This is a genomic window from Rhodococcus ruber (assembly GCF_027270735.1).
In the GTDB taxonomy this organism is placed as follows: Bacteria; Actinomycetota; Actinomycetes; order Mycobacteriales; family Mycobacteriaceae; genus Rhodococcoides; species Rhodococcoides rubrum_A.
Genome location: NZ_JAPWIJ010000003.1, coordinates 1 through 461,373, shown reverse-complemented (window position 1 = coordinate 461,373; position 461,373 = coordinate 1). Strand labels below are relative to the sequence as shown.

435 protein-coding genes, 7 tRNA genes, 1 pseudogene and 1 riboswitch (2 of these 444 cut by a window edge) are annotated in these 461,373 nt (G+C 64.7%); of the genes and pseudogenes, 301 read left to right on the top strand and 142 right to left on the bottom strand.

Going from position 1 to position 461,373, the window contains the following annotated elements; all coding sequences use genetic code 11:
• Positions 1–3: the 3' end of an NAD(P)/FAD-dependent oxidoreductase gene (locus O4220_RS09375; RefSeq protein WP_269603355.1), read on the top strand. Its footprint begins 1,269 nt before the window's first position; 3 of the gene's 1,272 nt are visible here — the last part of the coding sequence; its start codon lies beyond the left edge, outside the window; it ends in the stop codon at positions 1–3.
• A protein-coding gene (locus O4220_RS09370) for a DUF1365 domain-containing protein (RefSeq protein ID WP_269603353.1) crosses the window boundary here: on the top strand, positions 1–773 show its 3' portion. It extends 7 nt beyond the left edge of the window; the window shows 773 of its 780 coding nt (coding positions 8–780); its start codon lies beyond the left edge, outside the window; the stop codon is at positions 771–773. Before O4220_RS09375 ends, O4220_RS09370 begins: the two co-directional genes overlap by 10 nt.
• Positions 770–2,083 carry an SAM-dependent methyltransferase gene (locus O4220_RS09365; RefSeq protein ID WP_269603351.1) on the top strand — a complete coding sequence of 438 codons (1,314 nt, stop codon included), beginning with the start codon at positions 770–772 and terminating at the stop codon, positions 2,081–2,083. Before O4220_RS09370 ends, O4220_RS09365 begins: the two co-directional genes overlap by 4 nt.
• Positions 2,080–3,405, top strand: coding sequence for an SAM-dependent methyltransferase (locus O4220_RS09360; protein ID WP_269603349.1), 1,326 nt, complete (start codon positions 2,080–2,082; stop codon positions 3,403–3,405). The genes O4220_RS09365 and O4220_RS09360 overlap by 4 nt, the downstream gene beginning before the upstream one ends.
• A gap of 56 nt (positions 3,406–3,461) precedes the next feature.
• Positions 3,462–4,193 carry a DUF1295 domain-containing protein gene (locus O4220_RS09355; protein WP_420030368.1) on the top strand — a complete coding sequence of 244 codons (732 nt, stop codon included), beginning with the start codon at positions 3,462–3,464 and terminating at the stop codon, positions 4,191–4,193.
• 86 nt (positions 4,194–4,279) lie between these two features.
• Positions 4,280–5,920 (top strand): phosphoglucomutase (alpha-D-glucose-1,6-bisphosphate-dependent), encoded by a 1,641-nt coding sequence (gene pgm, locus O4220_RS09350; RefSeq protein WP_269603347.1) that lies wholly within the window; start codon positions 4,280–4,282, stop codon positions 5,918–5,920.
• A complete protein-coding gene (locus tag O4220_RS09345; RefSeq protein WP_420030353.1) occupies positions 5,917–7,173 on the top strand; it encodes an MFS transporter in 1,257 nt (418 codons plus the stop codon). The genes pgm and O4220_RS09345 overlap by 4 nt, the downstream gene beginning before the upstream one ends.
• A 25-nt stretch (positions 7,174–7,198) precedes the next feature.
• Positions 7,199–7,945: a DsbA family protein gene (locus O4220_RS09340; protein WP_269603345.1), complete on the top strand. Its 747-nt coding sequence runs from the start codon at positions 7,199–7,201 to the stop codon at positions 7,943–7,945.
• 128 nt (positions 7,946–8,073) lie between these two features.
• Positions 8,074–8,146 (top strand) — tRNA-Ala (locus tag O4220_RS09335).
• A gap of 85 nt (positions 8,147–8,231) precedes the next feature.
• Here the strand turns inward: O4220_RS09335 and O4220_RS09330 are convergent.
• Positions 8,232–8,576: a histone-like nucleoid-structuring protein Lsr2 gene (locus tag O4220_RS09330; protein WP_269603644.1), complete on the bottom strand. Its 345-nt coding sequence runs from the start codon at positions 8,574–8,576 to the stop codon at positions 8,232–8,234.
• A gap of 518 nt (positions 8,577–9,094) precedes the next feature.
• Here O4220_RS09330 and O4220_RS09325 point away from each other — a divergent pair.
• Both O4220_RS09325 and O4220_RS09320 read left to right on the top strand, forming a co-directional pair.
• Positions 9,095–10,198 (top strand): N-acetylmuramoyl-L-alanine amidase, encoded by a 1,104-nt coding sequence (locus O4220_RS09325; protein WP_269603343.1) that lies wholly within the window; start codon positions 9,095–9,097, stop codon positions 10,196–10,198.
• Positions 10,199–10,209: 11 nt separating this feature from the next.
• Positions 10,210–11,253: a CobW family GTP-binding protein gene (locus O4220_RS09320; RefSeq protein WP_269603340.1), complete on the top strand. Its 1,044-nt coding sequence runs from the start codon at positions 10,210–10,212 to the stop codon at positions 11,251–11,253.
• A 5-nt stretch (positions 11,254–11,258) separates the two neighbouring features.
• On the opposite strand, the gene O4220_RS09315 is transcribed toward O4220_RS09320, so the two are convergent.
• Genes O4220_RS09315 through glp form a run of 3 tightly spaced genes read right to left on the bottom strand, consistent with a single transcriptional unit; the run spans position 11,259 to position 13,859 of the window.
• Positions 11,259–11,672, bottom strand: coding sequence for a molybdenum cofactor biosynthesis protein MoaE (locus O4220_RS09315; protein ID WP_269603338.1), 414 nt, complete (start codon positions 11,670–11,672; stop codon positions 11,259–11,261).
• Positions 11,665–12,681, bottom strand: coding sequence for a bifunctional molybdenum cofactor biosynthesis protein MoaC/MoaB (moaCB, locus tag O4220_RS09310; protein WP_269603336.1), 1,017 nt, complete (start codon positions 12,679–12,681; stop codon positions 11,665–11,667). The genes O4220_RS09315 and moaCB overlap by 8 nt, the downstream gene beginning before the upstream one ends.
• Complete coding sequence (glp, locus tag O4220_RS09305) at positions 12,669–13,859, bottom strand: gephyrin-like molybdotransferase Glp (RefSeq protein WP_269603334.1); 1,191 nt, start codon at positions 13,857–13,859, stop codon at positions 12,669–12,671. Before glp ends, moaCB begins: the two co-directional genes overlap by 13 nt.
• 186 nt (positions 13,860–14,045) lie before the next feature.
• Here glp and moaA point away from each other — a divergent pair, with 186 nt between their 5' ends.
• Both moaA and O4220_RS09295 read left to right on the top strand, forming a co-directional pair.
• Positions 14,046–15,101, top strand: a complete 1,056-nt coding sequence (gene moaA / locus O4220_RS09300; RefSeq protein ID WP_269603643.1) for a GTP 3',8-cyclase MoaA — start codon at positions 14,046–14,048, stop codon at positions 15,099–15,101.
• Complete coding sequence (locus O4220_RS09295; protein ID WP_269603333.1) at positions 15,094–15,378, top strand: MoaD/ThiS family protein; 285 nt, start codon at positions 15,094–15,096, stop codon at positions 15,376–15,378. The genes moaA and O4220_RS09295 overlap by 8 nt, the downstream gene beginning before the upstream one ends.
• Positions 15,379–15,412: 34 nt before the next feature.
• On the opposite strand, the gene nadE is transcribed toward O4220_RS09295, so the two are convergent.
• Positions 15,413–16,258, bottom strand: a complete 846-nt coding sequence (gene nadE / locus O4220_RS09290; protein WP_269603332.1) for an ammonia-dependent NAD(+) synthetase — start codon at positions 16,256–16,258, stop codon at positions 15,413–15,415.
• A 55-nt stretch (positions 16,259–16,313) separates the two neighbouring features.
• On the opposite strand from nadE, the pseudogene O4220_RS09285 reads away from it, so the two are divergent.
• Positions 16,314–17,108 (top strand): annotated as a pseudogene (locus O4220_RS09285) (fructosamine kinase family protein); the annotation flags it as partial.
• Between the two features lie 10 nt (positions 17,109–17,118).
• On the opposite strand, the gene O4220_RS09280 reads toward O4220_RS09285, so the two are convergent.
• Positions 17,119–17,718 carry a TetR/AcrR family transcriptional regulator gene (locus O4220_RS09280; RefSeq protein ID WP_269603330.1) on the bottom strand — a complete coding sequence of 200 codons (600 nt, stop codon included), beginning with the start codon at positions 17,716–17,718 and terminating at the stop codon, positions 17,119–17,121.
• Positions 17,719–17,822: 104 nt separating this feature from the next.
• Here O4220_RS09280 and O4220_RS09275 point away from each other — a divergent pair, with 104 nt between their 5' ends.
• The 7 genes from O4220_RS09275 to nrdF all read left to right on the top strand — a co-directional run bounded on the left by O4220_RS09275 (position 17,823) and on the right by nrdF (position 23,681).
• A complete protein-coding gene (locus O4220_RS09275) occupies positions 17,823–18,389 on the top strand; it encodes an NAD(P)H-dependent oxidoreductase (RefSeq protein ID WP_269603328.1) in 567 nt (188 codons plus the stop codon).
• A 43-nt stretch (positions 18,390–18,432) separates the two neighbouring features.
• Positions 18,433–18,555 carry a type B 50S ribosomal protein L36 gene (ykgO, locus tag O4220_RS09270; RefSeq protein WP_027496600.1) on the top strand — a complete coding sequence of 41 codons (123 nt, stop codon included), beginning with the start codon at positions 18,433–18,435 and terminating at the stop codon, positions 18,553–18,555.
• Between the two features lie 414 nt (positions 18,556–18,969).
• Positions 18,970–19,203 (top strand): redoxin NrdH, encoded by a 234-nt coding sequence (locus O4220_RS09265; RefSeq protein WP_032376962.1) that lies wholly within the window; start codon positions 18,970–18,972, stop codon positions 19,201–19,203.
• Positions 19,204–19,227: 24 nt separating this feature from the next.
• On the top strand, positions 19,228–19,689 hold the full coding sequence (nrdI, locus tag O4220_RS09260) for a class Ib ribonucleoside-diphosphate reductase assembly flavoprotein NrdI (RefSeq protein WP_269603324.1): 462 nt from the start codon (positions 19,228–19,230) through the stop codon (positions 19,687–19,689).
• 35 nt (positions 19,690–19,724) lie between these two features.
• A complete protein-coding gene (gene nrdE, locus O4220_RS09255) occupies positions 19,725–21,890 on the top strand; it encodes a class 1b ribonucleoside-diphosphate reductase subunit alpha (protein ID WP_420030352.1) in 2,166 nt (721 codons plus the stop codon).
• Between the two features lie 33 nt (positions 21,891–21,923).
• The gene (locus tag O4220_RS09250; protein WP_269603322.1) at positions 21,924–22,688 is read left to right on the top strand and encodes an NUMOD3 domain-containing DNA-binding protein; all 765 of its coding nucleotides are present in this window, start codon (positions 21,924–21,926) and stop codon (positions 22,686–22,688) included.
• An 18-nt stretch (positions 22,689–22,706) separates the two neighbouring features.
• Positions 22,707–23,681 (top strand): class 1b ribonucleoside-diphosphate reductase subunit beta, encoded by a 975-nt coding sequence (gene nrdF, locus O4220_RS09245; RefSeq protein ID WP_269603320.1) that lies wholly within the window; start codon positions 22,707–22,709, stop codon positions 23,679–23,681.
• A gap of 24 nt (positions 23,682–23,705) precedes the next feature.
• On the opposite strand, the gene O4220_RS09240 is transcribed toward nrdF, so the two are convergent.
• The 4 genes from O4220_RS09240 to O4220_RS09225 all read right to left on the bottom strand — a co-directional run bounded on the left by O4220_RS09240 (position 23,706) and on the right by O4220_RS09225 (position 26,501).
• The gene (locus O4220_RS09240) at positions 23,706–23,903 is read right to left on the bottom strand and encodes a hypothetical protein (RefSeq protein WP_032376966.1); all 198 of its coding nucleotides are present in this window, start codon (positions 23,901–23,903) and stop codon (positions 23,706–23,708) included.
• Positions 23,904–23,906: 3 nt separating this feature from the next.
• Positions 23,907–24,824 carry an SPFH domain-containing protein gene (locus O4220_RS09235; RefSeq protein WP_032403123.1) on the bottom strand — a complete coding sequence of 306 codons (918 nt, stop codon included), beginning with the start codon at positions 24,822–24,824 and terminating at the stop codon, positions 23,907–23,909.
• Positions 24,825–24,937: 113 nt separating this feature from the next.
• Positions 24,938–25,411 (bottom strand): NUDIX hydrolase, encoded by a 474-nt coding sequence (locus O4220_RS09230; protein ID WP_269603314.1) that lies wholly within the window; start codon positions 25,409–25,411, stop codon positions 24,938–24,940.
• 4 nt (positions 25,412–25,415) lie between these two features.
• Positions 25,416–26,501, bottom strand: coding sequence for an iron-siderophore ABC transporter substrate-binding protein (locus O4220_RS09225; protein WP_420030351.1), 1,086 nt, complete (start codon positions 26,499–26,501; stop codon positions 25,416–25,418).
• A 301-nt stretch (positions 26,502–26,802) separates the two neighbouring features.
• Between O4220_RS09225 and ctaD the strand changes: the two genes are divergently transcribed.
• The 3 genes from ctaD to O4220_RS09210 all read left to right on the top strand — a co-directional run bounded on the left by ctaD (position 26,803) and on the right by O4220_RS09210 (position 30,780).
• Entirely contained in the window at positions 26,803–28,593 is a 1,791-nt protein-coding gene (gene ctaD / locus O4220_RS09220) for a cytochrome c oxidase subunit I (protein ID WP_269603312.1), read from the top strand.
• A 142-nt stretch (positions 28,594–28,735) separates the two neighbouring features.
• Positions 28,736–29,962, top strand: coding sequence for a phosphoserine phosphatase SerB (gene serB, locus O4220_RS09215; protein ID WP_269603310.1), 1,227 nt, complete (start codon positions 28,736–28,738; stop codon positions 29,960–29,962).
• Complete coding sequence (locus tag O4220_RS09210) at positions 29,959–30,780, top strand: peptidyl-tRNA hydrolase (RefSeq protein ID WP_269603308.1); 822 nt, start codon at positions 29,959–29,961, stop codon at positions 30,778–30,780. The genes serB and O4220_RS09210 overlap by 4 nt, the downstream gene beginning before the upstream one ends.
• A gap of 673 nt (positions 30,781–31,453) precedes the next feature.
• Here the strand turns inward: O4220_RS09210 and glgX are convergent.
• Positions 31,454–33,652: a glycogen debranching protein GlgX gene (gene glgX / locus O4220_RS09200; RefSeq protein WP_269603306.1), complete on the bottom strand. Its 2,199-nt coding sequence runs from the start codon at positions 33,650–33,652 to the stop codon at positions 31,454–31,456.
• Here glgX and O4220_RS09195 point away from each other — a divergent pair.
• Genes O4220_RS09195 through O4220_RS09175 form a run of 5 tightly spaced genes read left to right on the top strand, consistent with a single transcriptional unit; the run spans position 33,651 to position 38,489 of the window.
• Positions 33,651–34,493 carry an ABC transporter ATP-binding protein gene (locus tag O4220_RS09195; protein ID WP_269603304.1) on the top strand — a complete coding sequence of 281 codons (843 nt, stop codon included), beginning with the start codon at positions 33,651–33,653 and terminating at the stop codon, positions 34,491–34,493. The two genes, glgX and O4220_RS09195, sit on opposite strands and share 2 nt — an antisense overlap.
• Positions 34,494–34,543: 50 nt before the next feature.
• Complete coding sequence (locus O4220_RS09190) at positions 34,544–35,359, top strand: NUDIX hydrolase (RefSeq protein ID WP_269603302.1); 816 nt, start codon at positions 34,544–34,546, stop codon at positions 35,357–35,359.
• Between the two features lie 26 nt (positions 35,360–35,385).
• Positions 35,386–36,165, top strand: a complete 780-nt coding sequence (locus tag O4220_RS09185) for an enoyl-CoA hydratase/isomerase family protein (RefSeq protein WP_269603299.1) — start codon at positions 35,386–35,388, stop codon at positions 36,163–36,165.
• 58 nt (positions 36,166–36,223) lie between these two features.
• Positions 36,224–37,276 carry a class I SAM-dependent methyltransferase gene (locus O4220_RS09180; RefSeq protein WP_269603297.1) on the top strand — a complete coding sequence of 351 codons (1,053 nt, stop codon included), beginning with the start codon at positions 36,224–36,226 and terminating at the stop codon, positions 37,274–37,276.
• A gap of 40 nt (positions 37,277–37,316) precedes the next feature.
• The gene (locus tag O4220_RS09175; RefSeq protein ID WP_269603295.1) at positions 37,317–38,489 is read left to right on the top strand and encodes a THUMP-like domain-containing protein; all 1,173 of its coding nucleotides are present in this window, start codon (positions 37,317–37,319) and stop codon (positions 38,487–38,489) included.
• On the opposite strand, the gene O4220_RS09170 is transcribed toward O4220_RS09175, so the two are convergent.
• Complete coding sequence (locus O4220_RS09170; protein WP_269603294.1) at positions 38,477–39,799, bottom strand: PQQ-binding-like beta-propeller repeat protein; 1,323 nt, start codon at positions 39,797–39,799, stop codon at positions 38,477–38,479. The genes O4220_RS09175 and O4220_RS09170 overlap by 13 nt on opposite strands.
• Positions 39,800–39,947: 148 nt before the next feature.
• Between O4220_RS09170 and O4220_RS09165 the strand changes: the two genes are divergently transcribed.
• On the top strand, positions 39,948–40,709 hold the full coding sequence (locus O4220_RS09165) for an acyltransferase (protein ID WP_269603293.1): 762 nt from the start codon (positions 39,948–39,950) through the stop codon (positions 40,707–40,709).
• 57 nt (positions 40,710–40,766) lie between these two features.
• On the opposite strand, the gene O4220_RS09160 is transcribed toward O4220_RS09165, so the two are convergent.
• Genes O4220_RS09160 through O4220_RS09150 form a run of 3 tightly spaced genes read right to left on the bottom strand, consistent with a single transcriptional unit; the run spans position 40,767 to position 44,355 of the window.
• On the bottom strand, positions 40,767–42,014 hold the full coding sequence (locus O4220_RS09160) for a glycosyltransferase family 4 protein (protein ID WP_269603292.1): 1,248 nt from the start codon (positions 42,012–42,014) through the stop codon (positions 40,767–40,769).
• Complete coding sequence (locus O4220_RS09155; protein WP_269603636.1) at positions 42,011–43,543, bottom strand: glycoside hydrolase family 57 protein; 1,533 nt, start codon at positions 43,541–43,543, stop codon at positions 42,011–42,013. Before O4220_RS09155 ends, O4220_RS09160 begins: the two co-directional genes overlap by 4 nt.
• Before the next feature lie 23 nt (positions 43,544–43,566).
• Positions 43,567–44,355 (bottom strand): class I SAM-dependent methyltransferase, encoded by a 789-nt coding sequence (locus O4220_RS09150; protein ID WP_269603291.1) that lies wholly within the window; start codon positions 44,353–44,355, stop codon positions 43,567–43,569.
• Positions 44,356–44,561: 206 nt separating this feature from the next.
• Between O4220_RS09150 and O4220_RS09145 the strand changes: the two genes are divergently transcribed.
• The 10 genes from O4220_RS09145 (at position 44,562) to ligA (ending at position 55,485) form a co-directional block, all read left to right on the top strand.
• Positions 44,562–45,362, top strand: coding sequence for an electron transfer flavoprotein subunit beta/FixA family protein (locus O4220_RS09145; protein WP_032376980.1), 801 nt, complete (start codon positions 44,562–44,564; stop codon positions 45,360–45,362).
• A gap of 42 nt (positions 45,363–45,404) precedes the next feature.
• Positions 45,405–46,361: an electron transfer flavoprotein subunit alpha/FixB family protein gene (locus O4220_RS09140; protein ID WP_269603290.1), complete on the top strand. Its 957-nt coding sequence runs from the start codon at positions 45,405–45,407 to the stop codon at positions 46,359–46,361.
• 147 nt (positions 46,362–46,508) lie between these two features.
• On the top strand, positions 46,509–47,327 hold the full coding sequence (locus O4220_RS09135) for a GNAT family N-acetyltransferase (RefSeq protein WP_269603289.1): 819 nt from the start codon (positions 46,509–46,511) through the stop codon (positions 47,325–47,327).
• 29 nt (positions 47,328–47,356) lie between these two features.
• Positions 47,357–48,268, top strand: coding sequence for a lysophospholipid acyltransferase family protein (locus O4220_RS09130; protein WP_420030367.1), 912 nt, complete (start codon positions 47,357–47,359; stop codon positions 48,266–48,268).
• A gap of 83 nt (positions 48,269–48,351) precedes the next feature.
• Positions 48,352–49,590, top strand: coding sequence for a cysteine desulfurase family protein (locus O4220_RS09125; RefSeq protein WP_420030350.1), 1,239 nt, complete (start codon positions 48,352–48,354; stop codon positions 49,588–49,590).
• Positions 49,590–50,678: a tRNA 2-thiouridine(34) synthase MnmA gene (mnmA, locus tag O4220_RS09120; protein WP_269603286.1), complete on the top strand. Its 1,089-nt coding sequence runs from the start codon at positions 49,590–49,592 to the stop codon at positions 50,676–50,678. Before O4220_RS09125 ends, mnmA begins: the two co-directional genes overlap by 1 nt.
• On the top strand, positions 50,675–51,694 hold the full coding sequence (locus tag O4220_RS09115; RefSeq protein WP_269603285.1) for a methionine synthase: 1,020 nt from the start codon (positions 50,675–50,677) through the stop codon (positions 51,692–51,694). The genes mnmA and O4220_RS09115 overlap by 4 nt, the downstream gene beginning before the upstream one ends.
• Positions 51,695–51,827: 133 nt before the next feature.
• Entirely contained in the window at positions 51,828–53,015 is a 1,188-nt protein-coding gene (locus tag O4220_RS09110; protein WP_269603284.1) for a sensor domain-containing diguanylate cyclase, read from the top strand.
• Positions 53,016–53,081: 66 nt separating this feature from the next.
• The gene (locus O4220_RS09105) at positions 53,082–53,264 is read left to right on the top strand and encodes a hypothetical protein (RefSeq protein ID WP_269603283.1); all 183 of its coding nucleotides are present in this window, start codon (positions 53,082–53,084) and stop codon (positions 53,262–53,264) included.
• 55 nt (positions 53,265–53,319) lie between these two features.
• Positions 53,320–55,485 (top strand): NAD-dependent DNA ligase LigA, encoded by a 2,166-nt coding sequence (ligA, locus tag O4220_RS09100; RefSeq protein WP_269603282.1) that lies wholly within the window; start codon positions 53,320–53,322, stop codon positions 55,483–55,485.
• 15 nt (positions 55,486–55,500) lie between these two features.
• Here the strand turns inward: ligA and O4220_RS09095 are convergent, their stop codons facing one another.
• Positions 55,501–56,151 carry an amino acid-binding protein gene (locus tag O4220_RS09095; protein WP_269603281.1) on the bottom strand — a complete coding sequence of 217 codons (651 nt, stop codon included), beginning with the start codon at positions 56,149–56,151 and terminating at the stop codon, positions 55,501–55,503.
• Between the two features lie 307 nt (positions 56,152–56,458).
• Here O4220_RS09095 and gatC point away from each other — a divergent pair, with 307 nt between their 5' ends.
• The 3 genes from gatC to O4220_RS09080 are packed head-to-tail and all read left to right on the top strand — an operon-like array spanning position 56,459 to position 59,316.
• A complete protein-coding gene (gene gatC / locus O4220_RS09090; protein ID WP_032378172.1) occupies positions 56,459–56,758 on the top strand; it encodes an Asp-tRNA(Asn)/Glu-tRNA(Gln) amidotransferase subunit GatC in 300 nt (99 codons plus the stop codon).
• Positions 56,755–58,227 (top strand): Asp-tRNA(Asn)/Glu-tRNA(Gln) amidotransferase subunit GatA, encoded by a 1,473-nt coding sequence (gene gatA / locus O4220_RS09085; RefSeq protein ID WP_269603280.1) that lies wholly within the window; start codon positions 56,755–56,757, stop codon positions 58,225–58,227. The genes gatC and gatA overlap by 4 nt, the downstream gene beginning before the upstream one ends.
• Positions 58,228–58,233: 6 nt before the next feature.
• Positions 58,234–59,316, top strand: coding sequence for an alpha/beta hydrolase (locus O4220_RS09080; RefSeq protein ID WP_269603279.1), 1,083 nt, complete (start codon positions 58,234–58,236; stop codon positions 59,314–59,316).
• Between the two features lie 7 nt (positions 59,317–59,323).
• Here the strand turns inward: O4220_RS09080 and O4220_RS09075 are convergent, their stop codons facing one another.
• Positions 59,324–60,724 (bottom strand): alpha/beta-hydrolase family protein, encoded by a 1,401-nt coding sequence (locus tag O4220_RS09075; RefSeq protein ID WP_269603278.1) that lies wholly within the window; start codon positions 60,722–60,724, stop codon positions 59,324–59,326.
• A complete protein-coding gene (locus O4220_RS09070; protein ID WP_269603277.1) occupies positions 60,721–61,368 on the bottom strand; it encodes a hypothetical protein in 648 nt (215 codons plus the stop codon). Before O4220_RS09070 ends, O4220_RS09075 begins: the two co-directional genes overlap by 4 nt.
• Before the next feature lie 165 nt (positions 61,369–61,533).
• Here O4220_RS09070 and O4220_RS09065 point away from each other — a divergent pair, with 165 nt between their 5' ends.
• The 3 genes from O4220_RS09065 (at position 61,534) to O4220_RS09055 (ending at position 64,577) form a co-directional block, all read left to right on the top strand.
• A complete protein-coding gene (locus O4220_RS09065) occupies positions 61,534–62,772 on the top strand; it encodes a sensor histidine kinase (protein WP_420030349.1) in 1,239 nt (412 codons plus the stop codon).
• A 10-nt stretch (positions 62,773–62,782) separates the two neighbouring features.
• A complete protein-coding gene (locus O4220_RS09060) occupies positions 62,783–63,445 on the top strand; it encodes a response regulator (protein WP_269603276.1) in 663 nt (220 codons plus the stop codon).
• Positions 63,446–63,545: 100 nt separating this feature from the next.
• The gene (locus O4220_RS09055) at positions 63,546–64,577 is read left to right on the top strand and encodes an ATP-dependent 6-phosphofructokinase (protein WP_032376991.1); all 1,032 of its coding nucleotides are present in this window, start codon (positions 63,546–63,548) and stop codon (positions 64,575–64,577) included.
• Positions 64,578–64,596: 19 nt separating this feature from the next.
• Here the strand turns inward: O4220_RS09055 and O4220_RS09050 are convergent, their stop codons facing one another.
• Positions 64,597–65,061 (bottom strand): acyl-CoA thioesterase, encoded by a 465-nt coding sequence (locus tag O4220_RS09050; protein ID WP_269603632.1) that lies wholly within the window; start codon positions 65,059–65,061, stop codon positions 64,597–64,599.
• A 94-nt stretch (positions 65,062–65,155) separates the two neighbouring features.
• On the opposite strand from O4220_RS09050, the gene gatB reads away from it, so the two are divergent.
• On the top strand, positions 65,156–66,667 hold the full coding sequence (gene gatB, locus O4220_RS09045; protein WP_269603275.1) for an Asp-tRNA(Asn)/Glu-tRNA(Gln) amidotransferase subunit GatB: 1,512 nt from the start codon (positions 65,156–65,158) through the stop codon (positions 66,665–66,667).
• A gap of 57 nt (positions 66,668–66,724) precedes the next feature.
• On the opposite strand, the gene O4220_RS09040 is transcribed toward gatB, so the two are convergent.
• Positions 66,725–67,873, bottom strand: coding sequence for a PQQ-dependent sugar dehydrogenase (locus O4220_RS09040; RefSeq protein WP_269603274.1), 1,149 nt, complete (start codon positions 67,871–67,873; stop codon positions 66,725–66,727).
• An 84-nt stretch (positions 67,874–67,957) separates the two neighbouring features.
• Between O4220_RS09040 and O4220_RS09035 the strand changes: the two genes are divergently transcribed.
• Complete coding sequence (locus O4220_RS09035; protein WP_269603273.1) at positions 67,958–68,938, top strand: DoxX family protein; 981 nt, start codon at positions 67,958–67,960, stop codon at positions 68,936–68,938.
• A gap of 68 nt (positions 68,939–69,006) precedes the next feature.
• Here O4220_RS09035 and ilvD read toward each other — a convergent pair whose 3' ends face one another.
• On the bottom strand, positions 69,007–70,848 hold the full coding sequence (gene ilvD, locus O4220_RS09030; protein ID WP_269603272.1) for a dihydroxy-acid dehydratase: 1,842 nt from the start codon (positions 70,846–70,848) through the stop codon (positions 69,007–69,009).
• Positions 70,849–70,907: 59 nt separating this feature from the next.
• Positions 70,908–71,333: a PH domain-containing protein gene (locus O4220_RS09025; protein WP_269603271.1), complete on the bottom strand. Its 426-nt coding sequence runs from the start codon at positions 71,331–71,333 to the stop codon at positions 70,908–70,910.
• Positions 71,334–71,698: 365 nt separating this feature from the next.
• Between O4220_RS09025 and O4220_RS09020 the strand changes: the two genes are divergently transcribed.
• The 5 genes from O4220_RS09020 to O4220_RS09000 all read left to right on the top strand — a co-directional run bounded on the left by O4220_RS09020 (position 71,699) and on the right by O4220_RS09000 (position 78,087).
• On the top strand, positions 71,699–73,678 hold the full coding sequence (locus tag O4220_RS09020) for an acetolactate synthase large subunit (RefSeq protein WP_269603270.1): 1,980 nt from the start codon (positions 71,699–71,701) through the stop codon (positions 73,676–73,678).
• Positions 73,675–74,178, top strand: coding sequence for an acetolactate synthase small subunit (gene ilvN / locus O4220_RS09015; RefSeq protein ID WP_008717436.1), 504 nt, complete (start codon positions 73,675–73,677; stop codon positions 74,176–74,178). The genes O4220_RS09020 and ilvN overlap by 4 nt, the downstream gene beginning before the upstream one ends.
• Positions 74,179–74,240: 62 nt before the next feature.
• A complete protein-coding gene (gene ilvC / locus O4220_RS09010) occupies positions 74,241–75,242 on the top strand; it encodes a ketol-acid reductoisomerase (RefSeq protein WP_170944858.1) in 1,002 nt (333 codons plus the stop codon).
• Between the two features lie 186 nt (positions 75,243–75,428).
• Positions 75,429–77,024 carry a phosphoglycerate dehydrogenase gene (gene serA, locus O4220_RS09005; protein ID WP_269603269.1) on the top strand — a complete coding sequence of 532 codons (1,596 nt, stop codon included), beginning with the start codon at positions 75,429–75,431 and terminating at the stop codon, positions 77,022–77,024.
• A gap of 52 nt (positions 77,025–77,076) precedes the next feature.
• Positions 77,077–78,087: a 3-isopropylmalate dehydrogenase gene (locus tag O4220_RS09000; protein WP_269603268.1), complete on the top strand. Its 1,011-nt coding sequence runs from the start codon at positions 77,077–77,079 to the stop codon at positions 78,085–78,087.
• Between the two features lie 81 nt (positions 78,088–78,168).
• Here O4220_RS09000 and O4220_RS08995 read toward each other — a convergent pair whose 3' ends face one another.
• Positions 78,169–79,341 carry an MFS transporter gene (locus O4220_RS08995; RefSeq protein ID WP_269603629.1) on the bottom strand — a complete coding sequence of 391 codons (1,173 nt, stop codon included), beginning with the start codon at positions 79,339–79,341 and terminating at the stop codon, positions 78,169–78,171.
• 196 nt (positions 79,342–79,537) lie between these two features.
• On the opposite strand from O4220_RS08995, the gene O4220_RS08990 reads away from it, so the two are divergent.
• Genes O4220_RS08990 through O4220_RS08980 form a run of 3 tightly spaced genes read left to right on the top strand, consistent with a single transcriptional unit; the run spans position 79,538 to position 82,845 of the window.
• Positions 79,538–80,311, top strand: a complete 774-nt coding sequence (locus O4220_RS08990) for a fumarylacetoacetate hydrolase family protein (RefSeq protein WP_269603267.1) — start codon at positions 79,538–79,540, stop codon at positions 80,309–80,311.
• 7 nt (positions 80,312–80,318) lie between these two features.
• Positions 80,319–81,794, top strand: a complete 1,476-nt coding sequence (gltX, locus tag O4220_RS08985; protein ID WP_269603266.1) for a glutamate--tRNA ligase — start codon at positions 80,319–80,321, stop codon at positions 81,792–81,794.
• A 46-nt stretch (positions 81,795–81,840) separates the two neighbouring features.
• A complete protein-coding gene (locus O4220_RS08980) occupies positions 81,841–82,845 on the top strand; it encodes a YihY/virulence factor BrkB family protein (protein ID WP_269603265.1) in 1,005 nt (334 codons plus the stop codon).
• Here O4220_RS08980 and O4220_RS08975 read toward each other — a convergent pair.
• Positions 82,803–84,368 carry a bifunctional 3'-5' exonuclease/DNA polymerase gene (locus tag O4220_RS08975; RefSeq protein WP_269603264.1) on the bottom strand — a complete coding sequence of 522 codons (1,566 nt, stop codon included), beginning with the start codon at positions 84,366–84,368 and terminating at the stop codon, positions 82,803–82,805. The genes O4220_RS08980 and O4220_RS08975 overlap by 43 nt on opposite strands.
• Positions 84,369–84,613: 245 nt before the next feature.
• Here O4220_RS08975 and O4220_RS08970 point away from each other — a divergent pair.
• Together O4220_RS08970 and O4220_RS08965 are read left to right on the top strand one after the other, a co-directional pair.
• Positions 84,614–84,685: transfer RNA gene (locus O4220_RS08970), tRNA-Gln, on the top strand.
• A gap of 87 nt (positions 84,686–84,772) precedes the next feature.
• Positions 84,773–84,845: transfer RNA gene (locus tag O4220_RS08965), tRNA-Glu, on the top strand.
• Positions 84,846–84,907: 62 nt separating this feature from the next.
• On the opposite strand, the gene O4220_RS08960 is transcribed toward O4220_RS08965, so the two are convergent.
• Positions 84,908–85,075: a DUF5302 domain-containing protein gene (locus O4220_RS08960; RefSeq protein ID WP_269603263.1), complete on the bottom strand. Its 168-nt coding sequence runs from the start codon at positions 85,073–85,075 to the stop codon at positions 84,908–84,910.
• A 116-nt stretch (positions 85,076–85,191) separates the two neighbouring features.
• Entirely contained in the window at positions 85,192–85,920 is a 729-nt protein-coding gene (locus O4220_RS08955; RefSeq protein WP_269603262.1) for an IclR family transcriptional regulator, read from the bottom strand.
• A 144-nt stretch (positions 85,921–86,064) separates the two neighbouring features.
• Here O4220_RS08955 and leuC point away from each other — a divergent pair, with 144 nt between their 5' ends.
• The 3 genes from leuC (at position 86,065) to O4220_RS08940 (ending at position 88,995) form a co-directional block, all read left to right on the top strand.
• Positions 86,065–87,489, top strand: coding sequence for a 3-isopropylmalate dehydratase large subunit (gene leuC, locus O4220_RS08950; RefSeq protein ID WP_269603261.1), 1,425 nt, complete (start codon positions 86,065–86,067; stop codon positions 87,487–87,489).
• Positions 87,490–87,534: 45 nt separating this feature from the next.
• Entirely contained in the window at positions 87,535–88,152 is a 618-nt protein-coding gene (gene leuD, locus O4220_RS08945; RefSeq protein WP_222093123.1) for a 3-isopropylmalate dehydratase small subunit, read from the top strand.
• A gap of 150 nt (positions 88,153–88,302) precedes the next feature.
• Entirely contained in the window at positions 88,303–88,995 is a 693-nt protein-coding gene (locus tag O4220_RS08940) for an HU family DNA-binding protein (RefSeq protein WP_269603260.1), read from the top strand.
• A 93-nt stretch (positions 88,996–89,088) separates the two neighbouring features.
• Here O4220_RS08940 and O4220_RS08935 read toward each other — a convergent pair whose 3' ends face one another.
• The 3 genes from O4220_RS08935 to cofC form a co-directional block, all read right to left on the bottom strand.
• Positions 89,089–90,024, bottom strand: a complete 936-nt coding sequence (locus O4220_RS08935) for an NUDIX hydrolase (RefSeq protein WP_269603259.1) — start codon at positions 90,022–90,024, stop codon at positions 89,089–89,091.
• Complete coding sequence (locus O4220_RS08930) at positions 90,024–92,144, bottom strand: RNA degradosome polyphosphate kinase (protein ID WP_230594596.1); 2,121 nt, start codon at positions 92,142–92,144, stop codon at positions 90,024–90,026. Before O4220_RS08930 ends, O4220_RS08935 begins: the two co-directional genes overlap by 1 nt.
• Before the next feature lie 157 nt (positions 92,145–92,301).
• Positions 92,302–93,072: a 2-phospho-L-lactate guanylyltransferase gene (gene cofC, locus O4220_RS08925; RefSeq protein ID WP_269603258.1), complete on the bottom strand. Its 771-nt coding sequence runs from the start codon at positions 93,070–93,072 to the stop codon at positions 92,302–92,304.
• A 121-nt stretch (positions 93,073–93,193) separates the two neighbouring features.
• Here cofC and O4220_RS08920 point away from each other — a divergent pair, with 121 nt between their 5' ends.
• Together O4220_RS08920 and O4220_RS08915 are read left to right on the top strand one after the other, a co-directional pair.
• Complete coding sequence (locus O4220_RS08920; protein WP_269603257.1) at positions 93,194–94,192, top strand: NAD(P)H-dependent glycerol-3-phosphate dehydrogenase; 999 nt, start codon at positions 93,194–93,196, stop codon at positions 94,190–94,192.
• 73 nt (positions 94,193–94,265) lie between these two features.
• Positions 94,266–95,372: a D-alanine--D-alanine ligase family protein gene (locus tag O4220_RS08915; protein WP_269603256.1), complete on the top strand. Its 1,107-nt coding sequence runs from the start codon at positions 94,266–94,268 to the stop codon at positions 95,370–95,372.
• Positions 95,373–95,381: 9 nt separating this feature from the next.
• Here the strand turns inward: O4220_RS08915 and O4220_RS08910 are convergent, their stop codons facing one another.
• The gene (locus O4220_RS08910; RefSeq protein WP_269603255.1) at positions 95,382–95,987 is read right to left on the bottom strand and encodes a DUF3515 domain-containing protein; all 606 of its coding nucleotides are present in this window, start codon (positions 95,985–95,987) and stop codon (positions 95,382–95,384) included.
• Between the two features lie 3 nt (positions 95,988–95,990).
• Positions 95,991–96,239 carry an Lrp/AsnC ligand binding domain-containing protein gene (locus O4220_RS08905; RefSeq protein ID WP_269603254.1) on the bottom strand — a complete coding sequence of 83 codons (249 nt, stop codon included), beginning with the start codon at positions 96,237–96,239 and terminating at the stop codon, positions 95,991–95,993.
• Positions 96,240–96,360: 121 nt separating this feature from the next.
• Here O4220_RS08905 and O4220_RS08900 point away from each other — a divergent pair, with 121 nt between their 5' ends.
• Genes O4220_RS08900 through O4220_RS08890 form a run of 3 tightly spaced genes read left to right on the top strand, consistent with a single transcriptional unit; the run spans position 96,361 to position 98,672 of the window.
• Positions 96,361–97,419, top strand: coding sequence for a thiamine-phosphate kinase (locus O4220_RS08900; RefSeq protein WP_269603253.1), 1,059 nt, complete (start codon positions 96,361–96,363; stop codon positions 97,417–97,419).
• 39 nt (positions 97,420–97,458) lie between these two features.
• Positions 97,459–97,983: a gamma carbonic anhydrase family protein gene (locus O4220_RS08895; protein WP_269603252.1), complete on the top strand. Its 525-nt coding sequence runs from the start codon at positions 97,459–97,461 to the stop codon at positions 97,981–97,983.
• Positions 97,980–98,672: a uracil-DNA glycosylase gene (locus tag O4220_RS08890; RefSeq protein ID WP_269603251.1), complete on the top strand. Its 693-nt coding sequence runs from the start codon at positions 97,980–97,982 to the stop codon at positions 98,670–98,672. The genes O4220_RS08895 and O4220_RS08890 overlap by 4 nt, the downstream gene beginning before the upstream one ends.
• Before the next feature lie 21 nt (positions 98,673–98,693).
• Here O4220_RS08890 and O4220_RS08885 read toward each other — a convergent pair whose 3' ends face one another.
• The 5 genes from O4220_RS08885 to rpmB all read right to left on the bottom strand — a co-directional run bounded on the left by O4220_RS08885 (position 98,694) and on the right by rpmB (position 102,843).
• A complete protein-coding gene (locus O4220_RS08885) occupies positions 98,694–99,488 on the bottom strand; it encodes an enoyl-CoA hydratase/isomerase family protein (protein ID WP_269603250.1) in 795 nt (264 codons plus the stop codon).
• 95 nt (positions 99,489–99,583) lie between these two features.
• Positions 99,584–100,930 carry a sensor histidine kinase gene (locus tag O4220_RS08880; protein WP_269603249.1) on the bottom strand — a complete coding sequence of 449 codons (1,347 nt, stop codon included), beginning with the start codon at positions 100,928–100,930 and terminating at the stop codon, positions 99,584–99,586.
• A 47-nt stretch (positions 100,931–100,977) separates the two neighbouring features.
• Positions 100,978–101,679 carry a response regulator transcription factor gene (locus O4220_RS08875; protein WP_269603248.1) on the bottom strand — a complete coding sequence of 234 codons (702 nt, stop codon included), beginning with the start codon at positions 101,677–101,679 and terminating at the stop codon, positions 100,978–100,980.
• A 52-nt stretch (positions 101,680–101,731) separates the two neighbouring features.
• Positions 101,732–102,376, bottom strand: a complete 645-nt coding sequence (locus O4220_RS08870) for a phosphatase PAP2 family protein (RefSeq protein WP_269603247.1) — start codon at positions 102,374–102,376, stop codon at positions 101,732–101,734.
• Positions 102,377–102,651: 275 nt separating this feature from the next.
• Positions 102,652–102,843: a 50S ribosomal protein L28 gene (gene rpmB, locus O4220_RS08865; RefSeq protein WP_008717389.1), complete on the bottom strand. Its 192-nt coding sequence runs from the start codon at positions 102,841–102,843 to the stop codon at positions 102,652–102,654.
• A gap of 275 nt (positions 102,844–103,118) precedes the next feature.
• On the opposite strand from rpmB, the gene O4220_RS08860 reads away from it, so the two are divergent.
• From O4220_RS08860 to smc, 14 genes are all read left to right on the top strand, one after another.
• Positions 103,119–104,798, top strand: a complete 1,680-nt coding sequence (locus tag O4220_RS08860; protein WP_269603246.1) for a DAK2 domain-containing protein — start codon at positions 103,119–103,121, stop codon at positions 104,796–104,798.
• Positions 104,799–104,810: 12 nt separating this feature from the next.
• Complete coding sequence (recG, locus tag O4220_RS08855) at positions 104,811–107,075, top strand: ATP-dependent DNA helicase RecG (RefSeq protein WP_269603245.1); 2,265 nt, start codon at positions 104,811–104,813, stop codon at positions 107,073–107,075.
• Positions 107,076–107,220: 145 nt separating this feature from the next.
• Positions 107,221–110,637, top strand: coding sequence for a pyruvate carboxylase (locus O4220_RS08850; protein ID WP_269603244.1), 3,417 nt, complete (start codon positions 107,221–107,223; stop codon positions 110,635–110,637).
• Positions 110,634–111,200 (top strand): 16S rRNA (guanine(966)-N(2))-methyltransferase RsmD, encoded by a 567-nt coding sequence (rsmD, locus tag O4220_RS08845; RefSeq protein WP_269603243.1) that lies wholly within the window; start codon positions 110,634–110,636, stop codon positions 111,198–111,200. The genes O4220_RS08850 and rsmD overlap by 4 nt, the downstream gene beginning before the upstream one ends.
• Positions 111,201–111,213: 13 nt before the next feature.
• Positions 111,214–111,702 carry a pantetheine-phosphate adenylyltransferase gene (gene coaD, locus O4220_RS08840; RefSeq protein ID WP_032377025.1) on the top strand — a complete coding sequence of 163 codons (489 nt, stop codon included), beginning with the start codon at positions 111,214–111,216 and terminating at the stop codon, positions 111,700–111,702.
• Positions 111,703–111,837: 135 nt separating this feature from the next.
• A complete protein-coding gene (locus O4220_RS08835) occupies positions 111,838–112,626 on the top strand; it encodes a DivIVA domain-containing protein (RefSeq protein WP_269603242.1) in 789 nt (262 codons plus the stop codon).
• A 90-nt stretch (positions 112,627–112,716) separates the two neighbouring features.
• Positions 112,717–113,325, top strand: a complete 609-nt coding sequence (locus O4220_RS08830; protein WP_269603241.1) for a YceD family protein — start codon at positions 112,717–112,719, stop codon at positions 113,323–113,325.
• Positions 113,326–113,508, top strand: coding sequence for a 50S ribosomal protein L32 (gene rpmF / locus O4220_RS08825; protein WP_032397784.1), 183 nt, complete (start codon positions 113,326–113,328; stop codon positions 113,506–113,508).
• A gap of 26 nt (positions 113,509–113,534) precedes the next feature.
• Positions 113,535–114,317 (top strand): ribonuclease III, encoded by a 783-nt coding sequence (gene rnc / locus O4220_RS08820; RefSeq protein ID WP_420030366.1) that lies wholly within the window; start codon positions 113,535–113,537, stop codon positions 114,315–114,317.
• A complete protein-coding gene (gene mutM, locus O4220_RS08815) occupies positions 114,317–115,183 on the top strand; it encodes a bifunctional DNA-formamidopyrimidine glycosylase/DNA-(apurinic or apyrimidinic site) lyase (protein WP_269603239.1) in 867 nt (288 codons plus the stop codon). Before rnc ends, mutM begins: the two co-directional genes overlap by 1 nt.
• Before the next feature lie 58 nt (positions 115,184–115,241).
• Positions 115,242–115,670 (top strand): OsmC family protein, encoded by a 429-nt coding sequence (locus tag O4220_RS08810; RefSeq protein WP_269603238.1) that lies wholly within the window; start codon positions 115,242–115,244, stop codon positions 115,668–115,670.
• Positions 115,670–116,569, top strand: a complete 900-nt coding sequence (locus O4220_RS08805) for an SMP-30/gluconolactonase/LRE family protein (protein WP_269603237.1) — start codon at positions 115,670–115,672, stop codon at positions 116,567–116,569. Before O4220_RS08810 ends, O4220_RS08805 begins: the two co-directional genes overlap by 1 nt.
• Entirely contained in the window at positions 116,566–116,841 is a 276-nt protein-coding gene (locus O4220_RS08800) for an acylphosphatase (protein WP_269603236.1), read from the top strand. The genes O4220_RS08805 and O4220_RS08800 overlap by 4 nt, the downstream gene beginning before the upstream one ends.
• A gap of 64 nt (positions 116,842–116,905) precedes the next feature.
• A complete protein-coding gene (gene smc, locus O4220_RS08795) occupies positions 116,906–120,559 on the top strand; it encodes a chromosome segregation protein SMC (protein ID WP_269603235.1) in 3,654 nt (1,217 codons plus the stop codon).
• 12 nt (positions 120,560–120,571) lie between these two features.
• On the opposite strand, the gene O4220_RS08790 is transcribed toward smc, so the two are convergent.
• Positions 120,572–121,204 (bottom strand): MSMEG_1061 family FMN-dependent PPOX-type flavoprotein, encoded by a 633-nt coding sequence (locus O4220_RS08790; RefSeq protein ID WP_269603234.1) that lies wholly within the window; start codon positions 121,202–121,204, stop codon positions 120,572–120,574.
• 103 nt (positions 121,205–121,307) lie between these two features.
• On the opposite strand from O4220_RS08790, the gene ftsY reads away from it, so the two are divergent.
• The 12 genes from ftsY (at position 121,308) to trmD (ending at position 134,177) form a co-directional block, all read left to right on the top strand.
• Complete coding sequence (gene ftsY, locus O4220_RS08785) at positions 121,308–122,687, top strand: signal recognition particle-docking protein FtsY (RefSeq protein ID WP_420030348.1); 1,380 nt, start codon at positions 121,308–121,310, stop codon at positions 122,685–122,687.
• Between the two features lie 187 nt (positions 122,688–122,874).
• Positions 122,875–124,179, top strand: a complete 1,305-nt coding sequence (locus tag O4220_RS08780) for an ammonium transporter (RefSeq protein ID WP_420030347.1) — start codon at positions 122,875–122,877, stop codon at positions 124,177–124,179.
• Between the two features lie 72 nt (positions 124,180–124,251).
• A complete protein-coding gene (locus tag O4220_RS08775) occupies positions 124,252–124,590 on the top strand; it encodes a P-II family nitrogen regulator (protein WP_019664269.1) in 339 nt (112 codons plus the stop codon).
• Positions 124,580–127,111 (top strand): [protein-PII] uridylyltransferase, encoded by a 2,532-nt coding sequence (locus O4220_RS08770; RefSeq protein ID WP_269603232.1) that lies wholly within the window; start codon positions 124,580–124,582, stop codon positions 127,109–127,111. The genes O4220_RS08775 and O4220_RS08770 overlap by 11 nt, the downstream gene beginning before the upstream one ends.
• 225 nt (positions 127,112–127,336) lie before the next feature.
• Complete coding sequence (locus tag O4220_RS08765; protein ID WP_420030346.1) at positions 127,337–128,338, top strand: M23 family metallopeptidase; 1,002 nt, start codon at positions 127,337–127,339, stop codon at positions 128,336–128,338.
• A gap of 148 nt (positions 128,339–128,486) precedes the next feature.
• The gene (ffh, locus tag O4220_RS08760) at positions 128,487–130,046 is read left to right on the top strand and encodes a signal recognition particle protein (protein WP_032403595.1); all 1,560 of its coding nucleotides are present in this window, start codon (positions 128,487–128,489) and stop codon (positions 130,044–130,046) included.
• Positions 130,047–130,064: 18 nt separating this feature from the next.
• Positions 130,065–131,174, top strand: coding sequence for an amidohydrolase family protein (locus tag O4220_RS08755; RefSeq protein WP_269603231.1), 1,110 nt, complete (start codon positions 130,065–130,067; stop codon positions 131,172–131,174).
• Positions 131,167–131,997 (top strand): CPBP family intramembrane glutamic endopeptidase, encoded by an 831-nt coding sequence (locus O4220_RS08750; RefSeq protein WP_269603230.1) that lies wholly within the window; start codon positions 131,167–131,169, stop codon positions 131,995–131,997. The genes O4220_RS08755 and O4220_RS08750 overlap by 8 nt, the downstream gene beginning before the upstream one ends.
• Before the next feature lie 186 nt (positions 131,998–132,183).
• Complete coding sequence (gene rpsP, locus O4220_RS08745; protein ID WP_269603229.1) at positions 132,184–132,660, top strand: 30S ribosomal protein S16; 477 nt, start codon at positions 132,184–132,186, stop codon at positions 132,658–132,660.
• Positions 132,657–132,899, top strand: a complete 243-nt coding sequence (locus O4220_RS08740; protein WP_008717313.1) for an RNA-binding protein — start codon at positions 132,657–132,659, stop codon at positions 132,897–132,899. Before rpsP ends, O4220_RS08740 begins: the two co-directional genes overlap by 4 nt.
• 15 nt (positions 132,900–132,914) lie before the next feature.
• Positions 132,915–133,493 carry a ribosome maturation factor RimM gene (gene rimM / locus O4220_RS08735; RefSeq protein ID WP_269603228.1) on the top strand — a complete coding sequence of 193 codons (579 nt, stop codon included), beginning with the start codon at positions 132,915–132,917 and terminating at the stop codon, positions 133,491–133,493.
• A gap of 3 nt (positions 133,494–133,496) precedes the next feature.
• The gene (gene trmD, locus O4220_RS08730; protein ID WP_269603227.1) at positions 133,497–134,177 is read left to right on the top strand and encodes a tRNA (guanosine(37)-N1)-methyltransferase TrmD; all 681 of its coding nucleotides are present in this window, start codon (positions 133,497–133,499) and stop codon (positions 134,175–134,177) included.
• Between the two features lie 5 nt (positions 134,178–134,182).
• Here the strand turns inward: trmD and O4220_RS08725 are convergent, their stop codons facing one another.
• On the bottom strand, positions 134,183–135,139 hold the full coding sequence (locus O4220_RS08725) for a serine hydrolase (protein ID WP_269603226.1): 957 nt from the start codon (positions 135,137–135,139) through the stop codon (positions 134,183–134,185).
• 68 nt (positions 135,140–135,207) lie between these two features.
• Here O4220_RS08725 and O4220_RS08720 point away from each other — a divergent pair, with 68 nt between their 5' ends.
• From O4220_RS08720 to O4220_RS08660, 13 genes are all read left to right on the top strand, one after another.
• Positions 135,208–137,556, top strand: coding sequence for a Tex family protein (locus O4220_RS08720; RefSeq protein ID WP_269603225.1), 2,349 nt, complete (start codon positions 135,208–135,210; stop codon positions 137,554–137,556).
• Positions 137,557–137,663: 107 nt separating this feature from the next.
• Entirely contained in the window at positions 137,664–138,512 is an 849-nt protein-coding gene (locus O4220_RS08715) for a hypothetical protein (RefSeq protein ID WP_269603622.1), read from the top strand.
• A 138-nt stretch (positions 138,513–138,650) separates the two neighbouring features.
• On the top strand, positions 138,651–138,992 hold the full coding sequence (gene rplS / locus O4220_RS08710) for a 50S ribosomal protein L19 (protein ID WP_032378188.1): 342 nt from the start codon (positions 138,651–138,653) through the stop codon (positions 138,990–138,992).
• A 144-nt stretch (positions 138,993–139,136) separates the two neighbouring features.
• Positions 139,137–139,913, top strand: a complete 777-nt coding sequence (lepB, locus tag O4220_RS08705) for a signal peptidase I (RefSeq protein WP_269603224.1) — start codon at positions 139,137–139,139, stop codon at positions 139,911–139,913.
• Positions 139,910–140,704 carry a ribonuclease HII gene (locus O4220_RS08700; RefSeq protein WP_269603223.1) on the top strand — a complete coding sequence of 265 codons (795 nt, stop codon included), beginning with the start codon at positions 139,910–139,912 and terminating at the stop codon, positions 140,702–140,704. The genes lepB and O4220_RS08700 overlap by 4 nt, the downstream gene beginning before the upstream one ends.
• A gap of 37 nt (positions 140,705–140,741) precedes the next feature.
• A complete protein-coding gene (locus tag O4220_RS08695; RefSeq protein ID WP_008717288.1) occupies positions 140,742–141,047 on the top strand; it encodes a DUF2469 domain-containing protein in 306 nt (101 codons plus the stop codon).
• Positions 141,048–141,457: 410 nt separating this feature from the next.
• On the top strand, positions 141,458–141,802 hold the full coding sequence (locus O4220_RS08690) for a histone-like nucleoid-structuring protein Lsr2 (RefSeq protein ID WP_032377043.1): 345 nt from the start codon (positions 141,458–141,460) through the stop codon (positions 141,800–141,802).
• A 373-nt stretch (positions 141,803–142,175) separates the two neighbouring features.
• Entirely contained in the window at positions 142,176–142,532 is a 357-nt protein-coding gene (locus tag O4220_RS08685) for a YraN family protein (RefSeq protein WP_269603221.1), read from the top strand.
• On the top strand, positions 142,532–144,037 hold the full coding sequence (locus O4220_RS08680) for a YifB family Mg chelatase-like AAA ATPase (protein WP_269603220.1): 1,506 nt from the start codon (positions 142,532–142,534) through the stop codon (positions 144,035–144,037). Before O4220_RS08685 ends, O4220_RS08680 begins: the two co-directional genes overlap by 1 nt.
• The gene (gene dprA / locus O4220_RS08675; RefSeq protein WP_269603219.1) at positions 144,034–145,155 is read left to right on the top strand and encodes a DNA-processing protein DprA; all 1,122 of its coding nucleotides are present in this window, start codon (positions 144,034–144,036) and stop codon (positions 145,153–145,155) included. The genes O4220_RS08680 and dprA overlap by 4 nt, the downstream gene beginning before the upstream one ends.
• Before the next feature lie 93 nt (positions 145,156–145,248).
• Positions 145,249–146,031, top strand: coding sequence for a siderophore-interacting protein (locus O4220_RS08670; protein ID WP_269603218.1), 783 nt, complete (start codon positions 145,249–145,251; stop codon positions 146,029–146,031).
• A 69-nt stretch (positions 146,032–146,100) separates the two neighbouring features.
• A complete protein-coding gene (locus O4220_RS08665) occupies positions 146,101–147,027 on the top strand; it encodes a tyrosine recombinase XerC (RefSeq protein WP_269603217.1) in 927 nt (308 codons plus the stop codon).
• A gap of 109 nt (positions 147,028–147,136) precedes the next feature.
• Positions 147,137–148,414 (top strand): MinD/ParA family ATP-binding protein, encoded by a 1,278-nt coding sequence (locus O4220_RS08660; RefSeq protein WP_269603216.1) that lies wholly within the window; start codon positions 147,137–147,139, stop codon positions 148,412–148,414.
• Between the two features lie 3 nt (positions 148,415–148,417).
• Here the strand turns inward: O4220_RS08660 and O4220_RS08655 are convergent, their stop codons facing one another.
• Positions 148,418–148,924 carry a M23 family metallopeptidase gene (locus tag O4220_RS08655; protein ID WP_420030345.1) on the bottom strand — a complete coding sequence of 169 codons (507 nt, stop codon included), beginning with the start codon at positions 148,922–148,924 and terminating at the stop codon, positions 148,418–148,420.
• 347 nt (positions 148,925–149,271) lie between these two features.
• Here O4220_RS08655 and rpsB point away from each other — a divergent pair, with 347 nt between their 5' ends.
• The 6 genes from rpsB to O4220_RS08625 all read left to right on the top strand — a co-directional run bounded on the left by rpsB (position 149,272) and on the right by O4220_RS08625 (position 154,338).
• Complete coding sequence (gene rpsB / locus O4220_RS08650) at positions 149,272–150,162, top strand: 30S ribosomal protein S2 (protein ID WP_269603215.1); 891 nt, start codon at positions 149,272–149,274, stop codon at positions 150,160–150,162.
• Between the two features lie 159 nt (positions 150,163–150,321).
• Complete coding sequence (gene tsf, locus O4220_RS08645) at positions 150,322–151,146, top strand: translation elongation factor Ts (RefSeq protein WP_269603214.1); 825 nt, start codon at positions 150,322–150,324, stop codon at positions 151,144–151,146.
• Between the two features lie 164 nt (positions 151,147–151,310).
• On the top strand, positions 151,311–152,039 hold the full coding sequence (gene pyrH / locus O4220_RS08640; RefSeq protein ID WP_032377051.1) for a UMP kinase: 729 nt from the start codon (positions 151,311–151,313) through the stop codon (positions 152,037–152,039).
• A 55-nt stretch (positions 152,040–152,094) separates the two neighbouring features.
• On the top strand, positions 152,095–152,652 hold the full coding sequence (frr, locus tag O4220_RS08635; protein ID WP_027496705.1) for a ribosome recycling factor: 558 nt from the start codon (positions 152,095–152,097) through the stop codon (positions 152,650–152,652).
• A gap of 34 nt (positions 152,653–152,686) precedes the next feature.
• On the top strand, positions 152,687–153,601 hold the full coding sequence (locus O4220_RS08630) for a phosphatidate cytidylyltransferase (RefSeq protein WP_269603213.1): 915 nt from the start codon (positions 152,687–152,689) through the stop codon (positions 153,599–153,601).
• A gap of 17 nt (positions 153,602–153,618) precedes the next feature.
• On the top strand, positions 153,619–154,338 hold the full coding sequence (locus O4220_RS08625) for a class I SAM-dependent methyltransferase (protein WP_269603212.1): 720 nt from the start codon (positions 153,619–153,621) through the stop codon (positions 154,336–154,338).
• 30 nt (positions 154,339–154,368) lie between these two features.
• On the opposite strand, the gene O4220_RS08620 is transcribed toward O4220_RS08625, so the two are convergent.
• Together O4220_RS08620 and O4220_RS08615 are read right to left on the bottom strand one after the other, a co-directional pair.
• Positions 154,369–155,211, bottom strand: coding sequence for an HpcH/HpaI aldolase/citrate lyase family protein (locus O4220_RS08620; RefSeq protein WP_420030365.1), 843 nt, complete (start codon positions 155,209–155,211; stop codon positions 154,369–154,371).
• Positions 155,212–155,313: 102 nt separating this feature from the next.
• Positions 155,314–155,733, bottom strand: coding sequence for a LapA family protein (locus O4220_RS08615; protein WP_269603210.1), 420 nt, complete (start codon positions 155,731–155,733; stop codon positions 155,314–155,316).
• A 127-nt stretch (positions 155,734–155,860) separates the two neighbouring features.
• On the opposite strand from O4220_RS08615, the gene rlmN reads away from it, so the two are divergent.
• Positions 155,861–157,012: a 23S rRNA (adenine(2503)-C(2))-methyltransferase RlmN gene (rlmN, locus tag O4220_RS08610; protein ID WP_269603209.1), complete on the top strand. Its 1,152-nt coding sequence runs from the start codon at positions 155,861–155,863 to the stop codon at positions 157,010–157,012.
• 7 nt (positions 157,013–157,019) lie between these two features.
• Here the strand turns inward: rlmN and O4220_RS08605 are convergent, their stop codons facing one another.
• Complete coding sequence (locus O4220_RS08605) at positions 157,020–157,289, bottom strand: DUF2631 domain-containing protein (protein WP_032377055.1); 270 nt, start codon at positions 157,287–157,289, stop codon at positions 157,020–157,022.
• A gap of 214 nt (positions 157,290–157,503) precedes the next feature.
• Between O4220_RS08605 and puuE the strand changes: the two genes are divergently transcribed.
• Positions 157,504–158,403 (top strand): allantoinase PuuE, encoded by a 900-nt coding sequence (gene puuE, locus O4220_RS08600; protein ID WP_269603618.1) that lies wholly within the window; start codon positions 157,504–157,506, stop codon positions 158,401–158,403.
• 1 nt (position 158,404) lies between these two features.
• Here puuE and O4220_RS08595 read toward each other — a convergent pair whose 3' ends face one another.
• Positions 158,405–158,926 carry a DUF1990 family protein gene (locus O4220_RS08595; protein WP_269603208.1) on the bottom strand — a complete coding sequence of 174 codons (522 nt, stop codon included), beginning with the start codon at positions 158,924–158,926 and terminating at the stop codon, positions 158,405–158,407.
• Positions 158,927–159,046: 120 nt separating this feature from the next.
• On the opposite strand from O4220_RS08595, the gene dxr reads away from it, so the two are divergent.
• The 5 genes from dxr (at position 159,047) to O4220_RS08570 (ending at position 165,450) form a co-directional block, all read left to right on the top strand.
• Entirely contained in the window at positions 159,047–160,186 is a 1,140-nt protein-coding gene (gene dxr / locus O4220_RS08590; protein ID WP_269603615.1) for a 1-deoxy-D-xylulose-5-phosphate reductoisomerase, read from the top strand.
• Positions 160,187–160,191: 5 nt separating this feature from the next.
• Positions 160,192–161,418, top strand: coding sequence for a M50 family metallopeptidase (locus tag O4220_RS08585; protein ID WP_269603207.1), 1,227 nt, complete (start codon positions 160,192–160,194; stop codon positions 161,416–161,418).
• A 33-nt stretch (positions 161,419–161,451) separates the two neighbouring features.
• The gene (gene ispG, locus O4220_RS08580) at positions 161,452–162,615 is read left to right on the top strand and encodes a flavodoxin-dependent (E)-4-hydroxy-3-methylbut-2-enyl-diphosphate synthase (RefSeq protein WP_269603206.1); all 1,164 of its coding nucleotides are present in this window, start codon (positions 161,452–161,454) and stop codon (positions 162,613–162,615) included.
• 121 nt (positions 162,616–162,736) lie between these two features.
• Positions 162,737–163,573, top strand: a complete 837-nt coding sequence (locus O4220_RS08575) for a GNAT family N-acetyltransferase (protein ID WP_269603205.1) — start codon at positions 162,737–162,739, stop codon at positions 163,571–163,573.
• A gap of 86 nt (positions 163,574–163,659) precedes the next feature.
• A complete protein-coding gene (locus O4220_RS08570) occupies positions 163,660–165,450 on the top strand; it encodes a penicillin-binding transpeptidase domain-containing protein (protein WP_269603613.1) in 1,791 nt (596 codons plus the stop codon).
• Between the two features lie 20 nt (positions 165,451–165,470).
• Here the strand turns inward: O4220_RS08570 and O4220_RS08565 are convergent, their stop codons facing one another.
• Positions 165,471–166,358: a LuxR family transcriptional regulator gene (locus O4220_RS08565; protein WP_269603204.1), complete on the bottom strand. Its 888-nt coding sequence runs from the start codon at positions 166,356–166,358 to the stop codon at positions 165,471–165,473.
• A 137-nt stretch (positions 166,359–166,495) separates the two neighbouring features.
• Here O4220_RS08565 and map point away from each other — a divergent pair, with 137 nt between their 5' ends.
• Both map and O4220_RS08555 read left to right on the top strand, forming a co-directional pair.
• The gene (gene map, locus O4220_RS08560) at positions 166,496–167,371 is read left to right on the top strand and encodes a type I methionyl aminopeptidase (protein WP_269603203.1); all 876 of its coding nucleotides are present in this window, start codon (positions 166,496–166,498) and stop codon (positions 167,369–167,371) included.
• 78 nt (positions 167,372–167,449) lie between these two features.
• The gene (locus tag O4220_RS08555; RefSeq protein ID WP_269603611.1) at positions 167,450–168,979 is read left to right on the top strand and encodes a cobyric acid synthase; all 1,530 of its coding nucleotides are present in this window, start codon (positions 167,450–167,452) and stop codon (positions 168,977–168,979) included.
• Here the strand turns inward: O4220_RS08555 and O4220_RS08550 are convergent.
• The 3 genes from O4220_RS08550 to O4220_RS08540 all read right to left on the bottom strand — a co-directional run bounded on the left by O4220_RS08550 (position 168,963) and on the right by O4220_RS08540 (position 170,937).
• A complete protein-coding gene (locus O4220_RS08550) occupies positions 168,963–169,592 on the bottom strand; it encodes an ABC transporter permease (RefSeq protein WP_269603202.1) in 630 nt (209 codons plus the stop codon). The genes O4220_RS08555 and O4220_RS08550 overlap by 17 nt on opposite strands.
• A 62-nt stretch (positions 169,593–169,654) precedes the next feature.
• Positions 169,655–170,578 (bottom strand): ABC transporter ATP-binding protein, encoded by a 924-nt coding sequence (locus O4220_RS08545; RefSeq protein ID WP_269603201.1) that lies wholly within the window; start codon positions 170,576–170,578, stop codon positions 169,655–169,657.
• Positions 170,575–170,937 (bottom strand): GntR family transcriptional regulator, encoded by a 363-nt coding sequence (locus O4220_RS08540; RefSeq protein WP_269603608.1) that lies wholly within the window; start codon positions 170,935–170,937, stop codon positions 170,575–170,577. Before O4220_RS08540 ends, O4220_RS08545 begins: the two co-directional genes overlap by 4 nt.
• 106 nt (positions 170,938–171,043) lie before the next feature.
• Between O4220_RS08540 and O4220_RS08535 the strand changes: the two genes are divergently transcribed.
• Positions 171,044–171,610, top strand: a complete 567-nt coding sequence (locus O4220_RS08535; RefSeq protein ID WP_269603200.1) for an alpha/beta fold hydrolase — start codon at positions 171,044–171,046, stop codon at positions 171,608–171,610.
• 6 nt (positions 171,611–171,616) lie between these two features.
• On the opposite strand, the gene mtr is transcribed toward O4220_RS08535, so the two are convergent.
• Entirely contained in the window at positions 171,617–173,002 is a 1,386-nt protein-coding gene (gene mtr, locus O4220_RS08530) for a mycothione reductase (RefSeq protein WP_269603199.1), read from the bottom strand.
• The gene (locus O4220_RS08525) at positions 172,999–174,039 is read right to left on the bottom strand and encodes an alpha/beta hydrolase (RefSeq protein WP_269603198.1); all 1,041 of its coding nucleotides are present in this window, start codon (positions 174,037–174,039) and stop codon (positions 172,999–173,001) included. The genes mtr and O4220_RS08525 overlap by 4 nt, the downstream gene beginning before the upstream one ends.
• Positions 174,040–174,214: 175 nt before the next feature.
• On the opposite strand from O4220_RS08525, the gene mqo reads away from it, so the two are divergent.
• From mqo to O4220_RS08475, 10 genes are all read left to right on the top strand, one after another.
• A complete protein-coding gene (mqo, locus tag O4220_RS08520) occupies positions 174,215–175,735 on the top strand; it encodes a malate dehydrogenase (quinone) (RefSeq protein ID WP_269603197.1) in 1,521 nt (506 codons plus the stop codon).
• Positions 175,736–175,746: 11 nt separating this feature from the next.
• On the top strand, positions 175,747–176,223 hold the full coding sequence (locus O4220_RS08515) for a GNAT family N-acetyltransferase (protein ID WP_032377066.1): 477 nt from the start codon (positions 175,747–175,749) through the stop codon (positions 176,221–176,223).
• 84 nt (positions 176,224–176,307) lie between these two features.
• Positions 176,308–176,459, top strand: a riboswitch (cobalamin riboswitch).
• A 40-nt stretch (positions 176,460–176,499) separates the two neighbouring features.
• Positions 176,500–178,449, top strand: coding sequence for a magnesium chelatase subunit D family protein (locus tag O4220_RS08510; protein WP_269603606.1), 1,950 nt, complete (start codon positions 176,500–176,502; stop codon positions 178,447–178,449).
• A gap of 10 nt (positions 178,450–178,459) precedes the next feature.
• A complete protein-coding gene (cobO, locus tag O4220_RS08505; RefSeq protein WP_269603196.1) occupies positions 178,460–179,080 on the top strand; it encodes a cob(I)yrinic acid a,c-diamide adenosyltransferase in 621 nt (206 codons plus the stop codon).
• Positions 179,074–180,468, top strand: a complete 1,395-nt coding sequence (locus O4220_RS08500; RefSeq protein ID WP_269603195.1) for a cobyrinate a,c-diamide synthase — start codon at positions 179,074–179,076, stop codon at positions 180,466–180,468. The genes cobO and O4220_RS08500 overlap by 7 nt, the downstream gene beginning before the upstream one ends.
• 12 nt (positions 180,469–180,480) lie before the next feature.
• Complete coding sequence (locus tag O4220_RS08495) at positions 180,481–180,858, top strand: cobalamin biosynthesis protein (protein ID WP_269603194.1); 378 nt, start codon at positions 180,481–180,483, stop codon at positions 180,856–180,858.
• Between the two features lie 37 nt (positions 180,859–180,895).
• Positions 180,896–182,563 carry an alkaline phosphatase D family protein gene (locus O4220_RS08490; protein WP_269603193.1) on the top strand — a complete coding sequence of 556 codons (1,668 nt, stop codon included), beginning with the start codon at positions 180,896–180,898 and terminating at the stop codon, positions 182,561–182,563.
• 87 nt (positions 182,564–182,650) lie between these two features.
• Complete coding sequence (locus tag O4220_RS08485) at positions 182,651–184,333, top strand: ABC-F family ATP-binding cassette domain-containing protein (protein ID WP_269603191.1); 1,683 nt, start codon at positions 182,651–182,653, stop codon at positions 184,331–184,333.
• A gap of 11 nt (positions 184,334–184,344) precedes the next feature.
• Positions 184,345–185,580: a uroporphyrinogen-III C-methyltransferase gene (gene cobA, locus O4220_RS08480; protein WP_420030344.1), complete on the top strand. Its 1,236-nt coding sequence runs from the start codon at positions 184,345–184,347 to the stop codon at positions 185,578–185,580.
• 7 nt (positions 185,581–185,587) lie between these two features.
• Positions 185,588–187,075, top strand: a complete 1,488-nt coding sequence (locus tag O4220_RS08475; protein WP_269603604.1) for an MFS transporter — start codon at positions 185,588–185,590, stop codon at positions 187,073–187,075.
• A 13-nt stretch (positions 187,076–187,088) separates the two neighbouring features.
• Here O4220_RS08475 and mgtE read toward each other — a convergent pair whose 3' ends face one another.
• The 3 genes from mgtE to yaaA are packed head-to-tail and all read right to left on the bottom strand — an operon-like array spanning position 187,089 to position 190,429.
• Positions 187,089–188,435, bottom strand: a complete 1,347-nt coding sequence (gene mgtE / locus O4220_RS08470) for a magnesium transporter (protein WP_269603189.1) — start codon at positions 188,433–188,435, stop codon at positions 187,089–187,091.
• A 42-nt stretch (positions 188,436–188,477) separates the two neighbouring features.
• Entirely contained in the window at positions 188,478–189,689 is a 1,212-nt protein-coding gene (locus tag O4220_RS08465) for a DUF2786 domain-containing protein (protein ID WP_269603188.1), read from the bottom strand.
• Positions 189,686–190,429: a peroxide stress protein YaaA gene (gene yaaA, locus O4220_RS08460; protein ID WP_269603602.1), complete on the bottom strand. Its 744-nt coding sequence runs from the start codon at positions 190,427–190,429 to the stop codon at positions 189,686–189,688. The genes O4220_RS08465 and yaaA overlap by 4 nt, the downstream gene beginning before the upstream one ends.
• A gap of 70 nt (positions 190,430–190,499) precedes the next feature.
• On the opposite strand from yaaA, the gene O4220_RS08455 reads away from it, so the two are divergent.
• Entirely contained in the window at positions 190,500–192,251 is a 1,752-nt protein-coding gene (locus tag O4220_RS08455) for a proline--tRNA ligase (RefSeq protein WP_269603187.1), read from the top strand.
• A 76-nt stretch (positions 192,252–192,327) separates the two neighbouring features.
• Positions 192,328–194,052, top strand: coding sequence for an acyl-CoA dehydrogenase family protein (locus O4220_RS08450; RefSeq protein ID WP_269603186.1), 1,725 nt, complete (start codon positions 192,328–192,330; stop codon positions 194,050–194,052).
• A gap of 3 nt (positions 194,053–194,055) precedes the next feature.
• On the opposite strand, the gene O4220_RS08445 is transcribed toward O4220_RS08450, so the two are convergent.
• Positions 194,056–194,670, bottom strand: coding sequence for a TetR/AcrR family transcriptional regulator (locus O4220_RS08445; RefSeq protein ID WP_269603185.1), 615 nt, complete (start codon positions 194,668–194,670; stop codon positions 194,056–194,058).
• An 81-nt stretch (positions 194,671–194,751) separates the two neighbouring features.
• On the opposite strand from O4220_RS08445, the gene O4220_RS08440 reads away from it, so the two are divergent.
• On the top strand, positions 194,752–196,206 hold the full coding sequence (locus O4220_RS08440) for a DHA2 family efflux MFS transporter permease subunit (RefSeq protein WP_269603184.1): 1,455 nt from the start codon (positions 194,752–194,754) through the stop codon (positions 196,204–196,206).
• On the opposite strand, the gene O4220_RS08435 is transcribed toward O4220_RS08440, so the two are convergent.
• Together O4220_RS08435 and O4220_RS08430 are read right to left on the bottom strand one after the other, a co-directional pair.
• Positions 196,169–196,609 carry a ferritin-like domain-containing protein gene (locus O4220_RS08435; RefSeq protein WP_269603183.1) on the bottom strand — a complete coding sequence of 147 codons (441 nt, stop codon included), beginning with the start codon at positions 196,607–196,609 and terminating at the stop codon, positions 196,169–196,171. The two genes, O4220_RS08440 and O4220_RS08435, sit on opposite strands and share 38 nt — an antisense overlap.
• Positions 196,606–197,148, bottom strand: coding sequence for a hypothetical protein (locus tag O4220_RS08430; RefSeq protein ID WP_269603182.1), 543 nt, complete (start codon positions 197,146–197,148; stop codon positions 196,606–196,608). Before O4220_RS08430 ends, O4220_RS08435 begins: the two co-directional genes overlap by 4 nt.
• A gap of 128 nt (positions 197,149–197,276) precedes the next feature.
• On the opposite strand from O4220_RS08430, the gene rimP reads away from it, so the two are divergent.
• From rimP to O4220_RS08390, 8 genes are all read left to right on the top strand, one after another.
• Positions 197,277–197,852: a ribosome maturation factor RimP gene (rimP, locus tag O4220_RS08425; protein WP_269603181.1), complete on the top strand. Its 576-nt coding sequence runs from the start codon at positions 197,277–197,279 to the stop codon at positions 197,850–197,852.
• Positions 197,849–198,856 (top strand): transcription termination factor NusA, encoded by a 1,008-nt coding sequence (gene nusA, locus O4220_RS08420; RefSeq protein WP_269603180.1) that lies wholly within the window; start codon positions 197,849–197,851, stop codon positions 198,854–198,856. Before rimP ends, nusA begins: the two co-directional genes overlap by 4 nt.
• 96 nt (positions 198,857–198,952) lie before the next feature.
• On the top strand, positions 198,953–199,285 hold the full coding sequence (locus O4220_RS08415; protein ID WP_269603179.1) for a YlxR family protein: 333 nt from the start codon (positions 198,953–198,955) through the stop codon (positions 199,283–199,285).
• 97 nt (positions 199,286–199,382) lie between these two features.
• Entirely contained in the window at positions 199,383–202,265 is a 2,883-nt protein-coding gene (gene infB / locus O4220_RS08410; protein WP_269603178.1) for a translation initiation factor IF-2, read from the top strand.
• 154 nt (positions 202,266–202,419) lie between these two features.
• Positions 202,420–202,710: a DUF503 domain-containing protein gene (locus tag O4220_RS08405; RefSeq protein WP_032377081.1), complete on the top strand. Its 291-nt coding sequence runs from the start codon at positions 202,420–202,422 to the stop codon at positions 202,708–202,710.
• A 104-nt stretch (positions 202,711–202,814) separates the two neighbouring features.
• Positions 202,815–203,279, top strand: a complete 465-nt coding sequence (gene rbfA, locus O4220_RS08400; protein WP_094685963.1) for a 30S ribosome-binding factor RbfA — start codon at positions 202,815–202,817, stop codon at positions 203,277–203,279.
• Position 203,280: 1 nt separating this feature from the next.
• Positions 203,281–204,279, top strand: a complete 999-nt coding sequence (locus O4220_RS08395; protein ID WP_269603177.1) for a DHH family phosphoesterase — start codon at positions 203,281–203,283, stop codon at positions 204,277–204,279.
• Complete coding sequence (locus tag O4220_RS08390) at positions 204,276–205,604, top strand: MATE family efflux transporter (RefSeq protein WP_269603176.1); 1,329 nt, start codon at positions 204,276–204,278, stop codon at positions 205,602–205,604. Before O4220_RS08395 ends, O4220_RS08390 begins: the two co-directional genes overlap by 4 nt.
• On the opposite strand, the gene O4220_RS08385 is transcribed toward O4220_RS08390, so the two are convergent.
• The 4 genes from O4220_RS08385 to O4220_RS08370 are packed head-to-tail and all read right to left on the bottom strand — an operon-like array spanning position 205,593 to position 208,696.
• A complete protein-coding gene (locus O4220_RS08385; protein WP_269603175.1) occupies positions 205,593–206,687 on the bottom strand; it encodes a sulfate/molybdate ABC transporter ATP-binding protein in 1,095 nt (364 codons plus the stop codon). The two genes, O4220_RS08390 and O4220_RS08385, sit on opposite strands and share 12 nt — an antisense overlap.
• Positions 206,684–207,493: an ABC transporter permease gene (locus tag O4220_RS08380; RefSeq protein ID WP_269603174.1), complete on the bottom strand. Its 810-nt coding sequence runs from the start codon at positions 207,491–207,493 to the stop codon at positions 206,684–206,686. The genes O4220_RS08385 and O4220_RS08380 overlap by 4 nt, the downstream gene beginning before the upstream one ends.
• Positions 207,490–208,281 (bottom strand): molybdate ABC transporter substrate-binding protein, encoded by a 792-nt coding sequence (modA, locus tag O4220_RS08375; protein ID WP_420030343.1) that lies wholly within the window; start codon positions 208,279–208,281, stop codon positions 207,490–207,492. The genes O4220_RS08380 and modA overlap by 4 nt, the downstream gene beginning before the upstream one ends.
• Positions 208,282–208,297: 16 nt before the next feature.
• On the bottom strand, positions 208,298–208,696 hold the full coding sequence (locus O4220_RS08370; protein WP_420030342.1) for a TOBE domain-containing protein: 399 nt from the start codon (positions 208,694–208,696) through the stop codon (positions 208,298–208,300).
• A 242-nt stretch (positions 208,697–208,938) separates the two neighbouring features.
• On the opposite strand from O4220_RS08370, the gene O4220_RS08365 reads away from it, so the two are divergent.
• From O4220_RS08365 to truB, 3 genes are read left to right on the top strand one after another with little or no spacing between them, the layout of a single operon-like run.
• On the top strand, positions 208,939–209,862 hold the full coding sequence (locus O4220_RS08365; protein WP_269603173.1) for a metallophosphoesterase family protein: 924 nt from the start codon (positions 208,939–208,941) through the stop codon (positions 209,860–209,862).
• On the top strand, positions 209,859–210,524 hold the full coding sequence (locus tag O4220_RS08360; protein ID WP_269603172.1) for a 4'-phosphopantetheinyl transferase family protein: 666 nt from the start codon (positions 209,859–209,861) through the stop codon (positions 210,522–210,524). The genes O4220_RS08365 and O4220_RS08360 overlap by 4 nt, the downstream gene beginning before the upstream one ends.
• 35 nt (positions 210,525–210,559) lie before the next feature.
• Entirely contained in the window at positions 210,560–211,492 is a 933-nt protein-coding gene (gene truB / locus O4220_RS08355) for a tRNA pseudouridine(55) synthase TruB (protein ID WP_269603171.1), read from the top strand.
• 13 nt (positions 211,493–211,505) lie between these two features.
• Here truB and O4220_RS08350 read toward each other — a convergent pair whose 3' ends face one another.
• Genes O4220_RS08350 through O4220_RS08335 form a run of 4 tightly spaced genes read right to left on the bottom strand, consistent with a single transcriptional unit; the run spans position 211,506 to position 214,871 of the window.
• Positions 211,506–212,240, bottom strand: a complete 735-nt coding sequence (locus O4220_RS08350; RefSeq protein WP_420030364.1) for a metal-dependent transcriptional regulator — start codon at positions 212,238–212,240, stop codon at positions 211,506–211,508.
• Between the two features lie 19 nt (positions 212,241–212,259).
• On the bottom strand, positions 212,260–213,132 hold the full coding sequence (locus tag O4220_RS08345; protein ID WP_269603169.1) for a metal ABC transporter permease: 873 nt from the start codon (positions 213,130–213,132) through the stop codon (positions 212,260–212,262).
• A gap of 3 nt (positions 213,133–213,135) precedes the next feature.
• Complete coding sequence (locus O4220_RS08340; protein WP_269603168.1) at positions 213,136–213,963, bottom strand: metal ABC transporter ATP-binding protein; 828 nt, start codon at positions 213,961–213,963, stop codon at positions 213,136–213,138.
• Positions 213,960–214,871, bottom strand: coding sequence for a metal ABC transporter substrate-binding protein (locus O4220_RS08335; protein ID WP_420030341.1), 912 nt, complete (start codon positions 214,869–214,871; stop codon positions 213,960–213,962). Before O4220_RS08335 ends, O4220_RS08340 begins: the two co-directional genes overlap by 4 nt.
• Positions 214,872–215,025: 154 nt before the next feature.
• Between O4220_RS08335 and O4220_RS08330 the strand changes: the two genes are divergently transcribed.
• The 4 genes from O4220_RS08330 to O4220_RS08315 all read left to right on the top strand — a co-directional run bounded on the left by O4220_RS08330 (position 215,026) and on the right by O4220_RS08315 (position 220,397).
• A complete protein-coding gene (locus O4220_RS08330; protein WP_176457617.1) occupies positions 215,026–215,994 on the top strand; it encodes a bifunctional riboflavin kinase/FAD synthetase in 969 nt (322 codons plus the stop codon).
• Between the two features lie 123 nt (positions 215,995–216,117).
• On the top strand, positions 216,118–216,387 hold the full coding sequence (gene rpsO / locus O4220_RS08325; RefSeq protein ID WP_032397847.1) for a 30S ribosomal protein S15: 270 nt from the start codon (positions 216,118–216,120) through the stop codon (positions 216,385–216,387).
• A gap of 394 nt (positions 216,388–216,781) precedes the next feature.
• On the top strand, positions 216,782–219,043 hold the full coding sequence (locus O4220_RS08320) for a polyribonucleotide nucleotidyltransferase (protein WP_032377091.1): 2,262 nt from the start codon (positions 216,782–216,784) through the stop codon (positions 219,041–219,043).
• A gap of 67 nt (positions 219,044–219,110) precedes the next feature.
• A complete protein-coding gene (locus tag O4220_RS08315; RefSeq protein WP_269603167.1) occupies positions 219,111–220,397 on the top strand; it encodes a M16 family metallopeptidase in 1,287 nt (428 codons plus the stop codon).
• Here the strand turns inward: O4220_RS08315 and O4220_RS08310 are convergent.
• Positions 220,378–220,950: a TetR/AcrR family transcriptional regulator gene (locus tag O4220_RS08310; RefSeq protein ID WP_269603166.1), complete on the bottom strand. Its 573-nt coding sequence runs from the start codon at positions 220,948–220,950 to the stop codon at positions 220,378–220,380. The genes O4220_RS08315 and O4220_RS08310 overlap by 20 nt on opposite strands.
• 53 nt (positions 220,951–221,003) lie before the next feature.
• Here O4220_RS08310 and O4220_RS08305 point away from each other — a divergent pair, with 53 nt between their 5' ends.
• Both O4220_RS08305 and O4220_RS08300 read left to right on the top strand, forming a co-directional pair.
• A complete protein-coding gene (locus O4220_RS08305; protein WP_269603593.1) occupies positions 221,004–221,678 on the top strand; it encodes a lysophospholipid acyltransferase family protein in 675 nt (224 codons plus the stop codon).
• Positions 221,675–222,475 carry an SDR family oxidoreductase gene (locus O4220_RS08300; RefSeq protein ID WP_269603165.1) on the top strand — a complete coding sequence of 267 codons (801 nt, stop codon included), beginning with the start codon at positions 221,675–221,677 and terminating at the stop codon, positions 222,473–222,475. Before O4220_RS08305 ends, O4220_RS08300 begins: the two co-directional genes overlap by 4 nt.
• Positions 222,476–222,493: 18 nt before the next feature.
• Here O4220_RS08300 and O4220_RS08295 read toward each other — a convergent pair whose 3' ends face one another.
• Both O4220_RS08295 and O4220_RS08290 read right to left on the bottom strand, forming a co-directional pair.
• Positions 222,494–223,240: a polyprenol monophosphomannose synthase gene (locus O4220_RS08295; protein ID WP_269603164.1), complete on the bottom strand. Its 747-nt coding sequence runs from the start codon at positions 223,238–223,240 to the stop codon at positions 222,494–222,496.
• Positions 223,241–223,254: 14 nt separating this feature from the next.
• Complete coding sequence (locus O4220_RS08290; protein WP_269603163.1) at positions 223,255–224,112, bottom strand: 2-phosphosulfolactate phosphatase; 858 nt, start codon at positions 224,110–224,112, stop codon at positions 223,255–223,257.
• Positions 224,113–224,177: 65 nt separating this feature from the next.
• Between O4220_RS08290 and O4220_RS08285 the strand changes: the two genes are divergently transcribed.
• Complete coding sequence (locus O4220_RS08285; protein ID WP_269603162.1) at positions 224,178–224,612, top strand: hypothetical protein; 435 nt, start codon at positions 224,178–224,180, stop codon at positions 224,610–224,612.
• 9 nt (positions 224,613–224,621) lie between these two features.
• Positions 224,622–226,904, top strand: a complete 2,283-nt coding sequence (locus O4220_RS08280) for an FHA domain-containing protein (protein ID WP_269603161.1) — start codon at positions 224,622–224,624, stop codon at positions 226,902–226,904.
• Between the two features lie 8 nt (positions 226,905–226,912).
• Here O4220_RS08280 and O4220_RS08275 read toward each other — a convergent pair whose 3' ends face one another.
• Positions 226,913–227,188, bottom strand: a complete 276-nt coding sequence (locus O4220_RS08275) for a hypothetical protein (protein ID WP_094675133.1) — start codon at positions 227,186–227,188, stop codon at positions 226,913–226,915.
• Between the two features lie 98 nt (positions 227,189–227,286).
• On the opposite strand from O4220_RS08275, the gene O4220_RS08270 reads away from it, so the two are divergent.
• Both O4220_RS08270 and O4220_RS08265 read left to right on the top strand, forming a co-directional pair.
• On the top strand, positions 227,287–227,937 hold the full coding sequence (locus O4220_RS08270; RefSeq protein ID WP_269603160.1) for an AMIN-like domain-containing (lipo)protein: 651 nt from the start codon (positions 227,287–227,289) through the stop codon (positions 227,935–227,937).
• A gap of 80 nt (positions 227,938–228,017) precedes the next feature.
• Entirely contained in the window at positions 228,018–228,458 is a 441-nt protein-coding gene (locus O4220_RS08265) for a hypothetical protein (RefSeq protein ID WP_269603159.1), read from the top strand.
• 1 nt (position 228,459) lies between these two features.
• Here O4220_RS08265 and O4220_RS08260 read toward each other — a convergent pair whose 3' ends face one another.
• Positions 228,460–229,173 carry an aquaporin gene (locus O4220_RS08260; protein ID WP_217901753.1) on the bottom strand — a complete coding sequence of 238 codons (714 nt, stop codon included), beginning with the start codon at positions 229,171–229,173 and terminating at the stop codon, positions 228,460–228,462.
• Between the two features lie 289 nt (positions 229,174–229,462).
• Between O4220_RS08260 and O4220_RS08255 the strand changes: the two genes are divergently transcribed.
• From O4220_RS08255 to nuoN, 14 genes are read left to right on the top strand one after another with little or no spacing between them, the layout of a single operon-like run.
• A complete protein-coding gene (locus O4220_RS08255) occupies positions 229,463–229,822 on the top strand; it encodes an NADH-quinone oxidoreductase subunit A (RefSeq protein ID WP_037173967.1) in 360 nt (119 codons plus the stop codon).
• A 55-nt stretch (positions 229,823–229,877) separates the two neighbouring features.
• The gene (locus tag O4220_RS08250; protein WP_037173966.1) at positions 229,878–230,432 is read left to right on the top strand and encodes a NuoB/complex I 20 kDa subunit family protein; all 555 of its coding nucleotides are present in this window, start codon (positions 229,878–229,880) and stop codon (positions 230,430–230,432) included.
• Complete coding sequence (locus tag O4220_RS08245; protein ID WP_269603158.1) at positions 230,429–231,085, top strand: NADH-quinone oxidoreductase subunit C; 657 nt, start codon at positions 230,429–230,431, stop codon at positions 231,083–231,085. Before O4220_RS08250 ends, O4220_RS08245 begins: the two co-directional genes overlap by 4 nt.
• Positions 231,085–232,383 (top strand): NADH dehydrogenase (quinone) subunit D, encoded by a 1,299-nt coding sequence (gene nuoD, locus O4220_RS08240; protein WP_269603157.1) that lies wholly within the window; start codon positions 231,085–231,087, stop codon positions 232,381–232,383. The genes O4220_RS08245 and nuoD overlap by 1 nt, the downstream gene beginning before the upstream one ends.
• Entirely contained in the window at positions 232,380–233,276 is an 897-nt protein-coding gene (nuoE, locus tag O4220_RS08235) for an NADH-quinone oxidoreductase subunit NuoE (RefSeq protein ID WP_269603156.1), read from the top strand. Before nuoD ends, nuoE begins: the two co-directional genes overlap by 4 nt.
• Before the next feature lies 1 nt (position 233,277).
• A complete protein-coding gene (gene nuoF / locus O4220_RS08230; protein WP_269603155.1) occupies positions 233,278–234,579 on the top strand; it encodes an NADH-quinone oxidoreductase subunit NuoF in 1,302 nt (433 codons plus the stop codon).
• Positions 234,576–237,059: an NADH-quinone oxidoreductase subunit G gene (locus tag O4220_RS08225; protein WP_269603154.1), complete on the top strand. Its 2,484-nt coding sequence runs from the start codon at positions 234,576–234,578 to the stop codon at positions 237,057–237,059. Before nuoF ends, O4220_RS08225 begins: the two co-directional genes overlap by 4 nt.
• Positions 237,060–237,085: 26 nt before the next feature.
• Positions 237,086–238,366, top strand: a complete 1,281-nt coding sequence (nuoH, locus tag O4220_RS08220) for an NADH-quinone oxidoreductase subunit NuoH (protein WP_269603591.1) — start codon at positions 237,086–237,088, stop codon at positions 238,364–238,366.
• Positions 238,359–238,904, top strand: coding sequence for an NADH-quinone oxidoreductase subunit NuoI (gene nuoI, locus O4220_RS08215; protein ID WP_269603153.1), 546 nt, complete (start codon positions 238,359–238,361; stop codon positions 238,902–238,904). The genes nuoH and nuoI overlap by 8 nt, the downstream gene beginning before the upstream one ends.
• Positions 238,901–239,668 (top strand): NADH-quinone oxidoreductase subunit J, encoded by a 768-nt coding sequence (locus O4220_RS08210; protein WP_269603152.1) that lies wholly within the window; start codon positions 238,901–238,903, stop codon positions 239,666–239,668. The genes nuoI and O4220_RS08210 overlap by 4 nt, the downstream gene beginning before the upstream one ends.
• Complete coding sequence (gene nuoK / locus O4220_RS08205; protein ID WP_008717020.1) at positions 239,665–239,964, top strand: NADH-quinone oxidoreductase subunit NuoK; 300 nt, start codon at positions 239,665–239,667, stop codon at positions 239,962–239,964. The genes O4220_RS08210 and nuoK overlap by 4 nt, the downstream gene beginning before the upstream one ends.
• A gap of 16 nt (positions 239,965–239,980) precedes the next feature.
• Positions 239,981–241,852 carry an NADH-quinone oxidoreductase subunit L gene (gene nuoL / locus O4220_RS08200; protein WP_269603151.1) on the top strand — a complete coding sequence of 624 codons (1,872 nt, stop codon included), beginning with the start codon at positions 239,981–239,983 and terminating at the stop codon, positions 241,850–241,852.
• Positions 241,849–243,387, top strand: a complete 1,539-nt coding sequence (locus tag O4220_RS08195; RefSeq protein ID WP_269603150.1) for an NADH-quinone oxidoreductase subunit M — start codon at positions 241,849–241,851, stop codon at positions 243,385–243,387. The genes nuoL and O4220_RS08195 overlap by 4 nt, the downstream gene beginning before the upstream one ends.
• Positions 243,384–244,952, top strand: a complete 1,569-nt coding sequence (gene nuoN / locus O4220_RS08190) for an NADH-quinone oxidoreductase subunit NuoN (RefSeq protein WP_269603149.1) — start codon at positions 243,384–243,386, stop codon at positions 244,950–244,952. The genes O4220_RS08195 and nuoN overlap by 4 nt, the downstream gene beginning before the upstream one ends.
• Positions 244,953–244,963: 11 nt before the next feature.
• Here nuoN and O4220_RS08185 read toward each other — a convergent pair whose 3' ends face one another.
• Positions 244,964–245,443 (bottom strand): DUF4188 domain-containing protein, encoded by a 480-nt coding sequence (locus O4220_RS08185; protein WP_269603148.1) that lies wholly within the window; start codon positions 245,441–245,443, stop codon positions 244,964–244,966.
• A 77-nt stretch (positions 245,444–245,520) separates the two neighbouring features.
• Here O4220_RS08185 and O4220_RS08180 point away from each other — a divergent pair, with 77 nt between their 5' ends.
• Positions 245,521–246,114, top strand: a complete 594-nt coding sequence (locus O4220_RS08180; RefSeq protein WP_269603147.1) for a TetR/AcrR family transcriptional regulator — start codon at positions 245,521–245,523, stop codon at positions 246,112–246,114.
• On the opposite strand, the gene O4220_RS08175 is transcribed toward O4220_RS08180, so the two are convergent.
• A complete protein-coding gene (locus tag O4220_RS08175) occupies positions 246,108–247,070 on the bottom strand; it encodes a YdcF family protein (RefSeq protein ID WP_269603146.1) in 963 nt (320 codons plus the stop codon). The two genes, O4220_RS08180 and O4220_RS08175, sit on opposite strands and share 7 nt — an antisense overlap.
• A gap of 88 nt (positions 247,071–247,158) precedes the next feature.
• Entirely contained in the window at positions 247,159–247,413 is a 255-nt protein-coding gene (locus tag O4220_RS08170; protein ID WP_269603145.1) for a hypothetical protein, read from the bottom strand.
• Positions 247,414–247,471: 58 nt separating this feature from the next.
• Here O4220_RS08170 and O4220_RS08165 point away from each other — a divergent pair, with 58 nt between their 5' ends.
• The 7 genes from O4220_RS08165 to O4220_RS08135 all read left to right on the top strand — a co-directional run bounded on the left by O4220_RS08165 (position 247,472) and on the right by O4220_RS08135 (position 258,481).
• A complete protein-coding gene (locus tag O4220_RS08165; protein WP_269603144.1) occupies positions 247,472–248,002 on the top strand; it encodes a DinB family protein in 531 nt (176 codons plus the stop codon).
• An 88-nt stretch (positions 248,003–248,090) separates the two neighbouring features.
• Positions 248,091–249,581 (top strand): aldehyde dehydrogenase family protein, encoded by a 1,491-nt coding sequence (locus O4220_RS08160; protein ID WP_420030363.1) that lies wholly within the window; start codon positions 248,091–248,093, stop codon positions 249,579–249,581.
• 24 nt (positions 249,582–249,605) lie between these two features.
• Entirely contained in the window at positions 249,606–251,117 is a 1,512-nt protein-coding gene (locus tag O4220_RS08155) for an APC family permease (protein ID WP_269603142.1), read from the top strand.
• A 12-nt stretch (positions 251,118–251,129) separates the two neighbouring features.
• Positions 251,130–252,677, top strand: coding sequence for a GMC family oxidoreductase (locus O4220_RS08150; RefSeq protein ID WP_269603141.1), 1,548 nt, complete (start codon positions 251,130–251,132; stop codon positions 252,675–252,677).
• A 70-nt stretch (positions 252,678–252,747) separates the two neighbouring features.
• Positions 252,748–254,589: a putative nucleotidyltransferase substrate binding domain-containing protein gene (locus O4220_RS08145; protein ID WP_269603589.1), complete on the top strand. Its 1,842-nt coding sequence runs from the start codon at positions 252,748–252,750 to the stop codon at positions 254,587–254,589.
• 24 nt (positions 254,590–254,613) lie between these two features.
• The gene (locus tag O4220_RS08140) at positions 254,614–257,292 is read left to right on the top strand and encodes an MGH1-like glycoside hydrolase domain-containing protein (RefSeq protein WP_269603140.1); all 2,679 of its coding nucleotides are present in this window, start codon (positions 254,614–254,616) and stop codon (positions 257,290–257,292) included.
• 82 nt (positions 257,293–257,374) lie between these two features.
• Positions 257,375–258,481 carry an alcohol dehydrogenase catalytic domain-containing protein gene (locus O4220_RS08135; RefSeq protein WP_269603139.1) on the top strand — a complete coding sequence of 369 codons (1,107 nt, stop codon included), beginning with the start codon at positions 257,375–257,377 and terminating at the stop codon, positions 258,479–258,481.
• A gap of 3 nt (positions 258,482–258,484) precedes the next feature.
• Here O4220_RS08135 and O4220_RS08130 read toward each other — a convergent pair whose 3' ends face one another.
• A complete protein-coding gene (locus O4220_RS08130; protein ID WP_269603138.1) occupies positions 258,485–259,273 on the bottom strand; it encodes an ABC transporter ATP-binding protein in 789 nt (262 codons plus the stop codon).
• Between the two features lie 94 nt (positions 259,274–259,367).
• Here O4220_RS08130 and dapB point away from each other — a divergent pair, with 94 nt between their 5' ends.
• Genes dapB through O4220_RS08110 form a run of 4 tightly spaced genes read left to right on the top strand, consistent with a single transcriptional unit; the run spans position 259,368 to position 261,975 of the window.
• Positions 259,368–260,126, top strand: a complete 759-nt coding sequence (gene dapB / locus O4220_RS08125) for a 4-hydroxy-tetrahydrodipicolinate reductase (protein ID WP_269603137.1) — start codon at positions 259,368–259,370, stop codon at positions 260,124–260,126.
• Positions 260,127–260,176: 50 nt separating this feature from the next.
• Complete coding sequence (locus O4220_RS08120; RefSeq protein ID WP_269603587.1) at positions 260,177–260,596, top strand: hypothetical protein; 420 nt, start codon at positions 260,177–260,179, stop codon at positions 260,594–260,596.
• Positions 260,597–260,602: 6 nt separating this feature from the next.
• Entirely contained in the window at positions 260,603–261,055 is a 453-nt protein-coding gene (locus O4220_RS08115; protein WP_269603136.1) for a flavodoxin family protein, read from the top strand.
• 17 nt (positions 261,056–261,072) lie between these two features.
• The gene (locus O4220_RS08110) at positions 261,073–261,975 is read left to right on the top strand and encodes an alpha/beta hydrolase (RefSeq protein WP_269603135.1); all 903 of its coding nucleotides are present in this window, start codon (positions 261,073–261,075) and stop codon (positions 261,973–261,975) included.
• Position 261,976: 1 nt separating this feature from the next.
• Here O4220_RS08110 and O4220_RS08105 read toward each other — a convergent pair whose 3' ends face one another.
• Positions 261,977–262,396, bottom strand: a complete 420-nt coding sequence (locus O4220_RS08105) for a hypothetical protein (protein WP_269603134.1) — start codon at positions 262,394–262,396, stop codon at positions 261,977–261,979.
• A 186-nt stretch (positions 262,397–262,582) separates the two neighbouring features.
• On the opposite strand from O4220_RS08105, the gene O4220_RS08100 reads away from it, so the two are divergent.
• From O4220_RS08100 to zwf, 4 genes are read left to right on the top strand one after another with little or no spacing between them, the layout of a single operon-like run.
• Complete coding sequence (locus O4220_RS08100; RefSeq protein ID WP_269603133.1) at positions 262,583–263,953, top strand: OFA family MFS transporter; 1,371 nt, start codon at positions 262,583–262,585, stop codon at positions 263,951–263,953.
• Positions 263,950–264,066: an MFS transporter small subunit gene (locus O4220_RS27895; RefSeq protein ID WP_420030340.1), complete on the top strand. Its 117-nt coding sequence runs from the start codon at positions 263,950–263,952 to the stop codon at positions 264,064–264,066. Before O4220_RS08100 ends, O4220_RS27895 begins: the two co-directional genes overlap by 4 nt.
• 35 nt (positions 264,067–264,101) lie before the next feature.
• Positions 264,102–265,310, top strand: a complete 1,209-nt coding sequence (locus O4220_RS08095; RefSeq protein WP_269603132.1) for a winged helix-turn-helix domain-containing protein — start codon at positions 264,102–264,104, stop codon at positions 265,308–265,310.
• A gap of 47 nt (positions 265,311–265,357) precedes the next feature.
• A complete protein-coding gene (zwf, locus tag O4220_RS08090) occupies positions 265,358–266,812 on the top strand; it encodes a glucose-6-phosphate dehydrogenase (protein ID WP_269603131.1) in 1,455 nt (484 codons plus the stop codon).
• Positions 266,813–266,817: 5 nt separating this feature from the next.
• On the opposite strand, the gene O4220_RS08085 is transcribed toward zwf, so the two are convergent.
• Positions 266,818–267,291, bottom strand: a complete 474-nt coding sequence (locus tag O4220_RS08085) for a hypothetical protein (protein WP_269603130.1) — start codon at positions 267,289–267,291, stop codon at positions 266,818–266,820.
• Between the two features lie 140 nt (positions 267,292–267,431).
• On the opposite strand from O4220_RS08085, the gene thyX reads away from it, so the two are divergent.
• From thyX to O4220_RS08070, 3 genes are all read left to right on the top strand, one after another.
• The gene (thyX, locus tag O4220_RS08080; RefSeq protein ID WP_269603584.1) at positions 267,432–268,184 is read left to right on the top strand and encodes an FAD-dependent thymidylate synthase; all 753 of its coding nucleotides are present in this window, start codon (positions 267,432–267,434) and stop codon (positions 268,182–268,184) included.
• A 101-nt stretch (positions 268,185–268,285) separates the two neighbouring features.
• The gene (gene dapA, locus O4220_RS08075) at positions 268,286–269,194 is read left to right on the top strand and encodes a 4-hydroxy-tetrahydrodipicolinate synthase (RefSeq protein WP_032377140.1); all 909 of its coding nucleotides are present in this window, start codon (positions 268,286–268,288) and stop codon (positions 269,192–269,194) included.
• Positions 269,195–269,301: 107 nt separating this feature from the next.
• On the top strand, positions 269,302–271,053 hold the full coding sequence (locus O4220_RS08070) for a ribonuclease J (protein WP_420030362.1): 1,752 nt from the start codon (positions 269,302–269,304) through the stop codon (positions 271,051–271,053).
• Between the two features lie 3 nt (positions 271,054–271,056).
• Here O4220_RS08070 and O4220_RS08065 read toward each other — a convergent pair whose 3' ends face one another.
• On the bottom strand, positions 271,057–271,836 hold the full coding sequence (locus O4220_RS08065; protein WP_269603128.1) for a sulfite exporter TauE/SafE family protein: 780 nt from the start codon (positions 271,834–271,836) through the stop codon (positions 271,057–271,059).
• Between the two features lie 79 nt (positions 271,837–271,915).
• Here O4220_RS08065 and O4220_RS08060 point away from each other — a divergent pair, with 79 nt between their 5' ends.
• Together O4220_RS08060 and O4220_RS08055 are read left to right on the top strand one after the other, a co-directional pair.
• A complete protein-coding gene (locus O4220_RS08060) occupies positions 271,916–272,539 on the top strand; it encodes a TIGR03085 family metal-binding protein (protein ID WP_269603127.1) in 624 nt (207 codons plus the stop codon).
• 70 nt (positions 272,540–272,609) lie between these two features.
• Entirely contained in the window at positions 272,610–275,300 is a 2,691-nt protein-coding gene (locus O4220_RS08055; protein WP_269603126.1) for a DNA translocase FtsK, read from the top strand.
• Between the two features lie 90 nt (positions 275,301–275,390).
• On the opposite strand, the gene O4220_RS08050 is transcribed toward O4220_RS08055, so the two are convergent.
• Entirely contained in the window at positions 275,391–275,675 is a 285-nt protein-coding gene (locus tag O4220_RS08050; protein WP_269603125.1) for a YciI family protein, read from the bottom strand.
• Positions 275,676–275,717: 42 nt separating this feature from the next.
• The gene (locus tag O4220_RS08045; RefSeq protein ID WP_269603124.1) at positions 275,718–276,305 is read right to left on the bottom strand and encodes an amino-acid N-acetyltransferase; all 588 of its coding nucleotides are present in this window, start codon (positions 276,303–276,305) and stop codon (positions 275,718–275,720) included.
• 140 nt (positions 276,306–276,445) lie between these two features.
• On the opposite strand from O4220_RS08045, the gene pgsA (O4220_RS08040) reads away from it, so the two are divergent.
• The 5 genes from pgsA (O4220_RS08040) (at position 276,446) to O4220_RS08020 (ending at position 279,835) form a co-directional block, all read left to right on the top strand.
• Positions 276,446–277,156, top strand: coding sequence for a CDP-diacylglycerol--glycerol-3-phosphate 3-phosphatidyltransferase (gene pgsA / locus O4220_RS08040; protein WP_420030339.1), 711 nt, complete (start codon positions 276,446–276,448; stop codon positions 277,154–277,156).
• A gap of 198 nt (positions 277,157–277,354) precedes the next feature.
• Entirely contained in the window at positions 277,355–277,696 is a 342-nt protein-coding gene (locus tag O4220_RS08035; protein WP_094610502.1) for a helix-turn-helix domain-containing protein, read from the top strand.
• 144 nt (positions 277,697–277,840) lie between these two features.
• Positions 277,841–278,650: a PspA/IM30 family protein gene (locus O4220_RS08030; protein WP_057477706.1), complete on the top strand. Its 810-nt coding sequence runs from the start codon at positions 277,841–277,843 to the stop codon at positions 278,648–278,650.
• Between the two features lie 42 nt (positions 278,651–278,692).
• Positions 278,693–279,562, top strand: coding sequence for a phage shock envelope stress response protein PspM (gene pspM, locus O4220_RS08025; RefSeq protein WP_269603123.1), 870 nt, complete (start codon positions 278,693–278,695; stop codon positions 279,560–279,562).
• A gap of 99 nt (positions 279,563–279,661) precedes the next feature.
• On the top strand, positions 279,662–279,835 hold the full coding sequence (locus O4220_RS08020; RefSeq protein ID WP_269603122.1) for a hypothetical protein: 174 nt from the start codon (positions 279,662–279,664) through the stop codon (positions 279,833–279,835).
• A gap of 12 nt (positions 279,836–279,847) precedes the next feature.
• Here O4220_RS08020 and O4220_RS08015 read toward each other — a convergent pair whose 3' ends face one another.
• On the bottom strand, positions 279,848–280,744 hold the full coding sequence (locus O4220_RS08015) for a diacylglycerol kinase (protein WP_269603121.1): 897 nt from the start codon (positions 280,742–280,744) through the stop codon (positions 279,848–279,850).
• A 224-nt stretch (positions 280,745–280,968) separates the two neighbouring features.
• Between O4220_RS08015 and O4220_RS08010 the strand changes: the two genes are divergently transcribed.
• The 5 genes from O4220_RS08010 to O4220_RS07990 all read left to right on the top strand — a co-directional run bounded on the left by O4220_RS08010 (position 280,969) and on the right by O4220_RS07990 (position 284,836).
• Positions 280,969–281,592: a TetR/AcrR family transcriptional regulator gene (locus O4220_RS08010; protein WP_269603120.1), complete on the top strand. Its 624-nt coding sequence runs from the start codon at positions 280,969–280,971 to the stop codon at positions 281,590–281,592.
• A 72-nt stretch (positions 281,593–281,664) separates the two neighbouring features.
• Positions 281,665–282,837: a glycosyltransferase gene (locus tag O4220_RS08005; RefSeq protein WP_269603119.1), complete on the top strand. Its 1,173-nt coding sequence runs from the start codon at positions 281,665–281,667 to the stop codon at positions 282,835–282,837.
• 10 nt (positions 282,838–282,847) lie between these two features.
• A complete protein-coding gene (locus O4220_RS08000) occupies positions 282,848–283,039 on the top strand; it encodes a DUF3046 domain-containing protein (RefSeq protein WP_037189524.1) in 192 nt (63 codons plus the stop codon).
• Positions 283,040–283,234: 195 nt separating this feature from the next.
• Positions 283,235–284,272 carry a recombinase RecA gene (recA, locus tag O4220_RS07995; RefSeq protein WP_008716921.1) on the top strand — a complete coding sequence of 346 codons (1,038 nt, stop codon included), beginning with the start codon at positions 283,235–283,237 and terminating at the stop codon, positions 284,270–284,272.
• 12 nt (positions 284,273–284,284) lie between these two features.
• Complete coding sequence (locus O4220_RS07990) at positions 284,285–284,836, top strand: regulatory protein RecX (protein ID WP_269603118.1); 552 nt, start codon at positions 284,285–284,287, stop codon at positions 284,834–284,836.
• Positions 284,837–284,944: 108 nt separating this feature from the next.
• Here O4220_RS07990 and O4220_RS07985 read toward each other — a convergent pair whose 3' ends face one another.
• The 4 genes from O4220_RS07985 to O4220_RS07970 form a co-directional block, all read right to left on the bottom strand.
• Entirely contained in the window at positions 284,945–285,817 is an 873-nt protein-coding gene (locus O4220_RS07985; RefSeq protein WP_269603117.1) for an amino acid ABC transporter permease, read from the bottom strand.
• On the bottom strand, positions 285,817–286,494 hold the full coding sequence (locus O4220_RS07980) for an amino acid ABC transporter permease (protein ID WP_032377154.1): 678 nt from the start codon (positions 286,492–286,494) through the stop codon (positions 285,817–285,819). The genes O4220_RS07985 and O4220_RS07980 overlap by 1 nt, the downstream gene beginning before the upstream one ends.
• An 85-nt stretch (positions 286,495–286,579) precedes the next feature.
• Complete coding sequence (locus O4220_RS07975) at positions 286,580–287,413, bottom strand: glutamate ABC transporter substrate-binding protein (RefSeq protein ID WP_037173936.1); 834 nt, start codon at positions 287,411–287,413, stop codon at positions 286,580–286,582.
• Positions 287,414–287,466: 53 nt separating this feature from the next.
• A complete protein-coding gene (locus O4220_RS07970; RefSeq protein ID WP_170944851.1) occupies positions 287,467–288,195 on the bottom strand; it encodes an amino acid ABC transporter ATP-binding protein in 729 nt (242 codons plus the stop codon).
• A 219-nt stretch (positions 288,196–288,414) separates the two neighbouring features.
• On the opposite strand from O4220_RS07970, the gene miaB reads away from it, so the two are divergent.
• Together miaB and O4220_RS07960 are read left to right on the top strand one after the other, a co-directional pair.
• Entirely contained in the window at positions 288,415–289,995 is a 1,581-nt protein-coding gene (gene miaB / locus O4220_RS07965) for a tRNA (N6-isopentenyl adenosine(37)-C2)-methylthiotransferase MiaB (RefSeq protein WP_420030338.1), read from the top strand.
• A complete protein-coding gene (locus tag O4220_RS07960; RefSeq protein WP_269603116.1) occupies positions 289,992–290,579 on the top strand; it encodes a hypothetical protein in 588 nt (195 codons plus the stop codon). The genes miaB and O4220_RS07960 overlap by 4 nt, the downstream gene beginning before the upstream one ends.
• A gap of 40 nt (positions 290,580–290,619) precedes the next feature.
• Here the strand turns inward: O4220_RS07960 and O4220_RS07955 are convergent, their stop codons facing one another.
• On the bottom strand, positions 290,620–292,137 hold the full coding sequence (locus tag O4220_RS07955) for a DUF349 domain-containing protein (protein WP_269603115.1): 1,518 nt from the start codon (positions 292,135–292,137) through the stop codon (positions 290,620–290,622).
• 152 nt (positions 292,138–292,289) lie between these two features.
• Here O4220_RS07955 and O4220_RS07950 point away from each other — a divergent pair, with 152 nt between their 5' ends.
• From O4220_RS07950 to O4220_RS07930, 5 genes are all read left to right on the top strand, one after another.
• A complete protein-coding gene (locus O4220_RS07950; RefSeq protein ID WP_269603114.1) occupies positions 292,290–293,012 on the top strand; it encodes a hypothetical protein in 723 nt (240 codons plus the stop codon).
• Positions 293,005–293,940, top strand: a complete 936-nt coding sequence (gene miaA / locus O4220_RS07945) for a tRNA (adenosine(37)-N6)-dimethylallyltransferase MiaA (protein WP_269603113.1) — start codon at positions 293,005–293,007, stop codon at positions 293,938–293,940. The genes O4220_RS07950 and miaA overlap by 8 nt, the downstream gene beginning before the upstream one ends.
• Before the next feature lie 10 nt (positions 293,941–293,950).
• Positions 293,951–294,820: a diaminopimelate epimerase gene (gene dapF, locus O4220_RS07940; protein ID WP_269603112.1), complete on the top strand. Its 870-nt coding sequence runs from the start codon at positions 293,951–293,953 to the stop codon at positions 294,818–294,820.
• 78 nt (positions 294,821–294,898) lie between these two features.
• Positions 294,899–296,440, top strand: coding sequence for a GTPase HflX (gene hflX, locus O4220_RS07935; RefSeq protein ID WP_420030337.1), 1,542 nt, complete (start codon positions 294,899–294,901; stop codon positions 296,438–296,440).
• Between the two features lie 5 nt (positions 296,441–296,445).
• Entirely contained in the window at positions 296,446–297,534 is a 1,089-nt protein-coding gene (locus tag O4220_RS07930; RefSeq protein WP_269603111.1) for a hypothetical protein, read from the top strand.
• Between the two features lie 27 nt (positions 297,535–297,561).
• Here O4220_RS07930 and O4220_RS07925 read toward each other — a convergent pair whose 3' ends face one another.
• Genes O4220_RS07925 through O4220_RS07910 form a run of 4 tightly spaced genes read right to left on the bottom strand, consistent with a single transcriptional unit; the run spans position 297,562 to position 301,701 of the window.
• Entirely contained in the window at positions 297,562–297,819 is a 258-nt protein-coding gene (locus O4220_RS07925; protein ID WP_032377711.1) for an HPr family phosphocarrier protein, read from the bottom strand.
• Between the two features lie 43 nt (positions 297,820–297,862).
• A complete protein-coding gene (locus tag O4220_RS07920; RefSeq protein WP_269603110.1) occupies positions 297,863–299,917 on the bottom strand; it encodes a PTS fructose transporter subunit IIABC in 2,055 nt (684 codons plus the stop codon).
• 9 nt (positions 299,918–299,926) lie between these two features.
• Complete coding sequence (locus tag O4220_RS07915) at positions 299,927–300,937, bottom strand: 1-phosphofructokinase family hexose kinase (protein ID WP_269603109.1); 1,011 nt, start codon at positions 300,935–300,937, stop codon at positions 299,927–299,929.
• Complete coding sequence (locus tag O4220_RS07910; protein WP_269603108.1) at positions 300,934–301,701, bottom strand: DeoR/GlpR family DNA-binding transcription regulator; 768 nt, start codon at positions 301,699–301,701, stop codon at positions 300,934–300,936. The genes O4220_RS07915 and O4220_RS07910 overlap by 4 nt, the downstream gene beginning before the upstream one ends.
• 171 nt (positions 301,702–301,872) lie before the next feature.
• On the opposite strand from O4220_RS07910, the gene ptsP reads away from it, so the two are divergent.
• The 3 genes from ptsP (at position 301,873) to O4220_RS07895 (ending at position 306,191) form a co-directional block, all read left to right on the top strand.
• Positions 301,873–303,609 (top strand): phosphoenolpyruvate--protein phosphotransferase, encoded by a 1,737-nt coding sequence (ptsP, locus tag O4220_RS07905; protein ID WP_269603107.1) that lies wholly within the window; start codon positions 301,873–301,875, stop codon positions 303,607–303,609.
• Positions 303,610–303,630: 21 nt separating this feature from the next.
• Positions 303,631–304,902, top strand: a complete 1,272-nt coding sequence (locus O4220_RS07900; RefSeq protein ID WP_269603106.1) for a uracil-xanthine permease family protein — start codon at positions 303,631–303,633, stop codon at positions 304,900–304,902.
• Positions 304,903–305,048: 146 nt separating this feature from the next.
• Entirely contained in the window at positions 305,049–306,191 is a 1,143-nt protein-coding gene (locus tag O4220_RS07895) for an acyl-CoA dehydrogenase family protein (protein ID WP_269603105.1), read from the top strand.
• Between the two features lie 76 nt (positions 306,192–306,267).
• Here O4220_RS07895 and lexA read toward each other — a convergent pair whose 3' ends face one another.
• Complete coding sequence (gene lexA, locus O4220_RS07890) at positions 306,268–306,945, bottom strand: transcriptional repressor LexA (RefSeq protein ID WP_032377716.1); 678 nt, start codon at positions 306,943–306,945, stop codon at positions 306,268–306,270.
• A 379-nt stretch (positions 306,946–307,324) separates the two neighbouring features.
• Between lexA and O4220_RS07885 the strand changes: the two genes are divergently transcribed.
• Both O4220_RS07885 and nrdR read left to right on the top strand, forming a co-directional pair.
• Positions 307,325–307,720: a hypothetical protein gene (locus tag O4220_RS07885; protein ID WP_269603104.1), complete on the top strand. Its 396-nt coding sequence runs from the start codon at positions 307,325–307,327 to the stop codon at positions 307,718–307,720.
• 101 nt (positions 307,721–307,821) lie between these two features.
• Positions 307,822–308,286, top strand: coding sequence for a transcriptional regulator NrdR (nrdR, locus tag O4220_RS07880; RefSeq protein ID WP_008716872.1), 465 nt, complete (start codon positions 307,822–307,824; stop codon positions 308,284–308,286).
• A 38-nt stretch (positions 308,287–308,324) separates the two neighbouring features.
• On the opposite strand, the gene hrpA is transcribed toward nrdR, so the two are convergent.
• A complete protein-coding gene (hrpA, locus tag O4220_RS07875) occupies positions 308,325–312,221 on the bottom strand; it encodes an ATP-dependent RNA helicase HrpA (RefSeq protein WP_269603103.1) in 3,897 nt (1,298 codons plus the stop codon).
• 76 nt (positions 312,222–312,297) lie between these two features.
• Between hrpA and O4220_RS07870 the strand changes: the two genes are divergently transcribed.
• On the top strand, positions 312,298–312,966 hold the full coding sequence (locus tag O4220_RS07870; RefSeq protein WP_269603574.1) for a Pr6Pr family membrane protein: 669 nt from the start codon (positions 312,298–312,300) through the stop codon (positions 312,964–312,966).
• Between the two features lie 3 nt (positions 312,967–312,969).
• A complete protein-coding gene (locus O4220_RS07865; RefSeq protein WP_269603102.1) occupies positions 312,970–314,241 on the top strand; it encodes an aspartate aminotransferase family protein in 1,272 nt (423 codons plus the stop codon).
• Here O4220_RS07865 and O4220_RS07860 read toward each other — a convergent pair.
• A complete protein-coding gene (locus O4220_RS07860) occupies positions 314,225–314,455 on the bottom strand; it encodes a hypothetical protein (RefSeq protein ID WP_269603101.1) in 231 nt (76 codons plus the stop codon). The genes O4220_RS07865 and O4220_RS07860 overlap by 17 nt on opposite strands.
• 60 nt (positions 314,456–314,515) lie before the next feature.
• On the opposite strand from O4220_RS07860, the gene O4220_RS07855 reads away from it, so the two are divergent.
• Positions 314,516–315,163 carry a hypothetical protein gene (locus O4220_RS07855; RefSeq protein ID WP_269603100.1) on the top strand — a complete coding sequence of 216 codons (648 nt, stop codon included), beginning with the start codon at positions 314,516–314,518 and terminating at the stop codon, positions 315,161–315,163.
• On the opposite strand, the gene O4220_RS07850 is transcribed toward O4220_RS07855, so the two are convergent.
• From O4220_RS07850 to sthA, 5 genes are all read right to left on the bottom strand, one after another.
• The gene (locus tag O4220_RS07850) at positions 315,153–315,827 is read right to left on the bottom strand and encodes a PhzF family phenazine biosynthesis protein (RefSeq protein WP_269603099.1); all 675 of its coding nucleotides are present in this window, start codon (positions 315,825–315,827) and stop codon (positions 315,153–315,155) included. The two genes, O4220_RS07855 and O4220_RS07850, sit on opposite strands and share 11 nt — an antisense overlap.
• 12 nt (positions 315,828–315,839) lie before the next feature.
• Positions 315,840–318,356, bottom strand: a complete 2,517-nt coding sequence (locus tag O4220_RS07845; RefSeq protein WP_269603098.1) for a DEAD/DEAH box helicase — start codon at positions 318,354–318,356, stop codon at positions 315,840–315,842.
• Positions 318,357–318,425: 69 nt separating this feature from the next.
• Positions 318,426–319,466 carry an alpha/beta fold hydrolase gene (locus tag O4220_RS07840; RefSeq protein WP_032377724.1) on the bottom strand — a complete coding sequence of 347 codons (1,041 nt, stop codon included), beginning with the start codon at positions 319,464–319,466 and terminating at the stop codon, positions 318,426–318,428.
• Positions 319,467–319,711: 245 nt separating this feature from the next.
• On the bottom strand, positions 319,712–320,656 hold the full coding sequence (locus O4220_RS07835; RefSeq protein WP_269603097.1) for a proteasome assembly chaperone family protein: 945 nt from the start codon (positions 320,654–320,656) through the stop codon (positions 319,712–319,714).
• A gap of 180 nt (positions 320,657–320,836) precedes the next feature.
• Complete coding sequence (gene sthA, locus O4220_RS07830; RefSeq protein WP_032377726.1) at positions 320,837–322,252, bottom strand: Si-specific NAD(P)(+) transhydrogenase; 1,416 nt, start codon at positions 322,250–322,252, stop codon at positions 320,837–320,839.
• A 164-nt stretch (positions 322,253–322,416) separates the two neighbouring features.
• Between sthA and O4220_RS07825 the strand changes: the two genes are divergently transcribed.
• The 4 genes from O4220_RS07825 (at position 322,417) to O4220_RS07810 (ending at position 326,216) form a co-directional block, all read left to right on the top strand.
• Positions 322,417–323,502 (top strand): S-(hydroxymethyl)mycothiol dehydrogenase, encoded by a 1,086-nt coding sequence (locus tag O4220_RS07825; protein WP_269603096.1) that lies wholly within the window; start codon positions 322,417–322,419, stop codon positions 323,500–323,502.
• Entirely contained in the window at positions 323,499–324,131 is a 633-nt protein-coding gene (locus O4220_RS07820; protein WP_269603095.1) for an MBL fold metallo-hydrolase, read from the top strand. The genes O4220_RS07825 and O4220_RS07820 overlap by 4 nt, the downstream gene beginning before the upstream one ends.
• A 112-nt stretch (positions 324,132–324,243) precedes the next feature.
• Entirely contained in the window at positions 324,244–324,954 is a 711-nt protein-coding gene (locus O4220_RS07815; RefSeq protein ID WP_269603094.1) for a DUF5642 family protein, read from the top strand.
• 149 nt (positions 324,955–325,103) lie between these two features.
• On the top strand, positions 325,104–326,216 hold the full coding sequence (locus O4220_RS07810) for a DUF4192 domain-containing protein (RefSeq protein ID WP_269603093.1): 1,113 nt from the start codon (positions 325,104–325,106) through the stop codon (positions 326,214–326,216).
• Between the two features lie 16 nt (positions 326,217–326,232).
• On the opposite strand, the gene galE is transcribed toward O4220_RS07810, so the two are convergent.
• Positions 326,233–327,213, bottom strand: a complete 981-nt coding sequence (gene galE / locus O4220_RS07805) for a UDP-glucose 4-epimerase GalE (protein ID WP_269603092.1) — start codon at positions 327,211–327,213, stop codon at positions 326,233–326,235.
• A gap of 46 nt (positions 327,214–327,259) precedes the next feature.
• Positions 327,260–327,946, bottom strand: coding sequence for a metal-dependent transcriptional regulator (locus O4220_RS07800; RefSeq protein ID WP_269603091.1), 687 nt, complete (start codon positions 327,944–327,946; stop codon positions 327,260–327,262).
• A 185-nt stretch (positions 327,947–328,131) separates the two neighbouring features.
• Between O4220_RS07800 and O4220_RS07795 the strand changes: the two genes are divergently transcribed.
• Together O4220_RS07795 and O4220_RS07790 are read left to right on the top strand one after the other, a co-directional pair.
• Positions 328,132–329,400 (top strand): acetoin utilization protein AcuC, encoded by a 1,269-nt coding sequence (locus tag O4220_RS07795; protein ID WP_269603090.1) that lies wholly within the window; start codon positions 328,132–328,134, stop codon positions 329,398–329,400.
• A gap of 67 nt (positions 329,401–329,467) precedes the next feature.
• Entirely contained in the window at positions 329,468–332,125 is a 2,658-nt protein-coding gene (locus O4220_RS07790) for a bifunctional GNAT family N-acetyltransferase/acetate--CoA ligase family protein (protein ID WP_269603571.1), read from the top strand.
• 127 nt (positions 332,126–332,252) lie between these two features.
• Here O4220_RS07790 and O4220_RS07785 read toward each other — a convergent pair whose 3' ends face one another.
• The 3 genes from O4220_RS07785 to O4220_RS07775 form a co-directional block, all read right to left on the bottom strand.
• The gene (locus O4220_RS07785; protein ID WP_032377730.1) at positions 332,253–333,224 is read right to left on the bottom strand and encodes a sigma-70 family RNA polymerase sigma factor; all 972 of its coding nucleotides are present in this window, start codon (positions 333,222–333,224) and stop codon (positions 332,253–332,255) included.
• A gap of 180 nt (positions 333,225–333,404) precedes the next feature.
• Positions 333,405–334,898, bottom strand: a complete 1,494-nt coding sequence (locus tag O4220_RS07780) for a DUF7059 domain-containing protein (RefSeq protein WP_269603089.1) — start codon at positions 334,896–334,898, stop codon at positions 333,405–333,407.
• Positions 334,899–334,932: 34 nt separating this feature from the next.
• Positions 334,933–335,301 (bottom strand): DUF3099 domain-containing protein, encoded by a 369-nt coding sequence (locus tag O4220_RS07775; RefSeq protein WP_032377732.1) that lies wholly within the window; start codon positions 335,299–335,301, stop codon positions 334,933–334,935.
• A 93-nt stretch (positions 335,302–335,394) separates the two neighbouring features.
• On the opposite strand from O4220_RS07775, the gene O4220_RS07770 reads away from it, so the two are divergent.
• Positions 335,395–335,631 carry a DUF3039 domain-containing protein gene (locus O4220_RS07770; RefSeq protein WP_032378432.1) on the top strand — a complete coding sequence of 79 codons (237 nt, stop codon included), beginning with the start codon at positions 335,395–335,397 and terminating at the stop codon, positions 335,629–335,631.
• 4 nt (positions 335,632–335,635) lie between these two features.
• On the opposite strand, the gene O4220_RS07765 is transcribed toward O4220_RS07770, so the two are convergent.
• A complete protein-coding gene (locus tag O4220_RS07765) occupies positions 335,636–336,700 on the bottom strand; it encodes a YihY/virulence factor BrkB family protein (RefSeq protein WP_269603088.1) in 1,065 nt (354 codons plus the stop codon).
• A gap of 189 nt (positions 336,701–336,889) precedes the next feature.
• Here O4220_RS07765 and O4220_RS07760 point away from each other — a divergent pair, with 189 nt between their 5' ends.
• The gene (locus tag O4220_RS07760; protein ID WP_269603569.1) at positions 336,890–338,626 is read left to right on the top strand and encodes a DEAD/DEAH box helicase; all 1,737 of its coding nucleotides are present in this window, start codon (positions 336,890–336,892) and stop codon (positions 338,624–338,626) included.
• Positions 338,627–338,720: 94 nt separating this feature from the next.
• Here the strand turns inward: O4220_RS07760 and O4220_RS07755 are convergent, their stop codons facing one another.
• Positions 338,721–338,915 (bottom strand): DUF7455 domain-containing protein, encoded by a 195-nt coding sequence (locus O4220_RS07755; RefSeq protein ID WP_032377734.1) that lies wholly within the window; start codon positions 338,913–338,915, stop codon positions 338,721–338,723.
• A 233-nt stretch (positions 338,916–339,148) separates the two neighbouring features.
• Here O4220_RS07755 and O4220_RS07750 point away from each other — a divergent pair, with 233 nt between their 5' ends.
• Together O4220_RS07750 and O4220_RS07745 are read left to right on the top strand one after the other, a co-directional pair.
• Positions 339,149–340,078 carry an EamA family transporter gene (locus tag O4220_RS07750; RefSeq protein ID WP_269603087.1) on the top strand — a complete coding sequence of 310 codons (930 nt, stop codon included), beginning with the start codon at positions 339,149–339,151 and terminating at the stop codon, positions 340,076–340,078.
• A 28-nt stretch (positions 340,079–340,106) separates the two neighbouring features.
• A complete protein-coding gene (locus tag O4220_RS07745; RefSeq protein WP_269603086.1) occupies positions 340,107–340,466 on the top strand; it encodes a DUF952 domain-containing protein in 360 nt (119 codons plus the stop codon).
• 89 nt (positions 340,467–340,555) lie between these two features.
• On the opposite strand, the gene O4220_RS07740 is transcribed toward O4220_RS07745, so the two are convergent.
• Positions 340,556–341,884: an RNA polymerase sigma factor gene (locus O4220_RS07740; protein WP_269603085.1), complete on the bottom strand. Its 1,329-nt coding sequence runs from the start codon at positions 341,882–341,884 to the stop codon at positions 340,556–340,558.
• 161 nt (positions 341,885–342,045) lie between these two features.
• Positions 342,046–342,867: a polyphosphate--glucose phosphotransferase gene (ppgK, locus tag O4220_RS07735; RefSeq protein ID WP_269603084.1), complete on the bottom strand. Its 822-nt coding sequence runs from the start codon at positions 342,865–342,867 to the stop codon at positions 342,046–342,048.
• A gap of 256 nt (positions 342,868–343,123) precedes the next feature.
• On the opposite strand from ppgK, the gene O4220_RS07730 reads away from it, so the two are divergent.
• A complete protein-coding gene (locus O4220_RS07730) occupies positions 343,124–343,966 on the top strand; it encodes an inositol monophosphatase family protein (RefSeq protein WP_269603568.1) in 843 nt (280 codons plus the stop codon).
• A gap of 15 nt (positions 343,967–343,981) precedes the next feature.
• On the opposite strand, the gene cei is transcribed toward O4220_RS07730, so the two are convergent.
• Positions 343,982–344,662 carry an envelope integrity protein Cei gene (cei, locus tag O4220_RS07725; protein WP_269603083.1) on the bottom strand — a complete coding sequence of 227 codons (681 nt, stop codon included), beginning with the start codon at positions 344,660–344,662 and terminating at the stop codon, positions 343,982–343,984.
• Positions 344,663–345,207: 545 nt separating this feature from the next.
• Here cei and O4220_RS07720 point away from each other — a divergent pair.
• Positions 345,208–345,510 carry a DUF4193 domain-containing protein gene (locus tag O4220_RS07720; protein ID WP_027496891.1) on the top strand — a complete coding sequence of 101 codons (303 nt, stop codon included), beginning with the start codon at positions 345,208–345,210 and terminating at the stop codon, positions 345,508–345,510.
• Positions 345,511–345,582: 72 nt separating this feature from the next.
• Here O4220_RS07720 and O4220_RS07715 read toward each other — a convergent pair whose 3' ends face one another.
• Positions 345,583–346,053, bottom strand: coding sequence for a DUF3093 domain-containing protein (locus tag O4220_RS07715; RefSeq protein ID WP_269603565.1), 471 nt, complete (start codon positions 346,051–346,053; stop codon positions 345,583–345,585).
• A 214-nt stretch (positions 346,054–346,267) separates the two neighbouring features.
• On the opposite strand from O4220_RS07715, the gene dut reads away from it, so the two are divergent.
• Entirely contained in the window at positions 346,268–346,720 is a 453-nt protein-coding gene (gene dut, locus O4220_RS07710) for a dUTP diphosphatase (protein WP_269603563.1), read from the top strand.
• Between the two features lie 64 nt (positions 346,721–346,784).
• Positions 346,785–347,630 (top strand): DUF3710 domain-containing protein, encoded by an 846-nt coding sequence (locus O4220_RS07705; protein WP_269603082.1) that lies wholly within the window; start codon positions 346,785–346,787, stop codon positions 347,628–347,630.
• Here O4220_RS07705 and O4220_RS07700 read toward each other — a convergent pair.
• Positions 347,612–348,334: an alpha/beta fold hydrolase gene (locus O4220_RS07700; protein WP_269603081.1), complete on the bottom strand. Its 723-nt coding sequence runs from the start codon at positions 348,332–348,334 to the stop codon at positions 347,612–347,614. The genes O4220_RS07705 and O4220_RS07700 overlap by 19 nt on opposite strands.
• A gap of 201 nt (positions 348,335–348,535) precedes the next feature.
• Between O4220_RS07700 and O4220_RS07695 the strand changes: the two genes are divergently transcribed.
• Together O4220_RS07695 and O4220_RS07690 are read left to right on the top strand one after the other, a co-directional pair.
• Positions 348,536–348,913, top strand: a complete 378-nt coding sequence (locus tag O4220_RS07695) for an OB-fold nucleic acid binding domain-containing protein (protein WP_032378440.1) — start codon at positions 348,536–348,538, stop codon at positions 348,911–348,913.
• A 112-nt stretch (positions 348,914–349,025) separates the two neighbouring features.
• Complete coding sequence (locus O4220_RS07690) at positions 349,026–349,679, top strand: DUF3159 domain-containing protein (protein ID WP_269603561.1); 654 nt, start codon at positions 349,026–349,028, stop codon at positions 349,677–349,679.
• On the opposite strand, the gene O4220_RS07685 is transcribed toward O4220_RS07690, so the two are convergent.
• Complete coding sequence (locus O4220_RS07685; protein ID WP_032377739.1) at positions 349,653–350,312, bottom strand: potassium channel family protein; 660 nt, start codon at positions 350,310–350,312, stop codon at positions 349,653–349,655. The two genes, O4220_RS07690 and O4220_RS07685, sit on opposite strands and share 27 nt — an antisense overlap.
• Positions 350,313–350,361: 49 nt before the next feature.
• Complete coding sequence (locus tag O4220_RS07680) at positions 350,362–351,027, bottom strand: potassium channel family protein (protein ID WP_269603080.1); 666 nt, start codon at positions 351,025–351,027, stop codon at positions 350,362–350,364.
• 175 nt (positions 351,028–351,202) lie between these two features.
• Between O4220_RS07680 and O4220_RS07675 the strand changes: the two genes are divergently transcribed.
• The 3 genes from O4220_RS07675 to O4220_RS07665 are packed head-to-tail and all read left to right on the top strand — an operon-like array spanning position 351,203 to position 355,508.
• The gene (locus O4220_RS07675; protein ID WP_269603079.1) at positions 351,203–353,200 is read left to right on the top strand and encodes an APC family permease; all 1,998 of its coding nucleotides are present in this window, start codon (positions 351,203–351,205) and stop codon (positions 353,198–353,200) included.
• The gene (locus O4220_RS07670; protein ID WP_269603078.1) at positions 353,197–354,468 is read left to right on the top strand and encodes a class I SAM-dependent RNA methyltransferase; all 1,272 of its coding nucleotides are present in this window, start codon (positions 353,197–353,199) and stop codon (positions 354,466–354,468) included. Before O4220_RS07675 ends, O4220_RS07670 begins: the two co-directional genes overlap by 4 nt.
• Positions 354,469–354,512: 44 nt before the next feature.
• Positions 354,513–355,508, top strand: coding sequence for an iron-siderophore ABC transporter substrate-binding protein (locus O4220_RS07665; RefSeq protein WP_269603077.1), 996 nt, complete (start codon positions 354,513–354,515; stop codon positions 355,506–355,508).
• A gap of 4 nt (positions 355,509–355,512) precedes the next feature.
• Here O4220_RS07665 and O4220_RS07660 read toward each other — a convergent pair whose 3' ends face one another.
• Positions 355,513–355,665: a hypothetical protein gene (locus tag O4220_RS07660; RefSeq protein WP_269603076.1), complete on the bottom strand. Its 153-nt coding sequence runs from the start codon at positions 355,663–355,665 to the stop codon at positions 355,513–355,515.
• Between the two features lie 25 nt (positions 355,666–355,690).
• Between O4220_RS07660 and O4220_RS07655 the strand changes: the two genes are divergently transcribed.
• Positions 355,691–356,212 carry a CGNR zinc finger domain-containing protein gene (locus tag O4220_RS07655; protein ID WP_269603075.1) on the top strand — a complete coding sequence of 174 codons (522 nt, stop codon included), beginning with the start codon at positions 355,691–355,693 and terminating at the stop codon, positions 356,210–356,212.
• Positions 356,213–356,253: 41 nt separating this feature from the next.
• Here the strand turns inward: O4220_RS07655 and O4220_RS07650 are convergent, their stop codons facing one another.
• Positions 356,254–357,093 (bottom strand): ABC transporter permease, encoded by an 840-nt coding sequence (locus O4220_RS07650; RefSeq protein ID WP_037173896.1) that lies wholly within the window; start codon positions 357,091–357,093, stop codon positions 356,254–356,256.
• A complete protein-coding gene (locus O4220_RS07645; protein ID WP_269603074.1) occupies positions 357,090–358,151 on the bottom strand; it encodes an ATP-binding cassette domain-containing protein in 1,062 nt (353 codons plus the stop codon). The genes O4220_RS07650 and O4220_RS07645 overlap by 4 nt, the downstream gene beginning before the upstream one ends.
• Before the next feature lie 245 nt (positions 358,152–358,396).
• On the opposite strand from O4220_RS07645, the gene O4220_RS07640 reads away from it, so the two are divergent.
• Positions 358,397–359,077 (top strand): sigma-70 family RNA polymerase sigma factor, encoded by a 681-nt coding sequence (locus O4220_RS07640; protein ID WP_420030361.1) that lies wholly within the window; start codon positions 358,397–358,399, stop codon positions 359,075–359,077.
• Positions 359,074–359,832 carry an anti-sigma factor gene (locus tag O4220_RS07635; RefSeq protein WP_269603072.1) on the top strand — a complete coding sequence of 253 codons (759 nt, stop codon included), beginning with the start codon at positions 359,074–359,076 and terminating at the stop codon, positions 359,830–359,832. The genes O4220_RS07640 and O4220_RS07635 overlap by 4 nt, the downstream gene beginning before the upstream one ends.
• A gap of 38 nt (positions 359,833–359,870) precedes the next feature.
• Here O4220_RS07635 and glsA read toward each other — a convergent pair whose 3' ends face one another.
• Entirely contained in the window at positions 359,871–361,697 is a 1,827-nt protein-coding gene (gene glsA / locus O4220_RS07630) for a glutaminase A (RefSeq protein WP_269603071.1), read from the bottom strand.
• Between the two features lie 179 nt (positions 361,698–361,876).
• On the opposite strand from glsA, the gene dxs reads away from it, so the two are divergent.
• Positions 361,877–363,757: a 1-deoxy-D-xylulose-5-phosphate synthase gene (gene dxs / locus O4220_RS07625; RefSeq protein ID WP_269603070.1), complete on the top strand. Its 1,881-nt coding sequence runs from the start codon at positions 361,877–361,879 to the stop codon at positions 363,755–363,757.
• A gap of 14 nt (positions 363,758–363,771) precedes the next feature.
• On the opposite strand, the gene O4220_RS07620 is transcribed toward dxs, so the two are convergent.
• The 9 genes from O4220_RS07620 to O4220_RS07580 form a co-directional block, all read right to left on the bottom strand.
• Positions 363,772–364,041, bottom strand: coding sequence for a YciI family protein (locus O4220_RS07620; RefSeq protein ID WP_269603069.1), 270 nt, complete (start codon positions 364,039–364,041; stop codon positions 363,772–363,774).
• A 1-nt stretch (position 364,042) separates the two neighbouring features.
• A complete protein-coding gene (locus tag O4220_RS07615; protein ID WP_269603068.1) occupies positions 364,043–365,440 on the bottom strand; it encodes a sugar porter family MFS transporter in 1,398 nt (465 codons plus the stop codon).
• 165 nt (positions 365,441–365,605) lie between these two features.
• Positions 365,606–366,352, bottom strand: coding sequence for an SDR family oxidoreductase (locus tag O4220_RS07610; protein ID WP_269603067.1), 747 nt, complete (start codon positions 366,350–366,352; stop codon positions 365,606–365,608).
• Positions 366,349–366,852, bottom strand: a complete 504-nt coding sequence (locus O4220_RS07605; RefSeq protein WP_269603065.1) for a flavodoxin family protein — start codon at positions 366,850–366,852, stop codon at positions 366,349–366,351. Before O4220_RS07605 ends, O4220_RS07610 begins: the two co-directional genes overlap by 4 nt.
• Positions 366,853–366,855: 3 nt before the next feature.
• Positions 366,856–367,773, bottom strand: coding sequence for an RNA polymerase sigma factor SigJ (gene sigJ / locus O4220_RS07600; RefSeq protein WP_269603064.1), 918 nt, complete (start codon positions 367,771–367,773; stop codon positions 366,856–366,858).
• A 115-nt stretch (positions 367,774–367,888) separates the two neighbouring features.
• A complete protein-coding gene (locus O4220_RS07595; RefSeq protein WP_269603063.1) occupies positions 367,889–369,994 on the bottom strand; it encodes a 3-hydroxyacyl-CoA dehydrogenase NAD-binding domain-containing protein in 2,106 nt (701 codons plus the stop codon).
• Positions 369,991–371,217 carry a thiolase family protein gene (locus tag O4220_RS07590; RefSeq protein ID WP_269603062.1) on the bottom strand — a complete coding sequence of 409 codons (1,227 nt, stop codon included), beginning with the start codon at positions 371,215–371,217 and terminating at the stop codon, positions 369,991–369,993. The genes O4220_RS07595 and O4220_RS07590 overlap by 4 nt, the downstream gene beginning before the upstream one ends.
• 72 nt (positions 371,218–371,289) lie before the next feature.
• On the bottom strand, positions 371,290–372,585 hold the full coding sequence (locus tag O4220_RS07585; RefSeq protein WP_269603061.1) for a ribonuclease D: 1,296 nt from the start codon (positions 372,583–372,585) through the stop codon (positions 371,290–371,292).
• A gap of 40 nt (positions 372,586–372,625) precedes the next feature.
• On the bottom strand, positions 372,626–373,225 hold the full coding sequence (locus O4220_RS07580; RefSeq protein ID WP_032377756.1) for a DUF3000 domain-containing protein: 600 nt from the start codon (positions 373,223–373,225) through the stop codon (positions 372,626–372,628).
• 125 nt (positions 373,226–373,350) lie between these two features.
• On the opposite strand from O4220_RS07580, the gene hemE reads away from it, so the two are divergent.
• From hemE to O4220_RS07555, 5 genes are read left to right on the top strand one after another with little or no spacing between them, the layout of a single operon-like run.
• Positions 373,351–374,424 carry a uroporphyrinogen decarboxylase gene (gene hemE, locus O4220_RS07575; RefSeq protein ID WP_032403646.1) on the top strand — a complete coding sequence of 358 codons (1,074 nt, stop codon included), beginning with the start codon at positions 373,351–373,353 and terminating at the stop codon, positions 374,422–374,424.
• On the top strand, positions 374,421–375,776 hold the full coding sequence (locus O4220_RS07570) for a protoporphyrinogen oxidase (protein WP_269603060.1): 1,356 nt from the start codon (positions 374,421–374,423) through the stop codon (positions 375,774–375,776). The genes hemE and O4220_RS07570 overlap by 4 nt, the downstream gene beginning before the upstream one ends.
• A 4-nt stretch (positions 375,777–375,780) precedes the next feature.
• Positions 375,781–376,476, top strand: coding sequence for a hydrogen peroxide-dependent heme synthase (gene hemQ, locus O4220_RS07565; RefSeq protein WP_032377758.1), 696 nt, complete (start codon positions 375,781–375,783; stop codon positions 376,474–376,476).
• Positions 376,473–377,177, top strand: coding sequence for an HAD family hydrolase (locus tag O4220_RS07560; RefSeq protein ID WP_269603059.1), 705 nt, complete (start codon positions 376,473–376,475; stop codon positions 377,175–377,177). Before hemQ ends, O4220_RS07560 begins: the two co-directional genes overlap by 4 nt.
• Positions 377,178–377,190: 13 nt before the next feature.
• The gene (locus tag O4220_RS07555) at positions 377,191–379,512 is read left to right on the top strand and encodes a molybdopterin-dependent oxidoreductase (RefSeq protein WP_269603058.1); all 2,322 of its coding nucleotides are present in this window, start codon (positions 377,191–377,193) and stop codon (positions 379,510–379,512) included.
• Here O4220_RS07555 and O4220_RS07550 read toward each other — a convergent pair.
• The 5 genes from O4220_RS07550 to O4220_RS07530 form a co-directional block, all read right to left on the bottom strand.
• Positions 379,490–379,948 (bottom strand): MaoC family dehydratase, encoded by a 459-nt coding sequence (locus tag O4220_RS07550; protein ID WP_179276283.1) that lies wholly within the window; start codon positions 379,946–379,948, stop codon positions 379,490–379,492. The two genes, O4220_RS07555 and O4220_RS07550, sit on opposite strands and share 23 nt — an antisense overlap.
• A 28-nt stretch (positions 379,949–379,976) precedes the next feature.
• On the bottom strand, positions 379,977–380,405 hold the full coding sequence (gene msrB / locus O4220_RS07545) for a peptide-methionine (R)-S-oxide reductase MsrB (RefSeq protein ID WP_269603057.1): 429 nt from the start codon (positions 380,403–380,405) through the stop codon (positions 379,977–379,979).
• 27 nt (positions 380,406–380,432) lie between these two features.
• Positions 380,433–381,671 (bottom strand): glycosyltransferase family 87 protein, encoded by a 1,239-nt coding sequence (locus O4220_RS07540; RefSeq protein WP_269603056.1) that lies wholly within the window; start codon positions 381,669–381,671, stop codon positions 380,433–380,435.
• Between the two features lie 114 nt (positions 381,672–381,785).
• Positions 381,786–383,360, bottom strand: coding sequence for an alpha/beta hydrolase (locus O4220_RS07535; protein WP_269603055.1), 1,575 nt, complete (start codon positions 383,358–383,360; stop codon positions 381,786–381,788).
• A 46-nt stretch (positions 383,361–383,406) separates the two neighbouring features.
• Positions 383,407–384,195 carry a pyrimidine reductase family protein gene (locus tag O4220_RS07530; protein WP_269603054.1) on the bottom strand — a complete coding sequence of 263 codons (789 nt, stop codon included), beginning with the start codon at positions 384,193–384,195 and terminating at the stop codon, positions 383,407–383,409.
• A 34-nt stretch (positions 384,196–384,229) separates the two neighbouring features.
• Between O4220_RS07530 and zapE the strand changes: the two genes are divergently transcribed.
• Entirely contained in the window at positions 384,230–385,243 is a 1,014-nt protein-coding gene (gene zapE, locus O4220_RS07525) for a cell division protein ZapE (protein WP_032403315.1), read from the top strand.
• A 7-nt stretch (positions 385,244–385,250) separates the two neighbouring features.
• On the opposite strand, the gene O4220_RS07520 is transcribed toward zapE, so the two are convergent.
• The 7 genes from O4220_RS07520 to O4220_RS07490 all read right to left on the bottom strand — a co-directional run bounded on the left by O4220_RS07520 (position 385,251) and on the right by O4220_RS07490 (position 387,620).
• The gene (locus O4220_RS07520) at positions 385,251–385,778 is read right to left on the bottom strand and encodes a GNAT family N-acetyltransferase (protein ID WP_269603053.1); all 528 of its coding nucleotides are present in this window, start codon (positions 385,776–385,778) and stop codon (positions 385,251–385,253) included.
• Positions 385,775–386,227, bottom strand: coding sequence for a hypothetical protein (locus O4220_RS07515; RefSeq protein WP_269603052.1), 453 nt, complete (start codon positions 386,225–386,227; stop codon positions 385,775–385,777). The genes O4220_RS07520 and O4220_RS07515 overlap by 4 nt, the downstream gene beginning before the upstream one ends.
• A 16-nt stretch (positions 386,228–386,243) precedes the next feature.
• On the bottom strand, positions 386,244–386,939 hold the full coding sequence (locus O4220_RS07510; protein ID WP_269603051.1) for an alpha/beta fold hydrolase: 696 nt from the start codon (positions 386,937–386,939) through the stop codon (positions 386,244–386,246).
• Positions 386,932–387,222 (bottom strand): hypothetical protein, encoded by a 291-nt coding sequence (locus O4220_RS07505; RefSeq protein WP_269603050.1) that lies wholly within the window; start codon positions 387,220–387,222, stop codon positions 386,932–386,934. Before O4220_RS07505 ends, O4220_RS07510 begins: the two co-directional genes overlap by 8 nt.
• A 126-nt stretch (positions 387,223–387,348) precedes the next feature.
• Positions 387,349–387,423: transfer RNA gene (locus O4220_RS07500), tRNA-Val, on the bottom strand.
• Between the two features lie 37 nt (positions 387,424–387,460).
• Positions 387,461–387,531, bottom strand: a tRNA-Cys gene (locus O4220_RS07495).
• Positions 387,532–387,548: 17 nt separating this feature from the next.
• Positions 387,549–387,620: transfer RNA gene (locus O4220_RS07490), tRNA-Gly, on the bottom strand.
• A gap of 243 nt (positions 387,621–387,863) precedes the next feature.
• Here O4220_RS07490 and O4220_RS07485 point away from each other — a divergent pair.
• From O4220_RS07485 to pdxS, 9 genes are all read left to right on the top strand, one after another.
• Positions 387,864–387,935, top strand: a tRNA-Val gene (locus tag O4220_RS07485).
• Between the two features lie 115 nt (positions 387,936–388,050).
• Positions 388,051–388,452, top strand: a complete 402-nt coding sequence (locus O4220_RS07480) for a TIGR02611 family protein (RefSeq protein ID WP_420030360.1) — start codon at positions 388,051–388,053, stop codon at positions 388,450–388,452.
• Between the two features lie 102 nt (positions 388,453–388,554).
• Positions 388,555–390,615 (top strand): threonine--tRNA ligase, encoded by a 2,061-nt coding sequence (gene thrS, locus O4220_RS07475; protein WP_269603559.1) that lies wholly within the window; start codon positions 388,555–388,557, stop codon positions 390,613–390,615.
• Position 390,616: 1 nt separating this feature from the next.
• Positions 390,617–391,159, top strand: coding sequence for an HIT family protein (locus O4220_RS07470; protein ID WP_057478628.1), 543 nt, complete (start codon positions 390,617–390,619; stop codon positions 391,157–391,159).
• A gap of 25 nt (positions 391,160–391,184) precedes the next feature.
• Positions 391,185–391,868, top strand: coding sequence for a phosphatidylinositol phosphate synthase (gene pgsA / locus O4220_RS07465; RefSeq protein ID WP_269603048.1), 684 nt, complete (start codon positions 391,185–391,187; stop codon positions 391,866–391,868).
• Positions 391,865–392,770, top strand: a complete 906-nt coding sequence (locus tag O4220_RS07460; RefSeq protein ID WP_269603047.1) for a phosphatidylinositol mannoside acyltransferase — start codon at positions 391,865–391,867, stop codon at positions 392,768–392,770. Before pgsA (O4220_RS07465) ends, O4220_RS07460 begins: the two co-directional genes overlap by 4 nt.
• Positions 392,767–393,891, top strand: a complete 1,125-nt coding sequence (locus O4220_RS07455; protein ID WP_269603046.1) for a glycosyltransferase family 4 protein — start codon at positions 392,767–392,769, stop codon at positions 393,889–393,891. The genes O4220_RS07460 and O4220_RS07455 overlap by 4 nt, the downstream gene beginning before the upstream one ends.
• On the top strand, positions 393,891–394,916 hold the full coding sequence (locus O4220_RS07450; protein ID WP_269603045.1) for an NUDIX hydrolase: 1,026 nt from the start codon (positions 393,891–393,893) through the stop codon (positions 394,914–394,916). The genes O4220_RS07455 and O4220_RS07450 overlap by 1 nt, the downstream gene beginning before the upstream one ends.
• A gap of 155 nt (positions 394,917–395,071) precedes the next feature.
• Entirely contained in the window at positions 395,072–396,013 is a 942-nt protein-coding gene (pdxS, locus tag O4220_RS07445; RefSeq protein ID WP_269603044.1) for a pyridoxal 5'-phosphate synthase lyase subunit PdxS, read from the top strand.
• Positions 396,014–396,020: 7 nt separating this feature from the next.
• On the opposite strand, the gene O4220_RS07440 is transcribed toward pdxS, so the two are convergent.
• Positions 396,021–396,683 carry a hypothetical protein gene (locus O4220_RS07440; protein WP_269603043.1) on the bottom strand — a complete coding sequence of 221 codons (663 nt, stop codon included), beginning with the start codon at positions 396,681–396,683 and terminating at the stop codon, positions 396,021–396,023.
• Between the two features lie 38 nt (positions 396,684–396,721).
• Here O4220_RS07440 and O4220_RS07435 point away from each other — a divergent pair, with 38 nt between their 5' ends.
• The 12 genes from O4220_RS07435 to O4220_RS07380 all read left to right on the top strand — a co-directional run bounded on the left by O4220_RS07435 (position 396,722) and on the right by O4220_RS07380 (position 409,930).
• Entirely contained in the window at positions 396,722–397,573 is an 852-nt protein-coding gene (locus O4220_RS07435; protein WP_269603041.1) for an acyl-CoA thioesterase, read from the top strand.
• Positions 397,570–398,172 (top strand): pyridoxal 5'-phosphate synthase glutaminase subunit PdxT, encoded by a 603-nt coding sequence (gene pdxT, locus O4220_RS07430; protein WP_269603040.1) that lies wholly within the window; start codon positions 397,570–397,572, stop codon positions 398,170–398,172. Before O4220_RS07435 ends, pdxT begins: the two co-directional genes overlap by 4 nt.
• Positions 398,173–398,280: 108 nt before the next feature.
• The gene (locus O4220_RS07425; RefSeq protein WP_032377773.1) at positions 398,281–399,039 is read left to right on the top strand and encodes a YebC/PmpR family DNA-binding transcriptional regulator; all 759 of its coding nucleotides are present in this window, start codon (positions 398,281–398,283) and stop codon (positions 399,037–399,039) included.
• A 106-nt stretch (positions 399,040–399,145) separates the two neighbouring features.
• Positions 399,146–399,763, top strand: coding sequence for a crossover junction endodeoxyribonuclease RuvC (gene ruvC / locus O4220_RS07420; RefSeq protein ID WP_269603039.1), 618 nt, complete (start codon positions 399,146–399,148; stop codon positions 399,761–399,763).
• On the top strand, positions 399,760–400,365 hold the full coding sequence (ruvA, locus tag O4220_RS07415) for a Holliday junction branch migration protein RuvA (RefSeq protein WP_032377775.1): 606 nt from the start codon (positions 399,760–399,762) through the stop codon (positions 400,363–400,365). The genes ruvC and ruvA overlap by 4 nt, the downstream gene beginning before the upstream one ends.
• Before the next feature lie 54 nt (positions 400,366–400,419).
• Entirely contained in the window at positions 400,420–401,448 is a 1,029-nt protein-coding gene (ruvB, locus tag O4220_RS07410) for a Holliday junction branch migration DNA helicase RuvB (RefSeq protein WP_052065147.1), read from the top strand.
• Between the two features lie 138 nt (positions 401,449–401,586).
• A complete protein-coding gene (gene yajC, locus O4220_RS07405) occupies positions 401,587–401,997 on the top strand; it encodes a preprotein translocase subunit YajC (protein WP_269603038.1) in 411 nt (136 codons plus the stop codon).
• Positions 401,998–402,159: 162 nt separating this feature from the next.
• Positions 402,160–403,929 carry a protein translocase subunit SecD gene (secD, locus tag O4220_RS07400; protein ID WP_269603037.1) on the top strand — a complete coding sequence of 590 codons (1,770 nt, stop codon included), beginning with the start codon at positions 402,160–402,162 and terminating at the stop codon, positions 403,927–403,929.
• A gap of 1 nt (position 403,930) precedes the next feature.
• On the top strand, positions 403,931–405,112 hold the full coding sequence (secF, locus tag O4220_RS07395) for a protein translocase subunit SecF (protein ID WP_269603036.1): 1,182 nt from the start codon (positions 403,931–403,933) through the stop codon (positions 405,110–405,112).
• A gap of 26 nt (positions 405,113–405,138) precedes the next feature.
• Complete coding sequence (locus O4220_RS07390) at positions 405,139–406,842, top strand: ABC transporter substrate-binding protein (RefSeq protein WP_420030336.1); 1,704 nt, start codon at positions 405,139–405,141, stop codon at positions 406,840–406,842.
• Positions 406,839–407,378, top strand: coding sequence for an adenine phosphoribosyltransferase (locus O4220_RS07385; protein WP_269603034.1), 540 nt, complete (start codon positions 406,839–406,841; stop codon positions 407,376–407,378). The genes O4220_RS07390 and O4220_RS07385 overlap by 4 nt, the downstream gene beginning before the upstream one ends.
• 248 nt (positions 407,379–407,626) lie before the next feature.
• Positions 407,627–409,930: a RelA/SpoT family protein gene (locus O4220_RS07380; protein WP_052065146.1), complete on the top strand. Its 2,304-nt coding sequence runs from the start codon at positions 407,627–407,629 to the stop codon at positions 409,928–409,930.
• Positions 409,931–409,995: 65 nt separating this feature from the next.
• Here O4220_RS07380 and O4220_RS07375 read toward each other — a convergent pair whose 3' ends face one another.
• Positions 409,996–410,793, bottom strand: a complete 798-nt coding sequence (locus tag O4220_RS07375; protein ID WP_269603033.1) for a peptidylprolyl isomerase — start codon at positions 410,791–410,793, stop codon at positions 409,996–409,998.
• Positions 410,790–411,653 carry a peptidylprolyl isomerase gene (locus tag O4220_RS07370; RefSeq protein ID WP_269603032.1) on the bottom strand — a complete coding sequence of 288 codons (864 nt, stop codon included), beginning with the start codon at positions 411,651–411,653 and terminating at the stop codon, positions 410,790–410,792. Before O4220_RS07370 ends, O4220_RS07375 begins: the two co-directional genes overlap by 4 nt.
• Positions 411,654–411,845: 192 nt before the next feature.
• Between O4220_RS07370 and O4220_RS07365 the strand changes: the two genes are divergently transcribed.
• From O4220_RS07365 to O4220_RS07355, 3 genes are read left to right on the top strand one after another with little or no spacing between them, the layout of a single operon-like run.
• Positions 411,846–412,538 carry an MBL fold metallo-hydrolase gene (locus tag O4220_RS07365; protein WP_269603031.1) on the top strand — a complete coding sequence of 231 codons (693 nt, stop codon included), beginning with the start codon at positions 411,846–411,848 and terminating at the stop codon, positions 412,536–412,538.
• Positions 412,539–412,540: 2 nt separating this feature from the next.
• Positions 412,541–413,812, top strand: a complete 1,272-nt coding sequence (gene hisS, locus O4220_RS07360; protein WP_269603030.1) for a histidine--tRNA ligase — start codon at positions 412,541–412,543, stop codon at positions 413,810–413,812.
• A complete protein-coding gene (locus O4220_RS07355) occupies positions 413,802–414,440 on the top strand; it encodes a hypothetical protein (RefSeq protein WP_269603029.1) in 639 nt (212 codons plus the stop codon). The genes hisS and O4220_RS07355 overlap by 11 nt, the downstream gene beginning before the upstream one ends.
• Positions 414,441–414,451: 11 nt before the next feature.
• Here the strand turns inward: O4220_RS07355 and O4220_RS07350 are convergent, their stop codons facing one another.
• The gene (locus O4220_RS07350; RefSeq protein WP_032377784.1) at positions 414,452–414,922 is read right to left on the bottom strand and encodes a DUF3237 domain-containing protein; all 471 of its coding nucleotides are present in this window, start codon (positions 414,920–414,922) and stop codon (positions 414,452–414,454) included.
• 127 nt (positions 414,923–415,049) lie between these two features.
• Between O4220_RS07350 and O4220_RS07345 the strand changes: the two genes are divergently transcribed.
• Positions 415,050–416,078 carry an Rv2578c family radical SAM protein gene (locus tag O4220_RS07345; protein WP_269603028.1) on the top strand — a complete coding sequence of 343 codons (1,029 nt, stop codon included), beginning with the start codon at positions 415,050–415,052 and terminating at the stop codon, positions 416,076–416,078.
• Positions 416,079–416,083: 5 nt separating this feature from the next.
• On the opposite strand, the gene O4220_RS07340 is transcribed toward O4220_RS07345, so the two are convergent.
• Positions 416,084–416,998 (bottom strand): neutral zinc metallopeptidase, encoded by a 915-nt coding sequence (locus tag O4220_RS07340; RefSeq protein WP_269603027.1) that lies wholly within the window; start codon positions 416,996–416,998, stop codon positions 416,084–416,086.
• Between the two features lie 169 nt (positions 416,999–417,167).
• Here O4220_RS07340 and aspS point away from each other — a divergent pair, with 169 nt between their 5' ends.
• A complete protein-coding gene (gene aspS, locus O4220_RS07335) occupies positions 417,168–418,973 on the top strand; it encodes an aspartate--tRNA ligase (protein WP_269603026.1) in 1,806 nt (601 codons plus the stop codon).
• 75 nt (positions 418,974–419,048) lie between these two features.
• Here aspS and O4220_RS07330 read toward each other — a convergent pair whose 3' ends face one another.
• Complete coding sequence (locus O4220_RS07330) at positions 419,049–420,119, bottom strand: hypothetical protein (protein ID WP_269603025.1); 1,071 nt, start codon at positions 420,117–420,119, stop codon at positions 419,049–419,051.
• A 230-nt stretch (positions 420,120–420,349) separates the two neighbouring features.
• On the opposite strand from O4220_RS07330, the gene O4220_RS07325 reads away from it, so the two are divergent.
• The 13 genes from O4220_RS07325 (at position 420,350) to aroB (ending at position 439,360) form a co-directional block, all read left to right on the top strand.
• Positions 420,350–423,739 carry a DUF2126 domain-containing protein gene (locus tag O4220_RS07325; protein ID WP_269603553.1) on the top strand — a complete coding sequence of 1,130 codons (3,390 nt, stop codon included), beginning with the start codon at positions 420,350–420,352 and terminating at the stop codon, positions 423,737–423,739.
• 317 nt (positions 423,740–424,056) lie between these two features.
• Entirely contained in the window at positions 424,057–426,588 is a 2,532-nt protein-coding gene (locus O4220_RS07320) for a circularly permuted type 2 ATP-grasp protein (protein WP_420030359.1), read from the top strand.
• Positions 426,588–427,487, top strand: coding sequence for a transglutaminase family protein (locus O4220_RS07315; RefSeq protein ID WP_269603023.1), 900 nt, complete (start codon positions 426,588–426,590; stop codon positions 427,485–427,487). Before O4220_RS07320 ends, O4220_RS07315 begins: the two co-directional genes overlap by 1 nt.
• Positions 427,488–427,642: 155 nt before the next feature.
• Positions 427,643–428,812, top strand: coding sequence for a kinase (locus O4220_RS07310; protein WP_269603022.1), 1,170 nt, complete (start codon positions 427,643–427,645; stop codon positions 428,810–428,812).
• A gap of 73 nt (positions 428,813–428,885) precedes the next feature.
• On the top strand, positions 428,886–430,268 hold the full coding sequence (locus tag O4220_RS07305) for a replication-associated recombination protein A (protein ID WP_269603551.1): 1,383 nt from the start codon (positions 428,886–428,888) through the stop codon (positions 430,266–430,268).
• Between the two features lie 43 nt (positions 430,269–430,311).
• A complete protein-coding gene (gene alaS / locus O4220_RS07300) occupies positions 430,312–432,981 on the top strand; it encodes an alanine--tRNA ligase (RefSeq protein WP_269603021.1) in 2,670 nt (889 codons plus the stop codon).
• 5 nt (positions 432,982–432,986) lie between these two features.
• Positions 432,987–433,562: a Holliday junction resolvase RuvX gene (gene ruvX / locus O4220_RS07295; protein WP_269603020.1), complete on the top strand. Its 576-nt coding sequence runs from the start codon at positions 432,987–432,989 to the stop codon at positions 433,560–433,562.
• Positions 433,559–434,995 (top strand): endolytic transglycosylase MltG, encoded by a 1,437-nt coding sequence (locus tag O4220_RS07290; protein WP_269603019.1) that lies wholly within the window; start codon positions 433,559–433,561, stop codon positions 434,993–434,995. Before ruvX ends, O4220_RS07290 begins: the two co-directional genes overlap by 4 nt.
• A gap of 1 nt (position 434,996) precedes the next feature.
• Complete coding sequence (locus O4220_RS07285; RefSeq protein ID WP_269603018.1) at positions 434,997–435,809, top strand: shikimate dehydrogenase; 813 nt, start codon at positions 434,997–434,999, stop codon at positions 435,807–435,809.
• A 104-nt stretch (positions 435,810–435,913) separates the two neighbouring features.
• Complete coding sequence (locus O4220_RS07280; RefSeq protein WP_269603017.1) at positions 435,914–436,486, top strand: prepilin peptidase; 573 nt, start codon at positions 435,914–435,916, stop codon at positions 436,484–436,486.
• Positions 436,487–436,498: 12 nt separating this feature from the next.
• The gene (gene aroC, locus O4220_RS07275; RefSeq protein WP_269603016.1) at positions 436,499–437,686 is read left to right on the top strand and encodes a chorismate synthase; all 1,188 of its coding nucleotides are present in this window, start codon (positions 436,499–436,501) and stop codon (positions 437,684–437,686) included.
• Positions 437,683–438,237, top strand: coding sequence for a shikimate kinase (locus tag O4220_RS07270; protein ID WP_269603015.1), 555 nt, complete (start codon positions 437,683–437,685; stop codon positions 438,235–438,237). The genes aroC and O4220_RS07270 overlap by 4 nt, the downstream gene beginning before the upstream one ends.
• 10 nt (positions 438,238–438,247) lie before the next feature.
• Complete coding sequence (gene aroB, locus O4220_RS07265; protein WP_269603014.1) at positions 438,248–439,360, top strand: 3-dehydroquinate synthase; 1,113 nt, start codon at positions 438,248–438,250, stop codon at positions 439,358–439,360.
• An 88-nt stretch (positions 439,361–439,448) separates the two neighbouring features.
• Here aroB and O4220_RS07260 read toward each other — a convergent pair whose 3' ends face one another.
• Complete coding sequence (locus tag O4220_RS07260; RefSeq protein ID WP_269603013.1) at positions 439,449–440,117, bottom strand: B-4DMT family transporter; 669 nt, start codon at positions 440,115–440,117, stop codon at positions 439,449–439,451.
• A 107-nt stretch (positions 440,118–440,224) separates the two neighbouring features.
• On the opposite strand from O4220_RS07260, the gene O4220_RS07255 reads away from it, so the two are divergent.
• From O4220_RS07255 to O4220_RS07175, 17 genes are all read left to right on the top strand, one after another.
• The gene (locus O4220_RS07255; protein WP_269603012.1) at positions 440,225–441,328 is read left to right on the top strand and encodes a M24 family metallopeptidase; all 1,104 of its coding nucleotides are present in this window, start codon (positions 440,225–440,227) and stop codon (positions 441,326–441,328) included.
• A gap of 77 nt (positions 441,329–441,405) precedes the next feature.
• Positions 441,406–441,969: an elongation factor P gene (gene efp, locus O4220_RS07250; RefSeq protein WP_027496978.1), complete on the top strand. Its 564-nt coding sequence runs from the start codon at positions 441,406–441,408 to the stop codon at positions 441,967–441,969.
• Between the two features lies 1 nt (position 441,970).
• Positions 441,971–442,525, top strand: a complete 555-nt coding sequence (gene nusB / locus O4220_RS07245; protein ID WP_269603011.1) for a transcription antitermination factor NusB — start codon at positions 441,971–441,973, stop codon at positions 442,523–442,525.
• A 140-nt stretch (positions 442,526–442,665) separates the two neighbouring features.
• Positions 442,666–443,253, top strand: coding sequence for a bifunctional pyr operon transcriptional regulator/uracil phosphoribosyltransferase PyrR (pyrR, locus tag O4220_RS07240; RefSeq protein WP_032377801.1), 588 nt, complete (start codon positions 442,666–442,668; stop codon positions 443,251–443,253).
• Positions 443,250–444,230, top strand: a complete 981-nt coding sequence (locus O4220_RS07235) for an aspartate carbamoyltransferase catalytic subunit (protein WP_269603010.1) — start codon at positions 443,250–443,252, stop codon at positions 444,228–444,230. Before pyrR ends, O4220_RS07235 begins: the two co-directional genes overlap by 4 nt.
• Complete coding sequence (locus tag O4220_RS07230; RefSeq protein ID WP_269603009.1) at positions 444,227–445,561, top strand: dihydroorotase; 1,335 nt, start codon at positions 444,227–444,229, stop codon at positions 445,559–445,561. The genes O4220_RS07235 and O4220_RS07230 overlap by 4 nt, the downstream gene beginning before the upstream one ends.
• 4 nt (positions 445,562–445,565) lie before the next feature.
• Positions 445,566–446,072 (top strand): transporter, encoded by a 507-nt coding sequence (locus tag O4220_RS07225; RefSeq protein ID WP_269603008.1) that lies wholly within the window; start codon positions 445,566–445,568, stop codon positions 446,070–446,072.
• On the top strand, positions 446,069–447,199 hold the full coding sequence (gene carA / locus O4220_RS07220; RefSeq protein WP_269603007.1) for a glutamine-hydrolyzing carbamoyl-phosphate synthase small subunit: 1,131 nt from the start codon (positions 446,069–446,071) through the stop codon (positions 447,197–447,199). The genes O4220_RS07225 and carA overlap by 4 nt, the downstream gene beginning before the upstream one ends.
• Complete coding sequence (carB, locus tag O4220_RS07215; RefSeq protein ID WP_269603006.1) at positions 447,199–450,540, top strand: carbamoyl-phosphate synthase large subunit; 3,342 nt, start codon at positions 447,199–447,201, stop codon at positions 450,538–450,540. Before carA ends, carB begins: the two co-directional genes overlap by 1 nt.
• Entirely contained in the window at positions 450,537–451,364 is an 828-nt protein-coding gene (gene pyrF, locus O4220_RS07210; RefSeq protein WP_269603005.1) for an orotidine-5'-phosphate decarboxylase, read from the top strand. Before carB ends, pyrF begins: the two co-directional genes overlap by 4 nt.
• Positions 451,365–451,574: 210 nt before the next feature.
• Positions 451,575–451,895: an integration host factor, actinobacterial type gene (gene mihF / locus O4220_RS07205; RefSeq protein ID WP_269603004.1), complete on the top strand. Its 321-nt coding sequence runs from the start codon at positions 451,575–451,577 to the stop codon at positions 451,893–451,895.
• 5 nt (positions 451,896–451,900) lie between these two features.
• Positions 451,901–452,509 (top strand): guanylate kinase, encoded by a 609-nt coding sequence (gene gmk, locus O4220_RS07200; protein WP_269603003.1) that lies wholly within the window; start codon positions 451,901–451,903, stop codon positions 452,507–452,509.
• Positions 452,510–452,581: 72 nt separating this feature from the next.
• On the top strand, positions 452,582–452,887 hold the full coding sequence (rpoZ, locus tag O4220_RS07195) for a DNA-directed RNA polymerase subunit omega (protein WP_032377808.1): 306 nt from the start codon (positions 452,582–452,584) through the stop codon (positions 452,885–452,887).
• Positions 452,888–452,910: 23 nt separating this feature from the next.
• A complete protein-coding gene (coaBC, locus tag O4220_RS07190; protein ID WP_269603002.1) occupies positions 452,911–454,164 on the top strand; it encodes a bifunctional phosphopantothenoylcysteine decarboxylase/phosphopantothenate--cysteine ligase CoaBC in 1,254 nt (417 codons plus the stop codon).
• Positions 454,165–454,348: 184 nt separating this feature from the next.
• Complete coding sequence (gene metK, locus O4220_RS07185; RefSeq protein ID WP_269603001.1) at positions 454,349–455,563, top strand: methionine adenosyltransferase; 1,215 nt, start codon at positions 454,349–454,351, stop codon at positions 455,561–455,563.
• A 150-nt stretch (positions 455,564–455,713) separates the two neighbouring features.
• The gene (locus O4220_RS07180; RefSeq protein ID WP_269603548.1) at positions 455,714–457,681 is read left to right on the top strand and encodes a primosomal protein N'; all 1,968 of its coding nucleotides are present in this window, start codon (positions 455,714–455,716) and stop codon (positions 457,679–457,681) included.
• Positions 457,682–457,760: 79 nt separating this feature from the next.
• Entirely contained in the window at positions 457,761–458,606 is an 846-nt protein-coding gene (locus O4220_RS07175) for a cyclase family protein (RefSeq protein WP_269603000.1), read from the top strand.
• On the opposite strand, the gene O4220_RS07170 is transcribed toward O4220_RS07175, so the two are convergent.
• The gene (locus tag O4220_RS07170; RefSeq protein WP_269602999.1) at positions 458,522–460,252 is read right to left on the bottom strand and encodes a GGDEF domain-containing protein; all 1,731 of its coding nucleotides are present in this window, start codon (positions 460,250–460,252) and stop codon (positions 458,522–458,524) included. The genes O4220_RS07175 and O4220_RS07170 overlap by 85 nt on opposite strands.
• Positions 460,253–460,544: 292 nt before the next feature.
• On the opposite strand from O4220_RS07170, the gene O4220_RS07165 reads away from it, so the two are divergent.
• A complete protein-coding gene (locus O4220_RS07165) occupies positions 460,545–461,282 on the top strand; it encodes a PadR family transcriptional regulator (RefSeq protein ID WP_420030358.1) in 738 nt (245 codons plus the stop codon).
• Positions 461,283–461,373 lie beyond the last annotated feature (91 nt).

The window sequence follows — 461,373 nt, the reverse complement described above, 5'->3', positions numbered from 1 at the left end:
TGACGTCCGTTCTGCCGAGCACCCGTGCACACGGAGCGGCGCTGTATCTCACTCGGATCGATCACATGCGACGCGCGCCGATTCGAAACACGTTCTCGTACAAAAGTTACAGCTGGTTCGTCGACCTCGACGCACTCCCCGAACTGCCGTGGATATTACGGCCGCTGGCCTCGTTCGACCCCCGTGATCACCTCGGTGACCCCGACGCGACCATTCGCCGGAATGTCGACGCGTTCCTGGCCGAGAACGGTATCGATCTGGGCGGCGGACAGATCACGATGCTGGCCAGCGCGCGGGTGTTCGGGCACACGTTCAACCCATTGAGTGTGTACTGGTGTCACGACCACGCCGGCGATCTCCGCTGCGTGGTGGCCGAGGTACACAACACCTACGGCGAGCGATACCGGTATCTGCTGCACACCGATCCGCGCGGCGCGGTACGTACGAACAAGGAGTTCTACGTCTCGCCGTTCAACGATGTCGACGGTGAATACTCCATGCAGCTGCCCGAGCCGGACGCCGCGCTCCGGCTGTCTATCGTCCTCGAACGTCCCGGTCAACCTCCGTTCGTGGCGACCGTCGACGGCCGTCGACGCGAGGTGACGACGCGGTCGATTCTGCGCACCGCACTCGAGATCCCGATTGCGCCCTTGCGAGTGGTGGTTCAGATCCGCTGGCAAGGCATTCGGCTCTGGGCGCGGGGTCTGAAGATCGTGCAGAAACCTGCCCCTCCGGGGCAACGAAGAATTCAGAAGGAAGGGGCCCACAGATGACAACTGTGTCGAAATCCAATTCTGTGTCGAACCCGTACGGTGGTTCCGCTGCCGGTCCGCGCCCGACGGTCGACGCGCGGGTCTGGCCGCAGATCGCCCACGTTCCCGGTGGCATGAAGGTTGCTGTCGCAGCGCCCGTCGCCGACTTCCTTTTCCGTCGTGCGGTCGCAGGATTGCAGGTCCGGGTTGCGATGCCCGACGGCGAAGTGATCGGGGCCGGGTCAGCCGACGCACCGTTGATGACCGTGTATCGACCGCACGACTTCGCCGCACGGGTCGGAGACAGTGGACTCATCGGATTCGGTGAGGCATACATGGCCGGAGACTGGGATGCCGAGGACCTCACCGCTGTGCTCGAGGTCTTCGCTCGGCGAATGGCATCGCTGATTCCGAAGTCCCTACAGCGCCTCCGAGGTCTCTATATACCCAAACCTCCACGGAGCGAGCGGAATACGACCAAGAACACCCGATCCAACATCTCACGACACTACGATCTGTCGAACGACCTATTCGAGCTTTTCCTCGACGAGACGATGACCTACTCGAGTGCGTTGTTCGCTGGATCGGGAAGCGACAACGACAGTGAGGAGCTCGCCGAAGCTCAGTGCCGAAAGATCGACCGGCTACTCGACCGCGCGGGCGTCGGCAATGGAACCAGGGTTCTCGAAATCGGCACCGGATGGGGCGAGCTGGCTATCCGTGCGGCCGCTCGTGGCGCGACGGTACGGTCGGTGACATTGTCGACCGAACAGCAGGAATTGGCGCGTAAGCGTTGTGCTGCAGCGGGTTACGGAGATCGAATTCAGATCGATCTCCTCGATTATCGTCTGGTCGACGGCGAGTACGACGCGATCGTGTCGGTCGAGATGATCGAGGCCGTCGGTCATCAGTACTGGGGAACGTACTTCGAGACGATCGACTCGTTGCTTGCGCCGGGTGGGCGGGTTGCCCTCCAGGCCATCACGATGCCGCACGACCGAATGCTGGCTACCCGAAACACGTACACCTGGGTGCACAAGTACATCTTTCCCGGCGGGTTCCTGCCGTCGGTGCGGGCCATCGAGGAGGTGACCGAGCAGCACACCTCGCTTCGGGTTCGCGAGCGCCTGTCCATGGGCGATCATTACGCGCGAACCCTGGCACTGTGGGACAGTCGCTTTCGTGAATGCAGCAGCGAGGCAGAGGATCTCGGCTTCGACGAGGTGTTCGCGCGAATGTGGCACTTCTACCTCTGCTACTCGGAGGCCGGATTTCGATCCGGGTACATCGATGTTCAGCAGATCGTGCTCGACCGAAGGGATAACCGATGACCACCTCGACACTTTCCGTGGACCGGACCGATCGCAGTGTCGGTGTCGCGCATCGGATTGCCGAGTTGATAGAACCCCTGGTGGGTGGTCCGCTTCCCGTTCGGCTGCAGGCGTGGGACGGATCCGTTGCGGGCGATGCCTCGGCACCGAGAGTCCTGTTGCGGAGCCCCAGCGCTCTTCGTCGATTGCTGTGGAGCCCCGGCGAACTCGGCGCTGCGCAGGCGTACGTCACGGGGGAGTTGGACGTCGAAGGCGATCTTGCCGCGGCTCTCGATCACGTCTGGGCTGTGGTGCGTGAGCGCCGACTCTCGGCGATACGACCGGGCCCCGCGTCGCTCCTGCGGTTGGCCAAACTGGCAAAGGATCTCGGAGTGTTCGGCCGCCCACTACCGCCGCCCGTGTCGCAGGCCTCGGTGAAGGGGCGGCTGCACTCGGTGCTTCGTGACCGCGCCGCGATCAGCCACCATTACGACCTGTCGAACGACTTCTACGAACTGGTTCTCGATTCGCACATGGCGTACTCGTCGGCGTACTGGACCTCGGATTCGCCGGACTACACCCTCGACGATGCCCAGCGCGACAAGCTCGACCTGGTCTGTCGAAAGATCGGGCTCGACAAGCGTGCAGGCCAACGCTTTCTCGACGTCGGCTGCGGTTGGGGGTCCCTGAGCCTGCATGCGGCTCAGGAGTACGGAGCCCAGGTTGTCGGAGTGACCATCTCGCGCGAACAGAAAGCCTTCATCGACAAACGAATCGCCGACCGAGGTCTGCAGGACAACGTCGAGATCCGAATCCAGGATTATCGGGAAATTCCGGACGGACCCTTCGACGCGGTGGCGTCGATCGAAATGGGTGAGCATGTGGGGGAGGCGAACTACCCGACCTACACTGCGGCACTGCACGCCAACGTCAAGCCGGGTGGACGCGTGCTGATTCAGCAGATGTCGCGGAGGGAAGGCGACAACCCCGGCGGCGGGGCATTCATCGAATCGTTCATTGCGCCCGACATGTACATGCGCCCGGTCGGGCGGACCGTCGCGATGATCGAGGAGGCAGGACTCGAGGTGCGCGACGTCCACGCCCTTCGGGAGCATTACGTGCGGACCGTCGACGTTTGGACCGAGCGCTTCGAGGCGCGCTACGACGACGTGGTGGCGATGGTCGGGGAAGAGGTCGCTCGCGTATGGCGGCTGTACCTGATCGGCGGTGGAATGGCGTTCCGGGACAACAGGATGGGCGTCGACCAAATTCTGGCGGTCCGGTCCGAGAACGGATCGTCCGAGATGGAGCCGGTTAGACCGGTCTGGGTGTCCGCGCGGTGAACTGGTCCGACTTCCTGACCGTCTCGCTTGCGAGCCTCGGCGGTACCGCTGTCCTGATGATCGTCACGGCCCTCATCGGTGCGCGTATCGGACGCCACAACGTCGTGGACGTGACGTGGGGAGGCGGCTTCGTTCTCATCGCGCTGATTTCGGCTGCGACCGGAACAGGTGAATTGTGGCGTCGATTACTGCTGCTCGTGCTCGTCGGTGTGTGGGGACTTCGTCTTGCACTGCACGTCTTTCGGCGCTCGCGCGGGCACGGTGAGGATCCGCGGTACACCGAGCTGCTGGCCAAGGCCGAAGGCAACAAAACCTTGTATGCCCTGCGAAAGATCTATCTGACGCAGGCGATTGCATTGTGGTTCGTGTCCCTTCCACTTCAGGTATCCGCTGTCGCACACGGATCGGTCGTACCGGTCGTCGTGCTCGGTGTACTCGTCTGGGTGCTCGGGTGGACGTTCGAGGCGGTGGGTGATGCGCAGTTGACAGCTTTCAAGGCCGACGCGTCGAACAAGGGCAAGATCATGGATCGTGGTCTGTGGTCCTGGACCCGGCACCCCAACTATTTCGGGGACTCGGCAGTGTGGTGGGGGTTTTTCCTCGTCGCGGCGTCCGCGTGGCCCGGAGTGTTCACGCTTCTGTCGCCCATCGCGATGACGTACTTTCTGGTGTTCGCCACCGGTGCGCGGTTGCTGGAGCGCAGCATGGAGAAACGTCCGGGCTACCGCGAATACCAGCAGCGGACCAGCTATTTCCTCCCACGGCCGCCGAAAGGAGCCAGCAAGTAGCTCACGGGTGGGGCAGCGGCGTTAGGGTTGTCGAGGAGTTCGATTCTTCGATCGAGTTCGGTTCGACCACAACGAGGAGGCGCATCGTGGCGCACGAGAGAGCTGGAACCACTGCACTGCCGGAGGATCTGGTGGATCTTTCGCAACTCGTGACGGCGTACTACTCGCGGGTTCCCGACGTGTCCGACCCGAGTCAGCAGGTGGTCTTCGGCACGTCCGGACATCGAGGTTCGAGCCTGGATTCGGCGTTCAACGAGGCTCATATCGTGGCGACGACGCAGGCGATCGTGGAATACCGCGCTGCGCAGGGAATCACCGGACCCCTGTTCATCGGCCGGGACACTCACGCGTTGTCGGAACCGGCCTGGACGACGGCTCTGGAAGTGTTGGCGGCCAACGACGTCGACGTACTGGTCGATTCGGGGGATCGGTACACGCCGACCCCTGCCGTCAGTCATGCCATCCTCCGCTACAACGAGTCGGGACCGGCCGCGAAAGCCGACGGTATCGTGGTGACACCGTCCCACAATCCACCCCGGGACGGCGGCTTCAAGTACAACCCTCCGCACGGGGGACCGGCCGACAGTGACGCGACGTCGGTCATCGCTGCCCGTGCGAACGATCTTCTGCGCGAGGGTATCTCGGGCATCAAGCGGGTGACGCTGGCGCAGGCCTTCGCGGGGAGCGTCTCGCGGTACGACTTCCTCGGCACCTACGTGGACGACCTGCCGAACGTAGTCGATCTCGATGCAATCCGCGCGGCGGGGATTCGGATCGGTGCCGATCCGCTCGGCGGTGCCAGTGTCGATTACTGGGACGCCATCGCCGAGCGCCACAACCTGGATCTGACCGTCGTCAATCCGTTGGTGGACGGCACGTTCCGCTTCATGACACTCGATACGGACGGCAAGATCAGGATGGACTGCTCGTCGCCGAACGCCATGGCGTCGCTCATCGCTGCACGTGACCGCTTCGACGTCTCGACGGGCAACGATGCCGACTCCGATCGGCACGGCATCGTCACTCCCGACGGTGGCCTGATGAACCCCAATCACTACCTCGCAGTGGCCATCGACTACTTGTTCACTCATCGGCCGGGATGGTCACCTACGGCCGCGGTGGGCAAGACGCTGGTGAGTTCATCGATGATCGACCGCGTGGTCGCCGGCCTCGGCCGTCGTCTGCTCGAGGTGCCGGTCGGATTCAAGTGGTTCGTGCCCGGCCTACTCGCCGGCGAGCTCGGATTCGGCGGTGAAGAGAGCGCCGGGGCGTCGTTCCTCCGACACGACGGTCGGGTCTGGACCACCGACAAGGACGGCATCATCCTCGCGCTGCTGGCGTCGGAGATCACGGCGGTCACCGGGTCGACACCGTCTCAGCGTTACGGGGAGTTCACCGCGAAGTTCGGCGATCCCTCGTACGCGCGCGTCGACGCACCGGCCACGCGTGAGCAGAAGTCCGTGCTCGCAAAGCTCTCGCCGGACCAGATCACTGCCACCGAGCTGGCCGGCGAAACGATCACCGCCACGCTGACCGAGGCTCCGGGGAACGGGGCCGCGCTGGGTGGGCTGAAGGTGACGACGGAGAGCGCATGGTTCGCGGCCCGTCCGTCCGGAACCGAGGACGTGTACAAGATCTATGCGGAGTCGTTCCACGGCAAGGAGCATCTCGCCGAGGTCCAGGCTGCAGCACGTGAATTGGTGTCCTCCGCACTCGAGAGCTCGTGACGAACTCACCCACACCCGATCCGTCCGATTCTGCCGAGCACGAGGATCCGACTGCCCAGCCGGCATCGAAGCCGGGAGGCACACTCCCACCCGAAATTTGGGTGCTTGTGTCGGCGGCATTCGTCATTGCTCTCGGATTCGGCATAGTTGCGCCCGCCCTGCCGCAGTTCGCCCGTGAATTCGGGGTCGGCGTCGCCGCTGCATCTGCGGTGATCAGTGCTTTCGCTCTGATGCGGTTGGTGTTCGCCCCAGCAAGTGGATCGCTGGTCCAGCGGCTCGGTGAGCGACCCGTCTACCTGATCGGACTGATGATCGTTGCGGTGTCCACCGGTGCATGCGCCCTGGCCCAGACGTACTGGCAGTTGCTGGTCTTTCGCGGTCTCGGCGGTATCGGCTCGACGATGTTCTCGGTGTCGGCACTGGGATTGCTGATCAGGATCAGTCCTCCGACCAGTCGTGGCCGCATCTCCGGCCTGTATGCGACCGCCTTCCTGTTGGGAACCATCGGCGGTCCGCTCGTCGGCGGCGCGCTCGTCGGGTTCGGCCTCCGGGTGCCGTTCGTCATCTATGCCGTGGCTCTCGTGATCGCCGCGGCCGTCGTGTACTTCACCCTGGGCAATTCCGACCTCGTCAAGCCGGAGAAGGGCGCGGCACCGCCGACGATGTCGTTGCTCGCCGCGCTGCGGATCCCGTCGTATCAAGCGGCGCTGGCGTCCAATTTCGCCAACGGTTGGGCAGTGTTCGGTGTTCGAGTGGCCTTGGTGCCGTTGTTCGTCGTCGAGGCGATGCAGCGATCCGAGGTGTTCGTCGGTATCGCGCTGACGGTGTTCGCAGTGGGAAATGCACTGGTTCTCGCCAGTGCAGGTCGCCTGTCCGATGTGCGCGGACGCAAGCCCTTCATGGTGGGTGGGTTGGCGGTGTGTGGCCTGGGAACCGTCGTGATGGGGTACGTCCACGATCCCGTGCTGTTTCTTGTTGTGTCGTTGATTGCCGGAATCGGATCGGGTCTGATGAGCCCAGCCCAGCAGGCCTCGGTTGCCGACGTGATCGGCTCGAAGGCGCGCGGAGGGCCCGTTCTGGCTGCATTCCAGATGGCCTCCGATGTCGGTGCGGTAATCGGCCCGATCGTGGCTGGGATGATCGTCGAACAGGCCTCGTTCGGTCCGGCTTTCGCCGTGACGGGAGCGCTGCTTCTCCTGGCAGGACTCTGGTGGTCGCGAGTTCCGGACACGCTCGGGCGCGAGCGCACATGACGGACGCAACCGTAGTATTCGCTGTGTGAGCCAGAAGAAGATATCGAGTACGAAACACACACCCGAGGCAACGTCCAACACGATGACCTACGTATTGGGCGGCATCGCATTCATCGTGGTGGTGATCGTGATCGTGGTTGCGATCATGTGGCAGAGCGGAAGCGACGCCCCACGCAACGATGGCTACGGAACCGTGAAGAATCCCGAGGTCGAATTGTCGTTGCCAGGTGACGGTGTGGTGCAGCTGGCGCGTCCGGGAGCGCAGCGTGTGATCGATGTCTACGAGGATCCGATGTGCCCGTTCTGCGGAGATCTCGAAGAGAAGCACGGCCAGGAGTTGGCTCAGAAAATCGACGACGGTGTTGTCTCGGTGAATTACCACCTGGTCAATTTTCTCGATCCGCAGTCGGCCTCGGGTGACTATTCGACTCGTGCCGTGGCGGCGTCGCACTGTGTGGCAGCGACGGAGAACGCCCGGGTCTACTCCGCTTTTCACGGCGGGTTGTTCGACTCCGAATTCCGCCCGGGAGAAGGCTCGGACTCGGACAGAACCGATGCAGAACTAGCGGAGCTCGCTCGTTCCTCCGGAGCGAGCGAGCTGGCGACGGAGTGCATCGTCAGCGGCGCTCAGCGAGATGCCGCGGTGGCGGACGCGAACACCGGACGGGACGCGCTGGCGGCGTCGGGAGCGCGCGGGACACCGGGGGTACTGGTCGACGGACAGGTGGTCGACGCTCTCGGCGACTCGGAATGGCTCTCGTCCGTCAATTGACGGACGGGCGTGGTTGCGGCTGGTCGCCGGGTTCCTCGGTAGCGGCCGCACCAGGTGATTTGTTGCTGTTGCGACCGATGGTGTAACTTCGTTCGAGCAACCGCATGAGCGGTTGCAAGCAGTAACTCGGGGCTATGGCGCAGCTGGTAGCGCACCACACTGGCAGTGTGGGGGTCAGGGGTTCGAGTCCCCTTAGCTCCACCGAGGAATCTTTTCGAGGAAAAGGAAAAAGCGCCGCTCGCGAGCGGCGCTTTTTCTTGTTTCGGTGCAGTCGATCAGTGGTGACTCAGTGGGCTGCGTCGAAGGCCTGCTCGACCTCGGCGGGGATTCTGCCACGCGCGGAGATATTGTGGCCGTTCGCCTTCGCCCATTCTCGGATGGCTTTGGTTTGATTGGCGTCACGCTTGGCACCCACTGCAGAGGTACCCGACTTCTTCGTCCGTTTTCCGCCGACCTTGGTGGAGTGTTCGATGTAATAGTCGAGCTTGCGGTGAAATTCCTTGGCGTTCTTGTCGCTCAGGTCGATTTCGTAGCTGACTCCGTTGACCGAATAGGTTATGTGTTCACCACCGGAATCGATCGGTTTTTCGTCGATGTCATCGACTAATTGCACATAGACTTTTCTGGCCATGCTGAAGCTCTCCAATGATGCAGGGGATGATGCGGGGATGTCCAGATCGAACTGGAACGACTATACGGCCGAACAATATGCATATCCACGCGAGCCGGGGGATTGTTACCCGATTCGCAGAATTGCCAGGAATCGGATCGGGCGGTCACCGAAACGAAGCGGGGTATGCAAGAACATTGTCTCGGTGCGATGTCGATCCTTATCGGAATCGAAGACTGACTGGCCGGTTCGAGACGTATTTCCATCCCCGAGTCGGTTCGTGATGGTCCGAGTAGGAGAGGGGCCGCGCTGCGAACGAAGCGAAGGCCCCGTTGGCAACAGATCGATTACGGAACGCATTCATTTCACTAACGAAAGATTATCCGAGGCGCGTCGGTGACGACATCTGGTTCACTTGAGGCGCAAGTGTCTGCTGTTTCGTGTGTGTCCCGTGTTGTCGGCGACCCGCTCCGATCAGCGCAACCGAGGGGCCGAGAGGGGAGTAGCGCCACCAGTCACTCCGGTGCGCTCGAGAGCATATGAAATCTGCACGAATCACCAGGTCGGCAACAGCGGCTCTGATGTGCGCGGGAATACTCGGTGCGGGTGTGATCGTCGCTGCCCCCGCCACAGCTGCACCGTCCACCACGACACCGTCCACCACGACACCGTCTGCCACCGGTAGCGAGTTGTCGGGTAAGACGGTGTTCCTCGACCCGGGCCACCAGGGCACCGCACATTCGGAGAATCTGCAGCGTCAGGTGAACGACGGGCGCGGCGGAACGAAAGACTGCCAGACCACCGGAATGACCACTGTGGACGGCGTGCCCGAGCACACCATCAACTGGAAGGTCAGTGAGCTCGTTCGGTCCAGTCTGGAGAGCTTGGGCGCAACCGTGAAGACGAGCCGAGTCGACGACTCGGGATGGGGCGGATGCGTCGACGACAGGGCGCGAGCAGCGAGCGAGTCCGGTGCCGACGTTGCCGTGAGCATTCATGCGGACTCCACCAGCACGACGACCGATGACAGCAAACACGGATTTCATCTGATCGTGCCCACCTTGCCGATTCCGAACGCAGCGGCCGATGCAGCCCAGTCCGAAGGAGGACGTTCGGCGTCGAAGCTGATGCGAGACTCGTACGTTCGGGCCGGCTTCGCCCCGGCGAACTACGCAGGCGTGGACGAGGGAATTCAGGAGCGCTCGGATGTGGCCGGGCCAGCACTGACCACGGTCCCGCTGGTATTCGTCGAAATGGGCAACGGATCGAACCCCGACGACGCGGCTCTTCTCGAAAGCTCCGACGGTCAGTTGAAGCACGCAATCGCAATTTCGACCGGAATCATCGACTACTTGCTCGGTGCCGAGACGTCGTCCACGGCCGCGGCCACCCCGGCCGCGACGACTGCCGCGGCCCCCGCGTCCACGACGACGGACAAGGCTGCCCCTGCCACGCCGTCGGCCACCGGAACGAAGGCCGCAGTCGAGGGCCGTAGCGCGCTCTCGCGATTGCTCGAAAGTGTCTCTCCGTACATCCAGACGTTCGGAGTGGACGGTTTGAAGGGGTTAGCGACCCCGGAGAACGTCGGCAGTGTGTCCACCTTCGCGCAAGGCCTGCTGAAACAGATTCTTGCTGCCCGGTAGTCTCGGACGCCGTGACGCGTCGAAGAATTCCGGTGGTGATCGTCGCGGGCTTCCTCGGCGCGGGCAAGACGACTCTGCTCAATCACCTGCTGCGTAACGACGCGGGGATTCGAATCGGCGTCGTGGTCAACGATTTCGGAGCGATCAACGTCGACTCCATGCTCGTGGCAGGGCAGGTCGACTCGATGGTCTCCCTCGGCAACGGATGCATCTGTTGCGCAGTGGACATCAGTGACATGGATGCAATGTTCGACGCCCTCGCGCATCGCCGTTCGGAAATCGATGTCATCGTGGTGGAAGCCAGTGGTCTCGCCGAGCCACGCAATCTGATCCGAATGGTTCGTGGCAGCGAGAACGAGTTCATCGTCTACGGCGGGCTCGTGGGGGTCGTCGACGCGGTGGAATTTCCGCAGACCCGCGTACTGCATCCCGAGATCGACCAGCATCTGCAGTTGGCCGATCTGGTGGTGTTGAACAAGTCGGATGCGGTCTCGGAGGCAGGCCGCTCGGCAGTCGTGTCCACCGTGCGCGCCATCGTGGGGGACGTCCCTGTTGTCCCGGTCGCATTCGGCCGAGTGGATCCGCTGCTGCTGTTCGACCGTCGGGAGAACCTGTCGGTCGAATCGGCGATCGCCGTTCAGCTGTCGTTCGACGAGCTTCTACGGGAGAACCACAGCGACAACGACCACGAACATCACCTGCACGCCCAGTACTCGCACACCGAGTTCGTCAGCGCCGAGCCCATCGAACCGCGCCGAATGGTCGAGTTTCTGGAGAATCCCACCGGAAACCTCTACCGCATCAAAGGTGTCGTGCATTTTGCCGTGCCGGGCTATTCGCAGAAGTTCATCGTGCACACCGTCGGCCGACACATTCGGTTCGAAGCGACGTCGTGGGCGCGGGGTGAGACCGAACAGACCTCCCTGGTGCTGATCGGTACAGACCTCGATGCAGCGGCTGTCGAGAAACGACTACGCGCATGCGTGCGGGAGCGATCCGAGCCCTGCGATGCGTCGTCGATGCTCCCCGTCCACCGCTATCTGGACACCGGGTAGGACTCCTACAGTCCTACCCATTCGGTGCGCCCGCCCTCGAATCCTTGCCGCTTCCAGATCGGGACCTCGGCCTTGATACGTTCGACCAATCGCGCGCAGGCCTCGAATGCTTCGGCGCGATGGGCCGATCCGACGGCTGCCACGAGCGCGAGGTCGCCGACTCGTAAGTCGCCGACGCGATGGACCGCAGCGACCTTGAGGCCGGTCTCGGCGGAGACCTCGGTGCAGCATCGGTTCAAGAAGCGTTCCGCGTCCGGATGGGCGCGGTATTCGAGAGTTTCCACCGCGTGGCCACCGTCGTGGTCGCGGACTATCCCGCTGAACAGAACTACGGCACCGTGGTGTGAATCCTGTACGGCTGCCTCCACTTCGGCGGTGCTCAACGGGTCACTGGAAATTCGTGCGACTAGGTCACTCATCGTGGGGTCCTCCTCCGGCGATCTGGGCCAACACATGGTCGAGCAAAGGATCGAGAACCGCGAGACCGTCCTTGACGCCCCCCGGCGAGCCCGGCAGATTGACTGTCAGAGTGCGGCCGATGAGCCCCGAAACCCCTCGGCTGAGCACCGCATGTGGCGTCGCAGATGTTCCGCGGGTGCGGATCGCGTCGGCGATCCCCGGCATATCGATGTCCAGGAGAGCTGCCGTTGCCTCGGGAGTCGCATCGGTGGGGGATACACCGGTGCCTCCGGTGCTGACGATCAACGACGGTTCGCCGCGCAATGCGTCCTGCAGGCCGGCTGCTATGTCGGCGTCGGCGTACACCAGCGGTCCCCGCACGCTGAAGCCTCGATCGGTCAACCAGGACGCGATGGTGGGGCCGGTGGTGTCCGGTCGAGTCCCGTTCGCGCCGCCGGTGGAAGCCACCAGCACCACTGCGGATCGCGTCGTTTCGAGTGTCGGGGCAGCGTCGGCGGGGGTGACCGGTTCCCGGTCTCGCTGCCAATGTCCATGCTTACCACCGTCTTTGGTGATCAGCCGGACGCCGTTCATCGTCGCACCTGGGTCGACTGCCTTGACCATGTCGTGCAGGGTCAACCCGGCAACCGCGACGGCGGTCAGGGCTTCCATCTCGACGCCGGTTCTACCGGTCGTGCGGGCGGTGGCCTCGACCGTGATGGAGGAGTCGGTGAAACCGAACGAGATCTTCACCGACGAGAGTGCGAGCTGATGGCACAGCGGGATCAGTTCCGACGTCCGCTTCGCCGCCGAGATGCCCGCGATGCGGGCAGTGGCGAGTACATCGGCTTTGGGCATGTCGTCCGCGCGCACGAGCGCGATGACCTCGGCAGTGGTGACGAACTCACCGGCGGCGACGGCCGTACGTGAGGTCTCCTTCTTGTGTGCCACATCGACCATGCGAGCGCGGCCCTGATCGTCGAGATGAGACAGGTGGTTCTGCGGGGCGTCGGTGGTCACAGCGGCCATACCTCCACGTCGGATCCTGCAGCGAGTTCGGTTGCCTCGGAATCGATGTCGATCAGAACGTCGGCCCACGCCAGTGCCGCGACCAGATGGGAGCCCGGGCCTGCCACGAGCTCCACCCGGCCGTCGTCCCTCAACCGGCCACGGAGAAGCTGTCGGCGGCCCGGCGGTGACACGACGGATTCGTGCAAGGTCGCTGTGCTGGGGAGCACCGGAGGAAGACCGGCTGCTCGCCGAACTATGTTGCGCGCGAACATGATGTACGAAACAACTGTACTGACAGGATTGCCGGGGAAGCTGAGCACAGGAGTCCCGTCGAACAGTGTCATGCCCTGCGGCCCGCCCGGCTGCATGCGGACCGACCCGAAGGTGCCGCCGAGCGGCCCGAGTACGTCCTTGACCACCTCGAAGTCACCCATCGAGACGCCGCCGGACGTGATGATCAGTTCCGCCGATCGTGTTGCTTCGTCGAGAACCTCGCGAAATCGCCTCGGGTCGTCGGAGCTACGCGCGACCACAACCACTTCCGCGCCGCTGGCCCGTAGGTGTGCCGCAAGAGTGATGCCGTTCGAGTCGTAGATCTGGCCGGGAGTGAGAGTCGATCCGGCATCGACCAGTTCGGCACCGGTGGTCACGACGGCCACGCGAGGACGCGAACGCACGTCGACCTCGGCGAAACCGACAGCCGCGAGAACCGAGATGTGCCGGGGTTCGAGTACTCGACCGGCCTCGACCAGAACTGTTCCCACGCGCACGTCGCTTCCCTGTTCACGAACGAATTCGCCTGCGCCGCGGCCTCGTTCGATCGTCACCGAACCTTCCGACGGTATCGTGGTGTCCTCGACGGGGACGATGGTGTCGGCCCCCTCGGGAATGGGTGCGCCGGTCATGATTTTCGCCGCGCTACCGGTGACGAGAGCGGCCGACTCCGTAGGGCCTGCGGCGATGATCGTCGAGACCTCCAGCGTCACCGGGGTCGTGGTGACGGAACGAGAATCGACTGCGTAGCCGTCCATCTGCGAATTTCGGAACAGCGGTAGATCGACCGGCGACCGCACGTCCTCGAACGAGACTCGTCCCAGGGCCTCGGCCAAGGGGATTCGCTGCGCAGTTCTGGTGCCCAGCGCCGCGAGAAGAGTCTCGACCGCGGCGGCATGCTCCTCGACGGATACGGCGCTCACTGCGCTGGTCCGGTGATCGCGCGCTTGTGCTCAGCAGTCATGGGTGCCAATCCTAAGCACGCCGACAACGCCGGCGAGTGTGGGCTGCGGCATACTGGGTAGACACGTCTGCGACGGGCGTGATCGAGATCGACGAAGGTGAGGTACGAGGTGACGGTAGACAGTGTCACCTCGCTGGGCATTCCGATGTTCGGCGGTGCTGCTACGACCGAGCGGTCGCAGCAGGTGAATTCCGTGGCGGATCGGCCGGACGTACCTCATCTGATCGACCGCTTCGGCCGAGTCGCGCGCGACTTGCGCATCTCCATCACCGAGAAGTGCTCGTTGCGGTGCACCTACTGCATGCCGGAGGAGGGGCTTCCGGCCATTCCTGCCGCGAACCTGCTCACGCCGGCCGAGATCGCGCGAGTGGTGTCGGTGTCCGTGCGGCTGCTGGGTATACGCGACGTGCGATTCACCGGTGGTGAGCCCCTCATGCGCCGCGACCTCGACGAGATTCTGCGACTGTGCTCCGACGCTGCGGCAGGTGTACCGCTGTCGATGACCACCAACGCTGTGGGCCTGGAGCATCGGGCCGCGGCATTGGCCGATGCCGGGTTGACCCGGGTCAACGTGTCCCTGGATTCGGTCGACCGCGAGGATTTCGCACGGCTGACCCGCCGCGACCGACTGCCCTCGGTGCTGGCCGGCATCCGAGCGGCGAAGCGAGCGGGCATCGGTCCGGTGAAGATCAATGCAGTTCTGATGCGCGACACGCTGTCCGGTGCAGTTGATCTACTGCGCTGGTGTCTCGACGAAGGGGTGGCCCTCCGGTTCATCGAGCAGATGCCTCTCGATGCCGACCACGAGTGGGCTCGCGCGAACATGATCGACGCCCAGACCCTGCTCGACGAGCTGTCCACCGAGTTCGACCTGCGTGAGGTGGGGCGCGCCGATCCGTCGGCACCGGCCGAGGAGTGGAGCGTCGACGGTACCGACGCCACCGTCGGAATCATCGCGTCGGTGACGCGCTCGTTCTGCGGGGACTGTGACCGCACGCGAGTGACCGCCGAAGGAACCATTCGGTCCTGCCTGTTCAGCGACGACGAAACCGATCTGCGCGCGGCGCTGCGGGGCGGTGCCACCGACGACGAGTTGGCCGCCGTGTGGCGTGGCGCGATGTGGAACAAATGGGCCGGACACGGTATCGACGCCGAGGGTTTTGTGCCGCCGACTCGCAGCATGGGAGCGATCGGTGGTTGACGTTCGGTCGAGCGGTGATGCCGGGCCCTCGACCGAGGTCGAAGTGCGGTACTTCGCCGCTGCCGTCGACGCGTCGGGGTGCGACTCGGAGTATGTCACCGTGCCCGTAGGAGCCACTCTCGCCGATCTGCGAGAGGTGATCCGGTCCAGGCACGGCGCACCGATGGACCCGATCCTGCGAGTGTCTGCCTATCTCGTCGGCGACGACCTCACGCGCGATCTGGGCCGTGCGATCGGCAGCAGGGTCGACGTGTTGCCACCGTTCGCCGGCGGATAGTCGCCGGGTTCGGCTCAGCGTTCGATGGCCCTACTCAGTGGGAGCTCCTCCACCAGTCGTCGAACGGAGTCACCGGCACCGCACGCTTGTGGCGGGTCGCCATGAACATCTTCTCCAGCTTGTGGGCGACGTCGTCGGAGACGTCTTTGCCCTCGAGATAGTCGTCGATCTGCTCGTACGTCAGGCCGAGTGCCTCCTCGTCCGGCAGTGCCGGACGATCGTCCTCCAGGTCTGCCGTGGGGACTTTTCGCCACGTGCTCTCCGGTGCACCGAGTTCACGGAGCAGAGCGGCACCCTGACGCTTGCTCAGGCCTGTGAGCGGAGTCAGGTCGACACCACCGTCACCGAATTTGGTGAAGAACCCGGTGACGGCCTCGGCAGCGTGGTCGGTACCGACCACGACGTAGCCGAGTTCTCCGGCGATGGCGTATTGCGCGACCATGCGCTGGCGAGCTTTGATGTTGCCCCGAACGAAATCGCGGACCTCGGTGGTGCCCAGCGCTTCTGCCGTGGCGGCCGCTGACGCGTCGGCAGCAGCCTTGATGTTGACCGTCACGGTTCGATCGGGGTCGATGAAGCGCAGCGCGATCGACGCATCGTCCTCGTCGGCCTGTACGCCGTAGGGGAGTCGAACGGCGACGAACTCGGCCTCATGGCCGTCGGCTCGCAGCTCCGTCACGGCTTGCTGGGCGAGCTTGCCGGTGAGTGTGCTGTCCTGTCCGCCACTGATACCGAGGACGAAGCCCGTTGCAGGGGTCGACGACAGGTAATCTTTGAGGAAGTCCACCCTCCGGCGAATCTCCGTGACCGGATCGATCGTCGATTGCACTGCCAGCTCGCGCGTGATGCTCGTGCGCACTTCCGAGTTGATGAATCCCATCAGCTCATACTAATGACGTCGGCAGGTCTGCGGACGTGCGCACACGCCGTGCGTAGGGTCGATCTACGTGAGTGGACCCTCCGATACATTCGTCAAACGAAACCCCCAGGCGCATCCCGACTTCTTTGCCGCCGAGGCAACCGGTCTCCACTGGCTCGGCGAGGCGGGCGCGCCTGTTGTCCGAGTCCTCGGGTACGGGCCGACACACATCGAACTCGAGCGCCTGACCGCGGAGTATCCGACGCTGGCTGGGGCAAGAAGATTCGGTGAAGCGTTGGCGCGAATGCACAACGGTGGAGCTGCCGGATTCGGCGCGCCGCCGGTCGGCTCCGACGGTGCGCCGTTCCCCGGCCGATTGTTCATCGGGGCTCGGCCCATGAGCAGTTCGGTGCACCGGACATGGGGTGAGTTCTACGCAGCCGAACGGGTACTGCCGTTTCTGCGAATCGCCGTCGACGCGGGCACCGTGACGCCGGCGGAGGCTGCCACCGTCGAATCGGCATGCCGACGCGTCGCGGGCGGCGACTTCGACGATGCGGAGCCGCCCAGCCGAATTCACGGAGATCTGTGGAGCGGCAACGTGTTCTGGACCGAGGAAGGCGTGGTGATGATCGACCCGGCGGCGCACGGCGGGCACCGCGAGACCGATCTGGCGATGCTGGCGCTCTTCGGGTGCCCCCTCCTGGAGGACATCGTCGACGGGTACGAGGCGGTACATCCGCTGCGTGCCGGGTGGAGAGACCGCATTCCACTGCATCAACTGCACCCACTCGCGGTTCACGCAGCGGGGCACGGTCGCTCCTACGGTGTGGCGCTGCACACCGCGGCCGCGGCAGTCCAGAATATCTGAGTCGGGCGAGCTATCGAGCGCGAGTTGCTCTGCGTACCAAGTCTTCCCAGCCGTCGGCCAGCCGGTCCATCGGCATTCCGAGATCGCGGTACTGGTGTAGCACCAGGGTTGCTTCGAGAGGTGTGAGGAGCCAGTGCGTCAGCAGTGGGAGATCCCCGTCCACGTCGGCTGCGCGGAGTAGCGAGAGGACGTGAGTGAAGTTGACCATGTGCGCCGGGGCCGAGTAGCGAGCGTCTGCCGACGTCTCGGCAGCGCGCAGCACCTCGCCCTGAACATTGACGAACTCGAGGCGAGCCCGGCCGAAGGCGACGAGACGGTCGATCGGATCGGCTCCGGGGCCGAGTGGTGGATCACCGAACATGAACGAGCGTTGCAACTTCTGCTCGGTGTGATCGAGAAGCGCTCGCATCAGCCCAGCGCGGTTGCCGAAACGGCGGAACACGGTGCCTTTGCCCACTCCGGCCTTGGTCGCCACCGCATCCATGGTGATGGCGTCGGCTCCGACGGTCGCCACCAGATCCGCTGCGGCGTCGAGCAACAGCCGACGGTTGCGTGCTGCGTCGCATCGTTCGGAGTCCTCACCCGCAATGGGCAGCATCGGGCCGGTCACGTGATTCAGCCTACCCTGCCGGGAACATAAGTGGACCATGGTCCGTTTGAATGGTATGAATTGACGTGACGATCACGTCATCCGAACTTTCGAAGGAATATCTCATGTCAGACGCTCACGTACTCGTTCTCGTCGGAAGCCTGCGCGCCGATTCGGTGAACAAGCAGATCGCCGAGACTGCTGTCACCGTGGCACCCGCCGGTGCCGAGATCGTGGTCTACGACGGACTCGGAGATGTCCCCTTCTACAACGAGGATATCGACGTCGACGGTTCCGTGCCTGCCGCTGCGCTGGATCTCCGGGCTGCTGCCGAGAAGGCGTCGGCTCTGCTGATGGTCACGCCCGAATACAACGGCACGATCCCTGCCGTGCTGAAGAACGCCATCGACTGGCTCTCGCGTCCCTACGGTGCAGGTGCCATGGTCGGCAAGCCGGTAGTCGTGATCAGCGCATCGCCCAGTGGTAACGGTGCCAAATGGGCGCACGAGGACACCAGCAAGGCTGTTCGCATCGCCGGTGGGTCGGTGCTTGAGGACGTCCAGCTCTCCATCGGCGGGACCATGGACAAGTTCGGCTCGGCTCACCCGAGCGAGAACGCCGAGGTATCCGGAGAGATCGGTCACGTGGTGGCCGAGTTGGTCAAGGCCTCGAACGATCTCGTGAGTGCCTGACTCCTTCGTGGTATCGGTAATCGTTTTCATGTAAGGTGGGCTCATGAAGGTGAGAAACTCTCTGAAATCGCTCAAGAACAAGCCTGGCGCGCAGGTGGTCCGACGCCACGGGGTGGTGTTCGTGATCAACAAGAAAGAACCGCGATTCAAGGCGCGTCAACGCTGACGGTCCCGCATCCAGCGACGACGGCCCCTCGGAGCTACTCCGAGGGGCCGTTCTCGTGTGTGAGTGGAGGGGGCGTCGATAGGGCGACGTCACTGTCGGCACGAAGGTGAGTAGTGACCGATGACACCCGCGACATGTGACCTGCGACACGCCGGGGTGACGCGCTCATGGTCAGCCGGCAACGCCGTGACCAGCGAATACCAAGCATGTTGTTCGCAACATCTCGTGTTGTAGTCAGATGTCGGACACTAGGTGTAGTGTTTGTCCGACCGAGAGACCACAACTCGAAGAACCGGCGAAAGCAGGTTCGAGCAGGTCGAAGTCGCCCTGAGCGGGAGATGTTCTCGGTGCCATACGCAGAGCACATCGGTCGCCGTCGGTGCAATCGATGGCGACAACGGAAAGAGGGACACCATGAGCATCACCGTTTACACCAAGCCCGCCTGCGTTCAGTGCAATGCCACCTACCGCGCTCTCGACAAAGCGGGCATCGAGTACTCGGTCGTCGACATCTCGCAGGATCCCGAGGCGCGTGACTACGTCATGGCTCTCGGCTATCTGCAGGCTCCTGTCGTCGTCGCCGGTGACGATCACTGGTCCGGCTTCCGTCCGGATCGCATCAAGACCCTCGCAGTGAACGCTGCTTGAACAGAACGAGAAAGTGAGTGAGCGGTGAGTTCGCAACCGCAGTCTTCCCGCTCACTGGTGTATTTCTCCAGCGCATCCGAGAACACGCATCGCTTCGTCTCGAAGCTGGACATCCCCGCAACGCGCATTCCGCTTCGTGATCCCGACGGGACGTTTCGAGTCCATTCCCCCTACGTTCTCGTCGTTCCGACGTACGGGGGAGGGACCACCTACGCCGGGCGCGACACCAACTATGTCCCCAAGCGTGTGATCAAGTTTCTCAACGACGAGCACAACCGATCGTTGATACGAGCGGTCATCGCTGCCGGCAACACCAATTTCGGCGATTCGTTCTGCTTTGCCGGAGATGTCATTTCACAGAAATGCGCCGTTCCGTATCTGTACCGATTCGAGTTGATGGGCACCCCCGAGGACGTAGTGCGAGTCCGCGAGGGACTGGAGGACTTCTGGGAACGTGAAGTCCGCCGCGCCGCCCACACGCACTAGAGCACCACCCACCACATACCAGTAGGAGCATCGCAGTGGCACCGACCATCACCGACGCAGCACCCGCGCCCGCAACCATCCGCGGCGACGGCGACATGGACTACCACGCGCTCAACGCGATGCTCAATCTTTACGGCCCCAACGGCGAGATCCAGTTCGAGAAGGACCGCGAGGCTGCCAATCAGTACTTCCTGCAGCACGTCAACCAGAACACGGTGTTCTTCCACGACCTGGACGAGAAGCTGGACTACCTGGTCGAGGAGAACTACTACGAGCCAGAGGTTCTCGATCAGTACTCACGCGAGTTCGTCAAGTTCCTGATCAATCACGCGTACTCGAAGAAGTTCCGATTCCCCACGTTCCTCGGCGCGTTCAAGTACTACACCTCGTACACGCTCAAGACGTTCGACGGCAAGCGCTACCTCGAACGCTTCGAGGATCGTGTGTGCATGGTGGCGCTGACGCTCGCAGCCGGTGACGAAGCCCTGGCCACCGATCTCGTGGACGAGATCATCGCCGGCCGATTCCAGCCCGCGACGCCCACCTTCCTCAACTCCGGCAAGAAGCAGCGCGGCGAGCCCGTCTCGTGCTTCCTGCTCCGCATCGAAGACAACATGGAGTCCATCGGACGATCCATCAACTCGGCGCTGCAGCTGTCCAAGCGCGGCGGCGGAGTTGCATTGCTGCTGAGCAACATTCGCGAAGCGGGTGCGCCGATCAAGCGCATCGAGAACCAGTCCTCGGGTGTCATCCCGATCATGAAGCTGCTCGAGGACTCGTTCTCGTACGCCAACCAGCTCGGTGCTCGCCAGGGCGCAGGCGCGGTGTACTTGCACGCGCATCACCCCGACGTCTACAAGTTCCTCGACACCAAGCGTGAGAACGCGGACGAGAAGATCCGCATCAAGACGCTGTCCCTCGGAATCGTCATCCCCGACATCACGTTCGAGCTGGCGAAGAAGAACGAGGACATGTACCTGTTCTCTCCGTACGACGTGGAGCGCATCTACGGTGTGCCGTTCGCCGATATCGACGTCTCCGAGAAGTACTACGAGATGGTCGACGACAAGAGGATTCGCAAGACCAAGATCAAGTCGCGTGAGTTCTTCCAGACTCTCGCCGAGCTGCAGTTCGAGTCCGGCTACCCGTACATCATGTACGAGGACACCGTCAATCGTGCGAACCCGGTCAAGGGCAAGATCACGCACTCCAACCTGTGCTCGGAGATTCTCCAGGTCTCGACGCCGTCGACGTTCAACGACGACCTTTCGTACAGCCATGTCGGCAAGGACATCTCGTGCAACCTGGGCTCGCTGAACATCGCGAAGACGATGGATTCACCCGACTTCGGTAAGACCATCGCCGTCGCCATCCGCGGTCTGACCGCGGTCTCGGACCAGACGCACATCTTCTCCGTGCCGTCGATCGAGCAGGGCAACAACGATTCACACGCAATCGGCCTCGGACAGATGAATCTGCACGGTTACCTCGCTCGCGAGCGTATTCACTACGGTTCCACCGAGGGAATCGATTTCACCAACATCTACTTCTACACCGTGCTGTTCCACGCGATTCAGGCGTCGAACCAGCTGGCGAAGGCGCGCGGCCAGTACTTCAAGGGCTTCCCGGATTCCAAGTACGCGTCGGGCGAGTTCTTCGACAAGTACACCGACCAGGTCTGGGAACCCGCAACGCCCAAGGTCGCGAAGTTGTTCGCCGACTCCGATGTCACCATTCCGACGCAGGCCGACTGGTCCGCGCTGAAGGCGTCGGTGCAGGAGTACGGAATCTACAACCAGAACCTGCAGGCAGTGCCGCCGACCGGCTCCATCTCGTACATCAACAACTCCACCTCGTCGATTCACCCGGTGGCGTCGAAGATCGAGATTCGCAAGGAAGGCAAGATCGGCCGCGTCTACTACCCGGCACCGTACCTCGACAACGACAACCTGGATTACTACCAGGATGCGTACGAGATCGGGTACGAGAAGATCATCGACACTTACGCTGCCGCAACACAACACGTGGATCAGGGCCTGTCGTTGACGCTGTTCTTCAAGGACACCGCCACCACTCGCGACATCAACCGCGCGCAGATCTACGCATGGCGCAAGGGCATCAAGACGCTGTACTACATCCGTCTGCGCCAGTTGGCCCTCGAAGGCACCGAGGTGGAGAACTGCGTCTCCTGCATGCTGTGACACCAGGCGGCTCGGTTGTGTGAATGGAGCGATGTGGCAGACGAGACGGGCGGCGTGATCTACGGAGTGCGCTTGCGCTCTGCGTACGAGTACCGCTATGTCGGTCTCACGACCAAATCTGCGTCGGTTCGACTGCGTCAGCACCTCAAGATCGCGAGCTCAGGACGCAAGACGCCGTTTTACGACTGGTTGCGAAAACAGGACCGCGGCGAGGTGATCGCCGACGAGCTACATCGGGTCGATGATCTCCCCGGCCTTGGACGGGCCGAAGCAGACTGGATTGCATACCTGCGGCGTGACGATCAGCCACTGCTGAATTTGAGCGAAGGGGGACTTGGGCCGACCGGTGTCGTGTGGACGGCAGAGATGAGGGAGGCCGCCCGCGTTCGATCGACAGGGCGGCCCGGGACCAGTCGGTTCGTGGAGGAAAACCCCTTTCACGGCGGCAAGCACTCCGCTGACCAACGCGCGAAGTGGTCTCGAGAACGGAAGGGAAGCAACGCGGGGGCCGACAATCCCAACTTTGGGAAGTTCGGTGAAGCCCACCCCAGTTTTGGGCGGGAGACATCCGAGGAGTTGAGGGCCCGTCTGTCCGAACAAAAACGGGGTGTCAACAACCCGAACTTCGGCCTCCGAGCAAGCGCGGAGACGCGAGCAAGGATGTCGGCGGCGCAGAAGGGCCGGCCGAAGCCATCCAGTAAACGCAACGCGCATACTCGACATCACACGAATAAGGGCGTCTTCAACGATTCCTGCCAGCACTGCATCTCGGATGCGGCCCGAACCACCGACGAGTAGAGGAAAGCGACTCCTGCCATGAGCCAGAAGTTCAAATTGATCGATCGCGTCTCCGCAATCAACTGGAATCGGGTCCAGGACGACAAGGACTCCGAAGTCTGGGAGCGTCTCACCAGTAATTTCTGGCTGCCCGAGAAGGTGCCGGTGTCCAACGACATCCCGTCGTGGGCAACTCTGACCGCCGTCGAGAAGCAGTTGACGATGCGCGTGTTCACCGGATTGACGCTGCTGGACACCATCCAGGGCACCGTCGGTGCCGTCAGTCTCATTCCCGACGCGATCACTCCCCACGAGGAGGCGGTTTACACCAACATCGCGTTCATGGAGTCGGTGCACGCGAAGAGCTACAGCTCCATCTTCTCGACCCTCAGCTCCACCCGCGACATCGACGATGCGTTCCGCTGGTCCGAGGAGAACGTCAATCTTCAGCGCAAGGCCGAGATCGTGCTGAACTTCTACCACGGTGACGATCCGCTCAAGCGGAAAGTGGCCTCGACACTGCTCGAGTCGTTCCTGTTCTACTCCGGGTTCTACCTGCCGATGTACTGGTCCTCGCGGGCCAAGCTCACCAACACCGCGGACCTGATCCGGCTGATCATCCGTGACGAGGCCGTGCACGGGTACTACATCGGATACAAGTACCAGAAGGGCCTCGAGAAGGTCAGCGAGGCTCAGCGCGAGGAGCTCAAGAACTACACGTTCGAGTTGCTGTTCGAGTTGTACGACAACGAGGTCGAGTACACCCAGGACCTCTACGACGAGATCGGTCTGACCGAGGACGTCAAGAAGTTCCTGCGCTACAACGCCAACAAGGCACTGAACAACCTCGGCTACGAGGGTCTGTTCCCCAAGGACGAGACGGATGTGAACCCGGCGATTCTGTCGGCACTGTCCCCGAACGCCGACGAGAATCACGACTTCTTCTCGGGTTCGGGCTCCTCGTACGTCATCGGCAAGGCCGTCAACACCGAAGACGAGGACTGGGACTTCTAGAGGCCCCTTCGCGCGCCGCGCCGCTCACTCTTTCGGTGGGCGGCCCGGCGCGCGAATGTCTTTGGCTTCTTTGGGCATTCGACCCTGATCGCTCAGTGCCCTTCGCAATAGGAACTCGATCTGAGCGTTGGTGCTCCGGAGTTCGTCGGAAGCCCAGCGGGCGAGGGCGTCGTGTACCGCCGGGTCCAGCCGAAGCAGTATTTTCTTACGCTCGACGGTCATGGCTCACTGGTACAGCGATCCGGTATTGACGACGGGTTGCGTGTCGCGGTCGCTGCACAGCACGACGAGCAGATTCGAGACCATGGTCGCCTTCCGCTCCTCGTCGAGTTCGACCACGTGCTTCTCCTCGAGCTTCGACAGCGCCATCTCCACCATGCCGACCGCGCCTTCGACGATCTGCTGACGCGCCGCGATGACCGCTCCCGCCTGCTGGCGCCGCAGCATGGCCTGCGCGATCTCCGGGGCATAGGCAAGACGGTTGATTCGGGTCTCGATCACCTCCACGCCTGCCGACCGCACCCGCGCGTGTACCTCCTCCGACATCGCAGCGGTGATTTCGTCGGCGTTCTCTCGTAACGACATTCGGCCTTCGGCGTCGTATGGGTAGCTGCCGGCGATATGACGGACGGCCGATTCGGTCTGGACGGCGACGAACTCCTCGTAGTCGTCGACCTGGAACGATGCCAGGGCCGTATCGGCAACTTGCCAGACCACGATGGCGGAGATCTCGATCGGATTGCCGTCGGCGTCGTTGACCTTCGACTGGCCCGTCTCGTGGTTGCGGATTCGCGTCGAGATGGCCCTGCGGTACGTCAACGGATTGGTCCAGCGCAGCCCCGGTGTTCGCAGGGTGCCGCTGTACGAACTGCCGAGTAGCTGCAGAACGCGAGCTTGATTGGGTTGTACCAGAGTCAAACCCATGAGTGCCGGCAGCGAGAGCACGAACAGCACGACTCCGCCGACCACGAGACCCACCACGGAGAAGACGAGTCCAAGGGCGAACGCGGCGATTCCGCCGAGAAACAGCGCGAGACCGATGCCGAGCATTGACCAGCCGGGCAGATCCCAACCGGTGCGCTCGGCGATGGTCGTGGTCGGTGTACCCGTCGGCTTCTCGGCGACGGTAGCGGGTGCGGACATGAGAACCTCCCTCTCGATGTTGATTGTAAAGTGATATCACATTATCGATCGAAAAGGGGGCGGTTCGGTAGAGCTGTTGTCTTCGGTGCGGTGTCCTCGGTGCGGTGGGGGAGTCAGCGCCTGAACCACGCCGACGGGTCGTCGGCGATGGCCTTCTCGATTCGCAATCGGGAAGTTGCCGTGAGGTTTTCGGGTAGTCCGTCGAGCGCGAACCACGCCACGTCGAGATTCTCGTCGTCGGCGACATGAGGGGCTCCTCCGACGTAGCGGGCGAGGAAGGTGATGTCCAGATACTGTGCGACGTCGCCGTTGGGGTACGTGATCGGCTCCGTCACATCGACGCTCGTCAGCCGCACGATCGTGGCCTCGACGCCGGTCTCCTCGCCGATCTCCCGCAGCGCGGCCGGTGCAGGTTCCTCGCCGGGCTCGAGGATTCCGGAGACCACTGCCCAGGTGTTGTTGTCTGCTCGCAGAGTCAGCAGCACTCGGCGGTCGTCGTCGACAACGACCGCACTGACACCGGACAACCAGAGCGGTGACGTACCGACGACGCTGCGAAGCGCTTGCACGAATTCTGGAATGGGCATCGCGTCAGGACACGTAGGCGTTCAGGGAAGCGGACAGATCGGCCAGGATGGCGCGCGCCGCCACGACTCCACTGCCGGACCACACCGTGTCGTTCACCGCGAACACTCGCCCGTCGGTCACCGAGCCGAGCGCGTGCCATTCGTCGCTGTCCATCACCTCGCGGCCGAAGGCCTCGCCATCGGTGCCGGCGAATCGCACGTACACGATGTCGCCTTCGACCGGATCCAGGTCGTCCGACGCCACGGAGAAATCGGCATCGCGTTGGCGTTGCGGCCGCGCGACACCCACCTCGGCGAGCACCTGGCCGGCAAAGGAGTTCGGACCGTCCACGTCGATGGTGTCCGCACCGAAGCGGATGACCGACGCCTGCGACTGAGTGGAGTCGATCTCGCGACCGACCCGCTCGGCATCCGCGGAGAACGAGGCGAGCTGTTCGAAACCAGCTTGTCCTCGGCCCAATGCTGCTGCGGACTGCAAAAAGGTGTCTTTCCAGCCCTGTCCGGTCCCGGTGAACACGGTCGGTGCGATGGCGTTCAGGGAGTCGTAGGTCTCGGCGCCGAGAGAGTCGGCACCGAGGATCAGATCTGGGTCGAGCGAAGCGATCGCCTCGAGGTCGGGGGCTCCGACCGGGCCGACCGACGGAACGGACGCCAAGCCCGTTCCCAAATACAACGGTTGGTCCCCGTCTCCACGGAAATCGGGGTCGAGCGTCGCCGCGCCGACGACGCGTTCCCAGATCCCGACCGCGCAGCTGGCATCGAGGCCTGCGGCGTCGAGAACGACGATGCGCTGTGGATCGGCCGGGATGGCGCTGATTCCCTCGGCGTGCCCGACGGGGCGAATGTCGCCTTCGACTCCGGACGGGTCGAGAGGGGCCAGCGCCGGACACAGTCCTACGGTGTCCCGGTTGTTACCGACCACTCCCGCTCCGGCGATGTTCGTGGTGCTCCGAACGATGGTGGATGCATCGTCCTGTGCCTCGGAATCGGAACAGCCGACCAACGTCACAGCCACGGCAAGGCACGCCGCAACGACAGCGCCGGTCCTGCGCGGTGCATACGAACGGGGGACTCGCAGATGGAGTGGCAACGCGGGACTTCCTTCGACGGGTCGGGTGGTCTCACACAGTATCGGAAGGCCGTTCTCGCAGAACACTCGAACGGGCACCGGCGAGGCCACGGAATCGACTGCGCTCGCGCAGTGCACGCTGCGGCGGAAAGGCCCACAGCGCAGGCGGATCGCGCGGTCCGGTCGGTGTCGAATCAGCCCAATACGACACACGGTAGGACCGGTTCGGCAAGTGTCGGTCCGACGGTCTACGATTCGAGGAGCGCACGACTAGATGACGTCGCCTCGTGGTTCGGGGTCGGACGCGCAATCAGGAGGATCTGTGACTGCCCTAGCGCCTAGGCCCGCTCCCGCGGTGGATGCCGCTCGGCCGTTCCCGCCGAGGATGGGACCGAAGGGGTCGTTCCTGCACAAAGCGGTGACGACGACCGATCCCAAGGTCTTGGGGATCATGTACATCGCGACGTCGTTCGCGTTCTTCTTGGTCGGTGGACTGATGGCGCTGTTGATGCGCGCCGAGTTGGCCGTGCCGGGAATGCAGTTCCTGTCCAACGAGCAGTACAACCAGCTGTTCACCATGCACGGCACCATCATGCTGTTGCTGTACGCGACGCCCATCGTGTTCGGGTTCGCCAACTACATCCTCCCGCTGCAGATCGGTGCACCCGACGTCGCGTTCCCTCGGTTGAACGCGTTCTCGTACTGGTTGTACCTGTTCGGTGCCTTGATCACCACAGCCGGGTTCATCACTCCCGGTGGCGCAGCCGACTTCGGTTGGACCGCGTACACCCCACTCACTTCGGCTCTGCATTCGCCGGGCGTCGGCGCCGACCTGTGGATCATGGGTCTGGCCGTCGCCGGTCTCGGCACCATCCTCGGTGGCGTCAACATGATCACCACGGTGATCTGCCTGCGTGCCCCCGGTATGACGATGTTCAGGATGCCGATCTTCACCTGGAACATCCTGGTGACGTCGATCCTGATCCTGCTGGCCTTCCCGCTGCTGACGGCGGCGCTGCTCGGCCTGGCGGCCGACCGCCACCTGGGTGCGCACCTGTTCGATCCGGCAACCGGCGGAGTGCTCCTGTGGCAGCACCTGTTCTGGTTCTTCGGGCACCCCGAGGTCTACATCATCGCGCTGCCGTTCTTCGGAATCGTCTCCGAGATCTTCCCGGTCTTCTCCCGCAAGCCGATCTTCGGCTACTCGGGTCTGATCTACGCGACCATCGCGATCGCGGCCCTCTCCATCGCGGTGTGGGCGCACCACATGTACGCGACCGGCGCAGTGCTGCTGCCGTTCTTCTCGTTCATGACGTTCCTGATCGCGGTGCCCACGGGTGTGAAGATCTTCAACTGGGTCGGCACCATGTGGCGCGGTCAAGTGACGCTCGAGACACCGATGCTGTTCGCGATCGGGTTCCTGATCACCTTCGTCTTCGGTGGATTGACGGGCGTTCTGCTTGCGTCGCCGCCGATCGACTTCCAGGTCACCGACACCTACTTCGTCGTCGCTCACTTCCACTACGTGGTGTTCGGCACAGTGGTGTTCGCAACGTACGCCGGCATCTACTTCTGGTTCCCCAAGATGACGGGCCGGATGATGGACGAGGCTCTCGGTAAGTGGCACTTCTGGCTGACGTTCTTCGGCTTCCACGCCACGTTCCTCGTCCAGCACTGGCTCGGAAACGAGGGAATGCCGCGTCGCTACGCCGACTACCTGCCTTCCGATGGGTTCACCGAACTGAACATCATCTCCACCATCGGTGCTTTCATCCTCGGTGCCTCGACGTTGCCGTTCGTCTGGAACGTCTTCAAGTCCTACCGCTACGGCGAGGTCGTCACGGTCGACGATCCATGGGGCTACGGCAATTCGCTGGAGTGGGCTACTTCCTGCCCGCCGCCGCGGCACAACTTCACCGAGCTGCCTCGTATCAGGTCCGAGCGTCCGGCATTCGAGCTGCACTACCCGCACATGGTCGAGCGGATGCGCGCAGAAGCTCACGTGGGGCCGGGTGCGCACGGCGGTAAGACGACTGCCGTCCTTGAGCAGGCCCGCCGGGCTCCGATCGCCACCAGCGACCACGAAGGGTCCGGAGACCCCGACCCCAGGTAGTCACAGCACAGCGAGAGCCCCTCCCGGCTACCGGGCGGGGCTCTTCGCTTGCGACAATCTCGTGGCGCGTTCGGGTTCGCCCGTTCATCGCGAGGTGACACGAAGATGTATCCGGCCGGTGGCCGAGTGAAAGGGAGGTCCGGTGAAGTCGAACGACACCGCAGTGCTGGTGACGGTGACGGGGCCCGACAAGCCGGGCGTCACCTCGGTGCTCTTCGCAGCATTGTCTCGGCACGATGTGAGCCTTCTCGACGTGGAGCAGGTGGTCATTCGCGGCAGGTTGACCCTCGGTGTCCTGTTGACCTGTCCGCGCGATCCCGAAGCGCTGCAGGAGGAGCTCGAGGACGCCATGGCGACTGTCGGGGTCCATGTGGACGTCGAGATCGGCGCTGCGCAGAGTGGTGGTCGGAGTTTGGGCACCCACGTCGTCGTCGTTCTGGGGCGACCCGTGACCGCGCGAGCGTTCAGCACCCTCTCGCGCGAGTTGGCCCGCCAGGGTGCGAATATCGATTCCATTCGCGGAGTTGCCGACTACCCGGTGACGGGGCTAGAGCTGCAGGTGACCGCAACGGACACGTCGCCGGACGCCGATGTCGCACTCCGTACCGGTCTCGCGGCGATCGCAGCGGGAATCGGTGTGGACGTCGCAGTGGAAAGAGCCGGCATCGCGCGTCGATCGAAGCGGCTCATCGTGTTCGACGTCGACTCCACGCTGGTCCAGGGCGAGGTCATCGAGATGTTGGCTGCACGTGCCGGCCGCGAAGACGAGGTGAGGGCTGTCACCGAGGCAGCGATGCGCGGCGAGATCGACTTCACCGAGTCGCTCGAACAGCGGGTCGCCGTGCTGGCCGGTCTCGACGAATCGGTCATCGACGAGGTAGGAGAAAGTCTGGAGTTGACGGCGGGGGCACGGACCACCATTCGTACCCTTCGGCGACTTGGGTTCGCGTGTGGAGTCGTCTCCGGAGGTTTCCGGCAGGTCATCGAAGGTCTGGCCCACGAACTCGAACTGGATTACGTCAAGGCGAACACGCTCGAGATCGTCGACGGCAAACTCACCGGCCGGGTGATCGGTGAAGTGGTCGACCGAGCGGCCAAGGCGACAGCACTCCGCGAATTCGCAGCGCAATCGGGAGTACCGATGGAGCAGACGGTGGCGGTCGGCGACGGAGCCAACGACATCGACATGCTCACTGCGGCCGGCCTCGGCGTCGCCTTCAACGCCAAGCCGGCCTTGCGCGAAATCGCCGACACTGCCATCTCGCATCCCTACCTGGACGCGGTGCTGTTCATCCTCGGCGTCACTCGTAACGAGATCGAAGCTGCGGATGCTGTCGACGGGGGAGTCCGTCGCGTCCCGATCCCATGATCGACGAGTACCCGGCCGGCAATCCCGAGATCGTCCATCCGGAAGTCGGGGATGCACCACGTGAGGTGACCGGCGTGAGCGACGCCGAAGAGTTCTCGGCCGATAACACGTTCTACTCGCGTCACGCCGAGCTCGCCCGTGGGTACGGGGGAGCCGAGGATCCATCGGACCCGGCGGACGTACTGGCCATGCCGTTGGTCCTGCACATTCCGAAGACGGATCCGCCGTTGCGCAGCGAGTTGCTCGAGGCAGCCGCCCGGGCCACGGTGACACTGTGCCTCGACCCGCGTGTGGGTTCGGGTGCCTCGTGGCACGATGCCTTCACCGAATGGACGTCGGCTCGAATTCGCAAAGTGGCCCGTCGGGCACGGGGTGCGCAATGGGCTGCCGCGCAAGACGTCCCGGGGGTCACGGTCGAGGTGGGCGGTGCATCGGCACGGGCATTGGTTCCCGGTCGCGTCGGGGATCTCGATCCGAGGATAAAGCGCCTGCAGATCGGTGGCACCGATGTTCCATCCGACGAAGCACTCTCGCCGGCGGCGGGTCCGGTGCTGTGGGTCGATGCTTCGTTGTCCATGACGGTGGGCAAGGCGGCCGCTCAGGTGGGGCATGCCTCGATGTTGCTTGCCGGTGCGATGAGCGTGGAGGAGTGCCGAGAGTGGGCGTCGGCAGGCTACCCGTGCTCGGTGCGTCCGGCCGATCCGCAGCAGTGGGCCCGCGCGCTGGACGAGGTTCGCGGCGGGCGTGCCGTCGCGGTGCGGGATGCGGGCTTCACCGAAGTAGCCCCGGGCTCGACGACGGTGATCGCCGTTCGCTGAGTCGGCGTGTTTCGAGTGGGGGTCCACTGTCGCAGAACTGGCTATGCAGAACGTATCCAGTACTGACGGAGACTGAAAGCATGTTCACCTCACCACTTCGCGCAGTAGTCGGTCGTCGTCTCCCTTCCAGGTTGGCTGCCCTGTACGTCGGGCTGTGGCTCTACGGGTCGTCGATGTCGTTGATGATCGCCGGTGGTCTCGGTGTCAATCCCTGGGATGTGTTTCATCAGGGCCTCGAGAGCCACGTCTCGCTCAGCTTCGGAACCATCACCGCGATCACCGGAGTGGCCGTCTTGCTGATGTGGATTCCGCTGCGGCAACGTCCGGGTCTGGGCACCGTGAGCAACGTCGTGGTGATCGCAGTGGCCGTGGATGCGACGTCGGCACTGTTGCCACATCTCGACGGACTCGTGCTTCGATCGCTGGCCATGGTGTCGGGGATCGTGGTGAACGCGTTCGCCACGGCGCTGTACATCGGTGCCGGAATGGGTCCGGGCCCACGTGACGGTTTGATGACCGGTCTGGTGGCCAGAACCGGGTGGTCGATCCGGCTCACCCGTACCGGAATCGAACTGACCGTCGTGCTCACCGGGTGGCTGCTCGGCGGCACGCTGGGGCTGGGAACGGTGCTCTACGCTCTCGGGGTCGGTCCTCTCGTGCAGCTGTTCATGACCTACCTGCCCGCGCTGCGGAACACCAGCACCGTGGAGCCGGTCACCGATATCGTCGAACCTGCCTCCAGCGCAGCAGTGTTCGGCGGTACTCCGTCCGGGTACGAGGAATCGAGTACCGGGACGAACCGGGACGTCGACCAACTCGGGCAGGCCAGGGTGATCTCGGCAGGTCCGCCCGAGTGGAGGATCAACAGCGAACTCGCATCGTCGACCTGCCCGCCGTCCGAGGCGTAGGAGCGGACGTCGGAACCGTCGACCCACGCCGATATCGTGCGTACCGAGTCGTCGTTCCACCGATCTGTATCGAATTCCCTACCGGCAGAGTCGAACCACACCAGGTCCGGTCGGCCGGTCGGAGTTGCGCGGCCGGTGAAGAACTCCTGCTGTCGCAGCGTCGGAGCGCTCGCTCGGACGCGGAGCAACCGACCGACGAATCGAATCATGTTCTGATCGGCGCTGTTCCAGTCGATTGCCCAGGCGTCCTCGGTCGGTGCGTCCTGGGGAACGCAGTATGCGTTGTTGTTGCCGGACTGCGTGTGGCCCAGCTCGTCGCCGGCCAGCAGCATCGGCGTGCCGGTCGACAGCGTCAGGGTGGCAAGGAGGGCGCGAACGTGGCGACCACGCGCGTCGAGTACGGACGGATCGTCGGTCTCGCCTTCGACACCGTGGTTGACCGAGGAGTTGTTGTCGGTTCCGTCTCGGTTCTCTTCACCGTTGGCTCCGTTGTGCTTTCGTTCGTAGGAGACCAGATCGCGGGCGGTGAATCCGTCGTGTGCGGTGACGAAGTTGATCGACGCCCACGGCAGTCGGCGGCTACTCGCGAACAGATCCTCGGAACCGGCCAGGCGGGAGGCAAGTTCGCGGACACCGTGCTGGCCTGCCCAGAAGCCTCGAACCGTGTCGCGGTAGCGATCGTTCCACTCCGACCACGCCACTCCGAAGTTTCCGACCTGGTAGCCGGCACCGGTGGCGTCCCACGGCTCGGCAATCAGTTTGACCTGGGCCAGAAGGGGATCCACGGCTATTGCGGTCAGTAGCGGTGCACGAGGATCGAATCGCCAACCACCGGGCCGGCCGAGAGTGCTTGCGAGGTCGAACCGGAACCCGTCGACGCCCATCTCGTCGACCCAGTAGCGCAGACTGTCGCACACCATGCGCACGACCGCGGGCGACGCCGAGTCGAGAGTGTTGCCGCACCCGGTCAGGTCGACGTCCGATCCGCGTCCGTCGAGGAGGTAGTAGCCGGGAGCATCGAGGCCGCGCCAACTGATCGACGGCCCGTCGACCGAGGACTCGCACGTGTGGTTGTAGACGACGTCGAGAATCACCTCGATCCCCGCACCGTGCAATGCGTCGACCATGGTGCGGAACTCGTCGACCTCATCGCCGGGAACGGCGGCGAACCGTGGATCCGGTGCGAAGTACGCCCCCGTCGAGTAACCCCAGTGGTTCCGCATTCCGCGGGCGCGCACACCGGGCTCGGTGAATGTGGTGTGGACCGGCAGCAATTCGACCGACGTGATGCCGATGCGCGCGAGATGTTCGAGCACCGCAGGATGGGCGAGTCCCAGGTAGGTGCCGCGAAGATGTTGGGGGACAGCAGGATTACGGGCTGTGAACGATCCCACGTGCAGCTCGTACAGGACGGTACGGTCCCAGGGCACGGACGGGCGCGCCGGTCGACCGGCGCGAGCGAGAGGTGCGCGAACCACGGCGAGGGGGAGGTGCCCGAGTGAATCACGAGTGCTCGGCACTCCGAACGGATCGTCTTCGTAGGCCAACAGAGCCGACGGGTCTCCGAATTCTCCGCTGACCTGACGGGCGGCGGGGTCCAGCAGGATTTTCGCTCCGTTGAATCGACGTCCCGCGTGCGGATCCCACCGGCCGTGTGCTCGGAAGCCGTATCGCTCACCGGGTCGAACGCCCGGAACGAAGCCGTGTCGAACTCCGAACGTACTGGTCGTCAGTTCTACTCGCCGTTCGCCGCCCTCCGGATCGATCAGGCATACCTCGACGCCATCGGCCTCGGGCGCGTGGACTGCAAATTGAGTGCCAGTCGACGTCACCGTGGCACCGAGAGGAAACGGCGATCCAGGTGGATTGGACCCAGGTTCCTGGTCCTCTGTTCGATGGGCATCGGCGGGCAGATCGTGATTGAGCGACACGCGTGCACATCCTGCCGTGAATGCAGGGTCCATGTGCGGGAAGATAGGTGTCGTGTCTGAACCGGATCCCGACCTGCTCGTAGATTTCACCGACGTCGTCGTTCGCCGTGGTGGTGTGACCTTGGTGGGGCCTGTCACCTGGAAGGTGGAACTGGACGAACGGTGGGTCGTCCTCGGACCGAACGGTGCCGGAAAGACGTCGCTGCTGCGCATCGCGGCGGCCGAGATCCATCCGACGTCGGGTGTCGCCCACGTTCTCGGCGAGGTCATGGGCAAAGCCGACGTCTCCGAACTCCGGCCACGGATCGGGTTGTCGTCGTCTTCGCTGGCCCACCGAATTCCGGCCGACGAACTCGTGTCCGATCTGGTGGTCTCCGCTGGATACTCCGTGCTGGGACGCTGGCGCGAGAAGTACGACGCAGTCGACACCGAACGCGCGGTGGAGATGCTGGAGAGTCTCGGTGCCGAGCATCTCGCCACTCGCACCTACGGCACCCTTTCGGAAGGCGAACGCAAGCGGGTTCTGATCGCACGTGCGTTGATGACCGACCCTGAACTGCTGCTGCTCGACGAGCCTGCGGCGGGTCTCGACCTCGGCGGTCGCGAAGAACTGGTGGCGCGTCTTGCCGATATCGCCGCCGACCCGGATTCTCCCGCCACCGTGCTGATCACCCATCACGTCGAGGAAATCCCCCCGGGTTTCAGTCACGCTTTGCTGCTCAAAGAAGGTGGTGTGGTGGCCCAGGGGCTGGTGGACGATGTCATCACTGCCGAGAACCTCACCGAGGCGTTCAGCCAGTCGATCGCGCTCGACCGTGTCGATGGCCGCTACTTCGCTCGCCGCACTCGGGCTGCCGGTGCGCACCGACGCTAGCGCCGGACCACCCCGACCTCGCTGAGCTGCTCAGCGGTACGTTGCCTTTTATGAGCTCGAACAGTGCTGCCGATCACGTACCGGCGCGTGATGCGTCGACGGTCATCCTGATCCGTGACGGACGCCTCCGTTCCGAGATCGACGTATTTCTTCTCGAACGGGTCGGCGGGATGGCGTTCGCGGGTGGAATGACGGTATTTCCCGGAGGCGGTGTCGACCCGTCGGACGCCGCAGCCGACGTGGGGTGGGCAGGTCCACCGCCCTCATGGTGGGCCGAACGCCTCGGAACCGACGAGGGCAAGGCGCAAGCACTGGTGTGCGCCGCGGCGCGCGAGACGTTCGAGGAGTGCGGTGTGCTGCTGGCCGGGTCGTCACCGGATTCCATCGTTGCCGACACTGCTCCGTTCAGCGCGGAACGAGGTCGACTCGAGCGCCGCGAACTCTCGTTCGCCGAATTTCTCACCGCACACGACCTGGTGCTGCGCTCGGATCTGCTTCGGCCGTGGTCTCACTGGATCACGCCGGTGGGCGAAGCGCGACGGTACGACACTCGGTTCTTCGTCGCAGTGCTCCCGGAAGGCCAGAAGGCGGACGGGGACACCAGCGAAGCAGCGTCGGTCAGTTGGCGTTCGACCGGTGATGCGTTGGCGGATTGGCGAAAGGGAGACACCATCTTGCTCCCACCGACCTGGAGCCAGCTGGACGCACTGTCTCGGTTCGACACAGTCGCCGACGTCGTCGACCACGAACGTGACATCACCCCGATCCTGCCGATTCTCACCCGTGAGGACGGCGCGGTCCGGGTGGTCTTCGACGGGGACCACGCGTACTACGCCGGAGCGCGACATCCCTGGGCCGATCGCTGAACTGTCGCCGGGTAGCCTTTCGGTCCATGGCTGAGTTCGTGAATCTCGACGTATCCGACGGTATCGGCACCATTCGCTTGGACCGACCGCCGATGAATGCACTCGATCGTCAGATGCAGGAAGAGATTCGCGCCGCGGCTCGGGAAGCGACCGTGAACACCGACGTCAAGGCGGTCGTCGTCTACGGCGGCGAGAAGGTGTTCGCCGCCGGTGCAGACATCAAGGAGATGGTGGCGCTGTCGGCGGCTGAGATGACGGAGATCGCCGGGGACCTGCAGTCCGCTCTGGGCTCGCTGAGCACCATTCCCAAGCCGGTCGTCGCGGCCGTGACCGGATACGCGCTCGGCGGGGGACTCGAGGTCGCTCTCGGTGCCGATCGTCGAATTGCCGGAGACAACGCCAAGTTCGGTGTCCCCGAAGTGCTCCTCGGTGTCATTCCCGGCGGCGGCGGCACTCAACGACTGGCGCGGCTGATCGGTCCGAGTCGAGCGAAGGACATGGTCTTCACCGGCCGCTTCGTCGGAGCGGAGGAGGCACTGCGGATCGGTCTTGTGGACGAGGTGGTGGCCCCCGACGAGGTGTATAACGCTGCGCGGGCGTGGGCGATGCAGTTCACCACGGGTGCATCGCGGGCGCTCGCCGCTGCAAAAGCGTCGATCGATCAAGGACTCGACGTCGATCTCACCAATGGCCTTCGGATCGAGGCCCAGCAGTTCGCGGCGCTGTTCGCCACCGACGATCGCACGATCGGAATGCAGTCCTTCGTGGCCGACGGCCCGGGCAAAGCGACCTTCACCGGCCGGTGACGCAATCCCCGACGACCGACGGAGTTGTTTCACAGCTACCGGATAGTAGGCTCGCCTGATGACTGCAAGCCCCCACGACGGTGTGAATCGATCGAGCTCCAGTGTGACGGCCCCGGCCGAGGCCGACGACAGGACGGTCGATCCTGCCCCGAACCCGCACGCCACTGCCGAACAGGTCGAGGCAGCACGATCGGACACCAAACTGGCGCAGGTGCTCTACCACGACTGGGAAGCCGAGACCTACGACGACAAGTGGTCGATTTCCTACGATGAGCGTTGCATCGATTACGCCCGTGGCAGGTTCGATCAGGCTGTGTCGGGTGACGCCTCGGCGCAGTCGGCTCTGCCGTACGGCCGCGCCCTGGAGTTGGGCTGTGGAACCGGTTTCTTCCTGCTCAACCTGATGCAGGCGGGCATCGCCGACAAGGGTTCCGTCACCGACCTGTCGCCGGGAATGGTGAAGGTTGCACTGCGCAATGCCGGGCATCTCGGTCTCGACGTGGACGGTCGTGTTGCCGATGCAGAGACCATTCCTTACGACGACAACACGTTCGATCTGGTGGTCGGCCACGCTGTGCTCCACCACATCCCGGACGTCGAGCAGTCCCTGCGCGAAGTACTTCGGGTGCTCAAGCCCGGCGGGCGATTCGTTTTCGCAGGTGAACCGACCACCGTCGGCAACTTCTACGCTCGCTGGCTGGGGCGTATCACCTGGGAAACAACCACTCGCGTGACCAAGTTGCCGTTCCTGGCGAGCTGGCGCAAGCCACAGGAAGAGCTCGACGAGTCCTCGCGAGCCGCCGCGCTCGAGGCCGTCGTCGATCTGCACACGTTCGATCCCACCGACCTGGAGAGCATCGCGCTCTCGGCCGGTGCCGAGCGCGTGCAGGCGAACACCGAAGAGTTTGCCGCCGCCCTGCTCGGGTGGCCGGTACGGACGTTCGAGGCGGCTGTCCCCGCGGGAAAGCTGGGCTGGAACTGGGCGAAATTCGCCTTCGGTGGTTGGAAGACACTGAGCTGGGTCGACGAGAACGTGCTGCAGCACGTAGTGCCGCGCGGGCTGTTCTACAACGTGATGATCACCGGCACCAAACCCGCTCCTCGCGCTTGATCGGCTCGGACCGCCGCAGACCCTGCGCTCGAGTTCGCTAGTGGGCTACGAATTCACCGGCACCGACCTCGACTTCCTACGAAGCGAGGCCGGTGCCGGAGCTCTTGCTGCGGTCGACGATCTCGAGCTGAACGCCCGAACCTCGGTGCGCGACACAGCCTCGGTGCGCACACGCTTCCCCGACCACGCGAGTGCCCTGATCGAAACCGTCACGGTCCGCCGCAAGGCGCGAGTGAAATTGTTCGAGTCGGATCGTTGGCTGGTGACCGACGACGCCGTCCAGCAAGCCACTCCGACACTCGTGGCGCGCAGGCGTGCCGAGCGACTGGCCGGCCGTCGAGTGCACGACGTCACATGCTCCATCGGCAGTGAACTGGCCGTGCTGGTCGGATCGGCAGAGTTGGCGGTGGGGAGCGATCTCGACCCGATCCGGCTTCGGATGGCCGCGCACAACGTGCCTGCTGCCACCCTGCTGCGGGCCGACGCATTGACACCGACGACGCGGGGCACCGTCGTCGTGGCTGATCCCGGCCGCCGAGCGGGCGGGCGGCGACGCCATGATCCGGCAGCGCTGCAACCTCCGTTACCCGATCTGTTCGACGCCTATCGCGGCCGAGATCTGGTCGTCAAATGTGCGCCCGGTCTCGACTTCGACGCCATCGATTGGCCCGGCGAGATCGAGGTGGTTTCGCTCGACGGGGGAGTGCGCGAAGCCTGCCTCTGGTCGGAAGGGCTCAGCGAGAAAGGCATTGGGCGTCGGGCAGCGGTGCTTCGGTCCGATGGCAGCGCACTGGACATCACCGATGCCGAATCCGACGACATTCCGGTTCGGCCGCCAGGGCGCTACATCGTCGACCCCGACGGTGCAGTGGTCAGGGCCGGTCTGGTTCGTCACTACGGTGCCAGATTCGGTCTGTGGCAACTCGATCCGAGGATCGCATACCTGACCGGCGATACAGTACCGGCGGGGGTACGCGGCTTTCGGATTCTGGAGCAGTCCAAGTTCTCCGAGAAAGTGCTTCGGCAGCAACTGAATCGGATGGAATGCGGCTCGGTCGAGATTCTCGTACGCGGAGTCGACGTCGATCCCGCGATACTGCGGCCCAAGCTCAAGCTCCGCGGAACCGTCGCGTTCTCGGTGGTGATCACCCGAATCGACCGGTCGGCGGTGTCTTTCGTCTGTGCACCCGGGGCGATAGATCAGTCGGTGTAGGTGAAGATCTCACCCAGGTAGCTCGCGGTCACGACCTGCCCGTCCGGCCCGATGGACGTGCCGACCGTTGCACCGACGACGTCGGGAACAGGCTGCGAGTCCACTGTGTCGCCGGTAGCCGAATCGAAGGTGAGCAGCGCGAGTCCGTCGCCGTCGCGGACGACGGTGTGGCCGCGGCCGTCTGCGGATTGTGCTGCTGTTCCTGCTTGTTCGATGTCGTCGCGCACCCACACCCGCTCGACGGAACCGCCGTTGTCGCGCAACCCGATCAAGGTGCCGTCACCGCCGGCGGGAACGATGGTGCCGTCCGCGGCGATCGACGGGGATGCCCCGACTCCGAGTCCGGTGCCCTCGGTCCACTTCTGTCGCCCGTCGGCGGTGTCGAACGCAGTCAACCGGCCGTCGACATCGGCCACGTAGACCGTCGACCCGTCCTCGGACAACACCGGAGACGACGCGACTCCTGCGGGCAGGAGGTCCGAGGACCAGCGTTCGGTGAGTCCGGGGGAGCCGTCGCGGTTGTACTGCAGTGAAACAAGTTGCGGCGCAATCGAACCCGGACGCCACAGTGTGAGGTAGATCGCCCCGGTTGCGGCGTCGATCGCTGGTGCGGCGGGGACGAGGCATTCCGACCCTCCCACACTGCATTCGGCGAGCCCGGTGTCGACCGGCTGAAAATCGGAGTTCGGATCGGTGAGGAAGTTCGGCGTCGGAACGAGGTCGAGGATGGGCACTCGAAGCTGGCCGTTCTGTGTGTCCAGGACGCTGACCTGACCCATCTGGGTCACCGAGAGCACGCTCCCGTCCCCGAGGAACTGAGCGGACTTCGGCACCCCGTATACCGGTGTTCGCCAACGAAGTTGCCCGTGATCGTTGTACGAGTTCATGCCGCCGTCGTCACCGATGTACACGTTGATCGCGGAGTCGACCGTAGGCGTTGCGGTCACGACCGATGGCCCGACGCGATTGCACCAACGCTTGCGAGCGGAGTCGATCTCGAAGGAGAAGAGGTTGCACCCGGATTCGGTGGCGGCGGTGACGAACATCTGACCCGTCGAGCCGATGGACACCGGAGAGCTCACGGTGCCGCCGGTGGGCCGGGTCCAGTCCAACGTGAGGGGAGAGTCGACCGACACTGCGGTCGATCCACTGTTGTGTGCGTTCGCATGGGCGGCGGGCCACGAATCGGGTGAGAGCGGTTCGATAGCGGCGGTGTCGGAACTGCAGCCGCTCAGGGTCACCAACACAACTGCGGCGGCGACCGCAGTGACCTTTCTGCCGGTCCTGCCGTGGGCCCTGACGCCGTGCATCGATCGCTCCCCATGAGGTCTTCCGTGCCCGACGCGGTGCCGGGCGTGCCTGTTCTCCTGCGCCGACCGGCAACAGTCGACAGGCAACCCTAGCCCGCCGACGGGTGCCGGCAGAGAGCGGGCGAACGAGAAACTAGGGTGAACGACCATGACGAGTATGTGGAACGCACCGCTGCGGACACGCTGGCGCGGGTCGAGACGACGCGACACCGAGCAGGCGCGTTTCCTCACGCGTGCGTCCCTCGATTGGGTGCTCGCGAACAAGGCGTACACGCCCTGGTATCTCGTGCGGTACTACCGACTGGCGAAGTTCAAGCTCGCCAATCCGCACGTGATCCTGAGGGGCATGGTGTTTCTCGGCAAGAACGTCGAGATCCACTCCACCCCCGAGCTCTCGCGTCTCGAGATCGGGCGCTGGGTACACATCGGCGACGGCAATGCCATTCGTTGCCACGAGGGTTCGCTGCGGATCGGTGACAAGGTGGTGTTCGGCAAGGACAACGTCGTCAACACCTATCTCGATATCGAGATCGGCGCGTCGACGCTGGTGGCCGACTGGTGCTACATCTGCGATTTCGATCATCGGATGGACGATGTGAACATGCCGATCAAGGACCAGGGAATCGTGAAGGGGCCCGTGCGAATAGGGCCGGACACCTGGATCGCCGCCAAGGTGACGATTCTGCGTGAGACCAGGATCGGGCGCGGCTGCGTACTCGGTGCCCATGCCGTGGTCAAGGGCGAGATTCCCGATTACAGTATCGCCGTCGGTGCCCCTGCCAAAGTCGTCCGCAACCGCAAGGACGCGTGGGAAGCCGGTGCCGCAGATCGCGCGAAATACATTGCGGCGCTGGAGGACATTGCACGCAAGAAGGCCCTCGGTCAGGCCGAGGCCGCGCGGGAGAGCTGACAGTCGGGTGAGCGGAACCTCGTCACCCACTACGGGGTTCCGTGCACGTCGGGCGGCTCAGGTGCGGCCGGGGAGTGCGCGTTCGACGATGTGCGGGCGGCCCAACGGATGGCGAACTTTACGCTTTGCTTCCAGGTAGACCCGGGCCGTCGATTCGGCAACGTGTTTCCAGTCGAAGTCCACGGTCAGGCGTTCTCGGGCCGCCACCGCCCGTTCCTGCGCGGCGTCGGCGTTGTCGAGCACCTTCCGGACGGCAGCGGCCAGCCCAGCGACGTCCGCGGGCGCGAAGGACAGGCCGGTCACACCGTCGACGATCGCTTCGCCGAGTCCGCCTGCGGTGGACGCGACCAACGGGGTACCTGCGGCCGCGGCCTCGAGGGCGATGATGCCGAACGGTTCGTATCGGCTCGGCAGGACGATGGCGTCGGCTCCGTGCAGCCAACCGAGCAACTCGGTGTGGTCCAGGTTGCCCAGGAACGACACTGCCCGGCTCACCCGGTGCGTGCGCGCCAGCCCGGCCAACCAAGCGAACTGAGTTCCCTCACCGGCGATGTGCAGAGTGGTGCCCGGGTGGCTCCGCCGGATACGGGGGAGGGCGGCGATTGCGTCCTGGATGCCCTTCTCGTATTCGAGCCGGCCGACGTAGAGCAGCTTCGCGGGCTCGGATCGGGGCTCGCGTCGTCGGAAGCTCCAGGTGGATCCGTCGATTCCGTTTCGAATGACCGAGACCGACGACTCGGACACACCGAACAACGCGGTCACCTCGTCTCGCATCGACGCCGAGCAGGTGATGACCGCATCCGAGTCGTTGGCCAGCCACCATTCGACGGAATGCACCTGACGGTTGACGGGGCCGGAGATCCAGCCGCTGTGACGTCCGGCCTCGGTGGCGTGGATGGTCGAGACGAGAGGTACGTCGTAGAACTCGGCCAGGGCGATGGCGGGGTGCGCAACGAGCCAGTCGTGGGCGTGGACGACGTCGGGCTGCCAGCCCTCGCCCAGTCCCGGCTTGCCCAGCGCGACACCGGCCCTGACCATCGCGTGGCCCATCGCGAGGGTCCAGGCAAGCATGTCTTCTCCGAAGACGAAGTGAGCCGGGTCCTCCGCGACGGCAACGACGAGCACGCCGTCCTCGATGTGATGCGAGGTCGGGTGTGTGGCGGCGTCGGTACCGGTGGGTCGACGCGACAGGACCACGACCTCGTGTCCGCAGAGGACCAGCTCGGTCGCCAGGTGATGAACGTGCCGACCGAGTCCGCCGACCACCACGGGTGGGTATTCCCACGACACCATCAGGATCTTCATCGACGTCCCCCTGCAGGTTTCGGGTCGCTGCCACGGTGCGCACCGGGTAGACGGCGCGCGTCCAACGCGGGGAACAATCCGTCCGCGCGGTTCCACTGCCTCGCAAGTTCGGCCGCCCGGGGTGTCGAACCGCCGATGGCCGCAGCAGAGATCTCGCGCAGAGCGTGCGCGTGGACGTGCGCGCGTTCCCGCGCATAACCGGCGGCGGAGTCCTTGCTGACCATGAATGCCCAGTCGCTGGCCACTGCCATCAGTGTCTCACGCAGTATCTGATCGCTGACCCGATTGCGTAGTTCGGGCCCACCGTTGCGGCGACTGTCCGCCCGGGCGGCATCGACGGCGTCGAGCGCGGTCCGGGAGACCTCGGAATTGAGCGCAACCAGGTCGGCGACATCGTCTCCTGCCCACACGCGCCAGTCCTTGCCCGATCCCCACGACGAATCCTGCAGTTCGAGCGGTGCACCGACGTATCCCTGCTCGCGTGCGTCGTTCAGCGTGCCGACGGTGATTCCGGCGGCCGGGAGTGCGTGCATGAGCTTCTCGAGCCACTGGGGGCCCTCGTGCCACCAGTGTCCGAAGAGCTCGGTGTCGAATGCGGCCACGACCAGAGCGTCACGGCCGATCCGATCGGATTCCGAGATCAGGCGTCGACGGACCACGTCCACGAAATCGGCGACGTGGCGATCGACCGTCGCCGCAGCGCGCTCGGGGTCGTAGGGGGCCTTGTCGTTCGAGTCGACCGTGCGTCCGGTGATGCGAGCGGGTTTGAGGCCGGTCTCGTGGTCGTAGGTGTGGAAGTCCCGGTAGGAACCGTGGCCCGGATAGCCCGATTTGGGTGACCAGACGCGATAGCTGACCGGAAGATCTCGGCCGAACGCGACGACGTCCGAATCCCACACAGGCCTGCCGAGCGAGGTGTCGCCGCGCATCGCGGGGCCGTCGACCATGAAGTGCGAGACTCCGGCGGCCGCGTACTCGGATTCCATGCCGGGGGTGAAGCCGCATTCCGGTGCCCAGATTCCCGACGGTGTGCTGCCCCAGCGTGCGTGTGCGTCCCGCAGACCTTCGCGGAGCGAGAACTCGCGCAATCGAGGATCGAGCAGTGGCTGGAACGGGTGCGCGAGCGGGCCGCCCAACAACTCGACCGTCCCGGCATCGAGCAGCGGCCGAAGCACTGCGGATCCGCCGTGCCGCCAGCGTGTCTCGAATTGTCGGAGGGCAGCGGCGGCACCTCGGTGTTCGCGAACGGACAGTTCGCGATCGGCGGCTTCGTGGGCGCGCAATTGCCAATTTCCGAGCCAGTGGTGCATACCCGACAGGCAGTGTGGGTCGTCCAGTTGGGCGGCCAGAACCGGGGTGACGCCGAGCGACAGCACGTCGGTGTGGCCGTCGTCGGCCAGTCGCTCCAGGGCCGCGGTGAGCGGCAGATAGCAGTCGGCCCAGGACTGGTACAGCCATTCCTCGCCGACGGGCCATCTGCCGTGATTGGCCAACCAGGGGAGGTGGGAGTGCAGCACCAGAGAGAACATGCCCGGCACGGTGGTGCCGGATGTCACCCGATCACCGAACTCGAGCTCTTCTTGGCGATTGCAACCAGGTCGAGGCTCTCGTCGATGCGGTCGGCGGCGATCTCGAAGTCGTCGATCGTGATCGCCGCGACGTCCTCGGCCAGCTCGGTCGGCCACGGCTCGCCTGCCAGAGCCCGCTCGATCTGCGCGTCGATGAAGGAGCCGCCGTGCTTGGCATCGAGGGCGGCCAACGTACTGCCGTGTCGGACCCCGGTCAGTTGGGTTACCTCGAGGCGAGCGTCGACGAGAAGTTCGGTCAGCTCGGCGGCGTCGAGCTCGCGAGTGTGGAAGGGATTGAGCGGAGTATCGCGGCCCGGCGAGAACGTGATCCGGTTGGGTGTGCTGATCAAGAGCGTGCCCCCGGGTTTGAGAATCCGGTGCACCTCGGCGAGAAATGCACCCTGATCCCACAGGTGCTCGATGACCTGGAAATTGACGACGACATCGATGGAGGAGTCGGCGAACGGAAGGCGGTCGAGGTTGCCGCGCAACATCGTCACCCGGGGGTAGCGCGCACGCACGTGCGAGGCCGCAGATGCGTCGTAGTCGAGACCGATGACATGCGTTGCAACATCGGCAATCATGTTGGCTCCGTAGCCTTCTCCCGATCCGGCCTCGAGTACGGTGCAGTCTCGGCACCGCTCGACCAGTGCTCGGTAGACCACCTCGTGGCGGCGGAACCAGTAGTTCTCCTCGGCGATACCCGGCACCGTTCTCTCGCCGGTGAGGGGGAGTGGTTCGGGTACCGGTGCCTGAGCCGAAGAATCGTTCACCGACGGAAGGTTAGTGGAGGCGTGGGGGAGGTAAGCCAACGTGGTCTCCGTAACAGTCGGGGCGCAGATGTATGGTCGGACGGACGAGGAGGTAAGTTACCCATGAGTAACTACGGTGAGGTAACCTCGTCCCAGGCCGTAGAACTGCACGAACCGTTAGAACACTCACGATCAGCAGAACATGACCAGGAGGTCGACGCAGACCCATGACGAACATCGTTGTTTTGATCAAGCAGGTTCCAGACACGTGGTCCGAGCGCAAGCTCACCGACGGTGACTACACCCTCGATCGCGAGGCTGCCGACGCCGTCCTCGACGAGATCAACGAGCGGGCCGTCGAAGAGGCATTGCTCATCAAGGAAGCCCAGGGCGGTGAGGTCAAGGTTCTGTCCGCAGGCCCCGATCGCGCCACCGATGCGATTCGCAAGGCTCTGTCGATGGGTGCGGACAGCGCAGTGCACCTCAACGACCCGAGCCTGCACGGCTCCGACGCCATCCAGACCGGGTACGCCCTGGCTGCGGCGCTGGGCAATGTCGCATTCGAGAACGACGAACCGGCCGATCTCATCATCGCCGGCAACGAGGCCACCGACGGACGGACCGGTGCAGTCCCCGCGATCATTGCCGAATACCTGCAGATCCCGGCGCTGACGCAGCTGCGCAAGCTCACCGTCGCCGACGGCAAGGTCACCGGCGAGCGCGAGACCGACGAGGGCATATTCGGCCTCGAAGCCACGCTGCCCGCCATCGTGAGCGTCACCGAGAAGATCAACGAGCCCCGGTTCCCGTCCTTCAAGGGCATCATGGCCGCCAAGAAGAAGACGGTGCAGACCATCACGTTGGCCGACATCGGCGTCGAGGACGGCATCGTCGGTGTCGACAATGCAGGCACGACGGTTACCTCGTCGACCCCCAAGCCTCCCAAGACTGCCGGCGAGCGGCTCACCGACGAGGGCGACGGCGGCGACAAGATCGCTACCTACCTCGTAGGCCAGAAGATCATCTGATCCCGCCCCACCGAGCAATCGAAGACAAACGAGGAGCAAGTCATGGCAGAAGTACTCGTGCTCGTGGAGCACGTCGAGGGAACATTGAAGAAGGTCAGCTCCGAGCTGATCACCGCCGCTCGCGCACTGGGTGAGCCGTCCGCGGTCGTCACCGGTCCGGTCGGCACCACCGACAAGGTCGCCGACGCGCTGGCCGAAGCTGGTGCCGAGAAGATCTACGCCGCCGAGTCCGACGACATCGACGGATTTCTGGTCACCCCGAAGGTCGACGTCCTGTCGGCACTCGCGGAGTCGGTCTCGCCCGCGGCGATCATCACCGCGGCCACGATCGAAGGCAAGGAAGTTGCGGGACGGCTCGCAGCGCGCCTGGGCTCGGGTTACCACAACGACGTCGTGTCGCTGAACGACGACGGCAGTGCCGTCTACTCGATCTTCGGCGGCGCGTTCACCGTCGAGGCGAAGGCCAACGGCGACGTTCCGGTCATCTCGCTGCGTCCCGGCGCAGTCGAGGCCGAGCCGAAGGCCGGAGCGGGAACTCGCGAAACCGTCGAGGTCCCGGCGCAGGAAGACGGCACCGTCAAGGTCACCTCGCGTGACCCGATCGTGGGCGGCGACCGCCCGGAGCTCACCGAGGCGACTGTCGTCGTCTCGGGCGGACGTGGCGTCGGCAGCGCCGACAAGTTCTCGGTCGTCGAGGATCTCGCCGATTCGCTCGGTGCCGCAGTCGGTGCCTCGCGCGCTGCCGTCGACTCCGGGTACTACCCGGGCCAGTTCCAGGTGGGCCAGACGGGCAAGACCGTCTCCCCGCAGCTGTACGTTGCACTCGGCATATCCGGAGCCATCCAGCACCGCGCCGGAATGCAGACCTCGAAGACCATCGTCGCAGTGAACAAGGACGAAGAAGCTCCCATCTTCGAGATCGCCGACTACGGCATCGTCGGCGACCTGTTCAACGTCGCTCCGCAGCTGACCGACGCAGTCAAGAAGCACAAGGGATAGCCACAGCCGCTGTTCTGCGAGAAGGCCCTCACTGCTTCGGCGGTGGGGGCCTTCTCCCGTGAGGCGGGCAACCTTGTTCATGCAAACTCTTCCGACACGTTCCCCCGTCGACGCCCGGTAGTCTTCCTGGCTCGTTAGACACACCTCATGACCACTTCCGTCATGAGCTCGACTGCATCGATCGTCCCGGCCACCGACCGCTACTCACTCGTGTTGTCCACCGACCCCGAGCACCGACTCGCGGCGCAGCGTCTGCGCTACGACGTGTTCGCGTCCGAGCCGGGATTTGCTGTTCCCACCGACCCCGACGGCCTCGACGCCGATCGGTTCGACGAATTCTGTGACCACCTTCTCGTCCGCGACCAGTGGACCGACACGTTCGTCGGCTGCTACCGCATGTTGCCGCCACCGGCCGCGGTGGCCGCAGGCGGCTACTACACGGCAACCGAATTCGATATCTCCGCGCTTGATCCCGTCGGCATGAACATCGTCGAAATGGGCAGAGCTGCAGTGCATCCCGACCATCGATCCGGATCGGTCCTCGGCCTGATGTGGGCGGGAATACTGCACTACCTAGACGTGACGGGGTACGAGTGGGTGATGGGCTGCGTGTCGGTTCCCATGCAATCGGCACCGGGTGAACCTCTCGGGGCCAATGTCCGAAGCGTCCGAGACCGGCTGTTGGACAAGCATGCAACGACGCCCGATCGGCGGGTTCGGCCCTACGCTCCGGTCGTCGTCGACGGAGTCGACCTGGTCGACATCGCACCTGCGAAGCGAACGTCCATGCCGCCGTTGCTGAACGGATACCTCCGGCTCGGGGCATCCATCTGTGGCGAGCCTGCGCACGACCCCGACTTCGGTGTGGCGGATTTCGTCGCCTTACTCGGGCTGCACGAGGCCAACACTCGGTATCTCGATCGGTTGCGTTCGGCTGCAACGACATTCGAGTCGGGTACCCGGTGACGCAACCGATCGTGCGCACACATGCCTGGATGCCGTCCTCGCCGTGCGGCGACGGTTGTCTACCGAAGAACCCGCCGACGGTGAGACGATTCGTTCTCGTGCTGCGCATCGTGCTGGCACTGGCTGCGTTCGGATTGCTGCCGGTGTTGGTCGTACTCGGCGTGCCCTTTCCGCGGGTTCGTCGTTCGCTGACGCGTCTCGGCGCTCGGATGTTGTTGCTGGCCATCGGCATCGACCTCACGGTCCTCGATGCTCGCTCGGAACGCGAGCGATCTCGAACATCCGGGGGAGCTCTGCACGTCGCCGGGCACATCTCCTGGACCGATGTCGTCGTGCTCACTGCTGTCCGACCCTCGACCTTCGTCGCGCGCGCCGATCTGGTCGACTGGCCGGTGCTCGGACGGCTGGCGCGGGCCATGAAAGTGCTCCCCATCGATCGAGCCCGTTTGCATCAGCTGCCCGGTGTCGTCGAGCAGGTGGCCGAACGAGTCCGAGCAGGTGGATCGGTCGTCGTTTTCCCCGAGGCCACTACCTGGTGTGGGCGCGCGTACGGCTCGCTGCGCCCGGCGTTGTTGCAGGCGGCCATCGATTCCGAGACCTGGGTGCAGCCGATCCGGTTGCGGTATCTCGACCGAACCGGAGAGCAGACCACGGCGACCTGCTTCGTCGGAGACGAAACGATCGGCGCGTCCATCGGCCGGATCTTCGGACTTCGAGGACTGCGGGCCGAGGTGGAGTTCACGGCACCGGAAGCACCCGGCAGCGACCGGCGCGACCTCGCTCGCCGCTGTGAGGTGGCAATTCGTCGCGACGCCGGAGTGGAGCCCGCGGAACGACCCCGGAAGGACGTGTACGACCCCACCGTCCATCAGGTCTCGGTGCACGAGGTCGTGGCCGAAGCCGAGCGCCGCCCGAGTGCCCCGACGGTTGCGGCGGCCTGACCGAAGCGTCGACCGACGTGAGTGCGGACCCGCCTCGCGCAGGTAGGTCCGCACTCCGGGCAGCGGGTATCGTCTAGCCTGTTATGCCTTCTGTGCGCAGTACGACTGCTTCCGTCCCGCCTCGGCCACCGGTGTACCTCGATCACGCAGCAACGACCCCGATGTTGCCGAGCGCGATCGAGGCGATGAACTCTGTGTTCACCACCGTCGGAAACGCATCCTCGCTGCACACCTCCGGCCGATCCGCCCGTCGTCGGGTGGAGGAATCTCGCGAGTCGATAGCCGCAGACCTCGGCGCGCGCCCGTCCGAGGTGATCTTCACCTCCGGCGGCACCGAAAGCGACAATCTCGCCGTGAAGGGCATTTTTGCCGCACGCCGTGATTCCGACCCCACCCTGACCAGAATCATCGCGAGCTCGGTCGAACACCATGCCGTACTCGATGCCGTGGAATGGCTGGTGGCCCACGACGGTGCGGTCGTCACATGGCTCCCGGTCGACACCGACGGCCGGGTGACTCCCGACGTACTGAGGGCCGAACTGGCCCTGCACGCAGACGAGACTGCCCTCGTCACTGTGATGTGGGCGAACAACGAGATCGGAACTGTCATGCCGATCACCGAGCTGGCAGCCGTCGCCGCCGAATACGGCGTCCCGATGCACAGTGACGCGATCCAAGCTGTCCCGCATCTGCCCGTGAGCTTTGCGGACAGCGGTCTGTCCGCGCTGAGCATCGCCGCTCACAAGTTCGGTGGTCCCCAAGGCGTCGGCGCGCTCCTGCTGGGTCGTCAGGTTCCGTGTGTTCCGTTGTTCCACGGCGGTGGCCACGAACGAGACGTGCGTTCGGGCACTCCGGACACCGCAGGCGTCGTCGCGATGGCAGCCGCGCTGCGGTCGACCACCGAGAATGCATCACGGCACCGTGCCGAACTGAGTGCGTTGCGTGATCGGTTGATCGCAGGTATTCGAGACATTGTTCCCGACGTCATCCTCAATGGCCCCGAAGGTGACGACCGGTTGGCCGGAAACGTCCATTTCACGTTTCCCGGCTGTGAGGGCGATTCGCTGTTGATGCTGCTCGACGCCGCGGGCATAGAATGTTCGACGGGCTCCGCGTGTACTGCGGGCGTGGCCAGTGCCAGCCATGTGCTGATTGCTCTCGGCCTCGATCCTGGCGTCGCCCGTGGATCGTTGCGGTTCTCCCTGGGGGCCGGATCGTCCGATACAGACATCACCACTGTGCTTGCGGCGCTGCCGCAGGTCGTCGAACGCGCTCGTGCCGCCGGATTGGCCGGCGTCGGAGCTCGAGGAGGAAATCGCTGATGCGTGTTCTGGCTGCTATGAGCGGGGGAGTCGACTCGGCGGTGGCTGCGGCTCGTGCCGTGGACGAAGGCCACGATGTCGTCGGCGTTCACCTGGCACTGTCGACCGCTCCCGGTGCGCTTCGTACCGGTTCGCGCGGCTGCTGCTCGAAAGAGGACGCCGGTGACGCTCGCCGAGCCGCCGACGTACTCGGAATACCTTTCTACGTCTGGGATTTCGCCGATCGCTTCAAAGAGGACGTCATCGACGACTTCGTGGCGTCCTACGCAGCGGGAGAAACTCCCAACCCCTGCCTGCGGTGCAACGAGAAGATCAAGTTCTCCGCGTTGGCGGACCGCGCTCTCGCACTCGGCTTCGACGCCGTGGCCACCGGGCACTATGCCCAGCTGCACGACGGAGTGCTACGCCGGGCCGTGGACGCGGACAAGGACCAGTCCTACGTCTTGGCCGTGCTCACCCAGGGTCAACTCTCGCGTGCGATGTTCCCCATCGGCGACACTCCGAAGTCCGAGATCCGCGAGGAGGCAGCCGAGCGCGGGCTGGCCGTTGCGGACAAGCCGGACAGCCACGACATCTGCTTCATCCCCTCGGGGGACACACGCGCCTTCCTCGGCGCACACATCGGAGTGCGCCCGGGCAAGGTCGTCGACTCCGACACCGGAGCCGAACTGGCCGACCACGACGGTGTGCACGGTTTCACCATCGGACAACGCAAGGGACTCGGAGTCGAAGGGCCTGCCGCCGACGGCCGTCCGCGCTATGTCACCTCGATCGAGCCCGACAGCGGCACCGTCATGGTCGGTTCCGCGCAGAAGCTCGATGTCTGGGCCATCAGCGGAGACCGTGCGGTGTGGACCGAAGGCGTGGCCCCGACCGGTCCCATCGAGTGCACAGTCCAGGTTCGTGCGCACGGCGGGCTGACCGACGCCGTCGCCGAGGCAGTGGGCGAAGGGATGGAGATCCAGTTGCGCGCTCCACTCACCGGAGTTGCCAAGGGGCAGGCAGCGGTGTTGTACCGCAAGGACATTCACGGAGACATCGTCATCGGCAGCTCGACCATCTCGGGCACTCGATCCGAGCGCGAGTGACCGCGAGCGATTTCGCAGGACTTGCAACCGGTATCGGTTCCTGGCCGGGTACCGACATCCGTGAGGCTGCCGCAATCGTCCTCGGTGAGTTCGACGAGTTACCGCACATCGTCGAGCTCCCGGCACGCGGACTGGGTGCGGACACGATCGGGCGCACCGGAGCCATCATGGTCGACGTCGAACTCGACGTGCGCACGTCCGGATATCGGGTCGTACCCCGTCCCATGCTTGCCGGTCGTCGGGCCGGCGATTTTCTCGCCGAGGATCTCGATGTGCTCGAGGAACTGTGGGAGGTCTCGGGGCTTGGCGGCAGCGGCCGCACGATCAAGGTTCAGGCCGCCGGACCGTTCACGATGGCCGCTCAGGTCGAACTCCGGCACGGGCATCGGGCTTTGACCGACCGCGGTGCCGTCCGGCATTTCACCGAAGCCCTCGGTGAGGGGCTTCGGGTGCACTGCGCGGAGGTGGCGCGCCGGCTCGGCGTCGACGTCGTGGTTCAGCTCGACGAGCCCAGTCTCGCAGCCGTTCTGGCCGGCAGCCTGACGGGGATCACCGGTCTCGATACCGTGCGTTCGGTTCCCGAACCGGACGCACTCGAAGTGCTCGACTCGCTGATGGAGACCATTGCGCTCCCAGTCGTGGTGCATTGTTGCGACTCCGATGTTCCCTTCGATCTGTTGCGCCGCTCGCGAGCTGCTGCCGTTGCCGTGGACGCGACCGGGCTGCGCCGCACCGACTTCGACGGGATCGGCGAGTTGCTGCAGACAGGAAAGACGCTGATGCTCGGCTTGATTCCACCGGTAGCCCCCGAGCGGCCAACGGGTTGGCGGGAACTCGCGGAGCCGGGTGTGGTCTTGATCGACCGCCTCGGGTTCGATCGTTCTGTCCTCGCATCACAGATCTCGGTGACGCCCAGTTGTGGTCTGGCCGGCAGCACGCCGGAGTGGGCCCGTCGCGCAACAGGACTCGCCCGCGACGTCGCCGCTGCATTCGCCGACTCGCCCGATTCGTTGTGAGATCGCACAGTCGCTTCGAGTGACCGGGCTCTGACTCGGCTACCCCGCGCCCCATGAGTATTGGGACGTCGAACAGGTGTGACACTATTCACATGGCCGTCGGGGGTCTATCGAATCGGTGGGAGTTCGGAACATGGCATCAGGCGGTCGCGACTTCGACGAGGTTGCCTCCCTCCGGCGTTCCGGCCGACACCGTCGAGGTGTGATGGCCAAACTCGCAGCCGCAACCTCCGACTGGTATCGAGCGCCGCACGATTTCGAGTGGATCCTCAACCACAGATCGACCCGCCCACTGACCGGAATCATTCGCGCAGTCTTCGGCACGGCAACGTTGATGTACGCGCTGACGTCGATCCTGATGCTCTTCAGTGACCTGGGGCCTCGCGGAACTACTGCGATCGTCTGGGTTGCGCTGGTGCTCGCGATTCAGGTTGCCGTCGCCGCTCGGTGTGTGCTCGGACCGATCCCGGGAAAGAAGTGGTTCATCGGCTTTCTCGCCTTCGGCGACATCCTCACGACCTCGGTGTTGATTCTGTACGATCCCATCGCCTCACTCATCGGAACAGTGTTGTTCGCCATCACGGGCGCACTGTGCACCTACTTCTTGAGTCCACGCTTGCTGGTGGCGCACTTGGTGTGGACCGCCACGTGCATCGTCGGCTTCGGCATTCGCACCTTCGTAACGGTGATGAACGACGACGTGGACTACATCGACGGGCCCGCTGTCGCGACCGCCACGGTGGTGTTGCTCCTGGCAACCGTGGGAGTGCCGGTGTTCGCTCAGGTGGCGTGGACAACGCTGTCCAACGACGCCAAGCGTTCGGTCCTCGATCCACTGACCGGGGTGTACAACCGGCGAGGCATCGACAGTGAACTGCTCGACCTCTGGCAGCAAGCCCACTCGCGGGATATGTCCATGGCGTTCATGGTCGTCGACATCGACAAGTTCAAGTCCGTCAACGACCGTTTCGGGCACAGTCGCGGCGACGACGTGATCGTTCGAGTCGCCGACCGACTGCGCCGCCTGGTTCGGCATCAGGGTGGAGTTCTCGCCAGAACCGGTGGCGAAGAATTCCTCGTCGCTCTGGTCGGCGACGCGCGGGGAATGGTCGATCTCGGCTTCGACGTCGTCCGGGTGCTCTGCGACGGTCGGGACGACATCCCCGTCACCGTCAGCGTCGGCATGGCTTTGCTGCGCGAGGACTCGGCCCTGTGGGACGTGGGAACGTCGGTGGTCGGTAGAGCGGCACGTACGGCGGACGCCGCGATGTACCGGTCCAAGCAGTCCGGCGGCAACAGTCTGGTGATCGACGAGATCTGAGTCCGCGATCTGCCCGTAGCTCGGTGCGCCGGCGTGCTCGTACGAGACCTCTGCGATGATCGTCCGATGTATCGGCTATCGGATGCCCAGCGACGTGGATTGCCCGCGGGAGTGTTGCTCTCGGTGATGGCCTCGGTGCTCGGCGGTATCTACGCCGATTCGTTCTTCAGCGGTTTCGCACTGACCGCCGGTATCTGCGCGGTGGCGCTCGTGGCCGCGACGCTGTTGCTGGGACTCATGGGTCGCTAGAGGCCCGGTGTCGGCAGATGGGTCACTGTCGGTGGGGTCGGATAATCTTCGAGACGTGCCTGAGCCCACCGAACTACCCGCAGGAACCGACGACGTCGCAGGGACAGTCGGTGTAGAACTCGATGCCGCGTCCTCTGCCGATCGCGAGCGATGGCAGACGCTGGCCGAGGAAGTGCGCGGCCATCAGTTCCGCTACTACGTTCGCGATTCGCCCATCGTGTCCGACGGCGAATTCGATGCTCTGCTGCGTGAGCTCAACGATCTGGAAGATGCACACCCGGATCTACGGACCGCGGATTCGCCGACCCAACTCGTCGGAGGCGGCTTCGCGACGGAATTCACCGCCGTGGACCATCTGGAACGAATGCTGAGCCTGGACAACGTGTTCGACCACGACGAGCTGCGTGCCTGGGCAAAACGAGTCGAGACCGAGGCCGGGCCGGATCTGCACTACCTGTGCGAGGTCAAGATCGACGGCGTCGCGCTGAACCTGGTGTACGAGAACGGCACTCTGGTTCGTGGTGCCACCCGCGGCGACGGACGTACGGGCGAGGACGTGACCCTCAACGCACGCACGATCGACGACATCCCGGACACCCTGACGGGCAGTGCGGAGTACCCGGTGCCGGAGGTACTGGAAGTACGCGGGGAGGTCTTCTTCCGCCTCGAGGATTTCCAGGCCCTCAACGCCTCCCTCGTGGAGGAGGGCAAGCCCCCGTTCGCCAATCCGCGAAACTCCGCCGCAGGGTCGCTGCGACAGAAGAATCCTGCCGTCACCTCCAAGCGACGCCTGGGCATGATCTGCCACGGGTTCGGGCGCATGGTGGGCTTCACCCCCGATTCGCAGTGGCACGCCTACGAGGCACTCCGAGCGTGGGGCCTGCCGATCTCCACGCACACCACACGGGTGCGGGGGATCGACGAGGTAGTCGAGAAGGTCGTCTACTGGGACCAGCACCGGCACGACGTCGAACACGAGATCGACGGTCTGGTGGTCAAGATCGACGAGATGTCGCTGCACCGCCGTCTGGGAACTACGTCTCGGGCACCGAGGTGGGCGATCGCCTACAAGTACCCACCCGAGGAAGTCACCACGACTCTGCTCGACATCCGGGTCAGTGTGGGCAGGACTGGCCGAGTGACACCGTTCGCGTACATGACTCCGGTTCTCGTAGCCGGTTCGACGGTGTCGTTGGCAACTCTGCACAACGCCTCGGAGGTCAAGCGTAAGGGCGTGTTGATCGGCGACACGGTGACCATTCGCAAGGCGGGTGAGGTCATCCCGGAGGTTCTCGGACCCGTCGTCGACGCCAGGACCGGTGACGAGACCGAATTCGTCATGCCCACCGAGTGCCCGGAGTGCTCGACGCCACTGGCTCCGGCCAAGGAGGGTGATGCAGACCTGCGTTGCCCCAACTCGCAGTTCTGCCCGGCGCAACGGCGCGAGCGCGTGTTCTTCGTGGCCGAGCGGCAGCGATTCGATATCGAGGGGCTCGGGTACGAGGCCGCATCCGACCTGTTGACCACCGGTGCCATCGAGGACGAGGGCGATCTGTTCTCGCTCACCGAAGAAGACCTGATGAAGACGGCGATCTTCCGCACAAAATCGGGGGCGCTCTCGGCCACCGGTCGCAAGTTGCTCGACAACTTGGCCGTAGCGAGGAATCAGCCGCTCTGGCGCGTCCTGGTCAGCCTGTCCATCCGGCACGTGGGGCCGTCGGCGGCCCGTGCGCTGGCCGGGGAGTTCGGCAGTCTCGAACGTATCGAGGCGGCGTCGGTCGAGGAATTGTCTGCGGTCGACGGGGTGGGTGGCACCATCGCGGCCGCTGTCTCGGAATGGTTCGACGTCGACTGGCATCGAGCCATCGTCGACAAATGGCGGGCCGCGGGCGTGCGGATGGAAGACGAGCGTGACGCCTCCATAGAGAGAAATCTCGAAGGACTGTCGATCGTCGTCACCGGATCACTGACCTCGTATTCCCGTGACGAGGCCAAAGAGGCGATCCTGCTCCGAGGCGGGAAGGCGGCGGGTTCGGTGTCGAAGAAAACTGCGTTCGTCGTCGTCGGCGAGTCACCGGGGTCCAAGCACGACAAAGCGATCGAGCTCGGCGTACCGGTACTGGACGAGTCGGGGTTCACTCTGCTGTTGACCGAGGGACCCCAGGCAGTGGCTCCCGCCGACACCGAGCAGGCATCCGACGACGGACCGGATGCGGACTGACCTGATGCGGCAGTGTCAGTTCAGGACGGTGGCCACGATGCCGGCGAGGTAACCGAGCCGGGCAACCTCCGACGGTCTGAATTCCGGCCCACCCGGCCTTCCCAGCATGAGTACAGTGCCGGTGTTTCCGAGCGGAGCGGCGGCGATCTGGGTATCCATGTCTCGCCACACCTGCGGAACCCATTCTGCATCTGCGTCCAGCGCAGCGGGAGCCGCCAGGGGGAACCACGGCAGCTCTGCGGCATGGGTTTCGGGTGCTCCGGAGCTACCCACCAGGCGGTACGGGCCGTGCGCATTGGTGGCCACAACTGTGCTCCACCCCACTCGTAGAACCCGAGGGGCACCGTCGACCAGTACCTGCAGTCGATCGTCGGACGCGGCGGCGACGCGATCGATCAATTCCAGTTCGCGGTGGGTGTCGAGGACACCGGTGTACGGCCGGATGGAATCGACCCGGACATCGTCGAGGTTCTCGGCGGCCGTGATCAACGTGTCGGGAAGCGAACCGGGCGCGACGTCGACCACCAGATCGTCGACCGCGTATCCGTCACCGCGTTCGATGACGTCGAGGGAGAGGATGTCTGCGCCGACCGAACCGAGCGCGACGGCCAAAGATCCGAGGCTGCCCGGCCGGTCCGGTAGTTGAACGCGGAGCAGGTAGGACATGTCACGCTCCCTTTCGACTTCTGGCGTACTTCGGCCACCCCAGCGCCATCGTTCGTTGCTGACGGGTAGAGAGGGAACACGGTGCACCCCGGCGCGAGCAATCCTTGCATCTTCGACCTGTGTGGCACGTCTCGCAACGCGGGCAGTGACAATTCTGACACCCGGAGCGGCCACGAGGAGTGCGTGCAGCCTGTGCGACGTTCCGCACTAGGCTGGACGTCGTTCGCGGACCCGTTCGGTTCGCTCTGCACAAACATGGGGTCGTTTCGTTCGGCTCCACTCCTACAGTGTGAAAGGGGTCTACGCGGTGCCTGACATCTCCCGCGACGAGGTCGCTCACCTCGCTCGGCTGTCGCGCTTGGCTCTCAGTGACGCCGAACTCGACGAGTTCGCCGGTCAGCTGGATTCGATTCTTCACCACGTCAAAGCCGTGGCGGAGGTGGCTACGGACGATGTTCCGCCGACGGCCAACCCCAGCGAGATCGTCAACGTGACGCGCCCCGACACGACTGTTCCCGGACTGACGCCGGAGCAGTCGCTCGCCGGCGCACCGAACGCGGAAGAGGGCCGTTTCGCGGTGCCGCAGATTCTGGGGGAGAGCGAATGACCGACCTGACGAAGCTCGATGCATCCGAGCTCGCCACCCGTATTCACGCGCGCGAGATCAGCGCAGTCGAGGTGACCCAGGCGCATCTCGATCGGATCTCGGAGGTCGATGCAGACCTGCACGCATTCCTGCATGTCGCAGCAGTCGAGGCGCTCTCGGCGGCGACCGACGTCGATGCGGGACTGTCTGCAGGTCGTGCGCCCGCGTCGGCTCTGGCCGGAGTCCCGTTGGCCCTCAAGGACGTGTTCACCACGACCGACATGCCGACGACGGCCGGCTCGAGGATTCTCGACGGCTGGGTCTCGCCGTACGACGCGACACTGACCTCGAAGCTGCGAGCAGCGGGTATCCCGGTTCTGGGCAAGACCAACATGGACGAGTTCGCCATGGGCTCGTCGACCGAGAACTCCGCGTACGGGCCGACCAAGAACCCGTGGGACACGACCCGGATCCCCGGTGGCTCGGGGGGTGGCAGTGCGGCGGCGCTCGCCTCGTACCAGGCACCGTTGGCGATCGGCACCGACACCGGCGGATCCATTCGCCAGCCGGCCGCACTGACCGGCACCGTGGGAACAAAGCCCACCTACGGCAGTGTCTCGCGTTACGGGTTGATCGCCTGCGCATCTTCTCTCGACCAGGGTGGTCCGTGCGGGCGCACGGTGCTCGATACCGCGCTGCTGCACGAGGTGATCGCCGGATACGATCCGCGCGACTCCACGTCCGTCGATACGGCTGTTCGGCCTGTCGTCGCGGCGGCACGGGAGGGCGCTCGCGGCAACCTGTCGGGCGTTCGTGTCGGGGTTGTCAAGGAATTGCATTCCGACAGTTACCAGCCCGGTGTGATCTCGTCCTTCGATGCCGCGGTGACCACGCTCACCGAACTCGGTGCCGAGGTCGTCGAGGTCTCGTGCCCCAACTTCGTGCATGCGTTGGCCGCGTACTACCTGATTCTGCCGTCCGAGGTGTCGTCCAACCTGGCTCGATTCGACGGTATGCGATACGGCCTGCGGGCCGGCGACGACGGCAAGCACAGCGCCGAGCAGGTCATGGCCATCACGCGTGCCGAAGGGTTCGGGCCGGAAGTCAAGCGCCGCATCATGATCGGGACGTACGCGCTCTCGGCCGGGTACTACGACGCTTACTACGGTTCGGCTCTGAAGGTGCGCACGCTCATTGCACGCGACTTCGATGCCGCCTACGAGAAGGTCGACGTACTGGTGTCGCCGACGACCCCGACGACGGCATTCCCGTTGGGGGAGAAGGTGGACGATCCGATGGCGATGTACCTCAACGATCTGTGCACGCTGCCGACGAATCTCGCGGGCCATTGCGCGATGTCGGTGCCGTCTGGTCTTGCCTCCGAAGACGGTCTGCCCGTGGGACTTCAGATCATGGCTCCGGCGTTCGCGGACGAGCGTCTCTACCGTGTCGGTGCCGCGTACGAGGCCGCTCGCGGCGATCTGAGGTAGTTCGAGGTGCTGCATCGGTGGGCTGCAGACCTGGCTCATCTACCTCTGCTGTCCGGTGCGGTACCGACAGTCGCAGTGACAGCGGCGGCGGTACTGTCGCTGGCCACGATCTGTGTCGTCGTCCTGCGGGTTCGGCGCGGCTCAGGGCTGGGGCCGATGTTCGGTTCGCTGAGTGCCCTGGGTCTGCTGGCAGCGGTACTGGTTGCAACGGCCGTACTCACCAATCTGACCGTCACACGGTATCCGACGGTGGCGGTCGCTCTGGGGCGTCAACCTGTCGTCCCGGTCGAGGGTCACGGCAGACTGGTCGATCTCGAGGTGCCAGGCACGGTGTCGCACTTCGACGCGCGGCCCGCGACCGTCTACCTTCCGGCCTCGTACGACGCCGGTGCCGACGACCTGCCGGTGCTGGTGCTGCTCACCGGCCAACCCGGTCACGTCGTCGACTGGATCGAGGGTGGCCGCTTGATGCAGACGATGGACGCTTTCGCGGCCCGTCACCAGGGTGCTGCCCCGATCGTCGTCGTGGCCGATGGTCTCGGTGATACCGAGGCCAACCCGATGTGCATGGACTCGAACCTCGGAAATGCGGAGACCTACCTCTCCGTGGATGTGCCGCAATGGGTTCGGTCGAACTTCCGCGCGTCCTCGGATCCCCGGGCATGGGCGGTCGGCGGGTACTCGTACGGAGGAACCTGCGCCCTGCAGCTCGCGGTGACCGCACCGTCGGTGTACCCGACGTTTCTCGATATCTCCGGTGAGGACGAGCAACGTCGCGGCACGAGGAGCGAATCGGTTGCCGCAGCATTCGGAGCGGACACCCCGGTGAACGAGGCTCGATTCGATCGAACGACGCCGCTGAACATACTGTCGCGTAACAGCTTTCCCGATTCGGCCGGTGCCTTCGTCGCCGGTTCCGAAGACGAAGAATTCAGGCCGCAGACCGAGCGCGCCTTCGAGGCTGCTGTGGCTGCAGGTCTCGACGCTCATTACAGCGAGTTGCCCGGCGGACACTCGATGCAGGTATGGGCTCCGGCTCTGGAGCATGAGATGGACTGGCTCGGAGAACGATTGGGGCTGCTCGACTGACCCGAAGTCACCGGCAGAGCGGCATGCTGGTGCCCTGGTCGATTCCGTATCGATGACCGTGACCGGCCTCCACGTCGAGAGCCGCTGCCATATCGACGGACGTCTGGACGAAGCTGACGAGCGGTAGCCACATCGGTGCCGGCGCATCGTGACGGGTTGCCGTCGAATCGGGAGCCGACCACAGCAGACGTGCAGACCATCGGACAACGGGGTCCGATGAATTGGCGAGAACCGTTGCGTCGTCGGTGTTCACGGCTCCGGCAGGTGGACCTGCCCATACTGCGCCGCAGACGAGCGGATCGGTTCGACGAAGAGACAGATAGGTGTCGCTGCCCGCCACGGCCCCCAGGCTCTGGCCGTACACGACGATTTGGGGCGGTGTCGATTTCGCGGCTGCCCGCGCCGCAACCGCGTGTGCAACTGCCTCGGCCGATCTGCGGGCATCGTCCTCGGCGAACATGAATGTCGCCCAACTCGGCTTGTTCGAGTACTGCACTGCCACGGTGGCGACATCCCCGCCGAATCTGCTTTCGGCACCGGTGACCGCATTCTCGTCCACCCAGCCCGATCCGGTCGGTATCGCGACGACCACCACACGGCGGTCGAAAGCGCCCGCGCGTTCCATGTCTGCGACGGCCAGCGCGACGCGTCGATCGAGCGTGGGTGCCGAGTCGAGGCCGACGTAGGTGCGCACGGTACTGGGGACGAAACCGCCGGACACGAACTTTCGGCCCTCTCTGCCCAGCGTGCCCCACGGAACGAGCGAGTCGGGACCACCTGATCTCGTTGTCGCAATCGGAGCGGTCACCGTACCGTCGATTGCCGAGCTCGAGGCCGAGAAGGAACCGGACATGGCCGACCAGAGTGCGGGCACGGCGACGACGTACGACAGCACGCCGACGACCGCAATCAGAGCGATCGATCGCACACCGCCGAGCGCAGCGCTCACTCTCCGGGTGGCGAGACCGATACCCCACAGAGTGAGAGCGACGCATGCCGCTCCACCGAGGATATCGACGGCGTAGTGCCAGTCCACTGCTGGCGTGGCCATCGCGGCTCGTAATTTGTTCTGCCACAGAATGTTCGAGAACACCGCGCCGATAGAGACCACTGTTCCAGCGCCCGCTGTCCACGCCCGCGCGCCGAATCCAGCGGGTCGCCCCGTGCCGAGAGCGTGCCGGGCCGACCACGCGAGGGTGAGTGCGATCGCCATCGACACCCCGATCAACAGCGCCTGGGTGACGGCTGGACGGGGGAGCAGCGCAGGAGCGGACGACATCGATACGGCAGCTGTGAGCGCAATCGAGGTCCCGATTCTCGGCAGCCGTATGCCCGTCGAGAGGGGCGGTGCAACAGAGGTCCCAGCAGAGCCGATTCGCCCGAAGGATCCGGTGATCGGGGCGATCATGCGTCTTCGTCGATCGCGGGTACGGATACTTGTGTGCGCACGTATCGGCGCGCCAGAAGAACCGAGAGCGTCGTCAGGGCAAAGACTGCGCCGCCCAGCGCGATCGGCAGTGCGGGTTCGGCCACCGGTGCGCCGAAAGACTGCCGCCAAGAATTCATGTCGACGGCCGCCGCGGCTACCGATGCGGCGACGTAGCAGGCCCGGCGGGATCCGTCGTCGGTCCGCTCGATGCAGGCGGCGTGCAGACGGCTTTCCAGCCGACCATCGATCGCTCGACGCCAGTGCGGGTCCACGGTCTTGCCTGTCGCGGCGGCATACCGTAAGAGGTCGTAGCCCAGATCATGTGCCTTGCAGGCGGATTCGAATTCCGGCGGCAGCGGCACGGGAGAAGAGCAGTCCCCGTGAGGATTCTCCGCCATGGCGTCGAGCACTATCGGTCGGTAGCCCATCACCGATGCGAAGTCGGCGGGGATCGCTCGGGTCGCCGCGTCTGCCGAGTCGGTGACGAGCGCGTGCACCGCTACGGCGACGGGCGATGTCTCGTCGGGTGCGGACGGCGGGGACGACGCGGCACCGGTGGTCGCAATCACCGCTACCGTGGCCGCGGCGAAGCACATCAGGATGCCAGAAGTGTTCCTGTTCATGGCTTTCGACGCTATGGAGCGTGATGCCCTACGAGCATCGCGCCGAAGTCTCGTTCTGCAGTCGCTGTCGGTCTCGGTCTGCGATCGGTTCGATACCGCAGGTGTGTGCGGAACTGATACTCAGGTATGACGTCCTCGTCGGCCCACACTCCCTAGGCTCGGTCCGTGCGCAAGAACAGATCACGAAAATCGAAGCCCGGAGCGGCGAGGCGTCGGGTGCCGGCTCGAATTGCCGGTGTCCGTTCGGTCGACGCGCTGATCGTTGTTGTCGGTGCGGTGCTGTATTCGATCGCGTGGCCGACACTGTCGGTCACCCATCAGGTCTCGGGGCCGTTGATGCCTATCGTCGGCGCACTCGCGGCCTTCCCGTTCGTGCTGATTCGAGTCAATCCCGCGATGGGGTGGGCGGTGTCGGCGCTGTCCGCTCTGGTCATTCCGGTAGCGTTCGACCGCACTCCGGGATACGACTATCCGTGGCAGGTAGTGCACATACTCGTTCTGTTGGCGCTGTTGTTCGCCGTCGCACTGCGGTCTCCGCCTGCGGTGCTGCTGCTGGCCTGGTTGGCCAGCATGCTGGTGTTCTTCGCGTACATGCCGGGCTCGGACGGAGTCGGTTGGTCGGTCGGTCTCACGGCGGTGGTCGTGTTCGGACTGTTGATCCGTTGGCTCGTCCTCTCTCGCAGGCAACTTGCCCAGCAGGAGGAGGTCAGCGAACTCGAGCGGACCAGGCGCACGGTTCTCGAGGAGAAGGCGAAGATCGCTCGTGATCTGCACGACGTCGTCGCACATCACATGTCCATGGTGGTCGTGCAGGCGCAGAGTGCGCCGTATCGACTCGACGACGTGTCCGAGGCTGCCGCGCTGGAATTCGCGTCGATCGGTGCCACGGCGCGCGAAGCACTCAACGAGATCAGGGGAATGCTCGGTGTACTGCGCAGTGATGGACAGCAGTGGCAGGACGCACCGGCACCCAATGCACTGGACCTCGAACGCACCCTCCACGCGAGCCGCAAGGCCGGGATGGATGTGCGCTGGAACATCACCGGACCAGTCGAATCGATCTCCGAGACAACAGGGTTGGCGCTCTACAGAATCCTCCAGGAGTCGTTGTCCAATGCTGCTCGCCATGCCCCCGAGGCGCCGGTGACCGTCCACATCACGGTCACGCCGAGCAATGTTGTCATGACCGTGGTCAACGCGCCGTCGACGAACATCGGTGTCGGACGAGTCGCGGGGGCGGATACCGGCGGGCACGGGATAGCGGGCATGCGAGACCGAGCGCGGGCAGCACACGGGTGGTTGCACGCTTCCGCTCTACCGGACGGAGGATTCGAGGTCGCGGTGCATGTGCCCCACGGGCTACCGACTTCGGCGGCACCGTTGGCCACGGACGATCTCGCCTAGGCTGACGAACGTGGTGACAACGGTCTTCATCGCCGACGACCAAGCGATGGTGCGGCAGGGGTTCGGCGCCCTTCTCGGCGCGCAGGCCGACATCTCGGTGATCGGGGACGCCGACAACGGCAGGACGGCGGTCAGCGAAGTAGCTCGCCTTTTGCCCGACGTGGTGCTGATGGACGTTCGGATGCCGGAGATGAACGGTCTCGATGCCGCGCGAGCGATCCTCTCTGCTTCCCTCCCGTCGCCGGTGCGCATCCTGATGCTGACGACATTCGACATCGACGACTATGTCTACGAGGCGCTGGCGCTCGGCGCGAGCGGCTTTCTGCTCAAGGATGCGCCCGCCGAGGAATTGATTCGGGGGGTGCGCGTCGTCGCCGCCGGCGAGGCCCTGCTGGCACCGTCGGTGACCAGACGGCTCATCGCGGACGTCACCGCCCGCCGCGGGGCGCGCCGCCGTACGTCGCCGCGTCTGAGCGATCTGACTCCGCGCGAACGAGAGGTGCTCGAACTCGTTGCCACCGGCATGTCGAACTCGGAGATCGCCGGCTCGCTGTTCCTGGCCGAACAGACTGTCAAAACACATGTGGGCAAGGTCTTGGCCAAGCTCGGCCTACGCGATCGTGCCCAGGCTGTCGTGCTGGCCTACGAGACCGGCGTCGTGACGCCGAAGTGAGCGGCGGGCGGTACCGACGCGCGCAGCACACCACGCCCCATTAGGCTGACGACGGTCGTTGGGTCCACTCACGGATCTGCAAGCAGAGAGGCGAAAATCGATGCGCATCGGAGTTCTGACCGGAGGCGGCGATTGCCCAGGGCTCAATGCGGTGATCCGCGCGGTGGTACGTACCGCTGACGCGCGGTACGGCTCGACCGTCGTCGGTTTTCAGGACGGATGGCGCGGCCTTCTCGAAGACCGTCGCGTGCAGCTGCGCAACGACGACCGCAACGACCGGTTGCTCACCAAGGGCGGCACGATGCTCGGCACCGCGCGCACCAACCCGGATGTGTTGCGGGCCGGACTCGATCGGGTCAAGCAGACCCTCGAAGACAACGGCATCGACGTGTTGATCCCGATCGGTGGCGAAGGAACCCTCACCGCTGCCGCGTGGTTGTCCGAAGAGGGCGTGCCCGTCGTCGGGGTGCCCAAGACCATCGACAACGACATCGATTGCACCGACGTCACGTTCGGCTTCGACACGGCACTGACGATCGCCACCGACGCGATCGACCGTTTGCACAGCACTGCCGAATCCCATCAGCGGGTGATGCTCGTCGAGGTGATGGGTCGGCACGCGGGGTGGATTGCGCTGCACGCCGGATTGGCGTCGGGTTCGCACATGACCCTGATCCCGGAGCAGCCGTTCGACGTCGAGGAAGTATGCACCCTGGTGCGCAAGCGTTTTCAGCGTGGAGATTCGCACTTCATCTGCGTCGTCGCCGAGGGAGCCAAGCCGATGGAGGGCTCGATGAAGCTTCTGGACGGTGGCATCGACGAGTTCGGTCACGTTCGATTCACCGGAGTTGCTCACCAGCTCGGTGTCGAGATCGAACGTCGCATCAACAAGGAAGTTCGCACCACTGTGCTCGGGCACGTCCAGCGCGGTGGAACCCCCACGCCCTACGACCGCGTGCTCGCGACGCGATTCGGCGTCAACGCGACCGACGCGGCGCACGCAGGCGACTTCGGCAAGATGGTCTCGTTGCGGGGCACCGAGATCGGTCTGGTGTCCTTGGCCGAGGCGACCAAGCAGCTCAAGCGGGTACCGCAGACCCGATACGACGACGCCGCCGCGTTCTTCGGCTGAACCGCCGACTTGCGCGAGGTCACATGTGGCTGGCGGCCTCTTGGATCTCGGCCTCGCGTGCTTCGGTCTCTCGGCGCAGTTGACGTCGTCGCCGCGCGGCCTCGAAGCGCTGAGCGCCGACATCGGTGGTCGGCATCAACTGAGGCAGGGTCGTCGGCTTTCCGTCGTCGCCTATCGCGACCATGGTGAAGTAGCAACTGTTGGTGTGCCGTAGCTCACCGCGCTGTATGTTCTCGGTCTCCACGCGAATCCCGACCTCCATCGAGGTGCGGCCGGTGTAGTTGACCGATGCCGAGAAAGTGACGAGTTCACCGACGTGGATGGGCTCGCGAAAGACGACTCGATCGACCGACAGAGTGACCACGTACGCCCCGGCGTAGCGACTGGCACAGGCATACGCCACCTGGTCCAAGAATTTGAGAATGGTGCCGCCGTGGACGTTGCCGGAAAAATTCGCCATGTCCGGGGTCATCAGCACGGTCATCGACAACGTCTGCTTCTCGGTGTGCGTCACCCGTGCACGGTAACCAGTGCACGTGGTTACTCGTGCGTCGTATGCAATGCATAAACTACGGACCATGACTGCTGCAACCGTCGATCTGATCGATTACGACGATGTGCTCGCCACGTTCGACCCCGTGTTGGGCATGGAGGTCCACGTGGAGTTGGGTACGGAGACCAAGATGTTCTGCGGTTGCCCCACCGCGTTCGGTGCCGAGCCCAACACGCAGGTGTGCCCGGTGTGCCTGAGCCTTCCCGGCGCGCTACCGGTGGTCAACGCCGCTGCCGTGGAATCTGCGATCCGTATCGGGTTGGCGCTCAACTGCTCGATCACTCCGTGGGGTCGGTTCGCTCGTAAGAACTACTTCTACCCGGATCAGCCGAAGAACTATCAGATCTCGCAGTACGACGAGCCCATCGCCACCGAGGGCTACCTCGATGTTCTGCTCGACGACGGCAGCACGTTCCGCGTCGAGATCGAGCGCGCGCACATGGAAGAGGACACCGGCAAGTCGACGCACGTCGGCGGAGCGACCGGCCGCATCGAGGGCGCGTCGCATTCGCTGCTCGATTACAACCGTGCCGGTGTGCCGTTGGTGGAGATCGTGACGAAGACGATCACGGGAACCGGAGCCCGCGCGCCCGAAGTGGCACGTGCCTACGTCACCGCACTCCGAGATCTGCTGAAGTCGCTGAACGTCTCCGACGTGCGCATGGACCAAGGTTCGTTGCGCTGTGACGCCAACGTGTCGCTGATGAAGAAGACGGCGACCGAATTCGGCACCCGCACCGAGACGAAGAATGTCAACTCGCTCAAGAGTGTCGAGGTTGCCGTTCGGTACGAGATGCGCCGTCAGGCAGCGGTTCTCGAAGCGGGCGGAGAAGTGGTTCAGGAGACTCGGCACTTCCAGGAATCCGACGGAACCACCACCAAAGGCCGTAAGAAGGAGACCGCAGAGGACTACCGGTACTTCCCCGAGCCCGATCTTGCGCCCGTCGCTCCGAACGCGGACTGGATCGAGGAGCTCCGCGGGACCCTGCCCGAGCTTCCGTGGCTCCGACGCGGCCGGATCCAGAAGGATTGGGGTGTCTCCGACGAGGAAATGCGCGACCTGGTGAATTCCGGGGCGCTCGAGCTCGTCGCGGCAACGGTGGATGCGGGTGCGTCGCCACAGGCCGCGAGGTCCTGGTGGGTGTCGTACCTGTCGCAGCAAGCGAATGTGGCCGGAGTGGAGCTGGCCGATCTGTCGATCACGCCGGCCCAGGTGGCGGAAGTGGCCGCGTTGGTCTCCGACGGCAAGCTCAACAACAACGGTGCTCGTCAGGTGGTGGACGGGGTGCTGGCAGGCGAGGGCGAGCCCGCTCAGGTGATGTCCGACCGTAACCTCGTGTTGGAGAAGGACGACACCAAGTTGCAGGCCGCCGTCGACGAGGCACTCGCTGCCAATCCCGGTGTGGTGGACAAGATCCGAAGCGGCAAGGTTCAAGCTGCCGGTGCCATCGTGGGTGCGGTGATGAAGGCGACGCGCGGTCAGGCCGACGCGGCCCGCGTCAAGGAACTCGTCCTCGAGGCCTGCGGCCAGTCCTGATCGTCGACACAGCCCGCGGCCGAGCGCACCGTGCGCTCGGCCGCAGGCTTGTGTCGATCAGTCGATACCGCCGCCGCCACCACCGGGGAAGGGAACCTTGACGACGCGGTCGTCGGTGGGGCCGGGCTCTGCACCGCTCTTGTTCACCGTGCCGACCAAAATTTGACCGTCGGCTGAGCTCGTTGCCCCGTTCAGCTGTCCGTAGCGGTCCTGGATCAGCAGCGTCGGTTCGGCCGACACGGCTCCGGTGTTTGGATCGGTGGTCAGCGCTGCAACTGCTTTCGCCGTCGTGAGGGCTACGGCCACACCACCGTCGCCCGCTGCGCATCCGGCGACACCGGGGCGGTCCGGCCACGTCCATACCGGAGAGAACACCGCGCCGAGTTTGTCGATGCGCTGCAAGCGATCCTCGATCGCGGTGCGGTCGGTGACGTAGATGTTCCCGGCACCGTCGGTGCACACATCGCCTGCCGTCCCGATTCCACTCAGTGCGATCTGCGGACGCGGGGGATTGGCCGTCGGGGACAATGACGTCACCCGTAACAGCTTGCCGGACAACGAATCCGGATTCACGGCTGCGGCCGGGTCGCCGTTGTCGCCGGTGAGGACGAGCAGCTCGGTGGGGGTGTAGAAATCGATGGACCCACGATTGCCCGTCGCGCCGCGAGGAATGCCGGTCAAGATGTCCTTGGGAACGTCGCCGGGAGCGAGCCGAACCACCCTGGTGTCCGAGGGGGTGGTGACGAGGGCGTAGAGCAGCCTGTCCTCGGCGTACGTCGGAGAGAGCGCAATGTCGAGTAGGCCTCCGTCGCCGGTGCCATCGACCGCTATCCGGGCCACCTCGAGCGGTGTTCGGCCGGCGGCGACCTCCATGATGCGACCGGTGCGGCGCTCGGCGACCAGCGCGCTCTGTCCGTCGGGCAGGGCCACGAGGCCGCCCGTGGTGTCCAGACAAGTCGCGATCACCGATTGGTCGGGATCGACGCAGGGACCCGACGGCGGGGGCGGAGCATTCGGATCCGACGAAGGCGGTGTCTCGCTGGGGGTCGTCGGTTGCAACTCGGCGGCACCGACCTCGGGTGCAGGGGTGAACGGCGACGAATTCGAGTCGTCGAAGCGGGCGCACCCAGCGAGCAAGGCGGCCGTCATCGAGAGTGCGACGACAGCGGCAGTGGCACTTCGAGGTGACGCTCCGACCGGCTTCATCCTTCGAACGGTACGTCAGCAGTGGCGCGGACTCGCCACGCGGCCATGAGGGGAATCGGCACATATCGGCTCTACTGTGGAGAGGTGACCGATACACCGCGCGACCCCAACCGGCCGGACCAGCCGTACGAACCGGCCGAGAGCCCGTACGACAACCCCACCGAACAGATCCCACCCTCGCGCTCTGCGTCCGGTACATCCGCCCCGGATCGAGCCGATACCTCCGGCGCACCGACCGCGGCGTTCGGTGCGCAGCGTTCGGATCGATTGCCTCGGACCGACGACGAGCTCGACTTCCCGCACTCGTCGACGTCCGATGCGCGCTCTACCGACGCGCAACCGACCGAGAAGATCCAGGCCTATCGGCCGTCGGCTTACGCGGATTCGCCCACCGCCGGTGCGTCGGCCGACAGCACCTCCTCGACCGCATATTCCGATCACTCCACCGAGTACCTCGGTGCCTCGGCGGGCTCGGGAGCCACGGCGTCCAGGGCGGCAGTCACCCCGGAGCCCGAGGTTCGCACCGAGACAGTCGAGGTGCCCGCTCGTCGTGGTAGCGCCGATCTCGGCTTGTTCGTCCTGCGCGTGGCGATAGGAGCGGTATTCCTCGGTCACGGCCTGCAGAAGCTGGTCGGCCTGTGGAACGGGCCGGGACTCGACGGATTCCAGAATCTGCTGGAGACCTCGGGCTTCCGCTACTCGGAGATTCTCGCGATCGCGGCTGCTGCGGGCGAGACGCTGGGCGGCGCGTTGTTGATCCTGGGTCTGGCGACGCCCCTTGCGGGCGCAGCCGTGCTGGCGACCATCATCAATGCGTGGTGCTTCAAGCAGGCCGCAGAGCCAGGATTGCAGTTCTCCGGGAGCAGCGGTGTCGAGTACGAGACAGTTCTCGGTTTCGCCGCGGCCGCAATCATTCTCACGGGCCCGGGAAAGATCGCTTTCGACGGTCGCCGTGGGTGGGCCACTCGACCGCGAATCGGATCGCTGCTGGCACTCGTCGTCGGCATCGCCGCCGGCGTCTGCATCTGGATCTTCCTCAACGGCGCCAACCCCGTCGTTCGCTGATCCCCGACATCGATCGGACCCATGTGCGTGGCACTTCGTAGCGCCACGCACATGGGTTCTGCTGTTCCTCAGGGCACGTAGCGGACGGCACCCTTGTCGGCCGATGTCGCCAAGGCCGCATACGCGCGCAAGGCGGTAGTGACCGTGCGCTGGCGGTCCACCGGTTGCCACGGACGCTCGGACGCGGTCATCTTCGCTCGGCGCGTCTCGAGGGTCTCGTCGTCCACGAGAATTTCGAGGGTGCGTGAGGCGACGTCGATCCGAACCTGGTCACCGTTCTCGACCAGCCCGATGACTCCGCCGGCCGCCGCCTCGGGGGAGATGTGCCCGATGGACAGGCCCGAGGTTCCGCCGGAGAAACGTCCGTCGGTGATCAGGGCACAGACCTTGCCCAGGCCGGCACCCTTGAGGAACGCCGTCGGGTGCAACATCTCCTGCATTCCCGGTCCACCCTTGGGTCCCTCGTACCGCACGACCAGCACGTCACCGGGTTGGATCTTCTTCTGCAGGATGGCCGATACGGCTTCTTCCTGAGATTCGACGACCAGCGCAGGCCCCTGGAACGAGAAGAGGTCCTCGTCGATGCCCGCGGTCTTGAGGATGGCCCCGTCGACGGCGATGTTGCCGCGGAGCACCACCAGGCCACCTTCGACCGTGTAGGCGTGTTGCAGGTCGCGGATGCAGCCACCCGCAGCATCGGTATCGAGAGACGACCAGCGGTTGCTCGTGGAGAACGGTTCGACGGTTCGGACTCCGCCGGGCGCGGCGTGGAACAACTCGATCGCGTCGTCGGACGCCTTTCCGGATCGGATGTCCCAGGTGTCGAGCCACTCGTCGAAGCTCTTCGTGTGCACGGTCGAGACGTCGGTTTCGAGCAGGTTCGCGCGACGCAGTTCGCCGAGGAGAGCCGGAATTCCGCCGGCGCGGTGCACGTCTTCCATGTGGTAATCGGAATTGGGTGAGACCTTCGCCAGGCACGGGACCTTGCGGCTGATGGCGTCGATGGTCTCGAGGTCGAAGTCGACCTCACCTTCCTGCGCGGCAGCGAGGGTGTGCAGCACCGTGTTGGTCGACCCGCCCATCGCCACATCCAGTGCCATGGCATTGCGAAACGCGGCCGGCGTGGCGATGTTGCGAGGGAGAACGGACTCGTCCTCGTCGCGGTAGTACTTCAACGCGGCGTCGACGATCGTGGTGCCGGCCCGCGTGAACAGCGCTCGACGGGCCTCGTGAGTGGCCAGGGTGGAGCCGTTACCGGGCAATGCCAGGCCGAGCGCCTCGGTGAGGCAGTTCATCGAGTTCGCAGTGAACATTCCCGAGCAGGATCCGCATGTGGGGCAGGCACTGCGCTCGACCTCGTCGAGGCCTTCCTCGGAGACGGCATCGTTCGCGCTGGCGGAGATCGCGGTGATCAGGTCGGTCGGCGCCTGTGCGACGCCGCCGACGACGACGGCCTTACCCGCCTCCATCGGTCCGCCCGAGACGAAGACGGCCGGGATGTTCAGGCGCATCGCGGCATTGAGCATCCCGGGAGTGATCTTGTCGCAGTTGGAGATGCACACCAGTGCGTCGGCGGTGTGCGCGTTGGCCATGTACTCGACGGAATCGGCGATGATCTCGCGGCTGGGCAGCGAGTACAGCATGCCGCCGTGGCCCATGGCGATGCCGTCGTCGACGGCGATCGTGTGGAATTCGCGGGGGACGCCGCCGGCCGCGCGGACGGCGGCGGCGACGATCTCGCCCACGTTCTTCAGGTGTACGTGGCCCGGGACGAACTGGGTGTACGAGTTCGCGATAGCGACGATGGGTTTACCGAAGTCCGAATCGGTCATTCCGGTGGCGCGCCACAGCGAGCGTGCGCCCGCGGCGTTGCGTCCGACAGTGGTGACCCGTGAGCGTAGCGGCGGCATGTGCGTAGTCCTCGTTCGTTGCGGCGGTTTCTCGCACGGACGAGGCTACTCGCCGTCGGCTACCGGTCGGTCGGTGCCTGCTCGCCCTCGGCGTCGTCGGATTCCGCTCGAGCTCTGTCCTCTGCGGCGGCGGCAGCGGCGTACGGATCGGTGATGCGACCGCCGCTTGCAGCCGCGAGTTGGGGGAGTAGATCGAACCGCACCAGCGGCAGCGACTTCTCGCTCTTGTCGCTCAGGACGACGCGCGCCCAGCGGCGATCCGGGAAATGCAGACCCGTCACCGAATTCCAGTCGATCACGTCCGAACCCACGAACCGTCGAGCGGTGATCGCGTCCGGAGTGACGACGGTGCGCACGCGAAGCACCCAGACGAACGCAACGACCGGCAGGATCAGCAGCCAGCCCAGAGCCGCGGGCCAGCTGAACGCCGGCAGTGCTGTACCGAACAGCAGCAGCGCCACGCCGAGCAGCGCAAGGCGCGGCATGCGAATGACCTGCGTGGTCGACGGTTGCCGACCCTCGGCACCGTTCGGTGCCTGGGAGGCAGTGTGGGATGATGGCCGTGGTGGTTCGGACTGCTGCGGAGACGACACCCATTCATCTTCGCATTGCATCTACGCGATCTCACATAATGGGATTGCGTCGTGACGAGTTTGACTCTTCCCTGTGCGCGCGCCTACCGTCGAGCGCGTGAAGCGGAATTGGATACTCGTAATCGGCCGGCGCGTCAACGCCTGAGCCGGTTGTTCAAACTCGCATCGACGCGCCACCCTCGTACAGCACTCGCTGACGGGGGTTTTTTCTTGCCCAGAGATCGCCCAGCAATTTCACATTCCTGAGGAAGCAATCAGTGAGCGCACCAACCGCACGCCCGGGGCCCACGACTCGTAAGTCGGGGCCGGCCGCAAGCCCGTCGACCAGCAACCCGTCCGCAGAAGCGGCGACCAACGGATCGCGACGTCACGTCGCGCCCGAGAAGGTCAGCGGCGCACAGTCTGTCGTACGAGCTCTCGAAGAACTCGACGTCGACACCGTATTCGGCATTCCCGGTGGCGCGGTTCTCCCGGTCTACGACCCGCTCTTCGACTCCGTCAAGGTGCGCCACGTGCTGGTTCGCCACGAGCAGGGTGCGGGTCACGCAGCCACCGGCTACGCCCAGGCGACCGGCAAGGTCGGCGTCTGCATGGCGACGTCCGGCCCGGGTGCGACCAACCTCGTCACCCCCTTGGCCGACGCGCAGATGGACTCGGTTCCCATCGTCGCGATCACCGGTCAGGTCGCACGCAGCCTCATCGGTACCGACGGTTTCCAGGAAGCCGACATCTCGGGTATCACGATGCCCATCACCAAGCACAACTTCCTGATCACCGACGGCGCGGACATTCCGCGCATCATGGCCGAGGCGTTCTACATCGCGGCCTCGGGTCGTCCCGGTGCCGTGCTCGTCGACATCCCCAAGGACGTGCTGCAGGCACAGACCACGTTCTCGTGGCCACCGGAAATGCGTCTGCCCGGGTACCGGCCCGTCACCAAGCCGCACGGCAAGCAGGTTCGTGAGGCAGCGCGTTACATCGCCGATGCCAAGCAGCCGGTGCTGTACGTCGGCGGCGGCGTCATCAAGGCGAACGCCTCCGCAGAACTTCTCGAGCTCGCCGAACTGACCGGCATTCCGGTTGTCACCACGCTGATGGCGCGCGGGGCGTTCCCCGACACGCATCAGCTGAATCTGGGCATGCCCGGCATGCACGGCACGGTCGCAGCGGTCGCCGCTCTGCAGCGCAGCGATCTGCTGATCACGCTCGGTGCCCGGTTCGACGATCGCGTCACCGGTCAGCTGTCGTCCTTCGCGCCGGATGCCAAGGTCATCCACGCCGACATCGACCCGGCCGAGATCGGTAAGAACCGGTACGCGGACGTGCCGATCGTGGGCGACTGCGGCGAGGTCATCACCGAGCTGATCGAGGCTCTTCGGGCCGATCGCGCCACCGGAACGACTCTCGACCTCGAGCAGTGGTGGGTCTACCTCGACGGCATCCGCAAGACGTACCCGTTGAGCTACGACCGTCCGTCGGACGGATCCATGTCTCCCGAGTTCGTGATCTCCTCGGTCGGCAAGTTCGCCGGTCCCGACGCGATCTACTGCGCAGGCGTCGGCCAGCACCAGATGTGGGCCGCGCAGTTCATCAACTACGAGAAGCCGCGTACGTGGCTCAACTCGGGCGGCCTCGGCACGATGGGGTACGCGGTTCCCGCCGCCATGGGAGCCAAGATGGGTCTGCCCGACGCCGAGGTGTGGGCCATCGACGGTGACGGTTGCTTCCAGATGACCAACCAGGAGCTCGCTACCTGCGCGGTCGAGGGCATCCCGATCAAGGTCGCGCTCATCAACAACGGCAACCTCGGCATGGTTCGGCAGTGGCAGACCCTGTTCTACGAGGAGCGCTACTCCAACACCAACCTCGGTACACACGGTGCCGTCCGTATCCCCGACTTCGTCAAGCTTGCCGAGGCATTGGGCTGCGTCGGTTTGCGGTGCGAGCGGGAAGAAGACGTCGATGCCGTGATCGCCCAGGCACGCGCGATCAACGATCGCCCGGTCGTCATCGACTTCATCGTCGGTGCCGACGCCCAGGTGTGGCCGATGGTGGCCGCAGGAACGGGCAACGACGAGATCATGGCCGCCCGCGGTATCCGTCCCCTGTTCGACGACGACGAAGCCGAAGGCGTCGAGCCCGCGGTGATCGAAGAGGCAATGGCCCGCGAGCAGGCGCACGGCGCGCAGCTTGCCAACGGTGCATCCACCGACGATGTGAAAGGCAGCGACAAGTGAGCACGAGCCATACCCTCAGCGTTCTCGTCGAGGACAAGCCAGGTGTGCTGGCCCGCGTCGCCGCACTGTTCTCGCGTCGCGGCTTCAACATCTCCTCGCTCGCCGTCGGCGGAACCGAGATTCCCGATATCTCCCGCATGACCATCGTCGTGACCGTCGACGAATTCCCGCTCGAGCAGGTGACCAAGCAGCTCAACAAGCTCATCAACGTCATCAAGATCGTCGAGCAGGACGACGACTCCTCGGTGGCCCGCGAGTTGGTGCTGATCAAGGTCCGAGCCGACGCCAGCGTCCGCAGCGAGGTCATCGAAACGGTGAATCTGTTCCGCGCCAAGGTGATCGATGTGTCGCCCGAGGCAGTCACGGTCGAAGCGACGGGCACCCGCTCGAAGCTCGATGCGTTGCTGAAGATGTTGGACCCCTATGGAATTCGAGAAATAGTTCAGTCGGGAGTCGTTGCCGTCGGACGTGGACCGAAATCGATCACTGCGTCGCGCTAGCGGCCGAAGTGATGAACATGCGTAAAACCCAAGAGGAAAGGTAACAACCAGTGGCAGTCGAGATGTTCTACGACGACGATGCTGATCTGTCGATCATCCAGGGCCGCAAGGTCGCTGTGATCGGCTACGGAAGCCAGGGCCACGCGCACTCGCTGAGCCTGCGCGATTCCGGCGTCGATGTTCGCATCGGCCTGGCGGCCGGCTCGAAGTCCCGCGCCAAGGCGGAGGAGCAGGGTCTGAAGGTCGGCACTCCCGCCGAGGTGTCGGAGTGGGCCGACGTGATCATGGTGCTCGCACCCGATACCGCGCAGGCCAAGATCTTCTCCGAGGAGATCGAGCCCAACCTGAAGGACGGCGACGCGCTGTTCTTCGGTCACGGACTCAACATCCACTTCGACCTGATCAAGGCACCGGAGTTCGTCACCGTCGGTATGGTCGCGCCCAAGGGCCCCGGCCACCTCGTGCGTCGTCAGTTCGTCGACGGCAAGGGCGTTCCCGCGCTCATCGCCATCGACCAGGACCCGAAGGGCGAGGGCCAGGCGCTCGCACTGTCGTGGGCCAAGGGCATCGGCGGAACCCGCGCAGGCGTCATCAAGACCACGTTCAAGGAAGAGACCGAGACCGACCTCTTCGGCGAGCAGGCCGTACTGTGCGGTGGCACCGAGGAACTCGTCAAGACGGGCTTCGAGGTCATGGTGGAGGCCGGCTACGCACCCGAGATGGCGTACTTCGAGGTGCTGCACGAGCTCAAGCTCATCGTCGACCTCATGTACGAGGGCGGCATCGCTCGCATGAACTACTCGGTGTCCGACACCGCAGAGTTCGGCGGCTACCTCTCGGGACCTCGCGTCATCGACGCAGGCACCAAGGAGCGCATGAAGGCAATTCTGGCCGACATCCAGTCGGGTGAGTTCACTCGTCGTCTGGTCGCCAACGTCGAGAACGGCAACACCGAGCTCGAAGGCCTGCGCAAGGCCAACGCCGAGCACCCCATCGAGGTCACCGGCAAGAAGCTGCGCGACCTGATGAGCTGGGTCGATCGTCCGATCACCGAAACGGCATGATTTCAGTCGAATCGCGTTCGCACGCACGCTGATCGAAGGGCACCGCTACACAAGGTGGCGGTGCCCTTCGGTGCGTGAACCAGGTGGCGTCACTGTTCGATGTCGCCGGCCTCTAAACTGTTTCTGCTGCACCAGCTCCGAATTTTCACCGACAACAGTCTCGAACCGACTTAGGGAGTTCTTCACGTGAGCCAGCCAGGCCGTCCTGTCGTTCTGATCGCCGACAAACTTGCGCAGTCCACCGTCGAGGCACTGGGTGACGGCGTCGAGGTCCGTTGGGTCGACGGCCCGGATCGTCCCGCGCTGCTCGCCGCGGTTCCCGAGGCCGACGCGATTCTCGTGCGCTCCGCGACCACGGTCGACGCCGAGGTGCTCGCTGCCGGAACCAATCTCAAGATCGTCGCCCGCGCCGGTGTCGGCCTGGACAACGTCGACGTACCCGCAGCCACCGAGCGCGGCGTCCTCGTCGTGAACGCACCGACCTCCAACATCCACACCGCCGCCGAGCACGCAGTCACGTTGCTCCTTGCGGCCGCGCGCCAGATCCCTGCTGCCGATGCCACCCTGCGTCAGCACGAGTGGAAGCGCAGCAAGTTCAACGGTGTCGAGATCTTCGGCAAGACCGTCGGCGTCGTCGGGCTCGGCCGAATCGGCCAGCTTTTCGCGCAGCGTCTGGCCGCGTTCGAGACCCACATCATCGCGTACGACCCCTACGTCTCGGCAGCACGCGCTGCGCAGCTCGGCATCGAACTGGTGAGCCTGGACGAGCTGCTCGAGCGGGCCGACATGTTCTCGGTGCACCTGCCCAAGACACCGGAGACCAAGGGCATCATCGGCAAGGAAGCCCTCGCCAAGACCAAGCCCGGGGTCATCGTCGTCAACGCCGCACGCGGTGGACTGGTCGACGAGCAGGCACTGGCCGACGCCATCACCTCCGGTCACGTGTTCGCCGCTGGCATCGACGTCTACGCCTCCGAGCCGTGCACCGACAGCCCGTTGTTCGAGCTGCCCCAGGTCGTCGTCACTCCCCACCTCGGGGCGTCGACCACCGAAGCGCAGGACCGAGCGGGCACCGATGTGGCCAAGTCCGTATTGCTGGCCCTCGCAGGCGAATTCGTGCCCGACGCGGTCAACGTCAAGGGTGGGGCCGTCGGCGAAGAGGTATCTCCGTGGCTCGAAATCGTGCGGAAGCAGGGTGTGCTGCTCGGAGCCCTGTCCGACGAGCTGCCCACCTCGTTGTCGGTGGACGTTCGCGGCGAACTCGCCAGCGAGGACGTGCAGATCCTGAAACTGTCTGCGCTGCGCGGACTGTTCTCGGCCGTGATAGAGGATTCGGTCACGTTCGTCAACGCTCCGTCGCTGGCCGAGGAGCGCGGTGTCACAGCAGAAGTGACCACCGCTCCCGAAAGCGAGAACCACCGCAGCGTCGTCGACGTCCGGGCCGTGTACGGCGACGGCACGGTCCTGAACGTCGCCGGAACTCTCACCGGGACGACGCAGGTCGAGAAGATCGTCAACATCAACGGTCGCAACTTCGATCTGCGCGCCGAGGGCAAGAACCTCATCGTCAACTACGCGGATCAGCCCGGCAGCCTCGGCCGGATCGGCACGCTGCTCGGCGATGCCGGCATCGACATCCAGGCCGCTGCGCTCAGCCAGGACTCCGAAGGCGACGGCGCAACGATTCTGCTGCGCGTCGACAAGGACGTTCCGGCAGAGCTCAGTGCGAGCATCGCGACCGCGGTGGGTGCCTCCACCATCGAGCTTGTCGATCTGTCCTGATTCCTGCTCGCAGCCGATCAGACAGAAAACGAACGAACACACGAGGAGTGAGATGAAGCTGGCCGTCATCGCCGGGGACGGAATCGGACCCGAGGTCGTCACCGAGGCGCTTGCCGTTCTCGACGTGGTCGCGCCCGGTACCGAGAAGACCGAGTACGACCTCGGTGCGCGGCGCTACAACGCCACCGGGGAGCTGCTGCCGGATTCGGTGTTGGCGGAACTGCGTGAGCACGACGCAATCCTGTTGGGAGCCATCGGCGATCCGTCGGTACCCAGCGGTGTGCTCGAACGCGGACTGTTGCTGCGCGCTCGATTCGCGCTCGATCACCACATCAATCTGCGTCCGGCGAAGCTGTATCCCGGAGTTGTCGGCCCGCTGGCCGGCGACAAGGAGATCGACGTCGTCGTCGTGCGCGAGGGCACCGAGGGACCCTACACCGGAAACGGTGGTGCGCTTCGGGTCGGTACACCGCACGAGGTGGCCACCGAGGTCAGTGTCAATACGCGCTACGGCGTGGAGCGGGTGGTGCGCAACGCCTTCGAGCGGGCGCTCACTCGGAAGAAGCATCTGACGCTGCTGCACAAGACCAATGTGCTGACCTTCGCAGGCAGTCTGTGGGCTCGCACCGTCGACGACGTCGCCGCTGAGTTCCCGGACGTCGAGGTCGCATATCAGCACATCGATGCCGCGATGATTCACCTCGTCACCGATCCCGGCCGATTCGATGTCATCGTCACCGACAATCTGTTCGGCGACATCGTGACCGATCTCTCGGCCGCAGTGACCGGCGGAATCGGTTTGGCCGCAAGCGGAAACATCGATGCGACCGGTACCAACCCGAGCATGTTCGAACCGGTTCACGGTAGTGCGCCCGACATCGCGGGACAGCAGAAGGCCGATCCGACCGCTGCCATCCTGTCGGTGTCGCTGTTACTCGATCATCTCGGCGATGCGGCGGGAGCCGCGCGAGTGGAAGCCGCAGTCGCAGCAGATCTCGCGCAGCGAGGAACCAGCGCGGCTTCGACGAAAGAGATCGGCGCACGAATCGCCGCTCGCCTGTAGCTCGACCGTCACGACATGCCACGGTGGACCGACTGTCCACCGTGGCATGTCGTGTTTCTCGGACATCCCCACCGTGCTGGATCAACCGGAGCTGTCGGACTTCTCGTCGGGAGTCTCGGGACGTGGATCGTCGGGGACGATCGGCACGGAGAGTGCGGGGAAGATCGCCGACACCAGGAATGCGATGGGAAAGCTGACCGCCGCAAGTGCCCCGAACACCGGCGGCACGGCCGACGCGAACACGTATTGACTCGTGTTCTGCACGCCGAGGGCACGTCCGCTCCAATACGGTCCTGATATCTCGGCAACAGCGGTGAAGGCAAGACCGTTCGGGGCAACGGTGGCGACGGACGCGACGACGAGCAGGACGATCGCGACGGGGGAGTCGAACCAGCCGGCCACTCCGAGTCCGAACATGCTGACGGCGGCAGTCACCGCGACCCACCGCAGGGGCCGCATGCGGCTGCCGACCCGATCGGACAGCGCGCCGACGCTCATCCGGCCCAGTGCGCCGAGAATCTGCGTCACCGTGACGAGCACGCCCGCCGCCGCTGCCGTCCATCCTCGGTCGGTCATCAGCCAGACGAGTGCAAATGTCCAGACCACATACTGCGGAACCACCAACAGGATCGACGTGGCGTGAATGCGCCACAGTTGCGTGCTGCCTCTGTACGGATTGTCCAGCAAACCCTGCTCTGCCGCATCGGCGCGATTCGGCCGCGGGGGGTCGACGACCGCGAGACACAGCAGTGCGGCTGTCGCGCACACGGCAGCGGGTACGAGCAGTGCCGCTCCCACGCCGTGGTCGCGGGCGATGGGTGGGATGGTCAGTGCCGCAACGGCCACGCCCAGCGGCACCGACATCTGCCTGATGCCCATCGCCAACCCACGGCGATGCGGCGGGAACCATCCCACCACGACCCGTCCGCTCGCGCTGTTCGCACTGGCGGCGGCCATACCGCCGATCAGCAGAAGGATGGCAAGCACCGGAATGGAGGTGCTGACCACTGCAGCGACACTCGCAGTGGCCGTGAGCCCAAGCCCGATCACCAGGACGAGACGTTCGCCGATTCGGTCGACGAGCACGCCCCATGCGATGAGGGTCAGCATGATCCCCACGGTGGGCATTGCAACCACGAATCCCGCGGTCGCGAGTCCGAGTCCCCGGTCGTCGTGCAGGGCGGGGATGAGAAATGCGGCACCGTTGATGAAGACGGCACCCGCAGTCTGCGCCAGCATTCCGAGTACGAGCATGAACCAGCGCCGTGTCTCGCCGATGACGGCCAACTGCTCGGTGGTGTTCACGCGGCTCTCGCTGTTCTCTAGATGTTCTCACTATGTGGACTCAGCATCTTGAGATGTGGACCTTGGTGAAGACATTACACCGGCGAAAGATCCACGGATCGGACGGCGTCGACGTGCGGAGAACGACGGTCGATAGACTTGCGGCATGCGTCTCGGTCGAATTGCAAGTCCTGATGGTGTGGCATTCGTGAGTATCGAAGGTGAGGGTGATTCGCAGACTGCGAAGGAAATTGCCGAACATCCTTTCGGCACACCCACGTTCACGGGTCGGTCGTGGCCGTTGGCCGACGTACGACTGCTGGCTCCCATCCTTGCCAGCAAGGTCATCGCCATCGGTAAGAACTACGCCGCTCACGCGGCCGAGATGGGTGGTGAGGCACCGAAGGACCCCGTGATCTTCATCAAGCCGAACACCTCCATCGTCGGCCCGGGTGCGGCCATCGTGCTGCCGTCGTCATCGAACGAGGTGCACTACGAGGGGGAACTGGCCATCGTGATCGGTCGTCCCTGCAAGGACGTTCCCGCGTCGAAGGCGTACGAGGTGGTACTCGGTTACACCGTCGCCAACGACGTCTCGGCCCGTGACCACCAGAAGAACGACGGGCAGTGGACTCGCGCCAAGGGGCACGACACCTTCTGCCCGCTGGGGCCGTGGATCGAGACCTCACTCGATCCCTCCGATCTCGAGATCAAGACCGAGGTCGACGGTGTCGTCAAGCAGCAGAGCCGCACTTCGCTTCTGCTGCACGACATTCCGAAGATCATCGAGTGGGTGTCCGCGGTGATGACGCTGCTCCCCGGCGACGTCATTCTCACGGGAACCCCCGAGGGAGTGGGGCCCATCGTCGACGGTGACAGTGTGTCGATCACCGTCGAGGGAATCGGTACCCTGACCAACCCAGTCGCAGCGAAGAAGTAGGGCAACGATGACCACTCCAGCAGACGTTCGCGTTCGGTTCTGCCCGTCTCCCACCGGTACCCCGCACGTCGGGCTGATCCGAACAGCGCTGTTCAACTGGGCGTTCGCCAGGCATCACGGTGGAACTTTCGTCTTTCGCATCGAGGACACGGACGCCGCACGCGATTCCGAGGAGTCCTACGCCGCCCTGCTCGACGCATTGCGCTGGCTCGGTCTCGACTGGGACGAAGGTCCCGAGGTGGGCGGTCCGTACGAGCCGTACCGTCAGTCTTTGCGCCGAGAACAGCACACGGCCGTCGTTCGGAAGTTGCTCGATGCCGGAGAAGCCTACGAATCTTTTTCCACGCCCGAGGAAGTCGAAGCTCGCCACAAGGCCGCCGGGCGCGACCCCAAGCTCGGTTACGACAACTTCGACCGCGATCTGACTCCGGAGCAGCGGCAGGGCTTTCTGGACGAGGGGCGTGGAGCCGTCGTACGGCTGCGTATGCCCGATCACGATCTGACCTGGAACGACCTCGTACGCGGAGAGACCACGTTCAAGGCGGGAACCGTACCGGACTTCGCGTTGACCCGCGGCAACGGAGTTCCGTTGTACACGTTGGTCAATCCCGTCGACGACGCACTGATGAAGATCACCCATGTGCTGCGCGGCGAAGACCTGCTGTCGTCGACCCCGCGTCAGCTCGCCCTCTACGAGGCGCTGATCCGAATCGGCGTGGCCGGTCGGACCCCGGAGTTCGGGCATCTGCCGTTCGTGATGGGCCAGGGCAACAAGAAGCTGTCCAAGCGTGATCCCGAAGCCGATCTCTTCATCCACCGCGATCGGGGTTTCATCCCCGAGGGGTTGCTGAACTACCTCGCCCTTCTCGGATGGGGTATCTCGGACGACCACGATGTCTTCTCGCTCGACGAGATGGTGGCAGCGTTCGAGATCTCGTCGGTCAATTCCAACCCGGCGCGCTTCGATCAGAAGAAAGCCGACGCGATCAACGCCGAGCACATCCGAATGCTCGCTGCCGATGATTTCGCGACCCGGCTACGTGAATACCTGGTTGCCCAGGGGCATCTGGTCGAACCGATCGACGAGAAGGTCTTCGCGGTCGCCGCGGACCTGGTGCAGACTCGCATCGTCGTGCTGTCGGACGCGTGGGGACTGCTCAAATTCTTGTTCGTCGACGAGGCGGACTTCGAAATCGATCCCGCTGCTGCGGCCAAGAACCTCGGCCCCGATGCCGCACCCGTTCTCGACGCCGCCATCGAGGCATTGACGGCGTTGGCTACGTGGACCACAGCCGACGTCGAGGCAACTCTCAAGGACGCGTTGATCGAAAAGCTGGAACTCAAGCCGCGCAAGGCCTTTGCTCCGGTTCGAGTAGGAGTGACAGGGTCGCACATCAGCCCGCCGCTCTACGAGTCCATGGAACTGCTCGGCCGCGAGAGGACCCTCGCTCGCCTGGCTGCCGCACGCACTCGTATCGCGTGACGGCGGTTCGTCGCGGGCAGTCCCGGTCGAACGGAGATCTCGACACATGAGCGTCGCCGATCGACTGGATCGACTGCAGCGCAGGCGGCCGGTTCTCGGATATCCCATTGCGGTGGTCTACAAGTTCGTCGACGATCAGGGCGGGTACCTTGCCGCCCTGATCACCTACTACGCCTTCGTCTCGCTGTTTCCCGCGCTCCTGTTGTTCTCCACGGTTCTGGGCATCGTGTTGGTCGGTAGCCCGGAACTGCAGCAGCAGATTCTGAACTCCGCGCTCGGTCAGATCCCGGTGATCGGTGACGAGCTGGGCAGGCCCGAACGCCTCGGCGGAGGCACCGTCGGTCTGGTGGTCGGTGTCCTGGGTTCCCTGTACGGCGGTCTCGGGGTGGCCGTGGCGCTCCAGAACGCAATGAACACGGCCTGGACGGTGCCGAAGAACCTGCGGCCGGATCCCATTCGAGCCCGGGTGCGCGGATTGGGTCTGCTGAGCACGGTCGGTCTGGCGGTCCTGGCCGTCACCGCACTCAATGTGCTCAGTGCTGCTGGATATTTCGGCCCGGAATCGGGCCTCGTGGTGTTCGTGGTCGGCACAGTTTTCTACATAGGCGTGTTCGTCGTCGCGTTCAGGCTCGCGACAGCGCGACCGGTGTCGATCGGAGAGGTTCTTCCCGGAGCTGTCGTAGCCGGTCTGATCTGGCAGCTGTTGCAGACCTTCGGCAGTGTTTACGTGAAGTACGTCGTCAGCAACGCGACGGTCACCAACGGTGTGTTCGCTGTTGTGCTCGGACTGTTGGCGTTTCTGTACGTGACCTCGGTATCGATCGTGTTGTGCATCGAGATCAACGTAGTTCGCGTCGATCGACTCTTCCCGCGAGCCCTTCTTGCCCCGTTCACCGACGACGTCGAACTGACAGAAGGTGACAAGCTCACCTACACCGGACAGGCAGAAGCGCAGCGCAGCACCGCATTCGAGGAGATCGAGGTGACGTTCGAAGACCCGCCGAGTGCTCAGTCGGACTCCGACTCCGAATCGGCAGTCGAAACACCGTAGAAGCGGTCGATTCTCGTCTCCATCGGAAACCGCACCTCCGTATCGCCGAACATCAATCGAGTGGCCGACAATGCTGCCGCTGCAACGGCTTCCGACACCCGGTCGGCATCGACTGTCGGGCAGTGCACCACCACCTCGTCGTGCTGAAAGAACACGAGCTCGCTACTGCCGGCTCCGATCTCGCCGCGCAACCGTCCGCGCAGATCGGCCAACAAGCACAACGCCCATTCCGCAGCGGTGGCCTGGACCACGAAGTTACGGGTGAATCGTCCACGCGCGTGCGCGTCACCCGTGGACCACCATTGCGCCGAGGGCGGTGGGCAAGCCCGCCCCAACCACGAACGGACGACCTCACCCCGTTCGCCGGCGCGGGCGGCCTCTTCGACCAGTCCCACCGCACCGGGGAACCTGGCCCGCAGTCGCGTCAGCAGTCCGCGAGCCTCGCCCGACGTCGCGCCGTACAGCACTCCGAGAACGGCCACCTTGGCCTTGCCGCGATCACCCTCGAACGATTCTGCGGCCACCGGTGCGTACAGATCAGCGGTACCGGCAGCGGCCACCATGCGTGGGTCGCCGGACATCGCCGCGAGAATGCGGGGTTCGAGTTGTCCGGCATCGGCGGCGACGAACGTATGTCCGGGATCGGCGATCACGCTGGCTCGCAACGGTTTCGGAATTTGCAGGCCGCCCCCTCCGCGGCTTGCCCACCGGCCCGAGACCACGGCACCGGGAACGTAGACCGGCCGGAACCGATCGCCCCGCACCCAGGAGTCGAGCCAAGCCCACCCATTCGTACTGTGCAATTTCGAGAGATCGCGATGGCGCAGCAGCAGGGGGACGGCAGGGTGATCGATCTCGCGGATGACGTGTGCGCGAGTGGATGTCAGTTCGATTCCGGAGCGTGCGAACGCGGCCACCACTTCCACCGGAGACGAAGGGTTGACGCGTCGCCCGAACGCCGACGAGATCTCGCTTTCCAGCCCAACCAGAGCCGGGGGGAGGGAACCGTCGACCGGACGGGCCCCGAGCATCGATTCGAGATGACGCCGATGCGCCGCTGCCGAGAACGGCAATCCGTCGTGCGTCATCTCCGCAGCGGCCAGACCCCCGGCCGATTCCGCCGCCGCCAGTAGTTGCAGTGCGCGGTCTGCGCCGATGGACTGGAACTGACGGCGGTACTCGGTGACCACTGCTGCCGGGTCGGAGTGCGGATCCGCGTCGAACAGTCCCGGTCGTAGGTCTGCGGGTACGGAAGGAGCAGCTGCGGAGCCGGTTCGCATCGTCAGAATCGCACCGACCAGTGCGAGATCGTGGCAGCGGCGCACGCGTACCCCACGTTCGAGGAGGCGGGGGTAGATCCGACTGGTGTCCTCCCATATCCATCTCGGCCGTTCGGACGCGTCGAGCTCGGCAACTGCCGCAGCCGGATCCTCGACCACAGTGGGAACGCCTCGGATCGAACAGTCGTCGTCGAGATACGTCAGTACCGCCTGCTCGCCGCGAGGTACGAGCACGACCTTCATCGGGCTCTGCGGTGTGTTCGAGCGGTCACGGAGACCAAGTCTGCTGCACCTGCGAGCAGAGGGGCAGTGCGGGCTCGTGCATCGGCGACAGACGCCGGTCGGGCGGTGTCAGAGCACGCCACCAGCCTAGTTTTGGATGCTCTGAGCAGCCGATTTGGAGAATGGGTATGCACCTTTGATAGTCTCTATCCCGGCTCGAAACGCAGTGCGCACCGATGTTGGTGAGCAGTTCGATTCAAGTCCATTGGGGTATGGTGTAATTGGCAACACAGCGGTTTCTGGTACCGCCATTCTAGGTTCGAGTCCTGGTACCCCAGCGAGCAGGTAGCGGCGATTTTGTCGCCGGTGCCGAGGCAGTTAAGCTGACTCGGCACTGACAAGCTCGAAATGCAGGTGAAGTTCCTGGCCCCGTCGTCTAGCGGCCTAGGACGCCGCCCTCTCAAGGCGGTAGCGCGGGTTCGAATCCCGTCGGGGCTACAACTGACAACACCCTCTCGATCCTCGGATCGGGAGGGTGTTGTCGTTTCGGGCAGGATTCTTCACACGCTCTTGCGACGGAACATCTTCTGATGGTCGGCCGGTCCGTGGGTGTTGTTGACCTTCGGTCCACCGTCTTTGTGCTCGACGGAATTGTGGGCCTTGCTGTTCTTCTGTTCCAGAACTTCGCGGAACTTCTTCTTCAGTTCTTCACTGCCGGATTCGGGCATGGGTGACTCCTCGCAGTCGACGACCGGCCGGTTGGGCCGCTCGAGACGAAGGTACCCCACTCGCGCGATGCGATCAGGTTGTTTTTCGGTCGGCCTACCGATGCTGCCGGTACCGGTCAGAGCCGCTTGTGCAACGCGTCGGCTGCGGCGAGAAGGTCCGCGGCCCAGCGCGCACCGGGCTTGCGTCCGATTCGATCTATGGGTCCGGACACCGAGATCGCCGCCACCACAGTGTCGTTGCCGTCCCGAACCGGCGCCGCCACGCTTGCGACGCCTGGTTCTCGCTCGCCCGCGCTCTGCGCCCAGCCGCGGCGGCGTACTTCGATGAGGACGCGCTCGCCGAATTCTGCATCGGGCAGAACGGCCCTCTGAGTATGCGAGTCTGCCCATGCCAGAAGCACTTTGGCACCGGAACCGGCCGTCATCGGCAGCCGCGCACCGACGAGCACCGTGTCTCGAAGGCCTGTCGGGGGCTCCATGGACGCCACGCAGACACGTACCGTGCCCTCCCGCCGATAGATCTGCACGCTTTCGCCGGTGATTTCGCGCAGACGTGGGAGCACGGAGGCTGCCGCGTCGAGCAGTGCGTCGGACGCGCTCGCTGCCAGTTCTCCGAGGCCGGGCCCGGTGTGCCACAGGCCGTCGGCATCGCGAACAAGTAGTCGGTGGGTCTCCAGGCCGACCGCGAGTCGGTGAGCGGTAGCGCGGGGCAGGGCGGTGCGAGCGCAGAGATCGCCGAGATTGCAAGGATTTTCGGCCACCGCATGCAGCACCGCCATCGCCTTGTCGAGTACACCGATCCCGCTCGATTTGTCGACGAGGCCGCCCAGGCTATGCTGTCTCATAGAACGATATTAGCCTCCCGAATGCTGAGATCGCACAATTGTGAGATCTCGTGCGTGCCGAGAGGCATGATGTCGAGACGAGACGCGAGGTGAACAAGCGAAGTTCGCCGACGCGACGACAGGAAGACGAGGTCGACGACACCGATGTCCGAAACACCGAAGACTTTGGCGGAGAAGGTATGGGACCAGCACGTGGTGGTCCGAGGTGGAGGAGAGGGCGGCGCGCGTGAGCCGGATCTGATCTACATCGATCTTCACCTCGTGCACGAGGTGACCAGTCCGCAGGCGTTCGACGGTCTGCGGTTGGCCGGCCGTGGGCTTCGACGCCCCGATCTGACGATCGCGACGGAGGATCACAATGTCCCCACGGCCGATATCTTCGCCCCCATCGCAGATCTCGTCTCGCGTACCCAGGTGGATACCCTTCGCCGAAACTGCGAGGAATTCGGAGTGCGGCTGTACCCGATGGGAGATCTCGATCAGGGCATCGTGCACATCATCGGGCCCCAGCTGGGTCTGACCCAGCCCGGAATGACCGTCGTGTGCGGAGACAGTCACACCTCGACGCACGGTGCCTTCGGCTCGATCGCCATGGGCATCGGTACCAGCGAGGTGGAGCACGTGATGGCCACGCAAACTCTGTCTCTGCGCCCGTTCAAGACGATGGCGATCACCGTCGACGGTGAGCTCGCGCCCGGCGTGACGAGCAAGGACCTCATTCTTGCCGTCATTGCCCAGATCGGTACCGGTGGCGGGCAGGGCTACGTTCTCGAGTACCGCGGTGAGGCCATCCGGAAGCTGTCGATGGAAGCGCGAATGACCATCTGCAACATGTCGATCGAAGCCGGTGCGAGGGCAGGGATGATCGCACCCGACGACATCACCTACGAGTACCTGAAGGGGCGCCCGCACGCTCCGCAGGGAGCCGACTGGGATGCCGCAGTGGCGTCCTGGAACGAGCTGGCGACAGATCCGGATGCAGTGTTCGACAACGAGGTCCACATCGATGCCGATACGTTGACGCCGTTCGTCACGTGGGGCACGAATCCGGGTCAGGGTGCGCCGCTGGGTAGTACGGTGCCCGATCCGGAGGCGATGACCGACGAAGGCGAGCGGTTGTCGGCGCAGAAGGCTCTTCAGTACATGGGTCTCGAGGCCGGCACTCCGATCCGTGAGATCGCCGTCGACACCGTGTTCGTCGGTTCGTGCACCAACGGTCGGATCGAGGATCTGCGTGCCGTTGCGTCCGTTCTGGAGGGGCACCGAGTTGCCGAGGGCGTGCGAATGTTGGTGGTACCCGGCTCCATGCGGGTACGAGCGCAGGCGGAGGAGGAAGGCCTCGGCGACATCTTCACTGCCGCAGGGGCCGAATGGCGCCAGGCCGGATGTTCGATGTGCCTCGGGATGAATCCTGACCAATTGGTGGCGGGCGAGCGGTCGGCGTCGACCTCGAACCGCAATTTCGAGGGCAGGCAGGGCAAAGGCGGTCGTACTCATCTCGTCTCGCCTCTGGTTGCCGCTGCTACCGCAATCCGCGGAACCCTGTCCTCTCCGGCGGATCTCGCGTAGAACGCGTCCTCGCTCGGATCGATCGAACCCTTAGGAGAGAATTCGATGGAAGCTTTCACCCGGCACACCGGTATCGGAGTCCCGCTTCGGCGGTCCAACGTCGACACCGATCAGATAATCCCCGCGGTCTACCTCAAGCGGGTGACGCGCACCGGGTTCGAGGACGGGTTGTTCGCCGCGTGGCGTTCGGATCCGAACTTCATCCTGAATCTCGAGCCCTACAACCGTGGCTCGGTACTCGTAGCCGGACCCGATTTCGGTACGGGATCGTCACGCGAACATGCCGTCTGGGCGCTGTCGGACTTCGGTTTCAGGGTTGTGATCGCGTCCCGATTCGCCGACATCTTCCGTGGAAACTCGGGCAAAGCCGGGCTGCTGGCGGCCGAAGTGGAGCAGTCCGACGTCGAATTGCTGTGGAAAGCCTTAGAAGAACAGCCCGGTCTGGAAATAATTGTCGACCTCGTCGACAAGACCGTAACGGCTGGAACTTTGGTGGTGCGCTTCGCGATTGACGACTACACCCGGTGGCGTCTGCTGGAAGGTCTGGACGACATCGGATTGACATTACGCCAGGTAGAAGCCATTACGGAGTATGAAAAGTCAAGGCCTTCATACAAACCCCTGACGCTCCCAGCGCGGATCGAGACCCCGGCCGAAAGCTGACCGGGTGGGGGTCCGACACGCTATGCGGCCGTGAATCATTCCGCGACACCGAAATGAAAATTGGCGTGGCGCATAGACTCTTGACGACTTGGGGTTTACCGTTGTAGTAGTCGGTCCGACGATGGGCCACCATATAGCGGAGGAAATTCCATGAACAAGGCAGAGCTGATCGACGCCCTGACCGAGAAGTTGGGGTCTGATAGGCGGAGCGCCACAGAGGCTGTCGAGAACATCGTCGACACCATCGTGCGTGCAGTGCACCGCGGCGAGAGTGTCACGATCACAGGCTTCGGCGTGTTCGAGCAGCGTCGTCGCGCAGCGCGTGTTGCGCGCAACCCCCGCACCGGCGAGACCGTTCGCGTCAAGCCGACCAACGTTCCGGCGTTCCGTCCGGGTGCGCAGTTCAAGGCAGTCATCGCCGGCGGACAGAAGTTGCCTGCCACCGGTCCCGCTGTCAAGCGCGGTTCGGCAGCTGCTCCCGCCAAGAAGACTGCGGCGGCAAAGAAGACGGCTGCGAAGAAGGCAGCCGTGAAGACGACCGCCCGCAAGGCAACCACCGCTGCTGCCAAGAAGGCTGCACCGGCCAAGACCACCGCTCGCAAGGCCGCGGCTCCCGCCAAGGCCGCCGCCAAGAAGGCAGCTCCCGCGAAGACCACGGCGCGTAAGACAGTTGCAAAGAAGGCTGCACCGGCCAAGACGACTGCTCGCAAGGCCGCCACGACGGCTGCACCCGCCAAGAAGGCTCCGGCCAAGACGGCAGCCAAGAAGACCGTAGCCAAGAAGGCTCCGGCCAAGAAGGCTCCGGCGAAGAAGGCCCCCGCAAAGCGCGCAGCGAAGAAGTAGAGGCTGCAGGCTTCTACATCTCGTACCAACGACAGTGAGGCCCCCGACTCGGGTATCGAGTCGGGGGCCTCACTGTCGTCGGTGTTGTGTCCCTCAGTCGTCGGCGATGAGGGTGGGTAGGGGGCTGGCAATGTGGTCGGCCGCAACGAGCCTGCCGTCGTGACGCGAGAGCACCCACACACTGCCTTTCCGATTTCTGTTGGCAGGCAACGTAATTCCGTCCTTTTCGGCCCACCAGCGCATCAGGTCGGGGATGACCTTGCCCTGGCTGCAGACAACGGGCGTGCCGGGCAGATCGGCGATGTCGCGAGCGCGATGACGCCCCTTGCGCGGGTCACCGGCGTACCCCTCCTCGGACAGTAGGTGCTCCGGGGCGATCTCCGCTCCCAACGATTCTGCGAACGGAGCGACCGTCTGAACACACCGGGCGCGGTCGGCCGAATACACCGCGTCGCCCCCGAATGCCCGAAGCAGCGAGACCAGTGACTCGGCCTGTCGTCGTCCGGTCTTGTCGAGCGGGCGATCGACGTCGTTGCCCTTGTACCGCGAGCGCGAGCCGGCACTGCCGTGACGGACCAACAGGACGGTCGAGGTGTCGACGGGTTTGGCCACGAACCGGCGAAGAATCTTGTGGTCCATGGGATACGAGAGTTCGCGGCCGATGTCTGCGGGTGCTATCCAGCGCACCTCGTCCACCTCTTCGTTGGGTACGAACTCGCCGCCCGTTGCCTCCGCCGCCCAGTAGAGGACCTTCTTCATCCGACGGTGGCCCGGGATCGGGTACGTGACGTAGGACAGTGACCGCCCCAGTCGCGAGTCGAATCCGGTCTCTTCCTTGACTTCTCGGACTGCCGCATCGACAGCGGTCTCTCCGGGATCGAGCTTTCCCTTGGGGAACGACCAGTCGTCGTACTTCGGCCTGTGTACCAACGCGATCTCGACGGTACCGTCGCTGCGCGGAGATCGTCGCCACAGAACGGAGCCGGCCGCAAAGATGTTGGCGCGAGGGGAGCCATCGGAGGTTCCCATCAGGAGGCCTGATTCCTCCGGCTACGCATCAACTCCACCTGATGCTCACGGACTGTCTCACCCTGCGCCGGTGAAGCGACCCAGCCGCCGTCCGGTCCCAACTCCCAGCAGCGCGTGGTGGGATCGAGTGCGGAGTCGAAGATCTCGCTCAGCTGGTTCGCCAGTCGTGTGTCCTTGACCTGAGCCATCACCTCGACTCGGCGATCGAGGTTACGGTGCATCATGTCCGCACTGCCGATCCAGAACTCGTCGGCACCCTGAAAATGCAGAACTCGCGAGTGTTCGAGGAACCTGCCCAGGATGGAGCGAACCTCGATGTTCTCGGACAGTCCTGGAACTCCCGGCTTGAGCGCGCAGATACCGCGAACCACCACCTTGACCGGAACGCCTGCGATGGACGCGCGGTAGAGCGCATCGATGACCTGCTCGTCGACCAACGCGTTCGCCTTGAGACGAATCCCCGCCGCACGTCCCTGCTTGAGGTGTTCGACCTCGGCCTCTATGCGTTCGACGATGCCGCGGCGCACTCCGTACGGTGCCACGAGTAGGTTGCGGTACTTGGACTTTCGTGAGTAGCCGGTGAGCGAGTTGAACAGATCGGTGAGGTCGGCACCGATCTCCGGGGACGACGTGAACAAACCGACGTCCTCGTAGATGCGCGCTGTCTTGGGGTTGTAGTTGCCGGTTCCGATGTGGCAATACCGGCGAATGACCGACCCCTCTCGGCGCACCACGAGACAGGTCTTGCAGTGCGTCTTGAGGCCGACGAGGCCGTACACCACGTGCACGCCTGCCTTTTCCAGCTTGCGCGCCCATTCGATGTTGGCCTGCTCGTCGAAACGTGCCTTGATCTCGACCAGTGCAACCACCTGTTTGCCCGCACCGGCTGCATCGACGAGCGCATTGACGATCGGGGAATCTCCCGACGTGCGGTACAACGTCTGCTTGATGGCAAGCACCTGCGGGTCGGCCGCTGCTTGCTCGATGAAGCGCTGGACGCTGGTGGAGAACGAATCGTACGGATGATGCACCAGGACATCGCCGTCGCGCAGCGTCGAGAAGACGCTCTTGGGGGTCTCGCGCTCGCCGAACGCCGGGTGGGTCGCCGGAACGAAGGGTGCGTCCTTCAGATTGGGACGGTCGACGCTGTAGACCTGCCACAGGCACGACAGATCGAGCAGTCCGGGTACCTGGATGACGTCGCCGGGGTCGACATCGAGTTCACGCAGCAGCAATTCGAGCATGTGCTCGGTCATGTCGTCGGCGATCTCGAGGCGGACCGGTGAGCCGAACCGCCTGCGGGCCAGCTCGCGCTCGAGCGCCTGCAGTAGATCCTCGTCGCGGTCTTCCTCGACCTCGAAATCGGCGTTGCGCGTGATGCGGAACGCGTGAGACTCGACGACCTGCATGCCGGGGAAGAGTACGTCGAGGTGCGCCGAGATCAACTCCTCCATCGACAGAAACGCGTCGATGCGGTGCGAGCCTTCGCCGCGCTTGACCCGCACGAAGCGATCGACGTTGTCGGGGACCTTCACACGAGCGAAATGCTCACCGGTTGTGGAGTAATCCTTCACCGTAACAGCGAGATTGAGGCTCAGGCCGCTGATGTAGGGGAACGGGTGAGCGGGGTCGACGGCGAGTGGTGTGAGTACCGGGAAGACCTGTTCGGTGAAGTACTCCGAGAGCCGGGCACGTTCGTCGCTGTCCAGATCCGACCACCGGATGATCGCGATGCCTTCGGCAGTGAGCTCCGGCAGAATCGAATCCAGCAGTACTCGCGCATGTTTGAGCGCGAGCTCCTGGGTGCGCTGGCCGATCACCGCGAGCTGTTCACGCGGGGTCATACCGTCGGCGGATCGGACCGAAAGACCGGTTTCGTCGCGACGTTTGAGACCGGCCACTCGAACCATGTAGAACTCGTCGAGGTTCGATGCGTAGATCGCGAGAAACTTAGCCCGTTCCAGCAGGGGGAGCGACGAGTCCTCCGCCAGAGCGAGGACACGCGAATTGAAGTCGAGCCAGCTCAATTCCCGATTGAGATAGCGATTTTCGGGGAGCACGGTGGTGATGTCCACCGACTGCGGTGTGGCGGCCGGTAGCGCGGAGGGGATGCTCGGCATCGTCGCTGCGATCGGAGCGCTCCAGACCGGCTCCGAACCGGTGCCTTCCCCGGTCTCCCTCGACGGATCTTCGTTGGCCGGCTGCGCGTCGTCTCTGCTCACCGGACGATCATCCCTCATACCCGGCGTGGGTGAAACTCCGATGGGCGAAACTCGGTCACGCAGTTGTCGCCGACGCGTCGTCGCTCCAACCGAGTGAGCGCAGTACGGCAGCCGTCGCCGGCCCGACCCCGAGCCGGTGTGCACTGCGGACGTCCACTGCAGTGTCGACGTCGAGTCGCAGACCCGGCCAGATGCCGTCGAGTTTCGGTGCGCCGGACTCTGCGTGGCGGCGGGCGGAGTCCACCCCGAACAGTGGTGCGAGCTCGCCCGAGGAGTCCTTGAGGATCAAAGCGGCGGTACCGCTGCCGTGATGATCGACCACCAGTGATCGTCCTCCGCGGCGGGCAGAGATGTATGCCTGATCGAGTTCGGCGGGACGCAATGCCGGTAGGTCGGCTTGCAGCGCGATGACGTCGACGCGGGCGGCGGAGTTGTGCCCGTGTCCGTGGCCGACGACCTCTTCGCGCCGCAACAGGGCCGCCGCGGATGCGAACGCGTGATTGAGACGTGCGTCCGGTGGCTGTGCGGAATCGCCGACCGGCTCGTCGAACACTCGCGCGCCGATTTTGCGGGCGGTCTCTGCGACGAGGGGGTCAGGGGTGACCACCGTCACCGAATCCACCACCGATGCGGCCTCCGCGGCGGCCACGGTGTCGCTGAGCATCGCAAGCACCAACCGGGTTCGCTCGGGACCCGAGAAGTCCGCCGCCAACCGCGACTTCGCCGTCGCGAGATCCTTCACCGCGACGAGGACTGCGACGACGCGGCGGGCAGGGTCGGACGACGCGGCCACTCGGTCGGCGTCGTCGGATCGTGTTGCACCCATGGTGCTCGATCCTGCCAGCGTCGCTGATCTGTGCCGACTCCGACCGCCCGAGCCGGTTCGCGAGTTAGGGTGATGCGCGCGAAGAACGAGGGCATCGGCAAGCAGGTGAGGGGTTGGCGGTATGAGCAGAGCAGCGGTAATGGGTTCGGGGTCGTGGGGAACGGCATTCGCCAAAGTATTGGCCGATGCCGGGACCGACGTCACGATGTGGGCCCGCCGTGAAGAGCTCGCTACATCCATCACCGACGACCACGAGAACAAGGACTACCTTCCGGGTATCGAGCTGCCTTCGTCGATCCACGCGTCCAGCGATCCCGCTCGTGCCCTCGAGGGAGCCGACATCGTGGTGTTGGCCGTGCCGTCGCAGAGTCTGCGGGCCAACCTCGGGGAGTGGACCGACTCGATCCCGCCGCACGCGACATTGCTCTCGTTGGCCAAGGGAATCGAGACCGGCACGCTCATGCGCATGAGCCAGGTGATCGCTCAGGTCACCGGAGCAGATCCGAGTCGGGTGGCGTGTCTGTCCGGGCCCAACCTTGCCCGCCCGATCGCCGAGGGACAGCCTGCCGCGACCGTCATCGCCTGCTCGGACTCCCAGCGCGCCCTGGAGATCCAGAAGTCCTGCGCCACCGGATACTTCCGGCCGTACACGAACTCCGATGTCATCGGTGCCGAGATCGGTGGAGCCTGTAAGAACGTCATCGCTCTCGCGTGCGGGATGGCCAGTGGCGTCGGATACGGAGAGAACACTCTCGCCTCGATCATGACCAGGGGATTGGCCGAGATCATCCGACTCGGCGTAGCACTCGGTGCCACGCCGTCGACATTGTCCGGACTGGCCGGAGTAGGCGACCTCGTCGCCACGTGTTCCTCGCCTCTCTCGCGCAACCGCACCTTCGGTGAGCGCCTCGGTTCGGGCGGTTCCCTCGAAAGTGCGCAGGAAGCAGCGCACGGACAGGTTGCCGAGGGTGTGAAGTCCTGCACCTCGGTGCGCGCGCTCGCCGAGAGCTACGACGTGGAGATGCCGCTCACCGATGCGGTGCACCGGGTGTGTCACGGGGGCATGTCCGTTCCCGACGCGGTCGGTCACCTGTTGGGACGGCGTATCAAGCCCGAGTGAGGCAGAGTTCGCTTCCTCGCGACAGACAGGGCGAATCCGCGCCGAGCAGGTTGCGACGGTACGGTTTCTCATCGTGAGTACTCCCCGCATCAAAGTTGCCGTCGTCTTCGGTGGACGCAGCAGCGAGCACGCCGTGTCCTGTGTATCGGCAGGTAGCGTGCTGCAGAATCTCGATCCGGCCAGGTACGAGGTGGTCCCGGTTGGCATCACCCCGGATGGGGCCTGGGTTCTCGGCTCCTCCGATGCCGGTGCACTGACGATTCACGACCGGATACTGCCGACCGTGGACAAGGCCGGTGCGGCACTGACCCTGAGTACCGACCCGGGCCACGCCGGTGCGCTGATCGCTCTCGGCGAGGGAGAGGGCGCAACGGTCTTCACATCTGTCGACGTGGTGTTCCCGGTACTTCACGGGCCGTACGGCGAGGACGGAACACTGCAGGGACTGCTCGAGTTGGCGGGCGTCCCGTACGTCGGACCAGGGGTGTTGGCCAGCGCGGCCGGCATGGACAAGGAATTCACCAAGAAGCTGCTCGGTGCCGAAGGGCTTCCGATCGGCCGCCAGGTGGTACTTCGCCGCGGCGTCGACGACCTCACCACTGTCGAGCGGGACCGGATCGGGTTGCCCGCGTTCGTCAAACCGGCAAGAGGCGGATCGTCGATCGGTATCTCGCGTATCACCGAGTGGGATCAATTGGACGCCGCGATCGCCGTCGCGCGTGAACACGACCCGAAAGTGATCGTCGAAGGAATGATCCACGGCCGCGAGGTCGAGTGCGGGGTCCTCGAATTTCCGGACGGCACGGTGCGCGCGAGCGCGATCGCCGAAATCCGGATTCCGGACGCCGAGGTCGACGATCACGCTTTCTACGACTTCGACACCAAATATCTCGACGACGTCAGCGAGTTCGATATCCCGGCTGCACTCGACGATGTGACCAGCGACCGCATTCGCGAACTCGCCGTTGCTGCATTCCGGGCGCTGGACTGTCAGGGTTTGGCGCGCGTGGACTTCTTCGTCACCGAAGACGGCCCGGTCATCAACGAGATCAACACGATGCCCGGATTCACCTCCATCTCGATGTACCCCAAGATGTGGGCAGAATCCGGTGTCGACTACCCGACGCTGATCACCACTCTGATCGACACGGCGCTCGCCCGCGGGACTGGATTGCGCTGACTCCGTCCGCTACTGCAACGGAGCCGGGTCGAGAGGTTGCTGGGGCAGCGCGTCCGACACCGCCGAGGACGCGTCCTGCAACGGGGTAGGGCCCGAGCCGCCCGGAATCGTCAGGGCGACGTACACGCCGCGATCGACGACGAACCATGTGCTGGCGTCGATTCCGTCGTCTTCTCCGGACACCTCGAACCACTGAACGCCGTCGATCACCTGCAGCGGGGCAGCCACATCGAACCCGACCGGCCGGGGCAAGCCGCAGCGCAACACGACCGGCTCGGCGTTCTCCTCGGCAGAGACCCACGCGCGGACTCCGACCGGAGCCGGGTCGGCCAACTCGGCTCTCGTGTAGTCGCCGAGGTTCTCGGGCAAGGCGTCGAGCAGCGACGTGCATTGCGCACTCGCGGCATCGGGCGAGTCGACCGGGCCCAGAGCGACCGGGTCGTGGACGGGAGAACGGTTGACCGCGATTGCGGCCACCAGAACTCCGACCACCAACGCAACGGGTAGCGCGATCGCGGTGGCTATGACTGCGGGGTGGCGCTGCTCGCGAGTGCCCTCGGTCTCGGCCGGGCTGTCTTCGGTGCCGGCGTCGTTGCCGGTGTCGGGGGAATTCACGAGCTATCCGACGGACGTCGTCGACTGCGGGGCCACGGGGCAGGTGAGAGTGCGGGTGATGGCGTCCACCTTCTGGATGCGGGAGACGATCTCGGCGATCTCGGCGTCGGATGAACCGTCGGCGCGCGCGATGACGTCGTAGGGCCCGACGACGGCTTCCGCGGACAGAACTCCGTCGACGGCCTCGATCTGCTGCGCGACTGCCGTCGCGCGGCCCACCTCGGTCTGAACGAGAACGAATGCTTGCACCATCGGTGGTCCCTTTCCCTGCCGGACTTCTCGACTGTAAATTGGGTCGGCTACGTTCTCTGTGCACGTAACCCGCAGCGTCGGTGCTGTCCCGGCCGCCGCTAAAAGGTACCGCAGGCGGGCCATGTGCTCCGCGCGAGTCCGTCGCGCACGCACCGCGTTCTCGAGGAGGAACATCATCGACGACCCCGGCACCGAGTCGGCCGTAGACACCGAACGTACCGTCGCGCAGGTCGGCGAATTCGAGGTGATCTCCCGCGCCGTCGCAGACCGTGTGCAACCTCCGTCGACCATCCTCGGGCCCGGTGATGATGCCGCTGTAGTCGCCGCGCCCGACGGGAGAATCGCGGTATCGACGGATATGTTGGTGCACGGCAGGCATTTTCGGCTGGACTGGTCCAGTCCGGTGCAGATCGGCCGCAAGGCGATTGCGCAGAACGGCGCGGACATCGCCGCGATGGGCGCTCGGTGCTCGGGTTTTCTCGTCTCTCTCGGATGTCCGGCCGATACGCCGCTGCGGGTGACCGACGGCCTGAACGAAGGCATGTGGCTCGAGGCGGTGGCCGCGGGATCGGCCATCGTCGGTGGCGATGTGGTGCAGTCGCCGGACCTGGTGATCTCGGTCACCGCCCTCGGTGATCTTCAGGGCAGGGCACCGGTGCTGCGATCGGGCGCGCGCGTCGGTGACTTGATCGCCTACGCGGGGCGGCTCGGCTGGTCGGCCGCCGGACTGGCTCTGTTGCTCACGGACACGGACAGAACGGGCCACGACGCTGTGCTCGACGCACACCGAGTTCCCGTCCCGCCGTACCGCGCCGGGGTCGGGGCCGCCGAGGCCGGCGCGACGTCACTCACCGACGTCTCCGATGGATTGTTGTCCGACCTGGGCCACATAGCCGATGCCTCGAACGTCCGAATGGACATCGATCCCGAGCTGTTGGACATTCCCGCCGAATTGCGTTCGGCAGCAACGGTAATGGGGGTCGATCCGCTGGATTGGGTACTCACGGGCGGTGAAGATCATGCTCTCGTCGGCACGTTCGGCAATCAGGGTGCCGTTCCTGCTGAGTGGACGGTGATCGGCCGTGTCGAGCACCTCGGTGACGATCGGGCGAGTCGGGTGACTGTCGACGGCCGCGTCCATTCGGGTAGATCGGGGTGGACGAGCTTCGAGAGCGAGTGAACGCGGCCGACGTCCGAGCGAGTCGGCTAAGTTGCTGAGATGGCTATCTACGCACTCGGTGATCGTGAACCCGACATTCATCCCGACGCCTACGTTCACCCCGACGCGGTCGTCATCGGCGCGGTGACCCTGGCGGCCGGATCGTCCGTGTGGCCCACCGCAGTTCTGCGGGCGGATTACGGCACGATCACCATCGGTGCCGGGACCAACGTCCAGGACGGGACCGTGGTGCACTGCACACCGATCGACGCGACGGTGATCGGCTCCGGATGTGTACTCGGGCACAACGCGCACGTCGAGGGGGCGACCATCGGAGACAACTGCCTCATCGCCTCGGGCTCGGTGGTGCTGAACGGCTCGAAGATCGGGGCGGGTTCGATCGTGGGGGCGGGAGCAGTGGTGCCGTTCAAGTTCGTTGTCCCCGAACGTTCCATGGCGCTCGGTGTTCCCGCGAAGATCCGGGAGGGGTATCAGGTCCCCGAGGGGCATGTGGACATCAACGTGCAGATGTACTCGGCGAACGCCGCGTACTACCGTGACGCGCTGCGCCGGATCGACCGATGACGGCCCGGCCGCTCGCCGAGAGCGTCGAATCGGGGTGGGCGGATGCCCTCGCTCCCGTCGAGTCGAATGTTGCTGCGATGGGCGACTTTCTACGGGAAGAGCTTGCCGCCGGTCGGCACTACTTGCCTGCGGGCGAGAACGTTCTGCGCGCTTTTCGCTACCCCTTCGACCGAGTCCGGGTCCTCATCGTCGGTCAGGATCCGTATCCGACACCGGGGCATGCAGTGGGACTGAGCTTTTCCGTAGCACCGGACGTGAGGCCCGTGCCACGCAGCTTGAACAACATCTTCAAGGAGTACTCCGACGACCTGGGGTTGCCGACGCCGAGTAACGGTGATCTCACACCATGGTCGGACCGTGGCGTGATGTTGCTCAACAGGGTGCTCACCGTCGAACCGTCGCAGGCTGCATCGCACCGAAAGAAGGGGTGGGAAGCGGTGACGGAGCAGGCGATTCGGGCCCTCGTCGCCCGAGCCGAGAATCCCGACGCGCCGGGTCTGGTCGCGATTCTGTGGGGACGCGACGCGGCGACTCTGAAGCCGATGCTCGGTTCTGTGCCGTACATCGAATCTGCGCACCCGTCACCGCTGTCCGCGTCGCGCGGGTTCTTCGGGTCCAAGCCCTTCAGTCGCGTCAACGAGTTGTTGGTCGAGGGGGGAGACGAACCGATCGACTGGACGTTGCCCTGATCGGACGTTGCCCTGATCGGATCAGGAGAAATCGGGACGACGCTTCTCCACGAATGCGTCGACGCCTTCTCGGCCGGCCGGGGACGATGCGGCCGCCGAAACCGACGCGGCCTCGGCATCCAACTGCTGTGCCAGACTTGCCGATTCGGAGGCGTGCAACAGTGACTTGATACCTCGGTACGCCGACGTCGGACCGACGGCGAGAGTTCGAGCCAGGCGTTCGGCTTCGTTGTCGATGATGTCGTCGCCCACCAGCCGGCTGAGAATCCCGAGACGAACTGCGTCCTCCCCGTTGATGATCGAGTCGTTGAGAAGAATGTCCATCGCGCGGCCCGAACCGACGATGCGGGGCAGCGTCCACGACATTCCTCCGTCCGGAGTGAAGCCGATCGAGGGATACGCGGGTCGAAGCTTGGTGGACGGTCCGCCGATGGCGATATCCGTGAGACACACCAGACTCATGCCCGCACCTGCCGCCCATCCGTGTACACCGGCGACGATCGGGACGGTGACGGCGGCGAGTTCACGAACGAACGCATGGAACGTGTCTGCGACGGAACCGACGAAGGCACCGCGATCGGCCGCACCGGCGAAGTCGCGCACATTGCCGCCGGCGCAGAAATTGGGCCCCCGACCGATGAGCAGGACGCTTCCGATCTCGGTTGCACCGGCGTTGACGGAGCGGAGGGTCGAGGTGCCGTCGTCGATGCCCTGGAGGTCGAGCGAGGAACCGCCTGCCTCGGTGGCGACGACGATGCGCAGTACACCGTCCTCGATGCTGACCTTGCTGGAAATGTCTGCGTCCGAATAAGTCACGTTCGGGACTCTAACCGACGTTTCCGGTCCGCCGTGGGGCCGCCGTGCTCGGGCACGGATACGCGGGCCCGCTGCCAGGACCTCTGCCAGGACCGCTACCGGGGTCGAAGACGTGGCAGCCGAACGCTGAAGACCGTGCTCGAATCCACCCGGTCGAGGGTGATGGTGCCGCCGTGCAGGCGCACGTTCTCGACGGCGAGGGACAGTCCGAGGCCGCTGCCCTCGCTGCGCCCACGAGCGGTGTCCACCTTGTAGAACCGTCGGAAGATCGCGTGGCTGTCCTCCGGTGATATTCCGGGCCCGTGGTCCACCACTGTTACGTCCACCCACTCGGGACGAGCGTTCATCTCCACGCGTACCGGGGGCTCGCCGTGACGCAGTGCATTACCCACGAGGTTTGCGACCACCACGTCGATGCGTCGCGGATCCACGGTGGCGTCGATACTCTCCGGCCCGCGCAGTTCGACGCTCTCTGCCCATCCGCGGCGGGTCAGCGAGTGTCGGACGAGCTCGACGAGGTCGACATCGTCGAGAACGAGGCGCGCCTGTTGCGCGTCGTGACGAGACATCTCGATGAGATCCTCGACGAGCCGAGTGAGCTTCCCGATCTCGCCGCTGACGATTCGGGCAGCTGCTCCCGCATCGGGCGAGAGTTGCGGTATCTCCTCTCGTAGAATCTCGCCGACCGGAACGAGTGCTGCCAGTGGAGTTCTGAGCTCGTGGGAGACATCGGCGACGAACCTGCGCGCCTGCTCTTCCGACTCCTCCAACCCGCGAATGACCGTCTCGTTTCTGGCGATCATGGTGTTGAAGGTCGTCGTCAGCTCGGCGAGTTCGGTCACGCCCTCTTCGGAGAGTCGAATACTCAGGTCACCGTCGGCGGCGCGGGCCGCGGCCCGATCGAGGCGTCGGAGTGGACGCACCAGGGTCGAGGCGATCCACAATCCGAGCAACCCACTGGCCAGTACTCCGCCCGCCAGGGTGAGGCCTACGGCGCGCAGAAGGTCGTCGAACTTGTCCTGCACGCCCTCGAGCGGTCGAATGGCGAGGATGGTCACCGAAGTGTCGGCGCCGTCCGGGTCGGTCGATACGAAGACACGGACCGACATGGCCAGCATGATCCGTTCGGAGTCGAGTCGGACGAAACGGATGACTCCGCGACCGTCCACCCCAGCCAGAAAGTCGGGGGAGAGCGTGGCCGGGTCGACGGATCCCCGTCGCACTTCGTCGCCGCCGACGAGCAACGTCGTGTCGGACGGAAAGAGCTGTCCCAGTTCGGATGCCGTCGTTCGGGTCACCTGGGCCCCGTCGATGTCTCGTAGCTCGTCGCGGAACTGCGCCGTCGCCACATCCTGTGCGTTGGAGTAGATCCACGATCGCGCCATGAACGACACCACACCGGCAGTTGCACCGGCGATGATCACGACGATGGTGATGAACACGAGGACCAGTCGGGTACGCAGGCCGTCGGCTCGGAGCCGGGACAGTATCAACGAACCGGGCCGGGATCGAATCGATATCCGAACCCGCGCACCGTTTCGATGGCGGCCGGTGCAGCGGGATCGTCCTCGATTTTTCCGCGTAGTCTCTGGATCGCGGCATCGACGATTCGGGAGTCACCGAGGTAGTCCTGGTCCCATGCTGCAGACAACAATTGGCCTCGGCTGAGCACGTGACCCACGTTCTCGGTCAGGGCGAGCAGGAGCCGAAGCTCGGTCGGCGTCAGCGTCAGCAGAGTTCCGCCCTTCCGCACCTGTAGCGACGAGCGGTCGACGGTCACATCGCCGTATTGCTCGACGGTTGCGGTTGCCGTCGCCGCGGCGGGTGTCGTGTCGGCGGATCGTCTGACAACAGCCTTGATGCGAGCATCCAGGACTCGCGGGCTTGCGGGTTTGACGACGTAGTCGTCCGCACCGGCTTCCAGACCCGCAACAGTGTCGATGTCATCGGAGCGGGCCGTGAGGATGATGATCGGGATCGAACTCTGCGCTCGGATCCGTCGGCAGATCTCGTAGCCGTCGGCACCGGGAAGCCCGAGGTCGAGCAAGACGATCTCGGCGGAGTCGAGCGCGTTGTCGAGATCACCGTTGCCGTCGGGGCGATGGTCCACGCGGTGACCGAGTCGGTTCAGCCCCAACGTCATAGCTTCGGCCACCGCTGGATCGTCCTCCACGAAGAGAATGTTCACCATGTCGAAGACCTTGTGTAGTAGGGGCAATCGCGATCGGCCAAGGGTACAGGGCTCACACCTGCGCGAGACGTTCGTTGTCGGGGTCGGCCAGCGTCGAATGTCGGGGGTCGGAGATCCTGATCGGAAATGCGGAGACCGCCAGGGCATAGCATCCGACGAGCAGCAACGCGCCGAGCGCGTCACCGGGGCGGTGCCATTTCAGGACGACGACCGACACGGCAGTTCCGAGGACGAGCAGTGCTCCGTTGATCGCGACGACGATCCGCCAGGGGCGAGCGGTTGCGAAGTAGACCGCACAGACAACAGCCGTGACGCAGGTGAGGGTGCCGCTCGGAAAGGAATTGTGCTGGACGAGGCCGTCCAGGTTCGGTCGATCGAGCGAGTACTTGAGAATCCAGGCCGTCGCAATCGGTCCGAGTGTCATGATTCCCACTCGAAGCGTAAGGGCAATCCTGTTGCCGCTGAACATGATCAGAAATCCAACGAGAACCGCTCCTGCAGCCGAGACCGGTGCGACGAGGTCGACGAATTCGGCGCAGACGTCGACGAGGTTCCCGGACATTGTTACCGCGCTCACCATCAGTTGCTGATCCACTGTTTGGCCTGCGGTCGTCAACACGCCCAGGCAGTAGACGACGACTCCCAGATTCAGCAGCACCAGCGCGGCGCCCAGTCGTCTCGGTTCGATCCATGTCATCGTCGGCCCTCCGCTCGTTCCTCGGGCGGGTTGTCGAGTGGGGCCGGGCATGTGTCGCCGAAGTGTGCGTGTGGTCGCCATGCCTTCGAGACTGCTCGGCCGGTGTCACCGGCCGGTGCCCGTGATTCGCCATGTTCGTCACGGTTCCGACCGGCTGTGTAACAGTACGGAACGGGAGCACGAACGACTGTGCCCCGCCTCCGGGTATCCGGGGGCGGGGCACAGTGCTCGCACGCAGTCGAGGCCGTGGAGGAAATCGAAGAGCGAGGCCGAAATCAGCCCCGGACCACCTTGCCTGCCTTCAAGCAGGAGGTGCACACGTTCATGCGCTTGGAGTTACCAGGCGCAACCTGAGCGTGAACGGTCTGGATATTCGGGTTCCAACGACGGTTGGTCCGTCGGTGCGAGTGCGAGACCGACTTACCGAAGCCGGGCCCCTTGGCGCATACGTCGCAGACGGCAGCCATAGTCGCGAACTCCTTGATAGATGTTGATCGATACATGTGGTCGAAGACATCGAAACGAACTACGTGCAGATGCAAGGATTGCAATGCGTGAAGATCGCCTCGAGGCAACCCTGCAAGAATAGCGGCGCAGCACGTAATCACCAAACTGCCACCGCAGACGCTGTTGTGGGCTCGCTGACGGCGCCCGACGATTCCTGCCCGACTAAGCTTCGGGCACCGTCCGCGACCGGAGTACGGACAAGAGTATCGATGCAACGTGGGGGAGGCTGCTCGACGTGGTCGACGTTCTCGATTCGATCGATGCCGCGGCCCTGCGACGGTGGGCCTACCGGTGCGTCGATTCCCTCACTGCCCGGTGCGACGAGATCAATGCGCTCAACGTGTTCCCGATCCCCGACTCGGACACCGGTACCAACCTGATGTTCACTTTCCGGGCCGCGGTGGAGTCGATGCGAGGGGCCGGACCCGCCGCGGACACCCGTGCCGTCGGGCGTGCACTGGCCGTCGGTGCGGTCGCAGGTGCCCGCGGTAACTCGGGCGTGATCGTCTCCCAGTTGCTGCGCGCAGTTGCCGAGGCCGCAGCGGACGGCCCCTTGGACACGGTCTCGATCCAGGCGATGCTGCGACGTGCGCAGGTCCTGGTCTCGGATGCGGTGAGCGTTCCCGTCGAGGGCACGATGCTCACCGTGCTCGCCGCCGCCGATCGCGATGCTGCGGCGCACGACGCCAATGTCGACCTCTCCATGCTGGTGATCGACATCGCCGAGGCCACTGCTCGCGCCCTCGACAGCACGACGGACCAACTCGTCGAACTCCGCGAGGCCGGGGTCGTGGACGCGGGAGCGCTCGGGCTCTCGGTCGTTTTCGATGCGCTGGTCGAAGTGGTGACCGGCCGCACCCCGCCGCGCAGGCGTTACCACCGCCCGCAGAATCGGGAACGGACACTCGTGGGCGACGCATCGAGCCCCTCGAACGGCTGTACCGGAACACCCGAGACGGTCGCGGTGTCCACCCACGGCCGGCCCCTGGGGTACGAGGTGGTCTACGTCGTGCACGGAATCGACGACGCGCAGGCAACCGCACTGCGCAGTGCTCTGTCCGATCTCGGCGACTCGGTAGTGGTGGCCGGTGACGGATCCGGGGCCTGGTCTGCGCACGTCCACACCACGGATCCCGGCGCTGCCGTCGATTGCGGCATCGCCACCGGAAGCGTTCGCGGGGTGCGCATCTCGTGCTTCGGCTCGGCCGAGTTCGGGCCCGGGGTCGGCAGCGACGCCCGCCGTGGACCGGCATTGTCGGTGGGACGCGATATTTTGGCGCTGGTGGCCGGTGACGGTGCCGCCGATCTCTACGTTCAGGAAGGCGCGACGGTGGTGCGGTGTGACGAGCCGATCGACTCCTCGCTACTGCTGCGAGCAATTGTCGCAGCCAAGCATCGCGAGGTGTTGGTGTTGCCGAACGGGGCGCTGTCGGCGCAAGAACTGGTTGCCGTCGGTGCCGCTGCTCGAGCCGACGGTAAGGACGTGATGATGCTGCCGTGCTCTGCGATGGTGCAGGGATTGGCCGCGCTCGCGGTGCACGATGCCGCGAGGGCTGCTGTCGACGATGCGTTCACGATGTCCGAGGCGGCGGCGGGAACCAGGTGGGGTTCACTGCGCATCGCACAGGAGCGGTCGCTCACGTGGGTGGGTATGTGCGAGCCGGGCGACAGCATCGGCCTGGCGGGCCAAGAGGTGGTGATCGTCGCCGGGCGTCCGATCGACGCGGGCTGCCGTCTGATCGATCAGCTGCTGGCCACCGGCGGAGAGATGGTGACGGTACTCGTCGGGGCGCAGGCTTCGGAGGACTTCGGTGATCGGCTGGCCGAGTACGTGACGGGTGCACATCCCGGGGTCGACGTGGTGGTCTACGCAGGTGGGCAGCCCGGAGACCTCGTGCAATTCGGAGTGGAATAGGGAATCTCGGATATGGCAACGCTGGTGGACCGGCTCGATCACGTTCTCGGAGTCGCGGCGGCGACCCCGCTCGCAGACACCTTCGGTATTCATACCGTGGAGGATCTGCTGCGGCACTATCCGCATCGCTACATGACGCACGGTTCCGAGCTCGGCGAAAGCGAGCCCCCCGAGGGTGAGCACATCACCATCGTCGCCACGGTCGAGTCCGCGACGCTGCGGTCGATGAAGAATCGCAACGGCCAGTTCCTCGCAGTGACCCTCGCTGCCGACGGACAGCGGATCGAGGCCACCTTCTTCAGTCCGCACAAGCTCAAGCACGTAGTCGTGCCAGGTCGGCGGGGAATGTTCTCCGGCAAGGTGAAGTATTTCGGCAAGCGCTGGAATCTCACCCACCCCAGCTACGTCATCCTGGGCGGAGACGACAACGACGGAGCCGTCGTGCCCGCGGGACGCATCGTCGGCGGCGGAACTCTGGCCGGTCTGGCCCGCGGGGCGGTCGACGCCTCGGGAGCCGTCGACATGTCGGTGTTCGATCGGGCGTTCGTTCCCATCTACGCGGCCACCAAGGACGTCGAAAGTTGGACGTTCATGCGGTGCGTGCGGCAGGTCCTCGACCAACTCGACGACGTGACCGATCCGCTCCCGGAATCGGTGCGTCGAGAACGTGGACTCGTCGACATCGACACCGCCCTGCGGTCGGTCCACTTCCCCGACACCGCGCAGGACAAGGACTCCGCCCGTGAACGGCTCAAATTCGACGAGGCCCTCGCCGTACAGCTCGTTCTCGCGGACCGTCGGCGCGACGCATCGACTCGGGTGGCCGCGCGATGCCCGCCGATCACGGACGGCATCGCAGTCGAGTTCGATCGCCGGCTGCCGTTCGAGTTGACGGCCGGTCAGCACGACGTCGCAGCCGAGATTGCCAACGATCTGTCGGCACCACATCCGATGTCGAGGCTGTTGCAGGGCGAAGTCGGCTCGGGCAAGACCATCGTCGCGCTGCGGGCGATGTTGCAGGTCATCGATGCCGGTCATCAGTGTGCGCTGCTGGCACCGACCGAGGTGCTCGCCTCCCAACATGCGCGATCGATCAGGTCGATGCTCGGCAGCCTCGCCGCCGGTGGCGAGCTCGGATCGCACGAGCTCGCGACCAAGGTCGCTCTGCTGACCGGTTCGATGTCCACTGCGGCCAAGCGGTCCGCGTTGCTCGATGCCGTGACCGGAGACGCCGGGATCGTGATCGGTACCCACGCCCTGATCGAGGATCGCGTGGAATTTCTCGATCTCGCGATGGTCGTCGTGGACGAACAACACCGATTCGGCGTCGAGCAGCGAGATGCGTTGCGGGCCAAGGCTCGCGGCAACACAAGTCCGCACTTGCTCGTGATGACAGCGACACCGATCCCGCGCACCATCGCGATGTCGACGCTCGGCGATCTCGAAACGTCGGTACTGACAGAACTTCCTCGCGGCCGGTCACCGATCATCAGCAACGTCGTGCCTGCCAGAGCCAAGCCGGCATGGGTGGATCGAGCGTGGCAACGCATCCGTGAGGAAGTCGCTGCGGGACGTCAGGCCTATGTGGTCTGCTCGCGGATCGGCGACGGCGACGACGCCGAGACGGGCAAGAAGAAGTCCTCTTCGAAGTCCGACGACGGGCCGGAGACCACGGCCGCGGTGGACATGTACGACACCCTCGCGGCCGGTCCCATGCACGATCTCCGGGTGGGGTTGCTGCACGGGCGACTGTCGGGTGACGACAAGGACATCACCATGTCCGAGTTCAATTCGGGCGAGATCGACGTCCTCGTATGCACCACGGTGGTCGAAGTGGGCGTCGACGTTCCCAATGCGACGGTCATGGTGATCATGGACGCCGACCGATTCGGGGTCAGTCAACTCCATCAGTTGCGCGGTCGAATCGGTCGAGGCGGACACCAGGGTCTGTGCATCATGATCAGCTACCTCAGTCCCATGGGCGGTTCGTTCGCCCGGCTCGAGGCGGTGGCCGCGACCAACGACGGCTTCGAGCTGGCAAAGCTGGATCTCGCCACCCGGCGAGAAGGTGACGTACTCGGGGCCGCACAGTCCGGCACGGTCAGCGGCCTTCGGCTGCTGTCGTTCATCGACGACGAGGACATCATCGCCGACGCGCAGGACTGCGCGCGGACGTTGTTCGCACGAGACCCGTCGTTGGCGAACGATCCTGGCATCGCGTCGATGATGCGGTCGGCCTGGCGATCCGACCGGGTCGACTACCTCCAGAAGTCCTGACCGGACAGGAGTGGAGCCTGCAGGAACGACCAGGGAAGCCAGTAAGCCCCTACTGCACCGTTTCAGTCGAGGGAATCGAACAATTCGTCCCGCATGGTGAGATCAGTACGCCTCGAAGGCCCATGCTGCCGGGTAAGTTGAGCCAATGTTCTCCAAAGTTTTGGTTGCCAACCGCGGCGAGATCGCCATCCGTGCCTTCCGTGCTTCCTACGAACTCGGTGCCTCCACCGTTGCGGTGTTCCCGTTCGAGGACCGAAACTCGGTGCACCGGACGAAAGCAGACGAGGCATATCAGATCGGGGAGAAGGGCCATCCGGTACGGGCGTATCTCTCGGTCGACGAAATCGTCGCCGCCGCCAAGCGGAGCGGGGCCGACGCGGTCTATCCCGGGTACGGATTCCTCTCCGAGAACCCGGATCTGGCCGCAGCGTGTGCCGAGGCCGGCATCACCTTCGTCGGTCCCTCCGCCGATGTGCTGGAGCTGACGGGCAACAAGGCACGCGCTATCGCGGCAGCGAAAGCCGCAGGGCTTCCGGTCCTGGCGTCGTCGGAACCCTCGTCCGACATCGACGAGCTCGTCGCAGCGTCGGAGTCCATGACCTTCCCCCTGTTCGTCAAGGCGGTGGCGGGCGGCGGTGGCCGAGGGATGCGACGAGTTGCCGAACCGGCGCAGTTGCGTGAGTCCATCGAAGCGGCTGCGCGCGAGGCGGAGTCGGCTTTCGGAGATGCGACTGTATTCCTCGAGCAAGCCGTGATCGATCCTCGGCACATCGAAGTCCAGATACTCGCCGACGGCGAGGGCAATGTGGTGCACCTGTTCGAGCGTGACTGCAGCGTGCAGCGTCGGCACCAGAAGGTCATCGAATTGGCACCGGCACCGAACCTGTCCGCAGAGCTGCGGGAGAGAATCTGCGCAGATGCCGTTGCGTTCGCCAAGCAGATCAACTACTCGTGCGCCGGTACCGTGGAGTTCCTCCTCGACACTCGCGGCAATCACGTCTTCATCGAGATGAATCCGCGAATTCAGGTGGAGCACACGGTGACCGAAGAGGTGACCGACGTGGACCTGGTGCAGTCTCAGTTGCGGATCGCCTCGGGGGAGACGCTCGCGGACCTCGGTCTGCAACAGGAGAACATCGTGTTGCGCGGTGCCGCGTTGCAGTGCCGCATCACCACCGAGGATCCAGCGAACGGCTTTCGGCCCGACGTCGGCCGCATCACCGCCTACCGCACTCCCGGCGGTGCCGGGGTTCGGCTGGACGGTGGCACCACGCTGGGCGCGGAGGTCGGCGCGTACTTCGATTCCATGCTCGTCAAGCTCACCTGCCGTGGCCGTGATTTCGATACCGCCGTGGCGCGTGCCCGACGTGCGGTGGCAGAGTTCAGGATTCGCGGCGTCGCGACGAACATTCCTTTCCTGCAAGCGGTTCTGGTCGACCCCGACTTCACCGCAGGCCGGGTCACCACCTCGTTCATCGAGGAGCGTCCGGAACTACTGACGTCGCGCTCTTCGGGAGACCGTGGCACCAAAATTCTCACCTACCTGGCCGATGTGACGGTCAACAAGCCGCATGGTGAACGTCCGTCCCCGGTGTACCCGCACGACAAACTTCCTGCCGTCGATTTCTCCGCGCCGATTCCCGACGGTTCGCGTCAGCGATTGCTCGCACTCGGGCCCGAGGGTTTTGCCCGAGATCTGCGCAACCAGAAGGCACTCGGCGTCACCGACACCACCTTCCGTGACGCGCACCAGTCCTTGCTGGCCACTCGTGTGCGCACCAGCGGATTGCTCGGTGTTGCCCCGTACGTGTCCCGCACGACGCCGCAGTTGCTCTCCATAGAGGCGTGGGGTGGTGCCACTTACGATGTGGCGCTGCGGTTCCTGCACGAGGATCCGTGGGAACGACTTGCGAGTCTGCGAGAAGCCGTCCCCAACATCGCAATTCAGATGCTGCTGCGCGGTAGGAACACCGTCGGCTACACCCCGTATCCGGAGAAGGTGACACGTAGTTTCGTCGCCGAGGCCACCGACACCGGAATCGACATCTTCCGCATCTTCGACGCTCTCAACAATGTCGATCAGATGCGCCCCGCAATCGATGCGGTGCGCGAAACCGGAACTGCGCTGGCCGAAGTGGCGCTGAGCTACACCGGGGACCTGTCCAACCCGAACGAAGACCTGTACACGCTCGACTACTACTTGAAGTTGGCCGAGCAGATCGTCGAAGCAGGCGCGCATGTTCTCGCGATCAAGGACATGGCAGGGCTGCTTCGCGCACCAGCGGCCAAGACGTTGGTGACGGCGCTACGGTCGAATTTCGATCTGCCCGTACATGTGCACACGCACGACACACCCGGTGGTCAGTTGGCCACCTACTTGGCAGCGTGGGAGGCCGGTGCCGATGCCGTCGACGGTGCCAGCGCGGCGATGGCCGGAACCACCAGCCAGCCGGCGCTGTCGGCCATCGTTGCGGCAGCGGCCCACACCGACCGGGACACCGGGCTGGATCTGCAGGCCGTCTGCGATCTCGAGCCGTACTGGGAGGCCGTGCGAAAGGTGTACGCGCCCTTCGAGTCCGGACTGCCGGCACCGACCGGCCGTGTCTACACCCACGAGATTCCCGGCGGTCAACTCTCCAACTTGCGGCAGCAAGCCATTTCGCTCGGACTCGGTGATCGGTTCGAGACGGTCGAGGCCAATTACGCCGCAGCAGACCGGATGTTGGGTCGCCTGACCAAGGTGACGCCGAGTTCGAAAGTCGTCGGCGATCTGGCCCTCGCTCTGGTCGGTGCAGGAGCTTCGGCCGAAGAGTTCGCCGAAGACCCGAGTCGATACGACATCCCCGATTCGGTGATCGGCTTCCTCCGAGGCGATCTGGGAACTCCTGCAGGAGGCTGGCCCGAGCCGCTGCGCACCAAGGCTCTCGAAGGCCGAGGTGCGGGCAAGCCGGTCACGCCTCTGACCGACGAGGACGAGAAGAATCTCGACGGCACGTCGGCGCAACGCCGTACGACTCTCAATCGCCTGCTCTTTCCCGGCCCGACGGCGGAACTGGAGGCACACCGCGAGAAGTACGGCGACACGACCCGGTTGTCGGCCAACCAGTTCTTCTACGGGCTGCGTCAAGGTGATGAGCATCGCGTCACCCTGGAGAAGGGTGTCGAACTGCTCATCGGGCTCGAAGCCATCTCCGACCCCGACGAGCGTGGCATGCGCACCGTCATGTGCATTCTCAACGGTCAGCTGCGACCGGTGTCGGTGCGCGATCGATCGATCTCGAGCGAGGTACCGACGGTCGAGAAAGCGGACCGATCGAACTCCGGTCATATCCCGGCACCGTTCGCCGGTGTCGTGACCCTGTCCGTCGAAGAGGGACAGAAGATTTCGGCCGGTGACACTGTCGCCACCATCGAGGCGATGAAGATGGAGGCGGCGATCACCGCGCCTCGCGGCGGCACTGTGACCCGGCTGGCGATCTCGGGTGTTCAACAGGTCGAGGGCGGCGATCTGCTGGTCGTCGTCGGTGGGGGGTCGACGGGCGAAGAGGCCGGGAGCGAATGACGCGGATCGTGGCGGGTGTGGCAGGGGGTCGACGGCTGTCGGTTCCTGGCCAGGGCACCCGCCCGACATCCGAGCGGGTGCGGGAGGCCCTGTTCAGCTCGCTCGAGAGCCGGATGGACTTCGAAGGTGCCGCTGTTCTCGATCTGTTCGCCGGATCGGGGGCGCTCGGGCTCGAAGCGCTCTCGCGTGGTGCATCGTCTGCGGTGTTGGTCGAGTCCGACGCGCGCGCGGCGGCGGTGGTGCGCCAGAACATCGATTCGGTCGGGCTACCAGGCGCTTCGGTCAAGTGCGCCCCGGTGGCCTCGGTATTGGCTGGAACACCGGATACGGAATACGACCTGGTGCTCGCCGACCCGCCGTATGCCGTCACCGACAGCGCGGTGACGGACCTGCTGCACAGGCTCGTCACCGGGGGATGGCTCGCACCCGATGCGGTGGTCGTACTCGAGCGATCGTCGCGTTCGCCCGAGACCGAGTGGCCGGACGGTCTGGTAGCGGAAAAGTCGAAGAAGTACGGAGAGAGTCGAATCGAGATCGCGATCTGCACTACAACGGTCGGCTGATAAGTTCGCGGGCATGACTGGCGCACTGTGTCCTGGATCCTTCGACCCGGTGACCAATGGTCATCTCGACATTTTCGAGCGTGCCGCTGCCGCCTTCGACGAGGTAGTGGTCACGGTGATGGTGAACAAGAGCAAGAAGGGCATGTTCAGCATCGACGAGCGAATCGAGATGCTCGAGGTCGCGACGGAGCATCTGCCCAACGTCAGGGTCGGATCGTGGTACGGCCTGCTGGTCGATTATGCTCGGCAAGAAGGCTTTTCGGCAATAGTCAAAGGCCTGCGCAGCTCGGTCGATTTCGACTACGAGTTGCAGATGGCTCAGATGAATCGCACCCTCACCGGGGTGGACACGCTGTTCCTCCCGGCGAATCCAGCGCACAGCTTTCTGTCCAGTTCGCTGATCAAGGAAGTCGCAACCTTCGGGGGAGACGTCACCGGGATGCTGCCGCCGTTCGTGCAGGAGCGACTGACCGCTCGTATCGCCGAGCGCGCCGCCGACTAGTTCGCGGAGCGACACACCGGGCGGGTATAGCGCCGACGCGCGTCTGGGCGGGCAGACTGGCAGACGCAGCACTGTGTGGCTGGACCGCGCGGCGGTCGGCTCGTGCAGTGGCAGATTCGACGATTGGGGTAACCGGTGTACCGCGTATTCGAGGCGCTCGACGAGCTCGTCGCCATTGTCGAGGAGGCGCGCGGCGTTCCGATGACTGCCGGGTGCGTCGTCCCACGCGGCGATGTCCTGGAACTGCTCGACGATGTTCGTGACGCCATACCCGGCGAGCTCGACGACGCGCAGGACGTTCTGGACCATCGCGACAAGCTGGTGGGCGATGCCCGGGCCACAGCGGAGAAGACGGTCGGAACCGCCAATGCCGAAGCCCAGGACACCGTCGAGAACGCTCGGGATTCTGCCGATCGCATTCTCGCCGATGCCAAGGCCCAGGCGGACCGCATGGTGTCCGAGGCGTCGGCGCATGCCGAGCAGCTCGTGTCCGATGCCGAGGCAGAAGCAGAGCGAACGGTGCTCGAGGGGCAGCGCGAGTACGAGGAATTGACCGTTCGAGCCCGCACCGAAGCCGACCGAATGATCGAGTCCGGCACGATGTCGTACGAGCGATCGGTGGCCGACGGCACCGCCGAACAGAACCGGTTGGTGTCCCAGACCGAGGTGGTGCAAGCCGCGCACGCCGAGTCGGCGCGCGTGATCGACAGTGCCCATGCCGAATCCGATCGGATGCGCAGTGAATGCGACGTGTACGTCGACACCAAACTCGCGGAGTTCGAGGAGTTCCTCAGCGGCACCATTCGTTCCGTCGGCCGTGGACGTCAGCAACTTCGAACCGGTTCCGGTGTCCCGGAATACGGCAGCGAGCCGTACGGCGAACCCTCGTACGGCAACCAGGAAGGCCGTCGCAGCCGACACTGAGGGCGGTGATTTGCCCTCGTATGCACGCATGCGTATCGTTGTGGGGTTGCTTACCGACGGTAGGCATACCGACAGTAAGGAAGATCAGCCGTGCCCCCGCCCAAGAGAACGACCCGTCCTGAACTGGACAACGGATTCGTTCTGGACATCCTCAACCTCGGTCGTCGACCCGGGTCGACGAAGACCGTCGAGCGGACGGTTCCGGCTCCTTCCCGAATCGGCCTCGATGCGATCGCCATCGAAGCCGGAGTTCCGGTTTTGCTCGATCTGCAGTTGCAGGCGGTATCGGAGGGCGTTCTCGTCACCGGTTCCGTACGAGCTGCCACTGCCGGCGAGTGCACGCGGTGCCTCGATCCGGTCAGCGGCAACGTCGACGTCTACCTGACCGAACTGTTCGCTTACCCGAACAGCATCACCGAGGAGACCACGGATGCGGACGAGATCCACCGCATCGTCGACGACCTGATAGACCTCGAACCCGTCATCGTCGACGCGGTCGGTCTGGAGCTTCCACTCCACCCCGTCTGCAGTGACGAGTGCGAGGGATTGTGCCCAGAATGCGGCGTTCGCCTGGCGATTGCTGAATCCGGCCACAGTCACGATACAATTGATCCTCGCTGGGCTGGACTTGCAGCCAAATTTGGCGTGGATCCAGAACCGAGCACAGAACTTGTGAACAACGAAGCCGAGGAGAAGTAAGTGGCTGTCCCGAAGCGCAAAATGTCGCGTTCCAACACGAGGTCGCGTCGTGCACAGTGGAAAACCACTGCGCCCACCCTCGTGACGTGCCCCAACCGTGGGTGCGGCGAGAAGACCTTGCCCCACATCGCGTGCCCTTCGTGCGGTACCTACAAGGGCCGCCAGGTCGTCGCAGCGGTCTGATTCCCGCTCCTGTGACCAACGAAGTAGTGGATCGGCACAACAACGATTCACAGAAGAATAGTTCTACTGCCGTCAGCGGCGGGGACGACCGAGAGTCGCTCCTCGCCGCTATCGGTGTCTCTCTGTCGGAACCGCTGTTGACACTGGCTCTGACTCATCGTTCGTTCGCCTACGAGCACGGTGGTCTTCCTACCAACGAGCGCCTCGAGTTCCTGGGCGATTCGGTGCTCGGCCTGGCGGTGACGGAGCATCTCTACGCGGTGCACCCCACCAAGTCCGAGGGCCAACTGGCCAAAATTCGGGCGAGTGTGGTGAACATGCACGCATTGGCGGAGGTAGCGCGCGGTCTCGGCGACGGCGGTTTGGGTCGGCATCTGCTGCTGGGCAAAGGCGAGGAGCAGACCGGCGGACGCGACAAGCCGAGCATTCTGGCGGACGGTATGGAATCGATGCTGGGTGCGATTCACCTCCAACACGGCATCGACGTCGCTCGCACCGTCGTTCTCACACTGTTCGCCGGCCTGTTGGACCGTGCTCCCAAGCTCGGTGCGGGGTTGGACTGGAAGACGAGCCTGCAGGAATTGACTGCAGAACGCGCCCTCGGCGTCCCCGCGTACGAGATTGCGTCCACCGGGCCCGACCACGACAAAGAATTCACTGCCACCGTATTGATCGGTGGATTTCCTCGGGGCGTCGGAGTCGGTCGATCGAAGAAGGAAGCCGAGCAGAAGGCCGCCAGTTTGGCGTGGAATGCGCTGTCGGGCAACGATATTGCCGTAGCTGACGTGCCCTCGACCAACCCTTCCTGATGCCCGAACTGCCCGAGGTCGAAGTCGTCAGGCTCGGTCTGGAATCCCACGTGGTGGGCAAGACCATCGACTCGGTGGAGGTACTGCACCCCCGTGCCGTGCGTCGACACGATCTCGGTGGCCTCGATCTGATCGGTCAGCTGCGGGGTCAGCGCGTCTCCTCGGCCCGGCGCCGTGGGAAGTATCTGTGGCTGGTGATGGAGCCCGGCGACTTCGCTACTGTCGTGCACCTGGGTATGAGCGGACAGATGCTGGTGCAGCCGCCGTCCGCGCCGGACGAGAAGCACCTGCGGATTCGGGCACGACTCGACGACGGTACCGATCTTCGGTTCGTCGACCAGCGAACATTCGGCGGCTGGGCACTCGCCCCGATCGTGACGGTGGACGGTACACCGGTACCCGAACCGGTGGCCCATATCGCACGAGACCCGATCGACCCACTGTTCGACGCGGAATCCGTGGTGAACGTGTTGCGCGGCAAGCACACCGAGATCAAGCGGGCTCTCCTCGATCAGACCGTGCTGTCGGGCGTGGGCAACATATACGCAGACGAGGCTCTGTGGCGGGCGAAAATTCACGGCAACCGCATCGCGGAAACGTTGACCCGGCCTGCTCTTCGTCGACTGCTGACCGCCGTGCACGCGGTGATGGGGGAGGCCCTGGCGCAGGGAGGTACCTCGTTCGATGCGCTGTACGTCAACGTCAACGGACAGTCCGGCTACTTCGACAGGTCGCTCGATGCCTACGGACAGGAAGGCCTGCCCTGTTCACGATGTGGAGCACCGATCAGGCGCGAGAGATTCATGAACCGCTCCTCGTTCAGCTGCCCCACCTGCCAGCCGCGACCCCGACACATCCGGACCTGACAGCGCACAGGTCATTCCGCAGGCTCCACTCCTGAACCGCCCGCCTAGTATTTCGGTCATGGCAGAACAGAGCACGCCGACCAACCTCTGGGTCGAGCGCACAGGCACCCGTCGCTACACCGGCCGCAGCTCGCGAGGAGCCGAAGTACTCATCGGTTCCGAGTCGGTCGAGGGCGTTTTCACTCCCGGCGAGCTGCTCAAGATCGCGCTCGCAGCGTGCACCGGTATGAGCTCGGACGTACCACTCTCGCGTCGACTGGGGGACGACTACTCCGCCACCGTCGAAGTGTCCGGTGCAGCAGATCGTGAGAACGAGCTCTATCCGGAACTGAACGAGATCCTCCGCGTCGACATCAGCGCGATGGACCCCGACGCGCAGCAGCGACTGCTCACCGTCGTCGAGCGAGCGATCGACAAGGTCTGCACGGTGGGTCGGACCCTGAAAGCCGGTACGACGATCAACCTGGACATCGACGTGGACGCCTGATGAAGGTGGGGGCAGCCGCCGTCGTGGCGGGCCTTGTTCTCGCTGCGTCGGTTGCCCTGTCTCCCACCGCGGACGCGTCGAGCACCTGCAGTCCGTGGTCGGTGAGCACGGTGGCATCGGGATTCGGGCTGCTCGAGAATCTGGAATTCGACGGCAGAGGCTCGATGATCGTCTCCGAGACTTCGCCGATCGGACCGGGCGCTCTGCGTACCGTCGCACCGAACGGGGACCGGGGCACTCTCGTGTCGGGCGTCGAGTCACCCGGCGGATTGGTACGGGACGGCGACACTCTGTTCTTCACGACCGGAAACAGCGCTGCCGCAGGACTTCTCGGCATGCAGACCGGAACGATCGAGAAGATCGATCTCGGCACGGGTGCCAGATCGACGTACGCGTCGGGCCTGACCATGCCCAACGGCCTGGCGCGCTCCGCCACCGGCGACCTGTTCACCACCCGCAATCTCGGTGGCGCGTCGGGGCTCACTCGCATTACCACCGAAGGCGCGGTGTCGACGGTGCGTACCGATCTGGGTTCGGCGAACGGCATCGGTATCGGCGGCGGAAAGATGTACGTGGCCAGTACGTTCGATCCGGAAACGACGGTGACCGTGCTCGACGAGCAGGACCCGGCCGGGCCGTCCACGCGCATTCGCGTCGACGGAATCGGACCGCTGACGATGTCGGACGATCTGACCGTGGCCGACGACGGAACGGTCTATCTCGCACAGAATCTCGCGGGCAGGATAGTCCGTGTCGATCCCGAGTCCGGATCGTCCTGTGTCATCGCGACGGGAGTGCCGTTGACCTCGTCGGCTGCCTTCGGCGGAGTCGGATTCGATTCGGAGGCGTTGTACGCCACGAGTTTCGACGGAACAGTCCGAAAGATGAGTCCCGTATGACGGACGAACGACTGACGGCATGGGTGCACGGCCTTGTTCAGGGGGTCGGGTTTCGTTGGTGGACTCGCTCGCGTGCGCTGGAGCTGGGGTTGGTCGGGCATGCAACCAACCACGCGGATGGACGTGTTCTGGTGATAGCCGAGGGCCCGCGTCAGCGCCTCGACGCACTCCTGGAATTGCTTCGAGGCGGCGGCACCCCGGGCACGGTCACCCTGGTCGTCGAGAGTTGGGAGGGCGCCCGCGGCGGCCTCACGGGCTTCGTGGAACGGTGACGAGCCGCCGCCCGCGTACGGCTCGGCGCACATCGCTGCGTGCTACCGGTAAAGTACGGACGCTATGTATCTCAAGAGTCTGACGCTCAAGGGCTTCAAGTCCTTTGCTTCGGCGACGACTCTTCGTTTCGAGCCTGGAATCACCTGTGTGGTCGGCCCCAACGGCTCCGGTAAATCCAACGTTGTGGACGCTCTGACCTGGGTGATGGGCGAACAAGGTGCCAAGGCGTTGCGCGGCGGGAAGATGGAGGACGTCATCTTCGCGGGTACGTCCGGCCGCGCACCGCTCGGTCGTGCCGAGGTGACTCTGACCATCGACAACTCGGACGGCGCGCTGCCGATCGACTACTCCGAGGTCTCGATCACCCGACGCATGTTCCGGGACGGCGCCGGTGAATACGAGATCAACGGCAGCTCGTGCCGGTTGATGGACGTCCAGGAGTTGCTCAGCGACTCCGGCATCGGCCGCGAGATGCACGTGATCGTCGGTCAGGGTCGGCTGGCGGCGATCCTGGAATCGCGTCCCGAGGACCGGCGGGCCTTCATCGAAGAAGCTGCCGGGGTGCTCAAGCACCGCAAGCGCAAGGAAAAGGCCGTTCGCAAGCTCGACGCGATGCAGGCCAATCTCGCGCGGTTGACGGATCTCACAACCGAATTGCGCCGTCAACTCAAGCCACTGGGCAGGCAGGCCGAGGTCGCGCGTCGTGCACAGACCGTTCAGGCAGATCTGCGTGACGCGCGGCTGCGGTTGGTGGCCGACGACCTGGTGGCCAGACGGGAAGAATTCGCGAATCAGACCCAGGACGAGGAAGCGGCTCGCGAGCAGTACGCGATGGTGCAGGATGCCCTCGAAGCCGGAACCGTAGCGCTGGCGGAACACGAGCAGGCGGTGGCGCGGCTGACACCGAGCGCCGAAGCGGCCGGGCAGACGTGGTTTCGACTCTCCGCGTTGGCCGAACGCGTGAATGCGACGGTACGCATCGCGCACGAACGTGCTCGGCATCTGGACGCCGTCCAGAGCACCGGTCGCGGGCAGGATCCGGACGAGCTCGAAGCACAGGCCGAGCGCGTCGCCGAGGAAGAAATGGAACTCGTCGAGGCCGTCGAGATGGCGCGGGAAACCCTCGAAGCGGCCCGCGAGCAGCTCGCCGAGCGCGAGGCTGCTGCATCGGCCGCCGAGCGTGCCCACCTCGCCGCTGTCCGCGCGGTTGCCGACCGCCGCGAAGGATTCGCGCGCTTGTCCGGTCGAGTCGACACTTTCAGAACCAAGGTCGAGTCCATCGACGCCGAAGTGGCGCGGCTCTCGGTGGCCATCGACGAGGCCAGAGAACGCGGCGAGTCGGCTCAACGTGAGTTCGAGAGCGTCCAGGATCAGATCGGCACCCTCGACGCCAGCGAGCTCAGCCTCGACACTCATTACGAACGAGCGGTCGCCGCATTACGCCATGCCGACGCCCGGGTATCGGAATTGCAGGCCGAAGAGCGCATCGCGGGTAAGAGGGTGGCATCGTTCGAGGCCAGGATCGAGGCGCTCACCATGGGCCTCGAACGCAAGGACGGTGCCGGGTGGCTGGTGGAGAACCATCAGGACGGTCTGTCCGGTCTGCTCGCCGGCCATCTCACGGTCGAGCCGGGGTACGAGATAGCGGTGGCCGTCGCCATGGGGCCGGCGGCCGATGCTGCGCACGCCGAATCGTTCGATGCTGCGCGCGCTGCCGTGCTGGCCCTACGCGCTGCCGACGGCGGTCGCGCGTCCATCGTGCACGGCAATACCGTTGCAGCACAACCGATTCAACGGCCTACGCTGACGAACGGTGCTCGATGGGCACTCGACCTGATCGAGTATCCGGATCGGTTGGCCGGGGCGATGGCGGCATTGCTCGACGGTGTGGTGGTTGTCGACTCGATCGACGAGGCGCACCGGCTCGTCTCGGATTCGAGTGAATTGCGTGCCGTGACCAAGGACGGCGACGTCGTCGAGTCGGGCTGGGTGACCGGCGGATCGGACCGTCGACCCAGCACCCTGGAAGTGCAGTCGGCGATCGATACGTCGACGGTGGAGCTGACGGCGGCCGTACGCCGGGCAGAGGAGCTCGACGCCGCGCTCTCGGGCGCGTTGGCGGAGCAGCGCGACCGGCGTGAATCGGCCGAGCAGGCGCTTGCAGCCCTGAACGAATCCGATGCTGCCATGGCCGCTGTGTACGAGCAGTTGGGCCGCTTGGGGCAGCTGGCGCGTTCTGCGCACGCAGAATCCGCGCGCTTGACGACGCAGCGCAGTTCCGCCGAAGCGAGTCGCGAAGAAGCGATCGAGCGACTGGCCGAGCTCGAGGACAGTCTGCGGACGGCAGAGGACGAACAGAACGGTTTCGCGGGAGACGGCGAGAGCGGCGACGCGGCGACCACCATGGAGCGCGAGATGGCGGCTGCGGCACTGACCGAAGTGCGCGCGGTGGAGGTCGAGGCGCGACTGAACGTACGAACCGCCGAGGAGCGCGCGCAGTCGGTGCGGGGCCGAGCCGATTCGCTGCGCCGGGCGGCGCGAGCCGAGCGCGAGGCCAGGGCACGAGCCGAACGCGAAGGCGCAGCCCGGCGACACGCGGCCGCAGTGGCTGCTGCCGTCGGCGAATCGGGTGAGGACCTCGCTGCTCGATTGGCCTCGGTGGTGGCTGCTGCCGCCCGAAGGCGCGATGAGCTCTCCGCCGAACGTGCCACGCGCACAATCGAACTCGACAAGGTCAAGGAGCAGGTTCGGGCCCTGCAGGGGCAGCTCGCGTCGATCACCGACGCCGTCCACCGGGACGAGGTCGCCCGTGCGCAGGCTGCACTGCGCATCGAACAGCTCGAAACGACGATTCTCGAACAACACGGGATCGGCCTCGACGATCTGGTGGCCGAGTACGGCCCCGATGCGACGCTGCCCCCGACCGAGCTCGAGATGGCAGAGTACGAGGCCGCCAAGGAACGCGGTGAGCAGGTCGTGGCCCCCGCGCCGATGCCGTTCGATCGCGCCACCCAGGAGCAGCGGGCCAAACGCGCCGAACGCGATCTCGCCACACTCGGCAAGGTGAACCCCCTGGCTCTCGAGGAGTTCGCAGCCCTCGAAGAGCGCTACAACTTCTTGTCCACTCAACTCGAGGACGTCAAGTCCGCGCGCAAGGACTTGCTCGGCGTGGTCGCCGACGTCGACGACCGCATCCTGCAGGTCTTCACCGAGGCCTGGCTGGACGTCGAAAGAGAATTCACCGGCGTGTTCGCCAAACTCTTTCCCGGCGGCGAAGGACGGCTGATCCTGACCGACCCGTCGGACATGCTCACCACCGGAATCGAGGTCGAGGCGCGCCCACCCGGCAAGAAGGTCAAGCGGTTGTCGTTGCTCTCGGGCGGTGAGAAGTCGCTGACTGCGGTGGCCATGTTGGTGGCCATCTTCCGAGCCCGGCCGTCGCCGTTCTACGTCATGGACGAGGTCGAAGCAGCGCTGGACGACACGAACCTGCGTCGACTGATCGGGTTGTTCGAGCAGCTCCGCGAGAAGTCGCAGTTGATCGTCATCACGCACCAGAAGCCGACGATGGAAGTGGCCGATGCGTTGTACGGCGTCAGCATGCGCGGTGACGGCATCACCACGGTCATCTCGCAGCGACTGAACCGAGAACGTGTCGCGGTGGATGTAGCCGAGCCGGAGACAGCACCCGTGGTCGAACCGGACGCAGTCTCGTAGGTCCGGTCTCGCCTATTGCTTCGGGTAGAGCTGGTCGGAGTAGGACGGCCCGTAGTATTCGCGCAGCTCCTCGACGGTCTCGGGGGCCTGTGGAATCAACGCTTTCGTCAAGGTCGCGACATCGGGAATGGACTCCGCATCCCACGTCTCCGGCTGCCACAACTTGGACCGCATGAACGCCTTGGCACAGTGGTGGAACACCTGCTCTATCTCGACGACGAGACACATGATCGGTCGGTGGCCCTTGACCTGCAATTCGTCGAAGAACGGTGCATCGGTGACCAGCGATGCGCGACCGGCGATGCGCAGAGTGTCACCCCGCCCCGGCACGAAGAAGTTCAGTCCGACGAACGGGTTCTCGAGTATGTTCCGGTAGCCGTCCATCCGACGATTTCCGGGACGTTCGGCAAGAGCGATAGTGGCGTCGTCGATGACGTGGACCAGGCTGCCGGGCGGGTCACCCTTGGGGGAGACGTCGCATCGTCCACTCGCGTCCGAGGTACCCATCAGGCAGAAAGGCGAGGCAGCGAGCCATTGCACGTCCAGCGGGTGCAGCGTGCTGCGGTCCTTGTTCGCGGCTCGAAAGCTCGGTTGGCCGAACATCTCCGTCAATCGGTCGGCGTCGCGCACCGTTGTCCACTCCATGACTTCAGATGCTATCGACACGGCTCGGGTGGGGGACAGTGCTTTTCTCGGGCGGAGCACCACCGGTGACGAGCGGCCGTGAACGCCTGACAGGATGGGGTACGTGAGTAACCAAGCGTGGATCATCGTCGCGGCGATCGCCGCTGTCCTACTGGTCGTTCTCGTCGTCGGGCTGGTGCTGTCCCGTCGGCGGAGAGTGTCGCTCAAGTCGGACGAGGCGGCGCGGATCGAGGACGCGGCCACCAAGGACAGATCCGGTGGCTACACGGCGGGCAGTGGTTTCTCGTTCAGCCAGGGCACGGCGACCGCCGAGCCGGTCGCGCCTGCCCCGAAGCCCGTTCCACCCGCCCCGAAGCCCGTTCCGCCTACCCCGGAGCCCGTCGAGACCTCCCCGGTCGAGCCGACGCCGGTGGCACCCACGCCCACCCAGGACGAGCCGGAGGTGCTCGAACCCGAGGCACCGGTCGTCGAGCCTGCGGTGCCGGTTGTCGAGCCCGCCGAGCCCGCAGTGCCGGAACCCGCCCTGGACGCCGAGGCTCCTGCTCCTCGACTGGACACCATCGATCCAACCGAGGGCCGGTTGGACCGGCTCCGCGGTCGCCTGGCGCGGTCTCAGTCCGCTGTGGGCAAGAGCTTGCTCGGATTGCTCGGCGGCGGTGACCTGGACGAGGATTCCTGGGAAGAGGTGGAGGACACCCTGCTGATCGCCGATATCGGTTCTGCGACCACCGCGGAGATCATGCGCACACTGCGCGAGCAGATGGCGGCGCGCAGTATCCGTACCGAGTCCGACGCGCGAGCACTTCTGCGCGAGATTCTTGTTGCGCAACTTCATCCCGAGTTCGATCGGTCGATTCGGGCGCTTCCACACGACGGTGCGCCTGCCGTGCTGCTGGTGGTCGGAGTCAACGGCACAGGCAAGACGACGACCACCGGCAAGCTTGCTCGCGTTCTGGTCGCCGACGGGCGACGAGTGTTGCTCGGTGCCGCCGACACGTTCCGCGCGGCTGCCGCAGACCAGTTGCAGACCTGGGCCGAGCGAGTCGGTGCCGAGGTGGTGCGCGGCAAGGAGGCCGCAGATCCGGCTGCTGTCGCATTCGACGCAGTGAGCAAGGGAATCGAGAACGGTGTCGACGTGGTTCTGGTCGACACGGCGGGACGTCTGCACACCAAATCGGGTCTGATGGACGAGCTGAGCAAGGTCAAGCGTGTCATCGAGAAGCGGGCCCACGTCGACGACGTTCTGCTCGTTCTCGATGCGACCGTCGGCCAGAACGGGCTGACACAGGCACGTGTCTTCGCTGAGATCGTCGACATCACCGGAGTCGTGCTGACCAAGCTCGATGGAACCGCGAAGGGTGGCATCGTTTTTCAGGTGCAGCGTGAACTCGGAGTGCCCGTCAAGCTCGTCGGTCTCGGTGAGGGTGCCGACGATTTGGCTCCGTTCGAGCCGGGAGCGTTCGTCGACGCGCTGCTCGGCTGATCGAACCCTCGGGGTTGCCCGCGAACCGGGCGAAAAGCACAAACGCCAGCACGAAACCTTTTTGCAACAGAATTCGGTCATGCGTTCACATGTCCGAAACACCCGAGTGTCACGGATGAAACTTCGTGAAACCAGTCTTCTTGCGTAACGGCGCGCCAACCGGTGTGCAGGAGAATGGAGGGTGTACGTGAGTCCCGAGGATATGTTGGCCAACTCCGGCAACGCCGCGTGGATGCTGATTGCAGCATCGCTGGTACTGCTGATGACGCCGGGCTTGGCGTTCTTCTACGGCGGTATGTCGCAGTCGAAGTCCGTGTTGAACATGATGATGATGTCGTTCGGAGCAATGGCCGTCGTCTCGATCATCTACTTCCTATGGGGTTGGTCGATGTCCTACGGAACGCAGGACATCGGCGGGGTGTTCGCCAACCCGTTCGAGTTCTTCGGACTCAAGGATTCGATCACCGATGTCGACGGTAACTACATCGCCGGTGCATGGGGATACGCCAACATCATCGATGTGGCCTTCCAGGTCACCTTCGCGATCATCACGGTCGCACTGATCAGCGGTTCCATCGCCGGCCGCGTCAAGTACGGCACCTGGCTGGCCTTCGCCGGCATCTGGGTCACCCTCGCGTACTTCCCTCTGGCGCACATGGTGTGGGGCGGCGGACTGCTCTCCGGATCCGAGAAGGGTCTGGCGGCAAAGATTTTCGGAACGATGGTCAACGACGATGGTGACACTGTCGCCAACGTGGCTCCCATCGACTTCGCGGGTGGCACGGTCGTGCACATCAACGCCGGTATCGCGGGCCTGATTCTGGCGATCATCATCGGCAAGCGTGCCGGATTCGGCAAGGTCGCCTACCGCCCGCACAACCTGCCGTTCGTCATGCTCGGTGCTGCACTGCTGTGGTTCGGTTGGTTCGGATTCAACGCAGGCTCCGCATTCGCAGCCGACGGCATCGCCGGCGTGGCATGGGTCAACACCACGGCCGCTACCGCAGCTGCCATCGCGGGCTGGCTCATCACCGAGCGAATCCGTGACGGGCACGCCACCAGCCTCGGCGCTGCCTCGGGCATCGTCGCCGGTCTGGTTGCCATCACCCCGGCAGCAGGCGCACTGACGCCTGTCGGCGCGATGATCCTCGGCGTCATCGCCGGTGTTCTCTCTGCTCTGGCAGTCGGCCTGAAGTTCAAGTTCGGCTACGACGATTCGCTCGACGTCGTCGGCGTGCACCTCGTCGCAGGCTTGTGGGGAACCATCGGAATCGGTTTCCTCGGCTCCGAGACCGGTCTCTTCTACGGCGGTGACTACAAGCAGCTCGTGGTGCAGATCGTCATCGCATTGTTCGCGCTGATCTTCACCGCCATCGTCACCGCGGTGATCGCGTTCGCGCTCAAGCCTCTCGGCTGGCGCGTATCGGACGAGGAAGAGGCCAATGGCATCGACGAAGCCGAGCACGCTGAGACTGCATATGATTTCGCCTGACAAGGTAGAGATAGATGTGAACGCTGCACCGTACGACAACGGGCACTCGAGGTCTTGTGAAGGGAATCAAAAATGAAGCTGATCACGGCAATCGTCAAACCGTTCACCCTGGAGGACGTCAAGACGGGGCTGGAGCAGGCCGGCGTACTCGGAATGACCGTCAGTGAGGTTCAGGGTTACGGCCGTCAGAAGGGCCACACCGAGGTGTACCGAGGCGCGGAGTACTCGGTCGACTTCGTTCCGAAGGTGCGTGTCGAGGTAGTCGTCGACGACGCTGCTGTCGAGAAGGTCGTCGAGGTCATCGTCGAGGCTGCTCGCACCGGCAAGATCGGTGACGGCAAGGTCTGGGTTTCCCCGGTCGATTCGGTCATCCGAGTCCGCACCGGAGAACGTGGCGCCGATGCACTCTGACCCCAAAGGGTCTCGGGCCGGAGGCCCCGGTTCTGGCGCGAAAGCGTCAGGATCGGGGCCTTCGGTCTCCACGGGCTCCGCATCGAAGGGCACGAGCGATGCTGCAGCAGATCTCGCTCGCGCCAGAAAACAACTACTCGAGGGCGGCACGCGCAACCGTCGCCTCGACGCTCCGTCGCTGAGGCAGGCTCTGGTCGATCTCCATGAGTTCTGGCTGACCACCAAAGGCGCCGAGCTGGGGATCAAACCGGACTCGGGCTTTGCGATCGTCGCTGTCGGCGGTCTGGCGCGCCGCGAACTGCTGCCGTACTCGGATCTGGATCTGATACTGCTGCACGACGATCTCGAACCGCGAATCGTGGCCGACGTCGCCGACAAGCTCTGGTACCCATTGTGGGACGCCCATATCAAGCTCGATCACAGTGTGCGCACGGTGCCGCAGGCTCTACAGGTAGCCGCGGCCGATCTGACGGCATCGCTCGGGATGCTCGAGGCCCGCCATATCGCCGGCGACGTCGAGTTGAGCAATCTGCTCATCGGCGGCGTACGTCGCCAGTGGCGCACCGGAATTCGCGGACGCTTCGACGAGCTGATCGAACAGACCCGCGGCCGGTGGGCACGTAGCGGCGAAATAGCGCACCGCGCCGAGCCCGAGCTCAAGAGTGGCCGCGGCGGATTGCGTGACGTACAGCTTCTCGATGCCCTCTCCATTGCCCAGCTCACCGACGGAATGCCCGGTCTCGGACCCGAATCGCCCGGTGGCGGTTTGGCATTCGCGCACGGAAGACTTCTGGACGTTCGCACAGAACTGCACCGTGTTGCCGGCCGAGCGCGGGATCAACTGCGCGCGCAGGACGCCGATGAAATCGGTGCCGCCCTCCGCATCGGCGATCGCTTCGATCTTGCACGCATGCTGAGCGATTCGGCTCGTACCATCAGCTACTCGGTGGACGTCGGATTGCGCACTGCCGGCAATTCGCTTCCGAGAAAAGGCCTTTCACGTCTGCGTCGAGTGCCGGTTCGTCGTCCGCTGGACGAGGGGGTCGTCGAACACGCCGGTGAGGTGGTGCTCGCCCGTGACGCGCGACCGAACAAGGATCCGGGACTGATCATGCGCGTCGCCGCGGCATCGGCGCAGACCGGAATGCCGATGTCGGCATCGACGCTCAACCGGTTGTCGGACAGCGCACCCGAACTCCGCGAGCCCTGGCCGAAGGAGGCCCTGAACGATCTGCTCGTGTTGCTCGGATCGGGCCGCAAAGCCATCGCGGCCATCGAAGCGCTCGATCGAACCGGTTTGTGGGGCCGACTCATTCCGGAGTGGGGCGCAGTGCGCGACCTACCGCCGCGAGATGCGGTGCACACGTGGACCGTCGATCGGCATCTGGTCGAAACTGCTGCCTACGCAAGCGCATTGACCACCAGAGTTGCGCGTCCGGATCTGCTGGTTCTCGGTGCGCTGATACATGACATAGGTAAGGGGCGCGGTGGTGACCACAGCGTCGTCGGTGCAGATCTCGCAATCCAGATCGGTAACAGGCTCGGGCTGTGGCCGTCCGATGTAGCGCTGCTGACGTCGATGGTGAGGTATCACCTGCTGCTGCCGGAGACCGCCACCCGGCGTGACCTCGACGACCCTGCGACCGTGCAGACCGTCGTCGACGCGCTCGGTGCCGACACCATCCTGCTCGAGCTGCTTCATGCTCTCGCCGAGGCGGATTCGCTCGCCACGGGTCCGGGAGTCTGGGGGGACTGGAAGGCGTCGCTCATTCGCGAGCTCGTGCGGCGCTGTCGATTGGTGATGGCGGGGGAGTCTCTGCCATCCCCGGATCCACTCGACCCGGCCCACATCGAGCTGGCCGCGCGGGGAGGTGTGCACGTCGACATCGCGCCGACCGATGGGCTCCACACCTTCGTCGTCACGGTCGTGGCACCCGACACTCCGGGACTGCTGTCGGACGCTGCAGGAGTTCTGGCGCTGCACTCGCTGCGTGTGCTCTCGGCTTCGCTGGGCAGTCACGAGGGTTCGGCGATCAACTCGTTCGATGTAGCACCGCTGTTCGGAGCTCCGCCACAGGCCGGTCTGCTCCGACAGGAGATCATCCGCGCTCAGGCCGGAGAACTCGACCTCGTCGCGGTACTCGACGCCAAGGAACGCGACGCCAGAGCCGAGACCGTCGAGGACGACGGCGAGGATTCGGCAGTGCCGGTTCTCTACGCTCAGGCCCCGCCTCGGGTGCTGTGGTTCGACGACCACGAACCAGGTCAGGTTGTGCTCGAACTACGAGCAGAAGACCGGCTCGGTCTTCTCTGCCGACTGGCCAGTGCCATCGAACAGCATGGATCCGACATCCGTTGGGCTCGAGTTTCGACACTGGGCAGCTCGGTGGTCGATTCCTTCTGCATCGACCTGGCGGGAGCGGACAGCAGGGCAGTCCGAGAGGATCTCGAACGAGCGCTACTCGCGGTGGTACCGGCCCCGGAACCGCCCAAGCCGCCGGAGAAGCCCGAGGGCACCTGACAGGTGGTCGGAACACAACCGCAAACCGACACTCCATGGTGACTTCTCACGAACTTACGGCCGGTGGGTTTACCTCCGATATCAATTTGTTATGTTCGTCACCACACGCAGGAGGGCTCGGCGAGGTCACTTCTGCAGACTCCGTACTGCCGAAACAATGAGACGTTTCTGCAGGCTCCACTGCTCGAACGGCGCGAGTTCTTCGTGCAGGCTCCACTGCTGCTAATGCGAGAGGCACCAACTGTGGGATCCCACCGACGGTCGAACATCTACACACCGGCCGACACAGCAACGGATGCGACGCCCGGCAAACACCGAGCCGCAGAAGTGACCCCGGATACCGGTCGACGGGCCGCAACAATCGTTGCGGCTACGGGTGCGATCGTCGTCGGCGCGACATCGATGGGGGCAGGCACCGCGGGTGCCGCCCCGATCCCCGAGCCGCCCGCCGCAGGTTTTCCCTTTGCCGTCCCGGAGGGGCTGCTGCCCGCGGGATTCGAGCTACCCCAGTTCGTACCTCCGCAGTTCGTGCCCCCGCAGTTCGAGGTCCCGCAGTTCGAGGTCCCGCAGTTCGTACCCCCACAGTTCCTCCCGCCACAGTCGGCACCCCCGTCGCAGCCGGCACCGTCGCAGTCGATGCCGTCCGAGGCCGCACCGGCAGCGGAGCCCGGCACTGCACCGAGCCCCGGTCCGCTCGCTGCATTCGGAGTGACCGATCCCGGTGCTGCAGCGCAACAATGGCTCGACGACGTGGGCCTGGGGCAGATGGGTACCGGCGGCGCGTCACCGCTCGAGAGTCTGCGTTCGCTGAAGAAGGACACGGTCCAGCCCGTCGCGGGCGTGCTGACGTCCAATTTCGGGTCGCGATGGGGTGCCCAGCACAGCGGCCTCGACATCGCTGCACCCATCGGGACTCCCATCTACGCGGCCGCCGACGGCACGGTGTCCGACGCGGGCCCGGCATCCGGGTTCGGTCTCTGGGTGAAGGTGCAGCACGACGACGGCACCGAGACGATCTACGGACACGTCAACGATTTCTCGGTGCAGCCCGGTCAGCATGTGTCGGCCGGCGAGCAGATCGCCACGGTGGGCAATCGTGGCCAATCCACCGGTCCGCACCTGCACTTCGAGGTGCACGATCCCTCCGGCGTCAAGGTCGATCCCGCATCGTGGCTCTCGACGCGGGGAGTGGCAGTGACGTGGAACGATTCCGCGCGCAACGCCTGACCCGGCTGCATCTCCGAACGACACGTCCGTCCGGCGAACGACACGGCTGCTGCACGCCCCAGCGACGACAGGTCGTGCTGGCGCTAGTCTGGTGACCGTGCCGGATTCGGCTCGTTTTCGGTGATCGGCTAGCTCAGGAGTGCATTAGGTGTTCGAATCCCTTTCCGACAGGTTGGCCGGGACTCTCAAGGACCTGCGTGGCAAAGGTCGACTGTCCGGTGCGGATATCGACGCCACGGCCCGCGAGATCCGACTGGCCCTGCTCGAAGCGGACGTGGCCCTGCCCGTCGTGCGGGAGTTCATCAACCGCATCAAGGTCCGCGCCAAAGGTGCCGAGGTATCTGGCGCGCTCAACCCGGCGCAGCAGGTAGTCAAGATCGTCAACGAGGAACTCGTCGGCATCCTCGGCGGCGAGACCCGCAGACTCGTCTTTGCCAAGAATCCGCCCACGGTGATCATGCTCGCCGGCCTGCAGGGGTCGGGTAAGACGACACTGGCAGGCAAGCTGGCCAAATGGCTCAAGGGCCAGGGTCACACTCCGTTGCTCGTCGCATGCGACCTGCAACGCCCCGGTGCCGTCAGCCAGCTCCAGATCGTGGGCGAGCGCGCGGGCGCAGCCGTGTTCGCGCCGCATCCCGGCACGTCGATCGGCGGCGGTGACAACGCACTCGGTGTCTCGGCTGCGGATCCCGTCGAGGTCGCGCGGGCCGGTATCGCCGAGGCGCGAAGCAAGCAGTACGACGTGGTCATCGTCGATACCGCCGGCCGCCTCGGTATCGACACCGAACTGATGAGCCAGGCCGCTGGGATTCGCGATGCAGTGGAGCCGGACGAAACCTTGTTCGTTCTCGACGCCATGGTCGGTCAGGATGCCGTCAGCACCGCCGAGGCGTTCCGCGACGGAGTCGGCTTCACCGGCGTCGTGCTCACCAAGCTCGACGGCGACGCTCGTGGTGGCGCAGCACTCAGTGTTCGCGAGGTGACCGGTCAGCCCATCATGTTCGCGTCCACCGGCGAGAAGCTCGAGGACTTCGACGTCTTCCACCCCGATCGCATGGCCAGCCGGATCCTCGGTATGGGCGACGTTCTCAGCCTCATCGAACAAGCCGAGCAGCACTTCGATGCCGAGCAGGCCGAGGCGACGGCCAACAAGATCGGCTCGGGACAGCTCACGCTGGACGATTTCCTCGAGCAGATGATGGCCGTCCGCAAGATGGGGCCCATCGGGAATCTGTTGGGCATGCTGCCCGGTGCGGGTCAGATGAAGGAACTCGCCAACGTCGACGAGAAGCAACTCGACCGCGTTCAGGCGATCATCCGAGGCATGACGCCGCAGGAGCGAACCGACCCGAAGATCATCAACGCATCGCGGCGGCTTCGTATCGCGAACGGCTCGGGCGTCAAGGTGTCCGACGTCAATCAGCTGGTGGATCGATTCTTCGAGGCGCGCAAGATGATGTCGGCGATGGCCGGTCGCATGGGTATGCCGGGCGCGCGCAAGCAGGTGCGGAACAACAAGAAGGGCAAGAAAGGCAAGAAGGGTGCTCGTGGCCCGACACAGCCGAAGATCCGCGGTGGATTCCCCGGAATGCCGGGCGGTATGCCAGCAGGAATGCCCGATCTGTCGTCCATGCCCAAGGGCCTCGACCAGTTGCCACCGGGGCTCGAGGGTATCGATCTCTCTCAGCTGAAACTGCCGAAGAAGTAAGCGCCGCACGTGTCGGCGATGCGGGTGCGGGGCCGCGGACTGCCGGACGGGTCCGAGATCGATCTGTGGATCGACCACGGTGTTGTGTCCGTGGAGCCGATTGCCGACGCGGATTTCGTGCACGACGGTGGTTGGATACTGCCTGGTCTCGTCGATGCCCACTGTCATGTGGGCATCGAATACGGCGGGGGACACACGGACCTGCCCGGCTCGATTCGACAGGCCCGAACCGAGCGAGGCGTCGGCGCGCTGCTACTTCGCGACGCCGGGTCTCCGGTCGACACCCGCGAGTTGGACGAGAGAGACGACCTTCCTCGGATCATCAGAGCAGGCCGGCACATTGCATCACCGAAGCGGTACATACCGGGTCTGGCGATCGATATCGAGGACGAGTCGCAGCTACCCGAGGCGGTTGCGCAGCAAGCTCGATTCGGTGACGGCTGGGTCAAGCTCGTCGGCGATTGGATCGATCGCTCGGTGGGTGATCTTCGGCCGCTGTGGAACGACTCGATTCTCGTCGACGCCATAGCCGCTGCTCATGCCGAGGGCGCGCGGGTGACCGCCCACGTGTTCGGCGAGGATGCGCTCCCCGGACTGATCGCGGCGGGAATCGACTGCATCGAACACGGCACCGGTCTGACCGACGAGACCATCGAGATGATGGCCGATCACCGAACTGCGCTGGTGCCGACGCTCATCAACATCGAGACGTTTCCCGGAATCGCGGATTCTGCCACCCGATACCCCGTGTACGCCCGGCACATGCGGGCGCTGCACGCCCGCGTCGCCGACACCGTCGGACGGGCCCATGATGCCGGGGTTCCCATCTATGCGGGAACCGATGCCGGTGGGTCGATCGCACACGGTCGCATCGCCGACGAGGTGGCCGCACTCGCGCGCGTCGGACTGTCTCCGACGGACGCACTCGGTGCTGCCTGCTGGGACGCCCGGTCGTGGCTGGGACGACCGAGGCTCGAGCACGGCGCACCTGCAGACCTCGTTGTCTACTCCGAGGATCCACGCGGAGGACCGGACGTGTTGGCCAACCCGGACCTGGTGATACTGCGCGGACGCGTGACCGACAGGGCAGCCCGCACGACGAGCAGATCGGAGGCCGGTGATGACTGATCCGTACAACGGCGGCGGGCAGTTCGATCCGAACCGCCCGAGTTGGGCCGGAATGGCACCGATGAATCACGTGCAGCAGCAGGGCTCGGGCTTGTCCGAGACCTACTGGCGGGCCGAACAGGCCGCTCAACAGCGTCGATACGGCCAGCGATGGGGACTACCGGCGGCCGCGCTCGTTCTCGGCCTCAATTTGGCGGGCTTCCTGCTTCTGGGACTCGTCGTGACGACCGAGACCTCTGCTCTGTTCGTTGTGGGCATCATGATTCCCAGCCTGCTCGCGGCTGGATTGGCCGTGGCGATCTCGATGTCTCGCGGCAACGGTCCCGTCGTCGATTTCGGTCTTCCCAGATCCAGTTCCGAACTGCTCGGCCAGATTCGATCCGGATTGGCCTGGGGTGGTGTGGCAGTGGTCGGCGGTCTACTGCTCGCACTGGTGCTCTTGTCGAGCCTCGACCTCGACGACCGGACTCCACTGGGCACCGTCACCGATACGGCTGTCGGATGGAAAGTCGCTCTGGCCGTGTGGATCTGGATCGGTGCACCGATCTGTGAGGAAACGATGTTCCGCGGCATGCTGTGGGGTGCGCTCGAGAAGCGGACCCGTCCGATGCCGATGGCCTGGCTGGGCAATCGATGGGTGGTACTCGTGATCACCGCGGTGGTGTTCGCGATCTGGCATCGCGAGTGGTGGCGATTCGTGGTCCTGCTGTGGGGCGGTCTGGCAATCGGCATCGCCAGAATGCGGACCGGCTCGATCGTCGCGTCGACCACGGCCCACTCGATGAACAACACTCTGCCTGCCCTGGTGATCCTGCTGGCCTGACCGAGTCGTTGCCGAGGGCGATTCACGGTTCGCGGTGCTCGTCTGGCACAATGAACAGCTGTTCGCCCGTCTTCCGGTTACGTACCGCGCGGCGGTCACAACAACCTTCAACGCAAAACCGGGTTCGCATGCCGTGCGAACCGCTGAATTGCGCCGTGACCAACTCTCGAAAGGCTCCACCAGAACATGGCTGTCAAGATCAAGCTCATGCGTATCGGCAAGATCCGCACCCCGCACTACCGCGTCGTCATCTCCGACGCTCGCACCCGCCGCAACGGCCGTGCGATCGAGACCATCGGCACCTACGAGCCGAAGCAGGATCCCAGCGTCATCGAGATCAACTCCGAGCGTGCGCAGTACTGGCTGGGCGTCGGCGCGCAGCCGACCGAGCCTGTCGAGGCCCTGCTGAAGATCACCGGTGACTGGCAGAAGTTCAAGGGTCTGCCCGGCACCGAGGGAACCCTCCGCGTTGCCGAGCCCAAGCCGTCGAAGCTCGACCTGTTCAACGCCGCACTGGCGCAGGCAGATTCCGAGCCGCAGGGTGAGGCCACCACGGCGAAGAAGAAGAAGGCTCCGAAGTCCGACGACGCCGCTGCAGAGAGCACGGACGCTGCAGCAACCGAGACGGCAGACGCGCCGGCCGCCGAGGCTGCTGAGAAGTGAGTGCCGTTGTCGCCGATGCCGTCGAACATCTCGTTCGCGGCATCGTCGCCAATCCCGATGACGTTCGCGTCGAGATGATCACCGGCCGTCGCGGTCGCACCGTGGAGGTTCACGTGCACCCCGACGATCTGGGTAAGGTCATCGGTCGCGGCGGTCGTACCGCCACAGCGCTGCGCACACTCGTCTCGGGTATCGGTGGTCGCGGCATTCGTGTCGATGTGGTCGACACGGACCACTAGGTCACGCACACAATCATGGAGCTGGTCATCGGCCGTGTTGCAAAGTCGCACGGCATCAAAGGCGAAGTCGTGGTCGAGGTTCGCACCGACGACCCCGACGATCGCTTCGCAGTAGGGACCGTTCTTCGCGGCCGTAAGCCGCGATCGAACGCTGCTCCCGTCTCGTACACGGTGGACGCCGTCCGGGAACACTCCGGGCGGCTTCTGCTGCGTCTGAACGGCATCGACGACAAGACGACCGCGGACCAGATCCGCGGAACTCTGTTCATCGTCGAGTCCACGGATTTGCCGCCGTCCGACGATCCGGACGAATTCTACGATCACGAACTCGAAGGACTCACCGTCGTACTGACCGACGGTTCGGCAGTGGGAACGGTCCGCGAAGTCCTGCACTCGGCAGCGGGAGAGTTGCTCTCGATCCGGCCTGCCGCTGAATTCGGTCGTTCCGCAGGCTCCACTCCTGCTGCGAATGTCGGCGGAGACACTCGCGCCGAAATTCTCGTTCCCTTCGTGGCGGCGATTGTGACGTCGGTGTCGTTGGCCGACAAGACGATCGAGATCGATCCGCCCGAGGGCCTGCTGGACCCGGAGTAGTTCGTGCGCCTCGATGTCGTCACCATTTTTCCCGAATACCTGACTCCGCTGCGAACTGCATTGTTGGGCAAGGCAATCGATCGCGGTCTGGTCTCTGTCCAAGTTCACGACCTGCGATCGTGGACCCATGACGTGCACAAGGCCGTCGACGATTCCCCCTATGGCGGCGGACCTGGCATGGTCATGAAGCCGACCGTCTGGGGCGATGCCCTCGACCACGTATTGACCGAGGATTCACTTCTCGTCGTTCCCACTCCCGCCGGAGTTCCGTTCACCCAGCGCACGGCCGAACGGTGGTCCACCGAGCAGCATCTGGTGTTCGCGTGCGGCCGGTACGAAGGTATCGATCAGCGGGTCTTCGACGACGCGTCCCGCCGCGTACGGGTCGAAGAAGTCAGTATCGGCGACTACGTGCTCATCGGCGGCGAGGCGGCTGTCCTGGTGATGGCCGAGGCGGTAGTTCGACTCATGCCGGGAGTACTCGGCAATCAACAGTCGCATCAAGAGGATTCGTTCTCCGACGGTCTGCTCGAAGGGCCGAGCTACACGCGTCCGGCCCGGTGGCGCGAACTGGACGTTCCCGACGTCCTTCTCTCCGGCGATCACGCGAAGATCGCGGCATGGCGTCGGGCCCAGTCGTTGACACGGACCGCCGAGCGCCGCCCGGATCTGCTCGGCGACTGAGCAATTCAGCTGATCGTACCGCCGGGAAACAGCATCGAGACGAAGCCGGTCAGAGTGTCCCTGGCATGTAAGGCGCTGGCGTCGTCACTCACATCGACCACCGCGGTGTCCGGATAGCTCTCCATGTCGTCGGCATAGAAGATGTCCTCTCGTGACGACAGAGCCAGGACATAACGATTGTCGACCCCGATCGTTCCGGTGGACAGGTGTACCCAGCGATCGGCAACACAGCACATCCAGCCCTGTTTGACGGCGTGCACACTCTCGCCCGGTAGACCGTCGACGATGCCGAAATGCTGTCTGTAGCCGTCCGCGGCAATCGGGGCCGAACGCCGCAGCATGCCGATGATGACGTCCGTCGACGCAGTCGTCAGTCCACCGCTGCCGTTGAGCAGGCCCGCGTAGTAGCCGACCAGGTCGCTCGGCGTTGTTTCGGTGTTGTACCACTGATCGTCGCCCGGTGCGGTGGTGCGTTGCAAACCGTATCGGGCCGCGACTGCGCGGACTATGTCCGACGTGCCGTAGCGGTACCAGAGGGTGTACGCGGCGTTGTCGTCGGAGAGTTCCAACATGCTGGTCATGGTGGCCAGTTCGTCGGGGGAGACCGGACGGTTCTCCGACTGCGCTCGGAACAACACCTCGTCGGCGATGAAGAGCTTGACCACCGATGCAGTTTCGACCTGCGTATCGGCGTTGCTGCTGTAGTAAGAGCCTGTCTGGCGATCCAACAGTGCGAAATCCACATCGGCACCACGGGCCCGAGCCGACGCGATGGCCATCGGGATGCGAGCTTCGAGAGCTATGCCGTCGACCTTCTCGATGTCAGGAAAGGGCGATGCGGAGGTCTCGGCGGTTTCCTTCGAGGCAGAGTCACCGATCTGATCGTCCGGCGGAACCGAGCAGCCTGCCGCAAGTAGTAAGGATGCGCAGGTCGCAGCCAGGAAGCGAGACCCCCTGACCATGTGCGAATCTCTCCCAGACAATGAACCGCTGACCGACCTGTCCCACAGTAGCGGTAGGGTCCATCGCCGTGACCACTGCTCTGAAATCTGTGAACAAGCGCATAGCCGAAGAACTCGACGTTCGTGAGGAACAGGTTCGCGCCGCCGTGGAACTGCTCGACGGCGGATCGACGGTCCCGTTCATCGCGCGCTACCGCAAGGAGGTCACCGGCACTCTCGACGACGCGCAATTGCGTCAGCTCGACGAGCGGCTGCGATACCTGCGTGAGCTGGACGAGCGCAGAGACGCCGTCATCGAGTCCATTCGCTCGCAGGGCAAGCTCGACGAGGCCCTCGAGCAGTCGTTGATGCTGGCCGACACCAAGGCTCGTGTCGAGGACATCTATCTGCCGTTCAAGCCCAAGCGTCGGACGAAAGCCCAGATCGCGCGTGAAGCGGGGCACGAGCCCGTGGCCGATGCCCTGTTCTCCGACCCCACGGCGGATCCCGCGCAGTTCGATCAGGAGCAGCTCGACGGCGCGCGCGCGATTCTCGTCGAGCGCTTTGCCGAGGACGCCGACCTGGTAGGTGAACTACGAGAATTGATGTGGACCTCCGGCAAGCTCCTTGCGACGGTCCGCAAGGGCAAGGAAGAGGAGGGTGCCAAGTTCTCCGACTACTTCGAGTTCTCCGAGCCGTTCACGAGCCTGCCCTCCCATCGCATCCTCGCCACCCTCAGAGGCGAGAAGGAAGAAGTACTCTCGCTCGGATTCGAGCCCGAGCGCGAAGAACCGACCCCAGGGGTGCCCAGCGTCTACGAGGGCCGGATCGCGACCAAGTTCGGAATCGCGAATCGAGGACGGCCCGCAGACAAGTGGCTGCTCGATACCGTCCGGTGGGCGTGGCGCACCAAGATGCTGGTCACCGTCTCCCTCGACACCCGTATGCGACTGCGTCAATCCGCCGAGAAGGACGCCGTCGACGTGTTCGCGAGCAACCTCAAGGACCTGCTGCTCGCCGCGCCGGCGGGCAACCGCACCACGATGGGCCTCGACCCGGGCTTCCGTACCGGCACCAAGGTCGCCATCGTCGACGCCACCGGAAAGGTCGTCGACTACGACACCATCTATCCCCACAAGCCGCAGGGCAAGTGGGATCAGGCACTGGCCACTCTCGCGGGCCTCGCGGCCAAGCACAAAGTGGAGCTCATCGCTATCGGAAACGGTACGGCGTCACGCGAAACCGATTCCCTGGCAGCAGAATTGATTGCCAAGTTCCCGGCTGCGAATCTGACCAAGGTGGTGGTCTCCGAGGCCGGTGCCTCCGTCTACTCGGCGTCGGCGTACGCCTCGAGTGAGCTGCCCGAACTCGACGTCTCGATCCGCGGCGCGGTCTCGATCGCTCGCAGACTGCAGGATCCGTTGGCCGAGCTGGTCAAGATCGATCCCAAGTCCATCGGCGTCGGCCAGTACCAGCACGATATTTCCGAAACTCTGCTCGCCCGTTCTCTCGGGGCCGTCGTCGAGGATGCGGTGAACGCGGTCGGTGTCGACGTCAACACGGCGTCGGTACCCCTGCTGTCGCGGGTGTCGGGAATTGCCGGCTCGCTCGCCGAGAGCATCGTGGCGCACCGCGACCAGAACGGACCGTTCGCCAGCCGCAGCACCCTCAAGGACGTACCGCGCCTGGGCCCCAAAGCTTTCGAGCAGTGTGCCGGGTTCCTTCGCATCTCCGGGGGCGAGGATCCACTCGATCGGTCGAGCGTGCATCCGGAGGCGTACCCCGTAGTGCGCCGCATCGTCGGCAAGGCCGGCGTGGGAGTGCGAGAAGTGGTCGGCAACACGGCCCTCCTGCGGCGCCTCGATCCCGCGGAATTCGTTGACGAACGATTCGGCTTGCCCACCGTCACCGACATCATCTCCGAGCTGGAGAAGCCGGGACGCGACCCGCGTCCGGAGTTCAAGACCGCCACTTTCGCAGCCGGTATCGAGAAGGTGGCCGACCTGAAGCCCGGAATGACGCTCGAAGGCGTCGTGACCAACGTGGCGGCGTTCGGTGCTTTCGTCGATGTGGGAGTTCACCAGGACGGACTCGTGCACGTGTCGGCCATGTCGCACAACTTCGTCAAGGACCCGCGTGAGGTCGTCAAGTCCGGTGACGTCGTACGCGTCAAGGTCATGGAGGTCGACCTTCCTCGTCAGCGCATCGGGTTGAGCCTGCGACTGGACGACGAGCCCGGGGCCTCCGCCGGAAAGGACGCCCCACGTGGACAACAGGGCGAACGTCCGCGGGGCCAGGGGAGAGCCGGCGGTGCCGACCAGGGCGGTCGCGGACGAGACTCCCGTCCCCAGCGTGAACGGCGCGGCGGCGGCCAGCAGGCCGCACCGGCGGCCGGTTCGATGGCCGACGCGCTGCGGAAGGCCGGATTCGGAAAATAGCGAATGCTCGGTGGTCGATGCCGTCCTGGGTGGCCCGGATCACGAATAGTGTGAAGTCCGATTCACCAGCAGTTCGGTAGGAAGGACGTGAGACGCACGTGAGGTGGTTGCAACACGGGGTCATCGATCACGGTCGTCTGCCACTGCTGTGTTTCCTGCTGGGACTGCTGGTGGGTTTTCTGCTGATCCGTCTGAGCGTCAGAATGATTCGCGCGGACGTGAAGTGGTGGCCCGGCAACATCACTCCCGGTGGGCAACACATACATCATGTCGTGTTCGGGATCGTGTTGATGCTGCTGGCAGGAATCGGCCTGATCGCGGTGTACGTCGACGGATCGCAGACGATCGGCGCGGTGCTGGCCGCCATCTTCGGCATCGGCGCTGCACTCGTCCTCGACGAATTCGCATTGATCTTCTACCTCCGCGACGTCTACTGGTCGGAACAGGGCCGCACGTCGGTCGATGCAGTCTTCGCGGCCGTGGGGTTCACCGGTCTGTTGCTGCTCGGCTTTCATCCGTTGGAGCTGTTGAGCCCGGCAGACTTTCGGGCCGACCCCGATCCGTGGGTGCGCAGCGCCCTGGCAGTCTTGGCGCTGATCAACCTCGCCCTGTGCGTGATCGTCCTGCTCAAGGGCAAGATCTGGACCGGGTTGGTAGGCCTGTTCGTCCTGCCGATCCTCGTGTTGGCGGCGATTCGACTGAGCAGGCCGAGCGCGCCGTGGGCGAGGTGGCGCTACACCAGCAGGCCGAAGAAGATGGAGCGAGCTCTGCGACGCGAGAAGCGCTGGCGCAGACCGCTGATCAGAGCCAAGATCTACTTGCAGGACGCGATCGCAGGCAAGCCCAGTATCGTCCATGCACGCGAGGCCACCGAGGACGAGTTGGCGCGTGTCGTGGTGCCGGCACCGGTGTCGGGCGCTGCCGTCTCACCCCGCGCGGAGTCGATTTCGCCGTAGGCATCATGGTCTGGCACAATGGTCGGGTTGCCTCTAGCAGGCACGGACCTCACTCGGAGTACGAACCAGTCGAGCCGCGCAGTCAGCGAGCCGCTCGGTTCCTCTACTCAAGCGCAGAACGCAAGGATGGCACAACCGATGAACACTCTGGACTTTCTCGACAATCAGTCGCTGCGTGGCGACATCCCCGATTTCCGCCCCGGCGACACCCTGAACGTGCACGTCAAGGTCATCGAAGGCTCGAAGGAGCGTATTCAGATCTTCAAGGGCGTCGTCATCCGGCGTCAGGGCGGTGGCGTTCGCGAGACGTTCACGGTTCGTAAGGTCTCGTTCGGTGTCGGCGTCGAGCGCACCTTCCCGGTGCACAGCCCCAACATCGCGCAGTTCGAGGTTCTCACTCGCGGTGACGTCCGTCGCGCCAAGCTCTACTACCTCCGCGATCTGCGTGGCAAGGCTGCCAAGATCAAGGAAAAGCGCTGACCGGTTCCGCCCGGATCCACATAGCTCCCACCATGCCGCGTCGCCCCTTCGGGCGACGCGGCATGATGCGTCTCGGGCCCGGTTGAAACGCCGGTGCACAGACCGTCCGGCCGTGCAGACGAGCGTTCCGGCTAACCTGTTGACGTGACGCAGTCCCCACAGGATCCAACCGATGAGCCCGACGACGAGTCCTCGAAGCACAAGCGTCGGGATCGCAAGCCCCGATCGTTCTGGCGAGAGCTTCCCATTCTCATTCTGGTAGCGCTGGTGTTGAGTTTTCTGCTCCAGACATTCGTCGCTCGCGTGTACCTGATCCCGTCCGAATCGATGGAGCCGACTCTGCACGGCTGCGCGGGATGTACCGGCGACCGGATCGTGGTCGAAAAGATCGGCTACCGTTTCGGTGACCCGAAGCCCGGCGACATCGTCGTCTTTCGTGGTCCGGATTCGTGGAACGACGAATTCGTCTCGCAGCGCTCCGACAATTCGGTCATCCGCGGGGCCCAGGAAGTGGGCTCCTTGATCGGAGTCGTCGCTCCGGACGAGAACGATCTGGTCAAACGCGTCATTGCCACTGGCGGTCAGACTGTCGAGTGCTGTGACGATCAGGGCCGAGTACTCGTCGATGGGAAGCCGCTGGACGAGCCGTACATTCAGATGGATTTCCCGTTCGTCCCGGAAACGATGACATGCGACACCGAGCTGAAATCGGGGCGATGCTTCGACCCCGTCACCGTCCCGGAGGGCAACATCTGGGTGATGGGAGACAACCGGAGCAACTCACGAGACTCGCGGTACCACATCACGGACGAATTCACCGGTACCGTTCCGCTCGACAACGTGATCGGCAAGGCCGTCTTCATCGCCCTGCCCCCGTCACGGACCGGGCTCCTGGATTCTCCCGACATTCAAGGTCGATGACGACGGCCCCCCGCCGCGCGCCTCGTGCACGAGCGACTCTGACGCGGTCGTCGTGGCCGCCACGTCCGGTCATCCGGCGGGCTGCCGGGTTGCGGACGATGGAGTCGGCCTTGGAACGCGGCGGTCTCGGGCCGGTTGCGGGTGTGGACGAGGCGGGCAGGGGAGCGTGTGCCGGTCCGTTGACGGTCGCGGCATGCGTACTCGGCGCGCGCGCCCATGCCGCGCTGGCAGACCTGGACGACTCGAAGAAGTTGACCGAGCGTCGACGCGAGGAACTGTTCCCCAAGATCCAGAAGCTGGCGCTGGCATGGAGCGTGGTGTTCATCGACGCTGCCGAAGTCGATCGCATCGGCGTGCACGTCGCGAACATCGAGGGAATGCGTCGCGCAGTTGCCGGGCTCGGAGTGACTCCCGGGTACGTGCTCACCGACGGCTTTCGGGTGCCCGGCCTGCCGGTTCCGTCGCTACCGGTGATCGGCGGCGACGCCACTGCCGCGTGCATCGCTGCCGCGAGTGTGCTGGCGAAGGTCTCACGCGATCGGCTGATGGTGCAGATGGACGAAGAGATTCCGGGCTACGGATTCGCCGTCCACAAGGGCTACAGCACGCGGGCTCATTCGGCCGCCATGATCGCTCTCGGCCCCAGCCGAGAACATCGAATGTCGTATGCGAATGTCGCTGCGGCGGCCGCGGGCTCGGCTGGGGATCCACCTGTGGGTCGTGCCGCAGGCACCACTCGGAACCACGACGCCGTGGGGCGAATGGACTGCCGTGACGCAGGTGCGCGATGATTGCTTTTCACGCCCGACTGGAGGATGAAAGAGACCGATGAGTGCCGAAGATCTCGAAAAGTACGAAACCGAGATGGAGCTCTCGCTGTATCGCGAGTATCGGGACATCGTAGGTCAGTTCAACTACGTGGTCGAAACCGAACGTCGGTTCTATCTGGCGAACTCCGTCGAACTCATTCCGCACAACGCCGACGGTGAAATCTACTTCGAATTGCGGATGTCGGATTCGTGGGTGTGGGACATGTATCGCCCCGCCCGTTTCGTCAAGCACGTCCGAGTGATCACGTTCAAGGACGTCAACATCGAAGAGTTGGACAAACCAGACCTTCGCCTTCCGGAATAGCTCGCTGCGGCGAACGTCGCGGCACGCCGGCGGTCGACGCTGGCTCGCGTGCGTGTGAAACACACCGGGCATCGCGCCGACGAGTCGCCGAACCAGTTGTCGTCGGCTTCGGTCGTGATTGTCGGAGAAATTGGACAGCCGACCAAATCGTTCCGCGTGTTCTGTTTCATCGTGGGTTTCAGCGGAGGGTTACCCCTGGTACGAGCAGGCGCGGTAGATTTTCGTCACGAAAGTAACTGTGCAACAGAAGTATTCGATTTCTACGTCTATTTTCTCGAAATGTGTCGCCATATCCGGACTGATATTCGCCGATTCGACACGTCGCGTAACACCTGCACTTCTTTGCGCCGATACGAGAATCGGTGGTAGAACTTGAATATCACATCCCCCAGACGTGTAAGAGGTACGAGATGGCACGCAAGACGCTTGTGCAGATGATCGACGATGTCGATGGATCGGTAATCAAAGACGGCCAAGGTGAATCCATCGAATTCGGCATCGGTGGAAACCAGTACCGCATCGATTTGAACCTCAAGCATGCAAACGAATTGCATGAACAGTTGGCTTTCTGGATCGAGCACGCAGAGAAGGTCTCCGGACGCCGCACCCGTAAGGGCGGCGCTGCTCCGGCACCGGCTCGCGGAAAAGTCGATCTTCAGGACATTCGGGCATGGGCACGCGAGAACGGCCACGAGGTCAGTGCTCGCGGCCGCATCAGTCAGGACGTGCAGGCAGCATACGAGGCCGCCCACTGATCATCCGGTAGCGCCGACTTCGTCGGTGCCCCAAAACGCTCCACCGGCACCCGTTTCCTGGTGTCGACGCTCGGCATCAGCTCCGTCCGAATTCTGAATTCGGGCGGAGTTTTGTGCGTGTGTGGGCCCCTGGTTCTGCGCGTGTGTTGGCCCCTGCCACCCGGCCGTCGAAACTCGTCCGGGCCGTAACACGAAGGTCCGACAATGACGGCAATTCGTCCCGGCACATCTGCCCGTTCGTGCACAGACGAGCAGTTGTCCACAGGGTAATCGCCCACCTGCGCATTCTTTGTCTCTCCTCGATTCGGACGTGCCACCTTCGGTAGTACCGAATCGGCCGCGAAGTACGGCTGGAGAGTGGAGGAATGCGGATATGGCGACCAATCAGGAACTCGGTGCGCGCGGTGAGGACCTCGCGGTGCGCCATCTCGAGGACATCGGGCTCGAGGTGATCGAGCGGAACTGGCGGCATCGATCCGGTGAGCTCGACATCATCGCGCGCGAGGGTGACACCACGGTGTTCGTCGAGGTGAAGACGCGTTCGGGAATCGGTTACGGAACGCCGGCGGAGGCTGTGACGTACACCAAGCAGGTGCGGATCAGAGGGCTTGCGCTGTCGTGGCTTGCCCTGCAACAGGGTCCGTGGGTGCAGATCAGATTCGACGTGATCGCGATCGTGGTCGGGCGAGACGACAATCCGGTGATCACTCACATCCGGGCTGCGTTCTGATGCCACTCGGGAGAGCGCATTCGGTTGCGGTCAACGGTGTCGACGGTGTGCTGGTGGAGATCGAAGCCGATATCGGGCAGGGCCTGCCCGGCACCCATCTGGTCGGTCTGCCCGATACTGCGCTGAACGAATCGCGAGATCGCGTGAAAGCGGCCGTGAAGAACTCGGGTGGCACGTGGCCGGACAGCCGGGTGATTCTCGCGCTGTCGCCCGCAACGTTGCCCAAGGGCGGATCGGTGTACGACCTCGCTCTCGCGTTGTCGGTTCTCGATGCGGCGAAGGCCATCCCGCGCGGGAGTCTGTCGGAGACGGTATTTCTGGGCGAACTGGCTCTGGACGGCCGGCTGAGGGCAGTTCGCGGAGTGTTGCCTGGGGTGCTTGCGGTCAAGGGTGCGGGCTGGCAACGGGTGGTGGTCCCGATGCAGTGTCTACCCGAGGCGGGCCTGGTGGACGGTATCGACGTGCTGGGCGCAGGCTCGCTCGGGGATGTCGTGGCGTGGCTTCGCGGCGAGCAGGCCCTGGAATCGCCGGTGCCGACAGAGTGGCATCAGGAGATCTATCCGGATCTCAGTGATGTAGCCGGACAGGCGGATGCGCGGTGGGCTCTGGAAGTAGCGGCAGCCGGCGCACATCACATCATGCTGACCGGTCCGCCGGGAATCGGCAAAACGATGTTGGCGCAGCGTCTTCCGGGGATTCTGCCACCGCTGACCGAGTCCGAGGCGCTCGAGGTGACGGCCATCCATTCGGTGGCCGGGTTGTTGACCACTGCGCGACCGCTCATCACATCGCCGCCGTTCATCGCACCTCATCATTCGACGTCGGTGAGCGCCTTGGTGGGTGGGGGAACGGGAATGGCCAAGCCGGGGGCTGTCAGTCGCGCGCATCGCGGAGTCCTGTTTCTCGACGAATGCGCCGAGATGAGCGTTCGCGTACTGGAGGCTCTGCGGACTCCGTTGGAGGACGGTGAGATTCGCATTGCTCGTCGAGACGGTGTGGCCAGGTATCCAGCTCGATTCCAACTGGTTCTGGCGGCGAACCCGTGCCCGTGCGCACCTGCGCGACAGGTCGATTGTGTCTGTGCGCCCACGGCTCGGCGCAAATATCTCGGAAAGCTCTCGGGGCCGTTGCTGGACCGTGTCGATCTCCGGATACAGATGATGGGTGTCGCGACGGGAGCGCTGGTCGACGAGGTGGGGGAGGGAACGAGTGAGATTCGTGCCCGCGTGACCGGAGCCAGGGACGCGGCCGCACAGCGGTGGCAGGACTTCGGCTGGAGAACGAATGCGGAGGTCCCGGGACCTGCTCTGCGGCAACGGTTTCGGCTGGCGCGCTCGACGCTCGCGCCGGTGGAGCGTGCGCTGCGGAACGGATCGTTGACCGCGCGGGGAGCAGACAGGGCGATACGGGTGGCGTGGACGTTGAGCGACCTCGCAGGTGCCACGGTTCCGGGTGCCGACGAGGTCGGTGCAGCATTGGATTTCCGCGACAGGGGAGTGGCATGACCCACGACGCACGCCGACTCGCGTGGGCATATCTGTCGCGGGTGGCGCAGGGCCCGCATAGACTTGTGGTCGACCATGCCGCTGCGCACGGCCCGGAAGCGGCCGCTGCGGCGGTGCGGGCAGGCCGATTGGGCGAGCGGCTCGAGGTACGTTCCCACATCGACACCGCTGCAGCCGATCTCGATCACATCGGCGCGCTGGGTGGCCGGTTGATCACTCCCGACGACGACGAGTGGCCGGCGTGGAGATTCCTCGGCTTCGACGGAACGGGTCTGACCGCAGGGGTGGACACCTGTCCTCCGATTGCGTTGTGGGCGCTCGGAAATCGGCCCGTCGCAACTGCCACCGAACGATCGGTGTCGATCGTGGGGACCCGTGCATCGAGCCCGTACGGGGATCACGTGACCGCAGAAATTTCGGCAGACCTCGCACTCGACGGTTGGACCATCATTTCGGGAGCGGCCTTCGGGATCGATGCCGCGGCGCATCGGGCGGCTCTCGGAGTAGAGGGAACGACGATGGCGGTGCTCGCCTGTGGCGTCGACCGTGCGTATCCGGCGGGGCATTCGCGATTGCTGCGACAGATAGCCGATCACGGGCTGGTCCTGAGCGAATACGCACCGGGCACTACCCCTGCCAAGCATCGCTTCCTCGCTCGCAACAGACTCGTTGCGGCACTCGGATCGGCAGTGGTGGTGGTCGAGGCCGGATGGCGCAGCGGGGCTCGCAACACTGCGGCATGGGCGAAAAAACTGGGTCGACCGGTACTCGCGGTTCCCGGACCGGTCACATCACCCACGTCCAAGGGGTGCCACCGCATGATCCGCGACGGCGAGGCCGTGCTGGTGTCGAGCTCGCACGATGTCGTTGCCGAGGCCGGTGCCCTCGGGTCGCCGGAGGAATGGCGACCCGACCTCTTTCGCGAGACGGATGCGCTCTCGGAAACCGGATTGCTGATCTACGACGCATTGCCTGCAACCGGGTCGCTGTCGAGCCGCGAGTTGTCCGAACAATCCGGTGTGCCGATCGGCAAGGTGCGCGCCACACTGCCTGTGCTGGAAATGGACGGCTTCGTTGCCAGCGACGAGACAGGATGGTTCCGCGTGGTGCGGGGATGAACGCCACCTCTGCCGAGCGCGAAGGTAGGGTGTTAGGTAATGCTTAGTCGGTGCAACACGCATCGGCGTCGTTCGCTCGAAGAGGGGTCCGAAGTGCCACGCAAGAAAACCACCCTGTCCGTCCTGCGCACCGAGGCGCTCACCCCGCACATGTACCGGGTGTACCTCGGCGGAGACAATTTCGACGACTTCGACGCGATCGGCGAGACCGACGCTTACGTCAAGCTGTTCTTCGGAACCGACGATGATCCGATCATGCGCACCTACACCGTTCGATCCGTCGACACGAGTGCGCGCGAGATCGCGATCGACTTCGTGGTGCACGGCGACGAGGGAGTTGCCGGGCCGTGGGCCACCAAGGCGAAGCCGGGGGACGAGATGTCGTTCTTCGGCCCGTCCGGTGGGTACGCCCCTCGACCCGACGCGGACTGGCATCTGTTCGCCGGTGACGAATCGGCGATTCCTGCTATTTCGGCCGCCGTGGAGGCGCTGCCGGAGGACGCCATCGCCAAAGTGTTCATCGAAGTTGCCGACCGCCACGACGAGATCTACATGGAAACGCTCGCCGTCGTCGATGTCACCTGGATTCATCGGGGTGCATCCTCGAACGACGTCGGCGACGACCGAGCCGGCGATAACGCTCCCTTGATCGCCGCGGTCAAGGACACGGAATGGCTGCCCGGCCAGGCCCAGGTCTTCGTGCACGGTGAGGCGCAGGCCGTGATGCACAACATTCGGCCCTACATCCGCAAGGAGTGTGGGGTCGGTGCGGAGTGGGCATCGATCTCGGGCTATTGGCGTCGAGGGCGGACCGAGGAGAACTTCCGAGTGTGGAAGCGCGAGCTCGCGCAGGCCGAAGCCGGGGTCGACGCCTGAACGGGCGACGGCCGGTGACGGTCGGCGTGTCCGGTTGTCGCGGAGCGTGGGAGCGCTCAAGCTGAGCCGATGACCGATTCGCTGCCGCCCCACCTCGGCATCCACATCGAAGAGTTCGCCGAACACCTTCGACTCGGTCGAGAGCGCTCCGAGCACACCATCCGCGCCTACGTCGCGGATGCTCGCTCGCTCCTCGCGCATCTCGCGGAGTCCAACCCCGATGCAACCATCGCCGATCTCGACCTCCGCGCTGTGCGCTCCTGGTTGGCGAAATACTCGGCGGCCGGCGCGGCCAGAACCTCGATGGCCAGGCGAACCTCATCCGCGAGGACCTTCGGCAAGTGGCTCGAGCGGGTGGGAGCGGTGCAGATCGGGCCTGCAGAACGGCTGGCAGCACCATCGAGTCACCGGACTTTGCCCGGTGTACTGCGCCACAATCAGGCGGCCGAGGCACTGGCCGCGGCCGAATCGGGTGCTGCCGAGCTCGATCCGATCGCGCTGCGAGACCGGCTCATCGTCGAGCTCCTGTACGCAACCGGGGTCCGCGTCGGAGAACTGTGCGGACTCGACATCGACGACGTCGACACCGATCGCCGCCTGATTCGCGTTCTGGGTAAAGGAAACAAGGAACGTTCTGCGCCGTACGGTATGCCGGCAGCACACGCTCTGGAGAACTGGCTCGTCAGCGGCAGGCCGGAGTTGGTCGACGAGCGATCCGGGGCCGCGCTGTTGCTGGGTAGGCGAGGTGGACGGCTCGACCAACGGCAGGCCAGAACAGCAGTTCACGCGGTGCTCGATGCCGTTCCCGGTGGCCCCAGCCTCGGTCCACACGGCTTGCGCCACACGGCAGCGACCCATCTGCTCGAAGGTGGTGCCGATCTCAGGGTGGTGCAGGAGCTGCTCGGGCACGCCTCCCTCGCGACGACACAGATCTATACACACGTATCGGTCGAACGGTTGCGCGCCGTGCACGATCAGGCTCACCCCCGAGCGTGAGTCGAGCGTCGGCGGCGCTACGTTTGGTAGCGTCATCACCGACCAACCAGACCGAATACGGGGGACCGTGGACCGCGACCGACCGCAAGGTACTTCGGAGCCGTGGTCGATGCATGGCCGTCAGGACTTCGCGGCGCAGGGCCAGGAGCCCGGCGACAGAAGCGGCACGGAACCGGAGAACGGTTCTCGGCCCGTGTCACCGGAGCCGAATACTCGATCGCGCTCGGTGCCTCGGCAGCCGCCACCGTGGCAGACGCCCGATTCGATCGACCGACGGACCGTTCCGCCGCGCTACAACCCACCCGTACCGCTCGAGCCGGGACCGGTGTCCGCGGAGCCCGATCGATACTTGCCCGTACAGCCGCGGCCCCAGGAGTTTCCGGCAGCTACCGGAGGCTGGTCGCCGCAACCGTGGGCGGGCGCCCCGAACCCGTATCGGCCCAACAGTCAGGATCTGGGCGCGGATTCGCTGCTCAAGCGTCCCAAGCGCGCGTCGAACTCCGGATGGCGGCGAGGCGTTCACCGGCTGACCGGTGGTGTCATCAATCCGGGTGAGTCGACGGCAGAAGAGCGGTACCGAAACCAGGTCGAGCGCATCCGCCAGCCTGTGCTCGGCGACTACCGGATCGCGTTCCTCTCGCTCAAGGGTGGGGTCGGCAAGACTACGACCACTCTCGGCCTCGGCTCGACGTTCGCATCGTTGCGAGGAGATTGCGTCATCGCCGTGGACGCGAACCCCGATTTCGGCACCCTCGGAGAGCGGGTGCCGCGGCAGACGTCGTCGACCGTCCGCGACCTGTTGGCCGCCGCACCGAACATTCGGCGCTACTCCGACATTCGCGAGCACACCTCGCAGGCACCGAGCAGACTGGAAGTGCTTGCCGGAGAGCGCGATCCAGCAGCCTCCGAGATGTTCGGCGAAGAGGACTACCGAGCCGTCATCGACATGCTGCAGGTGTACTACAACCTGATCCTGACCGATTGCGGAACCGGCATCATGCATTCGGCTATGAACGGCGTCCTGCAGCTGGCGAACGCGCTCGTACTGGTGAGCTCGCCGGCGGTCGACGGCGCTCGCAGTGCAGCGGCGACACTGGATTGGCTCGAGCTGCACGGGTACGGGCACCTGGTCGAGCGAACGGTGGTGGTGATCAGCTCGGTTCGTCCTGGCTCGTCGGCAGTGGACATGAACCTGCTGCAGCAGCATTTCCTCGAGCGCTGTCGCGCCGTCCTCGTGATCCCGTTCGACGAGCATCTGGCCGAGGGTGCCGTGGTGGATCTCGACATGTTGCGCCCTCAGACCAGAAGCGCATTCGTCGAGCTCGCCGCCATGGTCGCGGACGACTTTCCCGCAGCGTCCGGCAGACACTCGGGCCCCCCGCGCTGACGATCACCGGCGCGGCCCGTCCACTGGTTTCAGTCTGATCGGACGGGTGCGCACCAGAGCCGTTGGATCGAGGTATTCGCGGCCCCGCCTGATGCCCCAGTGCAAACACGCGGACGAGCAGCCCTCGTGTCCGGACTCCAGCGAACCGAGCACCGTACCTCGGCGGACCCGGGTGCCGGCTGCAACCGAGGCCGTCACCGGCTCGTATGTCGATCGCAGTCCTCCGGGATGGTCCACCGATACGACGGGTTTTCCCGCGACCGAACCGGCGAACACCACCGTGCCGTCGGCCACCGCCAGTACCGATCGGCCTTCGTCACCGGCGAGGTCGACACCGCGGTGTCCGGGTAGCCAATCCTGGTCGGGACGGTCGAACGGGGTGACGATGCGGGGCTTCGGTTGCAACGGCCAGGTGAAGTCGCCCGGAGCGGCCGATGCCACCGCCGCCGAAAGCGAGAGGCCGACCACGACGCCGATCGACAATGCCCGCAGCGAGGGACGAATGTTCACCCATCGACCATCTCCTGAATCCGAGCACCGAAACGAATGCGAACGTCGATTGTGGACGACGGGCTTCTTTGTCCACAGGTACCGGAATCTCTTGACAGTCGGGCCTGGTTATGACGGGGGCCGGGGCAGGTCTACACTCGTCGATGCGGCCTGTGCGTGCACGGGTCGACTTCGCGCGTCCGCTTTCATCGCATCGACTGCCAAGGCAGAACTATCGGTACGAGAACCGGTTGTCGGCGGTCCTGAGAATCCTCGTGGTTCGCAGGTCCGGCAACTCCAGCGGCCGCCAGGGCAGAGGTCACCGACACTCTGCGTCAACCGCACCATCGAAAGAGAGTTCTTCAGCCATGGCTGTAGTAACAATGAAGCAGCTGCTCGACAGCGGCACACACTTCGGACACCAGACCCGTCGCTGGAACCCGAAGATGAAGCGATTCATCTTCACCGACCGCAACGGCATCTACATCATCGACTTGCAGCAGACCCTGACCTTCATCGACAGGGCCTACGAGTTCGTCAAGGAGACCGTTGCCCACGGTGGCACGGTTCTGTTCGTCGGCACCAAGAAGCAGGCGCAGGAGTCCATCGCCGCTGAGGCGACTCGCGTGGGCATGCCCTACGTGAACCAGCGCTGGCTCGGTGGCATGCTCACCAACTTCCAGACGGTGCACAAGCGTCTGCTCCGTCTCAAGGAGCTCGAGGCCATGGAGCAGACCGGTGGCTTCGAGGGACGCACCAAGAAGGAAATCCTCATGCTCACGCGTGAGATGACCAAGCTGGATCGCACGCTCGGTGGCATCCGGGACATGGGCAAGGTCCCGTCGGCCATCTGGATCGTCGACACCAACAAGGAGCATCTCGCGGTTGCCGAGGCTCGTAAGTTGAACATCCCGGTCATCGCGATCCTCGACACCAACTGCGATCCCGACGTGGTCGACTACCCGATCCCGGGTAACGACGACGCGATCCGTTCCGCTGCGCTGCTGACCAAGGTCGTCGCATCCGCAGTCGCCGAGGGCGTGCAGGCGCGAGCAGGTCAGAACACTGCATCCGACGCCAAGCCCGAGGTCGGCGCAGGCGAGCCCCTCGCCGAATGGGAGCTCGAGCAGCTCCAGCAGGCGGCACCGGCAGCAGACGCACCGGCATCCGAAGCTGCGGCAGCAGAGGAAGCTCCGGCAACCGACGCTCCCGCTGCAGAGGCTCCGGCAGCAGAGGAAGCACCGGCCGTTCAGGCTTGATCGAATTCGGTCCCGGTTCACCCTCAGGGGTGGGCCGGGGCCGCTTCGGTATGTCAGGGTGGTCGTCGCGTTCGCTGTGAAGTGAGCCCGTCGAGCACGCCCTGAGAACAGCATTTTTCGTCAACGCCCGTACCCAGACTTTGAGGAGGCTCGCCCACGATGGCGAACTACACTGCCGCCGACGTCAAGCGGCTCCGTGAGCTCACCGGCTCCGGAATGATGGACTGCAAGAACGCGCTCGCCGAGAACGACGGCGACTACGACAAGGCCGTCGAGTACCTGCGTATCAAGGGTGCCAAGGACGTCGGCAAGCGCGCCGAGCGCAACACGGCCGAAGGCCTCGTGGTAGCCGAAGGTGGCGTGCTCGTGGAGATCAACTCCGAGACCGACTTCGTGGCCAAGAACGACGAGTTCCAGACGTTCGCCGCATCCGTCGCGTCGACGGCTGCAGCAGGCAAGCCGGCCGACGTCGACGCTCTCAAGGCGCTCGACCTGAACGGCAAGACCGTCGAAACGGCTCTGAACGAGTTGTCGGCCAAGATCGGCGAGAAGCTGGAAATTCGCCGCGTCGTGTCCTACGACGGCAACACCGCGACCTACCTGCACAAGCGCAGCGCGGACCTCCCGCCTGCCGTCGGCGTGCTGGTCGAATACACCGGTGACGGCGACGCCGCAGGCGATGCCGCGCGCGCTGCCGCCATGCAGATCGCCGCACTCAAGGCCAAGTACGTCAGCCGCGAGGAGGTCCCCGAGGATCTGGTTGCGGCCGAGCGTCGCATCGCCGAAGAGACCGCTCGCGAAGAAGGCAAGCCGGAGCAGGCTCTGCCGAAGATCGTCGAGGGTCGCGTCAACGGATTCTTCAAGGACGTCGTTCTCACCGAGCAGAAGTCGGTCCAGGACGGCAACAAGACCGTGAAGGCCATTCTCGACGAGGCCGGCGTGACCATCACCCGCTTCTCACGATTCGAGGTCGGTGCCAGCTAGTCTGCGCACCTGTCGGTCGAGGCGATGCCGTTCATTCGATTCCATCGAGTGGGCGGCATCGTTCGTGCGCGAGGCAGGTCGGAGCCGTGTCCACCGATCGGGTGCCGATAGGGCAGGATGATCGGTGAGTAAACCGTAGTGTTCGACGAGTACCGAGGAGAGCTATGACCGATCCGGCCCCTGACCGTCCTGGGTTCCGACGCGTGATGCTCAAACTGGGTGGGGAGATGTTCGGTGGCGGCCAAGTGGGGCTCGACCCGGATGTCGTGAACAACGTTGCCGAGCAGATCGCCGAAGTGGTGGCCACCGGAGTTCAGGTCGCGGTGGTGATCGGTGGCGGGAACTTCTTCCGTGGTGCCGAACTGCAGCAGCGCGGAATGGATCGATCTCGCTCGGACTACATGGGCATGCTCGGCACGGTCATGAATTGCCTTGCGCTGCAGGATTTCCTGGAAAAGCAGGGGGTCGCCACCAGAGTCCAGACGGCAATCACGATGGGCCAGGTCGCGGAGCCGTACCTACCGCTGCGCGCGCGCAGGCACTTGGAGAAGGGTCGTGTCGTGATCTTCGGTGCCGGGATGGGGATGCCGTATTTCTCCACCGACACCACGGCCGCGCAGCGCGCTCTCGAAATCGGAGCCGAGGTGCTGCTGATGGCAAAGGGTGTCGACGGCGTGTACTCGGCCGATCCGCGTCTGGACCCCGACGCGACGATGTTCGACACGATCACCCACCGCGAGGCGATCGAGCAGGGACTCAAAGTCGCCGACGCGACGGCCTTCAGCCTCTGCATGGACAACCAGATGCCGATGTTGGTGTTCAATTTGTTGGTTCAAGGAAACATTGCTCGCGCTGTGGCGGGCGAGAAGATCGGCACGCTGGTCACGTCGTGAACCTCACCGACAAGGCCGCGGGCGAATCGAGAACGAAGACGATGGAGGACAGATCGTGATTGACGAAGCGCTCTTCGACGCCGAAGAGAAGATGGAAAAGGCCGTATCGGTTGCACGTGACGATCTGTCCTCGATCCGTACCGGGCGCGCCAACCCGGGAATGTTCTCCCGCATCGTCATCGAGTACTACGGAGCGCCGACGCCGATCACTCAGCTGGCCAGCATCAGCGTGCCGGAGGCGCGCCTGGTCGTGATCAAGCCGTACGAGTCGAACCAGCTGGGGCCGATCGAAACCGCGATTCGCAACTCGGACCTGGGGGTGAACCCCACGAACGACGGCAACCTGATTCGTATCGGTGTGCCGCAGTTGACCGAGGAACGGCGCCGCGAATTCGTCAAGCAGGCGAAGGGCAAGGGTGAGGACGCGAAGGTGTCCATTCGAAACGTCCGCCGCAAGACGATGGAAGAGCTCAAGCGGATCCAGAAGGACGGCGAAGCGGGCGAGGACGACGTCGTACGCGCCGAGAACGAGCTGGACAAGACAACCGCCAAGTACACCGCATCGGTGGACGAACTCGTCAAGCGCAAAGAGGGCGAGTTGATGGAGGTCTGACCTCCGAGAGGAGTGGCTTTCACGACGGCAGACGATGAATCTCGAGGAGTTGACGACAGTGGTGGGACCGGATCGGCAGGAGGGCAGCGGTACGCCCGCTGCCTCGTCCGGGGTCGCTGCCGCGAAATCCGCCGGTAAGGCCGGCCGCAATCTGCCTGCCGCGATCGGCGTCGGCGGCAGTTTGGGTATCGGGTTGATCCTCGTGCTCGTGTTCGTACCGCTGGTGTGGATCGGTGTCGTGGCGGTTGCGTTGGCCGTCGCGACGTACGAGGTGTCCAAGCGGCTCCGCGAGGGCGGTGTGCTGGTCCCGCGCATCCCGCTGATTCTCGGGGGTCAGGCCATGATCTGGCTGGGCTGGCCGTTCGGTGCCGTCGGAGTGCTCAGTGCCGCGGTGGGCACCGTCGTGGTCTGCATGGTGTGGCTGTTGCTCCGGCAAGGCTTCGGTACTGCACCCAAGAACTATCTCGAAGAACTCTCCGTCACGGTTCTGGTGGCGTGCTGGCTGCCGCTCCTGGCCTCGTTCGCCGTTCTGATGGTTCTGCAGGACAACGGTGCCGGCCGCATCCTGGTGTTCGTCATCGGCGTCGTATGTTCGGACGTCGGTGGTTACATCGCCGGCGTGTTGTTCGGTAAACACCCGATGGCACCGGCGATCAGCCCGAAGAAGTCCTGGGAGGGGCTCGTCGGATCGCTCATCTTCTGCGTCATCGGTTGCCTGCTGACGGTGACCCTGATCCTCGAGGCGAACTCGATGATCGGGGTGCTGCTGGGAGTCGTGCTGGTCGTGACGGGCACCCTGGGCGACCTCATCGAATCGCAGGTCAAGCGTGACCTGAGAATCAAGGACATGGGCTCGTTGCTCCCCGGTCACGGCGGCATCATGGACAGACTCGACTCGCTGCTGCCCTCGGCGTTCGTTGCGTGGCTCGTCTTCACCGTCTTGCTCTGAAACGACGTCGTCGGACGATGCGCGGTGATCGCAGCGGGGTGATCCCCAGTCCCAACATCTGGCACTGGCCACACCTGTACGAGGCGGAGAACCGTGCTCAGGATGTCGACGGTGCCGTATTCGACGCAATCAGGTCGGTCGCGGACTGGGCGTCCAAGGCCGTTGTCGACGTCGGCTGCGGAAGTGGTTTTCACCTTCCGGTCTTTGCCGCCGATGCCGACAATGTGCTGGGAGTGGAGCCGCACGAACCGCTTGCGGCCGCGGCGACCTCGCGGGTTGCCGCCCTTTCCAACGTCGAGGTGAAGGCCGGTCGAGCAGATTCGCTACCCGTTGCCGATGGGAGCGTCGACCTCGTTCATGCCCGCACGGCGTACTTCTTCGGGCCCGGCTGCGGCCCGGGTATCCGTGAGGCGATGCGAGTCCTTCGGCCCGGCGGGGCGCTGGTCGTCGTCGATCTCGACGCGACGGCGTCTCCGTACGGTGATTGGATGCGTGCCGATCTTCCCCGGTACGACCCGGCGGCCGTCGAGGCATTCTTCGATGCGCAGGGGTTCGAGATGCTCCGCGTCGGCACCAGATGGACGTTTCCCGACCGTCGGACCTTGCGCGAGGTGATGGGAATCGAGTTCTCACCGCGAGTAGCGCGTATCGCGGCACGGGAGATCGACGGACTCACTGTGCATGTGCGCTATCGCGTCCACGTTCGGTACAAACCGGCGGGGGTCGAAATGCGCTGAGGTGGGCCCGCACACCTCAGCGCCGAACGATCAGGATGCGCCGGATATTCCGAAAACCTCGGCGAGTTCGCTGATCTTGAGCGCCTTCGCCAGCCGAGGCAGGTCGCTACCGTCCTTGACGTGGGCACCGTCGGCACCGAGAGCATCGATCACATCGCGTGCCCAGGACACGTCCGTGGGTGAGGGTGCCAATTCACGGTTGACGATGGCCACCTGATCGGTGTGCATGCACAGTTTGCCTGCCATGCCCATCGACAGCGTCAAGGCTGCATCGCGTCCGAGGATGCTGTCGTTCGCGGTCAACGTCGGACCGTCGATGGGTCCGGGCAGTCGTGCCACCCGTGACGAGACGACCAGGCGCGAGCGTGGGTAGGCCATGGCCAGTGGATCGTCGCTCATACCGGTGTCGCGGCGGAAGTCGCCGCTGCCGAAAGCGAGACGGAAGGTCGAATCCGCACGGGCGATCTCGGTAGCCGCTTCGAGGCCCATGGCCGACTCGACCAACGCCAGAATCGGGGTACCGGGTGCCAGGCGGGCCGCGGTCGCCTCGACCTGTCCACCGCTTTCGGTCTTGGCGAGCATGACGCCGACCAGACCGGGGAGACCGGACAACGCGGCGAGATCGTCGGCCCAGTACGGGGTCGTTGCATCGTTGATGCGCGCCCATGCGGAATTGCCCTGGCTCAGCCAGCGAACAACATCCTCGCGTGCGGCGGGCTTCTTGGCAGGAGCGACGGCGTCCTCGATGTCGAGGATGACGGCGTCGACTCCCGACGCCACTGCATCGCTGAAGGTGCCGGGCTTGGTTGCGGGCACCAGCAACCAGGAGCGCGCGCGGTCGGGGGCAACGCCGGATGCCACTGGTGTCTCCATGAAAGTTGTCACGTCATGCTCCTCGAGTGAAGTGGGGCACCCACAGCCTGATCGATTCAGTGGGTCAGCGCCAGCTTCTGTACATAGTGTTCACAAGCCGCGTTACTTCTTTTTCGCGGAGCGCCGCACCTGAAGGATCCGAGCCCCTCCCACCATGGCCATCACCAGCGCACCCGCGATCGCGGCCAACAACATGCTGATACCGAGCGGCAGATCGAGCTGCCACGCGAAGATCTGCACGGTGACGGAGTCGAGGTTCTGCACGATGAACACGAGAAGGATGACCAGTACCACGGCTCCGACCACGAGGCCGGTCCACAGGGCAGCGGTACGAGTGTGGGCGATGTCGCTCGAACCGGCGGCCTGCCGCTCGGGAACGAACTCCGGATCGGGTGCCGAATGACCGTCCGAATCCGGAGTGGTGATCGGGGCGAGGTCGCCCGAGGCGCTGTGTTCGCCGGGGAGGCCCGCGCTCGACTTGTCGAGTGATGTCTCGTGACTGTCTTCAGCTCTGGTGGCCATGTCGATGATCCTTCCGCACGTGGAGGTCGAATGCACGCGCATCCGACCACGTCGCCAGTACCCGTCGGATGACGGTGGGAAACAGCCGCGAATAGGACTGCGAGGCAAACGGGTGGACAATGGGGTCATGAGTGAGGCCGCCGACGCAACGAACACCTCGACCGAGCAGAAGAGACCGAATCTTCCCTTGGTCTTCACTGCACCGCGTCGTGGTATGCCGTCGCGCCACCTCGCCGACCTGGACAAAGAGGGCCTCCGGGAAGCGGTGAAGGCGCTCGGACTGCCTGCGTTCCGTGCGGATCAGCTGGCGCGCCACTACTACGCGCGACTCGAAGCCGACACCACCAAGATGACCGACCTTCCGGCCGAGGCTCGCGAGAAGGTCGGTGCCGATCTGTTTCCCACGTTGCTGACACCGATCAAGCACCTGGCATGTGACGATGGTGACACTCGAAAGACCCTGTGGAAGGCCAACGACGGGACGTTGCTCGAGAGCGTTCTGATGCGGTACCCGGATCGGGCGACTCTGTGTATCTCCAGTCAGGCCGGGTGCGGAATGGCCTGTCCCTTCTGCGCGACCGGCCAGGCCGGTCTGACGAGGAACCTGTCGACCGCCGAAATCGTGGACCAGGTCCGTTCGGCTGCGGCCGATCTTCGTGACGGCGTGGTCCACGGCGGCGAAGGTCGACTGTCGAACGTGGTGTTCATGGGAATGGGCGAGCCGCTGGCCAACTACAAGCGCGTCGTCGCGGCAGTGCGCAAGATCGTCTCACCCGCACCGGACGGTTTGGGACTCTCCCAACGCTCGGTCACCGTGTCGACGGTCGGTCTGGCTCCGGCCATCCGCAAGTTGGCCGACGAGGGATTGTCCGTCACATTGGCAGTGTCGTTGCACACGCCCGACGACGAGCTCCGCGACACGTTGGTTCCTGTCAACAACCGGTGGTCGGTGGCGGAGGTTCTCTCCGCGGCTCGGTACTACGCCGATCGGACCGGTCGACGCGTCTCGATCGAGTACGCGATGATCCGGGACGTCAACGATCAGCCGTGGCGAGCCGACATGTTGGGCAAGAAGCTGCACAAGGCGCTCGGATCCCGGGTCCACGTGAACCTGATTCCGCTCAATCCGACTCCGGGCAGCGAGTGGGATGCCAGCCCGAAGCCGGTGGAGCGAGAATTTGTCAGACGAGTGATTGCTCAGGGTGTCTCGTGCACGGTGCGCGACACCCGTGGCCAGGAGATCGCCGCGGCGTGCGGTCAGCTCGCAGCCGAGAATTGACCGGCAGCTAGCGGGGCTTGCGGCGAACGATCACGTCACGCACGACCAAGCCGACCAGAGCGACGGCGAATCCGATCAGCCACAGGTCCTCGACCTTGCCGGTGTGGTTGCCGATGATCATGAAGAGCAGGAACGCGGCGACGACGATGGCGGCCACTCGCATCGCGCGGTTCGACTCGCCACTCCATCCCCACTCGGCGGACGGCACGTCCGGAACCTCGTGACGGGTATCGACGACCTGGTCGTACGAAGCGGTTTCCAGTTCGTTGTTTGCCACCGGGTCGGTCCTCTCGAGTGATGATTCACGTTGACGTGCGCACGGGGCGTCGAGACTGCCGCGTTCGGACAATATTGGCATACGACCGCCCGTCGTAGCCACCAGGGTTGCGCTCACCCGGCGCGAGTATCGACTTGGGTGAGAGACTGCCTCGGTGACGTCCGAGCGCCTTCCGCACCCGCTGACCCAGTTTCCGCTGAGCTACCCCCGCGACATGGTCGGGTACGGCCGAACACCACCGGCCGCGCAGTGGCCGGGAGATGCGAACATCGCCGTCCAGTTCGTCCTCAACTACGAGGAGGGCGCGGAGAACAATGTGCTCGACGGCGACACCAAGTCCGAGACCTTCCTGTCGGAAATGATAGGGGCACAAGCGTTTCCGAACCGCCACATGAGTATGGAGTCCCTGTACGAGTATGGATCCAGGGCAGGTGTGTGGCGGGTACTCCGGGCATTCGAGAAACGAGACCTACCTCTGACGGTGTTCGCAGTAGCGAAAGCCATGGAGCGGAACCCGGAAGTGGTTGCCGCACTGGCCGAGCTGGGCCACGAGATCGCCTGCCACGGGTTGCGCTGGCTTTCCTATCAGCAGATCGACGAGAACGTCGAGCGTGAGCACATGGCCGAGGCGGTGGAGATCCTGACGGAGCTGACCGGCTCGACCCCGCTGGGGTGGTACACCGGCCGCGATTCACCGAACACCCGATCACTCGTCGTCGAACACGGTGGATTCGTCTACGACTCCGATTCCTACGCCGATGACCTGCCCTACTGGGAGAAGGTGTCCACGGGCAGTGGGACGGTCGATCACCTGGTAGTGCCGTACACCCTCGATACCAACGACATGCGATTCGCCTCACCGGGAGGCTTCTCGACCGGAGACGAGTTCTTCGCACATCTTCGTGATGCGTTCGACGTGCTCTATGCCGAAGGCGAGCACGGCAGCCCCAAGATGCTGTCGGTCGGATTGCACTGTCGACTGGTCGGCCGGCCTGCGCGCATCGCGGCCCTGGAACGCTTTCTCGATCACGTGCAATCGCACGAGAAAGTGTGGGTCGCCAAGCGAATCGAGATCGCCGAACACTGGCGCGCCGTACACCCGCCTTCCGCCTGACTCAGCGCGGCGACCGGCACGCCTTTGCCAGCGCAGCGAGATACCGGTCGGTGAACAGTGCCTGGACACGCCTTCCCACCGGGCCACCGAGCCTGGTGTACCAGCGGCCGGGGCGCGAAATCGCGGTGATGTGGGCGGTGACGGTGCCATCCGCGGGGGAGTAGTCGACGTGGAACAACTCTTCCCCTGACTCGGGATGGCCGTCGAGTGTGCCGTAGGCGAAGCCCTGGCGATTGGCCTCGTCGATGACGTAGACGACTCGGCACGGGATACGGATCGGCCCGAGGGTGAGGACGACCACCGCGTCGGGGACGGCGGAATCCTTGTTCGAATGAACCTTCAGGCCGGCACCCCGGTGCATATCCCACCGCATCACGGCATCTGCTGCGGCTACGAAGTCGTCGAGCCCGGACCCGACCACTCGCGACCTCTCGACGTAGTGGTAGCCCGCAGGCAAGGGCCCTTTCGTCGCCCCCACATCGGTGTAGTTGAACGATGCCGCGCTGTACTTCGAGACGTCCATGCCGTCCACCCTGCCAGCATCGGCGTATCGCATAGGGGTTTCTCAGGCTCGGTAGGCAACAATGGACCGGTGCCAGACCATAGTGGAACGACCACCTCGGATCGTCCCGAGCCGATTCGCGTGCTGCTGCTGGGGAGTACCGGTTCGATCGGAACCCAAGCGCTCGACGTCATCGCAGCCAACCCGGATCGCTTCGTGGTGGTCGGTCTCGCAGCGGGCGGCGGAAACATCGACCTGCTTCGTCGTCAGATCGCCGAAACCGGTGTCCAGCGTGTCGCCGTGGCCGACCCGGCCGCCGCTGCCGCGCTCGATCGTCCCGGAATACTCACTGGGCCACGGGCAGTCACCGAGCTCGTCGAGACGACTCCGGCGGACGTCGTTCTCAATGCTCTGGTGGGCTCGCTCGGTCTCGAACCGACGCTCGCGGCGCTGAAAACCGGTGCCCGGCTCGCATTGGCCAACAAGGAATCACTGGTGGCAGGCGGAGAGCTCGTACTGGCCGCTGCCGCCCCCGGGCAAATCGTGCCGGTGGATTCGGAGCACTCGGCGTTGGCACAGTGCCTGCGAAGCGGTAGGCGCAGCGAGGTGGATCGATTGGTTCTCACCGCATCGGGTGGGCCGTTTCGAGGGTGGACCGAGGCGGAGCTGAAGACCGTGACTCCGGAACAGGCCGCCGCGCATCCTACCTGGTCGATGGGCCCGATGAATACGCTGAACTCGGCGACGCTGGTGAACAAGGGGCTCGAGCTGATCGAGGCGCATCTGCTCTTCGGTGTGCCCTACGAGAAGATCGATGTGACCGTACACCGGCAATCCATCGTGCATTCCATGGTCACGTTCGTCGACGGTTCCACCATCGCCCAGGCCAGCCCGCCGGACATGAAGTTGCCGATCGGGTTGGCCCTCGGCTGGCCGAATCGCGTGCCCGACGTCGCGCGCGCACTCGACTTCACCTCGGCGTTCTCCTGGGACTTCGAGCCGCTGGATGATCGAGTGTTTCCCGCCGTACAGCTGGCCCGCGAGGCGGGGATTCTGGGCGGATGCATGACCGCGGTGTACAACGCGTCCAACGAGATCGCGGCCGAAGCATTCTTGGCCGGGCACATCGAATTCACACAGATCGTGCAGACAGTGCGTGCGGTAGTCGACGACGGTGGCGCGGACTGGTCGGCGGTGCCGACCACCGTCGACGATGTTCTCGCAGCGGACTGCTGGGCTCGCGCTCATGCGCGTGAGCTCCTGAAGCAGAAGGGCCTCTGACTCTCATGGCGTTCGCTATAGGTGTAGTGCTGTTCGCCGTCGGCATCGGCATTTCGATCGCACTGCACGAGGCAGGACACATGTGGACCGCGAAAGCGCTCGGCATGAAGGTACGTCGGTACTACATCGGTTTCGGACCCAAAATTTTCTCCTTCCGGCGGGGCGAAACCGAATACGGTCTCAAAGCGATCCCGGCCGGCGGATTCTGCGACATCGCCGGAATGACGGCAATCGACGAGCTCGCTCCCGACGAAGTCGAGCGGGCGATGTACCGCCAGAAAACATGGAAGCGCATCGTCGTCATGGTCGGCGGCATCGCGATGAACTTCGTGCTCGGCATCGTGCTGGTGTACACGTTGGTGCTCGGCTGGGGAACCCCGGATCGGGTGACGCCGCCGACCGTCCAGGTCAGCAAGGTCGTGTGTATCGCCCCCTCGCAGACCGAAGACGGAACGTTGGCTCCGTGCTCGGGAACCGGCCCCGCCGCCGCCGCCGGGCTACGGGACGGTGATGTCGTGACCGCCGTGAACGGTGAGCCGGTGCAGTACTGGTCCGAGGTCGTCGAGACCGTGCAGGCGTCGTCCGGACCGGTGGATCTGACCGTCGAGCGAGACGGTTCGTCCCTCGATCTCACGATTCCGGTGACGAAGGTGCAGCGGTACGTCATCACCGATCCGGACACCGGAGCAAAGGAGTCGAGGACGGTCGGCGCAGTCGGCGCGACCGGCTCCACGATTGCCCCTCCGGCCATTCGATACAACCCGATCGAGGCGGTGCCCGAGACGTTCGTCTTCACCGGGGACATCTTCGTTCAGACCGGTAAGGCGCTCGTACAATTGCCGACGAAGGTGGAGGCCCTGTGGGAGTCGATCTTCGGCGGTGAACGTGGCCTCGATACCCCGATGAGTGTCGTCGGTGCCAGTGTCATCGGCGGGCAAGCGGTGGAGCGAGACGACCTGGTGACGTTCGTGGGGCTGTTGGCGTCACTCAATTTCTTCCTCGGTGCGTTCAACATCGTGCCGCTGCTACCGCTCGACGGCGGCCACATCGCCGTGACGATCTACGAGCGGATCCGCAATACCCTCCGCAACCGGCGTGGCCTACCCGACGGCGCTCCGGTGGACTACATGAGACTCATGCCGGTCACGTACGTGGTCATCATTGTTTTCATCGGGTTCTCCTTGCTGACGCTCACCGCGGACATCGTCAACCCGATCCAGATCTATCAGTAGACTCGTCAGTCGTAGCTAGGAAAGAAGGCCACTGTGACCGTGTCAGTCGGATTGGGAATGCCTGCACCGCCGGTACCCGTGCTCGCACCACGTCGAAAGACCAGGCAGCTCCAGGTCGGATCGGTGGGAGTCGGTAGCGAGAGCCCCATCTCGGTCCAGTCCATGTGCACCACCAAAACTCACGACATCAACGCCACTCTGCAGCAGATCGCCGAGCTGACAGCCTCGGGCTGCGACATCGTCCGTGTGGCGTGCCCCACACAGGACGACGCGGATGCGCTGGCGATCATTGCCAAGAAGAGTCAGATACCGGTCATTGCCGACATCCACTTTCAGCCGAAGTACATCTTCGCCGCGATCGATGCGGGCTGCGCCGCGGTGCGCGTCAATCCCGGGAACATCAAGGAATTCGACGGTCGCGTCAAGGAAGTCGCCAAGGCTGCGGGCGACGCGAACATCCCGATCCGCATCGGTGTGAACGCTGGATCACTCGATCCCCGCCTGATGAAGAAGTACGGCAAGGCCACTCCCGAGGCACTCGTCGAATCCGCGCTGTGGGAGGCCGGACTGTTCGAGGAACACGGATTCGGCGATATCAAGATCTCCGTCAAGCACAACGACCCGGTCGTGATGGTCGCCGCATACGAGCAGCTCGCCGCGCAGTGCGACTACCCGCTGCACCTCGGCGTCACCGAAGCCGGCCCTGCTTTCCAGGGCACCATCAAATCCGCAGTGGCCTTCGGCGCGTTGCTGTCCAAGGGGATCGGCGACACCATTCGCGTCTCTCTCTCGGCACCGCCTGCGGAGGAGATCAAAGTGGGCAACCAGATTCTGCAGTCCTTCAACCTGCGTCCCCGCAAGCTCGAGATCGTCTCCTGCCCGTCGTGTGGGCGGGCACAGGTCGATGTGTACACCCTCGCCGACGAGGTCACCGCAGGCCTCGAAGGCATGGAAATTCCGTTGCGCGTTGCCGTCATGGGCTGTGTGGTCAACGGGCCGGGCGAGGCACGTGACGCTGATCTGGGCGTGGCCTCGGGTAACGGCAAGGGCCAGATCTTCGTCAAGGGCAAGGTCATCAAGACGGTGCCCGAGGCGCAGATCGTGGAGACCTTGATCGAGGAAGCCATGCGCATCGCGGAGGAATTCGAGAAGGACGAGACTGCAGACGCCGGTGCTCCGGTCGTGACCGTCAGCTGAGCTGGATGAACCCGGTCGTCATCCGGTTTGTCGCACTGCCACCGGGGGAACACGTTCTCTGGAATGATTCGGTGCACGCTCGGTCGATGTGTACGCGGTAGGTGGGTCAGGAGGTCGGTAGGTGCTCAAGCTCCTCGGTGCGAAGCCTCTCGGTAATCGAGATACCGCACACGTGCTGCGGGTGCTCGATGCCGACCCGGTCGCCACCTGCATGGTCGCGGCCCGAGTGCAGGAATCCGGGCTGGATCCTAGGTCGTTTCACGGTGAGATGTGGAGCAGAGGCGGCCCGGACGAATCTTTGTGCTTCTACGGAGCGAACCTCGTCCCGCTGCTCGGATCGGGCGACGATCTCCGGTCGTTCGCGGACCGCGCGTGCCGCGGCCCCCGCTTGTGTTCCTCGCTGGTCGGACGGGCAGAGCTGACGCTTCCGCTGTGGGAGATGCTCGAGACCGACTGGGGTCCCGCTCGGGAGGTACGCGGTGAGCAACCATTGCTGGCCACGTCGGTGCGCTCGTCTTACCCACCCGATCCTCAGGTCCGTCTCGTTCGACCCGACGAGCTCGACGTGTATCTCACTGCGGCCGTGGCCATGTTCATCGAGGAAGTCGGAGTCGACCCTCGGCAGAACGACGGTGGCCGTGGATACAGACGCCGGATCTCGAGTCTCATTGCGGCGCAGCGCGCCTGGGCTCGATTCGAGGACGGACGAGTGGTGTTCAAGGCCGAGATCGGATCTCAGTCGACGACGGTCGGCCAGATTCAGGGCGTGTGGGTTCATCCCGATCGGCGTGGACACGGTCTCGGCGCGTCCGGTACTGCGGCAGTGGTCGACTCGGTCGTTCGTCAGGGCCGCACCGCCAGCCTGTACGTCAACAGCTTCAACTATGTGGCCCGGCGTGCGTATGCGAAAATCGGCCTGACTCAGGTGGCAACCTTCACCACCGTATTGCTCGATTAGCTTGTCGCGAACCGCGTTTCGTTGCCATCGGTAAGGGGTGTGCCCTATTACGATGGGGCGCAATGAGATCACGTGGTGCAACCGAGATGCGGTATCGAGTCGGCGTGGTGCTGGCGATCGGAGCCGTGGTTGCCGGCGCGCTCACCGGGTGTACCCCCAAGCCCGACGGCCCGGAGCCCGCGGCCCAGGCTTTCCTTGCGGCCTTCGAGTCCAATGACATCGCAGCCGCCGCTGCGGACACCGACAAGCCCGATGCCGCGGCCACCGCATTGACCGAGGCGTGGACCAATCTGCAGGCCGAGTCCCTCGACGCCGAGACGACGTCGGTGCGGGTCGACGGAGACACCGCCACGGTCGGTTACACGTACACGTGGCAGCTGCCGAAGGGTCGGGTGTGGACCTACGACGGTCAGCTGAACATGGGGCGCAGCGAGGGCGATTGGGTGGTGCGCTGGACGGCGTCGGACATCCATCCCAAGCTCGGCGACACCCAAACCATGTCACTGCGCTCGACGGCAGCCCCGCGGGCGCGCGTCAACGAGCGTTCCGGGACCGACGTTCTGGTGCCCGGCGTTGTGCATCGAATCAAGTTCGACGCAGCGAATGCGAACAACGTGGTGGCGTCGGCGACCGCGTTGTCGACTTTGTTGACTCCGTTCGACGCATCGATCACGGCCCAGTCCATCGTGGAATCGGCCACCTCGGTCGACGGCGACTATCCGGTGGCGCTGCTGCGTGAGAGCGACTTTCAGCCCATCTCGGCAGCGCTGACCGAGATTCCCGGTGTCACGGCATCCGACGAGTCGGATCTGGTGTCCACCGATCCCACGTTCGCGCCGGATCTGGTCGGTCAGGTCAAGAAGGCCGTCATCGACGAGGTCGACGGTCAGGCGGGCTGGAGCGTGGTGACCAGCAACCGCAACGGCGTCGACGTCGATGTCCTGACCGATACTCCGCCGCAGCCTGCTCCGTCGTTCTCGATCAGTCTCGATCGCAACATCCAGGTCGCGGCGCAGCGGGCGGTGAACGCACGCACCGAGCAGGCGATGACGGTGGTCCTCCAACCGTCGACCGGTGCGATCCTCGCGGTGGCGCAGAACCCGGCCGCCGACCGGGACGGGCCGGTGGCGTCCGCCGGTCTCTACCCGCCCGGATCGACGTTCAAGATCATCACCGCCGGCGCTGCCATTTCGAGCGGACTGGCGACCCCGGGCAGTACCGTCCCGTGTCCGGGTCGCATCGAGATCGGCGAGCGCAGTGTGCCCAACTACAACGAGTTCGCGCTCGGCGACGTAACGATGAGTACCGCGTTCACTCGATCGTGCAATACCTCGTTCGCGAAGCTGGCCAGCGAGATGTCGCCCGACGCGTTGACCGTCGCCGCATCTCAGTTCGGCGTCGGCCCGGATTACGATGTCGTCGGGCTGCCGACCGACTCGGGTTCGGTACCCCCGGCAGACGAGCTCGTCCAACGCACCGAGGACGGCTTCGGGCAGGGCAAGGTGGTCGTCTCCACCTTCGGCATGGCGTTGGCCGCGGCGACGGTGGCCCACGGTTCGACCCCGGTGCCGAACCTGTTGGTGGGACGCGACACGGTGATCACCGGCGATCACCCACCGATCGAACCGGCGATGGTCGACGGGCTACGTGGAATGATGCGATCGGTGGTCACCAGTGGTACGGCCGAGCGCATCGCAGACCAGGGTGAGGTCTACGGAAAGACCGGTGAGGCCGAGGTCGACGGCGGCTCGCACTCGTGGTTCGTCGGATATCGAGGCGACATCGCGTTTGCCACGCTCGTGGTGCGCGGGGGCAGCTCGGACAACGCTGTCGCGGTGACCCGGGAGATGTTCGAGCAGCTACCGCCGGGGTACTGAGCGGGCGGCGGTGCGGCAGATCAGGAAGTCACGATGCCCAGCCGGCGGCACGCCACCACGGCCTCGTATCGGGTGTGCGACTCGGTCTTTCGCATCACGCTCCGCAAGTACGACTTGACCGTTTCGGCACCGATCGACAGGCGCTGTGCAACCTCGATGTTGGTGCAGCCCAACGCAACCTGTGAGATGACGTCGATTTCACGCGGTGTCAGCAGGAGGGGCGACTGCGGAACGGTGCCGTCCACATGCATTTCGGCGGACGGCACTGCCTGGCCGAGGGTCGCTGCCATGCGCGCAGTGACCAGATCGAGTCTGCGGCGGATCTTCTCGTCACCCACGGAGCGAGCCAGATCGGCAAGCTCCACGTGAACGCTGCGCAGTTCGGCGGCCCGCGAGAGGTCCGAATCGAGAATCGAGCGGGTAGTGGCCAGGAGCCGAACCCTGCGGTCGACCTCGTCGCGAACGGCGATCTCCTGCCCGAGGCGTCGTGCGGCTGCCGTCATGATGTCGCCCACTCGATCGCCCAGCGGGCCACGCTCGCGTACCGCGGCATACATCACTATCCGAGCGACTCCCGCCACCACCACGGGCATCGCGAGAATCGACTTGAGGCCTTCGCCGAGCACCGGTCGATCGAAGTGATGGGTGATCGAGGCAGAGGATCCGTAGTCGCTCACGGCTGCCGGTTTACGCTGCTCCATGACGCGTCCACCGAGACCCGACCGAGGTGGGATGGCGAGTCCGTCGAGGCCGCGGGTACGGGTGCCCTGGAACTCGCTCAGATACAGAGTCTCCGAGGAGACTTCGCCGCCGAACACGACGGGCACATCCGACGTTGCCGCCACCTGGCGTAGTTCGGCGCGCAGGGCGTCGCCGTCACGAGGGCGGAGCAGATTCGAGTGGACCACGGTGCTTCCCTTCCTCGGGTCGGCAATCGGTGACAAACGTGACCCAGATCATATCCGCTCGTCGGAACGATGATTCGATTGCCCGGGCATCCGTGCGCTGGGCGGAGCGTCGGTACGAGGCCGACTACTCTGGGCTCATGTCTGTGACCGCCGAGAGCAAGCCCCGTCAGCCACTCGTACCAGGCGTCGTATCGCCCGTCCTCGCGGTGCCCAAGTCGATCGAGCGGCCCGAGTACGCGTGGAAGTCGACCGTCGCCGAGGGCAGCGAACCGTGGGTGCAGACTCCCGAGGTCATCGAGAAGATGCGGGTGGCATCGAAGATTGCGGCCAGGGCTCTCCAGGAAGCGGGCCGGGCGGTGGCACCGGGAGTGACGACCGACGAGCTCGACCGCATCGCTCACGAGTACATGATCGATCACGGCGCGTACCCGTCCACGTTGGGCTACAAGGGTTTTCCGAAGTCGTGCTGCACCTCGCTCAACGAGGTCATCTGCCACGGCATTCCCGACTCGACGGTGATCGAGGACGGCGACATCGTCAACATCGACATCACCGCTTTCATCGACGGTGTTCACGGCGATACCAACGCAACCTTCTTGGCCGGCAACGTCTCCGAGGAAGCCCGCCTGCTCGTCGAGCGCACGCACGAGGCCACTATGCGAGCCATCAAGGCTGTCAAGCCGGGTCGCGCACTGAACGTCGTGGGCCGCGTCATCGAGTCGTACGCTCATCGGTTCGGGTACGGAGTGGTCGAGGATTTCACCGGACACGGCATCGGTACCACCTTCCACAACGGCCTCGTCGTTCTGCACTACGACCAGCCGTCGGTGGACACCGTCATCGAGCCGGGAATGACCTTCACGATCGAACCGATGATCAACCTGGGCACGATCAACGCCGAAATGTGGGACGACGGCTGGACGGTGGTCACGCACGACAAGAAGTGGACCGCCCAGTTCGAGCACACCCTCGTGGTCACCGAGACGGGCAGCGAGATTCTGACTCTGCCGTGAGCGGAGCCTGCGGAGTGAACAGAAAAACCCTGCCGTGAGCGGAGCCTGCGGAGTGAACAGAAAACCAATGCCGTGAGTCTGAAAGGTGCCCTGCTGGTTGCGGGGACGACGTCGGATGCGGGCAAGAGTGTGTTGGTTGCCGGTCTGTGTCGCATGCTGGCGAGACGGGGCGTGCGGGTGGCTCCGTTCAAGGCGCAGAACATGTCCAACAATTCTGTGGTCACGCTCGACGGCGGTGAGATCGGTCGGGCGCAGGCGATGCAGGCGGCGGCCTGCGGCCTGGAGCCGAGTGTCCGGTTCAATCCGGTGTTGCTCAAACCCGGTAGCGACCGGACCTCGCAGTTGGTGGTACGCGGGCGTGCGGTGGCGCAGGTGAGTGCGAGCAACTACATCGAGCATCGCACAGCGCTGCGGGCGGTCGTGGCCGACGAATTGGCTTCTTTGCGTGCGGAATTCGACGTGGTGATCTGTGAGGGAGCGGGTTCGCCCGCCGAGATCAATCTGCGCGCGACCGATCTGGCCAATATGGGACTGGCGACGGCGGCCTCGCTTCCGGTGATCGTGGTGGGCGACATCGACCGCGGGGGAGTGCTCGCCCACCTGTTCGGCACCGTTGCCGTTCTGTCTCCGGAAGATCAGGCGCTCGTCGCGGGGTTCGTGATCAACAAGTTTCGAGGCGATCCGGCACTGTTGGCACCTGGTCTCGACCAGTTGCGGGCACTGACCGGGCGGCCGACGTACGGAGTCGTCCCGTTCGCGGACGGATTGTGGTTGGACGCGGAGGATTCACTGGGAACAGTTGCCGATGCTCCGGTGGGCAGGCCGCGTCCTCCCGTCGGATCCCAGTGGCTACGTGTTGCGGCGGTGCGGTTGCCGAGAATTTCCAATACGACCGATGTCGAGGCTCTGGCGTGCGAGCCCGGCGTGTCGGTGCACTGGGTCACCGAGCCGTCTCGCCTCGAGGATGCGGATCTGGTGGTCGTCCCGGGCAGTAAGTCCACGGTGTCGGATCTGGAGTGGTTGCGGCGCACCGGTCTTGCCCGTGCCATTTCCGAGCGCGCCGCGGCTGGTCGGCCTGTTCTGGGTGTCTGCGGCGGCTATCAGATGCTCGGCCGAAGGATCTGGGACGCGGTGGAGTCGGGTGTCGGTGTGGTCGAGGGGCTCGGTCTGCTCGATCTCGATATCGAGTTCGCAGCCGACAAGGTACTCGCGCAGGTGTCGGGTCTGGCAGAGCGGTTCGGTGCACATTCGGTGTCCGGGTACGAGATTCATCACGGACGGGTTGTTCGTAGCGGGGACGATGCATTGCTGACTGCGTCTTCGGGCGTTCGCGAGGGCAGTGTGCGCGGCAGTGTCGTGGGAACCCACTGGCACGGTCTTCTCGAGTCCGACGACTTTCGGCGCGCGTTCGTGACCTGGGTGGCGGCGACGTCGGGTCGCGAAGGATTTCTGGTGGCCCCCGCTACGTCGGTCGCGGCACTGCGGGAGCAGCAGTTGGACCTGCTGGCCGATCTGGTGGAAGACAACCTGGACGTCGACGCCGTACTCGATCTCATCGAGCACGGCGTCGATCGTGAATCGAACAGGATTGTCACGCAGTTGCTTTGAGCAGTCCGACCCAGCTGGCGGCCGACAACACGGCGGTGACGATCAAGGGAATGACGACCAGCAGAAGAATTCGCGGCGTGTCGGTGAAGAAGCTCCCGACGTTGGGCCACCAGTTCTGCCAGGTCACGAGAATCGATCCCCCGCCGAAGAGTACGAGCGCACCGAGTCCGAGGGTGAACAATCCGTTGGTGCGGAACCGTCGATATACGACGCCGATGAATGCACCGATGCCGCCGAGGAGCAGCATGACGGTAACGAGTGCGGTCCACTGCACCAACGGATTGTCGGTTGCGTACCGAGCGATGCCGAACATTCTCAGTTTCAGGCCGAATCCATCCGTGGCTGCTTCGATCAAGGACAGCACGTAGATGATCGTGCCGAATGCAATCGACTGGCACACTCCTACCAGCGCTGTGGCGGTGAGGAATTCGCGTCGGGTGACGCTCAGACCCAGGGCATAGGGAAAGCACTGAGTGATCGCGGTGATGTAGAACGCCATCGCGAATCCATAGATCGAGAAGACGCTACCGGTGAAGTTGTATTCGGAGTCTGTGGTCGGGATGACCAGAAATATGCCGAAGGTGATCACGAAGGCGATGGCAAGAACCGCCATTGGCCACACGAAAGTCGTTGCCCAGGAGGTATTGTGGATTCTAGCGATATTCAGTATTCGTTTCATGACACTGTCTCCTCGGTGTCCGCGGTGGTGCGGTCGATGATCAACTGCTGCAACGGAACTGCTTCGATGGTGAGGCCTGCTGCTGCACCGTCCGATCTCTGGCTGTCGGTGAGTCGGCCGTCGATCGTTGCCCGCGCGCTCGCGCCGAGGGTGGTTCGGTGCAGAGTTCGGTGTCCCGAGGTGAACGAGTCGACCGCCTTGGCGGGACCGGTGATTTCGAATGCGCTCTCGCGCAGGGTATCCGAGTCGGCGTCGAGCACGATCCTGCCCTTGTCGATGAGGATCACGTGTTCGATCAGATCGCTGACCTCGTCGATGAGATGAGTGGACAGAACGACGGTCCGGGGGTGCTCGGCGTAGTCGGCCAGCAATCTGTCGTAGAACAGGTGTCGCGAGACCGCGTCCAGTCCCAAGTAGGGCTCGTCGAAAAAGGTCAGTGGTGCACGCGACGCGAGTCCGATGACGATTCCGAGAGCCGACGTCATTCCTCGCGAGAGCTTCTTGATCTTGCGGCCGAGGGGCAGGTCGAAGTCGCGCACCAACTCTGCGGCAAAGTCACCGTCCCAGTGCGGAAGGATATTCGACGCATGCGAAACGGCGTGCTCGACCTTCAGGTCGTCAGGATATTTTTGGCTTTCCTTGACGAAGCACATGTGACTCTGTGCGACCGGGTTTTCCCACGGAGATTGTCCGAATATCGAGACCTCGCCGGCGCTCTGACGCATCTGCGCGGTCATCATCTGCATGACGGTGGTCTTACCCGCGCCGTTGCGGCCCAGAAAGCCGTAGATCTTGTTGCGTTCGATCTCGAAACTTACGTCGTCGACCGCTGTGAACGAGCCGAAATTCTTGGTCAGGTGAGTGGCCGACGCGGCTATGGCGCCGGGTTCGCCGATCGAGCCGAGAGTGTGGACGCTCATCGTGCTGCCTCCCAGTTGTCGAGCATGGTCTTGAGTTCGTCCACGGTCATGCCGAGCTTGCGTGCCTCGGTGACCAGCGGATCGATGTACTGACGTGCAAAGTGGTCGCGGCGTCGGAATCGGAGAGCGTCCCGAGCCCCTGTGGTGACGAACATGCCGATTCCTCGCTTCTTGTATACGACGCCGTCGGCGACGAGTTTGGCGAGCCCTTTGCCCGCGGTGGCCGGATTGATTCGATGGAACGCGGCGAGCTCGTTCGTCGAAGGGACCTGCTCTTCCTCGGCCAACGATCCGTCGATGATGGAGTTCTCGACGAGCTCGGCGATCTGCAAGAAGATCGGCCTGCCCTCGTCCATCAGAACCGCCGCCGGTGCGTGGAGGTTGCTTGCCTCACTGGTTCATTACTCATGTAACTAACCATAGAACCGATGCGGAGCATGCGCAAGAGGCAGTACCGTCGTCGTCATGGAGTTCACGCATGTGAGTGCTGCGGGCGGGCAATGTTCGGTGCGAGTTGCGGGCCCCGACAGCCGGCACGCTGTCCTGTTGCTTCCCGACGCAGGTGATCCGGTGGATGTGTACGACGCAGTCAGTGAACGGCTGCACAACTCGGATCTGAAAACCGTTGCGCTGGAAAGCATCGACGGCGTCACCGACGACGCGATCCTGGCTGTTCTCGACGAGCTGAAGCTCTCGTGGGTGCACCTCGTCGGCAGCGGCGCGGGCGCAGAACCTGCGTGGACGCTGGCCGCGAAAACCTTCGGACGGTTCGCCAGCCTGATCGCGGTGAACCGTTGCCACCCCGCCATCGCGGACGATCAGGGCACCGTCCGCGCCGCAGATTGCCCCCCGGTCGAGCTACCGACGACACTGGTCGTCGGGTCCTCGTTGGGCCGCGCATCCGCCGACGCGAGCGGTCGGTTCGTCTACTCGGATTTCCGAGTGGTCCAGCTCGACGGGGCGCGCAACATCCCCGCCGACGCGTCGGCCGAGCTGGCTACCGAGATCGTGCTTCGTACCAGCCCCTGGTGACCGGAGCTACAGGTCGAGCCCCAGCAGGGCGTTCTCGACAACCTCGGGCAGTCCTGGGTGAATCCAGTACTGGCCACGAGCCATGTCCTGGGCAGAGAGCCCGAAGCTCATGGCCTGGATGAGGGGTTGGATCAGAGTGGGGGCCTGTGCGCCGATGATGTGGGCCCCGAGAATCTTGCCGGTGCCCTTCTCGGCGATGATCTTGCACAGACCTTCGCTGTCCTCCATCGCCCAGCCGTAGGCGACGTCGCCATAGCTCTGCACTTTGACCGTGATGTCCAACCCCGCGTCGCGGGCCTGTTCTTCGGTCATGCCCACCTCGGCGATCTGCGGATCGGTGAACACCGCCGCAGGAACGAACCGATGGTCGTACTCCCGGAGTGCCGAGGTGTCGCCGTGCCACGCATCCTGCAGCAGGTTGTACTGAACGACCCGAGCTTCCTGGTTGGCCACGTGCTTGAGCTGGTAGGGCGACGAGACGTCGCCGAGCGCGAACACTCCCTCGGCCGTGGTGCGGCCGAATTCGTCCACCACGATGCGGCCTTCGTCATCGAGCTCGATGCCGGCCGCGCCCAGATCGAGTCTGTCTCCGTTCGGTTCCCGGCCCACGGCGACGAGGAACGCGTCGCCCAGGACCTTGGTGCCGTCGGCCAGTTCGACGCCGTGCAGCGTGCCCTCGGTCACAGCACGGGTTTCACCGGCGTCGAGATGGACGTCCCACTTGGCGCGCGCCAGTTCGGTGAAACGCTTGGAGATATCGGCGTCGAGCGCGCGCAGCAGACCGTCCTTCCTGGCGACGATCGAGACCTTGGAACCGAGCGCTGAGAACACGTGCGCGAATTCTGCTGCGATATAACCGGATCCGAGAATCACCAGATGCTCGGGAAGCTCCGGCAGCCGCATCACGTCACTGTTGGTGTGATAGGCGACGCCCGAATCGGCAATGGCCTGGGGCACTGTCGGGCGTGATCCGGCCGCGATGACGACCTGGTCGGCGGTGATGACGGTGCCGGTGCCGGTGTCGATCGTGCGGGGGCCGACGAACGTCGCGTGTCCCTCGAACAATGTGACGTTGGGGCTGCCCTCGGCGCGGTATCGCTTACCGCCCTCGGAGATGGGGTCGATCCGTCCGAAGACGCGGTCGACGATGTCGCGCCAGCGCACCGCATCGACGTGGGCGTCGACTCCGTACTTCGCGGAGTCTCGAACCGTCCGAGCGACTTCGGCTGCATAGACGAACATCTTGGTGGGGATGCACCCGACGTTGAGGCACGTGCCACCGAACGTGGAATTCTCCTCGAGCAGAGCGATCTTCTTGTTGTCGAAGCGCGAATCCGCGATCGAGTTCCCCGATCCGGAGCCGATGATCGCGATGTCGAAATGCTCGGTCATGAAATGTGCCCGCTCTCACTGTGGTCCTTGCCCGACGCATGGTCGGTGCTTTCTCCTCGGTGCAACCACTCGAGCCATTCGTCCATTTCCTCGAATGCCCGTACTCGTGGGCCTTCCGTGGACAGAAACACGTCGTGGCGGGCTCCCTCGATGGGCACGATCGTCGTACGGTCGCCCAGGCAACCGGCCCAGCGCGCGATCTGGCGAACGTCCAGAACGGCATCCGCGACGTCGACGGCCGAGCTGTAACGGCGGGAGAAATGCGTCACCTTCGACCGAAGAATCAGCGAGGGAATGCCGATGTCGAGGCCCCGGTGCAACTCGGCATGTCCGTGGCGGACAGCGCGAATCCACCCGAAGGTGATGGGAAAGCCTGCGAGCGGTTTCCAGTCGAGGTCGTAGTCCCATTCGCCGTTCTCCGACGCAGCGAGCGACAGGCCGTACGTGTCGAGCCCACTACCGGGGACCTGCGTCTTGGACCGGAATCGGCCGATGACGTCGATCGCTGCGGTGCCGACACTGCGAATGGCCGGTGGGCCCTGCAGGTCGAACCACGGGCTGTTGAGGACGACTCCCGCCAGGCCCATCCCGGCCGACCCGCCTTCCTGACGGTTGAGGCGGTTCAGCCACAGCGGGAGAACGAGGCCGCCCGTGGAGTGCGCCATCAGCAGCACCGAGGCGTCGCCGCGCTCGGCGCGAACCAGGCTCAGAGCTTCGTTCAACTCGGCGTCGTACATCGCCAGATCGGTCACGAAATGCGCAGTCTGGCCCTCGCGGCGCGAACGCCCGCACTTACGCAGGTCGAGGGCGTAGAACGCGTATCCCTTCGCCGCGAAGTGCTCGGCGATGTGCCGCTGGAAGAAGTAGTCGGTGAAACCGTGAACGTAGATCACCGCGCGGTCGAAGTTCGAGGCACCGGACGGTTGATACCGCACCAGCGTGGCCTCGACCTGCCCCTCTCCGTCGGGATCGTCACCGAGTGGAATGGTCGTCTGTTCGTAGCCGTCGCCGAGGACGTCGGGCACCCAGGTAGTCACAGATCACAACTGTAGTGGGCGCCGTGAGCGGCGTCCGAGGAGCACAATCGAGAGCGGGTTGACGTGGTGTCCGATGGGGTAGGCCCAGCTAGTAACCTGACCGCATCGGGTGAATAGCCCTCTACAGCAGAGTTCTCCGGTCGAGACCTCCACAGACAAGGAAGTCGATTCTCCAGTGTCCAAAGAAGAGCAGGGTAAGCGGATCAAGACCGACGTCGTTCTGGTCGGTGCCGGAATCATGAGCGCCACCCTCGGTGCGCTGCTCCGTCAGCTCGAGCCGAACTGGTCGATCGACGTCTACGAGCGCCTCGACGCGGCGGCGGCGGAGAGCAGCGACGCGTGGAACAACGCGGGTACCGGCCACTCGGCACTGTGCGAGTTGAACTACACGCCGCAGAACAAGGACGGCAGTGTCGATATCTCCAAGGCGCTCAACGTCAACGAGCAGTTCCAGGTCTCGCGGCAGTTCTGGGCCCACGGTATCGAGACCGGCGTGCTCTCCGACGCCAAGAATTTCATCAACCCCATTCCGCACGTGAGCTTCGTGCACGGGGCCGACAACGCGAAGTACCTGCGTGCGCGGTACGAGGCGCTCGTCGGTAACCCGCTGTTCGCCGGAATGGAATTCATCGATTCCAAGGACGAGTTCTCGGCGCGACTGCCGTTGATGGCCGAGGGCCGCGACTTCTCCGATCCGGTGGCGCTGAACTGGAGCCAGGAGGGCACCGACGTCGACTTCGGCGCGCTCACCAAGCAGCTCCTCAACTACCTGTCGGCGGCGGGTGGAACCGTTCACTTCGGCCATGATGTGCGCAACATCACCAAGCAGTCCGACGGCACCTGGGACGTGAAGGTCGCCAACCAGCGCACGGGTGCGAAGAAGACCGTCAACGCCAAGTTCGTGTTCGTCGGCGCAGGCGGCGGCGCACTGCACCTGCTGCAGAAGTCCGGTATCGCGGAGATCAAGGGATTCGGCGGCTTCCCGGTCAGCGGCGAGTGGCTGCGGTGCACCAACCCCGAACTGATCGAGCAGCATTCGGCCAAGGTGTACGGCAAGGCCTCGGTGGGCGCTCCTCCCATGTCCGTGCCGCACCTCGACACCCGGGTGATCAACGGTGAGCAGGGTCTGCTGTTCGGCCCGTACGCCGGTTGGTCCCCCAAGTTCCTCAAGCAGGGCAAGATCACCGACCTGCCCGGCTCGGTCAAGCCCGGCAACCTGATGTCGATGCTCGGCGTCGGTGTGACGGAGCTCGGGCTCGTCAAGTACCTGGTCAGCGAGCTGGCCCAGTCGCAGGCCGATCGGGTGGAGACCCTGCGCGAGTTCGCCCCCTCGGTTGTCGGTAAGGACTGGGAACTCGTCACGGCAGGTCAGCGAGTGCAGGTCATCCGTAAGAAGGGTCGCGGCGGCGTGCTCGAGTTCGGCACCGCTGTGGTCAACGCTGCGGACGGCACGATCGCCGGATTGCTCGGTGCCTCGCCCGGTGCATCCACCGCCGTCCCGGCAATGCTGGACGTGCTGCAGCGGTGCTTCGGCGACAAGTACGACGCGTGGCAGCCCAAGCTCAAGGAAATGGTCCCGTCGCTGGGGGTCAAGCTGGCCCAGAACAGCTCGCTGTTCGACGAGGTCTGGGCCTGGACCTCGAAGACACTGGAGCTGGAAAACTCGCGTGAGCTCGCACAGCCCACGGGTGTGTGATAGCAAAAGGTATGAATACGCAAGCAGCAGCTCTCAAACGATCATGGGCACTAGACCTGTCCAACAACACGTTGTACGACCTGTTGAAGCTGCGTGTCGAGGTGTTCGTGGTCGAGCAGGCCTGTGCTTATCCGGAGTTGGACGGGCGTGACCTGCTGACCGAGACACGACACTTCTGGCTCGAACGAGACGGCGAGGTGGTCTGCACTCTCCGTCTGCTCGAGGAGCACGACGACGGGGAGAAGGCGTTCCGCATCGGTCGCCTCTGCACCCAGCGCTCAGCCCGAGGGCAGGGCCACACCACGCGGATCCTGCGGGCAGCGCTGGCCGAGGTCGGCTCCGCGCCGTGTCGCATCAATGCTCAGAGCTACCTCGTCGACATGTACGCCAAGCACGGCTTCCTGCCCGACGGTGAGGAAGTTCTCGAGGACGGTATTCCGCACACCCCGATGCGTCGGGGCGGCGGCACCGCATGGAGCGAGGCCTGACCTTCCGCAGTACTCGATAATCGGTGAGGTCGTTCCGCAGGCTCCACTCCCGGAACGAATGCCACACACGGACCTACCGTGTGTGGCATTCGTTCGTTCGGCGGTAGTGTTCCGTTCGAAGTCGGTTGCGGAGAAGTCCTGTACGAATCAGGCGCGGTCCCGCCACTGTGTTCAGGAGTTTCTTCGCTCGAGCAGATACTCCTGTCAGCCAGATCGCCGCCCGGCTTCGCGTTTTTCTACCGAACGCCCGGCGCGGAACTCCGGGCACGAAGGGACATAGCTGTGCAGCAAGGTGGAAGTGTTCCCGAACCGGGATATCCGTTCAGTGCGATCGTCGGTCAGGACCAACTGCGCCTGTCGTTGATTCTGTGCGCCGTGCATCCCGGTATCGGCGGTGTGCTGGTCCGCGGCGAGAAGGGCACCGCCAAATCGACGGTGGTGCGTGCGCTCGCGACGCTGCTGCCGGCAGTGACCGACGAGAACGGATCGCGTCCGGCAAAGCTCGTCGAGCTTCCGGTGGGAGCCACCGAGGATCGAGTGGTCGGGTCCATCGACCTCGAGAAGGTCCTGCGTGACGGTGAACGCGCCTTCCAGCCCGGCCTGCTCGCAGCTGCGCACCGCGGCGTTCTCTACGTCGACGAAGTGAATCTGCTGCACGATCATCTGGTCGACGTATTGCTCGACGCGGCCGCGATGGGCCGCGTACATGTCGAGCGTGACGGTGTATCACATTCGCACCCAGCACAATTCGTCTTGGTCGGCACGATGAACCCCGAGGAGGGTGAGCTGCGACCGCAGCTGCTCGACCGGTTCGGTCTCGCAGTGGACGTGACGGCATCGCGCGATGTGGATGTTCGGATGAACGTCGTCCGCCGCCGGATGAACTACGAGCGCGATCCGCACGCGTTCGCCGCCCAATTTCGCGACGACGACATCGCGGTGGCCGAGCAGATTCTGGCCGCCCGGAAGATCCTCGACGACGTGGAGTTGAGCGACAAGGAGCTTCGGCGCATCGCGGCCCTCTGCGCGTCCTTCGACGTCGACGGGATGCGCGCCGATCTGGTGTTGGCTCGCACTGCGTCCGCCCACGCCGCGTGGCGGGGTGCGAGCGAGGTGGCAGAGGAAGACGTGCGGGTCGCCGCGGAACTGGCACTACCGCATCGGCGTCGACGCGATCCGTTCGACGAGCCGGGCATCGACGACAAGCAGCTGGACGACGCCATGCGCGACGCAGCGGAACAGGCCGAGCAGCAGCCGGATTCGGATCCCGATCCTGACCCGACCCCCGACGGTGGTGGGGGAGCGCCATCACCCGAGGATGCCGACGGGGCCGAGCGTTCGGAGTCTTCCCCGTCGTCGCCCGACAACGAGACCTCGGGCACGCCTGAGCCACAGCCTTCGGGAGCGGGCAAGAACAAGCAGGCAGGAGCTCCGGGTGCGCAGTTCAAGGCTCGACTGCTCGAGGTTCCCGGAGTGGGAGAAGGCGCGCCGGGTCGACGCTCGAGGTCACGCTCCTCACACGGACGGTCGGTACGGCCCACAATCGAGCGAGGCACAGGTCTGCATCTGATCGGCACGTTGTTCGCCGCCGCCGAGCAGCAGGTCGTCCGCGGTCGCACGTCAGGCCGGTTGAAGCTCGAGGCTGCGGATCTGCGGGGCGCGATCAAGGAGGGGCGCGAGGGCAACTTGATCGTCTTCATCGTCGATGCCTCGGGATCGATGGCTGCACGAGATCGACTCTCCGCGGTGACCGGTGCGGTGCTGTCGCTGTTGCGCGATGCGTATCAACGCCGTGACAAGGTCGCCGTCATCACCGTGCGCGGCAAGGAAGCCGAGACGGTATTGCCGCCGACGTCATCGGTGGATGTCGCCGTGACGCGGTTACGCAACATGAAGACCGGTGGTCGGTCTCCGTTGGCACAGGGATTTCTGACGGCCCGAGATCTGGTTCTGCGAGAACGCGTTCGGGACCCGCTGCGCCGCGCATTGGTGGTTGCGTTGACCGACGGCCGAGCGACCGGAGGCACCGACCCCGTCGGCCGCGCGCGCATTGCCGCAGCCCGAATCGCGGCGGACAAGATCGCCTCGGTCGTCGTCGACTGCGAAGCGGGAATGGTCCGTCTCGGCCTGGCCGCCGATTTCGCGGCCCGTCTCGGTGGTGGCTACGTGGCGCTGGAGGATCTGTCGGCCGAGCAGGTCACCGCCGTCGTCCGCGCAGCGGCGTAGGGGGCGCGCGATGCCTCAGGGTGTACCCGCTCCCGGCACAGTTCCGCAGGACGGACTCACGACGCGTCAGCGCCGAAATCTGCCCGTCCTTGCCGTCCATACCGGTCCGGGCAAAGGGAAATCGACCGCTGCGTTCGGAATGGCGTTGCGGGCGTGGAACCAGGGGTTCGACGTCGGAGTGTTCCAATTCGTCAAGAGTGCCAAGTGGAAAGTCGGCGAGGAAGCGGCGTTTCGGACTCTCGGCGATCTGCACGAGAGCACCGGTGTCGGCGGAGCCGTCGAGTGGCACAAGATGGGCGAGGGCTGGTCGTGGACTCGCAAGAAGGGCAGCGACGTCGACCACGCCGAGGCAGCGGCAGAGGGCTGGCGGGAGATCGCCCGTCGGATCGAGCAGGAGTCGCACCGCTTCTACGTCCTGGACGAGTTCACCTACCCGCTCAAGTGGGGTTGGGTCGATGTTGCGGAGGTGGTCGAGGTTCTGACCCATCGACCGGGCAACCAGCATGTTGTCGTCACCGGACGGGATGCGCCCCGTGAGCTGATCGAGGCCGCGGATCTCGTCACCGAGATGGCCAAGGTCAAGCATCCGATGGATGCCGGGCGCAAGGGGCAGCGAGGCATCGAATGGTGAATCCGTCGTGCCCCGCCGTGGTGATTGCGGCCCCCGCGTCGGGCAGCGGAAAGACGACGGTTGCCACCGGGCTGATGGGTGCCCTTCGTGCTGCCGGCCGAAAGGTCGCACCGTTCAAGGTGGGTCCGGATTACATCGACCCCGGCTATCACGGTCTGGCGGCCGGGCTGCCCGGCCGCAACCTCGATGCGGTCATGGTGGGTGCCGATCGAATCGGGCCTCTCTTTCGGCACGGCAGCCGGGGCTGCGACATCGCGGTCGTCGAAGGCGTCATGGGACTGTTCGACGGCAAGATCGACATGACCGGCCCCGGGGAGGCGTCCGCCGAGGGATCGACCGCACGGGTGGCGGCGATGCTCGGTGCCCCGGTGATTCTCGTGGTCGATGCCCGCGGCCACAGTCAGTCGCTCGCGGCTGTGCTGCACGGGTTCTCGACGTTCGACCCCAGCGTCCGCATAGGCGGTGTGATCCTCAACCGGGTCGGCAGCGAACGCCACGAGGACGTGTTGCGTCAAGCGTGCGAGCGGGTGGGTGTGCCGGTGCTCGGCGCGTTGCCGAGGATGAGCGAATTGGTTGTGCCGTCACGACATCTGGGCCTGATCACCGCCGTCGAACACGGTGGAGCCGCCACCGATGCGGTCGACGCGATGAGCGCACTGGTGGCGCAGTTCGTCGATGTGGAGGCAGTGAGCGCCTTGGCTCGCTCGGCGATTCTCGCGCCCGAGTGGGATCCGGTCGACGAGGTTCGTAGGTCCGAAGGATCGCCGGTCGTCGCGGTGGCAGGTGGTCCCGCATTCACCTTCGGCTACACCGAGCATGTAGAACTTCTGCGTGCTGCCGGGGCCGACGTCGCTGTGTTCGACCCATTACGCGACGGATTGCCCACCGGTACAGCAGCAGTCGTGCTGCCCGGCGGATTCCCGGAGGAACATGCTGCCGCGCTGGCAGCGAACGAACTGTTGCTTGCCGACATCAGGACGGCCGCGGCCCGGGGTTTGCCCGTTCACGCAGAATGCGCCGGATTGCTCTATCTAGCGACGCAATTGGACGGTCATGCAATGGCGGGCGTCGTCGATGTCGACGCGGAATTCGGGAACACGCTCACTCTCGGGTATCGCGACGCGGTGGCCCTCGAAGCGTCGCCTCTGTTCGACGCGGGAACCCGTGTCACCGGCCACGAGTTCCATCGCACGAAGCTCGTCGCAGTGCGCGAGGCCGCCCCGGCGGCCTGGGGTTGGCATCGACAGCGACCGGACGGCAGAACCGCCGCTCGCGAAGGCTTCGTCCGCGGCGGAGTGCACGCGTCCTACCTGCACACGCACGCGGCGGGTAATCCCGAGTCCATCTCACGATTCGTCTCCGCCGCAGTCGATTACGCGCGCGTCTAGGGATTGTCGACAATGCGGGTCGTGGTCGGAATCGGTGCCCGAGCGGGTGTCGATGCGGCCGAAATCGTACGCGCGATCGCGGCTGTACTGCGGCCGGATTGGCGGGTCGAGGCCATCGCCTCGATCGACAGGAAAGCGGATCTGGTGGCGGCGGTGGCGTCGAGCATGGGGGTTCGGGGGTTGACCTATTCTGCCCAGGAACTCTCGGCGGTGCCGACTCCGTGCGCGTCGCAACGGGTGTTCGACGCAGTCGGAAGTGCCAGCGTGGCGGAAGCCGCGGCGCTCCTGGCCGGCCCGGCGCAGCGGCTGGTGATCCCTCGATCGGTACGCGGGGCAACGGTCGTAGCGGTCGCTCCGGTGGCCGACGTACCTGCGAATGTCCGTTACTGACTGGCGAAAGCCGGCCGGCGCGGGCAATGTGGATCCAATGACTTCCGACAGCCTTGTCCTGCTCGGCCCGATCGTCCGGTACGTCGGCACCGAGACTGCGACCCTGTGGTTCGAGATGGCCGAAGCGTCGACCGTGACGGTCGTCACCGATGCCGGCGTTCGCGCGGCAGAACGCACGTGGGGTGTGCACGGCCACCACTACGCGTTGGTTCCACTCGAAGGCCTGCCCGCCAACTCCGCGGTGTACTACGAGGTGTTCGTCGATGAGCGCAAGGTCTGGCCGCGTGAAGGCCACACTGCTGCCATCCACACTGTCGACGCCCAGGGGCCCGTCACATTGGCGTTCGGATCGTGTCGACGAGGCGACAACTACAGCGAGGAATCTCTGAAACAGATCGGAGCCGACGCGTTGGCCGGGCTGGGCAACGCGCTGATCGAAGAGGATCCGAGTCGGTGGCCGCAGGCATTGCTGCTCCTCGGTGATCAGGTCTACGCCGACGACCCGTCGCCGGAAATCGTCGAACGGCTGCAGGCGCGGCGGCAGTCGGGGGAGGGGCCGACAAGCGCGGTCGGTACCGACGCGGAGAACGAAATCTGCGACTTCGAGGAATACTCCTGGCTGTATCGGGAGTCGTGGGGACTGGAGCCGGTACGGACCCTGATGGCGAGCATCCCGTCGTGCATGATCCTGGACGACCACGATCTGCGTGACGACTGGAATTCGTCCGCGTCCTGGCGTCGGGACATCGAAACTCGGCCGTGGTGGAACGATCGCGTGATCGGCGCGTACTCGTCGTACTGGGTGTACCAACACCTCGGCAATCTGTCGCCGAAGGAATTGGCGCAGGACGAGATGTACGCGGCGGTCCGGTCCGCTGCCAGTGACGCGGATCGCGAGAAGTTGTTGGCCGACTTTGCATTACGAATCGACCGCAATCCCGAGACGGGGCGCTGGAGCTTCTACCGCGATTTCGGGGACACGCGTCTGATCATGATCGATTCGCGGTGCTCGCGAAATCTGGATCCGAACAACCGAGAGATGGTGGACGAGAAGGAGTGGGCGTGGGTACGGGAGCGCGCGCTCGAAGCCACTCCGCGACACCTGCTGTTCGGTTCTTCGCTGCCCTATCTGATGCTGCCCGCTCTGCACTACTTGGAACAGTGGAACGAGGCTGTGGCGCAGGGGAGTTGGGGTTCCATGCCGGCCAAGGTGGCAGAGAAGATGCGAATCGGGCTCGACCTCGAACACTGGGCTGCCTTCACCAATTCGTTCAACGACATGGCGGCGCTGACGCGTGAGCTCTCCCGCGGCGAGAACAAGCCTGCCTCCATCATGTGGCTGTCCGGCGACGTGCACTGCTCCTATGTGGCGAACGCGGACTTCGGGGTCGGTGGGCAAGATGTGCCTGCCACCTATCAACTCACCATGTCTCCGTTCCGCAATCCGCTCGATCTCCCGATCCGCGCGGTCAACAAGCTGGCCATCAAACGTCCAGCAGCTCGGATCCTGTCGAAACTCGCTCGAGCTGCGCACGTGGGCCCGTCCGGTGTCGAATGGGAAGCAGAGGCGGGACCGTGGTTCGACAACGGCGTCATGTTGCTGACCTTGCACGGTGATTCGGCGCGATTGCAGGTGCGCCATGCTCACGTCGACGATGCCGGTGAGCAGGTGCTGACCGAGACGTCGACCCTGGCCCTCGCCTAGGGAAGACACTGCCCTCGCTCAGGGAAGACACGAGCGTGGTGGTAAACGATTGGCCATCCCGAGGCCGATGAGGTTGGCTGGTTCGTTGTGGCCCACCTCGAACTCAACGACATCGTGTACTTCCTGCCCGACGGCAGGCAGCTGTTGAACGGTGTCGGGTTTCGGGTCGGCGACGGTGCCAAGACGGCGTTGATCGGGCCCAACGGAACCGGCAAGACGACACTGACGCGGATCATCGCGGGTGACGAGACCGCCGACGAGGGAGCGGTGTCGAGTTCCGGCTCCCTCGGAGTGATGCGGCAGTTCGTCGGCCAGTTGCGCGACGACTCGACCGTGCGCGATCTGCTGCTGTCCGTTGCGTCCCCGGCCGTCCGGGCTGCAGCTGCGGCACTGGACGACGCCGAGAACACGATGATCGAGATCGACGACGAGAAGACCCAGATGAAGTATGCCCAGGCACTGTCGGATTGGGGTGACGTCGGCGGTTACGATCTCGAGCCGTTCTGGGACAAGGTCACCACCGCCGCACTGGGCATGCCGTTCGACCGGGCCAAGTGGCGTGCCGCATCGACGCTCAGTGGCGGTGAACAGAAGCGTCTGGTGCTCGAAGCACTCTTCGCCGGGCCCGACAACCTGTTGCTTCTCGACGAGCCGGACAACTACCTCGACGTCCCGGGCAAGCGTTGGCTCGAGGCGACCATTCGTGACTCCGACAAGTCCGTGCTGTTCATCAGCCACGATCGCGAATTGATCGCCAATGCCGCGAACCGGATCGTGACCCTGGAACCGGGCGTCAGCGGGGCGACGTCCTGGGTGCACGGCGGCGGGTTCGCGACGTATCACGCTGCGCGCGAGGACCGGAATGCTCGGCTCGACGAACTGCGACGGCGGTGGGACGAGGAACTGGTCAAACTTCGGGCACTGGTGTTGCGACTGCGCGAGAAGGCGAAGTTCAACGACGGCGTGGCCGCGCGCTATCACGCGTCCCAGACTCGGTTGGCCAAATTCGAGGAGGCCGGCCCGCCGGAGGCTGTGCCGCTGAAACAGCACGTCACCGTTCGACTACGAGGCGGTCGGACGGCCAAGCGCGCGCTGGTGTGCACTGCTCTGGAACTGACCGGTCTGATGAAGCCCTTCGACACCGAGATCTGGTACGGAGACCGCGTTGCGGTGCTCGGGTCCAACGGTTCCGGCAAGTCTCACTTTCTCCGATTGCTCGCCAACGGTGGGACCGATCCGGAGAAGGAACACGAACCGGTGCAGGAACTGGCGCTGGAGCCGGTGCCGCACACCGGCACCGCGGTGCTCGGGGCTCGCGTCCGGCCCGGCCTGTTCGCGCAGACCCACACTCGCCCCGATCTCGCGGGCAACACGTTGCTCGACATCTTGCACATGGGCAACGAACACCGTGACGGCATGGGGCGCGAGGCCGCAGGCCGGGCGTTGGATCGCTACGGTCTGGCTCGCGCGGCCGAGCAGTCCTACGACAATCTCTCGGGCGGTCAACAGGCGCGCGTGCAGATCCTGCTTCTCGAACTCTCGGGCGCAACGCTGTTGCTGTTGGACGAGCCGACCGACAACCTCGACCTCATGTCCGCCGACGCTCTCGAGGACGCGATCGCGGCGTTCGAGGGCACCGTGATCGCGGTCACTCACGACCGCTGGTTCGCCCGCAGTTTCGACCGATTTCTGGTGTTCGGCAGTACCGGGCAGGCTTACGAATCCGGTGAGCCCGTATGGGACGAAAAGCGAGTGCAGCGCGCGCGGTAGCGTTTCTTCCCGTGAACGCGACTGACTCTCCCTATCTGGTCGGCCTGAATCTGGACGGTCGACGCGTCGTCGTGGTGGGAGGCGGCACCGTCGCGCAACGCCGATTGCCGCTGCTCATCTCCTCCGGTGCCGTGGTGCACGTCATCACTCGCGAGGCCACGCCTGCTGTCGAGGCAATGGCGACCGCGGGCCAGGTGACGCTCGAGTTGCGCGACTACCGCGAGGGTGACCTCGCCGACGCCTGGTACGCCATCGCCTGCACGGACGAGGCCGAGACCAACGTCGCCATCGTCGCCGAGGCCACCGCATCCAAGATCTTCTGCGTCCGAGCCGACATCGCCAAGGACGGAACCGCGGTCACTCCGGCCTCGGCCGAGTGGGACGGCCTGACCCTCGGTGTGCTCGCCGGTGGCGAGCATCGGCGTTCTGCAGCAGTACGCAACGCTGTGATCGAGGCCCTGCAGTCCGGGGTCGTCGCCGACTCGGCCCACGCGCCGATGACCGGCGTCGCGCTGGTCGGTGGAGGCCCGGGCGATCCGGATCTCATCACCGTGCGGGGTCGCAGACTGCTCGCCTACGCCGACGTCGTGGTGGCCGATCGCCTCGCTCCACCCGAACTGCTCGCCGAATTGGGTCCGCATGTCGAGGTCATCGACGCCTCGAAGATTCCGTACGGCCGTGCCATGGCGCAGGAAGCGATCAATCAGGCATTGATCGACGGTGCCAAAGCGGGCAAATTCGTCGTTCGGCTCAAGGGCGGTGACCCCTATGTGTTCGGTCGGGGATACGAGGAGCTCGAAGCGCTGGCTGCCGAGGGAATCCCGGTGACCGTGGTGCCCGGCATCACCAGTGCCATCTCGGTGCCCTCGTCGGCGGGCATTCCGGTGACGCACCGCGCCGTCACCCACGAGTTCGTGGTCGTCAGTGGTCACGTGGCACCCGATCATCCCGATTCACTGGTCGACTGGGACGCGCTGGCCAAGCTCAAGGGCACGATCGTGCTGCTGATGGCCGTCGAGCGGATCGGGAAGTTCGCCGAGGTGCTCGTCGCCGGTGGACGGCCGTCCGACACCCCGGTGATCGTCGTGCAGGAGGGCACCATGCGTACTCAACGTGAAGTTCGGGCGGACCTGAGCACCGTCGCCGAGGCCGTTCGCGAAGCAGGGATCAGGCCTCCTGCCATCGTGGTTATCGGGACCGTTGCCGGTTTTTCCGTGAACGCCGGTAACGTGAACGCTCGTGCCTGAGTCATCGATGTCCCAGACCTCCGCCACCGAGATCGAATATCCGGTGACGACCCGAGCGTTCGGGATGGCGATCATCGTCCTGAGTGGCCTGCAGCTGATGGTGGTGCTCGACGGCACCGTCGCCAACCTGGCCCTGGCACCCCTACAGGCGGACCTGGGATTGTCCGACGCCGGTCGCAACTGGGTGCTGACGTCGTACGCTCTGGCGTTCGGCGGACTGATGCTGCTCGGCGGCAGGCTCGGCGATGCATTCGGTCGCAAGAAGATGTTCCTGGCCGGTGTCGTGCTGTTCACGATCGCGTCGCTGCTGTGCGGTCTCGCTGTCAACGAAGCCACGCTCGTCGCGGCCAGGGCTCTACAGGGGGTCGGGGCCGCGGTGGCGTCGCCCACGGCGTTTGCGCTGGTGGCAACCACCTTCGCGCCCGGCCCGGTACGCAATCAAGCCATTGCGATCTACGCGGCCATGACGGGTGTCGGCTCCATTGCCGGGCTCATCATCGGCGGCGCGTTGACCGAGGTGTCCTGGCGCTGGATCTTCCTGATCAACGTGCCGATCGGTGTGGTGATCGTGGTGCTTGCGGTCGTGTCGCTGAAAGAGACGGTGGGCGCGAAACTCCCTCTCGACGTCCCCGGCGCGATTCTGGCCACGCTGGGTTGCACCGGCGTGGTCCTGGCCTTGAGTGAGGGCACCGAACTGGGCTGGACCAGCCCGATCGTCATCATCTCGCTCATCGCGGGATTGCTCTTCCTCGGATTGTTCCTGCTGGTCGAGCGTCGTGCCGACAATCCGCTGCTGCCGTTCTCGCTGTTCCGCAACCGCGATCGGGTCGCGACCTTCGTGGCCATCTTCTTCGCCGGCGGAGTGATGTTCTGCCTCGCCGCGTACGTGGCCCTGTTCGTTCAGGACATCTTGGGATACAGCCCGCTTCATGCCGGGCTGGCGTTCGTGCCGTTCGCCTTCGGACTCGGTGCCGCGGCGTTCCTGGCCTCGCAACTGGTGACCCGAATCGCTCCCCGTTGGTTGATTCTGAGCGGTGCCGTCATCATGGTCGGCTGGCTCATGGTGTCGGTCACGACGATGAACGCGGACTCGTCGTACTTCCCCGGACTGTTCTTTCCCGTCATCGGCATCGGCTTCGGTGTCGGCCTGACGGTGGTGCCGCTCCCGCTGTGCGCCATCGCCGGGGTGAGCCCCACCGAGATAGGGCCGTTGACGGCGATTTCTCTGGTTGCGCAAACCCTCGGTGGCCCGTTGGCCTTGGCCGTCATCGGTGCGCTGGTCACCTCGCGCACCATCTCGCTGGGCGGAATATCCGGGCCGGCGACACTGATGAACGAGAGCCAACTCGATGCACTGAGCTCGGGCTACATGTTCGCTCTGTTCTGCTGCGCCGTCTGCGCCGTCATAGCCGGCCTCGCGGCCCTCTTCATCCGTTTCACCCCGCAGCAGGTCGCGCAGGCCCAGGCAGCACAGGAAGACGCCCAGAAAGGCTGACGACCAGAGCTGATCACACGCCGAGAACAGCCTTGGCGATGAGGAAATACACGATCAGACCCGTGGCATCGCAGAAGGTGGAGATGAAGGGCGTCGAGAAGACCGCCGGGTCCACACCGATCTTCTTCGCGATCAGCGGCATCGCGCCGCCGACCGTGGCCGCAAGTGTGCAGATCGACAGCAGTGTCGTTCCGATGACGACCCCGAGGTGCCAGTCGTAGACGAGTCCGGCGATCACGAAGCCGAGGGTGCCGAGCATCGCACCCATGGTCGCGCCGACGCGGACCTCGCGAAACAGCACTGCGGCGATGTCGCGTGGACGGACGTCGCCCAGTGCCAGAGCTCGGGTGACGGTGGTCGCTGCCTGCGAGCCGGTGTTGCCTCCGGTCCCGGTCAACAGTGGGATGAACAGGGCGAGAGTGACCACGGCGGCAAGAGCATGCTCGAAGATCTCGAGTACCTGCACCGTGAGAATTGCCGACAACGCCAGCACCAGTAGCCACACCACGCGGGAGCGAACGATGGCGAGCACCGGCGTGGACAGGTAGGGACGCCGTAGCGGCTCCGAGCCGCCCGCCCGGGCGGCGTCCTCGTCCTCAGCCTCCTCGAGTATGCGCGCGGACTGCTCGAGAGTGAGAATCCCGATCAGCCGTTGCTCGGAGTCGACGACCACCACCGCGGCACTACGGTGCTCGAAGCACAGCCGGGACGCGACCTCGGCGGACGAGTCCGCCCTCACCACCGGATGATCCGAATACAGATCGCCCACCGGGGTCGTCGGTGCCGCGGTCGCCAGGTCGGCAAGAGTCACTACGCCGACCAGGGTGCGGTGCCCGTCGGTGATCGGCAGGACGTAGACCGATTCGGCCTCCGCGCCGGTACGGCGAACAGCATCGAGGGCCTCGGCCACCGTGGCGTCGGAGTGCACGCGCACGTACTCGGGGCTCATCCGCCGACCGACCGATCCACGGTCGTAGCCCAACATCGGTGCCGTCAGCGTCCGCTCCGCGGCGGAGAGTCCGCTCATCATCCGGTGCGCGACATTGGACGGAAGTTCGTCGAGCAGTTCGACTCGGTCGTCCGGGTCGAGGTCCTCGAACAGCGCGATGACGTCGTCGCTACGCAGGCTCTCGAACAACTCACTGCGCACTGTGGCGTCGAACCGCTCGAACACCGACACCGCCTCGTCCTTGGGCAGTAGTCGAAAGAGCACCGCGCGGCCAGCGGAGTCGACTCGCTCGAGTATCCGCACCGCGTCGGTCGTCGACACGCCTGCCATCAACGTCGACAGCGCGGCCATGTTGCGCTCGGAAAGCAAGTCCGAGGTTCTTGTCATGATGTCGTCGAGAGTGTCGGGCACAGAACCATTTTGCCTTGCGGATCAGCAGCCGAACTTCACACCTCAGCGCGAGAGGTCGGCCCGATCCGCGGCCGCTTGGCCCGAGTCCCAGCCCTCCGCGTCCAGACGCGGACCGCGCATCGGCTTTGCCGTCGGAAACAGTCGATCGAACTCGGCTTCCACTGCGACCGTCTGTGCCGCCAATATCGGCAGGAGATCACCGGATTCGTGGCGAGCCTCCTCGACTGCGTGCGCATCGGCGTCGGTCAAGCGATCTCCTACTCGGATCGCATATGCATACAGAAAGGCTTTACCGAAGGCAGCCGAGCCGGCTTTCTTGCGCTTCTTCGCTTCCGGGGAGTGGCCGAGGGCACGGGTTGCCTGGACCAGTAGGGAGGTGAACAGCAATTCGGTCTGTTCCACGTCCACCGGGGCGCCCACGAGAGTTGCCACGGCGAACTCGGAGTCCCAGATCGCCTTGACGCGGTTGGCGCTTCCGACGACGTGCAGCAGTTGCGCCTTGGCTGGGGCATGGGGGCCGTCGACATGTACCCGCCGGCCGTGAATGTCGATGCGGCCCTGCGAGAGCAGCATGGTGTCGATCGAGTAGCGCGTCATCAACTCCTGCGCCTTGGCCGTCAGCGTCTCGGCTTCCTCCTCGAAGTCCGTGGCGTCGGCTTTGGCCAACAGGCCACGAATCTTGCTCAGCATCTTGGTGTTCGGCGAGTCGGAGCCGGAAACACCCTGCAGCGTGGGGCGCACGCGCGGCCACTGGGACGGCTTGGCACCCAGTTGCGGCCACCGGGGGAGTGTCTGCCATTGCCCGAGCAGGGTGAGTACATCGAGCCACTGATCGCTGGCGGCAATGTAATCCGACCGGCCCGAGGACGCCAGATACGCCGTCAGGAAGTCGGGGGTGGACTCGACCCTCGCCGCAATTTTCGGGAACTGCTCGCAGATGGACGACATCTGATCCACCCAGTCCTGCGGGGCCCGCGAGTCCGCATCGGTGATATCGGCTTGATGCAGCAGTGCTGCCGCCGCGAGGGTGGTCACGGCCATCGTGTGCTGACGCCGCACCACGTGCACCAAATCCAGAGGCTGCCAACCGTTTTCGTACAAAGTCTCGATCATGTTCGTCAGCGCCCGCGTGCCGACCTCGGTTGCGTCCATCGACACCAGCCGATCGGCAACGTCGTCGGCGACGCGTTGGCTCTTGGTCTTGCCCACGGACGCGTCGGCTCCCGTGCGGAGCAGACCGGGGATATCGCTCATTCGGTGAGCACGATCAGCTCGGTCGCCGACGCAACTTCGACTCGGAGACCCGCTTTCGATGCCACGCGCGCAACGGCCTTCACATCCTTGGGCTCGGCGGTGGTCAGGGTCAACGCGCGTGCCAACAGTCCCTTGTGATGCTTGTTGAAGTGGCTCACCACCGATCGGCTGCCGTCGGGCTTCTCGGTGAGCACTGTCGCGGTGATCGCGCCCGGAACGGGACCGAGCTGTTGATAGGTGCCGGAGCGAAGGTCGACGACGATGCCTTCGTCCTCGGCGGATATGGCATCGGAAAGCTCTGGCTTCCAGTGTGATCGCAGCGTGCCGAAGTGGGGAATCGTCGATCCGCCCGAAAGCCGATACGACGGAATCGGATCGGACGCGCGGACGGCCCCGAACAGTGCCGATCCGATCCACAGTCTCGCATGTGCCCGGGCGCGACCGGCTCTGGTGAACGACGGCGCATCGAGTGCGTCGTAGAGCACGCCGGTGTACCGCTGCAGGGCGGGCGTGGTGGGGGAGGTCCACAACCGCGCGTTGCGGTCGACCTCGTCGACCTGGGTAGGCCCGAGGCCGAGTGCCGCGATGGAGGCGTCGACGTCGCCGGAGAGCTCGACCAGCGCATCGGCGAGCTTTCGGCGAAGAGGCAACAACGACGGCAACGCCAGTCGGTCCAGATCGAGGGGTGCTCCGGAACCGCCGTCGGACTTCGTCTCGGAGGGAGGAAGCAGAATCAGCACGGTGGTCAAGGCTACTCACTGCACGGCCACCTGCTCACAGGTGCTGCGCAACCGACTAGTCTGACAACCCGTGATCACCCGTCTTTCGCAGCTGTTCCTCCGTACCCTTCGCGACGACCCTGCCGACGCCGAGGTCGACAGCCACAAGCTGTTGGTTCGCGCCGGCTACGTTCGTCGTATCGCGCCGGGTGTCTACTCGTGGCTTCCCCTCGGTTTGCGGGTCCTTCGGCAGGTCGAGCGCGTGGTGCGCGAGGAGATGAACGCCATCGGAGCGCAGGAGATCTCGCTGCCCGCCTTGCTGCCGCGTGAGCCCTACGAGACCACGAATCGGTGGACCGAATACGGCGACGCACTGTTCCGGTTGCAGGACCGCAAGGGCAACGACATGCTGCTGGGGCCCACCCACGAAGAGCTGTTCGCGCTGACGGTGAAGGCCGAGTGCAACTCGTACAAGGATCTCCCGGTCACGCTGTATCAGATCCAGACGAAGTACCGTGACGAGGAGCGGCCCCGCGCAGGCATTCTCCGCGGGCGCGAATTCGTCATGAAGGACTCCTACTCCTTCGACATGGACGAGGACGGACTGAAGAAGTCCTACGCCGCCCACCGTGAGGCCTACCAGCGCATCTTCGCCAGACTCGGCGTCTCCTACGTCATCGTCGCTGCGACGTCCGGTGCCATGGGCGGCAGTGCATCCGAGGAATTCCTCGCCGAGAGCGACATCGGCGAAGACACCTACGTTCGATGCGTCGAGTCGGGTTACGCGGCCAACGTCGAGGCCGTCACGACACCGGCACCCGAGCCGCTCCCCATCGAGGGGCAGCCGGCCGCGGTCGACTACGAGACGGGCGATACCCCGACCATCGCGACTCTCGTCGAGTGGGCCAACGGCGCCGATCTGGGCCGTACCGTCACCGGGGCCGACACTCTCAAGAACATCCTGCTCAAGGTTCGCAATGCCGAGGGAGAGTGGGAGTTGCTCGCCGTCGGGCTGCCCGGCGACCGTGAGGTGGACGAGAAGCGGCTCGAAGCATCGCTCGAACCCGCCGAGTTCGCGTTGTTGACCGACGCGGATTTCGAGGCCAATCCGTTCCTGATCAAGGGGTACATCGGACCGCGCGCGTTGCAGGCCAACGGAGTTCGCTATCTCGTCGACCCGAGGGTCGTCGACGGGACGTCGTGGATCACCGGCGCGGATATCAAGGGCAAGCATGTGGTGAACCTGGTTGCGGGTCGTGACTTCGTTCCCGACGGAACCATCGAAGCGGCCGAGGTACGCGACGGTGACATGTCTCCCGACGGTCGTGGTCCGCTCGTCAGCGCCCGCGGGATCGAGATCGGACACATCTTCCAGCTCGGGTACAAGTACACCGACGCGTTCTCGGTCGATGTTCTCGGCGAGGCAGGTAAGCCCGTCCGTCTGGTGCAGGGTTCCTACGGCGTCGGTGTCTCACGTTTGGTTGCCGTGATCGCCGAGCAGATGCACGACGACAAGGGCCTGCGGTGGCCGTCGGAGGTTGCGCCCGCCGACGTCCATCTGGTGATCGCCAACAAGGACGACGCTGCGCGTGCGGGTGCGGAATCCATTGCGACACAACTGGACACGCAGGGAATAGAGGTTCTGTTCGACGATCGCAAAGCGTCGCCGGGAGTGAAGTTCAAGGACTCGGAGCTGATCGGCGTTCCGCTCGTGGTCGTTCTCGGCCGCGGCTGGGCCGACGGCAAGGTCGAGATCCGCGACCGCTTCTCCGGTGAGAGTCGCGAACTGGACATCGATTCGGCGGTCGAGGAGATCGTGAAGGCCGTCCGGCACACCCCCTAGGACTTCTCTCGCGATCTTTCTGCGCGGTCGTTTACCCGCTGGTAGCTTCGGGACAACGACTAGGAGAGGTCACACCGTGGCTCAGTATGCGCTGTTCGATCCGACGACTTTCGACCCGGCCGAGCTCGACGAAGACTCTCGCCGACAGCTGCGCGCACTGATCGAATGGTTCGAGAGCCGCGGTAAAGGCAGGCTGTTGGCGGACGATCTCGACAGCGTCTGGCCCGCAGACTTTCTGGAATTCGTCGCCGAGCAGAAGTTGTTCGCAACATTCTCCACACCGGCCGCGTATGCCGAAGGATCGCCGAACACACGGTGGGACGCCGCGCGCAACGCGGCGCTCAGCGAGATTCTCGGGTTCTACGGTCTGGCGTACTGGTACACCTGGCAGGTCACCGTCCTCGGGTTGGGGCCGATCTGGATGAGTGCGAACGACGACGCCAAGCGGCGTGCAGCGAGGGAACTCGACCGCGGCGGAGTCATGGCCTTCGGCTTGTCCGAGCGGGCACACGGTGCCGACGTGTACTCCACCGACATGCTGTTGACGCCCTCCACCACCGACGACGACCTCGAGTTCACCGCATCGGGGGAGAAGTACTACATCGGAAACGGCAACGTGGCCGGGATGGTGTCGGTGTTCGGTCGGCGCACCGACATCGAGGGACCGGATTCGTACGTGTTCTTCGTAGCCGACAGCGCGCATCCCGCGTATCTGCTGCGGGAGAGCGTCGTACACGGTCAGATGTACGTCAGTACGTTCTCGCTCGAGAATTACCCCGTGCGCAAGCAGGACATTCTGCACACCGGTGCCGATGCCTTCTCGGCGGCACTGAACACGGTGAACGTCGGCAAGTTCAATCTCTGCACCGGTTCGGTCGGCATCTGCGAGCATGCGTTCTACGAGGCGATCACACATGCGAACAACCGAATTCTCTATGGAAATCGCGTGACCGATTTTCCGCACGTGCGCAGCGCATTCGTCGACGCATACTCGCGCCTGATCGCGATGAAACTCTTCAGCGCCCGAGCAGTGGACTACTTCCGTGCTGCCGGACCCGAGGACCGGCGCTACCTGCTGTTCAATCCGATGACCAAGGCCAAGGTCACTTCGGAGGGTGAAACCGTCGTTCGGCTGTTGCACGACGTCATCGCAGCCAAGGGGTACGAGAAGAACACCTACTTCCGTGAGGCCGCCCAGCTGATCGGAACACTTCCCAAGCTCGAGGGCACCGTGCACGTCAACGTCGCGCTGATGCTCAAGTTCATGCCGGCATACATGTTCTCGCCCACCGACTACCCCGACGTCGGCACCGAAACCGAGCCGGTCGACGACAGCTTCTTCTTCGCTCAAGGGCCTGCCCGCGGTGCGAGCTCGGTTCGGTTCCACGACTGGAACCCGGTGTACCGGAAGCACTCCGGCATCCCCAATGTCGGACGGTTCTACGAGCAGGCACAGGCGTTCAGGTCGTTTCTCGCCGAATGCGCCCCCGACGAAGCGCAGCAGAAGGACCTCGACTTCTTGCTCGTGGTGGGACACCTGTTCTCACTCGTCGTCTACGGTCACTTGCTGCTCGAGCAGGCCGACGAGATCTCGACCGAGATGGTGGACCAGATATTCGATTTCCAGATCAGGGACTTCTCCGGTTACGCCGTCGCGCTGTACGGGAAGCCGTCGTCGACCGCGGCGCAACAACAGTGGGCGCTCGATGCCGTCCGTAAGCCGGTGGTCGATGCGGGCCGTTTCGAGACGGTCTGGAACGAGGTCGTCACGTACGACGGTCGGTACGAGATGCGTCCTTAGCCTTCACAGCTGTCCGGAATCGGCTGGAACCAGCGTGGTTCCGAACGCGCACATCGTCATCTCGTGCAGTCCGGCGCTGTCCTCCGGATGCTCCGGTGCCTGCATCGACAACAAGACGTTGAGCAGCATTCCGTGCGCGATGAATTGCCGAGCCTGATCTTCCGAACACCCGGTTCCGTTGCGGATCTGGCTGTAGATCGCGCCCATTCCTTCCCGTGCCTGGCGGCCGATCTCGGGCACCGACCCTGCGCCGAACCCGTGCATCATGACCATCAGCAGGTCGCGATCGGCCACCAGATCGGCGTAGGCACCGCCGAGGTCGGCCCAGGTCTCGTCGTCGGCAGGGTCCAGGGGCCCCGAAGCCAGCACCGAGTCGAATGCCGTCATGATGCCGTCGATGGAGCGTTGGAAGACCAGCCGAAACAACTCGACTTTGGTTCCGAACATGCGGACCACGTAAGGCTGCGACACGCCCGCTTCCTTCGCCACCGCATCCGTACTCGTTCCGGCAAAGCCCCCGCGTGCGAACGCACGTGTCGCGGCGTCGAGGACGAGTTCTCGACGGTCGGCCGCGTCCATCCGGGTTGCTCTGGGCTTGGGGGTGGGAGTGTCGGACATGTTGACAGGTTATCAGTCGATAACTTACGGTCCTTTTAAGTAATCATTCGATGCTTACAAACTCGAGACGGGACGTTCGCCATGACCGCAACAGCCTCTCCGCCTGCAGTGCACCCCGCCCCTCGGTCGGTTCCGGTGTGGCTGGGAATTCTCGCGGCATCCCTACCGATGTTCATGGCAACACTCGACAATCTGGTGATTACCAGCGCGCTGCCGGTCATTCAGCAGGATCTGAACGCGTCCGTCGGCCAGCTGCAATGGTTCCTCAACGCCTACACCCTGAGCTTCGCCACGTTCATGCTCACCGCGGCGACGCTCGGTGACAGGTGGGGCCGACGAGCGGTGTTCCTCGGTGGCATCGCGATCTTCACCGTCGCATCGGTGGCCAGTGCACTCGCCGCGAGCCCGGCCATGCTCATCGTGGCGCGGGCTGTGCAGGGCGTAGGTGCTGCCGCGATCATGCCGTTGTCGTTGACCCTGCTGGCCGCGGTGGTACCGATGGGCAAGCGCGCCATGGCAATCGGGATCTGGGGCGGAGTCTCCGGCCTCGGTGTGGCCCTGGGGCCGGTCGTCGGCGGAGCCGTCGTCGACGGCATCTCCTGGCAGGCGATCTTCTGGATCAACGTGCCGGTGGCACTGGTTGCAGTACCGCTCGCCTACATAGCGCTGAAGGAATCGGCGGGCCGGATCCAGCCGCTCGATCTGCTCGGTGTCGTGCTTGCCGGCGGTGGCGTCTTTCTGTTGGTGTGGGCGGTGGTTCACGGCAACGACGACGGATGGGCGTCGACCACCGTGCTCACCAGTGCCATCGGGTCTGCGGTGTTGCTCGTCGCATTCGTCGTGCGAGCGTCTCGCACCCGGTATTCGGTACTGCCGTTGGCGCTGTTCCGGTCACGCAGCTTCACCCTCGCCAACGTCATCGGAATCACGTTCTCACTCGGCATGTTCGGAGCTGTGTTCCTTCTTGCGCAGTACCTGCAGATAGTCATGCACTACACACCGTTCCAGGCGGGTCTGCGCACGCTGCCCTGGACCGCAGCGCCGATGGTGGTCGCGCCGATGGCGGGACTGTTGGCGGAGCGTGTCGGGCTGCGTGGATTGCTGGTCAGCGGCTTGGCGCTGCAGTCGGTATCGCTGGTGTGGATGGCGCTGATCCTCGGGCCCGACACCGAGTACCTGTCCATGGTCCCGGCGCTGCTGATGGCCGGCGTGGGCATGGGCCTGACGTTCGCGCCGTCCGCGACCGCGGTGTTGCGAGACATGAAGGTCGACGATCACGCCACAGCGAGCAGCGCGAACTCCACGATGCGCGAAGTGGGTATCGCGCTGGGGATCGCGGTACTGACTGCCGTGTTCATCGGTAACGGCGGATCGTTGACGCCCGCCGGGTACACCGACGCCCTGGCACCGGCCCTACTCGTCGGCGCGGGAGCAGTCGGGATCGGACTGGTCGCGGCACTGTTCATGCCGGGTCGTTCAGCCGCTGTGGCGGAGGCCGTCACGGTCGACCGGGAAATGCCGTCGACGAGGGTGTGACTCCCAGGATCTGTTGCCACGTCGCGAGACGAACCGCGGCGTCGGTCAACGCTTGAACTCCCATCTCGCGCGTACCACCGGACTGGCTACGTTCGATCAGCGAACGCCACGCCACACACGTGTCGATCTCGGCCTGGGCGGCCAACTGAGTCGCCGAGATCGCGTCGGTCACCGGAAACGGCGATGCGTATGCCGGATCGGGGAGGGGGACGGCGACGCTGGCTGCCTGGAGCGCGTCGATGGTCGCGTCTCTGCGCGCACGATGGGCAGCAGTGTTCGATGCGACCAGATCGGCCCGCGTGGGGTTGGAGAACGCCGCAACGACGCCGTAAGCGAATACCGCCGCGTACTCGGCTTCGAGGGCGTCGACCAGACCTTGCTGTTCCGGACCGAGATCGCTCATGCCAGCACCACCAGAGCCGACACCGTGCACGACGCACTGATCGAACCGAGAAGACCTGCCCGATAACCGCTTTCGTTCCGAGACGCTTCCGCCGCAGTGCGCGCGGACGTGGTCAAGATCTCCCGCACTGCTGCGATGTCCGGTGGCGGAGCCGGGGGAGCGACGGTGGTCGTGCTGGACGACGTGGAGGTGTCGGTCGATGCACCGGTGGCGCGGGCGATCTCGGTGTCGAGCGCATCGGCGTGCTCGGTCCGCTGAGCCGCAACGACCCCGAGCGCAGCTGCGTAGTCGGGAATCACGGTCGCTGCCGCGGTGGCATCCGTTGCGTCGCTGCGGGCAGCACGCAGCTGTGCGGTCAGAGAATCGAGCGCGGGGCCGGAGATCTCGTCCTCGGCGCAGGCCGCAACGGTGGAGACGGTAGCCGCGGACAGGGCTGCGGCACCCGCGAGTCGGAACAACCCGCGGCGACTGAGCGCAAAGGGGGCGATCGGCGTGGACACCCCGACATCGTGCCAGACCGCAGCGCCTGCACGTGCCATGCCCGCGTGTCGTGACGGCGTGCGTGGTCACGAGCAGTGTCCGCGGGGCGGTAGTCTGTTGGTTCGGCAAACGCAGTCCGGCTGCCGCTCGTCGGATCGCCCACAACTACACACGAGGAGTTCGCGACATGCCTGTTCCGTCCAAGGAGAGGGTTGTCGAACTACTCGCCGACCTCGTTCGAGAACGGGGCTACGACCTCGAAGACGTGAACGTCGTCGCAGCAGGCAAGCACAGCGCGGTGCGCATCATGGTCGATCGAGAAGAGGGCATCGACCTGGACGCGCTCCCGGACCTCAGCCGAGAGATCTCCGACGCCTTCGATGCCGTGACGGATTTCGGTGAAGCGCCGTACACGCTCGAAGTCACCACTCCCGGAATCGACCGGCCGCTGACCGAGGCGCGGCATTGGCGTCGGGCACGCGGACGCAAGGTGCGCATCGAGTCGGCCGAGGGCAAGCTCGACGCTCGGGTCGGCCTGCTCGACGGAGAGTCGGTCACCGTGGTGATCAAGGAGAAGGGCGTGCTGTCGACTCGGTCGATAGCTCTGACGGATGTCGTGAAAGCTGTTGTGCAGGTGGAATTTTCAAGGCCCACTGCCGAAGAGATGGACTTGGCGGGTGGCGTGGTCGGCAGCAGGCCCTCGCCTGCGAACACCGACGAAATCGTGGATGTGGAAGCACCGGAAGAAGGGTCGAACAAGTGAATATCGACATTGCCGCACTGCGGGCGATCGAGGCGGACAAGGGAATTCCGATCGAGATGGTGATCTCGACGATCCAGACCGCATTGTTGACCGCCTACCGACACACCGAGGGGCACCAGTCCAACGCGTGGATCGATGTCGATCGCAAGACCGGTTCCGTTCGCGTGATGGCCAAGGAAATCGACGCCGACGGCAACGTGATCTCCGAGTGGGACGACACCCCGGAGGGATTCGGGCGTATCGCAGCCACCACCGCGCGCCAGGTCATTCTGCAGCGCCTGCGCGACGCCGAACACGAGCGGTCGTTCGGTGAGTACTCCACTCACGAGGGTGAGATCGTCAACGGCGTCATCCAGCGCGACACCCGCGCCAACGCCAAGGGCACCGTCGTCGTGCGTATCGGCAGCGACGCCAACGGGGCCGACGGACTCCTGCCTCCCGCCGAACAGGTTCCGGGTGAAACGTACGAGCACGGCGAACGCATCAAGTGCTACGTCGTCGGAGTCGCCCGAGGCAACCGGGGTCCGCAGATCACGCTCTCACGCACCCATCCGAATCTGGTGCGCAAATTGTTCGCCCTCGAGGTACCCGAGATCGCCGACGGTTCCGTCGACATCGTGGCGGTCGCACGCGAGTCGGGTCACCGGTCGAAGATCGCTGTCGCCTCCACGGTGTCGGGCCTCAACGCAAAAGGTGCCTGCATCGGGCCGATGGGGCAGCGAGTGCGGAACGTGATGAGCGAGCTGGCGGGCGAGAAGATCGACATCATCGATTTCGACGAGGACCCTGCCACGTTCGTCGGGAATGCGCTCTCGCCTTCGAAGGTTGTCTCTGTGACCGTCGTGGACGCTGCTGCTCGCGCGGCTCGCGTGGTGGTGCCGGAGTACCAACTTTCCCTTGCGATCGGCAAAGAAGGACAGAACGCCCGACTCGCCGCTCGACTGACCGGTTGGCGTATCGATATCCGTAGCGATGCGGCGGCACCCGAGACGACCAGCGCATAGGGCCGGAATGCGGAGTTCGAGGCAATACAGCGGTAGAGTGGTCGATGGTTCGGCAACGAACTCTCTTCCCAGAAGCATGAACGCGAGTATCCGGTTGTGAAAGCCCGGCCGATTCGCACATGCGTCGGGTGCAGAGAGCGAGTTCCGGCCGCCGATCTGTTGAGGATCGTGGTTCGAGAAGCTGGTTCGCACGAATTCGCTCTCGTCCCCGACATCCGGCATTCGATGTCCGGCCGTGGTGCGTGGTTGCACTACAGCCGAGAATGCCTGCACAATGCGGAGCGACGCCGAGTTTTCGGTCGTGCGTTTCGGATATCGGGAAATGTGGAATTGTCCGCAGTGTCAGCCGTGCTCGATGAGCGCGGTCAGCTACCGGCCGAGGATACGACAAGAGCAACACCCGTCGACAAGAACAGGCAACAGCACTGATGAGCACACCGTGAAGCACCAACGATGAACGTCCATCGGAGATAACCCGAGGTCGTGCGGGCACCAAGCCTCGCTCGGCCTCTCAGTGAGGAGAGCAGTGGCAGGCAAGGCCCGCGTGCACGAGTTGGCAAAAGAACTCGGTGTCACCAGTAAGGAACTACTCGCACGGCTCAAAGAGCAAGGCGAGTTCGTCAAATCCGCATCATCCACAGTCGAGGCCCCAGTGGCTCGTCGACTTCGTGAGTCCTTCCCGTCCGAGAACACGGACGCGTCGGCACCCACCGCATCTGCACCCAACGGTCGCGCAGCAGCCGATCGCGCTGCCGGCAGCACCGCGAAGCCGGGCGCGGCAAAGCCGGGCGGACCCCGTCCGGGCCCCAAGCCTGCACCCCGCCAGGCAGAGCCGGAAGCACCCGCAGCCCCGGTAGCACACGCACCCGTCGAAGCAGCCCCGGCTGCACCGGCCACTCCGGCACCGGCTGCTCCAGCCGCACAGCCCGCTGCGCCGGTCGAGCAGTCTCCGGCAGCGTCGGCCGACACAGCGGACGCAACACAGGCCCCGGCAGCGCCCAAGCCCGCAGGTCCCGGCCCCAAGCCAGGCCCCAAGGCTCCACGTGTCGGTAACAACCCGTACTCCTCGGCCCCCGTGGAACGATCGGCTCCTCGGCCGGCTCCCGGTGCCCCGCGCCCCGGCGGCGGACGTCCGGCTCCCGGTCAGGGTGGGCCTCGTCCCGCTGCACCGTCGGCCGGCAGTCGTCCGGCTCCCGGTCAGGGTGGGCCTCGTCCCGCTCCGGGCCAGGCCGGACCTCGTCCGAGCCCGGGCTCGATGCCTCCTCGCCCCAATCCGGGTGCGATGCCGACCCGCTCGGCTCGTCCCGGACCCGCAGCAGGACGCCCCGGTCGCCCCGGCGGCGCACCGGGCGGACGTCCGGGCGGCGGCGGTGGTGGCTACCGCGGCGGTGGCGCTCCGGGCGCTCCCGGTGGTGCTCCCGCAGGTGGTGCTCCCGCAGGCGGCTTCCGTGGCCGTCCCGGCGGCGGTGGCCGTCCCGGTCAGCGCGGCGCAGCAGCAGGTGCCTTCGGTCGTCCCGGCGGAGCAGTCCGTCGTGGCCGTAAGTCGAAGCGGGCGAAACGCGCCGAGTACGAGAGCATGCAGGCTCCCGCAGTCGGCGGCGTCAGGCTGCCCCGCGGCAACGGTGAGACCATTCGTCTCGCCCGCGGCGCATCGTTGTCGGACTTCGCGGACAAGATCGACGCGAACCCGGCTGCACTGGTGCAGGCCCTGTTCAACCTCGGCGAGATGGTCACTGCGACGCAGTCGGTCAACGACGAGACGCTGGAGCTGCTCGGCGGCGAGATGAACTACGTCGTCCAGGTCGTCAGCCCCGAGGACGAAGATCGTGAACTGCTCGACTCGTTCGACCTCACCTACGGCGAAGACGCCGGCGGCGAGGACGATCTGGAACAGCGTCCCCCGGTGGTCACCGTCATGGGTCACGTCGACCACGGCAAGACTCGACTGCTGGACTCGATTCGTAACACCACGGTGCGCGAAGGCGAAGCAGGCGGCATCACGCAGCACATCGGTGCCTACCAGGTGTTGACCGAGCTCGAAGGCAACGAACGTCTCGTGACGTTCATCGACACCCCCGGTCACGAGGCCTTCACGGCCATGCGTGCCCGTGGTGCCAAGGCCACCGACCTCGCGATCCTGGTGGTGGCAGCCGACGACGGCGTCATGCCGCAGACGGTGGAAGCCATCAACCACGCCCAGGCGGCCGACGTGCCGATCGTGGTCGCGGTCAACAAGATCGACAAGGAAGGCGCGAACCCGGACAAGATCCGGCAGCAGCTGACCGAATACGGTCTGGTCGCCGAGGAATACGGCGGCGAGACCATGTTCGTCGACATCTCTGCCAAGCAGGGCACCAACATCGATGCCCTACTGGAAGCGGTGCTGCTGACGGCCGACGCGTCACTCGATCTGCGCGCCAACCCGGACATGGACGCTCAGGGTGTCGCCATCGAGGCGCATCTCGACCGTGGTCGTGGCCCGGTCGCTACCGTGCTCATCGCCCGAGGAACGCTTCGAGTCGGTGACTCGATCGTTGCCGGCGACGCCTACGGACGCGTCCGCCGAATGGTCGACGAGCACGGCGAGGACGTCACCGAGGCGTTGCCGTCCCGGCCCGTTCAGGTCATCGGCTTCACGTCGGTGCCCGGTGCAGGTGACAACCTTCTGGTCGTCGACGAGGACCGGATCGCCCGTCAGATCGCCGATCGTCGAAATGCACGCAAGCGGAACGCGCTCGCAGCCAAGAGCCGTAAGCGCATCAGCCTGGACGATCTCGATGCAGCTCTGAAGGAGACTTCGCAGCTCAACTTGATCCTCAAGGGTGACAACTCGGGAACCGTCGAGGCTCTCGAAGAGGCACTGCTCGGGATCCAGATCGACGACGAGGTCGAACTGCGGGTCATCGACCGCGGTGTCGGTGGCGTCACGGAGACCAACGTCAACCTGGCGTCGGCATCCAACGCGATCATCATCGGCTTCAACGTTCGAGCGGAGGGCAAAGCCACCGAGCTGGCCAACCGCGAAGGCGTCGACATCCGGTACTACTCGGTGATCTACCAGGCGATCGACGAGATCGAGAAGGCCCTCAAGGGCATGCTCAAGCCGGTGTACGAGGAGGTCGCCCTTGGGCAGGCCGAGATCCGCGCGCTGTTCCGTTCCTCCAAGGTCGGAAACATCGCCGGTTGCCTCGTCACCTCCGGTACGATCCGTCGCAACGCGAAGGCACGACTCATTCGAGACAGTGCCGTTGTTGCGGAAACCGTCACGATCTCCTCGCTCCGCCGCGAGAAGGACGACGCGACGGAGGTCCGTGAGGGATACGAGTGTGGTTTGACGGTGACGTACTCCGACATCAAGGTGGGCGATGTCATCGAGGCGCACGAACTCCGTGAAAAGCCGCGCGACTAGAACCGATGCGGAGCCGTTCGGCTCCGCATCCGGTCGCGTCGGCTCGGTGGTGAAGCCAGGGGAGTGACACTGCGCTCCGACTTTCGAGCCGGTGGTGGTACGACAGTTGTACCGCCACCGGCTTTGTCGTCGGAGCCGATCGAAGGACGTCAGCGTGTATCTGGGTGCTCTGGAGTTGGACGTGTTGTTGGGGGACGTACGTTCGCTGGCCGAGAAGCGGTCGATGATGGAACCGGTGCTGGGTGATCTGCAGAGGTTGGGAGTGTCGGCTGCGGAAACCGGTGAACGAGAACGTATTCGACGGTCGTTGCTGGGAGTCGCGGCCGCTGGAACCGATGTGGACCTGCTGCACGACAAGCTGGACGAATGCGAACGGCACGTCGCCGAACGCCACGATCTGGAATTGTTGGCAGTACGTCGGAGAATATTCGGACCCGAGGATTGATTCGGGAAGTCCTGTCGAGCACTGTTCGGCAGGCGTGTACATCGCAGCCGCCGGGACGTCGCACTTCGGTCGACGTCCGGCCATGAAAGAGGAGTGTGATTGTCGTGGTGGATCAGGCCAGGGCTCGTAAGTTGTCCAAGCGAATCGCTGCCATCGTTGCGACGGCGATCGATCACGAGATCAAAGATCCGCGGCTCGCGTTCGTGACCATCACCGACACCAAAGTCACCGCTGACCTGCACGACGCGACGGTGTACTACACCGTGATGGGCGAAGACCTCGATACTCCGCCCGATCTGCAGGCTGCCGCGGCAGGACTGGAGAAGGCCAAGGGTGTGCTGCGCTCGAAGGTCGGAGCCGGAACGGGTGTTCGGTATACACCCACCTTGACGTTCGTGACCGATACGGTGCCCGATACCGCGCGCCACATGGAAGACCTTCTCGAACGCGCCCGTGTGGCCGACGAGGAACTGGCCCGTGCGCGTGCGAATGCCAAACCTGCCGGAGACCCGGACCCGTACAAAGCTCCGCGCGAAGTCGCAGACGTCGAGCCGGCCGAAGCCGACTGACATGTCCGATGGTTCGGGGGCAGAGTCGCAGCAGGACGAGGATCTGGCGCGGGCGATCGAGATGCTCGAACGTGCATCCTCGGTGACCGTTCTGTGCCACGTGCAGCCCGACGCAGACACGATCGGTAGCGGGCTGGCGCTCGGTTCGGTACTCGAACGTCGTGGTGCCGATGTGCAGGTGGCCTTCGCAGCCCCGGCATTTCTTCCCGAGTCGATGAACGAGCTGCCGGGCCGGCACCTGCTGGTCGACGCCGACAAGGTGGCCGAAACGGTCGATCTGGTCGTCACGGTCGACGCCGGAAGTCGGGGCCGGCTGGGGTCGTTGGGTGACCGGCTCGATTCTGCGTCGAACAGCCTCGTCATCGATCATCACCGCAGCAACACCCGATTCGGAACGGTCAACGTGGTGCATGCGTCAGCGGAGTCGACCACTGCTGTGATCGCGCGGATGTTCGACCAGTGGGGTGTCGAGATCGACGCCGATCTGGCGCACCTGCTGTTCGCCGGCCTGGTCACCGACACCGGATCGTTCCGATGGGTTCGCCCGGGTTCACATCTGCTGGCCGAGAGGCTGCTGGCGACGGGTATCGACGGCGCACACATCGCGCGCAAGCTGCTCGATACTCACCCGTTCGAGTGGCTGCCGATGCTCGGGTCGGTGCTCGGTTCGGCATCGTTGATTCCCGAGGCGGCCGACGGGCGCGGGTTGGTGTACGCGGTCATCCGGAGCGAAGACGCGGCCGGATTGCGGTCGGAAGAGATCGAGAGTGTCATCGACATCGTCCGCACCACGTCCGAAGCCGAAGTGGCTGCCGTGCTCAAGCAGCAGGACTTCGGCACGGTCTGGGTGGTGTCGTTGCGGTCCAAGACCGAGGTCGACGTATCGGCTGTGGCGTGTGCTCTCGGAGGTGGCGGACACCGCAACGCGGCCGGCTACACCGCAACCGGTGAGCTCGCCGCTGTGATCGACGCTCTGCGCGGAGCCTTGTCCACGTCGTGAGTTCCTCGCCGGTCACTGCTCGTCGAATTCTCGGCCTGTCCCTTCCCTCTCTCGGTGTCCTCGCCGCCGAGCCTCTCTACCTGTTGTTCGATGCCGCTGTGGTCGGCCGACTCGGCGCTCTGGCGCTCGCCGGCCTGGCGATCGGTGGTTTGGTACTCGCACAGGTCAGCACCCAGTTGACCTTCCTGTCCTATGGCACGACTGCCCGAGCCGCTCGTATGCACGGTGCCGGGCGCGAACACGACGCCGTAGGTGAGGGGGTTCAAGCAACCTGGTTGGCATTCGGGCTCGGGGTCGTCATCGTGGCGGTCGTGCAACTCGCAGCCGAGCCTGTGGTGTCGGTCTTGACCGGAGGTGGCGACATCGCCGCCGAGGCGATCGCGTGGCTGCGCGTCGCGCTGTTGGGTGTGCCGTTCATCCTGATCTCGTTGGCCGGAAACGGGTGGATGCGCGGTGTTCAGAACACCGTGACACCGCTACGTTTCGTTGTGCTCGGCTTCGGTGTGTCGGCGGTACTGTGCCCGCTTCTGGTTCACGGGTTGTTCGGATTCCCACGATTGGAGCTGGTCGGATCGGCTGTGGCCAACGTGATCGGTCAGGGCGTCGCGGGTGCATTGTTCGTCGTCGCGGTGGTTCGGGAAAGTACCGAACTGCGTCCGCGCTGGTCGGTGATGCGTGCGCAGTTGGTACTCGGTCGTGATCTCATCGTGCGCAGCCTCGCGTTTCAGGCCTGCTTCCTCTCCGCGGCCGCGGTCGCGTCGAGGTTCGGGGCCGCCTCGGTCGCCGCGAACCAGGTGGTGCTGCACATGTGGAACCTGGTGTCGCTCATGCTCGATTCGCTGGCAATTGCGGCGCAGACCCTCGTCGGGGCCGCGCTCGGAGCGAGCCGGACCGAGGATGCGCGGGCACTGGCGTGGCGATTGACGGCGTGGTCGACGGTATTCGCTGTGGTCCTGGCAGGCGTGTTCGCCGTCGGGCGTTCGTTTGTCCCAGGCCTGTTCACCACCGATGCGTCGGTCATCGATCAGATGCATGCAATCTGGTGGATCTTCGTTGCGATCATTCCCATTGCCGGCGTGGTGTTCGCGCTGGACGGAGTGCTGCTCGGAAGTGGCGATGCCGCGTTCCTACGGAACGCCACCATGGCGTGTGCCGTGGTGGGCTTCCTGCCGTTCATCTGGTCCGCCCTGGCCTTCGACTGGGGGTTGGTGGGGATCTGGATCGGACTCGGTGTCTTCGTCGCGTTGCGCATGCTCGCGGTGGCCGGGCGAGTGCTGTCCGGTAAATGGCTGGTGATCGGCAGCGATCGTCAATTACGACGGTGACGGCAACGCAGGATGCAGTGCCACTTCGAGGCTTTTCACCACGAAGTACACGCTGCGCCCCGGCTCGAGCTCGAGGTCGGAGACTGCTGCGGGGGTGATGTCGGCGGCCATTCCGGGCGAGCCGTCGGGATGCGGACGGGATCGGACGCGAATACCGGAGCCCTGCACCTCCATCTCGTCGATCACCACCTCGAAGACGTTCCGCGGGCTGGCGTGAGGGGCTGTCGGGTGCACCGAGACCGCGGCGGGGGAGAAGACCGCGACCAGTGAGGTTCCGGTGGTGTATTGCCCTGATCCGTGGACCGTCAGGCCCCAGCTCGTGGTCAGTGCGGTCGTGCCGTCGGCGTCGGCCGCGCGGCCGGAGAGCAGGTTGACTCCGGCGATCCGGGCACCGAATTCGCTGCGGGGAGCGGCGAGTACCTCGGCAACCGACCCTCGCTCGACCACGCGCCCACCGTCGACGATCGCGACGGAGTCGGCCAACGCGACCACGTCGAGCAGATCGTGGGTGACGATCAGCGCCGTGCGGGAACTGTCGCGCACTACCGATCGCAGCACTCTGCGGAGCGCCGGTGCTGTCTCGACATCCAACGCCGCAAGGGGTTCGTCGAGCAGCAACAGTCGAGGATCGGCGGCAAGAGCACGTGCGATCGCTATGCGTTGGGCTTGTCCACCGGACAATTGGTCCGGGCGACGATCGGCCAGATGAGAGGCTCCTACCGCGGCCAGCCACGTGTCGGCCACAGTCTTCGAGGACGCTCGGCTCTCACCCGCGCTCCGCGGCGCGAAGGCGACGTTCGTTCGAGCGTCCATGTGGGGAAACAGCAGTGCGTCCTGCGCGAGAGTGGCAACACCTCGCGCGTGTATCGGGACGAAGGTCTTCGTCGAGGTGTCGGTCAACATTTCGTCGCCGAGTCGGACGACGCCGTCGTCGGGTGCCACAGATCCTGACACCAGTTGCAGAAGTGTCGATTTGCCGGCCCCGTTGGGGCCGAGAATGGCAACCGTCTCGCCCGCCTCGACGTCGAGTTCGATATCGATGCCGCGGACATCGACAGTGGCGCGAACGTGCAGTGAGCTCACGGTGCCGACGATCGAGTACCACGCACGGTGACCACGACGAGGGCCGCGACCAGGATCAGCACGAGCGACAGCGCCACCGCGGCGTCGGGATCGGCCTCGCGCTGTAGATATATCTCCAGCGGCAGGGTTCGCGTGACTCCTTCGAGCGAGCCGGCGAAGGTCAAGGTCGCCCCGAATTCGCCGAGTGCTCGTGCGAACGCGAGAACGGTGCCGGATATCAATCCAGGCAAGATCAGGGGAACGGTGACGCGGCGCAGGACGGTGGTCGGAGTTGCCCCCAGAGTCGCCGCCACCACGTCGTAGCGACTTCCGGCCGTGCGCAACGCGCCTTCGACGCTCACGACGAGGAACGGCAGCGACACGAACACCTGCGCCAACACGACGGCGGAGGTGGTGAACGCGATTCGAATACCGAATGCATCGAGATGTTCGCCCAGCAATCCCTGGCGTCCGAAGGTGTAGAGCAGCGCGATGCCGCCGACCACCGGAGGCAGGACCAGAGGGAGTACGACGAGGGAGCGAAGAATCGACAGCCCTCGAACCGCGCTGCGCGAGAGAACGATTGCCATCGGTACGCCCAGCAGCACGCACATCACCGTGCTGGCTGTGGCCGTCTTCAGGCTCAGGATCAGCGCTGCAACTGCAGACTCCGAGGTGACGAGACCGACGAAGTTCGACCAGTCGATGCGGGTGAACATCGCGGCAAGGGGTGCCACGACAACGAGCGCGCCGACGGCCGCCGGAACGAAGATCCACAGCGGTACCCCTACCGCCGATCGCCCGCCATCGGCGACGCGCACGGTCACGGAGCGGCGAAGCCGGCTCGGGCGAGGACGTCTCGGCCCACCGGTCCGGTGACGAACTCGGCGAACGCGCGAGCGGTGGCGTCGTTCTCGGACCCACTCAGTGTCGCAACCGGATAGGTGTTGACGGCTTCGCTCGATTCCGCGAACGGCACCGCTGTTACGGCGTCACCCGACCCTGCTGCGTCTGTGACGTACACCAGCCCGGCATCGGCTTGACCCGACGTGACTTTGCCCAGTACATCGGTGACCGACGATTCCTCGCTCACCGCCGGGATGTCTGTGCCGGTCGCGGCTTCCACGGCTGCCGTCGCCGCACCGCACGGCACCTGAGGCGCACAGATCACCGTCAGAATATCGGGGTTCGCCAAATCGGCGAACGACGTGATGCGATCCGGGTTGCCCGGCGCGGTGACGATGGTCAGGGTGTTCGAGGCGAAGTCGACGGGATCACCTGCCACCACGCCGGCGTCGACCGCCTTCGTCATGTTCTTCGTATCCGCGGAGGCGAAGACATCGGCGGGTGCACCGGAGATCAGCTGCGTGGCCAGATCGGAGGATCCGGCGAAGCTGAACTCGACCGAAGTGCCGGGGTGCTCGGCCTCGAAGCGCGTACCCAGTTCGGTGAACGTCGCCCGCAGGGATGCTGCGGCGAAGACGGTGATGTCACCCCCGACGGCATCGCCGGTCGCGGCGGGATCGGAGGCACCGGACTCGGACGCTCTGTCGCATCCGGCCAGGGCAAGAGTGACGGCAACGAGAGCCACGAATGCCGGTCTGAGTGTCTGCACTGAAATCTCCTGCGATCTAGGGTGTCTCGACGATGACCGTGGTGGCCTTGACGACCGCGACGGTCACCTTCCCCGGCTCGAGGCCGAGTTCGCGAACGGACTCGGTACTCATCAGGGACACGATGGAAAAGGGCCCACACTGCATGGTGACCTCGCTCATCACTGTGTCCGAGACGACCCCGGTGACGAGCCCGACCAGTCGGTTGCGGGCAGAACTGCCGCCGGAGGCCACCTCGGGTGGGGGCGCGGCATGCTCGCGGGCGTAAGCGGCGAGGTCACTGCCAGCGATCACCTTGCGCCCCGTCTCGTCCTCGAACGAGGCGAGTGTGCCGCTGTCGATCCACCTCCGCACGGTGTCGTCACTGACGCCGAGCAGTGCGGCGGCGTCTCGAATGCGGACCGGAGGCACCGTCATCGAGACACCTGCACTGCCTTGGTCGTCCGCAAAAAAGTCATGAAAGGGACCATATACCCGAATCTGCGGTTGCGGCGACCGGATTGCCTCCAGGCAGCCGGGACCGTCGGTCATGACGGGAGCTACCGCTTCACCCCGCCTGGATGCGCCGCGGAATCTCCGTGGAGGATTGAGCGTTGATACGTTCTCGGACGGTTCGGCGACTCGACGTCGACGGCCGAACGGATCGGAAGGGGTCATCAGTGGCAGCGAAGCTGTGGGCAGTGAGCGACATTCACGTCGGACATCGGGGCAACAGGCCCGTCACCGAGGACATCTTCCCCGAGTCGCCCGACGACTGGCTGATCGTGGCCGGCGACGTGTCGGAGAAGACCGACGACATCAAGTGGGCGCTCGAACTGCTTCGTAGTCGTTTCGCGAAGGTCATCTGGGTGCCCGGAAACCACGAGCTGTGGACGACGGTGAAAGATCCCGTCCAGATCCACGGAGCGGCCCGATACGAGTACTTGGTCAACCTGTGCCGCGAGATCGACGTCGTCACTCCCGAGGATCCGTATCTGCTGTGGGAGGGGGAGGGTGGACCGGCGACGATTGTGCCGATGTTCCTGCTGTACGACTACACCTTCCTGCCGCAGGGAGCACGGGACAAGGAGCACGGGCTGGCGATCGCGCGAGAGAAGAACGTCGTCGCCACTGACGAATTTTTGCTGTCCTCGCAGCCGTACGCCACGCGGGACGCCTGGTGCCATGCGCGCATCGAATCAACTCGAGACCGGCTCGATGCTCTCGACACCACCGTTCCCACTGTCTTGATCAACCACTTTCCGATGGTCCGTCAGCCGACCGAGGTGCTCTTCTACCCGGAGTTCGCACTGTGGTGCGGGTCGACTCTCACGGCTGATTGGCACACGAGGTACAACGCGATCTGCTCGGTGTACGGGCACCTGCACATTCCGCGGACCACCTACTACGACGGCGTTCGCTTCGAGGAGGTGTCGGTGGGCTACCCGCGCGAGTGGCAGCGCCGTGGACTACCGAAGAATGTTCTGCGACAGATTCTTCCGGTTCCCGAGTATCCGCCGGGGTCGTTGAACAAATGGGGCGGGCACTTCACCGTGACTCCCGAGATGGAGGCAGAAGTAGAGAAGATGAGGGCGGGCAAGTGATCGAATCCATACTTCCGAACGGTGTGGTCTCGGCCGAACTGTTCGCCGACCCACCGGATTTGGTGCCCCATCCACTCGAAGCCCCGTTGGTCGCCAAGGCGGTGGACAAGCGCAAGCGTGAGTTCACCTCGGCTCGGCACTGTGCTCGAGTGGCGATGGGGAAGTTGGGCGTCGAGCCCGCACCGATCATGCGGGGCAAATCCGGTGCACCACAGTGGCCGAAGGGTGTGGTCGGATCGTTGACGCACTGCGACGGTTATCGCGGTGCCGTATTGGCTTATTCGATGCAGGTGCGATCGGTTGGCATCGACGCCGAGCCGCACGGGCCACTACCCGACGGTGTGCTGGAGGCGGTGAGCCTGAAGGCAGAGCGAGACTGGCTCGCGACCGCGGGGCGTGAGGACGTCCACTGGGATCGAGTGTTGTTCTGCGCCAAGGAAGCCACGTACAAGGCCTGGGAGCCGCTGACCGGACGATGGCTCGGTTTCGAGGACGCGCACATCACCTTCGAGCGCACCGGCTCCGGTGACGACATCTCCGGGACGTTCCGATCCGAATTGCTGGTGCCCGGCGATACCGTCTCCGGGCCTCCTCTGACGTCGTTCGATGGTCGATGGATGGTGGCCGGCGGGCTGGTGATGACGGCGATCTCGGTGATGTGACGAGCGGCTTCTCGCGCCTGGCACAATGCTCTCTCGTGAGTGCTCGCGAAAAGATTTCGTCCGGTCTCGTCGGTGCCGGCTTGCTGGTGGTCGACAAAGGACCGGGCGTGACGAGTCACGATGTCGTGGCGTCGTGTCGAAAACTGTTGCGTACCAGAAAGGTCGGTCACGCGGGAACTCTCGATCCCATGGCGACCGGAGTGCTGGTGCTCGGTGTGGAGCGGGCGACCAAGATGCTCGGCCTGCTCTCGCTGACCACCAAGTCGTACACCGCGACGGTGCGGCTCGGCCGCAGCACGACGACAGACGACGCCGAGGGCGACGTTCTGACGGACGTCTCGGCTTCGCACCTCTCCGAGTCGGACATCGCGACTGCGATCTCCGACCTGACCGGTGACATCGAGCAGGTGCCTGCGAGCGTCAGCGCCATCAAGGTCGACGGACAGCGAGCACACAAGCTGTCTCGAGCCGGTGAGGAGTTCACCCTCGCCGCCCGGAAGGTCAGTGTCACCCGGTTCGATGTGACGGCCAGGCGCGATGTCGTCGAACACGAAGCCACCTTCGTCGATCTCGATGTGGAGGTGGAGTGCACGTCGGGGACGTACGTGCGCGCGCTGGCCCGAGATCTCGGTGCTGCGCTGGGCGTCGGCGGTCATTTGACAGTGCTGCGCCGCACACGCGTCGGTCCCTTCACTCTCGAGCATGCCCGGACGCTCGAGGAGTTGGCCGAGGACCCGGCCGTCAGTCTCGATATCGACGAGGCGGCACGCACCGCCTTTCCGCACCGGCAGATCGATGCCGGCGAGGCGGAATCACTGAGTCAGGGCCGCTGGCTGGATCCGATCGGAATCGATGGGGTGTACGCGGCCGTCGATCCGACCGGTCACACCATCGCTCTGCTTCAGGAGAAGGGCAAGCGCGCCAGTTCGGTCATGGTCGTGCGGCCCGCGACCTTGCGCGGGCACTGAACCGGCCCGGCGATCAGCTGACGGGAACCATCCATATCGCCTCGGCCGCGCGATGGCCGAGGTCGATGGCATCCGTGGCATCGTCCCGCGCGAGTTCGATGGCAACGGTACCGGCGTAGTCACGTCGTTCGATCACCGTGATCGGCAGGTCGAGCGTGATGCCGACCGAATCGAAGTAGCGGAGCATCGCCGGATCGGAGTCGGAGATTCTGGCGACTCGGCCGGACTGTCCGTCGAGGTACTCGCTCAGGCGGGTCGCGGACGGAGTATCGATCGCGCCGTCCACCGACGGAATCGGATCTCCGTGCGGATCGCGTTCGGGGTGGCCCAGTTTGGCGTCGATCCGGTCCATCATCAGGTCCGAGACGGCGTGTTCGAGAATCTCTGCCTCGTCGTGTACTTCGTCCCAGCCGTAGCCCAGTTCGCGGACCAGGTAGGTCTCGATCAGACGGTGCCGACGCACCATGCCGATGGCAGCGAGGCGACCCTTCTCGGTCAGTGAGATGGCTCCGTAGCGGGCGTGGTCGACCATGCCCTGGTCGGCCAGCTTGCGAATCGCCTCGGACACCGTCGAGGCGGAGACACCGATACGCTCGGAGAGCATCTTGGTGCTGACGGAGTCCTCGCTCCATTCACTGGCCGTCCAGATGACCTTGAGGTAGTCCTGCGCAACCGCGGACAGCTGGACGCCCTCGTCTGCCGGTGCGGGATCGGTTCTTTGTTGCGCCACGCCGCCGAGCTTAGGCAATCCAATGGAAAAAGACATCTCACCCGGCCGGAGCCAGCGGCACCTGTCGGCGTTGCCGCAGGGCGCGGACGACGATGCCCTGTGAAGGGCTCAGCAGGTAGGCAAGCACGAAGACGAGTCCTTGGGTGAGCACGACGCTGCCTCCGGAGGACACGTCGAGGTAGAAGCTGGCGTAGATTCCCACCAGCGCGCAACCCACCGAGATGAGCGGTGCCAGCAACAGCATGCGGCCGAAGCTGTGTGTGAGCAGGTACGCCGACGCGCCGGGAGTGATGAGCATCGCCACCACGAGGATCACTCCGACGGCCTGGAGTGCGACCACGGTGGTCAGCGCCAGCAGCGTCAGCATCACGGCCGAGATCACCGCGGGATTGATTCCGACGGCGCGTGCCTGGGTGCGGTCGAAGGCGAAGAGCGTGAAGTCGCGACGCTTGACGATCATGACGGTCAGCGCGATTCCGCCCAGGACGAACACCTGCACCATGTCGGCCTGCGAGACGCCGAGCAGATTGCCGAACAGGATGTGATTGAGGTCGATCTGGCTCGGAAACTTCGAGATCAGGACGACGCCGAGCGCGAACAACGTGGTGAAGACCACGCCGATGGCGGCGTCCTCCTTGACGATGGTGGTGTTGCGAACGACTCCGATGGCACCGACCGCGATGAGGGCGAACAGTAGCGCCCCGATCGCGAACGGTGCACCGAGCAGATACGACAGCGCGACACCGGGCAGGACGGCGTGCGAGACCGCGTCGCCCATCAGAGACCAGCCGATGAGGACGAGCCAACAACTCAGTACCGCGCACACGATCGAGGCGGTGACGGTCACCAGGAGCGCCCGTTGCATGAAGGTGTATTCGAGTGGGTCCACGAGAAAATCGATCAGATACACGGTTCAGCTCGCTTCCGTGGTCCGGGTGGCCCGAGTCCGGGTGCCCGCATGGAGTTGGTCGACCTTCGACGGATCTATGCCGAAGGCCAGTGCAAGGTTCTCGGGGCGAAGTACCTCGACCGGACTGCCGTGCATCAGCACCCGTTGCTGCAGCAGGATCGCCTCGTCGCACAGCTCCGGCAGGGCATGAAGATCGTGCGTGGACACGAGCACCGAGGCGCCGTGTGCTGCGAGTTCGCGGAGCAGCCGGGTGATGGTGGCTTCGGTCTTCTTGTCCACACCGGCGAAGGGTTCGTCGAGCAAGAGCAGCGACGCCTCCTGGGCGATGGCGCGGGCCACGAACGCGCGCTTGCGTTGGCCACCGGAGAGCTGACCGATCTGTCGGTTCGCGAGATCGGCGAGATCGACGCGCTGGAGGGCCTCGTCGACGGCGCGCCGATCGGCCGCTCGGGGAGTACGGAGAAGATTCTGCTTTCCGTATCGGCCCATCATCACCACATCCCGCACACTGATCGGGAACGTCCAGTCGACCGATTCCGCCTGGGGCACATAGCTGACAGTGCCTGCTTTGCGGGCCTGGGCGGGGTCGCCGCCGAACACGGTGATCGAGCCGGAGTTGGGCTTGACCACGCCCATGACGGCCTTGAACAGCGTCGACTTGCCCGATCCGTTCATGCCGACCAACCCGCACACCCGGCCTGGCGCGAGAGTCAGGCTGGCGTCGACGAGAGCCACCACGTCGCGGTACCGGACGTTCACGGTGTCGACCGTCAGCGCTGCTCGGTTCTCGTGCGGGGCCCTGTCGTGCTGGGTCCCAGTCTTCCGGGTCATCGTTCTCCTACCAGTGCGTCGGCGATCAACCGTGCGTCGTAGCGCAGCAGATCCAGGTACGTGGGTACGGGGCCGGACGCGTCGCTCAGTGAGTCGACGTAGAGCTTTCCCCCGAATCGAGCGCCGGTGTCCTCGGCGACCTGCAGCTGCGCCTTGTCCGAGACGGTCGACTCGCAGAACACGGCGGGTACAGCGTTGTCGCGAACGAAATCGATGGTGCGCACCACCTGCTTCGGCGTTCCTTCCTGCTCGGCGTTGACCGGCCACAGGTAGGCCTCCTGCAGGTCGAAGTCACGGGCCAGGTAGCCGAATGCACCTTCACAGCTGACGAGTGCACGCTGACGTTCGGGTAGTGCGGAGAGATCGGCGTCGAGTTCGGTACCGACCTCGCGGAGTTGGTCGATGTACGCGACCGCATTCGCTCGGTAGTCGTCGGTGTTGGCGGGGTCGAGTGCGACGAACGCATCGGCGATGTTCTTCACGTAGGTCTCGGCGACGACCGGCGACATCCAGGCGTGTGGGTTGGCCTTTCCTGCATAGGCATCGTCGCGAATGTAGACCGGCTCGACGTCCGCACTCACCACGGCGTGTGGTGCGGGAACGCGTTCGACGAACTTCGCGAACCACGATTCGAGTCCGAGCCCGTTGTCCAGGATCAGCTCGGCCTGCTCGGCAGTGCGCAGGTCTCCCGGTGTGGGTTCGTAACCGTGGATTTCGGCACCGGGCTTTGTGATCGATTCCACTCGCAGGTGTTCGCCTGCGACGTTCGCGGCCATATCGGCGAGGACGGTGAACGTCGTCAGTACGAGCGGTCTGCCGTCGTCGAGTGCAGCCGGCCCGTCGTCGCCCACGGCGCGGGCACAGCTGGTCGACGCCACGACCAGCAGGCCGGCCACCACCCAGCTCACGACGCCGCGTCGGGTGCGAAATCCACTTGAGCGAAGAAAAAAGTTAGGCACTCCGAAATATTTACCGTGGGGATACCTTTTTGTCCATACCTGCCATCTGCGACACGCCTGGCCGAGAGTGACCGAGCGGCCGTCGGGCCGTAGGCTTCGCGGTGTGCAGAGATGGCGAGGTCTCGACGATGTACCTGCCGACTGGGGTCGGTGCGTGCTCACGATCGGCGTCTTCGACGGCGTTCATCGCGGACACGCGCAACTGATCGGGCGAGCAGTGGCCGCCGCGAAGAAGCGCGGCGTTCCCAGCGTGCTCATGACGTTCGATCCTCACCCGATGGAAGTCGTCCGGCCGGGGAGCCATCCTGCTCAATTGACAACCCTGACGAGACGAGCCGAACTCGCCGAGGAACTGGGAATCGACGTGTTCTGTGTCATGCCGTTCACGCCCGAGCTGATGAAACTCACCCCCGAGCGATACGTGCACGAGATCCTGATCGAACGCCTGCACGTTGCCGAAGTGGTCGTAGGCGAGAACTTCACCTACGGGAAGAAGGCGCTCGGCACCGTCCCCATGCTGCGCAAGATCGGCGAACGGTCCGGATTCGCAGTCGACGGAGTCAACCTGCTCGCCGAGCATGCCGTGACGTTCTCCTCGACGTACATCAGATCGTGCGTGGACGCCGGTGACGTCGCCGCGGCCACCGCCGCACTCGGGCGACCGCACCGGGTCGAGGGTGTCGTTGTGCACGGAGACGGCCGAGGTCGCCAAATGGGTTATCCGACAGCCAATGTCGCGCCGCCCATGTACTCGGCCATTCCCGCCGACGGCGTCTACGCGGCATGGTTCACCGTGCTCGGGCCGGGTCCGATCATGGGGACGGTCACGCCGGGGGAGCGACATCCTGCCGCCGTGTCGGTGGGCACCAATCCCACGTTCTCGGGTCGTACCAGGACGGTGGAGGCGTTCGTCCTCGACGGTGAGGCCGACCTGTACGGGCAGCATGTGGCGGTCGACTTCGTCGAGCGGCTGCGCGGGATGGAGAAATTCGACTCGATGGAAGCGCTCGTGGAGGAAATGGGCCGCGACGCCGACCGTGCCCGCTCCATTCTGGCGGCGAGCACAGCCTGATACGCTGTCTCCTCGGTGCTCGCTGCGGTCCGTGGCGGCTGTACCGGCTTCGTCCCCGCTCGTTCGATCGGCGGGACGCGTTGCTTCCTTTCACGCGGACGTCATTGATCAGGAGTAGTACCAGTGGCATTGACCACCGAACAGAAGAAGGCCGTTCTCGGCGAGTACGGCTTGCACCCCACCGACACGGGCTCGCCCGAGGCGCAGGTTGCAATGCTCACCAAGCGCATCGTCGACTTGACCGAGCACCTCAAGACGCACAAGCACGACCACCACTCCCGCCGCGGCCTGCTGCTGCTGGTCGGACGTCGTCGTCGTCTGCTCAAGTACATCGCGAAGGTCGACGTCACCCGCTACCGCTCGCTCATCGAGCGTCTGGGTCTGCGTCGATAATTCGCATCGACGCGAGGTTGTCACCGATGCACGGTTCGACGCGCCGGTGTGCACCCGACTCGCAGCAATAGTGCAGTAGCCAACGAGGCAGTGCTTAGACTGTTCCTCGTTGGCTATCTGTGTTTGTACCGCAAGAACAGTTTCGCCAGCACGAGAAAGCGGATGCACGGCATCCGCACACCGCCGTGTATGCCTGTCACGCCGTGGTGACGGTCTTCGGTAGTGGCCTTTCGGATACGAGATCCGGTGGGCTTCGATCGATGGCCGCCTCCGCGCAGCCGCGTCCCGAGACAAGGTCTCGGAGATGGACGGCACAGGTATGCCGCCACAGCCAGGAGGGCTCGTGGTGTGTCCACGCGGGCACGGCAAAGACGAGAGGACGAGAACAGAACACATGTCGGAAACCACAACCTTGGACGTCGAAGAAGGCGTCTACGAAGCCACTGCGATCATCGACAACGGCACGTTCGGCAAGCGGACCATCCGCTTCGAGACCGGCCGCCTTGCACAGCAGGCCGCGGGCGCAGTCGCCGCGTACCTCGACGAGGACACCATGCTGCTGTCGGCAACGACCGCAGGCAAGCACCCCCGTGAGGGATTCGACTTCTTCCCGTTGACGGTCGACGTCGAAGAGCGCATGTACGCCGCGGGACGTATCCCCGGATCGTTCTTCCGCCGTGAGGGCCGTCCGTCCACCGACGCCATCCTCACCTGCCGTCTCATCGACCGGCCGCTGCGTCCGACGTTCGTCGACGGACTGCGCAACGAGATCCAGGTCGTCATCACCGTCCTGAGCCTCAACCCCGCCGACCTGTACGACGTCGTCGCGATCAACGCGGCATCGGCATCGACTCAGATCGCAGGCCTGCCGTTCTCCGGCCCGATCGGTGGCGTCCGCGTCGCTCTGATCGACAAGCAGTGGGTCGCCTTCCCGACCAACGAGCAGCTCGAGAAGGCCGTGTTCAACATGGTCGTCGCGGGCCGCATCGTCTCCGGCTCCGGTGCCGACGCAGACGTCGCCATCATGATGGTCGAAGCCGAGGCCACCGAGAACGTCATCGAGCTCATCGAGGGTGGCGCTACCGCACCCAACGAGGCGGTCGTCGCCGAGGGCCTCGAGGCGTCGAAGCCCTTCATCGCAGCGCTGTGCACCGCGCAGCAGGAGCTCGCGTCCAAGGCCGCCAAGCCCACCGGCGACTACCCGGTCTTCCCGGCGTACCAGTCGGACGTCTTCGAGGCCGTCGAGAACGCCGCGAAGATTCCGCTGAACGAGGCGCTGACGATCGCGGGTAAGGCCGAGCGCGAGAGCAAGCTCGACGAGGTCAAGGCTCAGGTCCTCACCTCGGTCGGAGACAGCTTCGCCGGCCGCGAGAAGGAGATCGGTGCCGCATTCCGCGCATTGACCAAGAAGTCGGTTCGCCAGCGCATCCTCACCGATCACTTCCGCATCGACGGTCGCGGCATCACCGACATCCGGTCGCTGTCCGCCGAGGTCGCGATCATCCCGCGTACCCACGGATCGGCCCTGTTCGAGCGCGGCGAGACCCAGATCCTGGGCGTCACCACCCTCGACATGGTCAAGATGGCGCAGCAGGTCGACTCGCTCGGGCCCGAGACGTCCAAGCGCTACATGCACCATTACAACTTCCCGCCGTACTCCACCGGTGAGACCGGCCGAGTCGGTTCGCCGAAGCGTCGCGAGATCGGTCACGGCGCACTCGCCGAGCGCGCTCTGCTGCCGGTTCTGCCGAGCCAGGCAGAGTTCCCGTACGCCATTCGCCAGGTCTCCGAGGCGCTGAGCTCCAACGGTTCGACCTCGATGGGCTCGGTCTGCGCATCGACCCTGTCGCTGCTCAATGCCGGTGTGCCGCTGCGTGCCCCGGTCGCCGGCATCGCAATGGGCCTCGTGTCCGACGAGGTCGACGGCGAGACTCGTTACGTCGCACTCACCGACATCCTCGGTGCCGAGGACGCGTTCGGCGATATGGACTTCAAGGTCGCCGGAACCAAGGACTTCGTCACGGCGCTGCAGCTCGACACCAAGCTCGACGGCATCCCCTCCAAGGTGCTCGCCGGCGCGCTGTCGCAGGCCAAGGATGCTCGCACGACGATCCTCGAGGTCATGGCCGAGGCCATCGACACCCCGGACGAAATGAGCCCGTACGCACCTCGCGTCACCGCGATCAAGGTGCCGGTCGACAAGATCGGCGAGGTCATCGGGCCCAAGGGCAAGATGATCAACTCCATCACCGAGCAGACCGGTGCCAACATCTCGATCGAAGATGACGGCACTGTCTACGTCGGTGCAGCGGACGGCCCGTCCGCACAGGCCGCGATCGACATGATCAACGCCATCGCCAACCCGCAGCTGCCCAAGGTCGGCGAGCGATTCCTCGGAACCGTCGTCAAGACAACGGCTTTCGGTGCATTCGTCTCGCTGCTCCCGGGCCGCGACGGACTGGTGCACATCTCGAAGCTCGGCAACGGCAAGCGCATCAACAAGGTCGAGGACGTCGTCAGCGTCGGATCGAAGCTGCGCGTCGAGATCGCCGATATCGACAACCGCGGCAAGATCAGCCTCGTTCCCGTCGAAGACGACAACGCTGCTGCTCCCGCCGACGCTCCCGAGGCACCCGCCGAGGTCAGCGCTGAGTAAGAAGCAACCGAGCCGAACGGTACGTCCCCTCGGGACGTACCGTTCGGCCGTTCCAGAGAGCACCGGCATGGATACGGGCGTGCAACGCACGACTCTGCCCGGCGGTCTTAGGGTCGTCACCGAATTCGTGCCCGGCGTTCGCTCGGCGTCGGTCGGGGTGTGGGTCGGAGTCGGCTCACGCGACGAGCAACCGAGTGTTGCCGGAGCCGCACACTTCCTCGAGCATCTGCTGTTCAAGTCGACGCCGACGCGTAGTGCACTCGAGATCGCCCAGGTGATGGACGGTGTCGGGGGAGAGCTGAACGCGTTCACCTCGAAGGAGAGCACCTGCTTCTACGCGCACGTGCTCGACGAGGACGTGGCGCTCGCCATCGATCTGGTCAGCGATGTGGTGCTTCGTGGTCGGTGCCGATCGGCAGATGTGGACGTCGAGCGTCAGGTGGTTCTCGAAGAGATCTCCATGCGCGACGACGATCCCGAGGATCTGCTGGGAGATGCCTTCCTGGAAGCGATGTTCGGCGATCATCCGATCGGACGCCCGATCATCGGTTCCGTCGAATCCATCGAGTCGATGACCCGTGCGCAATTGCACTCCTTCCACGTTCGCCGCTACACGCCGCAGCGCATGGTCGTTGCCGTCGCGGGCAACGTCGATCACAAGCAGATCGTCTCGCTCGTGCGCCGCGCGTTCTCAGGCCACCTGGAGAAGGGTGTGCGGCCGGCCGAAAGGCGTGGTGGCACAGCACGATTGCGCAACACTCCCACGTTGAGCCTGACCACCCGTGACAGCGAGCAGGCGCATCTGTGCCTGGGTGTGCGGGCGTTCGGTCGACACGAAGGGCATCGCTGGGCGTTGTCGGTGCTCAATTCGGCTGTCGGTGGTGGGCTCAGTTCTCGCCTGTTCCAGGAGATCCGGGAAGAGCGAGGCTTGGCCTATTCGGTCTACTCCTCGGTTGACACGTTTGCCGACAGTGGTGCTTTCTCGGTGTATGCCGGATGTCAGCCCGAAAACTTGGGCGAGGTCACTACGGTGATTCGCGAGGTGTTGGCCAAGGTTGCGGCCGAGGGCATCACCGACGCCGAGTGCGCTCGCGCCAAGGGCTCGTTGCGCGGCGGACTGGTTCTGGGCCTGGAAGATTCGGGTTCCCGGATGAACCGGATCGGTCGCAGCGAACTCAACTACGGCAACCACCGTGATATCACCGACACGCTCTCGCGTATCGACAGCGTCGGCAACGACGAGGTGCGCGAGGTTGCCGCCGTGTTGCTCGATCGTCCGTTCGGTGCCGCGGTGGTCGGTCCGTACAAGAACGCTCGTCAGTTGCCGGCATCGGTCAAATCCCTGGTCCGGTAGCGTCGGCGATCACGTCGCGCACTGCGCAGCGGATCAGGTCCGGCACGGCCGAGGCGTCGGTGATCGGCTCGAACGCTCGGGTGGAGTGCAGCGCGGCTATTCCGTGCACGGAGGTCCACAGTCTCAGTGCTGTGAACTGTGGATTCTCCGGCGCGACGGCACCGAGAGCCGAGGTGAGCGCCTCGAACAGGGGTCGCGATTGTTGTCGCAGATTTTCACCGGAGCCCTCCAGCAGGTCGTGCCGAAAGATGAGAGCGAACATCGCCGGCCGCTGCACAGCGAACTGCACGTACGCATGTGCCATCGCATCCAGTGCATCTCGAGGCGAATCCGATTGTTGTGCGGCAGAATTCAGCGCGGTGCCGAGATCGACAAGGCCGACTCGGGCCACGGCCGCGGCCAGAGCGCTCAGTGTCGGAAAATACCGTCTGGGAGCGCCGTGTGAGACGCCGGCCTCGCGAGTGACCGCTCTGATGGTCAACCCTTCCGGCCCTTCGCTGTCGAGTAGGCGTACACCTGCGTCGATCAGCCGAGTCCTCAGGTTGTCTGGCACGTAGACATTGTCTACTCTCGGCCGTGACGTTGTCCAGCCGAGAGGATCGATCGATGTGGTATCTGTTCTTCAAATATGTGCTGATCGGGCCGATTCTCCGAATTCTGGGTCGGCCGACGGTGGTCGGGATAGAAAATCTCCCGAGGACGGGACCGGTGATCATCGCCGGCAACCACCTCACCGTCGTCGACTCGTTCTTTCTCGTTCTCCTGGTCCGTCGCCGGGTCACGTTCATCGCCAAGAGTGAGTACTTCTCCGGCCGGGGAATCAAAGGCGCGGCGCTTCGTTGGTTCTACAGCGCGACAGGTCAGGTTCCCGTCGACCGCCGCGGCGCGGACGCTTCTGCTCCGGCGCTCGAGGCCGCGAAAAGCATTCTGCGACAAGGGAAGGTATGGGCGGTATATCCGGAAGGGACGCGATCTCCCGACGGTCGGCTGTACAAGGGCAAGACCGGGCTGGCGAGAGTGGCGATTCAGACCGGAGCGCCCGTTGTGCCGGTGGTGATGCACGGGACGCTCGGAGTCAACCCGGTGGGTTCGAGGATGTGGCGTCCGGGCAAGGTGCGCATGGTCGTCGGCGAACCACTGTATTTCACGAGATATGCAGGGGGAGAGAACAGTAGGGCCATTCTGCGGGCGGTCACCGATGAGGTGATGGCAGCGCTGGCGAACCTGTCGGGGCAGGAATACGTCGACGTGTACGCCGCCACCGTCAAGGCCGCGGCATGAGAAACTCGGACGTGCCTGCACGGGGCAGAACAGTCCTCGTCACCGGTGTAGGCCGGCGGCAGGGAATCGGCTTCGCTGTCACTCGCCGGCTGTTGCAGGACGAGACCACCCGCGTGTTCGCGCACTCGTGCGACGGCTACGACGTCACCGAGCCGTGGGGAGTCGGTACACCGGGAGCAAAGCAAGTGTTGGCCGAGTTGTCCACCGCTACGGACAGACTCGGCCACCTCGACGTCGACTTCGTCGATCCGACAGCACCCGCAACGCTGTTCGACGCGGCCGAATCCACGTTCGGCAGCGTCGATTCTCTGGTGGTCAACCACGCCCGATCACAACTGGGTGATCTGGCGACCATGACCGCAGAATCGCTGGACCTGACGTGGGCGGTGAACGCACGAGCATCTCTGCTTCTGGTCCAGGAGTTCGCGCGGCGCTACGTCGATCATCCCGACGGTGGTCGCGTCGTGCTGTTCACCTCCGGCCAGGGCCAGGGGCCCATGCCGACCGAAATTCCCTACGCGGTGAGCAAAGGTGCCATCGCGTCGATCACCCCGACCCTGGCCGATGCGGTGATCGAGCGAGGCATCACGGTCAACACGATCAATCCGGGTCCCACCGATACCGGCTGGGCCGGCGCTGATCTGAACGAATTCGTAGAACGTCACATGCCGCGCGGTCGGTGGAACTCACCCGAGGAGGCCGCGGCCGTCGTGGCGATGTTGCTCTCGCCCGATTCGGGTTCGATCACCGGTCAGGTCATCGGTGCCGAAGGTGGATTCCGACGCTTCACGCCGTGATGGTCGCCGGTGCGTCGGTCAAATCTTCTTCTTGCCCAGCAGCAACTTCCAGGGCACCAGGGCCGATTCGAGCTGTACCGACAGGCTCATCTTGGATTCGCCCTCGCTACGCTCCTCGAACGTGATCGGCACTTCGGCGAGAGTGAGTCCGTGCTTGACGGTCCGATAGTTCATCTCGACCTGGAACGCGTACCCGTTGCTCTCGACCGACGCCACGTCGATGGTGCGGAGAGTACGCGCGTGCCACGCTTTGAATCCTGCTGTCGCGTCCTTGACTCCGAGTCGCAGGATCGTGTTGACGTAGAAGTTCGCCCAGGCCGACAGCGCCTTGCGGTGCCAGGGCCAATCTGCGGCAACGGCACCGCCGGGAACGTAACGCGATCCGAGAACGACGGCCGCATCGGTGGTGTTCAGCTTGTCGATCATCGCCGGGATCACCTCGGTGGGGTGCGAGAGATCGGCATCCATCTGGATCACGATGTCCGCGCCTTCGTCGAGAGCTCGCGTCATACCCGCGACGTAGGCGCGGCCGAGTCCGTTCTTCTCGGTGCGGTGGAGAACACTGACGTCGAGGGGGCCGTCGATGGCCAATTTGTCGGCGATGTCGCCGGTACCGTCGGGTGAATTGTCGTCGACGACCAGCACGCCGAGCCCCTCCACCTTCAACCCGGCGAGCAACTCGACGAGCTTGGGGAGGTTCTCGCGCTCGTTGTACGTCGGTACAACGACGGTGGTCTTCGGGGCGACTCGTTCCGTACTCACCATCGTATGATCCGTGATCAGGGGTCCCGATCCAAATATCGGACATCATCGGCCGTGTCGGTTCGGCGTTTCAGCTCTCTGTCGAACCCGCGATCGTCCGTCGACGAGTTGCGTCGACGAGTTGCGTCGACGAACATTCCGTCGCGCAAAAGCGGAACGCAGCCACTCGAGCCGGTCTCGGCGGCAATCACCACATCTTCGGGATGCCCCATCGTGTTCAGTTCCTGCCCGGACGCGCATCGCAGCAGCTCGGAGGCCACACCCTGCTTCACGGCCCGCCACGCCGCTGCTGCCGCCACCGCCTCCGCAGATGCGTCGGCTGCTCCGGAATCGAGAAGTTCGGCGATGACCGCACCCGCACCCCACAGGTCCTCCACTGCGGGACGCAGTGATGCGTCGGGCCACCGTTCGCCGGACGCTATGACGGCAATCACGGCGGTCGGGTTCTGGGCACGTATCCACTTCGCGACCGCCGCGGCATTTCTCAGCGATGCGCCCACGCACAACCCGGCCCGGCTCGCGAGCTCGTACGCGATGGTGGAGCCGTTGGGTGACGGCAACACCAGACGGGCAGGTGGTGGAGTATTTCGGATACTGGCCGGGCACAGGCTGATCCGGCCCGGTGAGCCTGCCGAACGGCCGACGGCGAGAACTGCGTCGAACTCTTCGGCCAGCTGCGAAGCTCGGTCGTCACGCCATCGGCACGGAATCACGTCGATACCCGCATCCATCGCCACCGTCAGCGTCGTCGTGAACGACAGGACATCGACGATCACGGCGATGTCCGCCCCGTCGACGACGGCATCGGCCCCGGAGAGACCCCACTCGAATCGAACTCCGTGCGCGCGCTGGGACAGTCCGGGATCGACAGGCATTGCCGAACGGTAACAAAGCAGGCGGCGGTGCTACCTTCGGCGCGTAATCGAGTGGGGAGCCGAAGATGCAGTTGGAGCTGGATACGAAGGTGATCGTCCTCGCGGCCGGTCTTCTGTTGCTGTGGGCTCTGGGGTTGGGGGTGCTGAAATATCGCCAGATGTCGACCTCGGCGGACCGGACGGCGCATCGATACGTCGACATCGCCCATCGAGCGGCGCTGATGTACTCGTTCGCCGCGCTGGTGCTGGCAGTTCTGGCGCACTTCAGTGCCTGGCCGGTTCCGGTCGATCTGACCGCCGCATCGGTGGTGTTGCTGTTCTTCGTGGGTGCGATCGCCGGGTACACCGTGCACGGAGTCCGCCGGGACACCGAGAACCAATTCGTCCAGCCGGTTGCCGGAACGCACGTGTTCATGTACGCGCTGATCGTCGGCGAGATCGGCGGAACGGCGGTGCTCGTCGTCGGGTTCGTCGTCGAGCAGTTCTTCGGGCCGAACTAGGATCCGCCCATGGAGAGTCGGGGGATTCCGTCGGTGACGGTGCGCATCGGGTCGGTGCACCGAACGTTCGACGGCGCAGTTCCGGTGACTATCGGCCGAGACGAGGGTCATCTGCTGCCGGTGCACGACCCGCTCGTCTCGAGACATCACGCCGAGCTGGTGTGGCGCGGTCGGTGGACGATCCGAGACACCGGCAGTGCCAACGGAACCTTCGTCGACGGGTCTCCGATCGCCGATGCTCTCACGGTGTTCGCCCCCGTCGACGTACGCCTCGGTGACCCGCGATCGGGCCCTCTGCTGACCATCGTCCCGAATACCGAACCACTGGATTCCACGGCGTACGTTCTCGCTCGACCCAACGTGCCGATCGCGGTTCCGGCGACCGGCGTGACTCTCGGCCGCACCGACGACAACGACGTCGTAGTGTCCGATGTCCTCGTCTCGCGCAGGCACGCCAGGGTGTCGGCGGGGCCGGACGGATTGTGTATCGAGGACCTCGGCAGCATGAACGGTACGTACGTCGGCGGGCACCGCGTCACTTCGACGCAGCTGCTCGACGGGCAGGTGTTCACGATCGGGAACGTCGATTTTCTTGTCGTCGACCGAGCCATCGTGCCCCGGGCAGCGGAAACGACATACGACGGTCTCGTGGTGCACGGCGTCGGACTGGTGGTGGGGAGCAACACGACGCTCCTGACCGAGGTCGACCTCGACGCTGCACACGGAACGCTGACTGCGTTGATCGGCCCGTCCGGCGCAGGCAAGTCGACGCTGTCCACAGTCGTTTCCGGTGTGACCACACCGACCACCGGCTCGGTGATGTTCGACGGTCACGACGTGCACGCGGAGTACCCGGCCCTTCGCGGACGCATCGGCATGGTTCCACAGGACGATGTGTTGCACCGACAGCTGACCGTGACGCAGGCGCTCACCTACGCTGCCGAGCTTCGCCTGCCACCCGACACCACGGCATCGGACCGCGCGGCTGTCGTCGCGGGTGTTCTCGCCGAGCTGTCTCTGACCGAACATGCGGACACCCGGATCGACGCCCTGTCCGGTGGGCAGCGAAAACGCGCATCGGTTGCGCTCGAATTGCTCACCGGCCCTTCACTGCTCATCCTCGACGAACCCACCTCCGGCCTGGATCCTGCTCTCGATCGTCAAGTCATGGCGATGATGCGAGAGTTGGCCGACGCCGGGCGCGTCGTGATCGTCGTGACTCATTCGGTGACGTACCTCGATATGTGCGACCAGGTCTTGCTTCTCGCGCCAGGCGGGAAGACTGCCTATCGCGGTCCGGCAGGCGGCGTAGGAGAGGCGCTGGGTACTGCGGACTGGGCCGACGCGTTCGCTGCGGTCGCCGCAGATCCGAATTCGGTGTTCGACGCGTACAGAGCACGGCGACCGCGCCGTCCGCAGCCGCCGTCCGCACCGAGAACCGGATCGGTGAACGCGTACCGAGCCGGCTCCGCGACGACCTTCCGTCGACAGCTCGATACCGTTGCCCGTCGACAGTTGCGTCTCATTGCCGCAGATCGGGGCTACTTCCTCTTCTTGACCGTCCTACCGGTGCTGCTCGGTGTGCTGGCGCTCGTCGTTCCGGGCCGCAGCGGGTTCGGAGCGGCGGGTCAGGACGCGCCGACCGAACCGGTGCAGATCATGGTGCTGCTGATCGTGGGTGCCTGCTTCATGGGACTGTCGCTGTCGGCGCGTGATCTGGTGGGCGAGCGCACAATATTTCGGCGCGAGCGTGCGGCAGGCCTCGACCCCGGTGCCTACTTGGTAGCGAAGACGGCGGTGTTCGGCGCGGTGGCGGTAATCCAGGCACTGGTCCTGGTGTCACTGGTGCTGCTGGGTAAGGGGTCTCCGGAATCCGCGTCCCTGTTGCCCGGTTCTTTCGTGCACAGTGGCGCGATCGAATTGATGCTCGTGATCGCGGCCACCACTGCGTGTTCGGCGATACTTGGATTGGCGTTGTCGGCGATGGCGAAATCCGCCGAGCAGGTCATGCCGATGATGGTGGTCACGGTGATGGCGCAACTCGTACTGTGCGGTGGCTTGATTCCGGTGACCGGACGCATCGTGCTCGATCAACTGTCGTGGCTGCTGCCCGCGCGGTGGGGGTTCGCGGCGGGGGCATCGACGGTCGACATTCGGTCGCACGTTCCCTCCGCACAACAGGACGTGCTCTGGCAACACGAGCCGGCACCGTGGGTTCTGAGCATGCTGGTGCTGTCGATCCTCGGCGGGCTGATGTTCGCCCTTGTACGGCATCGGCTCAGCAGAACCTGACCGGGCAGCTACCTGGGGTCGAGGTAGAGCTCTGCGGTCTCGGTGGCGACCGCAGAGACTGCGGCGGCCAGTTCGGGCTCCAGGTCGAGAGCCCGGGTGAGACCCTCGCCGCGAAGGCCCTGTGTCCGAAGGAGCTCCCAGGCCTGCTCGACGAGCCGAACCGAGGTGGGATGATCCAGTTCGGGGCGGTTGGACCGCAGCGCTGTCGCAGCCCAATCTGCGTCGAACGTTCCGTTGGGTGGACCGAATACACGCTCACCGGACGAATAACTTTTCGGCTCCATGCTCCGACGCTAGCAGGATCGACCGTCGGCGCAATCGTGACCGAATCGCGTCGAAGCACCACTACCGAACCGAACGGTTTCTTCGGTACGGTACGGCGATGCACGAAGGTCACCGCAGCGAGCCGGCCGCGTCCTTGGCGGCCGGGTCACTACTGGTCGTCCTGCTCGCGAGCTGCTCCGGTGGTGACGTGACACCTCGGTTGGACGAGGTCTCGGCGAGCACGAACTACACCACGGTCACGGGTTCTCTGGTGGTCGGAGATCCGTTCGCTGTTCCGGGTCCCACCGCAGCTCCGACGGCCGTGATTCCCTACGTCGACGAGCTTCCTCCGAGTCTCGAAGGTGCTCGATATCCGGGAATGTTGCCGGTCGGTGTCACCGATGTCCTGTTCGTGGGGTCCTCGGCCGTCGAATATCGAATGGCAGGCAACGGTCCGGTGTCGTACACGGTTCGTTATGTCGACGAGGCGGTGCGGTATGCCACGAGTGAGCCTGTGGCGGTGCCCGGAAAATCCGTACTGCAGGTCGACCTGTCGGGTACGTCGACGGGATCCGATGACAGCGTCGAGGCCTACGCCGGGCCAGAGCGAATTCGCAACGATGCAGGTTCCGCCGTGGTCTCGGTCGACTTTCTGGCCGATCCCGGCGGAATCTCGCAATCGTTCATCGGTGTGGGTACCGATCGACCCGAGTTCACGGTGACCACCACGGAAAATCCCGCCGCGGTAGTCGTCACCATCGCATCCTGATCGACACTGTGAACGTCGAATGCACTTCCGCCCTGGCTGTTTCGGCCCCTCCTCGTCGGCCGCGCGGTAGCATCGCCGGTGTGTCCGACGCCACTGATCGACCAGCTCGTGTGCGGGTGCTCGTCTACAGCAGCAACGCCGAGACTCGCGCTCAGGTGACATCTGCAGTGGGAACTCGACCGGATCCGGCGCTCGGCGAGATCGACTACGTGGACGTCGCTACGGCGGCCGTCGTCATCGAGCACTTGGATGCGGGCGGAGTCGACTTGGCCATCCTCGACGGCGAGTCCTCGCCCGTCGGGGGCCTCGGCCTGGCGAAGCAGCTCAAGGACGAGATCGACCCGTGCCCGCCGGTGCTGGTTCTCATCGGACGCCCCGACGACAGATGGTTGGCAGACTGGTCACGCGCCGAGGCTGCTGTTCCCCATCCGCTCGATCCGATTCGGCTGGGACGGGCAGTGGTCGATCTGCTGAGGCAGCACTCGGTACGCGTCGGTGCCCCGGTCTCTCGATCGCTCTAGGTCAGACCGTCTTTTCCGATGCGGGCACCGTCAGCACGAACCGGTGGATCGAGCCGGCTATGACCGCTCCGAGCACGGGAAACACCACGAACACCCACAGTTGTGACAGGGCAGGACCGCCGGCGACGAGGGCTGGGCCGAAGGACCGAGCAGGGTTGACCGAGGTCGAATCGATTCCGATGCCGAGCAGGTGGACCACGGTCAGGGTCAGGCCGATCGGGATGCCGGCCGCCACGACGGGGTGAACGGTGGGGGCCGTGGTGGCCAGTACGACGAGGACGAGTAGGCCGGTCGCGATCGTCTCGAACACCGCTACCGACGCCAGCCCGTATTCTCCGGGCGAGGAGGTGCCGAATCCATTGGTGCCCAGACCGTCCGACGACATGTCGTATCCGGGACGGCCGGACGCGACCAACAGCACGATCAGCGCGCCGATCACTGCACCGACGGCCTGGGCGGCGATGTAGAACACAGCCTTGATCGGGGTGATGGCGCGAGCTATCAAGGCTCCGATCGTCACGGCCGGGTTGATGTGGCAGCCGGAGATCGGGCCGATCGCGTAGACGAGGGCGAGCAAGGTGAGCCCGAACGCCAGTGCGATGCCAGGGGTCCCGACGGTGTCTCCGGCGATGACGGCAGTGCCGACACCGAAAATGACCAGCAGGGCAGTGCCGAGTCCCTCAGCGGCGAGCGCGGAGATGGAAATCGACTTCATCGTGTCTCCTTCGTGATGTCGGCAGCCCGGGTCGGGCGGCCGGAAATGTTCGGAGATTGGTCGTCATCCGTTGCATGGACCGCATGTGGCGGTGGAGTGATATGGATCACATCGAAGAGGGGGTCCGAGGGCGGGTGACCCATGCGCGTCAACGGTTTACGAAACTGGACTGCTCGAAATCCCGCGAGATCCGCACCGAACCCATACTGTGTGGTTCAGGTCACATTGGTACGGTCGTCGCATTTACCTCGCGTCGGCGCGGACGTCGATCGAGGGAGCGGATGCCCGAATGAACGCCTACGTTCCGATTCTCGTTCTCGGTGTCATTGCGATCGCGTTCGCGGTGTTCTCGGTGATGGTCGGCACCATGGTGGGGCCCGCGCGATACAACCGCGCCAAATTCGACGCCTACGAATGCGGTATCGAGCCGACGATGCATGCGCCTACGGGCCAACGATTTCCGGTGAAGTTCTACCTGACCGCGATGCTGTTCATCATCTTCGACATCGAGATCGTCTTCCTCTATCCGTGGGCGGTCCACCTCGACGTGTTGGGAGCATTCGGGCTCGTCGCCATGGCGCTGTTCGTCGTCAACGTGTCGGTCGCCTACGTCTACGAGTGGCGGCGAGGCGGACTCGGTTGGGACTGATTCGACGAAGAACGGTGCTTGTTCTCAATTCTGCGAAAGCGAAAGAGCGTGATCGATGGGACTCGAAGAGAAGCTACCCAGTGGATTTCTGCTGACCACCGTCGAAGGGTTGGCCGGATACGCCCGTAAGGGTTCGCTGTGGCCGGCCACATTCGGTCTCGCGTGCTGCGCGATCGAAATGATGGCCACTACGTCCGGTCGGTTCGATCTCGCCCGATTCGGTATGGAAGCGTTTCGCGCGTCTCCGCGCCAAGCGGATCTGATGATCGTGGCGGGGCGCGTCAGCCAGAAGATGGGTCCGGTACTGCGGCAGGTGTACGACCAGATGGCCGAACCCAAATGGGTCCTGGCCATGGGGGTCTGCGCGTCCTCGGGCGGAATGTTCAACAATTACGCGGTGGTCCAAGGCGTCGACCACATCGTTCCCGTCGACATCTATCTGCCGGGTTGCCCGCCGCGGCCGGAGATGTTGCTCAACGCAATCCTGGAGCTGCACAAGAAGATTCAGGAAATGCCGCTCGGCGTGAATCGCGAGCAGGTGCGCGCGGCAGCCGAAGCCGCGGCGCTGTCGTCCACCCCGACGATCGATCTCAAAGGCCTGCTGCGATGACCGCGCACGGACCCCGCGGGATGTTCGGTGTCCAGGGCACCGGTGACACATCCGGTTACGGCCGACTGCAGCCTCCGGTGGCCGCGATCGACACCGCCGTGCGGCCCTACGGCGGCTACTTCGATGCTGTGGTCGACCGGCTGGCCGCAGTTCTCGAATCCGGCGCGGTGTCGTACGAGGACGCCGTCGAACGCGTGGTGTTACATCGGGGCGAGTTGACCGCGCATCTCACTAGAGAACACGTCTGCGCGGTGGCCCGCGCGCTGCGTGACGACGAGGAGCTCCGATTCGAGTTGTGTACGGGCGCATCGGGTGTGCATTACCCGGATCAGGTCGGCCGCGAATTGCATGTGGTCTATCACCTCGTCTCCATCACACACGGACGTCGCCTGCGACTGGAAGTCGCCGTCCCCGATGCAGATCCGCACACGCCCTCGCTCTGCGGGGTGTATCCCACCAACGACTGGCACGAACGCGAGGTCTACGACTTCTTCGGCATCGTGTTCGACGGTCACCCTGCACTGACGCGTATCGAGATGCCCGACGACTGGGTCGGTCACCCGCAACGCAAGGACTATCCGCTGGGCGGAATTCCCATCGAGTACAAGGGCGCTCGGGTCGCGCCCCCGAACGAGCGCAGGTCGTACAACTGATGAGCGCAACAGACGAAACCATCTACGCGGTATCGGGCCAGGACTGGGACGACGTCGTCGAACTGGCGCGCGGGTCCGGCACCGAACGGATCGTGGTGAACATGGGTCCGCAACACCCGTCCACCCACGGGGTACTGCGGTTGATTCTCGAAATCGAGGGCGAGACCGTCACCGAGGCTCGATGCGGGATCGGATACCTGCATACCGGAATCGAGAAGAACCTCGAATATAGAAACTGGACCCAGGGCGTCACGTTCGTCACCCGCATGGATTACTTGTCGCCGTTCTTCAACGAAACGGCGTACTGCCTCGGCGTGGAGAAGCTGCTCGACATCACCGACGACATTCCAGAGCGCGCGACGGTGATCCGGGTGATGCTGATGGAGCTCAATCGAATTTCGTCCCACTTGGTTGCATTGGCAACGGGCGGAATGGAATTGGGAGCGGTGACAGCGATGCTGTTCGGTTTCCGTGAGCGAGAACTGATCCTCGACGTCTTCGAGGCCATCACCGGGCTCCGGATGAATCACGCCTACATCCGTCCTGGAGGACTGTCTCAGGATCTCCCGGACGATGCGATCGACAAGGTGCGCGAGCTTCTCCGGGTACTTCCCGGACGCCTTCGCGATCTCGAACTCATGCTCAACGACAACCCGATCTGGAAGGCCAGAACCGAGAACGTCGGCTACCTGGACCTCACCGGATGTATGGCTCTCGGCGTCACCGGTCCGGTGCTTCGATCGACCGGACTGCCCTACGATCTGCGCCGGTCCGATCCCTACTGTGGATACGACAGCTACGAGTTCGACGTGGTGACCGACACCGGAAGTGACTGTTACGGGCGCTATCTGATCCGGGTCGAAGAGATGAAGGAGTCGCTGAAGATCGTCGAACAGACCCTCGATCGACTCCGTCCAGGGCCCGTCGTCATCGACGACAAGAAGATCGCGTGGCCTGCCGATCTGGTGTCGGGACCCGATGGCCTCGGCAACTCGCAGAATCACGTGCGCACCATCATGAACACCTCGATGGAATCACTGATCCACCACTTCAAACTGGTGACCGAGGGGATGCGAGTCCCGGCGGGGCAGGTGCTGTCTTCGGTGGAGTCACCACGAGGTGAGCTGGGCGTCCACATCGTCAGCGACGGCGGATCACGGCCGTACCGAGTGCATTTCAGAGATCCGTCCTTCGCCAATCTGCAGGCAGTGGCCGCGATGTGCGAGGGCGGCATGATCTCCGACGTCATCGCCGCGGTCGCCAGTATCGACCCGGTGATGGGTGGGGTGGACCGATGACCGCGCAGCCGCACTCGGAGCCGGTTCTGATTCAACTCGGAGCCCGCCCGGACGAGGCGGTGCAACTGGCCGCGCCCGGTGCACGAACGTCGTATACCCCCGAGGTACTCGCCCGGCTGCACACCGACGCCGCCATCGTCGTCGCGCGCTATCCGCAGGCCAGATCGGCACTGCTGCCGTTGTTGCACCTCGTGCAATCCGAAGACGGCTACCTCACCCCTGCAGGAATCGAATTCTGTTCCGACGTGCTCGAACTCACCGGTGCGGAGGTCACAGCCGTCGCGACGTTCTATTCGATGTACCGCCGCGAGCCCACGGGGACGTACCGCGTCGGCGTGTGCACCAATACCCTGTGCGCCGTCATGGGCGGCGACGCCATCATGGACACCCTGCGCGACCACCTCGACATCGACCATGGCGAGACGACCGCCGACGGCACCATCACTCTCGAACACATCGAATGCAACGCCGCGTGCGACTACGCACCGGTGATGATGGTCAATTGGGAGTTCTTCGACAACAGCACCCCGTCGTCTGCGCGGGATCTGGTCGATGCACTTCGATCCGGTGCCCAGGTCACCCCGACGCGTGGAGCGCCACTGTGCACGTTTCGTGAGACCGAACGAATTCTCGCCGGATTTCCCGATGACCGCCCCGAGGCGGTCGAATCATCCGGTGGCGCAGGCGAAGCCACTCTCACCGGTCTGCTCTACGCGCGAGAGCACGCCATGTCTGCTCCCGAGGCCGTATCGCGACCGGACGACGGACATCCCGATGTCGGAGCCGAAGCAGTTGCGGAGACGGTGCGAGACAAGCCTGCGCCTGCGCCCTCGGCCACCGTGCCACCACAGCCGAACACCACCGAGACCGATCCATCGACGAAGGGGGAGTGACATGGCCCTGACGCCGGTCTTGAGCGAGTTCTGGGACGAGCAGGACTCGTGGACTCTCGACACCTACCGAAGTCACGACGGCTACGCGGGGCTCGAGAAGGCCCTCGCGATGGACCCCGACGACCTCATCGCCTTCGTCAAGGAATCCGGCCTACGAGGCAGGGGTGGTGCGGGCTTTCCTACCGGAACGAAGTGGAGCTTCATACCCCAGAACGACGGCAAAGAGCACTATCTGGTGGTCAATGCCGACGAGTCCGAGCCGGGTACCTGCAAGGACATGCCGCTGCTGATGGCGAGTCCGCATACGCTCGTCGAGGGAATAATCATCGCCGCGTACGCAATTCGCGCTTCGCACGCCTTCGTGTACGTCCGAGGTGAAGTGGTGCCGGTGCTACGCAGGCTGCAGGCCGCGGTCGCGGAGGCCTACGCGGCGGGTTATTTGGGGAAGGACGTTCTCGGATCGAGCTTCGACCTCGAGTTGGTGATCCACGCCGGGGCCGGTGCGTACATCTGCGGCGAAGAGACAGCCCTGCTCGATTCGTTGGAGGGTCGGCGGGGGCAACCTCGGCTGCGGCCCCCGTTCCCCGCAGTGGCGGGACTGTACGCGCGCCCGACCGTGGTGAACAACGTCGAATCCATTGCCAGCGTTCCAGTGATCCTGCGCAAGGGAATCGAGTGGTTCCGGTCCATGGGCAGCGAGAAGTCACCCGGATTCACGCTGTATTCGATGTCGGGCCACGTCTGCCGTCCGGGCCAGTACGAGGCACCGTTGGGAATCACGCTGCGGGAGTTGCTCGGCTACGCGGGCGGGATCAGACCGGGACACGAACTGAAGTTCTGGACGCCGGGAGGATCCTCGACACCGATGTTCACCGGCGACCATCTCGATGTCCCACTCGACTACGAAGGCGTCGGTGCCGCCGGATCGATGCTGGGGACCAAAGCACTGCAGATCTTCGACGACACGACATGTGTGGTGCGAGCGGTGTTGCGGTGGACCGAGTTCTACGCACACGAATCCTGCGGCAAATGCACACCGTGCCGCGAGGGGACCTACTGGCTGGTGCAGATCCTCAGGCGCCTCGACGGTGGTACCGGTACCGAGGGTGACCTGACCACTCTGCTCGACATCGCGGACGGCATCGCCGGAAAGTCCTTCTGCGCGTTGGGAGACGGTGCCGCCAGTCCCATCGTCTCCTCACTGAAGTACTTCCGCGACGAATACATCCGTCACGTCACCGAGCAGGGATGCCCGTTCGACCCGCACCGATCGACCCTGATGGCAGAGGAGCTGACGTCATGACGGCACCGACACCCGGTCGTTCCGCAGGCTCCACTCCTGCTAGCCCCGATCAGTCGGTCACGCCGGTCGAGATGGTGACATTGACCATCGACGACCACGAGGTCACTGTTCCCAAGGGCACATTGGTGATTCGCGCTGCCGAGTTGATGGGAGTGCAGATTCCGCGTTTCTGCGATCATCCGCTGCTCGATCCGGTGGGGGCCTGCCGGCAGTGTCTGGTCGACGTCGAGGGGCAACGCAAGCCGTTGGCGTCCTGTACGACGACGGTGGCCGACGGCATGGTGGTGCGTACTCAGGTGACGTCGGAGGTCGCGGACAAGGCACAGCGCGGGGTCATGGAGTTGTTGCTCATCAACCACCCCCTCGATTGCCCGGTGTGCGACAAGGGCGGCGAATGTCCACTGCAGAACCAGGCAATGGCTGCGGGCCGCACCGAGTCCAGGTTCACCGAGACCAAACGTACCTATCCCAAGCCGATTCCGTTGTCGGCCGAGGTTCTGCTCGATCGGGAACGCTGTGTCCTGTGCGCTCGGTGCACTCGCTTCGCAGCTCAGGTTGCCGGAGACCCGTCCATCGAGTTGCTCGAACGAGGTGCGGTACAACAGGTCGGCATCTTCGGTAACGAACCGTTCGACTCCTACTTCTCGGGAAATACGGTCCAGATCTGCCCGGTGGGGGCACTGACGAACACCGAGTATCGGTTCCGGGCCCGACCCTACGACCTGACCTCGTCGCCGAGTGTGTGCGAGCACTGTGCAGGCGGCTGCGCTCAACGTACCGATCACCGACGTGGCAAGGTTCTTCGACGTCTGGCCGGCGACGATCCGCAGGTCAACGAGGAATGGAACTGCGACAAGGGCCGCTGGGCGTTCCATTACGCCACCGAGCCGGACCGCATCACCGCACCGATGATCCGAGACGAGTCGGGTGCATTGATCGAGACGTCGTGGTCGGCTGCACTGGCGGCCGCAGCAACCGGATTGGCCGCGTCAATCGGTCGCGCGGCGGTACTCGTGGGCGGAAGATCGACCCTCGAAGACTCGTACGCCTACGCCAAATTCGCTCGAACGGTACTGCACACCAACGATATCGATTTCCGAAACCGTGGTCACAGCGCAGAGGAAGCGGACTTTCTGGCCGGTCGTATCGCAGGGACCGGATTGGGAGTCACCTATACCGACCTCGAGGATGCCCCCGTGGTGGTGTTGGTCGGCTTCGAGCCCGAGGAAGAATCGCCACTGGTGTTCCTGAGACTGCGTAAGGCGCACCGTACTCGGGGCCTGGTGGTGGCTTCGATCGCGCCCTGGGCCAGTCGAGGTCTGCGCAAACTCGATGGTGTTCTGCTGCAATCGGTTCCAGGCGACGAGCCACACTGGCTCGACGCCTTGCACGTCGGCGATCGAGGCACCGAATCCATTGCCCAACTCCTCCGCGAGCCCGGATCGATCGTTCTCGTCGGTGAGCGGCTCGGCACTGTCTCCGGCGGACTGTCCGCAGCGTCGAAGTTGGCCGACGACACCGGAGCAAAGTTGGCGTGGATTTCGCGGCGCGCAGGAGAACGCGGCGCGCTCGACGCCGGCACACTGCCGAATGTGCTGCCGGGCGGGCGGCCTGTGGTCGATGCGTCGGCGCGCGCCGAGGTGGCAGCCGTGTGGGGAGTGGCCGAACTTCCCGCTGACGTGGGTCGCGATACCGGCGCGATACTGGCGGACGCCGGTCCCGATCGCGTTCTGATCACAGCTGGAATCGACCCGGACGATCTACCCGATCCGCGCGCCGCGCTCGACGCGGTGGATCGATCGGCGTTCGTGGTCAGTCTCGAACTTCGACACAGCGCGGTCACCGAGCGCGCCGACGTGGTGTTCCCGGTGGCACCGGTAGTCGACAAACAGGGAACCTTCGTTGACTGGGAGGGAAGACCACGCGCATTCGACACTGCACTCGGGGCAGGCGCGGTACTGCCCGATCAACGCGTTCTCGATGCCATCGCCGAGCAGATGGGGGTCGAGCTGTCGCTGCCCGACGCGGCTGCAGCGCGCAGGGAGCTGGCCCGTTTGGGTAGCTGGAACGGATCGCGGATCGCCGTGGCCCGAGTGAGTCCGCGCGCGGAAACGCCGTCGCTCGAGCCCGGGGAGGCGATTCTGGCGACGTGGCGGATGCTCATCGATTCGGGACGGATGCAGGACGGTGAGGACGATCTCGCGAAGACCGGTCGCCCGCCTACGGTCCGACTGTCCGCGGCGACGGCGTCGACGATCCGGGCAGGGGCCGGTGATTGGGTGAGCGTCGAGACGGACGGTGGCTCGATCACGCTGCCGCTGAAAGTAACCGATCTACCCGACAACGTGGTGTGGGTACCGATGAACTCGCCCGGTTCCTCGGTGTACCGCTCACTCGGCGCAGAGTCGGGTGCAGTGGTCAGGCTTCGCAGGGCGGAGCCTGTACAGACGGTGGAGCCACGCGAAAGTGAGGCATCGTGATCGTCTCCGCGCCGACCGATCTGTCGATGTTCGGGACCGACCCGTGGTGGTTGGTGATCGGCAAGGCCTTGGCGGTCTTCGTATTCCTGGTTCTCACACCGCTCGTTGCGATCTATGCCGAACGCAAGATCATGGCGTGGATGCAGATGCGCGTCGGGCCCAATCGGGTCGGTCCGTGGGGACTGTTGCAGTCGCTGATGGACGGAATCAAGCTTGCGCTGAAAGAGGGAATCACTCCGACCGGTGTCGACAAGCCGATTTACATTCTGGCTCCGATCATTTCGGTGGTCCCTGCATTCATGGCCTTTGCGGTGATTCCGTTCGGGCCCGAGGTGTCGGTGTTCGGCACCACGACTCCGCTGCAGATGACCGACCTGCCGGTGGGGGTTCTGTACATCCTCGCGGTCACCTCGGTGGGTGTGTACGGAATCGTCCTGGCCGGCTGGGCGTCGAATTCGACGTATCCGTTGCTGGGCGCACTGCGCTCGACGGCGCAGGTCATTTCCTACGAGGTTGCGATGGGCCTGTCGTTCGCTGCGGTATTCCTGTACGCGGGGACCATGTCGACCTCCGGAATTGTTGCTGCGCAACAGAACACCTGGTACGTGCTGTTGCTCCTGCCGTCGTTCCTGGTGTACGTGACGGCCATGGTCGGTGAAACCAACCGCGCTCCCTTCGACTTGCCCGAGGCCGAAGGGGAATTGGTGGGCGGGTTCCACACCGAATATTCCTCCTTGCGTTTCGCGATGTTCATGCTTGCCGAGTACATCAACATGGTCACGGTGTCGGCGCTCGCGACCACGTTGTTCCTGGGTGGCTGGCGGGCTCCGATTCCGTTGAGTCTGTGGAGCGGTGCCAATTCCGGGTGGTGGCCGGTGCTGTGGTTCGTCGTCAAGGTGTGGGTGTTCCTGTTCGTCTTCATCTGGTTGCGGTCGACGTTGCCGAGGTTGCGTTACGACCAGTTCATGAATTTCGGCTGGAAGATCCTGATTCCCGTCGCTCTGATCTGGGTGATGGTGATCGCGACGGTGCGGGTACTCGGGGCCGGTAGGTACGACATGCCTCTGGTCACGTTCATCGCGTCGATGGTCTTCGCGGTCGCCGTTCTGGGTTCTCTGCTGCTCATGCTGCGAAAGCGCGCACGTATCCGGAACGTTCCGCCTCCGCCGCCCACCGAAGAATTCGATGCCACCGCAGGCGGATTCCCGATTCCTCCCATCCCCAAGCAGGGCGCGACGATTGCGAGCCGGCACGCCGGAGCGCGGTCACACCCGGCCCGGTCACAGAAGGAGAACGCCGATGCCTGAATTCCTCGGTCCCATCGCCGGATTCGGTGTCACCTTCGCCACGATGTTCAAGAAACCCGAGACGGAGCTGTATCCGGAGGAGAAGAAACCGACCGAGGTTCGCTACCACGGTCGGCATCAGCTCAACCGATACGCCGACGGCCTCGAGAAGTGCATCGGCTGCGAGCTCTGCGCGTGGGCCTGTCCGGCCGACGCGATCTACGTCGAAGGAGCCGACAACACCGAGACCGAGCGATTCTCGCCGGGCGAGCGATACGGCGGGGTCTATCAGATCAACTATCTTCGATGCATCGGCTGCGGATTGTGTGTGGAGGCCTGTCCTACAAGGGCTCTGACGATGACCAACGAATACGAACTCGCCGGTGACAACCGAGCCGACATGATCTACGAGAAGGATTCACTGCTGGCACCGCTGGAGCCGGACATGGTGGCGCCACCGCACGCGATGGCGCCGGGGCGTTCGGCGGAGGACTACTACCGCGGCACCGTCACCGGTGCCGAGAGCGAGGCCGAAACCGATCGCGGTCCGGTTCGATGACTGCGACGGTGCAGCTCGCCCTCGAGGCAACCTCCACCGGTGAGGCGGTGCAATTCTGGACCCTCGGTGTTGTCGCGGTCCTCGGTGCTCTCGGTGTGGTGATGAGCACGAAAGCTGTCTACTCTGCACTGTTTCTCGCCGCCACCATGGTGGTCCTCGCGACCTTCTACATGGCGCAGGGGGCGCTGTTCCTCGGTGTCGTGCAGATCGTCGTCTACACCGGCGCGGTCATGATGCTGTTTCTGTTCGTCCTGATGCTCGTCGGGGTCGACTCCTCGGAGTCCTTGACCGAGACACTGCGAGGGCACCGTATCGCGGCCGTCGTCATCGGAATCGGTTTCGCGCTGTTGATCATCGGGGTTCTGCTGCGCGACTCGGCCCGCGCCGGCCGGCTCGATTTCGTCGGGCTCGACGCGGCCAACTCCACCGGAAATGTCGAAGGCCTGGCCGAGCTGATCTTCGTCGAGTACGTATGGGCGTTCGAGCTGACCGGAGCGCTGTTGATCACCGCCACCATCGGGGCGATGATCCTGGCGCACCGGGAGGCCCTGGGGCCGGTGAAGGGGCAGCGAGAGATGTCGCGGGACCGATTCCGCGACGGCTCGAGGGTGACACCGCTGCCGAGCCCCGGTGTGTTCGCCCGTCACAACGGCGTCGATCGACGCGCTCTGCTGCCGGACGGAAGCGAGTCGGAGTCGTCCGTCAATGCACTGTTCGCCGATCGTCGGAGCCAGTACAAGGTGGACGGGGGTGACGAGCGATGAATCCCGAGAACTACCTCTATCTGTCGGTTCTGCTGTTCACGATCGGCGCGGCGGGAGTCATCGTCAGGCGTAACGCCATCATCGTGTTCATGTGCATCGAATTGATGCTCAACGCAGTCAATCTCGCGTTCGTCACGTTCTCCCGTATGCACGGCAATCTCGACGGCCAGTTGTTCGCGTTCTTCACCATGGTGGTCGCAGCTGCCGAGGTGGTGGTGGGCCTGGCGATCATCATGGCCATCTTCCGTTCTCGTCGCTCGATCTCGATGGACGAGAACTCACTGATGAAGAACTGACGGGGGAGCAGAAACGATGTCGATCCTGTGGCTTCTTCCGGCTCTGCCGGCGTTCGGTGCGGCCGTCCTGCTGCTCGGTGGCCGGCGCTGCAACCCGTGGGGGCACTTGGCTGCGACGGCAGCAGCGGTGTCGTCGTTCGTGGTTGCAGCGCTGGTGTTCGCCTCGATGCTCGGGCGTGACGAGTCGAACCGAGCGATCACCGAGACTCTGTTCCGCTGGGTTCCCGTCGACGAATTGCAGGTCGACTTCGGACTCCGCGCCGACCAGTTGTCGATCTGCTTCGTCTTGTTGATCACCGGAGTCGGGTCGCTCATTCACGTGTACTCGATCGGATACATGAGCCACGACGCGGAGCGTCGGCGCTTCTTCGCGTACCTCAACCTGTTTCTTGCCGCCATGCTGCTGCTGGTGCTGTCCGACAATTTTCTCGGCCTGTATCTGGGGTGGGAGGGTGTAGGCCTCGCGTCGTACCTGCTCATCGGATTCTGGCAGCACAAGCCGTCGGCAGCCTCGGCAGCTCGAAAAGCGTTCGTGGTCAACCGCGTCGGCGATATCGGCCTGGCCATCGCCCTGATGATCATGTTCGTGAACTTCGGATCGGTGCAGTACGACGTGGTGTTCGCCGGAATCGGGGATGCCGGTGAATCGGTGGCCACCGCGATGGCGCTGATGTTGCTGCTGGCGGCCTGCGGAAAGTCGGCGCAGGTGCCGCTGCAGTCGTGGCTCGGCGACGCGATGGAGGGCCCGACTCCGGTCTCCGCACTGATTCATGCGGCGACGATGGTCACCGCCGGGGTGTATCTCATCGTCCGCTCCGGACCGGTGTTCGAGGCGTCGCCGGCCGCCCGTGCGGCGACCGTCACGGTCGGCGCGGTGACGTTGCTGTTCGGTGCCGTGATCGGTTGTGCGAAGGACGACATCAAGAAGGCGCTCGCGGCTTCGACGATGAGTCAGATCGGGTACATGGTGCTCGCGGCCGGACTCGGCCCGTCCGGCTATGCCTTCGCCATCGTGCTGTTGCTCTCGCACGGGTTCTTCAAGGCAGGATTGTTCCTGGGTGCCGGCTCGGTGATGCACGCGATGAACGACGAGACCGACATGCGACGGTTCGGCGGGCTCCGCGCCGCGATGCCGATCACGTTCGTCACGTTCGGTCTCGGCTACCTCGCCATCATCGGAGTACCGCCCTTCTCCGGCTTCTTCGCCAAGGATCCGATCATCGAGGTCGCGTTCGCGGCGGGGGGAGCCGCAGGTGTGGTGCTCGGCTGCGTGACGTTGCTCGGTGCAGGTCTGACGGCCTTCTACATGACTCGAGTGATGCTGATGACGTTCTTCGGCCCGAAACGGTGGGCAGCGCAAGCACATCCGCACGAGGCGTCGGCGACGATGACGGCTCCCACGATTCTGTTGGCCGTCGGCTCGGTGGCATCGGGAGCCTTCCTCGCGGTGGGTGGACGCCTCGAGAGCTGGCTGGAACCGGTGGTGGGATCGGCGCACGAGGAGCACGCGATTCCTGCCTGGGTCGTCACGGTCGCAGTTCTGGCAGTGGTACTCGTGGGCGCAGGCGTCGCCTATCGGAAGTACATCGCCCGAGACGTTCCCCCGACCCCACCCGAGGACGTATCGGTGCTGACCAGAGCCGCACGCGCCGATCTGTACGGCGACGCCTTCAACGAGGCAGCATTCATGCGACCCGGTCAAAAGCTCACGAGCACAATGGTATACGCCGATGCAGCTGGTATCGACGCGGTCGTGGATGGGGTGGGGAGATCGATCGGCGGAGTGTCGAGTCGATCCAGGGGGCTCCAGACCGGTTTCGTACGGTCCTATGCGTTGGCGATGTTCGCCGGGGCCGTTCTCGTCGTGCTGATGGTGGTGGTCCTGTGACGATCCCCTGGTTGACCGTCCTGTGGGTTCTGCCGGTACTCGGCGCGATCGTCGTCGCCCTGGTGCCGGCGGATCGTCCGACGATCGCGCGTGGTGTCGCCGTGGGTTTCGCCACCGGCACACTCGCGGTGTCGGTGGTACTCGCGGTCGCGTTCGACTCCGGTGGCGATCGATACCAATTCCTCGAAGACCATTCCTGGATAGCGGCATTCGGTGCGCGCTACACGCTCGGACTCGACGGAATCGGTCTCGTGCTGGTGTTGCTCACCACCGTCCTGACACCACTGCTCCTCGTTGCGGGCTGGAACGACGGCAGCCGCGTGGCGAACTACGGATCGCGCCGGGTCTCGCACACCTACATGGCGTTGATCCTGGTGGTCGAGTCCATGGTGATCGTCTCGTTCCTCGCCTTGGACGTACTGCTGTTCTACATCTTCTTCGAGGCGATGCTGATTCCGATGTACTTCCTCATCGGTGGTTTCGGCGGTACCGAGCGCACGCGCGCGGCGGTGAAGTTCCTGCTCTACAACCTGTTCGGTGGCCTGGTGATGCTGGCTGCCGTCATCGGGTTGTACGTCGTCACGGCCAGGGCGGGCGGCCCGTTCGACGGCGGTACGTTCGATCTGCGCACGATCGCGGATGCGGCGGCATCGGGCGGGCTCGGCGTGGATCCGGTAGTGCTGAACGCGTTGTTCCTCGGTTTCATGCTTGCGTTCGCGATCAAGGCGCCCCTGTGGCCGTTCCACACGTGGTTACCCGACGCCGCAGTGCAGTCCACCCCCGCAACGGCGGTGCTGATGATGTCGGTGGTGGACAAGGTCGGCACCTTCGCGATGTTGCGCTTCTGTCTCGAGCTCTTCCCCGAGTCGTCGCAGACGTTCGCCCCGTGGATAATCACGCTCGCGGTGATCGGCATCGTGTACGGCGCGATACTGGCGATCGGTCAGACCGACATGATGAGACTCATTGCCTACACCTCGATTTCGCACTTCGGGTTCATCATCCTGGGCATCTTCGCGATGACCGGTCAGAGTCAGGCCGGTGCGACGCTGTACATGGTCAACCATGGAATCTCCACCGCCGCATTGTTCTTGATCGCAGGCTTTCTCGTGTCCCGTCGTGGTTCGCGGATGATCGCCGACTACGGCGGCGTCCAGAAGGTCGCGCCGGTGCTCGCCGGAACGTTTCTGATCTCTGGTCTGGCCACGCTCTCCCTACCCGGTCTTGCCCCGTTCATCAGTGAATTCCTGGTGTTGATCGGCACATTCGGTCGATACGGTGTCGCCGCGATCGTGGCCACCGGTGCGCTCGTGCTGTCGGCGATCTACATTCTCTGGCTCTATCAGCGGGTGATGACGGGGCCGGTCCGAGAGGGCAGCGAGAAGATCTCAGATCTCGTTCCCCGTGAGGCGTTGGTGGTGGTCCCGTTGCTCGCGTTGCTGATCGTGTTCGGGGTGTACCCGAAACCGGCACTCGATGTCATCACTCCGGCAGTGCAATCCACGATCGTCGACAGTGCAGGAGGTCAACGATGACCACTCCCGAGGTGCAGTACGGACTGCTGTCGCCCATGTTGATCGTCTTCGGTGTCGCGGTTCTCGGAGTCCTCGTCGAAGCGTTCGTGCCGATGCGGGCACGTCGTGGGGTCCATCTCGGCCTTGCGCTGGCCGGTTTGGTGGCGGCTCTCGCGGCCGTTCTCGGGCTGGCGGGCACCGAGGCGTATGCGATGAACGGTGCCGTGGCCATCGACGGCCCGACGCTGTTTCTGCAGGGAACCATTGTGCTGGTGGCAATCCCGGCCGTAGCTTTGCTGGCGGAGCGCACAGTCGCCGTCACCGGGGCCGGAACCGAGCGCCGCATCGATTCCTTCACTCCGCAGGCCTCGACCACTCCGGGCAGCGTCGCGGAGAAGGAGGCCATCGACGCAGGCGTTGCCCAGACGGAGGTCTTTCCACTGGCGATGTTCGCGATCGGCGGCATGCTGTTGTTTCCGGCGTCCACCGATCTGCTGACGATGTTCGTCGCGCTGGAGGTACTGTCTCTGCCGCTGTATCTCCTGTGTGGTCTGGCCCGGCGACGGCGGCTGCTCTCCCAGGAAGCGGCGCTGAAATACTTTCTCCTCGGCGCATTCTCGTCCGCGTTCTTCCTGTTCGGAGTCGCGTTCCTGTACGGCTATGCCGGTACCGTCGGACTGGGCGGCATTGCCGACGCCATCGCCGCAGACGGTCAGGGAAGATCGCTCGCGCTGATCGGAACCGCACTGCTGGCTGTGGGTTTGTTGTTCAAAGTCGGTGCGGTGCCCTTTCATTCGTGGATTCCAGATGTCTACCAGGGTGCCCCCACTCCGGTGACCGCACTGATGGCCACGGTGACCAAGGTCGCGGCGTTCGGTGCGATTGTGCGAATCTTCGGAATGGCACTGCCCGGTCTCGAGTCGAGTTGGCGGCCGATGCTGTGGGTGGTCGCCATCGCGACGATGGTGCTCGGTTCGGTTGTCGCGGTGACGCAGACCGACGTCAAACGCATGCTGGCCTACTCGTCCGTGGCCCACACCGGGTTCATCCTCACCGGAGTGACCGCGCTGGGTAATTCAGGTGATGTGGGTGTGGGTGATTCGGGTGCATCGGCCACGATGTTCTATCTGCTTGCTTACGCCTTCAGCACGTTGGGTGGATTCGCCGTCATCGGTCTGGCCCGAGACGAACGTGGTGAGGTGGGCGACCTGGAGCGGTGGGCCGGTGTCGGTCGACGCTCACCGCTTGTTGCCGCAGTGTTCGGATTGTTCCTGCTCTCGTTCGCCGGTATCCCGCTCACCAGCGGCTTCATCGGCAAGTTCGCGGTGTTCAGCGCGGCCTCGGGTGCCGGGGGAGCAGTTCTGGTCGTGGTCGGTGTGGTGTGCAGCGCGATCGCGGCGTTCTTCTACGTGAGAGTGATAGTGCTGATGTTCTTCACCGATCCCACGGACCGGACCGTCACCATGGTGCGGCCTACCACATCGGTGTCATGCGCGATCGGGGTCTCGGTGGTCGTCACCGTGGCACTGGGAGTCTTTCCTCAGCCCGTTCTCGATATCGCCACGCGAGCTGGGAACTTCCTCTAGCTCGTACGGGCCTACTTCGCAGACTTCATTCGCTGCTTCCAGGTGTGTGAGCCGGTGCCGATCGGGATTCCACCGATGGCTCCAGCGAGGCCGAACGACGGCATGTTGACGTAGATCGCTTCACTGTTCTGTGCTGTCGCCGTGTAGGTTTCGTGCCACACGCCGACGTGCCCGGTCGCGGCGACCGATCGGTTGAAGGCGCGCCAGGCGGGTGCATGTGGTGCGTCGGGATCGGAGGCGAATCGCGTCAGGTCTTCCGCGTTGCGCCAGTAGCTGACCAGCATGGTGGTGCGGCCCAACCAGGAGTGGTAGCCGAGCAGTCCGGAGGCGGGATCCTGCTCCAGATGGCTGAGCATCCGCGGCATCGCACGCGCCGCGGGAAGCCAGGAGCGAACGGCAAGGGGATTGTTGATGCGCATTCCGATGAGGAAGACCGTGACGGTGTCGCGGTCGGCGTCGACCGTGCGGCGGCCGTCGATGATGGGGTGCATGACGTGTTCCCGTCTGTTCGGTGCAGGTGAACTGACTGTGACACTGTTATAAAACACCGTTGTGGTAAGTTTTGCAAGTGGCGAGACCGAGAATTCATGATGCCGAACTGCGCACCCGGCTACTCGAGGCCGCGGCGGAAAGCGTTGCCCAACACGGAGTCGACTCGCTGTCTCTTCGTAAGCTGGCGGCCGCGGAGGGCACCTCGACCACGGCCATCTATTCGCTGTTCGGTGGTCGCGCCGAGTTGCTGGTGGCCCTGTTCGCTGCATCGTTCTCGAGTTTCGGTGACGCGCAGCGCAGCGTTCCCGTCACCGGCGACCCCGAGGTCGATCTCCGCGAACTGGGCGTTTCCTACCGGCACTGGGCTCTGCACAACCCGCATCTGTACGCGGTGATGTTCGGCGGCGTACTGGGTTCGGTCGATGTATCCGGAGAAGCACAACTCGCCGCCGCAGCGATGGACCCGCTTCGGGCCGCGGTAGCGCGCGCCGTCGAGGCCGGCACCATGGGCGGCGCATCGGTCGACTTGATCAGCCATTCGTTCTGGGCGATCGTGCACGGGTCGGTGTCGCTGGAGTTGGCGATGCCCATGAACCCCGACGACGAGATTCGTCGTGAAATGTTCGACGCCGGGACGGAGTCGGTGCTACGAGGGTGGACGCGTCAGTAGGTGCGCGGTATCCCGAGGATCTTGGTTGCATCGACGGTCATGCCCAACCGTGCCGTCGGAGCGAGGGCAGGCAGATCCGGTAGATCGTCGAGGGTGGATATCGCAGCACCGATCACGTCGGCACCGGCGATCTCGAAATCGGAGATCGCTCGCCGAAGATGACTGGGAGTTGTTGCGAGCACCAGATTCTCAGCACCTATGTCTGCGGCCAGCGAGGTGGCGCGCTGCGCGTTCTGTACCGTCGAATTCGCGGTCGCCTCGGTATGAATGCGGTCGTCCGCGATGTCGTTGTCGATCAGCCACTTCTGCATCGCTTCGGCCTCGGTGATGCTGCTCTGCGGATTTCCACCGGTGACGATGATGGGCGACTCGGGGGAACGCTCTGCCACCGCGACGGCGGAGCGGAGCCGCTCGACCAACTCCGGGGCCATACTGCCGTCGCTGTTCAGGCCGAGACCGAGCACCACGATCGCGGTACGCGGTCCGTCGGTCGTCGGCCCGAAGTCGATCGTCCGGGTCGCGGCGTCGTCGATGACGGCGATGGCTCGATCGACGGCGTCGGCGAGTGCAGGGGACAGGGCCCGTAGGCGGGCCGAGTGCTGCGCACGCGCGGCGGCATCATCGGTTGCGTTGGCATAGAACGTCTGCAGCGCTGCCACATTGGCATCGTTCGGTGCCGCGGCCGCAACGGCATCCAATGCGGCGAAGCCGGCATCGTATCGGCCCTTGACCAAAGCATTCTGTGCATCGTTGTACTGCTGCGCGTCGGCGGACCGTGATGCGTCTGCGACCGTCGTGACCTGGGTCGACGGGTCGGGCTGGGCCATCGCCGCGCCCATGCCCGTACAGAGGGCAAGTGCAGCCGCACAGGTGACCACGGCAACGCGAATCGTCGGTTGTGCTCGGCCGGATCGCACTGTCGGTAGCCCTCCGATGAGGTGACGGGTTTCCGCCACCCTAGCTCAGTTCGGTACCAATGTGACTGGTGTGATCCAAGTTTCTGAAGTTACACCGATGTACTTCTGAGCAGGCCGTATCCGGTCGTCACAGGGTGACGGGGGCGCGCCCGCGATCGGCCGGTTCGATGGTCACCTCGGAGTCGGGAAGAAAAACACGCTCGGTCGTGGTGGTTCCGTCGACGCCGTCGGTCACCGTCACCGCCACGTTCTCGGCAACCTGTCCAGCGCTTTCGATGAATCCGGTCGCGACACCCTCCTCGATGAGGAGATGATCACCCACCAACAGAAGAAGCTCGTCCGCCGTCACCGTTCGCCTGCCGCCCACATCTTCGATAGTCATGAACTCCACCGTAATGCGCTGCGCTGCACAGTGCAGTTGCATGCTCGACAATCGGTGCATGACCGAACGGCGAAAGACATGGACAGCGCCCACACCCGATCCCGTCGACGGTCCGCTCGTCGGTGACGACAGACCGATGCTCGAGGGAGTGCTGCGCTGGCATCGAGCTACGTTGCTGAACATCTGCGCCGGTGCCGACGCCGAACAGCTTGCGCGCCGTCCTTTCTCGCACTCGACGGTCTCGCTCCTCGGACTCGTCCGTCACCTCGCGAAGGTCGAACGCATCTGGTTTCGAGAGCGACTGGCGTCGATGTCGTTCGACCCGATGTACGACGCCGCGATGGGTAAGGACTCCGACTTCCTGGGAGCGGTGCCATCGGGTGCCGAGTCGGACTTCGCGCGATTCGCTGCCGAGTGCGAGGCCTCGGACGTGGTCGCTGCCCGATACTCGTTCGAGGATCCGGTCGACTTTCGCGGCGGACCGATGTCACTGAGGATGGTCTACGTGCACATGATCGGTGAATATGCTCGGCACAACGGGCACGCGGACATCATCCGCGAACAGATCGATGGAGTCACCGGCCGCTGAGGGCATACCGTAGACACACCAACAGGCCCCCACACGGAAGTAAGGTGTTTCAGTGACCGACTCCGATGCAGGATTCGACCCGACCTCACTGCGGCCGTCGCTGTTCGTCGACGGGCAGTGGCAGGGGTCCGGTGACGGTGGGACCCGTGACATCGTCGATCCGTCCAACGGCAGCACGGTGGCCGTCGTGGACGAGGCCACGCCCGACGACGCGTTGCGCGCGGTGGCAGCGGCGCGGTCCGCTTTCGACGATGGGCCGTGGCGCTCGGTGACGGTGGGTGAGCGCAGTGATCTGCTCAATCGCATCGCAGACTTGCTCCAACGGGACAAGGCGAAGTTGGCGCATATCGAGACCCTCGACACCGGAAAGACGTTCGGCGAGAGTGAGATCGATATCGACGACGTCACGTCGGTGTTCCGCTTCTATGCCGATCTCGCTGTGGTGCAGGAAGATCGACTGATCGATGTCGACCGGCCCGAGATTCTCAGCCGAGTAGTACACGAGCCGATCGGTGTGTGCGTCATGATCGCGCCGTGGAACTACCCGCTGCTGCAGATCTCGTGGAAGATCGCCCCGGCCCTTGCGGCCGGTTGCACGATGGTGCTGAAGCCGAGTGAAGTGACCCCGCTGAGCACCATCGCATTCACCAAGCTGGTCGAGGAAGCAGGTGTACCTGCGGGTGTGGTCAATCTGCTGCAGGGGAGCGGCGCGGTCCTCGGAGATGCGCTCACCAGGAACCGTGACGTCGATTTCATTTCCTTCACCGGTGGACTGGCGACGGGCAGGCACATCCTGGCCGCCGCGGCCGAGAACGTCACCAAGGTCGCCGTCGAACTCGGCGGCAAGAATCCGCACATCGTGTTCGCCGACGCGGTGGCCGACGAGCAGTCGTTCGCCGATTCGGTCGACAACGTACTGACCGGAGTGTTTCTGCATTCCGGCCAGGTGTGTTCGGCCGGTACCCGACTGATCATCGAGGAATCGGTGGCCGACCGGTTCGTGGCCGCGGTGGCAGAGCGCGCGAAGACCATCGTGATGGGGCCGGGTACGGACCCGGCCAGCGAGACCGGACCGCTGGTGTCGCAGGCGCAGCGCGAGAAGATCGAGGGCTTCGTCGCGGGTGGCATCGAAGAGGGTGCGACGTTGGTGGTCGGCGGAACGAAACCGGACGATCCTGCCCTGGAGAACGGGAGCTATTTCCTTCCCACGATTTTCGATCATTGCAATCGGTCCATGAATATCGTGCAGGAGGAGACGTTCGGGCCCATACTCACTGTGGAGCGCTTCGACACCGAGGCCGAAGCGCTGCTGCTGGGCAACGATACGAATTACGGTCTCGCTGCGGGAGTTCGGACGTCCGACGCCGCGCGAGGCGAAAGAATGGTGCGTGGGCTTCGCCATGGAACGGTGTGGCTCAACGACTTCGGTGTCTACACGGCGGCCGCGGAATGGGGCGGCTTCAAGCAGTCCGGGAACGGCCGCGAACTCGGTCCGTCCGGTATGTCCGAATATCAAGAAGCGAAGCATATTTGGCACAACACCTCACCTACAGCGGCGGGGTGGTTCGGTACCCGATAGAGCACGATGGGAAAGGCCACAGACATGGCATTACTGAACGACAATTCGAGCGGGATGGACGATTTCGGGTACAAGGAATCGCTGGACCGCAGTCTCGGCAAATTCGCCAGCTTCGCCGCAGGCGTCAGTTACATCTCGATTCTCACCGGCACGTTCCAGCTGTTCTACTTCGGTTTCGGGACCGCCGGGCCGGCGTACCTGTGGTCGTGGCCTGCGGTCTTCGTAGGTCAGCTCTGCGTGGCACTGTGCTTCATGGAACTCGCCGCCAAGTATCCGGTGGCTGGATCGGTATACAACTGGGCGAAGCTGTTGGGCCGCAGAATCGTCGGGTGGTCGGCGGGTTGGCTGATGCTCACGGCATCGATCGTGACGCTGGCCGCTGTCGCCCTCGCTCTGCAGCTGAATTTGCCACGCATCTGGAGCGGATTTCAGATCATCGGTGACGGCAGTGGTGCCCGAGATTTCGCGGCCAATGCAGTGCTGCTCGGTGCGATTCTGATCGCCATCACCACCACGATCAACGCGCTGGGCGTTCGACTGATGGCGATGATCAACAGTGCGGGTGTGTTCATCGAACTCATTGCGGCCGTTCTCATCGCGATCTTGCTCGCGGCCAACATCACTCGGGGGCCCGAGGTGTTCTTCTCCGCCAACGGCTACGGAGCCGGCGAGAGCGGCGGCTACCTCGGTGCCTTCCTGGTCGCGTCGCTGGCGTCGGGCTACGTCATGTACGGATTCGACACCGCGAGCTCGCTCGGTGAAGAAACCGTCGAACCCCGGCGCACCGCTCCCAAAGCGATCTTTCGCGCCATCCTCGCCTCGTTCGTCATCGGTGGAGCCATCCTGGTGTTCGCCGTCATGGCCGCGCCGGACCTGAACGATCCTGCCCTCGGCAGCCCCGACGGCAGCCTGCAGTCCATCGTCGAATCGGTGATGTGGGGCCCGCTGGGCACCGTCTTCCTCATCTGCATCGTCATCGCTGTGTTCGTCTGCTCACTGGCAGTGCACACCGCGGCGATCCGGCTCACGTTCGCCATGGCGCGAGACAACGCGTTGCCCTTCGGCGAGAGCCTGGCCAAGGTGAATCCGAAGACCCAGACCCCGGTGGTGCCCGCGGTGACGATCGGCGTGCTGGCCATCGTCATTCTCGTCGTCAACATCGGTCAGCCGCAGATCTTCACGGTCCTCACCTCGATCGCGATCATCATGATCTACCTCGCGTATCTGATGGTCACCGGACCACTGTTGGTCAAGCGCATCAAAGGCGAGTGGCCGCCGGAGGATCTGAAGCCCGGTGGTTACTTCACGATGGGTAGGTTCGGCCTGCCGGTCAACATTGCGGCAGTGGTGTGGGGCGCAGGGATGGCGATCAACCTCGCCTGGCCGCGCGAGGCCGTGTACGGCACCCCCTGGTACAACACGTTCGGTGCGTTCGTGTACATCGGCGGCATCCTGGGCGTAGGCCTGCTGTGGTACGCAGTCAAGGGGCGCAAGCACATCGGCACTCTGAAATCACATGCCTCCACGGGCAACTAGAAGGAGCGTGCAGTGACAGACACCCAGTTCGATTACGTCGTCGCGGGAGGTGGCACGGCGGGGTGCGTCCTGGCCGCGCGGCTGAGCGAGGATCCTTCTGTCAGCGTCTGCCTCGTCGAGGCAGGGCCAACCGACGTCGGCGACAAGGCAATCCTGGAACTCGTCGAGTGGATGCATCTGCTCGACTCCGGATACGACTGGGACTACCCCGTCGAGCCGCAGGAACGTGGCAACAGCTTCATGCGGCATGCGCGCGCAAAAGTGCTCGGCGGTTGCTCCTCGCACAACTCCTGCATCGCTTTTCATCCGCCCGCCGAAACTCTCGACGATTGGGCCGCGGCCGGCGCGACGGGCTGGGGCGCGTCGGACATCCTGCCGTTCGTCGCGCGCGTGGAGAACAACGACACCGGCCGTGGACACGACGGCCCCGTGCGAATCCGCGATGTGCCGCCGAACGATCCGTGCGGTGCGGCAGTGCTCGAATCGGCCGCCGGGGTAGGTCTTCCCACAGTCGCATTCAACCGCGGAACGCCTGTACTCAACGGTGCGGGTTGGTTTCAGATCAATGCGGGTGAGGACGGCTCGCGTATGTCGACCTCGCATGCGTACCTGCACCCGATCATCGGATCGCGGCCCAACCTCGAGGTGCGCACCGACTGCTGGATCAGCGAGATTCTGATCGACGAGTCACTGACCGCGACGGGTGTGCGGTACCAACGTCCCGACCTGACCGGCTACGACACCGTCTCGGCGCGTCGGGAAGTGATCGTCACTGCCGGTGCCATCGACACTCCGAAGTTGTTGATGCTCTCGGGAATCGGACCGGCGGCTCAGCTGCAGGAGATGGGAATCACCGTTCGGGTCGATTCACCCGGAGTGGGCGAGAACCTCGACGACCACGTCGAAGGACTGGTGTTCTGGGAGGCGAGCAAGCCGATGGTCACCACTTCCTCGCAGTGGTGGGAAATCGGCGTGTTCGCGCAGACCGACTCGTCGCTGAACTATCCCGACGTCATGATGCATTACGGCAGTGTGCCGTTCGACATGAACACCCTCCGCTGGGGCTATCCGACCACCGACAACGGCTTCTGTCTTACGCCCAACGTGACCCAGGGGCGCTCGCGCGGCACTGTTCGATTGCGCAGCAGGGACTTTCGTGACCGCGCCAAGGTGGATCCGCGCTATTTCACCGACCCGGACGGCCACGACGACGCGGTGATGCTTGCCGGTCTGAAGCTGGCTCGTCGCATCGCAGCCGACGGACCGATGGCCGGGTGGATCGAACGCGAACTCGCCCCGGGGCCCGAGGCCGTCACCGACGACGACCTGCTCGACTACGTGCACAAGACGCACAACACGGTCTATCACCCGGCCGGAACTGCCCGGATGGGATCGGTGGACGACACGATGGCCGTGCTGGATCCCGAGTTGCGCGTCAAGGGAATCTCACGTCTTCGCGTCGTCGACGCGTCGGCGATGCCGAAGCTGCCGTACGTCAATCCCAACATCACGGTGATGACCATGGCGGAGAAATGCGCCGACCTGATTCGTGGCGGATAGACCGGCGCTTACCGAGTTCCTCGGTGCGCACCCACCGTTCCAGGGCGCGCCGCCGGCTGTGCTGGCCGAGATGGCCGCAGCAGCCGTCGAACGCGAGTACGGCAGTGGTGCATGGGTTGTGGACCGTTCACCGATGGATGCCTCGGCCGATGCCGACACCGTGTGGGTGGTGCGTACCGGGCGTGTGGTGATCACGCACCCGGACGACACCTCGCGCACCGACGTTCCCATCGACACGATAGGTCCCGGTGGGGTATTCGGATTCTCGGCGCTGCTCTCCGGTGGCACCGTCGAATTCTGTGCGCGCGCTACCGAACCGAGTGTCGTTCTGCAGTTGCCCGGTGCGCTGGTTCGGCCGTTGTTCGCAACGCCCACCGGTCTGGCGTTCCTGGCCGATGCCGTCAACTCCTCTTCTGCATACCGTGGGGGACCGGTGGAGGGCAGCGCCGGCCGGACCGTCGGTGAATTGGTCTCTGCGCCTGCGGTGTTCACCTCCGCCGGTACCACTGTTCGAGATGCCGTCCGGCACATGACCGAGCAGGGCAGCTCGTATGTCCTTATTCCGCTGCGAGGGTCGCGCCACGGCATCTTCACCGACCGAGACCTCCGAGTTCGCGTGGTGGCCGCCGGGATCGGCGTCGATACTCCCATCGAGAAGGTGATGACGTCGCCCGCCGAGACCGTCACGGCGGACCGACTTGCCGGCACCGTCCTGATGGACATGCTCGAGCTGGGGCTGCGGCACATGCCCGTGCTGTCCGATCGGGGCGAGGTTCTCGGTGTCGTCGAGGATTCCGATCTGCATGCTGCGTCCACCCGTCGCAGCTTCGTGGTCCGCCGGGCAGTGACGTCCGCAGCGACCTCCGCCGAACTCGCCGACGCAGGAAAGCTCGTCCCGCGCTTGGTGGTGGATCTGTTCCGAGGCGGCACCGACGCCATGGCGGTCAGCGCGATCCTGTCCGTCGTGGTCGACAGCCTCGTCCGCCGTGCCGTCGAGATCGAGTGGTCGGCGCGGCCGGAAGTGCCGCGCGACCGGTTCGCCTGGATCACCCTCGGCAGTGTGGCGCGTCGGGAAGCCATGCCGTCCTCGGACGTCGACAGTGCATTGACCTGGTCCGACACCACCGCGGACCCCGGCACGCGAGGGACATCGAACGCGGTGCCGCGAACCCGCGACGAGGCGCTGATGGACTTGGCCGCCCGCGTGCACGTGAGCCTGGACGGTGCCGGACTGCCGTCGGACACCAACGGCGCGGTCGCGAGTTCGCCCCGATTCGCACGCTCGGCCGGGCAGTGGGAAAGGGCCGCAGCTCACTGGCTCAGCAACCCCTTCGGTGACCGTGGCAATCCGGCAGAAGACTCCGGCCTGATCATGTCCTCACTGATGATCGACGGAAGAGTGGTGTGGGGCCCGAGGGAGCTGAACACCGTTCCCGAGGCCTATCGCCGACTCCTGGTCGAGCACCCGGACGCATTGCGGTTGCAACTGCGTGACGCGTTGGCGGGCCGGGCCCGGCTGCGCTCGCTGCGAGACGTACTGGCTCGGCGCGGCGGCACGTTCGACCTCAAAGCTCACGCTTTGACCCCCATCGTCAACCTCGCTCGCTGGGGTGGGCTCTCGGTCGGCATGGCCGCCGCCTCGACCCCGGCACGACTCGCGGCCGCGTCGGGCAACGGGATGCTCTCCGACGATGATGTTTCGGCACTCACCGAAGTGTTCGCCCTGCTTCAACGCTTGCGGCTGGCGCATCAGATCGATCAGATCACCGCCGGCCACCGGCCCGGTGATGTGCTGGTCATGGCCGATCTGTCACCCCTGGAGCGCAGTCTGCTCACCGACGGAGTGCGAGAGATCGCCGCGGTGCAACGCCGGGTCGGGTACCTGGCTGCCAATGTCGGCGTGCATCGCTGACCGCCAACGACCAGACTGTGTGCCGTGACCACCAATCCCGTGAGCGTTCCCACCCCGTCCACCGTCGAGCACTCTCGGTTGGCGGAATCACCCGGCGTCAGCGGCCCGTGGCGTCAGTGGGGGCCGTACCTGGCAGGACGCCAGTGGGGCACGGTGCGCGAGGACTACTCGGAGGACGGAAACGCCTGGGCGTCGTTCCCGTTCGATCAGGCGCACAAGCGGGCCTACCGCTGGGGTGAGGACGGCATCGGCGGAATCTGTGATCGCTTCGGGTTCCTCAATTTTTCGTTCGCGCTGTGGAATCGCAAAGACCCGATTCTCAAGGAACGGCTGTTCGGTCTGGCCAACGAGGAGGGCAATCACGGCGAGGACGTCAAGGAGTACTTCTGGGCGGTCGACGGAACACCGACGCACAGTTGGATGCAGTGGCTCTACCGCTATCCGCATGCGGAGTATCCGTATGCCGTGCTGCGAGAGGAGAATTCACGTCGCGGTCGGGACGACCGCGAGTACGAGCTGGCCGACACCGGCATCCTCGACGAGAACAGGTTCTTCGACGTGCAGGTCACGTACGCGAAGGCCTCACCCGACGACATCTGCATTACCATTTCCATCACCAACAACGGTCCCGAGTCGGCGTCGGTCGATCTGCTGCCGCACCTGTGGTTGCGCAACACGTGGTCGTGGGGACGCGACGACCGCGGTGGTTCGTTGGCTCAGTTGACTCGACCCGACCTGCTGGCCGGTGGTCTCGAGGCCATCGCCGTCGACCATGGATTTCTGGGGCGTTACTACCTCAGTGCCGAGGGCGCGCCTGCAGTTCTGTTCTGCGACAACGAAACCAACGCCGAAGCGCTGTGGGGGCAGGAGAACGTCTCGGCCTATCCCAAGGATGCAATCGGGCGGCGGGTCGTCGACGGCGACGTCGATGCCGTCAACCCCGAGCAGACCGGAACGAAGGCTGCTTTCTGGTATCGGTTCGACGACATCGCCCCCGGCGCAACGGAATCGGTGAAACTGCGCCTGTCGCCCAACCGGCCGGACGAGCAGACGTTCGGGACCGGATTCGACGCGGTCAACGTCGATCGTCAGGTGGAGGCGGACGAGTTCTACGGCGCAGTGATCGGTGCGGAGCTCACCGACACCGATCGGCACGTGGCACGGCGCGCCTACGCCGGACTGTTGTGGACGAAGCAGCTCTACCGGTACGACGTCGAAGAGTGGATCGAAGGCGACAAGGTGGGGGCACCGGCCCCGGAATCGAGGCAGGACCCGGGCGGTCGTAATGCGCACTGGCGGCACCTCGCGTTGGCCGATGTGATTTCGATGCCCGACGAGTGGGAGTACCCCTGGTTTGCGGCCTGGGACCTGGCCTTTCATGCGATTCCGCTGGCGCACGTGGACGCCGATTTCGCCAAGGAACAGTTGGTTCTGATGTGCCGAGAATGGGCCATGCACCCCAACGGCCAACTCCCGGCGTACGAATGGGAGTTCGGCGATGTCAATCCACCCGTGCATGCGTGGGCTGCGTGGCACGTCTACCGCATCGACGGTTACCGCGACCGAGAATTCCTGGTTCGAGTGTTCACCAAGCTGCTGCTCAATTTCGCGTGGTGGGTCAACCGCAAGGACTCCGAGGGGTCCAACATCTTCGAGGGCGGATTCCTCGGGATGGACAACATCGGATTGTTCAACCGATCCGCACCGCTGCCCCCGGGGTTTCGCCTCGAACAGTCCGATGCAACGAGTTGGATGGCGTTCTACTGCCAGCAGATGTTCAAGATCGCCTTGGAGCTGGCTCGGCACGACAGCGCCTGGGACGACGTCGCAACCAAGTTCTTCTCGCACTTCCTCTCGATCGCTAAAGCGGTCAATTCGTTCGGCTCACAGCATATTTCGTTGTGGCACGAAGAGGACGGGTTCTTCTACGACGTCCTCGTCCAACCCGAGGGCGACGCGGTGCCGATGCGCGTCCGGTCCATGGTGGGTCTACTGCCCATCCTCGGTGCCACCGAAATCCCGCCGTGGGTCGAGGAAGAATGCCCCGATCTCACCGCCCGCCTCCGGTGGATCCAGCGTCGGCGACCCGAGATGGTCAGTCCGCTGCTGGCGCGGCGTGAGGGTGGCGAGGTGCGAATGTTGCTCACGCTCGTCCAGCCCGAGCGGCTGAAGCGAATACTCGCGCGCATGTTCGATTCCGAGGAGTTTCTGTCTCAGTTCGGAATTCGATCGCTCTCGGCCTCGTATCGCGAACCGGTCACCTTCGACGTCGACGGCCGAAGCCTGTCGATCGAGTACGAACCGGGGGAGTCGCGCACCGGAATGTTCGGCGGCAATTCCAATTGGCGGGGTCCGGTGTGGTTCCCCGTCAACGTGCTGCTGGCCGACAAGCTGCGCGCCTACGGTCGGTACTACGGCGACTCGTTCACCATCGAGATCCCCACCGGCTCGGGCAACCACCGCACCCTCACCGACGCTGCGGATTTGATCGACAACGGTCTCGCCGGACTGTTCCGACCGGTGGACGGCAAGAGGCCGGCCGACGGCAACCGCATCGAATCCAGCCTCGACCCACTGTGGAGCGAGCATCCCAGCTTCAACGAGTACTTCGACGGGGACACCGGCGAGGGTCTCGGTGCCACCCACCAAACGGGGTGGACTGCGCTGGTTGCGCACCTGCTCAGGCCACGTCTGCCGCTGTAGTGCGCTACGCGCAGTGGTGCGATCGAGTGCCCTCCACGGCACTTTTTCACACCACTGCGGCGCAGCCGCATAGTCTGGCGGGATGAAGATTCGCGGCGCAGTACTCGAAGAAATCGGCCGATCTCGTCCCTTCGCGGACTCTCATCCCATTACCGTCTCCGACCTCGAGCTCGGGTCACCGGGCGACGGCGAACTGCTGATCAGAATCGAAGCCGCGGGGCTGTGTCACTCGGACCTGTCGGTGGTCGACGGCAATCGAGTTCGTCCGGTCCCGATGCTGCTCGGCCACGAGGCCGCGGGCCGCGTCGAGGAAGTGGGCGTTGGCGTCGACGACATAGCAGTCGGGACCCGTGTGGTGATGACGTTCCTGCCGCGCTGCGGTGACTGCGCCGGGTGTGCAACCGACGGCCAGATGCCCTGCGTCGTGGGAAGCGCGTCGAACAATGCCGGCACGTTGCTCGGCGGAGGCATAAAATTGCACCGCGACGGTGCCGAGATCAAGCATCACCTCGGAGTCTCCGGATTTGCGACACACGCTGTGGTCAGCCGGAAGTCGGTGGTGCCGGTGGACGACGACATCCCAGCCGATATCGCGGCCGTCCTCGGTTGTGCGGTACTGACCGGCGGCGGGGCGGTGCTCAACGCCGGAACTCCGAAGCCCGGGCAGTCGGTGATGGTGGTCGGCCTCGGCGGAGTAGGCATGGCGGCGGTACTGACGGCAGTATCGGTCGGTGCCGGTGAGGTGATCGGTGTCGACGGCGTCCCGGACAAACTGTCCACCGCGACCGATCTCGGTGCGACACAGGTCTACTCACCCGCGGAGCTTGCAGAGAAGGGCATCAAGGCCGACATCGTGATCGAGGCCGCAGGCAATGCCCGCGCGTTCGAGACTGCAGTCGCGGCAACCGCTCCCGGGGGAAAGACCATCACCGTCGGACTTCCCGCACCCGACGCCCGCTCGTCCATCTCGCCTTTGGGTCTGGTGGCGGAAGCGCGCACGATCATCGGCAGCTACCTGGGATCCGCCGTGCCGGCACGCGACATCCCCACGTACGCCCAGATGTGGCGCGAGGGTCGGCTTCCCGTCGAGAAGCTGATCTCCTCGCGTATCACGTTGGACGAGATCAACCGCGGCATGGACGAATTGGCCGACGGTAACGCGATCCGTCAGGTCATCGTCTTCGACTGAGCATCAGCTCTGCGAGGCCGTGGCCACCCAACGGCCACGTTGCTTCGAGATCTCGATGGGATGATCGAAACAGACACTGATGTTCTCGGTGGTCAGCACAGTGTCGACAGACCCTTGCGCCAGTACTTTTCCGTTACGGACCAAGAGCGCGTGCGTGGTCGAGACCGGAATTTCCTCGAGGTGGTGCGTCACCAGGATGCTCGCCAGGTTCGGGTGCTCGGACCGCAGTGAGTCGAGCGCACTCAGGAGTTGTTCGCGGGCAGCGAGATCGAGTCCGGTGGCGGGCTCGTCGAGCAGCAACACCGCGGGGTCGGGGAGCAGGGCGCGCGCGATGAGCGCTCGGCCGCGTTCTCCCTGCGAGAGCGTGTGCCATGACGCCTCGGTGCGATGGGCGACGCCGAGGGACTCGATCAGCCGGTGAGCGCGGGCGATCTCGTTCTCGGTGGCCGACCATCTCGGGATCAGGTCGGGAGTGTTGGTCAGCCCGGTCAGTACCACCTGGAACAACGTCAGCGGAGCGTCGATCCTCAGCCGTGGATCGACGTGGCCGATGTGCGTGCGCAATTCCCGCATGTCCACCCGGCCGAGGCGATGCCCCAGAACGTGTACGGCACCGTGGGTGGGATGGACGATGGCTCCCAGCAAGCTGAGCAGGGTGCTCTTACCGGCACCGTTGGCACCGAGCAACACCCAGTGCTCGCCCTCGTCGACCCTCATCGTGGCGTCGCTGAGCAGGTATCGGCCCCCGCGGACCAGATCGACTCGGTCGGCGAACAGAACAGTGGACGTCACCGAACGACCGTAGCTGCCGGTGCGGACCACCGGGAAAGTAGGCTCTGAGGTCGGTAGGGCCTCGAGACGACGAAGAAACGAGTGTGGGTACGACGTGAGTGCAACGGCACCTGTTCGAGTAGGGGTACTGGGATCGCGAGGCAAGGTCGGGCAGGCTATTTGTGCAGCTGTCGAGGCAGCCGACGACCTCGAGCTCGTGGCAACCGTCGACCAAGGCGATCCGCTGGCGAACCTGGTAGACAGCGGTGCCCAGGTGGTCGTGGATTTCACCCACCCCGATGTGGTGATGGACAACCTTCAGTTCCTCATCGAGCACGGCATCCACGCTGTTGTCGGCACCACCGGTTTCGACGAGCTGCGGCTCGAGCAGGTACGTGAATGGTTGGCCGGGTCGCCGGAAACGGGAGTGTTGATCGCCCCGAACTTCGCCATCGGCGCAGTGTTGTCGATGCGCTTCGCTCAGCAGGCCGCTCGGTTCTTCGATTCGGTCGAGGTGATCGAACTGCATCACCCCAACAAGGCCGACGCGCCGTCGGGCACGGCGTATCGCACCGCCGCGCTGATCGCGGAAGCGCGTGCTGCCGCAGGCACTGCGCCCAGCCCCGATGCGACGACGACCGAACTGGACGGCGCACGCGGCGCGGATGTCGACGGGGTGCGTGTGCATTCGATCAGGCTCGCAGGACTTGTTGCGCATCAAGAGGTTCTGCTGGGGACCCAGGGCGAGACGCTGAGCATCCGACACGACTCGCTGGACCGTACGTCGTTCGCTCCGGGCGTGCTCCTCGGAGTCCGAGAGATCGCCGCCCGACCAGGGCTGACCGTCGGTCTCGACCCGCTACTGGATCTGTGAGCTGATCGACTGTGAACAAAGCGACCAAAGTCGTCGCCATCATCGCGGTGATGGTGCTGATCCTCGGCTTCTACTTCTTCCTGCTCGGCCAGCGCGGGGTAACTCTGATTCAGAACGGCGGGGTGGCCAGTATCGCTCTGGGGATCGGGGTCATCCTCCTGCCGATCGTCGGATTGTGGATCGTGTGGGCGACGCTCAAAGCGGGTTTCGACCATCAGCGGCTGGCGTCACGCATGCGGGAGGAGGGCCTCGAACTCGACGTCGACGACCTCCCGCGGATGCCGTCGGGACGAATCGAACGCGACGCCGCCGACGAGCTGTTCCAGCAGATCAAGGCCGAGTGGGAAGAGGATCCGGACAACTGGCGAAGCTCGTACCGGCTTGCGCGGGCATACGACTATGCGGGTGATCGCGGGCGAGCTCGCGAGACCATGAAACGCGCGGTGGAGCTGGAACGAGCCGAGAGCTGACGGTCGATGACGCGCACTCTGCTGGTCGTTCACCACACTCCGAGCCCGCTCACACGTGAGTTGCTCGAGGCCGTTCTCGCCGGCGCACGTGATCCCGAGATCACCGGTGTGGACGTGCGCAGTGTGCCTGCTCTCGGCGCGACAGTCCCGGATGTGCTCGATGCCGACGGTTTCCTCTTCGGCACGCCTGCCAATTTCGGATACATGAGCGGGGCGCTCAAGCACTTCTTCGACACCGTCTACTACCCGTGCCTGGACGCCGTCGCCGGAAAGCCCTATGGCGCATGGATTCACGGCAACAACGATACGGTGGGTGCCGCACGCGGGGTCGAGACCATCGCGTCGGGCTGGGGATTGGAGAAGGTGTTCGGCACCCTGCACCTCGCCGACGGAGGCAAGGCAGCTCGCGAACGCTGCTACGAACTGGGCGGCACGGTCTCGGCCGGACTGTCCGACTGACGGATAGTGTTTCGGCCATGGATTTCGACCGATACCTCCGTTTTCTGCCAGAGCAGTATCGGACGGAGTTCGGCAGTCCCGAGTCGACATACTGGACGTGGCGCGACACGACTGTTCACGTGGCGCGCGCGGTCAGGCCCGAATCGAAGGTCCGAGTGTTGGCTCTGCACGGAGCGGGCGGCTACTCGGGCCTGTTGTGGCCGTACGCCGCGATTGCGGCCCGTGAGGGATTCGAGGTGATCTGTCCCGACCTGCCCTTGTACGGAGACACCGTCGTCCCTGATCCATCGGCAGTGCGTTACGGAGACTGGCTCGATCTTCTGTGCGACCTCGTCGTCGCGGAGAAGTCGATCGACAACCGCCCGTTGATTCTGCTCGGTGCAAGCATGGGCGGCATGCTCGCCTACGAGGTTGCGCACCGAACGGCGTTGGTGGACAGGGTGATCGCCACGTGCCTGCTCGACCCTGCCGATGTGCATGCTCGTCGGGCTGCCGCCCGCTTCGCCATCCTGGGCGGACCCGCACCCCAGCTGCTGCGGGCGGTGTCATCGGTGGCGGGTCGGGTTCGTGTTCCCGTCCGGTGGATGGCCGACATGGCGAACATGAGTCTGAACTCCGAACTGTCGAACCTGTGCGCTGGCGACCCCAAGGGTGGAGGGGTGCGGGTTCCCGTCGGCTTTCTCGCCGACTTCTTCGGTTACGCGCACACCCGGCCCGAAGAGTACGACGGCCCATCGGTCTTGCTGACCCATCCCGCCGAGGACCGATGGACGCCGCCGCAGGTCAGTATCCGATTCCTGCAACGCATCCGGGCAGAAACCGAGACCGTGATGCTCGACGGGTGCGGTCATCTGCCCGTGGAGGAACCCGGGTTGACGCAGCTGGCCGATTCGCTGAGGTCTGTTCTCGAAAGCTGTTGACTCAGTCGGAATCGGCGGGGGAGTGGGGTCGCAGAACGTCGTCGGCCGGGATCGACAACGGAATTTCGAGAAGTCGTTCCGGCCAACTCGGGTACGCGGGTCTGATCCACACTCGGTTGTCGTCGAGTTGCGTCATCAATACCCGACGCCACTGCCAATCGTCTTGCGGGGTGAGGAGATCGGTCTCGATCTGCAGAGGCAGCGGGGCTTTCGTCCAGTGCGGCAACGACAGTGATGCCAGTCCGCGTTCTTCCAGGGCGGCAATCGCGTCCTCCAACGACACACCCTGCGCAACAGTGATTCCCACCGGATTGACGGCATCGACCAGGTAGCCCTCGTCGTGTTCGTCGTGCGGAGTCGACCCACTCGAGTTGTGTGCGACAGTCCACCCGATCACCTCGCCGTCCGAGGCTCGCTTCACCGGCAATCTACTCCGCCATCGTTCGATATCCACTGTCCCTAGATTACGCGGCCCCGAGGATACCCGGCTCGATGTAGTGAGTTCGGTGAAGAAACTATGTCCGATTGTGAGCAGGCCGGGCGGTGCTCGTGTTTGACTGCAGGAGATAGTTGATGTTTGTACCGCTCTCGATACCAAGGGATTTCGATGACCCTCCCCATTCTCGACCGCTCCAGAATCGTTGCTACGCCCGAGTGGAGTCGCTGGTTGATACCGCCGGCAGCACTGTCGATCCACCTCGCGATCGGGTCTGCGTACGCATGGAGCGTATTCAAGAACGCCATCTCACAGCCCGATGCGCTGGGACTCAGCGGAACAGTCACCGCCATACCGTTTCAGCTCGCCATCGTGATGCTCGGCCTGTCGGCCGCGATCTTCGGGACCAGAGTGGAGAAGAACGGTCCGCGTTGGGCGATGGCCGTCTCTCTGGTCTTCTTCGTATCCGGACTGCTCATTTCCGCACTCGGCATGGCCCTCGGCCAGTTCTGGCTGGTGATCTTCGGGTACGGGTTCGTCGGCGGTATCGGCCTCGGAATCGGATACATCTCGCCCGTGTCGACGCTGATGAAGTGGTTCCCGGACCGGCCGGGAATGGCCACCGGTATCGCCATCATGGGCTTCGGCGGCGGTGCCCTGATCGCGTCACCGCTCACCAGCCAACTGATGGTGAACTTCGGCGGCTTCACCGATGGTTCGATCGCCAAGACGTTCCTGACGCTCGGCGTCGGTTACGCGGTGTTCATGGCACTGGGTGTCGCGTTGATCAGAGTGCCGGCCGAAGGATGGAAGCCTGCCGGATGGACCCCGCCGGCGTCGTCGGCGATGATTTCCACGCACAACGTGTCGGCCGCGAACGCCGTCAAGACCCCTCAGTTCTGGCTGTTGTGGGTGGTGTTGTGTTTCAACGTCACTGCCGGCATCGGAATTCTCGAGCGAGGCTCGGGTATCTATCAGGACTTCTTCCCCGACGCCACCTCGCCGGAGTCTCTGGCTGCTGCGGCCGCCGGTTTCGTTGCCTTCCTCTCGTTGACGAACATGATCGGACGGTTCGTCTGGTCGTCGGTCTCCGATGCGGTGGGCCGCAAGAACATCTACCGGATGTACCTGGGCGTCGGCGCGTTGCTCTACCTGTACATCGCACTGTTCACCAACACGAACAAGATCCTCTTCATGGTGTCGGCACTGTTGATCCTGTCGTTCTACGGCGCGGGATTCGCAACCGTTCCGGCCTATCTCAAGGACCTCTTCGGCACCTACCAGGTGGGCGCAATTCACGGACGACTGCTCACCGCATGGTCGGTTGCAGGTGTTCTGGGGCCGTTGATCGTCAACGCCATCGCCGACGCCGGAGAACCGGGAACCACCGGCCGATACCTCCCGGCCTTCTACGTGATGATCGGATTGTTGGTCGTCGGGTTCCTGGCGAACGAAGCCATCAAACCGGTGGCGTCGAAATTCCACGAATCCGATTCGGCCCAGCCCGCCGATTCCACGACCTCGACAGGAGCGAAGGCATGACCACGGCGCGAATGCAGGGAACAATGGTGATCGCATGGCTGTGGGTGTCCGTGCCGTTCGCCTACGGACTGTACGAGCTGATCCTCAAAGCAAAGAATCTCTTCAGCACCTGAACCGCCGTGTCGGTGGGGCGTGACAGGGTGGTCCGATGCGAGACATGAGTGCTGCCATGGCGCGACGCACTGCTTTGGCCGCACAAGGTCTGGCTTCGCGTCGTACAAGGAGCGCCCCGGCCGGCCGAGCGGCGGTGCACGCCGCGATCGACACCACTGGGTTGTTGCAGATCGACTCGGTGTCGGTGGTGGTGCGCGCACACTACGCGCCGGTGTTCAGCCGTGTCGGTGCCTACGACAGGAAAGTCGTCGACGACGCCGCGTGGACCGACACCACTCGACGCCCCAGGCGGTTGGTCGAGTACTGGGCGCACGAGGCAGCGTTGCTGCCGGTGGAGGACTGGCCGCTGATGCGCTGGCGCATGGAGTTGTATCGACACGGTCGATGGGGTGGAGCGGCCCGCATTCTCGACCGTCAACCGACATTGGTGGACGATGTTCTCGCCGTGATCGGAGAGCACGGCGCGGCCAGTGCGGGTGAGATCGAGAAGCATCTGGACGTCGACAAACCCGGGCGCAAAGGTCCCTGGTGGGATCGAAGCGACGTCAAGGTCGTCTGCGAGCAACTCTTCGCTGCCGGCGTGGTGAGCGTGCCGGCGCGGTCCGGGTTCGTTCGGCAGTACGAACTCAGCGAACGGGTGCTTCCCGAACCCGTGCTGCACAGGCGTGTCGAAGAATCCGATGCGGTGCGGGCGCTGATCGAAAAGTCCTCTCGCGCACTGGGAATCGGTACCGAGCCGGACCTGCGCGATTACTATCGGCTCTCCCAGAAGCAGTCCAAGGCCGCGATCGCCGACCTGGTCGAGGACGGTGTTCTCGAGCAGGTGTCGGTCCGAGGATGGAATGCGCCGGCCTACGTCCATCGAGATGCCAGAACACCGCGAACCGCAACCGCGGCCGCCCTGCTGTGCCCGTTCGATCCGATGATTTTCTTCCGGCCGCGGGTGGAGCGAATCTTCGGGTTCCATTACCGCATCGAGATCTACACCCCGCAGCACAAGCGGATTCACGGTTACTACGTCTTTCCCTTCTTGCTCGACGGCCACTTGGTGGCACGTGTCGATCTCAAGGCCGTGCGGGCGCAATCCGAACTGCATGTCATCGCGGCCTACGTCGAGGGGGACCGCGACGCCCGCGACATTGCTCCACGACTGCGGGACGTTCTCCGGGAGATGGCCGACTGGCTCGAACTCGAACGTGTGGTGGTGGGGGAGCGCGGCGACCTCGTGGCAGCGTTGCGCTGAATTCTGCCGAAGTGCACGCCGGTGGAATCGGTGCCACTATTTCCACTGTGACTTCGCGCCGCACAGATACCGCCTCCGAACTTCCACCCCAGGTCGTCGTGCTGTTCGGGGCGACAGGAGACCTGGCCAAACGAAAACTCCTGTCCGGAATGATGCACCTGGCACTGTCCGATCTCGCGCCGAACATCCGCGTCGTCGGCACATCGCTCGAAGAGATGTCGACCGACGAATTCCGTGCTCTCGCTCGCGAATCGATCAACACCTACTCGAGTCGCAAAGTCGGAGAAGAGCAATGGAGTCGTTTCGCCTCGCGACTGACCTACGTGTCGCAGAAGGCAGGACCGGCGGCGCTGGGGGAGGCCGTGGCCGAGGCCGAGATCGAACTCGGAGGAAGCGCCAAACGACTGCACTACCTCTCCGTTCCGCCGAGAGCTGCACTTGCAGTGGTGGATACGCTCGCATCGGCCGATCTGGTGAAGCGTTCCCGGATCATCATGGAGAAGCCGTTCGGCACCGACCGCGAGAGCGCGATCGCCTTGAATGCACGGGTGCACGAAACGTTCGACGAGGACCAGATCTTCCGGATCGATCATTTTCTCGGGAAGGAACCGGCGCAGAACATCCTGGCGTTTCGTTTCGCCAACGGCTTGTTCGAGCCGATCTGGAACCGCAACTTCATCGATCACGTGCAGATCGACATACCGGAGAAGCTCGCCCTCGACGGTCGCGCAGGGTTCTACGAGTCCACCGGCGCGTACAAGGACATGGTGGTCACTCATCTGTTCCAGGTGCTGGCCTTCATGGCGATGGAACCGCCGACGGCACTCGAGCCCCGCGCGATCAGTGAAGAGAAGAACAAGGTTTTCCGGTCCATGGTGCCGCTGGAACCGAAAAACGTTGTGCGAGGGCAGTACACGGGATATCGATCGGAGGAAGGAGTGGCGCCCGATTCCGACACCGACACCTTCGTGGCTCTCAAATGCGAAATCGACAACTGGCGCTGGGCCGGTGTGCCGTTCTACCTCCGTAGCGGGAAACGTCTCGCCGAAGGCCAACGCATCATCTCGATAGCGTTCCGAGAGCCACCGAAGAGCATGTTCCCTGCCGGTTCCGGGGTCGGCGCTCAAGGCCCGGATCATCTGACCTTCGACCTGGCCGACGCATCCAAGGTCTCGTTGTCGTTCTACGGCAAGCGGCCCGGGCCCGGGATGCGCCTGGACAAACTCAGCATGCAGTTCGCCATTCACGAAACCGAACGCGCAGGCGACGTACTCGAGGCCTATGAGCGGTTGATTCTCGACGCCATGTACGGCGACCACACGCTCTTCACCACTGCCGAGGGCATCGAACGGCTGTGGCAGGTATCGGAGCCGTTGCTGGCAGATCCGCCTCCGGTGCGCCTGTACTCACCGGGATCCTGGGGTCCCAACGCAATTCATCAACTCATCGCGCCACACGCCTGGAGGCTCCCGTTCGAGCGGGAGTGGCGCGAGAAGAAGTAGCGCCCCTAATTGTTCCAGCCGCGATCCTTACGCATCTGATCACGCAGAGCGCCCTGAACCGCTTGTGACAACCACGAATTGAGAGATACACCGCTGTTGTTGGCGGCATCCTCGGCACGTTCCTTGATCTGTTCGACCAGCCGGAGCGTCACTCGTCGGACTTCGCCGGAGACGTCGTCCATCGTCGGGTAGTCCTCGGCTTCGGGTGCGTCGGTCACGCCCGTGTCCACAATCGGGATGTCGCGTCGTACATCGGCGTGCGCCGTGGGGCCGTCGAGGCGGACAGTGACGGTGTGACCGTCCAATTCGTTCGACACCTCGGCCGCGAAATCCGACAGCGCGGTCAGCAACATCAATCTGGCCGAGGCCTCCGCGGTCTTTCCGAGGGCCTCTGCCGTCTGCCGGGTGTGCTCGTCTCCCAGGGCCGCAGCCGCAAGAAGATCGGTGCGTAGTGACTCGGTGTACCTGTCCAGTTCCATGACGCCAGTGTGACGTCATTAATGACGTCAGTCAAGGCGTTGCTGTGGCGTCGTCCGAGCCATGATGACGTCACGCGTCGCCGAATGCGGTGGTCCACACTTAGTGTTGTGCGGTGTCATCAGAAATCGAACGTAGAGCGGTGCCCCGAACGGTCGCGCTGAAAGTGCAACTCGTTGCTCGGACCGAATTCGTACCGCCGGCCGACATCCCGTGGGACACCGACGCCGACGGCGGACAGGCTTTGGTCGAGTTCGCCGGGCGTGCGTGCTACCAGAGTTGGTCCAAACCCAATCCCCGGACTGCCACCAATGCGTCGTACCTGCGCCATCTGCTCGACGTCGGGCACCTCTCGGTGCTCGAGCACGCGAGTGTGAGCTTCTACATCACCGGTATCTCCCGGTCGTGCACGCACGAGCTGATTCGCCACCGGCATTTCTCCTACTCTCAGCTCTCGCAGCGTTTCGTTCCCGAGCACGACGCCAATGTCGTTCTGCCGCCTGCGATCGAGGGGGACCCCGAGCTCGAAGCATTGTTCGCGTCCGCGACGGAGGCCAGTCGCGCGGCGTACACCGAGCTGCTCGGTGCCCTCGAGGGCAAGTTGGAGTCGGTCACCAATGCCGCGTTGCGCGGCAAGCAGGCGCGGCAGGCAGCGAGATCGGTACTGCCGAACGCGACCGAGACACGCGTGGTGGTGAGCGGGAACTACCGCGCATGGCGTCATTTCGTGTCGATGCGTGCCTCGGAGCATGCGGACGTCGAAATTCGCCGCGTCGCCGTCGAATGTCTGCGTAAGCTCGTGTCTGTGGCTCCGGACGTGTTCGGTGACTTCGAGATCTCGACGTTGCCGGACGGTACGGAAGTGGCCCGCAGCCCGTTCGTGACCGAGGTGTAGCGGCAAGGTTCGGATCGGGTCGGAACCGGGTACACCCGGCCGGGTGTCAGCGGGGAGTCCCGCTGCGCGAGAGTGGGCAAAGCACCGGGTAATCTGCTGCCATGACCTACGGTGACGCCGCTCCTTCCGTTGCGCCTGTGTTCGGTACGGTGCTCACCGCGATGGTGACCCCGTTCACGGCGGACGGCAAGTTGGATATCGATGCCGGTGTTCGACTGGCGCACCACCTCGTCGAGCAAGGCAACGATGGATTGGTTCTTGCCGGCACTACGGGCGAATCGCCCACCACCACCGAGAACGAGAAGCTCGAGCTCCTGCGTGCCGTGATCGCCGCGGTCGGCCACCGTGCTCGCATCATCGCTGGAGCCGGAAGCAACGACACAGCGCACAGTGTGGAGTTGGCCCGCGATGCCGCTCGTGCAGGTGCGCACGGCCTCCTTGTCGTCACCCCGTATTACTCACGGCCTCCTCAGGCCGGGTTGTACGCCCACTTCACCGCGGTCGCTAATGCCACCGACCTGCCCGTGATGCTCTACGACATCCCTCCCCGGTCCGTCGTTCCCATCGAGACGGAGACCTTGCGCCGACTCGCCGAGCACCCCCGGATCCTCGCGGTCAAGGACGCCAAGGGAGATCTGAACGCAGGCGCGGAACTGATCGCCTCGACAGGCCTGCAGTTCTATTCCGGCGACGATCCACTGAACCTTCCCTGGCTCTCGGTCGGGGCGACGGGGTTCGTCAGTGTCATCGGCCACCTCGTTCCCGCTCGTCTCCGCGAACTGCACACCGCCTTCATGATGGGTGACATCGCGCGGGCGCAGGCAATCAACGTCAGCCTCATTCCGGTCATTCGCTCGGTCGCACGCCTCGGTGGCGTCAGCGCCTCGAAGGCCGGCCTCCGCCTCATCGGAATCGATGTCGGCGAACCACGACTTCCCCAGGTGCCACCGAGCATCGATCACATCGAATTGCTCGCAGCAGAGCTGCGGGCGGCAGGAGTTCTTGTATGACACGACCTAACCGATCGCGCGGACGCGCAACCCGAAACGCCGGACCGCCGTCCGAGCGGCCGGCCCCCACCCAGGGCCGGCCGTCAGGTGCCCGGCAGGGCAAGCCGATGGTGCAGAACTCGGCTCGCACTCAGCGTCCTGACAAGCGCCGCGAGTTCGATCCGACACAACGCCTCGGCACTCCGCCCAAGGCGCCGTTCAAGGGCCTGCGAGTGGTTGCGCTGGGTGGTATCGGCGAAATCGGTCGCAACATGACAGTGTTCGAGCACCAGGGCAAGTTGCTGATCATCGACTGCGGCGTGCTCTTTCCCGAGGACCAGCAACCCGGCGTCGACCTGATCCTGCCCGATTTTCGGCACATCGAGAACCGCATGGCCGACGTCGAAGCGGTGGTTCTGACGCACGGTCACGAGGACCACATCGGAGCAGTCCCGTTCCTGCTGCGCCTGCGGCCCGATCTGCCCGTCGTCGGATCGAAGTTCACTCTCGCTCTGGTCGCGGCGAAGTGTCGTGAGCACCGGCTCCGACCGAACCTCGTCGAGGTCATCGAGGGTGAGCACACCCAGCACGGTCCGTTCGACTGCGAGTACTTCGCGGTGAATCACTCGATCCCCGACGCTCTGGCCATTGCCATCAGGACCGATGCCGGCCTCGTCCTGCACACCGGAGACATCAAGCTCGACCAGCTACCTCTCGACGGTCGCCTGACCGACCTCGCTGGTTTCTCTCGCCTGGGCGACGAGGGAGTGGACTTGTTCTTGGTCGACTCCACCAACGCAGAGGTGCCCGGATTCGTCACCCCCGAACGTGAGATCGGCGGCGTGCTCGACACCGTCATCGGCAAGGCGAAACAGCGCGTCATCGTGGCCTCGTTCGCCAGTCACGTGCACCGCATCCAACAGGTCATCGACGTTGCCGAGCGGTACAACCGTCGCGTCGCGTTCGTCGGACGCTCGATGGTGCGGAATATGCAGATCGCCCAGGATCTGGGCTATCTGCGGGTGCCCGACGGCCTCGAGGTCAATGTCGACACTGCCGCAACACTTCCCGACGATCGGTTGGTGCTCATCTCCACCGGTTCGCAGGGCGAGCCGTTGTCGGCGCTGTCCCGGATGGCGCGGGGCGAGCACCGTCAGATCAACGTCAAGGCCAACGATCTGGTCGTCCTGGCGTCCTCGCTCATTCCGGGCAACGAGAACTCCGTATTCGCGGTGGTCAACGGCCTCGCGAAGCGAGGTGCAACCGTCGTGACGCAGCAGAACGCGAAGGTCCACGTTTCGGGCCACGCGTCGGCGGGGGAACTGCTGTACCTGTACAACGCGGTTCGGCCGACCAACGCCATGCCGGTGCACGGCGAATGGCGTCACCTGCGCGCCAACGCGGCGCTGGCCAAGGCGACAGGTGTACCCGAGGACCGCGTGGTGCTGGCCGAGGACGGCGTGGTGGTCGACATGGTCGACGGGCTCGCCGAGATCGTCGGGCAGGTCCCGGTCGGTCACGTCTACGTGGACGGCTTGTCGGTCGGTGATGTCGGAGATTCGACGTTGTCGGATCGTCTGGTGCTCGGCGAGGGCGGCTTCATCGCGATCAGCGTTGCCGTCGATTCGGCCACCGGCCGCGCAGTGACCGCGCCCGAGGTGTCCGGCCGCGGCTTCTCCGACGACCCGGCGGCCCTCAAGGAGGCCGGCCAGCTGGTGGAGGCCGAGCTGCAGCGGCTGGCATCGGACGGAGTGTCCGACACCCACCGGATCGCTCAGGCTGTTCGCCGAGTCGTGGGCCGGTGGGTAGCGGACAAGTACCGGCGTAAGCCGATGATCGTGCCGACGATCATCGCGGTCAAGCCGCAACCACAGTCCTAGAGTTCAGACGAGCAGTCGCCAGAGGCCGATGAGGCCGAGGACGACGATGGCACCGCGTAGGGCCGCCGGCGACAGCCGGCGGCCGTACCGGGCTCCGACGGTGCCACCGATCAGGGATCCGACGGCGATCAGACCGGCGGCCTGCCAACTGATGTCGTCGAATCGAAAGATCGTGAAAGCTACTGCTGCAACGACATTCACCACGAGCGACAGCAAGTTCTTGGCTGCATTCATCCGTTGCATCGTCTCGGGTAACAGGGCTCCCATCACACCGATGAGCAGTATTCCCTGTGCCGCAGTGAAGTAGCCGCCGTAGATGCCGACCAGCAGAGTGCCGATGGTGACCAGCGCCATTCGGCCTCGACCGATCTGGTTCGCCGCCTTGCCCGCCGCTTCCGACCGCCGTTTGGCCCAGGCTTGGATTTTCGGTTGTGCGACAACGAGAATCAAAGCACCGATGAGCAATACCGGAACCACCGAGGCGAATACTTTTTCCGGTAGGTGCAGCAGCAGCCATGCTCCACCCAGCGCTCCGACGAAGGATGCGGGCAACTGCCACCGCAGTCGATGCCACTGTCCGCGTAGTTCTCGGCGATACCCCCACGTGCCCGAGACGCTTCCCGCCACCAGTCCGATTGCGTTGGACATCGTGGCGACCACCGGGGGATATCCGAACGCGACAAGCGTCGGAAACGTGATCAACGTTCCGGAGCCGACGACGGCGTTGATGGCACCGGCACCGAGGCCGGCGAGCAAGATGACGACAATTTCCGATACCGGCACTGTTGGGAGGTTACCCAGACAAAGGATGGGATCCCGCGGCAGGATGCCGCTGGTTCCGTCTGGCCGTAGCCTGGAGAGCGTGAGCCTTGCCCAGGATGAACGTTCCCAACTTGTTCGGACCCTTCTCGACGTCGGTCCCGATGCGCCGACGCTGTGCGGTGAATGGACTGCCGCCGATCTGGCCGCGCACCTCGTCGTCCGCGAGCGACGGCTCGATGCGTCGCCGGGCATCCTCCTACCGCCGCTCGCCGGATACACCGAGCGGGTTCAACGGTCCGTCGCGAATCGACCGTTCGCAGCCGTGGTCGAGGACGTTCGCACAGGACCGCCGATGTGGTCGCCGTTCGCTCTCCTGGACCCGCTGATCAACCTCGGCGAGATGTTCGTCCACCACGAGGATCTGCGCCGTGCGACCGGGAGTTGGACGCGACGAGTTCTACCGGTTGCGGTGGAGAAGCGGCTGTGGCCGCAGGTTCGATTCATCGGGCGCGCCGGCCACCGCTCCGCACCGGTTCCGGTGCACGTTCGTACCCCGGACGGCCGTGCAGCCACGTTCAAGGGTGGCTCCGGTGCGGGTGTGACGGTGGTGGGGGAGCCGTCCGAACTCCTTCTCTACGCGTTCGGCCGAGACCAGCTCGAGGTCGAGTTCGAGGGTTCGGCGGGCGACGTCGCTGCCGTGAAGGCGCTCGATCTGAGCTTCTGACGCACATGTTGTCCGCTGTTACTGGTGTTGCGGATGGTTTCGACGGGGCTGTTGCGACTAGCCTGGGTGCATGGCAGGAAAGACCAGCACCTCCACCGCCAGGGCCGGATCCAGCGGATCCGGGTCTTCGCGCGCGTCCGGCACCGCTCGTAAGTCCGGTACCGGCCGCACCGCACGAACCGTCACGACGCCGAAGAAGCCCACCGCGCCGCGCAACCCGGCGACCACTCGGGCCAGCGCGTCGTCTCGCGGCAAGGGACCTGCGAGAGGAACAGCGTCGCGGCGACCACCCGCCAAGAAGAAGTCACGCGGTGCGCTCGATGCGATCGGCCGCGGTATCGCGTCCACATGGTCGATGGCGGCACGAGGTGTCGGTGCCACGACCAGGACGGTCGGTAAGGCCGCCGACATCGAGCACGGACACCGCCGGGACGGAATCGCTCTCGGGCTGATCGCCGTCAGCGTCGTCGTTGCTGCGAGCGTTTGGTTCAGTGCAGGGGGGCCCGTCGGTGAATGGATCGAGGTGGGTATCCGCGCCGTCATCGGTGAGGCCGGATATGTGGCACCCGTTCTCGGTATCGGCATCGCGGTCGTTCTGATGCGGTCCGAACCCCGCCCCGAGGTGCGCCCTCGACTGGTGCTGGGCTCGATCCTTCTCGGCCTCCCGATCCTCGGCCTGTGGCACATGGCCGCCGGCTCTCCGACCGACGCTGCCGGCAGGTCCGAGGGTGCGGGGTTCGTGGGCTACGTGGCTGGCGGACCGATCGCCGACGGCCTCACCGTCTGGTTGGCAGTGCCTCTCCTTCTGCTTGCCGGCCTGTTCGGAGTGCTGTTGCTCACCGGTACCACCGTGCGCGACGTACCGGACCGTATGCGTGCGCTGTTCGGCACCGACAGTCGAGGCGACGAATACGAGGACTACGACCCAGCCGACTTCGGTTCCGAATTTGGAGACGAAGGCTACGGCGACTACGACTCCAATTTCGATGCCGACGGCTATCCGGTTCACGGTGGCGCAGACCCCTACGACAACTATCCGACCGAGGAGTACATCCCGGTCGCAAAGCCGCCGCGTGCCCGTAGGACCCCGGCCCCGGAGGCCGCCACCGAGGTCATCGCGCCTGCCGCCGCTGCCGCTGCGCCCGCACCCGCGCCTGAGCCGGTCGCGCCCCCGCGGCCGAAGCCCAAGCCCATCGTCAAGGCGGCCGAACCGAAGCAGGCGGCCGAGGACGACAAGATCGTCGTCGATCGCGTCGTCGATGGGGACTACACGCTCCCGTCGTTGTCGCTGCTCATCGACGGTGACCCGCCCAAGACGCGGAGCCAGGCCAACGACGCCATGATCGAGGCCATCTCGGAGGTGCTCGAGCAGTTCAAGATCGACGCCGCGGTCACCGGATTCACCCGCGGCCCGACGGTCACGCGCTACGAGGTCGAACTGGGTCCCGGTGTCAAGGTCGAGAAGATCACCGCGCTCGCACGCAACATCGCGTACGCGGTCGCGACCGACAACGTACGTCTGCTCGCACCGATCCCCGGCAAGTCCGCGGTCGGTATCGAGGTACCGAACTCGGACCGTGAGATGGTGCGACTGGCCGATGTGCTGACCGCGCCGTCGACGCGTAAGGATCACCATCCACTGGTGATCGGCCTCGGCAAGGACATCGAGGGCGACTTCGTCAGTGCCAACCTCGCGAAGATGCCTCACTTGCTGGTGGCCGGATCCACCGGTTCCGGTAAGTCGAGCTTCGTGAACTCGATGCTGGTGTCGTTGCTCGCGCGGGCGACGCCGGACGAGGTTCGGATGATTCTGATCGACCCCAAGATGGTCGAGCTGACACCGTACGAGGGCATTCCGCACCTCATCACCCCGATCATCACGCAGCCCAAGAAAGCTGCCGCGGCGCTGGCCTGGCTGGTCGAGGAGATGGAGCAGCGCTACCAGGACATGCAGATCAACAAGGTCCGGCACATCGACGACTTCAACAAGAAGGTCCGCTCGGGCGAGATCACCGCACCGCTGGGTAGCGAACGCGTCTACCGGCCCTACCCGTACATTCTCGCGATCGTCGACGAGCTCGCCGACCTGATGATGACCGCCCCGCGCGACGTCGAGGAAGCGATCGTGCGGATCACGCAGAAGGCCCGCGCCGCCGGTATCCACCTGGTGCTCGCCACTCAGCGACCCTCGGTCGACGTCGTGACCGGCCTGATCAAGACCAACGTCCCGTCGCGTCTTGCCTTCGCGACATCGTCGTTGACGGACTCCCGGGTCATCCTGGATCAACCGGGTGCCGAGAAGCTGATCGGTATGGGCGACGCACTGTTCCTGCCGATGGGTGCGGGCAAGCCGACACGTCTGCAGGGTGCGTTCATCACCGACGAGGAAATCGCAGCGGTCGTCGACTTCGCCAAGAACCAGGCCGAGCCGGAGTACAACGACACCGTCACCGCCGCGAAGGTCTCGGACAAGAAGGATGTCGACCCCGATATCGGCGACGACCTCGACGTGCTGTTGCAGGCGGTCGAACTCGTCGTGACCAGCCAGTTCGGTTCGACCTCGATGCTGCAGCGCAAGCTACGCGTCGGCTTCGCCAAAGCGGGACGCCTGATGGACCTGATGGAGAACCGCGGAGTGGTGGGGCCGAGCGAGGGATCGAAGGCTCGCGAAGTACTGGTCAAACCGGATGAGCTCGACGGTCTGCTGTGGTCGATCAAGGGTGGCGATCCGGACGAGCAGCCGGCATCGGACGAATTCTGACGAGTCCGCACCGCTCCCGATCCGTGTGAATGGACCACTGCCGTCTCGGCGGTGCAGTGGTCCATTCACGTCGGCCGGGTGAGCGGGGGATCAGGACGTGAAGGTGCCCATCACCGGGGTCCATTCGTCGAACGTGGCCGACTCGATCAGGTTCTCGATCGCGAACGGGTCCTGCGCGAAGAGCGTTTCGACGGTCGCAGCGTCGGGCCCCTCGACCAGCAACAATGCCCCGCTGCCGTCGGCGTAGGGGCCACTCGAGACCAGAGTCTTCTGCTCGAGCAGTTCGGCCAGCCAGGCACGGTGGGCTGCGCGATGGGTGTCGCGGCCGTCCGTGGTGCTGGGGGAGTAGGTGTAGCTGACGGCGATGAGGGGCATGGAGCTCTCTTCCGAATTCGAGGGGTTGTCCGGAGAATTCTGTCAGAGAGACAGCAGCATTCGAGTGTTACCCAGAGTGTTCGGTTTGACGTAGCTCAGGTCGAGGAACTCCGCCACGCCGGTGTCGTACGACCGGCACATCTCCGCGTAGACCTCGGCGGTGACGGGGGTTCCGTCGATCTCGGCGAATCCGTGCTGGGAGAAGAAGTCCACCTCGAACGTCAGCACGAACACTTTCTGCAACGCCAGATCGCGCGCGACCTCGATGAGTTTGGCGACGATGAGATGCCCGGCACCGTGCCCTTTCGCGGCGGGGTCGACGGCAACCGTTCGTACCTCGCCGAGATCGGCCCAGAGCACATGCAATGCACCGCACCCGATGACCTCACCGTCACGTTCGGCGATCCAGAATTCCTGTACTGCTTCGTAGAGCGTGACGAGGTTCTTCTCGAGCAGAATTCGGCCGGCATAGATGTCGATCAGGCGCTTGATCTCGGGAACGTCCGAAGTCTTGGCACGACGCACGGTGAGGGTGCCGTCATGCGTGGAGCGGCGGTCTCCGGTCTCGGAATGTGCGTCGGATTCGGGATTTGCGGTGTCGCGACTCGCCCGATTCGGCCCAGAAGTCATGGGGTGAACAGTAGTCAGTACCGCAACCGATAAACTTTTCGTGTGTCGTTCAGTGAGCTGTGTCCCCGTCTTGGCGGGTGGACGCTGCGCAAGGGTGGACCTACCTCCGTATTCGGCACTGTCGCCTCGCGAGTTCGACGATGACCGGCCCGGTTGCGCCTGATCAGGGCGTGCCGTCGAGCAGCGGTGAGCCGAACGGCCGTGCCCCGGTCAGCAATGCATCCCGCGCCGTGAGTGGTGCGCGCAGCAGCGCAGATTTGCCACACGGCAACGCAGCCCCCGGTGGTACGGACGACGTGCCGTTGCTCAACATTGCCAACATCTTGACGGTTCTCAGAATTGCACTGGTGCCGGTGTTCCTCGCAGCGTTGTTCGTGGGCGACGGCCACGACACCACCTGGCGTCTGACAGCCACCGCGGTCTTCGCTGTTGCTGCCATCACCGACCGGATCGACGGCCAGGTGGCGCGCAAGTACGGTCTGGTCACAGATTTCGGGAAGATGGCCGACCCCATCGCAGACAAGGCTCTGATCGGCGCCGCGCTCGTCGGTCTGTCCATGTTGGGAGATCTGTCCTGGTGGGTGACCGTGGTCATCGGGGTGCGGGAAATCGGCATCACCGCGGTGCGCTTCGCCGTCATCCGGCATGGCGTCATCCCTGCCGGTCGCGGCGGGAAGGTCAAAACTCTGGTGCAGACATTCGCCATCGGGGTGTACCTGTGTCCGCTGCCGAGTGCGGTCGATCCGGTCGCGATGGCGCTGATGGCTCTCGCGGTGCTGCTGACCGTCTACACCGGCATCGATTACGTGGTGCAGGCTGTTCGGCTGCGCCGAGGTGTGTCCGCCTCGTGAACGCGTCGGCGGGATACAGTCTTGGCAAACGTGTCGGAGGTGCTTCGGCGCGTGTTGGAGTGAACGGGCATATAGGGTCGGGAACCAATCGGACCGACTGGGACGTTGAACATCCTGACGGCTTCGGACGAACGAGATATGAACGTTGTCGTCTCGACGGCTCGGCCGTCGGCACGGACACCAACGAGGAGGAGCGAGATGGCGCTGCTATTGCGTGAAGCACTCGGCGACAGTCTGCGGCGTACTCGCGTCGCACAGAGCCGAACCCTGCGTGAAGTCTCGAATACTGCACGCGTGAGCCTCGGGTACCTCTCCGAGGTGGAGCGTGGCCGTAAGGAGGCGTCGAGCGAACTGCTCGCCGCGATCTGCGATGCCCTCGCCGTCCCGCTCTCGGACGTCATGAGCGATGTCAGCGTGACACTGTCCGACGCGTCCATCGCGGCTGCTCGACTCGACGAGGCGGCCGTCGCCACTCGCATCGACGGCGATACCCGGGTCGTGATTCCCGCACCTGCTGCCAGAGCTCTCGCTGCCGCCTAAGATCGGAAAAGTACCGCTTTTCCACTCCTGACCCAGACCAGACACCCGACTTTCTCAGCACGGACAGGTTCATTTCGGTCACTGCGAGAGCAGCCGACCCGTACGCGGCCACCGCGGCGCAACAGATGGAGGCAGGACCACCCCATGGCTAATCCTTTCGTCAAGGCCTGGAAATACATGATGGCCCTCTTCAACTCCAAGATCGACGAGAAGGCCGACCCCAAGGTTCAGATTCAGCAGGCGATCGAGGATGCGCAGCGGCAGCATCAGGCTCTGTCTCAGCAGGCTGCGTCCGTCATCGGTAATCAGCGTCAGCTCGAGATGAAGCTCAGCAGGCAGCTGGATGAGGTCGAGAAGCTCAACGCGAACGCTCGACAGGCGGTCACGCTGGCAGATCAGGCCGCCACGGCGGGCGATATCGAGAAGGCCACGCAGTACACGAATGCTGCCGAGGCGTTCGCCGCTCAACTGGTGACCGCCGAGCAGAGCGTCGAAGACCTCAAGGTTTTGCACGACCAGTCACTGCAGGCCGCCACTCAGGCCAAGAAGGCCGTCGAGCAGAACGCTATGGCACTGCAGTCCAAGGTCGCCGAACGCACCAAGCTGCTCAGCCAGCTCGAGCAGGCAAAAATGCAGGAGAAGGTCAGCGAATCTCTGCGCTCGATGGACAGCACGTTGTCCGCGCCCGGCAACACCCCGAGTCTGGACGCCGTCCGTGACAAGATCGAGCGCCGCTACGCTGATGCTCTCGGTTCGGCGGAGTTGGCTCAGAACACCGTCTCGGGTCGCATGCTCGAGGTCCAGCAGGCGTCGGTGCAGATGGCGGGTCACAGCCGACTCGAGCAAATTCGCGCGTCGATGGCAGGCGACTCGCTGCCGTCCGGCGATTCCGCTGCAAAGCCTTCGATCGCCAAATCTCCGAACGCAACGCCCGAGCCCCCGGCACAGGCGTGATCGTTCGGACGAACACGCCTGTCGACTGACACCACTCTCGGCATGGGCAGGAAAGAACACGAATCGGGCCGGTCGCGTAAGCGGCCGGCCGTTTCGCTCGATCGGGACTCCATTGCTGCAGCGGTCGCGGAGTCGGGCGCGGTGGTGAAGTCTCTGGCGGAATCAGCGCGCAGTGTCGGTACGTCCGTGTTCGATGCTGCCGGACGTCGAAAAGACCCTCGGGCCAAGCATCTGAAGAAGATTCGCCGAGCCAGACGACGAGGAATCCGGTTCGGAGCCGCCTCCGGCACGACGGCAGCGGGAACAGCAGGACTGGCTGTGCTGTCTGCACCGGACTGGTCGCTGTTCGTCGGCGGCGGAGGTGCAGCGCTCATGGCCGTTCCGGCTGTCTTCGCGGTCACCCGGCTCCGACGGCTGCGATCTCAGCCGGTACCCGTGGGGATACCGGCCAGGCGCACGATGCCGCAGCGCGGATCTGCGGCATACGAACCCATGGCCCGGCTGGCCGGGGCCGAGAAGAGTCTGTTCGAGCTGTTGGGAATTCTGGCGAGATCCGAGGCGATCGGGACCGACGAGGTGGAAGAGACGATCGGCGTGGCGTCGGATGCTGCCCAGGGCCTCGAGGGTGTCGCCGTCGACATCGCCGCTCTGGAACGTGCAGGCGCCGCCAGCCTCGCTACGCGTGAACATCTGCGCAACGGAATAGATTCGGCTGCAGCAGACCTCGCGGCCGGGGTCGATCAGTACGAACAACTCGTCGCGGCCGCCGCACGCATGACCGGACCGGCGGCATTCACATCGACGACGGTTGTGGACGTCCATCGCCGTGAGCTCGAGTCGGCCACCGACCGATTGCAAGGATGGGCCGAGGCACTCACCGAGATCGATCGGATTCGGGCGCGGCACCGCTGACACAATTCAGGGTTCACCCCGATGTGCTGGGAGCGCACCGATGTCAAGATCGACGTACGCGACACGACACGGTGCGCGTCGAGACGGTTGGAGTTCCACATGTTCTGGAAAGTACTCGGATTCATCGTCCTGATCTGGATCGCGCTCGCGCTTCTGGGCACCATCATCAAGGGTGTGTTCTGGCTGGTTGTGGCCGGTGCCATCGTGTTGGGACTGGTGTGGCTGTACAAGGCGATCTCGTCGAACGGCGACCACACTTCGCTCAAATACTGACTCGTCGGTCCCTCACCCCGGTGACGAGCAGCTCCGGTCCACGAACACCCGTAGAGCACCCGGTACGGACTGCACTGTGACCGGCAGTTCACCGACCCGTTCACCGTCCGCATAGGCGACTATCCCCTCGCACTTCAGGGTGATCCGCTCAGATGTGTACGTGTCGACCTCCGGGAGATCGATGTGCGTTCCCCGGTAGAGGGTAGGCGACATCCTGAGAAGTCGAGTTCGACTCACTCCCCGCACGACGGTGATGTCGAGCAGTCCGTCGTCCACCCGCGCCGCAGGGCATATCGACATCCCGCCGCCGTAGCAGCTGCCGTTCCCGACGGCGACCAGCGTGGCGTCGACCCGAAGTTCGGCATCGTCCAATTCCATGACGTACGAGAGCTTTTCGAGCGTGGCCAATTGCAGAATCATGGCCGCGTTGTAGCGCAGGGGACCACCGAACCATCGAAGTCGGCTGGCTCTCTCGGTGACAAGGGAATCGAAACCGCTGGACAACACGGTTGCAAACCACCGGTCACCGGCTCGACCCAAATCGACCGTTCGCGTGAGATCGTCGGCGACGATGTCGGCTGCCCGCACTGCATCGCCCCGAGGTATCCCCAGAACGCGGGCCAGATCGTTTCCGGTGCCCGCTGGTATGAGACCCATCGGGGTGTCGGTGCCGGCGAGTACCTGAATCACGAGATTGACCAGCCCGTCGCCGCCGACCGCAACCACGGCGTCCGTTCCGCTGTCGACGGCTCTGTTCAACAATGCCAGTGCGTCTCCCGGGGTACGGCCTTCGATGGCCGTGACGTGAATTTCGCGCTCACGAAGTCGCGCCACGGCGCGCCGACCGGTGTGCGCTGCGCGCCCACCACCGGCCGTCGGATTGGTCAGCACTGTTACCGATCGGGTCATGGTCGTCCGGATTCGTCGGTCACGTCGATCAGCTTGCCAGGGTTGACGATTGCCGTGTCGGCGACCGGCGCTATTCCCTGCCGACTGTCATCGGCGTAGATTGCCGATGCGCGCTGTGAGGTGACTCGAGGACCGAATGTGAGCGAAGCCGTGAGGTATAGTAACGAAATTACTTGTTTCGGTCCGTGGTACAGATCTTCGGCCCATATTGTGAAGGGTGGCACGTGACCGAGCGACCGGTATCGAGTCCTGCCTCGTCTCAGTCCGAGACGGAGACGCCCGAGAAGTCGATCGAAGACATCGTCCTCGACGCGGCCCGTTCGTGCATCCTCGAACATGGAGTCAGGCGCACCACCCTGGCAGAGATCGCCCGGCGAGCCGAGGTCAGCAGACCTACTGTCTACCGAAGATGGACGGATACACGGGCAGTGGTGTCCAGCCTGCTCACCCGCGAGATCAGCGCACTCATTCCCAGCTTCGACGTGACCGCATCGGGTCGAGACCAGATCGTGACGGCCGTGGGTCAGGCTGCCGATCGGATCCGAATCCACCCGCTTTTCGTGAAAATTCTCCGTTCCGATTCCGATGTGCTCGCCACGTACATCCTGCATCGACTCGGTACCAGCCAGTCGTTGATCATCGATACGCTGTCGTCTTTGGTTGTTGTGGGACAACGTGATTCGTCTATCCGTCCGGGGGATCCCGCGACGTTGGCAACGATGTTGCTGTTGATGGTGCAGTCGGCTGTCCAGTCCGCCGAGATGGTGTCCGAACGTGTTCCCGGTGCCGAGGTGATGCACCAGATGGCGTACGCGGTCGATGCCTATCTGCGTCCCAGGAGCGCCTGACGGGATCTCGTTCACCTGCGACGATCTCGACACGCGTCGAGATCGTCGAGTCGAGTGTGGCACGCTGGGTCGGTGCGAGTAGCAGTGGTGGCCGGGCCCGATCCGGGGCATGCGTTCCCGGCCATTGCCCTGTCCCTGTTGTTTCGGCGGGCCGGTGACGAACCTGTCCTGTTCACCGGAAGTCGTTGGGTGCCCGACGCCCGTGCGCTCGGGCTGCGGGCCTTCCCGTTGGGCGGTCTGGCACCGAGGCCGGAGGACGACGATCTGGACGCCGGGCAACGCATTCACTCTCGCGCGGCGTTCGTCTCCACCGAATTGTTACCCGACCTCGAGCGAGAGAACGTCGACCTCGTGGTGTCCGACATCCTGACGGCAGGAGGGGGCATGGCTGCCGAACGTCTCGGTACGCCCTGGGTCGAGCTCTCGCCCCACCCCCTGTATTCACCGTCGAAAGGGTTGCCGCCCATAGGAAGTGGGTTGGCACCGGGAACCGGGTTTCGCGGCAGGCTGCGCGATACGGTGATGCGCGCGTTGACTGCTCGCTCGATCGCGCAGGGACGGACTCAACGCTCCCTCGCCAGGACGAGTATCGGGTTACCGGCCCGGGATCCGGGCCCGAGTGCTCGGCTGATTGCCACCATTCCCGCGTTGGAGGTGGCGCGACCCGACTGGCCTGAGGACGCGCACGTGATCGGTCCGTTGCTGTGGGAGCCGACCGACGATCTGCTCGAGTTGCCCGACGGCGAAACACCGTTGGTGATGGTCGCCCCGTCGACGGCGTTCACCGGTGCCGAGGGAATGCTCGAGATGGCGCTGAAAGGATTGGACGGCAACGGGGTTCGGGTAGTGGCATCGGTTCTCGACGGGGCTCCCGACGTATTGCCGAACTGGGCGAATGCGGGCCTCGGTCGGCAGGACGAACTTCTGCGTCACGCCGATGTGGTGGTATGCGGGGGTGGCCATGGCATGTTGGCCAAGGCGCTCATGCACGGAGTTCCGGTGGTGACTGTGCCCGGTGGCGGTGATCAGTGGGAACTGGCGAATCGGGCTGCGCGGCAGGGGAGCGCCATGATCGTGCGGCCCCCGACGGCAACCTCGATCGCCGGCGCGGTGGCCGACGTTCTCGCCGATCCGCGATTCGCCAGGGCTGCAGCCGTCGCAGCGGCCGGCGCGAAGGCCGTCGAAGATCCGGTGGCGGTATGTCACGAGGTCCTCGCCCGCAGCGCGCGAGGGACGGGACGTTAGGGTTGACGATGTGCGTCTGACCGAATTTCGTGAACTGCTCACCGAGGAGTTCGGCTCCGTTCGAGGCAATTCCCTGCTGACCGATCATGTGCTGTCCGGTATCGGACGAACCGGGGCTCAGGCCATCGAGGAGGGCGTCGACCCGAGGGAAGTGTGGCGCTCGATCTGCTACGAGTTCGATGTTCCGAAAGAACGCTGGTAGCTCCGTAGGTCGGATCGAGTTTGCTCGGCGTGTCGAATGTCGTGGTAGTTGACTCGAACACGTGTTCCCCTATGCTGGTGTCAACGGTTGCTGAGCGGTCCAGAGAAACTTCTTGTCGGTACCCCGTTCTAGCGTTACCGACGACAAAGCTGATCGACACGACACAGCTGAACGACACGACACAGGGAGCTCACGATGGCTGCATACGATCGCGACAAAGCACTCGATCTCGCACTCGCGCAGATCGACAAGAACTTCGGCAAGGGTTCGGTGATGCGCCTCGGCGACGAGGTCCGCCAGCCCATCGCCGTCATCCCCACAGGATCGATCGCGCTCGATGTGGCACTCGGCATCGGAGGGTTGCCGCGTGGACGTGTCATCGAGGTCTACGGCCCGGAGTCCTCGGGTAAGACCACTGTTGCCTTGCACGCCGTGGCCAGTGCTCAGCGGGCCGGCGGCATCGCCGCCTTCATCGACGCCGAGCACGCACTGGATCCGGACTACGCGAAGAAGCTCGGTGTCGACACCGATGCATTGCTGGTCTCGCAGCCCGATACCGGTGAGCAAGCCCTCGAAATCGCCGACATGCTGATCCGTTCGGGCGCACTCGATATCCTCGTGATCGACTCGGTGGCGGCACTGGTACCGCGCGCCGAGATCGAGGGCGAGATGGGCGACAGTCACGTCGGTCTGCAGGCCCGCCTGATGAGCCAGGCGCTGCGCAAGATCACCGGCGCGATGAGCAATTCCGGCACCACCGTCATCTTCATCAACCAGTTGCGCGAGAAGATCGGCGTCATGTTCGGTTCTCCCGAAACCACCACCGGCGGTAAGGCATTGAAGTTCTACGCCTCGGTTCGCCTCGACATCCGCCGCATCGAGACCCTGAAGGACGGCACCGATGCCATCGGTAACCGCACTCGTGTCAAGGTCGTCAAGAACAAGGTCGCGCCGCCGTTCAAGCAGGCCGAGTTCGACATCATCTACGGCAAGGGCATCAGCCGAGAGGGCTCGTTGATCGACATGGGCGTCGAGCACGGCTTCATTCGTAAGTCGGGTTCGTGGTTCACATACGAGGGCGATCAGCTCGGCCAGGGCAAGGAGAACGCCCGCAAGTTCATGCTCGAGAACCCCGATGTGCGGGACGAGATCGAGAAGAAGATCATGGAGAAGCTGCAGATCGGCGCGGACGTCACCGCGGAGGAGCCTGCAGCCGCTCCGGTGGACTTCTAACCCGTTGCCGCTGTGCAGCAGCGAGACGAGAGCGGCGGCACCGAAGCGCAGGCGAAAGATGTCTGCCTTCGGTTGCTGACCGACCGAGCGCGCAGCAGGCACGAACTCGAAACGAGTCTCGCCAAGAAGGGATTCACCGCAGAGATCGCGAACGCAGTTCTCGACCGTCTCGAAAAAGCGAAACTCGTCGATGACGAATCGTTTGCGCAGCAGTGGGTCCACTCTCGGCACAAGTACTCCGGCAAGGGTAAACGCGCCTTGAGCATGGAACTCCGAACCAAGGGCGTCAGTAGCGAACTCGCGGCACACGCGTTGGATCTGATCGATGCCGACGACGAGCGCCACCGTGCAGGTGAATTGGTACGCAAGCGATTTCGCACCTTGAAGATGCCGGATTCGAGTGGTCCGGATGCCCGTGTCGAGCGAGACAAGGTCGTCCGCAAGCTGGTCGGTATGCTCGCTCGCCGCGGATACTCGCAAGGAATGGCATTTGCGGTGGTCAAAGAAGAACTCGACCGCGCAGGTGCAGACACCGAAGACTTCGACGCCACCGACTCGATGTGATCGTCCACCTCGAGTAGGAGCCGTCGAGAAACAGTAAGGCCCGCAACACCATCGGTGTTGCGGGCCTTACTTGTCCGGGGTGTCCCAGATGTTTCGGTCGACGTAACGTCAGGCTGCCTGGCCGCCGTCGAGAGCCGGAACCACTTCAGTCGCGCCGGCCTTGCGCTTACGAGAACGCAAACGACGTTCGACCACGGTAGCCAGCTTGGTCAACGCCGAGTTGATGATGATCATGATGACGGCAACGATGATCAGCGAGGGCAGGTAGTTGCTGTAGAACGCGCCCACCTGCTGTCCGGAACGGACGACCTCGACGTACCCGATGACGTAACCGAGCGCCGAGTCCTTCAGAGCCACCACCATCTGCGAAATGATCGCCGGAAGCATCGCCGTGACGGCCTGGGGGAGCAGGACCAGGAGCATAACCTGGCTCTTGCGCATCCCGAGCGCCGATGCGGCCTCACGCTGACCCTTCGGCAGCGAATTGACACCGGCACGCACGATCTCTGCAATGACCGAACCGTTGTACAGAGTCAGTCCGGTGACCACGGCAGCCAATGCCAGGTACTTGACCTTGAACACCTCGTAGTCCGCATAGACGGCATACAGGAAGATCATCAGAATCAGTACGGGCACTGCGCGGAACAATTCGACGATCGCGCCGCTGACGATGCGTACCGCGCGGTGGTCCGAGAGCCGGCCGATGCCGAGGACAGCACCGAGAATCAATGCGAACACGATCGACAGCGCTGCCGCCACCAGAGTGCCCTGAATGCCGGGTATCAGATACGTGGTCCATGTGGTCGATTCGAGGAACGGATCCCACTTCTCGGCGGTCAGCTGACCTTTGGAGTCGAGTGCTCGGTAGATCAGGAACGCGACGCCCAGCGAGACTATCGCGACGACGACCGTCAGAATGCGGTAGCGCAGTACCGCTTTCGGACCCGGAACGTCGTACAGAACTGCTACTGCATCACTCATCATGACACCGCCAATCGCTTGCTGATGTAGCCGAACAGCAACCCGGTGGGGAGCGTCAAGATCATGAAGCCGAGCGCGAAGATGCCGCCGACCACGAAGATCGCGGCCTCGTTCTCGATCATGTTCTTCATCAGGAACGACGCCTCTGCGACGCCGATGACCGATGCGATGGTCGTGTTCTTCGTCAAGGCGATCACGACGCTTCCCAGCGGCCCGACCACGGCGCGGAATGCCTGGGGAAGAACGACGATCGAAATGTTCTGGGTGAACGTCATTCCCAGTGATCGGCCCGCTTCGGCCTGACCGACCGGGACGGTGTTGATTCCCGAACGTAGAGATTCGGCCACGAACGACGCGGTGTAGACACTCAGACCGAGGATCGCCAAGCGAAAGTTGTTGTCGTCGAGGAATGTCGACGACGACTCCGACGCGAGGGAGACACCCATGGTCTGGTAGAGGCCGAACGAGGTGAACAGGATGATCAGGGTCAACGGGGTGTTACGAAAGATGGTGACGTACGTCGCGGCTATGCCACGTGCGATCGGGATGGGAGACACCCGCATCGCGGCAATGATCGTTCCGATGACCAGCGCGCCGACGAGGGATGCCAACGTCAGGTAGATGGTCGAGAGGAACGCGTCGATCAGTTGATCGCCGTACTTGCTCAATAGGTTCACGGTGCTTGTTGATCCTCACGGCTCGGCGAGATCGAACCGTCGTGTTCCGCGTGCACGCGCACGCGGAACACGACGACAGGGTCGATCAGTAGCGGTCGACGGTGGGCGGGGTCGGCAGCGGGTAGCCCGATGCACCCACGGTGTCGTTGAACGCCTGCTCCCAGGCACCGCTGGAGACCATCTCTTCGATGGCGTCGTTGATCTTGTTGCGTCCGTCGGTGTCGTCCTTGTTCAGGCCGATGCCGTAGTTCTCCGTGGTGAACGGCTCGCCGACCACCTTGAACTGTCCGGGGGACTGTGCGGCATAGCCGGCGAGAATGATGTCGTCGGTGGTCACGGCGTCGACCGTGCCGTTGCGCAGGGCTTCCACGCAGGCGGAGTAGGTGTCGAACGGCTGGAGCTGCACGCCGGGGTACTCGTCGGCGATGTTCTGGGCCGGGGTGGATCCGGTGACCGAGCAGAGTCGCTTACCGTCGTTGAGCGAGTCGGCACCGGTGATGTCGGTGTTGTCTTCGCGGACGAGCAACGACTGACCCGCCACGAAGTACGGGCCGGCGAAGCCGACCTTCTCCTTGCGGGTGTCGGTGATCGAGTAGGTGGCGACGATGTAGTCGACCTCACCGTTTTCGATCAGGGTCTCGCGCTGTGCCGACGGGGACTCCTTGAATTCGATGTTAGCCTCGTCGACGCCGAGCTTGCCCGCGACGTACTTGGCGACCTCGACGTCGAATCCGCTGAAGGTGCCGTCCGGATTACGCAGACCGAGGCCGGGCTGGTCGAATTTGATGCCGACGATGAGGTTGCCGGATTCGGCGCTGCTCGAGATGGTGCGGGCTTCTTCGCCGCCGCCGCAGGCGGTGGCGACGATGGAGAGTGCGGCGATGGCGACACCGAAGCGAAGCGGTCGGGTGATTCTCACAGTGAATGTCCTTAAGGATCGGTTCGGGTATACGGGGTGAACGGTGAAGCGGGTCAGTGACCGAGGATCTTGCCGAGGAAGTCCTTGGCGCGTTCGGACTTGGGGGACTTGAAGAAGGTTTCGGGATCGGTGTCCTCGACGACGGCTCCGTCGGCCATGAAGATGACGCGGTCGCCTGCCTTGCGAGCGAAGCCCATCTCGTGAGTGACGACGAGCATCGTCATGCCCTCCTTTGCAAGCGAGGTCATGACGTCGAGTACCTCGTTGACCATTTCGGGGTCGAGGGCCGAGGTGGGCTCGTCGAACAGCATCACCTTGGGGTTCATGGCGAGAGATCGAGCGATGGCGACACGCTGCTGCTGACCGCCGGAGAGCTGAGCGGGGTACTTGTCCGCCTGGTTGGCGATGCCCACGCGTTCGAGCAGAGCCAACGCGCTCTTTTCTGCCTCGTCCTTCTTCTGCTTGCGCACCTTCATGGGCGCGAGCATGACGTTCTGCAGGATTGTCTTGTGTGCGAACAGGTTGAACGACTGGAACACCATGCCCACGTCGGCACGCAGTGCCGCAAGAGCCTTTCCTTCGGCGGGGAGTAGATCTCCGTCGACCTCGATGGCACCGGAATCGATCGGCTCCAACCGGTTGATCGTTCGGCACAGAGTCGACTTACCCGATCCTGAAGGACCCACGACGATGACGACCTGACCGGCCGGCACTTCCAGGTTGATGTCCTTGAGGACGTGCAGATCACCGAAATGTTTGTCGACGGATTTGAGCGAGATCATCGAAGGTGCGCCCGGCGGGGGTGTCGATGCCGGCGCGTCGGTGGCGTGCGTCATAAGTCGAAACCCTATGCGTAGTTTCCTCGCCGACCGGCGTTTTCGCCTGCCATCTTCGATTATGTAATGGAAACTTTACTGTCGGCCCGCATCGGCCCTGCACAGTCTGTGGTGGAGCCTGCGACCCCGGCGGGCCGGTCGGTGCGATGGACGTACCCTGGAGGGGTGCAGACGAGTGTTTTTCCGACCGTGGACGTGGCCGATCGCGGGAGTACCGATCCCGTGCCGGTGACCGACCCGTCGGCGGCAGTTCCCCGCAGCTACGAGGTGCGTACGCACGGTTGCCAGATGAACGTTCACGATTCCGAGCGTCTGTCGGGTCTGTTGGAGGAGGCCGGCTACGTTCCGGCGGACGCCGGCACCGATGCCGACCTCGTCGTCTTCAACACATGCGCGGTGCGGGAGAACGCCGACAACAAGCTGTACGGCAACCTCGGCATGTTGCGGCCGGCGAAAACGCGAAACCCCAACATGCAGATCGCAGTCGGTGGCTGCTTGGCTCAGAAGGATCGCAACACGGTGGTCGAAAAGGCTCCGTGGGTCGACGTCGTGTTCGGCACCCACAACATCGGGTCGCTGCCGGTGTTGCTCGAGCGCGCCCGGCACAACGAGCAGGCCCAGGTCGAGATTCTCGAGTCCCTCGAAGCGTTTCCGTCCACCCTGCCCGCGAAGCGGGAGTCGACGTACGCGGGCTGGGTGTCGATCTCCGTGGGCTGCAACAACACCTGCACCTTCTGCATCGTCCCGGCACTGCGCGGCAAGGAGATCGACCGCCGCCCGGGCGACATCCTCGCCGAGGTGCAGGCTTTGGTGGACCAGGGCGTGCTCGAAGTGACGCTGCTCGGCCAGAACGTCAATGCCTACGGTGCCTCGTTCGCCGATCCGGACATGCCTCGTGATCGCGGCGCGTTCGCATCGCTGCTGACCGCCTGCGGGTCGATCGAGGGACTCGAGCGAGTGCGGTTCACGTCTCCGCACCCGGCCGAATTCACCGATGACGTGATCGAAGCGATGGCGTCCACACCGAACATCTGTCCCACTCTGCACATGCCGCTGCAGTCCGGATCGGATCGAATCCTCAAGGCGATGCGCAGGTCCTATCGGCAGACGAAGTTCATGGGCATCATCGACAAGGTGCGCGCGGTCATGCCGCACGCGGCCATCACCACCGACATCATCGTCGGTTTTCCCGGTGAGACCGAGGAGGACTTCGAGCAGACCCTCGACGTGGTGCGACGCGCGAAGTTCGCCAACGCCTACACCTTCCAGTACTCGAAGCGTCCGGGTACACCGGCTGCCGACATGCCCGATCAAGTCCCCAAAGAAGTTGTGCAGGAACGGTATCTGCGGTTGATCGCGTTGCAGGAAGAGATCGTTCTCGCGGCCAATCGGGCGCTGATCGGTACCGAGGTCGAACTGCTCGTCGCCACCGGCGAAGGGCGCAAGAATGCCGCCACGCATCGGATGAGCGGTCGAGCACGAGACGGTCGACTCGTGCACTTCGCCGTCGACGCCCACAGAGCGAGCGAGATTCGCCCGGGCGACGTCGTTACCACCACCCTCACCGCGGCCGCTCCGTACCACCTCATCGCCGATGCGGGAGTGCTCACCCACCGACGCACTGCAGCAGGCGACGCGCACGAACGCGGCGTCATGCCGAAGACGGCACCGATCGGCGTCGGCCTCGGACTTCCCTCGATCGGCGCACCGGCGCCGCTTCCGGTTCAGACAGGATGCACCGCATGACCGAGACAGACGGACCCGACCGCGTCGTACCTTCGCGATCCGCAGAGGAACTCGGACGAACCGAGAGAGCGGTGATGACCGAGTTGGACCCCGGCGCGCGGGCCATGGTCGTGGCCGGGCTGGTGCTGGTCCTACTGGTCACATTCGCGTTGCCGCACACCGGATCCGCCAGCGGATTCGATGTGCTCTCGGGTAGCGATGCGGCAGTCGCCGAATCGATTGCATTGCCGTCGCGCATCTTCGTCGTGCTGGTGCTGACGTTCGGTGTGGTCATGTCCGTACTGGCGCTCGTCACCCGAATGTGGGCGTTGGCCTGGGCCGCGCTTGCGGGCTGCGCGGTGTCGTCGGTGTTCGGGATGCTCTCGATCTGGTCGAGGCAGACCGTGCCGGACAACCTGCAGGGCGCCGGACCGGGGATCGGTCTGATCAGCGCGTGGATCGCCGTGATGGCGTTGACATTTCACTGGCTCAAAGCAGTGTGGAACAAGACGAACTCGCAACTCGCCGCTCAGGAACAGCGCCGCATCGCGGCCGCGTCGGGCGAACAGAAGCTGCGACTGTGGGACGGCCACTCGGCCCCGTAGGTCCGATCGACCGTCCCCAGTCAGGAGTGCCGCTGGCGAATCACAGCTCGTCTACGGCACTCTCGGCCGCGTCGGCCCACTCACGCCACTGCTGAGCCTGAGCCAGCGCACGCTCGGCGTCCTTCGTCTTTCCTGCCGCCGTCGCCTTCGCCGCCTGATCCTCGAACTGAGCTACCCGTTCGCGGAACTGAGCAGCGCGGGCGACGGCCTCGGGGTCGGAACGACGCCACTGCGACTCCACCGCGTCGTGCACGGACTTCTCGATCGCGCGTAGTTTGCCCTCGAGCTCCTGCATCTTTTCGCGCGGAACCTTGCCGATCGCATCCCACTTGTCCTGCAGATCGCGAAGGGCCGAGCGGGCGGCGTCGAGATCCTTGCTCGGATCGATGTGGGTTCTGGCCAACAGAGCTTCCTTGGCCTCGGCGTTGGACTCGAACTCGGCGTCCCGCTCGGAGGCCGCGGCATTTCGGGCCGCGAAGAAAACGTCCTGGGCAGCCTTGAAGTTCTTCCACAGGGCGTCGTCGGCGTCGCGTGGAGCCCGCCCGGACGCCTTCCACTCCACCAGGAGATCGCGGAACGCGGCGGCCGTGGGACCCCAGTCCGTGGACGAGGACAAAGCCTTGGCGCGCTCGACCAACTCTTCCTTACGGACTTTCGCTGCCCCTCGCTCGCGATCGAGATCGGCGAAGTGCGCGCCGCGGCGGCGGTTGAAGTTCTCCCGGGCCTTGGAGTAGCGCTTCCACAGAGCGTCGTCGATCTTGCGGTCGACCCCGCGAATCGTCTTCCACTCGTCGAGGATTTCGCGTAGCCGATCTCCGGCTTGCTTCCATTGCGTCGATTCGCCGCCGATCTGCTCGGCCTCGGTTGCAAGAGCCTCCTTGCGAGCAGTGTGTTCGGCTCGTTCGAGTTCTTTCTCGTGCTTGGCTACGGCCGCTGCGGCGTCGGAGTGCTCGACGACGGCGTCGAGTCGTCGGGCGAGCAGGTCGAGATCTCCGATGACCGCCGCGGTCGGCAGACTCTGCAACAACGAGGAGGCGGCGGCCTTGGTCTTCTTGGCGTCGCCGGTGCCCGAGGTCAATCGAGCTTCGAGCAGACCGACCTCCGTGGCCAGGTCGTCGTAGCGCCGACCGAAATGCGCGAGACCCTCGGCTGCATCGCCGGCCTGCCAGGACCCGATCTGCCGCTCACCGTCTGCGGTGGTCACCCACGCGGTGCCGTCGTCGTCGACTCTGCCGAATTTGCTGGGATCGCTTGCCGGGGCAACCGTCGGAACCACGGTGGCGACGTGCGAGGACGCCGGGTGGGGTTTGGCTCCGGCCGAACCGCCGGGACGAGGGGTACCAGCACCTGGGCCGCCGGGCTTGGGTCCACCACCGGGCTTCGGCCCCCCGCCTGGCTTCGGGCCGCTGCCTGGCTTCGGTGCACTGGCTTGCTCGGTCACACGGCCTGGCTCGGATCCGCCGGGGGTCGAGGTGCCGGGCTGGGCGGCACCGGGGGTCGGGGCAGGTACATCCGAGGATGTGGCCTCGGTGGGCGTGCCGGCGTTCGGGTCGGTCATTGTTCCTCATCTCTGCCGCGCGTCACGGCTGCCTTCACTCGCGATCTGGACACCATTGAACTAGGTGACGACCGATCGGACCATTGAAACAGCTCAGACGACTCGAGGTGGACTCGTCGGGCCAAGTCGCGCCACCGACTAGCGTGGTGTTCGTGTTTCGTGCCGCGGCCCTGGTGCCCTCCCCACCGTTGCTCGTCCCCGAACTGACGGGCTGCAGTGCTGCCGAGACAGCCGATCTTCGTGCCGCCGCGGTCGCCGCGGTGACGCAGCTGACGTCGACAGTCGACCGGTGGATGGCGATCGGTGTAGATCACACCGAAGGAACGTACGACGCGACCGCAATCGGTACGTTTCGCGGCTTCGGCGTCGACGTCGTGGTGCAACTGTCCGATCGGCCGTCGCCGACTCCGCCGGACCCGGAACTGCCGTTGTCCGTCCTGATCGCCGGTTGGTTGCGCGGAACGACCGAGCCCGACTCTGCGGTCGAGGTCCGGACGGTCCCCGCCGACGCGAGCGCCCAGTGGTGCGCGATATTCGGCGCGGAGCTGCGGCGCGAACTCGACGCGTCCTCCGAGAGCTGGGGCATTCTGGTGCTGGCAGACGGCGCGAACACGCTGACTGCGAAGGCGCCGGGCTCGTTCGACGAGCGGGCCGACGCGATTCAGCAGAGGATCGACGATGCCCTCGCCGCGGCCGACGTCGATGTGCTGGCGAACCTCGATGTGGAACTGTGCGCGGCGGTCGGCGTAACCGGACGGGCGGCATGGCAGGTACTGGCGGCCGCAGTCGGCTCGGACACCGTCACGGCTACCGAGCTGTATCGCCTGGCTCCCTTCGGTGTCGGGTACTACGTCGGAACGTGGTCCTGTGCCTGACGAACACGACTCGTACGATCCGGCCACGACCCCGATCGCAGTGATCGGGCCGACGGCCACGGGCAAGTCCGATCTGGCTCTCGATCTGGCCGAGACGCTCGGCGGCGAGATCGTCAACATCGACGCGATGCAGCAGTACCGGGGGATGGAGATCGGGACCGCGAAGCTGCCGTTGTCGGACCGTCGCGGCATACCGCACCACCAGTTGGATGTGCTCGAGGTCACAGATTTCGCGACCGTTGCGCGCTACCAGGGTGCTGCCGTCTCGGATGTCGAGGACATCCGATCCAGAGGTCGGCGACCGATCATCGTCGGCGGATCGATGATGTACGTGCAGTCACTGCTCGACGAGTGGGCCTTCCCGGCCACGGATCCGGTCGTCCGCGCGAAGTGGGAAGACGTGCTCGAGCGCGACGGGGTCGACGAGATTCATCGCGCGTTGACGGCGGCCGATCCCGAGGCCGCCTCGTCGATTCTGCCCACCGACGGTCGTCGCATGGTCCGCGCGCTGGAAGTAGTGGAGCTGACCGGGCGACCGTTCGCGGCATCGGCCCCGAAGATCGGTGAACCACGTTGGGGCACAATCATATTGGGAATCGATCGCGACACTGCTGAACTGGACGAGCGAATCGATACCCGAACCCGGCTGATGTTCGACACCGGACTGCTCGACGAGGTGGAAGGCCTGCTCGGGCTCGGATTGCGAGAAGGGGTCACGGCGTCGCGGGCGATCGGGTACGCGCAGGCTCTCGACGTACTGGCGGGGGCGTACGACATCGAGCATGCCCGCGAGCGCACGTTCATCGGCACCAGGCGTTACGTGCGACGGCAGCGTTCCTGGTTCCGCCGAGACGACCGGGTGCGCTGGCTCGACGGTGCGTCGCCCACCTTGACCTCGGACGCCCTGGGAATCATCGACCCCCCGTAGACTCGAGACCATGGAATTCGCCAAAGGCCACGGAACGCAGAACGACTTCGTCGTACTGCCGGATCCGTCAGCCGAGCTCGAACTCACCAGGTCGGCAGTCGCGGTGTTGTGCGATCGGCGCCAGGGCATCGGTGCCGACGGCATTCTGCGCGTCGCCCGGGCCGGTGTGCTCCGAGATGCAGGCGTGCTCGATCGACTTCCGACGGGTGTCGAGCCGGACGACTGGTTCATGGACTATCGCAACGGCGACGGCACGATAGCCGAGATGTGCGGCAACGGCGTTCGCGTGTTCGCCCACTACCTGCGCGTGCACGACCTCGAACATCGCGATCAGTTCGTGGTGGGTTCGCGGGCCGGTGCGCGCGCGGTGACGGTGCACTCGTTCGACGACACCGATGCCGATGTCACCGTCGCGATGGGTGATGTCACGCTGATGGGCTCGAGCTCGGTGACCATTGCGGGTGGCGCGTACGAGGGCGTCGGGATAGACGTCGGCAACCCGCATCTGGCCTGCGTCGACGGCACGCTGACCCGTGCGGCGCTCGGCGCGCTCGACTTGTCCGTACCGCCGACCCTGGACGCCGAGTTCTTTCCCCGCGGTGCGAACGTGGAGCTGCTGACCAGGCTGGACGACGGCGGCGTCGAGATGCGGGTGTTCGAGCGTGGCGTCGGCGAGACGCGGTCCTGTGGCACCGGCACGGTGGCCGCAGCCGCAGCCGCACTGTCGTACGAGGGCCTCGAGACCGGTGAGGTGAGCGTCGGTGTACTCGGTGGGCGGGTTCGCGTGAACATCGATCATGTCGGTGCCACCCTCCGTGGGCCCTCGGTCCTGCTCGCCCGCGGCGAGATCGACGACCGATGGTTCGCGGCCCAGAATTGACGACTGCTCGGGCCTCTGCGCGGGCGGAGCCGAAACCCGCGTGCATGCGCTGGGATTTTCGTGGATCATGGGTGATGTATGACGAACTCACATGAAACATCATCTGCGGGCGAACCGGTCGACCAGAATGCCGACGGTTCACCCGACACTGCATCTGCATGGACCCGCGAGGAGTCCGACGCGTGGTCGAGGCGGCTGGCCCGATCTCCACTCAACGACGAGGACTCCCCGTCCTCGGGTGACATGCAGCTCGAAGAACGCACCGCGCTACGACGAGTCGCCGGACTGTCCACCGAGCTCACCGACGTCACCGAGGTCGAGTACCGACAGCTGCGCCTCGAACGCGTCGTGCTGGTCGGAGTGTGGACCACAGGTACGGCTGCGCAGGCGGAGTCCAGCATGACCGAACTGGCGGCGCTGGCCGAGACGGCAGGCTCGGAGGTTCTCGAAGCGTTGATGCAACGGCGCGACAAGCCCGATGCTGCGACCTACATCGGTTCCGGTAAGGCAAAAGAGGTCCGCGACATCGTGCTCGCGACCGGAGCCGACACGGTGATCTGCGACGGCGAACTGACCCCCGCCCAGCTCAACGCGCTGGAGAAGGTCGTCAAGGTCAAGGTCATCGACCGCACCGCGCTGATCCTCGACATCTTCGCGCAGCATGCGACGTCGCGAGAGGGCAAGGCGCAGGTCGCTTTCGCTCAGATGGAGTACATGTTGCCCAGGCTTCGCGGCTGGGGCGAGTCGATGTCGCGTCAGGCCGGTGGACGCGCGGGCAGCAACGGCGGCGTCGGTCTGCGTGGACCGGGTGAAACGAAGATCGAAACCGACCGCCGACGCATCCGTGAGCGGATGGCCAAGCTGCGCCGCGAGATCAAGGGAATGAAACAGGCCCGAGACACCAAACGGGAACAGCGACTGAGCGGCACGGTGCCGTCCATCGCGATCGTCGGTTACACCAACGCGGGAAAGTCGAGTCTGCTGAACGCGTTGACCGGTTCTGGTGTGCTGGTTCAGAATGCGCTGTTCGCCACCCTCGATCCCACGACGCGTAAGTCGACGCTCGAGGACGGCCGGGCGATCGTGCTGACCGATACCGTCGGCTTCGTTCGGCATCTCCCGACTCAGTTGGTCGAGGCTTTCCGCTCGACGCTCGAGGAGGTCACCGACGCCGATCTACTGCTGCACGTCGTCGACGGCTCCGATCCGCTCCCGCTCGATCAGATCAAGGCCGTCCGTGAAGTGATCACCGACGTGGTTCGCGAGCAGGATGCGAAGATGCCGCCGGAATTGTTGGTGGTCAACAAGATCGACGCTGCCGACCCGGTGCAGCTCACGCAGTTGCGGGGGCTGCTCGACGGCGCACGGTTCGTTTCGGCGAAGACCGGTGAGGGCATCGACGCATTGCGCGATCACCTCGGCGACATCCTGTCCGAGCCCGACGTGCTGGTGGACGTCCTCGTGCCGTACACCCGCGGTGATCTGGTCGCGAGGATCCACACCGATGGTCGAATCGTGCAGTCCACGCACGAGGAGGACGGCACTCGCGTCGAAGCTCGGGTGCCGCAGTCGCTGGCAGCTGCGCTCGTCGAGTTCACGGCTATCGTCCCCAGCGCCTGACGTCGATGGGGCCACGGCTGGTGGTGCGTGGCGTTGCCGCGTCTGTGGTCGCCACCGCCACCGCGTTCTCCGGAACGGCGTTCGCCGTACCGATCGATGCGGAAACATACTGTCTGCCAACTGATCCCGGTCTCGCGGAATTGTCCGGGATGACGTCGATCGACGGTGTCCTGTACGCGATCGGAGACAGTGGGGCCGACGATCGGGTCGCGGTGCTCGACACGACCTGTGCTGTAGAACGGTGGGTCGACGTGCCCGTCGACCCGTACGACGTCGAGGACCTGACCGCGTACGACGGTGCGCTGTGGTTGGCCGACATCGGCGATAACCAAATGCGGCGTGACACAGTGGCATTGACGCGAATGGACCCGAAGACGGGCGCCGGTGAACTGCACCGGCTCACGTATCCCGACGGCGCGCACGACGCCGAGACGGTGCTGATCGAACCCGGCGGTCGACCGGTGATCGTCACCAAGGAAGTCTCGGGCGTCAGCGGGGTGTACGTACCGACCGGAGATGAATCAGTCACCGAACTCAGCAGTCCGGGACCGACGGCCCTCCGCAAGGTAGGTGACATGGCGTTCTCCGCTACCGGTACTGTCGGCGGCCCGCCGTTCGTGGTCGGATCGATTCTGGCCACCGGGGGAGCGGTGAGCGCCGACGGCACCGTTGCCGCGGTGCGCACGTACACCGATGCGTACCTGTTTCGTCCGTCCGGCGGCGACATCGCGTCGGCGTTGGTCGACCCGGACGCGCCGCGTGCGGTGGTGGCGTTACCCGATCAACCGCAGGGTGAGGCACTGGCGTTCCTGGACGATGGAAGCCTGCTCCTGGCATCGGAGGCCGGTTTCGGTCCCACCGACGGGATCCTTCCACCCATTCGTCGACTTCCGGATGCACAGTCCCTCGAGCTCTCTGCCCCCGAACCCGCAGCGCCGGAGTCGGTATCGCCGACACCGAGCGCAGATCAGCCCTCGGAGACGCCGACAGCGACGGACTCGGAATGGGAATTCCGAGCGGCCGTCGCTGCCGGTGTGGTGCTGATCGCCGGAGCGGTGGGATTCACCGTCCGGCGATCGATGCGCACTCGTTAGACGCTGCGCTTCATCGAAAGCTGGGCTTCAGGCGTCCAAATCTGCTTCGACGAGTGCGACCACCTTGTCGAGTGCTGCCTGGTCGTCACTGGTGACGGTGACTTCGGTGCCCTTGGTGGCTCCGAGCGTCATGATCATCAGGGCCGAACCTGCGTCCACCGGCTCCGAGTCGGCCACTGCGAGGGTGACGTCCACGCCTGCTTCGGCGACGGCGTCGGCGATCAGTGCTGCGGGACGAGCGTGCAGACCGATCGAGGATCCGACGGCGACTGTGGTGCTGGGCATGTGCTGCTCCTTCGTAGTGGGTTCGTTGCGATCGTAGCGAGTGTCAGACGGTGGCGAGTGCCGGATCGAGTTCGGCCTCGGTCGGGGCGTTCTTGCCCTTGACGAATTGCTTGGCCGAGACGACCAGGAACGCCGAGACAATGGTTCCGACGGCCAGAGACACGATGAACCACAGGATGTTCCCGATGGCGAAGAACACGAAGATTCCGCCGTGGGGCGCGCTGAGGGTGACGTTGAATGCCATGATCATGGCACCGGTGACTGCGCCACCGGCCATCATCGAGGGGATGACGCGGAACGGGTCGGCCGCAGCGAACGGAATTGCGCCCTCGGAGATGAATGCTGCGCCGAGGAACCAGGCAGCCTTGCCGTTCTCACGCTCGGCCTCGGTGAACAGACGCGAGCGAACGGTCGAAGCGAGTGCCATGGCCAGCGGCGGCACCATTCCTGCGGCCATGACAGCAGCCATGATGCGCAGAGATGCGGTGTCGGTGACCGACAGGCCCGCCGTCGCGAAGGCGTATGCAGCCTTGTTGACCGGTCCGCCGAGGTCGAAGCACATCATCAGGCCGAGAATGATGCCGAGGATGATGACCGACGAGCCGCTGAGTCCGTTGAGCCAGTCGGTCAGTCCACTGGTGATCGCGGCGAGTGGCTTGCCGAGCAGCAGGAACATGATCGCGCCGACGATGAGGGTGGCGAACAGCGGAATGATGACGACCGGCATGAGGCCACGCAGCACCGCGGGGATCTTCCACTTGCTGATCCACAGTGCGACGAAGCCGGCGATCAGACCACCGACGAGACCGCCGATGAAGCCTGCGCCCACCAGAACGGCGACGGCACCTGCAGTGAAGCCTGGAGCCAGACCTGGTCTGTCGGCAATCGCGTAGGAGATGTAGCCGGCCAGCGCGGGGACCAGGAAGCTGAACGAGAGTGCGCCGATCTGGAAGAGCACGGCACCGAGGTAAGTCGTCAATCCGCCGTCGGGAAGTGCGGTGATCGAGTTGTTGACGACGATGTCTTCGGCCACGCCGGAGATCTCGTATCCGCCGAGTAGGAAGCCGAGAGCGATCAGCAGACCGCCGGCGGCGACGAACGGAATCATGTAGCTGACGCCGGTCAGCAGGATCTGGCGGATCCGGGTGCCCCAGCCGAGTTCACCTGCGGAGTCGTTCGAGCCGGCAGCCACTGCGGTACCGCCGACGCGAGCTGCGTCCGGGTTCAGTGCAGCGCGCAGGGCTTCGGTGAGCATGACGTCGGGTTCGTTGATGGCGCGCTTGACGCCCGAGGAGATCACGGGCTTGCCGGCGAAACGCTCGCGGCCCTTGACGCCCACGTCGGTGGCGAAGATGACTGCTTCGGCACCGGCAATGATCGAAGGATCCAGCGGCGTGCTGCCGCTCGAGCCCTGGGTCTCGACGTGAACGGTGACTCCGGCGCGCTCGCCCGCTGCGACGAGTGAGTCGGCAGCCATGTAGGTGTGCGCAATTCCGGTGGGGCAGGCGGTGACCGCGACGATGTGCTTGGGCGCGGAGGTGGTTGTCGTCGCGGGGGTTGCCTCGGGTGCACTGTGCTTCGCGGTGTCGACCGGAGCAGCGGCGGCAGTGGCTGCAGCAGGCTTGGCAGCCGGGTTGATGACACCGTCGACGAGCGTGACGATCTCGGCGGCCGAGGACGCGTTGCGCAGTGAAGTGACGAACTCCGGCTTCACCAGTGCTCGGGCCAGGCTGGAGAGCAGCTTCATGTGCGCCGAACCGGCACCGGCCGGTGCCGCGATGAGGAAGACGAGGTCTGCGGGGCCGTCGGGCGCACCGAAATCGACCTTGGGATTCAGTCGGGCGAATCCGAGCGAAGCCGAAGTGACCGCCTCGGAGCGGCAGTGCGGGATGGCGATGCCGCCGGGCAAGCCGGTTGCCGACTGTGCTTCGCGAGCAAGTGCCGCGTCGCGCAGAGCATCGGTGTCGGTTGCGCGACCCGCGGAGGCGAGAACGCCTGCGAGGCGTTCGATAACGGCAGCTTTGGATTCGCCGAGATCTGCGTCGAGGAGGATCAGATCCTCGGCGATGATCGGCTGATCTTCGGTGGGGGTGGACATTGCGGACTCCTAGAGACGGTTCGAAGAAGGGGAGAGCGTGGACGGGGTGACGGAGGTGGGGATATCGAGCGCGCGAACCGTCACCGAATTCGGGTGGGTCTGCTCGGGCAATGGGAGCGTGGTGCCTGGTAGTGCGGTGGCTGCCGTTCCGTAGGCGACGGCTCGGCGGAGTTTGTCTGCGTCGGAGCAGTTCTCGGCATCGGCGAGGATGTAGCCGGCGAGCGAGGAATCGCCTGCACCGACCGTGCTGACCGCGGTGATCGGGGGCGGGCTGGCGTACCACGATCCGTCCTCGGTGACCAGTACGGCTCCGGCGCTGCCGAGCGTGGCAAGTACCGCGCCGACGCCTCGGCCGAGAAGAATTGTGCTGGCGGCGATTGCGGCAGTGGGGTCACCCTGTGCTGCAGCACTTTCCAGCTCCTCCGAATCGTAGCCGGTCAGTTGGGCAAGTTCCTCGGAATTCGGTTTCATCAAGTCCGGAGCAGATGCCGGGAAGGCCGCTGCGAGAGCAAGGAGCGGCTCGTCGGAGGTGTCGACGGCGACCTTCGCAGAGGTGGCCCGCAGTGCAACGACGAGCTCGGCGTACCAGTCGACAGGCAGGCCGGGCGGAAGAGAGCCCGACAGGACGACCCATTCGGCATCCGCTGCGAGAGTGAGGATCCGCTCGCGCAGTTCGGCGCGGGTCTGTTCCGATACCGTCGCGCCCGGCTCGTTGATCTTGGTGGTGGTACCACCGATCTCGCTGACCGTGATGTTGGTTCGGGCCAGCCCCGACGTCGGAACTGCCGAGTAGTGCACTCCTTTCGCGGCCATCGCGCCGAGCAGCGGGTCGCCGACGTTGGCCGGGAGAACGGCCAACGCCTCGACTCCGGATCCGCCGAGGACACGAGCGACGTTGACGCCCTTGCCTCCCGGGTCGGTGGCCGAGGTCGATGCCCGGTGTACGCCGCCGCGCACGAGCGGTGCGTCGAGTGTGACCGTGCGGTCGATGCTCGGGTTGGCCGTGAGAGTGACCATCATGCGATCACCACCTCGATTCCTTTGTCGCTGAGATTCTTACGGTCGTCGGTCGAGATGTCGCTGTCGGTGACTATGACGTCGATGGATTCCACTCGGGCAAAGCTCACCAGGTGCTCGCGGCCGATCTTCGACGAATCTGCCAGTACGACGACATGATTTGCCGCGTCGACCATCGCGCGCTTGACTGCTGCCTCGTCGCTGTCCGGCGTGGACAATCCGTGCCCGACGCTGATGGCGTTGGTGCCGATGAACGCGACGTCCACCCGTAGCCATTCGAGGGCCCGCAGAGCTTCGTCGCCGACGGCCGCCTGAGTGGTTCCGCGTACGCGTCCGCCGAGCAACCGAAGATTGATGCTCGGCATGGTGGCAGCTCGAGCGGCGATCGGTACCGAGTTGGTCACCAATGTCAGTTCGCGATCGTGTGGAAGCAGTCCTGCCAGCCGGCCCGTGGTGGTGCCGGCGTCGAACACCGCGCTGCCACCCACCGGCGGCAGGAAGGACAACGCCGCAGCTGCGATTGCGTCCTTCTGGTCTGCGCGAGTGAATTCTCGCTCGGAGACGCCGGGCTCGAGTGTGGTCAGTGCGGATGCGGGTACAGCTCCACCGTGGACGCGACGGACGACTCCCATTCGGTCGAGAGTGGCGAGGTCGCGCCGCACGGTCTCGGTGGTGACGCCGTACGTGGCAGAAAGATCGTTGACGGAGACGCGGCCGTGCGTACTGATCAGTTCGGCAATCGCGTGCTGTCGTTCTTCGGCGTACACCTGCGTCTCCTTCCCGGTCGATGTTGCTTTATGTTGTTTTACGCCCGTGTGTGTTGACATGTCAAGGCTTTGGAGTAATCTCGGTCACAACACAGGTGAGCAATTGAGTGCGCCACAGCTCGCCGAACAGTAAGAAGACCTTTTGTTCACGCAGGATCCGAGGAGGACCACATGACGGGATCGGTTAGCACCGCTTCGACCGGACACGCAGACACGACAGTCGATGCTGCCGGAACCGGAACCGGAGCAGCGCAGACGACACTGCGTGGGACACCCGTCGTGCCCGGTGTCGGATACGGTCCCGTCATTCGTCCCGGTGCCCGTCCGTCCATCCCCGCCGATACCGGCGAGGTGGCCGAGGCCGATCGGGAGTCCGAGAAGGCGGTGTTCGATGCCGCGGCGAATGCCGTCGCCACTCGATTGCGCGGACGCGCGGAGCTGGCGACGGGAGCCGCTTCGGAGGTTCTGTCGGCCAACGCCGCGATGGCCACCGACCGCGGATGGCTCGGTGCCGCTCGCGCCTCGATCGCCAAGGGCAGTTCTGCCGTCACCGCAACCGCTGCAGCCACCGAGAAGTTCGCTGCCATGTTCACGCAGCTCGGTGGCCTGATGGCCGAGCGAGTGACGGATCTACGCGACATCCGCGACCGCGTCATCGCCGAGATCCTGGGTGTTCCTGAGCCCGGTGTTCCCGTACCGGCCGAACCGTCGATCCTGTTCGCCGACGACCTTGCGCCGGCCGACACCGCAGGCCTCGACCCCACCCTGATCGTCGGACTGGCGACCTCGCTCGGAGGTCCGACCAGCCACACCGCGATCATCGCCCGCCAGCTCGGCATCCCGTGCATCGTCGCCGTGGCCGGCCTCGACGACATCGCCGCAGGTACGAACGCATCCGTCGACGGAACCAGCGGCCGCATCGACCTCGAACCCGACGCCGACTCGGCGCGCGCTGCCGTGGTCTCCGCCCGCGACGAGCTCGACCGAGTGTCCCAGTGGGTCGGTCCCGGTACCACCGCCGACGGCCATGAGGTCGACATCCTCGCCAACGTTCAGGACGGCGCGGGTGCGCGGGCAGCGCGATCGAGCGCAGCGGACGGAGTCGGTCTGTTCCGCACCGAACTGTGCTTCCTGGACCGCGATTCCGAACCCACTGTCGACGAGCAGGCCGAGATCTACGGCCAGGTGCTCGACGCATTCGCGGGCAAGAAGGTCGTCGTGCGCACCCTCGACGCCGGTTCGGACAAGCCGCTGAGGTTCGCCACCCATCCCGACGAGGCCAACCCGGCCCTGGGCATTCGTGGCATTCGCATCGCCGAGGCCGATCGCGGCATTCTGTACCGACAGCTCGACGGGATCGCAGCCGCCGCGAAGGCAACCGACTCGTCTCCGTGGGTCATGGCTCCGATGATCGCGACCGCGCAGGAAGCGAAGGACTTCGCCGCCGACGTCCGTGAGCGCGGGCTCACGCCGGGCGTCATGATCGAGGTGCCTGCTGCTGCCCTGCTCGCAGAACACATCCTCGAGCATGTGGATTTTCTGTCCATCGGCACCAACGACCTGGCCCAGTACACGATGGCCGCCGACCGGATGTCTGCTCAGCTCGCCGGTCTGACCGATCCGTGGCAGCCGGCGGTGCTGGCCCTGGTGGCGCACACCGCTGCCGCAGGAGCCAAGGCCGGAAAGCCGGTCGGCGTCTGCGGCGAGGCCGCTGCCGATCCGCTACTGGCCTGTGTGTTGGTCGGACTCGGCATCACCTCCCTGTCTGCAGCATCGGCCGCCGTCGCGCATGTGGGTTCCAAGCTCGCCACGGTCACGCTCGAACAGTGCCGGGCCGCAGCCGCGGCTGCCCTGAAGACCGACAGCACTGCCGCCGCCCGTGAGGCAGTGAGCGCGATCCTCGGCTGACCCAATAGTCTTTTCGCCATCATGAGAAATCTGGGTTGGACGCTGCACGGAAACGGAAAGACCGTCGAGGCCGGGGCGGTGGTGGCACCGGACGAGCGGTTGTCGTGGCCGCGCACCATCGGCATCGGGATGCAGCACGTCGTCGCGATGTTCGGTGCAACACTGCTCGTTCCGACGATCACCGGCTTCCCGGTCTCGACGACTCTGTTGTTCTCGGGCATCGGAACGGTGCTGTTCCTGCTCATCACCAGAGGGCGGGTGCCCAGCTATCTGGGGTCGTCCTTCGCATTCCTGGCACCGCTGGGTGCCACCCAGGCCAACGGCCCGGCCGCGCAGCTCGGTGCCGTCCTGTGCGTAGGTGTCGTGCTGGCGGCCATCGGCTTCGTGGTCAAATTCGCCGGTCGGCGGGTACTCGACGCCGCGATGCCGCCGGTGGTGACCGGTGCGGTGGTCGTGTTGATCGGGCTCAATCTGGCCCCGGCCGCCACAACATCGTTCGAGGCGCAGCCCTTGATCGCCGCAGTGACGCTGGTTGCCATTCTGCTGGCCACGGCCGTAGGACCGGGACTGCTGGGCCGGCTCGGGATTCTGCTCGGTGTCGTCGTGGGCTGGGTCTTCGCCGCCGTCACCGGCGGGATCGCGCAACCCCGACTCGACGCGCTGAGCGCCGCGAGCTGGATCGGTCTGCCCGAGTTCCGTGGACCGTCGTTCGAGCTGTCGGTGATCCTGGTGGCGTTGCCGGTGGTGATCGTCCTGGTGGCCGAGAACGTCGGACACGTCAAGGCAGTCGCGGCGATGACCGGCAAGAACCTCGACGACGTAGCCGGTGACGCGCTGATCGCCGACGGGTTGGCCACCACCCTGGCCGGAGCCGCCGGTGGCTCGGGCACCACCACGTACGCAGAGAACATCGGGGTCATGGCCGCCACCCGCGTTTATTCGACGGCCGCGTACTGGGTGGCGGCCATCACCGCGATAGTGCTGGCATTCTCGCCCAAGTTCGGGGCCCTGATCTTCACCGTCCCCGACGGCGTCATCGGGGGAGCGACCTTGGTTCTGTACGGACTCATCGGGCTACTGGGCGTGCGCATCTGGACCGACGCGAAGGTGGACTTCGCCGATCCGGTCAACCTGATCGTCGTCGCCGCGGCGCTCGTTGCTGGCATAGGCGACCTCACGCTGTCGGTCGGCTCGGTCGAACTCGGCGGTATCGCGTGGGGTTCGCTCGGCATCCTGGTCGGCTATCCGATCGTCTCGGCGCTCGCGAAAAGCACCGCTCACCGGCGGACTTAGCGGTCACGGATCGCGCACGTTTTGGTCATCGACCTCGGCTGCACCCCGAACGTACTGTGGGGTGGTGACGTCAGTCGCACCGACGACCGCTCTGTGACACCCCTTCTCGCGGTCGACGACGGTGCGCACCGAACAAGGAGATCTGCGTGGAACGCACACTTTTCGAGCCCGAGCACGAGCTGTTCCGGGAGTCGTACCGGAAGTTTCTCGAACAGCACGTAGCCCCCAATCATGCGAAGTGGGAAGAGCAGAACATCGTCGACCGCGGCGTCTGGGTCGAGGCCGGTAAGCAGGGCTTCCTCGGAACTGCCGCACCGGAGGAGTTCGGCGGCGGCGGCGTCAAGGACTTTCGGTACAACGCCATCGTCACCGAGGAAACCACTCGCGGCGGCTACAGCGGTATCGGCTTCACCCTGCACAACGACGTCGTCGCGCCGTACCTGATCGAGCTGGCGAACGACGAGCAGAAGCAGCGTTGGCTCCCCGGGTTCTGTTCGGGTGAGCTGATCACCGCGATCGCCATGACCGAGCCGGGTACCGGAAGCGACCTGCAGGGCATCAAGACCAAGGCTGTTCGCGACGGCGACGACTGGGTCCTGAACGGCTCGAAGACGTTCATCACCAACGGAATCAACGCCGATCTGATCATCGTCGTGGCCTGCACCGACCCCGAGAAGGGCGCCCAGGGCTTCAGCCTGCTGGTCGTCGAGCGCGACATGCCCGGTTTCGAGCGTGGCCGGAACCTCGACAAGATCGGCATGAAGGCCCAGGACACAGCCGAGCTCAGCTTCACCGACGTTCGCGTGCCCGCGGCCAACCTGCTCGGCGAAGAAGGCATGGGTTTCATCTACCTCATGCAGAATCTTCCTCAGGAACGGCTCTCGATCGCTGTTGTCGCCGCTGCTGCCATGGAATCGGCGTTGGACATGACCATCCAGTACTGCCGCGATCGCAAGGCCTTCGGCAAGTCGATCGGCAAGTTCCAGAACACCCGATTCGTGTTGGCGGAGTTGGCAACCGAAACCACTGCCACCCGCATCATGGTGGACAAGTTCATCGAACTGCTCAACGCAGACAAGCTGACCGTCCAGGAAGCCGCGATGGCGAAATGGTGGACCACCGAAAATCAGGTCAAGCTGATCGACCGGTGCCTGCAGCTGCACGGCGGCTATGGCTACATGAAGGAATACCCGATCGCCAAGGCGTACATGGATTCTCGTGTGCAGACCATCTACGGCGGCACCACCGAAATCATGAAGGAGATCATCGGCCGAGGATTGAATCTGTGATCCGCTGATCCGAAGAACGCAGAGGGCCGCAGCACACTGTGCTGCGGCCCTCTGCGTGTCACTTCGGTGACGATTACTACAGCTTGCGCATCACGGTGACGACCTTGCCGAGGATGGCAGCGTTGTTACCCGGGATCGGCTCGAACAGCGGGTTGTGCGGCAGCAGCCACACCTCGCCCTTGGACCGCTTGAACGTCTTGACGGTCGCTTCGCCGTCGATCATCGCGGCCACGATGTCTCCGTTGTCGGCCACGGACTGCTGACGGACCACGACCCAGTCACCGTCACAGATCGCCGCATCGATCATCGACTCTCCGACGACCTTGAGCAGGAACAGCGAACCCTGACCGACCAACTCGCGGGGGAGCGGAAAGACATCCTCGACGGCTTCTTCGGCCAGGATCGGTCCACCGGCAGCGATTCGTCCCAGAACCGGCACGAACGTGGGAGTGGGCAGGCGGTCCTGTTCCTCGGACGAACCGTCGACCGCAGCGGCAGCTTGGTCTGCCTGCACCTCGTCGAGGCCGCGAACGTCGACCGCGCGCGGTCGATTGGCGTCGCGCCGCAGGAATCCCTTCCGCTCCAGAGTGCGCAACTGATGGGCAACGGACGAGGTCGACGTCAGGCCGACGGCGTCGCCGATCTCGCGAATGCTGGGCGGGTAGCCGCGCTCGGTCACCGAAGCTCGGATGACTTCGAGTACCTTTCGCTGTCGCTCCGTCAGGCCGGCGCTGATGTCGGTGCCGACTTCCATGGCCTTGGGCGTCGGTTCCGCGGCAGGCTTCCCCGCAGCAGCCTTCGCGGGCGCGGAAGTGGTCGTCTTGGAACCCGTCGTCTTGGAACCCGTGGTCGACCTCGTCGAGGTCTGGTCCTTCATGCTGTCGGCCTCCTGCTGATGTCCTGGATCCGGTCTGCGTGGTTCGGTCTGCGCGGACTGGAGTTGATGGTGTCGACTCGTGTGGCGTGTGGTTTCTGACACGAATCTAGCGTGTATCAGCTGTTGAATCAAACATCTGTTCGACTCGTGTCGCGTTTTCTGCAGACTTTGTCGGAGGCGCGTGATAGAACTTCGAACAAGCGTCCATCGAACGCCTGATCGAAGAATCGATCCAACGAGCGAAGACGAGGTTCCGATGACCATCATCACCGATCGCCCTACCACCGCAGGTGTCCGTGCCCGGTCCACCGTCGTCGAGCGTCGTCGCCGTGCTCGTCCCGCGCTGCGGAGTTCCATCGAGACGCGCGGTGCGCTGGCGACTCCGTGCATGCCGGTTCTGGATCCGTCCTGGACCGACGTCACCGACCGCGAGGCCGCCGATCGAGAATTCGACGAGACCTCGGCGCACTTCGCCGGTCAGCCGGTCCGGATGCGATCGTCGATGCTGTGGGTGCTTGCCGTCGTCGTCGTTGCCGGTGGTTTGATCGGCATTGCGAACCTACGAGCCGCGTCAGCCGACGCAGGGGTGCAGCCGGCCGGCGTGGTCGAGGTTCACGACGGAGCTGTAGTCCAGTACGCGCCCGGCAGATGACCACCGGCCCCATCGCGCACGCCGGTGACTGAGTATCCTCGACTGACTGCTCCGACACGCATGTTCGACGTCGGCGCATCGGCTACGACGGAGGCTCCTTCATGCATTGCCCGTTCTGCAGGCATCCCGACTCACGCGTGGTCGACTCGCGTGAAATGGACGAGGGGCAAGCAATTCGGCGTCGTCGTTCCTGCCCGGAATGCGGTCGTCGATTCACGACCGTCGAGGCCGCAGTGCTCGCAGTCGTGAAGCGCAGCGGGGTCACCGAACCGTTCAGTCGTGAGAAGGTCGTCAAGGGGGTGCGCAGGGCCTGCCAGGGCAGAGATGTCGACAACGACGCATTGAATCTGTTGGCTCAGCAGGTGGAAGACGCCATCCGCGCCGCCGGTTCCGCCGAAATTCCCAGCAACGAGGTGGGGTTGGCCATTCTCGGTCCACTGCGCGACCTCGATGAAGTCGCGTATCTGCGATTTGCGTCCGTATATCGCTCGTTCAGCTCTGCTGAGGATTTCGAGAAGGAAATACACGAGCTGCGCAAGCACCGAGAGTCTGCCGACATCGACTGACGGCCCCAAGCGTGAGCGCGCCTGTGATGGCCAGCGCGTCAGCGCGCTTGATCGGAGATCGCTTTCTCGACGCGTTTCTCCGATACCGGATACGCAGTCCGAATTCCTTGCGCAAACAGCCCAACCCGCAATTCTTCGATCATCCAGAACAGCTCCTGCACGCCCGCGCTGTTCTTTCGGCTTTCCGGAAGCGAATCCAGCAGCCGTCCGTACGAGGCGTAGACGCGGTCGAGTACGTCCATCGCAGCGGCATCACGGCCCGCGCTGCTCGGAAGCGTGGCCAATCTCTTGGTCGCCGCACCGAGGTATCGGGGCAGATCTGCCAGTCTGCGAGAACCGAATTCGGTGACGAAGCCCCGAAAGACCAATCCTTCGAGCTGCTCGCGCACGTCCTCGGCAGGCTCACCCGATGCCGTATGCAATTGCCCCGATACGGCAAGAGCTGCAGTCAATACGGGGCGTACGAGGGCCAGTACCGCGGCGGTGCGCTGTGGAACCTCGGCATTGACCGATGCTCGAAGTTTCTCGAAAGCCTCCGGATCTCGAACAGGTCCACCGTGCGCGTCCATTGCTTCCTCGACCGCGAGAACTCGGCATTCCTCGAGGAGCGCGTCGACACCGCCGTACGGATTCTGGCCGAGGGCAAGGCGTTCGGCAGTCGGGAGACCGGCCAGCAGCGCTTTAGTACCTTTCGGTGCCGTCGACAACAGTAACGTCCGCGTTCCGGAGCGCATCGCTGCTCGCTGTTGGGCGGGGGTGCTCAGGACTCGAACCGCAACGCCCGGTCCTTCGGGCACCAACGCCGGGTACCCGGTGACCTTCTGTCCGCCGACATCACGGGTAACGGTCGACTCCAGTCGGCCCAGAGTGCCCGAGGTCCACGCGAGAGTCGGTGCGCGCTCCGCGTCGCCGACTGCGCTCGCAACCTGACGACCGACTTCGCCGGACAGACTGGTGCGCAGAACGGTCAGATCTTTGTTGCTACCCAACACCTTTCCGGTCGGGTCGACGGCCGCGAAGGTCATTCTCAGGTGGTCGGGCAGCGCCGCGGTGTCGAAGTCCTTCGCGGTGATGTGGCACTGTGCAGCCCGCGACAGCTCGCGTGCCAATGCCGTCACCAGAGTCTCCGCGCGAGGTCTCATGACCGCCAGCGCCGCGGCGGCGAAATCGGGGGCAGGAACAACGTTGCGGCGCAGAGCTTTCGGGAGCGACTTGATCAGTGCCGTCACCAACTCCGCGCGCATCCCCGGAACCAGCCAATCGAACCCCACCGGCTGAACCTGAGCGAGCAGCGCTATCGGAATTCGTGCGGTGACCCCGTCGGCGGCCGTACCCGGCTCGAACTGGTAGGTCAGCGGAAACTGGATCTCACCCTGTCGCCACGCGTCGGGATACGCGCCGGTGAGCACCGAGGCCGCGTCGGAGTTGACGACTGTGTCCGTCGTGAAGTCCAGCAGGGACGGGTCCTGCCGACGGGCCTTTTTCCACCACGTGTCGAAGTGTCGCGCCGACACCGCTTCCGGGGCGATACGCGCATCGTAGAAGTCGAACAGTGCGTCGTCGTCGACGACGATGTCGCGTCGCCGAGCACGGTGTTCGAGTTCACCGACGTCGTCCAGTAGAGCCCGGTTCTTGTGGAAGAACGCATGCTGGGTCTTCCATTCGCCCTCCACCAATGCGTGTCTGATGAACAACTCCCGTGACGCCTCGGCGTCGATGCGGTGATAGTTCACCGGTCGCTGCGTGACCAACGGAATGCCGTACAGCGTCACCCGCTCGTACGCCATCGCGGATTCGCGCTTGATGGACCAGTGCGGTTCCGAGTACGTCCGCTTGACCAGGTGCGGTGCGAGCCGCTCGGCCCATTCGGGTTCGATGCGAGCGGCCATCCGGCCCCACAGACGTCCGGTCTCCACCAGTTCGGCGGCCATGACCCACCGCGGAGGCTTCTTGAACAGCCCGGACCCGGGAAAGATCGCGAAGTGCGCTCCGCGTGCGCCCAGGAACTCGCGCTTGTCGCCCTCTCTGAGTCCGACGTGGGAGAGCAGGCCTGACAGCAGTGATTGGTGCAGAGCAGTCTCGGTGGAGTCGGCATCGGGCACCGTCCAGCCGAGGCCACGGGTGATCTGACGGAGTTGGCCGTGTAGATCCTGCCACTCGCGAATGCGCAGGTAGTGCAGAAACTCGGTGCGGCACATGCGCCGGAACTGGTTGGACGACAGCTCGTTACGTTGTTCGCGCAGATAGGTCCACAATTTGACGTAGGCCAGGAAGTCCGAGTTCTCGACTGCGAAGCGGGCGTGTTTTTCGTCCGCAGCCTGCTGATGTTCGGCGGGCCGCTCCCGGACGTCCTGAATCGACAGGGCCGCCACCACCACCAGCGCGTCCCGCAGCGACCCGTTGCCGTTGGCCTCGACCAACATTCGGGCCATTCGTGGATCGACCGGCAGCGCCGAGAGTTCGCGGCCGATGGGGGTGAGTTCCGCGGTGCCGTCCTTGCTGGCCGGCTTCAGCGCTCCCAGTTCTTCGAGTAGGCCGATGCCGTCCCGAATGCTGCGTGGGTCCGGCGGCTCGACGAACGGGAAGGCGTCGATCTTGCCGAGCCCGAGGGCGGTCATCTGCAAAATGACCGACGCCAGGTTGGTGCGCAGGATCTCCGGCTCGGTGAACTGCGGCCGCGACTCGAAATCTTCCTCCGAATACAACCGGATGCAGATGCCGTCGGCGACGCGGCCGCAGCGGCCGGCTCGTTGCCGCGCCGACGCTTGGGAGATCGGTTCGATGGGTAGTCGTTGCACCTTGGTGCGCAACGAGTATCGCGAGATTCGAGCCGTGCCGGGATCGACGACGTAGCGAATGCCGGGAACTGTCAACGATGTCTCCGCAACGTTCGTCGAGAGCACCACGCGTCGGCCCGAGTGCGGTGAGAACACCCGATGCTGTTCCGCCGCAGACAGTCTCGCGTACAGCGGTACGATTTCGGTATTGCGCAGATTGCGGTCGTTCAATGCGTCCGCGGTGTCGCGGATCTCGCGCTCACCGGACAGGAACACCAGAATGTCGCCGTCGCCCTCGGCCATCAACTCGTCGACTGCCTGGCAGGTGGCGTCGACAGGATCGAGGTCGATCGTGGTGTCACCCGCGTCGACGGTCAGTGGCCTGTACCGCATTTCGACCGGGAACGTGCGGCCGGAAACCTCGATGATCGGGGCGGGTACGCCGCCGCGGGCGAAGTGTTGGGCAAACCGTTCCGGATCGATCGTCGCCGAGGTGATGATGATCTTGAGATCGGGTCGCCGGGGGAGTAGCTGCGCGAGGTAACCCAGAATGAAGTCGATGTTGAGGCTGCGCTCGTGGGCCTCGTCGATGATGAGGGTGTCGTACTGGCGAAGCAGTCTGTCTCGCTGGATCTCGGCCAGGAGAATACCGTCGGTCATCAGCTTGACGAGGGTCGAATCCGACGACTGATCGGTGAATCTCACCTTGTAGCCGATGGATTCCCCCAGTGGCTCACCGACTTCCTCGGCGATGCGCTCGGCTACCGTACGAGCGGCGAGCCGGCGCGGTTGGGTGTGACCGATCGACCCTCGAATACCGCGACCGAGTGCGAGGCAGATCTTCGGAATCTGGGTGGTCTTACCCGAGCCGGTTTCACCGGCGACGATCACGACCTGATGCTCGGCGATAGCGGCGGAGATGTCGTCCTTGCGGAGACTGACCGGAAGCGACTCGGGAAAATCGAGCGTGGGTACCGCGGCTCTGCGATGGGCGACCACGGCTTCGGCGCGAGCGACATCGCGTTCGAGAGCGGCGAACGCGTCGTCGGTGCGGGCCTTGTCCAGTCGCCGCCGCAGCCGATTCTCGTCGCGGATGGTGACGTCTGCCAGACGTGTTGCGAGAGACTTGCGCTGACCGGACGGATTCGAGGTAGACATACTCACACCAGGATATCCGTATCGACTCAACCTTCGTGAATGCCGGCCGCGACTGTGCCAGGATCGCCGCATGAGCATGTCGCACGATGCGACCGCGGAACCACGCACGCCGGTACCGATCAGGACGCTGCGGGTGCTGTTCGCGGCCCTCACCGCCGCGGCGCTCGTGTCCATCGTCCTGAACGGGCTTGGCTCCCCGACATTCTCGTTGGTCAATTACTTCAGCTACTTCACCGTGATCAGCAACGTCCTGACGGTGCTCGTACTCATCGTGGGCGGCGTGATCGATCCGCGGTCTCCGGGATGGCAGCTCTTGCGCGGAGCAGTGACGCTGTACATGGTGATCACCGGCATCATCTACGCGGTCCTTCTCGCGAACATCGACGTGGGCGTCGCGGATCCGTGGACCAACAACGTGGTGCATCGCATCATGCCCGTGGTGCTTCTGCTCGACTGGATTCTCGCTTCACCGCGGCGGCAGATCTCCGAGACGCGCAGTCTGACGTGGTTGCTGTTCCCGCTGATCTACGGGATCTACACCTTGGTCCGTGGACCCGTCGTCGACTGGTATCCCTACCCGTTCCTCGATCCGCGCAGTCAGGGATATCTCGCTCTGACTGTCGGGCTTGTCGTTCTCACCGTCGCCTTCGCGCTGATGGCGCTGGCGGTGAATGCCGTCGGGCGGCTCGCGGGACGGTGGAGGTATGGAGCGAACTCGATCGAGAAAGACTCCACTACTGTGTAGCGCATGTCTTCCGACCTGGATCCAGCAGCCGAGCGAACCTCCACCACGCACTCGTCCGCGCTGTGGCACGGCTTCGCCGACATGGGCGCCGTCACCGCCAGCGGCCCGTTCGTCGTGTCGCGAGGCGAGGGTGCGTACATCTTCGACAACGAGGGCACGAAGTATCTCGACGCCACCGCCGGCCTGTGGTTCACCAACGTCGGCCACGGACGTCGGGAGATCGCCGACGCTGTCGCCACACAGCTGAGCTCGATTGCCCATTACTCGAACTTCGGCGACTTCGTTCCCGAGACCACGCTGGCTCTGGCCGATCGCCTCGCCGCCATCGCGCCGGTCCCGGGCAGCAAGATCTTCTTCACCTCGGGTGGATCGGACTCGATCGACACCGCCGCGAAGCTCGCACGCCGCTACTGGGTCGAAATGGGACAACCGTCCAAGAAGCTGATCGTCGGTCGGCAGAAGGCATACCACGGCATGCACGTCGCAGGCACCTCGCTGGCCGGCATCCCGGTCAACAAGGAGAACTACGGCGAGCTCATGGCCGACGCCAGGACGGTCTCGTGGGACGACGCGAAGTCACTGCTCGCGCTGATCGAGGAGGTCGGTGCCGAGAATGTGGCTGCCTTCTTCTGCGAGCCGGTGATCGGAGCAGGCGGAATCTACTTGCCGCCCGAGGGCTACCTGCGCGAGGTTCGGCAGATCTGCCGCGACAACGACGTCCTGTTCGTGGCCGACGAAGTGGTCACCGGGTTCGGACGCATCGGCGGTAGCTGGTTCGCGTCGACGCGTTTCGAGCTCGAACCCGATCTGATGACGACGGCCAAGGGGCTGACGTCGGGCTACGTGCCCATGGGTGCCGTGTTCATCGCACCGAAGATCGCCGAACCGTTCTTCGCAGGCGGAGTCTGGTGGCGTCACGGCTACACCTACGGCGGCCACGCCGGCGCGGCCGCCGCGGCAATGGCCAACCTCGACATCATCGAGCGCGAAGAACTGTTGACGCACTCCAAGCGCATCGAAGCCGCACTGCACACGCACCTCGCGCCACTGGCCGAACACGATCGGGTCTCGGAAATCCGCAGCGGAATCGGCGCGGTTGCCGCAGTTCAGCTCGCCGACCCGGCCGAGGCGCTACCGTTCGTCAAAACACTGCGTGCGCATGGGGTTTCGGGCCGCGCCGCCGGTCAGGGTGCGATGCAGATATCGCCGGCATTCGTCATGACGGACGCCGAGATCGAAGAGATGGCCGCGCGAATCCTCAGCGCCCTCGGCTGAACCGGAGCCTGTTGCGCAGCTGCTGCCCGCGCGAGAGCGGGGGAGCAGCTGTCGGTTCCGGCTCACCCGAGAGTGCCGCGAATCGCTGGTGTAGCTGATCGCGTACTTCGTTCGGCGCGTAGGCGCGCCGCTTGCGCTCGGACCGCACCACCAGCGCCCCGGTAGCCGCGACACCGGCCATCCCGGCGAGGCCGAGAGCTTTCCACACGTTCATTCGGCAACCGTACCGTCACGACGTGCAGTTGCCGATCCGCCAAGACCTAGGGTGAGAGGCATGAACCCGTCTCGAATCAGCCTCGATACCGCCGTCGATGCCACCAGGACGGGCGACATCTGGATCTTCCGCGGAGAGTCGACGGCCGATCGTGCAATTCAGGCGCTGACCAACAGCCCGGTCAATCACGTCGGAATGGCCGTCGTCATCGACGACCTGCCGCCACTGATGTGGCACGCAGAACTTGGAAAGTCGTTGCAGGACATGTGGACCGGTAACTTTCAGCGCGGTGTGCAGCTCCACGATCTGCGCGCGGCCGTCACCCAGTGGGCCACGAAGTACCAACAGCTTTGCTGGCTGCGGCAATTGGACGAGACCGTCACGAAGGACCAGGAAGATGCGCTGCTGCGCACGATAGCTCGCATGGACGGAACTGCGTTTCCCACCACGGCCGCGCTCGCCGGTCGGTGGTTCCGGGGGCGGGTGCCTACATTGCGGCGACAACACGAGCAGGACGGACCCACCCTCGAAACCGCCTATTGCGCGGAGGTGGTCGCCATGACATACGACTCGATGGGATTGCTCACCGGCAACAAGAAGGCCAATTGGTTCGACCCCGGAAAGTTCTGGAGCGGCGACCGACTCCCACTGGCTGCGGGCATCCGGCTGGGCGAGGAAATCGAAGTGGACGTGCCGCTCACACCGTGACCGACGCGTCGGTCACGGTGTGTCCGCCCAGTTCCACCCATCCGTCGTCGTCGACCGTGGTGCGCAACCGCGAGCCTGCTCCCTGCACGATGCGGAGACCGCGGCCGAGTTCCCCGGTGAGCCGGACGGCGGCGGCACCGGTCGCCTCGTCCTCGGCGATACCCATCATGGGGGCGAACATGCGCGATCGCAGCGCCCCGTCCTTCTCGTCGGTCCAGGCCCAGACATAGTGGTGCCCACTGACGTAGGCGCTCGGATCGTCCGCGGCCACCTCGGCGGCATCGCGAACCTGATGGAACGTGAAGTCCGGAGCCCAGTCGGCGCGGGCGCGAACCCAGGTGTCGTCGCCGTCGTACCGGATGCTCAACGGCGCAGCGGGAACGGCGAGGGTGCTCACCGGATGATCGTGCTCGCGGAGCCACCAGGACAGTCCCACAGTGGGGTGTCCGGCGAAGGGCAGCTCGACCGCCGGGGTGTAGATGGTTGCCGACGCTGTACCCGGTTCGGTGAGTTCGACGAACACCGTCTCACTGAAGCCGAGTTCAGCGGCGAACTGCTGCCGGTCGCCCTCCGCAACGGCGTCGGCGGCGACGATCCCGAGGGGGTTGCCGAACCTGCCCTGAGGATCGGTGAAGACTCGGACGACGGACACCTCGACAGCCATGCTCGGACGGTATCAGCCTGCAGTGATCACGATCTCGTCGAACACGATCTCGCCGGCGGCATCGGATTCCGGCACGTCGACAACCGCGTCGAGCGACCAACCGTGGTCCCCGTCCGGATCCTCGAGTACCTGACGCACCGTGGTGGATTCTGCACCGACATTCAGGGTGAACAGTGCAGGACCACGGGCCGAGGGACCGGTTCCGATCTCGCCGTACTCGGCGAAGAACGGATCCAGCTCTGCTTCCCAATCCGGACCGTCGTCCAATTCGTCGAGCGCATTCCACTGGCGACGCGCCGCCAGATCGACCCGACGGAAGATCGCGTTGCGGGCCAGCACCCGGAAAGCCCTGGGATTGGCCGAGATCGGACGCGGCGCGTCGGATCCGTATGCCTCGACGAGGGCTTCGGGCTCGGCGCCGGGGTCGGTCAGGTTCTCCCACTCGTCGAGCAGACTCGAATCCACCTGTCGGACGAGTTCGCCCAGCCATTCGGTGATGTCCTGGACCTCCTCCGTTCGAGATTCCGGCGGAACCGTCTGGCGCAGTGTGCGATAGGCGTCGGCGAGGTAGCGCAGCACCAGTCCCTCCGATCGCATCAATCCGTAGTGACTGATCAGCTCGGCGAAGGTCATCGCTCGCTCGACCATGTCGCGTACGACGGATTTGGGCGACAGCCCGATCTCGGAGAGCCAGGGGTGGGTGCCGCGGTAGATCTCGAACGCCGGAACCAGCAGTTCTGCAAGTGGTTTCGGCCAGGTGACCTCCTCGAGCAACTCCATTCTCTCGTCGTATTCGATGCCGTCGGCCTTCATCTGCGAGACCGCTTCACCGCGCGCAGCATGCTGCTGCGCCATCAGGATCTGGCGAGGATCGTCGAGCGTCGATTCGATGATCGACACCACATCGAGTGCGTGGGTGGGCGACTCGACGTCGAGAAGCTCGAATGATGCGACCGCGAAGGTGGACAGCGGCTGGTTGAGTGCGAAATCCGGTTGTAGGTCCACGGTGAGTCGAGCGTGTCGACCGTCGGCGTCCGGCCCGTCGAGTTGCTCGACGATGCCCGCGTCGACCAACCCGCGATACAGCGAGAGTGCACGCAGAATGTGTTTGCGTTGAGCGGGCCGGGTCTCGTGGTTGTCTTCGAGCAGGTGGCGCATGGCGTAGAAGCAATTGCCCGGCCGTGCAATGACATTGAGCAGCATTGCGTTGCTCACCGAGAACCGGGAGGTGAGCGGCTCGGGGCTCGCTGCGATGATTCGCTCGAATGTCGGCTCGCCCCACGAGACGAAACCGTCGGGCGCTTTCTTGCGTTGCACTCGCTTGAGCTTCTTGGGATCGTCGCCGGCCTTGGCCACCAGCCGCGCATTCTCGATGTCGTGCTCCGGGGCCTCGACGACGACCGTGCCGAGCGTGTCGTATCCCGCCCGGCCCGCGCGGCCTGCGATCTGATGGAACTCGCGGGCTCGCAGCTTGCGGGTCCTGATGCCGTCGTACTTGGTGAGTCCGGTGAACAGCACTGTCCGAATGGGAACGTTGATACCCACGCCCAGTGTGTCGGTCCCACAGATCACCTTGAGCAGGCCGTCCTGCGCGAGCTTCTCGACCAAGCGCCGATACTTGGGCAGCATGCCGGCGTGGTGGACGCCGATGCCGTGTCGGACCAGCCTCGACAGAGTCTTGCCGAATCCGGTGGTGAACCGGAAGTTGCCGATGGCCTCTGTGATCTCGGCTTTCTCCTGTTTGGACGCGACGTTGACGCTCGTCAATGCCTGAGCGCGTTCGAGAGCCGAAGCCTGAGTGAAATGCACGACGTACACCGGAGCGAGGTGCGTCTGCACCAGTTCTTCGATGGTCTCGCTGATCGGAGTCGTGACGTAGGAGAACATCAACGGAACCGGGCGCTCGGTGCCGGAGACGACCGTCGTGGTTCGTCCGGTGCGCCTGGTCAGATCGTCTCGGAAGAAGGACACGTCGCCCAACGTCGCCGACATCAGCAGGAACTGAGCGTGCGGCAGCTCGATCAGCGGAACCTGCCAGGCCCACCCTCGATCCGGTTCGGAGTAGTAATGGAACTCGTCCATGATCACCTGGCCGATGTCCGAGCCGGCACCCTGGCGCAAAGCGAGGTTCGCAACGATCTCGGCGGTGGCGCAGATGATCGGGGCTCCGGAATTGACGGACGCGTCGCCGGTCATCATGCCGACGTTCTGGGCACCGAAGATCTCGCACAGGGCGAAGAACTTCTCACTGACCAGTGCCTTGATCGGCGCGGTGTAGAAGCTACGAATGCCTGCGGCCATCGCGGCGTAATGGGCCCCGATGGCCACCATCGACTTGCCCGAACCGGTGGGGGTCGCGAGGATGACGTTGGAGCCGGAGACCAGCTCGATGAGGGCTTCCTCTTGCGCGGGATAGAGGGTCAGACCTCGATCGGCGGTCCAGCTGGTGAAGGTGTCGAACAGGACGTCCGGGTCGACGCCGTCGGAATTCTCGGCGGAGACTTCGGGAATCAGTTCGGTGAGGAGCACCTCTACAGGCTATGTGGGATCTGCCTTCCGTCCCGCATCGACACCGAGCCCCGTGGCCGAGGCGGGGCGTCAGGTAGCGCTGCGCTCGTCCGAACCCATGGCGCCGAGAACGGCCATCCGGGTGCTGGCGCTTCCGGTGATCATGTCCTCACCGACGCCGGTGATGAGCAGATTCCGCCACCGCACCTCGTCGAAGGTCAAAGACGGGGTCGAGTCGATGAAGTCCTCCACCACCTGCAGGAAACGCATGGGGTCGTCACGGAACGGGAAATGTCCGGAGTTCTCGAACACCTCCAGAGTCGAGCCCGGCATGGCCGAGTGGGCGAGGCGCGCATGGCTGACCGGAATGACGGAATCCTGATCACCCCAGACGAGCAGGACGGGCAGGTTCTCGGTGAGATAGCAGCGGTCCAGCATCGTGACCACCTGACCTCGCCAGTCCACCACAGCGCGCAGGGTCCGCAGATACGCCTCGTACGTGGTCGGTGCAGGCAGCTCACTCAACACCCGAATCAGATCCGGGGTGTCGTGCAGCAGCGAACCCGGTCGCAACGGTGAGCTGTGCAGCTTGCTGAGTACTCCGCCGGCCAGCTTGACCGCGGGTATCGCGCCCGGTAGGCGGAGTAGTTTGACCGCCTCGCTCAGGAACGGCATCGACGCCAGCCGAAGAATGGGGTGCACGTCCTTGGTGACGCCACCGGAGGACACCAGCGCCAGCCTGTCGACCATGTTGGGAAACTGATAAGCGAACTGCATCGCAACGCCGCCGCCGAGTGAATGTCCGATGACGGTGACGTGCTCGATGCCGAGAACCGAGAGCAGGTCGCGCATCCCGTTCGCATACGCGGCGACGGAGTAATCCGCGCGGGGCTTGTCCGAGCGTCCGTGTCCGAGAAGGTCCGGCGCGATCACGGTGTAGTTCTTCGCAAGGTGCGGAATGACCTCGTTCCACGTCTCGGAGTTGTCGCCGATGCCATGGATCAACAACACCACCGGGCCCTCACCGGCCATGCGAAACGCTCGCCGGTATCCGTGAATGGTCCGGAAGATCAACCGTGGTTCTTCGTCGGGAACCGGGCGGAGCTTGCGACTGCGCGGAGTGGTGGCCATCTGCGCCTCCTGACATTCCCTGGTGTGCGCCGCACGCGCGGCACCGTACGGCGTCGCCGTGTACGAGTGTGTTGACGGTACATACCGGAGTACGTGTCGACACGACTCTCGCACGAGATGACGCTCAGGGCAGAACATCGAGCGTATTTGCGGTTACAGGTATGTTTCGATCCGCTCCCGCTGTCCGATTCGACCGCTGCTACGACGCCACGCTGTGACTGCTCACACTGTCGCCGGGTGTCGTGTCACTGCGGGTCGGTGTCGTCGCCCTCGTCGAGGCCGGCTTGTTCGGCCAGGAAACGCTCGAATTCGGCACCGAGCTCGTCACCGCTCGGCAACGGCTCGTCACCGGCCAGCAACGTCGACTGCTGCTCCTGTGCGGCGACGTACGTGTCGTACTGACGCTCCAGCGCCTGCACCACCGACTGCACCTCGTCGTTTCCGGTGATGTGCTCGTTCACCTGTTCGCGAACTCGCGCCGCGGCCTCGCCGAGTGCGGCGAGTGGAAGATCGAGCTCGGCGGCTTCGCTGACGTTCTCGAGCAGAGTCTCGGCAGCACCGGGGTAGTCCGTCTGGGCGAGGTAGTGCGGAACGTGCACCGAGAACCCCATCGACTCGTGGCCGTGCTGGGCCATCCGGAGCTCGAGCAGTGACGACGCACTTCCGGGCACCTGCAGGTCGCCCGCCCAGCTGTTTCCCTCTTTGACCAGCTCGCGGTCGCTGGCATGGGCCGTGACCCCGAGCGGGCGCGTATGCGGAATTGCCATCGGGATGGAGCCGAGACCGATGGTGCGCCGAACACCGAGCTGCTCGGCGAGGAGGCGGACGGCGGTGGTGAACTTCTCCCACCGCAGGTCCGGCTCCATACCGGCCAGAAGCAGGAAGGGCGTACCGGCTCGGTCCTTGACTGCGTAGAGGTTCAACTCGGGAGCGTCGTAGTCCGAGAAGTGGTCGGACTTGAACGTCATCGTCGGCCGACGGGACCGGTAGTCGATCAACTCGTCGACGTCGAACGACGCCACCAGCTCGGATTCGAGGCTCTCGCGCAGATGGGTCGTCGCCAACTTCACTGCGTGACCGGCGTCGGAGAATCCCTCCAGGCCGTGCACGAGGACGGGTCCGACGCCGTCGTCGGAGAAGATTTGCGGTGCCGGAAATTCCAGCTCGTACATCTTCGACTGTTCGGTCATGGCCGGGCCCCTTTCGGATCGACTCGTCGGTACCTCGATGTGGATCCGGGTCAGAATACGCCGACCCTTCGTTTGCATCGTGTACGCGCCGACGTCGAACGTGGCGAATCACTGATGGAAAGAACAACGGAACGGCCGTCGTTCATTCCCCAGTGGTCACTCGGGGCTTCGAGGCGCCCGTCAGCGGTCGAAGTTGGCCAGCGCGCGGATCTTGTTGGTGACATCGAGCGCGGCAACCTTGTACGCCTCGGACAGAGTCGGATAGTTGAACACGGCGTCGACGAGGTAATCGACGGTGCCGCCGCATCCCATGACCGCCTGTCCGATGTGCACCAGATCCGTCGCCCCGGACCCGAAGATGTGCACACCGAGAATCGACCGATCCTCGGTGGAGACGAGCAACTTCAACATTCCGTACGAGTCACCGGCAATCTGGCCGCGGGCCAGTTCGCGATACCTCGACACTCCCACCTCGTAGGGAATCGACCCCTTCGTCAGATCGACCTCGGTCGCACCGACGTACGACACCTCGGGGATCGAGTAGATGCCGATGGGCTGGAGGTCGGTCAGTTTCGCGCTGGACTCGCCGAACGCGTGATACGCCGCCAGCCTGCCCTGATCCATCGACGTCGCCGCCAGCGCCGGGAACCCGATGACATCGCCGACGGCATAGATGTGATCGACCTTGGTCTGGAAATGCTCGTCGACGAAGATGCGGCCGCGCGCGTCCGCCTCCAGCCCTGCGTTCTCGAGTTCGAGCGCCGTGGTCAGTCCTTGGCGTCCGGCCGAGTACATCACCGTCTCCGCCGGAATGCGCTTGCCGCTCGCGAGCGTGGTGACGGTACCGTTCGGGCCCACGTCGACCGCGGTGACCGCCTCACCGAAGCGGAACGTCACGGCGAGATCGCGGAGATGAAACTGCAACGACTCGATGATTTCGCGATCGCAGAAATCGAGCATCGAATCGCGTTTCTCGACGACCGTGACCTTGGTGCCGAGGGCCGCGAACATCGACGCGTACTCGATCCCGATCACGCCTGCTCCGACGACCACCATCGAAGCCGGGATGAACTCGAGATTGAGTATTCCGTCGGAGTCGAGTACCCGATAGTCGTCGAATGCGACGTCCGCGGGACGCGCCGGCGCGGTTCCGGTGGCGATCACCACGTTGGCGGCTGTCACGGTGATGCGCTCGCCTCGCGAGTCGTCCTCGATCGCGATGGTGTGCGCATCGACGAACCTGCCGACACCGGTGATCAATTCGATGCGGTTGCGCAGCAATTGCGAGCGCACCACCTCGATCTCCTTGCCGATGACGTGCTGGGTCCGCGCCAGCAGATCGGCCGGAGTGATGTCGGCCTTCACCCGGTAGCTCGCCCCGTACAGCTCACGTTGGTTCATGCCCGTGAGGTACAGAACGGCCTCACGCAGAGTCTTGGACGGGATGGTCCCGGTATTGACACAGACCCCGCCGAGCATGTGTCCCTTCTCCACGATCGCCACTCGCTTGCCGAGCTTCGCAGCCGCGATGGCCGCCTTCTGGCCGCCGGGGCCGGAGCCGATGACCACCAGGTCGTACTCCATGGGTTCAGACATTTCTCATAGGTACCGGGCGCACGCAAAGACTGCGTGCCCACCCGGTCACAACCTTGTGAACTCCACGATTCGGTACGCCCAACCCATGCAGATGTCGCCACGTGCTGATGCGTTGTGCGAGGCTGAACCGAGCACGCAACAAACGATTTTCAGTGGAGGAACACATGCCGCAGCAGGTCCGTGCCGTCGTCGCCAAGAGCAAGGGCGCACCCGTCTCCATCGAGACGATCACCATTCCCGATCCCGGCCCGAACGAGGTCGTCGTGAACATTCAGGCCTGCGGGGTCTGCCACACCGACCTGCACTACCGCGAGGGCGGCATCAACGACGAGTTCCCGTTCCTGCTCGGACACGAAGCCGCCGGCATCGTCGAGACCATCGGCGATCGCGTCGAGCACGTCGAGGTCGGCGACTTCGTCGTCCTCAACTGGCGCGCGGTGTGCGGAGAATGCCGCGCCTGCAAACGCGGCACCCCGTGGTACTGCTTCGACACCCACAACGCCGCCCAGAAGATGACCCTCGACGACGGCACCGAACTGACCCCCGCCCTGGGGATCGGTGCGTTCGCCGAGAAGACCCTCGTCCACGAAGGACAGTGCACCAAGGTCGCCGCCGACGCCGATCCCGCCGTCGTCGGACTGCTCGGCTGCGGGGTGATGGCCGGACTCGGGGCCGCGATGAACACCGGCCACGTCTCACGCGGAGATTCGGTCGCCGTCATCGGCTGCGGTGGTGTCGGTGATGCCGCAATCGCCGGAGCCCGCCTGGCGGGGGCATCGACGATCATCGCCGTCGACCGCGACAAAGGAAAACTCGACTGGGCCCTCGAACTCGGCGCCACCCACACCGTCGACTCCTCCGTTCTCGACGCCGTCGAGGCCATCCAGGAACTCACCGGGGGCTTCGGCGCCGACGTGGTCATCGACGCCGTCGGCCGCCCGGAAACCTGGAAACAAGCCTTCTACGCCCGCGACCTGGCCGGCACCGTCGTCCTCGTCGGTGTCCCGACACCGGAGATGACCCTCGAGATGCCGCTGATCGACTTCTTCTCCCACGGCGGCTCGCTGAAATCGTCCTGGTACGGCGACTGCCTACCCGAACGCGACTTCCCACAGTTGGTCGACCTGTATCAACAGGGCCGGTTACCGCTCGAGAAATTCGTCTCCGAACGGATCGGCATCGAGGACGTCGAGGCCGCGTTCGACAAGATGCATCAGGGCACCGTGCTGCGGTCGGTGGTGGTCCTGTGAGCGGGACCTTTCGTGTCCAGAACGTCGTCACCTCCGGCACCTTCAGCCTCGACGGCGGCACCTGGGATGTCGAGAACAACATCTGGCTGATCGGCGACGACGACGAGGTCGTCATCGTCGACGCCGCGCACACCGCAGCCCCGATCATCGACGCCGTCGCCGGCCGGACCGTCACTGCCATCGTCTGCACCCACGGACACAACGATCACGTGACCGTCGCCCCCGAACTCTCCGACAGCCTCGATACGCCGATCCTGCTGCACCCCGCCGACGACATGCTGTGGCAGCAGACCCACCCCGGTGTCGGGCACTCGACCCTCGAGGACGGTCAGCGCATCACCGTCGCCGGAACCGACATCCTCGCGCTGCACACCCCGGGCCACTCACCCGGATCGACGTGCCTGTATCTGCCCGACGCGGGGCAGTTGTTCTCCGGCGACACCCTCTTCTCCGGCGGTCCCGGAGCCACCGGACGGTCGTACTCGGATTTCCCGACCATCATCGGGTCCATCCGCGACCGCTTGTTCGCGCTTCCCGCCGACACCCGCGTCAACACCGGCCACGGAGACGGAACCCGCATCGGCGACGAAGCACCACACCTCGAGGAATGGATCGCCCGCGGCAGCTGAATTCGCGACACTGCGGCGGGTCGCCTGCCGCGTTCGAGGTGGTCGGAATGAGACAGTGGTGGGACGCCGGAGCGTGAGCTGCGGCGTCCCACCGACCCGAAGAGGACGTCTTGTGAGCCCCGCCGCACGCAGAACCCGCCTGTCCATCGCCGCGACCTCGGCAGCGATCGCAGCTCTCGTGCTGGTCGGCTGCAGCTCCACCGTGACCGGCACTCCCGAGCCCAGCGCGGGTGCCCCCACCTCGTCGTCGCAGTCCGGTGCGGATCTGAACTCGTTGCTGATCGACCCGTCCAGCTTCCCGGCACCGTACGACGCCCTGGTACTGCCGCAGCAGGCGATCTCGCAGGCCGCACCCGATCTCAGCGGAATACCGGCCGGTGCCGAGGTCAGCCCGGCGGGCTGCAAGCCCGCCGACCAGGATTTCGGCCCCACGGGCACGGCCATGATCGTCGGCACCGACAACGACAGTCGGTCGACCATCTCGATCGAATTGACCGCAGTCGACGAGCCGCTTTCGACCCGAATGGAGCAGCTCGAGCAGTGCGGCGAGGTGACGGCCACCAAATCGGGCGCAACCTCGACGGTGACCTCCACGCTGACCCCTGCACCTCCGATCGATGCGGACGACACCTTGGCCGTCCGTCAGACGGTGGCGTCGGGAGCCGGTGGCGACGCGGTTACTCAGTCGATGCTGACGCTGATGGCACAGATCGACAATGTGCGGGTGTCGGCCACCTTCATGTCGTTCGGTTCCGAGACTCCCGACGCGATGACGCTGGACGAGCTGTTCACCGCGGCTGTGCAGAAGGTCAAGCAGGGGTGACGCGCACTTAGCAGAAGGGGCCGACAGATATCGGTGGAGGACTGCGCGTGCGACACCGTTCGTCCACAGCAGGCTCGTTGTCCACAGGGCAGTACGGAACCCCAGCTCGCGCTGCGTTTCATGATGACGGTGCCGTGAGAATTCCTGTCATGTACACACCGACGAATTCTCACGACAACTTCGAATCTCGTCGCCGCGTGCGACTCGGCGACGAGAGCGATCTGATGGCAGCGGTACCGGCCATGCTCGGCTTTCATCCCCACCGTTCTCTCGTGCTCATCGGGGTCAGGGACGGTGGCGCGAGCGTCGGGCCCACGATGCGTCACGACTTGGTGCTGGCAGGTGAACGCATCGATCGGCGCTTGGGCAGCGGCTCGAGGGTGACACCGGAGATGCTCGACGTCATCGGCTATCTGGCGGGCTATTGCGCGTCGGAGAACATCCCCGCCGTGATTGCGGTGTTCGTCGACGACCGCCTCGACCGGGCCGTCCGAGGTGCCCACCTGCTCGATGTCGAGGCTGTGGTGGGGGAGCTGGTCACGACCCTCGTATCGTTCGGGATAGAGCTCAGTGCGGCCCTCGCGGCGGCGGAGATCGCCGACTCCGCCGTGTGGTGGTCGGTGTCCGGGCCGCAGCGGCACGGCCGAATATCCGATCCGTCGACGTCGCCGCTGACCGTCGCCCGCGTGCTCGATGGTTACTCGGTTCGACGGTCGAGGTGCGAGCTGGCCGAGACCATCGCGCCGGGCCCCGAGGCCACCGTGCAAGCCGTGGCCGCCGAGATCGCGCGCCTCGGTCCCCGCGGACGTTCTCGCACCGATGAATTGACAGCCGTCCTGTCGTACGTCGCGCGGGCCCCGTACGACACAGAACTGGACCCGGTCGACATTGCTCGGATCGCAGTCGCGATCCGCGCGGTTCAGGTTCGCGACGCGTTGCTTGCCTTGACACTCGGTGACGATGCGGGGTTTGTCGAGGAATTCTGGGCGATGATCTCCCGTGTGCTGCCACGGCGCGAGAGAGCCATCGCTGCAACGCTTCTGGCGTTCAGCGCGTACGTTCGCGGCGACGGACCGATGGCCCGTATCGCGATCGATGCGGCCCTGGAAGCGGACGAGAAGTACAGCCTGGCGCGATTGCTGGACAGATCGCTCAGTGCCGGTGCCGGCCCGGAACTGGTTCGCGAAGTCGCCGAGAGTGGATTCGCGTGTGCACGTGCATGCGGCGTTCGGCTACCCGGCGACCCGTTCGGTCGCCGCTGACGGCGCTGTCGGCTCGTCAGTGTGCGGCGTGGGAACGATCGCCGAGTTGCTGCAGAAAAGCCCAGGCGTCGGCCACGATCCGATCGAGATCGGTGAGCTCCGGCGACCATTTCAGCTCCTCCATTGCTCGTGCACTGGAGGCGATGAGAACGGCAGGATCGCCCGCGCGCCGGGGAGCGTGTTCGACGGCGATGGGCAGTCCGGTGACCCTTTCGCAGGACGAGATGACCTCGTGGACCGAGAAGCCGGTACCGCTACCGAGGTTGTAGATGGTGTGCTCACCCGGCTGCGCCGCGTCGACCGCAAGGATGTGCGCCTCGGCCAGATCCGCGACGTGGATGTAGTCCCGGACGGCTGATCCGTCGGCAGTGGGCCAGTCGGTGCCGAACACCGAGATCTTCTCGCGCTGCCCGAGCGCAACCTGCAGCACGAGCGGAATCAGATGGGTCTCGACTACACGATTCTCACCGAAGCCGTTGTAGGCACCGGCGACGTTGAAGTATCGGAGGCTGGTGGCGGCGAGACCGTACGCCGACGCATAGGACGTGATCGCATTGTCGATCGCCAGTTTGGTGGCACCGTAGGGATTGGTCGGCCGGGTAGGGGCCTCCTCGGTGATCGGTGTCTTCTCGGGTTCGCCGTAGGTGGCTGCGGTCGAGGAGAACACCAGTTTCGGAGTTCCGGACGCCCGCATCGCGTCGAGCAGGGCCAGCGAGGTGACCACGTTCCCGCTCCAGTATTTGTCGGGCGCGACCACCGACTCGCCCACGAGCGACTGTGCGGCGAAGTGCAGTACGGCATCGAAATCGCCGCCGCTCAGCACCTCCGCAGCCACGTTTTTGACATCGCCCTCGACGAACGTGGCACCAGCGGGCACAGCGTCCCGGTTCCCGGTGGACAGGTTGTCCACGACGACGACGTCGTGGCCGCGCTCGAGGAGTACGGCTGCACACACACTGCCGACGTATCCCGCACCACCGGTAACCAGAAGCTTCACTGTTCGCTCTCCCTCACACGCTTGCGACACCGCCGGCAGTGTGAGGTCAGACCCTCTTCACCTGGACGGCATGTGCCATTTCGTCGGATATGTCGACACCGCTGTGCCCTGGCACGGTGATCGTGACGGACCCGGGCTTGGCCTCGACTGTAACCCGAGCGTCGGGAACCACGCCCGCTTCACGAAGCTGCGCGATCACTTCGGGGTCGGACTGAACGTGCTCGGCCAGACGGCGTACGACCACTGCGGTCGGCTGGCCGACCGGAACATCGGTGAGACGGATGAGCGCCTCGGGAGCAAGGGACGACTGACCGAGACCGAGTTCGGCCAATCCCGGGATGGGGTTTCCGTACGGCGAGGTGGTCGGGTTGTTCAGCACGGCGACCAGACGACGTTCGACTTCCTCGCTCATCACGTGCTCCCAACGGCACGCCTCGGCGTGTACGTCTTCCCAGCGCAGACCGATGATGTCCACGAGCAGACGCTCCGCCAAGCGGTGCTTGCGCATGACGGCAACCGCCAGACTGCGACCCTTCTCGGTCAGCTCCAGGTGTCGGTCTCCCGCGACGGACAACAAGCCGTCGCGCTCCATCCGCGCAACAGTTTGACTGACGGTGGGACCACTCTGCTCGAGCCGCTCGGCGATTCGCGCGCGGAGCGGAATCACACCCTCTTCTTCCAAATCGTAGATCGTCCGGAGGTACATCTCCGTGGTGTCGACCAGATCCTTCACACTCAACCCCTTCGTCGGGCTCGATCCTACCGTCAGCGCCCCCAAATCGGCGCTGCACCCAACCGGCACGGGCGCGGCGCACCACAACGGCGCTCGTCGATTCCCGTGGCTTCTCACAGGGGGACACAAGGCACAACACCGGAACCGTGCCACACCATTCCACCCGACAACGTAGTTTTGTCCGTATGTCTGACAAGGCGACGCGCGCCGCCGAGTACATCCCGAACCGCTCCGAGGACATCGTCGTGTGGAGCGAGGACTACCTCGGCTACCGGTGGAGCGACGACCACCCGATGAATCCCACTCGACTCGATCTGACCATGGCACTCGCCACCGACATCGGAGTGCTCGCGGGAGTCGAACTCGTCGAGCCCACCGCCGCCCCGGATTCCGAGCTGCTGCGATTTCACACCAGCGCCTACATCGAGGCGGTCAAACGGGCACCGTCGCAGGGCCCGGCCCTGCGTGACCCCGACGACGTCGTCCACGGGCTCGGTTCCGACGACAACCCGGTGTTTCCGCAGATGCACGAGGCGAGCGCCATGCTGGCCGGCGGTTCGTTGGCCGCGGCCCGCGAGATCGCGTCGGGTCGTGCCCGCCGCGCGGTGAGTATCGGTGGCGGCATGCACCATGCCATGGCCGACTGGGCCTCGGGCTTCTGCGTCTACAACGACGCCGCGATTGCCATCTCGTGGTTGTTGGACAACGGATTCGACCGAATTGCCTACATCGACGTCGACGCCCATCACGGCGACGGCGTCCAGGCAGCATTTCTCGGCGACCCCCGCGTCCTCACCGTCTCCCTGCACCAACATCCAGCGACGTTGTGGCCGAACACCGGTTGGTCGACCGAGGTGGGAATCGAACGCGGTGAAGGAACCTCGATCAACGTCCCGTTGCTGCCGGGCACCGCGGATCGGTTGTGGCTGCGTGCGTTCCATGCGATCGTTCCCGGTGCCGTCGGGGCGTTCCGGCCCCAGATCATCGTCAGTCAATGCGGCGTGGACAGCCACCGAGAGGATCCCCTCGCGGATCTCGCACTGACCGTCGACGGCCAGAACGCTGCATTCCTGGCCATGCGCGATCTCGCGGACAAGCACTCCGAGGGCAGATGGTTGGCCGTCGGCGGCGGGGGATACGGCCTGGTGCGGGTGGTCCCGCGGTCGTGGACATACCTGATCGCAGCCGCGCTCGGCCGCGAGATCGATCCGACATCAGCGCTGCCGGACACCTGGCGTGAGCGAGTGCGGACGATGGCACCGAGTGTCGACCTCCCACAGACCATGGGTGACGGGGGAGACGTGGACTATCCCGCCTGGGACGGACCCGGAGGCTCTCTCGCCGGAACCGACGGCACCGACCGGGCGCTCGAACGCGTCGACTCGGCGATCACAGCCACCCGCCGGGCAGTGTTTCCGCTGCTCGGCCTCGATCCGGAGGACCCGCGTGACTGATCGGACCGGCACCTCGTCTTCGAGCTCCTCGTCCGACGAGCCTGCCGCTGAGCCCAGCGCACACGACCTGGCACGAGAGCGCGCGGAAACGTCGTTCCCGCGCCACTGGGTTGCCGATGTACTGACCTCCGACGGTGGCGTCGTGCATCTTCGTCCCATCGTCCCGTCCGACTCCGAGCGCATCGTCGCCTTCCACGGTCGACTTTCCGAACGGACGAGGTATCTCCGATATTTCGGTCCGTACCCCACCATGCCGCAGCGGGACGTGCTCAACTTCACCACCGTCGATCACCACGACCGCGTTGCGTTCGTCGCCGTACTCGGCGACGACATCATCGCGGTGGGCCGGTACGAACGTCTGCCCGAAGGCGACGGCAACTCGGCCGAAGTGGCATTCGTCGTTGCCGACGCACACCAGGGCCGCGGACTCGGACCGATCCTGCTCGAGCATCTCGCAGGAGCCGCCGCCGAGAACGGCGTCAACATGTTCGTCGCCGAGGTGCTCGCCGAGAATCGGAACATGGTCACGGTCTTTCGGGAAGCGGGCTACCAGGTCAGCAGGTCCTTCGAGGGCGGCGTGCTGCGGCTGGAATTTGCCATCGATCCGAGCGAGGCGTTGCTGTCGGTGCGCAATTCACGTGAGCGCGCCGCCGAGGCGCGCAGCGTACGCAACGTGCTCAGCCCCCGTTCGGTGGCCGTCATCGGAGCGTCGACGGACAGCTCCAAGGTGGGCAACGCGGTGCTCGCCAACCTGCTGGCAGGCAACTTCACCGGCCCGGTCTATCCGGTCAATGCCGACCACCGGTCGGTCCGCGGCGTTCGTGCCTACGCCACGGTGCACGACATTCCCGACCCGGTCGACCTCGCGATCGCAGCGGTTCCGGCCGACGCCATCGACGCGGTACTCGACGACTGTCTGGACAAGGGTGTCAAAGCACTGTTGGTGGTGTCGGGCGGATTCGGCGAGACCGGGCCTGCGGGGCAGGAGAGCGAGCGCAGATTGGTACTCGCAGCGAGGGCACACGGGATGCGGTTGATCGGGCCCAATGCGCTGGGAGTGGCGAACACCGATCCTGAGTTCGGGTTGAACGCAACTCTCGCTCCGCATCTGCCGACGCCCGGCAACGTCGGTTTCTTCTGCCAGTCCGGCGCTCTCGGCATCGCGATCCTGGACGAGGCCGCCAACCGCAGGCTCGGTCTCTCGACGTTCGTATCGGCAGGCAACCGAGCCGACGTGTCCGGCAACGATCTGCTGCAGTACTGGGACTCGGACCCGGCAACCGAGGTGATCCTGCTGTACCTCGAAAGCTTCGGTAATCCGAGAAAGTTCACCAGGATCGCCCGCCGGGTGGCGCGCAGCAAACCCATCATCGCCGTCAAGAGTGGACGCGGAGCCGTTCCGCCCGCACATGCGATCGGCGCCGACATCGACGATTCGATCGTGCGTGCTCTGTTCGCACAGGCCGGCGTCATTCAGGTCGACACCATCTCGGAATTGTTCGACTGCGCAGTTCTGTTCGGTAATCAGCCCCTCCCGGTCGGACCGAGGGTCGCAGTCGTCGGGAACTCGACCGCGCTCGGTGTGCTGGCGGTCGATGCTGCGAGGGCCAAGGGTTTGCATGCGAGCACCCCGATCGACGTCGGCCCGCAAGCCGGTCCCGAGAATTTCGCCGAGGCCGTCTCGTCGGCCCTGGCTGCGTCGGACATCGACGCCGTCATCGTCGTGTTCGTACCCCCGGTTGCGGTCGAGGTCGAACCGTTCGCGGCGGCTCTGGGAAACGCCGTCCGTGGATCCGACAAGCCCGTGCTGTCGACGTTTCTCGCCACCGAAGGAATTCCCGACGTACTGGCCGTGCGAGGACCGAGTGGTCATCCGATTCGTGGTTCGGTTCCCTCGTACTCGAGCCCGGAGCGGGCGGTTGCTGCTCTGGCCGCGGCGTGGCGCTACTCCTCGTGGCGTTCGCGACCGGTGTCGAACCTGGTTCGCCCCAAGAGCATCGATTCCGAGGGTGCCAAGACCCTGGTCGAGCGATGGCGTTCGGCCGGCAACCGGGGACGCTGGCTGTCGGATTTCGAGACCGCAGAACTGCTTGCCTGCTATGGGCTGGAGGTCGTGCCGTTCCGCGTCGTGACCGACGAGGACGAGGCCGTGGCGGCAGCCGACGAGCTGGGCTACCCGGTGGCGGTCAAGGCGACGGGGGAACGGTGGCGACATCGGCCCGATCTCGGGGGAGTTCGCCTCGACATGGCCGACGCCTCCGCAGTGCGGGTGGCGTACCGCAATCTGGCGGCCGATTCGGGCGAGCCGCTGCTGCACGTGCAGCGAATGGCAATCAAGGGAATCGGCTGCGTCGTACGGGTCCAGGACGACCCCTCGTTCGGCTCGCTCATCTCGTTCGGTCTGGCCGGAGTCATCTCGGACCTGTTGGGCGACCGGGCGTTTCGGGTGCTTCCACTGACCGAGGACGAAGCTGCCCAATTGATCGACGCACCGAAGGCGGCACCGCTGCTGTCCGGTTACCGCAATGCGGTGCCTGTGAACAAGAAGGCCCTGATCGATCTGGTCCAGCGGATATCCGCACTCGCAGAGGACATCCCGGATATCAGGGAGATCTCGTGCGAGCCGGTGCTGGCGTCCGCCGACGGCGCGCAGATCACCGATGCGCGCGTGCGTATCGGGCCCGAACCGACCAAAGCCGATCTCGGCCCACGTCGGCTGCGCTGAACGAGACAGGCTTCGAAATGGCGGAAGCCGAGTCGACGTCCCGGGGGGGGGGAATGTCGGCTCGGCTACCGCACGAGGTGGCGCGAACGGGGATACTCACCGCTGCTCCACCGGTCGGTGGCTGTGATCAGCTGGCGTAGGACCGCAACTTCTCGGCGCGGTCGCCCTGCCGGAGCTTGACCATCACCTCGCGCTCGATCTGACGGACACGCTCACGGGAGAGACCGAACAGCTTGCCGATCTGATCGAGAGTGCGGGGCTGTCCGTCGTCCAGGCCGTAGCGAAGTCGGATGACTTGCTGCTCACGCTCGTCGAGAGTGCCGAGCACGACTCTGACGTCGCTGTGCAGCAAACCGGCGATGACGGCATTCTCGGCCGACGTGGCCTCCGAATCCTCGATGAAGTCTCCGAGGGGTGCTTCTTCGTCGCTACCGACCGGCATGTCCAGGCTGACCGGGTCGCGGCTGTGGTCGAGCAGATCGGCGATCTTCTCCACCGCGATGCCGGATTCGCTCGACAACTCCTCGTCGGTCGCCTCACGGCCGAGCTGCTGATGGAGCTCACGCTTGATTCTGGCCAGCTTGTTGACCTGCTCGACCAGGTGGACAGGCAGCCGAATGGTGCGGCTCTGATCGGCCATGCCGCGGGTGATGGCCTGCCTGATCCACCAGGTCGCGTACGTGGAGAACTTGAAGCCCTTGGCGTAGTCGAACTTCTCCATTGCGCGAATCAGACCCAGGTTGCCCTCCTGGATCAGGTCGAGCAGAGGCATACCGCGACCGGTGTAGCGCTTGGCAAGAGAGACGACCAGGCGAAGATTCGCTTCGAGCAGGTGGCTCCGCGCCGCGCTACCGTCGCGAACGATGATGGCGAGGTTGCGCTTCTTGACCGCGCTCAGACGCTTGGTGTTCTCGAGAACCTGCTTGGCGTACAGACCAGCCTCGATCCTCTTTGCAAGATCGACCTCTTCGGCAGCCGTCAGCAGCGCCGTGCGGCCGATACCGTTGAGGTACACGCGAACGAGATCGGCTGCTGGGCTCTGGGCGTCCAGATCGGCATCGGTGGGCCGTGGACGAATCGTGGTGCTGGGGCTGGTCATGACTTGCCTCCTGGTCGGTGGTGTCTCACAAGGTTCAACGCTCGGGAGACTCCGATAAGTTCCCACGCCGATCCTTCTGATACCCGCGTGACCAGGGATTACGTCATGGTTGTCCTGAGAAGTTGCTGAGAACTGAGACCGGTGGGAACGGCACCTCGTGTGATGCACTCCGCGGCGGTCTCATCGGACCGGCCGAACCAGGCCGTGCCGGACGAGCCCCTGCATCATCGTCACGGCGTGCGCAGCCAGATCTTCGGGGTCTTCGTCGTGTGCAGCAGCGAGCAACTCGACCAGTTCACCGACCGGCAGACCATCGGGTCGGAGCCCGGCGAGCAATGCTGCACCGAGTTCGTCGATGTCGTGCTGCCACTGCGGGCCGTTTCCGCGATGGACCCGCACCGCCACCGGAGCCCAGCCCTCGTCGCCGGGTAGATAGACGCGCTCGAGTGCCGTGTTCGGGTCAAGAGTGAGCACAGAGTCGAGGATGTCGTGCTCGCGCAGCCAGTCCAATCGTGCGAAGTACTCGATCGATTCGTTGCCGAGAGGGTCCGAGAAGCCATGAGTGAGCTCCTCGGCGAGAAGATCGGTCGGTGTATCGGTACGGCGGAGATAGACGAAGCCGAAGCCGATTCCCTCCACGTCGGCTGCAGCGAAATGGTCGAGCCAGGACTGCGCGACCGCGGCCGCGGCGGGATCGCGGGGATCGAGGCCACCGTCGCGCATCCAGGTACCGACGTAGAGAGCCGGATCGGCAACGTCGCGTTCGACCACCCAGGCATCGACCCCGTGCGCAGGCAGCCACGACGCCACCCGCGTGCGCCAGTCCTCGCCTCGGATATGGACCCAGGACGCCAGGATGGCAGCCGTGCCGCCCGGGGCCAGGTGCTCTGGGGCCTGTCCGATCATCAACGCGCTTGCACCGTCGAGATCGAGACCGGAATCGCGATAGGAATGCTGCACTTCGGCGCGCCCGACGACGAACGGTGGGTTGGCCACGATGCGATCGAACCGGCGCCCTGCCACCGGCTCGAACCAAGATCCGTGCAGCAACTCCACCTCGAGGCCGTTGAGCGCCATCGTCGCGGCCGCGAGATCCATGGATCTCGGGCTGATGTCGGTCGCGGTCACCTGCTCGGCGTAGCCACACGCATGGACGGCCTGGACGCCGCAGCCGGTGCCGACATCCAGAACGGTCGAGACCGGGGACGTGGGCGTCCCCCGCAGCAGTGACAGGGAGGCTTGGCCGACGCCCAACACGTGGTCGGCTGCGGTCTCGGCTACTCGCATGCTGCCGTCCGGATCCGAGACGATCCACCGTGTGCCGTGTCCTGCATCGAGCGGCCGAATGTCGAGCAACGTCCGCACCGCGGCCCCGGAGCGGCAGAGGATGCCGGCCGCTACTGCATCGTCGACACTCAAGGGTGCGATGGCGTCGGCGACGTCGGGCTCGGGGCAATCGTCGACGAGAAGAAACAGGCGCACCAGAACGCCCAATGGACCGGAACCTCGGCTGGCGTTGCGGACCGGAACCGGCTCACTGCGGCCGAGTGCCGCGTGAGCGTCGTCGCCGAGCATCGTCAGGACGCCGTCCGCGTCGTACCCGGTTCGGAGGAAGGCCTCCCGGAGTTGCGAGCATGCGGCGATGAGCGGGGGTGTGGAGGTCGGTGCAGTCACGACGCAAGTGTCGCACCGGCACTCCGGGCAGGCGTCAGTCGTCGCCCGGTTCGATCACTCGGTGGTTGCTCGATTCCAACTGCGGCTTGTCCACGGTTCGGTAGTCGTACCGGCTCATTTCGTCCTTCGTGCGCGGCGGTCGATCGTTGGCGATCAACACCGCCATCCACGGCAGCGGAATGGACACGCCGACGATCGCCATGGAGATCCACGGATTCATCCACATTCCGTAGGCGAGGGCAGCCAACACCAACGCCGGGATTCTGAAGGACATGATGAACATGTACTTGCGTACACGCTTCTTGTGCTGCTCTTCGACCGACTGCTGTGCCTCGGTGATCAGTACAGGCCCATCCGGCGAGTCGCTGTACGCGCTGCCGTCGAACCCTGGGGTTCTCGTCATCCCTCCACTGTGGCACTACCGCTCACAGAATGCATACGACGAGCTGTGGAACCGGTTACCCCTCGCTGTGGATCCACGGATTAATCTGTGTCCATGAGCACTCAGACGAAGGACCGTCCCGACATTGCGCCGGACGAGACCACCGAGGACGACCGGCCGAAGTTCTTCCACTACGTGAAGAAGAACAAGATCGCCGAGAGCGCCGTGATGGGTACACACGTGGTCGCACTGTGCGGTGAGGTGTTTCCTGTCACCAAGTCCGCGAAGCCCGGTTCTCCCGTGTGCCCCGACTGCAAGAAGATCTACGAGGGCTTGAAGAAAGGCGAGTGAGGACCTACTCGGCGGTGGGAGGGCGATCGGGCCGGGCGCGTTCTCCCACCAGTTTGATCGGCCCCGTGGCGAGCCGTCGAGCAACGGCGGTCATCGGTCCCGACGGCTTCTCGTCGGTGGCTGCCTGCGCCGCGATCCACTCGCGCATCTGGTCCATTCGAGTAGCCCGGGCCGGCCAGAACTCCTGAATCGTCGCGTTGAACTCGGCTCCGAGAACGACGGCGAAGCCGAGGAAGAACGTGAACAGCAAGAATGCGATCGGCGTGGCCAGCGCGCCGTAGGTGTACCCGGTGCTCGTCACCCATGTCAGGTATCGGCGGAGCACCGCACTGGCGATCATGAAGAACACGCCTGCGAGCAGAGCCCCACCGAGCAGTCGGTGCCACGGCAACGAGGTGTGCAGAGCAAGCTTGTACAGGGTGGTCAGACCGATGATGAGCAGGAGACCGACGGCCGGGTAGTAGAAGAAGTCGATCAGTTCGCTGCCGAACGTGATCCACGAATCGGGCAATATCTGCTGGACGTACACCGGTCCGAGCGCGACGAGTGGGAGCACGAACACCGCGATGACGAGAAAGCCGACGTAGAGAAGCAGGGCGAAGAACCTTTGCCAGACGGGATTTCGCGCGTCTGCCTGTCCGTGCGCTTCGACGATGGAGTCCACGAACGTCGAGATCGCCGACGAGCCGGCCCACAGTGAGAGTAGGAAGCCCACCGAGACGATCTCGCCACTTCCCTGCGCGAGGACGTCTCGGACGGTCGGAGCGATGATCTGATCGACAACACTGCTGCTGAACAGCGTGTTGCTGAAGGTGATGATCTTGGATTCGATGATGTCGACGGTATTGGGGCCGAACCATCCGCCCACGAATCCCAGGCTGCCCAGCACACCGAGGAGGAGCGGTGGCAGCGAGAGGGTCTGCCAGAACGCTGCCGTGGCGGCCTTGCTGAAGATCGAGTCGTCCCACGCTTTGCTCAGGGTGCGCAGAGTCACTTTCCACACCGCACGTATCGGCTTTCTCGCCGACAACCGCTCCGGTGTCGGCGTTGTGCCTGTTGACTCACTCATGGTCACTCCAGCATTCCTGACGAAAGGCGTGTTCGCCTAACGACCGACCCGCCGTGTCGCGTCCGGTTCACCCCAGCGATGCGGGATCGGTCGGTGTGGAGCGATAGGCTCCACGGCGGACACTGCAGGGCTACCGAGAGCGCGAGGAAGTACATCGATGCCAGGAACCGGCGGCCAGTGAGCGCTGACATGTTCGATCCCACACCACAATCCGAGCAGGCAGCTGCCCCCGTGAGCGGGGGAGCGCCGCTGCGCGCGTGGCAGCGGCGTGCGCTGACGAAGTACCTGGTGGCCTCACCGAAGGACTTCCTGGCCGTCGCGACACCGGGCGCGGGTAAGACAACGTTCGCTCTGCGCGTGGCTGCGGAGTTGCTGGCCCATCGCACGGTCGATCAGGTGACTGTCGTGGCACCTACGGAGCACCTCAAGCATCAGTGGGCGGAGTCCGCGGCGAGGGTGGGGATCGCCCTGGATTCACGCTTCTCGAACTCGACCGGTCAGACGTCGAGCGACTATCACGGCGTGGTCGTGACGTATGCACAGATCGCCTCGCACCCGTTCAAGCATCGGGTGCGAACCGAAGCGCGCAAGACCCTCGTGATCCTCGACGAAATTCACCACGGTGGCGATGCGAAGAGCTGGGGAGAAGGCATTCGCGAGGCTTTCGGCGACGCCACCCGACGTCTCGCACTGACCGGTACGCCGTTCCGTAGCGACGACAGTCCCATTCCGTTCGTCAACTACGAACCGGACCAGGACGGGTTGATGCGGTCCAAGGCGGACCACTCGTACGGGTATTCCGACGCGTTGGCCGACGGCGTCGTTCGACCGGTGGTGTTTCTTGCGTATTCCGGTGAGGCGCGTTGGCGAGACAGCGCGGGTGAGGAATACACCGCCCGACTGGGCGAGCCGCTCAGTGCCGAACAGACCGCGCGGGCATGGCGAACAGCACTCGACCCGCAGGGCGACTGGATGCCTGCAGTGTTGTTGGCTGCCAACACACGGTTGGCTCAGCTGCGCGCGGGCGGAATGCCCGACGCGGGCGGGCTCGTGATTGCCACGGATCAGACGGTGGCGCGGGCATACGCGAAGCTCATCGAGGTGATCACGGGGGAGACGCCGGCCATCGTCCTCTCGGACGATCCCACGTCCTCGGCTCGGATCGCCGAGTTCGGCAAGAGCGACCAGCGGTGGATGGTGGCCGTTCGCATGGTGTCCGAGGGCGTCGACGTTCCGCGTCTGGCCGTCGGCGTGTACGCGACCAGTGCATCGACTCCGCTGTATTTCGCGCAGGCGATCGGTCGATTCGTGCGTTCGCGGCGCAAGGGGGAGACCGCGAGTGTCTTCCTGCCGTCGGTACCGGTGCTGTTGGATCTGGCGTCTCAGCTCGAGGCGCAGCGTGACCACATTCTCGGCAAGCCGCACCGCGAGAAGGACGGATTCGACGACGAGCTCCTGGCCGATGCGAACAAGCAGAAGGACGAACTCGGCGAGGAGGAGAAGGCGTACACCTCCCTGGGCGCAGACGCCGAACTCGACCAGGTCATCTACGACGGATCCTCGTTCGGAACCGCGACGTTCTCGGGCAGCGACGAGGAAGCGGATTACCTCGGGCTGCCCGGCCTGCTCGACGCCACCCAGATGCGCGACCTGCTGCGTCAGCGTCAGCAGGAACAGATCGACAAGCCCGCGGCCGGACCGGCCGTTCCGGCCCCTCCCGTCGTCAACGACAGGGCCGCCAGTGCGGGCCAGCTGGCCGGCCTGAGGCGTGAACTGAACAGTTTGGTTGCGGTGTACCACCATCGCACCGGAAAGCCGCACGGCGTGATTCACGGCGATCTGCGACGCATCTGCGGCGGCCCGCCGACGGCAATGGCGTCGGCCGATCAATTGGGCGAGCGGATCGCTCAGCTGCGAAAGATGTAGAGGGCGCGCACCAAAAAACGGACGGTCCGAGGACCGTCCGTTTTTTCGTGAGATTCGATCGTGGCGAACCTGTTTCCCCCGACGTCTCGGTGGATTACACCGTGGAGTCCGATTCGGTCATCACCGTTGCGTTCACTTCACGCAGACGGGCTTCGTGCTCGGCGGCGTGGTGACCGCAGAAGAGAAGTTCTCCACCGGTCGAGAGCACGACACGCGCGCGAGCCCCTGCACCGCACCGGTCGCACCGGTCCGCTGCTGTCAATTGTGGGCTGGTCAATGTTCCGGGCATGACTCCTCCGTACTGGCTTGCGGGTTGTCCCGTTCGCCTGGGGCCGGTCCGCCGCGTCGGTATGGCGCGGTTCGTTCACTCTGTCAGACGTATGGCGGTCATGCGTTGTTCCCGAGCGCGTTTCTTTGTGTTGTCACTAACACGAAACATGCCTCACGAGCTGGAACGTCGTGAAATCTGTTCGCTGAGAGCAGACACGGTTCGCAGCGAGCCGCGGCAGTAGGGTCGCTGTTGTGGCTTCGACTTCTCGTTCGCTGTCCGGCGCATCGAAGCTGGGTATTCCGTCGCTGTTCGTGATCGGCGCGGTGTGCATGTACGTCGGTGCGGCGATCGGTGTGTTCTTGTTCGACACCGTCGATCCGGCAGCGGTGGCGTGGCTGCGCGGGTTCGGTGCGGCGCTGGTGTTGGTGATCTGGCGGCGGCCTTGGCGGCACCGTGCCGGTGCGGGCGGTACGTGGTCCCTGCGGCGACTGTGGACGGCAGCCGCGTTCGGCGGCGCGACGATCGGCATGAACGCGATGTTCTACGAGGCCATTGCCCGGCTTCCGCTGGGCGCGGCAGTAGCCATCGAATTTCTCGGGCCGATCGCGGTCGCAGCAGCCGGGTCGAGGAAGCCGGCCGACGTGTGTGCGCTGCTCCTGGTCGTCGCCGGTGTCGGTGCCATCGCTTCCGCGCAGTTCGAGGGTGGCGAAGTGGGCCTGGTAGGAATCGCATTCGCGTTGGGCTCGGCGGCCTTGTGGGCCGCCTACATCGTCCTGGGCAAGTCCGTTGCCGATGCAGGTCAGGGTCTCGACGACATGGCGGCCGGGTTCGGAATCGCGTCGGTGATTCTGGCCGTGCCGCTGTTCGGGCCGTTTGCGCTGGCGCATGCCGACGCTTTGGGGGACTGGCGGATCTGGGTTATGGGATTGGGCGTCGGTCTGCTGTCGAGTGTGGTTCCGTACGTTCTCGACCAGTACGTGCTGGTGCGAGTCGGGAGGGCGCGATTCGCTCTGCTGCTGGCGCTTCTCCCGGCGACGGCCACGGTGGTCGGCGCGGTGGTCCTGACTCAGATTCCCACGACCCTGGAGGCTGTCGGAATCGCAGCTGTCATCGCGGCCGTGGTCGTCGGTGGGCTCCCATCCGGCAGAGATCGCGGCGTTGTCGACGTTCCGCCGCCCTGACCGAGCCTCCACCCGGCAGAATGAAGTCGTGACCAGTAAGCAGGACGACCTCGTTCACATCTGCACCGCAGGGGAGTGGTTGTCGATGCGCGGGCAGGCCGAGTACATGCCGGACTCGTACGGCGAGGTGGGTTTCGTTCACCTGTCGACCCCGCAGCAAGTGCATCTACCTGCAAATCGATTGTTCCCGGGGCGGCAGGATCTGGTTCTGCTCCGTCTGGATCCGGCTCGACTGAATGCACCCGTGCGATGGGAACCCGGCGTGCCGTCCGATCCGGAGTCGATGCGCTTTCCACATTTGTACGGGCCACTACCGATCGCGGCCGTCACGGCAGTGCTCGACTATCGGCCCGGGCCGGACGGATCGTTCTCGGCACCCCCGATGTGATGACACCCCCGATGTGATGACACCGGGCCCATAAAACGACGACCGCCGATCGCGAGGATCGACGGTCGTCGTTCGGTGAATCGGGTCACTCAGTCCAGGTAGTCGCGCAGGACCTGCGAACGGGACGGGTGACGCAGCTTGGACATCGTCTTGGATTCGATCTGGCGGATTCGCTCACGGGTGACCCCGTACACCTGTCCGATCTCGTCGAGAGTGCGCGGCTGGCCGTCGGTGAGGCCGAAGCGTAGCCGAACTACGCCGGCTTCACGCTCGGACAGGGTCTCGAGCACCGACTGGAGCTGGTCCTGCAGAAGCGTGAACGACACTGCGTCGACGGCGACGACTGCCTCGGAGTCCTCGATGAAATCACCGAGCTGGCTGTCGCCCTCGTCACCGATCGTCTGGTCGAGGGAGATCGGCTCACGCGCGTACTGCTGAATCTCCAGTACCTTTTCGGGCGTGATGTCCATTTCCTTGGCGAGCTCTTCGGGAGTGGGCTCGCGACCCAGGTCCTGAAGCAATTCGCGTTGGATGCGGCCGAGCTTGTTGATGACCTCGACCATGTGAACCGGGATACGAATAGTGCGGGCCTGATCGGCCATGGCCCGAGTGATGGCCTGTCGGATCCACCAGGTGGCGTACGTGGAGAACTTGTAGCCCTTGGTGTAGTCGAACTTCTCGACCGCGCGAATGAGACCGAGGTTGCCCTCCTGAATCAGGTCGAGGAAGGCCATGCCGCGACCGGTGTAGCGCTTGGCCAGCGAAACGACGAGTCGAAGGTTGGCTTCGAGAAGATGGTTCTTGGCGCGATTGCCGTCACGGCAGATCCACGTCATGTCTCGACGCTGCGCGACGGGGAGCTTCTCGCCCTTCTCCGCGGACTCGCGCATCTTCTCGACTGCGAACAGGCCTGCCTCGATGCGCTTGGCCAGTTCGACTTCTTCCTCCGCGTTGAGGAGGGCGACCTTGCCGATCTGCTTGAGGTACGCGCGGACCGAGTCTGCAGAGGCGGTGAGCTCGGCATCTTTACGTGCCTGACGCAGCGCCTCGGATTCCTCCTCGTCCCACACGAAGTCGCCCGACGCCTTGTCCTCGGCGGTCGGCTCGCTGGTGGCGTCCTCTTCGGTGTCGTCACCGGCAGCGACGACCTCGACGACATCGTTGGCGGCAGCGGCCAGATCGCCTTCCGAAATGTCGATGTCTTCGATTCCGGGTGCGCTCTCATCGGCGTCGTCCCCGGTCCCCGGAGTTGCTGTTTTCTTCGCTGCTGTCTTCTTCGCCGGTGCCTTCTTGGCCGCGGCGCGTTTTGCCGGAGCCTTCTTTGCCGGTGCCTTCGCAGCGGGTGCCTTGACAGCAGGTGCAGGTGCCGCAGACTCGGTCTCGGAATCTACGGTCTGACGGATATCGGTGGCTGCCACGTACGCCCTTTCGTGACGAAGTCGTGCGGCGTCACGCCAGAGTTGTTTCCGGCGGAGAGGTCTTGGGATTCAGGCCGGCTGCGTACCGGCACACACCATTGTAACGACCTCTCAGGAGTTTGTTACCGACCCTCGTCCTACGCGGGTGGCGACGCCGCGTGTCAGTCCGCCGATCCAGCGGATGTGCCGGTTTCTGCGGACGGAACTGCGCTGTCCGCAGCGAGTGCGGCACCGACGATCCCGGCAGTGTTCAGCAGGGTTGCCGGCACCACAGGCGTGCGGTTCGTCAGGTGCGGAATCCACTTCTCGCTCTTCCGACTGATCCCGCCACCGGCGATGAACAAATCCGGCCACAGCAGCGCCTCGAACGTCTGCAAAACCTTCGAAACCTCCTTGGCCCATTCCTTGTACGACAAACCCTGATTCTCCTTGACCGACGACGCGGCACGGTGCTCGGCTTCCTTGCCGTCGATCTCCATGTGGCCGAATTCGGTGTTGGGCAGCAGCACCCCGTTGTGCAGCACTGCCGAGCCGATACCGGTGCCGAACGTCAGTAGCACGACGACGCCGTCCTTGCCCTTGCCGCCGCCGTACTTGTCCTCGGCGATTCCGGCCGCATCGGCGTCGTTGAGGACGGTGATGTTCTCGGTTCCGATGGCCTTGGCGAACAGTGCTCGGGCGTCGGTGTCGATCCAGGACTTGTCGATGTTGGCCGCCGAACGAGCCACGCCGTTGGTCACGACGGCGGGAAGTGTGACGCCCACCGGACCGGTCCACTCGAAGTGCCCGACGATCTCCGCGACGGTACGCGCGACGGCATCCGGAGTGGACGGCTGGGGAGTCTCGATCTTGTAGCGGTCGCCTACGAGGTCTCCGGTGCTCAGGTCGACGATTCCGCCTTTGATGCCGCTGCCGCCGACGTCGACGCCGAATCCGTGGCGCGCTGCCCCGCCGGGGGTGTTGTCCGAACCTGCCTGTGTCATGTGGTGCCGCTCCTGGCCCGATCGAATCCGTGTGCTGCCGTCGCTTCCGAACAATAGTGCCGTTTCGGTCTTCGTGGAACGCCGACGCGGCCCCGATGTGCTTGCCGAGTCGCTGCGCTGGTGCTCGGCCGTCGGTGTGTGTTGCGATGTACGTGTGCCGAAATCAGACGGATCGCAGAACGACACCGCCAGTACACAATTGCCCGGAACGCCGGAGGCGGCGGGAGGGTCGGACACCGAACCGAACACGCGAGACGTGGACGTGCTGCACGAGATTGCCGTTCGTGTCGCGATGCGTGCTGCCGAGCACGTGCGACTGCGGCGACCGCAGGTGTTCGGTGGCAGTTCGAGTGTCGATGACGACGCAGTGCAGTCGAAGAGCACGCCGACCGATCCGGTGACCGTCGTGGACACCGAAACCGAACGCGTTCTGCGCGAGATGTTGGCGCAGCTGCGGCCGTCGGATTCCATTCTCGGGGAGGAAGAAGGGAGCGAGGACGAGTCGCTCGACGGTGTGCGGTGGGTGCTGGACCCGATCGACGGGACCGTGAATTTCATGTACGGAATCCCGGCCTACGCGGTGTCGGTTGCCGTTCAGATCGACGGTGTCAGTGTGGCGGGGGCCGTGGTCGACGTTGCTCGCGATCTCGTCTACTCCGCTGCCAAGGGCCGCGGTGCCACCGTACGGGGGGCCGACGGCACCGAGGAGAACCTGCGGTGCTCGGGCGTCACCGAATTGTCGATGACGTTGTTGGCCACCGGATTCGGCTATGGGGCGAGTCGCCGCGCGGTACAGGGCGCGATCATCTCCGAATTGCTGCCTCAGGTACGAGACATCCGCCGGATCGGATCGGCAGCGCTTGACCTGTGCATGGTCGCGTCCGGCGCAGTCGACGCGCACTTCGAGCACGGGCTCAGTCCGTGGGACTGGGCCGCGGGTGCGCTCATCGCGGCCGAGGCCGGAGCGGTCGTGCGGCTGCCGGCCCCGAACTCGACGAGTGCGCAGGGCTTTGCGACCGTGGCTATCGCACCCGGAATCTCGAACGCGTTCCTGGCCGCGTTGCGCAGTGCAGGCGCTCTCGATCCGATTCCGGGTTGACGGGTCGACTTGCCGTCAGCAGCGCGACACGCGCGCTGCAGCGAGCAGGTCCGGATCGAGTGGCTGCGGCGCGGCGTCCGGTGCTGTACCGGCGAGCGTGCGCAGCACTTCTTCTGCGTCGCCGTTCGGCTGGATCGCGCTGAAGTAGGTACCGAGAGCGAGATCGACGGAGTCGTCGGTGCGGGAATCTTCGATGAGCTCGGCGCAGGGCGCGACGAGCCACACCGCACTCGCCGCAGCGACCCCGGCCGCACCGAAGCGAATCTGGCCCTGGCACTGCATGTTCTGATCGACGTAGACCGGATCGTTGCCGACCTGGACGTCCGGTGCGCTTGCGAAACCGTAATCGATGAGCTGGGCCGCCACCAGAGCCGCCTGGCCGCGCTCACCGTTGGCGTTGAAGACACGCACCTTCGATGCGGACAAAGCCGCAGGCTCGACATCGAGCAGCGTGTCGGGGTCGACCTCGTCGCCCAGCGGTACGGGCTGCGTGCCGTCCGTGGCAGCCGTGGTGGTCGGCGTATTGCATTCGGCGGTTGCAGAGGTGGCCTCGGATGTGGTGAACACCTTTACCCAGACGAGCACGCCGAGCAGCGCCAGCACCGTGAACACGGCGAGGATGGGAAATGCCCGGCGGCGACGGAACGGACGCCCTCGATCGTCGGCCGAACGGCCTTCGGTGATCAGAGAAACCACAGTTGATCTTCGCCTTTCCTTCGGCTGGCGCCGAGACCGGTCACAGGGTCGGTTCACACCGACGCGGTGCCTACTGTAGATGCCCGCGATGCCTGGCGGCGGCACACTCGGCCCGACCCTTCTCGGATGGGGAGCGCATCTCCCGTTTCAGGGCCGAAAACCCGCACGGTGAAGTCTTCGGTGGACCGCGGAATGAAGCCGGCCGCCCCGGTGTTGTTGCGGCGTGCATGCAGGTAATGGACTCACCGGCGGTTCGGTTTCATCTTTGAGACCGGCTTCGGCTATTGTCTGGCGGCCGCGGTGCTTCGCAGAATCGGACGCCGGTGCACCATCGATCAGGTGAGCGAGGTCTCGATCGGGTTTCAACCGGCGAGTTTTGGGAACTACCCGGTGTAGTTTCGGGCACCGCGCGACGACGAACGATTCGATCAGGTACGAACAATCGGTGGGAGTGAGCAAGCGCCCTCTTCACAGCCGACGGCCACAAGCCGACCACAACGGCAGCTCCCACCACACACACGCACGAAGATGAGGGGTACGAAAACATGGCAACCGACTACGACGCACCGAGAAGAACAGAATCCGATGATGTATCGGAGGACTCGCTCGAAGAATTGAAAGCTCGGCGCAACGAGGCCCAGTCCGCAGTGGTCGACGTGGACGAATCCGACACCGCGGAGTCGTTCGAGCTCCCGGGTGCAGACCTGTCCGGTGAGGAGCTCTCGGTTCGAGTGGTTCCGAAGCAGGCAGACGAGTTCACCTGTTCGAGCTGCTTCCTGGTTCATCACCGGAGCCGTCTGGCCAGCGACGCCAACGGCGTTCTGATGTGCCGCGACTGCGCGGCGTGATCTTCTCCGCACAGACCTGACCATCGGCTCGGGTCTGTGCGTCGGTTCTCCTACCGTCGGTCGGGTGGGAGATCAGCGTGCTTCGACGCCCTGAGCGGACAGTACTGCAAGCAGCGCGTCGGGACGTTTGGTGCTGATCAGCCAATACGGTGTCGGATCGTCCGGATCGTCGAGAACCACGATCACCATCTGCTTCACCCAGGTGCGGTGCTGTACGAAAGCCAGCGGATCGAGCTGTCTGCCCAGCGCCGCACTTTTTGCTGTTCCGGGGACGATCGCCGCCTTGTCTGCAACAGCGAGCGGTAGGTGGGCTTTCCCTACGCGCAATTCGACGTCGCTCGAACCGGTCTCGGCCACCACCTCGACGCGCAACCTGCTGAACGCGAACAGTGCCCAGGCGACGAGCGGCAGCAACACGACGTACGGCAGCCAAGCCCGGATACCCGGAGCGCCCATGTGGATTTCCGCCGCCAGCAACACCGCTACAGCGGCACCCGCTGCCCACCACCAGATCGGCACCCAGAGTCGCTCGGAGTAGAGCACCGAGTCGGTGGACCCGGTGCTGGGCGTGGAGTTGCCGGACTCCGAGTTCGCGGGTTCGGTCTGTCGATCTGCAGTCACGAGTACCAGGGTAGTCGCCACACCGAGACACGAGCGGGCCAGCGTAGTCTCGTTCGACGTGAGCGACGAAGTCCCCGAGACCGGCAAGGATCCGTCCGCCGACCGAACCCCGAACCCTGTGTGGCCTGTATCTCCGCTGACCGAGGTGCGGGTCCGCCGACTCGACCCCGAGCTACCGATCCCCACCCGTGCGCACGAGGGTGACGCGGGAGTGGATCTACGGATCACGGCACCGGTCACGATCGCGCCGGGCGAACGTGTGCTGGTGGGAACCGGTGTCGCGGTCGCTCTTCCACTGGGAACCGTCGGGCTGATTCATCCGCGCTCGGGCCTGGCGGCGAAATCGGGGCTGTCGGTCGTCAACACTCCGGGGACGATCGATGCCGGCTATCGAGGCGAGATCAAGGTGTGTTTGATCAATCACGACCTGCATTCCCCGATCGTGCTCGACCGGGGCGACCGTATCGCACAGCTGGTCGTACAGCGGGTCGAGCTGGTGACGTTCGTCGAGGTCGACGAGCTGGACGACACCGTTCGAGGGGCCGGTGGTCACGGGTCGACCGGCGGTCATGCGAGTCTGAAGCAGTGAGTTCCGCCACGGCGTCGGTCGGTGGCAGGCACCGTGGAAGCAACCGAGAAGAAGAGAGCTGAACATGTTCGGACGGCGTAAGAAGAACGACGCCGGCAGTGCCTCTGCACCCGATGCGGAGGCATTCGTCGATGGAGTCGAGGACGAGGAGCCCGCGGACACCGGTGCCGACGGACCCCACGATCTGCAGGACCTCGACGTTGATCGCGAGACCGTGGCAAAGACGCGTCTCGACCTCGGCTCGGTGTTGATTCCGCTCCCGGAAGGTGGCCAGCTACAGGTCGAGATGTCCCAGGCGGGCAGCCCACAGGCAGTGCACATCATCACCCAGTTCGGGCGCATCACCATCGCTGCGTACGCAGCACCCAAGTCGCCCGGTCAGTGGCGCGAGGTGGCGGCAGACCTGGCGACATCGCTTCGCAACGACAAGGCCGAGACCACGGTCGAGACGGGCCCGTGGGGACGTGAGCTGCACGGCGTCACCGCCAACGCCGATCTTCGTTTCATCGGAGTCGACGGCTATCGGTGGATGGTCCGCTGCGTGCTGGCCGGGCCGTCGGGTGCCGTGGGCGAGGGGCAGCCGCTCGTCCAACTCGCACATACGATTCTTCGGCAGACCGTGGTCGACCGGGGGACCGATCCGCATCCGGTCAGAACACCGCTGCCGGTGGTGCTGCCGCAGGTGCTGGCCGAGCAACTCGCTGCCGCCGCGCAACAGCAGGCGGCGGCGCAGCAATCGCCACAACCCCAGGCTCCGGAGGCTGATCCTGTTGCTCCGCAACAGGAGTCGGCCCCGCAACAAAATTCGACACCGGAGCAGAATTCGGTACCGCAGTCGACTGCGTCCGAGCGCGAGCGAGCGCCGCGACGTGGCGCTTCGGGATCGGCAATTCAGCAACTGGGCGGTTGAGGCGACCGAAGGCCGAGGCCGTCGACAGCCGCACGGCCGAGACATCCTGCGTCGCTGCCGATCATGTCCAGCGTCACAGTTCTGAGCACGCAGTTCGGTAGCGCTCGCGCCCAGCTTCGCGACACCTCGATCGGATGGACCGCGTCGTCCACCGCGCCGACGACGACGGTCGGCAGCTCGACCCGCGCGAGCTCGTCGAGTTCGAGGCTGCGGTGTCGCGCTGCCTCGTCCAAGGCGTCGGGAAGAGCCGGCCACTGAGCGGCCCAGGATCGCCGCAAGGTGCGAGCCAGCCATTCCGGGCTCGACGACGACATGGCAGCAGAGACGGCGTCGAGCCCCGCCTCGCGCAGCGATCGAGCGGTGAACTGCGCGCTGAGGGCCGCCGGAGTGCCTGCCGGGTCGCCGGTCCATGCCGGTAGAACGAGCGCGAGCGCTGTGATGCTCGACGCGTTGTCAGCGGCCCATCGTGCGGCGACCGCGGCGCCGAGGGAGATTCCTGCGACGACGATTCGGCCGTGCCGACGCGTTGCGGCGTTCAGCGCGTCGAGATAGCTCTCGACCACGCCGGTCGGATCGGGTTCGACTGCGATGGTGGTCAATCCCACACCGGCGAACGCTGTCGAGAATGCGTCTTCGGCAAACCGGGCGTCCGATCCCGTACCAGGTAGAACGATCGCGGCGAGAGTGTCGAATCGGCTGTGCACGACACGATTGTGCACGGCTTCGGTTCCGAGCGTGGCGGTGGTTGGTCAGTGCGACACTTCGGGTCTACAGTGGCGAAGTACCCGCCCTGACGAGGCAAACCCCCACGTCGCCGCAGTTGCTTCCAGGAGTGGAGCCTGCGGAACGACCCAAGCCGCTGGCTCGTGGAGCCTGCGGAACGACTCATACCGCTGGAGCGCACAATGGCACCCGCTGCCGCAGGATACTTTCGCCGGTTGACGCGAAAGTTGACCGAGGACATCGATCAGCTCGACGCTGAGGAGATGGCCGAATCTTCCGAAGCATCCGGTGCTCGACGCGCATGCGATTGCTCGCGGGGCGAGGAAGTCACGATGTTGGGTCGGCTACGCAGCGTGGAGGCGTGTTCCAAGGCCGCCAACGCAAACATCGAGGCCGAGTTCTTCGACGGCACCGACACGGTGACGCTCGTGTGGATCGGTCGACGGAAGATCGCCGGTATCGAGCCGGGCAAGACCGTCCTCGTTCGTGGACGCGTCGGCGAACGCGACGGACGCAAGATCGTCTACAACCCCTACTACGAACTGCGCGACGACAGCTGACCGTCGCAGGTATGGCACTCTCGTTGTCGTGACCAACAGTGACGATGCCGTGCCGCCCCCCACGACGCCGGAACCTGCGACCGATGCGCCGACGCCGGAGAGTGTCGAGAAGGTGGCCCCTACCGTTCTCGAACAGCTCGGCGGTCTGAGCGGGCTCGTCTATTCCACGTTGCCGGTCATCGTCTTCGTTCCGGCCAACAGCTACTTCGGCCTGGCCGTTGCCTTGTGGTCCGCACTCGGAGTGGCCGCTGCGGTCCTGGTGTGGCGTCTGGTACAACGCAGTCCCATTCAGCCTGCGATTTCAGGATTCTTCGGTGTCGGCATCTGCGCGTTCATCGCGTATCGCACCGGGGATGCCAAGGGCTACTTCCTGTTCGGCATCTACACGTCGTTGGTCTACGGCGGAGCGTTCGTGTTGTCGGTACTCGCTCGCTGGCCGCTGGTCGGCGTCATCTGGGGTTATCTCAACGGCAAGGGAACGGCATGGCGCCACAACCGATCGGCGGTGCGCTTCTACGACGTGGCGACGATCGCGTGGGCGGCGGTGTTCGCCGCCCGGTACGTCGTCCAGTCGCAGCTCTACGACTCGGATCAGACCGGCTGGCTGGCCGTCGCGCGAATCGGCATGGGTTGGCCGCTCACCGGAGTAGCGCTGCTGGTCACGCTCTGGGCCGTCCGTCGGGCCGATCACACGCTGGAAGTCGCGTCGAGTGCGGATCGGACCGACGGAACACTGCCGTCAGATCAGGCCGACCGCAGCACGTAGTTCGTTCTCTACTTCTTTCGCCGCGACGAACAGTAGTTCGTCGCCGCCCTCGAGCGGATCGTCGTGCTGTGGCACGATCACTCGGCCGCCGCGCAGAATAGTCACCAACGCAGCGTCCCTGGGCAACTGAAGCTTTCGAACCGGCTTTCCTGCGAGCGGGGTGTTCTCGGGCAGCGTGATCTCGACGAGGTTGGCCTGGCCTTTGCGGAACGTCATCAGATGCACGAGGTCTCCGACCGAGACTGCCTCCTCGACCAGTGACGCGAGCATGCGCGGCGTCGACACCGCGACGTCGACACCCCACGCGGAGTCGAACAACCACTCGTTGCGTGGATCGTTGACTCGGGCCACCACACGATCGACACCGAATTCGGTCTTGGCCAGCAGGCTGAGCACCAGGTTGGCCTTGTCGTCGCCGGTGGCGGCGATCACCACGTCGTAGTTTTCGAGATGAGCCGCTTCGAGCAGGCTGAGCTCGCATGCGTCGGCCAGCACCCATTCGGCTTCCGGCACTGCTGCCTGATCGACGTGGTCGAGCTTGCGTTCGAGGAGCATCACGTCGTGTTCGCTGCGGATCAGCTCACGTGCGATGGATCTGCCGACTGCGCCGGCACCGGCGATGGCGACTTTCATGGCTTCCCGTTCGGGTCGATGGGGGAGGTGGGGAACGTGCGGGCGCGCATCAGTCGTCCGATGGCGGTGGGTTGCCCGCCAGCGCGATGGCCTCGGCGACGGTGCCCGAGACGGCGGCGACGTACACCTCGTCACCGGCCTGGATCACGGTGCGCTTGTCCGGTAGCAACCCGACGCCGAATCGGATGACGAACGCCGCCCGCGAACGCGTCGACTCTTCGAGGACCGAGAGCTTCTTGCCGATCCAGGCGTCGTTGAAGTCGAGGAGGACGACGGCGACGCTGCCGGACGGATCGCGCCACTTGGTGGTCGGGTCGTCACGTAGCAGGTTGTGCAGAAATCGATCGGTCGCCCAGGGGACCGTGGCCACGGTCGGGATACCGAGGCGTTCGTAGACGGCGGCGCGTTTGGCGTCGTAGATTCTCGCCACCACTTTGTCGACGCCGAAGGTCTCGCGCGCAACGCGGGCGGAGATGATGTTGGAGTTGTCGCCGGAGGAGACGGCGGCGAATGCCTCGGCCTTCTCGATCCCCGCACTCACCAACACATCTCGGTCGAATCCCATGCCGACGACCCGGTGTCCACCGAAGTCGGGATCGAGGCGCAGAAAGGCTGCCTCGTCGCGATCGATGATCGCTACCTCGTGGCCGATGCGTTCGAGCGCACCGGCCAGCGATGCGCCGACGCGGCCACATCCCATCACAACTACGTACAACGCCCAGCTCCGTCCCGATCTCGATTGTCGACCACTGTGGACCGACACTGCCACTACGGGCAGGCGTGCACCAACGTATCGGGGATTCGTCACCGGATCGACCGAGGGTGGGCTCCGACGCAGTTTCGGGCGCGTGGTTGAGACGTCCGCAGGCGGACGGCCTACGCTTCTGTCCGTGTCCAAGGTCTCGACTGCCGCCAAGCGGCTAGTGCTCGGTAAGCCGTTCCGTAGCGACAAGCTCGGTCATACGTTGCTTCCCAAGCGAATCGCGTTGCCGGTGTTCGCCTCGGACGCCATGTCGTCGGTGGCCTATGCCCCCGAGGAGATCTTCCTGGTGCTGTCGGTGGCGGGCATTTCGGCGCTGACGTTCACTCCGTGGATCGGTCTAGCCGTGTGCGTGGTGATGGCCGTGGTGGTGGCCAGCTACCGGCAGAACGTGCATGCCTACCCTTCCGGCGGCGGTGACTACGAGGTGGCGACCACCAATCTCGGGCCGGCCGCCGGTTTGACGGTCGGCAGCGCGCTGCTGGTCGACTATGTGCTGACCGTGGCGGTGTCGATCTCGGCGGCCGCGTCGAACATCGGGTCTGCGGTGCCCTTCGTGGCCCAACACAAAGTGCTCTTCGCCGTGGTGGCCATCGTCTTCATCACCTCGATCAATCTGCGGGGCATCCGGGAGTCCGGGGCTGCGTTCGCGATCCCGACGTACGCCTTCATGGGTGGCATGTTCCTGATGTTGGCGTACGGCCTGTTTCGGGTCTACGTGCTCGGCGACGACATCCATGCAGAATCGGCAACCTTCGACCTGAAGGCAGAGGATTCGCACCTGTACGGAATTGCGTTCGCGTTCCTCATCGCGCGCGCCTTCTCGTCGGGTTGTGCGGCGCTGACCGGGGTGGAGGCCATCAGCAACGGGGTGCCCGCATTCGAGAAGCCGAAGTCGCGTAACGCCGCGACCACACTGTTGCTGCTCGGTGCCATCGGCATCACATTGCTGATGGGCATCATCGTGCTCGCACAGAAGATCGGCATCAAGTACGCCATGGATCCCGATATTCAGTTGATCGGCGCGCCGGACGGGTACCAGCAGAAGACGTTGATCGCGCAGCTCGCGGAGGCGGTGTTCAGTGGATTCCCCGTAGGATTCTTCTTCATCACGACCGTCACGGCCCTCATTCTGGTACTTGCGGCCAACACTGCGTTCAACGGTTTTCCCGTTCTCGGTTCGGTTCTGGCCCAGGACCGGTACCTACCGAGGCAGCTGCACACTCGTGGCGACCGTCTTGCCTTCAGTAACGGCATCCTTTTTCTGTCCGGAGCTGCCATCGTCTTCGTCGTCGCGTTCGGTGCCGAGGTAACCAAGCTCATTCAGCTCTACATCGTCGGGGTGTTCGTCTCCTTCACGCTCAGCCAGACCGGCATGATCCGACATTGGACCCGGTTGCTCCGATCCGAGACCGACGGTGAGCAGCGCCGTAAGATGCAGCGCTCGCGCGTGGTCAACAGTGTGGGTCTTGCGATGACGGCAACGGTGCTCGTGATCGTGTTGATCACCAAGTTCGCTGCGGGCGCATGGATTGCGATCGTCGCCATGGTGGCGATCTTCATCCTGATGCGCATGATCAGGAAGCACTACGACACCGTGGCGCGCGAGCTCGAGAACGAGGAATGGGACGGAGTGCTGCCCAGCCGAACGCACTCGATCGTGTTGGTGTCGAAACTGCACATGCCGACGCTGCGGGCGTTGGCGTACGCACGGGCAACCAGGCCCGACACACTCGAAGCGGTGACCGTCAACGTCGATGAGGCCGACACCCGCGCGCTGGTGCGCGAATGGGAAGCCAGCGACGTATCGGTGCCGCTCAAGGTCGTCGAGTCCCCGTATCGAGAGGTGACCAAACCGGTTCTGGACTACGTCAAACGTGTTCGGCGCGACTCACCGCGTGATGTCGTCACCGTCTTCATCCCCGAGTACGTCGTTGGCCACTGGTGGGAGCAGGTTCTGCACAACCAGAGCGCGTTGCGACTGAAGTCCCGTTTGCTGTTCCAACCGGGAGTGATGGTCACCAGCGTGCCCTGGCAGTTGCGGTCGTCCGAGAAGGCCAAGCGCGAGGTGCTCGGCAACGCGCCGGGTGCGTCGCGTCGCGGCTACGAGCCCCCGGCGGGCAAGTGACCGAGAGCTGGTTCGGCCTTCTGCTCGAGGTCGAACTCGGTGCGCCGGGCCACGGTGGGTTCTGCGTGGCTCGCCACGAAGGCCGAGTCGTGTTCGTTCGTCATGGACTGCCCGGTGAGCGGGTGGTGGCTCGGGTGACCGAGGACCGAGGCGGATCGTTCTGCCGAGCCGATGCCGTGGAGATCCTCTCGGCGTCCGCTGACCGGGTGGACACGCGGTGCCCCATCGCCGGACCGGGCGGCTCGGGATGCTGCGATTACTCCCACGCGACTGCCGATGCCGGTCGTCGATTGAAGTCCTTCGTCGTCGCCGAGCAACTTCGACGCGTCGCCGGAGTCGAGCGTGAGGTGCGCGTCGAGGAACTACCGGGGACCGGCGACGGCACCGGGTGGCGAACCCGCGTGCGACTTGCCGTCGATTCCAGTGGGCGGCCCGGCTATCACCGCTATCGCAGTAGCTCGATCGTCAACGAATTATCTTGTCCGCAAATGGATTCTGCAGCTTTCGAGGGACTCTCGGGCCAGCAGTGGCGGCCGGGTGCAGAACTACAAGTGGTGCTCGACGGGGCCGGTACGCGGCACGTCGTGGAGGTCGCTCCGGCTCAGATCTCGACCACCGGCCGCAGATCTCCGGGTCGCCGCGGGGCATCGGCGCGCCGGGCAGCGTCGTCTCGGGCGCGACCGGAGAAAGCTGTGATCGGGTCGGGTCGAGTGACGGAATACGTCTCGGACAGGGCCTGGACCCTCGACGCCACCGGCTTCTGGCAAGCCCATCGAGGTGCTGCCCAGGTCTACACCGAGGTGGTGACGGAATGGGCGGACGCGTCCCCGGGCGACGGTGCGTGGGATCTGTACGGCGGTGTCGGGGTGTTCGCGGCGTCTCTCGCCGTCGGAGTCGGGCAGGAAGGGCACGTGACCAGCGTCGAATTCTCCCGCCGTGCGGCCGAGGACGGGCGTTCGGCGCTGGCCGACCTCACGCAGGTCTCGTTCGTGCCGGGACGCGTCGAGCGTTCGATGGATGCGTTGGCAGAACCGGTGGCGGTAGCGGTGCTCGATCCACCTCGCGCGGGAGCCGGACGCGACGTGATCGACGCCCTCGCCGCCCGAGGTCCGCGTTCGGTGGTGCACGTCGGCTGTGATCCGGCGTCGTTCGCGCGAGATGTGAGCCTGTACCGAGCCGCGGGATACGAGCTCACCGACATCCGTGCCTTCGACGCGTTTCCCCTGACCAGTCACGTGGAGTGCATCGGGCGCTTCGTCAGAAAGTAGGGTTGGCTTACCGAAGGTCGCGCCGGTGTCGTACCGTCTCCGGTGTGAGAATTCGCAGCGCGATTGTCGCCGGCCTTGTCCTCGTCTTGTCTGTTTCGGCTGTCGTATCGTGTAGTTCGGGGTCAGGCGAGACACCCGACCCGTCGGCCGAGTCGGGTGGGTCCGGAGCGGCGTTCCCCGCCACGGTCGAGACGAAGTTCGGCGCGGTGACCATCGACAGTGCACCGCAGCGCGTCGTGGCGCTCGGGTGGGGTGACGCCGAAACTGCACTGGCGCTGGGCGTCTCACCGGTCGGTGCCAGCGATTGGTTGGCGTTCGGCGGTGACGGCGTCGGCCCCTGGGCGGCCGGTCTCTACGATGTACCGCCGCAGATCATCGGTACCCAGGAGCCGTCCTACGAACAGGTCGCGGCATTGGCACCGGATCTGATTCTGGACACGAAGAGCTCGGGTGACCCCGAGCGATATGCGACCTTGTCGGCTATCGCGCCTACCGTTGGGGTACCCGAGGGGTCGGACAACTATCTGACCTCGCTCGACCAGCAGGTCACCATGGTGTCGACCGCTCTCGGCCGACGGGTGGATGGCGACGCCTTGCTTGTCGGAATCTCCGATCGTTTTCGAGCCGCTGCTGCTGCCCATCCCGAGTTCGCCGGCAAAACGGTGGTCGTGGGTGCCTACAGCGGTACCGGGTTCGGGGCGTACATCTCGTCCAACAGTCGACTCGAGTTCATGAAGAAGCTCGGGTTCGTATCCAGCTCGACTATCGATGCGCTTGTACCGAAGGGGTTTTCGGTTCCGGTGTCGGGGGAACAGCTCGATCTTCTCGATGCCGATCTACTCGTGGTGTTTCCGATCGAGAAGTCGCCGTCGGACGTGACCGACAATCCCTTGTTTCAACGGATCCCCGCGGTAGCGGACGGACGTTCCATCGTGTTCGACGATCCGGTGATCGCAAAGTCCTACGCCACCAACTCGGTTCTCTCGATCGGCTTCGCCCTCGACACCGTGGTGCCCCAGGTGGCGCGCACCCTGGAGTGATCGGTCAGGCGCGACGAGCAACCTCGGCGACTGGGGCGTAGCTCTCGGTGGGTACCGACACGATGCGTTGGGCCCCGCACCGGCAGCCCTGGTATCCGACGAGACCCTCGCTCGTGTGGTGGGTGGAATGGGTTGTCCAGGTGTGTTCGATGTGCATACGTCCACTGTGATGTAATGGTCTTGTGCATATCAACCCTTACGGCGAATATGCGGTGAAGCTGGGCATCGATCTGCTCAATACTCCGCCCACCTCGGCGACCGAACTGAGCAAGCGCTGCGTCGATGCGGGCTTGGTTCCCGATTGGACGGCCACCGAGGTCGATCTGGCCGACACACTCGACTTCCTGGGTCAGTGGGCGCGTGTCGTGGACGCCGACACCGAGAACGAGCGGGCGCAGGCACTCAACGTCCTGCTGGCTCGAGCGGCGGCGTACCCGAGGTTGACCGACCACGCGGGAGACGGCTGGCACATGCACTATCGCGATCCCGATATCGCCCTCGGCGGCGTCATCCGGGCTCTGGTGAGCGTCGGCACCGCGTTGCATCTGACGGGACGCGGCATGTCCCGCCTCTCTCGCTGCGCCGCGGCCGATTGCTCGCTCGCCTTTGCCGACACATCGCGAACGGGCACGCAGCGGTACTGCGGAACGGTGTGTTCCAATCGCGACGCGGTGCGCCGGCATCGAGCGCGCGCAGCGTCCTGACGGGCAGAGGTACAGAGCTGCTGAGGTATCGAGCCGCGGCGCTAGGACTTTCGGTTGTACAGCCGCATCGTGATCGGTCCGAACACCGCCAGTAGAACGGCGCACAGCACCAGCGTCACACCCAACTGCCCGGTGTCGACATCGCCCTGCATCAGGCCGCGCAGAGACGTCACCAAGAAGCTGACCGGGTTGACGTCGACGAAGGCGCGCAGCCAACCGGGCATGGTGTTGGGATCGACGAAGATGTTGCTCGCGAATGTCAGCGGGAACAGGATGAACATCGAGACACCCATCACTGCGGCCTCGGTGCGCACGATCATGGCGATCATCGTCCAGATCCAGGACAGGCAGAACGAGAACACCAGCAGCAGAGCTATCGAGGCCACAACTCCGACGAGACCGCCCTGCGGTCTGAACCCGAGGACCAAGCCCAGAATCAACACGATCACCGAAGCGAGTGTGTAGCGGACCACATCTCCGAGTAGCGCTCCCACCAAGGGTGACGGACGCCAGATGGGCAGCGAACGAAAACGATCGAACACGCCTTTTTCGATGTCCTTGTTCATCGTCACACCCGTGTACATCGTGATCATCACCACGGTCTGCACCAGAATGCCGGGAAGCAGAAACTGGATGTACGCGTCGGTCGACCCGGCCAGTGCGCCGCCGAACAAGTACGTGAACAGCAGCGTGAACATGATCGGGAAGGCCGTCACGTCGAACAGTTGCTCGGGCACATGCTTGATCTTGAGCAGCGCCCGCCACCCGAAGCTCAACGACGTGGACAGCGACGACGGCCGCGGGGGACGAGGTCCGGCAGCGCCGAGCACATCGATGATGGTCGAGGCCTGCGGCGTCGACTGTTGGGCTTCGGCAGTCATGACGCAACCTCCCGATCGGATGCGGACAAGTCGGTCGCTCCTGCAGGCTTCACTCCCGCTCTCGATTTCCGGGTCGTTCCTGCAGGCTCCACTCCCGTCCGATGGGTCGTTTCGGCAGGCTCCACTCCCGCCTCATGTCCTGTCAGCGCCAGGAACACCTCGTCCAAGCTCGGCTGGCCGAGGGTGAAGGACGCGATCGAGATTCCCGCTGTCTCGAGTGCCGGCAGCACGGGCGCGGCCTGTGCCGGGTTGTCGAGACGCGCCGTGACGGTCGATGGATCCGGATCCTCCGTGACGGTGTCGCCGAGCAGATCTCGCAGGATCCGCGCGGCCGCAGTTCGCTGCGTCGCGTCGAGAACTCGGAGGTGGAGCGAATTCGATCCCACCGATGCTTTCAACTCGCCGGTCGTACCTTCCGCGATGACTTTGCCGTGGTCGATGACGGCGACACGCCCGGCCAAGTGATCGGCCTCGTCGAGATACTGGGTTGTCAGAAGCACCGTCGTCCCGCCCGCCACCAAGGCACGGATGATCTCCCACACGTGGTTTCGGCTGCGCGGATCGAGTCCGGTGGTGGGTTCGTCCAGGAAGATCAGCTCGGGAGTGACGATGATGCTGGCGGCGATGTCGATACGTCGGCGCATTCCGCCGGAGTAGGTCTTGACCTGCCTCGGCCCGGCGTCGGCGATGTCGAACGCGGCGAGCAACTGCTCGGCTCGCGACCGGGCAGCGGGCCGTGAGTAGCCGAGCAATCGTGCAAGCAGAACCAGATTTTCCGTACCGGTCAGATCCTCGTCCAACGACGCGAATTGGCCTGTCAGAGCGACTTTTTGCCGGACGGCCTCGGGTTCGCTCGCCACGTCGTGCCCCAACACGCGTGCGGTACCCCCGTCGATCGGGAGCAGGGTGGCGAGCATTCGGATGGTGGTGGTCTTGCCTGCACCATTGGGTCCGAGGACGCCGTAGACCCCACCGGACGGGATGGACAGATCGACGCCGTCGACAGCGACGTCGGACCCGAATCGCTTGAGAAGACCGTGTGTCTCGATGGCCGCCATGTCTCTCGATTCCTCCAGTGGGCCGCTCGCCCGATTACCCACGATTGTCCGATTCTCCACCAAGGATGAACCGCGGTCCAGTTCGGTGCAAACGAATTTGTGAACCCGAACCATCCTCCGGCCGGTTTGTTCCGAATATGTACCGCGGCGGGAAAACGCGGAGGTTTCGATATGAGAGCACTATGACCACTAGTGTCGTGTTCGATGAACTCGATCATGAACCCGTCTGTTGGGACGACCTTTCGATGAGCACGCCGTTGTCCGGATCGTCGGATGCCGGCCGTGACCGGGCGCCCGACTCTGCCGAGGGCTACACGGACGACAGTGCAGTCTGCGCTGTTCCCAGTCCACAGTTGAAGAATTTGCGTGCCGAAGAGACCGACCGACTTCGTCGGCTCATGGCATCGGTGGCACAGGGCGACCGAGCCGCATTCGCCGAGCTGTACGACGCCACGTCCGCTCGCGTCTACGGCATGGTGCTGCGAGTGCTTCGTGACCCGGGATACAGCGAGGAGACCGCGCAGGAGGTGTTCCTCCAGATATGGCGCGCAGCACCGAATTACGACCCGAACCAGGGGAGTCCGCTCGCCTGGATCATGACGCTGGCTCACCGCCGGGCCGTCGATCGTGTTCGCAGCGAGCAGTCGGGTACCGACCGTGAGGCGGCGTACGGCGCAGTGAGCCACACGCCCGAGCACGACGAAGTACTCGAGACGGTGACTCAGAGACTCGAATCGGAGGCCGTGGTGGCCTGTCTCGAAACCTTGACCGATACGCAGAGCGAGTCGGTACGAATGGCTTACTACAGCGGTTACACCTATCGCGAAGTTGCGGAGCGGCTCGGGGTCGCCGTTCCTACCATCAAATCGCGCATACGAGACGGATTGATCAAATTGAAGACATGCCTGGGGGTGATCCCGCAATGAGCGAATCGTCACGGCAACGCCTGCTCGACGACGCCGAGGTCTACGCCCTTCACTCGACGACCGAATCCGAGCGACGCGACATAGAGACCGAACGGCTACGCGTGGACGACACCGCGCGCGCTCAGTTCGACGTCCTCGTGACCGAGATCCACGAGACTCTCGCGTTGGCCGCAGCGGTCGACGCGACGCCTGCTCCGGATCGACTTCGCCGGGCGGTACTCGATCGGGTGGCCTCGAGCGATCAGGAGCCAACGGTTCGGTTGCTACCTCCGAATGTGACTCCGCTGCACCGGCATCGGCGCGAGCGCTCGAAGTCCTGGCGCTACTCGGTGATGTCGGCCGCTGCCGCAGTCATCGTCGCCGTCGGCGGAGTGGTGGTCGTCACGCAGACGATGGGTAACGATCCACAGCCGTCGCAGGCCGACCAGATCGTCGCTGCACCCGATGCACGTCGGACCTCGGCCGAGTTCCCCGGTGGCGGTTCGGCAACGGTCGCGTACTCGCTGTCGCAGAACGCTGTCGTGGTTTCTCTCGATGGGGTTCCGCAGCCGCCGCCAGGCCGCGTCTATCAGATGTGGTTCGTCGAGGGTTCGCCTCGATCGGCCGGCGTCGTGACCGAGGATCAGCTCACGTCGGAATCGGGCACGGTGGTCGACGGCCTCGGCGCATCGACCAACTTCGCGTTCTCCCTCGAGCCCGCGGGCGGGTCGCCGCAGCCCACCGAGGTGCTCACGATGCTGACGTTGGGTGCCTGACGGATTCACGATTGCCTCGGGCGGTTCGGTCATCGGTGTCAGATACCGATGTCGAACCGCCCGAGCGTTCTGATCACCGCGGCCATCTGGCTGTACGCGCCGGTGGCCAGATTTTCCAGGAGAGCAAGCTTGACCTCGGGCGCGTCGCGAGTCAGCGCCTCGAAGTGCGGTACCGACACCACCACGAGGTCGACCGGTGTGTCTGCCACCATGTCGAGCAGAAACGGCACTGCCATCAGTAGCGGCATTTCGCCGAAGCTCATCCCGGGCGACAGAGTCGTGATTCGATGCGTACCGCCGTCGGCCGACACTGTGGTCGACGTCACCTCTCCACGCAGCATCATAAACAGGCCTGCGGCCGCGTCGCCGTGATGGACGATGATGTCTCCGCGCGCGTAGTGACGTTTCTCGAGATAGGGGCTCACCGCCTCGTACTGGGCGGCCGAGAGTCCTGCGAGCAACGGGTGCTCGGCTGCGGTGATCTCGGTTGGCTGTCGAAGGCCTGCGCAATGTCGATCGAGCAGAAGGTTCTCGGCCCATTGGATGGCCGACCCCAGGCTCGAATAGACCCGACCGGCCGGATCGGCCGGGTCGAGACTGGATGCAGTGTGTCCCATGATCGTTCGGGGATCCACCAGACACATCACACAGCCGTGTTCGGCCAGATCCCGGCGAAGATCCTCGAACATGCTGCGAGCGATGGCACTGACCTCGTCGACGCCGCGGACGTCGATGACGAGTGCGTCCAGCTCTCTATCCAGATTTCCGATCTCACGGACTGCGGTCTCGGCACCGGAGAACAGCAGGTCGCCGTGCAATTCGTACACTCGTGCGCGGTCTCCCACCGCGGCCAGGGTGGCCTGTTCGACGTCGGATCGCCTTTTGCGTGACGGTGCCTCGGTGAGCACGTATCGACGCCGGATCGAGGACTTGGCCGCTCGTGTGACGTGGAGGAAGTGCAGTTCGAGCCGGCTCGAGAGTTCTCGGCAGGCAGCGACCCCGCGCACGCTGTTTCCATGGGAATCGAGCCGCGGCGAGTAGACGGCGATCCCCATCTGACCCGGTAGTACGGCAAGAATCCCGCCACCGACTCCGCTCTTGGCCGGCATTCCCACCTGTGCGACCCAGTCGCCTGCGCCGTCGTACATCCCGCATGTGGTCATCACCGACAACACTCGTTCGACCAGAGCAGGTGCCAGAGCGCGTTCTCGGGTGCGCGGATTGACACCGTTGTTGGCCATGGTTGCCGCCATCATGGCAAGGTCCGCCGCGGTGACGTCTATCGAGCACTGGCGAAAGTACAGATCGACTGCGGCGTCCGGGTCGTGTTCGATGATGTCGAACGAGCGGAGCATGTAGCCGATCGCGCGGTTCCGGTTGCCGGTGCGCGCCTCCGAACGGTAGACGGCGTCGTTGAAGGTCAGAGACCTGCCTGCATATCGTGAGTAGGAGGCCCGGATTCGCTCGAATCGATCCTGCGGAGAGCGGCCGGCGATGAGTGACGCCGACGTGATCGCACCAGCGTTGATCATCGGGTTGCGCGGCCGCTCGGTGATGGGGTCGAGGCTGATCTCGTTGAACGGCTCGCCGGACGGCTCGATATCGATCTTGTTCGCGACGGCATCGAGTCCTCGATCGGCCAGAGCCAGCGCGTAGGTGAACGGCTTGGAGATCGATTGGATCGTGAAGGGTAGTCGAGTGTCGCCGACCTCGTAGACGTACCCGTCGGCGGTCGTCAGTGCTATTCCGAAGCCGTCCGGCGTGACAGCGGCAAGCTCTGGAATGTAGTCCGCCACCTGCCCGGTCGTGTCGTCTCGGCACAATTCGTGAACGCGGCACAGGATGGCATCGACGACGTTGCTCATGGTCGACACTGTATGTGTGGTGTCCTGTCGGTCACCGTCGAGGTTAGGGGCGGCTCATCCGGGGCAACTCGGTGTTCGACGGTAGTGTCACCGACACCACGCTGGGCGGAGCGGCGCGGGGACAACGACTCCGTAGACTGAATTGTCCAGTGTTTTTCCGGCCGGAGGGAGCGATCTCGTTGGGTGTCCTAGCGCGAATTCAGACGCCCGAGGACTTGCGTGACCTCGGTAGCACCGAGCTGGCCGAGCTGGCTCGCGAGATCCGTGCATTTCTCGTGGAGAAGGTGTCCGCCACGGGTGGCCACCTCGGGCCCAATCTGGGCGTGGTGGAGCTGACGTTGGCAATCCACCGGATCTTCGAGTCGCCGCGCGATCCCGTCATCTTCGATACCGGTCACCAGGCCTACGTCCACAAGATGCTGACCGGACGCACCGGCTTGTTCGACACGCTGCGCAAGCAGGGCGGCCTCTCGGGCTATCCGTCCCGGGTCGAGAGCGAACACGATTGGGTGGAGTCTTCGCACGCGTCGGCCTCGTTGTCCTACGCCGACGGCTTGGCCAAGGCATTCGCGCTCAAGGGCGAGACCGATCGGCACGTCGTCGCCGTCGTCGGTGACGGTGCGCTCACCGGAGGTATGTGCTGGGAAGCGCTGAACAACATCGCGGCCGGGCGCAACCGCTCCTTGGTCATCGTCGTCAACGACAACGGGCGCTCGTACGCCCCCACCATCGGCGGCCTTGCCGATCATCTGGCAGCCCTGCGGCTCCAGCCCGAGTACGAGAAGATTCTGGACAACGGGCGCCGCATCGTGCGCAAGATCCCCGTCGTGGGGCCCACCGCCTACCGGATGCTCCACGGTATGAAGGCGGGCGTGAAAGACGCCATCAGTCCACAGGTGATGTTCACCGATCTCGGCATCAAATACCTGGGGCCTGTCGATGGACACGATCAGCACGCGATGGAGTCGGCATTGCGCCGAGCCAAGGCCTACGGCGGACCGGTCATCGTTCACGCGGTGACGCGTAAGGGCATGGGCTACGTCCACGCCGAGAACGATGTCGCCGATCAGATGCACGCCACTGGAGTCATCGATCCAGCGACCGGACTCGCTCGGTCGAAGTCGGCACCGGACTGGACCTCGGTGTTTTCGGCGGCCTTGATAGAACAGGGCGAGCGGAACGAGGATGTCGTTGCGATCACCGCGGCGATGGCCGCGCCCACCGGCCTCGCTGCGTTCGGTCTTCGCTTCCCGGACCGCCTGTTCGATGTGGGTATTGCCGAGCAGCATGCAATGACGTCGGCCGCCGGGCTCGCCCTCGGCGGAATGCACCCGGTGGTCGCGATCTACTCGACCTTCCTGAACCGGGCCTTCGATCAGCTGCTCATGGACGTGGCCTTGCTCGGACTGCCCGTCACCGTGGTCCTGGACCGTGCGGGCGTGACCGGTGCCGACGGTGCCAGCCACAACGGCATGTGGGACATGTCTCTGCTCGGCATCGTCCCCGGCATGAAAGTGGCAGCACCGCGAGACGCCGAGACACTGCGCGAAGAGCTGGCCGAGGCGATCGCGACGTCCGACGGACCCACTGCACTGCGGTTCCCGAAGGGGGCCGTCACCGAGTCCGTCGCGGCCGTGCGCCGACTGGACGGAATAGTCGACGTGTTGGCCGAGCCTGCCGATGCGACGGGCGATGTCCTGATCGTCGCGGTCGGTGTGTTCGGTTCACTCGCTCTCGATGCTGCGAAGAAACTGCGGCACGACGGCATCTCGGTGGCCGTTGTCGATCCGCGCTGGGTACTCCCGATCCCCGAGTCCTTGCTGAAGTTGGCCGAGGACTACAGGTTGGTGGTGACCATCGAGGACAGCGGTGTGCACGGCGGAATCGGCTCGACTCTGTCGGCCGCGTTGCGCGCTGCAGGCGTCGATACACCGTGTCGCGATCTCGGTGTGCCACAACGATTCTTGGATCACGCGTCGCGTGAGCAGCTGCACCACGAACTCGGCCTCACGTGCGAGGACGTAGTGCAGCGGGTCTCGGACTGGGTGAAGAGTCTCTGATCTCCGGCGACGGGCTAAGCGCCCGTCGCCCACTCGCTGACTCGAACCTGTTCGATCAGATGGGCCGTGGCGAACGGATCGTGTGCGAACATGCGTTCCACACTTTCCTTGTCCACACCTTCGACGATCATGGTTGCGCCGGTGTGGTCGGCCAGCGGGCTGGACGATCGCAGGATCTTGCGACGCTCCAGTTCACGCAACCACGCGCGATGATCGGTCCGGTGATCGTCACGGCCGGAGGATGTTTCGGGTGAGTACGCGTATTCGACGACGAACATCGGCATGTCAGTTCACCATGTCCTCGAGCTCCATTCCCTTGGTCTCCCTGATCTTGTACTTGACGAAGAAGAACGACAGGATCGCAAAGAACGCGAAGAACGAATAGATGAATCCGAGACCTATGGTGTCCGACAGTGGCGGGAATGCAAGAGTGATGGCGAAATTCGCAATCCAGTTCGCCGCGGTACTGATGCCGAGTGCGACCGCACGCATACGGTTGGGGAACATTTCTCCGAGCATCACCCACATGATCGGTCCCCAGGTAGCGGCAAAGAAGACGACGAACAGGTTGGCACCCACCAGGGCGACAGGACCCCATGGTGACGGCAACTCCAGCTGGTCGCCACTGCCCACTGCCTGAGTGAACGAGACGGCCGCGAGTATCAGGCCGACGAACATTCCGATCGAGCCGATCATGAGCAGATTTCGACGTCCGAATCGATCGACGAACAAGATCGCGACGAATGTCATCGAGACGTTGATGACGGAGGTGATGACCGAGGTGACGAAAGACTGGTTCTCGCTGAATCCTACGGACTTCCACAGAGTGGTCGAGTAGTAGAAGATCGCATTGATTCCGACCAACTGCTGCAGGATTGCCATTGTGATGCCGACCCACACGATCGGTTGCAAACCGAATTTCGGTCCGCGAATGTCGCCGAACGATGACTTCGACTCCCGACGCAGGGTCAACCGAATTTCTTTGACTCGCTCGTTCGGGTTCACTTCTCCGGAGATCTCGCCGAGAATGCGCGCCGCTTCCTCGTCGAGGTGTTTTCCGACGAGATATCTCGGTGACTCCGGAATCAGGGTGGCGAGAAAGCCGTAGACGAGAGCGGGTGCCACGCCGACGAGAAACATCCATCGCCAGGCTTCGAGACCGAACCACAGATCGTTCGATGGCCCGCCGGCCGCGTTCTGCAGTACCGCGTCCGAGAGGAGAGCGGCGAAGATGCCGACGGTGATCGCCAGCTGTTGCAACGATGCCAACCCGCCGCGATAGCGAGCAGGCGCGATTTCCGAGATGTAGGCGGGTGCGATCACCGACGCGATGCCGATGCCAAGTCCGCCGAGCACTCGCCAGAGCATCAGATCCGGGACGCTGAAGGCGAACCCGGAGCCCACGGACGAGATGGTGAACAGTGCAGAACCGAGCAGCATCACCTTCTTGCGGCCCCAGCTGTCGGCGAGCCGGCCGGCGAACCAAGCACCGACCGCACAGCCGAGAAGCGCGATTGCCACCGCGAAGCCGGTGACGAACGACGACAGAGCGAAGTTTTCCTGGATGGAATCGACCGCGCCGTTGACAACGGACGAGTCGAACCCGAACAAGAAGCCACCGACGGCAGCGGCAATGGTGACTCCGATAACTTTGGCGGTGTACCGATCGGTTGATTGCGTCATCGCATGACCCAGCTTTCGAGGTGAACCAGCGTCCATGGTGGTCGTTCGCCATCATCGTCCTCGCGCCCGAGACATGGGAGCGAAATGGACGTCCATTTCGACTCGGGTTGGTTTCGGCCTACGGCAAGGGTGAATTGTCCGATATTCCGCGTGTCGTCGGCACGATCACTGGGCTTGCGTGGCCAACCATTGATCGAAGGTCTGCCCACCGTGATCCGAATCGGTTGTGGTGACCAGCGTTCCGTCTCGCATTGCGCGACCGTATGCGCCGGGAATCGGAATCTCGAGCACCAGGCCTCGCGCACCGATAGCCCGTGCATAGCGCCGCACCATCTCGGCCATGCGTTCCTCGCGTGGTCCACCGAGGTCTGCGACTCGGCCGGCCGGGGACTGCTCCGCCAGGTCGATCAGTCGCTCGGCAACCTCGCGTGCGGAAATAGGTTGCGAGACCATCTTCGGGATGATGCTCACCGGACCGAACGACATCTGTGCGCGAATCTGGCCGGCGAACTCGTGGAACTGAGTGGCTCGAAGAATCGTCCACGGCACGGTTCCGGCGCGAATGATCTTTTCCTGCTCTACCTTCCCGGCGTAGTACGCATGCGGGGCTCGGTCGATTCCCACGATGGACAGCGCCAGGTGATGACCGACACCGGCCTCGGTCTCGGCCGCCAGTAGGTTGCGGGTGACTGCGCCGAAGAACGCCGTCGAGTCCTTCGCCGATACTGTCCGAGTCGACGCGACGTCCACCACCGCGTCGACGCCGGACAATGCGGCGGACAGTCCTGAGCCGCCGACCAGATCCACACCCGCTGATCGGGACAGCACGACCACGTCGTGTCCGCGTTCCCGAGCCACTTCGACGACATGCACTCCGACAGTTCCTGTTCCACCGGCCACGGCTAACTTCATTGCACATCCCCGATCGAAGTCCGGCTCTCCTGCGTTGTTCGCAACTGCTCGGCGAACAGTCGAGCGCGCCGCAGATCGGCATCGTCCGGATGTCCCTTTCGGATTCCACCGACGAGAGCGAAAGGCAAGAAGGTGTCTTTCGCTCGGCACGAGAAGGCATCCGAAATCTCGAAGCCCTTGCTGTTCAGCGGGACCGTGAGAGAGCGGGAGAATCGATTCAGCGGAGAATCGGCGAATCCGCTGGTCGCGAATACGAATGCCCTGTGGCGGTTCACAGTCGGCAAGGTCGTCACGAGCGAGAGGAGTTGGTGGTGATGTTTGCCCATGTAGATACCAGACCCGAATCCGACCAGGTCGAACTCCGCGATGCGAGTGGGGTCTACCAGGTCCGGTGCCGTGACCTCGGCGTCGAGCACAGCGGCGATGGCCTCGGCGATCTTCCGGGTGTTTCCGTGTGGACCCGATACGCACACGATCAAGCTCTTGGGTTTCGGCTTCATGATCTATTGACGACGTAGCCCACGGAATTGTCTGCGTGTTCCATCCCAGTGCCTGAGCTTGTCCGGATTGAGCACGATCCATACATTCGCCACGACGCCGCCCGCGATATGGAAACCGACAACGGCGAAGACGGCACCGGCGCGCCGAAAGACGATGCCGGACGCTCCGTTCACCGGCTCGATCGACCCGTCGAGTTCGGTGGACTTCGCGGTGATGCCGCGGATGAATCGCGCGACCCGGTCGGAGCCGAGAACCGGATTGCGTGCGGCGCTGACCTTTCCGCCACCGTCGCTGACCAGCGAAACCTCGGGGGCAAGAACTGCGGTGAGCGCTGCGATCGTTCCGCTACCCGACGCTGCGGCGAACGCGCGAACGAGTCGGTCGTGCTCTGCCGGGTCGCTCTCGCCGGCGTGCCGAGTCCGCACGTGCTTGCGCGCGGCGGATGCGAGTTGACGACAGGCGGCAGGGGAACGGTCCAGCGTGAGTGCGATCTGGTCGAACGGCAACGCGAACACGTCGTGCAGCACGAACGCGACCCGTTCGGCCGGACCAAGAGCGTCCATCACTATCAGCAGCGCCAGGCTCACCGAATCGTCCTGAGCGACTCGGTCGGCGGGGTCGGGAGACGGCAGCGATGTGTCGCGGCCGGGAACGGGTTCCGGCAGCCATTGACCGACATAGTGCTCACGGCGTGCGCGCGCAGATCCCAACACATCGAGGCAGATGCGACTGACGACACGGGTCATCCACGCCAACGGGACATCGATTGCGGCGCGCTCGGATTCGCTGAGTCGATACCACCGAACGAAAGCTTCCTGAACTGCATCCTCGGCCTCGCTGTACGAACCCAACATGCGATAGCCGACTCGGATCAGGTGGTCTCGGTCGGCGGCTGCATCATGTTCTGTCTGCGTGGTCATCGGGTTCGAAACTAGACGAACTCGATTGTCGGCATTCCAGGATGGCTGCCGAGATCGAGGTTATGGACGGAAATCCGGAGAAATCCATCCACAACCTCGAACTCGGTGGGCAGTGCTAGACGCTGGCTACGCCCGGAGCCAGGAATCGCTGACCGGTTGCGGCCTCGGATGCACCGCTGCGGTCCAGATACGGGGTGATGCCGCCGTTCCAGAATCCGAAGCCCCCGCCGAGGAGCAGGCAGAGGTCGATGTCCTCGGCAGCCGCGACGACGCCTTCGTCGAGCATGATCCGGATCTCGTCGGCGAATGCATTGCGGGTGCGTTCGAGTACCTGCTCGGCAGTGGACGGTGAATCTCCCTGTGGCCACAGTGCAGCCACCTCGGGATCGACGACCTGGCCCTCGGGGCCGTAGGTCCACACGCCCGGCTTCTTCGCCTCGACGAGTGCACGGAATCCGGGGGAGTCCTTGAACCGCTCCGGGTATGCCTCGCCGAGAGTTTCTGCGGTGTGCAGAGCGACCGCCGGGCCGACGAGAGCCAGCAGGGTCAACGGGCTCATCGGCATGCCGAGCTCGCCCACAGCGCCGTCGGCGACATCGAACGGCGTGCCCTCGTCGATCGCACTGATGATCTCGTTGGACGCACGGGTGACGAGACGGTTGAAGACGAATCCGGGGAGATCCGCCGACAACACAGCCGACTTCTTCAGTGTCTTGGCTGTCGCGAATGCCGTTGCGAGAGTGGCGTCGTCGGTCTTCTCGCCCTTGACGACCTCGAGCAGCGGAAGAACGGCCACGGGGTTGAAGAAGTGGAAGCCGACAACCCGCTCGGGGTGCTTCAGATCGGCAGCCATCTTCGTGATCGACAACGAAGAGGTGTTGGTCGCGAGAATCGTTTCGGCAGAGACGAATTCCTCGACCTCGGCGAACACCTTCTTCTTGACGTCGAGGTTCTCGAAGACTGCCTCGATGACGAAGTCGGTGTTCGCGAACGCGGACTTGTCGATCGAGCCGGAAACCAACGCCTTCAACCGATTTGCGGCGTCGGGGGACAGGCGCTTCTTGCCGAGCAGCTTGTCGATCTCACCGTGGACGTAGCCGACACCCTTGTCGATGCGCTCCTGATCGATGTCGGTGAGGATCACCGGCACCTTCAGTTGGCGTACGAACAGCAACGCGAGCTGGCTGGCCATCAAACCGGCACCGACGATGCCGACACCGGAGATCTTGCGCGCCAACGACTTGTCGGGTGCACCGGCAGGCCGCTTCGCGCGCTTCTGCACCAGATCGAAGGCATACAGCCCGGCGCGGAGCTCGTCCTTGACCAAGAGGGTCGACAGGGCCTCGTCCTCGGCGGCGAAGGCCGTGTCGAGCGAGGCCGAGTCGGTGATGTCGGTGTTCTTGGCGAGCTCGAGCAGTTCGACAGCGGCGACGGGGCCGGGGGCGAAATTGTTGGTCTTGCCCGCGACTATGCCCTTGGCGCGGGCGATGGCGTCGTCCCAGGCCTGTCCGCGGTCGATCTCGGGACGGTTCGGAACGATCTCGCCCTTGATCACCTGAGCAGCCCACGCGAGGGACTGCTCGAGGAAGTCGGCTCCGCCGAAGAGGGCGTCGGCGATGCCGAGGTCGAGTGCCTGCTGCGGCTTGAGGACGCGGTTCTGGTTCAGTGCATTCTCGATCACCACGGTCACGGCATTGGATGCTCCGATGATGTTGGGCAGCAACTGGGTTCCGCCCCATCCCGGTACCAGCCCGAGGAAGGCCTCGGGCAGGCCGAGCGCGGCGGCATTCTCCGCAACGGTCCGGTAGTGCGAGTGCAGTCCCACTTCGAGGCCACCGCCGAGAGCGGCACCGTTGATGAAGGCGAACGTCGGAATCGTGGACTCGCGCAGGCGACGGAACACCTTGTGTCCGAGCTGCCCGATCTGCAGCGCCTCGTCCTTGGTCTCGATGTTCGGCACGCCGTTGAGGTCGGCACCGACGGCGAAGATGAACGGCTTGCCGGTGACGGCGATGGCCACCGGGTTCGCTGCGAAGGCCTCGTCCAGTGCGGCGTCGAACTTGGCCAGTCCGCCGGGACCGAAGGTCGACGGCTTCGTGTGATCGAAGCCGTTGTCGAGCGTGACGAGGGCGATCGAGCCCTCGAGCCCCGGAACGGACACGATCTTGGTGAATGCGTTCGTGACTACCTCGTCGGTGAACGCTGTGGTGATGTCGCTCATGCCTTCGCTCCTGAGTAGTCAGCGTGGTTGGGGTTCTCCCAGATGACGGTGCCGCCCATGCCGAGACCGATGCACATGGTCGTCAGGCCGTAGCGGACGTCGGGTTGCTGGGCGAACTGGCGGCTCAGCTGGGTCATCAGTCGGACGCCCGAGGACGCGAGGGGGTGGCCACACGCGATGGCACCTCCCCACTGGTTGACGCGGGGATCGTCGTCGGCGATGCCGTAGTGCTCGAGGAAGGCAAGCACCTGGATGGCGAATGCCTCGTTGATCTCGAACAGGCCGATGTCTTCGATGCTCAATCCTGTTCGGCCGAGCAGCTTTTCGGTGGCGGGAACCGGGCCGATGCCCATGACGGCCGGGTCGACGCCGGCGAAGCTGAAGCCGACCATCCGCATGCCGATGTTCAGGCCGAGCTCGTGTGCGGTGTCCTCGCCGGCGAGGATCGCGGCGGTGGCACCGTCGTTGAGTCCCGCGGCGTTGCCTGCGGTGACGCGACCGGCAGGACGGAACGGCGTCTTGAGCTTGGCGAGGTCTTCGACGGTGGTGCCGGGGCGAGGCGGCTCGTCCTCGGTGGCCAGGCCCCACCCTGCGGCGGACTTGGTGGCGACGGGGACGAGGGTGTCGGCGATGTAGCCGGCCTTCTTCGCCGCGTCGTACTTGTTCTGGCTGGCGACGGCGTAGGCGTCGGTGCGGTCCTTGGTGATGCTCGGGAACCGGTCGTGCAGGTTCTCGGCGGTGTTGCCCATCACGAGAGCACTGGGATCGACGAGTTTGTCGGCGAGGAAGCGCGGGTTGGGATCGACACCCTCACCCATCGGGTGGCGGCCCATGTGCTCGACGCCACCGGCGATGACGACGTCGTACTGGCCGAAGCCGATACCCGAACCCGTGGTGGTCACCGAGGTCATCGCGCCGGCGCACATCCGGTCGATGGCGAATCCGGGGACGCTGCGGGGGAGTCCGGCGAGCAGGGCGGACGTGCGGCCGATGGTCAGCCCCTGGTCACCGGTCTGCGTGGTCGCGGCGATGGCGACCTCGTCGATGCGCTCGGGAGGGAGGTTGGGGTTCTTGCGAAGGAGTTCGCGGATTGCCTTGACGACCAGGTCGTCTGCGCGAGTGTCGGCGTACATGCCCTTGGGGCCTGCTTTGCCGAACGGAGTGCGGATGCCGTCGACGAAGACAACATTCCTTTGTGAGCTGGTGGACGCGGGTACAGACACGCTTTTCGATCCTCCCGACAGATGCGGACGACTCGTCCGGGTGCCCGGACGCGCCACCTACTGTAGCGGGTATTACCCGTCGGTAACTTGAGAAGGGTGCAGTGCCTTCGCCAGAACCGGTACCACCAGCGAGCGTTGCCAGGGCCGCGCCCCTCCTTCGGTCAACCGAGTGTCGATCAGCTCTTCGGGATCGAGAGCTTCGTCGTCGGGAGTCCGCCAATCCCATACCAATCGACGTAGCAGGTCCGGCATCAGGAGGTTCTCGACCGGAACCGACACCGACTCGCTGAGCTCGGTCATCGCCGCTCGCACGTCGGCGAGCCTGGCCGCTGCGTCGGGATCGCGACGTGCCCATCGATTGACCGGGGGAGGGCCGTCGAAAGACGCTGCCATGGACGGCAACTCGGCGGTCGGCAGGGCCCGCGCACGTGTGAGTGCCGAGGCCCACAGCCGGGAAGAGCGACGCTGGCGAGGGCCACCGAAGACCGGTAGTTGCTCGAGCTCGCGCGAGGTCTTCGGATCGGCGGTTGCCGCCGCCACGATCGCCGAGTCCGGCAGCACCCGGCTCGGTGCCACGTCACGTTTGGCCGCCAATTCGTCTCGGGTGGTCCACAATTCGCGGACGGCAGCGAGCGTGCGGGGAGACTTGATCGCGTGAATCCCCGATGTTCGACGCCACCTGTCGGTCTTGGGTTTGGGCGGTCCGAGAGAGAGGATGTGGGCGAATTCCTCTGCCGCCCAATCCGTTTTACCTTGTCGTTCGAGCTCCGCGGCCATTGCGTCGCGAAGCTCGAGCAGAACTTCGACGTCGAGCGCGGCGTAGTTGAGCCAGGTGTCGGGCAGGGGACGAGTAGACCAGTCGGCAGCGCCGTGACCCTTCTGCAGCGCCAGTCCGAGGGTGCGTTCGACGATGGCACCGAGGCCGACGCGCTCGAATCCGGCGAGACGGCCGGCGAGCTCGGTGTCGTAGAGCGTGGCGGGGACCAGGCCGAGTTCGGCCAGTCCCGGGAGGTCCTGATCGGCGGAGTGCAGCACCCATTCGAGCGGGTTGATCACCTCGGCGAGTGGAGCGAGGTCGCCGGTGACCGGGATCGGATCGAGCAGAACGGTGCCGGCTCCGCGGCGACGAAACTGCAGCAGGTAAGCGCGCTGGGAGTACCGAAAGCCCGATGCGCGTTCGGCGTCGACGGCGAGAGGCCCGTGACCTGCGGCGAGGAGCTTCGCGGCCGCGAGAACGGCGTCCGGTGTGTCCACGACGTCGGGCACACCGTCGGCCGGGGCAAGCAACGGAACGGCGACCGGCTCGTTGACCTGCTCGTCCGACGTGGCGTCGTCCGACGTGGTGTCGGGGGAACTCTCGGCTGACATGGACAGTGACTCTAAGCCCTACGGTCGGTGGGTCCGGAGACTATGTCCGGCTGGAACTGCGTTGACCGAGGGTGGTGATGCCCGCGGGCGGCAGACCCGCCGCGTACGCGAGAACCTCGCAGAAGGCCTCGACATGCGTCGAGAGATCTTCGGACGTCGCAGTCCAGGACGCGCGAAGTTCGAGCTGATGGGCCTTGGGGGGACCGGCGATATCGCCGTAGCGCACCGAACTGGTCGAGGTGACGGTGCCGCCGAGTGCGTTGAGCGGCTCCGACCGTGACTCCAGTGCGTCGACCAGCCAACTCCACCCGACCTCGGGGAGCAGGGGATCGTCGGCCAACGATTCGTCGACGTCCGCTTGAATGTAAGCAACCAGTCGAAGCGTCCCGTTCCAGGCTTCTGCCCCGTCGGGGTCGTACAGCAGAATCAAGCGGCCGAATGCGTCGCCGTCGCTCTGTTCGTCGACCTGCTCGGAATCCGGGTGCTTGACTTCGGCGCCGATAGCGTAGCTGTACGGCGCGAGTCGCTGCGGCGGCCGGATCGGACCGATCTCGATTGCCGGGTGGACCTGGGCCCGATGCATCGCGTCGATGGCGGCGCGGAAAGGCGCAGGTTCGGCGGTGGATTCGGGTTCGGTCACGTGATCGGACGTTAGACGCGTCACGTTGTCCGGCGGCGGAGGCGCGCCGAGCCGTGATGGAACCGAAGTGGGTGTGTCGCCCTTGGTGGCAGAAGCTATCCCGGCGCGTGGCAGCATGGAACTCGATGAACGCCGAAGCACACACCACAGCCCCCGCCCGTCGAGAACTCCCGGACGCGCCGTTCTTGGCCGCGATCGCCGGCGAAACGCCCTCGCGTCGGCCGGTGTGGTTCATGCGTCAGGCCGGCAGGTCGCTTCCCGAATACCGAAAGATCCGCGCAGGCATCGGCATGCTGGATTCGTGCTTCCGGCCGGATCTGGTGGCCGAGATTACGCTGCAACCTGTCCGTAGACACGATGTGGACGCGGCAATCCTGTTCTCGGACATCGTGGTTCCGCTCAAGGCTGCCGGTATCGATCTGGACATCGTTGCCGGCACCGGCCCGGTCGTGGCTCAGCCGGTGCGTTCGGCGGCCGATGTCGCGGCGCTGCCCACCTTGACCGCCGATCAGGTCGAGCCGGTGGCCGATGCGGTGCGGATCCTCACCCGGGAGCTCGCGGGCACGCCGCTCATCGGGTTCGCCGGAGCGCCGTTCACCCTCGCGTCCTACCTGGTCGAGGGTGGCCCCAGCCGCAATCACGAGAAGACCAAGGCGCTGATGCGGTCCGACCCGGCGACCTGGCATGCCCTGCTCGACGCGCTGGCGACCACGACGATCACGTTCTTGCAGGCTCAGCTGGCCGCCGGAGTGGACGCGGTGCAGGTGTTCGACTCGTGGGCGGGAGCACTGTCGCTGGCCGACTACCGCGAGTACGTGCTGCCGCACTCGACGCGAGTGTTCGACGCCGTGTCCTCGGCCGGCGTTCCCAAGATTCACTTCGGGGTCGGTACCGGCGAGTTGCTCGGTGCGATGGGTGAGGCCGGTGCCGATGTGGTCGGTGTCGACTGGCGGATTCCGCTCGACGACGCCGTGCACCGAGTCGGCGGCGGCAAGGTGCTGCAGGGAAATCTCGATCCCGCGGTGCTGTTCGCCGGCTGGGATGCCGTCGAGGCCGAAGTTCGACGTATTGCCGCCGAAGCCGACCGCGCGGTGGCGGCGGGTGCGCGGGGACATGTGTTCAACCTCGGCCACGGGGTGTTGCCCGACACCGATCCCGAGATTCTGACCCGGGTGGTCTCGTTGGTGCATTCGTTGTGACGGTGCGGCGCTACGCCGTGGTCGGCGGCGGGATCTCCGGCCTCGTCGCGGCGTATCGCCTCCGGCAGGCCTGTGGACCCGATGCCGAGATCACTCTCGTCGAGGCGTCCCCTCGCCTCGGTGGCACCCTGCGGACCACCGAGGTCGGTGCCGAGTCGCTCGATGTCGGCGCGGAAGCGTTCATCGGCCGTCGTCCGGAAGTACCGGCCCTGCTCGCCGAACTCGGCCTGTCGGATCAGCTGGTGCACCCGTCGTCGGCGCGTCCGCTGGTCTACTCCGGTGGCCGAACGCACGCGCTCCCACTGGGCACCTTGATGGGCATACCGTCCTCGGCCGATTCGGTGCGGGATCTGGTGGACCCGGCAGAACTGCACCTCATCGAGAGCGAAACAACACGGCCGTTCACGTGGACCGCGGGCTCGGACGTCAGCGTGGCCGATCTGGTGGGTAGCCGCTTCGGCTCCCAAGTCGTCAGCCGTTCGGTAGACCCGCTGCTCGGCGGCGTGTACTCCGGCTCGGCGAGCTCGATCGGCGTCCGAGCGGCACTTCCGACGTTGGCAGCCGCATTGGACGGCGGGGCAGCGAGCCTGACCGAGGCAGTGCTGGCGGCACTGCCCACGCCGTCGCCGGGACCGGTGTTCGGCGGGCTGCGCGACGGCTATGCGGTGCTGCTCGACGCTCTGATCGCCGCGACCGGTGCCCGAACGATCGTCGACACAGGCGTCGCAGATGTACGCCGCGAGGCGAACGGCTGGTACGTCGATCGCGTGGGCGTTGTGGACGGCCTGGTCCTGGCGGTACCCGCGCCCGTTCTCGGTCAGCTGATCGCTGCGGTGGCACCCGAGGCGTCGCGGGCTGCGCGCAGTATCGAGCTGGCGTCGTCGGTCGTCGTGGCGCTGGCCTTTCCGAAAGCGACCGAACTGCCGCAGAATTCGGGCATTCTCGTGGCGACGGACGCAGGTCTCGATGTCAAGGCGTTCACGTTGTCGAGCCGGAAGTGGCCACACCTGGGTGAGCGTGATGCGGTATTGCTGCGGGCCTCGCTCGGCCGGTTCGGCGACTCCACGGCCTCGGATCGATCCGACGAGGAGTCGATCGAGACAGCGTCGAACGATCTGCGGACGGTGGCCGGCATCGGTGCACGACCGCTGGCCGCGACAGTGCAGCGCTGGCCGGGCGGCTTGCCTCAGTACGCGCCCGGACACCTTGATCGCGTTGCCGCCGTCGAGTCCGGGGTCGCCGATCTACCCGGCCTCGAGGTCACCGGGGCCTGGCAGCGCGGCGTCGGTGTACCCGCATGTATTGCGTCCGCCACCACTGCTGCCGCCCGGCTGATCGAAGTGGCACGATAGGGCCATGGCACGCCTCGATTACTCAGCGCTCAATTCGACACTCCGCTATCTGATGTTCTCGGTCTACAAGGTCACGCCCGGTGTGCTGGGCGACGATCGGGCCGCAGCGGCCAAGGAGGCGAAAGTCTTCTTCGAAGGCCGTGAAGACAAGGGCGTCGCAGTGCGGGGTGTGTACGACATCGCCGGCATGCGCGCGGACGCCGATTTCATGGTCTGGACGCATGCCGAGCGCATCGAGGACCTGCAAGCCACCTACTCGGACTTCCGGCGCACCACCGCGCTGGGCAAGGCAAGCACTCCGGTCTGGAGCAACACCGCACTGCACCGCCCGGCGGAGTTCAACAAGAGTCACGTCCCGGCCTTCATCGCGGGTGAGGATCCGGGTGCGTACATCTGCGTCTACCCGTTCGTCCGGTCGATCGACTGGTATCTGCTGCCCGACGACGAGCGCCGCACGATGCTCGCCGACCACGGCAAGGCCGCGCGTGACTACAAGGACGTGCGCGCGAACACCGTGCCGTCGTTCGCACTGGGCGACTACGAGTGGATTCTGGCCTTCGAGGCTCCCGAGTTGGACCGCATCGTCGATCTGATGCGGGATCTGCGTGCCACCGAGGCGCGACGGCACGTGCGTGAGGAGACCCCGTTCTTCACCGGCCCGCGGGTCGAGGTGGACGCACTCGTCGAATCACTGCCGTGACCACGACGGGCACATCGACGATCGAGGCCGTCCTGTTCGACTTCTCGGGCACGCTGTTCAGGCTCGAGGAGGATCCGACCTGGTTCGACGGCATCCATGACGCAGACGGCACCCCAGTCGACGGTGCCGGCGCCGCGGAACTGATGCGGCGTATGACCGCGCCGGTAGGCGAGACGGTCGAGTTCGACGATGCAACGCGTCATGCCTGGCGAAATCGAGACCTCGATCCGGCACTGCACCGGCGGGCCTATCTGCATGTGCTCGCGCAGTCCGGTGTCACGGACCGGGCGCAGGCGGAATCGGTCTACGGGCGAGTGATCGATGCAGATTCGTGGACCCCGTACCCGGACACCGAGTCGGTCCTGAAAAAGCTTGCTGCCGAGTCGATTCGGGTCGGTGTACTGAGCAACATCGCCTTCGACATCCGTCCGGCCTTCGTCGATCGCGGTCTCGATCGGTACGTCGACGAGTTTGTGCTCTCCTTCGAGGTAGGTCACGTCAAACCGCAGCCCGAGATCTTCCGGCACGCAGTCGCGAGTTTGGGTGTCGACCCCTCGGTGACGTTGATGGTGGGCGACAGCGACGAGGCCGACGGGGCGGCGCGGGAGATCGGGTGCAGCTTCGCGCTCGTCGATCCCGTACCGACATCCGAGCGTCCCGATGCACTGCTGGCGGCGTTGAGCGCGTTCGGAATTCGATGACCGGGGTAGTTCGATGACCGGAGTGGCCGGCGTCCAGCACATGGGCCACTGGGGCATGTTTCGTGCGGAGTCGGACGGACGCGATGTCACTGCGGTCCATCCCCAGGTGACCGACAGTAATCCCTCCCCGGTGTTGGGCAACCTCGTCGGGTCGGTGACCCATCGATCCCGCGTCACCGCACCGTCGGTGCGTAGGGGCTGGCTCGAGCACGGGCCGGGTCCGACCGACAAGCGTGGCAGCGACGAGTTCGTCGAGGTGTCGTGGGACGAGTTGACCGACGTGCTGTCCGAAGAGTTGCGCAGAGTAGCGGACACATTCGGTAACAACGCCATCTACGGCGGGTCGTACGGGTGGGCGAGTGCCGGACGCTTCCATCACGCGCAGAGTCAGGTGCATCGCTTTCTGAACTGCATCGGCGGTTACACGCGATCGGTGCACAGCTACTCATTGGGTGCGACCGGTGTCATCATGCCGCACGTCCTCGGTGCGCACTGGAAGATGTTCTCGCGCTCCACGTCCTGGAACGTGATCGCCGCACACACCGAATTGCTGGTGGCGTTCGGCGGAGTTCCGGTGAAGAACACCGGTATCAATCACGGCGGTACGTCGGATCATCCGACGGTCGACTCGCTCGCCGCGATGCGCGCCCGGGGTGGCCAGATCGTCACCGTCAGTCCGCTACGAAGCGACATGAGCGGCGACGCTCGATGGATTGCGCCGCGACCCGGTACCGATGTGGCGATGATGTTGGCTCTCGCATTCGTGCTCGCCGACGAAAAGTTGCACGACACAGCCTTTCTCGACACGTACTGCGAGGGCTATCCGGAGTTCGAGCGGTACCTGCTCGGCGTCTCGGACGGCACACCCAAGACCCCGCAGTGGGCGTCGACGATCTGCGGTGTCGAGCCCGCGGACATCGCGGAACTCGCGCGGGAGATGGCGTCGAAACGCACGATGGTCACCGTCACGTGGTCACTGCAACGGACGCAGCACGGCGAGCAGGCCCCGTGGATGGGCATCACGCTGGCATCGATGTTGGGTCAGATCGGCGTGCCCGGTGGGGGATTCGGGCACGGCTACGGCTCGATGAACGAGCCCGGTCTGGCCCCCGTGCCGTATCCCTTGCCGACTCTGCCCCAGGGAATCAATCCGGTGCCCGATCTGATTCCGGTTGCCGCGGTCTCGGACATGTTGCTCGATCCCGGCGGTGAATTCGACTACGACGGTCGGCGATCGACGTATCCGGACATCAAGGTCGTCTACTGGGCCGGCGGCAATCCGTTCCATCACCACCAGGATCTCGGACGGCTTCGTCGCGCCCTCGGTAGACCCGACACGGTCGTCGTACATGATCCGTACTGGACACCGATGGCCAAGCACGCCGACATCGTCGTCCCGTCGACCACGTCACTGGAACGATCGGATCTGAGCTGCACACGCAACGATCCGTTGCTCGTCGCGATGGAGCCGGCCGCCGAGCGCTTTGCCGATTCGCGCGACGACTACGACACCTTCGCCGAGCTGGCGACGAAACTCGGTGTGGGCGAGCAGTTCACCGAGGGACGTAGCTCGCAGCAGTGGCTGGAGCATCTGTACGGGCAGTGGCGCGGATATCTGCGCGCCGGGGGCGTCGATACTCCGGAATACGAAAATTTCCGGCGTGAGGGGTCGTTTCGGATGCAGACCGAGGACGATCTGACGTTCCTCCAAGATTTTCGAACCGATCCGGTCGGGAATGCCCTGCGCACCCCGAGCGGCAAGATCGAGATCTTCTCGGCCACGGTGGCGGGCTTCGGCTACGACGACTGCCGAGGGCATCCGATGTGGTTCGAGCCGCAGGAGTGGCTCGGCGGGCCACGCGCCCAGCAGTTTCCGTTGCACCTGATCGCCAACCAGCCACGCACCAGGCTGCACAGTCAGCTCGATCACGGTGCGGTGAGCCGACACTCGAAGATTCAGGGCCGCGAGCCCATACGCATGCACCCGTCCGCGGCCGCGGCCAGGGGAGTGGCGGACGGCGATGTCGTGCGGGTGTTCAACGACCGCGGTTCGTGCCTTGCCGGTGTGGTCGTCGACGACGCGATGCTGGAATCGGTAGTTCAGTTGTCGACCGGGGCCTGGTACGACCCGCTCGATCCGGCCGATCCCGGCTCGATGTGCAAGCACGGCAGCGTGAATGTACTCACTGCAGACGACGGAGCGTCCTCGCTGTCGCGTGGATGCACCGGACAGCATGTGCTGGTGGAGATCGAACGCTACGACGAAGCACTGCCGCCGATCACCGCGTTCGATCCACCTGCGCGGACGAAGGTCAGAACACCACCCGAGAGATGATCTCGGCGACGAGCGCAGGCTTGTCCTCGCCCTCGATCTCCAACGTTCCCGTTGTCACGATCTGCAACGCGCCGCCCGACGCATCCTCGACGGAGGTCAGGGTGCTCTGCAGGCGCACGTGGGCACCGACCTTCACCGGATTGATGAAGCGAACCTTGTTGGAGCCGTAGTTGATTCCGAGTTTGGTGTTCTCGATGGTGTAGATCTGCCAATTGAGCATCGACACCAGGGACAAACTCAGGAAACCGTGTGCGATCGGCGCGCCGAACGGGCTTTCCTTCTTCGCCCGCTCGACGTCCACGTGAATCCACTGGTGATCGCCGGTGGCGTCGGCGAAGGTGTTGACCCGTTCCTGGGTGATCTGCAGCCAGTCACTGGTACCGAGGTCTTCGCCGACGGCCGCTTTGATCTGCTCTGGAGAGGTGAAAGTGCGCATGCTCACAGTATGGCTCGAGCAGAGCAGATCAGGATGCAGGCTTGAGTACCAGCGAGATCGAGTTGATGCAGTACCGCTGATCGGTCGGCGTGGGGTAGCCCTCGCCCTCGAAGACGTGGCCGAGGTGGCTGTGGCAGTTGCGGCAGACGACCTCGACACGACGCATTCCGAGCGTGGTGTCCTCCTTGAGGATGACGGCGTCGCTGTCGGCCGGGTCGAAGAACGACGGCCAGCCGCAGTGGGATTCGAACTTCTCGGTGCTGCGGAACAATTCGGCTCCGCAGGCTCGGCATTCGTAGATGCCTTCGGTGGTGGTGTCGGTGTACTCGCCGACGCCCGGGCGCTCGGTGCCTGCTTGGCGGAGCACCGCGTATTCCTCGGGGGTCAGCTTCTCGCGCCACTGTTCTTCTGTGAGCTGGACGGCGGGAGCGGAGTTGTTGTCGGTTGCTGAACTCATGCTTCCACGCTAATACGATTTGTCGGGCTATGCCGTTTTCGCTGGTGGCGCGCTCGGCAGCAGGTAGCTCGGTTCGATTCCGTCGTCCAGTCGTCCCTCGCTTCGAGCGGCGAAATAGCGTCCGACGAGAACACCGAAGATGACGACGATCAGCAGTGCCCACCCGAACGTGGTCCGGAGGTAATCCAGGGCACGGCCGGTTTCGATCCAGCGCCCGGACAGCCATCGGTCGTAGTTCATGAACCCGTAGATCGCGAGCCAGGCGGGCCAGTTGCGGAGAAGCGAGTTCTTCAACACGACAGTCATGAGCAGCGGGAACAGCATCATCGAGTAGTACATCTGGCCCAGCGAGCCCAGCAACCAGTGCGCGGTGAGGATCAACCCCGAGGTGGTCGCGAAGAAGAACAAACGATCTTCGCGGCAGTACCGGTACAGCAGCCACAGCGACACCAGAACCATGATTCCGAGAATCGCGCGGATGCCGTAGGTGAGCAGTTCGGGAACACCGTAGTAGCGACCGTTGCCGACGACAGCACTGTTGAAGTAGTCGCGAGTCTGGAGCAGGTACGGCAGCGTCCGGTCGATGAAGTTCATCGGGTCGATCGACAGGGGCCAGGCGATGGCCATCATCACCACGGGGATCGCGATCGACGTGATGAAGACCTTCCACTGACGCGTCATCAGAGGAAGCAGCAGCAGCGGCGCGAGCATCGGTTTGATCGCCAGAGTCAGACCCATCGCAACGCCGGCCGACAGGTCTTTGCGCTGGAGTAGAAACCCGAGAAACGCTACTTCGCCGAGGAGGACGAAGCCGTTGAAGTTGGTGAACACCAACGTGTTCGTCACCGTCTCGCTGACGAATGCGGCGAGGAGCAGCGCGGGAGCGGCAACCGAATCGAGCCGGAATCCGAAGATGCGCAACAGGATGTACAGCGCCACGAGAATTGCGATGGCGCTGGCGATGATAAATAACCAGCGAGATCGCTCGGGGTCGATGATGGCTATGGGGGAGAGCAACATCGTCGCACTCGGTTGATACAGGTAGTGCGGGTCGACGGAGTCGAAATTCGCCGTGTACACCGGCTGTCGATTCAGGAACGCAAGAGCTGCGCTGTACACGGGATTGAAGTCGTTGGTGATATCACCGTTGACCGCCTTGATGACCACCCGCTGGATCACGGTCATGATGGCGATGGGCCACAGGGCGTACTTGATTACCTCGGCGGTCGTCCGCCCTGAACGCGGCTCCAGAAAACTAAGTGACACCCGCGAACGGTACCCGAGCCGGTGCCGCACCAGAGAAAGGACACCCCGCAAGTTCGGCAGGCCGACCTGAGGAATCTACCGGCAGGTATCGGCCGTCGGAGTCCGGTCGAGAAATCAGGCAGGACAGACGGTGCCGTCGGTCGGCAGTGCTGTATCGAGCGCGTATTTCACCGCTGTGGTCTGTAGACACTGCGATCCACCGAGGCTCGGGTGTCCGCTACCCTGCCAGGCCGCCGAAGCCACTGCCGCGCCGGTTGCCCCGACCAATCCGGTGACCGAGGCCAGGCCTCCGTTGCCGACGATCGGGTCGCCCGCGTTGGACAGGACCAGAACCGGAACGTCCAACGAGGTGGGCAGTGGGGTCGACGGCGCCGTTGGCCAGGAGGAGCACAGCAACGCTGTCAGTGCGGCGTCGGTGCCGTAGACCGGGTAGCGGTCGGTCCATTGTGACGACAGGTCACGCACGCCCTGCGGAGACGGCCACTGCTGGCCGTCCGTGCAGCGGGAAACGAACTGCCCGTCGGTTCCGTAGGCATTTCGACCTCGCTCGGCGAGGGCGAGCAGAGCTGCGGTGTCGGATCCAACCGCTGCGGACAGGGTCGTGGACAGGGTGGTGGCCCGGGCCGACGCGTCCCCTGCTGTCGATGCGAGCGCGAAGGTGATGCCGTCGAGAATTTCGTGAGTGGACAGCGGTGCGAACTCGCCACCGGCGGCGCGTCGGAGCAGCTGCTCCACAGCGGCCGTCGGATCGGCCCCGAGTGAACAGTTCAGCGCAACGCATCGTTGTGCGAATGCCGCGAAGGCGGCTTCTTTGCCCTGCGTCCGTTGCTCGGCCAGCGTGATCTGATCGGTATTGACCCCGGGCGGCGAATCGAGAATCAGACGCGAGACGTTGTCCGGGAACTTCGCCGCATAGGCCAACGCGGTGAGCGCACCGTTCCCCGATCCGATCACTCCGATCTGGTTCACCCCCCAGAGCTGCCGCAGACGGTCGAGATCGTCCGCCGCGTAGGTGGTTCCGAAGGCGAGTTCCTGTGGCTGCAGTGTGTCGGTGCATTCGATGGTGGCGTCTCGGCCCGCGTCGACTGCGCGGTCGGCGGTATCGGCGTCGGATCTGGTGAACTGTCCCAGGGCATCGACTGCAGCCTTGGTAGGGGACTCGACGGTGTCGTCGATGCAGTCCACAGCAGTGGAGCGGCCGATCCCGCGTCGATCAACGGCGACGATGGGGTGAGCTTCCAGCAATGTCGACAGCGGACCGGCTGCCATCGTCGCCAGGGTGGCGATCGAGGATCGATCGGAGCCGGAGGTGAACACCAGCGGACCCGCGTCGGCCGGCGTTGCAGCGAGCCGGGCGCGCAGAGCGCCGACGGCGAACGTGCCGAACATCTGCCCGCTGGCATCGACGTCCGCCTCGTACTCCGCGCACTCGAGTGTCAGTCCGGGCGTGGTGGAGGTGAGCCCGAACGTCCCCAGAGTGGCGGCGGTGCAGTCGGCCCAGTCGAGGTCGGTCGTCGGCACGGCGAGAGCAGCCGGTTCCGGCGGTGCCTCTGCGGACGGCTCGCCGGGCTGACCGGGGGATCGTTGCTCCACCGCGACATCGGGCCGGATCGACGGCCCGGCACCGCAGGCCGCGCACATCGTGGCCAGAACGAGGACGGCGGCGAGCAACGTACGTTTCTGCGTCACCGTGCGAGGCTATCGACTTTTCGATCGATGCCGCACCGCTCGCTGCTCATGGCCGACGCACCCAGCGGGTGAGCAGCGTGCCGTCCGCGTCAGCGAGAACGTGCGCTCGTTGCATCGGTGTCTCGGAGCCACCGGCGGAGTGGGAGATGCGACCCGCATCTCCGGCGACGAGCATCGGCGAGATCGTCAGACACAGATCGTCCGCCGCCCCGTCCGATGCGAGTTGCCCGAACAGTCCTGGTCCGCCCTCGCACAGGACGCGGTGAAATCCGAGGTCGCCCAGCGTCTCGACGATGTCTTCGGTCGATACCGATTCACCGGATACCTCGATCACCGTTGCGCCCGCGGAACGCAGCGCCGCCACCTTCGAGCTGTCCGCCGCCGCCGAGGTCAGCACCACCGGCTGCACTTCGGTGTCGGTGACCAGCCGAGAATCTGCACGGATCGAGCCGGAGGCGGTGACCACCACGATCGTGGGAATCGGTGACAATCCGTTCGCTACTCGACGTGCTTTCACCTCGGCGGTCAGCGAGACGCCGCCGTAGTTCTCGGCGCGAGCAGTTCCGGCCCCGACGAGAACGGCGTCGCACAGCTCTCGCAGAATGCCGAACAGTCGCGCGTCTGCGGGGGTCCCCAGGCCCGCCGACTTACCGTTCGCGGTCACAGATCCGTCGATGCTGGCGACGAAGTTCGTGCGAATCCACGGTCGGCCCAGGTCTGCTGGGTAGGCGTACAGGTCGCGGACGGCATCGTCGTCGAGCTCCGACCCGACGGACGACGCTGAGTCGGCTGCCTGCTCCGATGTGAAGTAGGTCCCAATATCGAGAAGCTGCATGAGAGAGATCAGACCACGTCGTTACGCTCGACAAATGCCCGCACGCCTTGTCGACCGAAATCCCGTGGTCCCCTCCGATCAGCTGATCGCGCAGATGGTCCCGCCGGCGATGTTCGACGACGTCAGCTTCTCCTCGTACATTCCCGATCCCAAGGAGCCCACCCAGGCTGCTGCGGTCGCGAAGGCCGAGGAATTCGCGAACAAGGTGCAGAAGATCCGCGGCAAGGGCAAGCGCGGACTTTTCGGCAAGAAGACCCCGGCCACCGGTGCGGGTCTGTACCTCGACGGCGGTTTCGGCGTGGGCAAGACCCACCTACTGGCGTCGATCTACCACAGCGTTCCCGAGCCCAAGGCGTTCGGCACGTTCGTCGAGCTGACCCATGTGGTCGGCGCACTCGGCTTCAACAAGGCGCTCGAAGAACTCTCCGGACATAGCGTGCTGTGCATCGACGAGTTCGAGCTCGACGATCCCGGCGACACGATGCTGGTCTCGCGGCTGCTGTCCGAGCTGTCTCAGCGCGGAGTGTCCATCGTCGCGACGTCCAACACTTTGCCCGGCCAGCTCGGTGAGGGCCGCTTCGCTGCCGAGGACTTCATGCGGGAGATCAAGAAGCTCGGTTCGATCTTCGAGTCCATCCGCGTCGACGGCCCCGACTACCGGCACCGCGACCTTCCTCCAGCGCCCGAGCCGACGTCCGAATCCGAGCTCGTCGAGCGCGCGGAGACCGTCGACGGCGCAACCTTGGACGATTTCGACGAGCTGTTGGCACACCTGAGCACGCTGCACCCTTCGCGCTACGGCAAGTTGCTCGACGGCATTCCTGCGGTGTTCCTGAAGAATGTGCACCCGGCATCGGATCAGGCCATCGCCCTGCGCCTGGTGGTACTCGCCGACCGCCTGTACGACGCGGGCATCCCCGTCACGGCCTCGGGCGGCAAGCTCGACGAGATCTTCACCGAGGAGATGTTGGCCGGCGGTTACCGCAAGAAGTATCTGCGCGCGACCTCGCGTCTGCTCGCGTTGTCTCGTTTCGCCGCAGTCGGCTGAACAGGCGTCACAGCCGTACCTGCATGACGTAGTCGTCGTGTGTCTGCACGCCGACAACGAATGTCTTGGTGCCCACGATCTCGAATCCGTGCTTCGCATAGAACTTCTGGGCACGCACGTTGAGTTGATTGACGCCCAGCCAGGCTCCTGCGCAACCGGATTCGCGCGCATGCGTCAAAGCGAACGAGATCAGCCGCGCCGCTACTCCGCCGCCGTGCTCGGCCGGCCGTACGTACAGCTTGCTGATTTCCAGCGTCGGATGGTGCGAGAGGGCTGCTCGGATGTCCGGGTCCGCTGGAGCGCCCGCCACGAGCATCGCGTATCCGACCACCTCTCCGGTGGGTGTTTCGTCGACCAGAACGGTTCGGTTCGGGTCGGCAACGTAACCCTCGAAATTGCTGACCGACAACACGTTCGAGACGAAATGCTCGATGTCCTCGGTGCGAGTTCCCGGTGGGCAGGCGAGTGGAAAGGTCTGCGCGGCCAATTGGGCGACGCCGGGTATATCGGCAACGGTCGCCACACGCACACTCACAGTAGATCCACTGCGTTCTTCGCCTCCCGCAACGACAAGCCGGTTCGATCGCGCAGCAGTTTGATGGCCGAGATGGCCTTGCCCTCCGACTTCAGCGACTGCAACCGCGGGATGAGGTCGTCCCAGGGTGTCGGACCGGACTGAGCCGCGTCGACGATGGTGGACGAGGACGGAAAGGGTTCACCGCGTTGAACGCTTTCGATTGCGTTCTTGGCTTCGATGAGACCGGCACCTGTTCGTTCACGAAAGATCTTGATGGCCTGGATCTTCTTGTTCGCCGCCAACAACTGGTGAATGTCTGCACGGGCGTTGCCGTCGAGCCCGATCAGCCCGATGCTGCGCGATGTCTCCGGGCTCGAGCCGGGCTTCTTTCGGGCCAACAACCATGCTGCAAGCACCGCGGCATCGACGAGGACCAGAGCAACGATGAACCATCCCCAGGTCGGCATGCCTTAGTAGACCACTTCAGCGTAACGGGTCGAAGGGCGGGACGACTACCGAAGAATCGGAGAACAACGAGACGGCGCCGGCAAGGGTTCTCGTCGCCGCGTCGTACTTGATCGGAGCGAGGTCGTGGCCCGCGCCCTCGATGTCGACGAGCAATGTGGGGGCCGGGACGAGAGCGAGCGCAGCGCTCAGTTCGGCCGTGGTGCCGAATGGGTCCTTCGTGCCGTGCACCACCACCGTCGGTGTTCGCAGTTCGGGAAGGTGTTGTGTACGAGCCTTTTCCGGCTTGCCCGGTGGGTGCAGGGGATAGGAGGTCAGAACGAGTCCGTCGACCAGGTCCGGGCGTTCGGCCGCGATCATCGACCCTTGCCTGCCACCGTAGGAATGCCCACCGAATGCGATGAAACCCGATGTCTCGACGCGGAGCCGGTCGATCGCCGCGGCAATGCCCAGCCGATCCTCGGCCGACCGAGACGGGTGGGGCGGACCCTTCGGTTTGCGAACTCGAAACGGTAGGTCGAACCTCAGCACCGTGAACCCGGCTTTCGACCACACCGCGGCAATACGCTGCAGCAGAAGCGACTCGCAGTTGCCGCCCGCGCCATGGGTGAGAGCGAGTCCGCCTCGTGACGGTATGGACGGTGTGTGCAGATAGGCGACGCCCCCGCCGAGTTCGATGTCGGCGGGGGCGTCGGGACCATCGAGTTCAGGCATCGTTCGAGGACGTTACCTTTTCGTCGGTGTCGGCGTGATCGCTGGAGGTGCTGTCGGTTTCGGAGTTGTCGGATGCTTCCTGATCGTCGGCGTCGACGAGCTCACCGTCGCCGTCGACCATGTCGGCGAATGCGGTACCGGCCACGGTGCCGTTCGTTCCCGGTAGCGCCACCGTGGGCCGGGCACCGGGCCGATAGCGATCGTCGAGCCCTTCGACGGATTTCTTCGCCTCCTCCATGGTGGCGTCGTCGACTGTGGGTTCGCTCTGAGCATCGTCCGACACGTGAGTGTCCTTCCATCGAAGTGTGTGCGTCATCTCCACTGTGCACTTCTATGGCGTGAATCACCACAATTGATTCGTGAAGCACAAAAAAGACCCCCTCGAAAGGGGGTCTGATCTGTCTGACTCTGGTGCGCGATACTGGGATTGAACCAGTGACCTCTTCCGTGTCAGGGAAGCGCTCTCCCGCTGAGCTAATCGCGCATGTCCTCGCATCGATTCTGCAATCGATGCACTAGCGAGGTGGAGACGGGAATCGAACCCGTGTGCACGGCTTTGCAGGCCGTTGCCTCACCACTCGGCCACTCCACCATGGGTCGAGACCCTCGAGCGGATGACGGGATTCGAACCCGCGACCCTCACCTTGGCAAGGTGATGCGCTACCACTGCGCCACATCCGCATACCCCGGAGGCGCTCACTGCTGGGCAGTTGTTGTCTCCGTGGTGCGGGGAAAACATTAACCCAACGGGAGTGAAACTCACAAATCTCGTGGTCAGCCACGGAATTCGGTGGATCAGCGCGTGTGAAAGGTGTGAAAGCAGTGGCGAGAGCAGCCATGTGAAGGCAGTCCGTCGACGTGTTCGGCGATCGGGCAGGCGATTCGGTTCGCCGCGGCACCTCGTGTTAATGTTTTGCCTCGTTCGGTCCCGTGGCTCAGTGGGAGAGCGTCCGCTTCACACGCGGAAGGTCGCTGGTTCGATCCCAGCCGGGACCACCGAACAGAAGGCCCACACCGTCCGCGGTGTGGGCCTTCTTGCGTTCGAGGCCGGTAGCCTGAGCCGGTGAGCACCGAACAATCGAAGCCCGACGCCGTCGACGACCAGAATCCGGTGGACAAGGCGAAGGTGAAACACCGGCGCTTTCGGGCGCGCATCGCCGAGAACAAGTCTCTCGATCTCGGCTACCGAATCACGGTCGGTGTCGTCGGAACCATCGTGCTCATCGTGGGTGTGCTTGCCATTCCTTATCCCGGGCCGGGTTGGCTGATCGTGTTCGCAGGACTGGGCATCCTGGCGTCGGAATTCGCGTGGGCCAAGAGTGCACTGCGATTCGTCCGTAAGAGATACGACGCGTTCATGGCCTGGTTCTCGAAGCAGTCGATGTTCGTCAAGGGTCTCGGCGTGCTGTTCACCACGGTCGTGGTGCTCGCAACTCTGTGGCTGCTCGGAACGTTCGCACTGGTCGGCGGCTGGTTCGGACTCGACTGGACGTGGCTCGAAAGTCCGATCTGACTTGCCTCGCCGCGCTGAGGGCCGACGAGGGGCTCGATGCCGATAGGCTGTCGGAGGCCTTCCTGGCCCGAAGAACCGATCGAGGAGTACATCGCCGTGAGCATGCCCGTTGTCGCCACCGTTCCACCCGCCCGCATCATGGTGCCGGCAGGAACGACGGCAGGTACGGCGCTCCGTGACACCGGCCTGCCGAACAAGGGACCCGACGCCATCGTCGTCGTGCGCGATCCCGACGGCAAGCTTCGCGATCTGTCCTGGTCGCCGGAGGTCGACATCGAGGTCGAGCCCGTGCCGGCGAACACCGAGGACGGCCGAAGCGTCATCAGGCACTCGGCTGCGCACGTGTTGGCGCAAGCCGTTCAGGATCTTTTCCCCGACGCCAAACTGGGCATCGGACCGTTCATCAAGGACGGCTTCTATTACGACTTCGACGTGAAGCAGCCGTTCACTCCCGAGGATCTGACTGCCCTCGAGAAGAAGATGAAGCAGATCGTCAAAGCCGGACAGCGGTTTTCGCGTCGGGTGTACGAATCGGTGGAGCAGGCTCGCGAGGAGCTGGCGAACGAGCCGTACAAGCTCGAGCTGATCGACGACAAGTCAGGAATCGACGATCCCGAGGTCATGGAGGTCGGTGGGGGAGAGCTGACCGCCTACGACAACCTCAATCCACGCACCGGTGAGCGGATCTGGGGCGATCTGTGCCGCGGCCCCCACATCCCCACCACCAAATACGTTCCGGCGTTCAAGCTGACCCGCAGTTCAGCGGCCTACTGGCGCGGCAACCAGGACAATGCGGATCTGCAGCGCATCTACGGAACCGCGTGGGAGTCCACCGAGGCACTCGACGCTCATCTCGAACTGTTGGCCGAGGCCGAGCGCCGCGATCACCGCAAGCTCGGGTCCGAGCTGGACTTGTTCAGCTTTCCCGACGAGCTCGGCTCCGGACTTCCGGTGTTCCATCCTAAGGGCGGTGTGATCCGTAACGAGCTCGAGAACTATTCCCGCCAGCGGCACATCGAAGAGGGCTACGAGTTCGTCAACACCCCGCACATCACGAAGGGCCATCTCTACGAGGTGTCGGGCCACCTCGACTGGTACCGAGACGGCATGTTCCCGGCGATGCATCTCGACGCCGAACTCGACGAGAACGGTGACGTACGCAAGCCCGGCCAGGACTACTACCTCAAGCCGATGAACTGCCCGATGCACAATCTCATCTTCCGCTCACGCGGTCGCTCGTACCGTGAATTGCCGTTGCGCCTCTTCGAGTTCGGTTCGGTGTACCGGTACGAGAAGTCCGGCGTGATCCATGGTCTGACCCGCGTGCGCGGCATGACCCAGGACGACGCACACATCTTCTGCACTCGCGAGCAGATGCGCGGAGAACTCACCAGCACACTGGAGTTCGTTCTCGGACTGCTCAAGGACTACGGCCTCGACGATTTCTACCTCGAGTTGTCGACCCGCAACCCGGAGAAGTCCGTCGGCAGCGACGAGGTCTGGGAAGAGGCGACCAACACGCTCGCCGAGGTCGCGGCGGCGTCGGGTCTGGATCTGGTGCCCGATCCGGGCGGTGCGGCGTTCTACGGACCGAAGATTTCCGTCCAGGCCAAGGATGCTTTGGGCCGCACCTGGCAGATGTCGACCATCCAGCTCGACTTCAACTTGCCCGAACGGTTCGAGCTCGAATACACCGCCTCGGGCGGAGTCAAGGAACGCCCGGTGATGATCCACCGCGCGCTGTTCGGTTCGATCGAGCGATTCTTCGGCGTACTCACCGAGCACTACGCCGGCGCATTCCCGGCGTGGCTCGCCCCGGTGCAGGTAGTGGGCATCCCGGTTGCCGAGGTACACCAGGACCACCTGTTCTCGGTGGTGAAGGAGCTCAAGAAGCTCGGGGTGCGCGCCGAGGTGGACGCCAGTGACGATCGGATGCAGAAGAAGATCTTCAACCAGACCGCGCAGAAGATCCCCTTCATGCTTCTCGCCGGCGAACGCGACGTCGAAGCCGGTGCCGTCAGCTTCCGGTTCCGTGACGGAACTCAGGTCAACGGTGTTCCGGTAGCGCAGGCAGTAGCAACGATCACCGACTGGATTTCCCAGCGCAACAACGCATCACCGACCGCCGAACTCGTGCAGACCAGTACCGCAGGAGTGAGTTGACATGCCCGATCAGGACGAGTCGATCGTCGCCACCGGTGCCGGTGAGCCCGATCGGTTGCAGCGATTGTGGACCCCACATCGGATGTCCTACATAGCCGAGGCCCCGCAGGCCTCGGCCAAGTCGAGTGAGCCGTTCTCCGACATCCCGAAGATGAGCGACGAGGACGGACTGGTGGTCGCGCGCGGCGAGTCGGTCTACGCGGTACTCAATCTGTATCCGTACAACCCCGGCCACACGATGATCGTCCCGTACCGCCGGGTCGCGGCACTCGAAGATCTCACGCCCGCCGAGAGCGCCGAGTTGATGGCATTCACCCAACAGATGATTCGCGTCATCAAGACGGTGTCGCGCCCGCACGGCTTCAACGTGGGCCTCAACCTCGGTGCCGCAGCAGGTGGATCGTTGGCCGAGCACCTGCACCAGCACATCGTCCCGCGCTGGGGCGGTGATGCGAACTTCATCACAGTGATCGGCGGTGCCAAGGTGATGCCGCAGTTGCTTCGCGATACTCGGGCCCTGCTCGCGTCGGCCTGGAACGAATGAACCACAGGCGAGAGGAGCACGCGTCGTGCTGAGCATTTTCGGCCGTACGCCGGTGTCGAAGCTGACCGCTCCGCTCGGACGCGCCCTCAACAGCACCGGCCTGACCCCCGACTCGGTGACGATCATCGGCACCGTCGTCACCGTCACGGCGGCAGTGACGATGTTCCCCGCCGGCTACCTGTGGTGGGGTTCGATCGTCATCACGCTGTTCGTTCTCTTCGACATGCTCGACGGAGCCATGGCACGGGCCAGGGGCGGTGGCACCAAGTACGGGGCCGTTCTCGACGCGACGTGCGATCGAGTGGCGGACGGCGCGATCTTCGGTGGCCTCGCTTGGTGGGCAGTGTATTCCGAGCAGAACAAGCTCTTGCTGGTGGCCACGCTGATCTGCCTGGTCACCTCACAGGTGATCTCGTACGCCAAGGCGCGGGCCGAGGCCAGCGGACTCTCGGCCGACGGTGGTTGGATCGAGCGCCCGGATCGTCTCGTCATCGTTCTCGTCGGTGCCGGATTCACCGGCGTGGGTAGGCATTTCGATATTCCGTGGATGGACAGCCTCATCTACCCCGCGATGTGGGTGCTCGCTGCCCTGAGCATCGTGACGGTGTTCCAACGCGTGCTGGCCGTCCGTGGGTCCGACGGGGCTCGCGACATCATCGTGCCCCCGACTGCTCCTGCCCCCGACGATGGTGACGTGGCCGCGTCGTGAACGTCTCCGAAAGAGCCAGCGACCTCGGGTACGCAGCCGGGTGGCGACTGGTCCGATCGCTGCCGGAGGGTGTGGCGAGAGGTCTCTTCGATCGCGGCGCCGATATCGCGTCCACCCGCAACGGTGGCCCGGATCAATTGCGCCGTAATCTCGCTCGTGTCCTCGGAACCACCCCCGGCGAGGTGCCCGCGGAGCTGATTCGAGACAGCGTCCGGTCGTATGCTCGCTACTGGCGCGAGGCGTTCCGGCTGCCGTCGATGGATTTGGCCGCCCAGGCCGCCGTCATCGACCGGTGTGTGAACGGGCAGGAGCATCTCGAGGCTGCCCTCGCGTCGGGCAAGGGTGCCGTGCTGGCGCTGCCGCACAGTGGTAACTGGGACATGGCCGGAATGTGGCTGGTGCGCAAGCACGGTGGTCTTTCGACAGTGGCCGAACGTCTGAAACCCGAATCGCTGTACCAGCGGTTCGTTGCTTATCGGGAGAGCCTGGGCTTCGAGATCTTCCCGCTCAGCGGCGGTGAGCAGCCGCCTCTGCACGCGCTGAGCGAGCGCCTGCGCGAGAACAAGGTGGTCTGTCTGCTCGGCGAGCGGGACCTCGCCAAGCACGGAGTGCCGGTGACCTTCTTCGGTGAACCGACCCGGATGCCCGCGGGGGCCGCGAAGCTGGCGATCGACACCGGAGCGACGCTGCTGCCGGTGCACGGTTACTTCGACGGTGACGGGTGGGGTTTCGACATCTTTCCGGCGGTGGATGTCTCGCACGGAATCGATGTAGCCACACAAGCATTGGCAGATCACTTTGCTGCCGGCATTCGGGCACACCCGGCCGATTGGCACATGCTCCAACCCCTGTGGATGAGCGACTGGTCGGCTGAACGACGCGCACGAATCGAGGGCGCGTGAAGATCGGTATGGTCTGCCCGTACTCGTTCGACGTTCCTGGCGGGGTGCAGGCGCACGTCCAGCAGTTGGCGGAGGTGTTCATCGAGCGCGGGCATCGGGTGAGTGTGCTGGCTCCGGCCTCGGAGGACGTCGAGTTGCCGGACTTCGTGGTGTCGGCGGGGGAGGCGCTCGCCATTCCTTACAACGGATCGGTCGCGCGTCTTCGATTCGGACCGGTGACGTATTCTCGAATCCGAAAGTGGATCTCGGACAACGATTTCGACGTATTGCACATCCACGAACCGAACGCGCCGAGTCTGTCGATGCTGGCCCTCAAGGCCGCGGACGGTCCGATCGTGGCGACGTTCCACACCTCCACCACGAAGTCCTTGGTGCTCAGCACGTTCCAGGGTGTCCTGCGTCCGTACCACGAGAAGATCAGTGGCCGGATCGCCGTATCGGAGCTTGCTCGACGCTGGCAGGTCGAGGCACTCGGATCCGATGCCGTCGAGATCCCCAACGGCGTCGACGTGCCCGCGTTCGCGGATGCCGCTGTGCTGGAGGGCTACCCCCGAGCCGGCCGTACGGTGCTCTTTCTCGGCCGATTCGACGAGCCACGTAAGGGAATGGCCGTTCTGCTCGGCGCCCTGCCCGCGCTTGTCGAGTCACATCCGGACATCGAAATCCTCGTCGTCGGGCGCGGCGACGAGGACAAGCTGCGCAAGGACGCAGGCGCACTGTCGTCACATCTGACCTTCCTGGGGCAGGTGGACGACGCGACGAAGGCCTCCGCGATGCGCAGTGCTGATGTCTACTGCGCCCCGAATCTCGGCGGGGAAAGCTTCGGCATCGTGCTCGTCGAGGCAATGGCAGCCGGAACACCCGTCGTGGCAAGCGAACTCGATGCCTTCCGCCGGGTGCTCAAGGACGGCACCTGCGGACTGCTGGTTCCGATCGACGACTCTGATGCCCTTGCTGTAGCCGTCACCTCGATCCTGTCCGACGACACCGTCCGAGACCGACTGGTCGACGCCGCGTCGGTCGCTGTGTCTGCCTACGACTGGCCCGTCGTCGCCGAGCAGATCCTGCGGGTCTACGAGACCGTCACTCTGGGCGGACAGAAAGTGCGAGCGTCGAACTGATGACCCTTTCTGCCGTCACAATTCTGGTGCTCGGGCTGATCGCAGTTCTGATTCTCGTCGTCGGTCTGTGGGCCTACGGGACGGCGAATCGACTCGATCGCTTGCACGTGCGCACCGACCTCGCGTGGCAGTCCCTCGACGCCGCACTCGCCCGCCGTGCCGTCGTGGCGCGTGCAGTGTCCGCTGCCACCCGCGACTCGGTGCCGTCGAGCAGAGAACTTGCCGCGCTGGCGGACCGAGCCGAGCGAGCCGACCGATCGCAGCGGGAAGAAGCCGAGAACGCGGTATCGATGGCGCTCGCGGTCGTCGAACCGAATGCGCTTCCCCCTCAACTGGTTGCGGAACTGGCCGACGCCGAAGCTCGCGTACTGATTGCGCGACGGTTCCACAACGATGCCGTGCGAGACACTCTGGCGTTGCGCATCCGTCGACCGGTCCGGTGGTTGCATCTCGGTGGAACGGCTGCACTGCCGTCGTACTTCGAGATCGCGGAGCGTTCTGCTGCCGCGACGTTCGGCAGCGAGAATCGGGCCACTCCGCGAACCTCCGCGCGAGTGGTGTTGCTCGACGAGCGTGGGCGCGTACTGCTGTTGCGGGGCCACGATCCGACAGTGCCCGATACCTTCTTCTGGTTCACCATCGGTGGGGCAGTGGAGAAGGGGGAATCGCTCCGCGAGGCAGCGGTACGAGAAGTGCACGAAGAAACGGGATTGCGCGTTGCCGCAGCCGACCTGCGCGGTCCGTTGTGGCGGCGAGTTGCCACTTTCCCGTTCAACGGAACCCTGATCAGGTCCGAGGAACTGTTCTTCGCGCATCGAACGCAGGAGTTCGAGCCGGAGAGCGCAGGCTTCACCGACTTCGAGCGACGGACCGTGACCGGGCATCAGTGGTGCACCGAGTCCGACATCCGGGCGCTCAGCGCGCTCGGCGAGAACGTCTACCCCCAGGACCTGGCAGAACTGCTCGACGAGGTGAACGTAGCCCTCGCTCGACGCGGCGACCCGGACGTGCGCGCAATTCGGTAGGAATCTGGACCCTTTCGAGCAGTCCAGCAATCTTCAAGTGGTTATGGGAATTGCACGGGCGAAGGCCTACTGTTCTGGGCGCGACATCGCGCCTCGCGCGATCGCACCCAGTCAGCCCGCAGCCGCAACAGCGTCGAAGAACACAGGAGTTTCGCTTGACTACCCCACACGCCTCGAACACGCCCGCCGCATCGGTCGACGGTGGATCCGGCGAAAACGGAGTCGGCACCGCGCGCGTCAAGCGGGGTATGGCCGAGATGCTCAAGGGCGGCGTCATCATGGACGTGGTCACCGCCGATCAGGCCAAGATCGCCGAGGACGCCGGAGCCGTCGCCGTCATGGCTCTCGAGCGCGTTCCCGCCGACATCCGCGCCCAGGGTGGGGTGTCGCGCATGAGCGATCCCGACATGATCGACAGCATCATTTCTTCGGTGAGTATCCCGGTGATGGCCAAGGCACGCATCGGACACTTCGTCGAGGCGCAGATCCTGCAGAGTCTGGGCGTCGACTACATCGACGAGTCCGAGGTGCTCACCCCGGCCGACTACGCCAATCACATCGACAAGTGGAACTTCACCGTTCCGTTCGTGTGCGGTGCCACCAACCTGGGTGAGGCCCTGCGCCGAATCACCGAGGGCGCGGCCATGATTCGCTCCAAGGGCGAGGCCGGCACCGGTGACGTCTCGAACGCGACGACGCACATGCGCAAGATCCGCGACGAGATTCGCCGACTCACCTCACTGCCCGAGGACGAGCTGTACGTGGCGGCGAAGGAACTGCAGGCACCGTACGACCTCGTCGTCGAGATCGCCAAGGCAGGCAAGCTGCCCGTCACGCTGTTCACGGCCGGCGGAATCGCCACTCCCGCCGACGCGGCGATGATGATGCAACTCGGTGCCGAGGGAGTCTTCGTCGGATCGGGAATCTTCAAGTCCGGTAACCCGAAGGAGCGCGCCGAGGCAATCGTCAAGGCCACCACGTTCTTCGACGACCCCGACGTCCTCGCGAAGGTCTCGCGCGGCCTCGGTGAGGCGATGGTCGGCATCAATGTCGACGACCTCCCCGTCGGGCACCGGCTCGCCGAGCGCGGTTGGTGACTCGCATCTAGGGTCGGCGTTCCAACGCCGGACGGTCCGGATGGTCCCATCGGACCAGGAAATCGGGCCGGCCGGCGGAACGGTCCGACCGATCCAGGCTGTTGTAGTACGTCAGTAGTGGCTCGCAGGTCCATTCTTCGGCCGGATCGGTTTTGCGCCGCAGTGCAGTCTCGGACAAACGAAGGTGCACCGACAGATCGACGTCGAGGCCCCGCCCGAGCAGCATGGGACCGGCAATCAGCACGATCTCGTTGGGCGCGGCCGGGACGCTGCGGGCACGAGCCGATCGATCGGTTGCCTCATCCCACAGACGAGGCAGAAAGTGACCTCGACCACCGGGTCGCAGCGGTGCGATGACCTCCCGAGATACGGCGTCGTAGTCGAACCACAGTGTGCGATAGCTCAATTCGTCGTGGCGTGAGTATTCGAATCGGATCGACGCTGGTCGGATGTAGTCGTGCAGATCGATCACGGTGGCCGAACGCCCGCCGGAGCGGGCGTGTTCTGCTGTGCGCGAGGCGAACTCGACCGGCTGCGCGGCATCGGCACCGTCGACCACGACGATGGTTCGGGTGCCGGCCGGACAGGATTCGACGATCGATTCCACGAGGAGATCGGGAAAGATCGGCACAGGTTGACCCACACCGACCATCTTGCCTGGTCGATCCATTGTTAGCCTGATCCACTGGAGAAAGGTGGGCACCAGCCATGGCCAGTATCGAGGACATTCTCGAATTGGAACGGATCGAAAACGACATCTATCGGGGACGGACTTTCCCGAGTCGTCTACCCCGGACGTTCGGCGGCCAGGTTGCGGGCCAGGCGCTCGTCGCGGCGGTGCGCACAGTGGCCCCCGAGTTTCGTGTGCATTCGCTGCACGGCTATTTCCTGCGTCCGGGCAACCCCAACGAACCGGCCGTGTTCATGGTCGATCGAATCCGCGACGGACGGTCGTTCTGCACGCGCCGCGTCACCGGAATTCAGCACGGCAAAGCAATATTCACGATGTCCGCATCGTTCCACGGCGACGACGACGGTATTTCTCATCAGGACCTCATGCCCGAGGTCGTCGGCCCGGAGACTCTGCCCGATCCGACCACCCTCGCCGAGTACGACAACTCGTACTACAAGGAGTGGTCGGAATGGGACATCCGTCTCATTCCCGATGGCCAGACCGTCAAGCATCCGAGTTTTGCTGCGCAGCAACGCGTCTGGTTCCGCTATCGCGACACGTTGCCAGACGATCAGGTCTTCCACGTCTGCGCACTGGCCTACATGAGCGACATGACGCTGCTGGGTTCGGCCAAGGTGCCGCACCCGGATGCCGTCACTCAGACCGCCTCCCTCGACCACGCCCTGTGGTTCCTCCGGCCGTTCCGTGCGGACGAGTGGTTGTTGTACGACCAGACGTCGCCGTCCGCCGACTTCGGGCGGGCGCTGACTCAGGGCCGAATCTTCGACACTTCCGGCCGCCTGGTTGCCGCAGTCGTCCAGGAGGGCCTGATGCGCTACGAGCGGGACACCTCGAAACCGCACGTCGATCCCTTCGGTGTGAAGTGACCGCTCCGACCATCGGAGTTCTGGCACTGCAAGGCGATGTTCGCGAACATCTGGCAGCACTCGAGTCGAGTGGTGCGCACGGCATCACGGTGCGGCGTCCGGCCGAACTGGCACAGATCGACGGGCTGATCATCCCCGGTGGGGAATCGACGACCATGAGCAACCTGCTCGGTGTGTTCGATCTTCTCGACCCGTTGCGTGCCCGATTGGCCGAGGGCATGCCCGCATACGGATCCTGCGCGGGCATGATCCTGCTGGCGTCCGAGATTCTCGATACCAAACCCGACGCGCGGCATCTGGACTGCCTCGATATCACCGTGCGGCGCAATGCTTTCGGCCGTCAGGTCGACTCCTTCGAGACCGATCTCGACGTCATCGACATCGACGGCGGCCCCGTACGAGCGGTGTTCATCAGGGCACCTTGGGTCGAGCGTGTCGGCGACCGTGTCGAGGTCCTGGCCACCGTGCCCCATGGACCGGCTGCGGGGCGTGTGGTGGCCGTGAGGCAGAACTCGGTGCTGGCGACGAGCTTCCATCCCGAGGTCACCGGGGACGATCGTGTGCACCGACTCTTCGTCGACATGGTGCGTCGCAGTTAGAAACGGTGCGCCGCCGTTTCGAGCCCGCCGAAGCAGGTCGGTCCCGAGCGCGGTATCGGGCGAGTAAAGTCGACAACACTGATTTCGAGCAGGAAGGGGCTCTATCGCATGAGCGGCCACTCAAAATGGGCCACCACCAAGCACAAGAAGGCGGTGATCGACGCCCGACGCGGCAAGTCTTTCGCCAAACTCATCAAGAACATCGAGGTGGCGGCCCGCACGGGTGGCGGTGACCCCACGGGCAACCCGACTCTCTTCGATGCCATCCAGAAGGCGAAGAAGACCTCGGTTCCGATCGACAACATCGAGCGGGCCCGGAAGCGCGGAGCAGGCGAAGAGACCGGTGGAGCCGACTGGCAGACCATCATGTACGAGGGCTACGGCCCCAACGGCGTGGCGATTCTGATCGAGTGCCTCACCGACAACCGCAACCGCGCCGCAGGCGAGGTACGCGTGGCGATGACGCGCAACGGCGGAAACATGGCAGACCCGGGATCGGTCTCGTACCTGTTCTCGCGCAAGGGCGTGGTGACGCTCGAGAAGAACGGTCAGAGTGAGGACGACGTCCTGATGGCCGTTCTCGAAGCCGGTGCCGAAGAAGTGAACGACAACGGCGACACGTTCGAGATCGTCAGCGAGCCCACGGACCTGATCGCAGTACGGACCGCTTTGCAGGAGGCCGGATTCGACTACGACTCGGCAGAGGCGAGCTTCCAGGCCTCGGTCAACGTTCCGGTGGACGCGGACGGCGCGCGCAAGGTGTTCAAGCTCATCGACGCTCTGGAAGACAGCGACGACGTGCAGAACGTCTGGTCCAACGTGGATCTATCCGACGAGGTCATGGCCGAGCTCGACGAAGAGGACTGACCGCCTCGACTCGATCGAGCCAACAGGCCGGGTGTCGTATCCCTGATCCGTCGGTGCGCTCCGCTACGCTATCGAACAACAGTTCGTAAGCGGAAGGTGTGGTGGCGTGCGGGTGATGGGTGTCGACCCCGGTCTCACCAGGTGTGGGTTCAGTTTGATCGAGGGTGGTGTGGGTCGATCGGTGGTTGCTCTCGACGTGGATGTGGTGCGCACGCCCGCGGACATGGATCTTGCGCAGCGGTTGTTGCGCATCTCCGAGGCAGCAGAATATTGGCTCGATACGCACAAACCCTCGGTGGTGGCCATCGAGCGGGTGTTCGCGCAGCACAACGTCCGCACCGCCATGGGAACCGCGCAAGCCGGCGGAGTGATCGCGCTGGCGGCGGCCCGGCGCGGGGTCGATGTCTGCTTCCATACCCCCAGTGAAGTCAAGGCTGCGGTCACCGGCAACGGTTCGGCCGACAAGGCCCAGGTCACTGCGATGGTCATGCGCATTCTCGGTCTGCAGACTGCTCCGACCCCGGCGGATGCCGCCGACGCACTTGCACTCGGTATCTGTCATTGCTGGAGAGCTCCGATGATCGCCCGGATGGCGAAAGCAGAAGCCATGGCGGCAGAACAAAAGCGTAAGTACGACGCGCGTCTGGCCGAGGAACGTAAGGCTCGCGCCGTTGTTGCCCGCAGAATCGAGAAGATGGCCAAGAAAGAGGCGGGCGCACGATGATCGCATCGATCAGAGGCTCGGTGATCGACATCGCGCTCGATCACGCCGTGCTCGAGGCTGCCGGCGTCGGATACCGCATCAGCGCCACTCCGGCGACGCTGGCCACGCTGCACCGCGGGAGCGAATCGACGCTCCTGACAACCATGATCGTGCGCGAGGACTCGCAGACGCTGTACGGGTTTCCGGACAAGGAGTCACGCGAGCTGTTCGAGTTGCTCCTCACCGTGTCGGGCGTCGGACCGCGAATCGCGATGGCCACGCTCGCCGTGCACGAACCGGATGCGCTGCGAACGGCGTTGGCGGACAGTGACATCGGCGCACTGACGAGGGTTCCCGGAATCGGCAAACGTGGCGCGGAGAGAATGGTCGTCGAGTTGCGCGACAAGGTGGACGCAGTGGTCGGCCGCGCTGGTAATTCGGTTCTGCCAGGGTCCGGTGCCGGAAACTCGGTGCGCGATCAGATAGTCGAGGCGCTGATCGGGCTCGGATTCCCGGCGAAGCAGGCCGAGGAGTCCACCGACGCGGTACTCGCCCAGCAGCCGGAGGCCACGACGTCGATTGCACTGAGGTCGGCGCTGGCGTACCTCGGAAAGTCCAGGTAGGCCGGCGTGGACGAGGACGACCAGTTCGCCGAATCACAGGTGGGCGCGGACGCAATGTCCGACGACCTGGATGTCGAGACGAGCCTGCGTCCGAAGAACCTCACCGATTTCATCGGTCAGCCCCGGGTACGTGAGCAGCTCCAGCTCGTACTGTCCGGTGCCAAGATGCGCGGCGGCACTCCCGATCACATCCTCATGTCCGGGCCTCCGGGGCTCGGCAAGACCAGTATGGCGATGATCATCGCCGCCGAGTTGGGAACGTCGCTGCGGCTCACGTCCGGGCCGGCGCTCGAGCGCGCTGGTGACCTGGCAGCGATGCTCAGCAACCTGGTCGAGGGAGACGTGCTGTTCATCGACGAGATCCATCGCATCGCCCGTCCGGCCGAGGAGATGCTGTATCTGGCGATGGAGGACTTCCGCGTCGACGTCATCGTCGGTAAGGGGCCGGGAGCGACGTCGATTCCGCTCGAGGTGGCTCCGTTCACGCTGGTCGGAGCGACCACCAGGTCGGGTGCGCTCACCGGTCCGTTGCGTGACCGGTTCGGATTCGTCGCGCACATGGATTTCTACGAGCCGAGCGAACTCGAGCGCATCCTCATGCGGTCGGCCGGAATACTCGGGGTGCCGATCGACCGAGACGGCTGCGCCGAGATCGCCGGCCGTTCACGTGGCACTCCACGTATCGCGAACCGATTGCTCCGGCGGGTGCGCGACTACGCGGATGTGCGGGGCGACGGCACCGTCACCCGGGACACGGCCAAAGCGGCTCTGGTGGTGTACGACGTCGACAAGCTCGGCCTCGACCGACTCGATCGTGCCGTCCTCAGCGCACTCATCCGCAGCTTCGGCGGGGGACCGGTCGGCGTATCGACGCTGGCCGTCGCCGTCGGTGAGGAACCCTCGACGGTCGAGGAAGTGTGCGAACCGTTCCTGGTGCGCGCCGGCATGATCGCCCGCACACCGCGAGGTCGCGTTGCCACTGCCACCGCGTGGCAACATCTCGGTCTGACCCCGCCGCCGGACCTCGCGGTAGGGGGAATTTCGGTCCGATCCTCGGAGGCTGCGCAGGGATTATTCGACTGAATCGGGCAGAACAGGACACGAAGGGACCGGACCGGTTCCCGGTGATGGCACACTGGGTAGCTGCGAGGCCCACACCCACGGCGTTCTCGCACGAGACAATGACGATTTTCGACCCGAACTTCGAGGACTGACCTTCCGATGGATTTGCTGTTTCCGCTGCTGATCGTGGCCCTTCTGGTACCGCTGTTTCTCAATGCGCGTCGACAGAAGAAGGTGCTGGCCAAAACCACGGAGATGCAGGACTCGCTCGAGGTCGGTGACGAGGTCGTCACCACCGCAGGCCTGTACGCCCGCGTGGTTCTGGTCGAGGACGACACGATCGACCTCGAGATCGCGGACGGCGTCATCACCACCTGGTCTCGCGCGGTAGTACGCGAGGTGCTGCCCGATGGCTCCGAATTCGACGACACCGAGTTCGAGACCACCACCGACGCGGACATCGCGGCGCTCGACTCGAGCACGAGCGCAGGGCCGTCGTTGCACAAGACCGACGTCAGCGGGCCCGACGAGACCGTTGAGCAGACGGCGAAGCGGCTCGAAAAAGAGTGAACAGCCGTTGATCCGAACCGCTGTCGGAGAGAGAATCCGGCAGCGGTTTCGTCTGCAGTGACCGATGTGGTGCACAATCGCACCGCTCGCCGCTGACGCATCGAGCCAGCAGGCCCCGCAGGAACCGACACTTTCCATCGCCTCAGAGGAGAAACACACACCGTGGCAGCTTCCAGCGGACCGGTGCGTCCCGCCCGCTATCTCGCCGTTTTTGCGGTGCTGATAGCAGCGGTGTATGCCCTGGTCTTCTTCACCGGAGACAAAGACCCCTCGCCGAAGCTGGGAATCGACCTGCAGGGCGGCACGCGCGTGACACTCACCGCGCGAACCCCCGACGGCAATGCGCCGACGCAGGACAGCCTGAAGCAGGCGCAGCAGATCATCGAGACTCGCGTCAACGGTCTCGGTGTCACGGGCTCCGAGGTGGTCGTCGACGGTGACAACCTCGTGATCACGGTGCCCGGTGACGACAGTTCTCAGGCGCGCACTCTGGGCCAGACCGCGCGACTGTTCATCCGACCCGTGGTGGGCTCTGTTGCTCCGTCGGCGGGCCAGGGTGCGGGGGCGCAGCAAACGCCGGTCGATCCCGCCGCGCCGGTCGATCCGGCCGCTCCTACAGATCCCGCCGCTCCTGCTGCAGATCCCGCCGCACCGGCCGCTCCTCAGAGCCGCGTCTTCCCGGCACAGGATCCGTCTGCGGTGGATCCGACGCCTGCTCCTTCGACCGACGCGCCCGCGACCGACGCACCGGCGACCGACGATCCCGCGGCGGATGCTTCGCTGTCGGACGCCGATCGCGCTGCCCAGGAGATCTCGGACGCCAAGACGCTGCGGCAGAGCGAGGATCCACAGATTCAACAGCTGGCGATGCAGTCCCTCGATTGCAACGCGGCCGACCCACTCGCAGGCAACGACGATCCGGCTCTTCCGCTCGTCGCGTGCTCGACCGACGGGACTGCCGTCTACCTGCTCGGCCCGACGATCATCGATGGGCAGCAGATCGCCGACGCGACCTCCGGATTCGACAGCCAGCAGGCCCAGTTCCAGGTGAGCCTCACGTTCGACTCGGACGGTTCCAACACGTGGGCCCAGTTCACCGCGGCCAATCTGCAGAAGCAGGCCGCTTTCGTGCTGGACTCGAAGGTGATCAGCGCGCCGGTCATCCAGGGTGCTACCCCCGCGGGCAGCGCCACCTCGATCACCGGAAACTTCAATGCCCAGAGTTCCTCGGAGCTCGCCAACACGCTCAAATACGGCTCGCTACCGCTGTCCTTCGTATCCTCCGAAGCCGAAACCGTTTCGGCCACACTGGGATTGGCTTCGCTGGAAGCCGGCCTCATCGCCGGAGCCATCGGCCTGGCGCTCGTGCTGGTGTACTGCCTGCTCTACTACCGCGCCCTGGGTCTGCTCACGGCACTGTCGTTGGCGCTGGCGGGTCTCGTCGTGTACGGGATCATCGTTCTGCTGGGCAGGTGGATCAGCTTCACCCTCGACCTCGCAGGCATAGCCGGACTCATCATCGGCATCGGTATGACCGCGGACTCGTTCGTAGTGTTCTTCGAGCGCATCAAGGACGAGATCCGGGAGGGTCGCAGTTTCCGGTCGGCGGTACCACGCGGTTGGGCGCGCGCCCGGAAGACAATTCTGTCCGGCAACGCGGTCAGCTTCATCGCGGCCGCGGTGCTGTACGTACTCGCTGTGGGCCAGGTTCGCGGTTTCGCCTTCACCCTCGGACTGACGACGATCCTCGACATCATCGTGGTGATCCTGGTGACCTGGCCACTGGTGTACCTGGCCTCGAAGTCGAAATTCTGGTCCAAGCCGTCCGTCAACGGTCTCGGTGCCGTCCAGCAGATCGCGCTCGAACGCAAGCGCGCAGCCAACACGGCGCTCGCCGTCAAGACCGGCACCACGCCGTCGAAGGAGGCATGACATGTCGGATACGACCACGTCGACCCCATCGCCCCTCGACGACTCGAGTGTCGACCAGTCCACCCAGCCCAAGCACAGCTGGCTGTCCAGGCTCTACACCGGCACCGGTGCCTTCGATATCGTCGGCCGTCGCCGGTTCTACTACATCCTCACCGGCGTCATCGTGCTGGTGTGCCTGCTGAGCTTCCTCGTCCGCGGATTCACCCTCGGCATCGATTTCGAGGGCGGAACCCGCATCGCTCTTCCGGCTGCAGACAACATTTCCACCGAGCAGGTGGAGACCGTGTACAACGACTCGCTGGGGATGCCCCCGGTCTCGGTGCAGACGGTCGGCTCGGGCGCGGCAGCAACGGTGCAGATTCGCTCCGAAGCTCTCGACCCCGGTGAAGTGGACAGCTTGCGCCAGGCGTTGTTCCAGGCTTTCGAGCCGCAGGACAACAGTGGCACCGCAACTCCCAATGCGATCAGCGTGTCCGATGTCAGTGAGACCTGGGGAAGCCAGATCACCCAGAAGGCGTTGATCGCTCTGGCGGTGTTCCTGGTCATCGTCAGCATCTACATCGCCGTCCGGTACGAGCGAGACATGGCCTTCGCGGCGTTGGCGGCTCTGGGATTCGACCTCGTCGTCACTGCAGGCGTGTATTCGATCGTCGGGTTCGAGGTGACTCCGGCGACGGTCATCGGGCTGCTGACGATCCTCGGTTTCTCGCTGTACGACTCGGTGGTGGTGTTCGACAAGGTCGAGGAGAACACTCGCGGGATCTTGAACCTGCATCGCAAGACGTACGCAGAGCAGGCCAACCTCGCCGTCAACCAGACCTTGATGCGCTCGATCAACACGACCGTCATCGGTGTTCTGCCGGTGATCGCGCTCATGATCGTGGCGGTCTGGCTACTCGGCGTCGGCACACTCAAGGACCTGGCGCTGGTGCAGCTCGTCGGCATGATCGTCGGTGCCTACTCGTCCATCTTCTTCGCTACTCCGCTGCTGGTGACGCTCAAGGAGAAGTGGGGCCCGGTCGCTGCGCACACACGCAAGGTCCACTCCAAGCGCGCTGACGCCGCTGCCCGCGCAGCCGGTCTCGCTCCCGAACCGGTGGCCGTCGGTGTGACCACCACCAAGGCGACGACTCCGCAGCCGGGTAATCGGCCCACCGGAAAGCGGAACAAGAAGCGACGGTAGATATTCACCCTCGACTGAGACGGAGAGTGCACGTGAAACCCAGGTGGAGCGCGGCACTGGTGGCGGCGGGTGTCGCTGCGGTGTCCATCACCGCGTGTTCGTCGCCCGAGGACAAGGTTCCCTCGATCGGCTACTCGTTCGACAACGTCGTCGACACGTACAACGCGAGAACGGTCGACGGCGCGGCGTCGGGAGCTCGGCAGGCGTTCACCCGGGTGCAGGTAGGTTTCAGCTACCTCGGGCCTGAGGGGGATGCGTTGTCGGACAACGATATCGGGACAACGGAAATTGTTCCCGGTGACACTTTGACCGTGCAGTACTCCATTGCCCCAGCGGCGAAGTACTCCGACGGTGCGCCGATGGCCTGCGACGACCTCGTGTTGGCCTGGGCAGCGAACAGCGGCCGATTCGCCACCGACGGTCCCGTGTTCGACGCGGCGTCGTCGGCCGGGTACTCGGACATCCAACGCATCGACTGCGTCCCCGGGGCCAAGGAAGCAACGGTCGTGTTTGCTCCCGGGCGCAGTTACCAGAACTGGCGCGCCCTGTTCGGTGCCACCGATCTGTTGCCTGCGCACGTCGCGGCCAGGGCGGCAGGAGTGCCGAACGTCGTCGATCCCATCCTGGCCGGCGACAACGACGTCGTGGGTCGCATCGCCGAATTCTGGAACACGGGGTGGACGCTGACGCCTGGCGCGATCGACACCTCGTTGCTCCCCTCGGCCGGGCCGTACCGCGTCGAGTCGTACACCGCCGATGGAGGCCTTGTTCTCGTCGCGAACGAGGCCTGGTGGGGAATTCCGCCCGAAACCGAGCAGGTCGTCGTCTGGCCCAAGGGCACCGACGTGGCTGCCAAGCTGGCGGACGGCTCGCTCGACGTGCTCGACCACGGAGCGGGTGCCATCGATCTCGGCACGACCGAAGGATTCGTGACCAGCGAGGAACCGTCACGAGGCCTCGAACAGTTGACCTTCGCAACGCAAGGGGTGCTGGCCGACGCGAGCGCGCGACGAGCGGTGGCCGCATGCATCCCGAGATCGGATCTGTTCGACACGCTCGGGCATCCGGGATCGGACGCTCCAGCGACGGGACTGGGCTCGGGCATCGTCGACGCTCGGCTGGTGCAGCTGGATACCCTCGAGTATCCGGCTGTCGCAACCGTGGTCGGCGATCGGTATCGGCGTTCTGACCTGGATCAGGCGGGCAAGGAACTTGCCGCTGCAGGCGAAAGTGCCCTCACCGTTCGTGTCGGCTACCGGGGACCGGATGCTCGTCGCGCACAGGAAGTCGGCCGTATGGCTGCCGACTGCGCCGCTGCCGGCATCACCGTCGTGGATGCGAGCTCGCCGGAGTTCACACCGTCCGCCTTGCGCGGCGGTGCCGTCGACGCCGTTCTGGGCAGCAGTGGTTCTCTGCCCGGGCCATCGGGGTCGGCAGGTGGAGCCGTCGCACGGTATTCGCTGAGGACGGGTGTCGGACTGAACGTCGGCGGCTACAGCAACGGCAGGATCGATTCCATCGTCGATCAGCTGGCGGTGACCGATGACCCGGAACGAGTGCTGGCTCTCGCCACGGAGGGCGAGAACATTCTCTGGAACGACATGCCGTCGCTTCCCCTGTACAACGAGCCGCGCACCACCGTCGTCAGCGACGGAATGCAGGACGTTGTGCCCAACCCCACGGCCGCTGGTGCCGGATGGAACATGGATCGGTGGGTTCTTCTTCGATGAACGACGCAGGTGATCGGACGGACGCAGTCGCTGCCGTGACGCGGCTGACGCGATGGGTCGACGACTTCCCCGTTCCAGGAGTGCGTTTCGGTGATCTGACGCCGGTGTTCGCAGACGGCAGCGCCTTGCGCAGCGTCGTGTCGGAGTTGGCGCAGGGCCACCACGACGTCGATCTGGTCGCGGGAATCGACGCGCGTGGCTTTCTGCTCGGCTCCGGTGTTGCCCTGGAGCTGGGCTGCGGTGTGTTGGCGGTGCGCAAGGCGGGCAAGCTGCCACCTCCGGTGCACTCACGGTCCTACGACCTGGAATACGGGACCGCCGAGCTGCAGGTTCCGACGGCGATCGACCTTGCTGGACGGCGGGTGTTGGTGATCGACGATGTGCTGGCGACGGGCGGTACCGTCGACGCGACAGCACGGTTGTTGGCGGATCAGGGTGCGGTGATCGTCGGTGCCGCCGTCGTTCTCGAGATCACGGCCTTGGGAGGGCGTGAGAGGTGCAGTGACTACCCGCTCGCCTGCCTGGTTCGAGTATGAGGACTAAAGTCTCTACATAATGCGTTCTCCGGATGCGTCCGGCGACAGCGTGGAGCGCGTGGCAGGAGGTGATGAGAGTGACCCGTTACATCGATCAGCCCTTGCCGGATGGGCCTGCCGTCCCCGAGAGGCCTGACGTTGCCGATCGGGCCGGAGTCGACGTCGTGACCGAGGGCGAGACCGGGTCCGGTGACACCGGCCCCGCAGTCGAGTCCCCAGTGTCGCGTGATTCCGCTTCCCCTGATCCTGTGCCGAACGACGCGCAAGCTCCGTCCGGTACGCGCAATTCGGCACCGGTGCCCACGTCGGCGTCGCGGCGGGTGAGGGCCCGTCTGGCGCGTCGCATCACCGCCGGACGCAGCGCCGCCGTCAAGCCGGTGCTCGAACCTCTCGTCAGCCTGCACCGCGAGCTCTACCCCAAGGCCGATCTCGCGTTGCTGCAGCGGGCCTACGACGTCGCGGACGAGTTGCATGCATCGCAGATGCGTAAGTCCGGCGATCCCTACATCACCCATCCGCTCGCCGTGGCGAACATCCTGGCCGAGCTGGGGATGGACACCACGACGCTGGTCGCGGCGCTGCTGCACGACACGGTCGAGGACACCGGGTATTCGCTCGCCAAGTTGACCGAGGAATTCGGCGAGGAGGTATCCCATCTGGTCGACGGGGTGACCAAACTCGACAAGGTGGTTCTCGGAACCGCGGCCGAAGGCGAGACCATCCGCAAGATGATCATCGCGATGGCGCGGGATCCGCGGGTGCTGGTCATCAAGGTCGCCGATCGTCTGCACAACATGCGCACCATGCGTTTCCTGCCCCCGGAGAAGCAGGCGCGCAAGGCGAAGGAAACGCTGGAAGTCATTGCGCCGCTTGCGCATCGGCTCGGAATGGCCACGGTCAAGTGGGAGCTGGAAGACCTGGCGTTCGCAATCCTGCACCCCAAGAAATACGACGAGATAGTTCGTCTCGTCGCCGATCGAGCACCATCACGCGACACGTACCTCGAGAAGGTGCGGGCCGAGATCAACGCGACACTGGCCGCGTCGAGAATCAGCGCCGTGGTCGAGGGACGTCCGAAGCACTACTGGTCGATCTACCAGAAGATGATCGTCAAGGGCCGCGATTTCGACGACATCCACGACCTCGTGGGTGTACGGATCCTGTGCGACGAGATCCGTGACTGCTACGCCGCTGTGGGCGTCGTGCACTCGCTGTGGCAGCCGATGGCGGGCCGTTTCAAGGACTACATCGCTCAGCCGCGCTACGGCGTCTATCAGTCTCTGCACACCACGGTGATCGGACCCGAGGGCAAGCCTCTCGAGGTTCAGATCCGCACCCGGGACATGCACCGGACGGCAGAGTTCGGAATTGCTGCGCACTGGCGTTACAAGGAGACCAAGGGCAAGCACTCTCAGGACAACGCCGAGGTCGACGACATGGCGTGGATGCGCCAACTGCTCGACTGGCAGCGTGAAGCAGCCGATCCTGGAGAGTTCCTCGAGTCGCTGCGGTACGACCTTGCGGTCAAGGAGATCTTCGTCTTCACGCCCAAGGGCGACGTCGTCACCTTGCCTGCCGGTTCGTGTCCGGTCGACTTCGCCTACGCGGTACATACCGAGGTCGGCCACCGCTGCATCGGCGCACGCGTCAATGGCCGACTGGTCGCACTCGAACGAACCCTGGACAACGGCGAAGTGGTCGAGGTGTTCACCTCCAAGGCCGCTACTGCCGGACCGAGCCGGGACTGGCAGGGATTCGTGGCATCGCCGCGAGCGAAGACCAAGATTCGTCAGTGGTTCGCCAAGGAGCGCCGCGAGGAAGCACTCGAGGCCGGCAAGGACGCCATCGCGAAGGAGGTGCGCCGAGGCGGACTACCGTTGCAGCGGTTGATGAATGCCGAATCGATGTCGGCCATCGCGCACGAATTGCGGTACGTCGATGTCTCGGCGCTCTACACCGCGGTCGGCGAGAATCACGTGTCCGCTCGTCACGTGGTGCAGCGTCTGGTCGCTCATCTCGGGGGTGTCGGCGATGTCGAGGAAGAACTCGCCGAGCGGTCGACTCCGTCGACTATTCCGACCCGGCCTCGTCAGGTCGGCGATGCCGGGGTGCTGGTCACCGGTGCGGACGGCGTCGTCGCGAAACTCGCGAAGTGCTGTACTCCTGTTCCCGGAGACGAGATCCTCGGATTCGTCACCCGCGGCGGTTCGGTCAGCGTGCATCGCACCGATTGCACCAACGCTCGCTCACTCGAGGAGCAGTCCGAGCGGTTCATCGAGGTTCAGTGGGCACCATCGGCGTCCTCGGTGTTCTTGGTGGCCATTCAGATCGAGGCACTCGACCGCCACCGACTGCTCTCCGATGTGACCAAGGCGCTGGCCGACGAGAAGGTCAACATCCTCTCGGCGTCCGTCGCCACGTCGGGAGACAGGGTCGCGATCAGCAAATTCACATTCGAGATGGGTGATCCGAAGCATCTCGGTCACGTACTGAACGTGGTTCGCAATGTCGAGGGCGTGTACGACGTCTACCGCCTGACCTCCGCCGCCTGAGCGGCCCCACAACGACGAGAGGGTGAGCAGAGAATCTCTGCTCACCCTCTCGTATTCCGATCGATCTACGCCGTTGCCGATTCCAGGATCACCGGGTTCGCAGGCGCGCCGTCCTCGGAGCCTCCGGTCACCCCTCCCGCCGCGATGGCGTCGAGGGTGGCCAGTCCGCTCTCGGAGATGGTGCCGAACACCGTGTACTGCGGCGGCAGCACGGAATTGGCGTACACCAGGAAGAACTGGCTGCCGTTGGTGTCCGGGCCGGCATTGGCCATCGCGAGCGTCCCGCGGGGGTAGACCACGGGATTCTCGGCTTGCGCGGGATCGCTGGTGTACGCCGTCGTGGGGTACTCGTTGGCGAAGCTGTATCCGGGTCCGCCCCGACCGGATCCCGAAGGATCGCCGCACTGGAGCACCTCGAGGCCCGGTGATGTCGTCAACCGGTGACAGGGAGAGCCGTCGAAGTATCCCTGCTGGACGAGGCTGACGACGCTGTTGACCGTGCACGGCGCCTGCGTCCGGTCCAGCGTGATATCGATCGGCCCCTGGCTGGTGGACAGTGCGACGTCGACGGTTCCGTACACGTCGACATTGTCGACGGGAGGTGGATTGACCTCCTTCGCGGCCGGCGTCTCCGCCGGATAGGCGCAGGACACAGTGTCGGTCGTCGGCTGTGGCACGGCGGGCAGCGCACCGAACCGAGACAGGTCCAACGCCGGCCGCTGCGTTGTCGTTGCCGCCGGAGCGGACGACGTGGTCGACGACGTTGCAGGAGGCTGGGCAGCGGGTTCAGCCGAACTGGAGCAACCCGCCAGCACCAACGCGGCAGCCGAGAGTCCGGTCAGAAGGACAGAGGTGCGGTTCACAGGTCGCTCAGCATGTTCGTGATGTCGACCGGCTCGGCGGGCGCCCCGTCGGATGCGCCGCCCTGCACTCCCTTGGCCGCGATGGCGTCGAGGGTGGCGAGGCCGGTCTCGTCGATCGTGCCGAACGCGGTGTAGGCCGGCGGAAGTTCCGAATCTCCGTAGACGAGGAAGAACTGGCTGCCGTTGGTTCCCGGGCCTGCATTGGCCATCGCCAGCGTGCCGCGCGGGTACGCGATCGGTGTCTGCGCTGCGGGATCGCCCTCGGCGAACGTGTCGGTGGGGAATTCGTCGGCGAACTGGTACCCCGGTCCACCGCTTCCCGTGCCCGTGGGATCGCCGCACTGCAGTACCTGAAGACCGGCACCGGTGGTGAGTCGATGACAGGTGGTGCCGTCGAAGTAACCCTGGTTGGCGAGCGAGACGAAACTGTTCACCGTGCAGGGCGACTCGGGGTTGTTCAGAGTCAAACCGATATTGCCCTGGGTCGTGGTCATGCTGTAGCTCAGCGGCTCGTCGCTGGTGGGGACGTTGTCGGTGCGCGGGGGAGTGTTCTCCTTGGCTGCAGGCTGTGCCGCAGCGGGATAGGAGCAGTTCACCGTCTCTGGCAGGGGTTCGGAACGTCCCGCCGCGATGAGAGAGTCGGCGGGCGCCGACGTCGTCGATTCCTGAGCGGTACTCGCATCGTCGTCACCGCGGGTCACCACGTATACGACCGAGACGACGGCCACGACTGCGACGACACCGAGAATGGAACCTGCAATCGTCAATTGCTTACGACGCCGTGCGCGCTCCGCGCGGCGTACGAGTTGGCGTTCGAGCTTTCGTTTGGCAGCCTCGCGCCGTTGCTCGTTGCTGGGCAATTCGTGTTCCTCCCGCTTGTCCGAAATGCGACCTCGCCCGCTCGATGCACGGACCGATCGTGTGGTAGCAGGCCGAAAATCGGCCAACGCGAGTGTGCCATCACTGCCTGAGAGCATGCTGGGGGGACCCGATCGGGACGGCCCCACTAAGCTTGTTCGGTACTTCGGCCTCAGCCTTTAGGAGCGATTGGTTTGCTCGTCACCGGATTCCCCGCAGGCATGTTTCAGACGAATTGCTACATCCTGGCCCAGGACGACGCGTCCGAGTGCGTCGTCGTCGATCCCGGCCAGGACGCAGCGGATCCGCTGATCGATTTTCTGACGCGATCCTCGCTCACTCCCACTGCAGTGCTCCTCACGCACGGCCATCTCGACCACACATGGTCGGTGGAGCCGATCTGCGAAAAGTACGGCATTGCTGCGTACATTGCACCCGAAGATCGATACATGTTGTCGGACCCGATCAAGGGAACGGGTCCAGCGTTGGCTGCCGTGCTGGGTGACATCGAGTTCCGTGAACCGGCCGAGGTGATCGAACTCGCCGACGGCGAGCAGCTGGATCTCGCCGGAATCGAGTTCACGGTGGTGCACACGCCCGGGCACACGCAGGGTTCGGTGGTGTTTCTCGCTCGGGCCGACGGGCCGGACGGCGCGGTTCCGTTGGCGCTGACCGGAGACACCCTGTTCGCGGGGTCGATCGGTAGGACGGATCTTCCCGGCGGCGATCACGACCAACTATTGCGGTCCATCGCGACCCGATTGCTGCCGCTCGGTGACGACACCGTGGTGCTGCCCGGACACGGTGCCCAGAGTTCGATCGGTCAGGAACGTGCGTCCAATCCGTTCCTCGTTGGACTCGGCGACCCCGAGCAAGGGAAGCTGTGAGCGTGAGCAAGCCGACCACCTTTTCTGCGCCCAAGGGCATTCCCGACTACTTTCCCCCCAACTCGGCCGAGTTCGTCGCCGTGCGAGAGGGGCTGCTCGACGCCGCCCGCAACGCCGGCTACGGACATATCGAACTGCCGATCTTCGAGGACACCGGGCTGTTCGCCCGTGGGGTCGGGGAGTCGACCGATGTGGTGAGCAAGGAGATGTACACGTTCGCCGATCGCGGAGATCGGTCGGTGACGCTGCGTCCCGAGGGCACCGCGGGGGTCATGCGTGCGGTGATCGAGCACGGATTGGATCGGGGCGCGCTTCCGGTGAAGTTGGCCTACGCCGGGCCGTTCTTCCGTTACGAGCGCCCGCAGGCCGGGCGGTACCGGCAGCTGCAACAGGTGGGTGTCGAAGCGATCGGCATCGACGACCCGGCGTTGGACGCCGAGGTCATCGCCGTGGCCGACGCCGGTTTTCGCGCTCTCGGGCTCACCGGTTTCCGCCTGGAGATCACCTCGCTCGGCGACGACACCTGCCGCCCCCAGTATCGAGAGTTGTTGCAGCAGTTCCTCTTTGCGCTTCCGTTGGACGAGGACACGCGTCGGCGCGCCGAGATCAACCCGCTGCGGGTGCTCGACGACAAGCGACCGGAGGTGCGCGAGATGACTGCGGACGCGCCGTTGATGCTCGATCACCTCTCCGATTCGGCCAAAGAACACTTCGACGAGGTCCTGGCGTATCTGGACGTGATGAATGTCCCTTATCTGGTGAACCCGCGGATGGTGCGCGGTCTGGACTACTACACCAAGACCACGTTCGAGTTCGTGCACGACGGGCTGGGGGCGCAATCGGGCATCGGCGGCGGTGGCCGCTACGACGGGTTGATGGAACAGCTGGGCGGGCAAGCGTTGTCGGGTATCGGATTCGGGCTCGGCGTCGACCGCACCGTCCTCGCCCTGGCCGCCGAGGGAAAGACTGCGGGGGCCACGTCGCGGTGTCAGGTGTTCGGCATCCCGATGGGTGCCGCAGCCAAACTGGCGATCGTCGATATCGCCGCTCAGCTACGCGAACGGGGTGTCGCAGTGGACATGGCGTACGGAAATCGCGGCATCAAAGGAGCGATGAAGGCGGCCGATCGATCGGGTGCCCGATACGCGCTGGTGCTGGGCGATCAAGAACTGTCAGCGGAATCGGTTGTGGTGAAAGACCTCTCGAACGGCGAGCAGGACACGGTCGCGTTGGCCGACGTGGTCGACGCCCTCGTGGTCCGCCTTGGCCGATGACCCTCGGCCCGCTGCCGGGCCGGTAGCCTTGGACCTGGTCTCGGTGGAGTTCCTGGCCCCGCGCCTGCGGAAAATCATTGTCGGGTCGGCGGCGATCGGGATCGTTCTCGCCGTCGTCCTGGCGCTGTTCGTGCCGGTGTGGGTTGCCGTTCTCGTCGGGGTGATCATCGGTGGCCCCGCAGTACTGTCGGGCTGGCTGGGCCTGCGTCGGCGGGTGTGGCTCGATGGTCCGCAACTCTGCGCGCGAGGGTTGCGCACTCGCCGGCTGAGGATGCCGGAGGTGGTGACGGCCGAGCTGACGATTCGCACGGCCGGAATCGATCAGATCTCGTTGCGGCTCTACGACGGTCGCACTCGCGTAGTGCTGCCACTGGCGCTGTACACCAACGGTGGGGGTCGTGAACTGCCGATCCTTGCCCTACGCACCCTTGCCGATTCGTTGTGGACCACCGAGCTCGTCCCCGCGGCGGCCATCGCGTCGGTCCTGGTGGACCAGCTCCGGGCCGAGGCACGTGACGCCGGACTCGACGAACGGCCCCTCTACCGAGCGATCGAACTGGTTCGCAGCAAGGGCCGCACACCGCATGCGACGCTGACCGACCGTGAGGTCGCCCAGCTGCTCCGATGAGCGAGCAGGTATCAGGTCACCAGGAACGCGTCGAGGACCACGGCCTCGGCCGATCGTGAGCCGGAGGTGACGACCAGCGCGCGGTTGAGATACGTGAACTTAGGAACAGCCGTCGACACTCGCAACGTGCCACGGAAGTAGTAGGTCGCGGGGTCTACCTCCCGGTCGGGATCGTCGAGCGCGTCGATGACCTCGGCCGGGCCGAACTGAACCCCGCGATAATCGAGCGAAAGGTAACCGCCGGTTGCCAATTCGAGGACGAGGTCACTGCTGAACTCGGTGCATCCGTCGGGTCGGGTGACGCTGACGACGGTCGATCGAGCAGCCAGCGTGCCCTCGATGTCCGGGCCGGGGGCGGCTCCGCCGAGGACGGTGGTGACGACTCGGTCGCCTTCGGGCACCGAACCGATCTCGATGGCCGGGCCCAGTGTGAGTCCCAGGCGCAGAATGGGTTCGAGGGTCGGTGTGTTCGGGGCGGTCACGTGCGGTGCACTCCTAGGATCGACTTCGGGCCCTACGCTATCGCTTGTCGAATGCCGGATCCGAGCGGGGATGCGGGAGAACGATACCGACCTTGACACCGCATAGAACAAATGTTCGACTGTGTGCATGCGATGGGCCGGTCAGACTCTCGATGCCGCGGACGACGGCGCGCTACCGGGACTCGAACGGTCCGGGCTCGTCCGCAGCGTGCAGACCCCGGAGTTCGAGGGAATAACCTTCCACGAGGTGTTGTGCAAGAGTGCTCTGAACGAGGTTCCGGGTGAATCGCAGGTGCCGTTCTCGTGGACCGTCAATCCGATGCGGGGATGTTCGCATGCGTGCCGGTACTGCTTCGCCAGGCCGACGCACGAATACCTGGACCTCGATTCCGGCAACGACTTCGATTCGCAGATCGTCGTCAAGACGAACGTTGCGGCAGTCCTACGCAAAGAGCTCGCACGTCGATCCTGGAAGCGGGAGCCGGTGGCACTCGGGACGAACACCGATCCCTACCAGCGCGCCGAGGGACGATACCGGTTGATGCCCGGCATCATTCGGGCGTTGACAGAGTCCGGTACGCCCTTCTCGATCCTGACCAAGGGCACGCTGTTGCGTCGCGACCTGCCCTTGTTGACGTTGGCTGCTCAGCAGGTAGATGTGCACGTGAGCATCAGCCTCGCCATCCACGACCCCGATCTGCAGAAGCAGCTCGAGCCCGGGACCCCAAGTCCACGTGCACGATTGGACCTCATTCGTGCCGTCCGTGACGCAGGCCTGGATTGTGGAGTGTTGGTCGCTCCGGTGATTCCCTTCCTCACGGACGGTGCCAAGCATCTCGACGGTCTGATCAGCGCACTGGCCGACGCGGGAGCTACGAGTGTGACGGCGTTGCCGATGCATCTACGGTCCAGCACCAAGGACTGGTACATGAGCTGGCTGGTGAAAGAGCACCCGGCCTTGGTCCGGCGCTACCGTCAGCTCTACGGTCACGGGGCGTACGTGACACCCGAGTACAAGCAGTGGTTACGCGGCCGCATCGACCCGTTGCTCGAGGAGTACGGGTTCGCCGTAGAGCAGACTCGTTCGATGCCCGCCAACGAGCCCGCCGAACCCCGAGCGCTGGTCGTCTCGTGGCCGGCGCTCACCTTGTTCTGACCGATTCAGGGATTATCGAGGTCGCGCGCCGAGAACGTGTCGCACGCCGAGACCTGTCCGGTCTCGTACCCGGCGGTGAACCATGCCTGACGCTGGGCCGAGGACCCGTGCGTCCAGCCCTCGGGGTTGACGCGGCCGGTCGAGGCCTGCTGAATTCGGTCGTCGCCCACCGACGACGCGGCCGAGAGGGCGTCGTTTATGTCGGTGGTAGTCAGCGGTTCGAGAAACGCCACACCTGCCTTCGGGTCGACGGGGTCGGCTGCGTAGTGCGCCCAGATGCCCGCGTAGCAGTCGGCCTGCAACTCCACCTTGACGCCACCGGACTCGGGTCCCTGCGGATCGGCTTGCGCGCGTCCGATGTCGCCCAGCTGATTCTGGATGTGGTGGCCGATCTCGTGCGCCACCACGTACTCCTGCGCGAGGGGCCCGCCGCTGGAGCCGAACTGGTCGACGAGCACTTGGAAGAAGCTCGTATCGAAATAAGCCGTCGAATCGGCCGGGCAGTAGAACGGACCGACGGCACTGGTGGCGTTGCCGCAGCCGGTATTCGTCGATCCTGAGAACAGGTTGACTTCAGGCTGGACGTACGCGACACCGGTCTGCGATTGCAGCTGCGACTCCCACACGGTATCGAGGCTCGCCACCGTGAAATCGATTCGGCAGTCGACATTGCTGTTCGCCTCTGTGACGTCACAGTCGAGCGTTCCGGACGACCCGGAGTCGTTCTGTCCGGCGGAACTGTCGCCGCCACCGATCTGGTTCAGGATTGCTCCGGGGTCGCCGCCGAACAGCAGGGCAAGGACGATGATGACCAGGCCACCCGCGCCGCCGCCGATGGCCAACTTGCCGCGTCCGCCGCCCCCTCCGCCGCCGACCGAGACTCGGCCCGGTTCCGATTGCGAGCCTTCTCTGAACGTCATGACCGAGTTCCCCTCCGCCGAGCGCGCATCTGCGATGCGAACCGATACCGCCACTGTCGGCCTTAGCTTCGCATGCCGGGACGGCATCTCGTTTCCTTCTACGGTGATGTGCTCCGTAGGATCGGGTAGCGAAGAACACGATCAGCGGATTTTTCTCGAAAGGACACCCGTGCTGCGCACCCACCTCGCCGGCTCATTACGCCCCGAGCACGTCGACCGAACCGTGACGCTGACGGGATGGGTGGCCCGTCGACGCGATCACGGCGGCGTCATCTTCATCGACCTTCGTGACGCCTCCGGTGTGTCCCAGGTCGTCTTCCGCGAGGGAGCAGCACTCGAGCAGGCACACCGACTGCGTGCCGAGTACGTGGTGAAGGTGACCGGCAAGGTCGAGGGTCGCCCCGAGGGCAACGCAAACTACGAGATCCCCACCGGTGCCATCGAGGTCGAGGCCTCCGAGATCGAGGTCTTGTCCGAGGCCGCACCGCTGCCGTTCCAACTCGACGATCAGCCCGGCGAGGAGGCGCGGCTCAAGTACCGGTACCTCGACCTGCGACGTGAGGGCCCCGGCCACGCCATTCGGCTGCGTTCGCACGTCAATGCCGCCGCCCGATCGGTTCTTGCACACCACGAGTTCGTGGAGGTCGAGACCCCGACGCTGACGCGTTCCACTCCCGAAGGCGCACGCGACTTCCTCGTTCCCGCACGTCTGCAGCCGGGCAGTTTCTACGCTCTGCCACAGAGCCCGCAGCTGTTCAAGCAGCTGCTGATGGTCGGTGGTATCGAGCGGTACTACCAGATCGCCCGGTGCTACCGAGACGAAGATTTCCGTGCCGATCGTCAACCCGAGTTCACTCAGCTCGACGTCGAGATGAGCTTCGTCACCCAGGACGACGTCATCCTGCTGGCCGAGGAGATTCTGGCGTCGCTGTGGAAGCTCGTCGGGCACTACTTCACCGCGCCGATTCCGCGGATCACCTACGCCGAGGCGATGCGGCGCTACGGTTCCGACAAGCCGGACCTGCGATTCGACATCGAGTTGGTCGAATGCACGGACTTCTTCTCCGAGACCACCTTCCGAGTGTTCCAGGCTCCCTACGTCGGCGCGGTCGTCATGCCCGGTGGCGCGTCTCAGCCCCGCAAGCAACTGGACCGCTGGCAGGAATTCGCCAAGCAGCGTGGGCACAAAGGCCTTGCCTACGTGCTGGTCGGTGAGGACGGCACCCTCGGCGGTCCGGTCGCGAAGAACCTGACCGACGCGGAACGGGACGGCCTCGCCGCGCATGTCGGTGCGAACAACGGCGACGCGATCTTCTTCTCCGCAGGACCCGTCAAGGCTTCGCGGGGACTGCTCGGTGCCGTCCGCGGCGAGATCGCCCGCAAGCTCGACCTGATCGACCCGAAGGCCTGGGCATTCGTCTGGGTCGTCGATGCCCCGCTGTTCGAGCCGACGTCCGACGCCACCGCCAGCGGCGACGTAGCCGTCGGATCCGGCGCGTGGACGGCTGTGCACCACGCGTTCACATCGCCGAAGCCGGAGTCGATGGACACATTCGACACCGATCCCGGGTCTGCTCTGGCCTACGCCTACGACATCGTCTGCAACGGCAACGAGATCGGCGGCGGCAGTATTCGTATCCACCGCAAGGATATTCAGGAACGAGTGTTTGCGATCATGGGTATCGGCAAGGAGGAGGCGCAGGAAAAGTTCGGCTTCCTTCTCGACGCCTTCAGCTACGGCGCTCCTCCCCATGGCGGAATCGCCTTCGGTTGGGACCGGATCACCGCGCTGCTCGCCGGTGTCGATTCGATCCGTGAAGTGATTGCATTCCCGAAATCGGGCGGCGGCATTGACCCGCTGACCGACGCGCCCGCGCCGATCACCCCGCAGCAACGCAAGGAATCGGGCGTCGACTTCAAGCCGGAGAAGAAGGAAGCGTCTCCAGCTTCGGCCGAGACCGTGGTCGACGCGTAACAGTCGACCTTCGAACACGAGTGTCCCCGTAACGCCGAGCGTTACGGGGACACTCGTGTATGTCGCGATGTGACGTCAGCGTGCGGGGGACAACGGCCCACCGGTCAGCACGCGGTAGGCGTAGTTCAGTGCAATCACCGAAACGGGGACGGTCACCAGCAGCCCTAGTCCGCACGGTATGGCGCCGACGATATTGATCGCAGCCAGAGCGAGGATCAGCAGGATGACGGGGCCGAAGTTCTTGACCACCAGATCGACGCTCGTCTTGATGGCGTCGAACGCGGCCAGGTTCCGGTCCAGCGCGAACGTCAGAGTGAAGGCTGTCAGCACGCCGAACACGATCTGCAGAAGCGTTCCCAGGAAAGGGATGAATCCGAGCACCACGGTGACCACGGTCCAGATCACGGCCAGGACGGCGAGCTGAGGCACATTGGTCAGTTGGAAGAACCGGCCGAACGTCGGCTTCTGCGGGCCGACGGTCTCGTCCAGCGCTCCGCGTACGAAAGCCGCGTTGACGAAGTACCCCACGAAGGTGGCGACGGCGGTCAGGAGTATCGACAGTATGGAGAACGTACCGACGTCCAGGGTCTCACCTCGATTGCCGGCGTCCATCGCAGCAGCGAATGTCGACGCGAACGTAATCACGAAGGCGACCACGCCCACCGCCAGCACGATGGCGGTCAGTCCGAGCCACGGACCCACATTGGCCTTGAACTTGTCGAAGCCGTAGCTCAGCGCCGCACCGACGTCGAGGCGTCCGGGATTGGGGGCCATCGGTGCTTGCCCGTAGCCCTGGTTTCCGTAGTTTCCGTAGTTTCCGGGAGGCGGTGGGTAGGCACCGGGCGGCGGTGGGTAACCACCGGGCGCGCCGCCGGGGGGTGGGTAACCACCGGGCGCGCCGCCGGGGGGTGGGTAGGCACCGGGAGGCGGGGGGTAACCGCCGGGTGCGCCTCCCTGGGGTGGGTAGTTTCCGGGCGGTGGGGGATATCCACCGGGTGCGCCGCCCTGGGGTGGGTAGTTCCCGGGCGGCGGGTAGCCGCCGGGTGGGGGATAGCCGCTGCCCGGCGTGTGCGGTTTGTTCAGGTCCGGCTGGTCCGGATTGGGGTCGCCACCGTATTGCGGTCCATTGGGCGGGTTTTCACTCACGTTTTACCCTTCAGTGTCTTGCGAAGTACGTCGACGATTCGTCCGTATTTTCGAAGCTGAGCGAACCGTAGACAGTTCTGTGTGTCAAGGCGTCGACAGTGGGACGGTGCGGGGGTCCGAAATGTTCCGGCCCGCGTGCACCGATCGCGAATTCTTGCCGAGCGCACCCGGCGCGGCCCTACTAGGGTTGTGTGTTCCACCCATACCGGGACTATCACGAGGGGCTCGCCGTGGGCATCAAGGTTGCACTCGAACACCGCACCAGCTACCAGTTCGACCGCACTGTCAAGATCTTTCCGCATGAAATCCGGTTGCGCCCCGCGCCACATTCGCGCACACCGATCGAGGCGTATTCGCTGAAAATCGAACCAGCAGAACACTTCGTCAACTGGCAGCAGGACGTTTTCGGCAACTTTCTTGCTCGGGTGGTGTTTCCCGAGCGCACCGACCATCTGTCGATCACGGTCGGACTCGTCGCAGACATGGCGTCGATCAACCCGCTGGACTTCTTCGTCGAAGAATGGGCGGAGCACTTCGGATTCGCGTACGAAGAGCACGACCTTCCTGATCTGGAGCCGTACCTGCGTCCGGTGGACGAGGGCAAGGCCGGCTCGGGTCCCGGTCCGGTGGTCTCGGCCTGGGTGGAGAAACTGCAGGCAGCCGTCGTCGAACGTGGAGAGTCGTTGCGCACCATCGACTTTCTCGTCATGGCCAACCAGGCCGTCATGGGTGACGTCGGGTACTCCGTGCGGATGGAACCCGGGGTGCAGACGCCCGATCTGACGCTGACGTCCGCTGTGGGGTCGTGCCGTGACTCGGCATGGTTACTGGTGTCGGTACTGCGCCAGATGGGTCTTGCCGCGCGTTTCGTCTCCGGCTACCTCGTTCAGTTGTCCTCGGACGTCAAGTCGTTGGACGGTCCGTCCGGTCCTGTCGAGGACTTCACCGATCTGCACGCGTGGACCGAGGTGTATCTGCCCGGGGCGGGCTGGGTCGGGATGGATCCGACGTCGGGTCTGTTCGCGGGCGAAGGGCACATCCCACTGTCGGCGACGCCGCACCCGTCCACGGCCGCTGCGATCTCCGGTGCGACGAGCAAGTGCAAGGCCGAACTCGATTTCTCGAACACCGTCGTCCGCGTGCACGAGGATCCACGAACGACGTTGCCGTACACGGCCGATCAGTGGGAATCGATCAAGGTCACGGCGGAGAAGATCGACAAGCGGATGCACGATCAGGACATCCGGTTGACGGTCGGCGGTGAGCCGACGTTCGTCGCCATCGAGAATCAGGAAGCCCCGGAGTGGAACACCACAGCCGACGGCCCACACAAGCGAAAGCTGGCCAGTGTCCTGGCCGAACGCCTTCGGACAATCTACGCACCGGACGGACTGGTTCAGCGCAGTCAGGGCAAGTGGTACCCCGGCGAGCCGCTGCCACGGTGGCAGGTGGGATTGTTCTGGCGCACCGACGGCCAAGCCCTGTGGCACGATTCCGATCTGATCGCAGATCCATGGTTGGCCGAGGACCTTCGCCCGGAGCCGGTGCACAACTCTGCATCGCAGGAATTGATCGACGAGTTGGTCAAGGCGCTCGGACTGCCTGCCTCACAAGCACGTCCCGCATACGAGGACCCGCTGGTGAAACTGTTGGACCTGGTTCGTCAGCCCTACGGTGACCCGCCCGCCGACGACGAGGATCTCGAACCTGGAGCCGATTCAGCGGACGCCAGAAAACAACTGCTCGAGCGGCTCGATACCAGCACGGACGAGCCTGCGGCGTTCGTGTTGCCGATATCTCGCACCGAGGACGGCTCCGGCTGGGAGAGCTCGGACTGGAAGTTGCGCCGAGGCCGAATCGTGCTGCTGGAGGGCGACTCTCCCGCCGGTCTACGGTTGCCGCTCCGCGCGATCTCCTGGGACGGTGGTCCGGTCGAGAACCCGTCCGATCCCACCGCGCCGACCCCCGATCTACCCATTCGACAACTGACGCAGCAACCGCCTCGTGCGGTGAATCCGGCCGAGTCGCGGTACGCGCAGTTGGTGAACGAGACGTCCGGGGTAGGCGGCACGGCCGTGACCGCGTTGGTCGCCGAGGTCCGCGACGGCGTTCTGCACGTGTTCATGCCGCCGATGGATCGTTTGGACGATTTCGTCGACCTCGTCTCGCGCGTCGAGCACGCGGCCTCGACCATCGACACGCCGGTCGTCATCGAGGGTTACGGTCCGCCGTCGGATCCGCGCATTCAAACCTTGACCGTTACACCGGATCCCGGTGTGATCGAGGTCAACGTTCAACCGACGTCCTCATGGGCCGAACAGAACGAGCTCATGGAACGCCTCTACCTCGAGGCACGTAAATCCCGGTTGAGTACCGAAGGATTCGACAACGACGGCACTACTCGCGGAACCGGGGGTGGCAACCACATCACCCTGGGCGGGGTCACACCCGTGGACTCGCCGGTGCTCCGTCGACCGGACTTACTGGTGTCGCTGCTGACGCATTGGCAGCGTCACCCGTCGTTGTCGTACCTGTTCTCGGGACGATTCATCGGAACCACGTCGCAGGCACCTCGTGCCGACGAGGGTCGCGAGGAATCGCTCTACGAACTCGAGGTTGCGTTCAGCGAGATCAGGCGACTGACCGACGGAGATCGATCCGCGTCGCCCTGGGTGGTGGATCGGGCGCTGCGTCACCTGCTCACCGACATCACCGGGAACACGCACCGGGCCGAGTTCTGCATAGACAAGCTCTACAGCCCTGACTCCACTCGGGGCCGACTGGGATTGCTCGAGCTGCGCGGGTTCGAGATGCCGCCCCATCATCAGATGGCAATGGTGCAGTCACTGCTCGTGCGCTCGATGGTCTCGCGGTTCTGGGACACCCCGCTCCAGGCACCTCTCATTCGGCACGGTGCGAACCTGCACGGGCGGTACATGCTGCCGCACTTCGTCATCAACGACATCGGCCGCGTGGTCGAGGACCTCCGTGAGCACGGAATCGAGTTCGACACCAGCTGGCTCGATCCGTTCACCGAATTCCGTTTCCCGCGGATCGGAACCACCGTGGTCGGCGACGCCGAGATCGAACTACGCGGTGCGATCGAGCCGTGGAACACCCTCGGCGAAGAATCGACGTCCTCGGGGACCGCGCGGTACGTGGACTCCTCGGTGGAGCGAATCCAGGTTCAGGTCGCCGGAGCCGATGCGGGTCGATACCTGTTGACGTGCAACGGGGTGCCGGTGCCGCTGCTGCGCACCGATCGCCAAGACGTTCAGGTCGCTGGGGTGCGGTATCGCGCATGGCAGCCGCCGAGCGCTCTGCACCCGACGATCGAGGTACAGAGTCCGCTGCGTTTCGATCTCGTGGAGATGCAGACCGGACGCGCGGTGGGCGGTTGCTCGTACCACGTCGTTCACCCGGGCGGGAGGTCGTACGACGGTCCACCCGTCAACTCCGTCGAGGCCGAAGCACGCCGTAACGGCCGCTTCGAGGAGGGTGGGTTCACCTCGGGGAAGGTGGACGTAGCAAGATTGCTCGAGATGCACGCTCGGCAGGCGATCGATGTGAGTGCTCCCGGCATGTTGGACCTGCGCCGAACAGGAGTTCACACGCCCTGACGCGTACCTGCACAACAGAACGAGTCGACCGGTAGCGATCTCGGTCCGACGCACTTCGGGTGAATTCGGTCACGAACTCACCCGGCGTTGGAGGGTGATCGACCGACGGAAGGAACAGCGGCTCGATGGTGCCCGTAGATACTGCCCTGAGTGGAGCCGGCCGGAACGAACCTGTGACGGGTGGAGCCGGCCGGAACGAACCTGTCACGGGTGATGCCGGCCGGAGCGAGGAAGTTTCCATTACAGCCGGGTCGCCCTGGCTTGCTTATCGGGGTCGACGTGAGGCCGTGGTCGGTCGAGCAGATCGTTTCGACGAGATGCTCGATGCCGACGACAACGTCCGTCCGCATTGGGCGGGGTTGATCGACGGGATGCGCGAGGCCGGTTCGGGGGCCATGCAGACCCTGCAGTCACGGGTCAGCCGACTCGTCGACGACCACGGCATCACGTACAACCCCATTCCGACCGGCGGTTCCGAGGCTGTGCCCAGTGCCGTGCGGTGGGGCTTGGACAGCGTTCCGTTGGTGATCGCGGCCGACGAGTGGGACCGTCTGGAAGCCGGCTTGGTTCAGCGCTCGATGTTGCTCGACGCGGTGCTCACCGACATCTACGGTGCCCAGGAGACCGTTCGGCGGGGGCTGATCCCGCCGGAGCTGATCTTCGGCAACCCCGGCTATCTGCGGACGGCGCATGCGATCACCATCCCGGGTCCGCATCAATTGTTCATGCATGCCGCCGATGTCGCCCGCGGCTCGGACGGTCGATTCCAGGTCGTGGCCGACCGAACTCAGGCACCGTCCGGCGTGGGGTATGCGCTCGCGGATCGGCGCGTGATGTCGCGAGCAATGCCCGAGCTGTTCCAGGAGAGCAACCCGAGGCCGCTGTCGACGTTCGCGCGTGCGGTGCGGTTGGCACTGCGCGACGCTGCGCCCGCATCCGCCGAGGATCCGGTGGTGGTTGTACTGAGCCCCGGTTCGCATTCCGAGACTGCGTTCGATCAGGCGTATCTCGCAACGGTTCTCGGCTTCCCGCTGGTAGAGAACGCCGATCTCGTCGTTCGGGACGGCTGCCTGTGGATGCGGTCTCTCGGCAAGCTCCGCAAGGTCGATGTGGTGCTTCGTCGAGTGGACGCCGAGTTCGCCGATCCATTGGACTTGCGCCCGGATTCGCATCTGGGTGTGGTGGGCCTGGTCGAGGTGCTGCGGCGGGGTGCTGTCAGTGTGGTCAACACCCTCGGCAGCGGGGTATTGGAGAATCCGGCTCTGGCTCCGCTGCTACCTGCGCTGAGCAGGGCACTACTGGACGAGGATTCGATACTCGGTTCGGTTGCCACCTATTGGGGCGGTGACCCGAATCAGCTCTCGCACATCGGCACTCGACTGCGTTCGCTGGTGCTGCGGTCGACCACGTCGCGTCGCACTGTGGTGGGACACGATCTCACTGATGCCGGAGCTCGCGACTTGTGGGATCGGATCGTTGCCGAGCCCTGGAAGTGGACCGGTCAGGAAGTACCGGAATTCTCGTTGGCTCCGGTCGGTTCGTCGATCGGCGGGGGAGCGGGAGAGCACTTGGCGGTGGCTCCCGCGCAAGTGGGGATGAGGCTGTTCACGGTCGCGCAGCGCGGTGGGTACACCCCGATGCGCGGTGGGCTGGGGCAGGTGGTGATCACGGCTCCGGTCACCGATCCGCTCATCACGGTGGCCTCGAAGGATGTCTGGGTGAAGTCGCTGGAACGGGTCACGCCGGCCGATTCTGCGCCGCACACCCCGCCCGCGACGGTGGAGGAGTTGCCGCAGTACGCCGCGTCCAACGTCGATGTGGTCAGCTCACCACGTGTGCTGGGCGATCTGTTCTGGTTCGGTCGCTACACCGAGCGTGCCGAGGACATGACTCGCCTGCTGATCGCGGCGCGCGAGCGCAATCAGGACTACCGTTCGATGCCGTGGTTGGAGGGCAGCGAGAGTCTGCCGATCCTCCTCGAGGCGGTCACCAAGGTCTCGCGGACCGGACCGGGTTTCCTCGACGAGAAGACCCGTGCCGACGCGATCGTCGAAATGCGTTCGTTGATGCTGTCGGCGGCACGCCTCGGATCGCTGGCGCAATCGGTGGATCGAATGCAGCAGGCGGCGCGCGCGGTACGCGATCAGCTCTCGAACGACACCTGGGCGGTGCTCAACCGCATCGACACCGCGCTCGAAGAATTGGCGGAATCCTCGGTCAACAACGGTGCCCAACTGGCCGCGTCGCAGTCGAGCGTGCTGCGGGGTCTGCTCGCGGTGTCCGGATTGGCGTCGGAGTCGATGGTTCGAGATGCCGGCTGGTACCTGATGGACGCGGGCAAACGGATCGAACGTGGTCTGCAACTGACAGCGCTGCTGTCGGCAACACTGAGCCACGCCCTCACTCCGTCCACGGAACAGGCCGTCATCGATTCGGTGTTGTCGGCGGCCGAGTCCTCGGTGATCTATCGCCGACGCAACAGCGGCCGAGCACGTCCGGCAGCGGTTGCGCAGCTGCTGCTGTTCGACGAGGGAAATCCGCGAGCGTTGGTGTATCAGCTCGATCGTCTGCGCGACGACCTCGGATCGCTGCCCGACGCCTCGGGTACGTCACGGCCCGAGCAACTGGTCGAGCAGATGCGGGTGCGGTTGCGGCGTGTGGACCCGGGCGATCTGGAATCGGTCGACGTCAACGGTCGCCGGGTCGACCTGATCGAGTTGGTGGACGGCATCCACGATTCCCTCGAGGAGCTGTCCCGCGTGGTCCTCGCGACGCACATGTCGTTGCCGGGAGGCACGCAGCCGCTGTGGGGTAGCTCGAACATTCGAACTGCGAACGGGGTGCGGTGATGAGCCGTCGGTACCGAATCAAGCACATCACGACCTATACCTACTCCGATCGCGTCTCCTCGTCGTACGGACGAGGATTTCTCGCGCCGCGAGACATGGATGGGCAACACTGCACGGAGAAGTCCGTCACCGTGGAACCTGCGCCCACCGATCAGTCCTTCGGCGTCGACGTCTACGGCAACGAGGACGTGTACTTCCACGTGACGCACGATCACGAGAAGCTGGTGGTGACCGCGGACTCGCTGGTGGAGGTGTATCCGCGGCCGGTGGACGAGACCACATCGTGGCCGGCAACCGCGCCGTGGGAGTCCGCTCGGATGGCGCTGTTCGACCCGACCGTAACCGCGGATTCGGCCCGTGCGTCCGCGGTGGAGTTCGCTCTGGATCTTCCCACTCCGGAAATCACCGACGAGGTGCGTGCGTATGCCGCGCCCAGTTTCCGGCCCGGTCGGCCGCTGGCGGACGTCATCGTCGATCTGACGCATCGCATTTTCACGGACTTTCGGTATCTGTCCGGTTCGACGACGGTGTCGACCACTGTGGTCGATGTGCTCTCCGCACGTTCGGGTGTGTGCCAGGATTTCGCTCGACTGGCCATTGCCTGCCTACGGTCGCACGGTCTGGCCGCGCGGTACGTGTCGGGATATCTCGCGACCGAACCTCCGCCCGGTAAGGAACGCATGATCGGCGTCGATGCGACCCACGCCTGGGCTGCGGTGTGGATGCCCAACGATCGGTGGCTCGCTTTCGATCCCACCAACGACCAGCTGGTCGACGAGCGGTACGCGACGGTGGCGTGGGGGCGCGACTACGCCGATGTGCCACCCCTGCGCGGGGTCATCTACACCGAGGCGGAGGAGAGCACCATCTCCGTGTCCGTCGACGTTGCACCGCAGTAGCGAACCCTGCATAATTCGATGGTTCGGGGGTAACCGACCGTCTGGTCGAATCTGGGGATGTGACGTGCGAAAAGCCGCAAAACGGACAATCGTGTCCCATTCGTAGTCGTCGACACAGCACAGAAAATCGCAGCGAACGGGTAGCTTGGAAACCGATGACCGCAACACTGGCAGACCCTGTATCAGAGGTAGTAGCAGCAGCGCAGCGCCTCCTCGCCAAGCGCACCGGAGCTCCGGTGACGCTGATCGACCCCGTGAATCTCGGTGGTAGCGGCCAGGCGATCGTATTGCGAGTCAAGGTCTCCGAGAACCCCTTTCAGCTGCCCCGGACCTTGGTGCTCAAGCAAGTGCGCGACGTGACCGGTGAGTCGGAACTGCATACCGAATTGGCCGACATCGCAGGGTCGAGTGCATTCCTGCGGGAGGCGGCCTCGTACCAGTTCGCCAATGCGCTGGCCACCGACAGCAGGCCCGGGCCGGAACTGCACGCCTACGATCTCGACGCGCGGTTGCTCGTGCTCAGCGACCTCGGTGACGCCAGCCCGATCACGACCCTGTTGAGAAACTCGGACGAGGCGGCAGTGACCAACTCGCTGATGGCCATGGCTCAGGCGCTCGGTCGAATGCACGCCGCGACCGTCGGCCGCGAGGACGATTTCGCAGCTCTCCTCCGTCGCGTCGGGCAACCCGACACCACGGACGGAATCTCCGCGCAGATTCCCGATGCACTGGCCGAGGTTCCCGAATTGTTGGCCGGCTTACCAGGAGTGGGTCCAACCCCGGCTGCGTTGCTCGATCGCGTATCTCGTAGTGGACGACTGTTCGCGCACGGCACCTTCCGCGCTTTCAGCCCATCCGATCTGTGTCCCGACAACATCATCGTCAACGACGAAGGTGTCCGTTTTCTCGACTACGAGTGGGGCGGATTCCGCGACGCCACCCTCGACATCACCTATGCCCTGGCCTCGTTCCCGGGGTGTCTGTGCAGCTTCGAGCTCACGCACGAACGTGAGCAGGCGATGATCGATGCATGGCGTGCGGAGGTCGTCGGGATCTGGCCTGCGCTGGCCGACGACACCGCCCTGGCGAGCAAGATCCTCGACGCGCGGCTGATCTGGGTCTGGCTGACCACGTATTGGTTCCTCCCGGACGACCACACGCGCATCGCCGCGGCGCGGGCACATCACCTCTCGGTTCCACGATCGCAGGCGCTCGTTTCCCGATGGTCCGTGCTGGCCGACAGCGCCGAACGTGCCGGTGAGACCGGCATCGCCGAGTACGCAGCATCGGTCGTGACCGCGTTGCGGGCCAAGTGGGAGCGGTAGCCACGACGTCGTTCGCATTCTCGGCAGCGCGATCGGTAGCGTTCGACCGGTGAGTGGCGGCTTCGGAAGTGACATGTCGGGCAGTGATGTTTCGAGCAGCGACGACCCCGGTGATGGCCTCTTCGATACCCCAGCACCCCCGGAGGAGACGATCGCCGAGTCGCGCCCGACCTCGACCTACGTCCGGCCCGACGCGCCGCTGGCCGTGAGAATGCGTCCGACGACCCTCGACGAGGTGGTCGGACAATCTCATCTGTTGGCTCCCGGTGCGCCGTTGCGTCGGCTCGTCGAGGGATCCGGTGCATCGTCGGTGATGCTCTACGGTCCCCCGGGAACCGGGAAAACGACGCTGGCCTCGTTGATCTCCGGAGCCACCGGACGCAAGTTCGAGGCATTGTCCGCACTGTCGGCAGGCGTGAAGGAAGTGCGTAGCGTCATCGAACTCGCACGACGCCGGTTGCTGTCGGGCGAACAAACGGTTCTGTTCATCGACGAGGTGCACCGCTTCTCCAAGACGCAGCAGGACGCGTTGCTCGCAGCCGTCGAGAACCGAATCGTCCTGCTGGTGGCGGCCACCACCGAGAACCCGTCGTTCTCGGTGGTGTCGCCTCTACTGTCGCGGTCGCTCGTGTTGCAGTTGCAGCCGCTGGGAACCGAGGACATCGAGTTGCTGTTGACCCGCGCCGCCAACGACCCGCGCGGACTGGACGGTGCGGTGACGATCGCCGAGGACGCGATGGATCACCTGGTGCGTCTCGCGGCCGGTGACGCCCGCCGAGCGTTGACGGCTCTCGAGGCGGCAGCGGGTGCCGCAACCGACGGAACGCTGGACCTCGCGACGGTCGAGGCCAGTGTCGACAAGGCCGCCGTGCGCTACGACCGCGACGGCGACCAGCACTACGACGTCATCAGTGCGTTCATCAAGTCGATCAGAGGGTCCGACGTCGACGCCGCGCTGCACTATCTGGCGCGCATGATCACTGCGGGTGAGGACGCTCGGTTCATCGCCCGCCGGTTGGTGGTGCATGCCAGCGAGGACATCGGGATGGCCGATCCGACTGCACTGCAGACGGCGACGGCCGCGGCGAACGCCGTACAGATGATCGGCATGCCCGAGGCGAGGTTGGCGCTTGCGCAGGCCACGATCCACCTGGCCACCGCGCCGAAGTCGGGTGCGGTGATCGCGGCTCTCGGTGCGGCCATGGCCGATGTAGCGGCCGGAAAGTCGGGCTCTGTACCGCCGCATCTGCGCGACGGGCACTACAAGGGAGCTCAGGGGTTGGGGAATGCCGTCGGGTATCGATATCCGCACAGCAGTCCGGGTGGCGTGCTGGGGCAGCAGTATCCGCCGGATGAATTGGTGGGCGTGAACTATTACGAGCCCACCGAACACGGTGCCGAGCGCGAAATCGCGACCAGGGTGGGGAAACTGCGGCGCATCATCAGAGGCCGATAGGCCCTCGAGTCGGCACGGGGTCCGACGACGCTAACCTGTATCAGTGCAGACCCATGAGATCCGCAGGCGTTTCCTCGACCATTTCGTGAAGGCGGGGCACACCGAAGTGCCCAGTGCGTCGTTGATTCTCGACGACCCGAACTTGCTGTTCGTCAATGCGGGCATGGTTCCCTTCGTGCCGTTCTTCCTCGGTCAGCAGACGCCGCCGTACAAGACGGCGACGAGCGTCCAGAAGTGCGTGCGCACCCTCGACATCGAGAACGTCGGCATCACCACCCGGCACAACACGTTCTTTCAGATGGCCGGCAACTTCTCGTTCGGCGACTACTTCAAGCGCGACGCGATTCGGCACGCCTGGTCGTTGTTGACCGACAGCGTGGAGGACGGCGGATACGGGTTCGACCCCGAGCGCATCTGGGCCACTGCATATCTCGACGACGACGAGGCGATCGAACTCTGGAAGGAAATCGCCGGGCTGCCCGACGAGCGGATTCAACGCCGCGGAATGGCCGACAACTATTGGTCCATGGGCATTCCGGGACCCTGTGGCCCGTGCTCCGAGATCTACTACGACCGCGGACCCGAGTTCGGTGCCGAGGGCGGTCCGGAGGCCGACGAGGATCGGTACATCGAGATCTGGAACCTCGTGTTCATGCAGAACGAGCGCGGCAAGGGGATCAGCAAGGACGACTTCGAGATCCTCGGTCCGCTGCCGAAGCAGAACATCGACACGGGCATGGGTGTCGAGCGCGTCGCGTTTCTGCTGCAGGGTGTGGACAACGTGTACGAGACCGACCTCGTTCGGCCGGTGATCGCGAAGGCCGAGGAACTATCGGGACGTGCATACGGTGCGAATCACGACGACGACGTGCGCTTCCGCGTCATCGCCGATCACACCCGCACCGCGGCACTGCTCATCTCCGACGGCGTCAACCCGGGCAACGACGGGCGCGGCTACGTGCTGCGTCGGTTGCTACGCCGCATCGTGCGTTCTGCGCGTCTGCTGGGTGCGCCCGACGAGACGATGGCGCAGTTCGTCACCGTCGTGCGCGACACGATGGCGGAGTCCTACCCGAACCTGGTCACCGACTTCGACCGCATTCTGACCGTCGCAGTGGGGGAGGAGACGGCATTCCTCAAGACCCTCACCTCGGGTTCGCGACTGTTCGAGGGCGCGGCGGAGGCCGTCAAGGCGTCGGGTGCAAAAAAGATCGGCGGTGCCGAAGCATTCGCGCTGCACGACACCTACGGGTTCCCGATCGATCTGACGCTCGAAATGGCCGCCGAGGCGGGTCTTTCGGTCGACGAGGACGGTTTCCGGACGTTGATGGCCGAGCAGCGCAACCGAGCCAAGGACGACGCCCGTGCACGCAAGCATGCACACGCCGACCTCACGGTCTATCGGGACTTCGTCGACGGTTCGCCGACCGAGTTCACCGGATTCGACGAACTCGGTTCCGAGGCAACGGTATTGGCCTTGATCTCGAACGGTGTTCGTGTTCCGACCGCGGTTGCGGGAGACAGTATCGAGATCATCCTCGACCGAAGCCCGCTCTACGCCGAGTCCGGTGGACAGATCGCCGACATCGGCACCATCACCGCACCCGGCCTCGGCGTCAAGGTCAACGACGTGCAGAAGATCGCCAAGAAGGTCTGGACGCACAAGTCGGTGGTCGAGTCGGGTCAGATCACCGAGGGCGACACCGTCCACGTCGACGTCGACCACGCCTGGCGCAAGGGCGCTACCCAGGGCCACTCGGGGACCCACATGGTGCACGCTGCTCTGCGACAGGTCCTCGGGCCGAACGCAACTCAGGCCGGTTCGCTCAACAAACCCGGCTACCTGCGGTTCGACTTCTCCTGGCAGGGCGCGCTCTCGGAGGCACAGCGCGACGACATCGAGAACGTTGCCAACGACGCGGTCGGCTCCGACTTCGAGGTCAACACCCTGGTCACCGACCTGGACAGCGCCAAGAAGATGGGCGCGATGGCTCTGTTCGGTGAGAACTACGGAGACGAAGTACGAGTGGTCGAGATCGGTGGGCCGTTCTCGATGGAACTGTGCGGTGGCACCCATGTGCAGCACTCGTCGCAGATCGGCCCGGTCACCATCCTGGGTGAATCGTCGGTCGGATCCGGCGTGCGCCGCGTCGAGGCATTCGTCGGCCTCGATTCGTACCGCTATCTCGCCAAGGAACGCGCTTTGCTCGCCGGGATCGCGTCGTCGCTCAAGGTGCCCTCCGAGGAAGTCCCGGCTCGTATCGAGACCCTCGTCGAGCGTCTGCGTGTCGCCGAGAAGGAGCTCGACGCGGTGAAGGCCGCGGCGGTGCTGGCCTCGGCCGGTGAATTCGTCGAGAAGGCACAGCGGTTCGGCGATGTTCGCGCGGTGGTCGCGCAGGCACCCGACGGTGTCGGCGGCAACGATCTGCGCACCCTGGTGACCGATATTCGTGGACGCCTCGGCGCGGATCCGGCTGTCGTGGTGCTGTTCGGCACGGTCGGCGGCAAGGTTCCGTTCGTGGTGTCGACCAACAAGGCTGCCCAGGATGCGGGCGTCGCCGCCGCTGACCTGGTGGCTGCCTTCGGTCCGAGCATCGGTGGCCGGGGTGGTGGTAAGCCCGAACTGGCCCAGGGGTCGGGGTCGGACGTCGCCGGAATCGCCGCCGGTATGGACGCTGCCCGGGCTCGCCTGTCCGAACTCACGACTCGCTGACGAGTATGGCCAACCTGGGGCGTGGCCCCGATCGGCCCGGCGTCGACGATCCGGGACGGGGACGGCGAATCGGTATCGACGTCGGCAGCGTTCGTATCGGAATCGCGTCGAGCGATCCCGACGGTGTGCTCGCGACGCCGGTCGAGACGGTGCCGCGCTCGAAGATCAAGGGCCCCGACGCCCCGGACGTGGTACGAGTCGCGGAGATCGTGGCCGAGTACGAGGCCGTCGAGATCGTGATCGGCCTGCCCCGCACACTGCGCGGTGAGCGCGGCAGTGCCGTCGACGCCGCCGAGAAATTCGGCCGTTCCCTGCACAGACGGTTGGGCGACGTGCCGATTCGAATGGCCGACGAGCGACTGACTACCGTGAGTGCGTCGCGTGCACTACGGGACAGCGGTGTGCGGGCCAAGAATCAACGATCGGTGATCGATCAGGCTGCGGCGGTGGCGATATTGCAGGGCTGGCTCGACGAGCGTCGGGCCGTGTCCACTCGCGGTGCTGCCGATCGCGCGGTCTCGGATGACGCGGTCTCGGGTCACGCAGGGACGAATTCAGGATCGACGGAGGTCGACGAGTGAACAACCATGGGTCCTTCGATCGGGACCGGCGAGATGCGCGCTCCGACGAGGCGCACACCGATCCGATCGGGTATCGCGTGGACGAGGGTAGCGACTTCGATCGCCGTATGAACGGCCGTCCGCGGCCGCCGCAACGGCACGAACCGCACCCCACGCCTGCACCTGGTGCAGATCGGGAACGCGACCGTACCCCGCGTCCGGATTCCGAGCGCGGCGCGGAGCCGCGGGAAGTGGGCCGCAGCCGTGCTGCGAGCCGCAGGGATCGCGCCGCGTCCACCCGCAAGCGTCGTGGCCGCATCGTGGCCTTGGTGCTCGGATTGGTGCTCATCGTCGCAGTGGCAGGCGGAGGGTATTTCGCAGTGAGCAAATTCGGCAATCGCACGACCCCCAACGCAGATTTCGCGGCCGGGTCGTCCGGTGACGGCGTCGTGATTCAGGTTCACCCCAACGACACCGCCCAACAAATCGGTACCGAGGCAGCGGACAAGGGTGTCGTCGCCAGTTCGGGGGCATTCCTGGAAGCGGCGATCGCGAACAACGCCATCACCTCGGTCCAGCCGGGCTTCTATCTGCTCACCAGTAATGTGCCGGCCTCGCGAGCGGTGAGCGAACTCGTGGACCCCGCCTCCCGGGTGGGAAACATGGTCATCTCGGAGGGACGTCAGCTGCACGACGCGCGCGACGTGAACACCGGTGCCGTCAAGAAGGGCATCTACACGCTGATCTCCGAGGCGAGCTGCGTGGATCGAACGGGGAGCGGCACTCCCGTATGCGTGAGCTACGACGACCTCAATGCGGCCGGAGCCGTGGACGACCCAGCGGCCCTGGGCGTTCCCGCCTGGGCTACCGATCGCGTCGAGGGAGTTCCGGACCGCGATCGTCAGCTCGAAGGCCTGATCGCAGCGGGAACCTGGGATTTCGATCCCAGCGCCGCACCTGCCGACATCCTGAAGCAGCTGGTTTCCGAGAGTTCCACTCGCTACGAGGACACCGGAATTCTCACCGCGGGTACCAATTCCGGGCTCACCCCCTACGACACTCTGGTTGCTGCATCTCTCGTCGAGCGGGAGTCCCTGCCACAGGATTTCAGCAAGGTAGCTCGGGTGATTCTGAACCGGCTCGCGGTTCCGCAGAAACTCGAGTTCGACTCGACGGTCAACTACTCGCTCGACACGACCGAGGTGGCCACCACCGACGCCGACCGGGCCCGCGTGACCCCGTGGAACACCTATGCCAGCGAAGGGTTGCCGGCAACCCCGATCTCTTCGCCCAGCATCGGTGCGGTGCAAGCCGTCGAGGCACCCGCCGACGGTGACTGGTTGTACTTCGTGACCATCAATCAGGCAGGCGAAACACTGTTCACTCGAAGCTACGAGGAACACCTCGCGAACATCGCAAAGGTAGAACCAGGCTTCCTCGACAGCGGGCGCTGACGTGCGGGCCGCAGTACTGGGAAGCCCCGTCGAACACTCGAAGTCGCCGATACTGCATCGCGCTGCGTACCGCGCACTCGGTCTCGACGGCTGGACCTACGACCGAATCGAGTGCACCGGTGAGCAATTGCCGGGCATGCTCGACGGTTTCGGTCCCGAATGGGTCGGTGTCTCCGTCACGATGCCAGGCAAGGTCTCTGCCTTGAACTACGCCGGCGAACGCACCGAACGGGCCGTGTTGGCCGGCTCGGCGAACACACTGGTGCGCACGGCATCGGGCTGGCGTGCCGACTGCACCGATGTGGACGGTATAGCCGGTGCCCTTCGCGGTGCGGGGGTCGTCGACCTGTCGGGCAAAGCCGTGACGGTGGTCGGAGCCGGGGGAACGTCGCGGCCGGCGATCGTCGCATTGGCCGGCTTGGGGGCTGCCGCCGTCACCGTCGTCGCGCGCTCGGCCGACCGGGCGTCGGAAACACTGCAGTGCGCCGTCTCCGCAGGACTGCGCGCGGAGTTCGCAGACATGGCCGATCCGCGCCTCACTGCGATCGCCAGTGCATCTGCCGTACTGGTCAGCACCGTGCCCGCGGCCGGAGCCGAACACATCGCTACTGCACTCGCTCACGCGCCGTTGGTGCTCGACGCCATCTACGATCCCTGGCCGACGCCGCTGGCAGCTGCGGTGGAACTGGCCGGTGGAACCGTGGTCGGCGGCCTGGCGATGCTGCTCGAGCAGGCGTATGGGCAAGTCGAGCAGTTCACCGGCGAGCCGGCACCCAGGGCGGCCATGCGTGCCGCATTGGCCACTGCCCAGTGAGCACGACGTCCCCGTAGTCCACAGGCAGTGGGTTGTCCACAGGGCAATCTGCGAGCAGGTGTTTTCTCGTGAATAGGCATCGGAGGGATGCGACCCTTCGGGCCATGTTCAGTCTGTGCGCAGCGTGCGTGGTCGGTGCCGTTGTCGGGGTAACGATGCGCTTCGGCTTGGTCCGCTGGGATCCTCGCTACCTGCCGCTGTTGTCCGCGGTGGGTACCGGCTGGGTCTGGTGGCGGTTCGGCGGGACCACCCATGTGGGTCCACTGTGGTTGCTGACATGGTGGTTTGCGGCGCTCAGTGCCGTCGACCTACGGCGTCGCCGGTTGCCGAACGAACTGACGATCCCGGGTGCGATCGTGGTGACGACGCTGCTCGTGTCGGCGGGTTCGGCGCGAGCATTGCTCGGCGGAGCCCTGTTGTTCGCGATCTACCTCGTCGTACACCTTCTCGCGCCGTCGGCGTTCGGTGCCGGGGACGTGAAGCTGGCGTGGTCGGTGGGCTCGATCGCAGCGCTCGGCGGTGGGGAAGGATGGGTGATCGCGGCGCTGTCGGCACCACTGGCAACTGCCGTGGTCGGATCGATCGTCACAGCCTTCGGGCACAGGCGGGCACGTATCGCGCACGGCCCGTCCATGTGCGCGGCGACCCTGCTGGCATCCGCAGCTTGCCTGACGTGAAAAGATGCTCGAGTGCTGCGCTGGATAACTGCCGGAGAATCCCACGGACCCGCTCTCGTCGCCATTCTCGAAGGAATGGTCGCGGGAGTCGAGGTGACCTCGGACGATATTGCCTCCCAACTCGCCCGACGTCGTCTCGGTTACGGCCGCGGGGCCCGAATGAAGTTCGAGGCGGACAAAGTCACGCTCACCGGTGGTGTACGGCACGGCCGCACCATGGGCGGGCCCGTGGCGATCGAGGTCGGCAACACCGAATGGCCCAAGTGGGAGCAGGTGATGTCGGCCGATCCGGTCGACGAAGCCGTGCTCGCCGATCTCGCGCGCAACTCCCCGCTGACCCGCCCACGTCCAGGACACGCAGATTTCTCCGGAATGCTCAAGTACGGCTTCGACGATGCGCGCCCGGTTCTCGAACGCGCGAGCGCACGCGAGACCGCCGCCCGCGTAGCCATCGGCACGGTCGCGCGCCTTTTCCTGAAGCAGGCGTTCGGCGTCGACGTCGTGTCCCACGTGATCTCCATCGGAGCATCCGATCCGTATGTCGGCCCGCCGCCTTCAGGTGACGACCTCGACGCGATCGACGCCTCCCCGGTGCGCGCATTCGACAAGGCTGCCGAGGAGTCGATGATCGCCGAGATCGAAGCGGCGAAGAAGGACGGCGACACCCTCGGCGGCGTCGTCGAGGTCGTCGTGCACGGCCTCCCCGTCGGTCTCGGGTCGTTCGTCTCCGGGGAGCGCAAGCTCGACGCCAGGCTGGCTGCTGCGCTGATGGGAATCCAGGCCATCAAGGGTGTCGAGATCGGTGACGGCTTCGAGACGGCCCGCCGCCGCGGCAGCGTCGCCCACGACGAGATCAAGCCCGGCCCGGACGGGGTGCTCCGCTCGACCAACCGCGCAGGCGGCATCGAGGGCGGGATGACCAACGGCGAGCCACTGCGAGTGCGGGCTGCGATGAAACCCATCTCCACCGTGCCGCGCGCGCTGGCGACCGTCGACATGACCACCGGAGACGAAGCAGTCGCCATTCATCAGCGCTCGGACGTCTGCGCCGTTCCGGCCGCCGGTGTCGTCGCCGAGACCATGGTTGCCTTGGTGGTCGCTCAAGCAGCGTTGGAGAAGTTCGGTGGGGATTCGCTGGCGGAGACGACGAGCAACGTCGACCACTACGTGAAGGGCACCGCCGCCCGACCTCCACGATGAGCCCGTACGCGGTCCTCGTTGGACCGCCGGGAGCAGGCAAGTCGACCATCGGTAGAAGGCTTGCGCAGGCGTTGAGTCTGGAGCTGTTCGATACCGACGTGGCCATCGAACGAGAGACCGGTCGCACGATCGCCGACATCTTCTCCCACGACGGCGAGCCGGCATTTCGGCAGATCGAGGAGCGGATTGTGGCGGGCGCGCTGGCCTCGCACGACGGCATCGTCTCTCTCGGAGGTGGTGCAGTGCTGTCCGCTTCCACGCGCGCCCTGCTGTCGAAGCACAGGGTTGTCTACCTGGAAATCAGTGTGGCAGAAGGACTTCGGCGGACGGGGGCAAACACGGTGAGGCCGCTCCTTGCCGGTCCCGATCCCCGCGCGAAGTATCAGGAACTGATGCGTCATCGGCGGCCCCTCTACCGTTCGGTGGCCACGGTGCGGGTGCGAACCGACAGTCGCAGCCCCGCCCGAGTGGTGGGCCAGCTGGTCTCGAAACTGACTGCGATCGCACCCGTGCCCGCGCGCGACGTGAACGACGAAACCCCCAGTAGATGAAGGTGATTCGATGACAGAGCCAGTGCGAGTCCAGGTCGAGACTGCCAGCCCGTACCCGGTGATCATCGGCCGAGGTCTGTTGACGGACCTCGTCGACGAGCTCGCCGGAACCGCCACCGTGGCGATTTTTCACCAGCCACCGCTGGCCGAAACGGCCGAGGCCGTGCGTGCGGCATTGGCGGAGAAGGGAATCGACGCACACCGCATCGAGATCCCGGATGCCGAGGACGGTAAGGACCTCGCTGTGGCGGGATTCTGCTGGGAGGTGTTGGGCCGTATCGGTCTCACCCGCAGCGATGCCATCGTCAGCCTGGGCGGCGGAGCCGCGACGGACCTGGCCGGGTTCGTGGCAGCAACGTGGATGCGTGGGGTTCGTATCGTGCACGTACCGACGACGCTGCTCGCCATGGTCGACGCGGCCGTCGGCGGCAAGACGGGCATCAACACCGACGCCGGCAAGAACCTCGTCGGGTCCTTTCACGAACCGGCTGCCGTGCTGATCGACCTCGCCACGCTCGAGACCGTGCCCAAGAACGAGATCGTCTCGGGCATGGCCGAGGTGATCAAGACCGGTTTCATCGCCGATCCGAGGATTCTGGACATCATCGAGGCCGATCCGGCGGCGGCGCTCGATCCGACCGGTGATGTTCTACCGGAGTTGATCAAGCGATCGGTCGAGGTCAAGGCGAAGGTCGTGGCGGCGGATCTGCGCGAGTCGAACCTGCGCGAGATCCTGAATTACGGTCACACGCTTGCCCACGCCATCGAGCGGCGCGAGCAGTACCGGTGGCGCCACGGTGCCGCAGTGTCGGTCGGCCTGGTGTTCGCGGCCGAGCTCGGCCGGCTTGCCGGTCGTCTGGACGACACCACAGCCGACAGGCATCGATCGATTCTCGAATCGGTCGGCTTGCCGGTCACCTACGACGAGCACGCGTTCGGGGACCTGCTGAAGGGCATGCAGACGGACAAGAAGAACCGCGCCGGACTGTTGCGGTTCGTAGTCCTGGACGGTCTGGCCAAGCCGGGACGGCTGGAGGGTCCAGATCCGGCTCTACTCGTCGCCGCGTTCTCCGCGGTCGGTCGCGAGGCCCCGGCAACCGGTGGTTCGGCCATCATGTTGTGACACTCGGCCCCGGGCTTCGGACGAGATGAGAACGGGCGGTGAGCGACGCGTCATGCGTCACTCACCGCCCGTGTGTCTGTCGCGGAAGTCAGGAACCGTCGGCGGTGCCGTGCCGGTTGCTTCGCTTGTCCAACCGGGGCTTCCCGTCGGCGTCCACCGCCGAGAACACCTCGGTGTCGGCTTCGCCGTGCTCGGCGGCCCACTGAGGTTCGGACTGCGTTGATTCTGCCTGCGATCGAGTGCCGCGACTCGCCGCGGCGCGCTCCGCGCTGCCTGCATTGACCAGCTCGCGGTCGTGGGCACGGTCGGCGTCGGAGGTGGCCAGCTTCTTCTTCGCGTCGCGGTTCACGATCAGCCGACCCACGAACACCGCAATGCTGGCAACGACGAAGGTGGTGAGGATGGTGAAGGCCGCACCGGAGGTGAGCTCGAAGAGCAGACCGTTCTGCCCGAGGCTGAAGTCGACGAAGAAGTCGATGATCCAACTGAGCAGTCCAGCGAGCAATCCTGCGACGACCGCGGCCTTGAGCCACACCATCGTCAGGTCCTGGCCGTCGTCGGGATCAGGATTATTGCGTCGATCGCGGACGCCGTCGATTCCTGCCCAGACGACGATCACGAGGATCACGAGGGCATACGCCACCCATCGCAGCGCCGAGCCGCTCAGCGGCCACATCGATACTGCCGCCCCCAGCAGCAATCGAACGACGGCGTTGATCAATCCCATACCTATGCCACGCACTGCCCACCCAGTCATGCGGCACAGCATATCCGCACGTCGCCGTTCGTGTGGCAGGGCCCACAAAGTCGGAGCCCGATGTGTCCGGGCCGAGGCACGTCGGGGCGAGCAGTAATGTCGAGCGCATGCCTGCTGATTTCGGTGCCCGTCGTGGTGCCCTGCGAGAACTGTTGGCCACCGACGGCCTCGACTCGATAATGATCACCGACTTGCTGAACGTGCGTTATCTGACCGGTTTCACCGGCTCGAATGCGGCCCTGCTGGTCTCGGCGGCGGATTCGGTCGACGGTGAGAACGAGACCGTGATCTGCACCGACGGTCGGTATGTCACCCAGGTCGCCGAGCAGGTGCCGGATCTGCGTGCCGAGATCGACCGCGCGTCGGCGATACACCTTCTTCGATCGGGAGTGTCGGGTCGTGGCGGCCGCATCGGATTCGAGAGTCACGTGGTGACGGTCGATGCCCATCGCAGCTGGGCCGAGTTGGGCGGGGGCGTCGAGTTGGTGCGCGCACCTGGTGTCGTCGAGTCGTTGCGCATGGTCAAGGACGAGTTCGAGGTGGGATTGCTCCGTGACGCGTGCCGCGCCGCCGACGACGCGCTCGCTCAATTGCTGAGCAGAGGCAGCATTCGCGCCGGGAGAACCGAGCGTGAGGTGGCCCGCGAACTGGAATCTGCGATGCTCGACCACGGTGCCGATGCGATCTCGTTCGAGACCATCGTGGCTGCAGGCGTCAATTCGGCCGTGCCGCATCACCGACCGACGGATGCGGTGTTGGCCGCGGGTGACTTCGTGAAGCTGGACTTCGGTGCGCTCGTGGGCGGGTACCACTCCGACATGACCCGGACCTTCGTGATCGGTAGTCCGGCGCAGTGGCAGCGCGACCTGTACGAGTTGGTGCAGCGGTCCCAGACGGCCGGTCGCGAGGCGCTGGCGCCAGGGGTGAACACCGCCTCGGTCGACGCGGCGTCGCGCTCGGTCATCGAGGACGCAGGGTATGGCGAATACTTCTTGCACGGGCTCGGTCACGGCGTTGGCTTGGAAATCCACGAAGCGCCGGGAATCGCGAAGACGAGCACCGGTACACTGCTGAGCGGTGCAGCGGTCACCGTCGAGCCGGGTGTCTACTTCTCCGGTCGCGGCGGCGTTCGGATCGAGGACACACTCGTCGTTCGCGACGGGGGTCCGGAACTGCTCACCCTGACAAGCAAGGAACTCACGTCCGTCTAGCGCGCGGGCAGGAGCGAATCCAAGCCCGTGACCGACGGCGCGTCACGCGCACAAACGATTGAGGAGACGCGAAGCAAGTGGCTTCCACCAGCGATTTCAAGAACGGACTGGTTCTCAACCTGGAGAACCAGCTGTGGTCGATCATCGAATTTCAGCACGTCAAGCCAGGTAAAGGGCCCGCATTCGTGCGGACCAAGCTCAAGAACGTGCTCTCGGGCAAGGTCGTCGACAAGACGTTCAACGCCGGTGTGAAGGTCGAGACCGCAACGGTCGACCGCCGCGACATGACGTACCTCTACCACGACGGTAGCGACTACGTGTTCATGGACGCAGACACGTACGACCAGCTCTCGATCGGTGAGGCCACCGTCGGCGACGGGGCCCGCTTCCTGCTCGAGAACCTCCGGGTCCAGGTCGCCATGCACGAGGGCGTCCCGCTGTATGTGGAGCTCCCCGTCACCGTCGAGCTCGAGGTCAAGCACACCGACCCGGGTCTGCAGGGCGACCGCTCCACCGGTGGTACCAAGCCTGCGACACTCGAGACCGGAGCCGAGATCTCGGTGCCGCTGTTCATCAACACCGGCGACAAGCTCAAGGTCGACTCGCGTGACGGCAACTACCTCGGGCGTGTGAACTCCTAACGTGTCATCGAAGAAGTCGACATCCTCCGGCGCGCAGAACGGTGCCCCCGGCGCGAAGAAGCTGGGCGCGCGTCACAAGGCCCGCAAGCGCGCGGTGGACTTTCTGTTCGAGGCAGAGGCGCGCAACGTCGATCCGGTGAACCTGGCCGCCGAGCGCATCGAACTCGCTCGAGCCGACGACACCATCGCGCCGGTCAGCGACTACACCTCGACGTTGGTCGAGGGCGTTGCGGAGAACCTGGATCGCCTCGACGGAGTGATTGCCGATCACCTCAAGGACTGGACGCTCACGCGTCTTCCTGCGGTCGACCGGGCCATCCTTCGCATTGCCGTCTGGGAGCTGTTCCATGCCACCGACGTGCCTCCGGTCGTGGCCGTCGACGAGGCCGTGGAGCTGGCCAAACAGTTGTCAACCGACGATTCGCCCGGCTTCGTCAACGGTGTGCTCGGCCAGATCGTCCTCGTGGCACCGCAGGTACGCGCTGCCGCGGCGGCCGTATCGAGCCGTCCACAGGCAGGCACGCCCGGCGACGCGTCCGTCGACGCCGAGCACTGATCGAACGCTCGACGGTCCTGTGACCGAACGCTCTGCGAGCCTGGTAGGTGTGGTTCGCAGAGCGTTGCTAGGCTCTACGCAGTTCTATGTCAGACATCCTTTAACGATCCGTCCAGAGAGGCGGAGAAGGAGGTCGTAGTTTGCCTGCGCCCGAAAGCTCGTCTGCGAACCCTGCCGTTCGCGAATTGCTGTCCTCGGCCGATGTGGGACGAACCATCTCCCGCATGGCTCATCAGATCATCGAGAAAACTGCTCTCGACGCGGCTGACTCGCCGCGCGTCGTCCTGCTGGGCATTCCCACTCGCGGCACCACCCTGGCCGAACGCCTCGCCGAACGCATCGAGGCATTCTCCGGCGTGCGACCCCCGCTGGGGTCTCTCGACATCACGCTGTACCGCGACGATCTGCGCAACAAGCCGCACCGCCCCCTCGAGCGGACGTCGGTCCCGGTCGGCGGCGTCGACGACGCGTTGGTCGTGCTGGTCGACGACGTGCTGTTCTCGGGCAGAACCGTCCGCTCCGCGCTCGATGCGCTACGGGATCTCGGTCGTCCGCGCGCCGTGCAGCTGGCAGTTCTCATCGACCGCGGCCACCGCGAACTTCCCCTCCGCGCGGACTACGTGGGCAAGAACGTCCCCACCGCGCGCACCGAGGACGTCTCGGTGTTGCTGTCCGAACACGACGGCCGCGACGGTGTCAGCCTGTCCGAGGGAGGATCGGCGCGATGAAGCACCTACTCTCGGTCGCCGATCTCACCGTCGACTCGGCCACCGAACTTCTCGACGAAGCCGAACGATTCGAGCAGGCGCTGCTCGGCCGCGAGGTGAAGAAGCTGCCGACGCTGCGTGGCCGCACGATCATGACGGTCTTCTTCGAGAATTCGACGCGCACTCGCGTCTCCTTCGAGGTGGCCGGCAAGTGGATGAGTGCGGACGTCATCAACGTCAGTGCCAGCAGTTCGTCGGTGTCGAAGGGGGAGTCGCTCCGCGACACCGCGATGACGTTGCGCGCTGCCGGAGCCGACGCCCTCATCGTCAGGCACCCGGCATCGGGTGCGGCTCACCAGATCGCTCAGTGGACCGCAGATCAAGGTGCTGGCCTCGATGGTCGTTCCGCAGGCTCCACTCCTGGTGGAGGTCCTGCCGTCATCAACGCCGGTGACGGTACCCACGAACATCCCACCCAGGCCCTGCTCGACGCTCTGACGGTTCGTCAACGTCTCGGCAACATCGCCGGCCGACGCGTCGCGATCGTCGGCGACATCCTGCACAGCCGGGTGGCGCGCTCCAACGCGATTCTGCTGGCCAAGCTCGGCGCCGAGGTGGTGCTGATCGCGCCACCGACTCTGCTTCCCGTCGGAGTGACCGGCTGGCCGGTGCGGGTGTCACACGACATCGACGCCGAACTGCCCGGATTGGACGCCGTGCTGATGCTGCGCGTCCAAGCAGAACGGATGAACGGCGGGTTCTTCCCCTCGGCTCGGGAGTACTCCATCACCTACGGGCTCTCGCAGCGCCGGCTGGAGCTGCTGCCCGACCATGCCGTCGTGCTGCATCCCGGTCCGATGCTGCGCGGCATGGAGATCGCATCATCGGTGGCCGATTCTCCCAAAACTGCAGTCTTGCAACAGGTTACGAATGGAGTTCACGTGCGGATGGCAGTGCTGTTCCGATTGCTGGTCGGTTCGGACGGGGGGGCTTCGTGACCGCATCCACGTCCTCGGTTCTGCTGCGGGGCGTCCTGCTGTACGGCGAGGGCTCCCAAACCGACGTGCTGATCACCGGCGAGGAGATCGCCGCAATCGGTGCCGACCTCGATGCCGACGGCGCGCAGGTGATCGACGCCCGCGGCCACATTCTGCTGCCTGGATTCGTCGACATGCACACGCATCTGCGTGAGCCGGGCCGCGAGGATACGGAGACGATCGAATCCGGTTCCGCCGCTGCCGCTCTCGGCGGTTATACCGCGGTGTTCGCCATGGCGAACACCGATCCGGTTGCCGATTCGGTGGTCGTGACCGACCATGTGTGGCGCCGTGGACAGGAAGTCGGGCTCGTCGACGTCCACCCCGTCGGAGCGATCACCGTCGGGTTGAAGGGCAAGCAACTCGCCGAGATGGCCACGATGGCCGCGGGAGTCGGCCGGGTGAAGATGTTCTCCGACGACGGCCACTGCGTCGACGATCCACTGATCATGCGTCGGGCGCTGGAGTACTCGAGTTCGCTCGGCGTGCTCATCGCTCAGCACGCCGAGGAGCCCCGGCTCACCGTCGGTGCCGTCGCACACGAGGGGCCCACTGCGGCGCGGCTCGGACTGGCCGGGTGGCCGCGTGCGGCAGAGGAATCGATCGTCGCGCGCGACGCACTGCTGGCCCGAGACGCGGGCGCACGGGTGCACATCTGCCATGCCTCCACTGCGGGCACCGTCGAACTGATGAAATGGGCTCGCGGACAAGGCATTTCGATTACCGCCGAGGTCACCCCACATCATCTGTTGCTCGACGACTCGTGTCTCGAAACGTACGACGCGATCAACAAGGTGAATCCACCACTACGCGAGACGTCCGATGTCGACGCCCTCCGTCGAGGCCTCGCCGACGGCGTGATCGATTGCGTGGCAACCGATCACGCGCCCCACGCCGAGCAGGACAAATGTTGTGAGTTCTCCATCGCACGTCCCGGCATGCTCGGACTGGAGACCGCACTGTCCATCGTGGTCGACACGATGGTGACTCCCGGCCTGCTCGATTGGCGGGGTGTGGCGCGAGTGATGAGCGAGCGTCCCGCGCAGATCGTCGGATTGGCCGACCAGGGCCGGCCGATCGAGGTGGGCGAGATCGCCAACCTCACCGTGGTCGATCCGGACGCGAGCTGGACGGTATCGGGCAAGAAGTTGGCCAGCGTCGCGCACAACACGCCGTTCGAGGACATGACCTTCTCATCGAAGGTGACCACGACCGTGTTGCGCGGACGAATCACCGTCCGCGACGGCGCAGTAGCAAACACAGGCTCAGTGGCGAACAGGGCAGGGGAGTAGAGCCGTGGACAGAGTTCTCATCGTCATCGGATTCATCCTGTTCTGGGCGCTGATGATCGCGCTGATCTTCTGGGGTTGGCGAGGACGGCAGAAGCGTCAGGAAGAGCGAATCGGTGCACTCCCGGCGGTGCCCGACGATCTGGGTGCCACGCACATCGAGCCGACCACCGGCCTCTACGTCGGCAGCACCATCGCGCCGAGCTGGCAGGACCGGATCGCCGTCGGCGACATCGGCCACCGCGCGACCGGTGAACTCTCCCGATACGAGAAGGGAATTCTTCTCGATCGGAACGGCGAAACTCCCATCTGGATTCCAGCGGAATCGATTCGCGCGATCCGCACCGAACGCGGGTTGGCGGGCAAGGTCATGACCAAGGACGGGCTCCTGGTCATTCGCTGGGAGCTTCCCACGGGGACCGAGATAGACACCGGCTTCCGGGCCGACGACAAGCAGATCTACCCGGTGTGGACAGCGAGTTCCACCGGAGAAACCAAGGAGGAAACCGCGTGAGCAGCGCAGTTCTTGTTCTGGAGGACGGCCGGACATTCCGCGGCACCACATTCGGCGCACAGGGGCGCACGCTCGGCGAAGCCGTGTTCTGCACCGGAATGACCGGGTACCAGGAGACACTCACCGACCCGAGCTACCACCGACAGATCGTGGTCGCGACTGCCCCGCAGATCGGCAATACCGGCTGGAACCAAGAGGACGGTGAAGCAGCAAGCGCCCAGGATCCCAACAAGATCTGGGTCGCCGGCTACGTCGTCCGAGATCCAGCCCGCCGCACCTCGAGTTGGCGCTCGACCGGGACTCTTCAGGATCAGCTCGAGGCGCAGAACGTCGTGGGCATCGCCGGAATCGACACGCGCGCTCTGGTCCGGCACCTGCGTACCCGCGGCTCGATGCGAGCAGGAGTGTTCTCGGGCGACGCGCTCGGTACCTCGGACGAGATGCTCGAGCAGGTGGTCGGTCAGCCGTCGATGCTCGGTGCCGATCTCGCCGGTGAAGTGACCACTGGAGCCGGCTACACCATCGAGCCGTCCGGCGACGCTCGATTCACCGTCGTTGCAGTCGATCTCGGTATCAAGACCAACACCCCGCGGATGTTCGCCGAGCGCGGTATCCGCGTGCACGTAGTGCCGTCGAACACCACCATCGAGCAGGTTCTGGAACTGAACCCGGACGGTGTCTTCCTGTCCAACGGACCGGGCGACCCGGCCACGGCCGACACCAGCGTCGCGTTGACGAGGCAGGTACTCGAACGTGAGCTGCCGCTGTTCGGTATCTGCTTCGGCAACCAGATCTTCGGCCGGGCGCTCGGCCGCGGCACCTACAAGATGAAGTTCGGCCACCGCGGCATGAACATCCCGGTGATCGAGCACACCACCGGTCGCATCGCGATCACCGCACAGAACCACGGATTCGCACTCGAAGGCGAAGCAGGCGAGGAGTTCGACACCGACTTCGGCCGCGCCCGGATCAGCCACACGTGTGCCAACGACGGCACCGTCGAAGGCGTCGAGCTGATCGACGGGAGCGCCTTCTCCGTGCAGTACCACCCCGAGGCCGCGGCCGGTCCGCACGATGCCGCCTACCTCTTCGACCGTTTCACCAGCGTCCTTCAGGAGAAGAAGTAATGCCACGCCGCACAGACCTGAACCACGTCCTGGTCATCGGATCGGGCCCGATCGTCATCGGTCAGGCCTGCGAGTTCGACTACTCCGGTACCCAGGCCTGCCGAGTGCTGCGCGAGGAAGGGCTCCGCGTCAGCCTCGTCAACTCCAACCCGGCGACGATCATGACCGATCCCGAGTTCGCCGACGCCACCTACGTCGAACCCATCACGGCGGAGTTCATCGAGAAGATCTTCGCGCGCGAGGCCGAGCAGGGGCACCCCATCCAAGCTGTGCTCGCCACCCTCGGTGGCCAGACGGCGCTCAACGCCGCCGTCGCACTGCACGATCAGGGGATTCTCACCAAGTACGGCGTCGAGCTGATCGGTGCCGATTTCGACGCGATCCAGCGCGGTGAGGATCGTCAGAAGTTCAAGGACATCGTCGCCAAGGTCGGTGGCGAGTCCGCCAAGTCGGCTGTCTGCTACACGATGGACGAAGTGCGCGCGACCGTCGCAGAGCTCGGCTTCCCGGTCGTCGTGCGTCCGTCGTTCACCATGGGCGGTCTCGGATCGGGACTGGCCTACAACGACGAAGACCTGACCCGGATCGCCGGCGGTGGGCTCGCGGCCTCGCCCACGGCGAACGTCCTCATCGAGGAGTCCATCCTCGGTTGGAAGGAATACGAACTCGAGCTCATGCGCGACGGCCGCGACAACGTGGTCATCGTCTGCTCCATCGAGAACGTGGACCCCGTCGGCGTGCACACCGGCGACTCGGTGACCGTTGCACCGGCGATGACGCTGACCGACCGCGAGTACCAGAAGATGCGCGATCTCTCCATCGACATCCTGCGCGAGGTGGGCGTCGACACCGGTGGCTGCAACATCCAGTTCGCGATGGATCCGGCCGACGGCCGACTCGTCGTCATCGAGATGAATCCACGCGTGTCGCGCTCGTCGGCACTGGCGTCCAAGGCCACCGGCTACCCGATCGCGAAGATGGCTGCCAAGCTGGCCATCGGCTACACCCTCGACGAGATCGTCAACGACATCACCCGCGAAACCCCGGCGTGCTTCGAGCCGACCCTGGACTACGTGGTCGTCAAGGCACCCAGATTCGCGTTCGAGAAGTTCCCCGGTGCCGACGGCACGCTGACCACGACGATGAAGTCCGTCGGTGAGGCGATGTCCATCGGCCGCAACTTCACCGAGGCATTCGGCAAGGTGATGCGCTCGCTCGAAACCAAGCGCGCGGGCTACTGGACCGGCCCCGAGGTCGAGGCAGAGAGCCTCGAGGCGCTGCTGAAGGACCTGTCCGTTCCTCAGGACGGTCGGATGTACGGAATCGAGAAGGCGTTCGCGATGGGTGCCACCCTCGAGCAGCTGTTCGAGGCGACCAAGATCGACCCGTGGTTCCTCGATCAGTTCCAGCAGATCCACGAACTCGGCGTCCAGGTTCGCGAGGCGGCCGAATTCGACGAGGTGCTGTTGCGACAGGCGAAGTACCACGGGCTGTCCGACCGCCAGATCGCCGCGTTGCGCCCCGAACTCGACGGGGAGGACGGTGTGCGTGCGTTGCGCGACGAGCTCGGCGTGCACCCGGTGTACAAGACCGTCGACACCTGTGCGGCGGAGTTCGAGGCCAAGACCCCGTACCACTACGGCACCTACGAGCTCGACCCCGAAGCCGAAACCGAGGTTGCCCCGCAGCCGGACCGGCCCAAGGTGCTCATCCTGGGATCCGGTCCCAACCGCATCGGTCAGGGCATCGAATTCGACTACAGCTGTGTGCACGCGGCGCTGACGCTGTCCGAGGCCGGCTACGAGACGGTCATGGTCAACTGCAACCCCGAAACCGTCTCCACCGACTACGACACTGCCGATCGCCTGTACTTCGAGCCGCTGACCTTCGAGGACGTTCTCGAGGTGTACCGGGCCGAGGCCGCTTCGGGAACGGTGCGCGGGGTCATCGTGCAGCTGGGCGGCCAGACTCCGCTCGGCCTGGCGAAGCGGTTGAAAGCCGCGGGCGTTCCTATCGTCGGAACGTCACCCGAGGCCATCGATCTGGCCGAGGACCGTGGCGAGTTCGGCAAGGTTCTCGATGCAGCCGGACTTCCGGCAGCCAAGTACGGCACGGCGACCACGTTCGACGGGGCCCGTGAGATCGCGTCCGGCATCGGGTACCCGGTACTGGTCCGCCCGTCGTACGTACTCGGTGGACGCGGCATGGAAATCGTGTACGACGAGGCATCTCTCGCGACGTACATCTCCAACGCGACGGAGATCTCGGACGACCGTCCGGTGCTGGTCGACCGGTTCCTCGAAGATGCAGTCGAAATCGACGTCGACGCGCTGTGCGACGGAACCGAGGTCTACATCGGCGGCATCATGGAACACATCGAGGAGGCCGGTATCCACTCCGGCGACTCGGCGTGCGCGTTGCCGCCGATCACGCTCGGCAAGACCGACATCGAGAACGTCCGACGGTCCACCGAAGCCCTCGCGAAGGGTATCGGCGTGCGCGGCCTGCTCAACGTTCAGTACGCACTCAAGGACGACATTCTGTACGTCCTCGAGGCCAACCCGCGTGCGAGCCGCACCGTTCCGTTCGTCTCCAAGGCGACTGCCGTGCAGCTGGCGAAGGCCTGCGCCCGAGTGATGCTCGGGGAGAGCATTGCCGAGCTACGGACCGCAGGCATCCTGCCCGAGACCGGGGACGGTGGCACCGTCCCGGCCGGTGCCCCGATCGCAGTCAAGGAAGCGGTGTTGCCGTTCAACCGGTTCCGCCGCGCGGACGGAACCGGGGTGGACACCCTGCTCAGCCCAGAGATGAAGTCCACCGGCGAGGTGATGGGAATCGACTTCGATTTCGGTACCGCGTTCGCCAAGAGCCAGACCGCCGCGTACGGCTCGTTGCCCGCGGGCGGCGCGGTGTTCGTGTCGGTGGCCAACAAGGACAAGCGATCACTGATCTTCCCGGTGAAGCGACTCGCGGATCTGGGCTTCACGATCCTGGCGACCGAAGGTACTGCAGATGTGTTGCGGCGCAACGGAATCAAATGTGAGCAGGTCTACAAGCAATCCGGCGAGGAGGTGCCGGAGGGGGAGCGGACCATCGTCGACCGGATACTTGCCGGTGACATCGCGATGGTGATCAACACCCCGTACGGCAACTCCGGCCCGCGCGTCGACGGGTACGAGATTCGGAGTGCCGCAGTGGCGCAGAACATTCCGTGCATCACCACGGTGCAGGGTGCGTCGGCGGCTGTACAGGGCATCGAAGCCGGAATTGCCGGCGGTATCGGTGTTCGCTCGCTCCAGGACCTGCATGCGGGATTGAAGGAGGGGCTGGTGGTTCCGTGAGTCATCGCAGTTGGTCGGATCGGTTGCGCGCCGCCGTCGCGGCTCGCGGTCGCCTGTGTGTCGGAATCGATCCGCATCCGGCGCTGCTCGAGGCGTGGGAGTTGCCGCGCTCGGCCGACGGTCTCGAGGTGTTCGCCGAGCTGTGCGTCGAGGCTTTCGTCGGCGAAGTGGCGATCGTCAAGCCACAGGTGGCGTTCTTCGAGGCATACGGGTCCGCGGGGTATGCGGTCCTCGAGCGCACCGTCAGTGTGTTGCGCGACGCGGGCACGCTGGTGATCGCGGATGCCAAGCGCGGCGATATCGGCACGACGATGGATGCATACGCACAGGCGTGGCTCGAGCCCGAGTCGCCGCTGTCTTCCGATGCGGTCACGGTGTCGCCGTACCTGGGCTTCGATTCTCTGAACGAGACCGTCGAGCGAGCGGTGCGGCACCATCGCGGCGTGTTCGTATTGGCCAGGACGTCCAATGCCGAAGGGGCGACTCTGCAGCAGGCCACGACCACGCCCGGCGGATCGGTCGCTCAGTCGATCGTCGACGCGGCGGTCGTACGTAACCGTGTCGATCCCGACACGGTGGGACTGGTCGTCGGTGCCACGCGTGATCACGGTCTCGATCTGTCGGATTACACCGGACCGATCCTCGCGCCGGGTCTGGGAGCGCAAGGGGCGACAATTGCCGACCTCGCAGACATCTTCCGCGATTGCCGTGAGCTCGTGCTCCCGAATTCGTCTCGCGGTGTTCTGGCGGCCGGCCCGTCGGTCACCGCTCTACGGGACGCAGCGACTCGTCTGCGCGACGACATCGAAGCAGGTCTCGCATAGTCGATGCCGCGTCACGCCGGCAGTCGGGGGCGGGTTAGCGGTGAATGCTCGTCGTCGGTACGGTCGCTAACGCTGCCGACGAACGGCGTGGATCGCTGTCGCCGACTGTCCGCCAGTCGCGGTCCGAGGCAGCGGAATACCGACGATCGGCGTGCACGGACCGATCCAGTACGCCGAATCGACCCGAACGAGAAGACGGAGGAACCGACAGTGGCCCTTCCCCAGTTGACCCCGGAGCAGCGAGCTGCCGCCCTCGAGAAGGCGGCTATCGCCCGCAAAGCTCGCGCCGAGCTCAAGGAGCGTCTCAAGCGTGGTGGTACCGATCTCAAGCAGGTGCTCAAGGATGCCGAGTCGGACGAGATTCTCGGCAAGATGAAGGTGTCCGCGTTGCTCGAAGCTCTGCCCAAGGTGGGCAAGGTCAAGGCCGCGGAGTTGATGACGGAGTTGGAGATCGCACCCACGCGTCGCCTTCGTGGTCTCGGAGATCGGCAGCGCAAGGCGCTGCTGACGAAATTCGATTTCGAGGCCTGACCACAGTGGACACTGCGACTTCATCGACCCCGTCGAACGAACGGGGTCGATTGGTGGTGCTCTCCGGTCCCTCGGGCGTCGGTAAGTCCAGTGTCGTTCGACTCGTGCGCGCGGCGTTGCCCGAGCTCGTGTTCAGCGTGTCCGTCACGACTCGATCTCCCCGACCCGGTGAAATCGACGGACAGGACTACCACTTCGTTTCTGCCGACGAGTTCGACCGGATGATCGCCGACGGCGAGATGCTCGAGTGGGCGAGCATCCACGGTGGTCTGCAGCGGTCGGGGACGCCCGCCGCACCCGTGGAGGCCGCACTCGAGGCGGGCAGCCCGGTGCTGCTCGAGCTCGATCTTGCCGGTGCCCGTGCCGTACGGGTCTCCAAGCCCGAGGCTCTGCTGGTGTTCATGGCACCACCGACGTGGGACGACCTGGTCTCTCGCTTGGTCGGGCGCGCGACCGAGGAAAGCGCGGCCACGGAGCGTCGTCTGGAGACCGCGCGGGTGGAATTGGCCGCGCAGGACGAGTTCGACACGGTGGTTGTCAATACCGATGTCGACCATTCGTGCGAACAGTTGGTATCCTTGTTGGTCGGTAGGTCGTCGGTCGGCAACAGCTGACCATTCCCACGGCGCACGAGGCCCCGACCAGCTAGTTCGTAGCACCAACGATGCAATTTCAGGAGATCATCAGTGAGCAGCATTTCAGCGGCCGTTTCCGACTTCGACGGACGCAGCGCTCTGCCGGCCTACGACACGCCGCTCGGCATCACCAATCCACCCATCGACGAGTTGCTCGCCCGCACCTCGTCCAAGTACGCCCTTGTCATCTATGCAGCCAAGCGCGCACGCCAGATCAACGACTACTACAACCAGCTCGGTGACGGCATCCTCGAGTACGTGGGACCCCTGGTCGAGCCAGGCCTGCAGGAGAAGCCGCTGTCGATCGCGCTGCGGGAGATCCACGCAGATCTCCTCGAGCACACCGAAGGCGAATAAGAACCTCACAGAGGACATCTGACTTGCATGTCGTCGTCGGAGTAGGCGGAGGTATCGCCGCCTACAAGAGTTGTTCGCTCATCCGGAGCTTCACCGAGAGCGGGCATCGGGTTCGAGTGATTCCGACCGAGTCTGCCCTCGAGTTCGTCGGACGTGCGACGTTCGAGGCACTGTCCGGCCAACCGGTGCACACCGGCGTCTTCGCGGACGTTCCGGAAGTTCCACACGTGCGTCTGGGGCAGGAGGCAGACCTCGTCGTCGTGGCGCCGGCCACCGCAGACCTGATGGCCCGTATCGCGGGAGGCCGCGCGGACGACCTGCTCACCGCGACTCTTCTCACTGCACGGTGCCCGGTTGTCCTCGCACCGGCGATGCACACCGAGATGTGGGAGCACCCGGCCACGGTCGCCAACGTCGCCACCCTTCGATCGCGTGGCACACACGTGATCGAGCCCGCGTCCGGGCGGCTGACGGGACACGACACCGGTTCGGGGCGGCTTCCGGAACCGGACGAGATCGTCGCTCTGGCGATGCTCGTGAGCGAGAGAGCCGATGCTCTCCCACGAGATCTCGAGGGTCGTCACGTTCTGGTGTCTGCCGGAGGCACCCGTGAGCCCCTGGACCCGGTTCGCTTTCTGGGTAATCGGAGCTCGGGCAAGCAGGGATACGCCCTGGCCAGGGTCGCCGCGCAGCGCGGTGCCCAGGTGACGTTGGTTGCCGGCTACACCAGCGATCTCGACGCCCCGGCTGCAGTCGACGTGGTGAACGTCAAAACCGCCGCGGACATGCAGGTCGCCGTTCGCAAACATGCTGTCGGCGTCGATGCGGTGGTCATGGCCGCCGCGGTCGCGGATTTCCGCCCCGAGTCCATCGCGGGCAGCAAGATCAAGAAAGGCGCGAACGAGCCGTCGTCGATCCCGTTGATCCGCAACGACGACATACTCGCCGGCCTGGTCGCAGCGCGACGGGACGGTGATATCGAATCTTCGACCGTCATCGTCGGGTTCGCCGCCGAGACGGGCGACGCAGACGGCGATGTGCTGACTTACGCGCGGGCGAAGCTTCGACGCAAGGGCTGCGATCTGCTCGTGGTGAACGCGGTCGGTGACGGCAAGGCATTCGAGGTGGACCACAACGATGGGTGGTTGCTCGGAGCCGATGGATCCGAGGCCGCATTGGGGGAGGGTTCGAAAGCTCTGCTCGCGAGCCGCGTCCTGGATTCGGTGGTGCAGATGCTCGATACGAGGAGTCCTCGACCGACTTCGAATCCGCGATGATGCCAAGGGTGCACGAGCGATGTTGTCCCGGCTACTGTGCTGGGCACCTGCTGTACCGATCGTAGAAAACAGGTTTGCCGCGTTCCGGCAGGGGCGATTACACCGAGGGAACGTCAATTTTCGTGGAGTGCCCGACCGGCGCACGGCGTCGGGTCGGGCAGTAACATGCGTCGAGAGGAAGTCCGTGAGCACGTCCGGTAGTCGGCTTTTCACCAGCGAGTCCGTTACAGAGGGTCATCCCGACAAGATCTGTGATGCCATCAGCGATTCGATTCTCGATGCTCTGCTCACGGAGGATCCGCGTGCCCGGGTCGCCGTCGAGACGTTGGTCACAACCGGGCAGGTTCATGTCGCAGGTGAGGTCAACACCACAGCGTATGCCGACATCCCGAAGATCGTGCGCGAGAAGGTCCTCGAGATCGGATACGACTCGTCGGCAAAGGGTTTCGACGGTAACTCGTGCGGGGTGAACGTCGCCATCGGTGCGCAGTCTCCGGAAATTGCGCAGGGCGTCGACCATTCTCACGAGGCTCGCGTCGAAGGGCTGTCCGACGACGAGATCGACCGGCAGGGCGCGGGGGATCAGGGCCTGATGTTCGGGTACGCCAACACCGACACGCCCGAGCTCATGCCGCTGCCCATCGCGTTGGCCCACCGTCTCGCACGGCGGCTGACCGAGGTTCGCAAGAGTGGAGTGCTGCCGTATCTGCGCCCCGACGGCAAGACTCAGGTGACGATCGAATACGACGGCGACAACGCTGTTCGTCTGGACACCGTGGTGATCTCCACTCAACATGCGGCCGACATCGACCTCGACAACCTGCTCACTCCGGACATTCGCGAGAGGGTTCTGGGTTCGGTTCTGGCCGAGTTGAACGTGCCGACCCTCGACACCTCCGACGTGCGTCTGTTGGTCAATCCCACCGGCAAGTTCGTGCTCGGTGGCCCGATGGGTGACGCCGGACTGACCGGACGCAAGATCATCGTCGACACCTACGGCGGTATGGCGAGGCACGGTGGCGGAGCTTTCTCCGGTAAGGATCCGTCGAAGGTCGATCGCAGCGCCGCCTACGCGATGCGGTGGGTCGCCAAGAATGCTGTCGCGGCCGGCCTTGCCGATCGGATCGAGGTCCAGGTGGCGTACGCGATCGGTAAGGCGGCGCCGGTCGGACTTTTCGTCGAGACCTTCGGCACGGAGAAGACCGATCCTGTGAAGATCCGCGCGGCGATCAGCCAGGTGTTCGACCTGCGACCCGGCGCCATCATCCGTGACCTGGATCTGCTGCGGCCGATCTACGCTCCGACCGCGGCGTACGGCCACTTCGGCCGCACAGATATCGATCTGCCGTGGGAGTCCACCGATCGGGCCGACAAGCTCCGGGATGCGGCCGGTCTGTAGACAGGGCGAAGACGGACCTGCACATACCTCCCCTCACGCCGGCTCGGTTCAACCAGGTCGATCGAGGTCGGAAGAAGTCGAGAAGGAGGTGCGGTGGCGGTCTCGGCACGGGTAGCGGCGTCGAGTCTTCCCATCGCACGTATTCTCCCGATGTTGCCGCTTGCGCATCTGGACCGCGAATTCGACTACCTCGTACCCGAGGAGTTCGGTGCGGATGCGCAACCCGGCGTCCGCGTCAGAGTGCGGTTCGCGGGCCGTTTGGTCGACGGCTTCGTGGTGGACAGGCTGGCCGAGACCGACCATGACGGCAAACTCGGATGGCTCGAACGGGTGGTATCCGCGGAGCGGGTTCTGACTCCCGAGATCGCCGAGCTCGCTGAGCTGGTTGCAGATCGCTACGCCGGAACACGAGCGGACGTGCTGCGTCTGGCCGTACCGGCCCGCCACGCGAGGGTCGAAGCGGAAGCCACACCCGTCGTCGATCCTCCGAGCGAGCCTGCCGTCGACCGCGTTGCGTGGTCCGCCTATACCCATGGCTCGAATTTCCTCGACGCCTTGGCGTCCGGTCGCCTTCCGCGAGCCGTGTGGCAAGCGCTGCCCGGCGAACAATGGTCGGTTCGTCTGGCCGAGGCGGCCGCGGTGACGGTGGCAGGCGGTAGGTCCGCGGTGGTCGTAGTGCCCGATCAGCGCGACCTGGATCGCCTGGAGGCGGCATGCACCGGGTTGCTCGGGGCCGAGCATGTTGTGGCGTTGTCGGCCGGACTGGGTCCGGCCAAGCGGTATCGGCAGTGGCTGCGGTGTCTGAGATCGGGACCTGCCGTCGTCGTCGGCACGCGTAGTGCCGTCTTCGCTCCGGTGTCGACACTCGGCATGATCGCGATCTGGGACGACGGCGACGACAGTTTTGCCGAGCCTCGGTCCCCCTATCCGCACGCGCGCGAGGTGGCGTTGCTCCGTGCTCACGTCTCCGGGGCGGCGGTGGTGATCGGTGGACACTCGCGTACGGCGGAGGCCGAAGCGCTCGTCGACTCCGGCTGGGCCCACGACCTGGTGGCTCCGCGTGAGCTGATCCGAGAGCGTCAACCTCACGTGGTTGCGCTGGCCGATTCGGACCATGCTCTGGCGCGGGATCCGGCGGCTCGCGTGGCACGATTACCGGCGATTGCTTTCGAGGCTGCTCGGGCGGCGTTGAAGGCGGACGCACCTGTGCTGGTGCAGGTTCCGCGTGCGGGCTATGTCCCGTCACTGGCATGCGCGAAGTGCCGGAATCCGGCGCGGTGTCGTCGATGCAACGGCCCGCTGGCGCTGCCCTCGGCCGCGGGTAGCGACGGTGCGAGCAGCCCGACGTGTTCGTGGTGCGGAGTTGCCGACGCTGCGCATCGGTGCACGGTCTGCGGTTCGCGTAACCTACGTGCAGTCGTGATCGGTGCGGGTCGAACCGCCGAGGAACTGGGGCGGGCCTTTCCTGGTGTTCCCGTGCACAATTCGGGCGGCGCGACAGTACTCGACTCGGTCCGTCCCGGGGCCGGGCTCGTGGTGTCCACGGTGGGTGCCGAGCCGACGGTCGAGGGTGGCTACGGCGCGGCGTTGCTGCTCGACGGCTGGGCTCTGCTCGGCCGCGCAGATCTGCGCGCCGCAGAGGAGACGCTGCGTCGGTGGATGACGGCCGCAGCCATGGTGCGGCCGGGTTCGGACGGCGGCCGTGTGGTCGTCGTGGCCGAATCCGAAATACCTACTGTGCAGGCTCTGGTTCGCTGGGATCCGTTGTGGCACGCGAGGAGTCAGCTGGACGAACGTGTGGAGGTTCGGTTTCCGCCGGCCGTGCACGTGGCGGCGATCGACGGCACCACCGACGCGATCACTGCGCTGGTCGAGAGTGCAGACCTGCCCGAGGCAGTGGAAGTGCTCGGACCGGTCGATCTGCCGGACGGCCAACGACCTCCCGCAAGTAGTGGAGAGGACGGGCTTTCCGGTGATGTGCAGCGGCTGCTGATACGCGTACCCCGCAGTACCGGGGCGGCACTGGCTCGGGCGTTGTCCGCTGCGCAGGCATCTCGCAGTGCCAAGAAACTCGGTGCGGGAGTGCGGATTCAGATCGATCCGATTCGGATCGGTTGACGCTGCCATCGGGGTTCGGCAGGGCTTAAGGTTGCGTCGGGGAGGCGCACGGGGCGCTGACGAGAGGTGGGTCGGGGACATGAAGAGAAGGCAGCTCTTTCGCCGAGTGACAACAGGGGTGGCAGTGCTGGTGGGGGCAAGGCTGGTTGCGCCCGCCGCCGCCGCCGACGCCCTGCCCGGTGCCGGCTCGGCGCAGCCTGCCGTTCCGTTGGATCGCCTGCTGCAGGTCGTGTCTCTGTCGCACGTCAACGATCCGGCTCTCACTCCGATTTTTCCCGGCGATCCGGAGTTCACTCTCGAGACGGCGTTCACTGTCGCCGAGGACGGGTTCTACCTCCAGAACGTCAAGGAGGGCGAGCACACCGGAACCCATTGGGGAGCTCCCGCGCATTTTCAGGAGGGCGGACTGACCGCCGACCAGCTCGATCCGCAAGATCTGTTTCTGCCCGCGGTGAAGATCGATATCCGGGAGCAGGCGGCGGCCGACGCGGATTACGCCGTCACGGTCGCAGACCTGCAGAGCTGGGAAGCCGTGCACGGAGCAATTCCGGCGGGGGCGGCCGTCATCGCGTGGACCGGATGGTCGTCGCGTTGGGGCACCGACGCGTACGCCAACAGTGACGCGGCCGGTGTGACGCACCAACCCGGTTTCTCTCCGGAGGCGGCGCAGTGGCTGATCGACACGGGCAAGCTCGCAGATCGCGGTGCGCTCGGCACCGATACCTTCGGGCCCGATCTGGGCAACGACGAGACCTACCCGGTGTCGGTCAAGCTCTACGATAGGCGTCGGATCAGCTTGGAGAACCTGACCAATTTGGAGTCCATCCCGGCCGCAGGTGCCTACGTTCTTGTCGGCGGCCCCATCAATCGTGCCGGATCTGGTTCTCCTGCAACCATTTTCGGTTTGGTGCCCAGGTTGTCCTGATCGATGTCGATCGGTACTCGGCTGAGCGTGCCCACGGCGTCGTAGCCGTAGACCCCGGCTTTCCCCTCGCGTTTGGCCCGATACATCGCCCGGTCGGCGAGCCGCATCAGTTCGTCCTCGTCGACACCGGTGCTTTGTGGTGCGGTGTCGTCGGGGTCGACGCCGGTTGTGCGGCTTATCTGCACGACACCGACGCACGCGCCGAGCGACACCGGATGCCCGTCGATTTCATGGGGAGCGCGCATCGCTTCGGCGATGCGCGCTGCTGTGGCGCGCCCGGTGTCGAGGTCGGCGTGGACCAAGGCGGTGAACTCGTCGCCGCCGAAACGCGCCACCACTCCCTCGCCCACGCATTTGTCGAGTCGGCGTGCGAGTTCGATCAACAGTTCGTCGCCGCCGCCGTGCCCGAATCGGTCGTTGACACTCTTGAAATTGTCGAGGTCGATCAGCAGTAGGACTGCGCTCTTCCGGCCCGCTCGGGCGTCGTTCACCGCTGCGCGCAGGTGTTCGTCGAACGACGATCGATTGAGCAGTCCGGTCAGTCCGTCGTGGTGCGCGCGGTAGGTCAATTCGTCTCTGGCCAGAGTCAAGCTACGGAGCAGGTTGTCGTTCTGTATCAAGGTGATCATCTGTCGGACGACCGAGAGCAGCACCACCGCAACCCCGAGCACGATGACCGTCGAGTCGAGGGTGCCGGTCAGCACACGCAGAACCGCCAGCACGATGCCGATGGCACCCATGAGCGCATAGGGCAGCAGCATCTGCGTTCGTTCACCGGCGATGCTGTCCGTGCCGACACACGCAGTGGGTTCCTGGCTGTGCACCGAAGGGTCGCACGCGGAAGGGCTGTATGCCGAAGAGCCGTTGTCGACGGTTCTCGGTGTGGCGGCCGCAAGAGCGATGAGCGCGGTGCCGGCGATGAATCCGGCGTCGGTCAGGACGGGCATGAATCCTGCCCCCACTGCGACGAGGTACGCGTAGATACTGTCCGAGATCGCCAGCATCAGAATCCCTGCACCGAGCAAGGTGAGCTGTGACCTGTACCGAGCTGCGATCGTCGGAATCACGATGAGTAGCACGATCATGGCGACGAGAACCAGGTCGGTGATGGGGTACATGACGGCCACGAGGAACTCGATGGGTTCGGACTCCGACGAGTGCACGACCGCACCGAGCACGGTGGCCCATGACAGAACGAAGAGTGATCCCACGACGACGGCACCGTCGAGCAGAGACATCAGCCAGACGTGGCGGGCACCTGCGGCCGCCCGTCGAGGCGACACTCCCACGAAAGCGAACAATGCGGGAACGGCGAAGACGGGGAAGAGGAAGAACCCGAGGTCAGCAACCGATGCGGTCGGCAGCGGCATGTCGAGCACAGATCGGTAGAACGCCCACACCGCCATGCCTGCGCTCCAGCACGCCATTCCCGCGGCCATCAGCACGCGCCACTGGCGTTCGGAACCCGTCCGTCTCGTGGCAGTCCGGCCACACACGACCGTCGCGGCAATTCCTCCTGCGAGCTGTGCGACGTCGTCGATCAGCACCGAGATGCGCTGGGCCAGAACGCCGGATCCGACAAGGAGGACTACAGCAAGAACGCAGCCGAGCACGACGACAACCCGTCGCCCCGCTGATCCGGCCATGCGGCCCCCCTCGTTCATGAGCGAGCGCCACTCCGCCGGGTCGCTGTGATCGGTGGCTCGTACCGGCCGATCCATCTTATCGAGAGGTGGCTGTTGTCGATGGGTTCATCGGAGTCGAGAACGTGGACACTGGATCTTGCGGAAACTGTATTGCCGATATATCGTCGAAATGTCAATCGATACAGAGGAGAACGACATGAATTACGCATTCGAAGGATTCGCACACGAATTCGGACGCCGCGGAGGCCCCCGGATGGGGCCGTTCGCAGGCAGTGGAGGCGGACGCGCGCACATGCGGGGCGCACCGTTCCAGATGTGGGTTGCCCAGACCGACGATGACGTCCCGGTGGACGAGGGCGGTCATCGAGAGCGAGGGCGTGGAAAGAGAGGACACGGTGATCGCGGCAGGCGTGGTGCAGGAGGTGGGTTCGGACGCGGCCGCGAGAGCATGCGGCCCGGTTTCGGTGCCGGCGGTTTCGGGGCAGGTGGCTTCGGGCCGAATGCAGATTTCGGCCGAGGTCGGGGCCGAGGAGGGCGAGGCCGACGCGGAGATGTGCGTGCGGCAATTCTGCTGTTGCTCGAGGAGCGTCCGATGCACGGATACGAGCTCATCCAACAGATCGCCGACAAGAGCAACGGCACCTGGAAGCCGAGCCCCGGCTCGATCTATCCAGCGCTGTCTCAGCTCGAGGACGAGGGTCTGGTCCTCATCGACAAGGTGGCCGGACGCAAGACGGCAGCTCTCACCGATGAGGGGCGATCGCACATCGAGCAGCATCGCGAGGACCTGGGCAGTCCGTGGGACGACGTCGCCGATTCGGTCGGTTTCGACGCACGAGATCTTCGCGCGCTGATCGGACAGTTGATGGGTGCGGCCGGCCAGGTGGCCGGAGTCGGCACGCCCCGACAGGTCGAACTGGCTGCCGACATCCTCGTCGAGGCGCGCAAGTCCATGTACCGCATCCTCGCGGAGGACGGGCCGCACGACGCCGAACCCGACGAGACGGTCGACGCTCCCGACGCGACGTGACCGCTGGGTGCGGAATCGTCCGCAGCTCTCGGCACTCCCTAGACATCCCAGGTCCGTAACTTGTCAAGCTGCGGCGGGTTGTGGCGCTGTT

What these genes read in the sequence shown, in the direction of transcription:
- O4220_RS08615 (WP_269603210.1), bottom strand. Translation starts at nt 155,733, where the DNA reads ATGGCCACCAGAGCTGAAGACAGTCACGAGACATCACTCGACAAGTCG.
- O4220_RS07595 (WP_269603063.1), bottom strand. Translation starts at nt 369,994, where the DNA reads ATGAGCGACATCACCACAGCGTTCACCGACGAGGTAGTCACGAACGCA.
- O4220_RS07305 (WP_269603551.1), top strand. Translation starts at nt 428,886, where the DNA reads ATGTCGGGCAGTGATGTTTCGAGCAGCGACGACCCCGGTGATGGCCTC.
- O4220_RS08690 (WP_032377043.1), top strand. Translation starts at nt 141,458, where the DNA reads ATGGCACGCAAGACGCTTGTGCAGATGATCGACGATGTCGATGGATCG.
- O4220_RS08280 (WP_269603161.1), top strand. Translation starts at nt 224,622, where the DNA reads ATGGAGAGTCGGGGGATTCCGTCGGTGACGGTGCGCATCGGGTCGGTG.
- leuD (WP_222093123.1), top strand. Translation starts at nt 87,535, where the DNA reads ATGGAAGCTTTCACCCGGCACACCGGTATCGGAGTCCCGCTTCGGCGG.
- O4220_RS08930 (WP_230594596.1), bottom strand. Translation starts at nt 92,144, where the DNA reads ATGCCGAGCATCCCCTCCGCGCTACCGGCCGCCACACCGCAGTCGGTG.
- O4220_RS07650 (WP_037173896.1), bottom strand. Translation starts at nt 357,093, where the DNA reads ATGACTGCCGAAGCCCAACAGTCGACGCCGCAGGCCTCGACCATCATC.
- nuoD (WP_269603157.1), top strand. Translation starts at nt 231,085, where the DNA reads ATGAGCGCAACAGACGAAACCATCTACGCGGTATCGGGCCAGGACTGG.
- O4220_RS08440 (WP_269603184.1), top strand. Translation starts at nt 194,752, where the DNA reads ATGACCGCAACAGCCTCTCCGCCTGCAGTGCACCCCGCCCCTCGGTCG.
- O4220_RS08545 (WP_269603201.1), bottom strand. Translation starts at nt 170,578, where the DNA reads ATGAGCGTCCACACTCTCGGCTCGATCGGCGAACCCGGCGCCATAGCC.
- O4220_RS07850 (WP_269603099.1), bottom strand. Translation starts at nt 315,827, where the DNA reads ATGGCTGTCGAGGTGTCCGTCGTCCGAGTCTTCACCGATCCTCAGGGC.
- O4220_RS09170 (WP_269603294.1), bottom strand. Translation starts at nt 39,799, where the DNA reads ATGCACGGCGTCAGGGCCCACGGCAGGACCGGCAGAAAGGTCACTGCG.
- O4220_RS08955 (WP_269603262.1), bottom strand. Translation starts at nt 85,920, where the DNA reads ATGAGACAGCATAGCCTGGGCGGCCTCGTCGACAAATCGAGCGGGATC.
- secF (WP_269603036.1), top strand. Translation starts at nt 403,931, where the DNA reads ATGTCGGATACGACCACGTCGACCCCATCGCCCCTCGACGACTCGAGT.
- ilvC (WP_170944858.1), top strand. Translation starts at nt 74,241, where the DNA reads ATGTTCTACGACGACGATGCTGATCTGTCGATCATCCAGGGCCGCAAG.
- pgsA (WP_420030339.1), top strand. Translation starts at nt 276,446, where the DNA reads ATGACCGGCCCGGTTGCGCCTGATCAGGGCGTGCCGTCGAGCAGCGGT.
- O4220_RS09325 (WP_269603343.1), top strand. Translation starts at nt 9,095, where the DNA reads ATGAAATCTGCACGAATCACCAGGTCGGCAACAGCGGCTCTGATGTGC.
- O4220_RS07235 (WP_269603010.1), top strand. Translation starts at nt 443,250, where the DNA reads ATGAAGCACCTACTCTCGGTCGCCGATCTCACCGTCGACTCGGCCACC.
- O4220_RS09070 (WP_269603277.1), bottom strand. Translation starts at nt 61,368, where the DNA reads ATGAACAGGAACACTTCTGGCATCCTGATGTGCTTCGCCGCGGCCACG.
- O4220_RS07470 (WP_057478628.1), top strand. Translation starts at nt 390,617, where the DNA reads ATGCCCGATCAGGACGAGTCGATCGTCGCCACCGGTGCCGGTGAGCCC.
- nuoI (WP_269603153.1), top strand. Translation starts at nt 238,359, where the DNA reads ATGCCTGAATTCCTCGGTCCCATCGCCGGATTCGGTGTCACCTTCGCC.
- O4220_RS08755 (WP_269603231.1), top strand. Translation starts at nt 130,065, where the DNA reads ATGCGGGTGCGGGGCCGCGGACTGCCGGACGGGTCCGAGATCGATCTG.
- O4220_RS07930 (WP_269603111.1), top strand. Translation starts at nt 296,446, where the DNA reads ATGGGGCCACGGCTGGTGGTGCGTGGCGTTGCCGCGTCTGTGGTCGCC.
- O4220_RS08905 (WP_269603254.1), bottom strand. Translation starts at nt 96,239, where the DNA reads ATGGTGCAAGCATTCGTTCTCGTTCAGACCGAGGTGGGCCGCGCGACG.
- O4220_RS08890 (WP_269603251.1), top strand. Translation starts at nt 97,980, where the DNA reads ATGACGGCCCGGCCGCTCGCCGAGAGCGTCGAATCGGGGTGGGCGGAT.
- dapA (WP_032377140.1), top strand. Translation starts at nt 268,286, where the DNA reads ATGACCTACGGTGACGCCGCTCCTTCCGTTGCGCCTGTGTTCGGTACG.
- O4220_RS07825 (WP_269603096.1), top strand. Translation starts at nt 322,417, where the DNA reads ATGCCGCAGCAGGTCCGTGCCGTCGTCGCCAAGAGCAAGGGCGCACCC.
- O4220_RS07385 (WP_269603034.1), top strand. Translation starts at nt 406,839, where the DNA reads ATGAACGACGCAGGTGATCGGACGGACGCAGTCGCTGCCGTGACGCGG.
- O4220_RS08685 (WP_269603221.1), top strand. Translation starts at nt 142,176, where the DNA reads ATGGCGACCAATCAGGAACTCGGTGCGCGCGGTGAGGACCTCGCGGTG.
- mtr (WP_269603199.1), bottom strand. Translation starts at nt 173,002, where the DNA reads ATGACCGAGCATTTCGACATCGCGATCATCGGCTCCGGATCGGGGAAC.
- O4220_RS08495 (WP_269603194.1), top strand. Translation starts at nt 180,481, where the DNA reads ATGCGGGTCGTGGTCGGAATCGGTGCCCGAGCGGGTGTCGATGCGGCC.
- O4220_RS09330 (WP_269603644.1), bottom strand. Translation starts at nt 8,576, where the DNA reads ATGGCCAGAAAAGTCTATGTGCAATTAGTCGATGACATCGACGAAAAA.
- O4220_RS07840 (WP_032377724.1), bottom strand. Translation starts at nt 319,466, where the DNA reads ATGGCCACCACTCCGCGCAGTCGCAAGCTCCGCCCGGTTCCCGACGAA.
- O4220_RS07640 (WP_420030361.1), top strand. Translation starts at nt 358,397, where the DNA reads ATGAGCACGCCGTTGTCCGGATCGTCGGATGCCGGCCGTGACCGGGCG.
- O4220_RS08315 (WP_269603167.1), top strand. Translation starts at nt 219,111, where the DNA reads ATGGATACGGGCGTGCAACGCACGACTCTGCCCGGCGGTCTTAGGGTC.
- O4220_RS09145 (WP_032376980.1), top strand. Translation starts at nt 44,562, where the DNA reads ATGACGAACATCGTTGTTTTGATCAAGCAGGTTCCAGACACGTGGTCC.
- O4220_RS08500 (WP_269603195.1), top strand. Translation starts at nt 179,074, where the DNA reads ATGGTGAATCCGTCGTGCCCCGCCGTGGTGATTGCGGCCCCCGCGTCG.
- O4220_RS07860 (WP_269603101.1), bottom strand. Translation starts at nt 314,455, where the DNA reads ATGAACGTGTGGAAAGCTCTCGGCCTCGCCGGGATGGCCGGTGTCGCG.
- O4220_RS08085 (WP_269603130.1), bottom strand. Translation starts at nt 267,291, where the DNA reads ATGGAACTGGACAGGTACACCGAGTCACTACGCACCGATCTTCTTGCG.
- O4220_RS08050 (WP_269603125.1), bottom strand. Translation starts at nt 275,675, where the DNA reads ATGCCCCTCATCGCCGTCAGCTACACCTACTCCCCCAGCACCACGGAC.
- O4220_RS08225 (WP_269603154.1), top strand. Translation starts at nt 234,576, where the DNA reads ATGACGGCACCGACACCCGGTCGTTCCGCAGGCTCCACTCCTGCTAGC.
- O4220_RS08975 (WP_269603264.1), bottom strand. Translation starts at nt 84,368, where the DNA reads ATGAAGGTCGTGCTCGTACCTCGCGGCGAGCAGGCGGTACTGACGTAT.
- O4220_RS07260 (WP_269603013.1), bottom strand. Translation starts at nt 440,117, where the DNA reads ATGACTGGGTGGGCAGTGCGTGGCATAGGTATGGGATTGATCAACGCC.
- rimP (WP_269603181.1), top strand. Translation starts at nt 197,277, where the DNA reads ATGCCTGTTCCGTCCAAGGAGAGGGTTGTCGAACTACTCGCCGACCTC.
- rpsB (WP_269603215.1), top strand. Translation starts at nt 149,272, where the DNA reads ATGGCTGTAGTAACAATGAAGCAGCTGCTCGACAGCGGCACACACTTC.
- glgX (WP_269603306.1), bottom strand. Translation starts at nt 33,652, where the DNA reads ATGGACCCTGCATTCACGGCAGGATGTGCACGCGTGTCGCTCAATCAC.
- nuoN (WP_269603149.1), top strand. Translation starts at nt 243,384, where the DNA reads ATGACCACTCCCGAGGTGCAGTACGGACTGCTGTCGCCCATGTTGATC.
- O4220_RS07720 (WP_027496891.1), top strand. Translation starts at nt 345,208, where the DNA reads ATGGCAACCGACTACGACGCACCGAGAAGAACAGAATCCGATGATGTA.
- dapF (WP_269603112.1), top strand. Translation starts at nt 293,951, where the DNA reads ATGGAATTCGCCAAAGGCCACGGAACGCAGAACGACTTCGTCGTACTG.
- O4220_RS08810 (WP_269603238.1), top strand. Translation starts at nt 115,242, where the DNA reads ATGGCAGAACAGAGCACGCCGACCAACCTCTGGGTCGAGCGCACAGGC.
- O4220_RS08995 (WP_269603629.1), bottom strand. Translation starts at nt 79,341, where the DNA reads ATGCTCGTACTCGGAATGCTGGCGCAGACTGCGGGTGCCGTCTTCATC.
- O4220_RS09365 (WP_269603351.1), top strand. Translation starts at nt 770, where the DNA reads ATGACAACTGTGTCGAAATCCAATTCTGTGTCGAACCCGTACGGTGGT.
- moaCB (WP_269603336.1), bottom strand. Translation starts at nt 12,681, where the DNA reads ATGGCCGCTGTGACCACCGACGCCCCGCAGAACCACCTGTCTCATCTC.
- O4220_RS08550 (WP_269603202.1), bottom strand. Translation starts at nt 169,592, where the DNA reads ATGGCGGTTCTTGCCATCGCCTTCGTGATCACCTTCGGCATATTTCTG.
- O4220_RS07435 (WP_269603041.1), top strand. Translation starts at nt 396,722, where the DNA reads ATGGCCAGTATCGAGGACATTCTCGAATTGGAACGGATCGAAAACGAC.
- lexA (WP_032377716.1), bottom strand. Translation starts at nt 306,945, where the DNA reads ATGGAAGTCGGCACCGACATCAGCGCCGGCCTGACGGAGCGACAGCGA.
- O4220_RS08870 (WP_269603247.1), bottom strand. Translation starts at nt 102,376, where the DNA reads ATGACATGGATCGAACCGAGACGACTGGGCGCCGCGCTGGTGCTGCTG.
- O4220_RS08940 (WP_269603260.1), top strand. Translation starts at nt 88,303, where the DNA reads ATGAACAAGGCAGAGCTGATCGACGCCCTGACCGAGAAGTTGGGGTCT.
- O4220_RS08100 (WP_269603133.1), top strand. Translation starts at nt 262,583, where the DNA reads ATGACCCTCCCCATTCTCGACCGCTCCAGAATCGTTGCTACGCCCGAG.
- O4220_RS08275 (WP_094675133.1), bottom strand. Translation starts at nt 227,188, where the DNA reads ATGGAGCCGAAAAGTTATTCGTCCGGTGAGCGTGTATTCGGTCCACCC.
- O4220_RS09210 (WP_269603308.1), top strand. Translation starts at nt 29,959, where the DNA reads ATGATCGACGAGTACCCGGCCGGCAATCCCGAGATCGTCCATCCGGAA.
- O4220_RS09135 (WP_269603289.1), top strand. Translation starts at nt 46,509, where the DNA reads ATGACCACTTCCGTCATGAGCTCGACTGCATCGATCGTCCCGGCCACC.
- O4220_RS07775 (WP_032377732.1), bottom strand. Translation starts at nt 335,301, where the DNA reads ATGACGAGAACCCCAGGGTTCGACGGCAGCGCGTACAGCGACTCGCCG.
- O4220_RS07255 (WP_269603012.1), top strand. Translation starts at nt 440,225, where the DNA reads ATGCCTGCTGATTTCGGTGCCCGTCGTGGTGCCCTGCGAGAACTGTTG.
- O4220_RS07685 (WP_032377739.1), bottom strand. Translation starts at nt 350,312, where the DNA reads ATGAAAGTCGCCATCGCCGGTGCCGGCGCAGTCGGCAGATCCATCGCA.
- O4220_RS08115 (WP_269603136.1), top strand. Translation starts at nt 260,603, where the DNA reads ATGACGCGCACTCTGCTGGTCGTTCACCACACTCCGAGCCCGCTCACA.
- O4220_RS08775 (WP_019664269.1), top strand. Translation starts at nt 124,252, where the DNA reads ATGAAGCTGATCACGGCAATCGTCAAACCGTTCACCCTGGAGGACGTC.
- O4220_RS09040 (WP_269603274.1), bottom strand. Translation starts at nt 67,873, where the DNA reads ATGAAGCCGGTCGGAGCGTCACCTCGAAGTGCCACTGCCGCTGTCGTC.
- hemQ (WP_032377758.1), top strand. Translation starts at nt 375,781, where the DNA reads ATGGCACGCCTCGATTACTCAGCGCTCAATTCGACACTCCGCTATCTG.
- O4220_RS08750 (WP_269603230.1), top strand. Translation starts at nt 131,167, where the DNA reads ATGACTGATCCGTACAACGGCGGCGGGCAGTTCGATCCGAACCGCCCG.
- O4220_RS08765 (WP_420030346.1), top strand. Translation starts at nt 127,337, where the DNA reads ATGCGAGAGGCACCAACTGTGGGATCCCACCGACGGTCGAACATCTAC.
- O4220_RS08625 (WP_269603212.1), top strand. Translation starts at nt 153,619, where the DNA reads ATGCGCGGTGATCGCAGCGGGGTGATCCCCAGTCCCAACATCTGGCAC.
- O4220_RS07755 (WP_032377734.1), bottom strand. Translation starts at nt 338,915, where the DNA reads ATGCCCGGAACATTGACCAGCCCACAATTGACAGCAGCGGACCGGTGC.
- O4220_RS08430 (WP_269603182.1), bottom strand. Translation starts at nt 197,148, where the DNA reads ATGGCACGTGCAGGCGCTGCGGTCTGGCACGATGTCGGGGTGTCCACG.
- recG (WP_269603245.1), top strand. Translation starts at nt 104,811, where the DNA reads ATGGCAACGCTGGTGGACCGGCTCGATCACGTTCTCGGAGTCGCGGCG.
- carB (WP_269603006.1), top strand. Translation starts at nt 447,199, where the DNA reads ATGCCACGCCGCACAGACCTGAACCACGTCCTGGTCATCGGATCGGGC.
- O4220_RS08395 (WP_269603177.1), top strand. Translation starts at nt 203,281, where the DNA reads ATGTCCGATGGTTCGGGGGCAGAGTCGCAGCAGGACGAGGATCTGGCG.
- O4220_RS09275 (WP_269603328.1), top strand. Translation starts at nt 17,823, where the DNA reads ATGTCAGACGCTCACGTACTCGTTCTCGTCGGAAGCCTGCGCGCCGAT.
- O4220_RS09235 (WP_032403123.1), bottom strand. Translation starts at nt 24,824, where the DNA reads ATGTCCGCACCCGCTACCGTCGCCGAGAAGCCGACGGGTACACCGACC.
- O4220_RS08800 (WP_269603236.1), top strand. Translation starts at nt 116,566, where the DNA reads ATGACGGACGAACGACTGACGGCATGGGTGCACGGCCTTGTTCAGGGG.
- O4220_RS08145 (WP_269603589.1), top strand. Translation starts at nt 252,748, where the DNA reads ATGGCCGCAGCAGCCGTCGAACGCGAGTACGGCAGTGGTGCATGGGTT.
- O4220_RS07280 (WP_269603017.1), top strand. Translation starts at nt 435,914, where the DNA reads ATGTTCAGTCTGTGCGCAGCGTGCGTGGTCGGTGCCGTTGTCGGGGTA.
- rimM (WP_269603228.1), top strand. Translation starts at nt 132,915, where the DNA reads ATGGAGCTGGTCATCGGCCGTGTTGCAAAGTCGCACGGCATCAAAGGC.
- O4220_RS08535 (WP_269603200.1), top strand. Translation starts at nt 171,044, where the DNA reads ATGGAGTTCACGCATGTGAGTGCTGCGGGCGGGCAATGTTCGGTGCGA.
- O4220_RS07985 (WP_269603117.1), bottom strand. Translation starts at nt 285,817, where the DNA reads ATGAGTGATGCAGTAGCAGTTCTGTACGACGTTCCGGGTCCGAAAGCG.
- O4220_RS07855 (WP_269603100.1), top strand. Translation starts at nt 314,516, where the DNA reads ATGAACCCGTCTCGAATCAGCCTCGATACCGCCGTCGATGCCACCAGG.
- O4220_RS08285 (WP_269603162.1), top strand. Translation starts at nt 224,178, where the DNA reads ATGCAGTTGGAGCTGGATACGAAGGTGATCGTCCTCGCGGCCGGTCTT.
- O4220_RS07920 (WP_269603110.1), bottom strand. Translation starts at nt 299,917, where the DNA reads ATGTCCACCCCCACCGAAGATCAGCCGATCATCGCCGAGGATCTGATC.
- O4220_RS07770 (WP_032378432.1), top strand. Translation starts at nt 335,395, where the DNA reads ATGAGCACTCAGACGAAGGACCGTCCCGACATTGCGCCGGACGAGACC.
- O4220_RS08805 (WP_269603237.1), top strand. Translation starts at nt 115,670, where the DNA reads ATGAAGGTGGGGGCAGCCGCCGTCGTGGCGGGCCTTGTTCTCGCTGCG.
- O4220_RS08110 (WP_269603135.1), top strand. Translation starts at nt 261,073, where the DNA reads ATGGATTTCGACCGATACCTCCGTTTTCTGCCAGAGCAGTATCGGACG.
- O4220_RS07550 (WP_179276283.1), bottom strand. Translation starts at nt 379,948, where the DNA reads ATGCGCACTTTCACCTCTCCAGAGCAGATCAAAGCGGCCGTCGGCGAA.
- ppgK (WP_269603084.1), bottom strand. Translation starts at nt 342,867, where the DNA reads ATGACACAGGCAGGTTCGGACAACACCCCCGGCGGGGCAGCGCGCCAC.
- O4220_RS08370 (WP_420030342.1), bottom strand. Translation starts at nt 208,696, where the DNA reads ATGACGGTGCCTCCGGTCCGCATTCGAGACGCCGCCGCACTGCTCGGC.
- O4220_RS08170 (WP_269603145.1), bottom strand. Translation starts at nt 247,413, where the DNA reads ATGACTATCGAAGATGTGGGCGGCAGGCGAACGGTGACGGCGGACGAG.
- O4220_RS07425 (WP_032377773.1), top strand. Translation starts at nt 398,281, where the DNA reads ATGAGCGGCCACTCAAAATGGGCCACCACCAAGCACAAGAAGGCGGTG.
- O4220_RS09130 (WP_420030367.1), top strand. Translation starts at nt 47,357, where the DNA reads ATGCCGTCCTCGCCGTGCGGCGACGGTTGTCTACCGAAGAACCCGCCG.
- O4220_RS08210 (WP_269603152.1), top strand. Translation starts at nt 238,901, where the DNA reads ATGACTGCGACGGTGCAGCTCGCCCTCGAGGCAACCTCCACCGGTGAG.
- O4220_RS09195 (WP_269603304.1), top strand. Translation starts at nt 33,651, where the DNA reads ATGTGCGGGAAGATAGGTGTCGTGTCTGAACCGGATCCCGACCTGCTC.
- nrdR (WP_008716872.1), top strand. Translation starts at nt 307,822, where the DNA reads ATGCATTGCCCGTTCTGCAGGCATCCCGACTCACGCGTGGTCGACTCG.
- nrdF (WP_269603320.1), top strand. Translation starts at nt 22,707, where the DNA reads ATGAGCCAGAAGTTCAAATTGATCGATCGCGTCTCCGCAATCAACTGG.
- O4220_RS07165 (WP_420030358.1), top strand. Translation starts at nt 460,545, where the DNA reads ATGCGGGGCGCACCGTTCCAGATGTGGGTTGCCCAGACCGACGATGAC.
- recA (WP_008716921.1), top strand. Translation starts at nt 283,235, where the DNA reads ATGGCTGCATACGATCGCGACAAAGCACTCGATCTCGCACTCGCGCAG.
- O4220_RS09155 (WP_269603636.1), bottom strand. Translation starts at nt 43,543, where the DNA reads ATGTTCTCTCTGGTGCTGCACTCCCACCTCCCCTGGTTGGCCAATCAC.
- O4220_RS07610 (WP_269603067.1), bottom strand. Translation starts at nt 366,352, where the DNA reads ATGAAGTTAGCCGTGGCCGGTGGAACAGGAACTGTCGGAGTGCATGTC.
- ruvA (WP_032377775.1), top strand. Translation starts at nt 399,760, where the DNA reads ATGATCGCATCGATCAGAGGCTCGGTGATCGACATCGCGCTCGATCAC.
- mnmA (WP_269603286.1), top strand. Translation starts at nt 49,590, where the DNA reads ATGCGTGTTCTGGCTGCTATGAGCGGGGGAGTCGACTCGGCGGTGGCT.
- O4220_RS08250 (WP_037173966.1), top strand. Translation starts at nt 229,878, where the DNA reads ATGGGACTCGAAGAGAAGCTACCCAGTGGATTTCTGCTGACCACCGTC.
- O4220_RS07795 (WP_269603090.1), top strand. Translation starts at nt 328,132, where the DNA reads ATGTCTGACAAGGCGACGCGCGCCGCCGAGTACATCCCGAACCGCTCC.
- rplS (WP_032378188.1), top strand. Translation starts at nt 138,651, where the DNA reads ATGAACACTCTGGACTTTCTCGACAATCAGTCGCTGCGTGGCGACATC.
- O4220_RS07620 (WP_269603069.1), bottom strand. Translation starts at nt 364,041, where the DNA reads ATGCCGATGTTCGTCGTCGAATACGCGTACTCACCCGAAACATCCTCC.
- nuoL (WP_269603151.1), top strand. Translation starts at nt 239,981, where the DNA reads ATGTCGATCCTGTGGCTTCTTCCGGCTCTGCCGGCGTTCGGTGCGGCC.
- O4220_RS09185 (WP_269603299.1), top strand. Translation starts at nt 35,386, where the DNA reads ATGGCTGAGTTCGTGAATCTCGACGTATCCGACGGTATCGGCACCATT.
- O4220_RS08260 (WP_217901753.1), bottom strand. Translation starts at nt 229,173, where the DNA reads ATGAAGTCGATTTCCATCTCCGCGCTCGCCGCTGAGGGACTCGGCACT.
- O4220_RS07765 (WP_269603088.1), bottom strand. Translation starts at nt 336,700, where the DNA reads ATGAGTGAGTCAACAGGCACAACGCCGACACCGGAGCGGTTGTCGGCG.
- O4220_RS08035 (WP_094610502.1), top strand. Translation starts at nt 277,355, where the DNA reads ATGGCGCTGCTATTGCGTGAAGCACTCGGCGACAGTCTGCGGCGTACT.
- O4220_RS07345 (WP_269603028.1), top strand. Translation starts at nt 415,050, where the DNA reads ATGCGATGGGCCGGTCAGACTCTCGATGCCGCGGACGACGGCGCGCTA.
- O4220_RS08585 (WP_269603207.1), top strand. Translation starts at nt 160,192, where the DNA reads ATGGCGTTCGCTATAGGTGTAGTGCTGTTCGCCGTCGGCATCGGCATT.
- O4220_RS09315 (WP_269603338.1), bottom strand. Translation starts at nt 11,672, where the DNA reads ATGAGTGACCTAGTCGCACGAATTTCCAGTGACCCGTTGAGCACCGCC.
- O4220_RS08990 (WP_269603267.1), top strand. Translation starts at nt 79,538, where the DNA reads ATGCGTCTCGGTCGAATTGCAAGTCCTGATGGTGTGGCATTCGTGAGT.
- O4220_RS07865 (WP_269603102.1), top strand. Translation starts at nt 312,970, where the DNA reads ATGTCTTCCGACCTGGATCCAGCAGCCGAGCGAACCTCCACCACGCAC.
- ptsP (WP_269603107.1), top strand. Translation starts at nt 301,873, where the DNA reads ATGACGGGATCGGTTAGCACCGCTTCGACCGGACACGCAGACACGACA.
- cobO (WP_269603196.1), top strand. Translation starts at nt 178,460, where the DNA reads ATGCCTCAGGGTGTACCCGCTCCCGGCACAGTTCCGCAGGACGGACTC.
- O4220_RS08155 (WP_269603142.1), top strand. Translation starts at nt 249,606, where the DNA reads ATGGCATTACTGAACGACAATTCGAGCGGGATGGACGATTTCGGGTAC.
- O4220_RS08015 (WP_269603121.1), bottom strand. Translation starts at nt 280,744, where the DNA reads ATGACCCGATCGGTAACAGTGCTGACCAATCCGACGGCCGGTGGTGGG.
- O4220_RS08120 (WP_269603587.1), top strand. Translation starts at nt 260,177, where the DNA reads ATGGTGCTGATCCTCGGCTTCTACTTCTTCCTGCTCGGCCAGCGCGGG.
- O4220_RS08630 (WP_269603213.1), top strand. Translation starts at nt 152,687, where the DNA reads ATGAATCTCGAGGAGTTGACGACAGTGGTGGGACCGGATCGGCAGGAG.
- O4220_RS09265 (WP_032376962.1), top strand. Translation starts at nt 18,970, where the DNA reads ATGAGCATCACCGTTTACACCAAGCCCGCCTGCGTTCAGTGCAATGCC.
- O4220_RS07760 (WP_269603569.1), top strand. Translation starts at nt 336,890, where the DNA reads ATGTTCGATCCCACACCACAATCCGAGCAGGCAGCTGCCCCCGTGAGC.
- rsmD (WP_269603243.1), top strand. Translation starts at nt 110,634, where the DNA reads ATGACGCGGATCGTGGCGGGTGTGGCAGGGGGTCGACGGCTGTCGGTT.
- O4220_RS07585 (WP_269603061.1), bottom strand. Translation starts at nt 372,585, where the DNA reads ATGTCAGCCGAGAGTTCCCCCGACACCACGTCGGACGACGCCACGTCG.
- tsf (WP_269603214.1), top strand. Translation starts at nt 150,322, where the DNA reads ATGGCGAACTACACTGCCGCCGACGTCAAGCGGCTCCGTGAGCTCACC.
- pyrH (WP_032377051.1), top strand. Translation starts at nt 151,311, where the DNA reads ATGACCGATCCGGCCCCTGACCGTCCTGGGTTCCGACGCGTGATGCTC.
- O4220_RS07960 (WP_269603116.1), top strand. Translation starts at nt 289,992, where the DNA reads ATGACCGAGACAGACGGACCCGACCGCGTCGTACCTTCGCGATCCGCA.
- O4220_RS07970 (WP_170944851.1), bottom strand. Translation starts at nt 288,195, where the DNA reads ATGATCTCGCTCAAATCCGTCGACAAACATTTCGGTGATCTGCACGTC.
- smc (WP_269603235.1), top strand. Translation starts at nt 116,906, where the DNA reads ATGTATCTCAAGAGTCTGACGCTCAAGGGCTTCAAGTCCTTTGCTTCG.
- O4220_RS07340 (WP_269603027.1), bottom strand. Translation starts at nt 416,998, where the DNA reads ATGACGTTCAGAGAAGGCTCGCAATCGGAACCGGGCCGAGTCTCGGTC.
- O4220_RS07810 (WP_269603093.1), top strand. Translation starts at nt 325,104, where the DNA reads ATGTACACACCGACGAATTCTCACGACAACTTCGAATCTCGTCGCCGC.
- O4220_RS08300 (WP_269603165.1), top strand. Translation starts at nt 221,675, where the DNA reads ATGAGAAACTCGGACGTGCCTGCACGGGGCAGAACAGTCCTCGTCACC.
- nuoH (WP_269603591.1), top strand. Translation starts at nt 237,086, where the DNA reads ATGTTCGGGACCGACCCGTGGTGGTTGGTGATCGGCAAGGCCTTGGCG.
- O4220_RS08445 (WP_269603185.1), bottom strand. Translation starts at nt 194,670, where the DNA reads ATGTCCGACACTCCCACCCCCAAGCCCAGAGCAACCCGGATGGACGCG.
- O4220_RS08135 (WP_269603139.1), top strand. Translation starts at nt 257,375, where the DNA reads ATGAAGATTCGCGGCGCAGTACTCGAAGAAATCGGCCGATCTCGTCCC.
- O4220_RS08920 (WP_269603257.1), top strand. Translation starts at nt 93,194, where the DNA reads ATGAGCAGAGCAGCGGTAATGGGTTCGGGGTCGTGGGGAACGGCATTC.
- O4220_RS09000 (WP_269603268.1), top strand. Translation starts at nt 77,077, where the DNA reads ATGAAGCTGGCCGTCATCGCCGGGGACGGAATCGGACCCGAGGTCGTC.
- O4220_RS07870 (WP_269603574.1), top strand. Translation starts at nt 312,298, where the DNA reads ATGTCGCACGATGCGACCGCGGAACCACGCACGCCGGTACCGATCAGG.
- O4220_RS08595 (WP_269603208.1), bottom strand. Translation starts at nt 158,926, where the DNA reads ATGGACGTCTCGAAGTACAGCGCGGCATCGTTCAACTACACCGATGTG.
- O4220_RS08435 (WP_269603183.1), bottom strand. Translation starts at nt 196,609, where the DNA reads ATGAGCGATCTCGGTCCGGAACAGCAAGGTCTGGTCGACGCCCTCGAA.
- ruvB (WP_052065147.1), top strand. Translation starts at nt 400,420, where the DNA reads ATGTCCGACGACCTGGATGTCGAGACGAGCCTGCGTCCGAAGAACCTC.
- map (WP_269603203.1), top strand. Translation starts at nt 166,496, where the DNA reads ATGTCTGTGACCGCCGAGAGCAAGCCCCGTCAGCCACTCGTACCAGGC.
- hemE (WP_032403646.1), top strand. Translation starts at nt 373,351, where the DNA reads ATGAACGCCGAAGCACACACCACAGCCCCCGCCCGTCGAGAACTCCCG.
- O4220_RS08700 (WP_269603223.1), top strand. Translation starts at nt 139,910, where the DNA reads ATGACGACGGCCCCCCGCCGCGCGCCTCGTGCACGAGCGACTCTGACG.
- O4220_RS07695 (WP_032378440.1), top strand. Translation starts at nt 348,536, where the DNA reads ATGGCACCCGCTGCCGCAGGATACTTTCGCCGGTTGACGCGAAAGTTG.
- O4220_RS09095 (WP_269603281.1), bottom strand. Translation starts at nt 56,151, where the DNA reads ATGTCCTACCTGCTCCGCGTTCAACTACCGGACCGGCCGGGCAGCCTC.
- O4220_RS08570 (WP_269603613.1), top strand. Translation starts at nt 163,660, where the DNA reads ATGCGGTATCGAGTCGGCGTGGTGCTGGCGATCGGAGCCGTGGTTGCC.
- O4220_RS08695 (WP_008717288.1), top strand. Translation starts at nt 140,742, where the DNA reads ATGAGTGCCGAAGATCTCGAAAAGTACGAAACCGAGATGGAGCTCTCG.
- O4220_RS08305 (WP_269603593.1), top strand. Translation starts at nt 221,004, where the DNA reads ATGTGGTATCTGTTCTTCAAATATGTGCTGATCGGGCCGATTCTCCGA.
- O4220_RS08340 (WP_269603168.1), bottom strand. Translation starts at nt 213,963, where the DNA reads ATGACCCGGAAGACTGGGACCCAGCACGACAGGGCCCCGCACGAGAAC.
- rpsP (WP_269603229.1), top strand. Translation starts at nt 132,184, where the DNA reads ATGGCTGTCAAGATCAAGCTCATGCGTATCGGCAAGATCCGCACCCCG.
- leuC (WP_269603261.1), top strand. Translation starts at nt 86,065, where the DNA reads ATGTCCGAAACACCGAAGACTTTGGCGGAGAAGGTATGGGACCAGCAC.
- O4220_RS09110 (WP_269603284.1), top strand. Translation starts at nt 51,828, where the DNA reads ATGGCATCAGGCGGTCGCGACTTCGACGAGGTTGCCTCCCTCCGGCGT.
- cofC (WP_269603258.1), bottom strand. Translation starts at nt 93,072, where the DNA reads ATGGGTGCAACACGATCCGACGACGCCGACCGAGTGGCCGCGTCGTCC.
- O4220_RS09190 (WP_269603302.1), top strand. Translation starts at nt 34,544, where the DNA reads ATGAGCTCGAACAGTGCTGCCGATCACGTACCGGCGCGTGATGCGTCG.
- O4220_RS08165 (WP_269603144.1), top strand. Translation starts at nt 247,472, where the DNA reads ATGACCGAACGGCGAAAGACATGGACAGCGCCCACACCCGATCCCGTC.
- O4220_RS07510 (WP_269603051.1), bottom strand. Translation starts at nt 386,939, where the DNA reads ATGCCTGAACTCGATGGTCCCGACGCCCCCGCCGACATCGAACTCGGC.
- O4220_RS07175 (WP_269603000.1), top strand. Translation starts at nt 457,761, where the DNA reads ATGAAGAGAAGGCAGCTCTTTCGCCGAGTGACAACAGGGGTGGCAGTG.
- dprA (WP_269603219.1), top strand. Translation starts at nt 144,034, where the DNA reads ATGACCCACGACGCACGCCGACTCGCGTGGGCATATCTGTCGCGGGTG.
- O4220_RS07785 (WP_032377730.1), bottom strand. Translation starts at nt 333,224, where the DNA reads ATGACCAGCCCCAGCACCACGATTCGTCCACGGCCCACCGATGCCGAT.
- nuoE (WP_269603156.1), top strand. Translation starts at nt 232,380, where the DNA reads ATGACCGCGCAGCCGCACTCGGAGCCGGTTCTGATTCAACTCGGAGCC.
- O4220_RS07450 (WP_269603045.1), top strand. Translation starts at nt 393,891, where the DNA reads ATGACCCTTTCTGCCGTCACAATTCTGGTGCTCGGGCTGATCGCAGTT.
- O4220_RS08620 (WP_420030365.1), bottom strand. Translation starts at nt 155,211, where the DNA reads ATGGAGACACCAGTGGCATCCGGCGTTGCCCCCGACCGCGCGCGCTCC.
- O4220_RS07900 (WP_269603106.1), top strand. Translation starts at nt 303,631, where the DNA reads ATGAGAAATCTGGGTTGGACGCTGCACGGAAACGGAAAGACCGTCGAG.
- O4220_RS07310 (WP_269603022.1), top strand. Translation starts at nt 427,643, where the DNA reads ATGACCGCAACACTGGCAGACCCTGTATCAGAGGTAGTAGCAGCAGCG.
- glsA (WP_269603071.1), bottom strand. Translation starts at nt 361,697, where the DNA reads ATGAGCAACGTCGTCGATGCCATCCTGTGCCGCGTTCACGAATTGTGC.
- O4220_RS08475 (WP_269603604.1), top strand. Translation starts at nt 185,588, where the DNA reads ATGTCCCAGACCTCCGCCACCGAGATCGAATATCCGGTGACGACCCGA.
- O4220_RS09055 (WP_032376991.1), top strand. Translation starts at nt 63,546, where the DNA reads ATGCGCATCGGAGTTCTGACCGGAGGCGGCGATTGCCCAGGGCTCAAT.
- O4220_RS07555 (WP_269603058.1), top strand. Translation starts at nt 377,191, where the DNA reads ATGACCGGAGTGGCCGGCGTCCAGCACATGGGCCACTGGGGCATGTTT.
- O4220_RS08935 (WP_269603259.1), bottom strand. Translation starts at nt 90,024, where the DNA reads ATGGGAACCTCCGATGGCTCCCCTCGCGCCAACATCTTTGCGGCCGGC.
- O4220_RS09180 (WP_269603297.1), top strand. Translation starts at nt 36,224, where the DNA reads ATGACTGCAAGCCCCCACGACGGTGTGAATCGATCGAGCTCCAGTGTG.
- ykgO (WP_027496600.1), top strand. Translation starts at nt 18,433, where the DNA reads ATGAAGGTGAGAAACTCTCTGAAATCGCTCAAGAACAAGCCTGGCGCG.
- pspM (WP_269603123.1), top strand. Translation starts at nt 278,693, where the DNA reads ATGGGCAGGAAAGAACACGAATCGGGCCGGTCGCGTAAGCGGCCGGCC.
- O4220_RS07315 (WP_269603023.1), top strand. Translation starts at nt 426,588, where the DNA reads ATGAGCCGTCGGTACCGAATCAAGCACATCACGACCTATACCTACTCC.
- O4220_RS07170 (WP_269602999.1), bottom strand. Translation starts at nt 460,252, where the DNA reads ATGGCCGGATCAGCGGGGCGACGGGTTGTCGTCGTGCTCGGCTGCGTT.
- O4220_RS08245 (WP_269603158.1), top strand. Translation starts at nt 230,429, where the DNA reads ATGACCGCGCACGGACCCCGCGGGATGTTCGGTGTCCAGGGCACCGGT.
- O4220_RS07645 (WP_269603074.1), bottom strand. Translation starts at nt 358,151, where the DNA reads ATGGCGGCCATCGAGACACACGGTCTTCTCAAGCGATTCGGGTCCGAC.
- puuE (WP_269603618.1), top strand. Translation starts at nt 157,504, where the DNA reads ATGGTCGGGTACGGCCGAACACCACCGGCCGCGCAGTGGCCGGGAGAT.
- O4220_RS09355 (WP_420030368.1), top strand. Translation starts at nt 3,462, where the DNA reads ATGATCGTCACGGCCCTCATCGGTGCGCGTATCGGACGCCACAACGTC.
- O4220_RS07955 (WP_269603115.1), bottom strand. Translation starts at nt 292,137, where the DNA reads ATGACCGACCCGAACGCCGGCACGCCCACCGAGGCCACATCCTCGGAT.
- O4220_RS07915 (WP_269603109.1), bottom strand. Translation starts at nt 300,937, where the DNA reads ATGATGGTCACTCTCACGGCCAACCCGAGCATCGACCGCACGGTCACA.
- O4220_RS07835 (WP_269603097.1), bottom strand. Translation starts at nt 320,656, where the DNA reads ATGACCGAACAGTCGAAGATGTACGAGCTGGAATTTCCGGCACCGCAA.
- O4220_RS09360 (WP_269603349.1), top strand. Translation starts at nt 2,080, where the DNA reads ATGACCACCTCGACACTTTCCGTGGACCGGACCGATCGCAGTGTCGGT.
- moaA (WP_269603643.1), top strand. Translation starts at nt 14,046, where the DNA reads ATGTTCGGCGGTGCTGCTACGACCGAGCGGTCGCAGCAGGTGAATTCC.
- O4220_RS07615 (WP_269603068.1), bottom strand. Translation starts at nt 365,440, where the DNA reads ATGACGCAATCAACCGATCGGTACACCGCCAAAGTTATCGGAGTCACC.
- O4220_RS27895 (WP_420030340.1), top strand. Translation starts at nt 263,950, where the DNA reads ATGACCACGGCGCGAATGCAGGGAACAATGGTGATCGCATGGCTGTGG.
- O4220_RS08185 (WP_269603148.1), bottom strand. Translation starts at nt 245,443, where the DNA reads ATGCACCCCATCATCGACGGCCGCCGCACGGTCGACGCCGACCGCGAC.
- thrS (WP_269603559.1), top strand. Translation starts at nt 388,555, where the DNA reads ATGCCCGTTGTCGCCACCGTTCCACCCGCCCGCATCATGGTGCCGGCA.
- O4220_RS08960 (WP_269603263.1), bottom strand. Translation starts at nt 85,075, where the DNA reads ATGCCCGAATCCGGCAGTGAAGAACTGAAGAAGAAGTTCCGCGAAGTT.
- rlmN (WP_269603209.1), top strand. Translation starts at nt 155,861, where the DNA reads ATGAGTGAGGCCGCCGACGCAACGAACACCTCGACCGAGCAGAAGAGA.
- O4220_RS09025 (WP_269603271.1), bottom strand. Translation starts at nt 71,333, where the DNA reads ATGCCGCGCCTTGCGCTGCTCGGCGTGGCGCTGCTGCTGTTCGGTACA.
- hrpA (WP_269603103.1), bottom strand. Translation starts at nt 312,221, where the DNA reads ATGTCTACCTCGAATCCGTCCGGTCAGCGCAAGTCTCTCGCAACACGT.
- sigJ (WP_269603064.1), bottom strand. Translation starts at nt 367,773, where the DNA reads ATGACCACGCAGACAGAACATGATGCAGCCGCCGACCGAGACCACCTG.
- yajC (WP_269603038.1), top strand. Translation starts at nt 401,587, where the DNA reads ATGGATTTGCTGTTTCCGCTGCTGATCGTGGCCCTTCTGGTACCGCTG.
- O4220_RS08270 (WP_269603160.1), top strand. Translation starts at nt 227,287, where the DNA reads ATGCACGAAGGTCACCGCAGCGAGCCGGCCGCGTCCTTGGCGGCCGGG.
- gatB (WP_269603275.1), top strand. Translation starts at nt 65,156, where the DNA reads ATGACTGCTGCAACCGTCGATCTGATCGATTACGACGATGTGCTCGCC.
- gltX (WP_269603266.1), top strand. Translation starts at nt 80,319, where the DNA reads ATGACCACTCCAGCAGACGTTCGCGTTCGGTTCTGCCCGTCTCCCACC.
- O4220_RS08895 (WP_269603252.1), top strand. Translation starts at nt 97,459, where the DNA reads ATGGCTATCTACGCACTCGGTGATCGTGAACCCGACATTCATCCCGAC.
- O4220_RS07925 (WP_032377711.1), bottom strand. Translation starts at nt 297,819, where the DNA reads ATGCCCAGCACCACAGTCGCCGTCGGATCCTCGATCGGTCTGCACGCT.
- O4220_RS09240 (WP_032376966.1), bottom strand. Translation starts at nt 23,903, where the DNA reads ATGACCGTCGAGCGTAAGAAAATACTGCTTCGGCTGGACCCGGCGGTA.
- O4220_RS09230 (WP_269603314.1), bottom strand. Translation starts at nt 25,411, where the DNA reads ATGCCCATTCCAGAATTCGTGCAAGCGCTTCGCAGCGTCGTCGGTACG.
- O4220_RS09105 (WP_269603283.1), top strand. Translation starts at nt 53,082, where the DNA reads ATGTATCGGCTATCGGATGCCCAGCGACGTGGATTGCCCGCGGGAGTG.
- O4220_RS07440 (WP_269603043.1), bottom strand. Translation starts at nt 396,683, where the DNA reads ATGGATCGACCAGGCAAGATGGTCGGTGTGGGTCAACCTGTGCCGATC.
- hflX (WP_420030337.1), top strand. Translation starts at nt 294,899, where the DNA reads ATGACGAACTCACATGAAACATCATCTGCGGGCGAACCGGTCGACCAG.
- O4220_RS08900 (WP_269603253.1), top strand. Translation starts at nt 96,361, where the DNA reads ATGTGCTCCGCGCGAGTCCGTCGCGCACGCACCGCGTTCTCGAGGAGG.
- O4220_RS07635 (WP_269603072.1), top strand. Translation starts at nt 359,074, where the DNA reads ATGAGCGAATCGTCACGGCAACGCCTGCTCGACGACGCCGAGGTCTAC.
- O4220_RS09160 (WP_269603292.1), bottom strand. Translation starts at nt 42,014, where the DNA reads ATGAAGATCCTGATGGTGTCGTGGGAATACCCACCCGTGGTGGTCGGC.
- zapE (WP_032403315.1), top strand. Translation starts at nt 384,230, where the DNA reads ATGCCCGCACGCCTTGTCGACCGAAATCCCGTGGTCCCCTCCGATCAG.
- O4220_RS08070 (WP_420030362.1), top strand. Translation starts at nt 269,302, where the DNA reads ATGGTGCAGAACTCGGCTCGCACTCAGCGTCCTGACAAGCGCCGCGAG.
- O4220_RS07530 (WP_269603054.1), bottom strand. Translation starts at nt 384,195, where the DNA reads ATGCAGCTTCTCGATATTGGGACCTACTTCACATCGGAGCAGGCAGCC.
- O4220_RS07320 (WP_420030359.1), top strand. Translation starts at nt 424,057, where the DNA reads ATGCTCGATGCCGACGACAACGTCCGTCCGCATTGGGCGGGGTTGATC.
- O4220_RS07885 (WP_269603104.1), top strand. Translation starts at nt 307,325, where the DNA reads ATGACCATCATCACCGATCGCCCTACCACCGCAGGTGTCCGTGCCCGG.
- O4220_RS08515 (WP_032377066.1), top strand. Translation starts at nt 175,747, where the DNA reads ATGAATACGCAAGCAGCAGCTCTCAAACGATCATGGGCACTAGACCTG.
- O4220_RS09075 (WP_269603278.1), bottom strand. Translation starts at nt 60,724, where the DNA reads ATGATCGCCCCGATCACCGGATCCTTCGGGCGAATCGGCTCTGCTGGG.
- O4220_RS08490 (WP_269603193.1), top strand. Translation starts at nt 180,896, where the DNA reads ATGACTTCCGACAGCCTTGTCCTGCTCGGCCCGATCGTCCGGTACGTC.
- O4220_RS08095 (WP_269603132.1), top strand. Translation starts at nt 264,102, where the DNA reads ATGCGAGACATGAGTGCTGCCATGGCGCGACGCACTGCTTTGGCCGCA.
- sthA (WP_032377726.1), bottom strand. Translation starts at nt 322,252, where the DNA reads ATGTCTGAACCCATGGAGTACGACCTGGTGGTCATCGGCTCCGGCCCC.
- aroB (WP_269603014.1), top strand. Translation starts at nt 438,248, where the DNA reads ATGACAGAGCCAGTGCGAGTCCAGGTCGAGACTGCCAGCCCGTACCCG.
- O4220_RS09140 (WP_269603290.1), top strand. Translation starts at nt 45,405, where the DNA reads ATGGCAGAAGTACTCGTGCTCGTGGAGCACGTCGAGGGAACATTGAAG.
- O4220_RS08790 (WP_269603234.1), bottom strand. Translation starts at nt 121,204, where the DNA reads ATGGAGTGGACAACGGTGCGCGACGCCGACCGATTGACGGAGATGTTC.
- coaD (WP_032377025.1), top strand. Translation starts at nt 111,214, where the DNA reads ATGACTGGCGCACTGTGTCCTGGATCCTTCGACCCGGTGACCAATGGT.
- O4220_RS08020 (WP_269603122.1), top strand. Translation starts at nt 279,662, where the DNA reads ATGTTCTGGAAAGTACTCGGATTCATCGTCCTGATCTGGATCGCGCTC.
- O4220_RS08465 (WP_269603188.1), bottom strand. Translation starts at nt 189,689, where the DNA reads ATGAGCGATATCCCCGGTCTGCTCCGCACGGGAGCCGACGCGTCCGTG.
- O4220_RS08980 (WP_269603265.1), top strand. Translation starts at nt 81,841, where the DNA reads ATGAGCGTCGCCGATCGACTGGATCGACTGCAGCGCAGGCGGCCGGTT.
- O4220_RS08875 (WP_269603248.1), bottom strand. Translation starts at nt 101,679, where the DNA reads ATGGTGAACATTCTCTTCGTGGAGGACGATCCAGCGGTGGCCGAAGCT.
- O4220_RS08255 (WP_037173967.1), top strand. Translation starts at nt 229,463, where the DNA reads ATGAACGCCTACGTTCCGATTCTCGTTCTCGGTGTCATTGCGATCGCG.
- O4220_RS07270 (WP_269603015.1), top strand. Translation starts at nt 437,683, where the DNA reads ATGAGCCCGTACGCGGTCCTCGTTGGACCGCCGGGAGCAGGCAAGTCG.
- ruvX (WP_269603020.1), top strand. Translation starts at nt 432,987, where the DNA reads ATGGCCAACCTGGGGCGTGGCCCCGATCGGCCCGGCGTCGACGATCCG.
- rpmB (WP_008717389.1), bottom strand. Translation starts at nt 102,843, where the DNA reads ATGGCTGCCGTCTGCGACGTATGCGCCAAGGGGCCCGGCTTCGGTAAG.
- mutM (WP_269603239.1), top strand. Translation starts at nt 114,317, where the DNA reads ATGCCCGAACTGCCCGAGGTCGAAGTCGTCAGGCTCGGTCTGGAATCC.
- ilvD (WP_269603272.1), bottom strand. Translation starts at nt 70,848, where the DNA reads ATGCCGCCGCTACGCTCACGGGTCACCACTGTCGGACGCAACGCCGCG.
- O4220_RS08725 (WP_269603226.1), bottom strand. Translation starts at nt 135,139, where the DNA reads ATGGTCAGGGGGTCTCGCTTCCTGGCTGCGACCTGCGCATCCTTACTA.
- O4220_RS08850 (WP_269603244.1), top strand. Translation starts at nt 107,221, where the DNA reads ATGTTCTCCAAAGTTTTGGTTGCCAACCGCGGCGAGATCGCCATCCGT.
- O4220_RS07605 (WP_269603065.1), bottom strand. Translation starts at nt 366,852, where the DNA reads ATGAAGCCGAAACCCAAGAGCTTGATCGTGTGCGTATCGGGTCCACAC.
- nuoK (WP_008717020.1), top strand. Translation starts at nt 239,665, where the DNA reads ATGAATCCCGAGAACTACCTCTATCTGTCGGTTCTGCTGTTCACGATC.
- msrB (WP_269603057.1), bottom strand. Translation starts at nt 380,405, where the DNA reads ATGAGTTCAGCAACCGACAACAACTCCGCTCCCGCCGTCCAGCTCACA.
- O4220_RS08320 (WP_032377091.1), top strand. Translation starts at nt 216,782, where the DNA reads ATGTCGGAAACCACAACCTTGGACGTCGAAGAAGGCGTCTACGAAGCC.
- O4220_RS08660 (WP_269603216.1), top strand. Translation starts at nt 147,137, where the DNA reads ATGCATGGCCGTCAGGACTTCGCGGCGCAGGGCCAGGAGCCCGGCGAC.
- O4220_RS08045 (WP_269603124.1), bottom strand. Translation starts at nt 276,305, where the DNA reads ATGACTTCTGGGCCGAATCGGGCGAGTCGCGACACCGCAAATCCCGAA.
- O4220_RS07705 (WP_269603082.1), top strand. Translation starts at nt 346,785, where the DNA reads ATGTTCGGACGGCGTAAGAAGAACGACGCCGGCAGTGCCTCTGCACCC.
- O4220_RS09050 (WP_269603632.1), bottom strand. Translation starts at nt 65,061, where the DNA reads ATGACCGTGCTGATGACCCCGGACATGGCGAATTTTTCCGGCAACGTC.
- O4220_RS07515 (WP_269603052.1), bottom strand. Translation starts at nt 386,227, where the DNA reads ATGCCGACCTGGGGATGGTTCATCGTTGCTCTGGTCCTCGTCGATGCC.
- nadE (WP_269603332.1), bottom strand. Translation starts at nt 16,258, where the DNA reads ATGGGATTCATCAACTCGGAAGTGCGCACGAGCATCACGCGCGAGCTG.
- O4220_RS09165 (WP_269603293.1), top strand. Translation starts at nt 39,948, where the DNA reads ATGACGAGTATGTGGAACGCACCGCTGCGGACACGCTGGCGCGGGTCG.
- gatA (WP_269603280.1), top strand. Translation starts at nt 56,755, where the DNA reads ATGACCGACCTGACGAAGCTCGATGCATCCGAGCTCGCCACCCGTATT.
- O4220_RS07180 (WP_269603548.1), top strand. Translation starts at nt 455,714, where the DNA reads ATGTTGCCGCTTGCGCATCTGGACCGCGAATTCGACTACCTCGTACCC.
- O4220_RS08290 (WP_269603163.1), bottom strand. Translation starts at nt 224,112, where the DNA reads ATGCCTGTCGATCCCGGACTGTCCCAGCGCGCGCACGGAGTTCGATTC.
- O4220_RS08665 (WP_269603217.1), top strand. Translation starts at nt 146,101, where the DNA reads ATGACCGATTCGCTGCCGCCCCACCTCGGCATCCACATCGAAGAGTTC.
- O4220_RS08055 (WP_269603126.1), top strand. Translation starts at nt 272,610, where the DNA reads ATGGCAGGAAAGACCAGCACCTCCACCGCCAGGGCCGGATCCAGCGGA.
- nuoF (WP_269603155.1), top strand. Translation starts at nt 233,278, where the DNA reads ATGGCCCTGACGCCGGTCTTGAGCGAGTTCTGGGACGAGCAGGACTCG.
- O4220_RS08680 (WP_269603220.1), top strand. Translation starts at nt 142,532, where the DNA reads ATGCCACTCGGGAGAGCGCATTCGGTTGCGGTCAACGGTGTCGACGGT.
- O4220_RS08770 (WP_269603232.1), top strand. Translation starts at nt 124,580, where the DNA reads ATGCACTCTGACCCCAAAGGGTCTCGGGCCGGAGGCCCCGGTTCTGGC.
- O4220_RS08030 (WP_057477706.1), top strand. Translation starts at nt 277,841, where the DNA reads ATGGCTAATCCTTTCGTCAAGGCCTGGAAATACATGATGGCCCTCTTC.
- O4220_RS07660 (WP_269603076.1), bottom strand. Translation starts at nt 355,665, where the DNA reads ATGCACATCGAACACACCTGGACAACCCATTCCACCCACCACACGAGC.
- O4220_RS08295 (WP_269603164.1), bottom strand. Translation starts at nt 223,240, where the DNA reads ATGGTGAGTACGGAACGAGTCGCCCCGAAGACCACCGTCGTTGTACCG.
- O4220_RS09125 (WP_420030350.1), top strand. Translation starts at nt 48,352, where the DNA reads ATGCCTTCTGTGCGCAGTACGACTGCTTCCGTCCCGCCTCGGCCACCG.